The organism is Herbiconiux sp. 11R-BC, from assembly GCF_049472555.1.
In the GTDB taxonomy this organism is placed as follows: Bacteria; Actinomycetota; Actinomycetes; order Actinomycetales; family Microbacteriaceae; genus Herbiconiux.
On the sequence record NZ_JBCEBO010000002.1, the window covers coordinates 224368 to 685740 of the forward strand.

General features: G+C 70.7%; 397 protein-coding genes, 6 tRNA genes and 3 pseudogenes (2 of these 406 cut by a window edge). 203 read left to right on the forward strand and 203 right to left on the reverse strand.

Features of this window, described 5'->3' with window-relative positions; all coding sequences use genetic code 11:
- On the forward strand, nt 1-2055 hold the 3' portion of the coding sequence (locus VD659_RS06180; RefSeq protein ID WP_423260258.1) for a glycoside hydrolase family 3 N-terminal domain-containing protein. Its footprint begins 231 nt before the window's first position; 2055 of the gene's 2286 nt are visible here — the last part of the coding sequence; its start codon lies off the left edge, out of view; the stop codon is at nt 2053-2055.
- Nucleotides 2056-2096: 41 nt separating this feature from the next.
- Complete coding sequence (locus VD659_RS06185) at nt 2097-2438, forward strand: hypothetical protein (RefSeq protein WP_423260688.1); 342 nt, start codon at nt 2097-2099, stop codon at nt 2436-2438.
- Between the two features lie 406 nt (nt 2439-2844).
- On the opposite strand, the gene VD659_RS06190 is transcribed toward VD659_RS06185, so the two are convergent.
- Nucleotides 2845-2935 (reverse strand) — tRNA-Ser (locus VD659_RS06190).
- Between the two features lie 69 nt (nt 2936-3004).
- Nucleotides 3005-4276 carry an LCP family protein gene (locus tag VD659_RS06195; protein ID WP_423260259.1) on the reverse strand — a complete coding sequence of 424 codons (1272 nt, stop codon included), beginning with the start codon at nt 4274-4276 and terminating at the stop codon, nt 3005-3007.
- Between the two features lie 167 nt (nt 4277-4443).
- Between VD659_RS06195 and VD659_RS06200 the strand changes: the two genes are divergently transcribed.
- Nucleotides 4444-4839 (forward strand): ArsR/SmtB family transcription factor, encoded by a 396-nt coding sequence (locus VD659_RS06200; protein ID WP_423260260.1) that lies wholly within the window; start codon nt 4444-4446, stop codon nt 4837-4839.
- Nucleotides 4836-5309, forward strand: coding sequence for an SRPBCC family protein (locus VD659_RS06205; RefSeq protein WP_423260261.1), 474 nt, complete (start codon nt 4836-4838; stop codon nt 5307-5309). Before VD659_RS06200 ends, VD659_RS06205 begins: the two co-directional genes overlap by 4 nt.
- A gap of 87 nt (nt 5310-5396) precedes the next feature.
- Here VD659_RS06205 and VD659_RS06210 read toward each other — a convergent pair whose 3' ends face one another.
- The 4 genes from VD659_RS06210 to serS form a co-directional block, all read right to left on the reverse strand.
- The gene (locus VD659_RS06210) at nt 5397-7010 is read right to left on the reverse strand and encodes a sensor histidine kinase (RefSeq protein ID WP_423260262.1); all 1614 of its coding nucleotides are present in this window, start codon (nt 7008-7010) and stop codon (nt 5397-5399) included.
- Between the two features lie 87 nt (nt 7011-7097).
- Nucleotides 7098-7182: transfer RNA gene (locus VD659_RS06215), tRNA-Ser, on the reverse strand.
- 41 nt (nt 7183-7223) lie between these two features.
- Nucleotides 7224-8051 carry an HAD family hydrolase gene (locus VD659_RS06220; RefSeq protein ID WP_423260263.1) on the reverse strand — a complete coding sequence of 276 codons (828 nt, stop codon included), beginning with the start codon at nt 8049-8051 and terminating at the stop codon, nt 7224-7226.
- Nucleotides 8048-9325: a serine--tRNA ligase gene (serS, locus tag VD659_RS06225; RefSeq protein ID WP_137836524.1), complete on the reverse strand. Its 1278-nt coding sequence runs from the start codon at nt 9323-9325 to the stop codon at nt 8048-8050. Before serS ends, VD659_RS06220 begins: the two co-directional genes overlap by 4 nt.
- Nucleotides 9326-9358: 33 nt before the next feature.
- Here serS and VD659_RS06230 point away from each other — a divergent pair, with 33 nt between their 5' ends.
- Nucleotides 9359-10408, forward strand: a complete 1050-nt coding sequence (locus tag VD659_RS06230) for a diacylglycerol/lipid kinase family protein (protein ID WP_423260264.1) — start codon at nt 9359-9361, stop codon at nt 10406-10408.
- Nucleotides 10409-10520: 112 nt separating this feature from the next.
- Here the strand turns inward: VD659_RS06230 and VD659_RS06235 are convergent, their stop codons facing one another.
- Nucleotides 10521-11255 (reverse strand): LysR substrate-binding domain-containing protein, encoded by a 735-nt coding sequence (locus tag VD659_RS06235; protein WP_423260265.1) that lies wholly within the window; start codon nt 11253-11255, stop codon nt 10521-10523.
- Between the two features lie 22 nt (nt 11256-11277).
- Here VD659_RS06235 and VD659_RS06240 point away from each other — a divergent pair, with 22 nt between their 5' ends.
- Together VD659_RS06240 and VD659_RS06245 are read left to right on the forward strand one after the other, a co-directional pair.
- Nucleotides 11278-11691 (forward strand): DUF5997 family protein, encoded by a 414-nt coding sequence (locus tag VD659_RS06240; RefSeq protein WP_423260266.1) that lies wholly within the window; start codon nt 11278-11280, stop codon nt 11689-11691.
- A gap of 86 nt (nt 11692-11777) precedes the next feature.
- Nucleotides 11778-13208, forward strand: coding sequence for a maltokinase N-terminal cap-like domain-containing protein (locus tag VD659_RS06245; protein ID WP_423260267.1), 1431 nt, complete (start codon nt 11778-11780; stop codon nt 13206-13208).
- Nucleotides 13209-13366: 158 nt separating this feature from the next.
- On the opposite strand, the gene pheA is transcribed toward VD659_RS06245, so the two are convergent.
- Nucleotides 13367-14299 carry a prephenate dehydratase gene (gene pheA, locus VD659_RS06250; protein WP_423260269.1) on the reverse strand — a complete coding sequence of 311 codons (933 nt, stop codon included), beginning with the start codon at nt 14297-14299 and terminating at the stop codon, nt 13367-13369.
- A 69-nt stretch (nt 14300-14368) separates the two neighbouring features.
- Here pheA and pgm point away from each other — a divergent pair, with 69 nt between their 5' ends.
- A complete protein-coding gene (gene pgm, locus VD659_RS06255) occupies nt 14369-15997 on the forward strand; it encodes a phosphoglucomutase (alpha-D-glucose-1,6-bisphosphate-dependent) (protein WP_423260270.1) in 1629 nt (542 codons plus the stop codon).
- 89 nt (nt 15998-16086) lie between these two features.
- Here pgm and VD659_RS06260 read toward each other — a convergent pair whose 3' ends face one another.
- From VD659_RS06260 to VD659_RS06290, 7 genes are all read right to left on the reverse strand, one after another.
- Nucleotides 16087-16689 (reverse strand): TetR/AcrR family transcriptional regulator, encoded by a 603-nt coding sequence (locus VD659_RS06260; protein ID WP_423260271.1) that lies wholly within the window; start codon nt 16687-16689, stop codon nt 16087-16089.
- 62 nt (nt 16690-16751) lie between these two features.
- Nucleotides 16752-17669, reverse strand: a complete 918-nt coding sequence (locus VD659_RS06265; RefSeq protein ID WP_423260272.1) for an amidase domain-containing protein — start codon at nt 17667-17669, stop codon at nt 16752-16754.
- Between the two features lie 56 nt (nt 17670-17725).
- A complete protein-coding gene (locus VD659_RS06270) occupies nt 17726-18355 on the reverse strand; it encodes a YitT family protein (RefSeq protein WP_423260273.1) in 630 nt (209 codons plus the stop codon).
- Between the two features lie 79 nt (nt 18356-18434).
- Complete coding sequence (locus VD659_RS06275; protein ID WP_423260689.1) at nt 18435-20705, reverse strand: glycoside hydrolase family 3 N-terminal domain-containing protein; 2271 nt, start codon at nt 20703-20705, stop codon at nt 18435-18437.
- 78 nt (nt 20706-20783) lie between these two features.
- A complete protein-coding gene (locus VD659_RS06280) occupies nt 20784-21653 on the reverse strand; it encodes a carbohydrate ABC transporter permease (protein WP_137836537.1) in 870 nt (289 codons plus the stop codon).
- Entirely contained in the window at nt 21653-22684 is a 1032-nt protein-coding gene (locus tag VD659_RS06285; RefSeq protein WP_423260274.1) for a carbohydrate ABC transporter permease, read from the reverse strand. The genes VD659_RS06280 and VD659_RS06285 overlap by 1 nt, the downstream gene beginning before the upstream one ends.
- A gap of 9 nt (nt 22685-22693) precedes the next feature.
- A complete protein-coding gene (locus VD659_RS06290) occupies nt 22694-23980 on the reverse strand; it encodes an extracellular solute-binding protein (RefSeq protein WP_423260275.1) in 1287 nt (428 codons plus the stop codon).
- Nucleotides 23981-24190: 210 nt separating this feature from the next.
- Here VD659_RS06290 and VD659_RS06295 point away from each other — a divergent pair, with 210 nt between their 5' ends.
- From VD659_RS06295 to VD659_RS06310, 4 genes are read left to right on the forward strand one after another with little or no spacing between them, the layout of a single operon-like run.
- Nucleotides 24191-25201 (forward strand): LacI family DNA-binding transcriptional regulator, encoded by a 1011-nt coding sequence (locus tag VD659_RS06295; protein ID WP_423260276.1) that lies wholly within the window; start codon nt 24191-24193, stop codon nt 25199-25201.
- 32 nt (nt 25202-25233) lie between these two features.
- Entirely contained in the window at nt 25234-26874 is a 1641-nt protein-coding gene (locus VD659_RS06300; RefSeq protein ID WP_423260277.1) for a family 43 glycosylhydrolase, read from the forward strand.
- A 47-nt stretch (nt 26875-26921) separates the two neighbouring features.
- A complete protein-coding gene (locus VD659_RS06305; RefSeq protein ID WP_423260278.1) occupies nt 26922-27803 on the forward strand; it encodes a hypothetical protein in 882 nt (293 codons plus the stop codon).
- Between the two features lie 30 nt (nt 27804-27833).
- Nucleotides 27834-28442, forward strand: coding sequence for an RES family NAD+ phosphorylase (locus VD659_RS06310; RefSeq protein ID WP_423260279.1), 609 nt, complete (start codon nt 27834-27836; stop codon nt 28440-28442).
- A gap of 49 nt (nt 28443-28491) precedes the next feature.
- Here the strand turns inward: VD659_RS06310 and VD659_RS06315 are convergent, their stop codons facing one another.
- A complete protein-coding gene (locus VD659_RS06315; protein ID WP_423260280.1) occupies nt 28492-29418 on the reverse strand; it encodes a M15 family metallopeptidase in 927 nt (308 codons plus the stop codon).
- A gap of 260 nt (nt 29419-29678) precedes the next feature.
- Here VD659_RS06315 and VD659_RS06320 point away from each other — a divergent pair, with 260 nt between their 5' ends.
- From VD659_RS06320 to VD659_RS06385, 14 genes are all read left to right on the forward strand, one after another.
- On the forward strand, nt 29679-35708 hold the full coding sequence (locus VD659_RS06320; protein WP_423260281.1) for an Ig-like domain-containing protein: 6030 nt from the start codon (nt 29679-29681) through the stop codon (nt 35706-35708).
- Between the two features lie 16 nt (nt 35709-35724).
- Nucleotides 35725-36699 carry an AAA family ATPase gene (locus VD659_RS06325; RefSeq protein ID WP_423260282.1) on the forward strand — a complete coding sequence of 325 codons (975 nt, stop codon included), beginning with the start codon at nt 35725-35727 and terminating at the stop codon, nt 36697-36699.
- Complete coding sequence (locus VD659_RS06330) at nt 36696-37982, forward strand: DUF58 domain-containing protein (RefSeq protein ID WP_423260283.1); 1287 nt, start codon at nt 36696-36698, stop codon at nt 37980-37982. Before VD659_RS06325 ends, VD659_RS06330 begins: the two co-directional genes overlap by 4 nt.
- Nucleotides 37983-37996: 14 nt before the next feature.
- Nucleotides 37997-40627: a transglutaminaseTgpA domain-containing protein gene (locus tag VD659_RS06335; RefSeq protein WP_423260284.1), complete on the forward strand. Its 2631-nt coding sequence runs from the start codon at nt 37997-37999 to the stop codon at nt 40625-40627.
- Nucleotides 40620-42419 (forward strand): RDD family protein, encoded by a 1800-nt coding sequence (locus VD659_RS06340; protein WP_423260285.1) that lies wholly within the window; start codon nt 40620-40622, stop codon nt 42417-42419. The genes VD659_RS06335 and VD659_RS06340 overlap by 8 nt, the downstream gene beginning before the upstream one ends.
- Nucleotides 42416-43255, forward strand: coding sequence for a PP2C family protein-serine/threonine phosphatase (locus VD659_RS06345; RefSeq protein WP_423260286.1), 840 nt, complete (start codon nt 42416-42418; stop codon nt 43253-43255). The genes VD659_RS06340 and VD659_RS06345 overlap by 4 nt, the downstream gene beginning before the upstream one ends.
- Nucleotide 43256: 1 nt before the next feature.
- Nucleotides 43257-45233 carry an FHA domain-containing protein gene (locus tag VD659_RS06350; protein ID WP_423260287.1) on the forward strand — a complete coding sequence of 659 codons (1977 nt, stop codon included), beginning with the start codon at nt 43257-43259 and terminating at the stop codon, nt 45231-45233.
- Entirely contained in the window at nt 45230-46951 is a 1722-nt protein-coding gene (locus VD659_RS06355) for a serine/threonine-protein kinase (protein WP_423260288.1), read from the forward strand. Before VD659_RS06350 ends, VD659_RS06355 begins: the two co-directional genes overlap by 4 nt.
- A complete protein-coding gene (locus tag VD659_RS06360) occupies nt 46948-47742 on the forward strand; it encodes a hypothetical protein (protein ID WP_423260289.1) in 795 nt (264 codons plus the stop codon). Before VD659_RS06355 ends, VD659_RS06360 begins: the two co-directional genes overlap by 4 nt.
- Nucleotides 47743-47748: 6 nt before the next feature.
- The gene (locus VD659_RS06365; RefSeq protein ID WP_423260290.1) at nt 47749-52275 is read left to right on the forward strand and encodes an FtsK/SpoIIIE domain-containing protein; all 4527 of its coding nucleotides are present in this window, start codon (nt 47749-47751) and stop codon (nt 52273-52275) included.
- A gap of 127 nt (nt 52276-52402) precedes the next feature.
- The gene (locus tag VD659_RS06370) at nt 52403-52669 is read left to right on the forward strand and encodes a WXG100 family type VII secretion target (RefSeq protein ID WP_137838747.1); all 267 of its coding nucleotides are present in this window, start codon (nt 52403-52405) and stop codon (nt 52667-52669) included.
- A gap of 79 nt (nt 52670-52748) precedes the next feature.
- Nucleotides 52749-53840, forward strand: coding sequence for a hypothetical protein (locus tag VD659_RS06375; protein ID WP_423260291.1), 1092 nt, complete (start codon nt 52749-52751; stop codon nt 53838-53840).
- Between the two features lie 43 nt (nt 53841-53883).
- Nucleotides 53884-54357: an LpqN/LpqT family lipoprotein gene (locus VD659_RS06380; RefSeq protein ID WP_423260292.1), complete on the forward strand. Its 474-nt coding sequence runs from the start codon at nt 53884-53886 to the stop codon at nt 54355-54357.
- Nucleotides 54358-54367: 10 nt separating this feature from the next.
- The gene (locus VD659_RS06385; RefSeq protein WP_423260699.1) at nt 54368-54865 is read left to right on the forward strand and encodes a hypothetical protein; all 498 of its coding nucleotides are present in this window, start codon (nt 54368-54370) and stop codon (nt 54863-54865) included.
- 255 nt (nt 54866-55120) lie between these two features.
- On the opposite strand, the pseudogene VD659_RS06390 reads toward VD659_RS06385, so the two are convergent.
- A pseudogene (locus VD659_RS06390) lies at nt 55121-55831 on the reverse strand (type II toxin-antitoxin system HipA family toxin); the annotation flags it as partial.
- A 166-nt stretch (nt 55832-55997) separates the two neighbouring features.
- Between VD659_RS06390 and VD659_RS06395 the strand changes: the two are divergent.
- The gene (locus VD659_RS06395) at nt 55998-57860 is read left to right on the forward strand and encodes an MDR family MFS transporter (protein WP_423260293.1); all 1863 of its coding nucleotides are present in this window, start codon (nt 55998-56000) and stop codon (nt 57858-57860) included.
- A gap of 14 nt (nt 57861-57874) precedes the next feature.
- On the opposite strand, the gene VD659_RS06400 is transcribed toward VD659_RS06395, so the two are convergent.
- From VD659_RS06400 to VD659_RS06410, 3 genes are all read right to left on the reverse strand, one after another.
- The gene (locus VD659_RS06400; RefSeq protein WP_423260294.1) at nt 57875-58822 is read right to left on the reverse strand and encodes an NAD(P)-dependent oxidoreductase; all 948 of its coding nucleotides are present in this window, start codon (nt 58820-58822) and stop codon (nt 57875-57877) included.
- Between the two features lie 83 nt (nt 58823-58905).
- Nucleotides 58906-60285: an LLM class flavin-dependent oxidoreductase gene (locus VD659_RS06405; RefSeq protein WP_423260295.1), complete on the reverse strand. Its 1380-nt coding sequence runs from the start codon at nt 60283-60285 to the stop codon at nt 58906-58908.
- Entirely contained in the window at nt 60282-61760 is a 1479-nt protein-coding gene (locus VD659_RS06410; protein WP_423260296.1) for an O-acetylhomoserine aminocarboxypropyltransferase/cysteine synthase family protein, read from the reverse strand. Before VD659_RS06410 ends, VD659_RS06405 begins: the two co-directional genes overlap by 4 nt.
- Before the next feature lie 285 nt (nt 61761-62045).
- Here VD659_RS06410 and VD659_RS06415 point away from each other — a divergent pair, with 285 nt between their 5' ends.
- The 5 genes from VD659_RS06415 (at nt 62046) to VD659_RS06435 (ending at nt 68131) form a co-directional block, all read left to right on the forward strand.
- On the forward strand, nt 62046-63365 hold the full coding sequence (locus VD659_RS06415; RefSeq protein ID WP_423260297.1) for an ABC transporter substrate-binding protein: 1320 nt from the start codon (nt 62046-62048) through the stop codon (nt 63363-63365).
- Nucleotides 63366-63493: 128 nt separating this feature from the next.
- Complete coding sequence (locus tag VD659_RS06420; protein ID WP_423260298.1) at nt 63494-64624, forward strand: carbohydrate ABC transporter permease; 1131 nt, start codon at nt 63494-63496, stop codon at nt 64622-64624.
- On the forward strand, nt 64621-65532 hold the full coding sequence (locus VD659_RS06425) for a carbohydrate ABC transporter permease (RefSeq protein ID WP_423260299.1): 912 nt from the start codon (nt 64621-64623) through the stop codon (nt 65530-65532). The genes VD659_RS06420 and VD659_RS06425 overlap by 4 nt, the downstream gene beginning before the upstream one ends.
- 61 nt (nt 65533-65593) lie before the next feature.
- Nucleotides 65594-66997, forward strand: coding sequence for a glycoside hydrolase family 1 protein (locus VD659_RS06430; RefSeq protein WP_423260300.1), 1404 nt, complete (start codon nt 65594-65596; stop codon nt 66995-66997).
- 114 nt (nt 66998-67111) lie between these two features.
- Nucleotides 67112-68131 carry a LacI family DNA-binding transcriptional regulator gene (locus tag VD659_RS06435; protein ID WP_423260301.1) on the forward strand — a complete coding sequence of 340 codons (1020 nt, stop codon included), beginning with the start codon at nt 67112-67114 and terminating at the stop codon, nt 68129-68131.
- On the opposite strand, the gene VD659_RS06440 is transcribed toward VD659_RS06435, so the two are convergent.
- On the reverse strand, nt 68128-69099 hold the full coding sequence (locus VD659_RS06440; protein ID WP_423260302.1) for a DNA-methyltransferase: 972 nt from the start codon (nt 69097-69099) through the stop codon (nt 68128-68130). The genes VD659_RS06435 and VD659_RS06440 overlap by 4 nt on opposite strands.
- Before the next feature lie 48 nt (nt 69100-69147).
- Between VD659_RS06440 and VD659_RS06445 the strand changes: the two genes are divergently transcribed.
- The gene (locus VD659_RS06445; RefSeq protein WP_423260303.1) at nt 69148-69435 is read left to right on the forward strand and encodes a GNAT family N-acetyltransferase; all 288 of its coding nucleotides are present in this window, start codon (nt 69148-69150) and stop codon (nt 69433-69435) included.
- A gap of 66 nt (nt 69436-69501) precedes the next feature.
- On the opposite strand, the gene VD659_RS06450 is transcribed toward VD659_RS06445, so the two are convergent.
- A complete protein-coding gene (locus tag VD659_RS06450) occupies nt 69502-69993 on the reverse strand; it encodes a heme-binding protein (RefSeq protein ID WP_423260304.1) in 492 nt (163 codons plus the stop codon).
- Nucleotides 69990-71039: a lipoate--protein ligase family protein gene (locus VD659_RS06455; RefSeq protein WP_423260305.1), complete on the reverse strand. Its 1050-nt coding sequence runs from the start codon at nt 71037-71039 to the stop codon at nt 69990-69992. The genes VD659_RS06450 and VD659_RS06455 overlap by 4 nt, the downstream gene beginning before the upstream one ends.
- A gap of 106 nt (nt 71040-71145) precedes the next feature.
- Between VD659_RS06455 and VD659_RS06460 the strand changes: the two genes are divergently transcribed.
- Nucleotides 71146-71892: an HAD family hydrolase gene (locus VD659_RS06460; protein WP_423260306.1), complete on the forward strand. Its 747-nt coding sequence runs from the start codon at nt 71146-71148 to the stop codon at nt 71890-71892.
- A 79-nt stretch (nt 71893-71971) separates the two neighbouring features.
- The gene (locus tag VD659_RS06465) at nt 71972-74506 is read left to right on the forward strand and encodes a glycoside hydrolase family 65 protein (protein ID WP_423260307.1); all 2535 of its coding nucleotides are present in this window, start codon (nt 71972-71974) and stop codon (nt 74504-74506) included.
- A gap of 21 nt (nt 74507-74527) precedes the next feature.
- On the opposite strand, the gene VD659_RS06470 is transcribed toward VD659_RS06465, so the two are convergent.
- Together VD659_RS06470 and VD659_RS06475 are read right to left on the reverse strand one after the other, a co-directional pair.
- On the reverse strand, nt 74528-75841 hold the full coding sequence (locus VD659_RS06470; RefSeq protein WP_423260308.1) for an alpha/beta hydrolase-fold protein: 1314 nt from the start codon (nt 75839-75841) through the stop codon (nt 74528-74530).
- The gene (locus VD659_RS06475; protein ID WP_423260309.1) at nt 75842-76819 is read right to left on the reverse strand and encodes an alpha/beta fold hydrolase; all 978 of its coding nucleotides are present in this window, start codon (nt 76817-76819) and stop codon (nt 75842-75844) included.
- Nucleotides 76820-76929: 110 nt separating this feature from the next.
- Between VD659_RS06475 and VD659_RS06480 the strand changes: the two genes are divergently transcribed.
- Nucleotides 76930-78009 (forward strand): cell wall-binding repeat-containing protein, encoded by a 1080-nt coding sequence (locus VD659_RS06480; protein WP_423260310.1) that lies wholly within the window; start codon nt 76930-76932, stop codon nt 78007-78009.
- 87 nt (nt 78010-78096) lie between these two features.
- Here the strand turns inward: VD659_RS06480 and VD659_RS06485 are convergent, their stop codons facing one another.
- From VD659_RS06485 to VD659_RS06495, 3 genes are read right to left on the reverse strand one after another with little or no spacing between them, the layout of a single operon-like run.
- Complete coding sequence (locus tag VD659_RS06485) at nt 78097-78942, reverse strand: transglutaminase family protein (protein WP_423260311.1); 846 nt, start codon at nt 78940-78942, stop codon at nt 78097-78099.
- Complete coding sequence (locus VD659_RS06490; RefSeq protein ID WP_137838428.1) at nt 78939-79871, reverse strand: alpha-E domain-containing protein; 933 nt, start codon at nt 79869-79871, stop codon at nt 78939-78941. Before VD659_RS06490 ends, VD659_RS06485 begins: the two co-directional genes overlap by 4 nt.
- Before the next feature lie 5 nt (nt 79872-79876).
- Nucleotides 79877-81544, reverse strand: a complete 1668-nt coding sequence (locus VD659_RS06495) for a circularly permuted type 2 ATP-grasp protein (RefSeq protein WP_423260312.1) — start codon at nt 81542-81544, stop codon at nt 79877-79879.
- A gap of 68 nt (nt 81545-81612) precedes the next feature.
- On the opposite strand from VD659_RS06495, the gene VD659_RS06500 reads away from it, so the two are divergent.
- Together VD659_RS06500 and VD659_RS06505 are read left to right on the forward strand one after the other, a co-directional pair.
- Nucleotides 81613-82275: a pentapeptide repeat-containing protein gene (locus VD659_RS06500; protein ID WP_423260313.1), complete on the forward strand. Its 663-nt coding sequence runs from the start codon at nt 81613-81615 to the stop codon at nt 82273-82275.
- A 202-nt stretch (nt 82276-82477) separates the two neighbouring features.
- Nucleotides 82478-82990 (forward strand): CarD family transcriptional regulator, encoded by a 513-nt coding sequence (locus tag VD659_RS06505; RefSeq protein WP_423260314.1) that lies wholly within the window; start codon nt 82478-82480, stop codon nt 82988-82990.
- On the opposite strand, the gene VD659_RS06510 is transcribed toward VD659_RS06505, so the two are convergent.
- A complete protein-coding gene (locus VD659_RS06510) occupies nt 82978-84006 on the reverse strand; it encodes a LacI family DNA-binding transcriptional regulator (RefSeq protein ID WP_423260315.1) in 1029 nt (342 codons plus the stop codon). The two genes, VD659_RS06505 and VD659_RS06510, sit on opposite strands and share 13 nt — an antisense overlap.
- A 47-nt stretch (nt 84007-84053) precedes the next feature.
- Nucleotides 84054-85073, reverse strand: coding sequence for a LacI family DNA-binding transcriptional regulator (locus VD659_RS06515; protein WP_423260316.1), 1020 nt, complete (start codon nt 85071-85073; stop codon nt 84054-84056).
- Nucleotides 85074-85242: 169 nt separating this feature from the next.
- On the opposite strand from VD659_RS06515, the gene VD659_RS06520 reads away from it, so the two are divergent.
- Genes VD659_RS06520 through rhaI form a run of 6 tightly spaced genes read left to right on the forward strand, consistent with a single transcriptional unit; the run spans nt 85243 to nt 91676 of the window.
- Nucleotides 85243-86802 (forward strand): sugar ABC transporter ATP-binding protein, encoded by a 1560-nt coding sequence (locus VD659_RS06520; RefSeq protein ID WP_423260317.1) that lies wholly within the window; start codon nt 85243-85245, stop codon nt 86800-86802.
- Nucleotides 86799-87857 (forward strand): ABC transporter permease, encoded by a 1059-nt coding sequence (locus VD659_RS06525; protein WP_423260318.1) that lies wholly within the window; start codon nt 86799-86801, stop codon nt 87855-87857. Before VD659_RS06520 ends, VD659_RS06525 begins: the two co-directional genes overlap by 4 nt.
- Nucleotides 87854-88933, forward strand: coding sequence for an ABC transporter permease (locus VD659_RS06530; protein ID WP_423260319.1), 1080 nt, complete (start codon nt 87854-87856; stop codon nt 88931-88933). The genes VD659_RS06525 and VD659_RS06530 overlap by 4 nt, the downstream gene beginning before the upstream one ends.
- A gap of 55 nt (nt 88934-88988) precedes the next feature.
- Nucleotides 88989-90044, forward strand: a complete 1056-nt coding sequence (gene rhaS, locus VD659_RS06535; protein ID WP_423260320.1) for a rhamnose ABC transporter substrate-binding protein — start codon at nt 88989-88991, stop codon at nt 90042-90044.
- A 38-nt stretch (nt 90045-90082) separates the two neighbouring features.
- Nucleotides 90083-90463 carry an L-rhamnose mutarotase gene (locus VD659_RS06540; RefSeq protein ID WP_423260321.1) on the forward strand — a complete coding sequence of 127 codons (381 nt, stop codon included), beginning with the start codon at nt 90083-90085 and terminating at the stop codon, nt 90461-90463.
- Nucleotides 90464-90509: 46 nt separating this feature from the next.
- Complete coding sequence (gene rhaI, locus VD659_RS06545) at nt 90510-91676, forward strand: L-rhamnose isomerase (protein WP_423260322.1); 1167 nt, start codon at nt 90510-90512, stop codon at nt 91674-91676.
- Nucleotides 91677-91793: 117 nt separating this feature from the next.
- On the opposite strand, the gene VD659_RS06550 is transcribed toward rhaI, so the two are convergent.
- On the reverse strand, nt 91794-92798 hold the full coding sequence (locus VD659_RS06550; RefSeq protein ID WP_423260323.1) for a LacI family DNA-binding transcriptional regulator: 1005 nt from the start codon (nt 92796-92798) through the stop codon (nt 91794-91796).
- A gap of 188 nt (nt 92799-92986) precedes the next feature.
- On the opposite strand from VD659_RS06550, the gene VD659_RS06555 reads away from it, so the two are divergent.
- Entirely contained in the window at nt 92987-93898 is a 912-nt protein-coding gene (locus VD659_RS06555; RefSeq protein WP_423260324.1) for an SMP-30/gluconolactonase/LRE family protein, read from the forward strand.
- 59 nt (nt 93899-93957) lie between these two features.
- Here the strand turns inward: VD659_RS06555 and VD659_RS06560 are convergent, their stop codons facing one another.
- Both VD659_RS06560 and VD659_RS06565 read right to left on the reverse strand, forming a co-directional pair.
- Nucleotides 93958-94368, reverse strand: a complete 411-nt coding sequence (locus VD659_RS06560) for a carboxymuconolactone decarboxylase family protein (protein WP_423260325.1) — start codon at nt 94366-94368, stop codon at nt 93958-93960.
- A 57-nt stretch (nt 94369-94425) separates the two neighbouring features.
- Nucleotides 94426-95175 (reverse strand): SDR family oxidoreductase, encoded by a 750-nt coding sequence (locus VD659_RS06565; RefSeq protein ID WP_137838424.1) that lies wholly within the window; start codon nt 95173-95175, stop codon nt 94426-94428.
- A gap of 230 nt (nt 95176-95405) precedes the next feature.
- On the opposite strand from VD659_RS06565, the gene VD659_RS06570 reads away from it, so the two are divergent.
- The 5 genes from VD659_RS06570 (at nt 95406) to VD659_RS06590 (ending at nt 102701) form a co-directional block, all read left to right on the forward strand.
- Nucleotides 95406-96731, forward strand: coding sequence for an ABC transporter substrate-binding protein (locus VD659_RS06570; RefSeq protein ID WP_423260326.1), 1326 nt, complete (start codon nt 95406-95408; stop codon nt 96729-96731).
- Between the two features lie 115 nt (nt 96732-96846).
- Nucleotides 96847-97731: a carbohydrate ABC transporter permease gene (locus VD659_RS06575; RefSeq protein ID WP_423260327.1), complete on the forward strand. Its 885-nt coding sequence runs from the start codon at nt 96847-96849 to the stop codon at nt 97729-97731.
- A gap of 2 nt (nt 97732-97733) precedes the next feature.
- Nucleotides 97734-98630, forward strand: a complete 897-nt coding sequence (locus VD659_RS06580; RefSeq protein WP_423260328.1) for a carbohydrate ABC transporter permease — start codon at nt 97734-97736, stop codon at nt 98628-98630.
- A gap of 4 nt (nt 98631-98634) precedes the next feature.
- Complete coding sequence (locus tag VD659_RS06585; protein ID WP_423260329.1) at nt 98635-99594, forward strand: aldo/keto reductase; 960 nt, start codon at nt 98635-98637, stop codon at nt 99592-99594.
- Between the two features lie 83 nt (nt 99595-99677).
- The gene (locus VD659_RS06590; protein WP_423260330.1) at nt 99678-102701 is read left to right on the forward strand and encodes a glycoside hydrolase family 2 TIM barrel-domain containing protein; all 3024 of its coding nucleotides are present in this window, start codon (nt 99678-99680) and stop codon (nt 102699-102701) included.
- Here the strand turns inward: VD659_RS06590 and VD659_RS06595 are convergent.
- Genes VD659_RS06595 through VD659_RS06625 form a run of 7 tightly spaced genes read right to left on the reverse strand, consistent with a single transcriptional unit; the run spans nt 102685 to nt 107876 of the window.
- Nucleotides 102685-102858: a hypothetical protein gene (locus VD659_RS06595; protein ID WP_423260331.1), complete on the reverse strand. Its 174-nt coding sequence runs from the start codon at nt 102856-102858 to the stop codon at nt 102685-102687. The genes VD659_RS06590 and VD659_RS06595 overlap by 17 nt on opposite strands.
- Nucleotides 102859-102907: 49 nt before the next feature.
- Nucleotides 102908-103933 (reverse strand): PDDEXK nuclease domain-containing protein, encoded by a 1026-nt coding sequence (locus tag VD659_RS06600; protein WP_423260332.1) that lies wholly within the window; start codon nt 103931-103933, stop codon nt 102908-102910.
- A gap of 39 nt (nt 103934-103972) precedes the next feature.
- Complete coding sequence (locus tag VD659_RS06605) at nt 103973-104824, reverse strand: NAD-dependent epimerase/dehydratase family protein (RefSeq protein ID WP_423260333.1); 852 nt, start codon at nt 104822-104824, stop codon at nt 103973-103975.
- A 30-nt stretch (nt 104825-104854) separates the two neighbouring features.
- Complete coding sequence (locus VD659_RS06610; protein ID WP_423260334.1) at nt 104855-105247, reverse strand: AraC family ligand binding domain-containing protein; 393 nt, start codon at nt 105245-105247, stop codon at nt 104855-104857.
- 14 nt (nt 105248-105261) lie between these two features.
- A complete protein-coding gene (locus VD659_RS06615) occupies nt 105262-105693 on the reverse strand; it encodes a cupin domain-containing protein (RefSeq protein ID WP_423260335.1) in 432 nt (143 codons plus the stop codon).
- Between the two features lie 33 nt (nt 105694-105726).
- Nucleotides 105727-106551 carry a phosphoenolpyruvate hydrolase family protein gene (locus VD659_RS06620; RefSeq protein ID WP_423260336.1) on the reverse strand — a complete coding sequence of 275 codons (825 nt, stop codon included), beginning with the start codon at nt 106549-106551 and terminating at the stop codon, nt 105727-105729.
- A 2-nt stretch (nt 106552-106553) separates the two neighbouring features.
- Nucleotides 106554-107876, reverse strand: coding sequence for a Tm-1-like ATP-binding domain-containing protein (locus VD659_RS06625; protein WP_423260337.1), 1323 nt, complete (start codon nt 107874-107876; stop codon nt 106554-106556).
- A 225-nt stretch (nt 107877-108101) separates the two neighbouring features.
- Between VD659_RS06625 and VD659_RS06630 the strand changes: the two genes are divergently transcribed.
- The 5 genes from VD659_RS06630 (at nt 108102) to VD659_RS06650 (ending at nt 115229) form a co-directional block, all read left to right on the forward strand.
- Complete coding sequence (locus VD659_RS06630) at nt 108102-110810, forward strand: family 78 glycoside hydrolase catalytic domain (RefSeq protein WP_423260338.1); 2709 nt, start codon at nt 108102-108104, stop codon at nt 110808-110810.
- Nucleotides 110811-110965: 155 nt separating this feature from the next.
- Nucleotides 110966-112495, forward strand: a complete 1530-nt coding sequence (locus tag VD659_RS06635) for an anthranilate synthase component I family protein (RefSeq protein ID WP_423260339.1) — start codon at nt 110966-110968, stop codon at nt 112493-112495.
- Between the two features lie 56 nt (nt 112496-112551).
- A complete protein-coding gene (locus VD659_RS06640; protein WP_423260340.1) occupies nt 112552-113469 on the forward strand; it encodes a hypothetical protein in 918 nt (305 codons plus the stop codon).
- Nucleotides 113470-113487: 18 nt separating this feature from the next.
- A complete protein-coding gene (locus VD659_RS06645; protein WP_423260341.1) occupies nt 113488-114426 on the forward strand; it encodes an EamA family transporter in 939 nt (312 codons plus the stop codon).
- 44 nt (nt 114427-114470) lie between these two features.
- A complete protein-coding gene (locus VD659_RS06650; RefSeq protein WP_423260342.1) occupies nt 114471-115229 on the forward strand; it encodes a DeoR/GlpR family DNA-binding transcription regulator in 759 nt (252 codons plus the stop codon).
- Between the two features lie 36 nt (nt 115230-115265).
- Here VD659_RS06650 and VD659_RS06655 read toward each other — a convergent pair whose 3' ends face one another.
- Complete coding sequence (locus VD659_RS06655; protein ID WP_423260343.1) at nt 115266-116657, reverse strand: cell wall-binding repeat-containing protein; 1392 nt, start codon at nt 116655-116657, stop codon at nt 115266-115268.
- Between the two features lie 94 nt (nt 116658-116751).
- On the opposite strand from VD659_RS06655, the gene VD659_RS06660 reads away from it, so the two are divergent.
- The 3 genes from VD659_RS06660 to VD659_RS06670 all read left to right on the forward strand — a co-directional run bounded on the left by VD659_RS06660 (nt 116752) and on the right by VD659_RS06670 (nt 121064).
- Nucleotides 116752-118788: a bifunctional aldolase/short-chain dehydrogenase gene (locus VD659_RS06660; RefSeq protein WP_423260344.1), complete on the forward strand. Its 2037-nt coding sequence runs from the start codon at nt 116752-116754 to the stop codon at nt 118786-118788.
- A gap of 9 nt (nt 118789-118797) precedes the next feature.
- Complete coding sequence (locus VD659_RS06665; protein ID WP_423260345.1) at nt 118798-120237, forward strand: rhamnulokinase; 1440 nt, start codon at nt 118798-118800, stop codon at nt 120235-120237.
- 143 nt (nt 120238-120380) lie between these two features.
- Complete coding sequence (locus tag VD659_RS06670) at nt 120381-121064, forward strand: endonuclease/exonuclease/phosphatase family protein (RefSeq protein WP_423260346.1); 684 nt, start codon at nt 120381-120383, stop codon at nt 121062-121064.
- 49 nt (nt 121065-121113) lie between these two features.
- On the opposite strand, the gene VD659_RS06675 is transcribed toward VD659_RS06670, so the two are convergent.
- Nucleotides 121114-121668 (reverse strand): DUF1707 SHOCT-like domain-containing protein, encoded by a 555-nt coding sequence (locus VD659_RS06675; protein WP_423260347.1) that lies wholly within the window; start codon nt 121666-121668, stop codon nt 121114-121116.
- A gap of 198 nt (nt 121669-121866) precedes the next feature.
- On the opposite strand from VD659_RS06675, the gene VD659_RS06680 reads away from it, so the two are divergent.
- The 4 genes and pseudogenes from VD659_RS06680 (at nt 121867) to VD659_RS06695 (ending at nt 126009) form a co-directional block, all read left to right on the forward strand.
- Nucleotides 121867-122073, forward strand: coding sequence for a hypothetical protein (locus VD659_RS06680; RefSeq protein WP_423260348.1), 207 nt, complete (start codon nt 121867-121869; stop codon nt 122071-122073).
- Nucleotides 122074-122159: 86 nt separating this feature from the next.
- A complete protein-coding gene (locus tag VD659_RS06685; RefSeq protein WP_423260349.1) occupies nt 122160-123542 on the forward strand; it encodes an NAD-dependent succinate-semialdehyde dehydrogenase in 1383 nt (460 codons plus the stop codon).
- Nucleotides 123543-123679: 137 nt separating this feature from the next.
- Nucleotides 123680-124528 carry an MBL fold metallo-hydrolase gene (locus VD659_RS06690; protein ID WP_423260350.1) on the forward strand — a complete coding sequence of 283 codons (849 nt, stop codon included), beginning with the start codon at nt 123680-123682 and terminating at the stop codon, nt 124526-124528.
- Nucleotides 124525-126009 (forward strand): annotated as a pseudogene (locus VD659_RS06695) (shikimate dehydrogenase family protein). Before VD659_RS06690 ends, VD659_RS06695 begins: the two are co-directional and overlap by 4 nt.
- On the opposite strand, the gene VD659_RS06700 reads toward VD659_RS06695, so the two are convergent.
- Both VD659_RS06700 and VD659_RS06705 read right to left on the reverse strand, forming a co-directional pair.
- Nucleotides 125955-126959, reverse strand: a complete 1005-nt coding sequence (locus tag VD659_RS06700) for a transketolase family protein (protein WP_423260351.1) — start codon at nt 126957-126959, stop codon at nt 125955-125957. The pseudogene VD659_RS06695 and the gene VD659_RS06700 overlap by 55 nt on opposite strands.
- Nucleotides 126956-127825, reverse strand: coding sequence for a transketolase (locus VD659_RS06705; protein ID WP_423260352.1), 870 nt, complete (start codon nt 127823-127825; stop codon nt 126956-126958). Before VD659_RS06705 ends, VD659_RS06700 begins: the two co-directional genes overlap by 4 nt.
- Nucleotides 127826-127917: 92 nt before the next feature.
- Here VD659_RS06705 and VD659_RS06710 point away from each other — a divergent pair, with 92 nt between their 5' ends.
- Nucleotides 127918-128622 (forward strand): SDR family NAD(P)-dependent oxidoreductase, encoded by a 705-nt coding sequence (locus VD659_RS06710; protein ID WP_423260353.1) that lies wholly within the window; start codon nt 127918-127920, stop codon nt 128620-128622.
- A 54-nt stretch (nt 128623-128676) separates the two neighbouring features.
- Here VD659_RS06710 and VD659_RS06715 read toward each other — a convergent pair whose 3' ends face one another.
- Nucleotides 128677-129768 carry a zinc-binding dehydrogenase gene (locus tag VD659_RS06715; RefSeq protein ID WP_423260354.1) on the reverse strand — a complete coding sequence of 364 codons (1092 nt, stop codon included), beginning with the start codon at nt 129766-129768 and terminating at the stop codon, nt 128677-128679.
- Nucleotides 129769-129890: 122 nt separating this feature from the next.
- Between VD659_RS06715 and glpK the strand changes: the two genes are divergently transcribed.
- Nucleotides 129891-131390, forward strand: coding sequence for a glycerol kinase GlpK (glpK, locus tag VD659_RS06720; RefSeq protein WP_423260355.1), 1500 nt, complete (start codon nt 129891-129893; stop codon nt 131388-131390).
- A 229-nt stretch (nt 131391-131619) separates the two neighbouring features.
- Here the strand turns inward: glpK and VD659_RS06725 are convergent, their stop codons facing one another.
- From VD659_RS06725 to VD659_RS06800, 16 genes are all read right to left on the reverse strand, one after another.
- Nucleotides 131620-132513, reverse strand: a complete 894-nt coding sequence (locus VD659_RS06725) for a MurR/RpiR family transcriptional regulator (protein ID WP_423260356.1) — start codon at nt 132511-132513, stop codon at nt 131620-131622.
- Nucleotides 132506-133447 carry a phosphoglycerate dehydrogenase gene (locus tag VD659_RS06730; RefSeq protein ID WP_423260357.1) on the reverse strand — a complete coding sequence of 314 codons (942 nt, stop codon included), beginning with the start codon at nt 133445-133447 and terminating at the stop codon, nt 132506-132508. Before VD659_RS06730 ends, VD659_RS06725 begins: the two co-directional genes overlap by 8 nt.
- Before the next feature lie 8 nt (nt 133448-133455).
- A complete protein-coding gene (locus VD659_RS06735) occupies nt 133456-134052 on the reverse strand; it encodes a glucose-6-phosphate isomerase family protein (RefSeq protein WP_423260358.1) in 597 nt (198 codons plus the stop codon).
- A gap of 70 nt (nt 134053-134122) precedes the next feature.
- Nucleotides 134123-135067: a shikimate dehydrogenase family protein gene (locus VD659_RS06740; RefSeq protein WP_423260359.1), complete on the reverse strand. Its 945-nt coding sequence runs from the start codon at nt 135065-135067 to the stop codon at nt 134123-134125.
- Nucleotides 135064-136119, reverse strand: a complete 1056-nt coding sequence (locus tag VD659_RS06745) for a zinc-dependent dehydrogenase (RefSeq protein WP_423260360.1) — start codon at nt 136117-136119, stop codon at nt 135064-135066. The genes VD659_RS06740 and VD659_RS06745 overlap by 4 nt, the downstream gene beginning before the upstream one ends.
- The gene (locus VD659_RS06750) at nt 136116-137282 is read right to left on the reverse strand and encodes a galactitol-1-phosphate 5-dehydrogenase (protein WP_423260361.1); all 1167 of its coding nucleotides are present in this window, start codon (nt 137280-137282) and stop codon (nt 136116-136118) included. The genes VD659_RS06745 and VD659_RS06750 overlap by 4 nt, the downstream gene beginning before the upstream one ends.
- Before the next feature lie 6 nt (nt 137283-137288).
- A complete protein-coding gene (locus tag VD659_RS06755) occupies nt 137289-138125 on the reverse strand; it encodes an SDR family oxidoreductase (RefSeq protein WP_423260362.1) in 837 nt (278 codons plus the stop codon).
- Nucleotides 138115-138807: a bifunctional 4-hydroxy-2-oxoglutarate aldolase/2-dehydro-3-deoxy-phosphogluconate aldolase gene (eda, locus tag VD659_RS06760; RefSeq protein WP_423260363.1), complete on the reverse strand. Its 693-nt coding sequence runs from the start codon at nt 138805-138807 to the stop codon at nt 138115-138117. The genes VD659_RS06755 and eda overlap by 11 nt, the downstream gene beginning before the upstream one ends.
- On the reverse strand, nt 138804-139649 hold the full coding sequence (locus tag VD659_RS06765) for an ATP-binding cassette domain-containing protein (RefSeq protein ID WP_423260364.1): 846 nt from the start codon (nt 139647-139649) through the stop codon (nt 138804-138806). The genes eda and VD659_RS06765 overlap by 4 nt, the downstream gene beginning before the upstream one ends.
- 1 nt (nt 139650) lies before the next feature.
- Nucleotides 139651-140724, reverse strand: coding sequence for an ABC transporter permease (locus tag VD659_RS06770; protein ID WP_423260365.1), 1074 nt, complete (start codon nt 140722-140724; stop codon nt 139651-139653).
- 5 nt (nt 140725-140729) lie between these two features.
- On the reverse strand, nt 140730-141770 hold the full coding sequence (locus VD659_RS06775) for a substrate-binding domain-containing protein (protein WP_423260366.1): 1041 nt from the start codon (nt 141768-141770) through the stop codon (nt 140730-140732).
- 87 nt (nt 141771-141857) lie between these two features.
- Nucleotides 141858-142907 carry a Gfo/Idh/MocA family protein gene (locus VD659_RS06780; RefSeq protein WP_423260367.1) on the reverse strand — a complete coding sequence of 350 codons (1050 nt, stop codon included), beginning with the start codon at nt 142905-142907 and terminating at the stop codon, nt 141858-141860.
- Nucleotides 142894-143688 (reverse strand): SDR family NAD(P)-dependent oxidoreductase, encoded by a 795-nt coding sequence (locus VD659_RS06785; protein ID WP_423260368.1) that lies wholly within the window; start codon nt 143686-143688, stop codon nt 142894-142896. The genes VD659_RS06780 and VD659_RS06785 overlap by 14 nt, the downstream gene beginning before the upstream one ends.
- A complete protein-coding gene (locus tag VD659_RS06790; protein ID WP_423260369.1) occupies nt 143688-144722 on the reverse strand; it encodes an ABC transporter permease in 1035 nt (344 codons plus the stop codon). Before VD659_RS06790 ends, VD659_RS06785 begins: the two co-directional genes overlap by 1 nt.
- A complete protein-coding gene (locus VD659_RS06795; protein WP_423260370.1) occupies nt 144719-146302 on the reverse strand; it encodes a sugar ABC transporter ATP-binding protein in 1584 nt (527 codons plus the stop codon). Before VD659_RS06795 ends, VD659_RS06790 begins: the two co-directional genes overlap by 4 nt.
- Complete coding sequence (locus VD659_RS06800) at nt 146299-147486, reverse strand: sugar ABC transporter substrate-binding protein (protein ID WP_423260371.1); 1188 nt, start codon at nt 147484-147486, stop codon at nt 146299-146301. The genes VD659_RS06795 and VD659_RS06800 overlap by 4 nt, the downstream gene beginning before the upstream one ends.
- Before the next feature lie 264 nt (nt 147487-147750).
- Between VD659_RS06800 and VD659_RS06805 the strand changes: the two genes are divergently transcribed.
- Together VD659_RS06805 and VD659_RS06810 are read left to right on the forward strand one after the other, a co-directional pair.
- Nucleotides 147751-148509 carry a FadR/GntR family transcriptional regulator gene (locus VD659_RS06805; protein WP_423260372.1) on the forward strand — a complete coding sequence of 253 codons (759 nt, stop codon included), beginning with the start codon at nt 147751-147753 and terminating at the stop codon, nt 148507-148509.
- A 53-nt stretch (nt 148510-148562) separates the two neighbouring features.
- On the forward strand, nt 148563-149900 hold the full coding sequence (locus VD659_RS06810) for an alpha-hydroxy acid oxidase (protein WP_423260373.1): 1338 nt from the start codon (nt 148563-148565) through the stop codon (nt 149898-149900).
- A gap of 97 nt (nt 149901-149997) precedes the next feature.
- Here the strand turns inward: VD659_RS06810 and VD659_RS06815 are convergent, their stop codons facing one another.
- The gene (locus VD659_RS06815; protein ID WP_423260374.1) at nt 149998-150933 is read right to left on the reverse strand and encodes a carbohydrate kinase family protein; all 936 of its coding nucleotides are present in this window, start codon (nt 150931-150933) and stop codon (nt 149998-150000) included.
- A 189-nt stretch (nt 150934-151122) separates the two neighbouring features.
- Between VD659_RS06815 and VD659_RS06820 the strand changes: the two genes are divergently transcribed.
- Nucleotides 151123-151980: a DUF3097 domain-containing protein gene (locus tag VD659_RS06820; protein WP_423260375.1), complete on the forward strand. Its 858-nt coding sequence runs from the start codon at nt 151123-151125 to the stop codon at nt 151978-151980.
- 85 nt (nt 151981-152065) lie between these two features.
- Here VD659_RS06820 and VD659_RS06825 read toward each other — a convergent pair whose 3' ends face one another.
- Entirely contained in the window at nt 152066-152743 is a 678-nt protein-coding gene (locus VD659_RS06825; RefSeq protein ID WP_171010897.1) for a GntR family transcriptional regulator, read from the reverse strand.
- A gap of 141 nt (nt 152744-152884) precedes the next feature.
- Here VD659_RS06825 and VD659_RS06830 point away from each other — a divergent pair, with 141 nt between their 5' ends.
- Nucleotides 152885-154495, forward strand: a complete 1611-nt coding sequence (locus VD659_RS06830) for a LuxR C-terminal-related transcriptional regulator (RefSeq protein ID WP_423260376.1) — start codon at nt 152885-152887, stop codon at nt 154493-154495.
- Between the two features lie 65 nt (nt 154496-154560).
- Here VD659_RS06830 and VD659_RS06835 read toward each other — a convergent pair whose 3' ends face one another.
- The 4 genes from VD659_RS06835 to ddaH all read right to left on the reverse strand — a co-directional run bounded on the left by VD659_RS06835 (nt 154561) and on the right by ddaH (nt 159388).
- Nucleotides 154561-156774, reverse strand: coding sequence for a sigma-70 family RNA polymerase sigma factor (locus VD659_RS06835; protein ID WP_423260377.1), 2214 nt, complete (start codon nt 156772-156774; stop codon nt 154561-154563).
- 59 nt (nt 156775-156833) lie between these two features.
- Entirely contained in the window at nt 156834-156965 is a 132-nt protein-coding gene (locus VD659_RS06840; RefSeq protein ID WP_423260378.1) for a hypothetical protein, read from the reverse strand.
- A 267-nt stretch (nt 156966-157232) separates the two neighbouring features.
- A complete protein-coding gene (gene rocD / locus VD659_RS06845) occupies nt 157233-158498 on the reverse strand; it encodes an ornithine--oxo-acid transaminase (RefSeq protein WP_423260379.1) in 1266 nt (421 codons plus the stop codon).
- On the reverse strand, nt 158495-159388 hold the full coding sequence (ddaH, locus tag VD659_RS06850; protein WP_423260380.1) for a dimethylargininase: 894 nt from the start codon (nt 159386-159388) through the stop codon (nt 158495-158497). Before ddaH ends, rocD begins: the two co-directional genes overlap by 4 nt.
- A 184-nt stretch (nt 159389-159572) precedes the next feature.
- On the opposite strand from ddaH, the gene VD659_RS06855 reads away from it, so the two are divergent.
- Together VD659_RS06855 and VD659_RS06860 are read left to right on the forward strand one after the other, a co-directional pair.
- A complete protein-coding gene (locus VD659_RS06855) occupies nt 159573-160001 on the forward strand; it encodes an Lrp/AsnC family transcriptional regulator (RefSeq protein ID WP_137839057.1) in 429 nt (142 codons plus the stop codon).
- A 78-nt stretch (nt 160002-160079) separates the two neighbouring features.
- Nucleotides 160080-160487: a GntR family transcriptional regulator gene (locus VD659_RS06860; protein ID WP_423260381.1), complete on the forward strand. Its 408-nt coding sequence runs from the start codon at nt 160080-160082 to the stop codon at nt 160485-160487.
- 450 nt (nt 160488-160937) lie between these two features.
- On the opposite strand, the gene VD659_RS06865 is transcribed toward VD659_RS06860, so the two are convergent.
- Nucleotides 160938-164441 carry a proline dehydrogenase family protein gene (locus tag VD659_RS06865; protein ID WP_423260382.1) on the reverse strand — a complete coding sequence of 1168 codons (3504 nt, stop codon included), beginning with the start codon at nt 164439-164441 and terminating at the stop codon, nt 160938-160940.
- Between the two features lie 42 nt (nt 164442-164483).
- Between VD659_RS06865 and VD659_RS06870 the strand changes: the two genes are divergently transcribed.
- Together VD659_RS06870 and VD659_RS06875 are read left to right on the forward strand one after the other, a co-directional pair.
- The gene (locus VD659_RS06870) at nt 164484-166154 is read left to right on the forward strand and encodes a phytoene desaturase family protein (RefSeq protein ID WP_423260383.1); all 1671 of its coding nucleotides are present in this window, start codon (nt 164484-164486) and stop codon (nt 166152-166154) included.
- A 160-nt stretch (nt 166155-166314) separates the two neighbouring features.
- Nucleotides 166315-167805 (forward strand): FUSC family protein, encoded by a 1491-nt coding sequence (locus VD659_RS06875; protein WP_423260384.1) that lies wholly within the window; start codon nt 166315-166317, stop codon nt 167803-167805.
- 197 nt (nt 167806-168002) lie between these two features.
- Here the strand turns inward: VD659_RS06875 and VD659_RS06880 are convergent, their stop codons facing one another.
- From VD659_RS06880 to VD659_RS06900, 5 genes are all read right to left on the reverse strand, one after another.
- The gene (locus VD659_RS06880) at nt 168003-173204 is read right to left on the reverse strand and encodes a family 43 glycosylhydrolase (protein ID WP_423260385.1); all 5202 of its coding nucleotides are present in this window, start codon (nt 173202-173204) and stop codon (nt 168003-168005) included.
- A 55-nt stretch (nt 173205-173259) separates the two neighbouring features.
- On the reverse strand, nt 173260-174303 hold the full coding sequence (locus VD659_RS06885) for an ABC transporter permease subunit (RefSeq protein WP_137838628.1): 1044 nt from the start codon (nt 174301-174303) through the stop codon (nt 173260-173262).
- A complete protein-coding gene (locus tag VD659_RS06890) occupies nt 174300-175406 on the reverse strand; it encodes an ABC transporter permease (protein WP_423260386.1) in 1107 nt (368 codons plus the stop codon). Before VD659_RS06890 ends, VD659_RS06885 begins: the two co-directional genes overlap by 4 nt.
- Nucleotides 175403-176986, reverse strand: a complete 1584-nt coding sequence (locus VD659_RS06895; RefSeq protein WP_423260387.1) for a sugar ABC transporter ATP-binding protein — start codon at nt 176984-176986, stop codon at nt 175403-175405. The genes VD659_RS06890 and VD659_RS06895 overlap by 4 nt, the downstream gene beginning before the upstream one ends.
- A 119-nt stretch (nt 176987-177105) precedes the next feature.
- Nucleotides 177106-178110, reverse strand: a complete 1005-nt coding sequence (locus VD659_RS06900) for an ABC transporter substrate-binding protein (protein ID WP_423260389.1) — start codon at nt 178108-178110, stop codon at nt 177106-177108.
- A 319-nt stretch (nt 178111-178429) separates the two neighbouring features.
- Between VD659_RS06900 and VD659_RS06905 the strand changes: the two genes are divergently transcribed.
- Both VD659_RS06905 and VD659_RS06910 read left to right on the forward strand, forming a co-directional pair.
- Complete coding sequence (locus VD659_RS06905) at nt 178430-179980, forward strand: sugar ABC transporter ATP-binding protein (protein WP_423260390.1); 1551 nt, start codon at nt 178430-178432, stop codon at nt 179978-179980.
- 140 nt (nt 179981-180120) lie between these two features.
- Nucleotides 180121-181125 carry a LacI family DNA-binding transcriptional regulator gene (locus VD659_RS06910; RefSeq protein WP_423260391.1) on the forward strand — a complete coding sequence of 335 codons (1005 nt, stop codon included), beginning with the start codon at nt 180121-180123 and terminating at the stop codon, nt 181123-181125.
- Nucleotides 181126-181797: 672 nt separating this feature from the next.
- Here VD659_RS06910 and VD659_RS06915 read toward each other — a convergent pair.
- Nucleotides 181798-182367, reverse strand: coding sequence for an acyl-CoA thioesterase (locus VD659_RS06915; RefSeq protein WP_423260392.1), 570 nt, complete (start codon nt 182365-182367; stop codon nt 181798-181800).
- 88 nt (nt 182368-182455) lie between these two features.
- Between VD659_RS06915 and VD659_RS06920 the strand changes: the two genes are divergently transcribed.
- Together VD659_RS06920 and VD659_RS06925 are read left to right on the forward strand one after the other, a co-directional pair.
- The gene (locus tag VD659_RS06920; RefSeq protein ID WP_423260393.1) at nt 182456-183397 is read left to right on the forward strand and encodes a rhodanese-related sulfurtransferase; all 942 of its coding nucleotides are present in this window, start codon (nt 182456-182458) and stop codon (nt 183395-183397) included.
- A gap of 93 nt (nt 183398-183490) precedes the next feature.
- Nucleotides 183491-184309, forward strand: a complete 819-nt coding sequence (locus VD659_RS06925) for an isocitrate lyase/PEP mutase family protein (protein ID WP_423260690.1) — start codon at nt 183491-183493, stop codon at nt 184307-184309.
- A 46-nt stretch (nt 184310-184355) separates the two neighbouring features.
- On the opposite strand, the gene VD659_RS06930 is transcribed toward VD659_RS06925, so the two are convergent.
- Nucleotides 184356-185936 (reverse strand): LssY C-terminal domain-containing protein, encoded by a 1581-nt coding sequence (locus VD659_RS06930; protein ID WP_423260394.1) that lies wholly within the window; start codon nt 185934-185936, stop codon nt 184356-184358.
- A 133-nt stretch (nt 185937-186069) separates the two neighbouring features.
- On the opposite strand from VD659_RS06930, the gene VD659_RS06935 reads away from it, so the two are divergent.
- The 3 genes from VD659_RS06935 to VD659_RS06945 are packed head-to-tail and all read left to right on the forward strand — an operon-like array spanning nt 186070 to nt 188764.
- Nucleotides 186070-186972: an ATP-binding cassette domain-containing protein gene (locus tag VD659_RS06935; RefSeq protein WP_137838258.1), complete on the forward strand. Its 903-nt coding sequence runs from the start codon at nt 186070-186072 to the stop codon at nt 186970-186972.
- Nucleotides 186969-187772, forward strand: coding sequence for an ABC transporter permease (locus tag VD659_RS06940; RefSeq protein ID WP_423260395.1), 804 nt, complete (start codon nt 186969-186971; stop codon nt 187770-187772). Before VD659_RS06935 ends, VD659_RS06940 begins: the two co-directional genes overlap by 4 nt.
- Nucleotides 187769-188764, forward strand: a complete 996-nt coding sequence (locus VD659_RS06945; protein ID WP_423260396.1) for an MDR family oxidoreductase — start codon at nt 187769-187771, stop codon at nt 188762-188764. The genes VD659_RS06940 and VD659_RS06945 overlap by 4 nt, the downstream gene beginning before the upstream one ends.
- Here VD659_RS06945 and VD659_RS06950 read toward each other — a convergent pair.
- From VD659_RS06950 to VD659_RS06965, 4 genes are all read right to left on the reverse strand, one after another.
- Nucleotides 188761-189138 carry a hypothetical protein gene (locus tag VD659_RS06950; protein WP_137838261.1) on the reverse strand — a complete coding sequence of 126 codons (378 nt, stop codon included), beginning with the start codon at nt 189136-189138 and terminating at the stop codon, nt 188761-188763. The genes VD659_RS06945 and VD659_RS06950 overlap by 4 nt on opposite strands.
- A gap of 84 nt (nt 189139-189222) precedes the next feature.
- The gene (gene hemL / locus VD659_RS06955) at nt 189223-190653 is read right to left on the reverse strand and encodes a glutamate-1-semialdehyde 2,1-aminomutase (RefSeq protein WP_423260397.1); all 1431 of its coding nucleotides are present in this window, start codon (nt 190651-190653) and stop codon (nt 189223-189225) included.
- Nucleotides 190653-191648, reverse strand: a complete 996-nt coding sequence (gene hemB, locus VD659_RS06960) for a porphobilinogen synthase (RefSeq protein WP_423260398.1) — start codon at nt 191646-191648, stop codon at nt 190653-190655. Before hemB ends, hemL begins: the two co-directional genes overlap by 1 nt.
- Before the next feature lie 124 nt (nt 191649-191772).
- Nucleotides 191773-193059: an MFS transporter gene (locus VD659_RS06965; RefSeq protein ID WP_423260399.1), complete on the reverse strand. Its 1287-nt coding sequence runs from the start codon at nt 193057-193059 to the stop codon at nt 191773-191775.
- Nucleotides 193060-193150: 91 nt separating this feature from the next.
- Between VD659_RS06965 and VD659_RS06970 the strand changes: the two genes are divergently transcribed.
- Nucleotides 193151-193711: a TetR/AcrR family transcriptional regulator gene (locus tag VD659_RS06970; RefSeq protein ID WP_423260400.1), complete on the forward strand. Its 561-nt coding sequence runs from the start codon at nt 193151-193153 to the stop codon at nt 193709-193711.
- 13 nt (nt 193712-193724) lie between these two features.
- Here the strand turns inward: VD659_RS06970 and VD659_RS06975 are convergent, their stop codons facing one another.
- A complete protein-coding gene (locus VD659_RS06975; protein ID WP_423260401.1) occupies nt 193725-195449 on the reverse strand; it encodes an FAD-dependent oxidoreductase in 1725 nt (574 codons plus the stop codon).
- Nucleotides 195450-195537: 88 nt separating this feature from the next.
- Here VD659_RS06975 and VD659_RS06980 point away from each other — a divergent pair, with 88 nt between their 5' ends.
- On the forward strand, nt 195538-196170 hold the full coding sequence (locus tag VD659_RS06980) for an alpha-ketoglutarate-dependent dioxygenase AlkB (protein WP_423260402.1): 633 nt from the start codon (nt 195538-195540) through the stop codon (nt 196168-196170).
- 23 nt (nt 196171-196193) lie between these two features.
- Here the strand turns inward: VD659_RS06980 and VD659_RS06985 are convergent, their stop codons facing one another.
- From VD659_RS06985 to VD659_RS07040, 12 genes are all read right to left on the reverse strand, one after another.
- Nucleotides 196194-198116: a hypothetical protein gene (locus VD659_RS06985; RefSeq protein WP_423260403.1), complete on the reverse strand. Its 1923-nt coding sequence runs from the start codon at nt 198114-198116 to the stop codon at nt 196194-196196.
- Nucleotides 198113-198880, reverse strand: a complete 768-nt coding sequence (locus VD659_RS06990; protein ID WP_423260404.1) for an SDR family NAD(P)-dependent oxidoreductase — start codon at nt 198878-198880, stop codon at nt 198113-198115. Before VD659_RS06990 ends, VD659_RS06985 begins: the two co-directional genes overlap by 4 nt.
- Nucleotides 198877-200673, reverse strand: a complete 1797-nt coding sequence (locus tag VD659_RS06995) for a DUF5605 domain-containing protein (protein ID WP_423260405.1) — start codon at nt 200671-200673, stop codon at nt 198877-198879. The genes VD659_RS06990 and VD659_RS06995 overlap by 4 nt, the downstream gene beginning before the upstream one ends.
- Nucleotides 200666-203587 (reverse strand): family 78 glycoside hydrolase catalytic domain, encoded by a 2922-nt coding sequence (locus VD659_RS07000; RefSeq protein ID WP_423260406.1) that lies wholly within the window; start codon nt 203585-203587, stop codon nt 200666-200668. Before VD659_RS07000 ends, VD659_RS06995 begins: the two co-directional genes overlap by 8 nt.
- Nucleotides 203584-205074, reverse strand: coding sequence for a family 43 glycosylhydrolase (locus tag VD659_RS07005; protein ID WP_423260407.1), 1491 nt, complete (start codon nt 205072-205074; stop codon nt 203584-203586). The genes VD659_RS07000 and VD659_RS07005 overlap by 4 nt, the downstream gene beginning before the upstream one ends.
- Nucleotides 205071-207545 carry a glycoside hydrolase family 3 protein gene (locus VD659_RS07010; protein ID WP_423260408.1) on the reverse strand — a complete coding sequence of 825 codons (2475 nt, stop codon included), beginning with the start codon at nt 207543-207545 and terminating at the stop codon, nt 205071-205073. The genes VD659_RS07005 and VD659_RS07010 overlap by 4 nt, the downstream gene beginning before the upstream one ends.
- Nucleotides 207546-207610: 65 nt before the next feature.
- Nucleotides 207611-208471 (reverse strand): ATP-binding cassette domain-containing protein, encoded by an 861-nt coding sequence (locus VD659_RS07015; protein ID WP_423260409.1) that lies wholly within the window; start codon nt 208469-208471, stop codon nt 207611-207613.
- Nucleotides 208468-210297 (reverse strand): dipeptide/oligopeptide/nickel ABC transporter permease/ATP-binding protein, encoded by a 1830-nt coding sequence (locus VD659_RS07020; protein WP_423260410.1) that lies wholly within the window; start codon nt 210295-210297, stop codon nt 208468-208470. The genes VD659_RS07015 and VD659_RS07020 overlap by 4 nt, the downstream gene beginning before the upstream one ends.
- The gene (locus tag VD659_RS07025) at nt 210294-211235 is read right to left on the reverse strand and encodes an ABC transporter permease (protein WP_423260411.1); all 942 of its coding nucleotides are present in this window, start codon (nt 211233-211235) and stop codon (nt 210294-210296) included. The genes VD659_RS07020 and VD659_RS07025 overlap by 4 nt, the downstream gene beginning before the upstream one ends.
- Nucleotides 211236-211306: 71 nt before the next feature.
- Complete coding sequence (locus VD659_RS07030) at nt 211307-212839, reverse strand: ABC transporter substrate-binding protein (RefSeq protein WP_423260412.1); 1533 nt, start codon at nt 212837-212839, stop codon at nt 211307-211309.
- 83 nt (nt 212840-212922) lie between these two features.
- Complete coding sequence (locus tag VD659_RS07035; protein WP_423260413.1) at nt 212923-213822, reverse strand: TolB family protein; 900 nt, start codon at nt 213820-213822, stop codon at nt 212923-212925.
- Nucleotides 213822-214295 (reverse strand): heme-binding protein, encoded by a 474-nt coding sequence (locus tag VD659_RS07040; RefSeq protein ID WP_423260414.1) that lies wholly within the window; start codon nt 214293-214295, stop codon nt 213822-213824. Before VD659_RS07040 ends, VD659_RS07035 begins: the two co-directional genes overlap by 1 nt.
- A gap of 115 nt (nt 214296-214410) precedes the next feature.
- On the opposite strand from VD659_RS07040, the gene VD659_RS07045 reads away from it, so the two are divergent.
- Nucleotides 214411-215457: a Gfo/Idh/MocA family protein gene (locus VD659_RS07045; RefSeq protein WP_423260416.1), complete on the forward strand. Its 1047-nt coding sequence runs from the start codon at nt 214411-214413 to the stop codon at nt 215455-215457.
- 63 nt (nt 215458-215520) lie between these two features.
- Here VD659_RS07045 and VD659_RS07050 read toward each other — a convergent pair whose 3' ends face one another.
- Together VD659_RS07050 and VD659_RS07055 are read right to left on the reverse strand one after the other, a co-directional pair.
- Entirely contained in the window at nt 215521-216951 is a 1431-nt protein-coding gene (locus VD659_RS07050; protein ID WP_423260417.1) for a DUF222 domain-containing protein, read from the reverse strand.
- Nucleotides 216952-217006: 55 nt separating this feature from the next.
- Complete coding sequence (locus VD659_RS07055; RefSeq protein ID WP_423260418.1) at nt 217007-217594, reverse strand: TetR/AcrR family transcriptional regulator; 588 nt, start codon at nt 217592-217594, stop codon at nt 217007-217009.
- A 134-nt stretch (nt 217595-217728) separates the two neighbouring features.
- On the opposite strand from VD659_RS07055, the gene VD659_RS07060 reads away from it, so the two are divergent.
- From VD659_RS07060 to VD659_RS07070, 3 genes are all read left to right on the forward strand, one after another.
- Nucleotides 217729-218361: a TetR/AcrR family transcriptional regulator gene (locus VD659_RS07060; RefSeq protein WP_423260419.1), complete on the forward strand. Its 633-nt coding sequence runs from the start codon at nt 217729-217731 to the stop codon at nt 218359-218361.
- A 10-nt stretch (nt 218362-218371) separates the two neighbouring features.
- Nucleotides 218372-218989, forward strand: coding sequence for a TetR/AcrR family transcriptional regulator (locus tag VD659_RS07065; RefSeq protein ID WP_423260420.1), 618 nt, complete (start codon nt 218372-218374; stop codon nt 218987-218989).
- A gap of 64 nt (nt 218990-219053) precedes the next feature.
- Nucleotides 219054-221531 carry a glycoside hydrolase family 2 TIM barrel-domain containing protein gene (locus VD659_RS07070; RefSeq protein WP_423260421.1) on the forward strand — a complete coding sequence of 826 codons (2478 nt, stop codon included), beginning with the start codon at nt 219054-219056 and terminating at the stop codon, nt 221529-221531.
- A 56-nt stretch (nt 221532-221587) separates the two neighbouring features.
- Here the strand turns inward: VD659_RS07070 and VD659_RS07075 are convergent, their stop codons facing one another.
- From VD659_RS07075 to hemE, 9 genes are all read right to left on the reverse strand, one after another.
- Nucleotides 221588-222397, reverse strand: a complete 810-nt coding sequence (locus tag VD659_RS07075; protein WP_423260422.1) for a uroporphyrinogen-III synthase — start codon at nt 222395-222397, stop codon at nt 221588-221590.
- Nucleotides 222394-223356 carry a hydroxymethylbilane synthase gene (gene hemC, locus VD659_RS07080; RefSeq protein ID WP_423260691.1) on the reverse strand — a complete coding sequence of 321 codons (963 nt, stop codon included), beginning with the start codon at nt 223354-223356 and terminating at the stop codon, nt 222394-222396. The genes VD659_RS07075 and hemC overlap by 4 nt, the downstream gene beginning before the upstream one ends.
- Nucleotides 223357-223367: 11 nt before the next feature.
- Nucleotides 223368-224573: a ferrochelatase gene (locus VD659_RS07085; protein WP_423260423.1), complete on the reverse strand. Its 1206-nt coding sequence runs from the start codon at nt 224571-224573 to the stop codon at nt 223368-223370.
- Nucleotides 224570-225316 (reverse strand): hydrogen peroxide-dependent heme synthase, encoded by a 747-nt coding sequence (hemQ, locus tag VD659_RS07090; RefSeq protein WP_137838269.1) that lies wholly within the window; start codon nt 225314-225316, stop codon nt 224570-224572. The genes VD659_RS07085 and hemQ overlap by 4 nt, the downstream gene beginning before the upstream one ends.
- A gap of 120 nt (nt 225317-225436) precedes the next feature.
- Nucleotides 225437-225721 (reverse strand): DUF3618 domain-containing protein, encoded by a 285-nt coding sequence (locus VD659_RS07095; protein ID WP_423260424.1) that lies wholly within the window; start codon nt 225719-225721, stop codon nt 225437-225439.
- A complete protein-coding gene (locus tag VD659_RS07100; protein WP_423260425.1) occupies nt 225718-226125 on the reverse strand; it encodes a phage holin family protein in 408 nt (135 codons plus the stop codon). Before VD659_RS07100 ends, VD659_RS07095 begins: the two co-directional genes overlap by 4 nt.
- 9 nt (nt 226126-226134) lie before the next feature.
- Nucleotides 226135-226578, reverse strand: coding sequence for a YtxH domain-containing protein (locus VD659_RS07105; protein ID WP_423260426.1), 444 nt, complete (start codon nt 226576-226578; stop codon nt 226135-226137).
- Between the two features lie 134 nt (nt 226579-226712).
- A complete protein-coding gene (locus tag VD659_RS07110) occupies nt 226713-228266 on the reverse strand; it encodes a protoporphyrinogen/coproporphyrinogen oxidase (RefSeq protein ID WP_423260427.1) in 1554 nt (517 codons plus the stop codon).
- 4 nt (nt 228267-228270) lie between these two features.
- Nucleotides 228271-229446, reverse strand: coding sequence for a uroporphyrinogen decarboxylase (gene hemE, locus VD659_RS07115; protein ID WP_423260428.1), 1176 nt, complete (start codon nt 229444-229446; stop codon nt 228271-228273).
- Between the two features lie 142 nt (nt 229447-229588).
- On the opposite strand from hemE, the gene VD659_RS07120 reads away from it, so the two are divergent.
- The 3 genes from VD659_RS07120 to VD659_RS07130 are packed head-to-tail and all read left to right on the forward strand — an operon-like array spanning nt 229589 to nt 232870.
- Nucleotides 229589-230971: a hypothetical protein gene (locus VD659_RS07120; protein ID WP_423260429.1), complete on the forward strand. Its 1383-nt coding sequence runs from the start codon at nt 229589-229591 to the stop codon at nt 230969-230971.
- A gap of 46 nt (nt 230972-231017) precedes the next feature.
- The gene (locus VD659_RS07125; RefSeq protein ID WP_423260430.1) at nt 231018-232403 is read left to right on the forward strand and encodes a glutamyl-tRNA reductase; all 1386 of its coding nucleotides are present in this window, start codon (nt 231018-231020) and stop codon (nt 232401-232403) included.
- A 35-nt stretch (nt 232404-232438) separates the two neighbouring features.
- Complete coding sequence (locus VD659_RS07130) at nt 232439-232870, forward strand: NUDIX hydrolase (RefSeq protein ID WP_423260431.1); 432 nt, start codon at nt 232439-232441, stop codon at nt 232868-232870.
- Between the two features lie 28 nt (nt 232871-232898).
- On the opposite strand, the gene VD659_RS07135 is transcribed toward VD659_RS07130, so the two are convergent.
- Nucleotides 232899-233981, reverse strand: a complete 1083-nt coding sequence (locus VD659_RS07135; protein WP_423260432.1) for an aminotransferase class V-fold PLP-dependent enzyme — start codon at nt 233979-233981, stop codon at nt 232899-232901.
- A gap of 95 nt (nt 233982-234076) precedes the next feature.
- Here VD659_RS07135 and VD659_RS07140 point away from each other — a divergent pair, with 95 nt between their 5' ends.
- Nucleotides 234077-235036: a LysR substrate-binding domain-containing protein gene (locus VD659_RS07140; protein ID WP_423260433.1), complete on the forward strand. Its 960-nt coding sequence runs from the start codon at nt 234077-234079 to the stop codon at nt 235034-235036.
- Here VD659_RS07140 and VD659_RS07145 read toward each other — a convergent pair.
- From VD659_RS07145 to VD659_RS07160, 4 genes are all read right to left on the reverse strand, one after another.
- Complete coding sequence (locus tag VD659_RS07145) at nt 235033-236055, reverse strand: serine hydrolase (RefSeq protein WP_423260434.1); 1023 nt, start codon at nt 236053-236055, stop codon at nt 235033-235035. The two genes, VD659_RS07140 and VD659_RS07145, sit on opposite strands and share 4 nt — an antisense overlap.
- A gap of 61 nt (nt 236056-236116) precedes the next feature.
- Nucleotides 236117-238129, reverse strand: coding sequence for a M13 family metallopeptidase (locus tag VD659_RS07150; protein WP_423260435.1), 2013 nt, complete (start codon nt 238127-238129; stop codon nt 236117-236119).
- Nucleotides 238130-238183: 54 nt separating this feature from the next.
- Entirely contained in the window at nt 238184-238534 is a 351-nt protein-coding gene (locus VD659_RS07155; RefSeq protein WP_423260436.1) for an SHOCT domain-containing protein, read from the reverse strand.
- 81 nt (nt 238535-238615) lie between these two features.
- Entirely contained in the window at nt 238616-239047 is a 432-nt protein-coding gene (locus tag VD659_RS07160; protein WP_423260437.1) for a DUF6325 family protein, read from the reverse strand.
- A 109-nt stretch (nt 239048-239156) separates the two neighbouring features.
- Between VD659_RS07160 and VD659_RS07165 the strand changes: the two genes are divergently transcribed.
- Nucleotides 239157-240500 (forward strand): MATE family efflux transporter, encoded by a 1344-nt coding sequence (locus VD659_RS07165; RefSeq protein ID WP_423260438.1) that lies wholly within the window; start codon nt 239157-239159, stop codon nt 240498-240500.
- A gap of 11 nt (nt 240501-240511) precedes the next feature.
- Here VD659_RS07165 and VD659_RS07170 read toward each other — a convergent pair whose 3' ends face one another.
- From VD659_RS07170 to VD659_RS07180, 3 genes are all read right to left on the reverse strand, one after another.
- Nucleotides 240512-241339 carry an MBL fold metallo-hydrolase gene (locus VD659_RS07170; RefSeq protein ID WP_423260439.1) on the reverse strand — a complete coding sequence of 276 codons (828 nt, stop codon included), beginning with the start codon at nt 241337-241339 and terminating at the stop codon, nt 240512-240514.
- 85 nt (nt 241340-241424) lie between these two features.
- Entirely contained in the window at nt 241425-243086 is a 1662-nt protein-coding gene (locus VD659_RS07175; protein ID WP_423260440.1) for an MFS transporter, read from the reverse strand.
- 55 nt (nt 243087-243141) lie between these two features.
- Complete coding sequence (locus VD659_RS07180; RefSeq protein ID WP_423260441.1) at nt 243142-244197, reverse strand: LacI family DNA-binding transcriptional regulator; 1056 nt, start codon at nt 244195-244197, stop codon at nt 243142-243144.
- Nucleotides 244198-244251: 54 nt separating this feature from the next.
- Here VD659_RS07180 and VD659_RS07185 point away from each other — a divergent pair, with 54 nt between their 5' ends.
- The 3 genes from VD659_RS07185 (at nt 244252) to VD659_RS07195 (ending at nt 246805) form a co-directional block, all read left to right on the forward strand.
- Nucleotides 244252-245577, forward strand: a complete 1326-nt coding sequence (locus tag VD659_RS07185) for an MFS transporter (protein ID WP_423260442.1) — start codon at nt 244252-244254, stop codon at nt 245575-245577.
- A gap of 16 nt (nt 245578-245593) precedes the next feature.
- Nucleotides 245594-246289, forward strand: coding sequence for an endonuclease NucS (gene nucS, locus VD659_RS07190; RefSeq protein ID WP_423260443.1), 696 nt, complete (start codon nt 245594-245596; stop codon nt 246287-246289).
- 114 nt (nt 246290-246403) lie between these two features.
- Nucleotides 246404-246805, forward strand: coding sequence for an SseB family protein (locus VD659_RS07195; protein WP_423260444.1), 402 nt, complete (start codon nt 246404-246406; stop codon nt 246803-246805).
- 62 nt (nt 246806-246867) lie between these two features.
- Here the strand turns inward: VD659_RS07195 and VD659_RS07200 are convergent, their stop codons facing one another.
- A complete protein-coding gene (locus VD659_RS07200) occupies nt 246868-248073 on the reverse strand; it encodes an SLC13 family permease (protein WP_423260445.1) in 1206 nt (401 codons plus the stop codon).
- A gap of 151 nt (nt 248074-248224) precedes the next feature.
- Here VD659_RS07200 and VD659_RS07205 point away from each other — a divergent pair, with 151 nt between their 5' ends.
- Nucleotides 248225-248896, forward strand: coding sequence for an HAD hydrolase-like protein (locus tag VD659_RS07205; protein WP_423260446.1), 672 nt, complete (start codon nt 248225-248227; stop codon nt 248894-248896).
- 99 nt (nt 248897-248995) lie between these two features.
- Here the strand turns inward: VD659_RS07205 and VD659_RS07210 are convergent, their stop codons facing one another.
- The gene (locus tag VD659_RS07210; RefSeq protein ID WP_423260447.1) at nt 248996-250144 is read right to left on the reverse strand and encodes a choice-of-anchor D domain-containing protein; all 1149 of its coding nucleotides are present in this window, start codon (nt 250142-250144) and stop codon (nt 248996-248998) included.
- A gap of 189 nt (nt 250145-250333) precedes the next feature.
- Between VD659_RS07210 and VD659_RS07215 the strand changes: the two genes are divergently transcribed.
- The 3 genes from VD659_RS07215 to VD659_RS07225 are packed head-to-tail and all read left to right on the forward strand — an operon-like array spanning nt 250334 to nt 253304.
- Nucleotides 250334-251692 (forward strand): hypothetical protein, encoded by a 1359-nt coding sequence (locus tag VD659_RS07215; protein ID WP_423260448.1) that lies wholly within the window; start codon nt 250334-250336, stop codon nt 251690-251692.
- Between the two features lie 44 nt (nt 251693-251736).
- Nucleotides 251737-252474 (forward strand): hypothetical protein, encoded by a 738-nt coding sequence (locus VD659_RS07220; RefSeq protein ID WP_423260449.1) that lies wholly within the window; start codon nt 251737-251739, stop codon nt 252472-252474.
- Complete coding sequence (locus VD659_RS07225; RefSeq protein WP_423260450.1) at nt 252471-253304, forward strand: alpha/beta hydrolase; 834 nt, start codon at nt 252471-252473, stop codon at nt 253302-253304. Before VD659_RS07220 ends, VD659_RS07225 begins: the two co-directional genes overlap by 4 nt.
- Nucleotides 253305-253360: 56 nt before the next feature.
- Here the strand turns inward: VD659_RS07225 and VD659_RS07230 are convergent.
- A tRNA-Leu gene (locus tag VD659_RS07230) sits at nt 253361-253444 on the reverse strand.
- 181 nt (nt 253445-253625) lie between these two features.
- Between VD659_RS07230 and VD659_RS07235 the strand changes: the two genes are divergently transcribed.
- The 7 genes from VD659_RS07235 to pknB are packed head-to-tail and all read left to right on the forward strand — an operon-like array spanning nt 253626 to nt 262598.
- Nucleotides 253626-254396 carry an FhaA domain-containing protein gene (locus tag VD659_RS07235; protein WP_423260451.1) on the forward strand — a complete coding sequence of 257 codons (771 nt, stop codon included), beginning with the start codon at nt 253626-253628 and terminating at the stop codon, nt 254394-254396.
- Between the two features lie 8 nt (nt 254397-254404).
- Nucleotides 254405-254971 carry an FHA domain-containing protein FhaB/FipA gene (locus tag VD659_RS07240; protein WP_423260453.1) on the forward strand — a complete coding sequence of 189 codons (567 nt, stop codon included), beginning with the start codon at nt 254405-254407 and terminating at the stop codon, nt 254969-254971.
- Nucleotides 254972-254974: 3 nt separating this feature from the next.
- The gene (locus tag VD659_RS07245; protein ID WP_423260454.1) at nt 254975-256315 is read left to right on the forward strand and encodes a PP2C family protein-serine/threonine phosphatase; all 1341 of its coding nucleotides are present in this window, start codon (nt 254975-254977) and stop codon (nt 256313-256315) included.
- Nucleotides 256312-257712 (forward strand): FtsW/RodA/SpoVE family cell cycle protein, encoded by a 1401-nt coding sequence (locus tag VD659_RS07250; protein WP_423260455.1) that lies wholly within the window; start codon nt 256312-256314, stop codon nt 257710-257712. The genes VD659_RS07245 and VD659_RS07250 overlap by 4 nt, the downstream gene beginning before the upstream one ends.
- 4 nt (nt 257713-257716) lie before the next feature.
- Complete coding sequence (locus VD659_RS07255; RefSeq protein ID WP_423260456.1) at nt 257717-259168, forward strand: peptidoglycan D,D-transpeptidase FtsI family protein; 1452 nt, start codon at nt 257717-257719, stop codon at nt 259166-259168.
- A complete protein-coding gene (locus VD659_RS07260; protein WP_423260457.1) occupies nt 259165-260904 on the forward strand; it encodes a serine/threonine protein kinase in 1740 nt (579 codons plus the stop codon). Before VD659_RS07255 ends, VD659_RS07260 begins: the two co-directional genes overlap by 4 nt.
- Nucleotides 260901-262598 (forward strand): Stk1 family PASTA domain-containing Ser/Thr kinase, encoded by a 1698-nt coding sequence (pknB, locus tag VD659_RS07265; protein WP_423260458.1) that lies wholly within the window; start codon nt 260901-260903, stop codon nt 262596-262598. The genes VD659_RS07260 and pknB overlap by 4 nt, the downstream gene beginning before the upstream one ends.
- 81 nt (nt 262599-262679) lie before the next feature.
- Here pknB and VD659_RS07270 read toward each other — a convergent pair whose 3' ends face one another.
- The 3 genes from VD659_RS07270 to VD659_RS07280 are packed head-to-tail and all read right to left on the reverse strand — an operon-like array spanning nt 262680 to nt 264310.
- A complete protein-coding gene (locus tag VD659_RS07270) occupies nt 262680-263321 on the reverse strand; it encodes an anthranilate synthase component II (RefSeq protein WP_423260459.1) in 642 nt (213 codons plus the stop codon).
- Entirely contained in the window at nt 263318-263479 is a 162-nt protein-coding gene (locus VD659_RS07275) for a hypothetical protein (protein ID WP_423260460.1), read from the reverse strand. The genes VD659_RS07270 and VD659_RS07275 overlap by 4 nt, the downstream gene beginning before the upstream one ends.
- Nucleotides 263480-263482: 3 nt before the next feature.
- A complete protein-coding gene (locus VD659_RS07280; protein WP_423260461.1) occupies nt 263483-264310 on the reverse strand; it encodes a class E sortase in 828 nt (275 codons plus the stop codon).
- 103 nt (nt 264311-264413) lie between these two features.
- Here VD659_RS07280 and VD659_RS07285 point away from each other — a divergent pair, with 103 nt between their 5' ends.
- Complete coding sequence (locus VD659_RS07285) at nt 264414-264680, forward strand: cell division protein CrgA (RefSeq protein WP_423260462.1); 267 nt, start codon at nt 264414-264416, stop codon at nt 264678-264680.
- A gap of 130 nt (nt 264681-264810) precedes the next feature.
- Here VD659_RS07285 and VD659_RS07290 read toward each other — a convergent pair whose 3' ends face one another.
- A complete protein-coding gene (locus VD659_RS07290; RefSeq protein WP_423260463.1) occupies nt 264811-265662 on the reverse strand; it encodes a rhomboid family intramembrane serine protease in 852 nt (283 codons plus the stop codon).
- A 41-nt stretch (nt 265663-265703) separates the two neighbouring features.
- Entirely contained in the window at nt 265704-266243 is a 540-nt protein-coding gene (locus VD659_RS07295) for a peptidylprolyl isomerase (protein WP_137838174.1), read from the reverse strand.
- Between the two features lie 141 nt (nt 266244-266384).
- Here VD659_RS07295 and VD659_RS07300 point away from each other — a divergent pair, with 141 nt between their 5' ends.
- A complete protein-coding gene (locus VD659_RS07300; RefSeq protein ID WP_423260464.1) occupies nt 266385-266936 on the forward strand; it encodes a hypothetical protein in 552 nt (183 codons plus the stop codon).
- A 65-nt stretch (nt 266937-267001) separates the two neighbouring features.
- On the opposite strand, the gene VD659_RS07305 is transcribed toward VD659_RS07300, so the two are convergent.
- The 10 genes from VD659_RS07305 to dnaA form a co-directional block, all read right to left on the reverse strand.
- Nucleotides 267002-267074, reverse strand: a tRNA-Ala gene (locus VD659_RS07305).
- Nucleotides 267075-267117: 43 nt separating this feature from the next.
- A tRNA-Ile gene (locus tag VD659_RS07310) sits at nt 267118-267191 on the reverse strand.
- Nucleotides 267192-267257: 66 nt separating this feature from the next.
- Nucleotides 267258-267665 carry a DUF3566 domain-containing protein gene (locus VD659_RS07315; protein ID WP_137838176.1) on the reverse strand — a complete coding sequence of 136 codons (408 nt, stop codon included), beginning with the start codon at nt 267663-267665 and terminating at the stop codon, nt 267258-267260.
- Nucleotides 267658-270189 carry a DNA gyrase subunit A gene (gyrA, locus tag VD659_RS07320; RefSeq protein ID WP_423260465.1) on the reverse strand — a complete coding sequence of 844 codons (2532 nt, stop codon included), beginning with the start codon at nt 270187-270189 and terminating at the stop codon, nt 267658-267660. The genes VD659_RS07315 and gyrA overlap by 8 nt, the downstream gene beginning before the upstream one ends.
- Before the next feature lie 24 nt (nt 270190-270213).
- On the reverse strand, nt 270214-272187 hold the full coding sequence (gene gyrB, locus VD659_RS07325; protein WP_423260466.1) for a DNA topoisomerase (ATP-hydrolyzing) subunit B: 1974 nt from the start codon (nt 272185-272187) through the stop codon (nt 270214-270216).
- Between the two features lie 135 nt (nt 272188-272322).
- The gene (locus tag VD659_RS07330; protein WP_423260467.1) at nt 272323-272805 is read right to left on the reverse strand and encodes a DUF721 domain-containing protein; all 483 of its coding nucleotides are present in this window, start codon (nt 272803-272805) and stop codon (nt 272323-272325) included.
- The gene (recF, locus tag VD659_RS07335; RefSeq protein ID WP_423260468.1) at nt 272802-274007 is read right to left on the reverse strand and encodes a DNA replication/repair protein RecF; all 1206 of its coding nucleotides are present in this window, start codon (nt 274005-274007) and stop codon (nt 272802-272804) included. Before recF ends, VD659_RS07330 begins: the two co-directional genes overlap by 4 nt.
- 12 nt (nt 274008-274019) lie before the next feature.
- Nucleotides 274020-274907 (reverse strand): phosphogluconate dehydrogenase (NAD(+)-dependent, decarboxylating), encoded by an 888-nt coding sequence (gnd, locus tag VD659_RS07340; protein ID WP_423260469.1) that lies wholly within the window; start codon nt 274905-274907, stop codon nt 274020-274022.
- 62 nt (nt 274908-274969) lie between these two features.
- On the reverse strand, nt 274970-276115 hold the full coding sequence (gene dnaN, locus VD659_RS07345) for a DNA polymerase III subunit beta (RefSeq protein ID WP_423260470.1): 1146 nt from the start codon (nt 276113-276115) through the stop codon (nt 274970-274972).
- Nucleotides 276116-276468: 353 nt separating this feature from the next.
- Complete coding sequence (gene dnaA, locus VD659_RS07350; protein WP_137838183.1) at nt 276469-277887, reverse strand: chromosomal replication initiator protein DnaA; 1419 nt, start codon at nt 277885-277887, stop codon at nt 276469-276471.
- 334 nt (nt 277888-278221) lie between these two features.
- On the opposite strand from dnaA, the gene rpmH reads away from it, so the two are divergent.
- The 8 genes from rpmH (at nt 278222) to VD659_RS07390 (ending at nt 283341) form a co-directional block, all read left to right on the forward strand.
- Nucleotides 278222-278359 (forward strand): 50S ribosomal protein L34, encoded by a 138-nt coding sequence (gene rpmH / locus VD659_RS07355; protein WP_055810406.1) that lies wholly within the window; start codon nt 278222-278224, stop codon nt 278357-278359.
- 16 nt (nt 278360-278375) lie between these two features.
- Nucleotides 278376-278714: a ribonuclease P protein component gene (gene rnpA, locus VD659_RS07360; protein ID WP_423260471.1), complete on the forward strand. Its 339-nt coding sequence runs from the start codon at nt 278376-278378 to the stop codon at nt 278712-278714.
- Entirely contained in the window at nt 278711-279022 is a 312-nt protein-coding gene (gene yidD, locus VD659_RS07365) for a membrane protein insertion efficiency factor YidD (RefSeq protein WP_423260472.1), read from the forward strand. Before rnpA ends, yidD begins: the two co-directional genes overlap by 4 nt.
- A gap of 8 nt (nt 279023-279030) precedes the next feature.
- Nucleotides 279031-279999 carry a membrane protein insertase YidC gene (gene yidC, locus VD659_RS07370; protein WP_423260473.1) on the forward strand — a complete coding sequence of 323 codons (969 nt, stop codon included), beginning with the start codon at nt 279031-279033 and terminating at the stop codon, nt 279997-279999.
- Nucleotides 280000-280094: 95 nt separating this feature from the next.
- Nucleotides 280095-280598 carry a protein jag gene (locus VD659_RS07375; protein WP_423260692.1) on the forward strand — a complete coding sequence of 168 codons (504 nt, stop codon included), beginning with the start codon at nt 280095-280097 and terminating at the stop codon, nt 280596-280598.
- Between the two features lie 59 nt (nt 280599-280657).
- Complete coding sequence (gene rsmG / locus VD659_RS07380) at nt 280658-281293, forward strand: 16S rRNA (guanine(527)-N(7))-methyltransferase RsmG (RefSeq protein WP_423260474.1); 636 nt, start codon at nt 280658-280660, stop codon at nt 281291-281293.
- A gap of 163 nt (nt 281294-281456) precedes the next feature.
- Nucleotides 281457-282371 (forward strand): ParA family protein, encoded by a 915-nt coding sequence (locus VD659_RS07385; protein ID WP_423260475.1) that lies wholly within the window; start codon nt 281457-281459, stop codon nt 282369-282371.
- Nucleotides 282361-283341, forward strand: a complete 981-nt coding sequence (locus VD659_RS07390) for a ParB/RepB/Spo0J family partition protein (RefSeq protein WP_423260476.1) — start codon at nt 282361-282363, stop codon at nt 283339-283341. The genes VD659_RS07385 and VD659_RS07390 overlap by 11 nt, the downstream gene beginning before the upstream one ends.
- Before the next feature lie 42 nt (nt 283342-283383).
- Here VD659_RS07390 and VD659_RS07395 read toward each other — a convergent pair whose 3' ends face one another.
- The 6 genes from VD659_RS07395 to VD659_RS07420 form a co-directional block, all read right to left on the reverse strand.
- Complete coding sequence (locus VD659_RS07395) at nt 283384-284358, reverse strand: D-alanine--D-alanine ligase family protein (RefSeq protein WP_423260477.1); 975 nt, start codon at nt 284356-284358, stop codon at nt 283384-283386.
- Between the two features lie 4 nt (nt 284359-284362).
- Complete coding sequence (locus VD659_RS07400) at nt 284363-285685, reverse strand: PLP-dependent aminotransferase family protein (RefSeq protein WP_423260478.1); 1323 nt, start codon at nt 285683-285685, stop codon at nt 284363-284365.
- Between the two features lie 130 nt (nt 285686-285815).
- A complete protein-coding gene (gene trxA, locus VD659_RS07405) occupies nt 285816-286139 on the reverse strand; it encodes a thioredoxin (RefSeq protein ID WP_137838192.1) in 324 nt (107 codons plus the stop codon).
- A gap of 56 nt (nt 286140-286195) precedes the next feature.
- Complete coding sequence (trxB, locus tag VD659_RS07410) at nt 286196-287191, reverse strand: thioredoxin-disulfide reductase (RefSeq protein WP_423260479.1); 996 nt, start codon at nt 287189-287191, stop codon at nt 286196-286198.
- Between the two features lie 124 nt (nt 287192-287315).
- Nucleotides 287316-288926 (reverse strand): murein biosynthesis integral membrane protein MurJ, encoded by a 1611-nt coding sequence (gene murJ / locus VD659_RS07415; protein WP_423260481.1) that lies wholly within the window; start codon nt 288924-288926, stop codon nt 287316-287318.
- Complete coding sequence (locus VD659_RS07420) at nt 288919-291192, reverse strand: DUF6049 family protein (protein WP_423260482.1); 2274 nt, start codon at nt 291190-291192, stop codon at nt 288919-288921. The genes murJ and VD659_RS07420 overlap by 8 nt, the downstream gene beginning before the upstream one ends.
- A gap of 147 nt (nt 291193-291339) precedes the next feature.
- Between VD659_RS07420 and VD659_RS07425 the strand changes: the two genes are divergently transcribed.
- Entirely contained in the window at nt 291340-292785 is a 1446-nt protein-coding gene (locus VD659_RS07425) for a CCA tRNA nucleotidyltransferase (RefSeq protein ID WP_423260483.1), read from the forward strand.
- 154 nt (nt 292786-292939) lie between these two features.
- Here VD659_RS07425 and VD659_RS07430 read toward each other — a convergent pair whose 3' ends face one another.
- The gene (locus VD659_RS07430) at nt 292940-294016 is read right to left on the reverse strand and encodes an inositol-3-phosphate synthase (protein WP_423260484.1); all 1077 of its coding nucleotides are present in this window, start codon (nt 294014-294016) and stop codon (nt 292940-292942) included.
- A 61-nt stretch (nt 294017-294077) separates the two neighbouring features.
- Nucleotides 294078-296342: a glycosyltransferase gene (locus VD659_RS07435; protein ID WP_423260485.1), complete on the reverse strand. Its 2265-nt coding sequence runs from the start codon at nt 296340-296342 to the stop codon at nt 294078-294080.
- 142 nt (nt 296343-296484) lie between these two features.
- On the opposite strand from VD659_RS07435, the pseudogene rpsF reads away from it, so the two are divergent.
- The 5 genes and pseudogenes from rpsF to dnaB all read left to right on the forward strand — a co-directional run.
- A pseudogene (gene rpsF / locus VD659_RS07440) lies at nt 296485-296814 on the forward strand (30S ribosomal protein S6); the annotation flags it as partial.
- A gap of 120 nt (nt 296815-296934) precedes the next feature.
- Complete coding sequence (locus tag VD659_RS07445) at nt 296935-297447, forward strand: single-stranded DNA-binding protein (protein WP_137836327.1); 513 nt, start codon at nt 296935-296937, stop codon at nt 297445-297447.
- Nucleotides 297448-297479: 32 nt separating this feature from the next.
- Nucleotides 297480-297743, forward strand: a complete 264-nt coding sequence (gene rpsR / locus VD659_RS07450) for a 30S ribosomal protein S18 (RefSeq protein WP_022895757.1) — start codon at nt 297480-297482, stop codon at nt 297741-297743.
- A 12-nt stretch (nt 297744-297755) separates the two neighbouring features.
- Nucleotides 297756-298208, forward strand: coding sequence for a 50S ribosomal protein L9 (gene rplI / locus VD659_RS07455; RefSeq protein WP_137836326.1), 453 nt, complete (start codon nt 297756-297758; stop codon nt 298206-298208).
- A 360-nt stretch (nt 298209-298568) separates the two neighbouring features.
- A complete protein-coding gene (dnaB, locus tag VD659_RS07460; protein WP_137836325.1) occupies nt 298569-299945 on the forward strand; it encodes a replicative DNA helicase in 1377 nt (458 codons plus the stop codon).
- 27 nt (nt 299946-299972) lie between these two features.
- On the opposite strand, the gene VD659_RS07465 is transcribed toward dnaB, so the two are convergent.
- On the reverse strand, nt 299973-300494 hold the full coding sequence (locus tag VD659_RS07465; RefSeq protein WP_423260486.1) for a MarR family winged helix-turn-helix transcriptional regulator: 522 nt from the start codon (nt 300492-300494) through the stop codon (nt 299973-299975).
- 67 nt (nt 300495-300561) lie between these two features.
- Between VD659_RS07465 and VD659_RS07470 the strand changes: the two genes are divergently transcribed.
- From VD659_RS07470 to VD659_RS07480, 3 genes are read left to right on the forward strand one after another with little or no spacing between them, the layout of a single operon-like run.
- Complete coding sequence (locus tag VD659_RS07470; RefSeq protein ID WP_423260487.1) at nt 300562-302640, forward strand: MMPL family transporter; 2079 nt, start codon at nt 300562-300564, stop codon at nt 302638-302640.
- Nucleotides 302641-302671: 31 nt separating this feature from the next.
- On the forward strand, nt 302672-303265 hold the full coding sequence (locus tag VD659_RS07475; RefSeq protein WP_423260488.1) for an HdeD family acid-resistance protein: 594 nt from the start codon (nt 302672-302674) through the stop codon (nt 303263-303265).
- Nucleotides 303262-303510, forward strand: a complete 249-nt coding sequence (locus tag VD659_RS07480; protein ID WP_423260489.1) for a hypothetical protein — start codon at nt 303262-303264, stop codon at nt 303508-303510. The genes VD659_RS07475 and VD659_RS07480 overlap by 4 nt, the downstream gene beginning before the upstream one ends.
- Before the next feature lie 9 nt (nt 303511-303519).
- Here the strand turns inward: VD659_RS07480 and purB are convergent, their stop codons facing one another.
- Genes purB through VD659_RS07495 form a run of 3 tightly spaced genes read right to left on the reverse strand, consistent with a single transcriptional unit; the run spans nt 303520 to nt 305917 of the window.
- Entirely contained in the window at nt 303520-304914 is a 1395-nt protein-coding gene (gene purB, locus VD659_RS07485) for an adenylosuccinate lyase (RefSeq protein WP_423260490.1), read from the reverse strand.
- Nucleotides 304915-304937: 23 nt separating this feature from the next.
- The gene (locus tag VD659_RS07490; RefSeq protein WP_423260491.1) at nt 304938-305468 is read right to left on the reverse strand and encodes a low molecular weight protein-tyrosine-phosphatase; all 531 of its coding nucleotides are present in this window, start codon (nt 305466-305468) and stop codon (nt 304938-304940) included.
- A 47-nt stretch (nt 305469-305515) separates the two neighbouring features.
- Nucleotides 305516-305917: a phage holin family protein gene (locus VD659_RS07495; protein ID WP_423260492.1), complete on the reverse strand. Its 402-nt coding sequence runs from the start codon at nt 305915-305917 to the stop codon at nt 305516-305518.
- A 60-nt stretch (nt 305918-305977) separates the two neighbouring features.
- Between VD659_RS07495 and VD659_RS07500 the strand changes: the two genes are divergently transcribed.
- The 15 genes from VD659_RS07500 (at nt 305978) to VD659_RS07570 (ending at nt 318790) form a co-directional block, all read left to right on the forward strand.
- Entirely contained in the window at nt 305978-306586 is a 609-nt protein-coding gene (locus VD659_RS07500; protein WP_423260493.1) for a GNAT family N-acetyltransferase, read from the forward strand.
- A gap of 22 nt (nt 306587-306608) precedes the next feature.
- A complete protein-coding gene (locus tag VD659_RS07505; RefSeq protein ID WP_423260494.1) occupies nt 306609-307718 on the forward strand; it encodes a histidinol-phosphate transaminase in 1110 nt (369 codons plus the stop codon).
- Complete coding sequence (locus VD659_RS07510) at nt 307718-308842, forward strand: thiamine pyrophosphate-dependent dehydrogenase E1 component subunit alpha (RefSeq protein ID WP_423260495.1); 1125 nt, start codon at nt 307718-307720, stop codon at nt 308840-308842. The genes VD659_RS07505 and VD659_RS07510 overlap by 1 nt, the downstream gene beginning before the upstream one ends.
- Nucleotides 308843-308931: 89 nt before the next feature.
- Complete coding sequence (locus VD659_RS07515) at nt 308932-309891, forward strand: alpha-ketoacid dehydrogenase subunit beta (protein ID WP_423260693.1); 960 nt, start codon at nt 308932-308934, stop codon at nt 309889-309891.
- Between the two features lie 33 nt (nt 309892-309924).
- Nucleotides 309925-311310 (forward strand): dihydrolipoamide acetyltransferase family protein, encoded by a 1386-nt coding sequence (locus VD659_RS07520; protein ID WP_423260496.1) that lies wholly within the window; start codon nt 309925-309927, stop codon nt 311308-311310.
- Between the two features lie 61 nt (nt 311311-311371).
- Nucleotides 311372-312286 (forward strand): metal ABC transporter solute-binding protein, Zn/Mn family, encoded by a 915-nt coding sequence (locus VD659_RS07525; protein ID WP_423260497.1) that lies wholly within the window; start codon nt 311372-311374, stop codon nt 312284-312286.
- 30 nt (nt 312287-312316) lie between these two features.
- Nucleotides 312317-313138: a metal ABC transporter ATP-binding protein gene (locus VD659_RS07530; RefSeq protein WP_423260499.1), complete on the forward strand. Its 822-nt coding sequence runs from the start codon at nt 312317-312319 to the stop codon at nt 313136-313138.
- The gene (locus VD659_RS07535) at nt 313138-314028 is read left to right on the forward strand and encodes a metal ABC transporter permease (protein WP_423260500.1); all 891 of its coding nucleotides are present in this window, start codon (nt 313138-313140) and stop codon (nt 314026-314028) included. Before VD659_RS07530 ends, VD659_RS07535 begins: the two co-directional genes overlap by 1 nt.
- Nucleotides 314025-314426, forward strand: coding sequence for a Fur family transcriptional regulator (locus VD659_RS07540; RefSeq protein WP_137836311.1), 402 nt, complete (start codon nt 314025-314027; stop codon nt 314424-314426). The genes VD659_RS07535 and VD659_RS07540 overlap by 4 nt, the downstream gene beginning before the upstream one ends.
- Before the next feature lie 131 nt (nt 314427-314557).
- Nucleotides 314558-314794, forward strand: coding sequence for a 50S ribosomal protein L28 (gene rpmB, locus VD659_RS07545; protein WP_137836310.1), 237 nt, complete (start codon nt 314558-314560; stop codon nt 314792-314794).
- Nucleotides 314794-314961: a 50S ribosomal protein L33 gene (gene rpmG, locus VD659_RS07550; protein WP_022897487.1), complete on the forward strand. Its 168-nt coding sequence runs from the start codon at nt 314794-314796 to the stop codon at nt 314959-314961. Before rpmB ends, rpmG begins: the two co-directional genes overlap by 1 nt.
- 4 nt (nt 314962-314965) lie before the next feature.
- Entirely contained in the window at nt 314966-315271 is a 306-nt protein-coding gene (gene rpsN / locus VD659_RS07555; protein WP_137836309.1) for a 30S ribosomal protein S14, read from the forward strand.
- A gap of 103 nt (nt 315272-315374) precedes the next feature.
- Complete coding sequence (locus VD659_RS07560) at nt 315375-315662, forward strand: HU family DNA-binding protein (protein WP_022897485.1); 288 nt, start codon at nt 315375-315377, stop codon at nt 315660-315662.
- Between the two features lie 126 nt (nt 315663-315788).
- A complete protein-coding gene (locus VD659_RS07565) occupies nt 315789-317753 on the forward strand; it encodes a cytochrome c oxidase assembly protein (protein ID WP_423260501.1) in 1965 nt (654 codons plus the stop codon).
- Entirely contained in the window at nt 317753-318790 is a 1038-nt protein-coding gene (locus VD659_RS07570; protein ID WP_423260502.1) for a zinc-binding metallopeptidase family protein, read from the forward strand. Before VD659_RS07565 ends, VD659_RS07570 begins: the two co-directional genes overlap by 1 nt.
- A gap of 25 nt (nt 318791-318815) precedes the next feature.
- On the opposite strand, the gene VD659_RS07575 is transcribed toward VD659_RS07570, so the two are convergent.
- The gene (locus tag VD659_RS07575) at nt 318816-319853 is read right to left on the reverse strand and encodes a hypothetical protein (RefSeq protein ID WP_423260503.1); all 1038 of its coding nucleotides are present in this window, start codon (nt 319851-319853) and stop codon (nt 318816-318818) included.
- Between the two features lie 57 nt (nt 319854-319910).
- Here VD659_RS07575 and VD659_RS07580 point away from each other — a divergent pair, with 57 nt between their 5' ends.
- The 3 genes from VD659_RS07580 to VD659_RS07590 are packed head-to-tail and all read left to right on the forward strand — an operon-like array spanning nt 319911 to nt 326298.
- Nucleotides 319911-321188, forward strand: coding sequence for an ATP-dependent DNA helicase (locus VD659_RS07580; RefSeq protein ID WP_423260504.1), 1278 nt, complete (start codon nt 319911-319913; stop codon nt 321186-321188).
- A 56-nt stretch (nt 321189-321244) separates the two neighbouring features.
- Nucleotides 321245-324247, forward strand: a complete 3003-nt coding sequence (locus VD659_RS07585) for an MMPL family transporter (RefSeq protein ID WP_423260505.1) — start codon at nt 321245-321247, stop codon at nt 324245-324247.
- Nucleotides 324244-326298: a YhgE/Pip family protein gene (locus VD659_RS07590; protein ID WP_423260506.1), complete on the forward strand. Its 2055-nt coding sequence runs from the start codon at nt 324244-324246 to the stop codon at nt 326296-326298. Before VD659_RS07585 ends, VD659_RS07590 begins: the two co-directional genes overlap by 4 nt.
- A 47-nt stretch (nt 326299-326345) precedes the next feature.
- Here VD659_RS07590 and VD659_RS07595 read toward each other — a convergent pair whose 3' ends face one another.
- The 8 genes from VD659_RS07595 to VD659_RS07630 all read right to left on the reverse strand — a co-directional run bounded on the left by VD659_RS07595 (nt 326346) and on the right by VD659_RS07630 (nt 331838).
- Nucleotides 326346-326999: a heme oxygenase (biliverdin-producing) gene (locus VD659_RS07595; protein WP_423260507.1), complete on the reverse strand. Its 654-nt coding sequence runs from the start codon at nt 326997-326999 to the stop codon at nt 326346-326348.
- A gap of 79 nt (nt 327000-327078) precedes the next feature.
- On the reverse strand, nt 327079-327381 hold the full coding sequence (locus VD659_RS07600; protein WP_423260509.1) for a DUF2470 domain-containing protein: 303 nt from the start codon (nt 327379-327381) through the stop codon (nt 327079-327081).
- A 64-nt stretch (nt 327382-327445) separates the two neighbouring features.
- Nucleotides 327446-328096, reverse strand: coding sequence for a dienelactone hydrolase family protein (locus VD659_RS07605; RefSeq protein WP_423260510.1), 651 nt, complete (start codon nt 328094-328096; stop codon nt 327446-327448).
- A gap of 44 nt (nt 328097-328140) precedes the next feature.
- On the reverse strand, nt 328141-329139 hold the full coding sequence (locus VD659_RS07610; protein ID WP_423260511.1) for an MBL fold metallo-hydrolase: 999 nt from the start codon (nt 329137-329139) through the stop codon (nt 328141-328143).
- A 15-nt stretch (nt 329140-329154) separates the two neighbouring features.
- Nucleotides 329155-330117 (reverse strand): nucleoside hydrolase, encoded by a 963-nt coding sequence (locus VD659_RS07615; protein ID WP_423260512.1) that lies wholly within the window; start codon nt 330115-330117, stop codon nt 329155-329157.
- Nucleotides 330114-331238: an alpha/beta hydrolase gene (locus tag VD659_RS07620; RefSeq protein ID WP_423260513.1), complete on the reverse strand. Its 1125-nt coding sequence runs from the start codon at nt 331236-331238 to the stop codon at nt 330114-330116. The genes VD659_RS07615 and VD659_RS07620 overlap by 4 nt, the downstream gene beginning before the upstream one ends.
- Nucleotides 331239-331312: 74 nt before the next feature.
- Nucleotides 331313-331708, reverse strand: a complete 396-nt coding sequence (locus VD659_RS07625) for a DoxX family protein (RefSeq protein WP_423260514.1) — start codon at nt 331706-331708, stop codon at nt 331313-331315.
- 59 nt (nt 331709-331767) lie between these two features.
- A tRNA-Gly gene (locus VD659_RS07630) sits at nt 331768-331838 on the reverse strand.
- A gap of 47 nt (nt 331839-331885) precedes the next feature.
- Between VD659_RS07630 and dcd the strand changes: the two genes are divergently transcribed.
- Nucleotides 331886-332491 carry a dCTP deaminase gene (gene dcd / locus VD659_RS07635; protein ID WP_423260515.1) on the forward strand — a complete coding sequence of 202 codons (606 nt, stop codon included), beginning with the start codon at nt 331886-331888 and terminating at the stop codon, nt 332489-332491.
- A gap of 120 nt (nt 332492-332611) precedes the next feature.
- On the opposite strand, the gene VD659_RS07640 is transcribed toward dcd, so the two are convergent.
- Both VD659_RS07640 and idi read right to left on the reverse strand, forming a co-directional pair.
- A complete protein-coding gene (locus tag VD659_RS07640; RefSeq protein ID WP_423260516.1) occupies nt 332612-334042 on the reverse strand; it encodes an alanine--tRNA ligase-related protein in 1431 nt (476 codons plus the stop codon).
- Nucleotides 334043-334095: 53 nt separating this feature from the next.
- A complete protein-coding gene (idi, locus tag VD659_RS07645; RefSeq protein WP_423260517.1) occupies nt 334096-334623 on the reverse strand; it encodes an isopentenyl-diphosphate Delta-isomerase in 528 nt (175 codons plus the stop codon).
- 45 nt (nt 334624-334668) lie between these two features.
- On the opposite strand from idi, the gene VD659_RS07650 reads away from it, so the two are divergent.
- Genes VD659_RS07650 through VD659_RS07675 form a run of 6 tightly spaced genes read left to right on the forward strand, consistent with a single transcriptional unit; the run spans nt 334669 to nt 340108 of the window.
- The gene (locus VD659_RS07650; protein WP_423260518.1) at nt 334669-335739 is read left to right on the forward strand and encodes a polyprenyl synthetase family protein; all 1071 of its coding nucleotides are present in this window, start codon (nt 334669-334671) and stop codon (nt 335737-335739) included.
- Nucleotides 335736-336701: a phytoene/squalene synthase family protein gene (locus tag VD659_RS07655; protein ID WP_423260519.1), complete on the forward strand. Its 966-nt coding sequence runs from the start codon at nt 335736-335738 to the stop codon at nt 336699-336701. The genes VD659_RS07650 and VD659_RS07655 overlap by 4 nt, the downstream gene beginning before the upstream one ends.
- The gene (gene crtI / locus VD659_RS07660) at nt 336698-338503 is read left to right on the forward strand and encodes a phytoene desaturase family protein (RefSeq protein WP_423260520.1); all 1806 of its coding nucleotides are present in this window, start codon (nt 336698-336700) and stop codon (nt 338501-338503) included. The genes VD659_RS07655 and crtI overlap by 4 nt, the downstream gene beginning before the upstream one ends.
- 14 nt (nt 338504-338517) lie before the next feature.
- The gene (locus VD659_RS07665) at nt 338518-338895 is read left to right on the forward strand and encodes a lycopene cyclase domain-containing protein (RefSeq protein ID WP_423260521.1); all 378 of its coding nucleotides are present in this window, start codon (nt 338518-338520) and stop codon (nt 338893-338895) included.
- Complete coding sequence (locus tag VD659_RS07670) at nt 338892-339224, forward strand: lycopene cyclase domain-containing protein (RefSeq protein WP_423260522.1); 333 nt, start codon at nt 338892-338894, stop codon at nt 339222-339224. Before VD659_RS07665 ends, VD659_RS07670 begins: the two co-directional genes overlap by 4 nt.
- On the forward strand, nt 339221-340108 hold the full coding sequence (locus VD659_RS07675) for a prenyltransferase (RefSeq protein WP_423260523.1): 888 nt from the start codon (nt 339221-339223) through the stop codon (nt 340106-340108). Before VD659_RS07670 ends, VD659_RS07675 begins: the two co-directional genes overlap by 4 nt.
- On the opposite strand, the gene VD659_RS07680 is transcribed toward VD659_RS07675, so the two are convergent.
- From VD659_RS07680 to VD659_RS07700, 5 genes are all read right to left on the reverse strand, one after another.
- Nucleotides 340087-341463 (reverse strand): DUF2252 domain-containing protein, encoded by a 1377-nt coding sequence (locus VD659_RS07680; RefSeq protein ID WP_423260524.1) that lies wholly within the window; start codon nt 341461-341463, stop codon nt 340087-340089. The genes VD659_RS07675 and VD659_RS07680 overlap by 22 nt on opposite strands.
- A 69-nt stretch (nt 341464-341532) precedes the next feature.
- A complete protein-coding gene (locus VD659_RS07685; protein WP_423260525.1) occupies nt 341533-343302 on the reverse strand; it encodes a DUF222 domain-containing protein in 1770 nt (589 codons plus the stop codon).
- A 356-nt stretch (nt 343303-343658) separates the two neighbouring features.
- A complete protein-coding gene (locus VD659_RS07690; protein ID WP_423260526.1) occupies nt 343659-345431 on the reverse strand; it encodes a hypothetical protein in 1773 nt (590 codons plus the stop codon).
- Nucleotides 345432-345517: 86 nt separating this feature from the next.
- The gene (locus tag VD659_RS07695; RefSeq protein WP_423260527.1) at nt 345518-346498 is read right to left on the reverse strand and encodes a hypothetical protein; all 981 of its coding nucleotides are present in this window, start codon (nt 346496-346498) and stop codon (nt 345518-345520) included.
- Between the two features lie 347 nt (nt 346499-346845).
- On the reverse strand, nt 346846-347835 hold the full coding sequence (locus VD659_RS07700; protein ID WP_423260528.1) for a sigma-70 family RNA polymerase sigma factor: 990 nt from the start codon (nt 347833-347835) through the stop codon (nt 346846-346848).
- A gap of 204 nt (nt 347836-348039) precedes the next feature.
- Between VD659_RS07700 and VD659_RS07705 the strand changes: the two genes are divergently transcribed.
- From VD659_RS07705 to crcB, 5 genes are all read left to right on the forward strand, one after another.
- Nucleotides 348040-348687, forward strand: coding sequence for a hypothetical protein (locus VD659_RS07705; RefSeq protein WP_423260529.1), 648 nt, complete (start codon nt 348040-348042; stop codon nt 348685-348687).
- A gap of 102 nt (nt 348688-348789) precedes the next feature.
- Nucleotides 348790-349602, forward strand: coding sequence for a YcnI family protein (locus tag VD659_RS07710; RefSeq protein WP_423260530.1), 813 nt, complete (start codon nt 348790-348792; stop codon nt 349600-349602).
- Nucleotides 349599-350429: a copper resistance CopC family protein gene (locus VD659_RS07715; protein WP_423260531.1), complete on the forward strand. Its 831-nt coding sequence runs from the start codon at nt 349599-349601 to the stop codon at nt 350427-350429. Before VD659_RS07710 ends, VD659_RS07715 begins: the two co-directional genes overlap by 4 nt.
- A gap of 186 nt (nt 350430-350615) precedes the next feature.
- Entirely contained in the window at nt 350616-351110 is a 495-nt protein-coding gene (locus VD659_RS07720) for a fluoride efflux transporter FluC (RefSeq protein WP_423260532.1), read from the forward strand.
- Complete coding sequence (gene crcB, locus VD659_RS07725) at nt 351107-351484, forward strand: fluoride efflux transporter CrcB (protein ID WP_423260534.1); 378 nt, start codon at nt 351107-351109, stop codon at nt 351482-351484. Before VD659_RS07720 ends, crcB begins: the two co-directional genes overlap by 4 nt.
- Nucleotides 351485-351501: 17 nt before the next feature.
- Here the strand turns inward: crcB and VD659_RS07730 are convergent, their stop codons facing one another.
- Nucleotides 351502-352905, reverse strand: a complete 1404-nt coding sequence (locus VD659_RS07730) for an MFS transporter (protein ID WP_423260535.1) — start codon at nt 352903-352905, stop codon at nt 351502-351504.
- Nucleotides 352906-353121: 216 nt separating this feature from the next.
- Between VD659_RS07730 and VD659_RS07735 the strand changes: the two genes are divergently transcribed.
- The 6 genes from VD659_RS07735 to VD659_RS07760 all read left to right on the forward strand — a co-directional run bounded on the left by VD659_RS07735 (nt 353122) and on the right by VD659_RS07760 (nt 360165).
- Entirely contained in the window at nt 353122-354801 is a 1680-nt protein-coding gene (locus VD659_RS07735) for a trypsin-like peptidase domain-containing protein (RefSeq protein WP_423260536.1), read from the forward strand.
- Nucleotides 354802-355005: 204 nt separating this feature from the next.
- A complete protein-coding gene (dnaK, locus tag VD659_RS07740) occupies nt 355006-356874 on the forward strand; it encodes a molecular chaperone DnaK (protein ID WP_423260537.1) in 1869 nt (622 codons plus the stop codon).
- Nucleotides 356875-356877: 3 nt separating this feature from the next.
- Nucleotides 356878-357474 carry a nucleotide exchange factor GrpE gene (locus VD659_RS07745; protein WP_137836280.1) on the forward strand — a complete coding sequence of 199 codons (597 nt, stop codon included), beginning with the start codon at nt 356878-356880 and terminating at the stop codon, nt 357472-357474.
- Nucleotides 357467-358468, forward strand: coding sequence for a DnaJ C-terminal domain-containing protein (locus VD659_RS07750; protein ID WP_423260538.1), 1002 nt, complete (start codon nt 357467-357469; stop codon nt 358466-358468). The genes VD659_RS07745 and VD659_RS07750 overlap by 8 nt, the downstream gene beginning before the upstream one ends.
- A gap of 39 nt (nt 358469-358507) precedes the next feature.
- On the forward strand, nt 358508-358933 hold the full coding sequence (locus tag VD659_RS07755; RefSeq protein WP_423260539.1) for a heat shock protein transcriptional repressor HspR: 426 nt from the start codon (nt 358508-358510) through the stop codon (nt 358931-358933).
- Between the two features lie 92 nt (nt 358934-359025).
- The gene (locus VD659_RS07760) at nt 359026-360165 is read left to right on the forward strand and encodes a class I SAM-dependent methyltransferase (RefSeq protein WP_423260540.1); all 1140 of its coding nucleotides are present in this window, start codon (nt 359026-359028) and stop codon (nt 360163-360165) included.
- On the opposite strand, the gene mptB (VD659_RS07765) is transcribed toward VD659_RS07760, so the two are convergent.
- Together mptB (VD659_RS07765) and mptB (VD659_RS07770) are read right to left on the reverse strand one after the other, a co-directional pair.
- Nucleotides 360137-361711, reverse strand: coding sequence for a polyprenol phosphomannose-dependent alpha 1,6 mannosyltransferase MptB (gene mptB, locus VD659_RS07765; RefSeq protein ID WP_423260541.1), 1575 nt, complete (start codon nt 361709-361711; stop codon nt 360137-360139). The genes VD659_RS07760 and mptB (VD659_RS07765) overlap by 29 nt on opposite strands.
- A 26-nt stretch (nt 361712-361737) precedes the next feature.
- Entirely contained in the window at nt 361738-363258 is a 1521-nt protein-coding gene (gene mptB / locus VD659_RS07770; protein WP_423260542.1) for a polyprenol phosphomannose-dependent alpha 1,6 mannosyltransferase MptB, read from the reverse strand.
- A 185-nt stretch (nt 363259-363443) separates the two neighbouring features.
- Here mptB (VD659_RS07770) and VD659_RS07775 point away from each other — a divergent pair, with 185 nt between their 5' ends.
- Nucleotides 363444-365597 carry an ATP-dependent Clp protease ATP-binding subunit gene (locus VD659_RS07775; RefSeq protein ID WP_423260543.1) on the forward strand — a complete coding sequence of 718 codons (2154 nt, stop codon included), beginning with the start codon at nt 363444-363446 and terminating at the stop codon, nt 365595-365597.
- Nucleotides 365598-365707: 110 nt separating this feature from the next.
- Here VD659_RS07775 and VD659_RS07780 read toward each other — a convergent pair whose 3' ends face one another.
- The 4 genes from VD659_RS07780 to VD659_RS07795 all read right to left on the reverse strand — a co-directional run bounded on the left by VD659_RS07780 (nt 365708) and on the right by VD659_RS07795 (nt 369703).
- On the reverse strand, nt 365708-366298 hold the full coding sequence (locus VD659_RS07780; RefSeq protein WP_423260694.1) for a nitroreductase family protein: 591 nt from the start codon (nt 366296-366298) through the stop codon (nt 365708-365710).
- A gap of 104 nt (nt 366299-366402) precedes the next feature.
- Nucleotides 366403-367104: a DedA family protein gene (locus VD659_RS07785; RefSeq protein WP_423260544.1), complete on the reverse strand. Its 702-nt coding sequence runs from the start codon at nt 367102-367104 to the stop codon at nt 366403-366405.
- A 50-nt stretch (nt 367105-367154) separates the two neighbouring features.
- Nucleotides 367155-367511, reverse strand: coding sequence for a metal-sensitive transcriptional regulator (locus VD659_RS07790; RefSeq protein WP_423260545.1), 357 nt, complete (start codon nt 367509-367511; stop codon nt 367155-367157).
- A 2-nt stretch (nt 367512-367513) separates the two neighbouring features.
- On the reverse strand, nt 367514-369703 hold the full coding sequence (locus tag VD659_RS07795) for a heavy metal translocating P-type ATPase (RefSeq protein ID WP_423260546.1): 2190 nt from the start codon (nt 369701-369703) through the stop codon (nt 367514-367516).
- A 66-nt stretch (nt 369704-369769) separates the two neighbouring features.
- Here VD659_RS07795 and VD659_RS07800 point away from each other — a divergent pair, with 66 nt between their 5' ends.
- Complete coding sequence (locus tag VD659_RS07800) at nt 369770-370384, forward strand: hypothetical protein (protein ID WP_423260547.1); 615 nt, start codon at nt 369770-369772, stop codon at nt 370382-370384.
- Between the two features lie 53 nt (nt 370385-370437).
- Here the strand turns inward: VD659_RS07800 and VD659_RS07805 are convergent, their stop codons facing one another.
- Together VD659_RS07805 and VD659_RS07810 are read right to left on the reverse strand one after the other, a co-directional pair.
- A complete protein-coding gene (locus VD659_RS07805; protein ID WP_423260548.1) occupies nt 370438-371067 on the reverse strand; it encodes a hypothetical protein in 630 nt (209 codons plus the stop codon).
- 14 nt (nt 371068-371081) lie between these two features.
- Complete coding sequence (locus tag VD659_RS07810; RefSeq protein WP_423260549.1) at nt 371082-372191, reverse strand: threonine aldolase family protein; 1110 nt, start codon at nt 372189-372191, stop codon at nt 371082-371084.
- Between the two features lie 122 nt (nt 372192-372313).
- Between VD659_RS07810 and VD659_RS07815 the strand changes: the two genes are divergently transcribed.
- A complete protein-coding gene (locus VD659_RS07815) occupies nt 372314-372451 on the forward strand; it encodes a hypothetical protein (RefSeq protein ID WP_423260550.1) in 138 nt (45 codons plus the stop codon).
- On the opposite strand, the gene VD659_RS07820 is transcribed toward VD659_RS07815, so the two are convergent.
- The 3 genes from VD659_RS07820 to VD659_RS07830 all read right to left on the reverse strand — a co-directional run bounded on the left by VD659_RS07820 (nt 372438) and on the right by VD659_RS07830 (nt 375525).
- Nucleotides 372438-373043, reverse strand: coding sequence for a TetR/AcrR family transcriptional regulator (locus VD659_RS07820; RefSeq protein WP_423260551.1), 606 nt, complete (start codon nt 373041-373043; stop codon nt 372438-372440). The genes VD659_RS07815 and VD659_RS07820 overlap by 14 nt on opposite strands.
- Before the next feature lie 117 nt (nt 373044-373160).
- A complete protein-coding gene (locus VD659_RS07825) occupies nt 373161-373895 on the reverse strand; it encodes an SDR family NAD(P)-dependent oxidoreductase (RefSeq protein ID WP_423260552.1) in 735 nt (244 codons plus the stop codon).
- Between the two features lie 142 nt (nt 373896-374037).
- On the reverse strand, nt 374038-375525 hold the full coding sequence (locus tag VD659_RS07830) for a DUF6421 family protein (RefSeq protein ID WP_423260554.1): 1488 nt from the start codon (nt 375523-375525) through the stop codon (nt 374038-374040).
- Nucleotides 375526-375709: 184 nt separating this feature from the next.
- Here VD659_RS07830 and VD659_RS07835 point away from each other — a divergent pair, with 184 nt between their 5' ends.
- Together VD659_RS07835 and VD659_RS07840 are read left to right on the forward strand one after the other, a co-directional pair.
- Nucleotides 375710-377839, forward strand: coding sequence for an acyltransferase family protein (locus VD659_RS07835; RefSeq protein ID WP_423260555.1), 2130 nt, complete (start codon nt 375710-375712; stop codon nt 377837-377839).
- 7 nt (nt 377840-377846) lie between these two features.
- On the forward strand, nt 377847-378770 hold the full coding sequence (locus VD659_RS07840; protein ID WP_423260556.1) for an AEC family transporter: 924 nt from the start codon (nt 377847-377849) through the stop codon (nt 378768-378770).
- A gap of 134 nt (nt 378771-378904) precedes the next feature.
- On the opposite strand, the gene VD659_RS07845 is transcribed toward VD659_RS07840, so the two are convergent.
- Both VD659_RS07845 and VD659_RS07850 read right to left on the reverse strand, forming a co-directional pair.
- Nucleotides 378905-380113 carry a hypothetical protein gene (locus VD659_RS07845; RefSeq protein WP_423260557.1) on the reverse strand — a complete coding sequence of 403 codons (1209 nt, stop codon included), beginning with the start codon at nt 380111-380113 and terminating at the stop codon, nt 378905-378907.
- Entirely contained in the window at nt 380110-380730 is a 621-nt protein-coding gene (locus VD659_RS07850; RefSeq protein WP_423260558.1) for a TetR/AcrR family transcriptional regulator, read from the reverse strand. The genes VD659_RS07845 and VD659_RS07850 overlap by 4 nt, the downstream gene beginning before the upstream one ends.
- A gap of 61 nt (nt 380731-380791) precedes the next feature.
- Here VD659_RS07850 and VD659_RS07855 point away from each other — a divergent pair, with 61 nt between their 5' ends.
- Nucleotides 380792-381592, forward strand: coding sequence for an SDR family NAD(P)-dependent oxidoreductase (locus tag VD659_RS07855; RefSeq protein WP_423260559.1), 801 nt, complete (start codon nt 380792-380794; stop codon nt 381590-381592).
- 37 nt (nt 381593-381629) lie between these two features.
- Here VD659_RS07855 and VD659_RS07860 read toward each other — a convergent pair whose 3' ends face one another.
- Complete coding sequence (locus VD659_RS07860; RefSeq protein ID WP_423260560.1) at nt 381630-382226, reverse strand: TetR/AcrR family transcriptional regulator; 597 nt, start codon at nt 382224-382226, stop codon at nt 381630-381632.
- Nucleotides 382227-382326: 100 nt separating this feature from the next.
- Here VD659_RS07860 and VD659_RS07865 point away from each other — a divergent pair, with 100 nt between their 5' ends.
- Nucleotides 382327-382905: an NAD(P)H-dependent oxidoreductase gene (locus VD659_RS07865; protein ID WP_423260561.1), complete on the forward strand. Its 579-nt coding sequence runs from the start codon at nt 382327-382329 to the stop codon at nt 382903-382905.
- Nucleotides 382906-383056: 151 nt separating this feature from the next.
- On the opposite strand, the gene VD659_RS07870 is transcribed toward VD659_RS07865, so the two are convergent.
- Nucleotides 383057-383455, reverse strand: coding sequence for a thioredoxin family protein (locus VD659_RS07870; protein WP_423260562.1), 399 nt, complete (start codon nt 383453-383455; stop codon nt 383057-383059).
- Nucleotides 383456-383507: 52 nt separating this feature from the next.
- Nucleotides 383508-385502 carry an amino acid transporter gene (locus VD659_RS07875; RefSeq protein ID WP_423260563.1) on the reverse strand — a complete coding sequence of 665 codons (1995 nt, stop codon included), beginning with the start codon at nt 385500-385502 and terminating at the stop codon, nt 383508-383510.
- Nucleotides 385503-385613: 111 nt separating this feature from the next.
- On the opposite strand from VD659_RS07875, the gene VD659_RS07880 reads away from it, so the two are divergent.
- Nucleotides 385614-387899, forward strand: a complete 2286-nt coding sequence (locus VD659_RS07880; RefSeq protein ID WP_423260564.1) for a cell wall-binding repeat-containing protein — start codon at nt 385614-385616, stop codon at nt 387897-387899.
- A gap of 15 nt (nt 387900-387914) precedes the next feature.
- Here the strand turns inward: VD659_RS07880 and VD659_RS07885 are convergent, their stop codons facing one another.
- Nucleotides 387915-388757, reverse strand: a complete 843-nt coding sequence (locus VD659_RS07885) for an exodeoxyribonuclease III (RefSeq protein ID WP_423260565.1) — start codon at nt 388755-388757, stop codon at nt 387915-387917.
- A 58-nt stretch (nt 388758-388815) separates the two neighbouring features.
- Here VD659_RS07885 and VD659_RS07890 point away from each other — a divergent pair, with 58 nt between their 5' ends.
- From VD659_RS07890 to VD659_RS07900, 3 genes are all read left to right on the forward strand, one after another.
- A complete protein-coding gene (locus VD659_RS07890) occupies nt 388816-389958 on the forward strand; it encodes a YihY/virulence factor BrkB family protein (RefSeq protein ID WP_423260566.1) in 1143 nt (380 codons plus the stop codon).
- A 116-nt stretch (nt 389959-390074) separates the two neighbouring features.
- The gene (locus VD659_RS07895; RefSeq protein WP_423260567.1) at nt 390075-391325 is read left to right on the forward strand and encodes a cell wall-binding repeat-containing protein; all 1251 of its coding nucleotides are present in this window, start codon (nt 390075-390077) and stop codon (nt 391323-391325) included.
- 48 nt (nt 391326-391373) lie between these two features.
- On the forward strand, nt 391374-392306 hold the full coding sequence (locus tag VD659_RS07900; RefSeq protein WP_423260568.1) for an NmrA family NAD(P)-binding protein: 933 nt from the start codon (nt 391374-391376) through the stop codon (nt 392304-392306).
- 25 nt (nt 392307-392331) lie between these two features.
- On the opposite strand, the gene VD659_RS07905 is transcribed toward VD659_RS07900, so the two are convergent.
- A complete protein-coding gene (locus tag VD659_RS07905) occupies nt 392332-393381 on the reverse strand; it encodes a hypothetical protein (RefSeq protein ID WP_423260569.1) in 1050 nt (349 codons plus the stop codon).
- Between the two features lie 72 nt (nt 393382-393453).
- On the opposite strand from VD659_RS07905, the gene pyrE reads away from it, so the two are divergent.
- The 3 genes from pyrE to VD659_RS07920 are packed head-to-tail and all read left to right on the forward strand — an operon-like array spanning nt 393454 to nt 396739.
- The gene (gene pyrE / locus VD659_RS07910; protein WP_423260570.1) at nt 393454-394002 is read left to right on the forward strand and encodes an orotate phosphoribosyltransferase; all 549 of its coding nucleotides are present in this window, start codon (nt 393454-393456) and stop codon (nt 394000-394002) included.
- Between the two features lie 2 nt (nt 394003-394004).
- Nucleotides 394005-394769: a hypothetical protein gene (locus tag VD659_RS07915; RefSeq protein WP_423260571.1), complete on the forward strand. Its 765-nt coding sequence runs from the start codon at nt 394005-394007 to the stop codon at nt 394767-394769.
- A 44-nt stretch (nt 394770-394813) separates the two neighbouring features.
- Nucleotides 394814-396739 carry a DUF2207 family protein gene (locus VD659_RS07920; protein ID WP_423260572.1) on the forward strand — a complete coding sequence of 642 codons (1926 nt, stop codon included), beginning with the start codon at nt 394814-394816 and terminating at the stop codon, nt 396737-396739.
- A gap of 155 nt (nt 396740-396894) precedes the next feature.
- Here VD659_RS07920 and VD659_RS07925 read toward each other — a convergent pair whose 3' ends face one another.
- A complete protein-coding gene (locus tag VD659_RS07925; protein WP_423260573.1) occupies nt 396895-398616 on the reverse strand; it encodes a hypothetical protein in 1722 nt (573 codons plus the stop codon).
- A gap of 86 nt (nt 398617-398702) precedes the next feature.
- On the opposite strand from VD659_RS07925, the gene VD659_RS07930 reads away from it, so the two are divergent.
- Nucleotides 398703-400985 (forward strand): cell wall-binding repeat-containing protein, encoded by a 2283-nt coding sequence (locus VD659_RS07930; RefSeq protein ID WP_423260574.1) that lies wholly within the window; start codon nt 398703-398705, stop codon nt 400983-400985.
- 42 nt (nt 400986-401027) lie between these two features.
- Here the strand turns inward: VD659_RS07930 and VD659_RS07935 are convergent, their stop codons facing one another.
- Nucleotides 401028-401444 carry a DUF4190 domain-containing protein gene (locus VD659_RS07935; RefSeq protein WP_423260575.1) on the reverse strand — a complete coding sequence of 139 codons (417 nt, stop codon included), beginning with the start codon at nt 401442-401444 and terminating at the stop codon, nt 401028-401030.
- Between the two features lie 139 nt (nt 401445-401583).
- Nucleotides 401584-402870 carry an LCP family protein gene (locus tag VD659_RS07940; protein WP_423260576.1) on the reverse strand — a complete coding sequence of 429 codons (1287 nt, stop codon included), beginning with the start codon at nt 402868-402870 and terminating at the stop codon, nt 401584-401586.
- Between the two features lie 262 nt (nt 402871-403132).
- Here VD659_RS07940 and VD659_RS07945 point away from each other — a divergent pair, with 262 nt between their 5' ends.
- Nucleotides 403133-403291: a hypothetical protein gene (locus VD659_RS07945; RefSeq protein WP_423260577.1), complete on the forward strand. Its 159-nt coding sequence runs from the start codon at nt 403133-403135 to the stop codon at nt 403289-403291.
- Here the strand turns inward: VD659_RS07945 and VD659_RS07950 are convergent.
- Complete coding sequence (locus VD659_RS07950; RefSeq protein WP_423260578.1) at nt 403288-404085, reverse strand: HAD-IIA family hydrolase; 798 nt, start codon at nt 404083-404085, stop codon at nt 403288-403290. The two genes, VD659_RS07945 and VD659_RS07950, sit on opposite strands and share 4 nt — an antisense overlap.
- A gap of 159 nt (nt 404086-404244) precedes the next feature.
- On the opposite strand from VD659_RS07950, the gene VD659_RS07955 reads away from it, so the two are divergent.
- The 4 genes from VD659_RS07955 (at nt 404245) to VD659_RS07970 (ending at nt 407597) form a co-directional block, all read left to right on the forward strand.
- A complete protein-coding gene (locus VD659_RS07955; RefSeq protein WP_423260579.1) occupies nt 404245-405063 on the forward strand; it encodes a hypothetical protein in 819 nt (272 codons plus the stop codon).
- Nucleotides 405064-405143: 80 nt separating this feature from the next.
- A complete protein-coding gene (locus tag VD659_RS07960) occupies nt 405144-405443 on the forward strand; it encodes a helix-turn-helix domain-containing protein (protein ID WP_423260580.1) in 300 nt (99 codons plus the stop codon).
- Nucleotides 405440-406690: a type II toxin-antitoxin system HipA family toxin gene (locus VD659_RS07965; RefSeq protein WP_423260581.1), complete on the forward strand. Its 1251-nt coding sequence runs from the start codon at nt 405440-405442 to the stop codon at nt 406688-406690. The genes VD659_RS07960 and VD659_RS07965 overlap by 4 nt, the downstream gene beginning before the upstream one ends.
- Before the next feature lie 85 nt (nt 406691-406775).
- The gene (locus tag VD659_RS07970) at nt 406776-407597 is read left to right on the forward strand and encodes a hypothetical protein (protein WP_423260582.1); all 822 of its coding nucleotides are present in this window, start codon (nt 406776-406778) and stop codon (nt 407595-407597) included.
- A gap of 11 nt (nt 407598-407608) precedes the next feature.
- On the opposite strand, the gene VD659_RS07975 is transcribed toward VD659_RS07970, so the two are convergent.
- On the reverse strand, nt 407609-407956 hold the full coding sequence (locus VD659_RS07975; RefSeq protein ID WP_423260695.1) for a Fic family protein: 348 nt from the start codon (nt 407954-407956) through the stop codon (nt 407609-407611).
- On the reverse strand, nt 407875-408372 hold the full coding sequence (locus VD659_RS07980; RefSeq protein WP_423260700.1) for a hypothetical protein: 498 nt from the start codon (nt 408370-408372) through the stop codon (nt 407875-407877). The genes VD659_RS07975 and VD659_RS07980 overlap by 82 nt, the downstream gene beginning before the upstream one ends.
- 49 nt (nt 408373-408421) lie before the next feature.
- Here VD659_RS07980 and VD659_RS07985 point away from each other — a divergent pair, with 49 nt between their 5' ends.
- Genes VD659_RS07985 through VD659_RS08010 form a run of 6 tightly spaced genes read left to right on the forward strand, consistent with a single transcriptional unit; the run spans nt 408422 to nt 415451 of the window.
- Nucleotides 408422-409180, forward strand: a complete 759-nt coding sequence (locus tag VD659_RS07985; RefSeq protein WP_137836247.1) for an NUDIX hydrolase — start codon at nt 408422-408424, stop codon at nt 409178-409180.
- Nucleotides 409177-410469: a quinolinate synthase NadA gene (gene nadA, locus VD659_RS07990; protein WP_423260583.1), complete on the forward strand. Its 1293-nt coding sequence runs from the start codon at nt 409177-409179 to the stop codon at nt 410467-410469. The genes VD659_RS07985 and nadA overlap by 4 nt, the downstream gene beginning before the upstream one ends.
- On the forward strand, nt 410466-412142 hold the full coding sequence (nadB, locus tag VD659_RS07995) for an L-aspartate oxidase (RefSeq protein ID WP_423260584.1): 1677 nt from the start codon (nt 410466-410468) through the stop codon (nt 412140-412142). The genes nadA and nadB overlap by 4 nt, the downstream gene beginning before the upstream one ends.
- Entirely contained in the window at nt 412142-413053 is a 912-nt protein-coding gene (gene nadC, locus VD659_RS08000; protein ID WP_423260585.1) for a carboxylating nicotinate-nucleotide diphosphorylase, read from the forward strand. Before nadB ends, nadC begins: the two co-directional genes overlap by 1 nt.
- Nucleotides 413050-414192, forward strand: coding sequence for a cysteine desulfurase family protein (locus VD659_RS08005; protein WP_423260586.1), 1143 nt, complete (start codon nt 413050-413052; stop codon nt 414190-414192). The genes nadC and VD659_RS08005 overlap by 4 nt, the downstream gene beginning before the upstream one ends.
- A gap of 53 nt (nt 414193-414245) precedes the next feature.
- Nucleotides 414246-415451, forward strand: a complete 1206-nt coding sequence (locus VD659_RS08010) for a hypothetical protein (RefSeq protein WP_423260587.1) — start codon at nt 414246-414248, stop codon at nt 415449-415451.
- Nucleotides 415452-415533: 82 nt separating this feature from the next.
- Here VD659_RS08010 and VD659_RS08015 read toward each other — a convergent pair whose 3' ends face one another.
- A complete protein-coding gene (locus tag VD659_RS08015; RefSeq protein WP_423260588.1) occupies nt 415534-416214 on the reverse strand; it encodes a metal-dependent transcriptional regulator in 681 nt (226 codons plus the stop codon).
- 12 nt (nt 416215-416226) lie between these two features.
- Entirely contained in the window at nt 416227-416640 is a 414-nt protein-coding gene (locus VD659_RS08020; protein WP_423260589.1) for a pyridoxamine 5'-phosphate oxidase family protein, read from the reverse strand.
- A gap of 164 nt (nt 416641-416804) precedes the next feature.
- On the opposite strand from VD659_RS08020, the gene VD659_RS08025 reads away from it, so the two are divergent.
- Nucleotides 416805-418301: an Nramp family divalent metal transporter gene (locus VD659_RS08025; protein WP_423260590.1), complete on the forward strand. Its 1497-nt coding sequence runs from the start codon at nt 416805-416807 to the stop codon at nt 418299-418301.
- Here the strand turns inward: VD659_RS08025 and VD659_RS08030 are convergent.
- From VD659_RS08030 to VD659_RS08040, 3 genes are all read right to left on the reverse strand, one after another.
- A complete protein-coding gene (locus VD659_RS08030) occupies nt 418282-420720 on the reverse strand; it encodes a sensor histidine kinase (protein WP_423260591.1) in 2439 nt (812 codons plus the stop codon). The two genes, VD659_RS08025 and VD659_RS08030, sit on opposite strands and share 20 nt — an antisense overlap.
- Nucleotides 420713-421246, reverse strand: coding sequence for a LuxR C-terminal-related transcriptional regulator (locus VD659_RS08035; protein ID WP_423260592.1), 534 nt, complete (start codon nt 421244-421246; stop codon nt 420713-420715). The genes VD659_RS08030 and VD659_RS08035 overlap by 8 nt, the downstream gene beginning before the upstream one ends.
- A 218-nt stretch (nt 421247-421464) precedes the next feature.
- On the reverse strand, nt 421465-422259 hold the full coding sequence (locus tag VD659_RS08040) for an alpha/beta fold hydrolase (RefSeq protein WP_423260593.1): 795 nt from the start codon (nt 422257-422259) through the stop codon (nt 421465-421467).
- A gap of 112 nt (nt 422260-422371) precedes the next feature.
- Here VD659_RS08040 and VD659_RS08045 point away from each other — a divergent pair, with 112 nt between their 5' ends.
- On the forward strand, nt 422372-423430 hold the full coding sequence (locus VD659_RS08045) for a magnesium and cobalt transport protein CorA (RefSeq protein ID WP_423260594.1): 1059 nt from the start codon (nt 422372-422374) through the stop codon (nt 423428-423430).
- On the opposite strand, the gene VD659_RS08050 is transcribed toward VD659_RS08045, so the two are convergent.
- On the reverse strand, nt 423408-424502 hold the full coding sequence (locus VD659_RS08050; RefSeq protein WP_423260595.1) for a hypothetical protein: 1095 nt from the start codon (nt 424500-424502) through the stop codon (nt 423408-423410). The two genes, VD659_RS08045 and VD659_RS08050, sit on opposite strands and share 23 nt — an antisense overlap.
- Before the next feature lie 93 nt (nt 424503-424595).
- Here VD659_RS08050 and VD659_RS08055 point away from each other — a divergent pair, with 93 nt between their 5' ends.
- The 5 genes from VD659_RS08055 (at nt 424596) to VD659_RS08075 (ending at nt 428531) form a co-directional block, all read left to right on the forward strand.
- Nucleotides 424596-425222 (forward strand): TetR/AcrR family transcriptional regulator, encoded by a 627-nt coding sequence (locus tag VD659_RS08055; RefSeq protein ID WP_423260596.1) that lies wholly within the window; start codon nt 424596-424598, stop codon nt 425220-425222.
- A gap of 78 nt (nt 425223-425300) precedes the next feature.
- Nucleotides 425301-425903, forward strand: coding sequence for a TrmH family RNA methyltransferase (locus tag VD659_RS08060; protein ID WP_423260696.1), 603 nt, complete (start codon nt 425301-425303; stop codon nt 425901-425903).
- 29 nt (nt 425904-425932) lie between these two features.
- Nucleotides 425933-427093, forward strand: a complete 1161-nt coding sequence (locus VD659_RS08065; protein WP_423260598.1) for a YncE family protein — start codon at nt 425933-425935, stop codon at nt 427091-427093.
- A gap of 36 nt (nt 427094-427129) precedes the next feature.
- Entirely contained in the window at nt 427130-427939 is an 810-nt protein-coding gene (locus tag VD659_RS08070) for a cell wall-binding repeat-containing protein (protein WP_423260600.1), read from the forward strand.
- Nucleotides 427940-428315: 376 nt separating this feature from the next.
- A complete protein-coding gene (locus VD659_RS08075) occupies nt 428316-428531 on the forward strand; it encodes a hypothetical protein (protein ID WP_423260601.1) in 216 nt (71 codons plus the stop codon).
- Here VD659_RS08075 and VD659_RS08080 read toward each other — a convergent pair.
- Complete coding sequence (locus VD659_RS08080; protein WP_423260602.1) at nt 428528-429448, reverse strand: EamA family transporter; 921 nt, start codon at nt 429446-429448, stop codon at nt 428528-428530. The genes VD659_RS08075 and VD659_RS08080 overlap by 4 nt on opposite strands.
- 138 nt (nt 429449-429586) lie before the next feature.
- Entirely contained in the window at nt 429587-429850 is a 264-nt protein-coding gene (locus VD659_RS08085) for a hypothetical protein (protein ID WP_423260603.1), read from the reverse strand.
- A 90-nt stretch (nt 429851-429940) separates the two neighbouring features.
- Between VD659_RS08085 and VD659_RS08090 the strand changes: the two genes are divergently transcribed.
- The 4 genes from VD659_RS08090 (at nt 429941) to VD659_RS08105 (ending at nt 435518) form a co-directional block, all read left to right on the forward strand.
- The gene (locus tag VD659_RS08090) at nt 429941-430339 is read left to right on the forward strand and encodes a DUF3054 domain-containing protein (protein WP_423260604.1); all 399 of its coding nucleotides are present in this window, start codon (nt 429941-429943) and stop codon (nt 430337-430339) included.
- Between the two features lie 82 nt (nt 430340-430421).
- Nucleotides 430422-432083, forward strand: a complete 1662-nt coding sequence (locus VD659_RS08095; protein ID WP_423260605.1) for a molybdopterin-dependent oxidoreductase — start codon at nt 430422-430424, stop codon at nt 432081-432083.
- 76 nt (nt 432084-432159) lie between these two features.
- Entirely contained in the window at nt 432160-434820 is a 2661-nt protein-coding gene (locus tag VD659_RS08100) for a LuxR C-terminal-related transcriptional regulator (RefSeq protein ID WP_423260606.1), read from the forward strand.
- Between the two features lie 44 nt (nt 434821-434864).
- Nucleotides 434865-435518 carry a hypothetical protein gene (locus VD659_RS08105; RefSeq protein WP_423260607.1) on the forward strand — a complete coding sequence of 218 codons (654 nt, stop codon included), beginning with the start codon at nt 434865-434867 and terminating at the stop codon, nt 435516-435518.
- Nucleotides 435519-435543: 25 nt separating this feature from the next.
- Here the strand turns inward: VD659_RS08105 and VD659_RS08110 are convergent, their stop codons facing one another.
- Genes VD659_RS08110 through VD659_RS08120 form a run of 3 tightly spaced genes read right to left on the reverse strand, consistent with a single transcriptional unit; the run spans nt 435544 to nt 438856 of the window.
- A complete protein-coding gene (locus VD659_RS08110) occupies nt 435544-437523 on the reverse strand; it encodes a YhgE/Pip family protein (RefSeq protein WP_423260608.1) in 1980 nt (659 codons plus the stop codon).
- A complete protein-coding gene (locus VD659_RS08115; RefSeq protein ID WP_423260609.1) occupies nt 437520-438179 on the reverse strand; it encodes a hypothetical protein in 660 nt (219 codons plus the stop codon). The genes VD659_RS08110 and VD659_RS08115 overlap by 4 nt, the downstream gene beginning before the upstream one ends.
- Nucleotides 438176-438856: a TetR family transcriptional regulator gene (locus tag VD659_RS08120; protein ID WP_423260610.1), complete on the reverse strand. Its 681-nt coding sequence runs from the start codon at nt 438854-438856 to the stop codon at nt 438176-438178. Before VD659_RS08120 ends, VD659_RS08115 begins: the two co-directional genes overlap by 4 nt.
- Before the next feature lie 141 nt (nt 438857-438997).
- Between VD659_RS08120 and VD659_RS08125 the strand changes: the two genes are divergently transcribed.
- The gene (locus VD659_RS08125; RefSeq protein WP_423260611.1) at nt 438998-439546 is read left to right on the forward strand and encodes an isochorismatase family protein; all 549 of its coding nucleotides are present in this window, start codon (nt 438998-439000) and stop codon (nt 439544-439546) included.
- Between the two features lie 31 nt (nt 439547-439577).
- On the opposite strand, the gene VD659_RS08130 is transcribed toward VD659_RS08125, so the two are convergent.
- The 3 genes from VD659_RS08130 to VD659_RS08140 form a co-directional block, all read right to left on the reverse strand.
- Nucleotides 439578-440144 (reverse strand): maleylpyruvate isomerase N-terminal domain-containing protein, encoded by a 567-nt coding sequence (locus VD659_RS08130; RefSeq protein WP_423260612.1) that lies wholly within the window; start codon nt 440142-440144, stop codon nt 439578-439580.
- Nucleotides 440144-441259 carry a cupin domain-containing protein gene (locus VD659_RS08135; RefSeq protein WP_423260613.1) on the reverse strand — a complete coding sequence of 372 codons (1116 nt, stop codon included), beginning with the start codon at nt 441257-441259 and terminating at the stop codon, nt 440144-440146. The genes VD659_RS08130 and VD659_RS08135 overlap by 1 nt, the downstream gene beginning before the upstream one ends.
- 103 nt (nt 441260-441362) lie before the next feature.
- Nucleotides 441363-442145, reverse strand: coding sequence for an IclR family transcriptional regulator (locus VD659_RS08140; RefSeq protein WP_423260614.1), 783 nt, complete (start codon nt 442143-442145; stop codon nt 441363-441365).
- Nucleotides 442146-442192: 47 nt separating this feature from the next.
- Here VD659_RS08140 and VD659_RS08145 point away from each other — a divergent pair, with 47 nt between their 5' ends.
- From VD659_RS08145 to VD659_RS08155, 3 genes are all read left to right on the forward strand, one after another.
- A complete protein-coding gene (locus VD659_RS08145; RefSeq protein WP_423260615.1) occupies nt 442193-443386 on the forward strand; it encodes an FAD-dependent monooxygenase in 1194 nt (397 codons plus the stop codon).
- Nucleotides 443387-443451: 65 nt separating this feature from the next.
- Entirely contained in the window at nt 443452-444339 is an 888-nt protein-coding gene (locus VD659_RS08150) for a fumarylacetoacetate hydrolase family protein (RefSeq protein WP_423260616.1), read from the forward strand.
- 46 nt (nt 444340-444385) lie between these two features.
- On the forward strand, nt 444386-444586 hold the full coding sequence (locus VD659_RS08155) for a hypothetical protein (protein WP_423260617.1): 201 nt from the start codon (nt 444386-444388) through the stop codon (nt 444584-444586).
- On the opposite strand, the gene VD659_RS08160 is transcribed toward VD659_RS08155, so the two are convergent.
- The 5 genes from VD659_RS08160 to VD659_RS08180 all read right to left on the reverse strand — a co-directional run bounded on the left by VD659_RS08160 (nt 444572) and on the right by VD659_RS08180 (nt 452667).
- Nucleotides 444572-446848, reverse strand: coding sequence for a glycoside hydrolase family 3 N-terminal domain-containing protein (locus VD659_RS08160; RefSeq protein WP_423260618.1), 2277 nt, complete (start codon nt 446846-446848; stop codon nt 444572-444574). The two genes, VD659_RS08155 and VD659_RS08160, sit on opposite strands and share 15 nt — an antisense overlap.
- Complete coding sequence (locus VD659_RS08165) at nt 446845-449457, reverse strand: family 78 glycoside hydrolase catalytic domain (protein ID WP_423260619.1); 2613 nt, start codon at nt 449455-449457, stop codon at nt 446845-446847. The genes VD659_RS08160 and VD659_RS08165 overlap by 4 nt, the downstream gene beginning before the upstream one ends.
- A 50-nt stretch (nt 449458-449507) precedes the next feature.
- Nucleotides 449508-450404: a carbohydrate ABC transporter permease gene (locus VD659_RS08170; protein WP_423260620.1), complete on the reverse strand. Its 897-nt coding sequence runs from the start codon at nt 450402-450404 to the stop codon at nt 449508-449510.
- A 2-nt stretch (nt 450405-450406) separates the two neighbouring features.
- Nucleotides 450407-451291, reverse strand: a complete 885-nt coding sequence (locus VD659_RS08175) for a carbohydrate ABC transporter permease (protein ID WP_423260621.1) — start codon at nt 451289-451291, stop codon at nt 450407-450409.
- A gap of 71 nt (nt 451292-451362) precedes the next feature.
- A complete protein-coding gene (locus tag VD659_RS08180; protein WP_423260622.1) occupies nt 451363-452667 on the reverse strand; it encodes an ABC transporter substrate-binding protein in 1305 nt (434 codons plus the stop codon).
- A 202-nt stretch (nt 452668-452869) separates the two neighbouring features.
- On the opposite strand from VD659_RS08180, the gene VD659_RS08185 reads away from it, so the two are divergent.
- Together VD659_RS08185 and VD659_RS08190 are read left to right on the forward strand one after the other, a co-directional pair.
- The gene (locus VD659_RS08185; protein WP_423260623.1) at nt 452870-453904 is read left to right on the forward strand and encodes a LacI family DNA-binding transcriptional regulator; all 1035 of its coding nucleotides are present in this window, start codon (nt 452870-452872) and stop codon (nt 453902-453904) included.
- Nucleotides 453905-453933: 29 nt separating this feature from the next.
- A complete protein-coding gene (locus VD659_RS08190) occupies nt 453934-454842 on the forward strand; it encodes a LysR family transcriptional regulator (protein WP_423260624.1) in 909 nt (302 codons plus the stop codon).
- 108 nt (nt 454843-454950) lie between these two features.
- Here the strand turns inward: VD659_RS08190 and VD659_RS08195 are convergent, their stop codons facing one another.
- Entirely contained in the window at nt 454951-455967 is a 1017-nt protein-coding gene (locus VD659_RS08195) for an aldo/keto reductase (RefSeq protein WP_423260697.1), read from the reverse strand.
- A gap of 266 nt (nt 455968-456233) precedes the next feature.
- Between VD659_RS08195 and VD659_RS08200 the strand changes: the two genes are divergently transcribed.
- Entirely contained in the window at nt 456234-460373 is a 4140-nt protein-coding gene (locus VD659_RS08200) for an RICIN domain-containing protein (RefSeq protein ID WP_423260625.1), read from the forward strand.
- A 111-nt stretch (nt 460374-460484) separates the two neighbouring features.
- Here VD659_RS08200 and VD659_RS08205 read toward each other — a convergent pair whose 3' ends face one another.
- On the reverse strand, nt 460485-461373 hold the 3' portion of the coding sequence (locus VD659_RS08205) for a LacI family DNA-binding transcriptional regulator (RefSeq protein ID WP_423260626.1). 98 nt of this gene lie beyond the right edge of the window; only the last 889 of its 987 coding nucleotides appear in the window; its start codon lies off the right edge, out of view; the stop codon is at nt 460485-460487.

The window sequence follows — 461373 nt, forward strand, 5'->3', positions numbered from 1 at the left end:
GGCTCGGTCCTCTTCGTCAAGGATGCAGAGCTGGCCAATCGGCTACAGCGATTGGCGCTCGAGGACAGCCACCACGGCATACCTCTGCTCTTCGGGTTCGATGTCATCCACGGGCTGCGCACCGTTTTTCCCGTACCGATCGCACAAGCCGCTTCCTGGGACCCGTCTGTCGCGGAATCGGCGCAGGCAGCCGCGGCGCGAGAAGCCCGTGCCTCCGGTATCCACTGGACGTTCGCGCCGATGATCGACATCGCTCGCGATCCGCGGTGGGGACGCATCGTGGAGAGTCCTGGCGAGGATCCTTATCTCGCGGCCGCGTTCGCGGCCGCCCAGGTGCGCGGCTTCCAGGGAGATTTCGGACCGGAGCGGATCCTCGCGGGCGCCAAGCACCTCGCCGGGTACGGAGCAGCGCGCGGAGGCCGCGATTACGACGAAGTGGACCTTTCTGATTCCGAGCTGCGCAACGTCTACCTCCCTCCGTTCATGGCTGCGATCGACGCTGGATCAGCGACAGTGATGAGCGCCTACATGGAGCTCAACGGAACGCCCGCGAGCGGTAACAGGTGGCTTCTCACAGACATCCTCCGCGACGAATTGCACTTCGAAGGCTTCGTCGTCTCGGACGCGAACGCCGTCAAGTCTCTCGAAGCGCAGCACTTCGCCGCCTCCTCGACGGATGCCGCGGCGAGAGCGGTCAGCGCCGGTCTGGATATGGAGATGGCGATGATTGACCCAGCTTTCGGCGCTCTGCCTCAGGCCGTAGCTGAGGGGCTCGTCGACGAAGTCACAATCGACCGTGCGGTCGCGCGGGTCCTCACCGCGAAGTTCACGCTCGGGCTTTTCGAGAACCCTTACGCGGATGAGGCGTCCTCCCAACGCGTGTTGAACGATCCCCGCCATCGAGAGTTGGCGCGCGGGGTCGCCGAGAAGTCCGTCGTGCTTCTTAAGAACGACGCAATCCTCCCTCTCGCCACAGCGTCCTTGTCATCGCTCGCGGTGATCGGTCAACTCGCCGACAGCAAGCGGGACCTGCTCGGATCCTGGGTCTTCGCCCACGACACGGATGAGACCGTCACCATCCTCGACGGAATCCGGAACCGGGCAGGCAACGACGTCTCCGTCAACTTCGCCGCAGGCGCGGCGATACCGCCACGAGTCTTCCCCAACCCCTTCGATGCGCAAGACCTCAGCGTCGTCGAAACCCCGCCCGGCTACGACGACGACGCCGAGATCGCCATCGCCGTCGAAACGGCAGCGCGAGCCGACATCGCTGTCGTCGTCGTCGGTGAGCGGCAGAATCAGTCCGGGGAGAGTTCGTCCAAATCAACACTCGAGCTGCCCGGGCGTCAGCTCGAACAGCTCACGAGGATCGTCGCCACGGGTACTCCGGTCGTCCTCCTCGTCGAATCCGGCCGCCCGCTCGATCTCCGCTGGGCAGATGAGCACGTCGCGGCGATCATGCAGGTCTGGTATCCCGGCACCCGCGGAGGAGAAGCGATCGCCGGCCACCTCTTCGGCGACACCTCGCCGGCCGGGCGTCTCCCGTTCAGCTGGCCGCGTCACGTGGGTCACGTCCCTCTCGTGTACTCTCACCTGCGCACCTTCGCGCCCCAGGACCAGGACAAGCGGTATTGGGACGAGGAGTCGACACCGCTCTACCCGTTTGGTCATGGGCTGAGCTACGCGGCATTCGACTACACCGATCTTCGCGTGCTCGAGGATCGTCTCGGCGTTGGAGAGTCGACCCAGGTGTCGGTCACGATTACCAACACCACCCCTACACCGGCCGACGAAGTCGTCCAGCTCTACATCCACCAGCGGCACGGCCTCTCGAGTCGCCCGGTACGCGAACTCAAAGGCTTCGAGCGCATTGCAATGGACGCTCACGAGACGCGTACCGTCGTCTTCGAGCTCGGCCCCCAGCAGCTGCGTTACTGGAGTGCCGTCACCCGCAGTTGGGTCCAAGAGTCCTCGACCATTGACATCTGGGTGGGCGGCTCGTCCTTGGCGCACCTGACGACGACGCTCACAGTGGTCCCCGCGCCCCCGATGTGATCAGCTGGGCGGTCGCGAACCACGAGACACCCGAGACCGTGATGAAAGCACTCGCGGACGCGATCCGGGTCAGGCGGCCACCGGTGGGCTGCATCATTCACTCCGATCGGGGCTACCAATTCACCTCAGCCGGATGGCTGACATTCGCCCGGATCAACGGTCATCGCCCATCGATCGGCGAGCGCAAGAAGCCTCAAGACAACGCGCCAGACCAGGGCAACTCCAAACTGCGCAGTTGGCCGGGGTCCTTGGAACGCCCAAAGATGAGTGCCGCGCCGCTGGTGAGTGCGCGGCGGCGGGTCTCGTCATTAGAAATTCCCGCGGGATTCTGCACGACGAGTATCAGGCCCATGCCGGCGCTGCGGGCAGTTTCGAATCCGTAGGTCGAGCATGAGGAGGACGCCCCAGTCGCGCCCGAGAATCGTCTACTGGCGAGAGTGCGACCACTGTGAGGAATGCCTTGGGCTCGGAGTATGACCATCCATCGTTGCTGATCCACCGTTCGAGGGGGCGCAGCGCGACCATGAGCGACTGCAAGGCGCGAGCGCCGGCCGTCTCGCCGGACCGGGCGACGGACTGGGTGACCATGTAAGAGACCAGCTGAACTGGTGTTCCCGGCCGCAGGCGGCGATTACATGAGGCGCGACCGGTTCGACGAAGTTGCCATACGCCTTGACCACGTGCTTTCAGAAACGAATGTGGTCAGAATGTGGTCAGACTAGAGCCAGAAACGAGATCAGACCCCCTCCGGCCCCTTTATTAATATGGATCTCCGAGGGTCTGAGGGTGCGGAGACGGTGGGATTTGAACCCACGGAACCCAATAAAGGGTTCTCCACCTTAGCAGGGTGGTGCACTAGGCCGAACTATGCGACGTCTCCTTGGCTTGCGCCTCAGCCATCATAACCGACGGAGCGAATCCGTCACGCCACTGCCCAGGATGCCCCGGTTCAGCCGTCGTTGCCTTTCGAGCAGGAGTACTCGGCCGCGCTCTGGCCCGTGATCGAGGGCGGCAGGGCGGTCGCCGCACCGGCAGGGGCGGACGTGGAGGCCGGCGTGCCGGCATCCGGAGCGGACGTCGAAGCTTCCGGAGCAGAAGCATCCGGAGCAGCGGCAGTCGCATCTGCGGCAGCCGACGACGCCGGCGCGCTCGGGTCGGCCACCGCTCCGAGCCCGAGGTTCGCACCCCCGGCGGTCGCCACGGGCTGGTCGGCCGCGATCGCCGTGAACAGCACCGCCGCATCGTCGGCGAGCGGCTGCACCTTGCCGGCGTAGACCCCCGAGCCGCCGGTGGTGCCGGGATACGCCACGAAGGTCACCTTCTCGAGCGGGATGTCCTTCAGCGCCAGCGCGATCGACACGAGCGTGTCGGCCGAGGCGAGGCTCTTCGAGAGCTGCATGTTGCCCGACGCGGCGCGCGCGATGCCGTAGAGCTTCGAGAAGTCCGACAGTGTGGAGTCGGACTTGATGGTGCGCACGAGCGACGACAGGAACACCTGCTGCGACGAGATGCGCCCGAGGTCGCTGCCGTCGCCCACGCCATGGCGCGTGCGCAGGAACTGCAGCGCATCCATGCCCGCGAGCGTGTGCGTTCCGGCGGCGAGGTGCACGCCGGTGTAGTCGTCGTCGATCGGCTCCGCCACGCAGACGGGCACGCCGCCCACCGCGTTCGACATCTCGATCACGCCGTTGAACTGGATCTCGGCGGCGAACGGGATGCTCAGCCCCGTCAGGGCCTCGATGGTGAGCACGGTGCAGGGCAGGCCGCCGTAGGAGAGCGTGACGTTGAGGGGCTGCGCCTCCATCGCGTCGAAACTCCCCCCGGTGGGGTCAGGACACGAGGGGATGGGCACCACCATGTCGCGCGGAAAGCTCACGACGGTGGCGTTCGAGTGGTCCTGCGCGATGTGCAGCAGCATCGTGACGTCGTTGAGGTTGCCCTCGGTCTCACCGTAGGCATCCCCCTGGCCCTGCCGGCTGTCGCTGCCGACGAGCAGGAGGTTCACGCCGCCGTCGATGGCCGAGAGCTGCGGGGGCGGCCCGCCGGTGTCGCCGGCGAGCGAGACGGTCTGCACCTCGCTCGAGACGCTCCAGGTGGCGTAGCCGGCGAAGGCCGCACCGCTGACCGCGACCACGAGCGCCGCGACACCCACGAACTTCGCCACGAGCGCGAAGGGATGCGGGGTCTTCAAACGGCCGTGACGGGCGATCGGATGAGTCATGACGGGGCGGGATCCCGGGGTTGTCGGAAAGGGGTCGGGGCGTGGAAGCGCGGGTAAGCGGACCTTCCATGATTGCGGATGAAACTGAGAGTCCCATAGGCAGGGTTGACTTGTCGACCCCTCGTGCCTATATTCAATGTATTAGTTGATAAAGAGATTGGTTGATCATGAGCGACGCGAACGCGCTGACCGGCGACACCGACGAGCAGCTCGACCGCGCGTTCCTCGCCCTCGCCGACCCGGTGCGGCGCGGCATCATCGCGCGCCTGAGCCGCGGCCCGGCCACCGTGAACGAGCTCGCCGAGCCGGTGAGCATCACGGTGCAAGCGGTCTCGAAGCACATCCAGGTGCTCGAGGCCGCCGGGCTGGTCACGCGCAGCCGCGACGCCCAGCGCCGGCCGGTGCATCTCGCCCCGGCCGCGCTCGAGCGGCTCACGGCCTGGATCGACCGCTATCGCCTGGCGCACGAGCAGCAGTTCCGCCGCCTCGACGCCCTCCTCGCCCAGCCGGACAGCACCACCGGACAACCCGCAACACCGATTGAACAGGAAAAGAAGAAATGAGCAATCCCGTCACCATCACCGCCCCCGAGGGCACGCCCTTCATCGACATCGTGCGGGAGTTCGACGCCCCCGTCGACGCCGTCTTCGCCGCCTACGCCGACCCCGAGCTGGTGAAGCAGTGGCTCGGCCCGAACGGCTACGAGATGACCGTCGACGAGTACTCCCTCACCACGGGCGGCCGCTACCGCTACGTGCACAGCTCTCCGGCCGGCGACAGCTTCGCCTTCAACGGCGTCTTCCACGTCGTGCGACCGAACGAGCTCATCGTGCAGACCTTCGAGTTCGAAGGGATTCCGGATGTCGCCAGCCTCGAGTCGCTGCGCTTCCACGACCTCGGCGACGGCCGCACGCGCCTCACCGGGCACAGCGTGTTCCCGAGCATCGAGGCGCGCGACGGCATGATCGCCAACGGCATGGAGCGCGGCGTGGTCGAGGGCTACGAGCGGCTGGATGCGCTGCTCGCGGCCTGAGGGAGGTGAGCGGATGCGCGTGGCCGGGSCCCSCMYCCSCYCMCCACGACCGGGGGGTCGGGCCGGAGAACTGCCGGGCGACCCCGCTCAGGCCGATCGCACGCGCAGCATCGCGCGGGTGCCGATCGCCGCGGGCTCAAGCCTGAGCTCTCCGCCGTTCGAGGCGGCGAGCCGCGTGGCGAGCGTCAGCCCCAGGCCGAGGCCCGGGATGGCCTGCTCCTCGGCGTAGGGCGAGCGATAGAACGGATCGGCGGCCTGGCGCAGCTCGTCGGGGGTCATGCCCACGCCGGTGTCGCGCACCTCCACCTCGACGTCGTCGCCCACGTCGCGCACCAGCACCGTCACGCTGCCGCCGGGAGGGGTGAAGGCCACCGCGTTCGACACGAGCACCTCGACGATCTGGGCCAGATCGCGGGCATCCGCCATCGCCCAGCGCGCCTCGTCGTCGACCACGGCGAGGCCGACGCCCTTCGCGGCCGCCTCGCCGGCGAAGCGCGCGCGGGCACCCTCGACGATCGGCGCCAGCGGCACCGGCTCGAGCACCGCCTCGGCGAAGTCGCTCCGACTCGCCGCGAGCAACTGGTTCACCACGCCCAGAAGCCGCTCCCCCGCCCGCTCGATGGCCGCGCCGGAGCGGGCGACGGCTCCCGTCTCGGCACTGAGCAGCGCAGCGTGCCCGAGGATCGTCGTCAGCGGCGTCTTCAGCTCGTGGCCGACCGTGTCGAGGAAGTGGTCGCGCACCTCGACCGCTTCCACGAGGGCCGTGACGTCGTGCCCCACGACGATGGCGCCGAGCACCTCCCCCTCGGAGTCGCGCACCGGGCGGGCCAGGAACGAGATCGCCCGCTGCCGGCCCGCGGGGCCCACCCAGACCTGGCGGGGGCCGTCGAACTCGTCGGCGAGCGCGAGCTGCACGATTTCGGGCCCGATGTCGATCCGGGTCGTCCGGTCGACGTCGAAGACGTCGGCCGCCTCCGCCATCGGACGCAGCTCCGTGGTGACGCCCCCGTGCTCCGCGAGTTCGCGCGCGAGCGAGTTCACGAGCAGTGGCCGTCCTTCACGGTCGAACATCGCGATGGCGTCCGCGGTGGTGTCGGTGATGGCACGCATCGTGGCGGCGTTCGCCGCGGTCGAGCGCACGGCTTCGCGCATCCGGCCCGAGGCGCTCGTGAGCGCGGTCTGGGTGCGGCTCAGCTGCCGGGCCACCGCGAACGAGAGCGCGCCGAGCAGTGTCACCATGATCGGCAGCGTCAGCACCACGGCCCACTGGGCGAAGCTCTGCGGCGGCTGCCCGGCGGCGATGAACGGATACGCCGTCACGAAGAACACCCCGCACACCCCGGCCACCGCCAGCGGCCACGGGAACGAGAAGGCCAGCCACACCATCGGGAACGCGACGATGATGCCGACCGCCGGGAGCACCCCCACCAGCCCGGCCCGGATGGGCGCGCAGCAGAGCAGGTCGAGGAGCGGGATGACGGCGAGCCAGAGCCCGTCGCCGAGTCGCGGCATCCGCCACACCACGAGTTGAGCGACGGTCAGCCCGACGATCGCGGCGGCCGCCGAGCTCGCGACCGGGGTGAGGGCCGACGGATCGATCGTGCGCCCGAACCCGAGCACGATGGCCACGGCCAGGGCGAAGAGAAGCTGGGCATAGGGCAGGCGCCGCGTGCGCTCGAGGGGCTCGGCCGAGCTCGCCATTCGCCTCCCCCGTTCAGCCGGAGCGCTCGCCGGACTGTTCTGAGACGACAGTAGTCGAACACGCCCCCACCACCGTGGATCGCGGAGCGGAGGGCGCGAGATTCGAACTCGCGAGACATTTCTGCCCACCAGTTTTCAAGACTGGCTCCATCGGCCGCTCGGACAGCCCTCCTGATCGCCGAGGCGATCGGGGTCGAGTTTAGCGCGATGCGCTCAGAGCGTGGCGAGCACCGCGGCGACGCCGTCGTCGTCGATCGAGGCGGTGACCTCGGTCGCGACCGCGATCACGTCTTCGGGCGCCTGCGCCATGGCCACCGCGCGGCCCTCCGTGCCGGCCCAGCGGAACATCTCGATGTCGTTGCGGCCGTCGCCCACGGCCATCACGCGCGAACGCGGGATGCCGAGCCGCGACCGCACGCGCTCGAGCCCGGTGGCCTTGTTCACGCCGTCGGGGGCGATGTCGAGCCACGCCGTCCAGCCGATGGAGTACGACACGCGGTGCAGGCCCATCCGCTCCACCACCTTCAGGAAGTCCTCCATGTCGTGGTCGGGCGAGATCACCACCACGCGGGTGGCCTCGATTCCCAGCAGCTCCTCGAACGCGACCCGGCGGTTGCCCTCGCCCTGCACCCCCGCGGGGAAGTCGCCCGTGTACATGAACTGGCCGTGGTCGTCCTCGACCGCGAACACCGCCTCGGCGAGGTGCGAGCGGATGGTGGTGAGCACCGGCCCCGGATCGAACACCTCCACGTGCTCCTGCCGGTAGCCCAGCGGCGCCGACGGGTCGCGCATCATGGTGACGGCGCCGTTCGCGCACACCACGTACTGCGGCGCGATGTCGAGCTGCGCGAGCACCGGCAGCGTGTGCGCGGCCGAGCGGCCGGTGGCGAGCATCACCACGTTGCCCTCGGCCACCACCCGGCGCACCTCGGCGCCCACGATGTCGCTCAGCGAGCCGTCTTCGTGCAGCACCGTGCCGTCGATGTCGAGGGCGATCAGCCAGCCGTCGGTCCCCGTCGGGGCATCGGATGCGTCGCTCACTTCGCGACGATCAGCTCGAGCCCGCCGAGGTACGGCCGCAGCACCTCCGGCACCACCACCGAGCCGTCGGCCTGCTGGTGCGTCTCGAGCAGCGCCACGATCCACCGCGTGGTGGCGAGCGTGCCGTTGAGCGTGGCGACCGGCGCGGTCTTGCCCGACTCGGTGCGGTAGCGGGTGTCGAGGCGGCGGGCCTGGTAGGTCGTGCAGTTCGAGGTGGAGGTGAGCTCGCGGTAGGTCTCCTGCGACGGCACCCACGCCTCGGTGTCGAACTTGCGGGCGGCACTCGAGCCGAGGTCGCCGGCCGCCACGTCGATCACGCGGTAGGCGAGGCCGAGGTCGGTGAGCATCCGCTCCTGGTAGCCGAGCAGCGCCTCGTGCTCCTTCTCGGCGTTCTCGGGCAGCACGTAGCTGAACATCTCGAGCTTGTTGAACTGGTGCACGCGCAGGATGCCGCGGGTGTCTTTTCCGTGCGAACCGGCCTCGCGCCGGTAGCAGGTCGACCAGCCGGCGTAGCGCAGCCCCGGCTCCTCGGGCTTCTTCGGGTCGAGATCGAGGATCTCGCCCATGTGGAATCCGGCGAGCGCCACCTCGCTCGTTCCGGTGAGGAAGAGGTCGTCGGCGGGCAGGTAGTAGACCTCGTCGGCGTGCTCGCCGAGGAAGCCGGTGCCGTCCATGGTCTCGGGCCGCACGAGCGTGGGCGTGATGAGCGGCACGAAACCCGCCTCGAGCGCGCGGTCGAGCGCGAGGTTCATCAGCGCGAGCTCGAGCCGCGCCCCGATGCCGGTGAGGAAGTAGAAGCGGGCGCCCGAGACCTTCGCCCCGCGGGCGAGGTCGAAGACACCGAGGGTCTCGCCGAGCTCCACGTGGTCGCGCGGCTCGAAGTCGAACACGGGCTTCGTGCCCACCTCGCGCAGCGTCACGAAGTTCTCTTCGCCACCCTCGGGCACGCCGTCGACGACGATGTTCTGGATCTGCCGGGCGGTCTCGGTGAACGCGTTCTCGGCATCCGTCGCCCTCTGGCTGGCGGCCTTGACGGCCGCGGCGAGTTCCTGCGCCTGGGCGACCAGAACCTTCTTCTCCTCCTTGGGAGCGGCGGCCACCTGCTTGCCGAAGGCGTTCTGCTCGGCGCGCAGGTTCTCGAACTCGAGGATGGCCGCTCGGCGCTCGGTGTCGGCGGCCAGGGCCACGTCGACGAGCTCGACCGATGAACCGCGCGCACGCTGCGAGTTCCTGACGACATCGGGGGATTCACGCAGGAGTACTGGATCGATCACAGCATCATCCTACTTTGCGGGTACGGTGAGTCCGTGGGGACGGATGCGGACGCGGCGGCAGGCCCCCGCGCGGCGATCGTGGTGAATCCGGTCAAGGTCGACGCGGCGAAGCTGCTGCCGATCATCGAGGCGGCCGAGAAGGCCAACGGCTGGGGCGAGACGCTCTGGTTCGAGACCACGGTCGACGACCCCGGGCAGGGTGTGACGCGCGAGGCGATCGCGGCCGGCGCCTCCGTGGTGATGGCGGCGGGCGGCGACGGAACCGTGCGCTGCGTCGCCGAGGGACTGCGCGGCTCGAGCGTCGCACTCGGGCTGCTCCCTGTCGGCACCGGCAACCTGCTCGCCCGCAACATCGAGATGAACCTCACCAACGTCGAACTCGCGGTCTCGTCGGTGTTCACCGGGGCCGACCGCATGATCGACCTCGGCATCACCCGCATCACCCGCGGCGACGGCACCGCCAGCGAGCACGTCTTCCTCGTGGTGGCGGGGCTCGGAATCGACGCGAAGATGATCGCGAAGACGAACGTGAAGCTCAAGAAGGCCGTGGGCTGGCTGGCCTACGTCGACGGCATCGGCCGGGCCATCCCCACCCTCAAGCCCGTGAAGCTGCGCTACAGCCTCGACGGCTCGCCCTGGCGCAGCACCACCGCGCACTCGGTGATGGTGGGGAACTGCGGGCTGCTGCCGGGCGGGCTGCTGCTGATTCCGGATGCGCGCCCCGACGACGGGCACCTCGACATCGTCACCCTGCGGCCGGAGGGCCCTTTCGGCTGGCTGAAGGTGTGGAACAAGCTCGCCTTCGAGAACGGGGTGCTGCGGAAGTCGGCCGCCGGGCGCAAGATCATCGACCTCGTGCACGACGTGCGCTCGGTGCGCTACGCGACCGGAAAGGACTTCGAGCTGACGCTCGACCTGGAGCAGGAGATCCAGCTCGACGGCGACGCCTTCGGCACCGCGATCGCCGTGCACACCTGGGTGCACCCCGCCGGCCTCGCGGTGCGCGTGCCGGCCGACGACACCGCCCTCCTCGCCCCGGACCTCCCCGCCCCGGACCACTCCGCCCCGGACCACTCCGCCTGAGACCTCCCCCTCGGCCCTCGCGCTTCTCTCCGCCCGCGTCCCTCCTCGCGACTCGCCAAAAAGCGCCCAATAGCGCGCGGTTTAGGGCGCTTTTTGGCGAGTCGCGAGGAGGTCAGCCGCGGCGGCCGCGGCCCGAGGTGCGGGGGGAACGGCCGGAGGCGGGGCGCGGCTTGCCCTTGCCCGCGCCGCCGCCCTTGCCCTTGGGCTGGGCCTTCGCGGCCGCCGCGCGCGCCTCGGCCGCCTTGGCCTTCGCCTTCGCGGTGGGCTTCTGGCGGCGCAGCTCCTCCACCTCGGCGGCGGTCATGCGCGAGCTGTTGGCCGTGCGGCCGCGCACCACCCCGATGAACTCCTCCACGAGCTCGGTGTGCTTCTCTGCCTCCCACACCAGCGCGACCTCGGTCTCCGGCACCCCGGTCACGGGCCGCGACTCCACGTCTCGCCGGCCGTGCAGGCGGGCCACCGACTTCGGCACGATCAGGAGGCCCACGCCCGCGGCCACGAGCTCGACGGCATCCGCCCCGCCGGTCGGACCGGCCGCGATCTCGAGCATCCGCTCGTCGGCGAGCTCGGCGACGTCGATCGCCTCGTCGTCACCCAGGGCCGCGATCGCGTGGTCCTTCGGCACGACGACCACCGGCACCTCGGAATAGAGCCGGATGGCGCGCAGCTCGCCGTCGACGGGCCCGCGCGCGAACACGACGTCGGCCAGGTCGTCGCGCAGCACGCTCAGCTGGGCGCTCTCCTCGACGGGGACCGCCTCGATCGGCACCTCGGGCCGGCGTTCCGCCCAGATGCGGAACCACTTCGTGGGTGTGACCCCCGGCACGAAGGCGACGCGAAAGGCCATGACCCCAGGATACGCTGGGCCCATGAGCCCCGAGAAGACACCGCAGACCATGAAGCCGGCGACGGCCGCGAAGAAGCTCGGAATCTACCTGCCCGCGGCTCCGGCCGAGTTCCAGGAGGCGCCGGTCACCCGCGCGACCCTCAACACGCTGCTGGAGACCCCGCCGGAGTGGCTCGTGCAGCTGCGTCTCGAGGGACCGCACCCGCGCGACATCGTGGCCCGCAAGCTCGGCGTCTCGATCTCGGGTCTCGCCCGCGCGGGCGTGACGGATGCGCTCACCACCGCCGAGATCGCCGCCCTGCTGCAGTCTCCCCCGGCCTGGCTCGTCACCGAGCGCGCCACCCAGGCCGAGGTTCGCGCCGAGAACAAGCGCATCAAGGACGAGAAGCTGGGCAAAGCGATCCTCGCCGCCGAGAAGAACGAGGACTCGGAGTAGCTCCTCCGGCCCCGAGCGTCATTCGGAGCAGACCTTCAGGGGTCTAGGCCTTTCAGTTCGCCTCCCCCGGGCGTAGTGTCCGACACATGAGCGTCTCCACGGTGAGCATTCCCCCTACCCGGGAAGTACGACCGGCGCTTGCGGACTGGATTCAGCGCCAACGCTGGTTCGCATCCTCGGCCGCGCATCCCGTCCTGTCCCGCGTCGGCATGTGGTCGCTGGTCGACCACCGGCATCAGGTCGGCCTCGAAACGCACCTCATCCTCGACGAATCGGCCGCGCATCCGGTGCTGTACCAGGTGCCCCTGTCGTTCCGCGGGTCGACCCTGCTCGGGGGCGACCGTGCCCTGATCGAGCGCGCCACCATCGACGGCAAACCCGTCTTCGTCTACGACGCACCGCACGACCCGGCCTACACCCGGGCCCTCCTCGCCCTCATGCTCGACGACGAGGTGGAGGTGAGCGAGCACTACGACGACGCCGACGCCATGGGCCATCACGCGCTGACGAGCGCCGACATCCGCGTCTCCGACTCGCACGTGCTGCGCGGCGAGCAGTCGAACACCTCGATCATCTACGACCTCGTGCACCCGAACGGAAAGCCGGCCGGGCCGGTGATCTGCAAGGTGTTCCGCGCGCTCTCCGACGGCGCGAACCCGGATGTGGTGGTGCAGTCCGCCCTCTCCGACGCGGGTTCGCGGCTGGTTCCGCGGGCCGTGGGCAACGTCACGGGCAGCTGGCACGACCCGCGGGTGGGTTCCGGTTCGGCCACGGGGCATCTCGCCTTCGCGCAGGAGTTCATCCCCGAAGTCGAGGACGCGTGGCGCGTGGCCCTGCGCTCAGCCGAGGCGGGGGAGTCGTTCGCCGCACCGGCGCGCGCGCTCGGCGAGGCGACCGCGCAGGTGCACACCGAGCTCGCGCGACTCTTCCCGGTGCGCCGGGCCTCCACCGACGACATCGCCGGCATCCTCGCGAGCATGCGGCAGCGGGCCGAGCAGGCCATGGCCGACGTGCCGGCGCTCACGGCCGAGCGTGAGGCGGTGGAGGCGGTCTTCCGCCTCGCCGGCGCGGCCGAGTGGCCGGCGTTCCAGCGCATCCACGGCGACTACCATCTCGGGCAGGTGCTCGCGGTGCCGGGGCGCGGCTGGGTGCTGCTCGACTTCGAGGGTGAGCCGCTGCGGCCGCTCGTGGAGCGCAACGAACCGGATGTGACGCTCCGCGACGTGGCCGGCATGCTGCGCTCCTTCGACTACGTGGCCGGATCGCTGGCCGGCGGCCCGCACGCCGCGGCGGCGAGCGCCTGGTCGCACGAGGCGCGCGATGCCTTCCTCGACGGCTACATCGCCCGCTCCGGCTGCGAGCTGCGCGCCCAGCGCGCGTTGCTCGACGCCTTCGAGCTCGACAAGGCGCTCTACGAGGTGAGCTACGAGGCCCGCAACCGCCCCGGCTGGGTCTCCATCCCGGCGAACGCCATCCGCTACCTGGCCCACCGCGACCGCTCGAGCGTCTCGGCCTGACCCCCGCCGGCTCCATCCCCGACTCGGCCTCTCCCCAAAAACAAGGAGTTCGAGCACGACACGCCGGCCCCAGCCGTCTCCACTCGGCGTGTCTGCCGGAATCTCCTTGCTTTTCGTCGGGCGGAGGGGAGTGAGGGGAGGGGAGAGACGGGGCGGGGTCAGGCCTCGGGTTCGCCGGCGATGAGGGCTCGGAGCCAGTCGCGGGCCTCGACGAAGACCTCGTTGTCGTAGCGGGGCACGTATTCCACGGGGGCGCCGTCGGCGCGGGGGTAGGAGCCGAGGAAGATGATGTGCGGGCTGAAGCGGCGCACGCCGAGCAGCGCATCCGCCACCCGCTCGTCGGTGATGTGGCCGTCGGCGTCGATCACGAAGCGGTACCGGCCGAGGGCGTCGCCGATGGGCCGCGACTGCAGCAGCGAGAGGTTCACGCCCCGGGTCGAGAACTGCTCGAGAAGCTCGAGCAGGGCGCCGGCGCGGTCGTCGGGCAGCTCGGCGATGATGCTCGTCTTGTCGGCGCCGGTCGCCGGCGGCAGCGCCGTGCTGCGCGACACCAGCACGAAGCGTGTGACGGCGTTCTCGTTCGAGGCGATGTTCTCGGCGAGCACCTCGAGCGCGTGGTGCTGCACGATCTGCGGGGGCGCGACGGCCGCATCCGCGAGGTCGTTCTCGAACAGGGCCAGGGCGGCGGCCACGTTCGAGGTCGACGGGATGTGCCCGTGGGTCGGCAGGTGCGCATCCAGCCACTCGCGCGTCTGGGCGTAGGCCACCGGATGCGCGTTCACCACCCGCACCTCGTCGAGCGTCGTTCCCGGGCGGGCCACGAGCACGAACTGCACCCGCACGAGGTACTCGCCCACGATGCGCAGGCCCGGGATGTTCGCGAGCGCGTCGAGCGTGGCGGTCACCCCGCCCTCGATCGAGTTCTCGATGGCGATCATGGCGGCCACGCTGCGGCCGGACACCACGTCGTCGAAGGCCTCGCCGACGTTGTTGACCGAGCGCCACTCCTTGCCGGCGGCCTCGGGGACCTGCGCCAGGGCGGCCTCGGTGAAAGTGCCGCTCGGGCCCAGGTAGCTGTACGTCTCCGCCATGCCCCGAGCCTATCCGCCCCTCCCGCGGAGACTTGTGCGCGGGCCCGCGCGGGGTGCCAGACTTGGGGCATGCATGAGCGCGCCGGCACAGTGGCCCTTCCCGAAGACCTGATCGACGTCGAGGCCCTGGTGGCCGCGTACTACGAGCTGCACCCCGACGTGGAAGACCCCGAGCAGAAGGTGATCTTCGGCACGAGCGGTCACCGCGGCTCGAGCTTCAACACGGCCTTCAACGAAGACCACATCGCCGCCATCACGCAGGCGATCGTGGAGTACCGCGCCGCCCAGGGCATCACCGGCCCGCTGTTCATGGGGCGCGACACCCACGGGCTCTCCAAGCCCGCCGAGGACACCGCCCTCGAGGTGCTGAACGCCAACGGCGTGACAGTGTGGACCGACTCGCGCGGAAGCTGGACGCCCACGCCCGCCGTCTCGCACGCCATCCTCGCCTACAACAAGGCCGGCCACGACGACCAGGCCGACGGCATCGTCGTGACGCCGAGCCACAACCCGCCCGGCGACGGCGGCTTCAAGTACAACCCGCCGCACGGCGGGCCGGCCGACTCGGATGCGACGGGCTGGATCGCGAACCGCGCCAACGAGCTCATCGCGGCCGGCCTGGTCGAGGTCGCGCGCGTCGAGCGCGGGGCCGGAACGCCGAACGGCACCTACGACTTCCGCGAGCACTACGTGGCCGACCTGGTGAACGTCATCGACCTCGACGCCATCGCCAAGTCGGGCATCCACATCGGCGCCGACCCGCTGGGCGGCGCGAGCGTGGAGTACTGGGAGCTCATCCGCGACCGCTACGGACTCAACATGGAGGTCGTGAACGAGACGGTCGACCCGCAGTGGGCGTTCATGACGCTCGACTGGGACGGCAAGATCCGCATGGACTGCTCGAGCCCCTACGCCATGGCCTCGCTCGTGTCCCGGCGCGACCACTACGACATCGCCACGGGCAACGACGCCGACGCCGACCGGCACGGCGTGGTGACTCCGGATGCGGGCATCATGAACCCGAACCACTACCTGGCCGTCGCCATCCAGTACCTCTACTCGCGCCGCGAGGGCTGGCAGCCGGATGCGGCCATCGGCAAGACGCTCGTCTCGAGCTCGATGATCGATCGCGTGGCCTCTTCACTCGGCCGCACCCTCTGGGAGGTGCCGGTGGGCTTCAAGTGGTTCGTGCCCGGGCTCATCGACGGCTCCGTGGGCTTCGGCGGCGAGGAGTCGGCCGGCGCCTCCTTCCTCCGCTTCGACGGCTCGGTCTGGACCACCGACAAGGACGGCATCCTGCTCGCGCTGCTGGCCTCCGAGATCCTCGCCGTGACCGGCAAGACGCCGTCGCAGCTCTACGCCGAGCTCACCGCGGAGTTCGGCTCGCCCGTCTACGAGCGGGTGGATGCGCCGGCCTCGAAGGCGCAGAAGGCCGTGCTCGCGAAGCTCGACGGCGACGCCATCACCGCCACCGAGCTCGCGGGCGACCCCATCATCGCGAAGCTCTCGCACGCGCCGGGCAACGGTGCGGCCGTGGGCGGCGTGAAGGTCGTCACCGACCGCGCCTGGTTCGCCGCGCGCCCCTCGGGCACCGAGGACGTGTACAAGATCTACGCCGAGAGCTTCGTGGGCCCCGAGCACCTCGCGGCCGTGCAGGCGGAGGCCAAGCTCATCGTCGACGCCGCGCTGAACGCCTAGTCCTCCGGGCCTGGTCCTCCTCGCGAGTCGCCAAAAAACGCCCTACCCGACTGGCTATAGGGCCGTTTTTGGCGACTCGCGAAGAGGGTTCAGGGGCGGAGGAGGGGGTCGAGCAGCTCGAGCAAGGCCCGCTCGGTCTCGGCGGGGGTGAGACCGCCGTCGTGGCGGAGGATGCGCCAGGTCGTGGCGTCGCAGACCGCCACCACCTGGGCGAGCCGTCGCGCCCGGACGTCGTCGTCGGTGGCAACGATGTGCCCGGAGAACGCGCGCCGGCACCACTCCACGTGGTCGGCGCGCCCCTGGGCCGCGAGCTCGGCGAGGCCGTCGACGAGCGCCGCCTCCGAGAGGGTCTTCAGGATGAGGTCGCCGTAGCGCTCGTAGTGCCCCACCAGGGCGGCGACGGTGTCGGCGGGCGTCACCGCGATCACCTGCTCCCGCGCGAGGGCGACCCGGCCGAGCTCCCGCTCGACCACCGTGATCATCAGCCCGCCCTTGCCGCCGAAGCGCCGGATGACGGTCTGCACGGCGACTCCCGCGTCGGCCGCCACGTCGTCGAGCCGGATGCGCTCGTAGGGCGTCGTGGCGAAACGCTCGAGCATCGCGTCGACGATGCGCTCGCGCGTGTGCTCGGCGGAGTCGGCCCGCGCCGACATGCGGTAGCCGCGGGGTTCCCGCACCCCTGGTTCTTTCATGTCACCCAGGGTACCACCAAATGCGAGCCGGCCGGCGCCGCGGAGGCCTGCGGCATCCGGTTCTAGGCGATGCTCCAGAAGTGCGCGGTGCCGCCCGGGTTCTCGACGGTGATGGCGGTGTCGAGGTCGCGGTACTGGGCGTCGACCGTGTGGCCGACCAGGCCGATCGAGATCGTGCCGTCGGCGTTCTTCGTGACCTTCGACACGATCATCGTGTGGTCGACGCCGTTCTCGTTCGCGGGATCCCAGTCGAACATCACGACGTCGCCGATCTTCACCTGGTCGCGCTGCTCGAGCGTGAGGCGCGTGGTGTCGGGGCGCGAGGCGTAGTAGTCGTCCATCTCGTTGCCGCGGATCCAGCTGAGGCTGTAGTCGCCGGTCGTGGCGTAGTCGCTGTACCAGTCGGCGCTCTGCTCCCAGCCGCGCGCGACCATCGCCTGGTTCACGAAGTTGCCGCAGTCGTTGTCGCTGAACACGCTCCAGGCGTCGAGGTTGTAGTCCTTCCAATAGGTGAAGGCGTAGCTCATCTCGCTGTCGACGGGCGTGACGATCTCGTAGGCGTACTGCGCCGAGGCCGGCGAGGTGACCTGCGAGCCATCGGCCAGGGTGACGGTGACGGGCACCGAGCCCACCGCGAAGTCGAGGGCGGCCGGCGTCACGGCGCTGAGCATGCCGTCGTCGACCACGGCGAAGGATGCCGCGGGCTCGGTCCCGAACGAGACGGAGACGACCGCCGACCCCGCCGTGTAGCCGTGCCCGGCGACGGTGACCGTGGTGCCTCCACTGAGCGACCCCGAGGCCGGCGAGAGCGAGGCGACCGCCACGATGTCACCCGCCGCGGCCGCGTCCTCCCCGGAGCCCGCCGCCGCGGCGACGGGGGCGTCCGACGAGGCGCCCGCCGCGCATCCGGTCAGGGCCAGAGCCGTCACCGCGGCCATCCCGGCGAGCAGCAGCAGAGGATTCTTGGCGCGTAGGGGCATGTGCTCCACGACACCACAGCAACATTTGTGCCCCCTATGAGGGGCACATGAGCAGGTCAAGCGCGGTATCGGCCCGGCCGATGATTGAGCGCCAGCACGAGGTTCAGCACCACCGCTCCGGCCGCCGACAGCAGAACCACGAGCGGGGGCACCACCGCGAAGGAGGCGAGCACCACCGCCACGTCGAGTGCCATCTGCACGTAGCCGGCGCGCCAGCCCAGTCGTTCCTGCAGGATCAGAGCCAGGATGTTGAACCCGCCGAGACTGGATCCGTGGCGGAACAGGATGAGCATCCCCACCCCGGCGAGAAGGTTCCCGACGAGGGCCCCGTACACGGGGTCGAGGTGTTCGAGACCGATGACCGTCGGCATGAGGGCCGAGAACACCGAGATCATGGTGACCGCGACGACGGTGCGCAGCGTGAACGCGATTCCCTTCTTCCACAGCGCGAGCGCGAAGAACGGGAGGTTCACCGCGAAGAAGAGCAGCCCGAACGGCACCCCGGTCGCGTAGCCGACGAGCAACGACAAGCCGGCCGTGCCTCCCGTCACGGCGCCTGCGGTCTTCAGCAGGAAGAGCCCGAGCGAGGTCGTGACGGTTCCGGCGAGCACGGCCAGCACGTCTTCGGGAATCGTGTGGCGGGGCGCGAGGCGGTCGGCGATGCCGGTCTTCGCGATGTCGCTCACCCGGCGATACTGAGTCATTCGGCGGGAATGCGCAAGAGATGCCCCGGGAAGAGCGCGGGAGTGCGTGCGCACCGGTGTGTCAGTCGGGTGAGCCCCCCGTGCGGCGCACGATCGCCGCGCGCGTGACCGCGGGGGCTTCCCCGCCGACCGGATGCACCGGCCCCACGAACTCGAACGACCCCGTCGTCTCCTCGTGCTCGCACGATCCGCCCACCCACAGCTCGATGCGGCCGGGTTCCACCACGCGCTCGAACCGGCGGTCGGTGAAGGCCAGGCGGGCCGCCGGGGCCTCGAAGCGCACGAGCGCCTCCTCGCCGGGCTGCAGCTCCACCCGGCAGTAGCCGAGAAGCTGCGCGACCGGACGGGTCACGCTGGCGACGACATCCCGCGCATAGAGCTGCACGAGGTCGGCGCCTGCGCGCGATCCCGCGTTGCGCACGCGCACGGTCACCTCGATGGTGCCGTCCGTCGGCACGATCGGGTCGACGCGCAGCCCGCTCCGCACGAACTCGGTGTAGCTCAGCCCGTGCCCGAAGGGTCGCACCGGCGTGCTGTCGGCGCTCGTGACCTCGTTGGGGCCGCCGAGGATCGGATGCCGATAGCTGTACGGCTGGGCCCCGGCCGAGCGCGGAAGCGACACCGGCAGGTGCCCGGAGGGGTCGCGGTCTCCGGCGAGGATCGCCGCGAGCGCGTTCGCCCCCTCCTCTCCCGGGAAGAACGACTGCACCACGGCAGCGGGCACTGCGCCCGGCTCGCCGTCGAGGGCCCAGCCGATGGCGTACGGACGACCGGAGAGCACGATCATCACGACGGGGGTGCCGGTGGCGACGACCGCTTCCACGAGCTCGCGCTGCACGCCCGGGAGCTCGAGCGACTCGACGTCGTTCCCTTCGCCGACGGTGCCGCGGCCGAAGAGCCCGGCTCGGTCGCCCACCACGACGAGGGCGACGTCCGCCTCGCGTGCGGCCTCGACGGCGGCCGGGATGCCCGCCCGGTCGGTGCCGTCGACCGCGCAGCCTTGCACGCCGGCGATGGCGGCATCCGGATACCGCGCCGCGATCGCTTCGCGCACGGTGGGGATGGCGAAACCGATCGGCAGTCCGGGGTGGTGCGCGAGCACGTGGTTGGCGAAGGAGTAGCAGCCCATCAGCGCCTCGGCACTGTCGGCGTTGGGGCCGATGAGCGCGATACGCGCGGGGGCGGAACCCCGACCGTCGCCGCCGAGCGGCAGCGTGCCGTCGTTCGAGACGAGCACGATGGACCGTTCGGCGAGCTCGCGGGCGATCGCGCGATGGGCGGCGTCGTCGAGATCGACGGCCTCCGGCGCCTCGTCGAAGCGGGCGTCGAGCAGCCCGAGATCCTCCTTCTGGGTCAGCACGCGCAGCACCGCGCGGTCGACCAGCGACTCCGGCGTGCGCCCGTCGCGCACGCGCTCCGCGAGGGGCTCGAGGTACGCGTCGCCGCTCGGGAGCTCCACGTCGATGCCGGCCTCGAGCGCGAGCTGCGCCGCCTCACCGCGGTCGCGCGCGATGGCGTGCATGGTCTGCAGGAAGGCCACCGAGAAGTAGTCCGACACCACGACGCCGTCGAAACCCCAGCGGTCGCGGAGGATGCCGGTGAGGTACTCCGTCGACGCGGCGACGGGCACGCCGTCGACCTCGGTGTAGGAGTTCATCACCGACCGCACCGCCCCGGAGCGCACCGCCATCTCGAACGGCGGCAGGAACTCGTCTTCGAGCTCGCGCCGCCCGAGGCTCACCGGCGCATGGTTGCGCCCGGCCTGCGAGGCGGAGTACCCCACGAAGTGCTTGAGGGTGGCGTGCACGCCTTCGCCCTGCAGCCCCCGCACGTAGGCGGTGCCGATGGTGCCGACCACATAGGGGTCTTCGGAGATGCACTCGTCCACGCGGCCCCACCGGGGGTCGCGGATCACGTCGAGCACGGGCGCGAGGCCCTGGTGGATGCCGAGCTCGCGCATCGACCGGCCGATCGCCCGGCCCAGCCGTTCGACGAGCTCCGGGTCGAAGGCCGCCCCCCAGGCGAGCGGGGTCGGGAACGTCGCCGCCTTCCACGCCGCGAGCCCCGTGAGGCACTCCTCGTGCACGAGGGCGGGGATGCCCAGCCGGGTCTGCGACTGCAACCGCCTCTGCTCCGCCCAGAGCCAGCGTGCGCGCTCGAGCGGCTCGACGGGTCGCGTTCCGTACACCCGTGTGAGGTGCCCGATGCCGTGCGCGGTCGCATCCTCGTAGCGCGTGGAGGTGGCCATCTCGCCCGCCATGGGCGCCACCACCTCGTCGCCCTGGTCGACCCAGAAGCCCACGAGCTGCGCGAGCTTCTCCTCGAGGGTCATCTCGGCGAGGATGCCGGCGACCCGTGTGGATACGGGGGTGAGAGCCGGCTCGGCCGGTGTCTGATCGATCGTCACGCGTTATCCCTTGACGGCGCCGGTCAGGCCGCCGACGATGCGGCGCTCGAACAGGCTGAAGAAGATGAGGGCCGGAATCATGGAGAGCGAGGTGAACGCCAGCACCTTGGCCGTGTCGACGGCGTACTGCGAGGCGAAGGCCTGCGTGCCGAGCGGCAAGGTGTAGGCGGCCTCGTTGTTCAGGATGAACAGCGGCAGCATGTAGGAGTTCCAGCTGCCGATGAAGGCCAGGATGCTCACCGTGATCACCCCGGGGACCGAGAGGCGCAGCACCATCCGCCAGAAGAACCCGAGGCGGCTGCACCCGTCGATGGCCGCGGCCTCCTGGATCTCCTGCGGGATGGCCGACAGGAAGGGCACCAGGATGATGATGGTCATCGGCAGCGCGAACGCGATCTGCGGCACGATCACGCCGGCGAGCGAGTTCATCAGGCCGAGGTTGCGCACGAGGATGTAGAGCGGCGTGATGGCCACCGTCATCGGGAACATGAGGCCGGCCGTGAAGAGGGCGTAGACGGCGCCCCGGCCCCGGAAGGTGTAGCGGGACAGGGCGAACGCGGCCATCAGGCCGAGACCGACGACGAGCACGGTGGTGGTGACGGCGGCGATGGCCGAGTTGCCCACCTGCCCCCAGAACACCCCGCTCGTGAGCACGTCGGTGTAGTTCGACCACTGCCAGGTGACGGGCAGGCCCGCGGGGTCGACGGTGATCTCCGAGTTCGAGCGGAACCCGCCGAGGATGATGTACGCGACCGGCGCGAGCATCAGGCCCACGAGCACGAGGGCGACGAAGTAGATCGCGAACGTCGTCCTCTTCCGCGGTGCGAGCGCGGTCGAGCGGCGCGGCGCCGGCGCGAGGGTGGCTACGGCCATCAGTTCTTACCTCCGGTGAGGGCGCCGGCGGTGTCCCGGCGCAGCACGAAGCGCTGGTAGAGCAGCGCGACCGTGAGAGAGATGAGGAAGATCACGAGCGCGACGGCACTGCCGTAGCCGTAGCTGCCGGCGTTGCGCCCGTTGGCCACCATGTACGTGGCCATGGTCGAGGTCCCGGCCGTCGAGGCCACGTACTGGCCCCAGATGATCCAGACCAGGTCGAAGAGCTGGAGCGAGCCGATGATCGAGAGGAAGGCCCAGATGCGCAGCGTCGGCCCCATCAGCGGCAGCACGATGTGCCGCTGGATCTGCCAGTAGCTCGCCCCGTCGATCGCCGCCGCCTCGGAGAGCTCTTCGGGAATCCCCTGCAGGCCGGCCAGGAACAGGATGACGGCGAAGCCGACGTACTTCCAGGTGATGATCACCAGGAGCGTCCAGATGGCGATGCCCGGGTCGGAGAGCCAGTCGGTGGAGAGCCCGCCCAGCCCGATCTTCTCGAGCAGGCCGTTGAGCGCGCCGTCGGACTGCAGCATCAGGCTCCAGCCGAGCCCGACCACGACCTCGGAGATGACGTAGGGCACGAAGATCAGCACCCGGATGAGGGACTGGAACCGCAGCTTGCGGTTGAGCAGGAGCGCGAGGCCCAGAGCGAGCGGCCCCTGCAGCACGAGCGACATCACGACGATGAACGCGTTGTGCCCGAGCGCCTCGTGGAAGGCCGGGTCGGTGAGGATGGTGATGTAGTTGCGGAAGCCGACGAAGTCGGTCGCGGGGCCGTAGCCCGACCAGCTGAAGAAGCCGTAGTAGGCCGCCATCGCCACCGGGAAGATCACGAAGGCGACGAACACGATGAGCGCCGGCCCGATCAGCAGCGACAGCTCCCCGCGCTTCACCCAGCGGGCGCGGCGACCGCCGGCGCCGGGCCGGGCGGACACCCCCGCAGGGGGAAGCGCCGAAGCGCTCCCCCCTGCGGGCACGGTGTGGCGAGAGGCGGTCGCGGTGACCCGCTTCTCCTCGTGGAGCGAGACCATCGTCGTCTCCTAGGACTTCGCCGCCGCCGCGTTGACCGCGTCGACGATCCCCTGCGCGTCACCCTTGCCGGCGAACATGTCGACCACCGCCACGTTCAGCGCGTTGCCCACGTTCTGGCCGTAGAGCGTGTCGAGCCAGACCACGACGTACGGGGCCTTGTTGTAGGCGGCCAGCACGTCCTTCAACGCCGGGTCGGTGACCACACTCTGGGCCTCCTGCGAGGCCGGCAGCGTCTGGAATGCCGTGGCGTAGGCCTCCTGGTTGCTCTTCTCGACCATGAAGTTGAGGAAGTCCACGCACTCCTTCGGGGCGTTGACCCAGCAGCTGAAGCCGTCGACCCCGCCCATCATCGCGCCGGCATCGCCCTGGCCGCCCGAGACGGCGGGGAACGGGAACCACTTGAGGTCGGCGAGGGCCTTCGTGTCGGGGGTGAGCGAGGCGATCACACCCGGGTCCCACGCTCCCATGAGCTCCATGCCGGCCTGGTGGTTCGCCAGCAGACCGGCCGACGATCCGGCCCCCTGCTGCGCGGCCGTGGTGAGGAAGCCGTTGTTGAAGGGCTGCGTGTTGATGAAGTCCTGCAGGTTCTTGCCGGCCTCGAGCCAGCACGGGTCGTCGAAGCTGCGGCTCGACGCCGCGGCGTCGAGCACGTCTTTCGAGCAGGCGCGCAGGGCGAAGTTGTAGTACCAGTGCGCGGCGGGCCAGGCATCCTTCGCGCCCACCGCGATGGGGTCGATGCCGGCGCTGCGGAGCTTCTGGTCGGCGCTCTCGAGCTCGGCGATCGTGCTGGGCGGCGTGGTGACGCCGGCCTTCGCGAAGAGGTCGGAGGAGTAGAAGATGCCCGAGGGCAGCACGGCGACCGGAACGCCGTAGTTCTTGCCGTCGACCTCGAACGCCGACAGCGAGCTGCCGACCGCGGTCTTCGAGGCGTCGGTGAGGCCCGAGGTGAGGTCCATGGCCTGGCCGGCCTTCACGACGTCGGCGAGCTTTCCTCCGCCGCGGGCCATGAAGATGTCGGGGGCGTCGCCGGAGTTCAGCGCGGTCTGGAGCTTGCCGTCCATCTCCTCGTTCTGCACGGACTGGATCTCGATCTTCACGTTCGGGTGCTGGGCCTCGAACGCCGCGGCGGTGTCGACCCAGTACTGCTTGCCAGGGCCGGTGGTGGAGTTGTGCCAGAACGTCAGGGTGACCGTGTCTCCCGTCGAACTGCTGCTGCCGCCGGCGGCACAGCCGCTGAGGGCGAGGGCGCTGAGGAGGATCGCGGTCGATCCCGCCAGTATCTTGGTGCGTCGCATGTGAGGTGAACCTGCTCTCTTCATTGAGGCGCATCCGTCGTTCCGCGGATGCGGTGCTGGTGCATGGTGAAGGGTTGTTGCGCCCGGAGCGGCTCCAGAGGAATGCCGTCTCCGGTCTTTCCCGCCGCTCAGGCGTCATCAGTGTCGCAATCGGCCGGAGGCTCGTCAAACGTTTTCGAAATCATTTTCCAAGGGCATAGAATTCGGCGCATGATGGCGCGGGCGACGATCCACGACGTCGCCTCGGCGGCGGGCGTCTCCGTGGCGACGGTGTCGAAGGCGGTCAACGGCCGCTACGGCGTGGCGCCCGACACCGCCGTGCGGGTGCTCGAGGTGGTGGCGGAACTCGGCTACGAGTCCAGCCTCGTGGCGAGCAGCATGCGATCGCGTCGCACGAGCGTGATCGGGGTGCTGGTGGCCGACTTCGAGCCCTTCAGCGCCGAGATCCTCAAGGGTGTGAGCACCGGCCTCCGCGACTCCCGCTACGACCTCCTCGCCTACAGCGGCTCCCGTCAGGGCGACGGCGAGGGCTGGGAGCGGCGCTCACTCAGCAGACTGAGCGGAACCCTCATCGACGGCGCCATCATCGTGACCCCGACCGTCGTCAACGTGGCCGCAGACGTTCCGATCGTGGCCGTCGACCCCCACACCGGCCGCGCCGACCTGCCCACCGTCGAATCGGACAGCCGGGGTGGCGCCCGTGAGGCCACCGACTACCTGATCGGGCTCGGGCACCGCCGCATCGCGTTCGTGGCGGGCCGGCCCGACCTGAAGTCGTCGCGGCTCCGCGATGCGGGCTACCGTGACGCCCTCTCGGCCGCGGGCATCGCCTTCGACCCGGGCCTCGTGCGGGTGGGCTTCTACGACGCCGACACCGCCCGCGCCGCCGCGCAGAGCCTCCTCACCCAGCAGGACCGGCCCACCGCGGTGTTCGCCGCCAACGACCTCTCCGCCATCGCCATCATCGACGTCGCCCGCGGCCTCGAACTGGAGGTGCCGGGCGACCTCTCGGTGGTGGGCTTCGACGACGTGCCCGAGGCATCCCGCCTCACCCTCCCGCTCACCACCGTGCGCCAGCCGATGCAGAGCATCGGGCAGACCGCCGCGAAGATGCTCACCGCACTGATCGCCGGAGAAGAGCTGCCCACCACCCACGTGCTCATGCCCACCCGGCTCGTCACCCGAGCCACGACCTCGCCGCCGAGGAACCCGCCGCGCTGAGCGGCGCGCCGCACCACTAGAAGGGAGCCCTCGTGGGCCGTTACCTCAACCCGATCCTGCCCGGCTGCCACCCCGACCCGAGCGTGTGCCGCGTGGGCGACGAGTTCTACCTCGTGACCTCCACCTTCGAGTACCTGCCGGGCCTGCCGGTGCACATCTCGCGCAACCTCGTCGACTGGACTCCCGCCGGCCACGCCATCCACCGGCCCGGTCAGCTCGAGCTCGCGGGCATCCCCTCGTCCTCGGGGCTCTTCGCCCCGACCATCCGGCATCACGACGGGCGGTTCTTCGTGGTGTGCACCGTCGTGGGTCCCGACGACGGCAGCTGGGCCGGGCGCACCGGCCACTTCGTGGTGACGGCGACGGATGCGGCGGGTCCGTGGTCCGACCCGGTCTGGATCGACGGCGTCGGCGGCATCGACCCCTCACTCACCTTCGACGGCGACCGCGTCTGGCTCACCGGAACGAGGCTCACCGCCCGGCCGGAGTGGCCGGGACAGACGGAGGTCTGGCTGGCCGGCCTCGACGCAGCGAGCCTCCAGCCGATCACCCCTCCGGTGGCGATCTGGAGCGGGGCGCTGCACGGGGCCGTCTGGGCCGAGGGCCCTCACCTCTTCCCCCGGCCGGGCGGCGGCTGGATGCTCGTGGCCGCCGAGGGGGGAACCTCCCTCGAGCACGCGGTGTGCGTCGCCTACGCCGACGAGATCGGCGGACCCTACCGGGGCGACCCCGGCAATCCACGGCTCAGCCATCGCGACCTCGGGCGCAGCGCGCCGATCGCCGCCGTCGGGCACGCCGACCTCGTCGACGACGCCGGCGGCCGCACCTGGGCGACGGTGCTGGCGACCCGGAGCACCGACGGCGTCGACGGACTGCTCGGGCGGCAGACCTGTCTCGTGCCCGTCGGCTGGGAGAACCGGCGCCCCGTGTTCGCGCCGGGCCATGGCCGCGTGCTCGCCGTCGTCGAGGCCGACGGGGTGCCCGACCAGGCTCCGCAGCCCATGCGGTTCCATGACGACTTCGACGGGCCCCGACTCGACCTCGCCTGGAACGGCGTCGGCCGCCAGCCCGCCACCTTCGCCGACCTGACCGCGCGGGCGGGCCACGTGCGGCTGCGCGCGGGCGCCGAGCCGACCACGCAGGGCGCCCAGTCGTTCCTCGGCCGACGACTTCCCGCGGAGCACGCCGACATCAGCGCTGTCGTCGAGCTGAGCGGCGCCGCCACCCCTCTGCGCGGCGGCCTGCTGCTGCGCACGAGCGCGCAGGCGCAGCTCGAACTGAGCATCGGTCACGACGGCACGGCGCGCTGCGTACTGACCGAGGGCGGCCGGAGCAGCACGATCGGCGAGCAGCCCGGGCGCGGGCTTCGCGCCGAGCTCCGGATCGAGCTCCGCGGCCTCGACGCGCGCGCGACCATCGACGGCCTGGAGCTCGCCACCGCCCAACTCGAGAGCCTCGTTCCCGATCCGGCCCACGGCTTCGTCGGTGCCTGGGTGGGGCCTTTCGCCGTCGCGGACGCCGCCGGCGGTGACGGTGGCCATCTCGACGTCGTCGAGGTGACGATCGAGTTTATCGAGCCGGGGCCACGGGAGGAAGGTAAGGATAGTGAATCCAGTGAGATGAGTGAGGTCCATGCTAGTCTCTGGGCACTCACGTCGAGAGGAATTCCTTGAACCGCTTTCACCCCACGCACGGAACAAGCGGGAGCAGTAGATCGCGAGTGACAGCCAAGGGCCGTCGACGGAAGACGATTTCGCTGGTCGGATACCAAACCACAGCACACCCGAACAAGACGGAGGTCGCTCGAGCTGTTGCGCGCGTGTTCGACGGTGGGCCCGTGGACCTTGCTCGCACGATCGCAGCGCCCGTCGAGCGCACGATTCGCAACCTGATCCAGCATCGCGGCGCTGCTCCAGAGGGCGATCTCGCCATGGCGGGAATGCTGGTGGGCGACGTCGAGCTGGCTGCGCGGGTCGTGTCGAGCAAGCTCTGGCGCCAGTCGAATGAGCTCACGCTCCAGAGCCTGAGCCTTCCCTCCGGTTCGCGTCGACTCGTCATCGGAACCCGGAAAGTTCCTGCGCCTCGCGGACGCCCCCGCGCATCCGCTCATCCGGTCGACGGTCACGATGAGGCCCTGTCGACTCCGCAGGGCTATCTCGATGAAGCAACACTGGAGGGCGGGACACGACCGGTTCCGGGCGGCGCGATCCGAGCGCAACTCCAACGGGCCGCACGAGCGCGTCGCGAATTCGCCGAGGAGTTCGGGCTGCTCACGTCACGGGAGGTCGCCGAGTACGCAGGCTCCGAAGCACGCAACCCCTCTTCCACGGCTTCGCGCTGGGTGAGTGGAGGCCGGATCTTCTCGGTGAAGACGGCGCGCGGAGAACTCTATCCAGCGCTCCAGTTCCAGGATGGCGTACCTCGTCCGGTGATCAGCGACGTGCTTCAGGCATTCAGCGGAAAGGCCACCGGGTGGTCTGTCGCGCTCTGGTTCAGCGCGCCCAACAGCTGGCTCGGTGGGGCGCGCCCGGCCGATCTGCTCGAGCAGGAGTCCGACACCATCGTGACCGCAGCCGTGCGCGCTGCCAACGAGATCCTCTGAGTGTCAGCTCCGCCCTCTCGCCCTTTGACTGTGCGCGCCGTCGAACGCGTCTCTGCCGGGGCGGCGTTCTGGCGCGTACACGACGCTCGGAGATCAGCGACGGCGTTCTTCGACGGCATCGGAGCAGGGATCAACCCGACTCGCTTCGCACCGATCGTCAATGACGTCGACTCTCAGGCCGTGCCCGTGCTGTATGCGGGTGGCAATCGGCAGGGTGCCCTGTTTGAAAGCGTCTTCCACGATGCACCCCGTACGACTCCTCGTTACGTGCATGCGGCTCGACTCAAAGGGCGGGTCCTCACGAGGATCACTCTCGCTCGCGACGTGGTTCTTGCCGACCTGACGATGGAGGGGCTGCCCAGCCTCGGCACCGACCGGGTGCGACTGATCGACTCCGAATCGACGGAGTACGACACGACACGCCAGTGGGCCGAGGCGATCCACAATGACAATCCGTCGCTCGACGGCCTGTACTGGATCTCGCGTCAGAACGATCGATGCCCAGCGATTCTCCTCTTCGGCACCCGGGTCGGCACTCGTGATGTCGCGGCCGATCCCGCGTCGCTCGCCCTGGACGCGGGTATGGGCTTCGACCTCGTCGCGAGCTGGGCGGACAAGGCCGACATCACGCTCATCTGACCCATGGCGCGCCCCGGTCTGCGGCTGCGGCGTCGGGCGGCACGGGCTCTCAGCCCGCGTAGCCGGGCGCGGCGGGCAGCCCGAAGAACTCCTCGAGCGTGCTCACCCCGGTGTCGTGCATCTCCGTCGCGAGCGGAACGCCCACCCAGCGGTAGTGCCAGGGCTCGAACTCGTAGCCGGTGACCGGGGTGCCGCCGTCGGGGTAGCGCAGGATCCAGCCGAAGCGGTAGGCGTTGGACGCGAGCCACTCCCCCGCGGCCGTGCCGGCGAAGCAGCGGCCGTCGGTGGAGCATCCGGAGACCGTGTCGAGGATGTCCATGGCCATGCCGGTCTGGTGCTCGCTGTACCCCGGCCGGGCCGAGGTGAGGTCGGCGCCGGCGACGCCGAGGGAGTTCACGTAGTAGTCGTAGGCGCGCACCTGCACGCTGTAGGAGCGGTAGCCGCTCTGCGCGACGAGCTGCACGCCGATCTCGCTGAGCGCCGCGTGGAACATCTCCTCGAGCGAGGCCGCCGCGTCCGCCCGCATCTGGTAGCCGTTGGGGTTCGGCATGTCGGCCGGCAGGTCGACGAGATCCGGCGGGACGTAGTCGGCCCCGTCGGCCAGCGGGCGGAGCTTGTTCACGACCACCCACGGGCTCGTCGGGTCGTCGATCGAGTTCGCCGTCTTGTCGAAGGCAGGCGGGCTCGGGGCCGGGGGCGGCGCCGCGGGCGTCGTGGGCGCTGGGGTGAAGTCGGGGGCGGGGATGCCCGGCACGCTAGCAGATGCGCCCGGGGTGGTGCCGGGCGACGCCGAGGCCGAGGTGGCGGTGGTGGACGGCGCTCCTGCGGGAAGGCTCCACACCCCGGTGGCGAAGAGGGTTCCGGTGGCGACGAGCCCCGCCACCACGAGTGTGGCGACGGCGAGCAGGATGGCCCGCGTGCGCCGGGCCCGCCGGCGCCGGAGCCGCTCATGCGAACGGGCAGGGGTTGTCGACACCGCCTCAGCTTAACCGCGGCTGCCGGGAATGCCCTGCGCGGTCAATGGGGAGTTCTCCCCCAGCTGTGGAATTGGTGCGTGTCGGCAATCGTGCTTGAATTGCCCCCAGTGCGGGGCACATCCACCCGAATGGTGCGCCTGCGGCCGACGGACACGACCATCCGCCGACCCCGCACAGCCTTACCCGGACCCGATGCTCCCTGCGACGATCTGGAGACCCTGTGCGGCTGTTCGAGGCGATACGACGACGCAGGGCCACCGTGGCCTCCGTCGCCGGGATCTCCGCGCTCGCCGTGGCGATCACCACCATGGCCTTCGTCTACGAGGGCGTCACCACCGCCGACGTGCAGCTGAACGACGGCGGCGTCTGGGTGACGAAGCCCTCGAGCCTGCTCGTCGGCCACCTCAACTACCCCGCTCAGGTTCTCGACGGCGGCCTCACCACCTCGTCGAGCGACTTCGACATCCTGCAGAACGGCGAGACCGTGCTCACGGTCGACACCGCCACCTCGACGCTCACCACCATCGACCCCGTCACGGTGACCCTCGGCAACCCGGTGACGCTGCCGGCGCAGTCGTCGGTGGCGCTCGGCGGCGGCACCGTCTCGATCCTCGACCGGGAGACCGGCACGCTGTGGAGCTCACCGGCCGCCACGGTCGCGAACTTCCAGCCCGATCCCGAGAGCCCGCTCTTCGAGCTCGGCGCCGGGGCCGCCGCGACCGTCGACGTCGACGGCACGGTGCACGCCCTCTCGCTCAGCAAGTCGGAGCTCGTCACCATCCCGGCCGGAGCCACCGCCGAGGAGGGCATCAGCACGAGCGGCCTGCCCGAGCTCGAGGCGAACGCCCAGCTGAACCTCACCACCGTGGGCGACCAGGCCGTGCTGTTCGACGCCACCGACGGCTCCGTGGTGCTGCCGGGCGGCAAGAAGGTCACCGTCGAGGGGGCAGCCGGCGGAGTCGTGCAGACCCCCGGCCCCGCCGCGTCGAGCGTGCTCATCGCCACCGGCACCGAGCTCATCGCCCAGCCGCTCGACGGCGGCGGGGCCACCCGCACGCCGGCGGGCAAGCCCGGCACCCCGGCTGCTCCGGTGTACCTGAACGGATGCGCCTACGCGGCCTGGTCGGGATCGAGCGCTTACCTGCGCGACTGCGCCGGCACCGCCGACGACGTGTCCACCACCATCGACGGCCTCGCGGAGTCGGCGAAGCTCGTGTTCCGGGTGAACCGCGACGTCGTCGTGCTCAACGACCTCACCACGGGTGCCGTCTGGCTCGTGAACCAGGACATGAAGAAGGTCGACAACTGGGACGACGTGGTGCCGCCGCCCGACGAGACCCAGACCGAGAACGAGGACGACACCACCGAGCAGCAGCTCGAGGTGACCCTGCCCGACCGTTCGGAGCAGAACACCCCGCCGACCGCCGTGGACGACCAGTTCGGCGTGCGCGCCGGCCGCACCGTGATCCTGCCCGTGCTCGACAACGACACCGACCCCGACGGCGACCTGCTCACCGCCACCCCCGACGAGCCGACGACCTCCATCGGAGCCGTGCAGCGCATCCTGAACGGGGCGGCGCTGCAGATCGTGGTGGATGCGGATGCCAGCGGCACCTCGACCTTCAGCTACACGGTCGACGACGGCCGCGGCGGCACCGACCAGGCCACCGTCACCCTCACCGTGAAGGCCCCCGGCACCGACGAGGCGCCGAAGCAGCGCACGGTGCCGACGATCCAGGTCGAGCTCGGCGCCACGGTGAGCTACAACCTGCTGCCCGACTGGACCGACCCCGACGGCGACGACCTCTTCGTGCGCTCGGCGACGGCATCCGGAGCCAACCAGGTGCAGTTCACCGCCGACGGCAAGCTCACCTTCACCGCGCTCGACCCCGACACGGGCCGCAAGGACGTGACCGTGGTGGTCTCCGACGGCACCGCCGACACCGAGGGCACGGTGCACTTCGAGGTGCGCGACGTGGGCAGCACCGCCCCGGTCACCAACGGCGACCTCGTGGTGACGCGCGCCGGCAAGCAGGTGACGGTGTCGCCGCTGCTCAACGACTACGCGCCGAGCGGCGCCCCGCTGCGCCTGGCGAAGGTCAACGAGATCGCGGGCGCCACCGTCACCCCCGACTACACCACGGGCACCTTCACCTTCAGCGCGGCAGCCCCCGGCGACTACCAGGCCGAGTACCTGGTCACCGACGGGCCCAAGTCGGCGGCCGGCATCGTGCGCATCATCGTCTACCCCGACACGCAGACCGACGTGGCGCCGGTGGCCGTGCGCGACGTCGCCCTGCTGCCGAAGGGGCGGGACACCCTCGTGAACGTGCTCGCGAACGACTCCGACGTGAACGGCGACATCCTCGCCGTGCAGTCGGTGAGCGTTCCCGACGGGCTCGGCGTCTCGGTGGAGGTGCTCGAGCACGAGACCCTGCGCGTGAGCGACCGGCCCGGCATCACCGCACCCGTGACCATCACCTACACGGTCACGAACGGGGCGCGCACGGCGATCGGCGAGGTGTTCGTCATCCCGATCCCGGCGCCCGACCGGCTGCGGCCGCCGGTGGCGGTCGACGACTCCGTCACCGTGCGGGCGGGCGACGTGGCCACGATCGACGTGCTCGCCAACGACTACCACCCCGACGGCGACACCATCACGCTCTCGCCCACCCTCGTCGACCCGCTGATCGATCCGGCCGACGGCGACATCTTCGTGGCGCAGGACAAGCTCCGCTTCAAGGCCGCCCCCATCGCCGACGGAGCAACGAAGACGGTCTACGCCACCTACGAGGTCGTCGACAGCCAGGGGCAGAAGGACGCGGGCTACGTCACCATCCACATCGAGCCCGCCGCCCAGACGAACTCGCCGCCCCGGCCGAAAGACGTCACCATCCGTGCGCTGCAGGGCACCACCGTGCGCATCCCGATCCCGCTCGACGGCATCGATCCCGACGGCGACTCCGTGCAGCTCGTCGGCCAGGCGAAGGCGCCCTCGAAGGGCCGCATCACCGAGGTCGGCGAGAGCTGGCTGGTCTACGAGGCCTACCCGGATGCGACGGGCACCGACACCTTCACCTACACGGTGCGCGACCGGCTGGGCGCCGAGGCGAGCGCCACCGTTCTGGTGGGCATCGTGCCCTCGGGCAGCGCGAACCAGCGCCCCTACGCCGTGAAGGACACCGTGAGTGTGCGGCCCGGGCGCACCGTGGCGGTCGACGTCCTGGCGAACGACTCCGACCCCGACGGCGACCCGATCGCCATCCGCGAGAACGGCCTCGAGCTGCCCGACGGCCTCGACGCGACCGTGGCCGGGGGCCGCGTGGTGGTGAAGGCGCCCGCCGAGGCCGGCGAGTACACGATCCAGTACACGATCGTCGACCAGTACGGCGCCACCAGCGTGGGCGCCCTGCTCGTGACGGTGAGCCCCACGGCGCCACTGATGGCACCGATCGCACGCGACGACGTCGTGCCCATCGCCGACGTGGTCGACCGCACCTTCAGCGACGTCGACGTGCGGGCGAACGACGACGACCCCGACGGCACGATCGACGAGCTGAAGGTCTCGTCGGCCGACACCACGGCCAGCGTGCTGCCGAGCCAGCTGCTGCGGGTGGAGCTGCTGCCCGAATCGCAGATCGTGACCTACACGGTGACCGATCAGGACGGCCAGAAGGCCTCGGCCTTCGTGTTCGTGCCCGGGCTCGACTCGCTGCACCCCACCCTCAAGCCGGGCGTGCAGCCCATCCGGGTGAACAGCGGTGAGACCATCGCGGTGCCGCTCAGCGACTACGTGCTGGTGGCCGACGGTAAGACCCCGCGCATCACCGAGGCCGCGAAGGTCAGCGCGGCGCACTCGAACGGCGCCTCGCTGGTGACCGACGAGTCGACCATGAGCTACACCTCGGCCGACGGCTACTACGGCCCGGATGCGCTGAGCTTCGAGGTCACCGACGGCACCGGCCCCGACGACCCGCTGGGCGAGAAGGCGACCCTCGTCATCCCGATCACGGTGGTGTCGACGACCAACATCTCGCCCACCTTCCTCGGCGCCAGCGTCGATGTGGCCCCCGGGGACGGCTCGAAGCAGCTCAACCTGCGCACGGTGTCGCGCGACCCCGACGAGGGCGATCTCGAGAAGCTGCAGTACTCGGTGAAGGGCTCGCTGCCGCAGGGCATCTCGGCCGACATCGACGGCCAGAACATCACGATCTCGGCGGCCGGCAACGCCCAGAAGGGCGCCAACCCGGTGCAGATCGAGGTGACCGACGGCCAGAGCGAGCCCGGTTCGGGCACCATCACCGTGAACGTGCTCGACTCCACGCGCCCGCTGCCCTCGGCCACCGACGACACGGTGGGCCAGGCGAACCAGGGCGCCACCGTGAACGTGAGCGTGCTCGCGAACGACTACAACCCCTACCCCGAGACACCGCTCACCATCCTGAGCGCCGATGTGGAGACCGGCACCGGCTCGGCTGACGTGCGCGGCGACCAGGTGGCCGTCACCCCCGCGTCCGACTTCGTGGGAACGATGGTGGTGCGCTACCGCATCGCCGACGCCACCGGAGACCCGGCCCGCCAGGCCGACGGGCGCATCCGGCTCACCGTCCAAGGGCGGCCCGACACGGTGGGCACGCCGTACGTCACGAGCATCCAGGACCAGACCGTGGTGCTGTCGTGGTCGCCGCCCATCAACAACGGCGCCGAGATCACCTCGTACACCGTGTCGAGCCCGCAGGGCTTCTCACAGCAGTGCCAGTCGACCACCTGCACGCTCTCGGGGCTCACGAACAACGTGGAGTACACCTTCACCGTGACGGCGACGAACTCGGTCGGCACCTCCGACCCCTCGCCGGCCTCGGGCCCCGCCCGCCCGGATGCGCGGCCCGACCAGCCGCAGCCGCCCACCCTCGTGTTCGGCGACAAGAGCCTCACCGTGAACTGGGTGACCCCGCCCACGCACGGCTCCCCGGTCGAGAGCTACAACCTCGAGATCTCACCCGCTCCCGACCGCGGCGCGGCGCAGCGCTACAACGTCACGGGCAACAGCCTCGTCTGGGAGGGCCTCGCCAACGGCACCGCCTACCAGGTGCGGGTGCAGGCCGTGAACCGTGCGCCCGACCCCTCCGACTTCAGCGGCTGGTCGGCCACGATGATCCCGGCGGGCAAACCGGATGCGCCGGGCGCCCCGTCCACGAGCCGCGTCGACTCGGTGGGCGCGCAGACCCAGATGAACGTGAGCTGGGCGGCACCGGCCGCGAACGGCGACCCGATCTCGTCGTACACGCTGACGACACTCCGCGGGGGCGCGGTGGTGAACACGCTCAGCGTGGCGGGCGGGGCGACCTCGCAGACGGTTTCGGTGCCCACATCGGAGACCGACTACACCTTCACCGTCTCCGCCTCGAACAAGGCCGGCACCGGCGAGACCTCCGCCGCGTCCGCGCCCCGACGAGCCTTCAACAAGCCCGGTGCGCCGACCCTCACGGGTGCGACCGAGGGCGACAACGCCATCACGGTGAGCTACAGCCCGGGTGCTCTCAACGGCGCCTCGGCCTCCGAGGTGAGCTACCAGTACTCGCTGAACGGCGGAGGCTGGTCGGCGCTGCCCGGCAGCAACGTCATCCCGGCGCAGAACAACAGCACCTACTCGGTCACGCTCCGGGCTGTGACCTCGGCGGACGGATCGACGTACGCGAGCGATCCGAGCAACTCGATCGGCAACCTCAACCCCTACGGTCCGCCGAGCGCTCCGGGAGTGGACGCCTCGGGAGGCGACCAGAAGGTGACGTTCAGCTGGAGCGCCCCGGGCCGCAACGGCCGCGACTTCCAGGTGCAGATCAACACCGGTGGCGGCTGGCAGACCGTGGCGTCGAGCGGATCGACCTCGGTGGGCGCGGGGTACAGCGAGCAGAAGTGCTTCACCGCCCGCACCGTCGACAGCACGGGCGCCACCGCGAACTCGGGTCAGGCCTGCGCGACATCGAAGCCCGAGCCGATCAACACCTCGGTGAAGGTCGGACACGGCAGCAGTGCCGTGGGCCAGCCGAACTGCGGAGACGCCTCCTGCGCCTACATCAAGGTGACGGTGTCGAACGGCAAGCCGAACTCCAGCTACACGGCGAAGGTCTACGCGAGCGGCACGCTTCGCGACACCATCACCATCAGCACCGACGGAGCCGGGAACGGCTCGAACCAGACCGGGTACTACTGGGGCTACCCGAACACGACGGTGCGCGCCGACGTGTCAGGACCCGACGGCAACTTCAGCGATTCCACCAATTGGTAGTGAGAGGCACACACTGATGACGATGACCCCCGAGCAGGCGACCTGGTTCGCCGGCACCTTCGACCGCCTCGTGCAGAACGTGGGCATCGCGGTGCTCGGCAAGACCGAGGTGATCCGGCTCACGTTGATGGCGCTCATCGCCGAGGGGCACATCCTGCTCGAAGACGCCCCGGGCACCGGCAAGACCAGCCTCGCGAAGGCCATCGCCGCCACGGTGCAGGGCACGCACCAGCGCATCCAGTTCACGCCCGACCTGCTGCCCTCGGATGTCACGGGCGTGACGATCTACGACCAGAACACGCACAAGTTCGACTTCCACCGCGGGCCGATCTTCGCGTCGATCGTGCTGGCCGACGAGATCAACCGCGCCTCGCCGAAGACGCAGTCGGCACTGCTCGAGGTGATGGAGGAGTCGCGGGTGACCGTCGACGGCGTGGTGCACGAGGTGGGCCGGCCGTTCCTCGTGATCGCCACCCAGAACCCGATCGAGCAGGCCGGAACCTACCGCCTGCCCGAGGCGCAGCTCGACCGCTTTCTGATCAAGACCTCGATCGGCTACCCCGACCTGGCCTCGGTGGAGCAGATCCTGGCCGGCTCGGCGAACCGCAACCCCTCGGCCTCGCTCAGCCCCGTCATCACCACGGCGGCGGTGGCCGACATGGCCGACCTCGCCTCCACGGTGCACATCGACGGCGCCGTTCTGCGCTACACCGCGCAGCTCGCCGAGGAGACCCGGCTCGCACCGGAGACCCGCGTGGGCGTCTCGGTGCGCGGCACGATGGCGCTCGTGCGCGCCGCGAAGGTGTGGGCCGCCGCCCAGGGCCGGCACTTCGTGCTGCCCGACGACATCAAGGACCTCGTGGCCCCGGTCTGGACCCACCGCTTCGTGATGGACCCCGAGGCCGAGTTCTCGGGCATCACCGCCTCGACCGTTCTGGCCAGGGTCGTGGCCGACGTGGCCGCTCCGCAATCGAGGCAGCCCGCCGCATGAGCGCCGTCGCGAGCGGAGTCACCGACGCGCTGACCCGGATGCGGCAGAGCCGGGCCTCGGCCTGGTGGACCGGCACCGGGCGGCCGTGGGTCTCCGCGCGCGCGAAAACGGCCGGTGCCGTGGCGGCGCCCGTGCTCGGCACGGTCTCCGGCTTCGGCTGGGGCGTACTGCTGGCCGGGGTGGCCGCCGGCATCGCAGGACTCTCCTTCGGCTGGCTCGAGCTCGTGGTCGTGGCGGCCGTGTGCCTCGCCGCCCTGCTCGTGGCCGTGGGTTTCGCGCTCGGCCGCTCCTCCTTCCGCATCGGCCTCGACCTCGCGGCCAACCGCGTGGTGGTGGGCGAGCAGGCCGTGGGCCGCATCACGGTCGGCAACGCCGGCACGCGGTCGACGCTGCCGGCCCGCATCGAGCTTCCGGTGGGCAGCTCCTTCGCCTCGTTCCACCTGCCCCGGCTCGCGCCGGGCGCCGAGCACGACGACCTCTTCGGCGTGCCCACGAGCCGCCGCTCGGTGATCGTCGTGGGGCCGGTGCGCTCGGTGCGCGGCGACCCGCTGGGCCTGCTGCGGCGCGAGGTGCGGTGGACCGACCCCGTGGAGCTCTACGTGCATCCGCGAACCGTCTCGCTCGAGGGCTCGTCGTCGGGCTTCCTCAAAGACCTCGAGGGGCTGCCGAGCACCGACCTCTCGAACAACGACGTGTCGTTCCACGCCCTGCGCGAGTACGTGCCCGGTGACGACCGCCGCTACATCCACTGGAAGACCTCGGCCCGCACCGGCACCCTGATGGTGCGCCAGTTCGAGGAGACCCGGCGCTCCCACCTCGCCATCGCCCTCTCCACGAGCCTCAGCGACTACCTCGACGAGGAGGAGTTCGAGCTCGCCGTCTCGTCGTGCGGCTCGCTCGGGCTGCAGGCCCTGCGCGAGGAGCGCGACGTGACCGTGCTCGTACAGGGGGCGACCCTGCACTCCGAGACCGGGCGCCGGCTGCTCGACGACCTCTCGGGCGTCGAGGCCGACGCGAAGCGCGACACCATCGTGCAGCTGGCGAAGGCCACCGGGCAGGCCGTGCCGGGAGCATCCGTCGCCGTGCTCGTGTTCGGGGGCCACGTGTCGCCCGCGGAGTTGCAGGCCGCGTCGGTGCAGCTGCCCCTCGGGGTGCGCGTGATCGCGGTCAGCTGCGTTCCGGGCGCCGAGGTGCGACGGCGGCAGATCGGCGACCTCGCCGTGCTCACGATCGGGCAGCTGGCCGAGTTGCCGGCGGCGCTGCGGCGGGTGAGCCGGGCGTGAGCGGGGAGAACGGGATGAGCGAGCCGGCCGGCGCGGGGCGCACCGGTCGAGCCCGCAGCGCTGACGGCGGAGCCGCGGCACGCGGCGCCGGCACTGCCGAGCGCGCGGCCGGCGCGGATCGCGACCGCGCCCGCGCCCGTCGCGAACGGATGCGCGGTGCGGGCCGGGCGGCAGACCGCGGCCCGGCGCCCGCCCGGCCGGTCTGGGCCGTGGCCCTCGACAGCGCGGCCGTCGCACTGCTGCTCGTCGTGGCGGCCCTCGGCTTCGGGCCCGCGTTCGGCGGCAGCGGCTACCTCGTGGCCGCGGGCGGTGCCATCGTGCTCGCGCTCGCCATCACGCTGCTCGCGGTGCGCTTCGCGTGGAACATCCTGATCGTCACGGCCGCGACGATGCTGGCCTACCTCCTCTTCGGCGGAGCGCTCGCGGCGCCGTCGACCACCCTGTTCGGCGTGCTTCCCACGCTCGAGACGGTGCGCACCCTCGTGCTCGGCATCGTGTTCTCGTGGAAGGACGTGCTCACGCTCGAGACGCCGCTGGGCGGCTTCCCCTCGACGCTCGTCGTGCCCTTCCTCTCCACGCTCGTGGCGGGAGTGCTCGCCTTCGGCTTCGCGCTGCGGCTGCGCCGCGCCGCGGCCTGGGCGCTGCTGCCCGCATCCGCGCTGCTCGTGACGGGCATCGTGTTCGGCACCCGCGAGGCCGCTGCGCCCGTGCTGCAGGGCCTGCTCTTCTCGGCGGTCGCACTCGGGTGGTGGGCCTGGCGGCGGCAGGAGAACCGGGCCGAGGCCACGCGCGCGACCGCGGTGGGCGCATCCGGGCCCGACCCCGCATCCGCCCGGCGCCTGCGCACCACCCGGCTCGCCACCGGCGCAGGTCTCGTGGTGGTGGCGATGGCCGTCGGCCTCGGCGCGGCCGCCGCCGCTCCCGCCGCCTCGCGCGAGGTGCTGCGCGACCAGATCGAACCGCCGCTCGACCTGCACGACTACGCGAGCCCGCTCGTGGGCTTCCGCTCCTTCGTTCGCGACGAGAAGGACCAGACGCTCTTCACCGTGCACGGCCTGCCGACCGGGGCGCGCATCCGGCTGGCCACCCTCGACAGCTACGACGGGCTCGTCTACAACGTCGCCGGCGACGGCTCGAGCGGCTCGGGCACCTTCACGCGGGTGAGCGCCGACATCCCCTCCGACACCGCGGGCGACAAGGCCACGCTCGACGTGACGATCGATCAGCTCACCGGGGTGTGGATCCCGGATGCCGGCTACCTCGACACCGTCCGCTTCACCGGCGACCGGGCCTCGGAGCTCGCCGGCTCGCTGCACTACAACAGCGTCACCGGCGTCGCGCTCACCACCGACGGGCTCACCGCCGGCGACAGCTACACGATGGACGTCACCATCCCGCCGAGCTACAACGACGAGCAGCTCTCGACCCGCGGCATCGAGAACCTGTCGATGCCGCGCTCGACCGGGGTTCCGGATGCGCTGACCAGCCTCGCCACCACCTACGCGGGCGACACCAGCGTGCCGCTCGACCAGGTGCGCAACATCGCCTCCTCGCTCAGCCAGGGCGGCTTCTTCAGCCACGGGCTCGAGGGCGAGGCCACCTCGCGAGCCGGGCACGGCGCCGAGCGCATCGCCTCGCTCGTGTCGGCCGACCAGATGGTGGGCGACGACGAGCAGTACTCGGTGGCGATGGCGCTGATGGTGCGCTCGCTCGGCATCCCCGCCCGCGTCGTGATGGGCTTCTACCCCGCCGAGAGCGCGGGGCCGGATGCGACGCAGCAGATCACGGGCGACGACGTGCACGCCTGGGTGGAGGTGCCCTTCGAGGGCGTGGGCTGGATGCCGTTCGACCCGACGCCCCCGAAGGACCAGGTTCCCGAGGAGCAGGCGCCGAAGCCGAAGGCCGACCCGAAGGCGCAGGTGCTGCAGCCGCCGCCCCCGCCGCAGGAGCCCGCGGAGCTGCCGCCGGACATCCGCACCGACGACACCGACCAGGAGGCCGTGGTCGACGACAACTCGATGCTCGGACTGATTCTGCTGGTGGGCGGCGGAGTCCTGGCGCTGCTCGTGGTGTTGCTGGTTCCTGTTCTCGTGATCTCGCTGGCGAAGGCGAGGCGACGCCGCCGGCGGCGATCGGCGCCCGTGCCTGCGGACAGGCTGAGCGGTGGCTGGGACGAGATCGTCGACCGCGCTCGCGACCTCGGCACCCCCACGACACCGGGCGTGACGCGGCGGGAGACGGCCGTGGTGCTCGCGACCGCTTTTCCGCAGACGCCCGTGATCGCTGCGGCGAGCGCCGCCGACACGGGGGTGTTCGGGCCCGGCGAGCCGAGCCCGGCCGAGGTCGAGGCGTTCTGGACCGAGGTCGACGGCATCGTCGCGGGCATGGGCGAGGCCCGCACCCCCTGGCAGCGCCTGCGGGCGCGGTTGTCGCTGCGGTCGCTGCTGCGGCGGGGCCGGGGGCCGGTGCGATCGCAGAATCACGGCACTGCGCGACCGGATGCCGCCCGCGGACCGGGCTCCGACGCGCCGACTCCGAGCGGCTCGACGCCCCCGGCTGCCGACCCCCGTCCGACCGGTTCCGAGCCGTCGCACGCGGTCGAGCCGCCCCGTTCCGAATCCGCTGGGAGCGCATCCGATGACTGATTCCGCCACGATCCCCTGCGTGCGCTGCGGCTCCGCCGTGCCGCGCTCGGCGCAGTTCTGCCTGGCCTGCGGCACCCCGGTGTCGTCGCGCACGCAGGCGGCGGCGTTCGGCGCGGGCGCGAGCGGTGCGGATGCCGACGGCGGCTCCGGCGCGGCCGCGGGCTTCGCCGGGGCGTCATCCCCTGGAGGACCGGCAGCCGGCCTCCGCAGCGCGGCAGGCGAGTGGCGGCCGACGCCCGTCGTGGAGCCCCTGCTCGCGTCGGCGGTGCGGCCCGCGTACTACGGGTGGAGGGTCGTGGCCTTCCTGGTGGACGGCATCCTGTCGGCGCTGGTGACGCTCGTCGTGGTGCTCGCGCTCATGGCGGCGGGGGCCGTCGACGTCTCGGGCGGCGGGGCGGGCGGTACGTCGGGATTCCAGGCCACCGGGGGCGCGGCGGTGCTCGTGCTCCTGTCGCTCGTGGTCTACCCGGTGGCGATGTGGTTCCTCCAGGCGTTCCTCGGGCTGACGCCGGGGCTCGCCGTGTCGGGGCTGCGGCTCGTGCGCCGGGCGACCCTGGGGCGCGCGGGGCTGGGACGCGTGCTCCTGCGCTCGCTCGTGGTGTTCGCGGGGAGTCTGGTGTTCGGCATCGGGCAGATCGTGGTGTACCTGTCGCCGCTCTGGGACTCGGGGCGCATCGGGCAGGGCTGGCACGACAAGGCCTCCGGCACCTGGATGATCGGCGTTCGGCGCGGCCCGAACCCGCTGCGGGCGCAGCCGGGTCAGCTGGTGCTCGACGTGGCGCCCGGGTCGCTCGTGACGGGCGGCGCGGCGACGGCCGGCGCGAGCCCCGCCGGATGGGCCGCCCCGTCGGGCTCGCCCTCACCGGCGGCGTCGGTGCAGCCGGGTTCACCGGCTCTGGCGGGCACCGTCGCGCCGGGTGCGGTGGGCTCCGCCCCCGCGCCGGCTTCGGCCTCGGGTCCGGTGTCGCCAGAGCCCGCACCTGCACCCGCACCTGCGCCTGCGCCTGCGCCGCCGACCGTGGCGTCGGCGTTCCCCGGCTTCACGAACCCGCCGCCCCTCGTCTCGCAGTTCTCGGCGGCGGCAGCGAGCGGACCGGTCATCGACAGCATCCCCGGGTTCCAGCCCCCACCCGCCGTGCCCCCTGCCGACGCGGCGCCCGCGAACCCGTCGTCGACCGCACCCGCCACGTCAGAACCGACCCCCGCACCCGCCCAGCCCTCTGCGGCACCCGCGAGCCCGGCACACGCAACCCAACCGCCACCGGCACCGGTCGCTCCCGGAGCACCCGTCCAACCCACCGCAGTGCCGGCGAGCGTAGCGCCAGCAGCATCCACCCGGCCCATCGTGGCCGGCGCCGACGCCGACATCGACATCGACAGCACGCGTCTCAGCGACTCCGCACCGGGCGCGGGCGGATTCGCGGCCGCGCCCGAGACCGCGGCACCCGGCATCCGGATCGTGCTGCGGTTCGACACGGGGGAGACCGTTCCGGTCGGCGGGCACGGGGTGCTGGGGCGGGCTCCGGTGCCGCAATCGAGCGCGGCGGCGGTGGTGCGGGTTCCCGGTGACACCTCCTCGATCTCGAAGACGCACCTCGAGTTCGGCGTGCAGAACGGGGCGCTCTGGGTGAGCGATCGCGGTTCCACCAACGGATCCACGCTCGTGCGCCCGGGCGCCGGGCCACGGCAGCTGCTCGCCGGCGAGCGGGTCTCGGTGGCGGCGGGCGACCGGGTCACCATGGGCACGCGCGGCTTCACCGTCGAAGCCGTCGAGGACGGGGAGGGCGCATGAGCGCGCATCCGGACTCCATCCGTTCCGCCGACCTCGTGATCGTCGCCGGAGCCGTGACGCATCAAGGGCTGCGCCGCTCCACCAACGAGGACGCGTTCCTGGCGACGGCCCCGGTGTTCGTCGTGGCCGACGGCATGGGCGGACACGACGCCGGCGAGGTGGCGAGCGCGCTGACGGTCGACACCTTCCGGCGGATGGCCGATTCGGCCGACGGCTCTCCGCTCACCCCGGCCGAGGTTCGCACCGCCTTCGAAGACGCCCAGCGCGCCGTCGACGCGCTCGGCCGCACCGGCCGGCGCCGGGCCGGCACCACCGTGTCGGGCGTCGCCGTGGCCGAGACCGACGGCGTGGCCTACTGGCTCGTCTTCAACCTCGGCGACTCCCGCACCTATCGTCTCGGCGCCACTGCGCTCGAGCAGATCAGCGTCGACCACTCCGTGGTGCAGGAGCTCGTCGACGGCGGCGAGCTCGACCGGGCGTCGGCGGCGTCGCATCCCGACCGCAATGTCATCACGAGGGCGCTCGGTGCGGGCGGCGTGTTCCGGCCCGACTACTGGCTGCTGCCGATGGAGGCGGGCGACCGCATCCTGGTGTGCTCCGACGGCGTCTCGGGCGAGCTCGACGACCCCGCCATCGCGCGCGTGCTGCGCGAGGAGGCCGATCCGCAGGCCGCCGCGGCCCGGCTCGTGCACGAGGGCATCCTGCGCGGAGGCCGCGACAACCTCACGGCCGTGGTGGTCGACGCCTTCGACCGCACGCGCCTCAGTGCCGACCGCGATCACGACGGCGAAGACACGATCCCCCGCGGGCCCGTCGCGGCCGGGGGAAGGAGCTGAGATGACCGACATCCGCTACCGCGCGGGGGCGTGGCGCGCCGCCGTGACCCCGAACGGCTTCGCCCTGCTGCCCGACACCCTCGAGGCCGACATGATCGGCCGCGTCTGGGATGCGCTCCGCGCCGGCCGCGGGCTCGCTGCCGTTCTCGAGACCCTCACCGGTGCCTTCGGCACGAGTCTCGCGGCATTGCCGCCGTTCGCCGTGGCCGCCTTCGCCCCGGGCGAGGCCCGGCTCGCCGTGCGCGGTCCGCTGGAGATCGACGTCACCGAGGCGGGGGCGGGTGCATCGGATGCCCCGGGATACACGGTCAGCGGGGCCGACGTCACGACGTGGAGCGAGCGGGTGGTACGCAATCCCGCCACGCTCGACGTGCGCATCCACCCGACCTCCGCGGGCACCGCAGCCGCACCGATCGGGGCCGGCGAATGGTTCGGCCTCGCCGACGCGGTCGTGCTGTGCGACGCCCTCGCCGTGGCGTTCTCGCCAGGTGGGTCCACCGCCCACGAACCCGAGACGGCGGCGGATGCACCCGCACTCCCCCCGACGGCCACGACCGGCTCGCCCGAGCCCGACACGGGTACCGACGCCTCCCCCGCGCCCGCCGAGTTCGCTGCCTCACTCGACGCAACGATCGCGGCGAGCGGCACTGCGACGGATGACTTCGGGTCGCGCCCGTCCACCGTGACGGAAGCACCCGGGCCGCGCACAGCAACCACTCCGTCGTCGCCGAACATCGAGCAGGCCCTCGCAGCGCCTGCGCGCGATGCACCGGGCGACGGCCTGCCGGAGCAGACGATCGTCGAGGAGACCCTGTCCGAGGGCGCCGCACCCGGAAAGACCGCCGTCGAGCCCGGCGCCACCGAATCCATCGCCACGGAGGGCGGCTCCGAATCCGCGCACGCCGGAGAGACAGCCGATTCGAGCCCGGAGCACGGTGCTGCCCGGACGGCCGGGCGCACGCAGCACTCCGAGGCCCTGTCGAGCGCAGACGAGCACGAACCGATCGACGAGGTCGACGGACACACCCGCGCCGAGCTGCCCGACGACGCCTACGACCACCTCTGGGGCGCCACCGTGGTGAAGTCGGTCGAGGACGCCGCCGTTCGCGAGACCGACGACGAGGAGGAGACCGACGGGGTCCACCCGGCCTCCGCATCCGCTCCCCCTGCGCTTCCCCCGGGTGCTGCGACAGGCCAGGGCATCCGCACCGGTTCACCCGCTGTGTCGGCGAACAACGGGAGCGGTTCCGGCCCTGCGCACGACGACGCCCACGCTGCCGCACCGGCGCCGGGCACCGCCGCGGCCGCGGACGGCGGATTCGCCCCGCCCTCCGCGCCCGTCTCCGACCCCCGCCAGTGGACGGCACCGCCCGCGACCGGCCTCATCGACAGCGTGCCCGGCTTCGGCAGCCTCGGCGCCTCCTCCTCGACCCAGAACTGGGGCTCGCCCCGGCCCGCCCCCGAACCCGCCGGCGAAGCATCCGCTCCGCCTCCGCCTCCTCCGTCGGCAGCCCCGCCGGCGCCGCGCACCGACGACGACCACGACGGCCTCACGGTCACCGTCGGCGAGCTCGAGGCCATGCGCCGCCTCGCCGAGGCGCAGGCCGCCGCCCCCGCGGGCAGCGGCGCGGCAGCGCCCACCGGCCGCATGATCCTCTCCACCGGCGACGTCTACCCCCTCACCGGCCCCCTCATCATCGGCCGGCGTCCCCGCGCCACCCGCGTGGCGGGCGACCAGGTGCCCGTGCTCGTCACCGTCGAGAGCCCGCAACAGGACATCTCCCGCAGCCACCTCGAGGTGCGCATCGAGGGCCGGCACGTGCTCGCCGTCGACCTCGACACCACCAACGGCTCCGTTCTGCACCGCGCCGGCACTCCGCCTCTGCGCTTGAGCCCGCACGACCCGGTGCTGCTGCTCTCCGGCGACATCGTCGATCTCGGCGACGGAGTCAACGTCGTGTTCGAGGAGCTCTCGTGAACGCCCGCCGGCCACCCTCCGCGCCGCCGGAGATCCCCGGCTTCGCCTATGTGGAGCTGCTCGGGTCGGGCGGCTTCGCCGACGTCTTCCTCTACGAGCAGCGGATGCCCAGACGGCGCGTGGCCATCAAGGTGCTGCTCCAGGAGGCGCTCACCGAGGGCGCCCGAGAGAGCTTCGACGCCGAGGCCAACCTGATGGCGCAGCTCTCGACGCATCCCTCGATCGTGACGATCTACGAGGCGGGCATCAGCGCCGACGGGCGCCCCTACCTCGCGATGGAGTACTGCCCGCGGCCCAACCTCGGCGCCCGCTATCGCCGCGAGAAGATCGGCGTCGCCGAAGCCCTGCGCATCGGGGTGCAGGTGGCGGGCGCGGTGGAGACCTCGCACCGCGCCGGCATCCTGCACCGCGACATCAAACCGGCCAATATTCTCGTGACGGAATACAACCGGCCCGCCCTGACCGACTTCGGCATCTCGGTGGCCCTGGTCGGTGGAGCCGAGCACGAGTCGGTGGGCATGTCGATCCCCTGGTCGCCGCCCGAGGTGTTCGGCCCCTCGCCGTCGAGCGGGGTCGCCGCCGACATCTACGCCCTCGGCGCCACGGTCTACACGCTGCTGGCCGGCCGCTCGCCCTTCGAGGTGGCCGGCGGCTCGAACTCCGGCCTCGACCTCATCGGCCGCATCCAGTCGTCGCCGCTGGCCCGCACCGGCCGGGCCGACGTGCCCGACTCGCTCGAGCAGGTGCTCGCCACGGCCATGGCCAAACGCGAGGATGCGCGCTTCGCCTCCGCCCTCGAGTTCGCGCGAGCCCTGCAGAAGGTGCAGCTCGAGCTCAGCCTCTCGGTGACGCCGGCCGATGTTCTCGACGACGCCCTCCCCGCCGATGACTTCGAAGAGGAGGACGACGGCAACACCCGCATCCGCGGCATCGTCTCCATCGACCCGACGGCCCCCACCACGGGTGCGGCCACCGCGACCCACGGCCGGCCCGTCCGGTTCGACGACCCGATCACGAACCGGGACTGGGCCCCCGGCCGCAACGCCGCCCGCGACAACGGCGCCGGGGCCGACCCCGACACGGCCCGCCGCGGCGACCTGCCCCGAGGGGCCGTCTCGGGCGCCAACGACTCCGCATCCGGCGCCACCCGCACCGGTGCAGGCACCGGCACCGGCACCGGCACCGGGCAACACTTCTCCTTCGGCGGCGGAGGCGGCCCGGCCCTCGGCGACCCCGTCGTCGAGACCACCCAGCGCCGCCCCGCGGCCGCCACCGCCCCCGCCGCGCCCGCCGCCCCGAAGCGCTCCCGCGTGCCGCTCCTCGTCGGCGCCGCCGCCGTGGTCGTGGTGCTCGCGGTCGTCGGCACCGTCTTCGCCCTCAACGCCGGCGGCGGCAGCCCCGCCGCGGTCGCCACCGACGACGCCGTCAGCCCCGTCGACGTGGTGCCCGGCGCCGCCACCACCATCGCCGCCCCCACCGCCCTCACGGGCACGCCCGGCGACGCCGGTATCGTCTTCACCTGGACCAACCCCGACCCCCACGACGGCGACTTCTACCAGTGGGGCGTCGTGGCTCCCGGCCAGGAGACCACCTTCCACCGCGCCGACGACACCACGGCGACGGTGCCGGCCCCGGCATCCGGGCAGGTCTGCATCCAGGTCTCGGTCGTGCACCCGAACGGCCGCGGCTCCGCTCCGACGACGGGATGCGCGCCATGACCGACAGCCCCTTGTCCGACAGCCCCCTCGCCCGCAGCACCGCCCCGCAGCCCCGCTCCACGGTCCGCCCCGCCACGAGCGCGAGCGTCGAGTTCATCGGCGAGTGGTATCCGCTCGACCCGGAGACCCCGTTCGACATCGGCCGCGACGCCGACCTCGACATCGACGACAACCAGTACCTGCACCGCCGCTTCCTGCAGATCTCCTTCGTCGACGGGCTGTGGTGGCTGGCGAACGTCGGCTCCCGCCTCTCGGCCACGGTCTCCGACCCCTCCGGCACCATGCAGGCCTGGCTCGCACCCGGCGCCCGCCTGCCCATCGTGTTCGGCCTCACCACGGTCGTGTTCACCGCCGGGCCCACGAGCTACGAGTTCACCGTGCACACCTCTACCCCAGCCTTCATCGACTCCTCGCCGGTGCCCTCGGCGGGCGGCGCGACCACCGTCGGGGCCGTCACCTTCACCGCCTCGCAGAAGCTGCTCATCCTGGCCCTCGCCGAGCCCATGCTGAAGCGCGAGGGCACGGGTACGAGCGAGATCCCCTCGTCGGCGGCGGCGGCCGAGCGGCTCGGCTGGGCGCTCAGCCGTTTCAACCGCAAGCTCGACAACGTGTGCGACAAGCTCAGCCGCGCCGGCGTCGACGGCCTCCGCGGAGGTGTCGGCGCCCTCGCCACCAACCGCCGTGCGCGCCTGGTCGAGCACGCCGTGCTCTCGCGCCTCGTCACGAAGGCCGATCTGCCCATGCTCGACGAACCCCACGACGACACCCCCGACGAGAAGGCTCTCAGGTAGCAGCGGATGCGCATCAAAGTCGAACTCAGACGCCCCGGCGGCAGCACGGCCGGGCTCGAGGTGACGGCCGACGCCACGGCGAGCGTCGCCGACCTCGCCGGCGCGCTCTTCGCGGCCGACCCGGAGCGCGCGAACGCGAACCAGGGCGGCGCCGCCGGCTCCCCCACGACCGCCGCCCCGGCGAACCTCACCCTCCAGGTCGCCGGCCCCGGCGGCGAGGCCCGCGTGCTCGACCCTCGCGCGAACCTGCTCGACGCGGGGGTGCGCTCCGGCTCCACCATCGAGCTCGCCCGCGCCAGCGAGAGCTTCGACGCCCCGGGCCAGCGAGGCCCCGCCGCCGCGACCCTGCGGGTGCTCAGCGGGCCGGATGCGGGCGCCGAGTTCCCCCTGCCCTTCGGCTCGAGCTACCTCGGCCGCGAGCGCGGCATCGACGTGCGGCTGAGCGACGGCCTCGTGTCGAAGCGGCACGCCCGCATCAACATCGGCGAGCACGTCGAGATCATCGACATGAACTCCGCCAACGGCCTCCTGATGGGCGGCGAGCAGGTGGCACGCACCACGCTCAGCTCCGCCGACGTGGTGGTCATCGGCGACACCGCGATCTGCATCGTGCCGCTGCAGCGGCTCGGCGGCGCGGCCCCCTCGACGCCCGTCATCGAGTTCAACCGCTCGCCCCGCGTGGTGGCCCGCTACCCCGGCGAGGAGTTCCCCGCCCCGGTTCCGCCCAAGAAGCCGCAGACCCAGCGCTTTCCGATCGTCGCGCTCGTGGCCCCGCTCATCATGGGCGCCGTGCTGTTCGCCGTCACCCGCTCGCCGCTCAGCATCGTCTTCGTGGCCCTCAGCCCCATCCTGATGCTCGGCACCTGGCTCGACCACCAGCTCACCACCCGCCGCCAGCTGAAGGATGCGATCGCGCAGTTCAGCGGCTCGCTCGACGCCTTCGTCACAACGCTGCACGAACGGCAGCGCATCCAGCGGGCGGTGCGCCTCACCGAGGCCCCGGCCGTGGCCGACACCGTCGACGCCGTCGAACGTCTCGGGCAGCTGATGTGGACGCACCGGCCCGAGCACGAGGCCTTCCTGCAGGTGCGGCTGGGCCTCGGCACCGCCCACAACCGCGACGTCATCGCCCTGCCCACGTCCAACGACGCCCTCCCGGAGTACTGGGCGCAGCTCGAGGAGGTGGCCGACCGCTTCCGCCTCATCGACGGCGTGCCGATCGTGGCCTCGCTGCGCAGCATCGGCGCGCTCGGCATCGCCGGGTCGCCGGCCCTGCGCCAGGGCGTCTCGCGCGGCATCGTCACCCAGCTCGCCGGCCTGCACTCGCCGGCCGAGGTGGTGGTGTGCGCGCTCGTCTCGCCCACCTCGCGAGCCACCTGGGAGTGGCTGCAGTGGCTGCCGCACTCCGGGTCGGCGCACAGCCCCCTGGCCGGCGACCACCTGGCCGACAACCCCGGCTCAGGTCTCGCCCTCCTCGCGCGCCTGGAGGAGCTGATCGCCGGCCGCACCGGAAACGCCGTGACACCGCGGGGGGCTCTCGCCTCGCCCGCTCGCGGCTCGCGCCGCTCGGGCAGCACGGCCCCGAACCGCGAAGACCTGCCCGAACCCCTCACCCCCGCGGTGATCGTCGTGGTCGAGGACGACGCCCCGGTCGACCGCGGACGCCTCACCCGCCTGGCCGAACGCGGCGCCGACGCCGACGTGCACATCGTCTGGTCGGCCCCCTCGATCGCCCATCTGCCCGCCGCCTGCCGCAGCTTCGTGAGCCTCGAACAGGATGCGCAGGGCGCCACCGCGGGCCAGGTGCGCCTCGGCGAGCACACCTACCCGCTGGCCTGCGAGACCGTCGACGGCGAGACCGCGCTCCGGCTGGCCCGTCGTCTCGCGCCCGTGGTCGACGTCGGGGCGCCGGTCGACGACGAGTCCGACCTGCCGCGCGCCGTCTCCTACCTCGCCCTGGCCGGCACCGAGCTCGCCGAGGTGCCCGAGGCCGTGGTCGACCGCTGGCGCGAGAGCAACTCCATCGCCGACCGCTCCGGCGGCCCGCTCGTGCGCCGCAAGAAGGAGGGCTCGCTGCGCGCGCTCGTAGGCCACAGCGGCACAGAGCCGTTCTACCTCGACATCCGGGGCCAGGGTCCGCACGCCCTCGTGGGCGGAACGACGGGAGCCGGCAAGTCGGAGTTCCTGCAGTCCTGGGTGCTCGGCATGGCCGCGGCGCACAGCCCCGACCGCGCCACCTTCCTCTTCGTCGACTACAAGGGCGGCGCCGCCTTCGCCGACTGCGTGGCGCTGCCGCACACCGTCGGGCTCGTCACCGACCTCTCGCCCCGGCTCGTGCGGCGCGCACTCACGAGTCTGCGCGCCGAACTGCGCTACCGGGAGCACCTGCTCAACCGCAAGAAGGCCAAAGACCTCGCGTCGCTCGAGAAGACCGGCGACCCCGACACCCCGCCGAGCCTGCTCATCGTCGTCGACGAGTTCGCCGCCCTCGTGCAGGAGGTGCCCGAGTTCGTCGACGGCGTCGTCGACGTGGCCCAGCGCGGCCGCTCCCTGGGCCTGCACCTCATCCTCGCGACCCAGCGCCCGGCCGGGGTCATCAAGGACAACCTGCGCGCCAACACGAACCTGCGCATCGCGCTAAGGATGGCCGACGCCGACGACTCGAGCGACATCCTCGGCGACCCGATGGCCGCCTTCTTCGACCAGTCCGTCCCGGGCCGCGGCGCGGCGAAGACCGGGCCGGGCCGACTGGCCACCTTCCAGACCGGCTACGCCGGCGGCCACACCTCCAACGAGGCCCCGCGCCCCCGCATCGACATCGCCGAGCTCGACTTCGGGGCGGGCGCGGCCTGGGAGGCCCCCGAGTCGGAGTCGACGGGCACCGAGGAGGCCGGGCCCACCGACATCGCGCGCCTCGTGGGCTCCATCCGCACGGCTGCGTCACTGGCGGGCATCCCCGAGCCCCGCAAGCCCTGGCTCGACGAGCTCGCGGCCGTCTACGACTTCTCGCTGCTCCCCAACCCCCGCACCGATGAGCGGTTGCTGCTCGGGGTGATCGACGACCCGGCGAGCCAGAGCCAGCCGACCGTGTTCTACGAGCCCGATCGCGACGGCAACATGGCCGTCTACGGCACCGGCGGCTCGGGCAAGAGCGCCACGCTGCGCATGATCGCCGTCTCGGCGGCGGTCACCCCGCGCGGCGGCCCCGTGCACGTCTACGGACTCGACTTCGGCTCCAACGGACTCAGCATGCTCGCCGAGCTCCCGCACGTCGGCGCGATCATCGACGGCGACGACGAGGAGCGCGTCATCCGCCTGCTCCGGATGCTGCGCGACCTCGTCGACGACCGCTCGGCCCGGTACGCGGCCGTGCGCGCCGGCTCGATCGGCGAGTACCGGCGGCTGGCCGGGCGCCCCGAGGAGGCGCGCATCCTGCTGCTGGTCGACGGCATCGGGGCCTTCCGCGACGCGTACGAGTTCGGGGGGCACTCGGCCTGGTTCAGCGCCTTCTCGCAGATCGCCACCGACGGCCGCCCCCTCGGCGTGCACGTCGTCGTCGCCGGCGACCGGCCGAACTCGGTGCCGGCCTCGCTCGGCTCCACCATCCAGCGCCGGCTGGTGCTGCGCATGGCCAACGACGACGACTACGCCCTGGTCGACGCGCCGAAGGACACCCTCTCGGCGGTCTCCCCTCCCGGCCGGGGCATCATGCACGGCGACGAGGTGCAGATCGCGATGCTCGGCGCCGACCCGAACGTGGCACTGCAGGCGCGGGAGATCGCGAAGCTCGCCGAGGCGATGACCCGGCAGGGCGTGACGCGCGCGGAGCCGGTGCACACGCTCGGCGAGTCGATCCCGCTCGGGGAACTGCCGACGACGGTCCCGGCCGGCCGGGGCGGGGCATCCGGCGACCTCCCCGTCATCGGCGTGCGCGACGACTCGCTGGCACCCTTCGGCGTCGACCCGCGCGGCGCCCTGCTCGTGGCCGGCTCGCCGGGCAGCGGGCGCTCGACCGCGCTCGCCACGCTCGCGACGGCCCTGCACCGCGCCCGCCCGGGCATCCGCCTGGTGCACCTCTCGCCGCGGCCCACCGCCCTCACGACGCTGCCGCTCTGGGCCCTCTCGCTCTCGGAGCCGGCCCAGATCGCGGCCTTCGCCGACGACGTGGTGGCGCAGCTCGACGCGGGCAGCCTGAAGCCGGGCGACTTCGCCCTGGTGGTCGAGAACGTGGGCGAGCTCAACGGCTCTCCCGCCGAGGCCGACGTCGACCGGCTGGTGAAGCGGGCGCTGCGCGACGAGGTGTTCGTGGTGGGCGAGAGCGAGTCGTCGACCTGGTCGTCGGCCTGGACGCTCGGCGGATCCTTCAAGAACGGCAAGCGGGGACTGCTGCTCGTGCCGGGCGAGCTCGACGGCGACTCGCTTCTCGGCACCTCGCTCGGCCGCTTCAAGCGCTCGGATCTGCCGCCTGGCCGGGGATTCTTCGTTCAGGGCGGCCGCGTGGTGAAGCTGCAGGTGGCGAGCCGTGACGACTGAGCGAGGGCCATGGGGACTTCTCCCCATCGACGCCTGTCGACCGGCTGCCTAGTGTCTTACCTGTGAGAAGCACTCACGGGAAGTAGCGGATCCGAGCACCGGACCGCGGAACGAAAAGGAGAGAACAATGGCCGTATGGGGTCTCGACGTCGAGCAGGTTCGCACACTCAGCAAGCAGCTCAACACCCAGTCGCAGCAGGTTCAGCAGATCCTCACCAGCCTCACCAGCACGCTCCAGAGCGTGCAGTGGACGGGCCCTGACGCGGAGGGCTTCCGCAACGAGTGGAACACCACGCACACCGCGGCGCTCAAGCAGGTCATCGCCGCGCTCGAGGACGCCTCGCAGAAGGCCGCGAAGAACGCGTCCGACCAGGAAGCCACCTCGAACGCGTAGCAGGACCGGGCGGGGGCCGAGCGGCTCCCGCCCCTCTGCTGTTCTTCATCCGATTCGATCCACGCGCTGAGAGGGTGTCATGGCTGGGGGATTCTACGGGGCTGACGTCGACAGGCTCCGCGCACTGGCGAAGCAGTTCGAGACGGCCGCGCGCGAGCTGAACACGGTCACGGCCACGCTCACGACGAGCGTCAACCACACGCCCGCCTGGCAGGGGCCGGATGCGACGGGGTTCCGCGCCGACTGGAACGGCACCTACACGGCGCAGCTGAAGGCCGCGGTGTCGGCCTTGCAGGCCGGGAGCGCTGACCTCGTCAAGAACGCCGACGAGCAGAACGCGGCGTCGACGGATGCGGTGGGCGGGCCGGGCGCAGGCGGTTCGGGCTCCGGGGGCCACGGGTCCGGGTCGGGGTCCGGAGGTGGAGGCGGCTCGACCGGCAACGGCAGCTCCGGCGGCGGGGGTGGAGGCGGAGGCGGCTCCGTCCGCACCGGCGACGACCAGAACGGCGCTTCCGCCCACGGCTTCCAGGACAAGGGCTACGCCGACTCCGGCGTCACCACGGGCGATGACGGCTCGGTCGACGCCCGGGCGAAGGCCGGCTGGCAGTGGGGGGCCGGCGCCGAGGCGCACGGCGCCTTCGACAACGGTGTGGTCTCGGGCGACGGATCGGCCGACGCCTTCGTGGGGGTCGACTCGAACGCCCAGGCCGGCGCCGGGGCGAACTGGGAGAAGGGGCTCTACGCCGACGCCTCGGCCGACGCCCTCGTGGGCGCCGAGGTGAACGCCTCCGGGTCGGTCTCGGCGCTGAACGGCGCGGTGGGCGCCGAGGGCAGCGGATCGGCCATGGCCGGCGCCGAGGCCCAGGCCAACGCCGGAGCAACCATCGGCCCCGACGGCATCGGTGCGAACGCCGGCTTCGACGCCTTCGCGGGCGCCAAGGCCGGCGTCGACGCCAGCGTCACGGCCGGCGGCGTCACCGCCGGAGCGGGAGCGGAGGCCTACGCCGGCATCGGCGCGCACGCCAACGTCGATGCGAACGTCACCTACGACGAGGTCGGGGTCTCGGTCGACGTCGGGGCGGCCCTCGGCGTCGGCGCCGGCGTGAAGTTCGACGTCTCGTTCAGCCCGAAGGACGCCATCGAATCCGTCGGCGACCTGTTCGGGTTCTGATCCGCCCCTTGCCCAGCACACCACTTCCAGAAAGGCTCGAATCATGACGCACACCCTGACCTTCCCCGGTGAGTCCGCCCCGGCCCTGCCCGCCGTGAGCATCACCGTTCCCGACGACTGGGCGCCGCTGTCGGTCTCCGGGGCCGTCCTGGCCGCCGGCAAGGCCGTCGAGCAGGGCGCCTTCCGGCCCAACATCGTCGTCGCCGTCTCGCGTTTCGCGGCCGGCTACACGCTCGAGACGGCGATCTCCGCGGTCGTGGAGCGCGTGGAATCGATCGCCGGCGTGGAGGAGCTCGGCCGCGACACCCTGGAGGTGCTCGGCACCGAGGGCTTCCGCATCGAGTTCAGCTATCCGGATGCGCGGGTGGGCGCCCTGATGCAGGCCGTGCGCATCGCGGTGGTCGAGAACGGGCCCGCCGTCGACCTCGTGCAGATCACGGGCACCACCACCGGACAGCAGGCCACGGAGCTCTGGGGCGAGATCCGGGACATCCAGTCGAGCGCGACGCGGGCGTAGGTTCGAGAGCATGGCACTCCCCCTCGCAGAAGCCCAAGCCCGCGTTCTCGCTCTCAACAGCGACGAGCTCCCCTTCGTCTACGCCCCCACGCCCGACGGCATCGTCGGAACGTGGAAGTACGCCGACGTCAAGTGGGCGGCCCTCACGGCCGCAGGCACGATCGACGCCTCGTACGAGTTGCGCGTCACCCTCGATCCCGCCGAGTCGACGTGGTCGTTCGACGAGACCGACACCCGATCGGAGACCCGCGTGCACGCCGAGCGCGACGGCGGCTTCGGCATCAGCGGCGGCACCTCCACGTTCAAGGGCCGCGAGAAGAAGGTGAGCTTCCAGTTCGGCGTGGGCACCGCGGCGAAGAGCACCGACCGCCAGGGCTCGCACGAGGGCAACACCTACGGCTATTCCTTCACCACCGACGAGATCAAGCAGCCGCTCATCGCCGCGCTCGAATCCGCGGGCTGGGCTCCCCGCAAGAAGGGCTTCTTCGGCAAGCTCTTCGGCGGCTGACCGCGCCGGCTGCGGCTGCTTCAGCCTCCCGGAACGGCCCGCCGGAACCGCAGTTCTCCCTGCGCGCCACGCACGGGGGAGCCCTCCAGCCCGAAGGCCTCGAGATCGACAGCCCCCGAGGCCCGGAGGGCCAGCGCGTTGGCCGACTCGGCGGCACGCTCCGGGAGCCCGATGGCCGCCGCGAATTCCGCCCAGTGCGCCGGTCAACCAGGCGAAGACGAACTGAAGATAGAGATTGCGTACCGCGACCATCGGCGCTCCGCACACGGCAGCGAGCGCGATGACGACGTCCTCGGCCGGCAGGCGGTACTTGTCGGCCGGGGGCACTCCGATGACCTGCGTCGCGTCTTCGAGAGGGCGGCGCATCCAGCCGCCATGGGGGCCCAGTACTCGATCGAACCGGTCGACGAGCAGCCCCGGCTCTCCACGCCCGTCGGCCACCAAGCGCGCCGTGGCCACCGGGATGCGCAACGCCCGCGCCGCCCCCAGGTGCACTGCTTCGTTCTCGACCAGCTGCGGGTAGTCGGAGGGGTCGAGTTTGAGGATGAACCGCCCGTCGCCGGTCGCGAACGGGGTGCTGATCATCTCGGCGCTCAGCTTGTCCTGCACCCCGGGGATTCCTTGCCGATCGATGTCGTCGACCAGGCGGCGGAGATCCACCCGGGAGAGATCACCCGCCACGAGCGAAGGAGGGTCGTGAGGCGCCTCGCCGACCGGGAGAACCTGCACGTCGCCGGGAACGTCGGAGCCGACGGCGAGCAACAGGGTCAGTTCGTCATCGAGGCTGGTCTTGACGGCGTTCCGCAGAACGGTGAGCCGCCGACCCTCGGGCAGGAGCCCGGCGAAGAAGGCCGGAAGCGCGCCGCCGGTGCTCACGACCGGGTCTCGCCCGATCGGAAGCGTGTGGGCGACGGCCGCACCACGATAGGCGGGGGCGTAGGCGAACCGCACGGCGCCGCCCGTCACCCGTTCGAGCGTTCCCGCCCTGACGGCAGGATATTGCCGATCACCATCGAGACCCGACGAACGCGCCAGGTCGTTGCAGCTTGTCAACTACCGTTCAATGGGTGTAACTTTGCAGCCTGCGCAACTATTGGCGCGACTCCCCCGCACTGCCGTTCTGAGGATCTCCATGTCTCGCACCAGCCCCTCCTCGACCCGCCGGGCCAAGGCCTCCGAAGCCCGCGCCCAAGAGCTCAAGGAGGCCGGGGGCAAGATGACCCACCGGCAGATCCTGTTCATCATCTTCGGCCTGATGGCGGGCATGTTCCTCGCCTCGCTCGACCAGACCATCGTCGGCACCTCGATGCGCACGATCGGCGACGACCTCGACGGGATCAGCCTGCAGGCCTGGGTCACCACCGGCTACCTGATCATGTCGACCATCTCCACGCCGCTCTACGGCAAGCTCTCCGACATCTTCGGCCGCCGCCCGCTCTACATCATCGCGATCGCGATCTTCCTCGTGGGCTCGCTCCTCGCCGGTCTCGCCACCGACATGTACCAGCTGGCCATCTTCCGCGCCATCCAGGGCCTCGGCGCCGGTGGCCTGATGTCGCTCGCCCTCACGGTGATGGGCGACATCCTCGCTCCCCGTGAGCGCGCCAAGTACCAGGGGTACTTCCTCGCCACCTTCGGCATCTCGAGCGTCATCGGCCCGCTGCTCGGCGGCCTGCTCTCGGGCGCCGACCAGATCCTCGGCATCACCGGCTGGCGCTGGATCTTCCTGCTCAACCTGCCCATCGGCGCCATCGCGATGGTGATCGTGCTGCTCTTCCTGCACATCCCGCACACCAAGCGCGTGGTGCGCATCGACTGGTGGGGCGTGGTGGCGGTCATCCTCACGGTCGTGCCGATCCTGCTCGTCGCCGAGCAGGGCCGCGAGTGGGGCTGGGGCTCCTGGGGCGCCATCCTCTGCTACGTCATCGCGCCACTCGGTCTCATCCTGTTCATCGTGGTCGAGCGCGCCATGGGCGACGACGCCATCATCCCGCTCAAGCTGTTCAAGAGCCCCACCTTCTCGATGGCCACCATCCTCGGCGTGCTCGTGGGCTTCGGCATGTTCGGCGCCATGATGACCATCCCGAACTACCTGCAGATCGCCACGGGCGCGACGCCGACCGAGGCCGGCCTGCTGATGATCCCGATGGTGCTGGGTCTGATGATCTCCTCGATCGTCTCGGGCCAGATCATCTCGCGCACCGGCCGCTACAAGATGTTCCCGCGCATCGGCACCGGCCTCCTGGTGGCGGCGTTCTTCTACATGACCTTCGTGTCGGCCGACAAGCCGGTGTGGTACGTGCTGATCGGGATGCTCGTCATCGGCCTGGGCCTCGGCCAGCTGATGCAGACGCTCACCATCGCCTCGCAGAACTCCGTGGGTCCGCGCGACATCGGTGTGGCCACCTCGAGCTCCACCTTCTTCCGTTCGATCGGTGGAACGCTCGGCACGGCCGTGGTGTTCTCGGTGCTCTTCTCCCGTCTCGGCCAGACCCTCGTCTCGGCGTTCACGAACCCCGAGATCATCGCCGGAACGCAGTCGGCCGCCGCCGACCCCGCCGTGCAGGGAAACCCGGCCAACGCGGGCATCCTGCAGGTGCTGGCGAACGCGCAGGCCGACCCGTCCTCGCTCGGCACCGCGCTGAGCGGCGACACCTCGTTCCTCGTCGGAGCCGACTCCCGCCTCACGCTCCCCTTCGTCGACGCCTGGGCGAACGCCACCTCGACCGTGTTCTGGGTGTGCCTGGCCGTGGTGGCCGTGGCGTTCATCCTGAGCTTCTTCCTCAAGGTCACCCCGCTGCGCGCGAAGTCGGCTCTCGAGGAGTCGGCCGATCAGGATGCGGCTGCCGCGGCAGCCGGTTCCGATGCCGAGGCGTCGCGCGAAGACGAGACGGGCATCCAGGCCCAGCTCGCCGCCGAGGCGGCGGGGGCCCTGGTGCTCCCCGACGTGAACACCCGCTCCACCCCGGTGGTCACCCCCACCGACCAGAAGTAGTCCCGAGGGCCCGTTCAGACGTCGTGGACGGGCCGACGGATGCGGGCGCCGGCGCGCTCCTCGAGCAGCTTGGCCACGAGGAGTTCGCCGTCGACCGCACCGAAGCGTTCGAGCGCCTCGTGGTGGAGCTCGGCGACGAGGCCGGTCAGGGCGACCGTCAGGCCCGCTTCGGCCGCCAGCGCGGTGACCGTGTCGAGCTCCTCGACCACGCGGTCGAGGCCGAAGGTCTCGAGGTAGTCGCCCTCGAGCAGGCGGTCGAGGTGCCGGTCGAGAAAGGCGCTGCCGCCGGCGCTCCGCCGGAGGACGGCGGCCAGGCGCTCGGAATCGATCCCCTGCGCGTGCCCGATCAGCAACGCCTCGGTCACGGCGGCGACCTGCCCGAACCAGAGCGTGTTGGCGAGCAGCTTCGCCACGTGCCCGGCGCCGACGTCGTCGCCGGCCCTCTCGATCCGCTCCGGGTCACCGAGGACGTGCAGCACGGGCAGCGCACGTTCCACCGCGTCGGGCGGCCCGCCCACGAAGAACCCGAGGGTGCCGGCTTCGGCGTCGCTCGGCCCACCCGCCATCGGCGCGCCGACGGCGCCCACCCCGCGGGCCTCGGCCTCCCGCGCGAGCCCGCGCGCCACGCGCGGATCCCCGCTGGTCAGATCCACCCAGACCGCTCCCGCCCGCAGTGCGCCGAGCACGCCTGCACGCAGGAGCGCGTCGAGCTCGAGCGGCCCCGGCAGAACCGTCACCAGCAGGTCCGCCCACCGCGCCAGGGCGACGGCATCGCTCGCGTGCTCCGGCGTGCTCGGCGAGAAGTCGGCGCGCCGAAGCGGATCCGTGTCGAACCCGGCCACGACGACGCGTTCGGTCGCCCGCAGCCGCCTCGCGATCGGCAAGCCCATCCGGCCCAGTCCGATGACGCCCACCCGCGCCGGCTCGCCTCGGGCGGGATCCGATGTGTCACTGCGCTGCATCGGTCGATTCTCCTTCACCGCACGGGAGGGGCCGCCCCGGCGCTCGGCTCGCCGGCGAAGACGACGGCGGCGCCGCCGCCGGCCTAGAAGTCGCGGAGGTTGCCGCGGAGGCCGCCGGAGCCGTAGGAGCTGCGGAGGATGCCGCGGCGGCGCAGCACGGGAACGAGCTCGTCGAGCATCCGGTGCACGGTCACGGGATGCAGGTCGCCCGAGAAGATGAAGCCGTCGTTCTCGGCCTCCTCCCCGAGCTCCTCGATGAAGTCGGCGATCTCCTCGGCGGTGCCGACGTAGCCGTCGCGCGACGCGATGCGCCCGAGCCGCGCCTTGGCGGTGAGCAGCTCGCGCAGGGTCGCGTCGGCGAAGCTGTCGAATCTGCCGAGCAGCCCCTTGATGCTGCCGCGGGACACGTGGTCGCCGAAGATCGCGGGGTCGACCGGCTTGTCGAGGTCGAGCGCCGTGAGGTCGGTCTCGAGGTCGCTCGACTGGCCGAGGGCGATCTGCGCCAGCACCGCGTCGTCCGGATGCGCCGACGCGTCGACGATGCGCTGCGCCTCCTCGGGGCTCGCCGCGAGGATCGGCTTGAAGACGAACAGGATGTCGATGTCGGCCGCCGTGCGACCGTGCGCGAGGGCCGCTTCGAGCACCTTCGCCCGGTAGGCCCGGATGGTCTCCACGTCGAGCGAGGCGAGGGCGAGCTGCACCTCCGACTGCTCCCCGGCGAAGTTCAGGCCGCGACCCGACCCGCCGGGCGACACCACGACGGGGTCTCCGGATGCGGCGGTGCGCCCGGTGCCGGACACCCCCGGGTCCCCACCCCCGGCACCGGGCAGCTCGGCGAACGGCAGCGCGTTGAGCGGGCCGTCGAACTCGAAGTACCCGCCGCGGTGGCGGGTGGCCGACAAGCGCGAGCCGTCGGCGAAGTGGCCGCTGCGCGGATCGGCGACGAGCGCATCCGGGCCCCAGCTGTGCCAGAGCGAGCGGATGGCGCCGAGCCACTCCTCGGCCCGGTCGTAGGCCGCGTCGTGCCCGACCGGCTCGACCCCGAAGTGCCGGCTGGAGCCGACGTCGGTCACGACGTTGATGCCGAAGCGGTAGTCGCTGAGGTGCTGCAGCGTGGCGAACTGCCGGGCCGCCTGGTAGGGCGAGTAGGCGAGCGGATTCACGGTGGGCGCGATGCCGAGATGCTGGGTGACGTCGAAGAGGTAGGGCGCGAGCAGCAGGGGATCGTGCTTGGGCCCGCCGTAGGCGCTGCGGATGCGCAGGTCGAGCGTGTCGGGATTGCCGAGCGAGAGGGCGTCCTCGATGATCACCAGGTCGAATCCGGCCTGCTCGAGCGTGCGGGCCGACTGCTGGTAGAGCTCGGGGCTCGTCCAGCGGTGGTTCCACTCGTAGTAGGGATGCCCCCAGCCGTGCGGCCCGAAGCCGCGGGAGAGGAACCAGCCGAAGTGCTGGAGCCGGCTCACGAGGCCACCGGTGCGCTCAAAGGCGCGGCCCGGCCGGCGGTCGTGCCGGCGGCGACGTCGGCGTCGCCGGCCGCCGCTGCCGGGACGGACGCGGCGCCGGGTGCGCCCGAGCCGATCTCCGCGACCGTGGATTCGCGCGCGGCCGCGGCACGCGCGGCGGCCAGCCCGCGCTCGAGGTCGGCGATGAGGTCGACGGCGTCCTCCACCCCGATCGACACCCGCAGCAGCCCCGCGCCGATGCCTGCGTCGCGCAGCTGCTGCTCCGAGCGCCAGGCGTGCGTGGTCGACGCCGGGTGGATGATGAGCGAGCGCACGTCGCCGAGGTGGGTCATGCGCGTGAACAGCCCCAGCGCGTCGAAGAAGGCGCGCGCGGCAGGCTCCCCGCCCCGCACCGTGAAGGCGAACACCGAGCCCTGGCCCTGCGGGAGGTAGCGCTGCGCGAGCGCATGGGCGGCGTTCGAGGGCAGCCCCGAGTAGTCGACCGACTCGATCTCGGGCTGCTCCTCGAGCCAGCGGGCGAGCGTCAGGGCGCTGGCCGACTGCCGGTCCACCCGCAGCGAGAGCGTCTCGATGCCCTGCTGGATGAGGAACGCGTTGAGCGGAGACGGCGTGGGCCCGAAACGCGAGACCACGACGTCGCGGGCGTAGGTGATGAACGCATCCGCCCCGAAGCGCTCGACATAGCTCCGGCCGCCGAGCGACCGCACCGGATCGGTGAGGTGCGGGAAGCGGGCCTCGCCACCGGCGCCGGAACCGGCGCTCCAGTCGAAGCCGTCGCCCGACACGATCACGCCGCCGAGCACCGAGCCGTGCCCGGCGAGGAACTTGCTCGCCGAATGCACCACGATGTCGGCCCCGTGCTCGAGCGGCCGCAGCAGGTAGGGGGTGGCGAAGGTGTTGTCGACGATCACGGGGATGCCGTGGCGGTGCGCGACCTCGGCGACGAGCGCGATGTCGACCAGGTCGTTCTTCGGGTTCGGGATCGACTCCACGAAGAAGGCTCGGGTGCCGGGCCGGATGGCGAGCTCCCAGGCGAGCGGGTCGTTGGCGTCGGCCACGAACGAGGTCTCGATGCCGAGCCGCGAGAAGTTGTCGAGGAACAGGCCGCGGGAGCCCTCGTAGATGCTCTCGGCCGACACGAGGTGATCGCCGGCCTGGAGCAGCCCGAGCACGGCCGCCGAGACCGCGGCCTGCCCGCTGCCGACCAGGATGGCGTCGCGCCCGCCCTCGAGCGCGGCGATGCGCCGCTCCACCGAGGCCGTCGTCGGGTTGCCCACGCGGGTGTAGGTGAACCCGTCCTCAGCTCCACCGAAGCGGTCGCGGGCCTGGTCGAAGTCGTCGAACACGAAACCGGCGCTGAGATAGATGGGGGTGGCCCGGGCGTTGACGCCGTCGCTCGCGGTGCCGGCCTCGCCCGCGTGCACCTGGCGGGTGGCGAAGCCGAGGCGACTCGCCCCGGAGATCTCCTGTGTCACGCGCCGCTCCTCTCGCTCGCCGGATCGTGATCATCCAGGGTCGCACGAGCATCCGCCCCCACCCCCGATTACGAAGTTCTGTTACGCCGACGCCCGCAGAACCGGCCCTGCCGAGCTCGTGGAGTCGACTCCGGCACGAATATGCCGAAATCGGCATGCGGCGCGCGCTTGACATACGCCCGAACCGTGACCTACGGTTTCACTCGTTCGTGAGAGCGCTCTCACGTCTCGAAATGAGAGCGCTCTCACAGCCTTCCATTCACCCACGCACACAAGGGAGTGACCGTGAAATCCTCACGACGCACCACAGCCGCCGTCGTCGCCCTCGGCGCGACGGTCGCGCTGCTCGCCACCGGATGCTCGTCGTCCGGCGGCGGAACCGGCAGCACCTCGGACCCCATCACGCTGACCGTCACCACGTTCGGCACGATGGGACTCGACGACCTCTACACGCAGTACGAGTCCGAGAACCCGGGCATCAAGATCCAGGCCACCAACATCGACACCGGCGGCAACGCCAAGACCGACTGGCAGACCAAGCAGGCCGCCGGCGCCGGGCTCCCCGACGTGCAGGCCGTCGAAGAGGGCTGGCTGAGCGCGGTGATGCAGGTCTCCGACCAGTTCACCGACCTCTCGCAGTACGGCGCGAAGGACATCTCCGACCAGTGGGTCGACTGGAAGGTGAAGCAGGCCACCGACTCCAACGGCCGCATCATCGGGTACGGCACCGACATCGGCCCCGAGGGCCTGTGCTACAACAAGACCCTCTTCGCCGCCGCCGGCCTCCCCACCGACCGCGACCAGGTCGCGACCCTCTTCGGCGGCGCGAACGCCACCTGGGCCGACTACTTCGCGCTCGGCGAGAAGTACAAGGCCGCCACGGGCAAGCCGTGGTACGACCAGTCGGGCTTCATCTGGAACGCCATGGTGAACCAGCAGCCCGAGGGCTACTACACCAGCGACGGCAAGCTCAACATCGAGAACAACTCCGACCTCAAGTCGCTCTGGAGCGAGCTCGCCGGCGGCGCCGCAGCCGGCCTCTCCTCGGGCCAGACGCAGTGGGACTGGGGCAAGGGCAAGGCGTTCACCGACGGTTCCTTCGCCACCTTCGTCTGCCCGGGCTGGATGCTCGGCGTCGTGAAGGGCCAGGTCACCGCCGCAGGCGGCGACGCCAGCACCGGCTGGGACTTCGCCAACGTCTTCCCCGGTGGCCCGGCCAACTGGGGCGGTTCGTTCCTGACGGTTCCCACGCAGTCGAAGCACCCGAAGGAGGCCGCGGCGCTCGCGCAGTGGCTCACCGCGGCGAAGCAGCAGGCGGCCGCCTTCACCGTGGCCGGGGCCTTCCCGAGCAACATCGAGGCGCAGAGCGACCCCGCCGTCACCGGCACGAACGAGCTGTCGACCTTCTTCAACGGCGCTCCCCTCGGCACGATCCTCGCCGAGCGCGCGAAGGGCGTCGTGGCGCAGTACAAGGGCCCTGACGACTCCGTCATCCAGGAGCAGGTCTTCGGCCCCTCCGCCCTGTCGCTCGACTCGGGCACCGACGGCCAGACGGCCTGGAACAACGCGATCACGCTGCTGAACCAGCTGGTCGTCAACAAGTAGCACCACGCATCCGGGGCTCTGGGCACCACCGCCCAGGGCCCCGGATGCCCGCCCCACGCGGGCGCGCACCCCGCGCATCCGCTGCTCCGCCCCTCATCTCCACCTCAGCTTCCCCGGGAGACCTCCGCATGACCGCCACCATCACCCCGCCGGTGACCGCGCCGACTCCGGATGCGCCCCCGCGGGCGCCCAAGACGCCCTGGCGCCACCGCCTCGGCCGCTGGGACGTCAAGTACTCCCCCTACGCCTACGTGGCGCCCTTCTTCATCCTCTTCGGCCTCGTCGGCCTGTTCCCGCTCGGCTACACCTTCGTGGTGTCGCTCAACAACTGGAACCTGCTCACCGGCCCCGGCGAGTGGGTGGGCCTCGGCAACTTCGCCGCCGAGCTCACCGACCCCTTCTTCTGGAACTCGCTGTTCAACACGGTGAGCATCTTCTTCCTCTCCGCCGTGCCGCAGCTCGTGGCCGCCGTGGCGATCGCCGCCATCCTCGACCAGAACCTGCGGGCCAAGACGTTCTGGCGCATGAGCGTGCTCATCCCCTACGTCGTGACCCCGGTGGCCGTGACGCTCATCTTCTCGAGCGCGTTCTCCGAGAAGTACGGCCTCATCAACAACCTGCTCGAGGCCGTCAACCTCGCCCCCGTGGGCTGGAAGACCGACGTCTTCCCCTCCCACATCGCCATCGCCACCATGGTGAACTGGCGCTGGACGGGCTACAACGCCCTCATCCTGCTCGCCGCGATGCAGGCCGTGCCGCGGGACATCCACGAGTCGGCGGCGCTCGACGGAGCCGGCTCGTTCCGCCGGTTCTTCTCCATCACGCTGCCGAGCATCCGGCCCACCATGATCTTCGTGATCATCACCGCCACCATCGGCGGCCTGCAGATCTTCACCGAGCCCAAGCTCTTCGACCCCACCGTGTCGACGCCGGGCGGGCAGCAGCGGCAGTACCAGACCACCGTGCTCTACCTGTGGGATCTCGCGTTCAACCGGCAGAGCTTCGGCAAGGCCTCGGCCGTGGCCTGGCTGCTCTTCCTTCTCATCGTCGCCTTCGGCGTGCTCAACTTCCTGATCTCGCGCCGCATCGCCACCACCGAGGCGCGCGTGGTGAAGAAGAGAAGCGCCCGGGCGCTCGCCCGCTCGCGCGCCGAGCAGGAGCTCGCCTCCGGCTTCGTGCCCGGTGTCGCCCCCGGGGTGCAGGATGCGCGCGACGAGGTCCCGGATGCCCGCGCCACCACGAAGGAGACCGAGCGATGACCGCCACCGCCACCCGACCAGCGGGCGCGCCCCGCGCATCCGCCCCCACCCCGGCCCCGGCCCCGCGCCGCCGCCGCAGCCGCGCGCTCGGCATCGACCGCCGGCCCGGCTTCCTCACCTACGGGCTGCTGCTCGCCGTCTTCCTCGCCGGAGCCTTCCCGCTCTGGTGGTCGTTCGTGGTGGGCTCGAGCGACAGCCAGGCCCTCACCGAGACCTGGCCGTCGCTGCTGCCCGGCGGGCGGTTCTGGGACAACGTGGCCGAGGTCATCGACACCGTGCCGTTCTGGAGGGCGCTCGGCAACAGCATCCTGGTGTCCAGCATCATCACGGCCTCGGTGGTCTTCTTCTCCACGCTCGCCGGCTACGCCTTCGCCAAGCTGCGGTTCCGCGGCAAGGAGGGGCTGCTGGTGTTCGTGGTGGCGACCCTCGCCGTGCCCACCCAGCTCGGCATCATCCCGCTGTTCATGCTGATGCGGCAGTTCGGCTGGACCGGCTCGCTCGGCGCCGTCATCGTGCCGACGCTCGTCACCGCCTTCGGCGTGTTCTTCATGCGCCAGTACCTCGTCGACGTCATCCCCGACGAGCTGATCGAGGCCGCGCGTGTCGACGGGGCGAGCATGATCTCGACCTTCTGGCACGTCGGGGTGCCGGCCGCCCGGCCGGCGATGGCCATCCTCGGCCTCTTCACCTTCATGACCGCCTGGACCGATTACCTCTGGCCCCTGCTCGTGGTGCCGCAGAACCCGACCCTGCAGGTGGCGCTCAGCCAGCTGCAGTCGGCCAAGTACGTCGACTACTCGATCGTTCTCGCGGGCGCCGTCCTCGCCACCCTGCCGCTGCTGCTGCTGTTCGTGCTGGCCGGCAAGCAGCTGGTGTCGGGGATCATGGCGGGCGCCGTCAAGGGGTGACCCAGCGGGGGTCGACCCCATACCATTGCACGACCACCACTCAAGGAGCAGTAACACAGCCATGACCAGCTCATTCCCCCCCGGCTTCCTCTGGGGCTCAGCCACCGCCGCCGCCCAGATCGAAGGCGCTGCGTTCGAAGACGGCAAGGAGGCCTCGATCTGGGATGCCTTCGCCCGCGTGCCGCACGCCGTGCTGAACGGAGACACCCTCGACGTGGCGGTCGACCACTACCACCGCATGCCCCAGGACGTGGCACTGATGAAGGAGCTCGGCCTGCAGGCCTACCGCTTCTCCACCAGCTGGGCGCGCATCCGGCCGGGCGACCGCGACGTGAACCCCGCCGGACTCGACTTCTACTCACGGCTCGTCGACGAGCTGCTGGGGGCGGGCATCCTGCCGTGGCTCACGCTCTACCACTGGGACCTTCCGCAGGCCCTCGAGGAGAAGGGCGGCTGGGCGAACCGCGACACCGCCTACCGCTTCCGCGACTACGCCGAGATCGTGTACGACGCGCTCGGCGACCGGGTGGAGCACTGGACCACCTTCAACGAGCCCTTCTGCTCGTCGCTGCTCGGCTACGCCGCCGGCGTGCACGCCCCCGGCCGGCAGGAACCCGCCGCCGCGATCGCCGCCGTGCACCACCAGCACCTCGCGCACGGCCTGGCCGTGCAGCGACTGCGCGAGCTCGGGGCGCAGAACCTCGGCATCACCCTGAACCTCTCGAACTCCCTCCCGCGCGACCCCTCCGACCCGGTCGACGTCGAGGCCGCCCGGCGCTTCGACGGGCTGCAGAACACGATCTTCCTCGACCCGATCCTCCGCGGCGAGTACCCCGAAGACGTGCGCGAAGACCTCGCCGCCTTCGGCATCGACGAGGTGGTGCTGCCGGGCGACCTCGAGATCATCGCGCAGCCGCTCGAGTTCCTCGGCGTGAACCACTACCACGACGACCTCGTGAGCGGGCATCCCCTCGACGGCGCCGAGGACCCGCACCTGGTCGACACCGGACGGCCGCTCAGCTCGCCCTTCGTGGGCTCGGAGTACATCACCTTCCCGCTGCGCGGGCTCCCGCGCACCGCGATGGGCTGGGAGGTCAACCCGGCGGGGCTGCACACGCTGCTGGTCCGCCTCGGCCACGAGTACCCCGCGCTGCCGCCGCTCTACGTCACCGAGAACGGCGCCGCCTACGACGACACGGTCTCGCCCGACGGCGCGATCCACGACGAGCTGCGCACGAAGTACATCCTCGACCACATCGACGCCGTCTCCTCGGCCATCGAGGCGGGAGCGGATGTGCGGGGCTACTTCGTCTGGTCGCTGCTCGACAACTTCGAGTGGGCCTGGGGCTACGGCAAGCGCTTCGGAATCGTGCGGGTCGACTACGACACGCTCGAGCGCACGCCGAAGGACAGCGCGCTCGCCTACGCCGGGGTCATCGCCGGGGCCGTGGTGCCGGTATCCTGAGGCCCACGGTCGCCGCGTGAGCGACGGCCCGGCGAGGTGGCCGGATGCTTCACCCGGCCACCTCGCCGGCGGCACGCGCCGCCCGACCCGCACGAGCATCCGGAGGTGAGAGCGATGTCGACCGACACGAACGCGACGCGCTCGCCCACGCTCGAGATGGTGGCCGCGGAGGCCGGGGTCTCGCGCGCCACCGTCTCACGGGTGGTGAACGGCTCGCCCAAGGTGACCGCCGAGGTCACGGCCATCGTGAACGACGCCATCGCGCGCCTGAACTACGTGCCCAACCGGGTGGCGCGCTCGCTCGCGAGCCGGCGCACCGACGTCATCGCGTTGATCGTTCCCGAGTCGACCTCCACGGTGTTCGCCGATCCCTTCTTCGCGCCGGTGGTGCGCGGGGTGGCCCGGGCGCTCTCCGACACCGACTACACGCTCAACCTGCTCATCGCCTCCGAGACCCGGCCGCAGAAGACCCGGCGCTACCTGCTCGGCGGCAACGTCGACGGGGCGCTCGTGGTGTCGCACCACGCCGAGGACCACTCCTACGTGGGGCTCGGCTCGAAGCTGCCGATCGTGTTCGGCGGCCGCCCGATCAACCCCGAGACCTTCGACAGCTACTTCGTCGACGTCGACAACGTGCACAGCGCCCGCACCGCCACCGAGCACCTGCTGTCGCTCGGGCGGCGGAACCTGGCCACCATCGCGGGGCGGCAGGACATGCCGGCCGGCATCGACCGGCTCGCGGGCTGGCGCGAATCGGTGCGAGCGGCCGGCCTCGACGCCTCGCTCACGGAGATCGGCGACTTCTCGCAGAGCTCGGGGGCGGAGGCGATGGAGCGGCTGCTCGCGCGCGGCGAGCCGATCGACGCCGTGTTCGTGGCGAACGACCAGATGGCGGCCGGCGCCATCCAGCTGCTCCAGGCCCGCGGATTCTCGGTGCCGGGCGACGTGGCCGTGGTCGGCTACGACGACGACACCTTCGCCTCGACCCTCACGCCGCCGCTCACCACCATCCACCAGCCCTCGGTCGACTTCGGCGCCACCATGGCGGAACTCCTGGTGCGACTCATCGCCGGCGAAGAGGTGCCCCGGCGCACCCTCATCCCCACCCGCCTCATCCTGCGCGCCTCGGCCTAGGGGAGGAAGGTGGCCGCCGGGAGGCGGCGGCGCATCACGGCGAGGGCGTCGGCGCTCTGGTCGACGAGCACGAAGTTGCGGCCGAGTGCGGCGGCCACGGCGCCCGTGGTGCCGCTGCCGGCGAAGAAGTCGAGCACCCAGTCGCCCTCGCGCGAGGATGCCTGCACGATGCGCCGCAGGATGCCCTCCGGCTTCTGGGTGGGGTAGCCGGTCTTCTCGCGGCCGGTGGGCGAGACGATCGTGTGCCACCAGACGTCCGTCGGCAGCTTGCCGCTGGCCGCCTTCTCGGGCGTCACCAGCCCCGGCGCCATGTAGGGCTCCCGATCGACGGTCGTGGAGTCGAAGTAGTAGCCTGCCGGGTTCTTCACGTAGACGAGGATCGTGTCGTGCTTCGTGGGCCAGCGGTTCTTCGACTTGGCGCCGTAGTCGTAGGCCCAGATGATCTCGTTGAGAAAGCTCTCCCGCCCGAAGAGCGCGTCGAGCAGCACCTTCGCGTAGTGCGCCTCGCGGTAGTCGAGATGGAGGTAGAGGGTGCCGTCGTCGGCGAGCAGGCGCCAGGCCTCGACGATGCGCGGCTCGAGGAAGCCCCAGTAGTCGTCGAAGCGGTCGTCGTAGCTCAGCAGGTCGCCCTTGATGCGGTCGTACTGGCGGCCCTGGAAGCCGGTGACGCGACCGGGCACGGGAGCGGGCGAATCCGCGCCGCCGGCGGCCCGTGCAGCGCCCGCCTCACCGGCGTCGACGGTCTCGCCGCGCGCATCCGGCACCACCCGCGTCGCCGTCGAGGAGCGGCGCGCCTGAGCCCGACCGGTGTTGAACGGCGGGTCGAGGTAGATGACGGTGAAGGAGGCGTCGGCGAACGCGGGCAGCACCGCCAGGTTGTCGCCGTGCAGAACGAGCCCCTCGCCGCGGGCCTCGGCGCCGACTCCGTCGCGGGGGTCGGCGGGGGCGGCGGAACCGGGGGCGGGCATCCTGCCATTGTGGCAGTTCGGAGATCGGGGGCGTATCCTCGGGGCACCATGAGCACCGAGATCCGCAACGAACTCCAGCAGAGCCGCTACACCATCACCCTCGACGGAGAGGTCGCCGGGTTCGCCGACTACCTGGTCGACGGGAGCACCATCACCTTCGTGCGCACCGAGGTCGACCCCACGAAGCGCAAGGGCGGCGTGGCCGGGCAGCTCGTGCAGTACGCGCTCGACGACGTGCGAACGAGCGGCGGGCTCGCGGTGGTGCCGAAGTGCTCGTTCGTGGCCCACTTCATCGACACCCACCCCGACTACCAGGAGCTCGTCGACCGCGGCTGACCTCCGGCGCCGCCGACTCCCGGCCCCGCTGCTCCGACGCTACTGCACCTGAGCGCCGCCGAGCGCTCAGGCCTGGCGCCGCTCCCGGTAGGCCTGCACCGCATCCGCCGCCAGCTCGTGGTCGATCACGTCGGCCTCGCCCGAAGCGGTGATGGTACCCACCGGCACCCCGTTCACGAGGATCGGGATCGACCCGCCGTGGGCGAGCATCCGCTCGTGGTCGACGGAGGAGTCGCTCACGTCTTCGAAGCGGGTTCCGGCCTCGGCATGGCGCTGCTTCACGAGCAGTGAGGGCACCCCGAAGTGCTGAGCGACCGCGGCCTTGCCGGCCAGCCACACGTCGTTGCCGGCGCCCGTTCCGGCGAGCTTCGCCCGGAACACGAGGTCGTCCTCGACGATGATGTCGACCGCGAGGTTGAGCCCGCGCTCCCGGATGAGCATCGCGGCGATCACGCCGAGCTCGAAGGCGTCCTCCTTCGAGAACGAGGGCAGGTCGAGCGCGGGGGCCGCCTCGAGCTCGGCGACGGTGAAGACGGGCAGGGTTTTCTCAGTGGTCACGGGACGCGTCCGATCCATTCGGGGGTGGAGAATTTCGAGGCGACGAGCTCTTCGGCCTTCGCCCGTTCATCCGGGGTGATCTCGCCGGGCTCGGCGCCGTAGAGGGCGGTGAAGGTGCCGACGAGGCGGTCGATGATCTCGGCCCGGGCCAGGCCGGTCTGGCTGCGCAGCGGGTCGACGCGCTTCGCGGCCGACTTGGTGCCCTTGTCGCTCATCTTCTCGCGGCCGATGCGGAGCACCTGCACCATCTTCTCGCCGTCCATGTCGTAGCTCAGGGTGGCGTGGTGCAGCACGGCGCCGTTGCCGAGGCGCTTCTGCGCTGCGCCGCCGATCTTGCCCTTGGCGGAGGAGATGTCGTTGAGCGGCTGGTAGACAGCCTCGATGCCGAGCGACTTGAGGGCGGTGATGACCCACTCGTCGAGGAAGGCGTAGGAGTCGGCGAAGCTCATGCCCTGCACGAGGGCGGCCGGCGCGTAGATGGAGTAGGTGACCACCGAGTTGGCGTCCATGAACATCGCGCCACCGCCGGAGATGCGGCGCACCACCTCGAAGCCGTACTTGGCGGCGTTCTCGAGGTCGACCTCGTTCTTCAGCGACTGGAAGCTGCCGATCACCACGGCGGGCTCGTTCCACTCCCAGATGCGCAGGGTCGGCTGGCGCCGGCCCTCGCCCACCTCGGTGGTGAGAACCTCGTCGAGGGCGAGCTGCATCTGCGGGCTCTCGGGGCCGCCATGCACGACCTGCCAGTCGTAGTCCTTCCAGCTCGTGGCCTTGGCGAGCGAGCGGCGCACGGCCACGGCGACGGCCTCGGGCGAGAAGCCGAGCAGCGTGGCGCCCTCCGGGAGCGCGGCCCTCACGGCCGCGGCGATCGTGGCGGCGTCGCTGTCGCTCGGCAGCCCCTCGACGGCGGCGTCGATCAGCGGCAGCGCGTCATCCGGCTCGAGGAAGAAGTCGCCGGCGAGACGGAAATCACGGATGCGCCCCTCGACGTCGTCGAGATCGACCACGACGAGCTTGCCGCCGGGCACCTTGTACTCACCATGCATACCTCCAGCCTAGAGCCGCGGCGGGTCACGCCGGCGCTCGCGATTCGCGGCAGATCGAAACGCCGCGATAACACGACGTTCATGACGAGCCCTTAACGTTGAAGGCATGACCGACACCGTCATCCGCGATCTGAGCCGCCTTGCGACGGCCCGCGCCTTCCTGTTCGACCTCGACGGCGTGCTCACGCCCACCGTCGTGGTGCACATGCGCGCCTGGTCGCGGCTCTTCTCCTCCTACCTCGCGAGCCGGGGCGTCGACGACTACACCGATGACGACTACTACCTGCACATCGACGGCAAGCCCCGCTTCGACGGCGTGCTCTCGCTGCTCGCCTCGCGCGGCCTGAGCCTTCCCGACGGCGCGCCGGCCGACGAGCCCGGCGACGCCACGGCGTGGGCGCTCGGCAACCGAAAGAACGCGGAGTTCGCCACCGAGCTCGCCGAGAACGGCGTGGCCCCCTACCCGGGCTCGCTCGACTTCCTCACCGCCGCCATCGACGCGGGCTACCAGGTGGCCGTCGTGTCGAGCTCCCGCAATGCGGTCGCCGTGCTCGAGGCCGCGGGCATCCGCGACCGCTTCGAGATCATCGTCGACGGCCTCGTAGCGGCCACCGAGGGCCTGCCCGGCAAGCCGGCGCCCGACACCTACACCCGTGCCGCCGAGCTGCTCGGACTCACCCCCGCCGAGTGCGTCGTGGTGGAGGATGCGCACTCCGGCGTGCAGGCCGGCCGCGACGGCGATTTCGGCCTCGTCGTGGGCGTCGACCGCGGGGTGGGCGCACAGGAGCTGCTCGACTCCGGAGCCGACATCGTGGTCGAAGACCTCGACGAGCTGATCCCCGCCCTCCGCTAGTCGCGCATCCGGCGGTCCGGCCCCCGCTAGCATTCTCCCGACGGCCCCTCGAACAGCGCTCCGTGCGAGAAAGCGACCGATGAACCCCATCTCCACCGACCCCCTCGACCGCTCCCAGTTCCCGCTCGACGAGTGGGCGCTCACCGAGGCGGAGTTCCACACCGCCACCCAGGGCCGCACCGAGACGCTCTTCGCGGTCGGCAACGGCTACCTGGGGCTGCGCGGCAACTTCGAGGAGGGCCACAAGGCCCACGCCGAGGGCACCTTCATCAACGGCTTCCACGACACCTGGCAGATCCGTCACGCCGAGGAGGCCTACGGCTTCGCCCGCGTCGGCCAGACCATCGTGAACGCTCCGGATGCCCGGGTCATCCGCCTCTACATCGACGACGAGCCCTTCGTGATCGCCGACGCCGACACCATCGAGTACTCCCGCACCCTCGACTTCCGCACCGGCGTGCTCGAGCGCGTGGTGGAGTGGCGCACCCCCTCTGGCAAGCGCGTTCTCATCCGCTCCCGCCGCCTGGTCTCGTTCACCGACCGTCATCTCGCCGTCATCGACTACGAGGTGACGATGCTCGACGCCGACGCCTCGGTGCTGCTGTCGAGCCAGATCCTCAACCGGCAGGACCGGGTCGACGAGTTCGTGCCGGCGGCCGGCAGCAACGTGGGCGGCAGCGGCGGCATCGCCGACCCCCGCAAGGCGTCGGGCTTCGCCGACCACGTGCTGCTGCCCCGGTTCAAGTGGGTGCACGAGGGCCGCTACGTGCTCGGCTACCGCACCGCGAACTCCGGCATGGCCATCGCGGTCGGCGCCGAGCACCACCTCGAGACCGAGAACGAGTGGGACGAGTCGGCGCAGATCGACGACGACATCGCCAAGCAGGTCTACCGCATCCGCGCGAAGGCCGGCCAGCGCATCCGCCTGGTGAAGACCATGGCCTACCACACCTCCTCGACGGCGCCCACGACCGAGCTGGCCGATCGCTGCAACCGCACGCTCGACCGCATCCGCGAGGCCCCCATCGAGGATGTCTTCGAGGCGCAGAAGGCCTGGCTGGCCGAGTTCTGGGAACGCGCCGACGTGGTGGTGGCGGGGCAGCCCGCCGTGCAGCAGGCGGTGCGCTGGAACATCTTCCAGCTCGCGCAGTCCACCGCGCGCACCGACGGCGGCGGCATCGCCGCGAAGGGCGTGTCGGGCTCCGGCTACGGCGGGCACTACTTCTGGGACACCGAGATCTACGTGCTGCCCTTCCTCACCTACACCTCCCCGCAGGTGGCGAGGAACGCGCTGCGCTTCCGGCACGGGATGCTCGACGCGGCTCGCGAGCGCGCCGTCGAGCTGAACCAGCGCGGCGCCCTGTTCCCGTGGCGCACCATCAACGGCCTCGAGTCCTCGGCCTACTATGCGGCGGGCACGGCGCAGTACCACATCGACGCCGACATCTCGCATGCGCTCTCGCAGTACGTCTCGGCCACGGGCGACGAGGACTTCCTCTACAACGGCGGCGCCATCGACATCCTGGTCGAGACCGCGCGGATGTGGGCCGACCTGGGCTTCTGGCGCGGCCACGGGGGCAAGAGCGAGTCGTTCCACATCCACGGCGTGACCGGGCCCGACGAGTACACCACCGTCGTGAACGACAACCTCTTCACCAACGTGATGGCGCGGGCGAACCTGCGTGCGGCCGTGCGGCAGACCACGAAGCTGCGCTCCACAGACCCGGAGGGCTTCGCGAAGCTCGTGAAGCGGCTCGCGCTCGACGAGGACGAGATCGTGGAGTGGTCGGCCGCCGCCGAGGCCATGCACGTGCTCTTCGACGAAGACCTCGGCATCCACCCCCAGGACTCGCAGTTCCTCGAGAAGGAGCTGTGGGACCTCGAGAACACGCCCGCCTCGAAGCGCCCGCTGCTGCTGCACTTCCACCCCCTGGTGATCTACCGCTTCCAGGTGATCAAGCAGGCCGACGTGGTGCTCGCGCTGCTGCTGCAGGGCGACGAGTTCACCGCCGCGGAGAAGCGCGCGAACTTCGAGTACTACGACGCGCTCACCACCGGAGACTCCACGCTCTCGGCGTCGACCCAGTCGATCATCGCGGCAGAGGTCGGCTACCGGGAGCTCGCGCTGGGCTACTTCCTCGCGGCGCTGTTCGTCGATCTCGGCGACCTGCACAACAACACTGCCGACGGCATCCACGTGGCGTCGACCGGCGGCGTCTGGAGCGCCCTGGCGTTCGGCTTCGGCGGGATGCGCGACTACCTCGGGAAGTTCACCTTCGACCCGCGCCTGCCCGAGGAGTGGGACTCGCTGGTGTTCCGCGTCACCATCCGCGGCGCGCTGATCGAGGTCGACCTTCGACAGGACCGCATGACGTTCACCATCGAGCGCGGCCAGGCCGCCGAGGTCTACGTGCGCGGCGAGCGGGTGGAGATCGTGGCCGGGGCGCCCGTGACCGTCGCTCTCGCCGACGACCGGCCGTCGATCGAGGGCGCGCCGACGACCTCCGACATCGAGGGGACCGTGCGGGCCGACGGCTCGGTCATCACGGCGTCGATGCCCACCATCACCGACCTCGACTTCGACGAGCCCGACGGACTCGTCGGCATGGACTGACGCCGCTCTCCTGCGACGCCGCTACCCGGGCGGAGCCGAGAGGCCGAGCCTCGGGTAGAGCACCTCGAAGCCCTTCTCGAAGCCGCCCTGGATGGCGTCGATCACGTGACCGGCGCCGGGCACCACGAAGTAGGTCGTGTTCCAGCCCGCCGCCTTCGCCGCCTCGGATGCGCCCTGCGCCTCGGGAATGAAGGCCGGGTCGTTGCCGCCCACGGTGAAGATCGCCGTGGTGTCGGGGTAGGTGATGCCCGACTTCAGGATCGACTCGGGCTTCTGCGCCTCGAACGCGGCCGCGTCGCCGTTGAAGAGCTGCTTGATCACGGTGTCGGGCTGCTCGGAACCCGGGTACTCCTCGCCCGAGATGTCGAGCACGTTGCCGAAGACCTGCGGGTATTTCGCGCCGTACTTGAACGCGCATCCGCCGCCGTTGGAGTAGCCGGCCACCGTCCAGTGCGCCGGGTCCTGCAGGATGCGGAGGTTGGTGCGCGCCCAGGCCACCACGTCTTTCATGATGTAGCTCTCGGCGTTGCCGTACGTGGCGGTGTCGGCGCAGACCGGGTCGATGCTCTCGTCGGGGCCGAGCTGGTCGGCCACGAGCACGATCGGCGCCAGGCCCTTGTTCTTGGCCTGGTACTCGTCGAGCACCTTGGCCACGTATTGCGGGTCGGGGCTGCCCGGCTGGCCCATCATGAGCAGCATGAACGGCAGGTCGGGGGCGTTCGGCACCAGCCCGGCCGGGGGCACGTAGATGCCGGCCGGGCGCGCGGTGAAGCCCGAGGCGGTGGCGGGGATGACCTTCGTGCCCTGATTGCCCACGGCCGGCATGTCGGCGGGCGGCTGCCACGACTGGTAGAGCGGCACCACCGGCTTCGAGGGGTCCGCGCTGCCCGTGGGGGTGGGTTTCGGGATGTCGATCGGCTTGTCGATCACGATGCCGAAGAAGGAGGCGATGGTGGGCTTCAAGCCGAAGTAGGCGTTGATGCCGAGCGTTCCGGAGAGCGCGAAGAGCACGATGCCGAGCACGGCGACGACCTTGCGCCACCAGCGGGAGCGCCAGAGGTTCACCACGGCGAGGCCGATGGCCGCGAAGGTGGCGACGACCCAGGCATCCGTCTGCAGGGCGAGAGGCACGCCGAGCAGGTTGAAGCCCTGCACCACGGCGATGGCGCCGAAGGCGACCAGGGCACCGGCCAGCAGGCCGATGATCGCCGTCAGCACCCAGAGCAGGCGCGGCGGCCGCACGAGAAGGTAGACGAACGCGATCGCGCTGAGCCCGAACACGATCCAGATCAGCGGACCCGTGATGATGTTCACGCTCAGGATGTCGTCGGTCACTTACTCTCCCTGCTGACGGTCGCCGGCGCGGCTGCCGAAGTGGCCGTCGAGCCAGCGCACGAGGCGCTCGACCACCTCGTCGCGGTTGATCTCGTTGAGGACCTCGTGCCGGGCATCCGGGTAGACCACGAGCTCGACGTCGCTCAGCCTCGAGCGGGTGAGATAGGCGTCGCGCAGCTTCTGGGCGCTCCGTTCGCCGCCGAGGGTGTCGTCGGAGCCCACCATGATGAGCACCGGGACGTCGGCGCTGAGCTTCTTGGCCGGGCGGCCGAAGAGACGCAGGGCGTCGGCGAGACCGAACAGCTTGAGCACCTCGGCCGGGAACATGAGCTCGTCCTCGGCCGCCTTCTGCTGCTGGGCGGGATCGCGGCTGAGCCACTCGAAGCCGGAGGTGGCGGCGCCACCGTCGGCGCCGTTCTTCTTCGCTCCGGCCGGCCGGTGCTTGCGGGTGAGGTCGCCGCCGTCCATCGAGCCGGGCATCCGGTAGGCGGTGCCGGTGAGCACGATGCCGGCGTAGTGACTGAGTGCGGGGCCGTTGACCAGCTTCTGCACCATCAGCGAACCCCAGCTGTGGCCGAGCAGCACGAGGGGCACGTCCGGATGCTCACGGGCGATGCGGATGCCGAGCTGACGGATGTCGTCGACGGTCGCCCGCAGGCCTCCGGGGCCGAGCTGCCCGAGCCGTGAGCGGTCGCCGCCGTGCTGCGCGAGCCCCGTGGCGCCGTGGCCCCGCTGGTCGGCGGCGTAGACGCTGTAGCCGGCGCGGTTGAGGTCCTCCGCCACCGCGGCGTAGCGCCGGCCGTGCTCGCCGACGCCGTGCGCGATCTGCACCACGGCCTTCGGATGCTCGATCGTCCAGCCGTAGTAGACGATCTCGACGCCGAGATCGTCGGTGAATCGGGCCGTGAAGTGGGCGCCGCGCGGGGCGTCTGCGGGCCCGCTCGCGGCCGCGTTCGGGTCGTCGGGGAGCTCGGACATACGCCATTGTTGCACGCGGTCAGTTGTGCACAGGCCGAGGATCTGGCGGGTTCTCCACAGATGCGCAACCGCCCCGGATGCCGGCGCGAGAGCCGACATATCCTCACCGAATGAATACATCACCCAGTGCCCAGCGTCGACTCGGTTCGACGATCATCGCCCTCGCCGTCACTGCCGGCTGCCTCTTCGGAGGGGCCACTGCGGCGTCCGCCGCGGGGTTGCGCGCCGACGAGGCGGCGCCGCCCGGTTCCACCACACCCGGGTCACCGGGGCTGCTGGCCCCGCCGTCGGTCGACCGGCTCGGCGGGGTCGACCGCTACGCGGTGTCGGCAGCCGTGTCGGCCGACACCTTCGCGCCGATGGTGTCGGTGGTCTATATCGCCTCGGGGGCCGTCTACAGCGACGCCCTCTCGGCCTCGGCGGCCGCGGGCGCCCACGGTGGCGGCGTGCTCCTGGTGGAGAAGAACGCGATCCCCGCGGCGATCGGGCGGGAACTCGCGCGGCTGCGCCCGCAGCGCATCATCGTGCTCGGCGGCACCGACACCATCAGCGACGGCGTCGAGAGAGATCTCCAGCCGTACTCGCCGATGGTCACCCGTATCGCCGGCGCCGATCGCTTCGCGGTGTCGGCGGCGGTGTCCGAGCAGGCCTTCGGGCCCGCGCGGCCGGTGGCCTACATCGCGTCGGGAACCACGTTCCCCGACGCGCTCTCGGGCTCGGCGGCCGCGGGGCGACTGGGCGGCCCGGTGCTCCTGGTGCAGAAGACCGGCGTGCCCGGCGCCGTGGCGGCCGAGCTCGCCCGGCTCTCGCCGGCGAAGGTGGTGGTGCTGGGCGGCGTCAACACCATCGCGGAGTCGGTGGTGAACGAGCTCAAGGGTACGGCGCCGACGGTGCGGATCGCCGGCGCCGACCGCTTCGCCGTCTCCGCGTCGGTCTCGGCGAGCGCCTTCCCCCTCGGGGCCGAGACGGTGTACGTGGCCTCGGGGGCCGACTACCCCGACGCGCTCTCCGGCGGAGCGGCCGCGATCGCCAACGCGGCACCGGTGCTGCTCGTGACGGCCGACGCGGTTCCGGCCGCGGTCGACGCGGAGCTCGAGCGGCTGAACCCGCACCGCATCGTGGTGCTGGGCGGCAAGTACTCCGTCTCCGACACCGTGCTGACCTCGCTGCGGCGCTACCTCACGCCGTAGCCGACGCCCCAGCGGGCAGCGGGTGCCGCGCCCCGGCGAGGGGGCGTGGCTTCCCGCCGGACGGCACGATGCCGCCCGCTGGTTCGGCTACGACTCGCGGGTGATCTCGACCTTCACGAAGAGCTGGGAGCCGAACGGGCCGGCGTAGACCCCGCGGAGGGGTGCCACGTCGTTGTAGTCGCGGCCTCGGCCGACGATCACGTGACGCTCGCCGATGTCGATCAGGTTGGTGGGGTCGAAGCCGCGCCAGTCGCCGCAGAACCACTCCACCCAGGCGTGGGACTCGCCGGCGATGGTCTCGCCGATCTCCGCGTCAGGCTTCGGGTGCAGGTAGCCCGAGACGTAGCGGGCCGGGATGCCCACCGAGCGGAGGGCGCCGATGGCGATGTGGGCGATGTCCTGACAGACACCGCGCTTTCCGATCCAGGATTCACGCGCGGTCGACTGAACGCCCGTGACGCCTTGCACGTATTCCACGCGCCGGCCGATCTCGGTGCAGATCTCCAGGGCGGCGTCGCAGGGGCTCACGTGGCGGGCCGAGATCTCCTCGGCGAGCTCGGCCACATCCGAGGCGGGCTCGGTGAGCCGGGTCTGCTTGGTCTGCTCCACGTAGGTGGTGGAGGTCGCGGCTTCGTTCGCGAGCAGCTCCCAGTCGACGGCGTGCGGCGTGTGGGCGCGGTTGCGCACCTCCACGAGGCTCGTGGCCGTGAGCGACAGCTCTTTGTGCGGGGTGAGCACCTCGAACGAGGAGACGCGCGTGCCCCAGTAGTCGACGTAATTGTGACTCGACGACACCGGCGAGATGTCGAGCGAGGAGTGCAGCACGAACTGACCCTCCGACGAGACGGGCAGCATGCGGGCCTCGTTGTAGGAGGCCTGCACCTCGCCCTCGTAGCGGTAGCCGGTGATGTGCCGGATGCGCAGCCGGTTCATACGCTCTCTCCGATCCAGCTGGGGGCCGTGTTGGTGGGGAAGTACCTCTGCCGCACGGCCTCCGAGGCGGCGCTCGTGGCCTCCTGCACGCCGTCCATGTACCGCGGGAGCTCCTGCAGGATGTCGGCGATCGGGCGGTACTCGAGCTGCGAGCGGATCTGCCCGAGCAGGCGCTGGGAGTTGTCCGAGACCCCGACGCGCTCGCTGCGCGGCCCGAGGTCGCGGAGGCACTGTTCCGCTCGCGAGACGGAGTAGAGGATGGAGCGGGGGAAGAGCCGGTCGAGCAGCAGGAACTCCGCCGCGTTGCGGGCGGAGGGCACGCCCCGGTAGGTGCGCAAGTAGGCCTCGTAGGCGCCGCAGGAACGGAGGATGGTGGTCCACGACGGGCCGCTGGCCTCGGTGAGGGAGCGGGTGGCCAGCAGGCGTGCCGTCATGTCGGCACGCTCGATCGAGCGGCCGAGCGTGAAGAAGTGCCAGGCCTCGTCCCGGCTCGTCGACGACTCCACGATGCCCACGGCGAGCGCCGCGCGATCGCGCACCCAGCCGAAGAACTCGTGGGTCTTCTCGCTGGCGATCTTGCGGGGCATCCGGGCCCGGGTGGTGTTGAGGCACTCCCAGAGCTCGGTCGACACGATCTCGCGAGCGCGGCGGGCGTTCTCGCGGGCGGCGCCGAGCGAATAGGCGATGGAGGCCGGATGCGTGCGGTCGACCGCGAGCATGGCGAGCACGTCGGCGCGGGTGAGCGAGCGGTTGTCGTCGGGAACGTCGGAGCCCATCACCGAGAGCAGCGAGCGGCAGGCGAGGTTCTCTTCGATCCACGGGTCTTCGAGCAGCAGCTGCAGGTGCACGTCGAGGATGCGCGCCGTGCCGTCGCTGCGCTCGATGTAGCGGCCGATCCAGAACAGCGATTCCGCGATGCGGGAGAGCATGGCCATCAGGCGACCTCCCCTTCGGTGGGGGCAGCACTCTGTTGTTGCTGCTGCTGCGCCTGATCCTGGTTGCGCGGCCGGTCCTCCGGCGAGTGGTCGGGCTGGTGCCCGGCGATGATGCTGATCGATTGGGTGTTCGCCGCCTGCTCGGCCACGAGCCCCTGGATGTTGTGGCCGTCGGTCGAGGACGAGAGCGGATCCTGCCCCACCACCCAGGTGTCCTTCGAACCGCCGCCCTGCGAGCTGTTCACGACGAGCTGGCCTTCCGGGAGAGCGACACGGGTGAGGCCGCCGGGCAGCACCCACACGTCGTTGCCGTCGTTCACCGCGAAGGGCCGCAGGTCGGCGTGCCGGGGGCGCATCCCGTCCTCCACCAGGGTCGGGATGGTCGACAGCTGCACCACGGGCTGCGCGATCCAGCCGCGCGGGTCGGCGATGAGCCGGTTGCGGAGGGTCTCGAGCTCCTTCGCCGAGGCGTCCGGGCCCACGACCAGGCCCTTGCCGCCGGAGCCGTCGACGGGCTTCACCACGAGCTCGTCGAGGCGGTCGAGCACCTCTTCGAGCGCTCCCGGGTCTTCGAGCCGCCAGGTGTCGACGTTCGGGATGATGGCCGTCTCGCCCAGGTAGTACTGGATGAGGTCGGGCATGTAGGTGTACACGAGCTTGTCGTCGGCCACGCCGTTGCCCACCGCATTGGCGATGGTGACGTTGCCGAGGCGCGCCGCGAGCAGCAGGCCCGGCGAGCCGAGCATCGAGTCGGCACGGAACTGCAGGGGGTCGATGAACTCGTCGTCGACCCGGCGGTAGATCACGTCGACGCGGGTGGGGCCGGCCGTGGTGCGCATCCACACCCGCCCGCCCGAGCAGAACAGGTCGCGCCCCTCGACGAGCTCGACGCCCATCAGGCGGGCGAGCAGCGTGTGCTCGAAGTAGGCCGAGTTGTACACACCGGGAGTGAGCACGACAACGGTGGGGTCGTCGACCCCGTTGGGGGCAGAGGCCCGCAGCGCTTGCAGGAGCTTGTTGGGGTAGTCGCCCACAGGCCGCACCCGCATCGACACGAAGAGTTCCGGCAGCGTCTGCGCCATCACCCGCCGGTTCGAGATGACGTAGGAGACGCCCGAAGGCACCCGCACGTTGTCCTCGAGCACGCGCCAGGCACCGTTCTCGTCGCGGATGAGGTCGATGCCCGACACCTGGATGCGCACGTTGTTGGGCGAGACGATGCCCGCGGCCTCGCGGTGGAAGTGGTTCGAGGAGCTGATGAGCCCGGCCGGGATGACGCCGTCGCGCACCGCGGACTGCGAGCCGTAGATGTCGGCGAGGAACGCCTCGAGCGCACGCACGCGCTGCTTGACCCCGGCCTCCACGTCGACCCACTCGCTCTGCGCGATCACCCGCGGCACCGCGTCGAGCGGGAACGGGCGCTCCTCGCCGGCGAAGTCGAAGGTGACGCCCTGCGCGAGGTAGGAGCTCGCAAGCGCGTCGGTGCGGCCGCGCAACTCCTCCTGGGTCATTTTCGCCAGGGCGTTGTAGATGTCCTTGTAGGCGGCCCGGGCCTCGACCGGATCGTTCGACTTCGGTTCGGGGAACATCTCATCCCACGGGGAAGTGCTCCCGCGTCGGGACCGCGGCAGGAGCGTGGCGCCGTAGCCATCGAACAGGTCAACCATGGCCCGAGCCTACTGTGCGGGTGTTGCGGCGGTGTTTCCTGCCCGAGTCGGCGGCTAGTGTGCAGGATGTGGCACGTCAGACGAAGAACCTCCGGCCCCGGGTCGATCCGGTGCAGCTCAGCGGACTCGAAGACGGCGACGCCGACACCCTTGAGGCGCACGACGCCTACGACGGCCTCCGCTTCACCGAGGCCGACCTCACCGGCCGCGACCTGGCCGGCGCCTCGTTCAGCGAGTGCGAGTTCGTCGACCTGCTGGCCCACGAGACCGAGCTGCGCGCATCCCGCTTCACCGACGTGCGGTTCGAGCGCCTGAGCGCACCCATCCTGCTCGCCGCGCGCTCCACCCTGCGCGACGTCGAGGTGCGCAACTCCCGCCTCGGCTCTGTGGAGCTCTACGAGAGCGGCTGGCAGTCGGTGCACTTCGTCAACTGCAAGCTCGGCTACGTCAACCTGCGCGGGGCGCACCTGCACGACGTGCTGTTCACCGGCTGCACGATCGACGAGCTCGACCTCGGCAGTGCCGACGCGCAGCGCCTCGCCTTCACCAGCACCCGGGTCGACACCCTCGACCTGACGCGCGCGACACTCGCCGACGTCGATCTGCGCGACGCCGAGCTGCACCAGATCACCGGGCTCGAAGGTCTGCGCGGCTCCACCATGAACCCGTTCCAGGTCTCGGCGCTGGCCGAGATGTTCGCCGCCCAGCTGGGCGTCTCCGTTCAGGACTGATCCGCCACCCGGCGCGCTCACAACCCCCTGTGCGACACTGCAGAGGTTCCTCGCACCCTCACCGGGTGCGGAGGCGCGCGGCTCGCACGGCGGATTCCGGGCTTGATCCGCGCCCTGTCAGTCGCCACCCGGGCCCTGCGAACATCCACCATCACGTGGTCGTTTCGCCGTGCGGACCGACCGCCCAGGAGCGGAGTGCAGCATGGCCACCCAGACCGGCTTGACCCTCGAGGTCGGGCAGACCGTCATCTACCCGCGGCACGGAGCCGTCACGGTCACCGCTGTCACCACGCGCACGGTGCACGACGCCGCCGTTCAGTACGTGACGCTCGAAGTGCTGAACAGCCGGCTCACCATCCAGGTTCCCGTCGCCGGTCTCTCCGGCCTCGGTGTGCGCCCCATCATCGACGAGAACCAGATCGGCGGCCTGCTGGCGGTTCTGCGCGCCGTGGCCGGCTCCGGCGCCACGGAGGCCTCCTGGACCCGCCGCTTCAAGGCGAACACCGCGAAGATCGGATCCCGCGAACTGAGCTCCGTGGCCGAGGTCTTCCGCGACCTGGTGCGCCGCGACAGCGAGCGCGGCATCTCGCTCGGCGAGAAGGAGATGCTCTCGCAGGCCACCAAACTGCTCGCGAGCGAGTTCGCCCTGGCCCGCGGCGGCACCGACGACGAGGCCGTCGAGCTGCTGCGCGCCGAGGCGCTTCAGCCGGCCTGACTCGCGCCGCCGCCCACCGTCGACTCCCGCACCACGAGCTCCGGCTGGAAGACCACGTGCCGGTAGTCGCGCGCACCCGGGTCGTCGATCTCGGCCATCAGCAGCTCGGTGGCCGCGCGCCCCATCTCCCAGGCCGGCTGCCGGATGGAGGAGATCGGGATGGCCGCATCCGCCACGAACGAGATGTCGTCGTAGCCGATGATCGCGATGTCGTCGGGCACCCGCACGCCGGCGTGGGTGAGTCCCTGCAGCACGCCGAGGGCGATGAGGTCGTTGGCGGCGAACACGGCGTCGGGCCGCTCTTCGGTCGGCAGCGCGAGCAGCTGCTCCGCGCCCTGCCGCCCGGCCTCGGCGCGCATCGCGTCGAATTCGAGCACGCGGAGCGGGGCCGCCCCACGCGACGCGAGCGCATCCCGTGCTCCGCCGGCGCGATCGGCCACCTGCAGGATGCTCGCGGGGCCCCCGAGGAACGCCAGGCTCGTGCGCCCGGTGTCGAGCAGGTGCTCTGCGGCGAGTCGCCCGCCGAGCCGGTCGTCGACAGACACCGAGCTGAACGAGTCGGCGTTCTCGTGCCGGTCGACGAGCACCACCGGTGAGCCGCGCGAGCGCAGCCGCTCGAGACGCGGCAGCACGTCGCCCACCGGAGTGATCAGCAGCCCCGACACCCGCTGCTCCTCGAACAGGTCGAGGTAGCCGAGCTCGCGGCCCGCGTCCTCACCGCTGTTGCCGAGCAGCAGCGAGCGGTTGAACTGCGTGAGCGTGTCTTCGACGCCCCGCGCGATGTCGGTGAAGAAGGGGTTGCTCACGTCGAGCACCATGAAGCCCACGGTGCGGCTCTGCCCCACCCTCAGCTGCCGGGCGGCATCGTTGCGGATGAACCCGAGCTCGTCGATCGCCGCGAGCACGCGCTGCGAGGTGGCGGGCGAGACGTGCTTCGACTGGTTGAGCACGTTCGAGACCGTGCCCACCGAGACGCCCGCGAGCGCCGCGACATCACGCACGTTGGCCGCTGCCATGCCTCACCTCGCCCTGGATCACGCCGTTCGGAGAACGTTTCACGAGGTTATCGCCTCTGCGCCGCGCGAGTGCTCTCCCGCACCACGAGCTCGGGCAGGAACACGGTCTGCCGGGGGATGAGCCCGGGGTCGTCGGTCTCCTCGAGCAGGATCCGCAGGGCCGTGCGCCCGATCATCCGGCTCGGCTGCCGCATCGACGAGAGCGGCACGGCCGCCGCCGCCGCGAAGGCGATGTCGTCGAAGCCGATCACCGCGATCTCGTCGGGGACGAGGATGCGCCCGTCGACGATGAGCGACTGCAGAACCCCGAGCGCGAGCAGGTCGTTCGCCGCGAACACGGCGTCGGGCCAGTCTGCACGCGGCCGCGCGATCAGCCGGGCCCCGGCCGCCGCCCCCTCGGCCACGGTCAGGGCGCTGGTCGCCACCACCTCGATCTCGACGGGCTCCGGGCTGTCGTCGACCGCGACTCTGGCGCCCGCCAGGCGATCGGTCACCTGCCGGATCTCGAACGGTCCGCCCACGAAGGCGATGCGCCGGCGACCGGTCTCGATGAGGTGCTCGACCGCCATCCTGCCCCCGATCACACTGTCGACGGAGACCGAGCTCACCCGCCCGTCGCCGCTGAACCGGTCGACGAGCACCGCCGGGATGCCCCGGGCCCGCAGCCGCGCGAGCCTCGGGTTGATGTCGCTGTAGGGCGAGATCAGCACGCCGCGAACCTGCTGCTCCTCGAACAGGTCGAGGTACATCCGCTCCCGCTCGACGTCCTCGTCGGTGTTGCCGTGCAGGATGGCGATGCTGTTGCGGCTCGCCTCGTCTTCGGCCCCCCGCACCACCTCGCCGAAGAACGGGTTCTGCCCGTCGAGCACGACGAAGCCGACCGTGCTGCTGACGCCGGCCCGCAGCTTGCGGGCAGCGTCGTTGCGCACGTAGCCGAGCTCGGCGATCGCCTCGTGCACGCGCCGGATCGAGTCCTGCGACACGTCGTCGGGCCGGTTGAGCACATTGGAGACCGTGCCGACCGACACGCCGGCCCGCAGCGCGACATCACGGATGCTCGCAGCCATGCGTCCTTCCTCACCGTTGAAAAAGCCGCGGAGAAACCCGATCGGATATCCGTCTTGACCCGCGGCGCAATTGTACATACGGTATACCTGAATCGCACTTGAATCGATTCAGGTTTCTTCATATGGTCGAGTCGGCCTGGATGATCGCAACCCTCAAGGAGGAGGACAGATGGTGGACGCCCCCGCTCCCGGCACCGCGCCGGCCCTGGAGCTGTCGAGAGTCGTCAAGTCGTTCGGCGCCGTCGTCGCCCTGCGCTCCGGCACGATCGCGCTGGAGTCCGGATCGATCCACGCCCTGGTGGGCGAGAACGGCGCCGGCAAGTCGACGCTCGTGAAGATCATCGCCGGGCTCTACCAGCGCGACTCGGGCGAGTTCCTGCTGCGCGGCGAGTCGGTCGACTTCCGCTCCACCGCCGAGTCGAAGGCCGCCGGGATCGCGGTCATCTACCAGGAGCCCACGCTCTTCCCCGACCTCTCGGTCACCGAGAACATCTTCATGGGCCGCCAGCCCACGAACCGCTTCGGCCGCATCGACCGCAAGGCGATGAAGACCGAGGCGCAGGGCCTGTTCCGCCGGCTCGGCGTGAACATCGACCCCGACCGCCCAGCCGAAGGCCTGTCGATCGCCGACCAGCAGATCATCGAGATCGCGAAGGCCATCTCGCTCGACGCCTCCGTGCTCGTCATGGACGAGCCGACGGCGGCCTTGAGCGGCGTCGAGGTGGACCGCCTGTTCGCCGTGGCCCGGAGCCTGCGCGACGAGGGTCGCGCGCTGCTGTTCATCTCGCACCGCTTCGACGAGGTCTTCGACCTCTGCGACACCATCACCGTCATGCGCGACGGCCAGTACATCTCCACCGACCCGGTGGCCGAGTCCACCGTCGACGAGATCGTGCGCCGCATGGTCGGCCGCGACGTCACCGAGCTGTTCCCCAAGCAGGAGGCCGTCATCGGCGGCACGGTGCTCGAAGTGCGCGGCCTCAATTCGGCCGGCGTCTTCCACGACATCTCCTTCGACCTGCACGCGGGCGAGATCCTCGGTCTCGCCGGCCTCGTCGGAGCCGGCCGCAGCGAGGTCGCCCGCGCAGTCTTCGGTGTCGACCCCTACCAGTCGGGAACCGTGCGCATCAACGGCCGCAAGGTTCCGCCGAACAGCCCCACGGCGGCGATGAACCTCGGGATGGCCCTGGTTCCCGAAGACCGCCGCAAGCAGGGGCTCGTGCTCGAGTCGTCGGTGGCCCGCAACACCACCATGGCCATCCGCCGCACGCTCGCGAAGGCCGGCATCCTGACCAGCGGCGAGGAGAACGCCTCCGCCCGCGTCTGGGCGAGCCGCCTCGAGGTGAAGACGAACGCGCTCGACACCGAGGCCGGCACGCTCTCGGGCGGCAACCAGCAGAAGGTCGTGCTGGCCAAGTGGCTCGCCACGAACCCCACCGTGCTCATCATCGACGAACCCACCCGCGGCATCGACGTGGGCACCAAGAGCGAGGTGCACCGCCTGCTCTCCGAGCTCGCCGGGCAGGGCATGGCCATCCTGATGATCTCGTCCGAGCTCCCCGAGGTGCTCGGCATGGCCGACCGCGTGCTCGTGATGCGCGAGGGGCGGATCACCGCCGACATCCCGCGCGAGGACGCGACGGCCGAGTCGGTGATGTTCGCGGCGACCCAGGCGGCGAACCCGGGCGACATCGCCGCCACCCACGCACCCGAGGAGCACGTCGCATGACCACCCTGACCCCTGCGGCCCCCAACGCCGCCCCCGGCGCACCGCGCGAGAAGCCCGCCCTGGTGCGCGGCCTCAGCGCGTTCGTGCGGGCACGCGAGACGGGCATCCTGCTCGCCGTGCTGCTCGTGATCGTGGTGACCACGGTGAAGAACCCGAGCTTCGTGTTCTCCTCCGACGGCTGGCGCGACCTGCTGCTGACCCCGTCGATCCTCGTGATCGTGGCGGTCGGGCAGGCGATGGTCATCATCACCCGCAGCGTCGACCTCTCGGTCGGCTCGGTGCTCGGCCTCACCGCCTACCTCACCGGCCGGCTGTTCATCGACATCCCGGGCATCCCGATGATCGTCGTCTTCCTCGCCGGCATCGTGCTCGGTGGCCTGCTCGGCCTCATCAACGGCGCCCTGGTGGCGTTCGCGAAGGTGCCGGCGCTCGTCATTACGCTCGGCACGCTCTACGCCTATCGGGGCATCAACGTGGTCTGGGCCGGCAGTGACCGCATCAACGCCTCCGACATGCCGAAGGACTTCCTGGCGCTCGGCACCGGGCAGTTCCTCAGCATCCCGCTGCTCACGATCATCGCGCTCGTGGTGCTGATCGTCGCCGGCTGGTACATGAAGAACACCCGCGGCGGCCGCGAGTTCTACGCGATCGGCTCCGACCCCGCAGCGGCGGGCCTGTACGGCCTGCGCGTGGTGCGGCGCCTGCTCATCGCCTTCGTCGCCTCCGGAGCCCTCGCGGGCCTCGCCGGAGTGCTGTACGCCGCTCGCTACGGCACCGTCAACTCGCAGGCCGGCAGCGGCTGGGAACTGGATGCGGTGGGTGCAGCCGTGATCGGCGGCGTGGCCATCTTCGGCGGCTCGGGCACCGTGTGGGGCGCCGCGATCGGCGCCGTGCTGCTGCTCACCATCAACCGGGCCCTGCCCATCATCGGCGTGCCCGACTTCTGGCAGCGCGCCGTCGTGGGCGCACTCATCATCGGCGCCATCGTGCTCGACCGGGTTCTGGCGCTCCGACAATCCCGACGGCTGCTCGAGGCGAGGGAGGAAACGAAATGACCACCGCCACCATGAACCCGCCCACTCCCGCGCAGTCGTCCACCCCGGCGCGCGTCTACAAGGACTACGGCCAGCCGCTCTGGCGGCGGGTGCTGCTCACCCGCGAGATGGCCATCATCGGCCTGCTCGTCGTGGTGGCCGTCGTGTCGTTCTTCACCGTCAAGGGCTTCAGCCAGCCGGTGACCCTCGGCTATCTGTTGCTCGACGTGATGCCCATCCTCCTGATCGCCCTGCCGATGACGCTCGTCATCATCACCGGCGAGATCGACCTCTCCGTCGCGAGCGTCGTGGGCCTCTCGAGCGTGACCCTCGGCATCCTGAACCAGGCGGGCGTCGACGTGGGCATCGGCATCGTGGTCTGCATCCTGGTGGGCGCGGTGGCCGGAGCGATCAACGGCTTCCTCATCACCGTCGTCGGGCTGCCGTCACTCGCCGTCACCATCGGAACGCTCGCGCTCTACCGCGGCCTCGCCGTGGGCCTGCTCGGCACCACTGCGGTGACCGACTGGCCGAAGTTCTGGACCGACCTCGCCAAGGCGAAGATCGGCGGCACCACCATCCCGGTGGTCGTCATCCTGTTCGTCGTGCTCGCGATCGTGTTCGCGGTGCTTCTGCACTTCACGCCCTTCGGCCGCGGCATCTACTCCATCGGGCTGAGCGCCGAGGCGGCGAGCTTCTCGGGCGTGCACGTGAACCGCACCAAGTTCATCCTGTTCATGCTCACCGGTACCGTGTCGGCCATCGCCGGCATCTACTACACCTTGCGTTTCGGCAGCGCCCGCGGCGACAACGCCACCGGGCTCGAGCTGCAGGTGATCGCGGCGGTGCTGCTCGGCGGGGTCTCCATCTTCGGCGGCCGCGGTGCGCTGCACGGCGTGATCGCCGGCGTACTGCTCATCGGCGTGCTCTCGAGCGCGCTGCGACTGGTGAACGTCACCTCCGACGTCATCAACATCATCACCGGTGTCCTCCTCGTCCTCTCGGTCGTGGCGGCAAGCTTCCTGGCCTGGCTGCGCTCGAAGCGCGTCGGGCCCGGGGGAAGGAAACACGGGGGAGCCAGCGCAGCCAAGGCGTAGTCCCCCGCCGTCGATGCAATCACATCGGCTCAACCATTCGAAAGGAAGAACAACGATGTTGTTTCACACTCTCCGCACGGCCAAGGCCCGTGCCGGGGCGGTTGCGGCCATCGCAGTGACCGTCGCCCTCGTCGCCACCGGATGCGCATCCAGCGGCGGCGACACGAGCGCCAGCTCCTCCGCCGGCGGCAACTCCGGCAATCTCGCCATCACGTTCCTGCCGAAGAACCTCGGCAACCCCTATTTCGACACCTCCGACAAGGGCGGCCAGAAGGCCGTCGAGTCGTTCGGCGGCACCTTCCAGGAGGTCGGCCCCGCAACGGCGAGCCCCGACGCGCAGGTGTCCTACATCAACACGGCCACCACTCAGGGCGTCGGCGCCCTCGTCGTGTCGGCGAACGACCCCACCGCCATCTGCGACGCGCTCAACGAGGCGCGCTCGGCCGGCGTGAAGGTCGTCACCTTCGACTCCGACACGGATGCCGCCTGCCGCGACATCTTCATCAACCAGGCCAGCGCCGAGGGCATCGCCAAGGTGCAGGTCGACCTGATCGCCAAGCAGATCGGCGGCTCGGGCGAGGTCGCAATCCTCTCCGCCTCCGCCAACGCCACGAACCAGAACGCCTGGATCGAGCAGATGAAGACCTACGCGGCGAGCCAGTACCCGGGCCTCACCATCGTCGACACCGTCTACGGCAACGACGACGACCAGACCTCGTTCGACAAGACCGCGGCCCTGCTGCAGTCCCACCCGAACCTTAAGGGCATCATCTCGCCCACCACGGTCGGCATCGCGGCGGCGGCTCGCTACCTGCAGACCTCGGAGTACAAGGGCAAGGTCGCTCTGACCGGTCTCGGCACCCCGAACCAGATGCGCGACTACGTCAACGACGGCACCGTGACCGCGTTCGCGCTGTGGAACCCGGCCGACCTCGGCTACCTGGCCGCGTTCGCCGCCAAGGCGCTGATCGAGGGCACCATCACGGGCGCCGAGGGCGACAAGTTCGACGCCGGCGACCTGGGCTCGTACACGGTCGGCGCGGACAACACCGTGCTGCTCGGCGACCCCTACGTGTTCGACAAGTCCAACATCGCGAACTTCGACTTCTAAGCCGGAACGCACCACCCGGCCGGCGGCACGTTCCTCGCGTGCCGCCGGCCGCATCCGTCTCCCCCTTCCCCATCGAAAGGACCATCGTGCAGCGCGTCTGCTTCCAACTCCAGATCAAGCCCGAGCGCATCCCGGAGTACACCGAGCGCCACGCGGCCATCTGGCCCGACATGGCCACCGCCCTCAAGGCGAGCGGCTGGAACAACTACTCCCTCTTCCTGCGCGAAGACGGGCTGCTGATCGGCTACTTCGAGACCCCCTCGCTCGCCGAGGCCCAGGCCCGGATGGGGGCGACCGAGGTCAACGCCCGCTGGCAGGCCGAGATGAGCGAGTTCTTCGTGGCGCTCGAGGGCTCGCCCGACACCGGATTCCTGCAATTGAAAGAGGTCTTCCATCTGGAAGACCAGCTTCCTCTCTGATACATTGAATCGATTCACCAATTCTGAGAACTAAGGAACGACTCCAATGGTGCAGTTCAGCGACATCGCCTCCGAGCTCGAGCGGCAGGCCATCGAGCTCCCCTCCTGGGCGTTCGGCAACTCCGGCACCCGCTTCAAGGTCTTCGGCACGCCGGGCACACCCCGGACGCCCGAGGAGAAGATCGCGGATGCGGCGCAGGTCAACAAGTACACCGGGCTCGCCCCGAAGGTGGCCATCCACATCCCGTGGGACAAGGTCGACGACTACGCCGCCCTGCGCTCCTACGCCAACGACCTCGGCGTCGACCTCGGCACGGTGAACTCGAACACCTTCCAGGACGACGCCTACAAGTTCGGCTCGCTGACCTCCTCCGACGCCGCGACGCGCCAGAAGGCGATCGACCACCACCTCGAGTGCATCGAGATCATGCACCAGACCGGTTCGCAGGACCTCAAGATCTGGCTCGCCGACGGCACCAACTACCCCGGCCAGGGCGACATCCGGTCTCGTCAGGACTGGCTCGCCGAGTCGCTCCAGGTCATCTACGACGCGCTCGGCGACGAGCAGCGCCTGGTGCTCGAGTACAAGTTCTTCGAGCCGGCGTTCTACCACACCGACGTTCCCGACTGGGGAACCTCCTACGCCCACGTGAGCGCCCTCGGCCCGAAGGCCTTCACCTGCCTCGACACCGGCCACCACGCGCCGGGCACGAACATCGAGTTCATCGTGGCGCAGCTGCTCCGCCTCGGAAAACTCGGCTCCTTCGACTTCAACTCGCGGTTCTACGCGGATGACGACCTCATCGTGGGCGCGGCCGACCCGTTCCAGCTCTTCCGCATCCTCTTCGAGGTCGTGCGCGGCGGCGGCTACGACGTCGACTCCCCGGTGGCCTTCATGCTCGACCAGTGCCACAACGTCGAGGAGAAGATCGTGGGGCAGCTGCGCTCGGTGCTCAACGTGCAGGAGATGACGGCGCGTGCGCTGCTCGTCGACCGCGCGGCCCTGCTCGAGGCGCAGAACGCCAACGACGTGCTCGGCGCCAACGGCATCCTGATGGACGCCTTCTACACCGACGTGCGCCCCGCCCTCGCCGAGTGGCGCGAGTCCCGCGGGCTCGCCGGCGACCCGATCGCGGCGTTCAAGGCCTCCGGCTACCAGGAGAAGATCGTGGCCGAGCGCGTGGGCGGTGCGCAGGCCAGCTGGGGCGCGTAGGCTCCCCGGCGTCGCCGGCCTCGCGCCGGCCCCCAGGTTTGTGGCCCGGGACCCCTGGTGGTGGGGGTTCCCGGGCCACAATTCATTCTGCCGCGGGTCATCGTGCCGCGGGCCGGGTCAGCGGGCCGTGGAAGCACGGGCGACGAGCTCGGGCGCGAACACGAGGTGGGCGGGATCGGGCGCCTCGCCGTCGATGACGGCGAGCAGCAGATCGACCGCGGCGACGCCGAACTCCTCGTGCGGCGGCCGCACGGAGGTGAGCGGCACGATGGCGCTGCCGGCGTATTCGATGTCGTCGTAACCGGTGAGCGCGAGCTCCTCGGGCACGCGCACACCGTGGGCGATGAGGGTCTGCACCATGCCGATGGCCACGAGGTCATTGACGGCGAAGACGCCGTCGGGCCGCATGGCGGGGTCGCGCGCGGCGATCGCGTCGCCCACCGCATGGCCGGCCGAGATGACGCGCGTCTCGACGTCGATGACCTCGAGTGTGGCGGCGCCGCTCTCGCGCACCGCACGGTTCGCACCCTCGAGCCGATCGCGCACCTGCCGCACGCTCAGCGGGCCGCCCACGAAGGCGATGCGGCGGCAGCCGATGTCGAGCAGGTGCTGGGTGGCGATGTAGCCGCCCAGCACGTCGTCGATCGAGATCGAGGGCTGGCTGGGCGAGCTCGCCAGCTGCCCCATCAGCACGGTGGGAGTACCCCGCGCGCTGAGCGAGGCCAGGCGGTTCTCGATCTGCCCGGGCGAGGCCACGATCATGCCTCGCACGCCGTGCTCCTCGAACAGGTCGAGATAGGCGTCTTCGCGCGGCTGGTCGCCCTTGGAGTTCGCGAGGAACACCGAGAGGCCGCGGCCGGCGGCCCGCTGCTCGATGCCCTCGGCGATGGTGGCGAAGAAGGGGTTGCTGACGTCGGGCACCACGTAGGCGATCGTGGAGCTGTGCCCGAGACGCAGCTGACGGCCCGCGTTGTTGCGCACGAAGCCGAGCTGGTCGATGGCGGCCTGGATGCGCCGCGACTTGTCGTCGGAGACCGGCGAGGTGCCGTTCAAATAGTGCGACACCGTGCCCACCGAGACGTCGGCGACGCGCGCGACCTCGCGGATTCCGACCTTCGCCATCGATGCCGCCCTCCCTCGTGAATTCGCTGACGACTACCGTACAGCCCGCCCGGCTCCGGCCGGTCCGTGGACGCGGAGCACGCGGTGCCCGAGCCAGCTGAAACGTTTCGATCGAAACGTTTCAAGAATACGCCGAAGCGCCGCAGCGCTGCGACTCCCGAGCCCTCCCATCTGCGATGCTGAATCGCGTGACGCAGAATCCCGACGACGTGCTGGCACCCGACGCCACCCTCGAAGAGCTCTACTCCGGCGCGAGCTGGGGTGAGGGCCCGGTCTGGCTGGCGGCGACGCAGAGCCTGCGCTGGAGCGACATCCCGGCCGACCGCATCCTCGAGTTCGACTCCCGCACCGGCGAGACCCGGGTGCACCGGGAGGGCGTCGAATTCACGAACGGCCGCACCCTCGACCTCGAGGGCCGCGTGGTGCAGTGCTCCCACGGGCGGCGCGCGGTCGAGCGGGAGATCGACGGCGTGCCCACGACCATCGTCGACTCTTGGAACGGCAAGCGCCTGAACTCACCCAACGACGTGATCGTGGCCTCTGACGGGGCCATCTGGTTCACCGACCCGCCCTACGGCATCGTCTCCACCCGCGAGGGCCATCTCGGCGAGGCCGAGTACGGCGGATGCTGGGTGTTCCGCCACGACGAGGCCACCGGCGAGACCACCGCCGTCGTCACCGACATGCTGCACCCCAACGGACTCGCCCTCTCGCCCGACGAGAGCGTGCTCTACGTCTCCGACACCTCGTCGCTGCAGCTGGCAGAGGGGCGCGCCCACATCCGCGCCTACGACCTCGTCGACGGCGGCGCCGTGAACCCGCGGGTCTTCGCCGAGGTGCGGCCCGGCGTCTCCGACGGCTTCCGCATCGACGAGCTCGGCCGTCTCTGGAGCTCGAGCGAGGACTCGGTGCAGGTGTTCCGGCCCGACGGCGAACGCGTCGCCGTCATCCCGGTTCCACAGAAGGTGGGCAACCTCTGCTTCGGCGGCCCCGACGGCCGCGATCTCTACATCGCGGCGTCGAGGAGCCTGTACCGCATCCGCACCGCCACCCGGCAGGCCCCGCGCCCGCCGCGGGCGGCCCGGATGCCCCGCCCGTGACGGCGCGAGCCTCCGCAGGCCGCACCCGGAACCGCGGCCGCGGCTCGCCGCGGAGAGCCTCAGTCCTTGTCGGGGCCGAGCGCGGGCGGGATCTCGACGCCGTACGCGATCAGGGCATCCGTCACCACGCGGATGGCGTTGAGCGCGCGCGGGAAGCCCGCGTACTGCACGGTGTGGATGACCGTCTCGAGGATCTCGGTGGCCGTGAGCCCCGCGTTGATCGCACCGCGGGTGTGCCCCTGCAGCTGCGGCTCGAGGCCGCCGAGCGCCACGAGCGCCGCGATCGTCGCCATCTCGCGCTGCGCCAGGGTGAGCCCAGGGCGCGAGTAGATGTCACCGAAGTTGAACTCGATGCCGTACCGCGCGAGGTCCTGCGCGAGCCCGGTCTGCATCTCGACCAGGCCGTCGGCCTTCCCCTCCCCGTAGAGCTCGTTGAACTTCGCCTTGCCCTTTTCGAGCCTGTCGACCATGGGTGGTCCTTTCCGTTCGGAACGGATGCGCGCACCAGCGCCCGCGCATCCGCGAAGTCAGATGGAGTGGCCGCCGTCGAGCGGCAGGATCACGCCGGTGACGTTGACCGTCTCGGGCGCCGCGAAGAACACCACGGTCTGCGCGAGGTGCTCGGGCTCGCCGAGCAGGCGCGTGGGGATCTGCGAGAGCAGGGCTTCCCGGCGCTCGGGGGTGTCGTTGTCGCGGGCGTTGGTGCCCTGCGCGCCGGGGGCGAGGCAGTTCACGGTCACACCGGAGTCGGCCACCTCGATCGCGAGCGCCTTCGTGAGGCCCACCACCCCGGCCTTCGCCGTGGCGTAGGCCGTGGCCCCGCGCACGAGCCGGCCGCCGGCGATGGCGGCGACCGACGCGATGTTGATGATGCGACCGTGCTTCTGCTCGAGCATCGACGGCAGCACCGCGCGGGTGACGTTGAAGACCGAGTTGAGGTTGCGGTCGATCTGGGTGTTCCAGGTCTCCGGGGTCATCTCGTGGAAGTAGCTGACCGCGCCGCCGCCGGCGCCGTTCAGCAGGATGTCGATGGCGCCCCACTCCTCGACGAAGCCGGCCACGGCATCCTGCACCGCGTCGAAGTCGGTGAGGTCGACGGCGGCCGACAGGGCGCGGGTTCCGTGCGACCGCACGGCGGCGGCGGTGGATTCGAGCCCCTCGGCGTTGAGGTCCAGGCCCGCCACGTCGGCGCCCTCCGCTGCCAGCGTCTCCGCGATGACGCGGCCCAGTGCTCCGGCCGCGCCCGTGACGACGGCTCTCTTTCCCTGCAATCTCATGCTCTGACCTTACGAATAGTGGGAGGCCCGCAGGGGAATCGCGCTCGGTGCGGCTCGACACCCGGCGGCGGGCGTGTGCGGCCATTCTGGCCCCACAGGTTGAAACGTGTCAATTTCAGAGAATCGCCACCATGAGAAGTCTCTCCGTTCACTTGACACCAGGTGTTTCATGTAGCTAGCCTCTCGAATCGAAACGTTTCAAACGCAGCCCGCACTTTCAAGGAGGAAATGTGTTCCTGACACCCCCCACTCGACGCACCAGACGTCTGACCACTCTCGTCGTCGCCGCCGGCGCCACGGCCGCACTCCTCGCCGGGTGCGCCGACAGCGGTGGTTCCACCAGCGGCGGAGACTCCGCCACCGCCTTCTCGCTCCTCACCCCGGCCGAGAACAAGGTCATCGCGAGCGAGCTCACCACGCTCTCGACCGGCCAGTGCTCCGCCGAGAACACCGCACTCCCGCTCGACAGCCAGACCGTGGCGCAGGCCGATGTGGTGCAGAAGATCACCCTGCTCGCCAGCCAGGACGCCCTGCCCGTGCAGTTCGTCGCCGGCACCGCTCAGGTCAAGCCCGACGGCGACCTGGGCAAGAACGGCCTGCTGCTCGACTACGAGAAGACCCTCACCGACCTCGGCGTGTGGGACGACATCCTCCCCGCCGCCGTCTCCACCATCAAGTCGGTGTACGGCGGGATGGTCTCGCTGCCCTACCAGTACAACATCGAGGGCATCTTCTACAACAAGCAGCTCTTCGCCGCCAACGGCATCCAGGAGCCCAAGACCTGGGACGAGCTCGTCGCCGCGCTCACGACCCTCAAGGCCGCCGGCGTCGTGCCGCTGACCGAGGCGGGCAACCAGGGCTGGCCCATCACCCGCCTGATCGGCAACTACATCTTCCGCGACCTCGGCCCGGATGCGATGAAGGCCATCAAGGACGGATCGGCCAAGCTCACCGACCCCGAGTACGTGAAGGCCGCCCAGGCCATCGCCGACCTCGGCGCCGCCGGGCTCTTCGGCGAGGGCATCACCTCGCGCGACACCGACACCGCGAACGCCCAGTTCCTGAGCGGCCAGGCCGCCGCGACCTACAACGGATCGTGGTTCCTCGCCAACCTCAACGACCCGGCGCAGAACAAGATCGGCGCCGAGAACGTGGGCTTCATGCCGTTCCCGAACGACGCCGGAGGCAAGGGCGACAGCAGCCAGTGGCCGGCCAACGCCGGTGCCGCGATGGCGACCTCGCAGAAGCTCTACGGTCCCAAGGTGGGCGACTGGCTCTCCTGCATCGCCACCAACTACGGCAGCGCGGTCATGAAGGACCAGGGCGTCATCTCGGGCTTCAAGCTCAACACACCGGTCGAGGACGTGCCCCCGCTCACGGGTGAACTGCAGGGCATCGTGAACGACGCCACGCAGACCGTGCTGTGGTTCGAAGCCCTGATGGATGCGAAGACCACCAAGGACGCCCAGACCAACGTCGCTCTGCTCATCTCGGGCAGCATGTCGGCGCAGGACTACATGGCGCTCCTCCAGTCGGACCTCGACCAGGCAAAGTAGACCGAACCCGGCCGATCCCCGGTGGCGGATCCCGCGCGAGCGGAGGTCCGCCACCGGTGCTTCGGGAAGGCCGAGCCGGAGCGCGTCGATGCGCCCGGCGAAAGGACACAACACCGTGCAAAGAGTTCTCGGAGACAAGAAGGCGATCCTGATCCTGCTGGGTCCGGCGCTCCTGGTCTACACGCTGATCAAGCTCGTCCCCGTGGCCTGGTCGTTCGGCCTGTCGTTCTTCGACGGCAACCCGCTCGGCGGCTTCACCTTCATCGGCTTCGACAACTTCGTGCGGTTCTTCAACGACCCGCAGGCCATCCATGCGCTGGGCTTCACGGTGCTCTACGCGGTGGTCATCACCATCGGGCAGATCCTGCTCGGCTACGCCCTCGCCCTCCTCTACGTGTTCGTTCTGAAGAACGCGTCGAACTTCGTGCGCACGGTCGTGTTCTTCCCGGCCGTCATCCCCACGGTCGCGGTCGGCCTGCTGTTCCGGAGCATGTTCGCCGTCGGCCAGAACGAGGGGCCGGTCAACGCGGCGCTGAACGCCATCGGGCTCGGCTCGGTGGACTGGTTCGCCTCGGGCGCCGGCACCTTCATCGTCGCCATCCTGATGGAGCTGTGGCGCTCGATGGGCTTCTTCGCCGTGCTGCTCTACGCCGGGCTCCTCGACATCCCGGAGGAGACCCTCGAGTCGGCCCGGCTCGACGGCGCAACCGGCCTCAAGCTCGTTCGGCACATCGTCATCCCGCTCTCGCTCCCCGTGCTGCTCTCGTCGGTGATCTTCAGCATCAACAACTCGCTCAAGGTCTTCGACACGATCCTCGCCCTGAACGGCGGCGGCCCGGGCACCGAGACCACGCCACTCACCCTCTACATGTTCAACACGGTCTTCAGCTATTCCGACTACGGCTACGGCAGCACGATCGCCCTGGTGCTCACCATCCTGTGCCTGCTGGTCACCGTCTTCATCTTCCGCTCCGCCCGCCGAGACATCACGAGGAACTAGTCATGGCCATTCAGACCGCTCCCGTCGCGATGGCGACCGCGTCCACCCGCGCACCCCGCCGGCCCTCCCCCCGCCGCGGCATCGTGGGCACGATCAAGTGGGTGCTGATCGGCCTGCTCGTGCTCGTCGAGGTGTACCCGCTGTTCTGGCTGCTCATGGGCTCCTTCAAGACCCAGGACGAGTTCTTCTCGAAGCCCACCTGGGCACTGCCCGAGAGCTTCGACCTCACCAACTACGTGCAGGCCCTCACCACCGGCGATCTCGCCACCAACCTGCGCAACAGCCTGCTGGTGACGGTGCCGTCGCTGTTCCTGATGATCCTGCTCGGCGTCGCCGCCGCCTACGCCCTCGAGGTCATGGTGTGGAAGGGGCGCAACGGCATCCTGCTGGCCTTCGTGGCCGGCATCATGATCCCCGGCCAGATGATCCTCGTGCCCCTGTTCACCGTGTACTTCAAGACCGGCCTCACGAACACCCTCTGGCCGCTCATCATCACCTACACCGTGATGGGGCTGCCGCTCACCGTGTTCATGATGACCGCCTTCTTCCGGGCGATCCCGCGCGAGGTCTTCGAGGCCGCCACGCTCGACGGCTCCAGCATGCTCGGCTCGTTCTTCCGCATCGGTGTGCCGCTGATGCGCAACGCCATCATCACCATCGCCCTGGTGGAGTTCTTCAGCGTCTGGAACGACCTCCTCATCGCCCTGACCTTCACCACCAAGAGCTCGCTGGCCACCGTGCAGGTGGGCCTGCTGAACTTCAGTGGGGAGTACGGCTCCACGGAGTACGGCCCGCTGTTCGCGGCCATCTCGATCAACATCCTCGGCATGCTCGTGCTCTACCTGTTCCTCAACAAGCAGATCATGACGGGTCTCGCCGCGGGCTCGCTCAAGGGCTGAGCGGATGCGCGGCACCGCCCGGCCGGGCCCGGCACCACACGCCGCCGTTGCGAAGAGCTCCATCGTGCTCGGCACCTCCCGGCTCGGCCGGAGTGGGACCGCCGGCCCCGCGGGCCGTGGCGACGACGGCGAGCCGGATGCCGCATCCGTCGACCTGGCCGTGGCCATGCTCACCGCCGGCTACCCGCTGATCGACACCGCCAACGGTTACGCCGGCGGGCGCAGCGAGCGAGCGCTCGGCCTCGCCGTGCGCGAGCTGGGCGGATTGCCCGAGGGCGTCTCGGTCGTGAGCAAGGTCGGCGCCGACCCCGACACCGGCCGGCTCGACGGCGAGCGGGTGCGCCGCGCCTTCGGCGAGTCGCTGGAGCGCCTCGGCGTCGAGCGACTGCCGCTCTACCACCTGCACGATCCGCACCACCTCGGCCCCGTCGTGGCCGCGGCCCCAGGCGGGGCCGTCGACGCCCTCGTCGGCCTCCGCGACGAGGGGCTCGTCGACGCGATCGGCGTGGCCACGGGGCCGCTCGACGAGCTCGGCGACTTCTTCGGTCTCGGGGTGTTCGACGCGATGCTCACCCACAACCGCTTCACGCTCGCCGACCGCTCGGCCGAGCCGCTCATCCGGTCGGCCGGCGAGCAGGGTGCCACGGTGTTCAACGCCGCGCCGTTCGGCGGCGGGCTGCTGGCCGATGCCTCTCCGGCGCGGCGGAGCTACGCCTACCGCCCGGCCAGGCCCGAGGTGCTCGGCCGGGCAGAGGAGCTGCGCCGGCTCTGCGCCGAGGCGGGGGTGCCGCTCGGGGCGCTGGCGCTGCACGCCGCCACCGCGCATCCGTCGATCGACCACGTGGTCGTGGGCGTGTCCAGCCTGCAGCGGCTCGAGGAGCTCGACGCGCTCGTCGCCGTCGAGCTGTCGCCGACGCTGCTCGCTGCCGTCGAAGCCCTGGGGCCGCCGCCGCTCGCGGCCTGACACGGTCGCACCCCTGCCGTCCCCTTCCCCTCTCCTCCTCCCGCCCCACCCGACACGCTCCACCGCAGAACGGAACACAGCCCATGCACTCCTACGTCTCCGACCCGGTTCCCGGACGCGGCCGCCGGGAGCCGCGCGCCGACTTCGTCTCCGACGCCGGGCGCCTGAGCCTGAACGGCGAGTGGGACTTCCGGCTGTCGCCGACCGCAGCCGGCACCGGGCCGGAGTTCGGCGCCGACACTCCGACACCGGCCGGAGACGGCTGGGGCGGCATCCGGGTGCCTGCGCACTGGGTGCTCGAGGGGCACGGCGAGCCGCTCTACACGAACACGGCGTTCCCCTTCCCGCTCGATTCCCCGCGCGTGCCCGACGAGAACCCCACGGGCGACTACCGGCGCACCTTCGACCTGCCGGCCGGCTGGCGTTCCGCCGGCAGCGTGCTGCGCTTCCAGGGCGTCGACTCGTGCGGGGCGGTGTGGCTGAACGGCGTGGAGCTCGGGCACTCGAAGGGCAGCCGGCTGCCGTTCGAGTTCGCCGTGGGATCCCTGCTGCGCGAGCGCGGCAACGTCCTCGCGGTACGGGTGAACCGGTGGTCGTCGGGGTCGTATCTCGAAGACCAGGACATGTGGTGGCTGCCCGGCATCTTCCGCGACGTCGAACTGCTCGAGCGGCCGGCGGGCGCGATCGACGACTTCTTCGTGCACGCGGGCTACGACCACCGCGACGGCTCGGGGATGCTCCGGGTCGATTCGGATGCGCCGGGCCTGGTCGAGCTGCCCGAGCTGGGCATCGCGGTGCCCACCGGAACGACGGTGCGGCTCGCGGCGGTCGAGCCGTGGAGCGCCGAGTCGCCGCGCCTGTATCGCGGCACCCTCAGCACGCCCGGGGTCGACGGGGCGCCCGGCGAGCGCATCCCGCTCGCCGTGGGGTTCCGCACGGTGTCGATCGAGGACGGGAGGTTGCTCGTGAACGGGTCGCCGGTGCTCTTCCGCGGGGTGAACCGCCACGAGCACGACCCCGACCGGGGCCGTTCGCTCGACCTCGAGACCATGCGGCGCGACATCGTGATGATGAAGCAGCACAACATCAACGCGGTGCGCACGAGCCACTACCCGCCGCATCCGGATTTCCTGCGGCTCTGCGACGAGTACGGGCTGTGGGTGGTGGAGGAAAGCGACATCGAGACGCACGGCTTCATCTATGCGGGGTGGGAGGGCAACCCGCCCGCCGAGCCGGTGTGGCGCGACGCGCTGCTGGACCGCATCCGGCGCATGGTGGAGCGCGACAAGAACCACCCGAGCATCGTGGTGTGGTCGATGGCGAACGAGAGCATGACGGGGGAGGCGTTCGGCGAGATGGAGGCGTGGATCCGGGCGCGCGACGCGAGCCGGCCCCTCCACTACGAGCGCGATCCGTCGTACCGGAACTCGGACTTCTACAGCCTGATGTACCCGTCGCAGGACGACCTCGCCGCCATCGGACGGCGCGAGGAGCCGACACCGGAGGGCGTGACGCCGGGGTCGGCCGACGACGAGCGGAGGCGCGGGCTGCCGTTCCTGCTCTGCGAGTACGGGCACGCCATGGGCAACGGGCCGGGGTCGCTGGTGGACTACCAGGCGATCCTCGAGAGTTCGGAACGGTTCTGCGGGGCCTTCGTGTGGGAGTGGATCGACCACGGGTTCCGGCGCACGCTGCCCGACGGCGTCTCCGCCTTCGTGCACGGCGGCGACATCGACTTCCTGCCGAACGGCGGGAGCTACTGCATCGACGGACTGGTGTTCCCCGACCGCACCCCGTCTCCGGGGCTCGTGGAGTACAAGAAGGCGATCGAGCCGGTGTCGCTGGCGATCGACGTGGCAGCGGGCACCCTGCTCGTGCGCAACAAGCAGGACTTCGTGGGGCTCTCGGCGTTCGGTTTCGCGTGGCTGCTCGAGCGCGACGGGGTGCCGGTGTCGTCGGGGGTCGTGACGGTTCCCGGATGCGCAGCGCGGGCGAGCGTGTCGGTCGCGTTCCCGGCAGGGCTGGCTTCGGCGATCGCCTCCTCGGTGGCCGCGGATGGGGCTTCGGCGGCAGACGGGGGCGACCGCGAGCTGTGGATCACGGTCAGCGCAAGCCTCGTCGCCGAGGCCGCCTGGGCACCCGCGGGGCACGAGGTCGCGTGGGCGCAGGCTCGCGTCGGCGGTGAGGTGGCGCGGGAGTGGGCGCTCTCGGGAGCCGAGGTGCCGGCATCCGGAACCGACGCCCCGGCGCAGGTGCTCGAGCGCTCGGTCGCGCTCGGCGCGGCCCGGTTCGACGGCGCCAGCGGGGAGCTCGTCGGACTCGGGGAGCTCGAGCTCGCCGGCCCGCGGCTCGACCTCTGGCGCGCCCCCACCGAGAACGACAAGGGGCAAGGCGAGCTCAACAATCTCGCCACGGTGTGGCGCAAGCTCGGTCTCGACCGCATCCTGCACCGCACCGACGAGGTGACGCTCGATGAGACGGCCGCGGGTCGGCGGCTCGTGGTGCGCGGGCGTTCCGGGCCGGCGGGGCTCACGCTCGGCTACCGCACGACGTTCGTGTGGGAGGCGGCCGGGACCGACGGTGTGGCACTCACGGCGTTCCTCGAGCCGGTGGGTCACTGGACGAAGACCCCCGTCGGCGACTTCAACGCCACCCCGCCGCGGCTGGGGCTGCGGCTGGGCCTGCCGGGCGGTTTCCACGACGCCGAGTGGTTCGGCCCCGGCCCGGGAGAGGCCTACGCCGACAGCCGGGCGGCGGCGCGCGTGGGGCGGCACCGCGCCTCCGTCGACGCCCTGCAGACCCCCTACGTGGTTCCGCAGGAGAACGGCAACCGGCCGGATGCGCGCTGGCTCGAGCTCTCGGGCGCCGGCCTCCCGACCCTGCGGGTCGAGGGCGCGCCGCTCTTCGAGTTCACCGCGCGTCGCTGGACCAGCGAGTCCCTCGACGCCGCCGCGCACCCCCACCACCTCGTCGACAGCGGCCGCGTCTGGCTCAACCTCGACCACGCCCAGCAGGGCCTCGGCAGCGCCTCCTGCGGCCCCGCCCTCCCCGAGCGCTACCGCATCCCCCTCACCGCCACCACCTTCGCCCTCACCCTCCGCGCCTGACGCCGGGGCGTACCGTAACGTCGACCTCGCGCTCGTCGACGCGAAGCCAGGTTGCGATCACGTCGCGGGCCTCGATGCGCACCCCACTGAGGGTGCGCGCCTGCCCGCTGGTGTCGAGCTCGGGTACGCGGAAGTACCACCACCCCCCGTCTCGCATGGCGTGCACCTCATAACTCGCCACCCGACCGTGAACGCCGTCCACATCGCTACTTCGTCTGCCACTCGAGCGCGGCCGTCAGCTGGTCGGCGGTGGGAAGGCCGGCCTTCTCCTCGGCAGGGAGCGACTCGTAGGTGTAGGTCGAGACGGCGAGCGGCGAACGCGTTCCACCGAGTGAGTAGCGAACGGTGTGCTCGTTGCCGCTGCCGCAGATCAGGATGCCGACCGTGGGGGCGTGGTATTCCCGGCGCAGGCGGTCATCGACCAGGGCGACGTAGAACCCGAGTTGGCCGGCGTGACCGGGCTCGAACTTGCCGGTCTTGAGTTCGATGACGACGTAGCGGAGCTGCTCGACGTGGAAGAAGAGGAGGTCGAGGTAGAAGTCGTCTCCGTCGACGTCGAAATGCACTTGACGGCCGACGAAGGCGAACCCGGCGCCGAGCTCGCGCAGCGTCTCCGCCATACGGTCGATGAGGGCTTGCTCGAGCTCCTTCTCCGCCACCTCTGTCGTCAGGTCGAGGAAGTCGAATACGTAAGGATCCTTCGCCAGCTGGCGAGCGAGGTCCGAATCGGCAGGCGCGAGCTCACCGTCGAAGTTACTCACGGCGCTCCCGGTGCGCTCAAGCGTGCGGTTCATGATCTGATTCGCGAGAACAGACCGCGACCAGCCATTCTCGACGGAGCGCTGCGCATACCAATCACGCGCCACGCGATCGTCGAGCCGGTCCAACAGCACCATGATGTGCCCCCACGGCAATTGGCCAGCAGCTTGCTGGCCAATTGGCTCAGATTCGGGCCAGGCCTGCGCAAAGGCGCGCATGTACTTCAAGTTCGAGCGCGAGAAACCCCTCATGTCGGGAAACTCAGACCGGAGGTCGTCTGCAACCCGGTTGAGCACACCCGTGCCCCAACTGCCGACCGTCTGCCGTACGTCAAGGGTGTGCCCGATCGCCCAATAGAGCTCGATGAGCTCGGTGTTGACACGACGCTGTGCTTGCATCTGCGCTGCACGTACTCGGCTTTTCAGGGCCTCAAGAACGAGCTTGTAGTCGTCTGGCATACTCAGCAGGATCATGAAGCCGAGGATAGCTCACACTGACGACGCCGGTGACGGTCAGGGGGCGGAGTACTCCGCCCGCCAGAGGTGCTCGGGCTCGAAACCGAGGCGGGTGCGGGCCTTGTCGATCGACAGGAGGGTCTCGAACTCCCCGAGCTCGGGCTTCACGATCGGCACGCCCGGGAAGGCGCCGGCGGCCAGCGAGCGCGAGGGCACGGTGAGCCCGGTGTCGGAGGCCGCCACGTTGTAGATCTCGAACCCCGGCGAGGCCGCCGCGAGCGCGAGCGACACGGCGAGCGCCCCGTCGCGGGCGTCGATGTAGCTCCAGAGCAGGTCACGACGGTAGGAGGGGTCGCCGGCGCGGGCGAAGGTGCCGTACTCGTCGGGGCCCACCACGTTGGTGAAGCGCAGTGCCGTGATGCTGAAGCCCTCGGCCCAGCCGACGAGCTGCGCCGCGATGGCCTCCTCGGCCACCTTGCCGAGGCCGTAGGTGTTGTTCGCGGCCACGACCGTCTCGTCGACCGGGAGGAACGGCGGCGGCGTCTCGAAAGGGAAACCCATCGCCGTGATGCTCGAGGCGTAGACGACGGTGGGGATGCCGGCCCGCAGGGCCGCGTGCAGCACGTTGAAGGTGACCGTGACGTTCGTGTGGAACGTCGTCGCATCCGGCACCAGCCCGTTCACCGGGATGGCGGCCAGGTGCACCACGGCGTCGAACCCGGTGGCCCGGGCGGTCACGCCGAGCAGCGCGTCGAGCGTCTGCCCGTAGTCGGCGAAGTCGACCCGGGTGAACCCCGGGCCCGGCGCGCCCACCAGGTCGAGCCCGAGCACCTCGTGCCCCTCGGCGCGCAGGCGCTCCACCGTGGCCCGGCCGAGCTTTCCCGAGCTTCCTGTCACCGCGATGCGCATGGCCTCATCCTCTCAGTTCACGGTCCCGGCTCAGCGGGCCGGGAAGTCTGCCGGCAGCGGCCGCGCGGGCACCGCGTGCCCCGCCGCATCCTGCTCCGAGGCGTGCAGGTGGCCGGTGCGCCCGCCGGCCGGATGCCCGGTCTCGGTAAAGAAGCCGGTGATGCTCTCGTAGACCTCGACGACGTCGTGCGTGTCTCCGGCCTGCGTCACCACGATGTCCCCCGCCTGCACGTAGCGCTCGGCTCCGTCGGTGAGGATCTTCGCCTTGCCGGCGGAGATGAACCAGATCTCGTGGTCGTCGTGGTGGTGGCGGTCGAAACGGCCGCCCTCGACGGGCACCGCGAAGCGCCCCACGGTGCCGATCTCGCACCACTCGGGGCGATTGTCGGGGTTGAGCCAGGTTCCGGGTTCGTAGACGGGCATCCGCGCGCCCGCGCCTACGCCTGCGCCCAGAGCGGGGCGGTGCCCGGCTCGAGGATGCGCGCATCCGGCAGTCCGTCGAGCCCGGTCTCGCCGCCGCCCGGCGTGTAGACCACCACGAGCCGCAGCGGCCGCCAGGTGGTGTTGTAGGTCGAGTGCACGGTGTCCTTCGGGATGTGCAGCGCGTCGCCCTCGCGGATGGGGAAGGCGGGGCCGTCGCCGACGGTCTGCTCGCCCTCGCCGGAGACCACGTAGATGACCTCCTCCTCGCCGGGGTGCGTGTGCGGGTCGTGCCCCTTGCCCGGGTAGATGATGACCTCGCCGGTGGTGAGCCCGACGCCCTCGTCGAGGTGCGGCGTGACGAGCCACTTGATGGTGCCCCAGTCGAAGGTGCGGGTGGGCACCTCGTCGGGGCGTCGGCCGTTCTGCGCGGTCTTGATGTCGGTCATGGGATGCTCCTTCGCGATCGGGGGGGGGGGTGGTTACGAGAACGAAATCGACTTGAAGTCGACCAGCTGCTGGGTGATGGCGCGTTCGGTGGGCAGGCGCTCCACCGAGGAGGCCCCGAAGAAGCCGACCACACCGGTGGTGTGCGACAGGATGTAGGCGGCGTCGGCCGGCTCGGCGATGGGGCCGCCGTGGCAGAGCACGATGACGTCGGGGTTCACCGCGACCGCGGCATCCCGCATCTCCTGCACACGGTGGGCCGACTCCTCGAGCGTCAGCGCGGTCTGGGCGCCGATCGTGCCCGCGGTGGTGAGACCCATGTGCGGCACCAGGATGTCGGCGCCCGCCTCGGTCATGGCCACGGCCTGCTCGACGTCGAAGACGTAGGGCGAGGTGAGCAGCTCGCGCTCACGGGCGAGCCGGATCAGGTCGATCTCGAGCTCGTAGCTCATGCCCGTCTCTTCGAGGTTCTGCCGGAAGACGCCGTCGATGAGCCCGACGGTCGGAAAGTTCTGCACCCCCGCGAAGCCCATGGCCTTCAGCTCGTCGAGGAACCTCTCCATCACCCGGAACGGGTCGGTGCCGTTCACGCCCGCGAGCACCGGGGTGTCGCGCACGATGGGCAGCACCTCGCGGCTCATCTCGACCACCACCTGGTTGGCGTCGCCGTAGGCGAGGAGCCCGCTGAGCGAGCCGCGCCCGGCCATGCGGTAGCGGCCCGAGTTGTAGATGATGATGAGGTCGACCCCGCCGGCCTCGGCCGCCTTGGCCGAGATGCCGGTTCCGGCGCCCGCGCCGATGACGGGGCGGCCGGAGGCGACGGTCGAGCGGAGACGTTCGAGGGCGGTGGTGCGGTCCATGATCAGAGTCCCTTCGTGGCGGCGGTCGCGGTCTCGACGAGGCCGGCACCGGATGCGCGCCCGGCGATCAGCGCGTGCAGTTCGTCGGCGGCGCGACGGGCGAACTCCTCGTCGTTGATGTGCAGCTCGGAGTCGATCACCGCCACGGCACTCCCGTCGACCGCGCCGAGCACGGCGTCGAACAGCGCCTGGTCTGCGACCGGGTCGGCGAACAGCTGCCCCTCGGCGTCGAGAGCCGAGACACCCGCCCGAGGCACCATCAGCACGGTCGGCGCCGCGGCGGCGGCGAGCTTCGCGCCCACCCGCGCACCGAGCTCGGCGTTCTCGGCTGCGGTCGTGCGCATCAGCGTGACCGTCGGGTTGTGCACGAAGAACAGCCGCCCGGCGTGCTCGGCCGGCACGGTCGCCTCGGGCCCGAAGTTCACCATGTCGAGCGCGCCGAGGCTCACCACCTGCGGAACACCGGATGCGCCGGCCGCGGTGAGGCGGTCGGGCCCGGCCGACAGCACCCCGCCCACGAGGTCGTCGGCGAGCTCGGTGGTGGTGAGGTCCAGCACGCCCGCGAGCATGCCGGAGCGGGCGAGGGCCTCGAGCGCCTGGCCGCCGGAACCCGTGGCGTGGAAGACGAGCACCTCGTAGCCGAGCTCGTCGAGCCGGGAGCGGGCCGCATCCACCGCCGGGGTGGTGACGCCGAACATCGAGGCGCCGATGAGCGGGCGGTCGCCGGCGGCGGCGCCGGATGACGCGCCGGCGGCATCCGCCGCCGCGTCGGCGCGCGCACGGTAGGCGTCGGCCATCGCGGCGAGGCCGGCGGCGGCGTTGCCGAGCACAGCACGGGAGATCTGGTTGATGCCCGAGATGTCGACCACGCTGTACATGAGCGTCACGTCGCTCGCGCCCACGTAGGGCGAGACGTCACCCGAGGCCATCGTCGACACGAGGAGCTTCGGCAACCCGACGGGCAGCTCGCGAACGGCCCGGGCGGCGATCGAGGATCCGCCGCTTCCGCCGAGGGCGAGCACGCCGTCGAGGCGGCCGGCGGCGTGCAGAGCGGCGGTGAGCACCGCCGCTCCCTCTCCCATGGCAGTCACGGCGGCTCCGCGGTCGCCGGCGGCCAGCAGCGCCTCGACCGTGGTGCCGGCGGCCGCCGCGGTGGCGCGCTGATCGAATTCGACCGGGCCCGAGAAGCCGGCCGGCGGGCGGATGCCGGCGTCGATGACCACGACCTCCGCCCCGCGTTCGGTGAGACGGTCGGCGATCCACTGGTATTCCGCGCCCTTGGTGTCGAGGGTTCCCACCAGGGCCACCCGCGTGGTGCGAGGCATTCGTTCTCCTTCTCGTCGCGGCACTGCGATGCCCGGAAACGGCCGCGGCGACGCGGTCGCGCCGCGTGCTCCACGACGGCGTGTCAGCGAGCTGCGGCAGGAACATCCTTGTTGACATTTTGAAACGTGTCAACCGCGGCAATACTGGGTACGCTAGCATCCGATTGAAACGTGTCATAGCGTTTTCGAGAGCCACGCCAGACCGCGAAAGGATCGAACAGACCAATGACGGTCACACCACACGCGCCCACCATCGAGCACCACAGGCAGCCCCTCGGCATCGGCGAGTCACGCCCGCGCCTCTCCTGGAAGACCACAGCGCCCGCTGGCTGGCGCCAGCGCTCGTACGAGGTCGAGGTGGTGCGCACGACGGGCCGGGCGACGGCGTTCGTCGATTCGGGCGAGTCGGTGCTCGTGGAGTGGCCCTTTCTCGCGCTGGTCTCCCGCGAGGCCGCGACCGTGCGCATCCGCGTGGCCGGCGACGACGGTGCCGTCTCGGCGTGGAGCGATCCCACGACCCTCGAGGCGGGCTTGCTCGAGCCCACCGACTGGGTGGCGCAGCCCGTGGGGGGCGCCTGGCCGGAAGAGGCCGAGTCGGACACCCGGCGGCCGCCGCTCGTGCGCACCGGCTTCGAGACCCCGGATGTCCCGCTCAGCGCCCGCCTCTACGTGACGGCCCACGGGGTGTACGAGGTGGAGATCAACGGCACCCGGGTGGGCGCCGAGGCGATGGCCCCGGGCTGGACCGTCTACGGCTCGCGCTTGAAGTACCACAGCTACGACGTCACCCACCTCGTGGGCGCCGGAGCGAACGCCATCGGCTCCTGGCTCGGCGACGGCTGGTACCGCGGGCGTCTGGGCTGGTACGGCGGCTTCCACAACCTCTTCGGCAGCGACATCGGCCTCATCGCCCAGCTCGAGCTGCGCTACGCCGACGGCTCGGTGCAGACGGTGGCGACGGATGCGAGCTGGCGCGCCGCGTTCGGCCCGATCGTGTCGAGCGGCAACTACGACGGCGAGGTCTACGACGCCCGCGACGAGCAGGCCGGCTGGTCGTCGCCCGGCTTCGACGACAGCCGCTGGACGCCGGTGAAGGTCGGCGTTCGCGACCCGGCCACCCTCGTCGCCCCCGTGGGGCCGCCCGTGCGCTGCACCGAGGAGATCGCACCGGTTCGCGTACTCACCACGCCGAGCGGCAAGGCGGTGCTCGATTTCGGGCAGAACCTCGTGGGGCGCATCCGGTTCCGGGTCGCCGGCTTCTCGGGCGACACGGTCACGATCTCCACCGCCGAGGTGATGCAGGACGGCGAGCTCTACACCCGCCCGCTGCGCACGGCGAAGTCGACGGATGTCTACACGCTGGCCGGCCGCGAGGTCGAGGAATGGGAGCCGCGCTTCACCATCCACGGCTTCCAGTACGCCCAGGTCGACGGCTGGCCCGGCGACCTCGAAGCGGCCGTCGCGCGCGGCGACGTCGTGGCACGGGTGTACCACACAGACATGGAGCGCACCGGATGGTTCTCCTCCTCCGATCCCCTCGTCGACCAGCTGCACGCCAACGTGGTGTGGGGCATGCGGGGCAACTTCCTCGACATCCCCACCGACTGCCCGCAGCGCGACGAGCGCGTGGGCTGGACGGGCGACATCCAGGTGTTCGCGCCGACCGCATCCTTCCTCTACGACTGCTCGGGCATGCTCGACTCGTGGCTGCGCGACGTGGCCATCGAGCAGCTGCCCGACGGCACGGTGCCCTGGTACGTGCCCGTCATCCCGGCGCACCGGATGTGGACGCCCATCCAGCCCGGCGCCGTGTGGGGCGACGCGGCGGTGCTCACGCCCTGGGTGCTCTACGAGCGCTTCGGCGACGCCGGCATCCTCGAGCGGCAGTACGAGAGCGCGCGGCGCTGGGTCGACCTCGTCGACCGCCTGGCCGGCGACGACCACCTCTGGAACGAGGGCTTCCAGCTCGGCGACTGGCTCGACCCGGCCGCTCCGCCGCAGGACCCGGCCGACGCGAAGACCGACCGCTACCTCGTGGCCACGGCGTACTTCGCCTGGTCTGCAGAACATCTGGCGCGCACCGCCGCCGTGCTCGGCCGCGAGGGCGACGCGGTGCACTACGGCGAGCTCGCGCGCGCGGTGAAGGCCGCCTTCGTGCGGGAGTACCTCGTGCCCGACGGGAGCGGGCGGCTCACGAGCGACGCCCAGACCGCCTACGCCCTCGCCATCCGCTTCGAGCTGCTGCCGGAGGCGGAGCGTTCCCTCGCCGGGGCCCGCCTCGCCGAGCTCGTGACCGAGGCGCAGAACCGCATCGCCACGGGCTTCGCCGGCACGCCCGTGGTGTCGGATGCGCTCACGCTCACCGGCCACGACGACAAGGCCTACGAGCTGCTGCTCGAGGAGGAGTGCCCCTCGTGGCTCTACCAGGTGAAGCAGGGGGCGACCACGGTGTGGGAGCGCTGGGACAGCATGCTCCCCGACGGCACCGTGAACCCGGGGACGATGACCTCCTTCAACCACTACGCGCTGGGCGCGGTCGCCGACTGGCTGCACCGCGTGGTGGCCGGGCTCGCCCCCGCCGCCCCCGGTTACCGGCGCGTTGAGTTCGCGCCCCGCCCGGGGGGCGGGCTCACGAGCGCCGCCGCCCGGCACGAGTCGCCCTACGGCCCGGTGTCGATCTCGTGGACGCTGGCCGACGGCGCGTTCGAGGCCGTGGTGTCGCTGCCCACGGGCACCACGGGCACGGTGCTGCTGCCGGGCTGGGACGCGCCCGTGGAGGTCGGGGCGGGAACCCACTCGTTCCGCTCGGAGGCGCCGGCCGAGTCGGTCGGCGCCGCGGGTGCCGGCGGCGCCGCGGGTGCCGGCGGCGCCGCCGGTTCGGAGGAGACCCGGCCTCGCGCCGTGCGCGCGGAGGGCGAGGCAGCACGAGCCTGACCACGATCTCGGTGGCGGCGATGAGCGCGAGCCCCGGATGGTCGGGTGCGCCCTCCCGCGCCTGCTCCCTCTCGCGGGGACCACGTCCTCCGCATCCGCCCGCCGGCTGACGCCGGTGGCAGACTGCAGGGAGCACACCGAGAGAGGACGGCACCGTGGCCACCACCGCGCTCACCCGGCTCCCCGACGATCTCGAGCGCCTCGCCGCGGCCCCGCTCGAGACGCGCATGCTCGAGATCTGGGTCGACCCCGAGCTCGCCTTCCTCCACTTCGCCGCGAGCGCCGAGTACGCCTACTGGCTCGACGCCGGCCCCGACGCCACCGCGGGCTGGTCGTTCCTCGCGGTGCTCGACGGCTGCGCGGATGCCTACACGCTGTTCGGCGATCCCGACCTCGGTTCGGCGACGCTGCAGCATCCGTCCTCCGGCCGCGCCGCCTTCGTGGGCGAGTCGGTGCTGCCGACGCTCGGCCGCACGAGTCTGCGCGGCCGGCGCGAACCCCTCCCCGACGGCGTCGCACTCGGCTGGGCCGGCTGGCTCGGCTACGAGAGCGGCGCCCGCGCGCTCGGCGTGCCGCACGCGAGCGTGGGCGTGCCCGACACGGTGCTGCTGTTCGCTCCGCGGCAGATCGCCTTCGATCATGCGGCCCGGCGCATCCGGATCTCCTGGCTGCGCAGCGCGGGCGAGAAGGAAGCGGGCGGGCGCGACGCCGCCGGCCCCGGCCCCGGCCCCGAGGCCGCGGAGAACGCGGAGGCGCGCTGGCTGCGAGAGACCGTCGACGCCCTCCACGCGCTCGCCGGCCGCGAAGCCGCGGACCCGCCGCCCGCCCCCGAGCTCGGGCCGGTGAGCGCCCGGCATCCGGCCGCGGACTACCATCGCCTGATCGAGCGCTGTCAGGAGCGCATCACCGCGGGCGACGCCTACCAGCTGTGCCTCACCAACCGCTTCGAGACCACGACGGAGGAATCGCCCGTCACGGTCTACCGCCGGCTGCGGCGAGCGAACCCGTCGGGCCACGGCGGCCTCGTGGTGGCCGGGGAGCGCGCGCTGCTGAGCTCGAGCCCCGAGGTGTTCCTCGACGTGACCGCGCAGGGCGAGGTGACCACCCGGCCCATCAAGGGCACGCGGCCCCGCGGGCGCGACCGCGCCGACGACGACCGCCTGCGCGCGGAGTTGCGCGGCGACGAGAAGGAGCTCGCCGAGAACCTGATGATCGTCGACCTCATGCGCAACGACCTCGGGGCGGTGTGCAAGCTGGGCTCGGTGGCGGTGACCTCGCTGTTCGCGGTGGAGGCGCATCCGAACGTCTTCCAGCTCGTGAGCACGGTGGTCGGCCGGTTGCGGCGCGAGTGCGGCACCGGCGAGCTGCTGCGGAGCGCCTTCCCGGCGGGCTCGATGACCGGGGCGCCGAAGGAGTCGGCCATGCGCATCCTGCACGGGCTCGAAGCGGGGCCGCGGGGCGCTTACGCCGGGGCCTTCGGCGTTCTCGCGATCGACGGATCGCTGCAGCTGGCGATGACCATCCGCACCATCGTGCTCGACGGCCCGCGGGTGAGCATCGGCTCGGGCGGAGGCATCACGGCGCTCTCCCGACCCGAACTCGAGATCGACGAGACCCACACGAAGATCGCCCCGCTGCTGCGGGCGCTGGGGGCGCGGCTGGAGGGCACTACCCGGGCATGGTGACGGACGGGGAACACGGGTAAGCTGACAAATCGTCGGGTTCGGACTAGGGTCGGGCCATGAGGTCCCGCCGCTCACTTCCGACCGCGTTCGCGCTGGTGGCGCTGCTCGCCGCGAGCGCCGCCGGGCTGAGCGGATGCGCGGAGCCGGGAGCGGGCGACGCGCGGCAGGTCGCCGACTGGATCGGCGCGCAGCCGCACGTCGAGAGCGCCGAGTCGTCGGTGTCCACCGATCCCTGGAACCATGGCGTCTCCTTCCTGGTGCGGGTCGATCCGGCGATCTCCGACGAGGAGCTCACGGCCCTCACCGGCGCGGCCGAGCGGCGGGCCCGGGATGCCGGCTGGGAGCATCCGTCGCTCAACTGGCATCTGGGAGAGAACCAGGCGTTCTCCGAGCTCGGCGGCGCAGCGACGCTCGCGGTGTTCCTGGGCCTGCGGCACGATCCGCGCTACCTCGCCGTGGGCGCGCGCGGCAACGCGCCCTGCGGCACCTTCTACTGCGTGACGCTCGCGAGCTCGGAACCCGCCGTGCTGCTGGGCGCCGTCGAGCACCTGCTCGCACTGGCCGCCGACGCGGGCGGGGTGCAGTCGAACCTCGAGTTCCGGGCCGTCAGCGACGACGGGCTGTTCGCCGTGACGGCCGAGCCCGACGCGCCGGCCGATGCGGCGGTTGCGCTCTGGCGGACGATCGCCGCCGAGGTGCCCCTCGCCGCCGCCGACGTCTGGGTGGTGGAGCCCGTCGGGGACATCGCGCCCGCGCAGACGCTCCAGATCACGGTGGCCGACGCGGCGGCGGCGAGCGCAGCCCAGGCGATCGCGGCGGAGGTGGCCGCGGGGGTCGCCTCGGGGGCGACGGATGCCGGCACGGCGGCTTCGGTCACGCTCCGCGTCACGACCCTCGACGGTTCGACCGCGGCACCGGCGCCACCGGCACCGCCCGTGCCGCCTGCGCCGCGGGATTCTTCCGCCGCACGCTGAGACGCATAGGGTCGAGGGGTGACCGAGACCAGCGCAACCGCGGGCGACGCGCAGGCAGCGCAGGCAGCGCACGCCGAGGCCCGGCGGCGCAGCGCCGTGGGAGCGGCGACCCAGCTCGGCACCGAGGTGAGCATCAACCTGGGCTCGGCACTCGCCGGGCTGGTCATCCCGGTGGTGGGCGCGTTCGTGGTGGTGGCCGTGCGGCAGCTCGTCATGGCCGTCGCGGTGCTGCCCTTCTACCGGCCGAAGCGCGCCGAGTTCACCTGGCGGCGGCTCTGGCCGGCGGTGGCGCTCGGGGTCGTCCTCGCCGTGATGAACCTCTCGTTCTACGAGGCCGTTCACCTGCTGGGGCTCGGCGTCGCCGCCACCATCGAGTTCCTCGGACCGCTCACACTCGCGCTCGTGAGCTCGCGCCGGCTCCTGGATGCGCTCTGCGCGGTGGCCGCCGGTGCCGGCGTCTTTCTGCTCACCGGTTTCGACGGCACCATCGAAGCCTGGGGCATCGCGCTCGCCCTCACGGCGGCGGCCGCCTGGGCCTTCTACATCGTGCTCACGCGCCGGGTGGCGACGCGGCTGCCCGGGCTCGAGGGACTCACGGTCGCGAGCGTGGTGAGTCTGGTCATCCTGCTGCCGCTCGCCGTCGTCACGCTCGACGTGGCGGCCATCGACGGGCGGGTGCTCGCACTGCTCGTGGGCGTGGGGGTGCTCTCGTCGGCGTTGCCCTACAGTCTCGACACCGTCATCCTGCGCCGCATCACGCCGCGGCTGTACGCCATCATCACCGCCTTCGGCCCGGTGGTGGCCGCGGTCTTCGGCTGGCTCATCCTGAGCGAGCAGTTCACGACCCTCGAGGTCGTGGCCATCGCGATCGTCTGCCTCGCCGCCGGCACCGCCATCGCCACCCAGCGCCCGGCCGCACCGCCGACTGCTCCGCCGGCTCCCTTTCCGAGGGAATGAGATTCGTTGGCTGGCGCCTTCGCGCAGCGCTGTAGGGTTTCGCCATGCCCTCCGTGATCGGCGCCGAACGGCGCGAGCGCCTGCTCGCGCGGCTCGACGCGCACGGCGTGATCCGGCTCGACGACGCCGCGGCCGAACTCGGCGTCTCCACGATGACCGTTCGGCGGGACCTCGAGTCGCTCGAGCTCGAGGGCGTCGTGGTGCGGGTGCGCGGCGGCGCCGTCGCCACGGTGAAGGCGCGGTCGTTCACCGAGCGCCAGGGCGTCGACGACGCCGCGAAGACCGAGATCGCCCGCAAGGCGCTCGATCTGGTGCCCTCGAGCGGCTCGATCGCGGTCGACGCCTCGTCGACCTCGGGCCACCTGATCGCCCAGCTGCGCGCCGCCACGACCACCGATCTCGTGATCGCCACGAACTCGGCCCACAACCACGCCCGCGCCCGCGCCCTGCGCAACACGCGGGCGATCCTGCTCGGCGGCGAGCTCGAGCCGCGCACCGAGAGCTTCGTGGGGCCGATCGCCTGCGCCGCCGCGGCGATGCTCAACTACGACCGCTTCTTCACCTCGGCCTCCGCGGCCGACGGCGAGCGCGGCACGAGCGAGGCGATCATCGAGGAGGCCCAGGTGAAGCGCGAGCTCGTACGGGCCGCCCGCGAGACCGTGCTGCTCATCAACTCCTCGAAGCTCGATCGCCGCGCGATGTCGGCGGGCATCCCCTGGAGCGACATCTCCATCGTCATCACCGAGCTCGACCCCCGCGACCCGCGCCTCGACGCCCTGCGCCCCCTCGTCGAGCTCCGCTGACCCCCCCTCCTCCGCAGATGTCCGAGGGGCGGGAGACTACTGGGCCAAGTGGGAGCGCAATGCGGCGATGGTGGCGTCGGAGACTGTCAGAGGCCCGCCGAGCACGACGATGCGACTGGGCTTCACACGGTCGAGCTCCGCGGCGACGAGCGCCGGAACGTCGTCTCTGGTCACGAGCAGCACCGGTGCGCCCACCCTGATGGCTGCCGCTGACCCGGAGAGGGCATCGGGGAACACCGCACCGGATGCGACGAACACGACGTGCGCCTTCGACGGGTCGAAGGCTCCCGCCGAAACGGCAGCGGACACGGCGAAGCGATCGGCCCCGGAGAAGCGGGTGGTGATCGCCCTGGCCTGCAGCTCGGCCTCGACCGCCGGCGAGATCGAGTCCGTGCCACCGAGGATCACGATCTTCGTCGGCGCGAGACGAGCGAGTTCAGCGGAGACGACCGGCGGGAGGACACCTTTGGCGGTCAACAGCACCGGTGCACCCAGCAGCCCGGCCGCCGCCGAACCGGAAAGGGCGTCGGCGAACACCTCGCCCGACGCAACATAGGCGACCGAGGGGCCCGGAGGAGCCGCAGGGAAAGCCTGCTCCGAGATGCCCGCGGACACGGCATAGCGGTCTGCTCCGGATATGCGTTTCACCATTCCCGGGTCGACATGATTCTGCAGAGCCCTCTCGACGGTAACGGCGATCGTGTCGGTCCCGCCGAGCAACACGATGTTCCGGGGATGCAAGCGGGAGAGCTCGGCCTCGACCACATCCGGAATCGCGTTCTTCGACACGAGCAGCACCGGCGCGCCGATCGCACCGGCGGCCCCCGACGCGGACAGGGCGTCGGGGAACACCTCGCCCGACGCCACGAACACCGTGGCGACGCCGGAGGGGAACTTCGCCGCAGAGACCGCGGCCGAGACCGCGTAGCGATCGGCACCTCCGATGCGCTCCACTGTTGCGGTCACATGGAGAGTGACCGTGGCAGACGCGCTTGCACAGCTCGTGCTCGACGTCGACGTCACGCAGTAAGTGAAGGTGTCGATTCCCACGAAGCCGGGGTCGGGCGCGTAGGTGATTCCCCCATCCGACAAGCTCCGGATGACCAACTCGCCATGCGCCGGCCGACTCGCCGACACACCGAACCGCCCACCCGGATCGAAGCCGGTGTCGTTGGCGAAGATCCCCCCGCCGGGCGGAGACGTGAACGTCTCATCGGCAAATAACGAATAGTCATCGTTGGCGACGAGCACGGACGCGTGCGCTGCAGTGGGCGCGAGCAGCACCCCGAATGAGACAGCCGCCACGACCATGGCCAGCCGGGCCCCCAACGACGTACCTCGTGGCCGCTTGTCGGACATCATGACCTCACTTCGAATATGACGATTGCTCATCAGTGTTCCATACTCTCGAAGTGGGCGCTCGGGCATTGACGCTCGCAGATCCCGCTGTTATATTTTGTGAAGTTCACACGCGTTCACACCCGGGCGCGACCGCGTCCTCATGACTTCCGATGGAGCATCCATGACCTCCCCCGCCGCTGCAGAGCTCATCGCCCGGTCGAACCGCCTCGGCGCCGACCCCAAGAACACCAACTACGCCGGCGGCAACACCTCCGCCAAGGGCTTCGAGACCGACCCCGTCACCGGTGAGGACGTCGAACTGATGTGGGTGAAGGGCTCCGGCGGAGACCTCGGCACCCTGAAGGAGTCCGGCCTCGCCGTGCTGCGGGTCGACCGCCTGCGCTCGCTGGTGAACGTCTACCCGGGCGTCGACCGCGAAGACGAGATGGTCGCCGCCTTCGACTACACACTCTTCGGCAAGGGCGGAGCGGCCCCCAGCATCGACACCGCCATGCACGGCCTCGTCGACGCGAACCACGTCGACCACCTGCACCCCGACTCGGGCATCGCCATCGCCACCGCGGCCGACGGCGAAGAGCTCACGAAGAAGGTCTTCGGCGACAAGGTCGTCTGGGTGCCGTGGCGCCGCCCCGGCTTCCAGCTCGGACTCGACATCGCCGAGATCAAGCGCCAGAACCCGGATGCGATCGGCACCATCCTGGGCGGCCACGGCATCACCGCGTGGGGCGACACCAGCGAGGAGGCCGAGGCCAACTCGCTCTGGATCATCGACACCGCCGCCGCCTACATCGCCGCCAACGGCAAGGCCGAGCCCTTCGGCCCCGCGCTCGACGGCTTCGGCCCCCTCGACGCCGCGGAGCGCCGCGCCAAGGCCGCCGCCCTCGCCCCCACCATCCGCGGGCTCGCCTCCACCGACAAGGCCCAGGTCGGCTCCTTCACCGACGCCGAGGTCGTGCTCGACTTCCTCGCGAGCTCCGAGCATCCCCGCCTCGCCGCCCTCGGCACCAGCTGCCCCGACCACTTCCTGCGCACCAAGGTGAAGCCGCTCGTGCTCGACCTGCCGGCCGACGCCTCCGTCGAGGACTCCATCGCCCGCCTCAAGGAGCTGCACGAGGAGTACCGCGCCGACTACCAGGCCTACTACGACCGCAACGCCGTCGCCGACTCCCCCGCGATCCGCGGAGCAGACCCGGCGATCGTACTCATCCCGGGCGTCGGCATGTTCAGCTACGGCGCCAACAAGCAGACCGCCCGCGTGGCCGGCGAGTTCTACATCAACGCCATCAACGTGATGCGCGGCGCCGAGGCCCTGAGCAGCTACGCCCCGATCGACGAGTCGGAGAAGTTCCGCATCGAGTACTGGGCCCTCGAGGAGGCGAAGCTCCAGCGCCTGCCGAAGCCCAAGTCGCACGCGACGCGCGTCGCACTGGTGACGGGCGCCGCATCCGGAATCGGCAAGGCCATCGCCACCCGCCTCGCCGCGGAGGGCGCCTGCGTCGTGATCGCCGACCTCGACCTCGAGAAGGCACAGGCCGCCGCGGCCGAGCTCGGCGGCACGGATGTCGCCATCGGCGTGCAGGCGAACGTCACGAGCGAGGCCGACATCCGTGCCGGCATCGAGGCGGCGCTGCTGCAGTTCGGCGGGCTCGACCTCGTGGTGAACAACGCGGGCCTGTCGATCTCGAAGCCGCTGCTCGAGACCACCGAAGCCGACTGGGACCTGCAGCACGACGTGATGGCCAAGGGCTCGTTCCTCGTGTCGAAGGCCGCGGCGAAGGTCCTCATCGAGCAGGAGATGGGCGGCGACATCATCTACATCTCGTCGAAGAACTCGGTGTTCGCCGGCCCCAACAACATCGCCTACTCCGCCACGAAGGCCGACCAGGCGCACCAGGTGCGGCTGCTCGCCGCCGAGCTCGGCGAGTACGGCGTGAAGGTCAACGGCATCAACCCCGACGGCGTCGTGCGCGGATCGGGCATCTTCTCCAGCGGCTGGGGAGCGAAGCGCGCCGCGGTCTACGGCGTGCCCGAGGAGGAGCTGGGCGCCTACTACGCCCAGCGCACCCTGCTGAAGCGCGAGGTGCTCCCCGACCACGTCGCCAACGCGGTCGCTGTGCTCACGGGCAGCGACCTCACCCATACGACGGGGCTGCACATCCCGGTCGACGCCGGCGTCGCCGCCGCGTTCCTCCGTTAGGCTGCCCGCATGACTGCAGCGGTCGCCGCCGTCGACCTCGGCGCCACCAGCGGGCGCGTGATGCTCGGCTACGTGGGGCACGACGAGCTCCGGCTCGTGCCGGTGGCGCGTTTTCCGAACAACCCCGTGCGCATCCTCGACGGCCTGCACTGGAACATCCTCGAGCTCTACCGCAACGTGGTCGTGGGGCTGGCCTCGGCGGTGCGCGAGGAGCCCGACATCCGCAGCATCGCGGTGGACTCCTGGGCGGTCGACTACGCCCTGATGCGCGACGGCCGGATGCTCGGAAACCCCTACCACTACCGCGATGAGCGCACCGCGGCGGGCGCCGACGCCACCCACACCCTCGTGGGTCCGGCCGAGCTCTACGCGGCGAACGGGCTGCAGTTCCTGCCGTTCAACACGCTCTACCAGTTCGCCGCCGACCAGCTCGCCGGTTCGCTGCAGCAGGCGCAGACCGCGCTGCTCGTTCCCGACCTGATCGACTACTGGCTGACCGGTGCGGCGCGCGCCGAGAAGACGAACGCCTCCACCACGGGGCTCCTCAACGTGAGCACCGGGCAGTGGGACTCGGCGCTGATCGAGCGGCTGGGGCTGCCCCGCGGCATCCTGCCCAAGCTCGTCGAGCCGGGGTCGACGGTGGGCACGCTGTTGCCGTCGGTCGCCGCCGAGATCGGCGCGAGCTCGGCGCTGCCGGTGAGCGCGGTGGGCTCGCACGACACGGCCTCCGCTGTGGTGGCCGTGCCGGCCGCGGGCGAGGACTTCGCCTACATCTCGAGCGGAACCTGGTCGCTCGTGGGCGTCGAGCTCGAGCATCCGGTGGTCTCCGAGGCCGGCCGCGCCGCCAACTTCACGAATGAAGGCGGAGTCGACGGGCGCATCCGGTATCTGAAGAACGTGTCGGGGCTGTGGCTCCTGAGCGAGTCGGTGCGCACCTGGGAGCGCACGGGCGAGCAGATCGACCTGCCCACGCTCATCTCGGCCGCCGCCGCGGTCACGACGCCGGTGCCCGTGTTCGATGCGGGCGACCCCGTTTTCACGGCGCCCGGCGACATGCCGGCGCGCATCGCCGAGTGGTGCACCGCCCACGGCCAGGCGGCGCCGCAGAGCCGGGCCGAGTTCGTGCGCTCGATTCTCGAGAGCCTCGCGGATGCCTATGCGCTCGCTCTCGAGCAGGCCTCCGAGCTCTCGGGCAAGCAGATCGGCGTGGTGCACGTGGTGGGCGGCGGTTCGCAGAACGCGCTGCTCTGCCAGCTCACCGCCGACCGCACCGGGCGCCCCGTGCTCGCCGGGCCCGTGGAGGCCACCGCGGTGGGCAACGTGCTCGTGCAGGCGCGGGCGCAGGGACTCGTGGGCGTGGGCGGCTCGGCGTCGCTCGAGGCGCTGCGGGCGATCGTGGCGAAGACCTTCGCGCCCGTGCGCTACGAGCCGGCGACGCGGGGGCGCTGAGCCGCCGAGGCGCTGAGGCCGCGCTCCGGCCGGCCCTCCTGCGCTCCGGGCGGGCATCCAGCTTCAATTCGGGCGCATCGTGTCAGAATGGCGAGGCGAGGCGCGTTTGACGGATGCGGCAGAAGGTGCGAGCCAGGAGAACAATGGGACGCGAACTGAACATCATCAGTTACAACCTCCGCAAGCACCACGCCAGCGGGGAGCTGCGCGACCTCGCGCGGCTCTACGACGTGGACGTGTTCTGCCTGCAGGAGTGCGACACCGAGGACATGCCCGAGCGCATCGACCACCTCGTGCTCGCCGACTCGACCAAGACGAACCGGCTGGGGCTCGCGCTCTACTACCGCGACGACCGTTTCGACCTCGTCAACACCCGCGTGTTCGCTCTGCGCAAGTCGATGCACGACCGCGTGATGGCGCCGGCGCACGAGCGCCTGCTGGCGGCGAAGCTCCTCGACAAGGAGCTCGACAAGGAGATCCTGGTGGGCTCGTTCCACGCGGCGCCGCTCACCGCCACGAACTCCCTGCGGCGCAAGCAGATCGCGGCGGCCCACAGCGCCCTGCGCATCATGGGCCCCGGACTGCCCACCGTGATGGTCGGCGACTACAACTACCCCTGGTTCCGGGCGAACCTCTCGGAGCGCATGGAGGAGTCCGGCTACCTGCTCTCGTTCAGCGACAAGCCCACCTACGCCCGCTACAAGTACTTCAAGGGGCACTTCGACTTCGTGACCTCGGCGCACACGCGCATCGCCTCGATCGACACGCTCCCCCAGGGTGAGAGCGACCACCTGCCGATCCTCGTGCGGGCGGGCGTGGAGGACTAGCCGTACCTCTCAGGGGCCTAGCGGAGCCGTCGCGCGGAGCGGGCGCGGGTCAGCGCCGGTCGTAGTCGTGGCGGCCGCCGGGGCCGTAGATGATGATGCCGACGATCGGCACGGCGAGCCAGAAGATCCACGACCAGGCGAAACCGCCCGGGAACACGAAGCCGAAGAACAGGAACAACAGCAGCGCGATGATGGGCGTGACGCTCACGATGACGACGCCGGTCGCTCCGCCGAGGGGACGCGGACGCGAATAGCTGTCACGACCGGGCGCTCCGACCCCAGGGCCGTAGGCGGAGGACGCCGACGGGGGCACGGCGAACGCGGCCGGGGGTGCGGCATCCGGAATCGGCGCCCCCGCGGCACCGGGTGGCGTCGCGCCTCCGGCGGTCGCCCCGCTCGAGTGCACGGTGTCGGGCAGATCGGTGAACAGGGGCGCGAGGTCGCCGCGATGCACGGCCGCCTTGGCCGCGGCGGAGCGCTCGGTGAACTCGTCGGCCGTGATGCGCCCCTCGGCGAGCGCGCGAGCGAGGGAGGAGACGGCGGTGGCCCGCTCGGTGTCGCTGAGGCGCAGGCTCGCCGTGGCGGGATCGCTGTAGTCGGTCATGCCTCCACTGTGCCGTAAACGGCACCGGCGGGGAAGAAGGGGATGCTCTGAATCCGGCGCGGTCGGCCGCGTTCCCGACCGGCGGCAGCCTGGGGATGCCGTGTGTGTTCCGCACGCCTGATCGACACCGGTCGATGATGGAGGGACCGAAGATCGAGCCGGAGCGCCTTCAGCGGCGCTCCTCGGAAGGAACACCTCATGGATGCGATCGTGATCAGCCTGCTCGTCGTCGCCGCGATCGTCGTGGCACTCGGCATCGCCATCGGCGTGCGCCGCCACCGCAGCAACGACTACGCCTCCCAGCTGAGCACGCGCGATCAACCGCACCACTCCGAGGAGGTGCGGCTGGCCGAGGCCGCGCGCCACGTCGACCGCTCGGGTTCGGGGGCCGGCGGCGGGTTCTGAGGCCGGTCGCGTCCGGAGAGACGCGGCGGCGATCGGGGAATAGGCTTCCATCACGCATCGGCCGACCCCGACCAAGGAGACCTCGCATGACCAGCCACTACGCCGTCGTCAACCCCGCCACGGGCGAGACCCTGGCCGAGTACCCCACCATCACCGACGAGGCGCTGCAGGGCGCCATCACCGCCGCCTCGGAGGCGTTCGAGTCGTGGTCGCGTCGCGTGGGGGTCGCCGAGCGCGGCGCCCTCATCGCCCGGGTGGCGGCCCTGCACACCGAACGCCGCGAGCAGCTCGCCGAGATCGTGGTGCGCGAGATGGGCAAGCCGCTCGAGCAGGCGCTCGGCGAGGTCGACTTCGCCGCCGCGATCTACCAGTACTACGCCGACAACGGCGCCGCCTTCCTCGCCGACGAGCCGATCACGCTCGAGGAGGGCACGGGTTCGGCGTTCATCCGCCGCGCCGGTCTCGGCGTGCTGCTGGGCATCATGCCCTGGAACTTCCCGTACTACCAGGTGGCCCGCTTCGCCGGCCCGAACATCGTGGCCGGCAACAGCATCCTGCTCAAGCACGCCCCGCAGTGCCCCGAGTCGGCGGCCGCCGTCGCGCAGATCTTCGACGACGCCGAAGCCGAGCTCGGGGCCCACGACCACGCCTACGTGAACATCTACGCCTCGAACGAGCAGATCGCCACCGTCATCGCCGACCCCCGGGTGCAGGGCGTGTCGGTGACCGGCTCCGAGCGCGCCGGCGCCGCCGTGGCCGAGCTCGCCGGAAAGCACCTCAAGAAGGTCGTGCTCGAGCTCGGCGGCTCCGACCCGTTCATCCTGCTCTCCACCGACGACCTGGATGCGGCGGTGCAGGATGCGGTCAACGCCCGCCTCGACAACAACGGCCAGTCCTGCAACGCCGCCAAGCGCTTCATCGTGATCGACGGTCTCTACGACGAGTTCGCCGCGAAGTTCACCGAGGTCTTCACCGAGGCCCAGCCGGCAGACCCGATGGCCGAGGGCACCCTGCTCGGACCGCTGTCGTCGGAGGCGGCGACCGCGCGTCTCGAGGAGCAGCTGGGACGCGCCGTCAGCCAGGGTGCCACCGTGCTGGCATCCGGAACCCCGTCGGGCAACTTCTTCCCGCCCGCCGTGCTCGCCGACGTGACGCCCGCGATGGACGCCTACCGCGAGGAGTTCTTCGGGCCCGTGGCCGCCCTCTACCGGGTGTCGTCGGAAGACGAGGCCGTGCGGCTCGCGAACGACACCCCGTTCGGGCTCGGCTCCTACGTCTACACCACCGACCAGGAGCAGGCCCTGCGGGTGGCCGACGCGATCGACGCCGGGATGGTGTGGGTGAACCTGGTGCTCGGGGATGCCGCGGAGCTGCCGTTCGGCGGCGTCAAGCGCTCGGGCTCGGGCCGCGAGATGGGCCGCTTCGCCGTGGAGGAGTTTGTGAACAAGAAGCTCATCCGCATCGCCTGAGTCGGCCGCGGACACGGACACGGACACGGGGTCCTGGCGGGTTCGGAGTCCGGGTCGCGGTCGCGCTCGCTCGTGGAATCTTGCAAGAAATTTCTGTCATGGGTAGCATGAAAGAAATTCTTGCGAAGGAGCCTGTGATGACGCACGCCGACCTGCCCCTCGATCCCGCCTTCCCGGCCCCGCCGGGATGGGAGGACGACGTCGTGGCCTGGTGGCTGGGGCAGGCCGGCTTCGCCATCCGCTACCGTGACGAGCTGCTCTTCGTCGACCCCTACCTGAGCGACGTGCTCGCCGACAAGTACCGCGGAAAGATCTTCCCGCACACCCGGCTGCACCCCTCGCCCGTGCACCCCTCCGATGTCGTGGGGCTCGACCTCGTGCTCTGCACCCACGGCCACACCGACCACATGGACCTCGGGGCCATCCCCTACCTGCAGAGCTCGAGCGACCCGCTGTTCGTCGTGCCGCGCTCCGAGGCCGTGAAGGGCGTCGCGCGCGGCATCCCGGCGTCGCGGCTGCTCGGCCTGGATGCGGGCGAGCTCTTCGGCGCCGGCGGGATCACCGTGAGCGCCGTGCCGGCGGCCCACGAGCAGATCAGCCTCGACGGCCACGGCCAGAACCTCTTCCTGGGCTACGTCATCGACATCGGCGGGGTGCGGATCTACCACTCGGGCGACTGCGCACCCTACGAGGGGCAGGAGGAGATCATCCGCTCGCTCGACGTCGACGTGGCGCTGCTCCCGGTGAACGGGCGCGACGAACACCGGGTCGGGCACGGCGTGCCCGGCAACTTCGAGCTCGAGGAGGCCGTCGCGCTCTGCCGCGCCGCCGGCATCCCCTCCCTGGTGTGCCATCACTGGGGTTTGTTCGAGTTCAACAGCGCCGACCCCGACGAGCTGCGGAGCCGGCTCGGCGCCGTCGACGACCTCGCCTGGCTCGTGCCCGCCCTCGGCGTGCCGTTCCGCCTGAAGGAGGTGGCCGCGTGACCTCGACCTTCTGGTTCTTCGGCGTCACCACCGGGCAGTCGGCGATGCAGCAGATCTACCCCTTGTGGATGGAGGAGCTCGGCATCGACTCCGCCTTGCAGGGCATCGACTTCCCGCTCGGGGCACCCCCCGCCGACTATCGCGCCGCGGTCGCGCGCATCAAGCACGACCCCCACTCGGTCGGCGCCCTCATCACGACCCACAAGCTCAACGTGCTCGCCGCCGCCTCGGAGCTCTTCGACGGGCTCGACGAGTCGGCAACCCTGCTGCGCGAGGTCAGCTGCATCCACAAGAGCGACGGCCGCCTGCTCGGCGCCGCCCTCGACGACCGCACGAGCCGACTCGCCCTCGAGGCGCTGACCCCGGCGGGGTTCTGGCAGCAGGGTGGCGAACTGCTGCTGCTGGGCGCCGGTGGAGCCTCGATCGCCACCACCCTCGGCCTCCATCGCGCCGCGGCGGCCGGGCTCGACGTGCCCGGCCGCATCCGGGTGACCGCCCGTTCGCCCCACCGCCTCGAGGAGCTCGCCGAGGTGCACCGCCGTCTCGGCTTCGACATCCCCGTCGTCCCCGTCGTCACGGGGAGCGCCGGCGAAGCGGATGCCGTGGTCGCCGATCTCCCGCCGCACTCGATGGTGGTCAACGCCACCGGCATGGGCAAGGACCGGCCCGGGTCGCCGCTCACCGACGCCGTCGTCTACCCCCGGGACTCGATCGCGTGGGACATGAACTACCGCGGCGAGCGCCCCTTTCTCGAGCAGGCCGCGCAGCAGGCATCCGCTCGGGGGCTCACGGTCGTCGACGGCTGGGACTACTTCGTGTACTCCTGGACGCACGTCGTCAGCGTCGTGCACGGGGTCGAGATCGACGCCCCGGCGTTCGAGCGGCYCTCCGYRWTCSYCYSMRMCGYSSYSGTCKKAGCSSGRYGAGCTGTCGTAATACCCGCTCGGGAAGTACACGCTCGGGATGTCAAACTCGGCGTACATCTCGACGATCTTGCGGTTGTCGTCGATGGCGAGCACCGGGTCGATCCCCCACTCTCGCAGGCGCGCGACCTCTTCGCGCTTGTAGTCGATCGCGTGCCGCGACGAGTCGTCCTCGTGCGGCGGGCGGCAGACCAGCAGATCCCAGCGCATGCCGTTCTCGACGAGCCACTCGCGCGTGGCCGCGGCCACCTCGTCGATACGGCCGGTGAGGATGACGATGCGCACGTCGTCGCGCATGGCCGCCGCCAGCGCGCGGCCGGCCTCGATCACGCCGTCGGCGTCGACGTCGCGGTAGAAGCCCGGCCAGTCGGGCTCCTCCTGGTGCAGGAAGTGCTGGCGGTGCAGAGCGTCGGCCAGCACGCCGTCGAGATCGAAGATCACCGCCTCGCCGGGTTCGACGGGCCCGGCGGCCGCGTGCCAGTGACCCGGCAGAGCCGGGGCGCTCACGCGAAGGTCTCCCGTACGACGGCCGCGATGCCCGGGGCGTCGAGGCGGTAGTGCGCGTAGAGGTGCGTGGGCGGGGCGATGAGGCTGTATTCGTCGTGGATGCCGTGGCGCACCAGCCGGGCGCGTGACGGTGACTCCGCCATCACCTCGGCGACGGCGGCGCCGAGCCCGCCGAGCACGTTGTGCTCCTCGACGGTGAGCACGACCGAGCTGCGATCGGCCGCCGCCCGCACGAGCTCGACGTCGAGCGGCTTGATGGTCGCCATGTCGATGACGCCCACCGAGTACCCCTCCCTGCGCAGCACCTCGGCCGCGCGGAGGGCCGGGTGCACCTGAGTGCCGCACGCGATGATCGTCAGATCGGTTCCGGTCGAGTGCTCGATGCCCTTGCCGAACTCGAACACCACGTCGTCGGCGTAGACCTGCGGGTCCCGTCCGCGGCTGGTTCGGAAGTAGATCGGCTCGGGCCACGCCGCCGACGCGCGGATGGCGGCGCGCAGCTGGGGACCGTCGGCGGGCGACACCACGGTCAGTCCCGCGATCGCCCGCATCACCGAGATGTCCTCGGTGGCGTGGTGGCTGGTGCCGTAGAAGCCGAGCGCGATGCCGGTGTGGTGGCCGATGAGCCGCACGGGCAGTTTGGTGTAGGCGACATCCATGCGGATCTGCTCGCAGCACAGCAGCGCCAGGAACGAGGCGAAGGTCGCCACGAACGGCGAGGCCCCGGTGGTGGCGAGTCCGGCCGCCGCCGACACCATGTTCTGCTCCGAGATGCCGAACTGCACGAAGCGGTCCGGATGCCGCTGGGCGAACTTCACCAGCCCGTTCGAGTACTGCAGATCGGCGGTTCCGGCCACCACCGGCACCCCGGCTTCGACGAGGTCGAGGAGTCCGTCGGAGAGGTGGTCGAGTCCCGGGTTCTGGGCGTTCAGCCCGCGGTACTGCCAGGAGCCCTCGGCCAGCGTGACGGTCGCAGCGCTTGCGGCGGTCGCGGCGCTCATGCGCGGGACCCCGCGCGGATCTCGGCGATCGCGGCCTCGGCATCGGCCGGCACCAGGTAGCCGAGATGCCACCCCGGCTCCTCCTCCATGTAGGCGACGCCCTTGCCCTTGAGGGTGTGGGCGATCACGCAGCTCGGCGCGGCGTCGACCGGCCGCTCGGCGAGCTGCCGGAGCAGGTCGCGCACGGCGCCGGCGTCGTGGCCGTCGACCTCGTGCACGTCCCAGCCGAAGGCCCGCCACTTGTCGGCGAGCGGTTCGATGCCGATGACGTCGTCGACACTGCCGTCGAGCTGGAAGCCGTTGCGGTCGACGATCGCCACGAGCTTGCCGAGCCGGTGGTGGGCTCCGGCCAGAGCCGCCTCCCACACCTGGCCCTCCTGCATCTCGCCGTCGCCGAGCATCACGAACACGCTGAACTCGCGCGCCGACATCCGGCCACCGAGGGCCATGCCGAGTCCGTTCGAGAGAGCGTGCCCGATCGAGCCGGAGCTGAAGTCGATGCCGGGCACCTTCGTCATGTCGGGGTGGTCGCCGAGCGGGCTGCCGAGCCGGGTGTAGCCGTTCAGCACCTCGGCCGGGAAGTAGCCGAGGTCGGAGAGCACCGGGAACAGACCGACCGCGGCGTGGCCCTTGCCCATCAGGAAGCGGTCGCGCTCGGGCCAGTCGGGGCGGCTCGCATCCGTGCGCATCACGCCGTAGTAGAGCGCGGAGAAGATCTCGGCGGCCGAGAAGACCGAGCTGTAGTGGCCCACCTTGGCCAGCTCGATGAGGCGGATCGCCTCGGTGCGCACGAATTCGGCGCGGTCGGCCAGGAAGGCCTCGTCGGCGAGGGGCCGATCGGGCAGGAGCGTCGTTGCAGAAGGCATTTCTCCATCGTTATTGAAATTTCGCCCGTCGTCAAGCTACCGTCGGAAGATATTTCGATCCCAACGACGGGATCGCAGAACGGAGTCGCCCCATGCCCACTTTCACCACTCCTCCCCTCGCCGTCATCACCGGCGGGGGCACCGGGATCGGCCGCGCGGTCGCCGAGCTGCTCGCCGGCCGCGGCTGGAGCATCCGCGCCATCGGGCTCGACGCGGATGCCGACCTGCCCGCGTCGATCTCGTTCCGCCGCTGCGACGTCAGCGACGACACCGCCCTCACCGAGGCGCTGGCCGACCTCGGGCCGGTGAGCGCGCTCGTGACCTGCGCGGCGGTGCTGCGCGACGACGAATGGATCCCCGCGAGCTTCGACCGGGTGCTCGGCATCAACGTCACCGGCGTGCTCGCCGTCGCCGAACTGCTCCGACCGCGGCTCGCCGAGGCCGGGGGCTCGGTGGTCAACTTCGCGTCGATGTGGAGCTATTTCGGCTCGCTCAACTCGCCGGCCTACGCCGCCTCGAAGGGGGCGATCGTGGCGCTGACCCGTTCCCAGGCGGTCGCCTACGCCGAGGAGGGCATCCGGGTGAACGCGGTCGCGCCGGGCTGGATCGCCACGCCGATGTCACGCCGTGCCCGCGACGACGAGGAGCGCTACGCCCGCATCACCGCGCGCATCCCGCTCGGCCGCTGGGGGGCCGCCGACGACGTGGCCCGCGCCATCGGCTTCCTCGTCTCCGACGACGCCTCCTACGTCACGGGCACCATCCTCAACGTCGACGGCGGCTACTCCATCGGCTGACGACCAGGCATCGGCTGACGACCGATCTCCGCGCCGCCTCGTCACGGTGGCGCGTCAGAAGACGACGAGCGTGCGGGCACCCACGCCGGCCACCAGGTCGGCGATGCCGTCGTTGATCTCGTCGAGACGGATGCGCCGGCCGGCCAGGGCCTCGAGCTCGAGCCGGCCGGCGAGGTAGTCCTCCACCAGAGCGGGCAGGTCGCGCTGCGGCTCGAGCGACCCGGCGCGCACGCCGTGCACTCCCTTGCCCGAGTGCAGCTGCCCCGCCGGGAATGCGATCTCGGCGGTGTCGCCGAACACCCCGACCGCCCAGACCGATCCTCCGCGCGCGGTCGCGTCGAGCGCGAGCCCGATCAGGGCCGGGATGCCGACGGCCTCGAACACGTGGTCGGCACCGCCGTCGGTCAGCTCGCGGATCAGCGCGGCGGGGTCGGCGACGGCTGCCGTGTTGACCACGTGGGTGGCGCCGAAGCGCTCGGCGGCGAGCGCGAGCCGCTCGTCGCTGCGGTCGAGCGCGATGACGGTCGCCGCGCCCGCCGCCGCCGCGCCCTGGCAGACGTTGAGGCCGACGCCGCCGGCGCCGATCACCACGACGTGGTCGCCGGGCGCGACCGCGGCGACCTTGCGCGCCGAACCCACTCCGGTGGCCACGGCGCAGCCGAGCATGGCCGCGAGGTCGAGCGGCATGCGGTCGTCGATCACGGTGACGGCGTTGCGATGCAGCACCATCTCCTCGGCGAAGCCGGCGATGTTGGTCCACTGGTGCACCTCGCGGCCACCCTGCGACAGGCGGGGTTCCACATCCGAAGCGCGCATCGTGGCCTCGCGGTTCTGGCACATGGCCGGGCGGCCCGAGAGGCACATCCGGCACTCCCCGCAGAACACCACGAAGCAGGCCACCACATGGTCGCCGGGCACGACGTCGTCGACGGCGGAGCCCACCTCCGTCACGATTCCGGATGCCTCGTGCCCGAGTACGATCGGCATCGGCCGTGCGACGCGGCCGTCGACGACATGGAGGTCGGAGTGGCAGATGCCCACGGCCGCCGTCGCCACCCGCACCTCGTGCGGCTCGAGCACCGCCGGGGTGTCGATCTGTTCGATCGTGAGGGGTTCGTTCGGCGAGTGGAGGACGGCGGCGCGCATGCGGAGACTCCCGTTTCAGTAATTTTTTCTCTTTACGAGTTGCGTTCGGAATAAACTTCGGTCACTCTAGTGAGGGGCGGGAAGCCCGTCAACAAACACGATGAAGTGGATGCGGTTCGACGATGACCAAGACTCATGTGATGGCGCTCGACGCGGGGACCGGAAGCGTCCGCGCCATCCTCTTCCGGCACGACGGCTCAGTGGAGCACATCGCGCAGGAGGAGTTCGAGCAGCACTACCCCGCGCCGGGGTGGGTGGAGCACGACGCCCTCGACATCTGGGAGTCGCAGCGGCGCGTGGCGCTGCGGGTGCTCGAGGAGTCCGGCGTCGAGGCCGGCGCGGTCGCCGCCATCGGCATCACCAACCAGCGCGAGACCTGCGTGCTCTGGGACAAGGCCACCGGCGAGCCGCTGCACAACGCGCTGGTGTGGCAGGACGGCCGCACGGCCGGCTTCTGCGACGAGCTGCGCTCGCTCGGCCACACCGAACTCGTGCGCCACGCCACCGGGCTGCCGATCGACACCTACTTCTCGGGCACCAAGATCAAGTGGCTGCTCGACAACGTGCCCGGCGCCCGCGCGCGGGCCGAGGCGGGCGAGCTGCTCGCCGGCACCATCGACTCCTGGCTGATCTGGAAGCTGACGGATGGCGCGGCGCACGTCACCGACTACTCGAACGCCTCGCGCACGATGTGCTTCAACATCCGCACCCTGCAGTGGGACGAGACCATCCTCGAACTGCTCGACATCCCCGTCGGCATCCTCCCCGAGGTGCGCCCGTCGAGCGAGGTCTACGGGCTCACGGGGGCGGCGGCCGGCTTCGGTGCGGCGATCCCGGTGGCGTCGGCCACGGGCGACCAGCAGGGAGCCCTGTTCGGCCAGGCGTGCTTCACGCCGGGGTCGGTCAAGGCGACCTACGGCACCGGCGGCTCGGTGATGATGAACACCGGCACCACGCTCGTCGAGTCGAAGGCGGGCCTGATCACCACGATCGCGTGGGGGCTCGACGGGCGGGTGGAGTATGCGCTGGAGGGCGTGTTCTTCGGCGTCGGCGTGACCATCAAGTGGCTGCGCGACGAGCTGCGGGTGATCGACAGCGTCGACGAGACCGCCGCCATCGCCGCCTCGGTGCCCGACACGGGCGGCGTCTACCTGGTGCCGGCCTTCACCGGTCTGGCCTCCCCCTACTGGGACCAGTACGCCCGCGCCAGCCTGTTCGGCATCACCCCCGGCACGGGCCGTGCCCAGCTCGTGCGCGCGGCCATCGAGTCGATGAGCTACTCCTATCGCGACGTGATCGACGCGATGACCGCCGAGTCAGGAACACCGCTGCCCGAGCTGCGGGTCGACGGCGGAGCGGTCGCGAACGACTTCCACCTGCAGTTCCAGGCCGACCAGCTCGGCGTGCCGGTGCGCCGCCCTCGGGTGACCGAGTCGACCGCCCGCGGTGCGGCCTTCCTGGCCGGGCTCGCGGTGGACTTCTGGTCGTCACAGGACGAGCTGCGCGAGTCGATCGACATCGAGCGCAGCTTCGAGCCTCAGATGGACGAGGAGACCCGCGAGCGCCTCTACGCCGGCTGGACGAAGGCCGTCTCCCGCACCCTGGACTGGCTCGACCACTGACTCCCTGCCCACCCGGTGGAGTCAGGCAGATGCCGCCCCGGTCCGTACGACGGACAGCTCGACGGAACCTGGGCCGAGGTCTGCGCCGATCCGACGAGGCCCGCAGCGATCATCCTGCGCGACCGCGGCTTGGCGCCGTCCGGTGCGCAGGACCACGTCTACGGCCACTGCTGACGCCCGGCCGACGGGTGCCGGAGCGGTGTCCGCCAGGGCGCCGGGGCGCTAGGCGCTAGGCGCGCGAGCCGCTCACCCGGGTGGGCTTGATGGCCGAGAGGTAGCTCTCCTGGAGGTAGTCGGCCGTCTCCTCGTAGTACTTCGTGGCGTAGGTCGCGTAGAGCACGTCGATGGCCAGCAGCTGCCCCCACTTGGCCGTCACCGACTCGCCGTAGACGTCGGAGCTCGCCACCGTGCCGGCGGTCAGCAGCACGCGGTCGACGACCGAGGCGAGAGCCGAGTCGACGTTCGAGGTGATGCCCACCGTGTGGGCGCCGTGGAACTTCGCGATCTGCGCCGACGAGACCACCGAGGTCGAGTCGCCCGAGTCGCTGATGGCGATCAGCACGTCATTGGCCCCGAGGGTCGCGCTGCCCATCGACTGCACGCTCTGGTCGCGGAAGAAGTGGCACCGCACCCCGGCGCGCACGAAGCGCATCGTGGCGCTCTCGGCGGCCGTCGACGACGACCCCATCGAGGCGAAGTAGACCGAGTTGGCCGAGTGGATGCGCTCCACCGTCTCGGCCATCACCTCGGGGTCGAGCCGCTCGGCCGTGCGCGTGAGCGACTCGAAGCTGCCGTGCAGCACCTTCTCGAGGATGTTCGCCTGGCTGTCGCCCTTGAGCACGCCCTCGTAGACCCAGTTGGCCTTGGGCTCGGCCGCGGCGGCCGGCCGCGAGTAGATCGCCTGGGCGATGCCGAGGCGGAGCTGGTTGTAGCCGTCGAGGTCGAGTTCGCGCAGGAAGCGCGAGACCGTGGAGTCGGCGACCCCGGCCCGCCCGGCCAATTCGGTGATGGAGAGCGCCTGGGCTTCTTCGGGGTTGGTGAGGATCACATCCGCGACACCGCGCAGCGCAGGGCTCAGCGAGCCCGCCCGCCGCGAGATCTGGTGCAGGATGTTGTCAGTCATCGCCTGATCGCTCACGGTCAGAGTCTAAAGCGTCGATCAGATTGTCGACCGCGGCGGAGAGCGCGCGTTCGATGCTCTCTCGCGTGTACCCCCCGATGTGCGCCGTGCCGATGACGGCCGGATGCGCGGTGAGCGCGGTGACGCCCGGAGGCTCCACGGCGTAGACATCGGTCGCGTAGGCCCGGAGGCGGCCTGCGTCGAGTGCGGCGAGCACCGCGGCCTCGTCGACGAGTGAGGCGCGCGCCGTGTTCACCAGGATCGCCCCGGCCGGCAGCGCGGCGAGCGCCGGCCCGTCGATCACCGGCTTGTCGGCCGGGGGCGCGTGCAGGCTCAGCACGTCGGCGCCCGAGAGCACCTCGTCGAGCGGCGCGAAGGCGAAGTCGCCCTCGGGCCGGAAGGAGGCATCCGGATACGCGTCGAACGCGCGCACCGACATGCCGAGGGCGAGCGCCACCCGGGCCACCCGCCGCCCGATCTGGCCGGCACCGACCAGCCCGAGACGCCGGCCGGAGAGCTCGACGCCCTCCCGCCGGCCCCATTCGCCCGCACGGATGCTCGCGGCCGCGAACGGCAGGCTGCGAGCGGCGGCGAGCATCAGTCCGATGGTGAGTTCGGCCACCCCCTGGGCGTTGGCCGCCGGCGCCCGGAGCACCCGCACCCCGAGCTGCTCGGCGGTCACGAGATCGATCGCGTCGGCCCCGGTGCCGTTGCGGGAGATGGCTCGGAGCCGCGGAGCGGCGCGCAGGAGTGCGGCGGGCACGGGTTCGACACCCGCGAGGTAGCCCACGCTGCCGGCCAGCGCATCCTGCAACTGCTCGGGGGTCGGCACCGCGCCGGGCGCCGGGAAGACGACCTCGTAGCCGGCCGCCCGCAGCCGGTCGACGGCGGGATGACCGTGCGCCGACCGGGGTGTGACGACGATGCGCTCGGGCATCGGGAGCCTCAGTTTCCCCAGCGCGGGTTGTCGAGCAGCTCGGGGCTGCCGTCGCGGTCGACGACGATCTTGCGGAAGCCCTTCGTCTCGATGGTTCCGTAGTCGTGTCCGGCGTCGCCGGGGAAGGCGAAGAAGGTGATCAAGGGCTCGTCGGGCGAGGTGTTGACGCTGCGGTGGGCGTAGCGGCCCGGAACGTAGACCGAGCGGCCCGGCCGGAACTCCTCCACCTGGATGTCGCCCTCGGGGCTCTCCATCAGCATCAGCCCCTGACCGGAGAGGCAGAGGTAGATCTCCGCGCTCTCGAGACGGGTGTGGAAGTGCCCCTTGGTCATGAAGTACTCGTCGCCCACCTTGCCGGGGTAGGTGATGCTCGTGCCGTAGGCGACCTCGGTCTCGAGCGAGGGCACCCCGAAGTCGTAGAACTCGTAGCTGAGCACGTCGTCGGCCGCGACGGCGGCGTCGAAGGCGGCGGTGTCGGCATACATGCCGGCCATGGCCGAGAGCGGCCGCTTGAGGGAGGGGCGCTCGTCGGTGAGGCCGGTGGCGAGGTCGAAGGCGGTGGCGACGGCCTTCGTGGTGGGGGTGAGGGGAACTGCAGCGGTCATCGGTCTGTCTTTCGTGTCGGAGGGGATTGCGGGAGGGCGGGAGTCGGAGGGGGGCGGGCGGATGCGTCGCTCAGGAGCGCGCGATGCGCGAGAGGGCGTCGAACTCGGGCCCGGAGGTGGGGATGCCGATGTCGAACACCTGCGCCATCACCCGGGTCCAGCCGTGCAGGAAGTAGAACCAGCCGTCGACGGGCGTCACCCCGCGCTCGGCCTGCCGCCGCGCCTGGTCGAGGAAGACGAGGTCGCCGCGGTAGTTGAAGTCCCACGCCGTCGCGCGGTCGGGAAAGCGACCGGCGTCGGTGAGCGGCGAGCCCGGCCGGTCCTTGCCGAGGCCGGTGGCGTTCACCACCACGGCACCGGGCGAGAGCTCGGCGAGCACCGAGTCGTTGTCATGGGGATCGGGCGCGACCGCGTAGCGGGTCGGGATGCGGAACTCGATCCGGTCGTGGAAGGCCCGCATCTCGTCGAGGCGGCCCGGCCGCCGGTTGGTCACGACGAGTTGCTCCGGCACGCGCCTTCCGGCCAGTCGGCGGCGGTGCAGGTGCAGCGTGAGCGCGAGCGACGAGCCGCCGGCGCCGAGCAGCAGCAGTTCGTCGGGCCCGTCGCCCACGATCTCGTCGTAGGCCAGACCGCTCGTCACGTCGTCCATCGCGTGGCCGAGAAGCCGTCCGCCCCGCTTGGAGATGCTGCTGATCTCGTCGAGCTGAGCCGCCGATTCGCCGATCTCGTCGAACAGGTCACGGCTGGCTTTGAAGAGGTTCAGCTTGTGGGTCGTCACCAGCGCGCCGAGTGCGAAGGGGTCGTCGCGCAGGTGCTCGACCACCCGGCGGTAGACCTCGGGCGCGGAGTCGAGCGGCACGTCGATGCCGACGATCCGCCGGGGGATGCCGAGGTGGTCCGCCCACTTCGGGAAGACCTCCATGATCGACGACGAGCCGGTCGTCACCCCCACGAAGAAGAAGGTCGGCTCGGTCGCCGGCTCCAGGGTGTCGGGCGTGTACACCACGGCGCTCATCGGGTGGCCTCCTCGAAGACGATGACGGACTTCATCCCCTGGCCCGAGCGCGAGTTCTCCATCGCCGCGGCGATGTCCTCGAGCGCGAACCGGGAGGTGATGATGGGCGACAGGTCGATGTCGCTGGTGGCGACGATGTCGATCACGTCGCCGTAATCGGTGACGCTCGATCCGGTGGTGCCGGTGAGGATCTGCTCGCGGTAGTGCAGCGAGTTCACGTCGATCTGGGGTCTCGCCTGGTCGCCGAGTCCGGAGAAGACATTGATCCGGCCGAGCCGGCCCGCGAGGCCGGTGGCCGAGGCGATGACCTCGGGCTTGGAGACGCAGGTGATCACCACGTCGACGCCCTGCCCGTCGGTGAGACGCATGACCTCCTCGTGCAGATCCTGCTCCGAGACGTTGATCAGCTCGTCGGCCCCGAGTCGGCCGGCGATGTCGAGCCGCGGCTGCCGCGTGTTCGCCACGATCACCTGGCGGGCGCCGGCCCGCTTCGCGAGCACCGTGTGGAAGCATCCGATCGGCCCGGCGCCGATGATCAGCACCGAGTCGGCCGCCGACACCCCGATCGCCCGCTGGCCGTGCAGGCAGCACGACATCGGCTCCAGGATCGCCGCGACCTCGTCGCTCAGGAAGTCGGGCACGGGGAAGACGTTCCCGCGCTCGAGCGCGATCGCCGGCACGAGGAGGTATTCGGCGAAGCCGCCGTTCATCGTGATGCCGAAGGCCTCGTAGTCGGGGCACAGCTGGTTGAGGCCTTTGGCGCACATCGCGCACCGGCCGCAGCCGACGTTCGGTGCCACGCTGATGCGGTCGCCCACGGCGAAGCCCTGCACCTCGGCTCCGGCCTCGACGACCTCGCCGGTGAGCTCGTGACCGAGCACGCGGGAGGTGCCCTCGGGGATGCGGAAGTGCCCGTGCTTGCTGATGCGCAGGTCGGTGCCGCAGACGCTCGCCGCGCGCACCTTGACGAGCAGGTCGCCCGGGCCGGGAACCGGGACGGGGAGGTCGCCCAGCTCGATGACGCCCGGCCTGCGGAAGATCGCAGCTCTCATCGTGCACCTCCGGAGAGGGAGGACACGGGGGCGCCGGCATCCGCCGCGGCTTCGGCGGACGCTTCCGCCGCCAGTGCGGCCGACAGGGATCCCGCCAGTGCGGCATCCCGCTCGGCCCAGGCCTCGTCCGACACCGCGAAGATCGTCTTGTTCGACCAGCCCGCCCGATCGGCGAGCCGCTCGAACACCAGCGGCGCATCGTCGAGCGACTCGACGTGGCTCACCAGGTCGTCGACGTCGAGGATGCGGCCGAGACAGGCCACCACCATCTCCCAGTCGTTCACCACCCGCGGGGTGATGACCGCGTTCCACGTTCCGCGCAGCACCAGCTCGCGGCGCAGGATGCGCGACACCGTCTCCTTGGGGAGCGCGACGTCGGTGCTCAGGTCACCGAGCAGGATGACCTGCCCCCGATGCGCCGCCGCGTGCACGGCCTGCAGGAAGGTGACGCCGAGCCCGCTGGCCTCCACCGCGATGTCGACGCCTCGGCCGCCGGTCGCCTCGCGGGCGAGGCCGTCCGACGAGCCGGCGGTGGCGTCGAGGGTCTCGAAGCCGAGCTTCTCGGCCACCTGGCGCTTGCGCGCATCGACGTCGGAGACGAGCACGCGCACCACCCCGAGGATCCGCAGCCACTGAGCGGCGAACAGCCCGATCGGCCCGGCGCCGATCACGAGGGCCGAGGCGTTCGGCGGGATCTCCGCCTTGCGCACGGCGTGCAGCGCCACCCCGGCCGGCTCCACCATCGCTCCCGCGATGAGCGAGGCGCCCTCGGGCAGCCGCACGAGGTTGCGCTCCGGCACCCGCAGGTACTCCTCGAGGCCCCCGTCGCGCCGCGACCCGAAGTAGTCGTAGCGCTCGGCGAGCGTGAACTCGCCGATCTCGGTCATCGGATCCGCGGGGTCGGGGATGCACGGGAAGATCGCCACCCGGTCGCCGGCCGAGAAGTCTCCGCTCGGCGAGTCGGCGACCACCGTGCCGGACATCTCGTGACCGAGCACCAGCGGGAACCCGTAGCCCTTGCCCACGCCGAAGCGGAGCACGTCCGAACCGCACACCCCGACGGCGCCGATCCGCACGAGGACGGGGTCGACCCCGACGGGCTCGGGCATCGGCACCTCGGTGACGACCAGGTCGCGCACCCCGCGCAGCACTGCCGCCTTCATCGGCGCTCAGACCTCCATGCCGTACCGGAGCACCTTGTGCGTGGGGTACAGCGAGAAGGTGGGAATGGTCACGTCGGGGGTGCGGGTGGCGATGTAGAGCGCCGCCTCGGCCACGTTCGACACGTCGATGCAGCTGGCCGAGAGGCCCTCCGCGATCTCCTTCTCGTCGAGCCAGCCGTCGGTGTAGGCGGGCAGGTCGCCGTCGTAGAGGCCCTTGTCGATGATCTCGGTCATCGGGGTGCGCACGTGCGAGGGGTTCAGCACGGTCACGCCGATGTTCTTGTCCATGCCCTCGATCAGGATGTTCTTCGACAGGCCGAGCATGCCGTGCTTGGAGGCGCGGTAGGGGCTATGGCCCGGGCCCGAGGCGACCTTGGTCGACGACGAGCCCATGTTGATGATGCGGCCGCCGCTCGGCTGGGTCTCCATGATGAGGAAGGCCTCCCGGCAGCACAGGAACACCCCGGTGAGGTTGGGGCCGATGGTCTTGTTCCACTCTTCGAGCGTCACCTCGGTGATCGGCGGCGCCAGCGAGTCCCGGCCGGCGCTGTTCACCACGAGGTCGAGACGGCCCCACTTCGCCACCGTCTCGGCGAAGAACGAGCGCACCTGGTCTTCGTCGACGACGTTGCCCGTGATCGCGATCACGTCGCCGCCGCGCTCCACGATGTCGGCGGCCACCTGATCCAGTCGCGCGGTGTCGATGTCGACCATCGCGACCTTCGCGCCGTTCGCGGCGTAGCTCCGGGCGACGGCCTCGCCGATGCCGGAGGCCGCGCCGGTGATCAGGGCGACCTTCCCGGTGAGGGCGTCGCCGGGGGTCGGCAGGTAGTCAGGCACCATGGTGGTGCTCCTTTCCAGATGGTTCTCTGATGGTTCGGACCGCGTCGACGGCGGATGCCGCCCGGCGGGTGATCTCGGCGTAGTCGCCGGCGTCGAGCAGATCGCGGGGTGCGATCCAGGTGCCGCCGCAGGCGAGCACGGAGGAGCGCTGCAGGTAGCGGGGCAGGTCGTCGACCCGGATGCCGCCGGTGGGCATGAAGCGGGCGTGCGGATATGGGCCCGCGAGGGCGTCGATGAAGGCGACTCCCCCCAGCACCTCGGCCGGGAAGAGCTTCACCACGTCGGCGCCCAGGTTCAGCGCACGCTCGAGTTCCGAGGCCGTGGCGGCGCCGGGGATGAACTCGAGGCCGTGCTCCGCCGCGCGGGCGACCACCTCCGGCGTGGTGCCGGGGGCGACCCCGAAGTGGGCGCCGGCCTCGACGGCCGCGTCGACCGACCTCGGAGTGAGGAGCGTCCCGGCTCCCACCACGAAGCCGGGACGCTCGTCGGCGACGGCCCGGATGGCGGAAGCCGCGGCATCCGAGCGGAACGTCACCTCCATGCCCGGCAGACCGCCTTCGGAGAGCGCGTCTGCCAGAAGCACGGCTTGTGCGGCCGAGGAGACCACGACCACGGGGATCACTCCCGCGCTCCGGAGGAAGTCGGCGGTGGTCAGCCGGCTCCCCTCGCTCGTCGTGGTCACGACGCCGTCTCCAGGCCGAGCTGCTCGGGGGTCTTCGCGCCCACCATGAGCGCCACCGCATCCCCCATGTCGATCTGCGAGGTCTCGACCAGGGCGATCCTGCGGCCGAGGCGCTGGATGTGCACGCGGTCGGCCACCTCGAAGATCTGCGGCATGTTGTGGCTGATCAGGATGACCGGGATGCCCCGGGCATTGATGTCCTTGATGAGCTTCACCACCCGGCCAGACTCCTTGACGCCGAGCGCGGCGGTGGGCTCGTCGAGGATGACGACCTTCGAACCGAACGCGGCCGCGCGGGCCACGGCGACGCCCTGACGCTGGCCGCCGGAGAGGGTCTCGACCGACTGACCGACGTTCTGCAGGGTCTGGAGGCCGAGCTCGGACATGGCCCCGAGCGCCTCCTGGCGCATCTTCTTCTTGTCGAGCATCCGGAACACGCTGCCGGCGATGCCGGCCCGCCGGAGCTCGCGGCCGAGGAAGATGTTGCTCGCCACGTCGAGCGCCGGCGACACGGCCAGGCTCTGGAAGACGGTCTCGATGCCGAGCCGGCGCGCCTCCACGGGCGACTTCAGCGTCGTGAGCTCGCCGCCGACGAGGAGCTCGCCCTCGTCGGGCTGCACCGCGCCGGAGAGGCACTGGATGAGCGAGGACTTGCCGGCCCCGTTGTCGCCGATCACGGCGAGCACCTCGCCCTGCCGGATCTCGAAGTCGGTCTCGTCGAGCGCGACCACGTGGCCGTAGCGCTTGACGAGCTTGCGCCCTTCGATCACGAGTTCGTGCGAGCGGGCGGACGCCGCTGCGGCACCGCCCGCGGCCGCTGCTGCTGTCGTTTCCGTAGTCATGTCATCGTCCGATCTTGCGCAGGCGCTGGTCGACGGCGACCGCGCCGATGATGAGGATGCCGATGGTGAACTCCTGCCAGAGGTTGTCGAACCCGGCGAGCGAGAGCCCGCTCGAGAAGACGCCCACGATCACGGCGCCCAGCAGGGTGCCCATGATGCGGCCGCGGCCGCCGAACAGACTCGTTCCGCCGATGACGACGGCCGTGATCGAGGCCAGGTTGTACGACGCGCCGGCCGTGGGCGAGATCGAGCCGATGCGGCCGATCAGGAGCCACGCGGTGACGCCGATGATGAGCCCGGCCACGATGTACACCGACATCAGCACGCGGTTGACCCGGATGCCGCTGAGGCGCGCGGCCTCGAGGTTGTCGCCGACCGCGTAGATGTGGGTTCCCCAGGCCGTGCTGCGCAGGATGTACGCGAACACGAGGAACATCAGGATGGTGAGCACCTGCCCGAAGGTGAACGTCGTGCCGAGCACCTGGAAGCCGGTGCCGAGCCAGTTGAACAGCCCCGGCACGTCGGCGTAGGGAACGCTCTCGCCGCCCGAGAGGAAGATGTTGAGCGCGTAGAAGATGCTCAGCGTTCCCAGGGTGGCGATGAACGGCGGGATGTTCAGCTTCGTGACGATGAGTCCGTTGATCGCGCCGCAGGCCACGCCGACGAGGATGCCGAGCACGAGCGCGAGCTCGGGCGGCAGCCCCATGGCGACCGCCAGCTTGCCCATCACGACCTGCGCGAGGAGCATCACGGCGGCGACCGAGAGATCGATGCCCGCGGTCAGGATGATCAGGGTCTGCGCGATGCCGAGCATCGCGATCACCTGCACCTGCTGCAGGATCAGCGAGAAGTTCTGCAGGGTGCCGAAGTTGGGCGAGACGATCGAGAACACGATCAGGGCGAAGACGAGCACCGCGATCGGGCCGATCAGCGGTCGGGAGAGCATCCGCCGCTCGATCCACTGGATCGGCGTCAGCCGCGCTCCGCCGTCGATCTCGACGAGTCCTCGCGGAGACTTCGGAGCCGGGATGCTCGCCCGCTCGTCCTCGCGCGCGTCCGTGGCGCTTCTGGCCATGTCGCTCAGCCCCAGCACTTGTCGAGACCGAAGGTGGTGTCCTCGGAGTCGACGCCTTGTTGCGGCTTGTCGGTGATCAGGGTGACTCCGGTGTTCGTGAAGTCGAGGCCCTCGCTGTTCTGCGGCTTGGTGCCGTCGGCGAGGTACGCCTTCACGGCCTGCAGGGCCTGCTTCGACATCTCGAGCGGGAACTGCATCGAGGTGGCCGCGATGATGCCCTGCTTCACGTTGGTGACGCCGGGGCATCCGCCGTCCACGGAGACGATCGTGATGGCGCCCTGGAGGCCGGCCGCGACGACCGCCTGATAGGCGCCGGCCGCGGTGGGCTCGTTGATCGTGTAGACGAGGTTGATCGTCGGGTCCTTCTGCAGCAGCTTCTCCATGCCCGTGCGGCCGCCGGCCTCGTTGGCGTCGGTGACCTCGTGGCCGATCAGGCGGGGGTCGCTCTCGTCCCACATCTTCGTGGGGTCGGCCAGGTCGATGCCGAAGCCCTCGAGGAAGCCCTGGTTGCGGGCGACGTCGACCGGGATCTGGTCGGTGCTGAGGTCGAGGGTGGCGATGCGCGCCGGGGTGCTGCCGAGTGCGGCCTTGGCCCACTCGCCGACCAGTTCACCGGCCAGTTTGTTGTCGGTGGCGAAGGTGCCGTCGACGCCGGAGCCGTCTCCGAGCGGCGAGTCCATGGCGAACACCACGATGCCGGCCTGCTGGGCCTTCTTGATGGCGGGCACGATGCCGTCGCCGGCCGGGGTGATGAGGATCGCCTTGGCGCCCTGGGCCGTGAAGTTCTCGATCGCCTTGATCTGGGAGTCGACGTCGCTCTGGCCGTCGCCGCTCGCGACCTGGAGGTTGAACCCCAGCGAGGCGGCCTCGGTCTTGGCGCCGTCGGTCATCTTCACGTAGAAGGGGTTGTCCTGGGTCTTGATGATGAGGCCGACGAGGGGCTCACCGGAGTTCGCAGAGGATGCGCCGGCGCATCCGCTCAGGCCGAGGAGCAGCATCGCTCCTGCGGCGGTCGCAGCGACGATGCTGCGAGTTCGTACGTTCATGATTTCCTCTCGGGGGGTGGGAAATGTTTACCGATGGATTTAGGATAGGGGAAATTTCTTCGATTGCAAGAGAGCGTTGAAAATTTCTTAAGAGAGCTCGACGGGCTCCCCGCCGCGTCGGGCGGACTCCGCCGCCGCGAGCACGAGGGCGATCGAGCCGAGGTTGTCACGCCCGCTCGGCACGGGCTCCCGGCCCTCGCCCAGGGCGTCGAGGAACTCGTCCAGCACGGCGGCCCGCTCCTCCTGGGGCATGTCGACGAGCGACATCGCCATCACGTCATCGCTCTTCTCGAGTCCCCCGGGCAGATAGATGGTGTCGGCGAACTCGGAGGGCCGCAGGGTCACCTCGTTCGCCGCCCAGTGCAGCGAGCCGCGGGTGCCGTGGACGTCCCAGGAGCCGTCCCAGGTGGTGAGCGGCCCTCGGGAGACGTAGCTCCCGGTCCAGGACACGACCGCGCCGTCGGCCGTCTCGAACTCCACGAGCGCGCTCGCGTTGCCGGCGAACCACGACCAACTCGGATTGAAACTGCGCGCCCGCACCCGGACCGGTTCGAGCCCGAAGACGCCACGCACGAAGTCGAAATGGTGGATCGCCATGTCGACGATCAGCGGCTCCGCCATCTCGGTGCGGAACCCCGTGAACGGCGACGCCTTCTGGAAGGTGCCGAAGACCTGCTCGACCCGCCCGATCCGGCCGGTCGCGATGAGCTGCTGCACGGTGCGCGGCCCGCGGCGGAAGCGGAAGGTCTGCGAGATCATCAGCGCCCGGCCGAGCGAGTCGGCGAGTTCGACCACCGGGCGCGCCTCCTCGAGGGTGGGGGCGAACGGCTTCTCGAGCAGCACGTCGAGCCCGGCGTTCAGACACAGGATGCTCACGGGGGCGTGCAGAGCGGGCGGCACGACGACGAGCGCCGCGTCTGCCGCGATCGCAGCCAGGGCATCCTCGGGCCGGGTGAACCGGGCCGCCTCCGGGAGCCCGAGCGCGTCGCCGACCGACCGGAGCGCGGCGGCATCCGAGTCGACGATGGCGACGAGCTCGGAGCGCGGGGAGGCGGCGAGCTCGCGTGCCCAGCCCTCCCCCCACCAGCCGAGGCCGATCTGGATGAAGCGGCGCACCGACTGCTCAGAAGATCGCACGACGGATGCCCCCGTCGACGGAGACGGCAGAGCCGGTCGTGGCGGCCGCCTGCTCGGAGCTGAGGTACACCACGAGGTTGGCCACCTCCTCGGTGCCGACCGCGCGCTGGATGATCGAGGTGGGCCGGTGCTCCTTCACGAAGGCGTCGGTCTGCTCGCGGGGCGAGAGGTGCGCGTTGGCGCCCATCTTCACGACGAAGTCGGAGACGCCCTCGGAGAACGTCGTGCCGGGCAGCACCGAGTTGACCGTGACGCCCGTGCCCGCCATCCGCTCGGCCAGCCCGCGGGCCACGCCCAGCTGCATCGTCTTCGTGGCGCCGTAGTGCATCATCTCGGGCGGGATCTGCAGGGCCGACTCGCTCGAGACGAAGACCACGCGGCCCCAGCCGTTCTCGACCATGCCGGGCAGGTAGTGACGCGCGGTGCGGATGCCGCTGAGCACGTTGACCTCGAAGAAGCGCAGCCACTCCTCGTCGTCGATGTCGAAGAAGTCGCGGGGCTCGAAGATGCCGAGGTTGTTGACGAGCACGTCGACGGCCGGCACGGCCTCGAAGAGCGCGTGGGCCCCCGCGGCACCGCTGAGATCGGCGGCCACCGGGGTCACCGTGCCCGCGAAGCCGGCGGCGTCGAGGGAATCGGCGGCGGCCCGGAGTTTGGCGGCGTCACGGCCGGTGATGACGACGTCGGCCCCGGCCTCGGCGAGCCCGGCGGCGACGGCCAGCCCGATGCCCTGACTGGAGCCGGTGACGAGGGCCTTCTTGCCGGTGAGTTCGATGCGCATCAGAGTGCTTCCTTTCGTAGGTACCGGGTCGCTGCGACGGCGCCGATCAGCGCCACCCCGGTGAAGATGGGTTCGAGCCAGAACGGGGCGCCGAGCAGCGCCAGGCCGGTGGTGCCGACCTGCAGGGTGACGACCGCGATCACCGTGCCCCACACGTTGAACGTGCCGGGCGAGATGGCGGTCGCACCGAGGTAGGCGGCGGCGAAGGCCGGCAGCAGGAACGGCGGACCGACGGTCGGGTTGCCGCTGCCGAGGATGCCGGCCTGCACCACGCCCGCGATCCCGGCGAGCGCGCCGGCGCCCGCGAACGCTCCGATCGTCAGGCGCGCGACGGGCACGCCCGACAGGCGCGCCGCATCCTTCGAGCCGCCGATGGCGTAGAGGAAGCGGCCGATCGGCGTCATCGTGAGCACGTAGGCAACGACGATCGCCACGATCGCAGCGTAGACGACGGGCAGGGGGATGCCGAAGAGATCGCCCTTTCCGAGCGAGGTGAGCTCGACCGGGATGTTCTCGTAGAAGACGTTGCCGAGCGTGTAGGCGCCGATCACGCCGGTCAGCACCGTGCTCATGCCGATCGTGACGATGAACGAGTTGATTCCCACCTTCGTGACGAGCAGTCCGTTCACCACGCCCACGAGTGTGCACGCGGCGACGGCGATCACGATCGCGAGGTACACCGGAACACCCTGTTGCGAGGTGAGGCCGGTGACGAGGATGAGGCCGAGGCCGAGGTTCGCCGCCACCGAGAGGTCGAGCTCGCCGACGATGAGCGGCAGCAGCAGTCCGATCGCCAGGATCGTGAGCACGGCCTGGAGGTTGAGAACCGTCTTGAGGTTGTCGATCGTGGCGAAGGTGCTCGGCGCGAGGATGGAGAACACGACGACGAGCAGCACGAGCAGGAGCGGCAGGGCGATCCGGGCGAACAGCAGCGAGCGCGGCTCTCGGGGGTGCGGGTCCGCCGGCGGCACGGCCGCCCGGGCGGCGGTCTCGGTGGGCGGTTCGTGGAGTGGGGTGGATCGGGGCGCGTTCATGCCGGGGGCTCCTGTCGTGAGGGGGAAGGTTCGGCGGCAGCGTCGTCGTCGAAGTACATCGCCTGGGTCACCCGCTGCGGCGTGAGCCCGGCCGTCGGCCAGTCGGCGACGAGCCGGCCGTTGCGCAGCACCAGCACGCGGTGGCTGAGCGCGATCGTCTGCTCGATCTCGGAGGAGATGAGCACCACGGCCGCGCCGTTCTCCGCCGCGGCGGCGATCATCCCGAAGATCTCGGCGCGGGCTCCGACGTCGACCCCCTGCACCGGCTCGTCGAACACGAGCAGGGCCGGGTCGGTCTCGAGCCACTTCGCGATGACGACCTTCTGCTGGTTGCCGCCGGAGAGCACGCGGAATTTGCGGCCGGCCGCGGCCGGGCGCACGTCGTACTCGCGGATCAGCTCGCGCACGCGACTGCGCTCACGACCGCGGGAGAGCCGGGTGCCGCGCCAGAACCGCCGGATGGTGGTGAGGGTGAGGTTCTCGGCCACGCTCATGTCGAGCACCCCGCCCTCCCGCCGGCGGTCCTCCGGGATGAGGGCGATGCCCGCGGCGACCGCCCGGCGGGGGGAGTGGCGGCCCAGCACGCGACCCCGCAGCTCGATCCGGCCGGCGGTCGCGGCCTGCTCGCCGAAGAGGATGCGGGCGAGTTCGCTGCGGCCCGAGCCGAGCATCCCCGCCACTCCCACGATCTCGCCCGGGCGCAGGCGGAAGCCCACGTTCTCGAGACGGTTGCCCGAGAGGCCGTCGACGGTGAGGACGGAGTCGCCCGCGGGCGCGGTGTCGCGGCTCCGCACGATCGTCTCCACGTCGCGGCCGACGATGTGACGAACGAGCGAACCGGTGTCGGTGTCGCTGATGCGCACGGTGTCGACGTTCTCGCCGTCGCGGAGGATCGTGGCCCGGTCGACGAAGGCGCCCAGCTCGTCGAGCTTGTGCGTCACGTAGAGCACGGCGACCCCGCGCTCCACGACCTTGCGCACGGCGGCGAACAGCCGGGCCGCCTCGGCGTCGGGGAGCGCCGCGGTGGGCTCGTCGAGCACGAGCACGCGCGCGCCCGCGCCGGCTGCACTGAGCGCCCGGGCGATGGCGACGATGGTCTGGGAGGCCACCGGGAGGTCGGCGACCCTCGCCCGAGGGTCGAGGTCGGCGTGGCCGAGGGCCGCCAGCTCCGCCGAGGCGCGGGCCCGGAGCGCCCGCCAACGGATCGGCGCCAGCCCACGCGTGTCGTAGTGCTGCGAGAGGGCGAAGTTCTCGGTGATCGAGAGGGTGGGCACGAGCCCGAGATCCTGGTGCACGAAGACCAGGCCGAGCTGGGCCGCCTTCGCCGGCGGATACGGCAGATCGACGAGCTCGCCGTCGATCCGCAGCTCGGCACCCTCATCCGGTTCGTAGAACCCGGCGAGGCACTTGATGAGCGTCGACTTGCCGCAGCCGTTCTGGCCGAGCAGAGCATGCACCTCGCCCGCGACGAGCTCGAGGTCCACTCCTTTCAGCGCCCGTTGCCCGGCGAAGGACTTCGCCAGCCCGCGCACGGAGAGAACCGTGCGCGGGCCGGCGGAGACCGGGATGACGTCGGTCACTTCACGCCCCAGGACTTCTCGTACAGGACGTTCGCGTCGAAGTCACCGTCCCAGCCACCGGTGGCCGGGGCGTTGTCGGCCGTGATGAGCTTGCCGGTGACCCCTTGGTCGACGCCGTCCTTGCCGTTGAAGATGCGGTTGAGGTTGTCGACCTGGCCGTAGCCGGCGCGGTTGAACGCGAATCCGATGGACGCGGCCTGGAAGCCGTTCGTGCGGATCATCTCGGTGTTGGCGACGTCCGCGTCGACGGAGATGCCGAAAGCCTTCTGCGGGTCGGCGAGCCCCGCCTGCTGGAGGCCCTGCGAGATGAACAGCATCGCGGCGTCGAAGCCGGCGAAGAGCACGTTGTAGTCGGGGTTCGCACGGGCGAGCTGAGCCACCCGGCTCGGCGCGGTGGTGGAGATCTCCGCGGCCAGGAACGACCCCTCCGCGACCTGCTCGCAGCCGGCTCCGGCGGCCTGGCAGTCGGCGATGAACTGCTTCAGCCCCGCCACACGGGCCTTGACGGTGTCGAACTCGTCGTCGGTGAGGATGATGAACTTCGGCGGGGCGCCGAACCGGGCCTGCGCCTCGAGGTAGGCGTATTCGCCGAGCAGGTATCCGGCCTTGTTGTTCTGGTCGAGCGGCGGGATCACCGCCTGGTAGAGGTCGTCGGTGTTGCCGCACATGTTGCAGACCACGGCGATGCCCGCGGTGCGGGCCGCCTTGATGTCGGCCTGGAAGGGCGCCGCATCCGTCGAGGTCAGGAGGATGGCGTCGGCCTTGCTGGAGATGGCGCGCTGGATGGCGGCGGAGATCTTCGATCCGTCGCTCGCCGGGTCGTCGATGGTCGCCTTCCAGCCGAGCAGCTGCGCGGCCTCCTGCGTGGAGCGCGCGGGCCGGGCGCAGCCCTCGACCGCCATGGAGCACGGGATGATGACGAGCGACTTGCCGCTCACGACGGGCGGGCCGTCGGTCGGCACCGGGTTCGACTCGGGGGTCTGCGCGGCCGAGCCCTTCTCCACGTCGGCCTTCACCTTCGCCTGGAAGGCGGCGGTGTCGGCGCTCGAGGCGGTCGAGGTGGGGGCGGTCGTGCCGCCGGCGCCTCCACCGGCACAGCCGGCCAGGGCCAGGGTCGCCGTCGCTGCGAGGGCTGAGCCGAGCAGGACGAGCCGGTGCCGGCGGGAGTTTCTACGCTGAAACATGAGTGATGGCCTCTCTCAGGGTGCGCGCCGCCCGCTCGGGGAGGAGTGGCGCGTGTTCACCGTCCTTGGTGATGGGGCCGAGGTTAGCAAGAAGTTTCTGTTTCTGCCTAGTTAAAAGTAGTAATTACTGTTTTCTTCGACGAGACACTCAGGTGAGCGGCGGCTCGCCGAACACTGTCGAGCAGCCCAAGGCGCGTGCTACTGTGGTCTGACCGTGTGGTCTGACCACATTCGGCTATCCGAGACGCGAGGAGGCAGAGCAGCGTGACCGACGCATCCGTCGCCCCTCTCGACACCGCCCGCGCCTGGGAGGTCGTGCTGCAGCACATCGAGGGCGAGCTGATCTCGGGCGCGCTCAGGCCCGGCGATCACCTGCCCGCCGAACGGGCCCTCGCCGCCGAGCTTCGGGTCGGGCGCTCGAGCGTGCGCGAGGCCATCCGGGTGCTCGAGGTGCTGGGGCTCATCCGCACCCAGTCGGGATCCGGGCCGCAATCGGGCGCCATCATCATCGCCCGGCCCTCCGGCGGCCTGGCCGCTCTCGTTCGGCTGCAGGTGGCGGCCCACGGCTTCGCGGTGCGCGACGTGGTGAAGACGCGCCTCGTGCTCGAGTCGGCCGTGGTGACCGAGCTCGCAGAGAATCCCGCCGCCGAGCTGAGTGCGGCCCGCGAGCTGCTCGACGCCATGGAGGCCGTGCCGGCCGCGGATGCGCCCGCCACGTCGCGAGACGAGTTCCTCACCCTCGACCAGGCCTTCCATCTCGCGCTGGCCGCGGCCTCGGGCAACGAGGTGATGGCCGCCATGATGGGCGGCCTGCGCGACTCCGTCGAGGCCTACGTGCGCGTGGGGGCATCGTTCCTCCCGTCGTGGGAGACCACCTCCGCCCGCCTCAAGACCGAGCACCGCGGCATCGTGGCGGCGATCGACGACGGCGATGCGGAGCTGGCGCGCACGCGCATCCGCGAGCACATCGAGAGGTACCACGCCGAGACCGACGTCTCGGGCATCCACGCCCACACCCCCTAGACACCACCGGCGGCCGCGAGCCGCACCGACCACCCACCGACCGGAGGAACACCATGGTTCAGCGCCGCATCCCCAAGATCAAAGACCTCGCCCCGCTCATGCAGTTCAAGGCGCCCGAGCTCAACGCCAAGAAGCGCCGGCTCGCCGCCGCGCTCACCGTCGAAGACCTGCGCACCATCGCCAAGCGCCGCACCCCGAAGGCCGCGTTCGACTACACCGAGGGCGCGGCCGAGGCCGAGATCAGCCTCTCGCGCGCGCGTCAGGCCTTTCAGGACATCCAGTTCAACCCCGCCATCCTGCGCGACGTCTCGACCGTGAACACCGGATGGGACGTGCTCGGCGCCCCCGTCGCCCTGCCCTTCGGCATCGCGCCCACGGGCTTCACGCGCATGATGCAGACCGAGGGCGAGGTGGCCGGGGCGGGCGCTGCCGGCGCGGCGGGCATCCCGTTCTCGCTCTCCACCATGGGCACCACCGCCATCGAAGACGTGAAGGCCGCGAACCCCACGGGGCGCAACTGGTTCCAGCTCTACATGTGGAAGGACCGCCCGCGCTCGATGGCGCTCGTCGAGCGCGCCGCAGCCGCCGGCTTCGACACGCTGCTCGTGACCGTCGACGTGCCCGTGGCCGGCGCGCGGCTGCGCGACAAGCGCAACGGTTTCTCCATCCCGCCGCAGCTCACGGCCGGAACCGTAGTGAACGCCATCCCGCGGCCGGAGTGGTGGATCAACTTCCTCACCACCGAACCGCTCGCCTTCGCCTCGCTCGACCGCTGGTCGGGCACCGTCGGCGAGCTGCTGGACTCGATGTTCGACCCCACGGTGACCTTCGAGGACCTCGAGTGGATCAAGGCGCAGTGGCCCGGCAAGATCGTGGTGAAGGGCGTGCAGAACATCGCGGATGCCCGCCGGCTCGCCGACCTCGGCGTCGACGGCATCACGCTCTCGAACCACGGCGGGCGCCAGCTCGACCGGGCGCCGATCCCCTTCCACCTGCTGCCGGATGTCGCGCGCGAGCTCGGCAAGGACATGGAGATCCACCTCGACACGGGCATCATGTCGGGGGCCGACATCGTCGCCTCCGTCGCGCTCGGCGCCCGCTTCACGCTCGTGGGGCGCGCCTACCTCTACGGGCTCATGGCCGGGGGACGCGAGGGCGTCGACCGCATGATCGGCATCCTCGGCGAGCAGATCTCGCGCACCATGCGCCTGCTCGGGGTGAACTCGCTCGAGGAGCTGAACCCCTCGCACGTGACGCAGCTCGAGCGACTCGCACCGCGCGTGGTGGCGCCGGCGGCCGTGCAGGCGGCCGAGGCGGCGCCGGCGAAGCGCGCACCGGCGCGCAAGCCTGCCGCGGCGGCCGCTGCTGCCGCCTCAGCCGCCGCGAACTAGGGGGCCCGACCGCCCCCGCCCGTCGACCGGTCGCATTGTGCCCCCATCGCGGCCTCGGAGCGGCACAATGCGACCGGTCGATGCGAGAGGTGGCGGCTCAGCCCTCGAGGTCGGCGAGGGTGGGCGGGTTCGCGCCCGCGCGGGAGACCGTGACGGCCGCGCAGCGGGCGGCGAAGGCGCCGAGGTCCTGGAGCCGGGCGGCGTCGAACGCGCTGCCGTCGCGCAGCGCCTCGGGGGCGATGCCCTCGTCGAGCATCGCGGCCAGCCGGCAGATCAGGGCGCTCATGAACGAGTCGCCCGCGCCGATGGTGTCGGCCACCACGACCGGGGCGCCGGCCACGGACATCCGCTCGGCCGCGGTCGCGAGGATCGCGCCGTCGCCACCCCGGGTCACGACGACCAGCGCCGGGCCGAGGGCCAGGATGCGGTCGATCGCGTCGTCGGCCGAGGCGCCCGGATAGAGCCAGGCCGCGTCTTCGTCGCTGAGCTTCAGCAGGGTGCTGAGCGCCGCGATCTCGGCGAACCGCTCGAAGGCCGCGGCGTGCGTGCCCACCAGAGCGGGGCGGATGTTGGGGTCGAAGGTCACGACGGCGCCGGCGGCCCGGGCCTCGCGCAGCCCCGCGACGACCGTCGAGGCGCCCGGCTCGACGAAGGCGCCGAGCGAGCCGGCGTGCACGATGTCGGCCGTGGGCATCCGGATGCCGTCGGGCAGTGACCAGCGCACGTCGAAGTCGTACTCGGCCGATCCGTCGGTCTGGATGTGCGCGGTGGCCGAGGACGTCTGCTCGTCACGGAAGGACTCGGGCGCGATGGTGACGCCCGCCGACTCGAGGTGCTGCACGATCGCCTCGCCGCGCTCGTCGGCGCCGAGGGCGGTGAGCAGCGTGACGGGCACGCCGAGGCGCGCGACGCCGAGCGCGATGTTCATGGGCGAGCCGCCCGGATGCTCGACGAGGATGGGCGAGCCGTCCACCTCGGGGGCGTCGACGACGTCGATGAGCGATTCGCCGACGGCGAGCACGGATGCGGTCACGGCCTGCCTCTCTGCTGCTGCGGTCGCCGCGTGCGGCGGTGCTGCTTCAGCCTAGACGCCGGGGCGGTCTGGCGATGGGGTCGGCGGGGCGGTCATTGCCCGGCCCGATCGGGGGGCGCCCGGCCCGGCGCCGGCGGCGCACCGGGCCGGCTGCGGCGCGGGCGCCGGGTGGCCGCGTAGCCTGCTGAGGTGCCTCTCGACCCCGACCCCTTCGACCGCTACGGCTCCGACGTGCTCGCCGACTACAAGCGCCGGGCCGCGCCCGTGGCCCTGCCGACGGTCGAGGCCGTGTTCGACCTCGTGGTGGAGGAGGTCGCGAGCGACTTCTGCGGCAGTGTCGTGAGCGTCGAGGGCCGCATGGTGGAGCTCGAGGACCGGCACGGCAAGCGGCGGGTGTTCCCGCTCGGCGGCGGATTCCTGCTGGAGGGCCGCCCGGTGCAGCTCGTGCATCCGAAGGCCGCGGCTCCGGCGGGCCGGCAGCGCACCGCCTCTGGTTCGTTCGCAGCGCCGCTCGAACGCGCGCGCGTCGCCCGCCCGAGCCGCATCTACGTGGAGGGGCGGCACGACGCCGAGCTCGTCGAGAAGGTGTGGGGCGACGACCTGCGCGGCGAGGGCGTGGTGGTCGAGTACCTCGAGGGCGTCGACGACCTCGACGCGATCGTGCGCGACTTCGCGCCGACGCGCGCGCGCCGCGTCGGCGTGCTCGTCGACCACCTCGTGGCCGGATCGAAGGAGAGCCGCATCGCCGAAGCCGTGGCGCGCGGGCCGTTCGGGGCGCACGTGCTCGTGGTGGGGCATCCCTTCGTCGACATCTGGCAGGGCGTCACGCCGAAGGCCCTCGGCATCCGGGCCTGGCCCACGGTGCCGCGAACGCTGGAGTGGAAGCACGGCATCTGCGAGGCCTTCGGCTGGCCACACGCCTCGCAGGCCGACATCGCGCACGCCTGGAAGCGCATCCTCTCGCGCGTGAACTCCTACACCGACCTCGAGCCCGTGCTGCTCGGCCGGGTCGAGCAGCTCATCGACTTCGTGACCGAGCCCGAGTAGCCGGCGCCGGCATCGACCAGTCGCACTGTGCCCCTCAAAGGCCACAATGGGGGCCACCTGCGACTGTTCGATGGGCCGGATGCGGTCAGTCGTCGCCGAGGAGGATGGCGGCGGCCGCGATCATCTCGAGCATCCGCTCGCGCATGTGGCCGATGTGCTTCTTGACGGCCGGCTCGATGCCCGCGTAGTCGTGGGCCACCATGGCCCGGTAGAGCTCGTCGTACTCCTCGGCGCAGGACAGCAGCCGGCTCTGCATCGATGCGGCGCGCAGCCAGAAGCGCTGGATGCGGCGGCGCGTCTCGCGCACGGTCTCGGCCACGAGCACGTTGCCCGAGAGAGTGTTCGCGTACCGGTGGAAGAGCTGGTCGGCGAGCGCCCAGCCGGCGCGGTCGTCGTTGCCGGCGGCCCGGTACATGTCGTCGACGTAGCCCTTGAGCTGGGCGGCCTCCTCGTCGGTGAGGGTGCTCGAGGCCTTGCGGCAGATGTAGGTGTCGAGCACCTCGAGCAGGTCGCAGGCGTCGTTGACCTCGGTGGCGGTGAGCTGCGAGACCGTGAAGCGCGCGTTGTCGGTGCGCTTGACCAGCCCCTCCTTCTCGAGACGCTGCAGCGCTTCGCGCACGGGCGTGCGGCTGATGCCCAACTGGGTGGCGAGCCGGTTCTCCGAGAGCGGCGAGCCCGATCGCAGGCGGAAGCCCGTGATCTCGTTCAGCAACCACTCGTACGCTTCGTCGACACGCGAACCCGCCTCTGCGGAAACGGCCATCATCACCTGCCTTCAGCATCCGATTCTAGCGGCGCATCCGCGTCATGAATCCGGCCCGATGCCGTCTCCTCAGTGACCGCACCGACGAGCGGCTCACACCGGCCGGGCACCCACCCGGCGGCGAGAAGGGGACAAGCCACCATGCATCCGCACCCGGACGACCACCTCGAGCTGGACAGCAGCACCGGCGAAGACGGCCGCGCCCGCGACGAACGCACCGTCATCGCGCCCGAGCTCCTGGCCCGAGCGGTCGCCCGTGCCGGTGCCGACGAGGGCTGGGAGGCCGCCGCCGCGCTCATCAACCGGCACTGGGACCGGTACGCGAACTCCGAACCCGCCCTGCTGCTCGCCGCGTTCAAGGCCCTGCCGGGCGAGGCTCTCGTGGAGCACCCCGCCCTCCTCGCGGGCGCGAACTACCTGCAGCACCTGGTCGTCGCGGCCGATCCGCGCCGTTTCCATGACAACGCGGCGGATGCCGTGGGCCGGGCCCCGGATGGCGGCGCCGCCTTCGACCGGCTCGTCGCGGCCACCTCCCGGTCGTCGGGGCACCGCACCGCCGGCCGTCTGCGGGAAGCGCGCCGATTCGCGGCTGAAGGCCGGCGCCTCCTCGACGGGCTCACCGACGTGGAGCGCGCCCCGCTGCGCGACACGCTGCCGCACCTGCTCGTGCAGTGGGGCCTCGCCCACCAGTTCGCCGACCTCGGCGGCGTGCGGACGTTCGAGGAGGCCTACGAGCTCGCCTCGCTCACCGGCCAGCCGGCCATCGCCCGGCGGGCGGCCGCCCTGCTCGCCTGGCTGCACGCCGACCGGGGTCAGCTCCACGAGGCCGAGGGGTGGGTCGCACGGGCAGCCGCCTCCGGCGTTCCGACCCCACGCTACGACGCCCCGTTGCACCTGGCCGCGGCGCTCATCGGGAACGACCGGCTCGACACCGCCGCCACCGCCGCCGCCCTCGGTGCGCTCGACGAGGTGGACATCGGAGAGCACTGGGCGGCTGCACTCTGGGTTCGCGCCTGGGCGGCACGCTCCGCCGAGCAGGCCGTTCTGCTGCAGCAGCGCCTCGAGGCTGAACTGGCGCGCACGACCCCGGCGGTGACCACCGGCGGCGCGAACCGGCGTTACCTCCTGGCCGCCTCCGCCCAGCTCGCCACCCTCCGAGGCCTCCCGCTCGACGCCGGCGACGCGGTGCGCTTCGCCCTCGACGACACCGATCCTTTCGATGCCGTCATGACGGCGGCCTCCGCCTACCGTGCCGGCAACGCCCGCGAGGTGCTCCGTCACGCCGCCACGGCCACCGGCGGCCGCAGCCCGCGCATGCGGGCGGGCGCACAGCTGCTCGTCGCCGCCGCGCGGCAGCTCATGAAGGCTCCGGATGCCGCGGCCGACGCCTTCCGGCTGGCCCACGCGGTCATCGAGGCCGAAGGGCTGCACGCGAGCTACGGCATCCTGACCCCGACGCATCGCGAGGCGCTGTTCGAGCTCACGGGTCTGCGGTCGCCCGCCATCCGGTTGCTCGGAGCCGTCGGCGAGCAGGCGCCGCCCACCGCCACCGACGCCCTCGCATCGCTGACGCCCCGCCAGCGCGACGTGCTGATCCTGCTGGCGCAGGGCAGGACCGGCACCGAGATCAGCCGGGAGCTCTTCGTGAGCCCGAACACCGTGAAGACCGTCACGGCACACCTCTACCGCAAGCTCGGCGTGCACACGCGGGCCGAGGCGGCGGGCATCGCGTTCCGGGCCGGGCTGGCCTGAGCCCCCGGCGTCGCCGGGTCGGAGGGCCGGGCCGGCGCGGACCCGGATCAGAGGACGGGTGCGGGTCAGGGAGTCGGGTAGCCCGGCGCGCCCCGCAGGGTGCCGTCGGAGTAGCGCACCACGAAGTCGCCCGTGGGGAAGTCCCAGAGATACCCCGAGGTCCAGGTGCCCGCGGCGTCGAGCGGGAAGACGTCGCTCGTCCAGTCGACGACCCCCGTGGGGCTCCGGTGCGCGAGCTGGAAGGTTCCGCCCGGGGTGCCGATGACCGTGACACGGTAGATCCAGCCCGGGATGACCTCGTCGACCTGCAACGACGGCGGCGCGTCGAGCACGACGGCCACGGGAATGCCGGCCGGGGAGACGAGGGTTCCGCCGGAGTCGGTCACCGACTGGGTGACGGTGATTCCGGATGCGCCGGGCCGCAGGCCGTCGAGGGGCAACGTCCAGGCGCCGGTCGCGTCGGCGGTGGTGGTCCAGGTCTCCACCTCGTCGTGGCCCGGGGCCGCCTCGCCGGGCACCGGGATGCGCGTGGCCGTGATCGTGGCGCCGGGCTCGGCGGAGACTCCGGCCAGCACCGGGGAGAGGGCGGTCGGGCCGGCGACGAGGGTGGTGGCCGGGGCCTCGGGAGGCTGAGGGGTGGGGGTTGGAGTTGGAGTCGGCGTGGGGGTGGGGGTCGGGGTCGGCGTGGGGGTCGACGTTGGAGTGGGAGACGGCGTCGGGGTCGGCATGGGCGACGGTGTGACGGTCGGCTTCGGGGCGGGGGTGGCGGCAGCCGTGGACGCCGGCGGGGCCTCGACCTCGGGCGCGACGCCGGGGGGCGGAGCGCTGACGACCGGGCGCGACGTCGGCCGGGTCGTGGGCGCATCCGGAGCCGGGGCCGGAGTGGGGGCGGCTGTGGGCGTCGCCGTGCTCGCCGGGGCGACGGGGTCGATCAGGCTCGGCGAGGAGTCGGAGGGCGAGCCGTTCGCGGAGTCCCCGGCGGGTGCACCGGCATCGGCGACGGTGGTGCCGGCGTCGGCGGCCTGCGACCAGACGGGCCCGAGGGTGACGGCGAGCGCGATTCCCGCGCCGGCGAGCACGGCGACGGCTGCGGCGGCGATCCCGACGATGGCTCCGGCAGCGAGGCCGCCACCACCGCCCGCAGCTCCCGCGCCGCCGCCCGCGCTGCCCGCGCCGCCGCCCGCACCGCTGGCAGCCGCTCCGGCTGAAGCACCGCCGGCCGAAGCGCTCCCCGCCGACGCCGATCCGGCCACGCCCGCGCCACCGAGCGAACTGGCGCTGGCGCCGCCCCCGGCGACCCCCGCGGAAGCACCGCCGGCTGCAACCGCACCGCCGGTCGCACCGCTCCCGGCCGACGCCGAGCCTGCCGCGCCCGCACCCGGAAATCCGGTGAGCGACGCAAGATGCGCCGAGGCGCCGGCAGAGACCGAGCCGCCGCCGAGACCGCCGCCGACCCCCGCGCCGCCGGCCGCACCCGCCGCCGCTGCCGCCGCACCCGCGCCGTGCTGCAGCGCCGCGAGGTACACGCCGGCACCGGTGAGCCCGGCCGCGAGCGGAAGCATCACCAGGGCGATGCGCGAGCCGATGTGCGCGGCCTCTTCGGCCACGATCTGGCACTGCGCGCATCCGTCGAGGTGCTCGGCGACCTGCGCGGTGGCGCGGGCGCCGAGCGAGCCGCGAGCGTAGGCCGCGAGCCGTTCGACCGTCGAGCGGCACTCCGGGTCGGTCGATTTCGACGAGAGGTGCACGCTGATCCAGGCCTGGCGGAGTCCCTCGCGGGCGCGCACGGCGAGCGCCGCCACGGCATTCGGCTTCATGCCGAGCAGCGGGGCGACGTGCCGGGGGCTCATCGCCTCGACCTCGGTATACCAGAGCACCTCCTGCCACCGGGTGGGCAGCGAGCGGAACGCCCGCGCCGTGGTGGAGCGGTCGAGCGAGGCGAGCACCTCGTCCTCGCTCGTGGTCGGGTCTTCGAAGGCGTCGGCATCCTCCACCTGCACGGGCTGCTGCACGCGCCCCCACGAGGAGGCCACGTTGCGCACGGTGGTGAAGAGGTAGGGCCGGAATGCGCCGGTGGGCCCGCCGCCGCCCCGGATGGCGCTGAACACCTTCGCGAAGGCCTCGGCCACCACGTCGTCGGCGTCGAGGCTCGTGAACGACCGCGCCACGGTGAGAGCCGCGCGCGAATGCCGCTGCCAGAGCTCGCCGAAGGCGGTGCGGTCGCCGGCGCGGCTCAGCTCGATCAAGGCGCTGTCGGATGCGCTCGAGATGTCGGCCATCCCGATTTCCTTCCCCCCAACCCCTGATGAACCAGTGTAGAGGTCGTCGGGGCCCTCGCTCACGTCAGTCCGCCGGCGAGCGCCACGACGGCGAGCGCGATGGCCAGCCATGCCACGGCGGCTGCGGCGAGCCCGTAGAGCAAGCCCCGCGATGCGTCGAGCGACTCCGTGTACTCGGCCTCGGGTGCCATACGACTCTCCTCTCGGGCCGCACTCCGCCACCCCTCACCCCAAGAGACGCCCGCCCTCCCCTTTCATGACGCCACTCCCCTCCCGTCCCCTCTCCACCCATCCCGTCCCCTCTCCACCCACCCCTGCCAAAAACAAGGAGTCTTGGCTCGACTCGCCGGTCGCCGAGGTGGGATCCTCGGCGTGGCGGGCCAAGACTCCTTGTTTTTGGCAGGCGGAGGGTGGCCGAGCTGGTCTGGCCCGGGGGGGGAGGCGGGGTGTGGGGTGGGTCAGCGGGAGACGGCGGCCGGGGCGGCGGTCGGCACCGCGGCGCCGAGCTCGCCGAGCACGGCGCTCAGCTGGTCGACCGCCCAGTCGAGGTCTTCGGGGTCGATCACGATCGGCGGGGCGAGTCGGATGGTGGACCCGTGCGTGTCCTTCGCCAGCACGCCCCGCTCCATCAGAAGTTCACACACCTGGCGGCCAGTGCCGAGAGCCGGGTCGATGTCGATGCCGGCCCAGAGTCCGGCGCCCCGCACCGCGACCACACCGTGCCCGAGCAGTTCGCCGAGGCGGCGCTGCAGCCGCTCGCCGAGCAGGGTGGCGCGGCTCTGCATCTCGCCCGTGGCGAGCATCCGCACCACGGCGGTGCCGACGGCCGCCGCCAGCGGGTTGCCGCCGAAGGTCGAACCGTGCTCGCCCGGACGCAGCACGCCGAGGATGTCGCGGTTCGCGACCACCGCCGACACCGGCACGATGCCGCCGCCGAGCGCTTTGCCGAGCAGGTAGACATCCGGAACCACGCCCACGAGGTCGCACGCGAAAGTGGCGCCGGTGCGGCCGAGACCCGACTGGATCTCGTCGGCGATGAACAGCACCTCGTTCTCAGTGCAGAGCTCGCGAACGCGCGCCAGGTAGCCGGCCGGCGGCACGATGATGCCGGCCTCGCCCTGGATCGGCTCGAGCAGCACGGCGACGGTGGTGTCGTCGATGGCGCGGCCCAGCGCATCCGCGTCTCCGTAGGGAACGCGCACGAACCCGGGGGTGAAGGGGCCGAAGTCGTCGCGGGCGGTGGGGTCGTCGGAGAAGCTGACGATCGTGGTGGTGCGACCGTGGAAGTTGCCGTCGGCCACGATGATGGTGGCGCGGCCGGGCGCGACGCCCTTCACGCGGTAGCCCCAGGCGCGGGCGACCTTGATGCCGGACTCCACGGCTTCGGCTCCCGTGTTCATCGGGAGCACCATGTCCTTGCCGGCGAGGGCGGCGAGTTCCTCCACGAAGGGGCCGAGGCGGTCGGAGTGGAAGGCACGGCTCGTGAGGGTGATGCGGCCGAGCTGCTCGCGGGCGGCCTCGAGGAGCACCGGATGCGAGTGGCCGAAGTTCACGGCCGAGTACGCGGCCAGGCAGTCGAGGTAGCGCCGGCCGTCGACGTCGGTCACCCAGGCGCCCTCGCCGCTCGCGATCACGACGGGAAGCGGGTGGTAGTTGTGGGCGGCGTGCTCCTCCTCCATGATCACGAGCTCCGCCGCCGACGCCGCCGAAGCCGGCCCCGTCATGAGCGCAGCTCCAGGGTGCAGCACTTCACGCCGCCGCCGCCGCGCAGGAGCTCGGAGAGGTCGACGCCGATGGGGTTGTAGCCGCGTTCGCGCAGCTGGCGTTCGAAGCCGGTGGCGCGCGAGGCGATCACGACGTTGAGGCCGTCGGAGATCGAGTTGAGGCCGAGCACGGAGCCGTCCTCCTCGCTCACGATGATGGCGTCGGGGTAGAGGCGCTCGAGGGTGGCGCGGCTCTCGGCGTCGAAGGCGCTCGGCAGATAGGCGATGTTCGCACCGGCGTCGTCGGTGACCGGGTCGAGCACCGAGACGGCGGTGTCGAGGTGGTAGAAGTTCGGGTTCACGAGGGTGAGGCTCACGACCTCGCGGCCGAACAGCGCGGCCACCTCCTCGTGGCTGCCGGTGGCGCTGCGGAAGCCGGTGCCGGCCAGGATGCGCGAGCCGACGAGCAGGAAGTCGCCCTCGCCCTCGTTGACGTTCTGCGGTTCGACCACGTCGAAGCCGTTCTCGCGGAACCAGTCCATGAACGCGGGTCCCTCGGGCTGGCGCTGCGCGTGGGTGAAGCTCGCGCCGTAGGCCGTGTTGTCGATGACGAAGCCGCCGTTGGCGGTGTAGACCATGTCGGGCAGGCCCTCGATCTGGTCGACGAGCTCGACGTCGTGGCCGAGCTCGCGGTAGGTGTCGTAGAGCGTCTGCCACTGCGCGACCGCGCGGTCGGTGTCGGTGGGGAGGGCCGGGTCCATCCACGGGTTGATGCGGTAGGCCACGGTGAAGTGCTCGGGGCGGCACATGAGGTAACGGCGACGGGTGGCCGTGCGGGGGGTGGCCCCGGCGGCTGCTGCCGCGGCTGCTTCGGGGGCTTCGGGGGCTTCGTTCAGAATGGGCGTCGACATACGATCTCCTGCTTGCAATCGAATTGCACGAGGTGCGGATGGCGGACCAGCGCGCTGTCCTGGGGCCCCGGCCGGGGCACGCCACCGCCAGTTTGGCACGCGCTTTCCGCATTTTGGCGCCTTGGGGCTCGATATTCCTGCGAATCTCCGCTCTGTACGCAAGATATTCGCGTAGACTTGCGGCATGGACGCTCTGGATCATCGCATCATCGACCTCCTGAAGGTCAATTCCCGCAGCGGCTACGGCGACATCGGCCAGGTCGTGGGCCTCTCCGCCTCCGCGGTGAAGCGCCGCATCGACCGGCTCGTGGCCGACAACATCATCACGGGCTTCACCATCCAGCTCAACCCGGCGCTCGACGGCACCGTCACCGAGGCCTATGTCGAGCTGTTCTGCCGCGGCACGGTCGCGCCCGCCGAGCTGAAGCGCATCCTCTCTGGCGTGCCCGAGGTGGTCGATGCCGGAACCGTCACCGGCAGCGCCGACGCGATCGTGCACATCCGCTCGCGCGACATCCCGAGCCTCGAGGATGCGCTCGAGCGCGTGCGCATCGCCCCCAACGTCGACCACACCCGCAGCGCCATCGTGCTGTCGAATCTGATCCGGCGGTAGACGTCGGATGCGCGTCGCCGCCACCGCCCGTGCCTCCACTGGTGCAGCACCACTCTCACGGTCGACGGCGGTGCGCCCGTGAGCGCCGCGGAGCCGAGCTCGAGCACCCGCCCAACGGGGCTCGGCCTGCAGATCGACCCGGAGTCCGCGGTTCCGCCGTTCGAGCAGCTACGGGCGGGCATCCGCGACGCCATCGGTTCGGGCGAACTCGCCGCCGGCACCCGCCTGCCGACGGTGCGGGCCCTCGCCACCGAACTCGGCCTAGCCGCGAACACCGTGGCCCGCAGCTACCGCGAACTCGAAGCGGATGCGCTCATCGAGACCCGCGGACGCCTCGGTTCCTTCGTCTCGGCCACCGGCTCCCCCGCCCAGCGCGAGCTGCAGCTCGCGGCTCGCGCCTACGCCGATCGCGCCGCCTCGCTCGGCATCTCCGCCGGCGAGGCCGCCGCCCTGGTCGAGGCGGCCCTTCGCCAGCCGGGCGCCTGACCCCCCGCCCCCCGCAAACCCGGCCCGCACCCTCGGCCCCACCACCGAGGCCCCGCTCCCGACGGAACACACCGGCCCGCACCCGAGCTCATTGCACAAACCAGTCGCACGCCGACGCCCGCTGTCTCGACACCGAAGCCTCGCCGATGTAGCCGGACACCCCAGCGTGCGCCCGCACCCCTCGCCGAGGCAGCCGGACACCCCGACACGCACCCACACCCCTCGCCGAGGCAGCCGGACTCCTCGGCGTGCGCCCGTACCCGTCAACCGCGCCGCCGCGGCCCCAGCCACGCCCCGGCGTGCGCCCGCACCCCTCGTCGATACGGCGCCCAGCCCAGGCGCGGCGTCGGAGCCACTGCCCGCGGCGCGGCGCCCATCCGGACTCCGGCCGGCCCGAAGTCGTCCCGCGCGATGCGGCCGCTGGCACTGTCGTGCTGGGCCGAGCCGCGCTCAGTCGAACAGGCCGTCCATCAGCACGCTCGGGTTGCCGAAGCGGTGGTTGGTGAGGCTGACGGCCTGCTCGACGAGGAACGGGAGCAGTTCGATGCGGCCGGCGCGCGTGACCTCGTCGGCGTAGATCGCCACGTCAGGCGAACCGCCCAGTGCGCGGGCGAGCGCCGCCGCGCCGCCGCCGATCAGACGGATGCGGTGCACCCCACCGAGCAGCTGCGGCGCCCGGGCGAGCCAGGCGGCGTCGTTCTCGACGGTGACGCGCACCCCGCGCTCCTTGAGCAGCGCCCGGAGCGGGCGGGGCAGCTTGGCCGCCGAACTCACGACCACGGTCGAGCGCGCGAGGGTGGCCGCGGCCAGCACCCGCACCAGTTCGTGGAGCGGTTGCCCCTCGGAGAGGCGGATCGTCACCGGAACCGGCAGGTAGCGCAGCACGTCGATCTCCACCCCGAGCGCCGACACGTCGCGCGCTGCGAAGATCTCGGTCCACGCCGCCTGATCGCTCTTCGCCCCGCGGCGGGCGATGTCGAAGTCGCTCCACTCGAGCCCGGCCGTGGCGGTCTCGAGCAGCTGGGCGACGCGCGGCTCGAGGCCGGCGAGACTGAGCCCCTCGCTCGGCGAGCCGGGCTCGTTGCGCCAGCCGCCCAGATGCACCAGGTAGTTCGGGCCACCCGCCTTCGCTCCCGCGCCCACCGACGACTTCTTCCAGCCGCCGAACGGCTGGCGGCGCACGATTGCGCCGGTGATGCCGCGGTTGATGTAGACGTTTCCGGCCTCGACGCCGGCGAGCCACTGCTCGATCTCGGCCGGGTCGAGCGAGTGCAGCCCGGCGGTCAGCCCGTAGGGCACCGCGTTCTGCAGCTCGAGGGCCGCCTCGAGGGTGGGCGCCTGCATGATGCCCAGCACGGGGCCGAAGTACTCGGTGAGGTGGAACGGCGTTCCCGGCAGAACGCCCTCGCGCACGCCGGGCGACCAGAGCCGGCCCGTGTCGTCGAGCGCACGCGGCTCCACCAGCCAGCGCTCCCCCGGCCCGAGGGTGGTGAGGGCTTCAGCGAGCTTGCCCGCCGCCGGCTCCACCAGCGGACCCATCTGCACGGTCGGGTCGCTCGGGTACCCCACGCGCAGCGAGGTCACCGCGTCGACGAGCTGCCGCGAGAACCGCTTGGACTGCCCCACTGAGCCCACCACGATCACGAGGCTCGCGGCTGAGCACTTCTGCCCGGCGTGGCCGAAGGAGCTGGACACGATGTCGGCCACCGCGAGGTCGAGGTCGGCGCTCGGCATCACGACGATGGCGTTCTTGCCGCTCGTCTCGGCGAGCAGCGGAAGCTCGGGGCGCCAGGAGCGGAACAGGGCCGCGGTGTCGTAGGCGCCGGTGAGAATGAGCCGGTCGACCCGCGCGTCCGACATCAGACGCCGGCCCAGCTCGCCCTCCTCGACGTCGACGAGCTGCAGCACCTCGCGCGGTACGCCCGACTCCCACAGGGCCTCGACCATGACCGCGGCGGAGCGCTTCGCCTGCGGCGCGGGCTTGATGATGACGGCACTGCCGGCGGCCAGCGCGGCGAGCACGCCGCCCGCCGGAATGGCGACCGGGAAGTTCCACGGCGGCGCCACCACCGTGAGCGCCGAGGGCTCGAAGACCGCGCCGTCGACGGCGTCGAGCTCGATCGCCGTGTGCGCGTAGAAGTGCGCGAAGTCGATGGCCTCGCTGACCTCGGGGTCGGCCTGCGCGATGGTCTTGCCGGTCTCGGAGGCCATCACCTCGATCAGGCGGTCGCGGTTGGCCTCGAGCGCATACCCGGCGCGTCGCACGTAACCCGCACGCTCGGAGGCGGCGCGCGCACCCCACGAAGATCCGGCGGCGGCCGCACCGGCGATGATCTGCTCGAGCAGCACCGCATCCGTCACCCGCGCCGCGTCGATGGCGGACACGCCGAGCGTCGACTCGGGCACCCGGCTCAGGATGCGCGCCCCCCACACCCGGTTGGCGAGCAGCGAGGGGTCGGTGTCGGGCGTGTTCGCGAACTCCACGGGCGCCGGCTCGATGTCGCCGTGCAGGCGGTCTTGCCGGCGGTTGGGCAGCGGCGGTTCGGAGACCACCGGCTCGAGCTCGGCCAGGGAGGCGAGGAAGCGGTCGCGCTCCTTCGCGAAGGCCGCCTGGCTCGACGCGAGGTCGAACACCGACGACATGAAGTTCGCGTCGGACGAGTTCTCCTCGAGCCGGCGCACCAGGTAGCCGATGGCCACGTCGAATTCCGCGGGCGCGACCACGGGCGTGTAGAGCAGCAGGTGGCCCACGGTCTTGCGCACCGCATCCGCCTGCGCCGTGGCCATGCCGAGCAGCATCTCGAAATCGACGGATGCCGTCACCCCGCGCTGCGAGGCGAGCAGCCACGACCACGCCACGTCGAACAGGTTGTGCCCGGCGACGCCGATGCGCACCGCGTCGACGTGCTCGGGGCGCAGAGCCCAGTCGAGCACCCGCTTGTAGTTCGTGTCGGTGTCCTGCTTCGAGGAGTAGGTGGCGAGCGGCCAGTCGTGCAGCGCCGAGTCGACGTGCTCCATGGCGAGGTTCGCGCCCTTGACCACGCGCACCTTGATGGGCGCGCCGCCGCGGGCGCGGCGCTCGGCTGCCCAGGCGTGCAGGCGCTGGAGGGCGCCGAGGGCGTCGGGCAGGTAGGCCTGGAGCACGATGCCCGCCTCGAAGTCGAGGAGCTCGGGCTCGTCGAGCACACGCTGGAACACCGCGACCGTGAGGTCGAGGTCGCGGTACTCCTCCATGTCGAGGTTCACGAACTTGCGCGCCGGAGCGACGCCGCCGGCCACGGTGCGCGGACCGACGAGACCCTGCCGCGCGGCGATGCGGTAGAGCGGCAGCAGGCTCTGCGCGACTCGCTCGACCGTCTCGTCGAAGGCCCACATCGAGAGCCCGCTCGCCACCGACGACACCTTCACCGACACGTAGTCGACGTCGGGCCGCTCGAGCAGCGCCATGGTGCCCGCGAGACGCTTGGCCGCCTCGCGGTCGCCGAGCACGGCCTCGCCCAGCAGGTTGATGTTGAGGCGCACTCCGTCGGAGCGCAGGGTCTCGACCGCCTGGGCGAACTTCGCCGGCCGGGCGTCGACGATGAGGTGGCCGACCATCGAGCGCAGCACCCGCCGGGCGACGGGCACCACGACACCGGGCACCACCTCGGCGAACGCCCCGCCCAGCGAGACCGCCGCCCGGAGGTACCACGGCAGGAATCGCGGAACCCGCTTGGCGAGCTTCGCGAGGTTCTTGCCCGCGACCCGCAGGTCTTCGGGCCGGGCGACGCCGTCGACGAAGCCGACCGTGAAGGCCAGGCCGTCGGGGTCTTTCAGGACGCCCGCGAGGCGCGCGGCCGAAGGATCGACCGGCGCGTCGGCGCTCTCGTCGAGCCAGCGGCGCGCGAGCGCGACCGCCTCCTGAGCGAGCTCGGTGGAGGCGGCAGGGGTAGCCGGGTCGGTCTGGTCAGCCATCCTCTGAGGATAGGTCGTCGGCCCGCGCATTAGGCTCAAGGCATGCTCGCTGTGGAGAACTTCGACATCGTGGTGGTCGGTGGAGGACACAACGGTCTCGTGGCCGCGTGCTACCTCGCCCTCGCCGGCCGCAGCGTGTGTGTTCTGGAGCGGCTCGACGAGGTCGGCGGAGCCGCCGTCTCCTCGTATGCCTTCGAGGGAATGGATGCGCGCCTCTCGCGCTACTCCTACCTGGTGAGCCTCCTGCCGGCCGCCGTCATCGACGAGCTGGGGCTGGATCTCCGGCTCCTCCGCCGCCGCTATTCCTCCTACACGCCGCTCCCGGGCAGCGAACGGGGTCTGCTCATCGACAACGACGACCCCGAGGCGACCCGCGCATCCTTCGCCTCCGTCGGTGCGAGTGCCGATGCCACCGCCTTCGACGAGTTCTCGGCCGACCTCGCTCGCCTCGCCACCGCCTTCTGGCCCACGCTCACCGAGCCGCTCCCCACTCGCAGCGAGGCCCGCGCCCTGCTCGATGACGACGCGCTCTGGACGGCGTTCATCGAGCGCCCCATCGGCGAGACCATCGAGCAGCGCTTCGCGAGCGACCTGGTTCGCGGCGTGATGGCGACGGATGCGCTCATCGGCACCTTCGCATCCGCTCACGACGCCGGGCTGCGCCAGAACGTCTGCTTCCTCTACCACGTGATCGGCGGCGGCACCGGCGACTGGGACGTACCCGTCGGCGGCATGGGCGCCGTGACCGGAGAGCTTCTGCGCGTGGCCCGCGAGGCCGGGGTGGTCATCCGCACCGGCACCGAGGTGACATCGGTCTCGCCCGATGGCGACGTGAGGTATACCCCGACCGGCATGGATGCCGCGGCCGCTCACTCCGTGCACGGCACCCACGTGCTCGCCAACGTCGCCCCGGCCGTCCTGGACCCCCTCCTGGCCTCCGCTGAACCTCTCGCCGCCGCGACAAGCAAGGAGATCTCAGGGGACTCGCCGGAACCATCGGCGACCGACCGGCGTGTCGAGCGGGATCTCCTTGTTTTTGGGTGGGGGAGCGGAGGGGGCGCGCCGGAGGGGGCCCAGGTGAAGGTGAACCTGCTGCTCGAGCGGCTGCCGAGGCTGCGCGACTCGACGGTGTCGCCCGAAGCCGCGTTCGGGGGCACGTTCCACGTCAACGAGCTCTACTCCCAGCTCGAGCACGGCGTGAGCGAAGCCGAGAGCGGCCGGCTGCCGAGCCCGCTTCCCGCGGAGATCTACTGCCACTCGCTCACCGACCCGAGCATCCTGTCGCCCGAGCTCCGCGAACGCGGGGTGCAGACGCTCACCGTGTTCGGCCTGCACACCCCCCACCGCCTCGGGCTCGACGCCCCCACGCTCGAGCGGGCCGTGCTCGACTCGCTGAACAGCGTGCTGGCCGAGCCGATCGAGCCGCTGCTGGCGAAGGATGCGCAGGGCCGGCCGTGCATCGAGACGAAGACCACCGCAGACCTCGAGCGCACTCTCGGCATGCCGGGCGGCAACATCTTCCACGGGCCGCTGACCTGGCCGTTCCTCGAGGACGACGCCCCACGAGGAACGCCGGCGGAGCGCTGGGGGGTCGCGACGGCCCACCCGCGCATCCTGCTGTGCGGCTCGGGGTCGCAGCGCGGTGGTGCGGTCTCAGGCCTCGGCGGCCGTAGCGCCGCGATGGCCGTTCTCGAGGGCGAGCTGGACAGCTGACGGTCGACGGCTTGCCGACGAAATGGCCAACGGCTCACGGCAGTCGGGCTGACGGCTGAGACGAGAGGCCCGCTCTCCGGCGACGCGGCCTGCTGAGGCATCGAGCTCGCCGGCCGGGAGTGAGAGGGTGGGAGGACGAACCGAGAGGAGGGGGCCGCCGATGCCCGGATCCGCACACATCGGCCTGATCGCGCACGCGCGCGGCGCCGTCGCCGCGATGATCGGCATCCTCCTCACCTTCTGGTCGATGCTGGAGCTCTCGGGGTTCGCGCCCGTCGACGTCGACGCCATCGTGCTGAGCGTGGTGGTGGCCGTGATGCTCACCCGCCGCGACCTCGGCTCGAAGCCCCGCGACCGCGCGGTCGACCTGGGAGTGCTCGCCGCCGCGACGGTGGCCGCCGCGCTGGTGGGCCTGGTCGAGCACGAGGTGGTCGCGCTCGGCGAGCTGCTGTTCGTCGGGGCCCTGGCCGCCTTCGTGTGGCTGCGGCGGTTCGGCCCGCGCGCGACGCGCCTGGGCACCATCGCGACCCTCCCGTTCATCGCGACGCTCGTGACGCCGCTGCCCATCCCGGTCGGCGGCGGCTTCGCCCTCTGGGCGATCGTGGGGGTGCTCATCGCCTTCGGCTGGGCGAGCGCGGTGCAGTGGGTCTCCTCTTCTCCGGCCGCAACGCTCGCACGGCCGACCCCGCATCCCGCCCCGCCGGCCCCGACGCCCGTGCCGCCGCCGCCGGCACCGGACGACCGCCGCGCGCGCCGCCGCCTGCTCCCCAGTACCCGCATGGCCCTCCAGCTGGCGGTCTCGCTCGCCGCCGCGTTCGCGGTGGGGCACCTGCTCTTTCCCGACCACCTCGTGTGGCCCGTCATCACGGCCTTCATCGTGTGCAGCGGCAACCGCGGCCGCGGCGACGTGGTCTACAAGGGAGTGCTGCGCGTCTCCGGCGGACTGCTCGGCACCGTCGTCGCCACGGTCGCCGTCGGCCTCGGGACGCCCGGTGGTGTGGGCGCCGTGATCGGGATCTTCGTTCTCCTGGCGGTCGCGCTCTGGCTGCGTCCGGTGAGCTACGCCTGGTGGGCGGCGTGCATCACCGCGGTTCTCGCGCTGCTCTACGGCTACTTCGGCCAGACCGGGGCCGGGGTGCTCGAGAGCAGGCTGCTCGGGGTGCTGTGGGGCGGCGCGATCGCCATCGTCGCATCCTGGTTCGTTCTGCCGGTGAGAACCACCGACGTTCTGCGGCGACGATCAGCGGATGCGCTCCGCGCGCTGACCGCGTTCGTCACGGTCGCGCGCGACCAGGGCCCCGCCTCCGCCGCCTCTCTCCGCACCGAGGCAGACCTGGCGCTCGACCGCGTCGAGCAGCTCGCCCCGCCCCTCCGCGCGGCTCGCCGCGCGGCCGCGCTCGCACCCGGGCCCCTGCGGCGATCGCTCCAGCGACGGCCCGCGGCGGCGGGCGCCGAGCTCCTCGACCTGGTGGTCGGGGCGCGCCCGGAGCTCCACGCCGTCGCGAGCCTCGGCGCCGGCTCGGACGCCGACTCCGGCCTCGCCTCTGCCACCGCTGCCGCATCACCGGCCTCGAGCCGGCCCGCCCTGACGCTGCTCGGAGCCCGCCTGCGGGCGATCCGCGAACGACTCGCGTCACTCCGCCGCCCCTGACCCGAGCACCGCACCGCCGCCCGAACCCTTCACCCGAGCACCCACCTCGGCGCCCGAGCCCTCCCCGAGCACCCCCGCCCGGCCCCGAGTGACGCCGGCCGCCCCGCCCTGCCCCGCTCGGCGCGGAGACGCCGAGAAGGCGCCCACCCCCGAAGGAGTGGACGCCTTCCCACCGGCCCGCTACCAGGCCGCTGCACCTACCGGCAGGCCGTGAGGCTCTCCACCCCCGCGCTCAACGAGTTCGGACCACCCAGCAGCGTGACCTTCGTCGCACCCAACGCCGTGATCTGCGCCAGCGTCTCCGCCGGAACACACGACCCCGGCACCGTGAACAACGGCGCCCCGACCTTCGGACCGAACGCCGAGCCGGCCAGCGCATCCGGGAACTTCTCCCCCGTCGCCAGCAGCACCCGGTCCGCGCTCTGCGCGAAGTGCTCGTTGATCGAGCGCGACGCCGCGTAGCGGTCGGCACCACCCAGCCGCACCGTCGAGGTGATCGCCGCGGCATCGGCCTGGATACCCGTCGAGACCGAGTTCGGGCCGCCCGCGATCGCGATCTCGGTGACACCGAGCGAACCCAGCAGCGACTTCGTCGCCTGATCCAGACCCGAAGCACCCCCGTTCACCAGGATGACCGGACCCCGGCCCGCGACCGCAGCACCCGCCGACAGCGCATCCGGGAAGTTCGCCCCGGCTGCCAGCACGGCCACCGGAGCGCCATCCGGGAACGCCGCCGCGGCGATGTTCCGCGAGGCCTCGAACCGGTCAGCACCACCGATCCGCGACACCGGAGCGATCTGCCCCAGAGCCGACTCCACCGCACTGCTCACCGTGTTCACACCACCCACGACCACGATGCGGTCGGGGTGCAGACGCACGATCTCGTCGCGCACCGACGCCGGCAGCGAACCGGATGCCGTCAACAGGATCGGCGCATCCGCCACCGCCGCCGCCGGAGCCGCGGACAGCGCATCCGGGAACACCGCACCCGACGCCACGAACACCGTCGACGCCCCATCCGGGAACCCCGCCTTCGAGGTGTTCACCGCCACCTCGAACCGGTCCGCACCCGCGATCCGATCCACCACCACCGGCTGCGGCTCCGGATCGACCGGGGGCAGCACGGCCGCCGTCTCGGCCGACGCGGACGCCGGGCTCCACAGCGGCTTGGTCGCCGTGACCGAGACTCCGATCACCGCGCCCTCGTCGCCGGCGGCCAGCACGTACGAGGCCGAGGTCGCCCCCGCGATCGTCGAGCCGTCACGCGTCCAGGTGAAGCCGGTGGCCTGCCACGGCGCATCCACCGCAGCGGTCAGCGTCTCACCGACGCGCGCCGTGCCGTCGATCCGCGCCGCGAGCGGCTGCGGGTCGACGATCGTCTGCGCCGGAACGCTGGTCAGCGTCGGGGTCACGGTCTGCATGAGACCGGTCGCCGGGTCGAAGTTGAGCTTGTCGATCGTGGTCTCGCGGTGCTGTCCGTCACCGCCCGGCATGCCGAAGCGGTGGTAGACGATGTACCAGTCGTCGGTGCCCGGAACGTTGAGCACCGAGTTGTGGCCCGTGGCCAGGATGCCCTTCGAGGCGTCCTTCTGCAGGATCACGCCGCGGTAGGTCCACGGCCCGTCGATGCTCGTGGCCGTCGCGTAGCCGACGCGGTAGTTCTGTGAACCCGTGTCATCGATCGAGTAGGTCAGGTGGTAGAGACCGTCGCGGTAGTTCACGAAGGAACCCTCGCGGAAGTCGGTCAGCCCCGTGACCCGCTTGAGCGTCGCCGCCTTGATCGACAGCATGTCGTCGGAGAGCTCCGCGTAGACGGGCGAGCCGTTGCCCCAGAAGAGGTAGTGCTTGCCGGTCGCCGGGTCGGTGAAGGCCGCCGGGTCGATGGCCTGACCCGAGGTGATCGCCTCGTTGTTGAGGATCATCGCCTGCGGCTGCGCCACGAACGGCCCGGTGGGGCTGTCCGCGACGGCGACGCCGATCGTCTTGCGGTTCAGAGCCGTGTTGTGGCCGCTGAAGTAGAAGTAGAACTTGCCGTCCTTCTCCGCGATCGTCGGAGCCCAGGCGTTGCCGGAGGCCCAGGGCACGTTCCCGTTCGCCCCGTCGAGGGTGAGGATGGGGGCATCCGACCTCGTCCAGTCCACCAGATTCTTCGACGACCAGACGTAGAAGTCCTTGCCGCCCCAGCCGGGGTAGCCGTCGGTCGTCGCGTAGATGTAATAGGTGTCACCGAACGCGACCACGTTCGGGTCGGCGTACAGGCCCGGGATGCTGGGGCTCGCCATGTCGACCGCGCGCAGCGTCCACGTGACGGGGTCTCCCCCGCCCACCGGGGTGAGGGTCACCGAGACGGGCTGGCTGAGGTCGACGGTGGTTCCGGATGCGGGGCTCGCCACGACCGCGGAGGAGGTCGCGAACACCGGGGTGAGCGCCGTCAGATCGGTGCCCGGCTTCACCGGGAACACCACCTCGTGGGCCGTGGAGTCCACGATCGGGCTGATCTTCAGCACGTCCTCCTGCAGGGTCACGCCCGCCAGCGCGGTCGTGTTCCCCGAGTCCTCGAGCACCTCGGCGGCCGAGAGAGCGCGGTTGTAGATCGCGAACTCGCGCAGCTTGCCCTTGAGCTTCTTGTCGGCGTCGTAGTTCGACCGGCCCAGGTAGTTGGCGGTGGTCGAGCCGCCGCCGATGTCGCCCGGGTCGGTGGTGACGGTTCCGGATGCCACGGCCACGCCGTCGAGGTAGATCGTCGCGGTGGTGTCCTTCAGCACGTACGTCAGGTGCGCCCAGCGGCCGCGCGGCAGGTCGCTGCCCTGGGAGACGGTCTGCTCCGTCGTCCAGTTGCCGGTCGCGAGACTGGTGCGGTAGGCGTTGCCGGTGGTGAACAGGTAGCCGTTGCCGACACCGGAGACGGTGTTGCCGAGGCCGTAGATGAAGTAGGCCCCCGACTGCGCCGAGTCGATCCAGACATCCGTCTCGATCGTGGTGTCCTTGACGCCGGCCAGCAGGTTGTCGGGCAGGTCGACGTAGTCGTCGTTGCCGTCGAGAACCAGTGCGCCGTCGGAGAACGTCGCTCCGCCCTTGATGCTCGCGTCCTGGCTGTTGCCGGAGACGTCGTGCAGCACGGTGCCCGATCCGTCACTGAAGTCGTAGCGCAGGATCTCGCCCTTGCTGTTGACGGGCGCCGCATCCGGGCCCTGACCGAGGCTCTCGAGCTCGGCGGCGGTCACCGGGATGACGGTGCCGTGGCGCGGGCTGGCCGGCAGGTCGTAGTTCGACGAGACAGTCCAGTTCGGGTGCGCGATGTCGGCCGTCTCGAGCGGGATGTAGCCGCGCCCGCCGTACTCGTCGACGAAGAGGTAGAACTTGTCCCCGTTGACGTCACCGGGGTTCGACTTGAACGCGGTGGGGCCTTCGACGGCGCTCGTTCCGGCCTTCTTGCCGATGCAGCTGTCGAGCACGGTCCACGAGCCCAGGGTCGCCCGGAGGTCGGTGGAGGACTCCTGGATGATGTCGCTGCACCCGGTTCCGCCGGCGCCCTCGTCCTTGGTGAAGCGGTAGTACACGTCGCTGGACTTGATGACGGTGGAGTCGATGCGGGAGACGCCCTGGTCCTGCCAGATCTGCGGGGTGCTGAAGTTGACGAAGTCGCGCGTCGTGGCGTACATCATGCGGTGGTAGCTCGCCCCGGTGTGGCCCGGGTCGTTGTCGGCGTACAGCGAGGATGCCCAGAACACCACGTAGGCGCCGATGGAGTCGTCGTAGTAGGCCTCCGGCGCCCAGGTGTTGCCGGCGTTGTCGGGAGCGATCTTGATGTGGCGCTGCGCCGACCAGTTCTTGAGGTCGTGCGATTCCCAGACCTCGATGTACTGGCTGCCGGTGCGCACCGAGTCGCCCCACGAGGTGCCGCTGCCGATCGAGAGGTCGGTGGCGATCAGGTAGAAGGTGTCACCCTCGGGGGAGCGGATGAGGAAGGGGTCACGCAGGCCCTTGGTGCCCTGGCTCGAGGTGAGCGCCGGCTGTCCGCCGTTCAGCTCGCGCCAGTCGAGGGCGTTGTTGCCCTCGCTCGCCGCGAAGTAGATGTTCTCGCCGGCGAGCGAGTTGCCGGTGAAGTAGGCGAACGCGTAGCCCTCGTAGGGGGCCGCGGCGATCGCCTTGCGCACGGTCGCGGTGAAGTCGCGCGTGGTCGTGGCGGAGCCCTTGCTCAGGTGCGCCGTGAGCACGACCGTCCGGTCGGACGAGGCCCGCGTGACCGCACCGTCGGCCGTCACGACCGCCGCGTCGGACGAGGTCCAGCTCAGAGTGATCCCGGCGGGCGCCCCGGGGAGCGTGATGTTGCCGCGCACGTCGTCGATGCCGGTGATCGTCAGTGCGGCCGCGGCCGCCTCGACGTCGTACTGGTCGTCGTGCAGAGCGGGCACGGTCGCCGTGAAGGTCTTGGTCTGCGACTCCGAGCCGCGCGTCACGGTGGCGGTCAGCACCACGGATGCGTCGCCCTGACCGGCGGCCGGGCGCGTCACCACGCCCGCGGCCGAGATCACAGCGGGCCGGTCCGAAGCCCAGGTGATGGTGGAGCCGTTGAGCCCGCCGGCGGGCAGGCTGAGGTTCGACTGCACGGCCGACAGGTCGCCGAGCGAGAGCTGGGCCGCGTCACGGCTCGCGCGGGTGGCGTCGGTGGGCTGAAGGGCAGCCACCTCGCCCGCCGTGAGCGCCGTGTCGTAGATGCGGAAGTCGCGCACGCTGCCGGCCAGGAACTTGTCGGAGGCGTAGTTCGAGCGCCCGATGAAGTTCGAGGTGGTGACGCCGTTTCCGAGTTCCTTGGGCTTCACGGTGACGCCGGTCTTCACGGCCACCTCGCTGCCGTCGAGGTAGAGCCGCGCGGTGTCGCTCGCGTCGTCGAGCGTGTAGGTGAGCGTCTTCCACACCCCGCGCTCGAGGTTGGCGCTCGTGCTGACGACCTGTTCGCCGCTCCAGTTCGTCTTCGTGATGCCCGCCCGGTAGGCGTTGCCCGTGGCGAAGAGGTAACCGGTGCCCGAGGCACTGGTGGCGGGGTTGCCCAGCCCGAACACGAAGTACGGCGTGCCCTGCGAGGCCCGCACGAGAACCTCGGTGCTCACGGTGATCGAGTCGAGGCCGGCGAGGATGTTCGCCGGAAGAGCGACATGGTCGTCGACGCCGTCGAGCGTCGCACCGGCGCCTCCGCCGAGGGCGACGCCTCCGACGTAGGAGGCGTCGCGGCCGTGGCCGGAGCCGTCGACCGCGGTCGTGCCGCTCGTCTCGTCGAGGGAGTACCGGGCGACGAGGTGGTCGTCGGCGGCGGCGAATGCGGGTGTCGCACTCAGTAGCGGGATGGTCAGCGACAGGGCGGTGGCCGCCACGATCGCTCTGACGGGGATGTTCTTCATTTCTCTCCAGGTTCGGCTTCGTTGTCGAGTGGACGGGATGGCTGGTCGGCCGGAATCAGGTCTTGCGTTTGCGCGACACCACGAGGCGTTGCAGCAGCACGAACACGAGCAGGATGCCCCCGGTGATGATGGTCGTCGCCTCGGGAGGGATGCTGCCGTCGCGCGTGATCAGCACGTTCATCAGCCCGAGCACGAGGGCGCCGACCACGGAGCCGAGCACGAAGCCCGCGCCGCCCGTGAGCAGCGTTCCGCCGATGATCACCGCGGCGATCGCGTCGAGCTCCCAGCCGACGCCCGTGATGTTCTGCGCGATGCCGAGCTTCGAGGTGTACACGACGGCCGCGAGGCCGGCGAGGGTGCCGCTGATGACGTAGATGGTGAGCTTGGTGCGCACCACCGGAAGTCCCATCAGCAGCGCCGACTGCTCCGAACCGCCGATGGCGTAGACCGTGCGGCCCAGGCGCGTGCGGTGCAGCACGAAGAAGGCGACCAGAACCACGACCACCGCGATGAGCACGTTGGGGGTGATCACGAGGTCGTTGATCTTGGGTCCGTCGATGAGCGTCCATTCCGTCGACAGCGCACGGATCGGCGAGTCGTCCTCCAGGCGCTCGGGCGTCGTGCTGAGCATGGAGGCGAGCCCCCGGGCCAGGAACATCATCGCGAGGGTCGCGATGAACGGTTGCACATTGAAGAACTGGATCAGGATGCCGGAGGCGAGGCCGAAGGCCGAGCCGATGACGATCATCAGAACGATCACCGCGATCGGGTTCCACCCCGCGTTGGCGAGCATCACTCCGACGAGGCTGCTGATGGCGATGACCGCTCCGACCGAGAGGTCGACTCCGCCCGTGAGGATGACGAAGGTCATGCCCACCGCGAGGATGATGAGGTAGGAGTTGTTGATCAGCAGGTTCGAGATCGTGTTGGCCTGCACGATGCGGCCGTAGGCGATCTCGCCGTAGACGATCATCCCGATGAAGATCAGCACGGCGGCCAGGGTCGGCAGGGTCTCCAGGTTGGGCTTCAGCCGGGTGAGCAGCGACGGCCGGGCGGAGCGCGCCGGGCCCGAGGTGGGGCGTTCGAGGAGCGTGCTCATGCCGACACCGTTTCCTTTCGAGTCGAGGCGGGATTCGGCGGCGCGCTCGGCGACGACGGCGTGGGACGCACCTGCGCCCGCCGCCTTGCGAAGAGCGCCCGCACCCGCTGCGACTGCAACAGGCAGATGATCACGATGACGAGCGCCTTGAAGGCGGGCGTCGCCGAGGAGGGGATCGACAGGAACACGATGGTCTTGTCGAGAGTGGCGATGAGCAGGGCGCCGATGACGCTGCCGGTGAGCGAGAACTTGCCGCCCGCGAGCGAGGTGCCGCCGATCACCACCGCGAGGATCGCATCCATCTCCGACGACAGCCCGGTCTTGGCCACCTCGACGGTCATCACGCTGGCCGTGCTGAAGATGCCGGCGACCCCCGCGAGCACCGCACTGACGATGTAGACGGAGATCAGGATGCCGATGGGCCGGATGCCCGCCATCCGCGCGGCCTTCGGGTTGATGCCGATCGACTCGATCATGAGGCCGAGGGCCGTGCGCCGCACGAGCACGGCGAGGATCGCGACGATCACCGCGGCGATGACGAACACCACCGGGAAGCCGAAGACGGTTCCGTTCGCGATCCAGCGGAACGGCTCGTTGCTGGCCGAGGTGTTCTGGCCGGCGGTGATCACCTTCGCGAGGCCGCGGCCCGCGAGCATCGTGATGAGCGTGGTGATGAACGGCTGCAGCCCCACCACGGAGACGAGCAGGCCGTTGACCACGCCGAGCACGGCGCTCACCGCGAGGGCGAGGCCCGCCGCGGCGAACGCGGTGCCGGCCGATCCGTCGGCGGTGGACATGAACTGCATCGACACGGCGCCCGACACGGCCATCACCGAACCGACCGAGAGGTCGATCCCCCGCGTGGCGATCACCAGCGTCATGCCGACGGCGATCATCATCACCGGGGCGCTGGCGCGGAGGATGTCGATGAGGTTGCCGGAGAGGTTGCCGGTTCCGGCGTTGAACGAGACGCCGAGGTAGCCCGGGTCCTTGAGGAGGTTGATGACGAGCAGCAGCACCAGCGCCACGATCGCCCAGATGTAGGGCTGGTGGATGACCGTGCTGAGGAACGGTGTCGCCTTCTTCGTGCGCGGGATGCTCATGCGACGCTCTCCTCGGTCTCGACGAGCTCGAGGCCGGCGGCTTCGGCGATGTCCTCGGGCCGGCCTTCGTTGGCGATGAGGTCGACGATGGACTCTGCGGTCACTTCGGGGCCGTTGATGATCTCTCCGATCTTGCGGTGGTCTTTGAGCACGACGATCCGCTCGCTGAGGCGCACCACCTCCTCGAGCTCCGAGGAGATGAACACGACCGACATGCCGTCTTCGGCGAGCGTCGCGATGGCTTCCTGGATCTCCGCCTTGGCGCCGATGTCGATGCCGCGGGTGGGTTCGTCGAGGATGATGAGTTCGGGTTTCGTGGCGAGCCAGCGCCCGAGCAGCACCTTCTGCTGGTTGCCGCCCGAGAGGTTCTTGATGGGGCGCTCGGGATCGGCGGGGCGCACGTTGAGCTCCACCAGGTACTTGTCGCAGAGTTCCTGCTGCTCCTTGCGGGAGAGCGGACGCGCCCAGCCGCGCCGGGCCTGCACGGCGAGGATGAGGTTCTCGCGCACGGTGAGGTCGCCGATGATGCCCTCGTCGCGGCGGTTCTCGGTGGAGAACGCGATCTTGTGCGCGAGCGCCGCCGTCGGCGTGTGTACCTCCGTCGCCACTCCGTCGATGAGCACCTCGCCCGTGTCGGGGCGGTCGGCGCCGTAGACGAGTCGGCCGAGCTCGGTGCGGCCCGAACCGAGCAGGCCCGCCAGCCCCACCACTTCTCCGGCGTGCACGTGGATGTCGACGGGCTCGATGGAGCCGCGGCGGCCGAGGTTCTTCGCGCTGTAGAAGGGGCGCGCATCCGGGTCGACGACGCCGCGGCCGCGGTTCGAGCCGAGCGCCGCCAGAGCCTGGGAGTCCTTGCCGATCATCTGGGAGATCAACTGCGTGCGGTCGAGTTCGTGGGTCAGGTACTCGCCGATGAACTGTCCGTTGCGGAGCACCGTGAGACGGTCGCTGATCGCGTAGACCTGGTCGAGGAAGTGGGAGACGAACAGGATGGCGACGCCCTGGTCGCGGAGGCGCCGCATCACGGCGAACAGCCCCTCCACCTCGTTCGCATCCAGGCTCGAGGTGGGCTCGTCGAGGATGAGCACCTTGGAGTTCGTGACCATGGCGCGGCTGATGGCCACCAGCTGCTGCAGGGCGAGCGAGATGCTCGACAGCGGCTGACGCGGATCGAGGTGGCCGAGGCCGAGTCCCTCGAGGGCGACACGAGCGGCTTCGTGGGTCTTCCGCCAGTTCACACCGAAGGGCCCGCGGATCTCGTGGCCGAGCATGACGTTCTCGCCCACCGTCAGGTTGTCGCAGAGGTTCACCTCTTGATAGACGGTGGAGATGCCGGCCGACTGGGCGTCGGCGGTCCCCGTGAAGGTGCGCGGCCCGCCGGCGACCGTGATGGAGCCTGAGTCGATCTTGTAGACGCCGGTGAGCGCCTTGATCAGGGTCGACTTCCCGGCGCCGTTCTCGCCCATCAGGGTGTGCACTTCGCCGGGGAAGAGACGGAAGTCGACGTTCTGGAGCGCCTTGACGCCGGGGAATTCGATCGAGATGTCCTCCATCTCGACGATCGGCTCTGTGATTGCCATGTCTGCCTGGTCGTTCTGCCGGTGAATCCGGCGTCGTCTGCTGGCCGTGCGGATCGCCCCGCACGAGGTTCGCCCGCCCGCTTCCCGGTGGGCGGGGAAGCGGGCGAGCGGTGGTGCGATCAGTACTTGCGGTCGGGCAGCGCCGTGGTGGCCGCCGCGGGCGAGTCGAACGTGACGCTCGGAACCACGATGTCCTTCTCGACGGTCTTCCCGGCGAGCGCGGCGTTCACCACGTCGACCGCGGTCTCGCCGAACAGCGGGTTGTACTCGGCGACGAAGCTCAGACGCCCGGCGGCGAGCGCCTCCAGCGCGGACTTGGTGCCGTCGATCGTGATGATCTTCACGTCGCTGCCGGGCTTGAGGCCCGCCTCTTCGACGGCGAGCGCCGCGCCGAGACCCATCTCGTCGTTCTGCGCGAACACGAGCTGCACGTTGTTGTTGTTCGCCTTGAGGATGGTCTCGAAGACGCTCTTGGCCTCTTCGGTCGACCAGTTCGCCGACTGGCTCTCCAGCTTGGTGAACTTCTTGTCGATGGTGGCGTCCCAGCCCTTGTTGCGGTCGTTCACGACCGAGAGGCCGGGAGGGCCCTCGAGCACGACGTAGTTGGTGCCGTTCGGGAACTGCCCGTTCGCCCAGGTGGCGGCGGAGGCGCTGATGCCCACGTTGTCGGGCGCGATGTGGCTCGTGTAGAGGCTGTCGTCATTGGGCTCGATGCCGCGGTCGAGCAGCACGACCGGGATCTCGGCCTCCTGAGCGCGCTTGAGCACGCTCTCCCAGCCGGTGGCCTCGGTGGCCGAGAGCAGGATGGCGTCGACGCCCTCGTCGATGAACGAGGTGAAGGCGGTGATCTGGGAGTTCTGGTCGCCGTTGGTCGCCGGCGCGTACTTGAGGTCGAAGCCGTTCGCCTTCGAGAACGAGTCCTGGATGTTCTGCTCGTTGGCCGTGCGCCATCCGCCCTCGGGGCCTACGGCGACGAAACCGACGGTGACGAGGTCGCCGCTGCCGGCCGCGGCCGTCGAAGCGGAGGAATCGCTCGATCCTCCGGAGCAGGCGGTGATGCCCAGGGCCATCGCGCCGACGAGCGCGACACCCGCGATCGCCCGGAACTTAGCTGTGATTGACATTGATCTCCTCCTTGAGATCCGCCGCGCCATCGTTGTGCGGGCGGGGTGAATGTGTCCGTCTGGACGGTGTTCGGTGCACTCGACGCGTGCCGCGATGGCTCGTGTTCGCTAGATTCGGGTTGTGCCTGCGGGGCGGCTCTGCTCCGCCCCGCCGGCCGTTCTGCGAGTTGTTAGCGTTCACAATTGCGTCGGTCTGCAGGCTAGCGTCGCCCGCAGATCGATGTCAAGCACTGCGCAAGAGATCGCTTGCGCGCCGTGGCGGCTTGTCGCACCGCGATTGTTAGCCCTAACATTCCCACAACACCTCAATGGAGAGTTGATGACGAACCCGACAGCACCCGTAGTGCAGCTCACCGATGTCTCGGTGGGCTTTCCGGGCGTACAGGCGCTCGATCGGGTGAGTTTCCGCCTGTTCCCGGGCGAGGTGCACTCGCTCATGGGCGAGAACGGGGCCGGCAAGAGCACCCTCATCAAGGCGCTCACGGGAGTGCATCGCATCGACGAGGGCACGATCGAGATCTCCGGCCATCCGGTGTCGTTCTCCGGCCCTGCCGACGCCCTCGCCGCGGGGGTCAGCACCGTCTACCAGGAGATCAACCTCCTGCCCAACCTCACCGTCACCGAGAACGTGCTGCTCGGCCGCGAGCCGCGCCGGCGCCTCGGCGGCATCGACTGGCGGCAGGCTCACCGGCAGGCCGGGGAGGCGCTGCTCGGCATCGGCGTCGACATCGATCCGCGCACGCTGCTGGCCGACCACCCGCCGGCCATCCAGCAGCTCATCGCCATCGCGCGGGCGATGTCGGTGAGCGCGAAGGTGCTGATCCTCGACGAGCCCACCTCCAGCCTCGACAACGACGAGGTGACGGAGCTGTTCCGGGTCATCGGCAACCTCAAGGCGGCGGGGGTGGCCATCCTCTTCGTCTCCCATTTCCTCGACCAGGTCTACGAGATCTCCGACCGCCTCACCGTGCTCCGCGACGGCAAGCTCGTGGGCGAGTACCTCACCGACGAGCTGCTGCGCATCGACCTCGTGCAGAAGATGATCGGCAAGGAGATGGCCGTGCTCGACGACATCCGTTCGCACGTCGCGGAGAGCGAGATCGAAGCGGAGCTCGACACCGAGACTCCCCTCGTCTCCGCGATCGGGCTGGGGAGGCACGGCGCGCTCGAGGCGATCGACCTCGACGTCTACGAGGGCGAGATCGTGGGCATCGCCGGCCTGCTGGGCTCCGGGCGCACCGAGTTGGCGCGGCTGCTGACCGGCATCGACCGCGCCGACACCGGCGAGCTGCGGGTCGACGGCGTCAAGACCGCGTTCCGCACCCCCCGCTCCGCCCTCAAGCGGCGCATCACCTACGCCTCGGAGGACCGCCGCACCGAGGGCATCATCGGGGAGCTCACCGTGCGCGACAACATCGCCTTGGCGCTGCAGGCCGATCTCGGCTGGTTCCGGCGGCTCCCGATGCAGCGCCAGAACGAACTCGCGCTGAGCTACATCCAGGCCATGGACATCCGGCCCGCCGACCCGGATGCGCTCATGAACACGCTTTCCGGCGGCAACCAGCAGAAGGTGCTGCTCGCGCGCTGGCTCGCGATCGCACCCCGGCTGCTCGTGCTCGACGAGCCCACGCGCGGCATCGACATCGGCGCGAAGGCGGAGATCCAGAAGCTCGTGTCGAACCTCGCCGAGAACGGATTGTCGGTGGTGTTCATCTCGGCCGAGCTCGAGGAGGTTCTGCGCATCAGCAACCGCGTCGCCATCCTGCGCGACCGTCGCAAGGTCGGCGACCTGCCCAACTACGACCTCACCGTCGGCGCCCTGCTCGCGGTGATCGCCCAGGCGTCGAACGACGACGAGGATCTCGCCTGAGAGTGATGGAGATCTTGCCCTCCCGGTGTCGACTATTCTTCGTGTCAAGACAATGCGCCGCCCGGAATCCGATGCCTGACACGGTCGAGCGATGCGCTCCAGCCCGCCGCGTCGGATGAGTCGCAGGGGAGGAGGATTCCGTGGCCGATGAGGCTCCCCGTCAGGCGACCATCTTCGATGTCGCGCGTCTGGCCGGCGTGTCGCACCAGACCGTCTCGCGCGTGCTCAACGATCTGCCCAACGTGCGCGCTTCCACGCGCACGCGGGTCGAAGAGGCGATCAAGAAGCTGCGTTACGTGCCGTCACCGGCGGCTCGGGCGCTGGTCACCAGGCGTTCTCGCACCATCGGGCTGATCGCCACCGGCGGCCCGGAGTTCGGCCCCTCGTCGACGACCCTCTACTTCAACGCGGCCGCGCGCGACGCCCGCTGGTCGGTGTTCACCGCCAACATGGTCGACAGCGACCCCGCGACCATCCGCTCCGCCGTGGAGGCGTTCCTCCGCCAGAGCGTCGAAGGCATCGCCGTGATCGCGGGGCACGAGGGCGTGGCCGAGGTGATCGCGGGGATGGACCTCACCATCCCGCTCGTGGTCATGCAGGCCACCCCGCGAACCGGACTGGCGACGGTCGGCGCCGACCAGTACCACGGCGCCCGCAACGCCGTCCGCCACCTGGTGGAGCTCGGCCACCGTCGTATCGGGCATCTCGCCGGCCCCGGCGACGTCGTCGACGCCCGGGAGCGGGAGCGGGGCTGGCGCGACGAGCTCGCGGCGAGCGGCCTCCCCGCCCGCGCCATCGGCGTCGGCGACTGGACGCCCTCCTCGGGCTACCGCATCGGCCGCGAATGCGAGCTCGACGACCTCACCGCCCTCTTCGTCGGCAACGACCAGATGGCGATGGGCGTCGTGCACGCGCTCTCCGATCGGCACCTGTCGGTGCCGGGCGACATGAGCGTCATCGGCTTCGACGACATCCCCGAGGCCGCCCACATGGCGCCGCCGCTCACGACGGTGCGCCAGGACTTCGAGCGCATCGGGCAGGACATGCTGACGACCCTGCTCTCGCGCATCGCCGGCGATCTCGACGAGATCCCGCAGGCACTGCCGGAGCTCATTGTGCGGGAGTCCACCGGCCCGGCCCGCTAGCTGGATTTGCTGTACTTCGGGCACGATGCTGGGTCTCGCCACGGTCTACGGGGGTTCTGATGGGCACAGCCGACACGAATAGACCTTCATTTCGGTCTTTCAATGGCGGAGCTCGTGTGGCCTTCTCCGCGAACTACGCAAGATAAGTACTCCCCCAACGAGAAATCCGAGGAGTGCGATTGTGAATTCGACCCATTGGAGCAACGTGGGTTCGTGTTGCTCCAGTGCGACTTGTCCTGTCAGCCAGACCGCCAGCGCGAGCCCCGGCAGGCTGCCTAGGGCGAGCGAAACAGCAATAGTCAGATCGACTCTTCTTGCCGAATAACGCCCATTTCTCATTATTTGCATCGTCATTCGAGCCGCCAGACCAGCCAACACCCCCGACACCGTGCCCAACAGCGCAGTGGATACCCCGAACAGCAGCGCGAAAACAAGGAAGTACCCGAATGTCTCGGGCGTAAACGCAACGGCTACTTGTAGGAATCCGAGTACGCCGCCGATCACCGTGCTAGCAGCGACTGCGTAACTGAAGAGAGGGGCTCGGAGTTCGCCATTGTCACTGCTCATCGATGTCGCTCCCCCGGCTCTTCCCGGAGAGTCGCAGACAGAACATAACCGGTCAGGCGGCCATATCTCGAATTGACCGGTGGCCGCTCAGGCGACCACAGCGCTTTACCAGTCGCTCGGCATCGGCGCCTTGTTCGGCGGCAGCTGCGAGTCGGCGCCCCAGGTCAGCAGCCACGCCGGCATCCGCCCGTCGTCGGGCACCGGTCCCACGATCGCGCGCAGCTCGTCGACCGTCACGACCCCGCCGCCGCGCTTCAGGAACCGCGCGCGGATGTAGGCCCGCGCGCACACCTCGCCGCCGCGCACGAAGCGCTGCTCCACGTAGATGGCCTTCTCGTCGAAGCCGAGCACGCGCGTCTCGACCGTGAAGCGCTGCCAGAGCTCGAGCGAGCGGCGGAAGCTGATCGACTCGGCCACCACCACCGGATACCACCCGCGCTCCTGCAGCTTCGGCCACATGCCGCTGCGCTGCATGAGGTCCAGGCGTGCGATGTCGAGCACCGAGAGGTAGACGCCGTTGTTCATGTGGCGCAGCACGTCGAGGTCGGTGGGCAGCACCCGGAACGGGGTCGACGACACGTCCCACACCCCGAGCGGCGAGCGGAACCGCCCGCGGATCGCCTGCAGCAGCGTTCGGAAGAAGAAATGCACGAGCCCGATCGTAGAGTTCGGCACACGCTCGCGCATCCCTGCTGTGGAATCCCACAAACCCGGATGCCCGGGGCTGGGGGGTGCACGCAGCCTCGCCGACTAAAATCGCCGGGTGGCCGTGCCGAAGATCATCCTCTACTACGTGTTCGCGCCCGTGGCCGACCCGGAGGCCGTGCGGCTGTGGCAGCGCGATCTGTGCGAGGCGCTCGGGCTGCGGGGGCGCATCCTGATCTCGGCCGACGGCATCAACGGCACGCTCGGCGGCGAGCTCGACGCCGTGAAGCGCTACGTGCGCAAGACGCGCGAGTTCGGGCCATTCCGCGAGCTCGACGTCAAGTGGAGCGAGGGCACGGGGCTGTCGCCCGAGCCCGCGTCGAAGCACACTCCCTACCGGGCGAGCACCGACTTCCCCCGGCTGAGCGTGAAGGTGCGCGACGAGATCGTGAGCTTCGGGGCGCCCGGCGAGCTCGAGGTGACCGCGTCGGGCGTGGTGGGCGGCGGCGTGAAACTGAGCCCGGATGCGCTGCACGAGCTGGTCGACGCCCGCGGCGACGAGGTGGTGTTCTTCGACGGGCGCAACGCCTTCGAGGCCGAGATCGGCCGGTTCCGCGGGGCGGTCGTGCCCGAGGTGTCGAACACGCGCGAGTTCGTGGCCGAGCTCGAGAGCGGCAAGTACGACCACCTGAAGTCGAAGCCGGTCGTCACCTACTGCACCGGCGGCATCCGCTGCGAGGTGCTCTCGTCGCTGATGAGCGCGCGCGGCTTCGCCGAGGTCTACCAGCTCGACGGCGGCATCGTTCGTTACGGCGAGACGTTCGGCGACGGCGGGCTCTGGGAGGGCGCCCTCTACGTGTTCGACGGCCGCGGCGCGCTCGAGTTCACCCCCGGCGCCGCCGTGATCGGGCGCTGCGTCTCGTGCGACGCCCCCAGCTCCCGCATGCAGAACTGCGCCGAGCCCTCGTGCCGTGCGCAGCTCGTGGTGTGCGACACGTGCGCGGCCTCGACGCCGACGGCGCCCGGCGCGGCCGGCCCCGTCACCTGCCCGGCCCACTGAGCACTTCTCACCCTGTGCGCGCCGGCGCTGATGCGAGCGACACCATAGGCTCGGGCCATGACGCACGACCACCACGACCATCCGCACGACCGGATGCACGACGCCGGCTTCGAACCCGAGCTTCTCCGCCCGAGCCATGAGCTCATCCACGACCGGGCCGACGCCCTGCTGGCGCTGCACAAGGCGCCGGAGATCCTGACGCTCGTCAACGTCTGGGACGTCGCGAGCGCCACCGCCGTCGCCGATCTGCCCGAGACGAAGGCGCTCGCCACGGCCAGCCACGCCATCGCCGCGATGTACGGCTACGAAGACGGCGAGCGCATCCCGCTCGATCTCATGCTCGAGGCGGTGGGGCGCATCGCGCTGAGCACGAGCCTGCCCGTGACGGCCGACCTCGAGGGCGGCTACGGCAGCCCGGGCGAGACGGTCCGCCGCGCCATCGGCGCGGGCGTGGTGGGCGCGAACATCGAGGACCAGCTGCGGCCGCACATCGAGTCGGTCGAGAACGTGGCCGAGGTGGTGAAGGCGGCCGAGGCCGAGGGCGTGCGCTTCGTGCTGAACGCGAGGACGGATGCGCTGCTCAGGCGCGGCGACCGCCCGCTCGACGAGGTGCTCGAGGATGCGATCGAGCGCGGCCGCGCCTACCTCGACGCCGGCGCGGCCTGCGTGTTCGTGCCCGGGCTCGTCGACGAGGAGATCGCCGCGCAGCTCGTGGAGGGCATCGGGCACCTCAAGGTGAGCGTGATCGGCGTGCCCGGCTCGCTGAGCCCCGCGCGCTACCAGGAGCTCGGGATCGCCCGCATCTCCTACGGCCCCTGGCCCCAGCGCGTGGCGCTCACGGCCCTGCAGGACTCCGCCCGCACCCTCTACGCCGGCGGCGCCCTCCCCCCGAAGACCCGCCCCCTCACCTGAGCCCCACTCCCACCCCCCAATCCGATCGGGGCGGGACGGGCGCGGGCTAGGCGGCCGCCGCGAGCTGCCGTGAGGTGCGGCGCGCGCGACGGGCCGCGCGACGCTCGAGAGCGCGGCGGTGCGAGAAGCGCCGCGCCTCGGTGCCCGAGAGTGCGAGCAGCACCAGCACGTCGAACGACAGCCCCACGAGGTTCGTCTGCAGCGTGATCTGCGGCCCGCCGTTCACGAAGTCGAGGAAGGTCACCAGCACCGCGGCCGCGCTGATGCCCATGCCGGCGAAGCGCGCCCAGTTGTGCCCGTGGTAGATGAGGAACGCGAGCACCGAGTACAGCGCCGCGATCAGCAGCGCGAGCGTCTCGAACAGCGCGAGCACGAGCGTGGAGAGGAACTGGGCGTCGGCGGGCGTCAGCGCCCCCGTGATGCCGCGCAGGTCGAGCGCCCCGTCGTTGAGCGAGAATCCCACGATCACCGCCGCACCGAGCGCCGACAACACCCGGAACACCATCAGCAGCACCCCGAGGTAGATCGAGGTCGGCCGCTTGCGCCCGAGGATGGGGCTCTCCGAGAACACGGCGGCCGGCGTGGGGTCGACCGTGCGCTCGACGCTCGTCGACGCGGCACGTGCCTCGCCCTCATCCGTTCCCCAGGTGGGGATCTTGCGCAGATCGATCACGGGCAGGTCGCCGTCGGTGACGATGGCGTCGCCGCCGCCGTTCACGTGGTGGTAGCCGGTGGAGAAGTTGTGGATGACCTTCACCTTGGCGCGCTCGTTGCCCTCCACCAAGGTGGTCACGATGTGGTCGCGCTCCTTGTCGGTCTCCTTGTCGATGCGGTGGGTCACCTGCAGGGTGAAGAAGGAGATGCCGATGCTGCGGTCGTAGGTGCCCGCCGCCATCCAGTCGGCCTTGTGCCCTCCGGGCAGGAGCCAGCCACGCGGGCAGCGCCAGAAGCGCACGTGGTGGCGCTTCGAGGGGTTGCCCGAGACCTCCTGCTGGTAGGTGAAGTCCATCACGTTGCCGAAGAGGTAGAGCCGCGAGACCGGCGCGCCCGGGTAGCTGCGCCGCAGCAGCGTGCCCCGCACCGTGCGCAGGGCCGAGGTGAGGCCCATGTCGTCGGCGCGGTGCCAGCCGGCCCGGGCCATCGCCTCGTGGATCTGCTCCTCGGTGCCCCGCAGCGCGATGTTGACCGGGTCGCCGAGCAGCCCCTCGCGGGTCTTCGCACGCCCGATGAAGTAGTCGGGCACGTAGAACAGGGTCAGGATGCTGTGCACCCGCGGCAGCAGCAGGTACGCCACCACCACCCAGAACACGAGCAGGAACCACAGCTGCTGCCAGCCGCGCGCGAACGACTCGGTCGCCACCAGGAACGCCAGCCAGGCCGCCGCCGCGGTGCCGAACAGGAAGAACAGGCTGTCGACCACGAGCCCCACCGAACCGCGGAAGGTGCGGCGGCGGATGTGCTCCACCAGGCTCGCGTCCTCGAGCTCGGCGAGGCTCAGCCGTCGCGTCTCCTGCTCGTCGAACTCCCGGGGGTCGGGAAGGATGTCGGCCGAGGGGCTCGTGAACTCCGACGGCGTCGGCAGGATGTCGCCGGTGCTCCCGGTGCCGCCGGTGGCGGGTTCGGCCATCGAGACGTCCTTTCCGTCAGTCGGATTCTCTCAGGATTCCCTGAAACCTGTGACAAGCAACGACCCTCGCCCTAGTCTGGAAGAGCGGAAGAGACCCCGCGTTTCCCTCCCGGACACCGACAGGACCATATCGATGCCCACCGGCGTACCCATCGAATTCGCATCTCTGACGAAGACGTTCGGGAGTGTCAGCGCCGTCTCGGGCCTGACCGTCACCATCGAGCCCGGGCAGGTCACGGGCTTCCTCGGCCCGAACGGCGCCGGCAAGACCACGACGCTCCGGATGCTGCTCGGCCTCGTGCGGCCCACCTCCGGCACGGCCACCTTCGGCGGCACCCCGTACGCGAAGCTGGCCTCGCCGCTGTCGACCGTGGGCGCCTCCCTCGAGGCCGCGAGCTTCCACCCGGGGCGCTCCGCCCGCAACCACCTCGCGGTGCACGCGCAGGCGGCCGGCCTGCCGAAGACGGCTCCGGATGCGGCCCTCGAGAAAGTGGGCCTCTCCGGCTATGCGAACCGCCGGGTGGGCGGCTACTCGCTCGGCATGCGCCAGCGCCTCGGCCTCGCGTTCGCCCTGCTCGGCGACCCCGGGGTGCTCGTGCTCGACGAGCCCATCAACGGCCTCGACCCCGAGGGCATCAAGTGGATCCGCCTGCTGCTGCGGGCCATGGCGGCCGAGGGCCGCACGGTGCTGATCAGCTCGCATCTCCTGAGCGAGGTGCAGCAGACCGTCGACGACGTCATCATCATCTCGCACGGCGCCCTCGTGCACCGCGGCGAGCTCTCGAGCCTCGACACCTCCGACTCGAAGCAGGTGCAGGTGAACGCCGACGAGCGCGACCGGCTGGCCGAGGTCATCCGGGCCGCCGGCTACGAGGTGTCGAACCTGCGCTCGGGGGTGCTCGTGGAGAACGCGGCCGCGGCCGACATCGGTCGCATCGCCTTCGAGGCCGGCATCCCGCTCACCGCGCTCTCGCAGAAGCGCACCGGGCTCGAGGAGTCGTTCCTCACGCTCGTGGGCGAGGAGGGGGCGCTGTGAACCTCGTGCGCGGCATCCGTTCCGAGATCACCAAGCTGCTCAGCACGCGGCTCTGGTGGGTGCTCGCCCTCATCATGGTGGTCTACGTCGCCATCTGCGCCGGCGGGCTCGCCGCCGTCTTCGGCAGCGTCGGCTCCGGCGCCCGCGGGCCGGCGATCTCCCATGCCCAGCTGCCGCAGCTGATCTACAGCTTCGCCAGCTCGATCGGCTACGTCTTCCCCGTGCTCCTCGGCGCCCTCGCCGTGACGAGCGAGTTCCGCTACCAGTCGCTGACCCCCGCCTTCCTCGCCCAGCCGCGGCGCGGAGTGGTGCTGGGCGCCAAAGTGGTCACCCTGTTCCTGACCGGAGCGGTGTTCGGGGTACTCGCGCTCCTCGGCTCGATCGGCGCCGGTGCCGCCGTGCTCTCCGCCTTCGGCATCGATCCGCTGCTCGGCGACCCCGAGATCTGGGCCTTCATCGGCCGTTCGGTGCTCGCGATGGCGCTCTGGTCGGCCATCGGCGTGGGGCTCGGCGCCCTCGTGCCGAGCCAGGTCGCCGCGATCGTGATCGTGCTGGCCTTCACCCAGTTCGTCGAGCCCCTGCTGCGCTTCGCCAGTTCGCTCACCGACTGGTCGGCGCAGCTCGGCCAGTTCCTCCCCGGCTCGGCGAGCGACGCCCTCGTGGGTTCGAGCTTCTTCACGATCGCCTCTGCGGCCGGGCCGGCGCTCGAGTGGTGGCAGGGCGGGCTGATGCTGGCGGCCATCGCCGCCGTGGCGACCCTGATCGGCTTCTTCACCTCGTGGCGGCGGGACGTGTCATGAGCCGCGCGCTGGTCGTGACGGCGAAGGGCGAACCCGGCCGGCTGCTCGAGATCGACGACGAGGAGTTCTTCGAGGGCTCGGGCGGCCCGGAGGCCGTCGACATCGAGGTGCTGCACTCGAGCGTGAACTACAAGGACGGCCTCGCGCTCACCGGGCGCCCCGGCGTGGTGCGGGAGTGGCCGCTCATCCCGGGCATCGACATCGTGGGCCGGGTCACCGCATCCCGTTCCGCCCGCTTCGAGCCGAACGACCTCGTGGTGCTGAACGGCGACGGCATCGGCGAGCACCGCCACGGCGGGCTGGCCACGCACGCGCGGGTGCGGCCGGATGCGCTCATCCAGCTCCCGAGCGGCCTCACCCCCGAGCACACGGCCGCGGTCGGCACGGCGGGCTTCACGGCGATGATCGCCGTTCTCGCGCTGCAGGATGCCCGGGTGCTGCCCGAAGACGGCGAGGTGCTCGTGACGGGCGCAGCCGGCGGCGTCGGCTCGGTGGCCGTCTCGCTGCTCGCGGGCCGCGGCTACACGGTGGTGGCCTCCTCGGGCCGGGCTTCGATCGAGGGCGACTACCTGCGCGCGCTCGGTGCCGCGCGCGTGATCGAGCGGGAGCCGCTGAGTTCGCCCGGCAAGCCGCTGCAGAGCCAGGCGTGGGCGGGCGCCATCGACTCGGCGGGCAGCCACACCCTCGCCAACGTGCTCGCGCAGACCAACTACGGCGGAACCGTGGTGGCCTGCGGGCTGGCGCAGGGAGGCGATCTCCCCGCCTCGGTGATGCCCTTCATCCTGCGCTCGGTGACGCTCACCGGCGCGAACTCGGTGGAGGCACCCCTGGCTCTGCGTGAGCGCGCCTGGACGGCACTGGCGTCGGAACTCGACCTCGACGCCCTCGAGAGCATGACCACCACCATCGGCCTCGACGAGGTGCTGCCCACGGCCGAGCGCATCCTCGCCGGTCAGGTGCGCGGCCGCACCGTGGTGACCCCCTCGCGCTAGGAGGAGATGACCTCGGTGCCCTCGAGGGGCGGCAGCCGCAGGGCGCGCAGCAGCTCGATGGAGTGCGCGGTGGTCACGATGATGCGCGAGAACTCCTGCTCCTCCAGGTCGATCACGACCGAGGTGCGGGTGCCCTTCACGAGCAGGAAGTCTTTGCCGTCGTGGAACTTCCACGTGCCCACCGCGAGGGTGAGCGGAATGGCCGCGCCGGGCGCCCGGATGCCGCGCACCCACACCCACGGGTCGTCGGTCAGCGCGGCCGAACGGATGCTCTCCAGCGGAACCACGATGTCCGTGCGGCGGAAGGACAGCAGCTTTTCAGCGCGCGTCAAGCGGATCTCGAGGCGATCGGTGTGGACGAAGAGAACGGCCATGGATCTAGTGTGCCGTGGCTTGCCTGGGGATCGGCACCATTTCGGGGGTGGGCGTATATAACGATTCGGGAATGGGTGAGCAGCTCAGCCGGCCGCGGCCGGTCGCGGCGCCTCCGCTGCGGCCCGCGCCGCCGCCGGCAGGGCCTCGAGGATGCGCGCGATCGCGGCCTCGTCGTGCGCGGCGGAGACGAACCACGCCTCGTACACCGAGGGCGGCAGCGAGACCCCGGCGTCGAGCATCGCGTGGAAGAAGGGCGCGTAGCGGTAGCCCTGCTGCGCCTGCGCGTCGGCGTAGTCGCGCGGGGCCCGGGCCGAGCCGAAGGTGAAGCTGAACAGGTTGCCCGCGCGCTGCACGCTGTGCGCCACGCCGGCCTCGGCGAGCGCCGCCGACACGGCAGTCGAGACGGTGGCCGCGGTCGCGTCGAGGGCCGCGTAGACCCCGGCGTCGGCGAGGCGAAGCGTGGTGAGCCCGGCGGCGACCGCGATCGGGTTGCCGGAGAGCGTTCCGGCCTGGTAGACGGGGCCGAGCGGCGCGAGGGTGTCCATCACCTCGGCGCGGCCGCCCAGCGCGGCGAGCGGCATCCCGCCGCCCACGACCTTGCCGAACGTCATCAGGTCGGGGACGTAGGCCGGCACGTGACGTGCATCCGGAGCATCCTGGTGCGGCTCGGCCACCGGCTGCCCGGAGTTCTCGAGCCCCCACCAGCCGGCCCGGCCCACCCGGAAGCCGGTGAGCACCTCGTCGACGATGAGCAGGGCGCCGTGGGCGTGCGCGATGTCGGCGAGCGCGGCGTTGAAGCCGGGCTCGGGCGGCACCACGCCCATGTTCGCCGGGGCGGCCTCGACGATGATCGCGGCGATGTCGTGGCCGCGGGCTGAGAAGAGCTCGCGCACGGCGTGCAGGTCGTTGTAGGGGAGCACGATCGTGAGCGCGGCGGTGGCCGCGGGCACTCCGGCCGATGCCGGGAGCGCGAGGGTCGCGAGCCCGGAGCCCGCCTCGGCGAGCAGCGAGTCGGAGTGCCCGTGGTAGTGGCCGGCGAACTTGACGAGCAGGTCGCGGCCGGTGAATCCGCGCGCCAGCCGGATGGCCGTCATCGTGGCCTCGGTGCCGGTGCTGACGAGCCGCAGCTTCTCGATCGGATGCACGCCGCCCGCCGTCACCCGCTCGCGCACGAGCTCGGCGAGGTCGGTCTCGGCCGGGGTGGTGGCGCCGAACGAGAGGCCGCGGGAGGCGGCATCCTGAACCGCGGCGACGACCTCCGGATGCGCGTGACCCAGGATCGCCGGACCCCACGAACCCACGAGGTCGACGTACTCGGTGCCCTCGGAGTCGGTGACGTAGGGGCCGCGGGCCGACACCAGGAAGCGCGGGGTTCCGCCCACCGAGCGGAAGGCGCGCACGGGCGAGTTCACCCCGCCCGGGATGGAGCGCTGGGCGCGCTCGAACTCGGCGGCGTTGGTGGTGCCGGTGCCGGGACTCGCAGTGATGCCGGTGCTGGGCGTGTTGCTGCTCATCACAGTCCCTTCAGGGTGCGGGCCACCTCGACGGCCCAGTAGGTGAGCACGGCCTCGGCGCCGGCGCGGCGGATGCTCGTGAGCGTCTCGAGGATGGCCCGGTCGCGGTCGATCCAGCCGTTCGCGGCGGCGGCCTCGATCATCGCGTACTCCCCCGACACCTGGTAGGCCCAGACCGGAACCGGAACGGCGGCGGCCACGTCGGACACGAGGTCGAGGTAGCTCATGGCGGGCTTCACCATCACGATGTCGGCACCCTCGGCCACGTCGAGCACGGCCTCGCGCACGCCTTCGCGGCGGTTCGCGGGGTCGAGCTGGTAGCTCATGCGGTCGCCGCGCAGCGTCGATCCGACCGCCTCACGGAAGGGGCCGTAGAACGCGGAGGCGTACTTCGCGGCATAGGCCAGCAGGGCCACGTTCTCGAAGCCCTCGGCGTCGAGGGCCGCGCGCACGGCGGCGGTCTGGCCGTCCATCATGCCCGAGAGGCCGAGCAGCTGGGAGCCGGCGCGGGCCTGCTCGATCGCCATGTCGCGGTAGCGGTCGAGGCTCGCGTCGTTGTCGACGCTGCCGTCGGGGGCGAGCACGCCGCAGTGGCCGTGGTCGGTGAACTCGTCGAGGCAGAGGTCGGTCTGCACCACGAGGGCGTCGCCGGCCTCCTCGACCGCGATGCGGGTGGCCGCGTTGAGCACGCCGTCGGGGTCGGTGGCGCCCGAGCCGAGGGCATCCTTCGCCGACTCGGCCGGAACGCCGAAGAGCATCACTCCGCCGATGCCGGCCTCGGCGGCGTCGGCGATCGCGCCGCGCAGGCTGTCGAAGGTGTGCTGCACCACGCCGGGCATCGACTGCAGCGGCGCGGGCTCCACGATGTCGTCGCGCACGAAGAGCGGCAGAACGAGCTGGGCGGGGTGGACGCGCGTCTCGGCCACGAGCCTGCGCAGGGCCGGGGTGCTGCGGAGACGGCGCGGGCGCACCTCGGGGAACGAACCAGAAGTCATGGCTTCCAGCCTAGTTCGGCCCGCTGGACGCCTGCCCCGGGCCCGCGCATCCCGGCCGCGGCGAGGTCGCGCCAAGTGCTCTGCAACGCATCCCCGCGAGCACCTGGCGCGACCTCGCGAGGCCTCAGCGTGCGGCCCGAGCGGCCCGGGCGAGGCGGGTCTGGGCGGCGAGGCCGACCAAGGCCACGAGCAGGATGGCGAGCCCGTACAGCAGCACGGTCGCGAGCAGCCCGAGGGGCCCGATCAGCTGGCCCGCGATGATCGACGGCACCCCGAAGCCGAGGTAGGCCACCAGGAACACCCCCGCGAAGAGCTCGGCCCGCTGCTCGGCCGCCGCGAACGGCCCCACCGCGCGCAGCATGCCCGAGAAGGAGGCGCCGAAGCCGACACCGCCCACGATGCCTCCCACCACGAACAGCGGCAGCCATCCCGCGGCCACCCCGGCCACGATCATCACGGCGCCCACCAGCACGCCCGCGCTCCCGATCAGCGACGCCCGGCGGGCCGCGACCGAGCCCAGCAGGATGGCCGCCACCGCCGCCGCGGCCGGCTCCACGAAGGCGGTCGCGCCGTCGATCGCGCCGCTGTCGATACCGAAGACGTCGCGCACGATCAGCGGGGCCAGCGCGATGAACAGGCCCGCGAGCATCCAGGCCGCGAGCACCACGGGAACCCCCGCCGCGAACTCCGGCCGCGCCGCCCGCGGAATCGCGATGCGCGGCACGAGCGAACGCAGGGCGCCGGGCCGCCCCGGGACGGTCTCGGGCGCGAACACCATCAGCACCGTCGAGGCCACCATCACCGCGGCGAGGATGCCGAACACCAGCAGCGTGGGCATCGGGGCGAACTGCACGGCGAAGCCCGTGAGCAGGGCGCCGAGCGCGAGGCCGCCGGCCGGCGCCGCCCCGCCGATGACGCCGCCGAGCCGCTTGAGGTGCGCGGGTGCGAGCTCCACCAGCGCTGCCGTGAACGCGCTCGTGGCCACACCCGTGGCGAGCCCCTGCACGGCCCGCGCCACGATCACCCAGCCGATGTCGGGGGCGAACACGAAGATCAGCATCGCGACGGTCTCCACGACGAGGGAGCCGATGATCACGGGCCGGCGGCCGATGTGGTCGGAGAGCGCGCCGCCCACGAGCAGAGCCGCGAGCAGGGCGATGGCGTAGATCGCGAAGGCCACCGTGAGCACCCAGGCCGGGAAGTCCCATTGGCGCTCGAGCACCAGGAACAGCGGCGAGGGTGCGCCGGCCGCGAGGTACAGCGCGGCGAACCCCGCTGCGGCGGCCGTGAAGGCGGCGGTCGGTGCCAGCACCCGCCGGCCTGGCCGAGGGGCGACGGATGCACGGGGCCGGGGGTGCGCATCCGCCCCGTTCTTCTCGGCGGCCGGCTGCGCCTTCTCCACGATCGACATCTCGTCTCCCTCATTAAAGCAATTCTGATTGCATTAGGAGAATAGATCGCGCGAGCGGTTAAAGCAACTCTATTTGCATTAGACTCGGGACATGGAAACGACAGCACCGGCGGCCAAGAGAACGGGAGGCCGCAGCGCCCTCGTTCTCGGCGCAGTGAAGCGCGCCACCGAGGAACTCATCGAGGAGAAGGGTCGCGAACGCCTGACGGTGCCGATGATCGCGGAGCGCGCGGGCGTGAACCCCACCAGCATCTACCGGCGCTGGGGCGACCTGCCCACTCTCATCAACGAGATCGCCACCTACCGTCTCGACCCCGCGCGTCCGCTGCCCGAGACCGGCGCCCTGCGCGACGACCTCACCGGCTGGGCCCGGGAGATCGTGGAGCACTACAGCACGCCGGTGAATGCGGCGCTGCTGCGCGGCGGGGCCTCCGTGGCCGGCGAGCGCGAGTCGGACTGCCTGCGCAACCGGCGCGCCGAGGCCACGATCTTCGTCGGCCGGCACCCCGAGGCGGGCATCACGGCCGACCAGGTGATCGACCACCTGGTGGCGCCGATCATCTACCGCGTGATCTTCCTCCCCTGGAGCCTCGACGACACCACGGCCGAGCGCCTCGTGAGCGATCTCTTCGACCTGCCCTCGCGCGCCTAGGCAGGCACCCCGGTCAGGGACGCGCGGCGGCCGCCGAGCCGAGAGCCGCGTGCACCGAGGCCACCGCGCTCGCGCCCTCTCCCACCGCGGCGGCCACGCGCTTCATCGAGCCGCGGCGCACGTCGCCCGCCGCGAAGACCGCGGGCACACTCGTCTCGAAAGGCAGCGGGCCGCGGCCGAGCGCCCGCCAGGCCTCGCCGAGATGCTCGTCGCCGAGCCGGGTGTCGGTGAGGATGAAGCCGTCGTCGTCGGTCGCCACCCCGCTCAGCCACGAGGTCGCCGGATGCGCGCCGATGAAGCAGAACAGGCCCGAGCAGGCCTGCACGACGCGCGCATCCGCATCCGCACCGCCCGCCGTCACCCGGCCCGCGGCATCCGCACCCCGGGTGGTCAACTCGATCGACTCGAGCGCCGCGCCGCCGTGCAACGCCGTGACCTCGGTGGAGGTGTGGATGGTCACGAGCGGATCGGCCCGCAGGCGCTCGACGAGATAGTTCGACATCCCTGCCGAGAGCTCGGGCCCGCGCACCACGAGCGACACCGCGTTGCCCCGGGAGGCGAGGAAGAGCGCCGCCTGTCCCGCCGAGTTCGCCCCACCCACGACGGCGACCGGACTGCCGGCGCACGACCGCGCCTCGAGCTCGGTGGCGGCGAAGAAGATGCCGGCGCCCACGAACTCGTCCCAGCGCTCCAGCGGCAGCGCACGGTACTCCGCGCCCGAGGCGATCACGACGGCCCGGGCGCAGAGCTCGGTGTCGTCGGAGAGCACCAGCTGCAGGCGGTCGCCGAGGGTGCCGAGCGACACGATCTCGCACGGGCTGAACAGGCGCGCCCCGAATTTCGCGGCCTGCACGGCGGCGAGGCCGGTGAGTTCGGCGCCGCTGAGTCCGTCGGGGAAGCCGAGGTAGTTCTCGATGCGCGAGCTCGCCGCGGCCTGACCGCCCGGCCCGACGGCGTCGAGCAGAACCGTGCTGAGGCCCTCCGAGGCGCCGTACACCGCGGCCGCAAGGCCGGCCGGGCCGCCCCCGATGACCGCGAGGTCGTAGTGCTCGCCTGAGGGCTCGTCGTAGCTCAGTCCGAGCTGCTCGGCGAGCTCGCCCGGCGTCGCGAGGCGCAGGATGCGGTCGGGCAGCAGGGCCACGGGCAGCTCGGCCGGTGTGACGCCCGCGGTCTGCATCAGGGCCTCCCCGCCCACCGATTCGGCGTCGAACCAGAGGTGCGGCACCTCGAGCCGCGCCAGGTAGGTGCGCAGCGCGAGTGAGGCGCTCGACAGCACGGTGCCGATGACCTCCAGACTGCGCGAGGCCTCATTCTGTTGCAGCAGGCGCCGGCGCGCGAGCAGCGTGCGCACCAGGATGCTCGAGAGTTCGCCGTCTTCGCCCATCAGCTGCCGGAAACGCTCGGGAGCGATGCGGTGGATGCGCCCGCTCTCGGCCACGCGCGCCGTCACGAACACCCGCTGGCCCGTCAGCAGGTTGAGCTCGCCGAGGAACCGGCCCGGACCGTGCCGCGTGATGACCTCCTCGGGCGCGTCGCGCGTGGCCTCGCGCACGATCTCGACGAGCCCCGACTCCACGAGCACCAGGTCGTAGGCGCGGTCGCCCGTGTGGAACACGATCTCCCCGGCGAGCACCTCGGCCGGGGTGCCGTAGGACTTCAGGCGGGCGAACTGCGCGGCGTCGAGGGTGGGCGCATCCGGCGTTGCGGGCGCCGGCCCGGCAGGGTCGAACATGCTCATGCTGACACTGTAGGCGGGTGGCCGAAGGTCGGGCCTGACCCTCCTCCACCTATCGAACATATCTTCGAATTTCTGTAGAGTGGAGCACATGAACCTCGACTTCCAGACCTCGCTCTTCGACGATGTCGACGCCGACCCCGGGCTCGAGGAGCTCGGCGACTCGGTGCAGCGCACGATGCTCGGCGCCGGCGCGTGGATCGACGTGCGCCCCGGCTGGGTCACCAACTCCGACGCCCTGTTCGAGCGGCTGGCGCTCGACGTCCCGTGGCACGCCGACCGGCGCGAGATGTACGACCGGGTGGTCGAGGTGCCGCGCCTCGTCTCGCGCTTCGGGGCCGGCTCGCGCTATCCGGATGCCGTGCTCACCCGCGCGCAGAGCGCCCTGAACGAGCACTACGGCCGCCCTCCCGGCCAGGTGTTCGAGACCGCGGGCTTGTGCTTCTACCGCACAGGCGACGACAGCGTGGCCTGGCACGGCGACCGCGTGGGCCGCACGATCGACCGCGACACCATGGTGGCGATCGTCTCGGTGGGCGCCGCCCGCACCCTCTCGATCCGGCCGAAGGGCGGCGGAGACACGCTGCGCTTCCCGGTGGGCCACGGCGACCTCGTGGTGATGGGCGGCAGCTGCCAGCGCACCCACGAGCACGCCATCCTCAAGACGAAGCAGGCCGTGGGGCCGCGCATCAGTGTGCAGTTCCGGCCGGTCTGGCCGACGTAGCCTCCAGGAGCGGGGCTCCGGGCTCACACACGGTGACGCACCGCGGCGAGCGGAGGAATGTCGAGCGAGAGCGTGGCCCCGTCGGGGAGGGCGACATCCACTCGGGCGGGTCCCGTGGCGAGGTTGGCGGCAAGAACGGTGAGACCGCCGTCGACCTCGGCGGCGAGCAGCCAGACACCGTCGGGGAGACCGTCGGCGGCGAGAAGCGGCCGGCCCGAGATCTCGTGCAGCCACTCCATCGCCGTGGCGACCGGCCAACGGGTGCCCTCCGAGCCGAGGCCGCGCGGGCCGTCGGTCTCGAAGTAGGTGACGGAGTGCACTCCGTCGACGGCGAGGGCGACGTAGCTCGCGACGGTCCAGGCGGCGAGCGCGGGCGACGATTGCCGCGGATCGGTGGCCGACGGCACGAGGGCGGCACCGTAGCCGTCGCGGAGGTCGGCGTGCGGGCTCGAGGGGGCGGCTGTCGTCGCCACCGCGTTGTAACGGGAACGGAGGGTGACCGGCCCGACGTGCACCGGGCGGGCGCCGGCGATGCGCACCGCGTCGGCGGCGACGAGTCGCTGCATGGCGATCGACTCCACCAGCTGTGCCGCTTCGACCGCGTGCATCTGCGGCGTGATGCTGAAGGTGACGGCGGTGGGTTCCGCCGGGCGAACGCGGTTGAGCTCGGTGAAGTGCGAGCGCGCACCGCCCACCGCCTCGGCAGGCGCGAGCGCGCTGCCGCCGCGAGTGTGCATGCCGTTCGCGGCCGGCCCCTCAGCGGGCGCCGTCACGGCGTCGCGCCGCGTGCCGATGCCCATCGCAGCGATCCCGGCGGTGAGCGCTCGCCACTGGGCAGGCCGCGTGACGCTGCCGACCGTGTCGTAGACACCCACGCGTTCGACCTCGAGGCCGCGCAGCGCCGCGAGCACCTCGTCGATGCCGTCACCGGACCTGCCGGCACCACCGGGCTCGCCCACGGCGGCCTCGGGCGCGACGATCCGCACGTCGAGCGGTCGGCCCCGGGCTTCGGCCACGGCCCGCCCGAGCGCGGCGCGCCAGGTCGGGGTGGCGCACTCCAGCTCGACCAGTAGGAAGTCCGCCACCGGCTGGGCGGAGTTCCCGGCCCCGCCGATCGCGACGGGCGCACCCACCGTGAGCACCGCATCCGGAGCGGTCGAGGCGCCCACGCCGAGTCGCGGCGCCCGGTGTCCCGCCGCCACGAGTCGCGGCCGCGCCCCCGGCGATCGCGCGGGCTCCGCGACCCGCACGCAGCGGAGCGACACCGACTGGGCGACACGATCACCCACCTCGAGCAACACCGGGAACGGCAGCTCGAGCGGGGTGCTGTAGCTCTTGAAGGAGGCGTCGGTCCAATTGCGCTGGTCTTCCATCTCGAACACGTCGCCCGCGAAGAACAGCTCGCTCCGCACGCCGTCGGAGGTCCACCGGAGGCCCGCGATGTTCCGCGCGGGCTGATGCGGCGCGAGAGCGCGGGGGAACCGGATGCGCGACTCGGCCCCGTCGGGCGCCGTCACCTCGAGGACCTCGCCGGCCACCGAGGGCGGGTGCAGCACCACGAGCCCCACCCGGTTCCGCAGGAACGCGGTCTGCGACTGGGCCGCATACGCCACGCGCAACCCGTCGGCGTGCGCCGACACCGTCAGCGAGCCGACGATCCGCGCGCCGAGCCCGACGGCCGCGAGTCCTACGATCAGCTCCCCCTCGCGAGCCTCCACCGACCTCACCGCCATCGGCACGGTCTGCCAGTCGCGGTCACGCACCACCGCGCGCACCGAGCGCAGCACGAGCGATCCCTCGAAGCGGATCTCGGCCAGCTCGTCGCCCCGCAACTCCAGCGCCCACGACTCCGCCGCCCACCGCAGCGGCTCGGGCTCGGGCGCACCCCAGGGCGACGCGCCCGGCGCAGCGCCGAGCGACTCCGTCGTCGAACCCGGTTCGGTCACAGCGTCGTCATGCCCCCGTCGACGGCGAAGACCGCGCCCGTGGCGAAGGCCGACTCGTCGCTCGCCAGGAACACCATGATGCCTTCGAGGTCGGCAGGCGACCCCGGCCGCCCCATCGGGATGCGGCTCACGATCGCCGCACGCGCCTCCGGGTCGTCGCGGATGGTCGTCACGAGCCCGGTCTCCGTGTAGGCCGGGCCGACGGTGTTCACCCGGATGCCTCGGCGGGCATATGCCGCGGCGACCGTGCGCCCGAGGCCGTGCATCCCGGCCTTCGAGCTGCTGTAGGCGGTGAAGTCGGAGCCCTCGCCGCGCACCGCCGTGGGTGATCCGGTGAGGATGATCGAGCCGCCGCCGAGCGAGAGCATTCCGCGCACGGCGTGCTTCAGCGTCAGGAAGGCGCCGGTGAGGTTCACCTCGATGGTGCGCTGCCAGACCGCCAGGTCGAGGTCGGCGACCTCGGCGTCGCGACCGAAGAGCTGCACACCCGCGTTGGCGACCACCACATCCGGCGTCCAGCCCGCTGCCGCGAGGTCGGCGAAGGCCGCCTCCACACTCGGCTCGGCGGAGACGTCCATGGCCACGGCGCGCGCCGAGCCTCCGGTTGCCGCCACTGCGGCGGCGGCGGCCTCCGCCCCCGCCGCATCGCGGTCGGCGAAGACGACCCGCGCACCCTCCGCCGCGAAGCGGTCTGCCACGGCCCGGCCGATGCCGGCCGCAGCGCCCGTGACGAGCGCGGTCTTTCCGCTCAGTCGGTCGCTCATGCGTTCTCCTCCTCGATCGAAGCCGCCGCGGGCACCGCTTCGGCTGCCACCAGCCGCACCGCCATGTACTGCCTCGCCGGCAACGGCACGCGCACCACCCCGCTGTGCACCCCGGACAGCCGGTCGACAGTCATGTTCCAGGTGTCGATCACGTCGACGTGGTACTCCCCCTCGGGCAGCACCACGGTGCGGAAGCTCGGCCGGTTGAACCCGAAGTAGCCGATCAGGTACTGGTTCGCCACCCCTCCCCACGGCACGTCCCACTCCGAGGGCAGCGGGTCGAGCACGCCCGTCGGCGACTCGGCGAGCACCGACTCCAGGAACCGGATGCGCTCGGGGCTCGACCCGATGAGCCGCCCGCCCTTCGCCCACCACAGCTCTTCTTCGTCGTTGAGGTAGGTCTCGCCGTGCCCGACGTAACCACCGCGCACCGCGCCCTCCCAGAAGCGCCGCGTGAGCTCTTCGCCCGTCACGTTGCCCCAGCCCTGGTCGATGTCACCCTCGTAGGCGCACTCGTCGATCACGATCGGCTTGCCCCACTGCTCGCGCCAGGCATCCGTGTTCTCCGCGGTGCGGTACACGTCGAGGCGCTGGGTGCTGCAGTGCGTGATCCACGGCTTCGAGTAGTCGTAGAAGGCGAGGCAGTTGTGGATGGAATTGAGGTGCCCGTGCGGGTCGTTCGCGCCCACGACCGCGGCGAGGCGCTCCCAGTCGTCGACGGTCTTGCCCCAGAGCAGGTCGTACTCGTTCGCCATCGACCACCAGATGTTGGCGTGGGCCGCGAGCCGCCGCACGATGTACTGCAGGTAGCGGTCGTCGACGGCCGGCCCCATGTCGGCGAAGCCCCAACGGTCGTAGGGATGGAACAGGATGAGGTCGGCCTGGATGCCGAGCCGCCCGAGCTCCGCGATGCGCTGCTCGAGGTGCTGGAAGAAGCGCACGTCGAAGCGTGTGAAGTCCCATCCCTCCGAAGGCGAGCCCTCGAAGGCGTAGATGTCGGGCTCGTTCGAGTTGTAGAGGTACGACTTCGGGAAGACGCACATGCGCATCTTCGTGAACGGCGCCTCGGCGAGCGTGGCGAGGGTCTCCTCCTCGAGCCGGGTGCCCTGGTTGGTCCAGGCGTAGGCGGTGGTGCCGAGGGGGCGGTGCCGGGTGCCGTCGGCGTGCGCGAAGTGGAAGCCGTCGACGTGAACCGGGCCGTGCGTTCCGGCCTCGGGGGCGGTGACCTCGATCGTGCCCGAGAGCCCGTCGAGTGAGCGCGCGGTGGAGCGCGTGGTGAACGACCACTCCCCCTCGTCTTCAGCGAGCATCCGCAGCAGGTAGCGGCCGTCGCCGTCGTAGAAGCCGCCGACCTCGAGCGAACGGCCGGTGCCGGCCTCGCCGGCGTGCCGGAACGTCGCCGTCAGCTCCACATCGACGAACGGGTTCCCGTGACTCGGCCCCTCGAGCGCCACTTCCACCACGCCCCAGCGCGGCGTCGGCGAGGGCAGGCGGACGGAGGCGGAACCGCGCGCGACCGACTCGCTCTCGTAGTCCGGGTCGGGCTCGATCGCCGCCCCGTACTCCTTCGGAGCGCCCCCGTCGCTGACCACGGCGAGCTCGGCCCAGAGCGTGGCGAGCATCTGCTCGTCGTCGCGCGTGGCCGGGTTGATCATCACCACCTGGCCGAGCCGTACGCCCAGGAGCTGCGCGAGCATCGGCGAGCTGACGAGCCCGGGCAGGTGCCTCTCGAGCACCGCCCGCGCCTCGGCGCTCGCGAGGGCGTCGCCCAGTTCGGAACCCTTGTCAAACATCGGTGCGTCCTTCTGCGGTGGTGGTCGGGGCGGGTGGGACGGATGCTGCGCTCGCGTCGAGCGGAGAGGCGAGCGGAGACGCCGGCGGAGACGCCAGCGCGGCGAGCGCCTCGTCGACCGCGGCGTAGACCTCGCCGGTGGCGAACAGGATCGACTGCCGGAGCGTGCGCCCCTCCACCCACGCGGTCTGGCTGCGGAAGCCCTCGACCCGCGGCGGATCGACCCGCGCGAGCGTCTCGAGCACCGCCCGGTAGGCCTCGGGGTCGTCAATGATCGCCGCGGTGGAGGAGTCGAGCGAGAGCGGGGTCGACGGCCGAGGTGCCTCCGACGACGGCTCCACGAACGAGAACTCGTGCCGGCCCGAGCCCACAGTGAACTCCTCCTGCCCCAGCAGCGAGACGAGCGCCGAGGTGTTCGCCGGCACCACGGCGGTCACCTGCACGACGGTTCCGGCGTCGCTGTGATCCCGCCGCCATCCCACCGACGCCTCCCCGTACGGCGTGCGGTGCGAGGCCGAGGCGAAGGTGAGCCCCGCGAGCGGTCGTGGCGCGATCCGCAGCGTGCGGTAGCCGGGCGAGGCCGGCCCGAGCCCCGCGACCGTGCGGTGCATCCAGTCGGCCACCGCTCCGAGGGCGTAGTGGTTGAACGATGTCATCTCGCCCGGATTCACCCGGCCGTCGTCGAGCAGCGAGTCCCAGCGCTCCCACACCGTGGTGGCCCCGAGCGTCACCGGGTGCAGCCACGACGGACTCTCGGTCTGCAGCAGCAGTCGCCCGGCGGCCGCGAGGTGGCCGCCTTCGGCGAGCGCGTCGGTCACGAGCGGCGTGCCGACGAAACCGGTGCCGATGCGGTAGCCGTCGCGGCGCACCAGCACGGCCAGGCGGGCGGCGAGCTTCTCGCGCACCGCCGCATCCGTCACCAGGCCGAACTGCAAGGCGAGGGCGTAAGCGGTCTGCGCATCCGAGAGCATGCGGCCGGCGGGCGTGACGTACTCGTCACGGAACGCCGCCCGCGAGCGCGAAGCGGCCGCGGCGTACCGCGAGGCGTCGGCGGATTCGCCGAGCACCGCCGCCGCATCCGCCACGATCTGCAGCGACCGGGCCAGGTAGGCGGTCGCCACGATGTCGGGGTCGACCCGAGCCTGGTCGGGCCGGTCGGGCGGCGCCGTGGGGTCGAGCCAGTCGCCGAGCTGGAAGGTGCCCGCCCACAGGCCGGACTCGCCCGCGCCCGCGAGCACCGCATCCACCCAGGCCGTCATGCTCGGGTACTGCGCGCGCAGCACGCCGAGGTCGCCGAAACGCTCGTACAGCGCCCACGGCACGACGGTGGCGGCGTCACCCCAGGCGGCGATGGCGCCTTCGAAGGGCCCCTGCAGCGTGGTGGGAACCACGACCGGCACCACCCCGCCCTGGCGCGCCTGCTCGTGGGCGAGGTCGCGCAACCACGAGACGAGGAAGGCCTCGGAGTCGAAGAGGAAGGATGCCGTGGGGGCGAACACCTGGATGTCGCCGGTCCAGCCGAGCCGCTCGTCACGCTGCGGGCAGTCGGTGGGGATGCTGAGGAAGTTGCCGCGCATCCCCCACACCACGTTCTCATGGAAGCGGTCGAGCAGCGGGTCGGAGGTGGCGAAGCGGCCCGTTCGGGTCAGGTCGCTGTGCAGCACCACCGCGGTCACGGCGGCGGGGTCGAACTCCTCCGGCCAGCCCTCGACCTGGGCGTAGCGGAAGCCGTGGAAGGTGAACGCGGGCTCCCAGTCCACCGGCCCCGAGCCGTCGAGCACGACGCTGTCAGTCGCCTCGGCGGCGCGAAGCGGGCGCAGCGCGAGCTCGCCGTCTTCGAGCACCTCGGCGTGCCGCAGCACGATCCGCGTGCCCGCCGGGCCGTCGACGCGCAGGCGCAGCCGGCCCACGAGGTTCTGCCCGAAGTCGAGCAGCAGGGCGCCCGAGGGCGAGGCGATGACCTCCCGCACGGGCAGTTCCTCGATGCGGCGCACGGGCGGCGCGATGCGCGCCTCGGGAACCGGCATCGGCATCGGCGTGCCGCCCACGCGCACGGGCGCCCATCCGCCCCCGTCTTCCTCGCCGCCCTCGTCGAACGAGGCCTCCGACCAGCCCGGCTGCGTGAGCCGCAGGTCGTGGTGCTCGCCCGCGTAGAGCCCGCTGGCGGTGATGGGCCCGGATCCCGAGGCCCGCCAGCCGGGGCCCGTCGCGGCCACGATCCGGCGCGACCCGTCGGCGAAGTCGAGCTCGAGGTGCCCCGAGAAGCTGGGCTGCTCACCGTAGAGGCGTTCGGTGAATCCGTGGAAGCCGTACTCCTCGGTGAACCAGCACCCGGCCAGCCGCACCCCGAGGGCGTTGGACCCCGGATGCACGAGCCCGGTCACGTCGATCGTCTCGTGCACGAGGCGGTCGCGATAGCTCGTCCAGCCCGGCGCGAAGAGGCCCGTGTCGACGGTCTGCCCGTTCAGCTCCGCGTCGGCCACGCCGAACGCGGTGAAGAGGAGTCGCGCGCGGGTGAGAGGCGCGTCGACCTCGAAGGTGGTGCGCAGGAGCACTGGCTGGGCCGGCCGTTCCGGGTCGGCGAGGCCGATCGGCTGGCCGGGCCAGGCATCCGTGAACGCCGCGTCGACCCGGAGCGGGGCGCTCCAGTCGGTGGTGCGCCCGTCGTCGGCCGTCACCCGCACCGCGAGCTCGCGCGACTCGCCGGCGGAGAGCGGCGCGAACGGCCACGGCACGAGAACACTGTCGGGCCCGTCGAGGCGCACCACCTGCCCGTCGCTGCGCAGCTCGGCGGAGGCCTGGCGCCAGCCCGGCTCCTCGCTCAGAACGGTCCAGCTCAGGCGCGGAGCGGGGGTGGCGACGGCGGTGCTGTCGTCCCTCAGCTCGGCCCGGAGCCGGTCGACGACAGCGGTCATTCGTCGGAGCCCCGGTAGTCGAACCAGTCGACGGCCACCGATCCCTCGAGCGCGAAGACGCCCGCGACCCGGCCGGTGAACGACTCGGCGATCTCCGAGGAGAGGTAGCGGCCGTCGAGCTCGAGCAGCACCGTGCGCTCCCCGTCGATGACAGCGGCGAGCTCGACGACGTCGGAGGTGCGATCGTCGAAGGGGTCACCGCCGGGCGGGCGGCTGGTGATCTCGAGCTCGACCACGGCGGAGTCGCTCGCGATCTCGGCCGTGCGCTCGAAGGAGGGGATGGCACCGCGCGCGACCACGCGGCCGGCGCCGGCGGCGATCGAGTAGTGGAAGCGCTCGTCGTAGCGCACGGCGAGGCCGCCCACGCCGGCCGAGACGTCGATCCGCACCCGCAGGGTGGCGGTCTGGTGCTGCTGGCGCCGGCCGAGGAAGACGGGGACCAGGTCGTCCAGCGTGCTGCCGTCGGCGCGCAGCTGGAGCGAGCCCTCACGCACGGTGGCGATGGTCTCGGGCGTGCGGCGCACCGCCATCCAGGCCGGGGCGAGCTCGGGCGCGACGAAGTCGTCGCGGTAGGTCACCACGCCGTCGCGGGGCGTGAGCTGCACGGGCTCGAACACGGGCCAGCCGTCGCGCCATTCCACCGTGGTCACGAAGGTCTCGCGGCCGAGGGCGGAGAAGGCGCGGGTCATGCTGCGCGGGCGCACGCCGAGCAGCACGAGCCGCCACTGCCCGTCGGCCAGTTGCACGAGGTCGCCGTGGCCGGTGTTCTGGATGGGCCGGCCTGTGCCGCGGGCGGTCAGCAGCGGGTTGCCGGCGGCGGTCTCGAACGGACCCTCGGGGCTGTGGGAGCGGGCCACGCTGACGCCGTGGCCGCGCTCGGTGCCCCCCTCGGCGATCACGAGGTACCACCAGTCGCCGATGTGGTAGAGGTGCGGGGCCTCGGGGAACTGCCCGCCGACACCCGACCAGATGCTCCTCGGCTCCTCGAGTGCGCGACCCGCCGCCAGGTCGACCTTGGCCTGCAGCAGGCCGCGATGGTGCATGAAAGTGGGCAGCGCCGGGTTCACGCCGAGACCGGAGAAGGTGAGGTAGGCCGTGCCGTCGTCGTCCCACACCAGGTCGGGGTCGATGCCGTCGATACCGTCGAACACCACGCCGTCGCTCCACGGGCCCTCGGCCTGCTCGGCCGTGAAGTGCAGGGTTCCTCGACCGAACGCATCCGTGATCACCAGGTGGAACACGCCGTCACGGTGACGGATGGTCGGCGCCCAGGCGCCGCCCGCGGTCGGGGTGGCCTCGACGTCGAGCTGGCCGGTGCGTGTCGCGACGTTGCCGATCTGCGTCCAGGTCACGAAGTCGCGCGAGTGGTAGATCGGGATGCCCGGGAGGTATTCGAAGGTGCTCGTGGCGAGGTAGTAGTCCTCTCCCACCCGCACGATGCTGGGATCGGGGTTGAAGCCGGGGAGCAGGGGGTTGGGGAGCGTCATGCCTGCGCCTCCGTCAGCTCGACCGCCGCCTCGAACGGCAGCTCCACCGCGGTGGTGCCCACCCGGAGCGTGTACGAGCCCGGCTCGTACCGCCAGCCCTCGTCCCAGGTGGCCAGCAGGCGCGTCGGAACGCTGATGTCGACGCTCGCTTTCTCGCCTGCGGCCGCCCGCACCGGCGCGAAGCCCACCAGCCAGCGCACGGCTCGCTCGACGGCCGAGTCCGGGCGCTCGGCGAACACGAGCACCACCTGCTTGCCGTCGCGGTCGCCGCGGTTCACCACGTCGACCGTCACGTCGATCGTCTCGCCGGCCACCGCCGTGGCGGGCGCCGAGACGCTCTCGAGCTCGATGGTCGTGTAGCCGAGCCCGTGGCCGAACCAGTAGGCCGGAGCCACGGGCGACCGCAGCCAGGCCCGGTAGCCGATGTGGATGCCCTCGTCGTAGACGAGCTCGCCGTCGACCGGGACGGTGTCGAGCACCGGCACGTCGGCGTCGGCCGCCGGCCAGGTGGTGGGCAGCCGCCCGCCCGGCTCTGCGAGACCGAGCAGCACGTCGGCGACGGCGTGGCCGAACTCCTGCCCGCCGAACCAGCCCACGAGCACGGCGGCCACGTCGTGCCGCCAGGGCAGCAGAACCGGCGAACCGGAGTTCACCAGCACGACCGTGCGGGGGTTCACCGCGGCGACGGCGCGCACGAGGTCGTCCTGCCGGCCCGGCAGCGCCAGGTCGTCGCGGTCGAAGCCCTCCGACTCCACCCGGGCGTTGGTGCCCACCACCACGAGCGCCACGTCGGCGTCGCGGGCGGCCTCGGCCGCCTCCGCGATGAGCTGGTCCTCGTCGACCACGGTCGGGCGGGTGCCCACGTTGAGTGCGAGCGCGCCGGCGAGGGCGTCGTCGCGCGCGGGCGAGTCGTAGACGAAGCGGATGGCCACGGGGGTGCCCGCCACGAAGTCCACCGAGGTGGTGCGGGTGGCGGGCGAGAGGAAGGCGGCACCGAGGTCTTCGCCGTCGGGAACCACGACCTCGTCGATGACGAGCTCGCCGTCGATCCAGAACCGTCCGTGGCCGGTGGCGGCGAATCCGATGTCGATGCGCTCGTCCTGCGTCGGCAGGTAGCTGAACGACACCTCGATCTCGCGCGCCTCGGCGATGGGGGCGGTGCCGCCGAACCAGACCAGCTCGGTGGCGAGGCGGTCCTCGTGGAAGATCTCGACGCCGTCGCCGTCGCGAAAGCTCACCCGGGCTCCGGCCGCACCCGTGACCGGGTTCGTCATGCGCTCGCGAGGGATGCCGGCGAGGCCCACCTGGTTGACCGCGCCCACCGAGTAGACCACCTCGACGCCGGGCAGGGCGTCACGCAGTCCTTCCAGCGGCGAGACGGTGTGCTCGGGCAGCACGGTCGCGCTGCCGCCGCCCTGAGTGCGCACGACGTCGGCGTTGTTGCCGAGCACGGCCACCCGGCGCAACGCCGAGGCGTTCCAGGGCAGCTCTCCGTTGTTCTCGAGCAGCACGGTTCCCTCGGCGGCGGCGGAGCGGGCGAAGGCGAGGCCGTCCTCCACGTGCACGAGCGGCGCCGGCGCGTGCTCGCCGAGGGCTCCCACCCGCTGGGCCAGGCGCAGCAGGCGGCGCACCTTGCGGTCGACGTGCGCCACGTCGATGTCGCCGCGTTCCACGGCATCCACCAGAGCGGCGCCCCAGGGCCCGTCGGGACCGGGCATCGCCAGATCCTGAGAGGCGGATGCCGAGGCCAGCGACCGCACGGCCGTCCAGTCGCTCACCACCACGCCGTCGAAACCCCACTCGCTGTTGAGAGGAGTCTCGAGCAGCGCGTTCTCGGTGGCGGTCACGCCGTTGATGGAGTTGTAGGCGCTCATCACGAGCCAGGCCCGCGACTCCACGACGGCCTTCTCGAAAGCGAGCAGGTAGAGCTCGCGCAGCGAGCGGTCACTCACCCGCACGTCGACGGTGAACCGGTCGGTCTCCGAGTCGTTGGCGACGTAGTGCTTGGGCGTGGCGCCCACACCGTTGTCCTGCAGGCCGTTCACGTAGGCCACGGCCAGCTCGCCGGTGAGCACCGGGTCTTCGCTGAAGGCCTCGAAGTGGCGGCCGCCGAGCGGCGAGCGGTGCAGGTTCACGGTCGGGCCGAGCACCACGTCGACTCCCTTGCGGCGGGCCTCGCAGGCCGCGACCGCGCCGTAGCGGTGGGCCATCGCCGGGTCGAAAGCGGCCGAGAGCGCCGAGGCCGAGGGCAGATTGAGGGAGGGGGAGCGCTCGTCCCACTCCGGCCCGCGCACGCCGGAGGGTCCGTCGGAGAGCACCATGCTGCGCAGCCCGACCCGCTCGATCGGCACCGTGCTCCAGAAGTCGCGCCCGCTGAGCAGGAGCACCTTCTCCTCGAGGGTGAGCTGGGCGAGCACCGAGTCGATTTCCTGCTCGAGCTCGAGGTCGCGGGGGGTGGTGAGGTCGGTCATCTGTCGTTCTTCCTGGCGGCTTCTGCGCCGCCGGTCGTGGATTGCGGTCGGTGGGGTGTGTCCGGTCAGAGGGCGCCGGCCTGCACCGCCATCTCGTTCTGCGAGTCGATCAGCCGTCGCCGGTCGGCGCGGCGCTGCTCCTGCAGCACCGGATCGGGAACCGGAGCGGCCAGCAGCAGCCGCTGGGTGTACGGATGCTCGGGGTCGGAGGTCACCTTGTCGCCCGGCCCGTACTCCACGATCTCGCCGTGGTACATCACGGCCACCCGGTGGCTGAGGTGTCGCACCACCGCGAGGTCGTGCGAGACGAAGAGGTAGGCCACGCCGGTGTCCTCCTGGATCTGCTTGAACAGATCGAGCACGCGCGCCTGCGTCGAGAGGTCGAGCGCCGACACCGGCTCGTCGCACACGATGAGCTGCGGCGAGAGCGCCAGGGCCCGGGCGATCGCGATGCGCTGTCGCTGGCCACCGCTGAACTCGCGCGGAAGCCGCCCGGCGGCGTTCGCGGGCAGCCCCACCTGGTCGAGCAGCGTGCGCACCCGCTTGGAGGCCTCGGCCGCCGAGGCCTTCTTCACCCGCAGCGGCTCGGTGAGCGACTGCTCGATCGTGAGCGAGGGGTTGAGCGAGGAGTACGGGTCCTGGAACACCACCTGGATCTCGTCGGAGAGGGTGCGGCGCTCCCTGCGCGAGAGGTGCCCGATCTCGGCGCCCTTGAAGCGGATGCTCCCGCCGGTCACCGGGGCGAGGCCGAGCACGGCCCGGCCGAGCGTCGTCTTGCCCGAGCCGGACTCGCCCACGAGGCCCACGCACTCGCCGGGCTTGATGTCGAGCGACACGCCCTTGAGGGCGTGGAACGGCGGTCGTCGCCATCCCTTCACGGGGTAGTCGACCACGAGCTGGTCGACCACGAGCAGCGGCTCGGTCATGACGTGGCACCTCCGGTTGTGACGTGGCGATCGGCGGCGAGCTCGAGCGCGCCGCGGGCGGCGCCGTCTTCGAGGATCGCGTCGAACAGGGACTTGGTGTACGGATGCTGCGGGTCGGCGAAGATCGAGCGTGCGGGCCCGGTCTCCACGATCAGCCCGTCGCGCATCACCGAGACGCGGTCGCAGAGGTCGGCGACCACGCCGAAGTTGTGCGTGACGATGAGGATGCTCACGCCGAGCTCCTTCTGCAGCCCGCGCAGCAGGTCGAGGATGTCGGCCTGCACGGTGACGTCGAGCGCGGTGGTCGGCTCGTCGGCGATCACGAGGTCCGGCTCGCAGGAGACCGCGCCGGCGATCAGCACGCGCTGCGCCATGCCGCCGGAGACCTCGTGCGGGTAGGCCGCGTAGGTGCGCTCGGGGTTCGGGATGCCCACCCGCGCGAGCAGGTCGAGCGCGCGCTTCTTCGCCTCGGCCTTGGAGATGCCGAGCGCGAGGCGCATCGGCTCCACCAGCTGGCTCCCGATGGTGAACGAGGGGTCGAGGTTCGACATCGGCTCCTGCGGGATGTACGAGATGCGCCGGCCGCGGATCTTGCGCATCTCCACCTCGCTGAGCGAGGCGAGATCGGTGCCCTCGAACACGACGCTGCCGCCCACGATCCGGCCGCCGTCGGGCAGCAGGCGCAGGATCGACCAGGCCGTCTGCGTCTTGCCCGATCCGCTCTCGCCGATCAGGCCGTGCACCTCGCCCTTGGCCACGGCGAGGGAGACGCCGTTCACGACCTGCTTGACACGGCCGTCGGCCTGGTCGTATCCCACCACGAGCGAGTCGACCACCAGAAGCTTGTCGCGCGCATCCGTCCCGGTCTCCGGGTGCACCACCACGGTGGCCGGCACGACCACCGGAGCGGCGGCCGCCCCGCGGCGCGGGGCACGGCGACGCTTGACCTTGCCGCTGCGCTCGAGTTCGTCGCGCAGGGCGTTCGCGAACAGGGCGAGCGCCACCGAGGTGAGCGCGATCGCGACGCTCGGCCAGACCAGCAGAACGGGGTTCTTGTACATGCGGGCGAAGGCGTCGTTCAGCATGTTGCCCCAGGTGGGCACCGAGCTGTCGCCGAGACCGAGGAAGTCGAGTCCGGCCTGGATGGCGATGGCGATCCCCATCACGAAGGCGAACTGGATGATGATGGGCGCCCGCACCACCGAGAGGATGTGCCGGCCGATGATGCTCGGGTCGCCGACGCCCGAGACGCGGGCCGCGTCGACGAACAGTTCGCCGCGCACGTTCACGACGGCGGTGTAGACGAGCCGATAGAAGGCGGGGGAGAGCAGCACGCCGAACACCGCCATGGCGAGCCAGAGCGAGGGGCCGAGCACGGCGCGGGCCGCGAGCAGAACCACGATGCCGGGCAGCGCCATGATGGCCGAGACGAGCCACGACGAGACCGACTCGAACCACTTGCCGTAGTAGCCGGCGATGAGGCCGCCGACCACGCCGATCAGCGCGGCGATCGCCGTGCCGAGCAGGGCGGCGGCGAGGCTGTAGCGCGTGCCGTAGAGCAGGCGGGCCAGGATGTCGCGGCCCGCGCCGTCGGTGCCGAGTGGGTGATCGGAGCTGGGGGCGGCGCCGAGGTTCTGGATGTTGGAGAAGTTCGGGTCCTGCTGCGTGAGCAACGGAGCCAGGATGGCGGCGAGCACGATCAGGCCGAGCACGACGATGGCGAACAGGCCGGCGCCGTTGCGGAGCATCCGGCGCGCCAGGTGGGAGCGGGCCGCCCGCTCGTCGGTGGCCGTGTCGGGCATGGGGTTCGTGGCGGATTCGCTCATGACACACGCACTTTCGGGTTCAGGAATCCTTGGATCAGGTCGATCAGGAGGTTGACGATCACGACCAGCGCGCCGACCACGACCACGAGTCCCATCACGAGGGGCACGTCGCCCTGAGCAGTGGCCGACACCGAGATCTGGCCGAGGCCGGGGATGGCGAAGATCTGCTCCACGATCACGGCGCCTCCGACGAGCCCGATGAACTGCACGGCGAGCACGGCGAGCGCCGGGCCTCCCGCGTTGCGCAGCACGTGCTTGAAGACGATGCGGTTCTCCGAGAGACCGCGGCTGCGGAGGGTGCGCACCCAGTCCTGACGCTGGGCGTCGATGACCGAGCCGCGCACCTGCTGCACGATGGCCGCGATGGCGCCGATCGAGAGGGCGGCGATGGGGAGCGTCACCGAGCTCATCCACCCGGTGAAGGAGGTGCTCATCTGCACGTAGCCGGTGGGCTTGAACCAGTGCAGGTTCAGCGCGAACACGTTCACCAGGAAGATGGCGACGAGGAAGCCCGGGATGGCGAAGCCGAGCACGGCGATCACCTGCACGAGCTTGTCGGCCCAGCCGCGGCGGCGGGCCGCCCAGACGCCGAGCACGGTGGCGATCACGCCGCTCGCGATGGTGGCGCCGACCACGATAGAGAGGGTCACGGCGAGGCGGGAGACGATGGCCTGGTCGACGGGCTGGCTGGTGAACCACGAGCTGCCGAAGTCGCCGCGCACGGCGCCGCCGAGCCAGTCGACATAGCGCGTGAAGACCGACTGGTCGAGCCCGAGCTGCTGGTTCTTCAGCGCCACGGTGTCGGCGGTGGCGCCGGGGCCGAGGATGCGCCGGCCCACGTCGCCCGCTCCGAGGTTCAGCAGCAGGAAGGCGACGCTCGAGATGACGAAGAGGAGGATGACGCCGCTCACGAGGCGGCGGATGGTGAAGCGGAGCAACGTCGTTCCTTACGTACACGATTCGGGATGGGGCGCCGGGCCTGAGGAGATCAGGCCCGGCGCCCATCGGTTCAGGACTTCGGCTTGATGTTCCACAGGTACGGGTAGGAGTTGCCCACCTGCACCGTGAGGTCGGTGTTCGCGTCGCTCACGAAGTTGAGCTCCGGACGGAACCACGGGGCGAACCAGCCCTGCTCGACGATGTACTCGTTGAGCGCCTTGCCGGCGGTCTCCGCGTCGGCCTGGCTGCCGGTCTGCAGCGTGGCGATGTAGCCCTGCACCGTCGGGTCGTCGGTGTGGAAGCCGTTGAAGGTCGCGTTCTTGTCGATCGAGAACTGCGCGAGCTGCCAGTCGGTCGGGTCGAGCTGCAGCGCCATCAGGGCCACCGGGTACTTGCCGCTCACGAGGGCGGTGATGTAGTCGTTGACCTGCAGGTCTTCGAAGGTCACCCGGATACCGATGTCTGCCAGCTGCTGCTGGACGAGCGCGAAGTTCGACGCGCCGAAGGCCGCGGAGCTCGGCATCGTGAGGTCGAAGCCGTTCGGGTAGCCCGCTTCGGCGAGCAGCTGCTTGGCCTTGGCCGGGTCGTAGCTGTACGTCTTGTTCAGCGCCTCGTCGTAGCTCGGCGAGGTGGTCGGGAAGATCTGCTCCGTCGTCGTGCCGTGACCGTCGGCGAAGGCCTTCAGCATCGCGTCGCGGTCGAAGGCGTAGTTGAGGGCCTGGCGCACCTTGACGTTGCCGATGGCCGGGTTCAGCGTGCCGGCACGGTCACCGATGATGAGGCCCCACCAGTTGTTCTCGATCGGGCTGAGCGTGTACCCGGCCGCCTCGATCTGCGAGAGCGTCGTGTTGTCGATGGTGGTCGAGGCGTTGACCTGGCCGCCCTGGATCGCGTTCAGCAGCGAGGTGCTGTCGGCGTAGTAGTTCATCACGACCTTGTCGTAGTGCTGGTCGGAGGGGTTCCAGTAGTTCGGGTTCTTGTCGAACACGTAGGTGTTGCCCACGACGGTCTCGCCGACGTTGAGCGTGTAGGGGCCGGAGCCGACGGGCACGGTCTCGACATCGGCGTTCGTGAAGGCTGCGGGGCTCTCCTGGAGGCCGGCGTTCTGGGTGAGGTAGGTCAGGAGTGCGGGGTCGGGTGCTTTGAGGGTGAGCTCGACGTGGGTGTCGTCGATGGCTTTCGCGTCTTTGAGGTTCACGAGGAAGGAGGCGTTCGGTGAGGTGCCGTCGCGGAAGCGGATGAGGTTCTGGGCGGCGGCGTCGGCGTTGAAGGGCGTTCCGTCGGAGAACTTCACGTCGCTGCGCAGCGTCAGGTCGAGCACGGTGTTGTCGGCGTTGTACGACCAGTCGGTGGCGAGGTTGGCCACGATGGTGCCGTCGGCCTCGGCCTTCAGCAGCGAGTCGTAGACGGCCTGCATGGGGGGCGACTGGTTCGCCCAGTTCGCACCCTGGGCGGAGAAGCTGCTGACGGGGGTGATGAGGCCGAGAGTGAGCGTTCCGCCTGAGGAAGAGCCGGCGGATCCGCCCGAGCCACCGGCCGAGCAGCCGGTGAGTGCGAGTACAGCGGCTGTCACGATGACGACCGCCTTTTTCCAGTGGAACATCTTTGTCCTTTCGAGCTGCGCAGCCCGTCTTTGGGCCATCTGGGGATGGACGCTATCATAAAATCCGAGTGGTTGTGTGGTTTTCAAATGTCACGAATCGGATACGCCACGAAGGCCAGCCGGCGGCTGTCCGGCGACCAGCTATTCACGTTGACCGTGCCCTGACCGCCGAACAGGTCAACCAATTCGCGGGTCTCCGACCAGTCGTCATCCCGCACGATCCGCAGTTTCACGGGCAGGTCGGGCGGGTGTCCGACCGTGCCGGCGGGGTAGCTCAGATACACGATCGAGCGGCCGTCGGGAGCGAGATGGGGGAACCAGTTCACCCGCTCGTCGAAGGTCAGCTGCTCGAGCGGGCCACCGCCCGCGGGCATCCGGGCGATCTGCGCGTGACCGGGCGTCGAGGAGAACGCCTCGGTGTTCAGGTAGAGCCATTCGCCGTCGGGCGAGTACTCGCTGCCGTCGGACGACCAGGCGTCGGAGGTGAGCATCCGAGCCTCGCCGCCCGCCGCATCCATGGCGCACACCACGCCGGGACCCATGTCGCTCAGGGTGCCACCCGGGCCCATCCGCACGCCGATGAAGGCGAGGGTGGAGCCGTCGGGGCTCACGCCGTGCAGGAAGTGCATCAGGCCGTCGTCGGGGGTGACGCGGCGGACGGTGCCGCCGGCGAGCGGGGCGGCGTAGATGTGCCAGTCGTTCGCCGAGACGAACACCTCCTCAGCCACAGGCGAGAGCACGTGATCGTTGTTGAGGTCGGGCACGCCCTCGAGCGGGATGAGCTCGGGCTCGGCCCCGGGTTCGAGCCGCAATCGCCAGAGCCGTCCGTCCCCGTTCAGCACCAGGTGACCGTCGCGCGTCCAGTTGGGGGCTTCGAAGAGCAGCTCCTCGCTCTCGTGGATCAGCTGCTGCTCGCCCGTGACGGTGTCGATCACGAAGACCTGGGAGCGCTGGCCCGGCGCGAGCTCGCGCACGTAACGCATCAGCCGGCCGTCCGCATCAGTTCGCGGAGGCCCGCGACCACGAGCGCGTGGTCGTCGTCGGAGGAGAGACCGGATGCGGTGACCGCGGCGACCACCCCGGTTCCGGCCACGCGCACGGGCACCGAGCCGCCGGCCAGCGCGTACTCGGGGAAGGGCAGCCAGCCCATGCCGGCCGCGTCGATGCCGCCCTCGGCGAAGCGCGCGGCGGCGAGGGCGGAGCTCGTCTCCAGGCGCAGCACGGTGCGCGCCTTGCCCGCGATCCAGGTCTCCTGGTCGGCGGTCGTGCCCTCGAGGGCGGAGCGGAAGAGCACGAGGCCGGCGGGGGTGCGGATGTCGGTGGCCACCCGGTGCCCGGCGTCGAGGGCGGTGGCCGTGATGATGTTCCCGAGGCGCCAGGCGTCGAGGCGGCTGAACGCGGGGAGCACGAGCTCCTCCAGCTCGGCCTCCAGTTCGGCGATGCGTGCGGTGGTCATGTGGTCCTTCCGGTAGCGCTGCTCGCATCCGGTGGAGCGACGCAGCTCGGAGATAACTTACCAGTGGTTAATTCTGCTGCTAGTGTTCTGCCCACACCCGCAAAGGAGCCCCGTGATGATCACCTCAGCCTTCCCCGAACCCGAGATCTTCTTCCCCGGCCGTGGCGAACCCGTTCTGCGCTGGGGCATCGTGGCCCCCGGCTGGATCGCGGGGTATTTCGCCGGCGCCGTCAACCGTCACACCCACCAGAAGCTGGCCGCCGTCGCCTCGCGCACGCTCGCCCGCGCCGAGGCCTTCGCGGCCGAGCACGGTGTCGACCGCGCCTACGGTTCGTACGAGGAGCTATTCGGCGACCCCGAGCTCGACGTGGTCTACATCGCGGCGCCGCAGAGCGAGCACCTCACCCTCGGCCTCCTCGCCATCGCCTCGGGCAAGCACGTGCTGATCGAGAAGCCGCTCGCCACCAACGCCGCCGACGCGCGCACCCTCGTGGCCGCCGCGCGGGAGGCGGGCGTGCTGCTGATGGAGGCGATGTGGAGCCGATACCAGCCGCAGGCATCCGTCATCCGCAGCCTCGTGACCGACGGCGTGATCGGCGAGGTGAGCTGGATCGCCGCCGATCACGGGCAGGCCATCCCGGCCGACCCGGAGGGGCGCCTCTACCGCCGCGACCTCGGCGGCGGAGCGCTGCTCGATCTCGGCATCTACCCGATCCAGCTCGACTCGATGGTGCTCGGGGCCCCCACCTCGATCCACGCGGTGGGAGGGATGACGTCGACCGGCGTCGACGCGTACTCCACCGTGACGCTCGGCCACGGCGACGGTGCGCAGTCGACGCTGATGACCTCGATCCTCACCCGCACGCCCACCACCGCCGTGATCGCCGGCAGCGAGGGGCGCATCGAGATGGCGGGGCCGTTCCACATCCCCACCACCCTCACCCTCGCCGGCCTCGACCTGTTCGGCCCGGTGCAGACCTGGACCGACCCCACCGGCGTCGCCCTCATGGACGGCCTAGCCTGGGAGGCGACCGCGCTCGCCCAGTACGTGGGCGAAGGTCGCACCGAGTCGCCGCTGCACACGCTCGACGAGACGGTCACCATCCTCGAGACCATCGACGAGGCGCTCCGGCAGGTGGAGGCCGGCGCGGCTTCGCGCTGATCGCGGCCGCCGCCTCGGCGCGCCGTCGGGAGCTGATGCGCTCCCCCGTCTGACCGTCGCAGGCTAGAAGGGCGGGTGTTCGGGGAGGGGCTTGGCCGGCAGGTTCAGGCGCGGTCTGCGCGGGGTGAAGTCGCCCCGGCTCTCGGGGTCGTCGTGGGCCGACGACGGGGAGCGGCCCCGCGCACGACTCCGGTGCGCGGCCGGATCGGCAGTGTGTTCGGGTGGTGGGGCGGCGTGCGCGGGCGGTTCAGGGGTGTGATCGGGTGGTCGGGTGACGTGCGTGGCGCCGGCGGGTGAGCGCCAGTGCAGGGCTCGGTCTTCGCCCGGGCGGACGTGCCAGTCGGTTTGGTGTTTGAGGGTGTGGTGCTTGCGGCAGAGGGCGGCGAGGTTCGCGAGACCAGTCTCGCCGCCGTCGGCCCAGGCGGTGGTGTGGTCGAGGTCGCAGCGGTCGGCGCGGCGGGCGCAGCCCGGGAACCGGCACGTCTCGTCATCCAGGAGCACCGCGGCCCGGAGATCCGCCGGGACCTTGTAGCGGTCGCGGCCGACCGACAGCCGCATCCCGGTGACCGGGTCGGTCAGGATGCGGGTCAACGACGGAGCACCCGCGGCCAGCTTCCGAGCGGTCGCGGGGTCGATCGGGCCGTACCCCACCAGCTCGGCCGGCTGCGCCGAGTGGCCCAGGAGCGTGAGCACCGGAACGGTCACGTTCACGGTCGCCGTGATGCCCCGAGCCCGGTCGGCGGTCTCACCGTCGCGGTGCAGGAGCAACTCCGTCAGCCCATCGGCACGGAGCTGCGCATGAGTGCGGGACTCGTCCGGGGCGCGGAGCGAGCGGGCGAGCTGGTCCAGGGTGTCGTCGATCGCGAACGCGGACACCGCCGGCAGATGACACACCAACGTCGCCATCCCGTCCCGCTCGGTCTCCACCCACACTGCGCGTTCCTCGCGGGCGGCGCGGTGCCGGACCTCGAGAGGCTCGGGGTGCATCCGTTCCCTCACCACGCGGGCAGACGCCGCCACCTGCCCCGGCGTCTGGGTCGCCGCCCGCACCAACACGACGGCCTCGAACTCGGCCCGCACACCCTCGGGGAGGGACTTCGCGTGCTTCACGACGGCTTGCGCGTGCCGGTAGCCGATCTCGCCCTGCCCCAACGCTTCCAGCGTCGCGGGGAGGAACCCGACGAGCATCTCCGCGTCATCGATCCGCTGCCCCGCGAGCGCCTCCGAGACCCGCAAGGTCGTCGCGACTTCCGCGACCAACGAGCGGCGGGCGAACTCCACCGACCCACCCGGCAGCGACGCCACCCGGTCCGCCCTCGCGGCCGCCGCGGCGAGCCGCACCACGATCGCCGCCTCCAACGAGGCCTGTTCGCGCTGGAACACGGCCACCGCATCCGCATCTGCCCCGATCTCCCACAACAGCGACTCGCGCACCCCGAGATCGGGCACGGCGAGGCCCTCGGGGGCGAAATGAGGAAGAAGAGATCGGTTCATGAGCGTGCCTCAATTCTAGCTCAAAGCATCCGCCCAGCCAAGCAATAATCCCCGATCAGGCGCGCATTCTGCGCAACGCCGCCACCGCCGCCTCGAGGTCGCCGGGGGCGTCGACCGCCGGGTCGACGAGCGCCTGCAGCTGGAGCCCGTCGGCGAGCGCGATGAGCTTGCGCGCCTCGAGCGCCGCATCCGCCGAGGGGTCGATGCGATCCACGGCCTGCTCGCGCTCGATGCCGTCCCGCAGCAGCGAGTGCACCCGGCGGAACCGCTCCACGAAGAACCGGTGCGCACTGTGGTCCGGATGCACGGCCTCCGCGGCGAGGGTCAGGTACAGGTGCACGATGCCCGGGATGCGCAGGTTCTGCCGGATGGCGGCCACGTAGAAATCGAGGGCTTCCGAGGGGGGCACGACGCCGCCGACCGCGGCGAGCGTGCCCTCGTCCCAGCGCTCCACCACCTTCTGCAGCAGCTCCTCGCGACTGGCGAAGTAGTACAGGATGTGGGCCGGCTCCACGTCGAGCTCGCGGCCGATCGCCCGGAGCGAGGCGTTGCGGTAGCCGTCGGCGCCGAGCTTCTCGAACGCGACCGCGAGGATCTGTTCGCGACGGGCCTCGCCCTTCGCAGTCACTCGCTGACGCGCCATGCGAGTCATTCTAGGCTCGCCGGCGCACCCACTGGCTCCGAAACCGAGTGAGTACTAGATTTTCATCGACAGAAGTGCAAGATCGCGCTCTCTTCGGATTATGCTGAACGGCACACCAGGCCAAGGGGCAGAGAATGACAACAACGTCGTCCGAAACGCGACGAGGCCGCGGCAAACCGCGTGGCTCGTACGCGAAGTCCGACGAGAAGCGCCGCACCATCCTGGATGCCGCCCTCGAGGTCTTCTCGCAGTCCGGGTACCGCTCGGGTTCGATCCGGGACGTCGCCGAACGCTGCGGTATGAGCGAGGCCGGGCTGCTGCACCACTTCCCGAACAAGAGCGCCCTGCTCGCCGCCGTGCTCCAGCGCCGCGACGACCGCACCGTGCAGTTCATCCCGCTCGAACCCGAGCTCGGCGGGCGCTCCACGGTCACCGGGCTTCTCGAGCTCGCGAGCTACAACGCCTCCATCCCCGGCGTGGTCGAGCTCTACTGCACCCTGTCCGCCGAGGGGACCTCGCCCGACCATCCCGCCCACGAGTACTTCATCAACCGCTACAACTGGTCGCGCGACGTCATCACGCGCGCCTTCGAGATCATCGAGTCGGAGGGCGATCTCCGCCCGGGCGTCACCCCCCGCAGCGCCGCCATCCGCACGCTCGCGATGATGGACGGCCTGCAGGTGCAGTGGCTGCTCGACCGCGAGGCGCTCGACATGACCGAGGAGCTGCGCAAGTTCTTCCGCGGCCTCGTGAGCTACGAACTCTGACCACGATCCGATGACCGCCGACATCCCGACCCGCCGCCGCGGCCCCTACCGCAAGAGCGACGGGCGCCGTCGCGCGATCCTCGCGGCCGCCCTGCAGGTGTTCTCGAGCTCCGGCTACCGGGCGGGCTCGCTCCGCGACATCGGCATGGTCGCGGGCATCGACCCCTCCTCGATCCTGCATCACTTCCCCACCAAGGAGGCCCTGCTGCAGGCCGTGCTCGAGGACAAGGAGGAGCACGACCTCGAGAACCTGCCCTCGCCCGAGCAGGTCGCGCCGCGCGACATCCCGACCGCCCTGCTACGCCTCGCCGAGCGCAACGACCGCGTTCCCGATGCCGTCGCGCTCTACGCGGTGCTGGCGGCCGAGTCCACCACGGCCGGGCATCCGAGCGCCGAGTACTTCCGGATGCGCACCGAGCGCACCCGCCGCGACTTCCGCGAGCTGTTCGAGCACATGGATGCCGCCGGCCTCCTCGCGGAGGGCATCGACCCCGAGTACGCGGCCCGCTCGACCTTCGCGATGTGGGACGGCATCCAGACCCACTGGCTGATCGACCGGACCGCGGTGAGCGTCACCGACACGCTCCGCCGCCACCTGCAGAGCATCACGAGGGTTTCCGAGATCTGATCGGAGCGTGTTATCGTTCCAAAATCCAATCGTTGTTGGATATTCGCTCTCGCAAAGGTGCAGCATGATCTCGGTCCCGTTGAACGACGGATGGACTGTCTCGCCCAAACGCGGACTCTTCGACGGTCTCTCGGGCGAGCTCGCCCCCGCCGAGCGCGTCACGCTGCCGCACGACGCGATGCTCGGGCTGCCCCGCTCGGCCGATGCCCCTTCCGGCTCGCACAGCGGCTACTTCCCCGGCGGCGCCGTGGAGTACACGCGCACCCTCGAACTCGGGGCCCGAGCCGGCGACGGCACCGCCACGCCCGACGCCGTGCACACCCTCGTCTTCGACGGCGTCTACCGCGACGCCATGGTGTTCGTGAACGACAGCTTCGCCGCGCAGAGCCCCTCCGGCTACTCCCGCTTCGCCGTGCGCCTCGACCCCTTCCTGCGCTTCGACGGCCCGAACGAGATCCGGGTCGAGGCCCGCGCCCACCGCGACTCGCGCTGGTACTCGGGCCTCGGCATCCACCGCAACGTGGCCCTCGTCACCGGTCCGCTCGTGCACATCGCCCTCGACGGCGTGCGCGTCTCGACCCCCGGGGTCGACGACGACGGCGCCCTCATCGTGGCCGAGACCACGGTGGTGAACGACAGCCTGCGCACGCGCACCGTCTTCGTGAGCACCGCGATCAACGACCCCGACGGCGCCGTGATCGCCGAGGGCCGCAGCCCCCTCACGCTGCTCGCGGGCGAGTCCGGCGTCGTGCGCGAACGCCTCTGGGTCGAGGCGCCCGAGCGCTGGAGCCCTGACTCTCCCGCCCTCCACACCGCCACCGCGACGCTCAGCGCGGCGGACGACGGCGCCCCTTCCGACGACACCACCACCGTCACCTTCGGTGTCCGCCGTGTTCAGCTCGACCCGCGCCACGGCCTGCGCATCAACGGCGAGACCGTGAAGCTGCGTGGCGCGTGCATCCACCACGACAACGGCGTCATCGGAGCCCGCTCGATCGCCCGCGCCGAGGAGCGCCGCATCGAGCTGCTCAAGCAGGCCGGCTTCAACGCCGTGCGCAGCGCGCACAACCCCCTGAGCCCCGAACTGCTCGACGCCTGCGACCGCCTCGGAATGCTCGTGATGGACGAGTCGTTCGACATGTGGCTCGAGTCGAAGTCCCGCTTCGACTACTCGCTCGCCTTCCCCGAGTGGTGGGAGCGCGACCTCGAGTCGATGGTGGCGAAGGACTTCAACCACCCGAGCGTGATCTTCTACTCCATCGGCAACGAGATCCCCGAGACCGGCCGCCCGCACGGCTCGCGAGTGGGCCGTCTGCTCGCCGAGAAGGTGCACGCGCTCGACCCCACGCGCTTCACCACGAACAGCATCAACGGCCTCGTCTCGGTCATCCGCGAACTGCCGCCGATGGCCACCGCGGACGGGGCGACGGATGCGGACCCCGGCCTGGCCGCGCCCGCCGACATCAACGACGCCATGACCGACATGGGCTCCACGATGACCGAGCTCATCGCCTCCGATCTCGTGACCACCCGCACCGAGGAGTCGTTCGCAGCCGTCGACGCGGCCGGCTTGAACTACGGCGACAGCCGCTACGTCTCCGACGCCACCGCCTTCCCCAACCGGGTGATCGTGGGCACCGAGACCTTCAACACCCGCATCGGCACCACCTGGCCGCTCGTGCTCGAGAACGACCACGTGATCGGCGACTTCACCTGGACCGGCTTCGACTACCTCGGCGAGGCGGGCATCGGCCGCGTGGACCACACCGAGACCGGCGGCGCCTTCGACGGCACCTCGGGGCCGTTCCCATGGCTGCTCGCGTGGTGCGGCGACATCGACCTGATCGGCGACCGCCGCCCGGTCTCGTTCTACCGCGAGCTCGTGTTCGGCCTGCGCACGGAGCCCTACCTCGCAGTGCGGCGCCCGCGCACCGACGGGCTCCTCCCGGCGACGGGGCCGTGGTCGTGGTCGGACTCGGTGTCGTCGTGGAGCTGGGCCGCCGCATCCGGCACCCCCGTCGTGGTCGAGGTCTACACCGAGCCCGGGGCCGACGAGGTCGAGCTGCTGCTCGACTCGCGCTCCCTCGGCGTGCAGCCGGTGTCGCGGCAGCGCGCGCTCTTCACCGTGGGCTTCGAGCCGGGCGAGCTCGTGGCGGTGGCTCGCACGGCGGGCCGCGAGACCGGGCGCACCGCGCTGCGCAGCTCGGAGGGCCCGCTCGTGCTGACGGCGGGTGCCGACCGTTCGAGCATCAGGGCCTCCGACGACGACCTCGCCTTCGTGACGATCTCCCTCGCCGGCACCGACGGCATCCTGCGCCCCGACGACGACCGCACGGTCACCGTCGCGGTCGACGGGCCCGGCGTGCTGCTCGGCCTCGGCAGCGCGCGGCCGGCCACCGAGGAGAGCTACCTCGGCGCGAGCCACCGCAGCTTCGACGGGCGCGCTCTCGCGGTCGTGCGCCCCACGGCGACCGGCACGATCACGGTGACCGTCACGGCCGAGGGATGCACGGCCTCGGCCACCACGATCACCGCCGGCTGAGGGAACTCAACGCGGGGCGGCGCGCTCGAACCGCAGCACCGCAGCAGGGCCGCGGTTCAGTCCTCGTCGCCCGAAGCGGCGGAGTCGGCGGCGCGACGGGCGTTCGCCACCTCGATCACGGCGTTGATGAGCGACTCGGCCGAGCGGCCCTTCGCGATCACGTCGACCCGCAGGCCGTAGGCGCGCGCGTCTTCGGCGGTGCGCGGACCGATGGCCGCCACGAGCGTGGACTCCGGGATGGGCCCGAGCTGGAGCTGCACCTGCTCCGCCACCGAGCCCGAGGTCACCATCACGGCGTCGATGGCGCCGGCGGCGACATCCGCGCGGATCTGCGGATCGACCTGCACGCCGATGGTGCGGTAGGCGACCACGGACTCGACCGTGTGGCCGCGGGCGATGAGCCCCTCGGTCAGCACGGGCTTCGCGATGTCGCTGCGGAGCGTCAGCACCCGCAGCTCGGGCCCGAACTGCTCGAAGCGCTTGAGTTCGCGCAGCAGACCCTTGGCCGAGTTGTCCTCCGGCGGAACGAGGTCGACCTTGTAGCCGGCAGCCATCAGCGCGGCGGCGGTGGTCTCGCCCACGGCGGCGATGTGCGTGGAGGAGGGCACCACGGCCTGATGCGCGGTGAGCACGTCGACCGTGGTGGCGCTCGTCATGGTGAGCCAGTCGAAGCCCCCGGCGGCGAGCGCCTTGAGGGCCCGGTCGAGCGTCTCGGCGTCTTCGGTGGGCGCGAAGTTGATCATGGGCGCCACGATCGGCTTGGCTCCGACCGCGCGCAGGTCGGCGGCCACACCGTGGCCCCAGGGGCCGCCGCGGGGAACCAGGATGCGCCAGCCGCCGAGCGGGCGCTGCGCCCACGCGGTCATCGGCCGGCCTCCGGGTCGAAAGAGCCGGTGTCGGAGGATGCGTCGAGACCGCCGAGCGGCCCCACCGCAGCCAGCTCCGCTGCTCCGTCTTCGAGCAGCTGCGTCGCCACCGCCTGGCCGAGCAGCTCCGCCACGAGGTGGTCGTCGCCGAACAGGGCGGCCGCGCGTTCGCAGCCGAGCTCGGCCGCGCCATCCGCCTGGTACACCGTGGCCGAGAGACGCAGCTCGTCACCCGAGACCGTCGCGGTCGCGCCCACCGGTGCCGCGCATCCGGCCTCCAGCGCCGACAGCACCGAGCGCTCGGCGAGAACGGCCGTGCGTGTCGGTTGATGTTCGATGCTCAGCAACTCGGGAATGCTGTCTCCCTCTCGGGTCTCGATCGCGAGCGCACCCTGACCGGGAGCCGTCGGCCACAGGTCGAGTGCGAAGAGTTCGGATGCTGCGTCCAGCCTACCCAGCCTAGTCAACCCCGCTGCCGCCAGGACCACGGCGTCGAGCTCACCCGAGGCGACCTTGCCGAGGCGGGTGTCGACGTTGCCGCGGATGTCGACGACCTCGAGGTCGGGGCGCAGGGCGAGCAGCTGCGCCACCCGGCGGGGCGAGCCCGTTCCGACGCGCGCGCCCTGCGGGAGCTCGTCGAGGGTGAGTCCGTCGCGCGAGCAGAGCGCGTCGCGCGCATCCTCCCGCTCGGGCACCGCCCCGATCACGAGGCCCGGATAGGGCTCGGTCGGCAGGTCTTTGAGCGAGTGCACGATGAGGTCGCACTCGCCCGCCACGAGGGCCTCGCGCAGCGCGCTGGCGAACACGCCGGTGCCCCCGAGGCTCGCGAGCGACTCGGTGGAGCGGTCGCCCTCGGAGGTGATGATGACGATCTCGATCTCGATGCCGGTCGCCTCGGTGATCGCCGCGGCGACGTGCCCGGTCTGGGCGCGCGCGAGAGCGCTGCCCCGGGTGGCCATCCGCAGCGTGGTCACGGCGCGAGTCCCGCGAGCGCCGGCTTGAAGCCGAGTCGCACGTTCTCGCAGCAACCGGGCCGGCACACGTCGTACCACGGCCCGAGCGCCGTGACCGAGCCCCGCTCGGCCACGGGCGTGCCGTTCACGCGCTCCAGCACGAGGTCGACCAGGCCCGAGACGTAGGCCGGGTCGACCCCGGGCGTCGGCGTGCGCACCGCGTACAGGCCGTGCTCGGCCGAGGTCTCGAGGGCCTCGTTGTCGAGGTCCCACATCACCTCCATGTGGTCGCTCACGAAGCCGAGCGGCACGATCACCACGGCCTTGACGCCGCGCGCGGGGAGCTCCGCGATGGCGTCGTTGATGTCGGGCTCGAGCCAGGGCTGTGTGGGCGGGCCCGAGCGCGACTGGAACACGAGCTGCCAGGGAACGCTCTCGCCGGCGGTGGCCGCCGCCATCACGACCTCCGCCACGGCCTGGTGCTGGGCCCGGTAGGCGCCGCCCTCTCCGAAGCCGCGCGACGCGGGGCCCGAGTGCGCCGCGTCGGCCGAGGGGATGGAGTGCGTGGTGAACAGCACCTCGACCTCGGTGGTGACGTCGATGCCGGGGAAGCGCATCCGGATGTCCTCGAGGGCACCGTGGACGCCGTCGATGAACGGCTGCACGAAGCCGGGGTGGTCGAAGAACTGCCGCACCTTGTCGATCGTGATCTCGCCCGCGAGACCGGTCTCGTCGAGGGCGATCGCGAAGTCCTCACGGTACTGGCGGCAACTCGAGTAGGAGCTGTAGGCGCTCGTGGCGACGGCGATGAGCGAGCGGTAGCCGCGGTCGTGCGCTTCGGTGAGCGCCTCGCGCAGGTACGGGTCCCAGTTGCGGTTGCCCCAGAGCACCGGCAACTCGATGCCGCGCGCAGCCAGCTCGGCCTCGAGCGCGCTCTTGAGCAGCCGGTTCTGCGCGTTGATCGGGCTCACGCCGCCGAAGGCCCGGTAGTGGTGGGCCACCTCCTCGAGGCGCTCGTCGGGGATGCCGCGGCCGCGCGTGACGTTGCGCAGGAACGGGATGACGTCGTCCTGCCCCTCGGGGCCGCCGAACGAGGCGAGCAGGATGGCGTCGTAGGCCACCGGCTCGATGACGTGCTCGGGGCCGGAGGCGGCGGCCGGGCTGGCACCGGGAACGACAGCCGCGCCGGGTACGACGGCGGAACCGGACTCGGGGCCGGTCACTGCAGCACCTCGACGATCTCGGCCGTGTCGATGCGCCTTCCCGTGAAGAACGGAACCTCCTCACGCACGTGCAGGCGGGCATCCGTCGCACGCAGGTGGCGCATCAGGTCGACCAGGTTGGTGAGTTCGTCGTCTTCGAGCGCGAGGATCCACTCGTAGTCGCCGAGAGCGAAGGAGGCGACCGTGTTGGCCAGCACCGAGCGGTACTCGGAGCCCTTGCGGCCGTGGTCGGCGAGCATCGCGCGCCGCTCGTCCTCCGGCAGGATGTACCACTCGTACGAGCGTACGAAGGGGTAGACGGTGAGCCAGCCCTTGGGCTCCGCGCCGCGCATGAACGCGGGCAGGTGGCTTGCCGAGAACTCGGCGTCGCGGTGCACGCCCATCGCGTTCCAGGTGGGCAACAGGTCTTTGAACAGGCGCGTGCGGCGCAGCTGGCGCAGCGCCCACTGCAGCGTCTCGGGAACGCTGCCGTGCAGCCACACCATCACGTCGGCGTCGGCGCGCAGGCCCGACACGTCGTAGAGGCCGCGCACCATGACGTCTTCTTCGTCGAGCTCGGCGATGACGTCGTCGAGCTGGCCGACGGCATCCGGAACCTCGGATCCGTCGAGGAACAAGGGGGCGTCGGGATTGCGGCGGAAGACCGCCCAGAGGGTGTAGCCGAGAACGGGGACCGCCTCGGAGTCTTCGACGTCGCGGGCGGGGTGGCTCGACGGCTCGACGTCGACGGTCGGGTCGGTCATGGTCCTTCTTCGTGTTCGGTGCGGGTGGTGCAGGGTAGAGCGGGGGGAGTTCGGTTCGCGCCGGAGCGGGAGACCGGATGCACGGGGCCGGGCAGACGGGCGGGGCCGGCCGGCTGCGCCTTACTTTCTCGACGCGGCGAAGCGGAAGCCCAGCACCGCGACGCCGGCGACGAGAGCCGCGGCGCCCGCGACCCCGGCCACGAGGGCGCCCGGGTTCTCGGCGCGCAACGTGTTGAGGCGGGTCTTCAGCCGGTGGGCGGCGTGCCGGGCCTGCTTGGGCAGGTTGAGCTTGAACTCGATGGCGTCGAGAGTGGCTTTGAGGTCGGCGCGGGTCTTCTCGATGTCGGCCTGCAACTCGGCCTGGGAGCGCCGGGGCGGTTCGGGCGCGGTGGCGGCTTCACTCATGACTGACCCAATCCTTTGACCGTGTTGACGTCTTTCTTGATGCTCGTGATCGCGTCTTCGGGAACGATCGGCAGTCCCTTCTTGACCGACGCCACTCCGGCGAGAACGAGGATGACGGCGATGAGCAGCAGTGCGCCGGCCACGATGAGGGCCGCGGCCCAGCCCGGCAGCACGGTCGCGAGGCCGAGAACGGCGGCGGCGATCAGCGTGGCGAGCGCGAAGAACGCCAGCAGAGCGGCCACCACGAAGAGGCCGACGCCGATGCCGAGCTTCGCCAGGCGGGCGGTGAGTTCGCGCTTGAGATTCTCGATCTCGTCCTTGAGCAGCTGCACGATGAGCGTCGGCAGCTCGGCGAACAGGGAGACGAGTGACCGGCGGGCTCGTTTGTCGCGTTCTTCTGTCACGGTGACCTCCTACTCGGCGGGCGCGGTGTCGGCGGCGTCTGCCCCGGCCGCGGAGGCGGCCTTCTTGGTGGCAGCGGCCTTCGGCGCGGTGTCGGGCTTCGTCGCCTGGGTCTTGCCCACGGGCTTCGGCTTCGCGGGAGCGGCGGCGGCGGCACCAGCAGAGGCCGGCTTGGCGGTGCTCGGGCGCGAGCTCGACTGCTCCGGCTTCGTCAGCGGGTCACGGCCGATCAGGGCCGCCAGCGCATTGCGCGCCTTCTGCGAGAGATCGGCCTTCACGGCGTCGACGCGCGAGCCGGCGAAGTCCTGTACGGAGTGCACTCCGGACTGCACCACCGGGGTGTTCCACACCTTCTCGGCGCCCGCCTTGATCTGCTCGTACCGCTCGCGTCCGGCCCGGGTTCCGAGGACGTACCCCGTTGCCAGCCCGACGACGAAGAGGAACTTTCCGCGCATGTGAACTCCGATCGATCGCGAGTACAGGGTTCTTCCCAGCGTAGTCCCCTCCCCTGGAGGTCGCATGGCCGGGGGTGGGGGCGGTCCTGGGCCGAAGCGGCGCGGGGGCCGGCGGTCCGGGCCACCGGCCGGTGCTACTCCGGGCGCAGCCGCGGGGCTCCGCGCAGCTCGGCCGCGAGGCCGGATGCGGTGAGCCGCGTCTGCTCCACCGTGGCGGCGAGCCCGGTGCCCGACACCCAGGCCCCCACCACGTCGAGGCCGTCGACGTCGTCCACCGCGGCAAGCACCTGACGTGCCCGCGCCTTGTGGCCGACGGTGGCGAAGGCGAGGGAATCCGCCCAGGCGGTCGTCGCGAACCCGGCCACGTCCGACTCGGAGAGCGGGATGCCGAGCAGCGCACTCGCATCGCGCACGACGGTGGCGAGATCGGGAACCAGGGCCTCGTCGGCACCGGATGCAGCCCCGGCGGACTGCCCGGCCGCCGGCGCCCGCCCGGCCGCGGCAGACGCATCCGGCCCGCGCCGCCCGTAGGAGAGCCGCACCACGTGCCGCCCCGCGGGGAGGGAGTCGCCGAGCCAGGCCCACTTGGCGCTCGAATGGGTGAGCGCCTTCGCCGTGACGCCCGGGGTCCCCGGGGCCACCAGCACACCGGTGCCCCGGGGATGCGCGTCGAGGCGGGCGTCGTCGATCACGAGGGTGGCGACGGTCACCGAGGCGGGCGCGGGCCACTCCCCGGCGAGCGCGCCGGGTTCGACGCCGGCCTGCGCCAGGAGTCCGAGGGCGGGGCGGAAGCCGGTGGCGACCACGACGGCGCGGGCGTCGAAGCTCTCTGCCGCATCCGGGCCCGTGACGCTGCCGGCGACGGGCTCGACCTCCACGATCCACTGGCCGCGTGCGGCCGAGATCTCCGCGTCGAGGCGCTCGGCGGAACCGGGGCGCAGTTTGTCGCGCCTCGACACCGCGGTCACGCGCGCACCCGTGCGGAACTCCACGCCGTAGTAGCGGCAATCGGCCTCGAGGGCCTCGATCAGGCGGTGCATGCCGCCGGCGATGCCCTGCACCTGCGAGCCCGCGGGCGCCATCTCGCGCAGCGCCATCACGGCGCCGGAGAGCGAGCCCTGGGTGGTCATGGCCTGGGTGAGCCCGGGCGCCACCGTGTGCACGTCGACGACCGAGGGGTCGGCGGAGTGCACGCCGGCCACGACCGGCGTCACGAGCCGCTCGAGCACGAGGCGGCCCATGCGGCGGCGCACGATGTCGCCGAGGTCGGTCTCGGCGCGCACGCGCACGAGCGGCATCAGGCGGTCGAGGTAGGCGCGCAGCGCTCCGCCCCAGCCGATGATGCGGCGTACGTCGTCGGCGAGCGGAACGCCCGGGATGCCCAGCACGCCGGCCGCCGGCAGCGGAGCGGCACCGCCGTCCCACTGCACCCACGCGCCCGCGGGGTTCGGCGCCACGATGTCGGCGCCGAGGCCGAGCTCGGTCACCAGGGAGGCCACCGTGCCCTTGCGGGTGGCGAAGCTTTCGGCGCCGGAGTCGAGGTCGACCCCGGCCACCGTGCTGCGGGCGACGAAGCCGCCGAGGGCGTCCTTCTCTTCCACGACGACGACCGCGTTGCCGAGGTGGGCGAGCTGGCGGGCGGCGAGCAGGCCCGCCACGCCGCCGCCGATCACGATGACGTCGGGCACGCCGCTACACCTCCCCGGTGAAGCCGAAGGGCGCGTCGGAGGGCAGCGCGGGCGGCAGCGCTTCGCCCGTCGAAGGGGCCGCGGCCCGCTCGGCCTGCGGCGCCGGCGCCGGTACCGGCGCAGGCGCCTGCGCGTGCACGAGCTCCACGATGCGGGTGAGCACGGCGGGATCGGTCTCCGGCGGAACGCCGTGGCCGAGGTTCAGCACGTGCGCCCGGGCGCTGCGGCCGCGCTCGAGCACGTCGAGCACGTGGGCCTCGAGCACCGGCCACGGGGCCGCGAGCAACGCCGGATCGACGTTGCCCTGCAGGGTCACGCCGCCGCCGAGCCGGCGCGAGGCCTCGTCGAGCGGGATGCGCCAGTCGACGCCCACCACGTCGACGCCGACGTCGTGCATCGGCTTGAGCACCTCGCCCGAGCCCACCCCGAAGTGCACCGTCGGAACATCCAGGTCTCGGATGTGCGCGAGCGCCGCCGCGGAGAACGGCGCCACCCGCTCCACGTAGTCGGAGGCGCTCAGCGAGCCCACCCAGGAGTCGAAGAGCTGCGCGGCGCTCGCACCGGCGATGATCTGCGCCCGCAGGAACCGGCCCGTCACCTCGGCCGCCCAGCCGAGCAGGCCCTGCCAGGCCTCCGGGTCGGCGTGCATGAGGGTGCGGGCGCGCAGGTGGTCCTTCGAGGGGCCGCCCTCGACGAGGTAGGCGGCGAGCGTGAAGGGAGCGCCGGCGAAGCCGATCAGCGGGGTGCGGCCGAGCGCCGCGACCGTCAGCATCACGCCCTGTTCGATCGCGGTGAAGTCGGCGCCGGCCGGGTCGGGCAGCGCCTGCACGTCGGCGAGGGTGCGCACGGGCTTCGCGAGCACCGGGCCGCGCCCGGGCTCGATCTCGACGTCGACGCCGGCCAGACGGAGGGGGATGACGATGTCGCTGAAGAAGATGCCGGCGTCCACCCCGTGCCGGCGCACGGGCTGCAGCGTGATCTCGCTCGCGAGGGCGGGGTCGAGGCAGGCGTCGAGCATCCGTGTTCCTACGCGCAGTTCGCGGTACTCGGGCAGGGAGCGGCCGGCCTGGCGCATGAACCACACCGGGGTCACCGCGCCGCGGGTGCCGCGGTAGCTGGTGACGAGGGCGGAGGCGGCGGTGCGGCCGTCGACGAGCGGATGCGTAGCGGGCAATGTCACCGACACATCCTACGGCGGGCCGCCTGGCCGATCGCGGGGAGAGGCGGCCGCGGATGCGCGCCCCACGGGCATCCGCGCGAGCGCGGCCGGGCATTGCGGCCGCGCCCGAACCTGGGTAGACAGGTGTCGACGGAGGTGCTCCATGAGCGACGACGAGACGCGACCCGAGAACCAGGCGCCGGTGCCGGCATCCGAGCCACCGGCTGCGGAGGGCGACCAGGCCGCCCCGGCGTTCCCGGCCTATCCGCCCGCCGGTGCCCCGCCGGCACCCACGCAGCAACCCGGTTCCGGCCCCACGCCCGGCGCCTCCCCGAGCGCACCGCATCCCGGCTACGGACCGACCCCGCCCGCCGCCGGCACCGGCCCGGCACCCCATCACCCCGGCTACGGACCGACCCCGCCCGCCGCCGGCTACCCGCCGCAGTACGCCCCGCAGCCCGGCCAGCCCTACCCGGGTCAGTCCTACGGCGGCCAGCCCTACCCCGGTCAGCCGGCCACGCCGCAGCCGCCCCGGCGCGGACTCGGCGTGGGCGCCATCATCGCCATCGCGGCCGGCGGCGCGGTGCTGCTCATCGTCGCGGTCGTCGTCATCGTGCTCCTCGTCGCCCATTCGGTCTCGAGCTCGCTCGGTCAAGGAGGGGGACAGGGCTCTCAGAGTTCGCCGTCCGCCGCCGTCACCGACTACCTCAACGCCATCGCCGACGGCGACTCCGCCACGGCGCTCGCCCTCCTCAGCTCCCCGCCCACCGACACCACACTGCTGACCGACGAGGTGCTCGCCGCCTCCGCCGCCCTCGCCCCGATCACCCAGATCGAGGTCTCGGGCGGGCAGCAGAGCAGCGGCTCGGCCGACGTCACCGCGAGCTACCTGCTCGGCGGCACCCCCGTGCAGACCCAGTTCAGCGTGCTCGACTACGACGACGACGGCTCCTGGCAGATCAGCGGCGGCACCGGCTACCTCGAACTCACCAAGTTCGACGGCCTCGGGCTCGAGGTGAACGGTCAGGCGGTGACCGCAAGCGAGGCCGAGGTGTTCCCCGGCGCCTACCAGCTGGCCACGACCCTTCCGAACTTCATGCTCACGGGCGACACCACCGTCGTCGTCACAGACCCCTTCACCTCGGCCGACACCACCGGCATCGAGCCGGGGCTCACGGATGCCGCCACCGCGCAGTTCCGCTCCCTCGTGAAGGCGGCCGTCGCCGCCTGCATGGCCTCCACCACGCTCGCGGCCGGCTGCGGCCTCGACCTGCCCCCCAGCCTCACCGACGGCACCCAGCTCACCGAGGGCACGATCGCGCGCACCCTTCCGGCCGACACGGCCGCCACCCTCGACTCGCTCAAGGTCACGCTCAGCTACGACAACCCCACTCTCGCGGAGGGCGAGTACGTCGGGGCGATCGACGTGTCGGCCCAGTGCACGCAGAGCGGAGCAACCGGCACCTGCTCGGTGCTCTTCGGCCCGTCGCTCGGCCAGCCGTCCATCGACATGGCCTCGCCGAACCCGACGGTGGTGTGGGGCTGATCCCCGCCCAGCAGGTTCTCCGGATTCGCGGGCGTAGAATGCATCAGTGCTGATCTGCCTGACCGCGAACCACCGGAACGCGAGCTTCGACCTTCTCGAGAAGCTGTCGGTCGGCACCAGCGAGGTCGCCAAGTCGCTCGTGATCGAGAGTGATTTCGTGCAGGGCGCCGTGGTGCTGGCCACCTGCAACCGCTTCGAGGCCTACCTCGACATCGACGAGCCGCTCACCGCCGGGCTCTCGCTCGCCGTCGAGCAGGCGGCCGAGTCGTTCGGCACCGCCTCCGGAACGGATGTCGGCGAGCTCCGCGACAGCCTCACCGTGCTCTGCGGAGACTCCGTCGCCGACCATCTCTTCGCGGTCTCCTCGGGCCTCGAGTCGGTCGTGGTGGGCGAAGACGAGATCGCCGGCCAGGTGAAGCGCGCCCTCAGCACCGCCCGCCGGGAGGGGACGACCTCCTCCGACCTCGAGCGCCTCTTCCAGCGCGCCTCCCACACCTCGCGCGACGTCAAGACCAAGACGGGCCTCGGCGAGGCCGGCCGCTCGCTCGCCCGTCTCGCGCTCGACCTGGCCGAGAGCCGGGTCACCGACTGGGCGCGCACCCGCGTGCTGCTCGTCGGCACCGGCCAGTACGCCCGCGTCACCCTCGCGAACCTGCGCGACCGAGGCGTCACCGACATCCGCGTGTTCTCGCCCTCAGGCCGGGCCGTGGTTTTCGCCGACAAGCAGGGCCTCGAGCCCGTCGCCGCCGGTGGCCTCCGCACCGCCGTGGCTTCTGCCGACGTGGTCATCACCTGCAGCACCGCCGACACGGTGGTGCTCGACGCCGTCGACGTCACCGCCGCGAATGCCCTGCCCGGCGCGTTCGAGCGCCGCCTCGTCATCGACCTGGGCCTGCCGCGCAACGTCGACCCCGCTGTCGCCTCGGTGCCGGGCACCGAACTCCTCGACCTCGAGACCATCAGCCTGCACGCCCCGCTCGACGAGCTGAACGCCGAATCGGATGCCCGTGCTCTCGTCGACGAGGCCGCCGCCGAGTACCGCGCGGGCAAGGCCGAGGCCGAGGTCACCCCGGCCGTCGTCGCGCTGCGCTCCCACCTCTTCGACCTTCTCGACGCAGAGCTCGAGCGCTCGAGTTCGCGCGGCGACGCCGAGGAGACGCAGCGGGCGCTGCGGCACCTGGTGGGCGTCATCCTGCACTCCCCCTCGGTGCGCGCCCGCGAGCTCGCGCGCGAGGGCCGCGCCGACGAGGTGTTCGCGGCCGTCGAGACGCTCTTCGGGCTGAGCGCGCCGGCAGCGGGGCGCGCGGTTCCGGATGCCGCGGCGGCACCCGACATCGCCCCGACAGCCGACGATGCCGACCTCGACGCCGGTACCGGCGCATCCTCCGCCGCGGTCTCGCTCGACGAGCGCCGCCGCGCCGCCGGAGCCTGATCCGTGCCTCGGCGTCCGACTCTCCGGCGCCTTCCGTGACCCCCGGGCCCGGCGCCGCCCCCTCCGCGCTCCCGGCCATCCGGGTGGCGGCGGTCGCGCTGATCCGCGAGCGACGGCTGCTCATGGTCACCGCGCGCGCCCGAGACGTGCACTACATGCCGGGCGGCAAGATCGACCCGGGCGAGACGCCCGTCGAGGCGGCCGTGCGCGAGGCCCGCGAAGAGGTCGGGGTGGAGTTCGAGCCGGCGGGCGAGCATCCGCTGTTCACGGTCAGCGTGCAGGCGCACGGGGAGCCCGAGGGGCGGCTCGTGCGGATGCAGGTCTTCGGCGGCACCGCCACGGGCGAGCCCCGCGCCTCGAACGAGGTCGACGCCCTGCACTGGGTCACCACCGCGGATGCGCATCGCTGCCCGCCCGCCGGCGCCGAGACCCTGCGCCGCCTGGCCGCCCTGGGCCTCATCGACTGACGCCCCCTCCCCACACCCGCGAGACGGGTCAGAGGGCGACGGCGGCGAGCACGCGGGCCACGTCGGAGGCGTCGTTCCAGAGGTGGAAGGCCACGCGCACGCGCCCGGCACGGGCCGACGCCGCCACCCTGGCGGCGGTGAGGGCCGCGAACTGCCGCCCGTCGGCATCCGGCCACGTCACGATCGCACTCGCCGTCGCGGGTTGCCCGAGGTGGTGGCGCAGTGCGTTCGCCAGGCCCACGCAGTGCTCCTGCACCGCGGCCAGATCGGCCTGCGCGAAGAGCTCGAGCGTGGGGGCGGCGCCGATCCAGACCGGCCACGCCGGTGAGACGTCGAAGCGGCGCGCGCTGCCGGCGAGCGCCATGCCCGGTCCGTAGCACGACCCCCACACGTCGCCGCCCGCGTACCAACCGGCCGCCGTCGGCACCAGACGCTCGGCGAACTCGGGCCGGAGTGCCAGGAACGAAGCCCCGCGAGGGGAGCAGAGCCACTTGTAGGCGTGACAGACTGCGGCATCGAAGCGGCTCGCGTCGACGGGCATCCAGCCCGCCGCCTGCGTGATGTCGCAGAAGGTCGCCGCACCGTGCCGGGCGGCCGCCGCCACGATCGCGTCGGCATCGGCGAGCTCGCCCGTCGCCGACTGCACGAGCGAGAAGGACACGAGGGTGGTGCTGGGCCGGATGCTCGCCGCCAGCTCCGCGAGCGGAACGCACCGCACGCTCAGCCGGCCCTGCTGCTGTTGCACGAGGAAGGGGTAGACCATCGAGCTGAAGTCGCCGTCGACCACCAGTACCTCGGCTCCCTCGGGAAGCGAGCACGCCACCATCCCGGCCGCCACCGAGACCTGCGAACCGACGGCCACCTCGTCGGGCGACACCGACACGAGCTGCGCGAAGGCGCTGCGGGCGCGCTCGACCGCGGCGCCGTAGCCCAGCGGGTCTCGATGCCCTTCGCTCCAGGCGGCGAGATCGGCGGCGAGCGCGGCCACGGCCTCGCGCGGCGGCGCTCCCACCAGGCAGGCCGAGAGGTAGCCGGGGCGCACGTCGAAGTGGCTGCGCAGCGCCTCGACGGAGAGGAGCTCGTGCGTGGTGGTGCTCGCCGTTCCGCTCATGTCCTCAGCTTCGCGGATGCGCGATTCATTCGACAATGCCCAGCCAGCGATGCAATCGATAACGTCTTGTTATGCCAGAGGCGTAGGATTCCGCCATGACCCTCGTTCCGCTCGCGAGCGCCTTCGACCTCGACTCGCACACCCTGCGCCTCATCGCCGCCGTGGCCGAGTACGGCTCCATCACCCGGGCCGCGGCCGTGCTCGGCTTCAGCCAGCCCGCCGTGAGCCAGCAGATCAAACGGGTCGAGGCCCGCATCGGCATGCCGCTCGTCACGCGTGCCGGCCGTGGCATCCGGCTCACCGATGCGGGCGAGGTGCTCGCCCGCCACGCCGGCGCGGTGCTCACGGCCCTCGATTCGGCGGCGGGCGAGCTCTCCGATCTCTCGGGCCTGCGCACCGGAAGGGTGCGTCTCTCCGCTTTTCCCTCGGCGTCGTCGACGATCGTGCCGCGGCTGATCCGGTCGATGGCCGCCGAGCACGCGGGCGTGCGGTTCACCTACACCGAGGCGGAGCCGCCAGAGGCGGTCGCCGCCGTGCGCGACGGCGTGAGCGATCTCGCCATCGCCTTCCACTACCCCGACGACCGCGCCGACGCCTTCACCGAGAGCACCGAGGGGCTCGTGGTGCACCACCTCGCACGCGACGAGCTCGCGCTGCTCGCGCCCGCCGCGCATCCGGTGCTCGCGGCGGACGGGCCGGTCGATCTCGCGGCGCTGCGCGGCGAGAACTGGATCGCCGGATGCCCGCGCTGCCGCAGCCACCTGCTCGACTCCTGCGCGCGGTCGGGCTTCGCACCCGCGATCGCGTTCGAGACCGACAACGTGGTGGCGGTGATGAGCATGGTGGCGGCCGGCCTCGGCGTGGCCCTGCTCCCCGAGCTCGCGCTCGAGGCCACCCCGCTTCCGGCAGGCGTGTCGTCGCGCCCCACGGCCGCCCGCGACCACCGGATGATCGTGGCCGTCACGCGCCCGGCCGGCGACCACATCCCCGCTGTCGGCGAGGCACTCCGCCTCCTGCGCGAAAGCACCTTCGCGAACTCGTCGTCGGGCAGCTAGTAGACGTACTCGAGGAAGTCGGTGCCGAGCGTGCGCATCGAGTCGAGCACCGCGAGCCGGCCTGAGAGCTCCGCGTCGTTGAAGCGCATGGTCACCGCATAGGCCACGCCCGCCCGCGGACCCACGACGACGCCGGCCTCGGAGCGCACGCCCGCATCCGTTCCGGTCTTGTTGACCAGTTCGATGCCGTGGTCGGGCTCGGCGTGCGCGAGTGGATCGAGGCCGAACGCTCCGGCCACCATCGAGAGGTCGGTGCCGAGACCGAGCCAGCCCGTCACGAGCCGTGAGGTGGTCTCGTCGACCACCTCGCTGCGGCGCAGACGCCGGAACAACGTGGCGAGCTCGCGCGCCGAGCCCACCGAGAGCTGGGGGGCGTCGTCCGGCCCGCGCACATCGCGCACCACGTCGAGCAGGAAGGTGCGCTTGAGTCCGAGCGACTCGCCGCGCGCCCGCACGGCGTCGAGCCCGATGCGGCGCAGCAGCACGTTGGTGGCGAGGTTGTCGCTCGTGGCGCCCACCAGCGCGGCGAGGTCGGCCACAGGCAGCGCGGGAACCTGGAGGTACTGCCAGAGTCCGGAGCCGCCCGCCGAGTCCTGCGCCGTGCGGTTCAGGATGCTCAGCGCTTCGGCCCCGGGCGCGGGTCGCGCCGAGCGGGGCCGCGAGCCGGCCGAGCCGCCCGTGCCGTCGCCGGGGCCGCCGGTCGAGGATGCGCCGCGCGAGGCATCCGCGCCCCGCCCGTCGCGTGCGGAGATGCGCGCCGCGACCTCGATGAGCAGCAGCACCTTGCCGATCGAGGCGGTGGGCACCGAAAGGTGGTCGTCGACCGAGAAGAGCACCGTGCCGTCGGAGAGGTCGAGTGCGCAGGCGGTGACCTGCACGCCGGAGAGCGCCAGCTCGGTGAGGGCGGCGAACCCCTTGCGGAAGATCACCCCGTCCTGATCGGCCGAGTCGGAGCGGCGCCCGCGCGGAGCCCCGTCCTCCCGTTCGCTCCGTGCCCGTCGACGGATCGATTCCGGCATGCTCGGATGTCCTCCTTCTGCCGACCGTGCGCCTCAGGTCGCGCGACGGGCCGGATCGCTGCTACCAGATGGTCACACGCTCAGCTGGGTCCAACCAGAGACGGTCGTGTGAATCGAGTTCGAACGCGTCGTAGAACTCGTCGATGTTGCGCACGATCTGGTTGCAGCGGAACTCGTTGGGCGAGTGCGGGTCGATCGAGAGCAGGCGGATGACCTCCTCGTCGCGCGACTTCTGCTGCCAGGCCTGCGCCCAGGAGAGGAAGAAGCGCTGGGCCCCGGTGAGCCCGTCGATCACCGGCGGCTCGGCGCCGTCGAGCGACAGCAGGTAGGCCTTCCAGGCGATGCCGAGGCCGCCGAGGTCGCCGATGTTCTCGCCGATCGTGAGGGCGCCGTTCACGTGGTGGTCGGGCACCTGGGCGGGCGCGAGGGCGTCGTACTGGGCGATGAGCGAGGAGGTGAGCTTCTCGAAGGCCTCGCGGTCCTCGGCCGTCCACCAGTCGGTCAGTCTGCCGTCGCCGTCGAAGCGCGAGCCCTGGTCGTCGAAGCCGTGGCCGATCTCGTGGCCGATCACCGCGCCGATCGCGCCGTAGTTGGCCGCCGCATCCCGTGTCTCGTCGAAGAAGGGGAACTGCAGGATGGCCGCGGGGAAGACGATCTCGTTGAAACCGGGGTTGTAGTAGGCGTTGATCGTCTGCGGGGTCATGAACCACTCGTCGCGGTCGAGCGGCTTGCCGATCTTGCCGAGTTCGCGCTGGAACTCGAACTCGCTCGTAGCCCGCACGTTGGCGATGAGGTCGGTGGGGTCGATGACCAGCGACGAGTAGTCGCGCCACTTCACGGGGAACCCGATCTTCGGCGTGAACTTGCCGAGCTTCGCGAGCGCGCGCTCACGGGTGGCGGGGCTCATCCACTCCAGGGTGGTGATCGACTGGCGGTAGGCCTCGATGAGGTTCGCGACCAGCACGTCCATCGCGGCCTTGGCGGTGCCGGGGAAGTGCTTCTCCACGTAGATGCGGCCCACGGCCTCGCCCATCGCGCCCTCCACGAGCGAGACTCCGCGCTTCCAGCGGTCGCGCATGCTCGGGGTGCCGGTGAGGGTGCGGGCGTAGAAGTCGAAGTTCTCCTCGACGAAGGCGCTCGAGAGGTAGGGCGCCCAGCCGTGCACGATCTTCCAGCTCAGCCAGTCCTTCCAGCTCTCCAGCGGCGCCTCGGAGAGCGCGTGGGCGAGCCCGGTGACGAAGCTCGGCTCGCGCACCACGAGCTCGTCGAACACGCCGGCGGGGGCGTCCAGCGCCTCGCGCCACAGCTCGAAGAGCGAGACGGATGCGACGACGCCGTCGGCCGCATCGGCTCCCTCGGCCACGGGCACGCTCGCCGCGCCGCCCGCGAGGTCGAGGAACTCGCCCCAGCTCAGCAGATTGTAGGTGGCCTGCGCATCGCGGGTGCGCACGTTGTCCCAGTGCGAGGAGGCGATGAGCGTCTCGAGGTCGAACACGCGCTGCGCGCGGCGCGGGGCGTCGTCGAGGCCCGCGAGCTCGAACATCCGCTGGATGTGGCCGAGGTAGGCCTTGCGCACCGACGCGAACTTCTCGTCGCGGTAGTAGCTCTCGTCGGGCAGCGAGATGCCGCCCTGCTCCACGAACACGAGGTAGCGCTCGGGGTTGCCGGGGTCGTTGTCGACGAACAGGCGCAGCAGGCCCGAGACGCCCTGGCGTTCGAGCCGGCCGAGGGTGCGCGCGAGGGAGGGCAGGTCGTCGATGGTGTCGACGAGCGCGAGCTGCGGCTCGAGCGGCGTGGCCCCGAGCTGCTCGATGCGCTCCTCGTCCATGAAACTGGCGAAGAGGTCGCCGAAGGTGCGGGCCTCGGTGCCGGCCGGCGCATCCTGGGACTCCTCGATGATCTCGCGCACGGCCTTCTCGGCCTCTTCGGCGAGCTGGTAGAAGGAGCCGTAGCGCGCCTTGTCGTCGGGGATCGCGGTGCGCGCCATCCATTTGCCGTTGACGTGCCGGAACAGGTCGTCTTGGGCCCGGATGTCGGGGTCGAGTTCGGTGAGGTCGATGCCGGATTCAGTCACGCGACAACTCTACGCACCCGCCCCGACAGCCGTCGGGAAACTCCGCGGTCGCGACTAGGCGAGCAGCTTGGCCTTGGCGGCGGCGAACTCGGCGTCGTCGAGGATGCCCTGCTCCTTGAGCGCGGCGAGCTTCTGCAGCTCGGCGATGAGGTCGAATGCGGGCGCGGCGGCCGGGGCGGCGACGGGAGCGGGCTGCTGGGCGGCCACGGCGGCCGCGGCGGCCGCGTTGATCTGATCCTGTTGCTGGGCGGCGGCGGCCTGCTGCTGCAGGGCCTCGTTCTGCGCGTTCTGCTGCGCGTGGCGCTGCATGCCTCCACTGACGGCGGTGGCGGTGCCCGCCACGACGGCGGTGCGGGCGGCGAGGCCGATGAGGCCGGGGCGGCCCATCCGACGGAATCCTGGCATGGTGTTCTCCTTCTGCTGCTGATGCTGCGGGGGCGGGGGCGGCCGCACGGCGGGCGCGGCCGCGGGTCGTGAGGGGCCGGCTCAGCCGGCGGCGAGCTCCGCGAAGACCTCGTTCACGACGGGGGCCGGGATGCGGTCGGTGCTCACCACGTAGCCGTTGCCGGCGGCGAGCTTCTCGGCCAGCTTCTTCGACCAGGTGAGTTCGATCACGAGCAGCGCGGCCGAGGTTCCCGGCTCGAGCTCCGAGGCCAGCTCCTCGATGTCCTCGGCCGAGGCGAGGCCGGTGGCTTCGAGCACGAGGTCGCCGAGCCCCACGGCCTCACCGGCGTCTTCGAGCTCGAGGATCTCGATCGTGCCGTCTGCGCCTCGCGACACGAACAGCAGGTCGAGCAGGCGAACAGTGCCGGCGTCGACCACGTCGAGGAACGCCTCGACCACCTCGGGCCCGGGGCGCTCGCCCTCGAAGCCCACGAGCATCAACTCGACGGGACCATAGCGGAATTCGGGCATCATGACCTCTTCTCGTCGCGGCGCCGCTGGGTTCGCGGAGGCAGTTCCCTCGCCGACGTTCCGCACGTTACCAGCCCGCGCGCACGCCTGACCAGCGGCCTAGGCTGAGCGAGTGCTGACCATCGACCGGGACATCCTGCGTCTGGCGGTTCCCGCCCTCGGAGCCCTGGTCGCCGAGCCGCTCTTCCTGCTCACCGACACGGCCCTCGTGGGGCATCTGGGGGCGGATGCCCTGGCCGGCCTGGGTGTGGCGAGCACCGTTCTGCAGACGGCCGTCGGCCTGCTCATCTTCCTGGCCTACGCCACCACACCCGCGGTGGCCCGGCGCCTCGGCGCGGGCGACCGTCCTGGTGCGATCCGCGCCGGCATCGACGGCATGTGGCTCGCGCTGGCCGTCGGCGTGGTGCTCGCCCTCGTGGGCTGGCCGCTGGCCGGCACGCTCGCAGGCGCCTTCGGCAGCACGCCTGCGGTCACGGCCGAGGCCACCACCTACCTCACGGTGTCGCTGATCGGCCTGCCCGGGATGCTCGTGGTCATCGCCGCCACCGGCCTCCTCCGCGGCCTGCAGGCCACCCGCACCCCACTCGTGGTGGCGGTCTCGGGCTTCGCGGTGAACGCGGCACTCAACGCCCTGCTCATCTACGGCGCGGGCTGGGGCATCGCCGGTTCGGCGGCCGGGACGGTGCTGGCGCAGTGGGGCATGGCGGCGGTCTACGTGACCATGGCGGTGCGGGCCGCGCGGGCATCCGGCGTTCCCCTGCGTCCTGGGCTCGACGGAGTGACCGGCGCGGCGGCGTCGGGCGGCTGGCTCTTCGTGCGCACGGCGAGCCTGCGCACGGCGCTCGTGGCCTCGACGGTGGTGGCCGCCTCGCTCGGGGTGACGCAGTTGGCCGCGTTCCAGATCGTGATGACGATCTTCTCCACCCTTGCCTTCGTTCTCGACAGCCTCGCGATCGCCGGGCAGGCGATGATCGGGCACGGACTCGGCGCGTCGCAGGTCGAGCGGGTGCACGCGGTGACGCGGCGGCTGGTGGGCTGGGGAGTGCTGTCGGGTGTGGTGCTCGGCGCCGTGGTGGCGGTGCTCGCGCCGTTCGCCGGCCGGCTGTTCAGCCCGGATGCGGGGGTGCAGTCGGCGGTGACCGTGACGCTGTGGGTGATGGCGGCCGGCATCCCGCTCGCCGGTTTCGTGTTCGTGCTCGACGGGGTGCTGATCGGGGCGGGGGATGCGCGCTACCTCGCGCTGACCGGCCTCGTGAACCTGGCGGTGTACGCGCCGCTGCTCGCGGCGGTCGCCGCTGCGGTGGCGCAGCCGGCCGGCGCGGACGGCCCGGACGGCACCGCCGGCCTCGTGTGGCTGTGGGCGGCCTTCGGTTTCGGCTACCTCGGTGCCCGGGCGCTCACCCTCGGCCTCCGCGCCCGCGGCTCCCGCTGGATGGTCACCGGCGCCCCGTCCTGACCACCCGCCGCTCAGACCTCGACGACGTCGCCGGTGACGGCGACCGACACCGTGCCGGCGAAGTGGGCGGTTGCCCGCCTGGCCGCCTCGGCGCCGGTCAGGCCGCCGTCGATGTGCGTCAGCACGAGCCGTTCGACCCTTGCGGCAGCGGCGGCGCGGCCCGCGTCTTCGGGGGTGAGGTGCACGGGGTCGTCACCGGACGCATCCGCGTAGCCGACCTCGGCAAGCAGCAGGTGGGCCCCCTCGGCGAGCTCCTCGAGTGAGATGCACGGCGCGGTGTCGCCCGAATAGGCGAGCCGCCGCCCGGCTGCGGTCTCGTCGACCGTGAGCCCGAACGCCGGCACCCCGTGCTGCACCGGACCCCACGAGAGCGTCAACGGACCGAACACCGCCTCGCCCCACCCGCTCATCGGGCGGAAGTCGAACACCCGTGGCAGCTCCGCCACCGAGTTCGGCCCGAGGAAGGCGGCGAGCCGGTCGAGCAGCCCCTCGGGGCCGATCAAGGGAATCGGATGCGCGGGCGTCAGCTCCGCGAACCGCAGGGCGTAGTAGGCCACGAGCAGGTCGGCGGTGTGGTCGGCGTGGCGGTGCGAGATCCAGATCGCGTCAAGCTCGGCGAGCGCGGTGTGGCGCTGCAGCTCGGCGAGCGTTCCGGTTCCGGCGTCCACCCACACCGTGGTGCGCCCGCCCGGGTCAGCCGCTCGCCCTTTCGCGCCGACGTCGGCGGCCGCACCCGGCTTCGCAGCGACGCCCACCTCCCCGCTCTGCACGAGGTACCCCGAGCACGCGTTCCCCGGCCGCGGATAAGGAGTGGCAGTGCCGAGCACGGTGAGTCGCATTCCCCCATTGTGGCCGCGCGCCGCCTCCCCCGCCTCACACCCGGTCGGCGCCCGCTCCCCGCCCGGTGCCGCAGCGCCCGGCCGCTCAGCGCTCGGCGTCGGCCTCCGCGTACTCGCGGAACAGCTCGTGCTCCTTCTCGCGCCGCGGATAGAACACGAGCACCACGATCGCCCCCACCACCATCGTGACGATGCCCGTGGCGTAGGCCCAGTCTGCCCCGTCGAGGAAAGACTGCCGGGCCGCGTTCACGATGCCGTCGGCGTACTGCGGGTACTGCTTGGCGATCGTGATGGCCCCGTCGAAGGACTTCTGCAGCTGCGCCTGCACGTCGCCCGTCACCTGGCTCTGCACCGCCGCCGGCGCGGCCGCCACCGAGCGCGCGATGGCCGAGGCGTACCCCGCCGTGAGGATCGACCCCAGCACCGACTGCATGATCGACCCGCCGAGGTCGCGCTGCAGGTCAGAGGTGCCCGAGGCCATGCCGGCTCGAGCCACCGGCACCGAATCGGTGAGCGAACGCGAAGCCGGTGGCCCGGCGAGCCCAACTCCGACGCCGATGAGCGCGTAGCCGAGCCCCACCGGCAGATAGCTCGCCCCCACGTCCCAGAACAGGAACATGGTGACGAACCCGAGCAGGCAGAACCCGAAGCCGAGCAGGAACACCACCCGCGCGCCGTACCGGATGACCAGCCGGCTCGACGCCGGCGACGCCAGCACCATGAGAACCGCCGCCGGCAGGATGGACGCTCCCGCCTCGAGCGCGGTGTATCCCAGCACGTTCTGCAGGAAGAGCTGTCCCACGTACATCGCACCCATGAGCGAGCCGAACACGATGATGCCGCCCACCGCCGCCACCCAGAACGTGCGCCGCCCCGCCACCCGCAGCTCGTAGAGCGGGTTCCGCGCCCGCCGCTGGCGCAGCACGAAGCCCACGCCGGCCAGAACCGCCACCCCGCCGAGCACGGCCGAGAACAGCCCGGCCCCGGGCACCGCGGCGAAGTTGATGGCGAGCACGAGCGCGGCCACCAGCACGATCGAGAGCACACCGCCGAGGTTGTCGACGGGCTCGGTGCCCTCGTTCACCTTCGCCGGCACCACCGTCACCACGAGCACGAGCGTGAGGGCGGCCAGGGGCAGCGTCATGAGGAAGTCCGAACCCCAGTCGAAGATGCCGATGAGCCAGCCAGAGGCGAGCGGGCCGAGCGCCGAGATGGCCCCGCCGAGCCCCGACCAGAGCGCGATCGCGGCGATGCGCTTGGGCCCGCTCCAGAGCGCGGCGATGAGCGACAGCGTCGTCGGGTAGGCCATTCCGGCGGCGACCCCGCCGAACACCCGCGCCACGAAGAGAACCTCCACCGAGGGTGCGAAGGCGGCCAGCAGGGCGGCCGGGATGCTCAGGGCGAGACCGAGCACGAGCATCCGCTTGCGCCCGTGACGGTCGCCGATGGCGCCCAGGTAGAGCACCGAACCGGCGAGGCCGAGGGAGAACCCCACGGCCACGAGGTTGAGCGCCGTCTGCGAGGCGTCGAAGTCCTGACCGATCGACGGCAGCGCGACATTGGCGACCGAGAGGTTGAGGTTGGCCACCCCCGCCGCGAGGATGAGCGCCGTCAGCACCAGCCCGCCCCGAGCCGGCGCCGCGCCCGCCGAAGCGCCCGCACCCGCACCGCCGCCGGAACCCGCGTCAGCAGAAGCGCCCGCGCCGGCACCCGCCGCACGATCCGCAGTACCCGCAGACCCACTCATCGCATCCTCTCCGCCGCCCCGCCCGGGGCGTCTGAGCACGACAGTAGCGGATGCCTCAGGCGGCCGGGCCCGTCGTGTCACCCCTGTGGAAAACGCAGGCGAATCGCACCGATTCCACAGGCTCGCCCGCGATGAGTGCAGCCACGGCGGCTCCCGCCGCGCGCCCTTTCTCGGCGGCGGGCTGCCGCATGGTGGTGAGGTCATGGGCGGTCAGACCGTCGATGCGCACGCCGTCGAATCCGGTCACACTGAGCTCGCGCGGAACCTCCAGGCCGAGCTCGTCGGCCGCCTTCAGCGCACCCACGGCGAGCAGGTCGCTCTGCGCGAGGATCGCCGTCGGCCGTTCGCCCGCGGGCCCGGCCAGCAGGGCTCGGGCGGCCCGCGCGCCCTCGTCGACGAGGTTGTAGCCCGCCGAGTGCACGGCGGGAGAGGGGAACACCCGCAGGGTTCCCGCGAGGCGATCGGCCGTCACCGCGGTGCTGATCGCGCCGAAGCGCGAAGCCGGCACGGGCGCGGTCGCGCGGTGCGCATCCGTCGCCAGCGTGATCACGCCGACACGGCGGTGCCCGAGATCGTGGAGGTGCCGGGCGAGGCGTTCGGAGGCGTCAGCGTTGTCGAGCCCCACGTCCACCACGCCCTCGGCCACGCCGCCCTCGATCGACACGACCGGAACGCCCCGCGCGCGCAGCGCGACGACGCTGCTGTCGAGCACCGGACTGCACCCCATGAGCACGGCGGCGTCGATGGCCGCCGACTGGATGCCCGACCCGGCCGGCCCGGTCTCCGTCATCAGCAGCAGGCCGTTGCTCTCGACGCCGAGCCCGGTGGCGATTCCGTCGAGGGTGGCGATGTTGACCGGGTCGCGGAAGGCGAAGAGCAGCCGCTCGTCGAAGACGATGCCCACGACCCCCGAACGGCCCTGGCGCAGCGAGCGGGCGCGCGGGTCGGGTCCGGAGTATCCGAGAACGGCAGCCGCGTCCATCACCTTGGCGCGGGTGACCGAGGAGACCGGGCCGGCGCCGCTGAAGGCGAGAGAGGCGGTCGAAGCCGAGACCCCCGCGAGGCGTGCGACATCGGAGAGCGTCGCGCGCGGTTGCTCGGGGCCGGACATGGTTGCTACTGTAGTCGAATCGATTCGATCGAATCGATTCGATGCCCGACCGCAATGGATGCCGCCGCCCGCGCCGCAGCACCCGCGCTCCGGGCGCATCCGCCCTCACCGAACGGACCGAAGCACCTCATGGCCGAGACCCTCACCCGCCGCCAGCTCCTGGCCTGGCGCAACGCGGTCTTCGTGATCTTCGCGCTGAGCGGCATCTCGATCGCGAGCTGGGTGGCCCGCCTGCCGGCCGTGCGCGACCAGCTCGGCATCGACACCGCCCAGGTGGGCCTTCTCATCTTCACCATGTCGGCCGGCTCGGTGATCGGCCTGATCGCCGCCCCGCCCATCATGCTGCGTATCGGCGCCCGCGCGGGGATGGTGCTCGCCCTCTGCACGGTGGCCCTCGGCACCGTCATCATCGGTCTCGGCACCGCCGTGATCGGCACGCCCGTCGCCGTCGCCATCGGCCTCGCGCTCTTCGGCTTCGGCAACGGCGCGGTCGACGTGATGATGAACGTCGAGGGCGCCGCCGCCGAGCGCGCGATCGGCAAGACGCTCATGCCGCTGATGCACGCCTTCTTCAGCTTCGGAACCGTGGCCGGCGCGGGCCTCGGCGCCCTCGCCTCCGCTCTCTCGATCAGCGTCGCCGTGCACCTGCCCGTCGTCGCGGCGATCATCGTGGCGAGCGTCCTCATCGCGGTGCGCTTCGTGCCGCGCGGGGTGGAGACCGATGACCCGGAGCTCAGCGCGCCCAAGGTGCCGCTGCGCGAGCGTCTCGTCGCGAGCCTGCAGGTGTGGAAAGACCTGCGTCTGCTCGCCATCGGCGTGATCATGCTCGGCATGGCCTTCGCCGAGGGCTCCGCCAACGACTGGCTCGCCATCGCGGTGGCCGACGGCTACCACCAGAGCAACACCACGGCAGCCGTGGTCTTCGGGATCTTCACGGTCTCGATGACGGCCGGCCGCATCCTGGGCGGTCCGGTGCTCGACCGCTTCGGCCGGGTTCCGGTGCTGCGGGTGAGCGCACTGCTCGGGGTGATCGGCATCGCCGCGTTCATCTTCGCTCCCGTGGGCGCGCCCGGAATCGCCTACGCCGGCGCCGTCTTCTGGGCCCTCGGATGCTCGCTCGGCTTCCCGGTGGGAATGTCGGCCGCCGCCGACACCGACGACCCCAAGCAGTCGGCCGCCCGGGTGAGCGCCGTCGCGATCATCGGCTACATCGCCTTCCTGGTGGGCCCGCCGGTGATCGGCCTGCTCGGTCACGAGTACGGCATCCTGAACGCGCTCCTGCTCGTGCTCGTTCTCGTCGTGCTCGCCGGCCTCTTCTCGCCCGCCGCGCGCGAGCGCCACCGCCGGCCCGCTACCGCGCCGCTCACTCCGGCCCGGTAGCGGCTACGCTCTTCAGGTGCGACTTGTCATTGCCACCTGTTCGGTCGATTACGCGGGCCGTCTGAGCGCCCACCTGCCCCTGGCCAAGCGTCTGCTCATGCTCAAGAGCGACGGCAGCATCCTGGTGCACTCCGACGGCGGCTCCTACAAGCCCCTCAACTGGATGAGCCCGCCCTGCACGGTCACCGAGCTCGAACCCGACGAAGCGCAGGCGGATGCGGGCATCACCCAGCTCTGGAAGGTCACCCAGAAGAAGACCGACGACGTGCTGATCGTCTCGCTCCACGAGGTGCTGCACGATTCCTCGCACGAGCTGGGCATCGATCCGGGTCTCGTGAAAGATGGCGTGGAGGCGCACCTGCAGAAGCTCCTGGCGGAGCAGATCACCCTGCTGGGCGACGGGCACACCCTGGTGCGGCGCGAGTACATGACGGCCATCGGGCCGGTCGACATCCTCGCCCGCGACTCCGAGGGGGCAGCGGTTGCCGTCGAGATCAAGCGCCGCGGCGACATCGACGGCGTCGAGCAGCTCACCCGCTACCTCGAGCTGATGAACCGCGACCCGCACCTCGCGCCGGTGCAGGGCGTCTTCGCCGCGCAGGAGATCAAACCGCAGGCGCGCACCCTCGCCCACGACCGCGGCATCCGCACCCTCCTCCTCGACTACGACGCCATGCGCGGCCTCGACGACGCCGACAGCCGCCTCTTCTAGCCCTTCAACCGACGGCGTTTCGTTGCCCGAACCAGAAACGACGGAGTCTCACCCCGCATCCGCCCGCCCGCTCCGTCGTTTCAGAGCGCCGAGGCGCCCCGCTACCCTGTTCTGATGGCCCGCCCCGCACCCGGCTTTCCCAAGTCCTACGCCAACCGCCCGCTCCGCAAGGCGCTCGAGACCTTCCGCGCGCTGCCCAATCGCGCAACGCTCGATGCGCTCCTCACGTCGATGCGGACAGGCGGCCTCATCGTCGACATCACCGGAACCACGGATGCCTCAGACCCGCAGGTGCGCACCCTGCTCTCCACCGACGGCGAGCTGGTGCTCCCCCTCTTCACCTCGCTCGCCGAGCTGCGTCTCGCGCTGCCGGCCGAGCAGCGCGCCTCGGCGAAGGCCATGATCCTCGCCGCCCCCGATGCCCTCGCCCTCGTGGCGACCGCCGATTTCGTGGCGGTGCAGTTCGACGCGGGCAGCATCGCGCAGGTCGTCAAGCGAGAGTTCGTCGAGGCCTGAGCAGGAGGCGGACCCCGGCGGTCAGTTCGCGAGCCCGAACCGCCACGGGAGCGCGTCGACGCTCAGCCGAACGCGGCCAGCGCCAGCGTCGCGAGAGGAACGATCACGGCGACCCCCAGCACCCCGAGCAGGGCGAACCGGGGCCAGGAGATCTGCACCCCGAGGGCGGTCACGCGCTGGTGCCAGAGCAGCGTGGCGAGCGAGGCCCAGGGCGTCACGAGCGGACCGAGGTTCACGCCGACGAGCAGTGCGGCGAGCCGGAGCGGGCTCCCTGCCACCGGCTCGAGCACGAGGTAGGCGGGCAGGTTGTTGATGCCGTTCGCGCCGAGCGCGCCGACGGCGGCGAGGTGCAGCAGGCTCAGGGGGTCGTCGCCCGTACCCGAGACGGCGGCGAGCGCCGACTCGAGTCCGTGGGCGTGGGCGGCCTCGACCAGCACGAAGAGGGCGATCGCGATGCCGAGCGCCTGCCACGGGATGAGGCCCATCCGCAGCGCCGACCGGTCGCGCACCAGGAATGCCACGAGGAGAACCGCCGCCGCCACCCCCGCCGGGACGGCGACCGGCAGCCCGGAGACGAGCAGCGGAAGGAGGAGCACCACCACGACGGCCGCGATCACGAGCAGCGTCCGATCGACCACGGGCGTGGGCGCCGCCGTCTGGTAGCGGCCACGCAGCGACCGCCGGAACACCAGCGACAGGATGACGACGCTCCCGAGCACCCCGACGACCGCGGGCGCCCACACGACCGCGACGTACCCGCCCACCCCGCCGAAGGCATCCGCCGCGAGCAGGTTGGTGAGGTTCGAGACGGGAAGGAAGAGGGATGCCGTGTTCGACAGCCAGATGGCCGCGATCGCGAAGGGGAGGGGCGAGATGCCGCTGTGGAGCGCGAGCACGACGACCACCGGGGTCACGAGCACCGCGGTGGTGTCGAGGGAGAGGAACGCGGTGCAGAGCGTGGCGACGAGCAGCACGAAGCACCAGAGCAGCCAGATGCGGCCGCGGCCCCAGCCGGCGAGGCGTTCGGCGAGCGCCGTGAACACGCCGGCGGCGCTGGCGAGCTCCGCCACGATCGTGATCGCCACCACGAACGCGAGCACCGGGCTCACCCGCTCCACGAGGGCTCCGAAGTCGGCCAACGGCAGCAGGCCGGTGAGCACGGCGACAGCCGCCAGCGCGAGCAGGCCGAGCGTGATGATCGGCCCGACGCGGCGGGCGGAGGCCGGCGGGTCTCCGGGGGTGTCAGGGTGTGCGGGGCGGGCGTGCATCGTCGGGTGAGTCTATTGCGGTGCGGGCCGCCCGGCACTCCCTTCCACCCGATTTCGCCCGCACGGTGGGTGGCACGAGCAGGGCGACCTCGCGCCACCACCATCCGCAGCCCCGCGCCGCCCCGACCGCGCCACCCATAGGATGTCTCGGGTGACCCGCGAAAACCCGTCCAAGCCGTGGTCGTGCATCCTCTTCGACCTCGACGGCACCATCACAGACTCCGCTCCGGGCATCATCGGGCGCCTGTCGCGCACGCTCCAGGCCATGGGACGTCCCGTGCCGCTGCCGGCCGAGCTCGTGGCGTTCGTGGGGCCGCCCATCCTGGAGGGCTTCCGCGATGTCGCGGCGATGAACGAAGACGAGGCCAAGGAAGCCCTGCAGGTCTACCGCGGACTCGCCGCGAAGGAGGGCCCGCAGGACGACGCGGCCGTCTTCCCGGGCATGCTGGGGCTGGTGCGGGCGATCCACGCCGCGGGCGTGCCGATGGCGATCGCCACCTCGAAATCGGAGGTGCAGGCCCTCCGCATCCTCGACCACCTGCGCATCGACGACTGCTTCGCCGTGATCTGCGGCTCGTCGGAAGACGAGACCCGCAGTGCGAAGGCCGATGTCGTCGAAGAGGCCCTGCGCCGCCTGCGCGAGCAGCAGGTCGATCTCTCGAACATCGTCATGGTGGGCGACCGCGAGCACGACGTCAAGGGAGCCGGCGCCCACGGCGTGCCCGCCATCATGGTGGAGTGGGGCTACGGCTCGCCCGCCGAGGCTCTCGGGGCCATCGCCGTCGTGCACTCCGTCGACCAGTTGCGCACCAAGCTCATCTGACGCGTTCTCCGCCGTCCCCGCCGGGCGGCGCCTTCGCGGAGACACCGGATGCCCGCACCACCGCTCTGGGGACGGGGCGCGGGCATCGCGGGTCGCGTCTCAGCGGCTCCGGCGCACCATCCGGAGCATGAGCACGGTCGAACCCGCGCCGAGCAGCAACGTCAGCCCGGCGAACCCGAGTGCCGCGAGTGGCTCGGAGCCGGTGTTGGCGAGCGCGCTTCCCGTCCCGGAGCCCGAGGCGACCGCGACCCCTCCGCCGGTTCCCGCACCGCCGCTCGGGGTCGACGTGCTCGGCGGCGTCGAGGTGGCCCGCGGAGTGGGCGTCGCCGTCGGGGTGGCCGTAGCCCGCGGGGTCGGGGTCGGGGTGGGCGTCGGCGTGGGCGTCGCGGCTGGGGTCACACTTGCGACGAACGGCATCACGTCATCCACCGGCGCCGTCTCAGGATCGCCGTTGCGCACGTCCGCGATCACCCGGAGGCTGCCGGAGAACGCTCCGGCCGTTCCCGGTGTGAACGTCACGTCGAAGGTCGGCGCTCCACCGGGGCGGTAGATGTCGCCGTTGCCAAACACCGCATTGACCACGGTGACGCGCGCCGCCGGGTCGCTCGTCGTCACGGTGATGTTCCGCTGGTCGAACTCCAGAGGATCGATGCCGAAGACTTGAATCGTGATCTTCTTGGTCACGGAGGTTCCCGCCTTCACCGACCCCAGGTCGAGCGTGGCCGAACCCGCAGGGTTGACCAGTTCGAAGTAGGCGCGGGGCGTGGCCAGCGAGTGACCGACGAAGGCGATGCTCTGCGAGTACGTGCCCGGCCGATCGCGGTCGGTCGCGGTCAGAGTGATGTTCTGCAGGGAGTCGGTGCCCGCCGACGGTGCGGTGTACTCGACGAGGAAGCTCCCGAGCGCACCCGGCGCTATCACCGTGGTCGAGCTCAACGTCGTGGACTTCAAGGTGAACGGGGCCGCAAGCGCCGTGAGCGGTGCGGAGTCGATGGTGATCGAGTCGATCCCGTTGTTGAGCACCGCGATCGACCGACGGATGACCGTCCCCTGTTTCTGATAGCCGAAATCGGGTTGCAGGGCGGTCAACGCGAATGACACCTGATCGGTCGGCGCCCGATGCACCGCGGCGGGTGCAGCCGGCGGCGCTGCGACGGCCGGACCCACCGACATCACGGCGGGAGCGACCGCCAGCGCGGCCAATCCGAGAAGGGCGGCGATGCGTCGCGTGCGTCGTGGGTCTGGCATGGGGTGTCTCCCTCGGGAACGGCCCGATACTCACCGGGCGAAAGCAAGAAGGAGACCGCGTCAGGTGCGCCCTCCTGGGTCCACCGTGCCCGCCGCCACGACCCCGGCGTTATGAGCAATGCCTACTCATCGGCGCCCGGCGCATCCCGTTCCAACCCGATGCTCACCCGCCCTCCGTACTATGTGCGCATGGGCGACTTCACCTCCGTCATTCCGAGCATCGTCGTGTTCGCGGTGGTCGTGGGCGGCTCGATCGTGGGCCTCTCGGCCCTCCGCCGCCGCGCCCGCCGCCGCCTCGCGGCGAGTGCCGGAACACCGGGCGCACTCGGGGCCGCCGGCCGGACGAGCGGCACGATCGCCGGCAACGGCACCCCCGGCGGCGCCCCGGTGCGCGTCGCCGTCGCCGACCTCGTGCGCGCCGCCAACATCCAGCTCGTGCAGATGGACGACGCCATCCGCGACAGCGAGGAAGAGCTCCAGTTCGCCCTCGCCGAGTTCGGCGAGCAGAGCACCCACGACTTCGCCGAGGCGATCAGCACCGCCAAGCAGCGCGCCTCCGAGGCCTTCGCCCTCAAGCACCGCCTCGACGACGAGATGCCCGACTCCGAGCAGCAGCAGCGCGACTGGAGCAAGCGCATCCTCGCCCTCAGCGACTCCGCCCTCGCCCTCGTGACCTCGCAGTCGCGCGCGTTCGCGCAGCGCCGCCGCGCCGAGACCACCGCTCCGGATGCCCTCACGCGGGTTCGCGACCGCGTCGCCGAAGCGCGCCTCCGGCTCCCCGCGGCCGCCATCACCCTCGCCGGCCTGCGCAGTTCCTTCGCCCCTGAGGCGATCGCCGACGTCGCGTCGAACGACGCCACCGCCGCCGGGGCCTTCGACGAGGCCGAACGCAAGGCTGCAGAGGCCGAAGCCGCCCTCACGGCCAACCCGCTGGCCGCCACGAGCCGTGCGGTGCAAGACGCCGAGGCCGAGTTCCGCCGCGGGGTCGCCCTCCTCGACGCGGTCGAGCGGATGCGCGACTCGCTCGCCGCCGCCACCTCCGGCCGCGCGGCCGCCCTCGAGCGGGCACGCACCGCCCACGCCGAGGCGGCGGCGCTCCGGGGCAGCATCGAAGACGCGGATGCCGCGACCCGCATCGTGGAGGCCGCCGCCCGCCTCGACGAGGTCGCCCGCGCCGCGGCCGCCCGCACCCCACCGCACCCGCTGGCCGATCTCGAGGCACTCGGCGCCGCCTCCGCCGGGCTCGACGAGGCCTTGGCCGTGGCGCGCACCGCGCAACAGCGCCTCGACTCGGCCCGCACCGCCCTCAGCGGCGCGCTCGCGATCGCGACGAGCCAGATCGACACCGCCGGGGACTTCATCGCCGGCCGCCGCGGGCTGGTGGGCGCGGATGCCCGCACCCGCCTCGCCGAGGCCCAGCGTCAGCTCTCGCTCGCCCGGCTCGAGGCCGATCCGGTGGCCGCCCTCGACGGCGCACGCCGCGCGGCCACCCTCGCGACCGACGCCGACTCCCTGGCCCGCTACGACGCGAGCGGCCTGCGCGGCTGAGCGCGCCCTCCCACCGCCGGTCGCCGACCGGGCATACTGCCTTCATGGGAGCAGAAGCGGTCACCGCCGTGACGGTCACCGACGCCTCGGGCGCCGTCACCGCACACGCCCCCGAGGTGAAGGCCGTGCTCGAGAGCCGTGAGCTCCTGCTCCGCACACCCCTCCGCCGCGTGCTGCCCGTCGCCGAACTCAGCGAGGTGGTCGTGACCGCCGACGGCGAGCGCCTCCGCTTCCGCCACGGCGCGGAGACCGTCGAGCTCGCGCTCGGCGCCCCCACCGCCGCCCGTTGGGCGAAGAAGCTGCTCACCCCACCGCCCACCCTCGCCGCCAAGCTCGGGCTCTCGGCCGGGCATCCTCCCCTCGTGATCGGGCCGGTGACGGATGCGCACCTCGCCGCCGCCCTCGCCGAGCTTTCTGCGGGCCCCGTCACCGCATCCGCTCCGAACCCGGTCATCACGGCCGCAGGTCCCACCGGGCCGACCGACAACAGCACCTCTGCTCGCACGACCACCGCACAGCCCACCCGCGGATCCACCCCTGCCGTCGCCCTCGCCGAGGTCGACGACGAGCTCGCTCTGCGTGCCGCTCTCGCCGCCCTCCCGCCCGCCGTGCCCGTCTGGATCGTGCACCGCAAGGGCCGCGCGCCCTTCGGCGACGCCGAGGTGCGCGCCGCGATGCGCTCCCGCGGCTTCATCGACACCAAGGTCTCCGCGGTCTCCGAGGTGCGCACCGCCACCCGCTACAGCCCGCGCCCCACCACCCCACCGGAAGACCGCACATGACCACCCCCGACGCCGGTAGCCCGGACACCGCCACCAGCGCTGACGCCGCGACCACCGCAGGCCGCCCGTCCCGCCCCACCCGCACGGGCCGCACGCGCCGCCGCCGCCCCGCCCTCCGCATCACGCTCGTCGCGATCGCCGCCGCCCTGATCGCGGCGGTCAGCGCCTTCCTGGTCGACGCCCACGTCACCTTCTCCGCCGAACGCGCACCCGTGCAAGCCGTCGCCGACGATCTAGCGGTGCACACGCGATGGAGCTACCCCTCCGTCGTCATGACCCCCGGCGATGACTCCACCGGCGCCGGACTCGTCTTCTTCGCCGGCGCCAAGGTCGATCCGCTCGCCTACGCCGACAAGCTGCGCGGCCTCGTCGACGGCGGCACCACCGTGGTCATCATCCGCCCGCCCCTCAACTACGCGATCTTCGAGTGGCGCCCCTTCAGCGACTTCTCCGCGCTCGCACCCGAGGTCACCGAGTGGTTCGTGGGCGGTCACTCGCTCGGTGGCGTCAAGGCCTGCCAGTACGCCCACGACCCGGCCGTCGCCGGACTCGTTCTGCTCGGCTCCTACTGCGCGGGCGACGAGTCCGGCCTCGGCAAGCCGGTGGTCTCCGTCTCGGGGAGCAACGACGGGCTGAGCACCCCCGCCAAGATCGAGGCCTCGCGCGCGAGCCTGCCCTCCGACACGGTCTTCGTCGAGATCGAGGGCGCCAACCACGCCCAGTTCGGCGACTACGGGGTGCAGCCGGGCGACGGCGTCTCCACCATCGACGACGAACGGATGCGCGCCCAGCTCACCGCGGCCCTCCAGCAGGTGATCCCCACCCGCTAGGTCCGGAGACGTCAAAGGCCTGGCCCGATTTCTCGAGGCCAGGCCTGATGCGTTCGTGCGCGAGGGGGGACTTGAACCCCCACGCCCTTGCGGGCACTGGCACCTGAAGCCAGCGCGTCTGCCAATTCCGCCACTCGCGCGAACTAGGAGAGATTAGCACGAGCGCGCGCCGCTCGCGAACCGGGACCGGCCCGGCGCCCGCGACCCCCCTGAGAGTGCATTAACACCCAAGACAAGTAACATCGTCGTAGCATTCACGCCTTTGACAGCGAGAACCCCCAACACAGCCGGAACGGTTCGAGCAAGGAGATCGGGAGAGACGTGGGAATACTGGACAACTTCGAGAAAGGTCTCGAGCGCGCCGTCAACGGCGCATTCGCGAAGACCTTCCGCTCGGGGCTCCAGCCGGTCGAGATCTCTTCCGCGCTGAAGCGGGAGCTCGACACGAAGGCCGCCGTGGTGTCGCGCGAGCGCATCCTGGTGCCGAACACCTTCCGGGTTCGCCTGGCCCCCTCCGACTACCAGCGCATGACCGGCATCGGCCAGGCCCTCCTCGACGACCTCGACCAGATCGTGAAGCAGCATGCGAGCCAGCAGGGCTTCCAGTTCGCCGGCCTCGTGACGATCGAGCTCGTGAACGACCCGAAGCTCACCACCGGCGTGGTGCAGATCGACTCGGCGAACCAGCAGGTCGAGGTGAACTGGATCCCGGTTCTCGACGTGGCCGGCCGCCGGCATCCGATCACCACCTCGCGCACGGTCATCGGCCGTGGCAGCGACGCCGACATCACGGTCGAAGACACCGGAACGAGCCGCAAGCACGTGGAGATCCTCTGGGACGGCACGCACGCCCAGGCCCGTGACCTCGGCTCCACGAACGGCTCGCAGCTGAACGGCCGCGCCTTCCAGAAGGCCAACCTCGAGCCCGACTCGGTCATCCGCATCGGCCGCACCGACATCGTCTTCCGTGTCGTCCCGCAGCCCACCGGCTCCCGCACCTCGGCGAGCACACGCGGCGACGCGCCCACCACCCGCATGCCGTCGAGCGACCCCTCCAGGCCGCCGCTCGACCCGGGCGGGTTCTGGCGGTAGGCGGCGGAATGAGTCAACTCACCCTTCTCATCCTGCAGCTCGCCTTCCTGGCGCTGCTGTGGGTGTTCATCTTCATCGTGGTCTACGCGATGCGCTCCGACCTGTTCGGTCAGCGCGTGCGCCGCCTGAAGGAGCCGGCCACCGCGGGCGCTGCGGCGAGCGCCGGCGCGGCCCCCGCCGCAGCGGCGGCGCCCGCGGCCCCGGCGCCTCCCGCCCCGAAGGTCCCCACCTTCGTCCCCGCCCCCGGCACCGAGTTGAGCGGCCCGCCGCGGGCCACCACGAGCAACGCGAGCCGCCTGGTCATCACCTCGGGCGCCAAGTCGGGCAGCGAGATCCCGCTCGGCACCGAGCCGCTCACCATCGGGCGATCCTCCGACTCGAGCGTGGTCATCCGCGACGACTACACCTCCACCCACCACGCCCGCCTGATGATCTGGGGCGACGAGTGGGTCATCCAGGACCTCGACTCGACGAACGGAACCTTCCTCGACGGCCAGCGGGTCACCGCCCCGGTGCACATCCCGCTGAACACGCCGATCCGCATCGGCGCCACGAGCTTCGAACTGCGGCGGTAGCGCGTGGCGATCGTGACCGTGAGCGCGGCCGTGTCCCACGTCGGCAAGATCCGCTCCAACAACCAGGACTCGGGTTTCGCCGGCGAGACGCTCTTCGCCGTCGCCGACGGGATGGGCGGGCACGCCGGTGGCGACGTCGCGAGCGCCCTCGCCCTGCAACGCCTGGCCGAGATCGACGGGCAGTACAACTCGGCGGTCGACGCGGAGTTCGCGCTGCAGGAGGCCATCGTCGCGGCCAACGCCGTGCTCACCGAGACGGTCTACGAGCATCCGGAGCTCACCGGCATGGGCACCACGCTCAGCGCCCTCGTGCGGGTGGGCCACAGCGTCGCCCTCGCGCACATCGGCGACTCGCGGGTCTACCGGCTGCGCGACGAGGTGCTCACGCAGATCACCATCGACCACACCTTCGTGCAGCGCCTCGTCGACTCCGGCCGCATCACCGCCGAGGAGGCCAAGACCCACCCGCGCCGCTCGGTGCTCATGCGCGTGCTCGGCGACGTCGACGCGGCTCCCGAGGTCGACCTCCAGGTCATGGACACGCGGCCCGGCGACCGCTGGATGCTCTGCTCCGACGGCCTCTCGGGCGTGGTGGAGCACGACGACATCGAGAAGATCCTCAAGAACCAGATCGCGCCGCGGGATGCCGCGAACGCGCTGGTCAAGGAGAGCCTCGACCACGGCGCCCCCGACAACGTCACGGTGGTGGTCGTCGACGTGCACCAGTCGTTCGAGACCCCCGAGATCACGCCGGTCATCGTGGGCTCGGCGGCCCAGCCCATCGCCTTCTCGCAGACCGTCGAGCGCCGCACCACGCGCATCCCGGGCATCCCGGGCCTCCGGCTGCACCCGCGTGGTCCGGCCTCGACCGAGCCCAGCCACTTCGAGCCCGGCTCCGAGGACTACCTCGACGAGCTGATCGAAGAGGACCGCCGCCGCAGCCGCCGGCGCAAGGTCACCTGGCTCGTCGCCGCCCTCGTGGTGCTCGCCCTCATCGGCGTGGGCCTGTTCGCCGGCTACCGCTGGACGCAGACGCGCTTCTACGTGGGCGAGTCGAACGGCTTCGTCACCATCTACCAGGGCGTGCAGCAGGGCGTCGGGCCGATCCAGCTCTCGCACGTCTTCCAGCAGACCGACCTCGAGACCGACGCGCTGCCCGACTACAACAAGCGGCAAGTGCAGAACACCATCAGCGCCGACTCGGTGACGGCCGCGCTCGAGATCGTGAAGCGCCTGAGCGACGCGGCGGCGAGCGGAACGCCGACGGATGCGACGGGCGGCACGGGCGCGCCCACCGGCACCCCGGCGCCCAGCGGCACCCCCTCGCCCGGAGCCACGCCATGACGAGCACCGGGCCCGTGACGGCTGCCCCGGATGCGCCGGCCCCGACCCCGGGGCGCGGCATCCGGCGCATCCGCGTGCCGCAGAAGCTGCGCAACCTCGAGCTGTTCCTGCTCGTGTTCGTGTGCCTGATCAACGCCTTCGCGGTGGTGCTCGTGCAGTTCGGCGCCCTGGGCTATGCCGACCTCACCGTGTTCACCCTCGGCGCCGGGCTCGCGGTGCTCGTCATCGGCATGCACGTGGCCCTGCGGTTCGTGGCCACGAACGCCGATCCGTTCATCCTGCCGATCGCCGCGCTGCTCAACGGCATCGGCATCGCGATGATCTACCGCATCGACATCGCCGAGAACCTCAGCGGCTGGGAGAGCACCGCAGTGCGGCAGGTGGTGTGGAGCGCCGTGGCGATCGCCCTCGCGCTCGTCGTGATCATCGTGATCCGCAACCACCGTGTGCTGCAGCGCTACACCTACGTCGCCATGCTCGTGGCCGCCATCCTCCTGCTGCTGCCGATGCTGCCGGTGATCGGGCAGGAGATCAACGGCGCCCGGGTGTGGATCCACGTCGGCCAGTTCTCGTTCCAGCCCGGTGAGGTCGCGAAGATCGCCCTCGCCGTGTTCTTCGCCGGCTACCTGGTCTCGCGGCGCGACAGCCTCTCGATGGTGGGTACCAAGTTCCTCGGCATGCGCTTCCCCCGGGCGCGCGACCTCGGGCCGATCCTCGTGCTCTGGGCGCTGTCGATGTCGATCATCATCTTCCAGCGCGACCTCGGCACGGCACTGCTGTACTTCGGTCTGTTCGTGGTGATGATCTACGTCTCCACCGGCCGCGCCAGCTGGGTGGTGCTCGGCGTCGGGCTGTTCCTCGCGGGCGCCGTGATCGCCGGCCAGGTGCTGGTGTACGTGAACGACCGCTTCACCAACTGGCTGGATGCGCTGAACTCCACCGTCTACGACGCCCAGGGCGGCAGTTACCAGCTCGTGCAAGGGCTGTTCGGTCTGGCCAACGGCGGCCTCATCGGCACGGGTCTCGGCGAGGGCCGGCCCGACATCACCCCGCTCGCGCAGAGCGACTACATCATCGCCTCGCTCGGCGAGGAGCTCGGCCTGGCGGGCATGTTCGCCATCCTGGCGCTCTATCTGCTGTTCATCTCGCGCGGGTTCCGCATCAGCTTCGCGGGGCAGGACGACTTCGGCCGCCTGCTCGGGGTCGGCCTCTCGTTCACGGTGGCGCTGCAGTGCTTCATCGTGATCGGCGGCGTCACCCGCGTCATCCCGCTCACCGGGCTCACGGCGCCGTTCATGGCGGCCGGAGGATCGTCGCTGGTGGCCAACTGGATCATCGTCGCGCTCCTGCTGCGCCTGTCGGACACAGTCCGCAATCAGCCAAGGCTGGTGATCTAGAGCCGTGACCCGTGAACTCAAGCGCGTTAGCATCGTCGTGTTCCTGATGTTCCTGACGCTGTTCGTGTCGTCGACCGTCATCCAGTTCTTCCAGGCCGACAACCTGGCGAGCGACCCGCGCAACGCCCGCACCCTCTACGCGAGCTACGACGTGATGCGCGGCCCGATCCTCGTGGCCGGCCAGCCGGTCGCGGAGTCGGTGCCCACGAACGACCAGTTCAAGTACCAGCGCACCTACCCGCAGGGTCCGCTCTACAGTGCCGTCACCGGCTACTACACGCTCGGTCAGGGCTCCAGCCAGATCGAGCAGTCCATGAACGACTACCTCTCGGGCACGAGCGACTCCCAGTTCCTCGACTACCTCAACCGCATCATCACGGGCCAGAACCCGCAGGGCGCCTCGGTGGAGCTCACGCTCGACCCGGTGGTGCAGCAGGCCGCCTACGACGCGCTCGGCAGCTACCGCGGGGCCGTCGTGGCGATCGAGCCGTCGACCGGCCGCATCCTCGCGATGGTCTCCAAGCCCGACTACGACCCGAACACCCTCGCCGTGCACGACACCCAGCAGGTCATCGACACCTACAACGCCCTGCTGGCCGACCCGGGCGATCCGCTCATCAACAAGTCGATCAACGACCTCAACCCGCCCGGCTCGACCTTCAAGATCGTCACCACCTCGGCGGCCATCCAGAACGCCGGCCTCACCATCGACCACGCGGTTCCGAACCTGGCCCGCCTGCCGCTGCCCGGATCCGAGAACACCGTGAGCAACGCCGGCGGCGGAACCTGCGGCGGCGGCAGCACGGTCACCATCCAGACCGCCTTCGTGCTCTCCTGCAACATCCCGATGGCCGAGGTGGGCATCGAGATCGGCCAGAACCCGATCGCCGACATGGCCAGGTCGTTCGGCTTCGGCAGCGAGCTGCAGATTCCGATGCAGGTCTCGACGAGCGTCTACCCGAGCGGTCTCGACGACGCTCAGCTCGCGCTCTCGGCCTTCGGCCAGGGCAGCGACGTCGCCACCCCGCTGCAGATCGCGATGCTGTCGTCCGCGGTGGCCAACGGAGGAAAACTGATGACGCCCAACCTGGTCGACGAGATCCGCGCCCCCGACCTCAGCGTGCTGCAGAGCTTCCAGGCGAAGGAGTTGTCGACGCCCCTGAATTCGGTAACAGCTTCGACACTTTCGCAGTTGATGGTCGAAGCCGTGGATAGCGGCGCGGCGACTAATGCAAGAATAGACGGAGTCAGTGTGGCCGGTAAGACCGGGACTGCGGAGAACGCAACGGGCGCTCCCTACACCCTGTGGTTCACTGGTTTTGCGCCCGCAGACAACCCTCGGGTTGCCGTCGCAGTGGTCGTGGAAGATGGCGGTGGGTTGGGTCAATCCGGTTCTGGGAACCAGGTGGCCGCTCCGATCGCAAAACGAGTACTAGAGGCGGTGCTGAGTAAATGAGACCCACAGCAGGGGTGACCTTCGGGGGCCGGTACGAGCTGTCCAATCGCATCGCGATCGGCGGCATGGGCGAGGTGTGGCAGGCCACAGACCTGGTCATCGGGCGTACCGTCGCCATCAAAATCCTGAAGGACGAGTACCTCGGCGACCCGGGCTTCCTCGAGCGCTTCCGTGCCGAGGCCCGCCACGCGGCGCTCGTCAACCATGAGGGCATCGCGAACGTCTTCGACTACGGCGAAGAGGAAGGCAGCGCCTACCTCGTGATGGAGCTCGTGCCCGGCGAGGCGCTCTCCACCATCCTCGAGCGCGAGCACGTGCTCTCCACCGACCGCGTGCTCGACATCGTCGCGCAGACGGCGCTCGCCCTGCAGGCGGCGCACGCCGCCGGTCTCGTGCACCGCGATATCAAGCCGGGCAACCTGCTCATCACCCCCGACGGCCGCGTGAAGATCACCGACTTCGGCATCGCCCGCATCGCCGACCAGGTGCCGCTCACGGCCACCGGCCAGGTCATGGGCACCGTGCAGTACCTCTCGCCCGAGCAGGCCTCGGGCCAGCCCGCGTCGCCGACCACCGACATCTACTCGCTCGGCATCGTGGCCTACGAGTGCCTCGCCGGCAAGCGCCCGTTCTCGGGCGAGTCGCAGGTGGCCATCGCCATGGCGCAGATCAACGAGACGCCACCCGACCTGCCGGTCACGGTGGCGGAGCCCGTGCGCAACCTCGTGCTCTCCTGCATCGCCAAGAAGCCCGAGGACCGCCCGTCGTCGACCGGAAACCTCGCACGGGCGGCGATGGCCCTGCGCCGCGGCGACATCGCCTCGGCCGCGGCCGCGGTTCCCGCTGTTCTCGGCAACGAGGGGCTGCCGCCCACCATGGCCACGCGGATGATGGCGGCGCCCGGCGCGCCGACGCAGGCCACCACCGTGCTCTCCACTCCTCCCGCGGGCCCCCCGGTCACCCCGGCCGCGGCCGTCGAGGAGGAGCCGAAGAAGCGCAGCCCCTGGACTTGGCCACTCATCGTGCTCATCATCATCCTGGCGCTCGTACTCATCGGCACGATCGTGACGGTCGTGCTGCAGGCCAACGGCAGCAACAACACGCCCGCCACGAGCAACCCGCCGTCGTCGTCCTCGCCGCCGCCCACCTCGAGCACCCCGACGGCGACGACGCCCACCGCTTCGTCGACACCCACCGTCGCCGTGGTCAGCGAGGCCGACCTCAAGGGCAAGACCTTCGACCAGGCCGCGACCCTGCTCTCGAGCATGGGCCTCAGCGCCGCGCGTGTCCCCGGCAACGCCGCTCCCACGAAGGACCAGGTCGACGTCGTCTACCAGGCCACCCCCGTGGGCAACGTCCCGAAGGGCACCACCATCCAGCTGACGGTCTACACCGACGTCATCACGCCCACGGCGCCGAGCAGCGCGGCCACCTTCACCGGCAAGACCAAGCCGACCGTGGCCGAGCCGGATGCCGTGCCCGCCGGAGGAACCTTCGACGTGCAGTGGTCGGCCTACAGCTGCCCCTCCGGCACCACGCTCGAGGGCTACACGCTCGAGGCCACCAACGCCACCGCACCGACGGGCATCACGGGGACCACCGCGACCCTCACCGTCACTGGTGCGGCGGGAGCCACGGTCGACGTGAAGTACAGCGTCACCTGCTCGGGAACGACCTCCGGGTTCTCGCCGGGCCTCCAGACGCCCCTGACCATCGTCCCCACAGCGACCCCGTGACCGACGAGAACCGACTTCTCGCCGGGCGCTACCGTCTGGGCGAACTGATCGGCCGCGGCGGCATGTCGAACGTGTACTCCGGCCGAGACGAACGCCTCGGACGCCAGGTCGCGATCAAGCTGCTGAAGTCGTCACTCGCCGGCGACCCCGTCTTCCGCACCCGCTTCCGCCAGGAGGCCCAGGCGGCGTCGCGGATGGCGCATCCCACCATCGTGCGCGTGTTCGACGCCGGCGAGGAACGGGTCATCGAGCCCGGCGGCTTCGAGGGCATCGTTCCCTTCATCGTGATGGAGTTCGTCGAGGGCACGCTGCTCAAAGACCTCATCAAGAAGGGCCCGGTCGACTCGGCCGAGGCCATCCGCATCACCGAGGGCATCCTCACGGCGCTGGAGTACTCGCACCGCGCCGGCGTGGTGCACCGCGACATCAAGCCCGGCAACGTCATGGTCACGCACGGCGGCCAGGTGAAGGTGATGGACTTCGGCATCGCCCGCGCCATCTCGGACTCCTCGGCCACGGTCGCGCAGACGACGGCCATCCTCGGCACCGCCCAGTACTTCTCGCCCGAGCAGGCCCGCGGCGAGTCCGTGGATGCGCGCACCGACCTCTACTCCACCGGTGTCGTGCTCTTCGAGATGCTCACCGGCCAGCCGCCCTTCAAGGGTGAGACCCCGGTGGCCGTGGCCTACCAGCACGTGAGCGAGATGCCGGTCGCGCCCTCGAGCATCAACCCCACGGTGTCGCCGGCGATCGACCAGGTCGTGCTGCACGCCCTCGCCAAGGACCGCTTCGCCCGTTTCCAGAACGCCGTCGAGTTCCGCACCGACCTCGAGATCGCCGGCGCCGGCAAGATCCCGTCGAAGCGTCTTCCGGCCGACGATTTCCAGTCCTCCCTGTTCGGCGCGCCGCCGAGCTTGGCGCAGGGCAGCGAATCGGCGCTCACCCAGCTCGCGGGCGACGACGAATACGCGGTGCGCACGCAATCCCGGCCACCGGTGGTCTGGATCTGGGCCGGCATCATCTCGGTCGCCGTCATCCTCGTTGCCATCGTGTTCTGGGTGCTCACCCTGCAGCCCACCAACACGCTGCCCTCCACCTCGAGAGAGGTGCCCAACGTCACCGGGCAGACCTTCGAAGCGGCGGATGCGACACTCCAGCAGCTCAATCTCGTCACCGCTCGCAGAGATGTCTACAGCGACACCATCCCTGCCGGTCAGGCGGTCGACACCGACCCCGTGGCCGGAACCATCGTCAGCCCCGACACGGTCATCACGGTGCACGTCTCCCAGGGGCGCCAGGCCATCGCCATCCCGAACCTGCAGGGCAAGTCGGCGGCCGATGCGGCCGCCGCTCTGTCGGCGGCGAAGTTCACGGTGGGCCAGACCAACAAGGAGAACTCTGCCGACGTGCCGGTCGACGTGGTCATCCGAACCGATCCGGCCGCCGCCACCAACGCCTATGCGGGAGACACCGTCAACATCGTGGTGTCCACCGGCCTCGTCACCGTGCCCGATGTCTCGGGGCAGCCGATCGACGTCGCGCGCACCACGCTGACTAACCTGTTGCTCGACGTGAAGGTCGACACCGATCCGGGCTGCAAGACGGCCGCGAGCAACCCGGTGTCGAGCCAGTCGATCGCGGCCGGGGATGCGGCACAGAAGTCCACGATCACCATCCGCTACTGCGTCGGCTGATCTGCGAGCGTCTCTGGGCCCCGGCGAGCCGGATGCCCGGAGCACCGGCCTCCGGAGTCGGCGCTCCCGGTCGGCGCCGGCTCAGACGGCGGTGCGCAGCAGCGGGTTGAGCCCCGCGGCGGTCGCCGGAGCCTCTGTGAGCCCGGCCGTGGCCAGCCAGTTGCCGAGCATCCGGTAGCCGCCTTCGGTGAGCACCGACTCGGGGTGGAACTGCACGCCGTAGATGGGCGCGGTCACGTGCCGAAGGCCCATGATCACGCCTCCCTCGGTGCGCGAGGTGACGGTGAGGCTGTCGGGGACCGTGCCGTCGACCACGGCGAGCGAGTGGTAGCGGGTCGCCGTGAAGCCGTCGGGCACTCCGTCGTAGAAGGCGCTGTCGTCGTGACGGATGATGGAGGTCTTGCCGTGCATCAGCTCTTCGGCATTGGTGACGGTGGCCCCCATCGCCTCGGCGATCGCCTGGTGTCCGAGGCACACCCCGAGCAGCGGCGTGTTCGACTCCAAGGCGGCGAAGACCACGGGGATCGACACCCCGGCGTCGGACGGCTTGCCGGGGCCGGGGGAGAGGAGCACGGCATCGTAGTCGGCGATGGTCGAGGCGGCGTCGGCCGCGTCGAACGCGTCGTTCCGCACCACCGTCGTCTCGGCGCCCAGCTGCTGCAGGTAGCCGTTGAGGGTGTAGACGAAGCTGTCGTAGTTGTCGATGACGAGAACGCGGGTCATCGGTCCACCGTGACATCCTGAACCGGAGCGGTCAAGTAGTCGATCCAGGGGAACACCCAGAACGCCAGCACGAAGAGCACCGCCGCGAGCAGAACGAGAAGAATGAGGATGCGCACCCAGACCGGACCGGGAAGGATGCGCCACAAAGCTGCGTACATGAGTCAGGCCCCCACGATTCCGGCGATCTCGGCGGGCGCGCCGGCCGAGCGCGGCTGCCAGCCCGTGAGCACACCGTAGGCGATGATGCGCTCCGAGGCGATGTACAGAGGATTGCAGCTCGTGAGCGTGATGAGCCGGTCGGTCGGCGTCGCGCCCGGAACCTGCGGAACCGGGTCGATCACTCCGACGCCGTAGGGCGTCACGTACTCGAGACCGCGGAAGGTGTAGGTGTACCAGCCGTCCTGCGTCTCGACGTAGATGGGGTCGCCCACCTGCAGCTCGTTGATCTTGAGGAACGGGCTGCCCCAGCCGTCGCGGTGCGCCGCGATGGCGAAGTTGCCCACCTGCCCCGGCATCTGCGTGCTCGGGTAGTGGCCCGCTCCGCCGTTGTTGAGCACCGAACGCGGGTCGACGCCTTCGGCGATGGTCTTCTTGAAGTCGGAGCCGAAGCGCGGCACGTAGACCACGGCGAACTCCTGGGCTGCAGCCGGCGTCCCGAGCACGGGCGGTTCGCCGAACGGGAACGACGCAGACGTCGTCGGAGGGGCGGAAGCCGCGGGCGTCGACGGCGGCGTAGTGCTGGCCGAGCCCGTGGCCCAGCTCTGCGAGAGCGAGCTCGCGTCAGAGGACTGGTGGTTGCTCAGCATGATGCCGTTGAGCGAGAACTGCCAGCCGAGGAAGAGCAGAACCAGCACGCCGGCCGTGATCAGCAGCTCGCCGAACACCCCGACGATGCGCGAAGCGACGCCGCGACGCGGGGTCTTCTGACGCCGGGGCCGCTTCGGCGGCTCGTCCTCGGCGGAATTCACCAGGTCGAGAAGGTCGCTCATGACCACAATCCTAAGAGGCGCAAGCTGAGGAGAGGCCCCGAGTGCGCTGGCCTGTGGAAAACCGGTGGAGAACCCCGCATCAAAGCCCGTTAGAATCGTCGGCATGGCCCGAGACAAAGCATCCACCAAGGACGTCGCCCGCCGTTCCCGCGAGATCGAGCGCACGTCGAGCGAAGACGCTGCGAACACCCCGAACCCCGTGTGGTTCAAGCCGGTCATGTTCGGGTTCATGCTGGTCGGCCTGGTGTGGATCATCGTCTTCTATGTCAGCCAGGGCGTGTTCCCGATTCCCGACCTCGGGAGCTGGAACATCCTCATCGGCTTCGGCATCGCCTTCATCGGCTTCATCATGACCACACGCTGGCGCTGACCAGCTCCTGCACCGAGAAACCCGTCTGCGGGGCTAATTACACCGCTGTAATTATCCCCAGTGTGGAAACTCTTGTGGATAAGTCCACAGGTGTGGATAACCCTGTGGAATAAGCCGCAAGTCCCGCTGTCTAGGCGAGGACGGCGGCCCCCACGGTGACCGCCACCAGCGCGACGCCCACCAACGACACCAGCGCGACCTGTGCACTGCGCATCCGGATGGCACGGGTGCGCACGAAGATGAGGGCGACGAGCAGCCCGACCACGAGCCCTCCCACGTGCGCCTGCCAGGAGATGCCCGGCACGAAGAAGCCGTAGGCGAGGTTGATCACCACGAGCACGATGAGCTGCACACTGCTGCCGCCGAGGTGCCGGTTGATCACGAAGAAGGCGCCCATCAGCCCGAAGATCGCTCCGGATGCACCCACCACCGCGGTGAACGGGCCGGTGAAGAGCACGACGGCCACCGAGCCACCGAGGCCCGAGAGCAGGAAGAGCGCCAGGTAGCGCCACTTGCCCAGCATCCGCTCGAGCGCGCTGCCGAAGATGAACAGCGTGTACATGTTGAGCAGCACGTGCAGGATCGAGGCGTGGGCGAACACCGCCGTGATCATGCGCCACGGCTCGAGCGGTGCTCCCGAGCTCGGGAGCACGTATGCCGGAGCGAACTGGATGGCTCGCGTCACGTTGAGCCCCGGGATCGACTGCAGCAGGAACACCACGAGACAGATCGCGATGATGAGGTAGGTCATCACCGGCGCATCCGCCCCCGTGAGGTTGCGCAGGAACGCCGGGCGGCCGCGATTCACCCGCGGGGCCTCACGGCGATCCTGCCGGGCGCACTCCACGCAGTGCACGCCCACGGCGGCCTGCACCTGGCATTCCGGGCAGATGGTGCGCCCGCAGCGCTGACAAAGCACGAAGCTCTGCCGGCCGGGGTGGCGATAGCAGTAGTTGTCCGGCGAGGCCGGGGCGCTGGTCATCGACGGACTCCTGGGCTGCTACCGGTGCGGTGGTTCGGCGCTCAGACGGCCTCGACCGTGACGCTCTCGAGAACGACCTCGTCGAGCGGGCGGTCGTAGGCGTCGGTCGCCACACCGGCGAGCTTGTCGACGATGCGACGCGAGGCGTCATCGGCGACCTCACCGAAGATGGTGTGCTTGCCCTGGAGCCAGGTGGTGGGGCCGACGGTGATGAAGAACTGCGATCCGTTCGTGCCCTTGCCACCCTGGATGCCGGCGTTGGCCATCGCGAGGATGTAGGGCTCGGTGAAGTCGAGCTCCGGGTTGATCTCGTCGTCGAAGCGGAAGCCGGGGCCGCCGGTGCCGTTGCCGAGCGGGTCGCCGCCCTGGATCATGAAGCCCGGGATGATGCGGTGGAACACGATGCCGTTGTACAGCGGCGCGTTCGTCGGCTGGCCGGTCTTCGGGTCGGTCCACTCGGTCTCGCCGGTGGCGAGGCCGATGAAGTTCTTGACGGTCTTGGGCGCGTGGTGACCGTAGAGGTTCACCACGATCGGGCCGTGGTTGGTGGTGAGAGTGGCGACGTGGGTGTGTGCGGGCATGGTGCCAATTCTCTCATAGTGCCATCGCCGTTCAGTGAAGCTCCAGCCATTGTGAAGTGGATGATCAGTGCCGTCGCTACTGCGGGGCTTGATTGCGTGGCAAGATGACAATGACCGTGCTCTCGCCGATGGAGGTTTCTTATGAGTCTTTCCCGCAAGCGCCGCAAAGCGCTCGAGCGCCTGAAGGGAACGGCAGAAGACCTGTGGGTCGACCAGCAGGCCGTGCTCGACCGAGCCAACGCCATTCTGCGTGAGGCCGGCAAGCAGGCCAGCTACCTCGCCGACGAAGAGGTGAAGCCGCGTGTCAAGAGCGCAGTCGACACCGGGGCCGTCGCGCTGAGCAAGCGCGCCGCCGACGTGAAGGTCGCCGGCGAGACGGTGAAGCACCGCTTCACCACCGAGGTGCTGCCCGCCCTCGCCGGAACGATCGGCTCGGCCGCCGCGGTGCTGCAGGCCTCGAACAATCCGGAGTTCGTCAAGCAGGCCGGGGCGAAGGTCTCCAAGGCCTCGAAGGCGCTGCAGCCGGCCCCCAAGCCCTCCGCCGGTTCGAAGGTCGGACTGGTGTTCGTGATCAGCCTCGGCGTCGTCACCGCCGTCGGCCTCGGCTACGCCCTGTGGCAGACCTTCCGCGCCGACGACGAGCTCTGGATCGCCGACGAAGACCCGGAACCCGAGACCAGCCCAGAGAGCTGACTCCGCTCCCACCAACGACGAAAGCCCCCGGCAGCTGCCGGGGGCTTTCTGGTGTGTTCAGCGGGTGGAGCCTGGGAGAATCGAACTCCCGACATCCTGCTTGCAAAGCAGGCGCTCTACCAACTGAGCTAAGGCCCCCCATCGGACATCAGTCCGCGGGAGATTTCTTGTGGATCTCTCGTGGGGCTACAAGGACTTGAACCTTGGACCTCTTCGTTATCAGCGAAGCGCTCTAACCGCCTGAGCTATAGCCCCGTTTTTTGACCAGAGAAGAGACTACCTTACCCCGGTCGCATCTCCCAATCGAGTCGGGAGTGACCGTTATTTGTTGGTGAATCCGAGCATCACGCCGCCCGTGATCCGCACGGCGAGGTTGTACAGCGCCGCCCAGATCGCGCCCAGGGCCGTGATCACGATCACGTTCAGGATGCCGACGACCACCGAGAAGCCCATCACCTGCGGCAGCGATGCGAAGTCGAACAGGTTGAAGTTCCCCGCACCCGCGATGTCCTGCAGCAGCGTGTTGACCGAGTCGAACACGCCGGTCTGGTTCAGGACCGACCACACGAGGAAGGCGGCGACGACCGTGATGATCCCGAGGATGATCGCGAGCAGGAAGGAGATCTTGAGCACCGACCAGAAATCGATGTACACGAGCTTCAGCCGCACCTGCTTCGTGGTGGCGACTCGTGCCGTCTTCTTCGCGAACTTGTCGCCGAGATTACTCATCCGTCGTAACGTCCTCTCCAGGCGCAGACACGTCCCCTGAGCTCTCGTCGAGCTCGGATTCGAGGTTGCGTTCCGTGTTCTTGGCCACCGCGATGATCCGGTCGTCGTCCGCGAATCGAGCGAAGACAACGCCCATCGTGTCGCGTCCCTTGGCCGGTACCTCGGCCACGGCAGAGCGTACCACCTTGCCGCTGGCAAGAACCACAAGGACCTCGTCGTCCTCGCCGACGATCAGCGACCCGATCAGGTCGCCCCGCGCCTCGGCGAGTTTGGCCACCTTGATGCCCAGTCCACCACGACCCTGCACCCGGTACTCGTCGACCGAGGTGCGCTTCGCGTAGCCGCCCTCCGTGACGATGAACACGTAGCCCTCGTCGGACACGACGGAGGCGCCCTGCAGCTCGTCCTCCCCGCGGAACTTCATGCCGATCACTCCGGAGGTGGCGCGGCCCATCGGGCGCAGCGCCTCGTCGGAGGCGGTGAAGCGGATCGACATGCCCTTCTTGGAGACCAGCAGCAGGTCGGAGTCCTCTTCCACCAGCAGCGCCGACACGAGCTCGTCGTCGTCGCGCAGGTTGATGGCGATGATGCCGCCCGAGCGGTTCGTGTCGTACTCGGTGAGGGCGGTCTTCTTGAGCAGGCCGCCCTTGGTGGCGAGCACGAGGAACTTGGCCGCCTGGTAGTCGCGGATGTCGAGGATCTGGGTGATCTGCTCTTCGGGCGCGAGGGCGAGCAGGTTCGCCACGTGCTGGCCCTTCGCATCCCGGCCGGCCTCCTGCAGCTCGTAGGCCTTCGCGCGGTACACCCGGCCGGTGTTCGTGAAGAACAGCAGCCAGTGGTGCGTGGTGGTGACGAAGAAGTGCTCCACCACGTCGTCGGCGCGCAGCTGGGCGCCCTTCACGCCCTTGCCGCCGCGGTGCTGGCTGCGGTAGTTGTCGCTGCGGGTGCGCTTGACGTAACCGCCCCGGGTGACGGTGACCACCATCTCCTCTTCAGGGATGAGGTCTTCCACGTTCATGTCGCCGTCGAAGCCGAACATGATCTCGGTGCGCCGGTCGTCGCCGAACTTGTCGACGATCTCGGTGAGCTCCTCCATGATGATCTGGCGCTGACGTGCCGGCGAGCCGAGGATGACGTTGTACTCGTCGATCTTCAGCTGCAGCTCGGTGGCCTCGTCCTGGATCTTCTGGCGCTCGAGCGCGGCCAGGCGGCGCAGCTGCAGCTCCAGGATGGCGCGGGCCTGCAGCTCGTCGATCGAGAGCAGGCCGATCAGGCCGTCCCGGGCCTCCTCGACGGTGGGCGAGCGCCGGATGAGCGCGATCACCTCGTCGAGGGCGTCCAGCGCCGCGAGGTAGCCGCGCAGGATGTGCATCCGCGCTTCGGCCTCGCGCAGACGGAACTGGGTGCGCCGCACGATCACGTCGATCTGGTGGGCCACCCACTCGGTGATGAAGCCGTCGAGCGGGAGGGTGCGCGGGATGCCGTCGACGATGGCCAGCATGTTCGCGCCGAAGTTCTCCTGCAGCGAGGTGTGCTTGTAGAGGTTGTTGAGCACGACCTTCGCGACGGCGTCGCGCTTCAGCACGATCACGAGACGCTGGCCGGTGCGGCCGGAGGTCTCGTCGCGGATGTCGGCGATGCCGGCCAGCTTGCCGTCCTTCACCAGGTCGGCGATCTTGATGGCCAGGTTGTCGGGGTTCACCTGGTAGGGGAGCTCGGTGACGACGAGACAGGTGCGGCCCTGGAGCTCCTCCACGCTCACGACGGCGCGCATGGTGATGGAGCCGCGGCCGGTGCGGTAGGCGTCGTGGATGCCCTTCACGCCGAGGATCTGGGCGCCGGTCGGGAAGTCGGGGCCCTTGATGCGCTGCATCAGCGCCTCGAGCAGTTCCTCGCGATTCGCCTCGGGGTTCTCGAGATACCAGATGGCGCCGGCGGCGACCTCGCGCAGGTTGTGCGGCGGGATGTTCGTGGCCATGCCCACCGCGATGCCGACCGAGCCGTTCACCAGCAGGTTCGGGAACCGTGCGGGCAACACGACGGGCTCGAGCGTGCGTCCGTCGTAGTTGTCCTGGAAGTCGACGGTCTCTTCCTGGATGTCGCGCACCATCTCGAGCGCGAGCGGAGCCATCTTCGTCTCGGTGTATCGCGGAGCCGCAGCCCCGTCGTTGCCGGGAGACCCGAAGTTGCCCTGGCCGAGGGCCAGCGGGTAGCGCAGCGACCAGGGCTGGATGAGGCGCACGAGGGTGTCGTAGATCGACGAGTCGCCGTGCGGGTGGAACTGACCCATCACCTCGCCCACCACACGGGCGGACTTGGAGAAGGCCCGGTCGGGCCGGTAGCCGCCGTCGTACATCGCGTAGATCACGCGGCGGTGCACGGGCTTCAGCCCGTCGCGCACGTCGGGCAGCGCGCGTCCCACGATCACGCTCATGGCGTAGTCGAGGTAGGAGCGCTGCATCTCCAGCTGGAGATCGACCTGCTCGATGCGGTCGCCGGTGGGCGGAGTGATTTCGTCAGTCATGAGGTATCGGTCTCGCTAGAAGGGTCAGATGTCCAGGAAACGCACGTCTTTGGCGTTCTTCTGGATGAAGTTGCGGCGGGACTCGACGTCTTCGCCCATCAGGGTGGCGAAGATCTCGTCGGCGGCGACCGCGTCGTCGAGCGTGATCTGGCGCAGGGTGCGGGTGTCGGGGTCCATCGTGGTGTCCCACAGCTCCCGGTAGTCCATCTCGCCGAGACCCTTGTAGCGCTGGATGCCGTTCTCCTTCGGGATGCGCTTGCCCGCGGCCTGGCCGTCGATCAGGAGCGCGTCGCGCTCCGCATCCGAGTACACGTACTCGTGCGGGGAGTTCGACCACTTGAGGCGGTAGAGCGGCGGCATGGCGAGGTAGACGTAGCCGAGCTCGATCAGCGGCCGCATGTAACGGAACACCAGCGTGAGCAGCAGGGTCGTGATGTGCTGGCCGTCGACATCCGCATCGGCCATCAGCACGATCTTGTGGTATCGCGCCTTCTCGGCGTTGAAGTCCTCGCCGATGCCGGCGCCGAAGGCGGTGATCATGGCCTGCACCTCGGCGTTGCCGAGTGCGCGGTCGAGGCGTGCCTTCTCGACGTTCAGGATCTTGCCGCGCAGGGGCAGGATGGCCTGGGTCTCGGGGTTGCGGCCCTGGATGGCGGAACCGCCGGCCGAGTCGCCCTCCACGATGAAGATCTCGCTCTTGGAAGGGTCACGGCTCGAGCAGTCCTTGAGCTTGCCCGGCATCCCGCCGCCCTCGAGCAGCCCCTTGCGGCGGGTCTGCTCACGGGCCTTGCGGGCCGCCATCCGCGCCTGCGACGCCTGGATGGCCTTGCGGATGATGTCCCGCGCCTGCACGGGGTTGCGGTCGAACCAGTCGGTGAGCTCGGTGCCGACCACGCGCTGCACGAAGGCCTTGGCTTCGGTGTTGCCGAGCTTGGTCTTGGTCTGGCCCTCGAACTGCGGCTCGGCGAGCTTGATCGAGATGACGGCGGTGAGACCCTCGCGCACGTCGTCGCCCGAGAGGTTGTCGTCCTTCTCTTTGATGATGTTCTTCTCGCGCGCGTACTTGTTGACCAGCGTGGTGAGCGCCGCACGGAAGCCCTCTTCGTGGGTGCCGCCCTCGTGCGTGTTGATCGTGTTCGCGTAGGTGTGCACGCTCTCGGTGTAGCCCGTGGTCCACTGCATCGCGACCTCGAGGGCGATCTTGCGCTCGGTGTCCTCCTGCTCGAAGGAGATGATCTCCTCGTTGACGAGGTCGGCCTTCTTCGAGCGGTTGAGGTACTCGACGTAGTCCTTGAGGCCGTTCTCATAGAGGTAGGTGATCACCACGTCCTCGCCGGTGCCGTCTTCGCCGCCGCGCTCGTCGGTGAGCTTGATGGCCAGACCCTTGTTGAGGAACGCCATCTGCTGGAACCGCGCCCGGAGGGTCTCGTAGTCGAACTCGACCGACTCGAAGATCTCGGGGTTGGGCCAGAAGACGGTCTTCGTCCCCGTCTCGGTGGTCGACTCGCCCTTCTCGAGCGGAGCCTGCGGCACGCCGATCTTGTAGCTCTGCCGATAGACGTGGCCCTGGCGCCGCACCTCCACGTCGAGTTCGCGTGAGAGGGCATTCACCACCGAGCTGCCCACACCGTGCAGTCCGCCGGAGACCGCGTAGCCGCCGCCGCCGAACTTGCCGCCCGCGTGCAGGACCGTCAGCACGACCTCGACGGTCGACTTCTTCTCGGTGGGATGCATGTCGACCGGGATGCCGCGGCCGTTGTCCGTGACCTCGATACCGCCGTCTTTACGCATGACCACTTCGATGTGGGTGGCGTAGCCGGCGAGGGCCTCGTCGACCGAGTTGTCGACGATCTCGTACACCAGGTGGTGCAGACCCCGGGGACCCGTCGAGCCGATGTACATGCCCGGGCGCTTGCGCACCGCTTCGAGACCTTCCAGAACCTGGATCTGGTCCGCGCCGTACTCGTTGTCAGGGTGGACCTTATCCGATTCAGACATAAAGAAATGGGCTCCTCAGCGTCGTGCCCTCCGGCCGGGCAGGCGACCCTTAATTCTATCAAAGGAAGGGTGGGAATCGGCCCTTGAACGGCCCGCTGAGCGATTTATTTCGAGGGGATGACCACATTTGCCCTGTCAGCCGTAGGTATCGCGAGGACCGCGCCCTGGAATCGATCTGGAGCCCCGTTTCCAGGACGGGGCGTGGGGCGCTTCGAAGCGGATCGACTCGATGCCGGCCTCGGGAAACTTCTGAGCGATCGTCGTCATGATCATCACGCGCATGTGCCGCAGCTGCGTCGCCCAGGCCGTCGAGTCGCACTGCACGGTGAGAACGGCGTCGGTGATACCCGTCGGCGTGCTGTGCTCGGAGGTCTCCGGCCCGGCGATCTCGGCCCAGGCGAGCAGCAGGTCGGACTTCGCGAGAGAAGAGGTCCAGCCGAGCTCGCTCGAGAGCGACGACATGATGTCGCCCAGACCGTGCGGGTCGCGCCCGAGGCCGTAGGGCACGCTCTCCTCATCGGAGCTGCGGGACTTGCGGGCGCGCCATCGTGCCGCTCGGGCATCCGAATTGCCGAACGCGGCCTTGAGTCGCAGGTAGACGTTCTGTGATTCGCTCATGTCGCCGGCCCCGCGTCGGCCGTCACCGGGTCGGCCGCATTCGGATCCTCGACGATGGTTCCCGCCGAGATGCGCACGGTGTGCGCCGTGAGCTCGGCCGGGACGTCGTCGTAGACCGCGGCCGTGATGAGAACCTGCTCATAGCCCTTCACCGCATCCGCGAGCCGGCCGCGCCGGCGCTGGTCGAGTTCGGCGAACACGTCGTCGAGGATGACGATGGGGTCGCCCGACACCGAATCGGCCCGCAGCAGTTCGGCGCAGGAGAGTTTGAGGGCGAGCGCGAACGACCACGATTCGCCGTGGCTCGCGTAGCCCTTCGCCGGCAGTCCGTTCAAGCGGAACAGCACGTCGTCGCGATGCGGCCCACAGAGGGTGATTCCGCGGTCGCGTTCGGCCCGGCGCACCTTCTCGAGCGCGGCGCGGAACCATTCTGCGAGCTGCTCGCGCGAGGGCCGGGCGCCGAGGCCGACGAGTGGGCCGTCGTCATCGGCTTCTGGGTGGTCGGAGAGGATGCTCAGCATCACGTCGATCGTGGGCTCCTGATCGGAGCCCGCCACCGCCTGATAGGCCTCTCTCACGAAGGGACCGAGAGCATCCACGATGCCGATGCGCTCCCACATGATCTCGGAGCCCAGTTCTACGAGGCGCTCGTTCCACAACTCGAGGGTGGAGAGGTTCGCATCCTTCAATCCGGATGCGCGTGCCGACTTCAAGAGCGCGTTGCGCTGCTTGAGCACCCGGTCGTAGTCCGCGAAGACGCCGAGGAGCCGGGGGGTCTTGGCGGCCAGGAGCGCATCGACGAAGCGCCGGCGCGTGGACGGTTCGCCGCGGATGAGCGCGAGGTCCTCGGGGGCGAACAGCACGGTCGAGATGTAGCGCGGCAGCTCCCGGGGCTTGATGGCCGAGCGGTTCACCTGCGCACGATTGGCGCCGCTGCGATTGAGCTGCAGCTCCACCAGGATCTCCCGGCCGTCGTGCTCGAGTCGMSCMCCCACGACCGCGGAGTCCTCGGTGGAGCGGATGAGTGCCTGGTCGTTCGACACCCGGTGGGACCCGAGGCTCGAGAGGTACCCGAGGGACTCCACCAGGTTCGTCTTGCCCTGCCCGTTACTGCCGACGAACAGGTTCGGGCCGGGCTGCAGCGCGACTTCGGCCGAACGGTAGTTGCGGAAGTCGGTGAGGCTCAGGTGCCGAACGAACACGCGGTGATCGGGTTAGTCGAGCTCTTTGACCGCGTGGCCGCCGAACTGGTTGCGCAGTGCGGCGACGGCCTTCATCGAGGGGGAGTCCTCCTGGCGCGAGACGAAGCGGGCGAAGATCGAGGCGCTGATGACGGGCATCGGCACGGCGTTCTCGATGGCCTCTTCGAGGGTCCAGCGGCCCTCGCCCGAGTCTTCGACGTAGCCCTGGATGTCCTTGAACTCGGGGTCGGCCTCGAGGGCGCGCACCAGGAGGTCGAGCAGCCACGAGCGCACGACGGTTCCGCGCTGCCAGGCCTTGAACGTGCCCGTGACGTCTTTGATGATCTCCTTCTTGGCGTCGAGGAGCTCGTAGCCCTCGGCGTAGGCCTGCATCATCCCGTACTCGATGCCGTTGTGCACCATCTTCGCGTAGTGGCCGGCGCCGATCTCGCCCACGTGCACGAAGCCTTCGGCGCGAGGTCCCTCGGGGCGCAGTGCGTCGAAGATCGGCATCGCGCGCTCGACCATCTCCACGGTGCCACCCACCATGAGGCCGTAGCCGTTCTCGAGGCCCCAGACTCCGCCGGAGACGCCGGCGTCCATGAACTGGATGCCCTTCGGGGCGAGCTGCTCGGCGTGCTTGGCGTCTTCGGTCCATTTCGAGTTGCCGCCGTCGATGATGAGGTCGCCCTCGTCGAGCACCTCGGCGAGGTCGGTGATGACGGAGTCGGTGATCTTGCCGGCCGGAACCATGACCCACACGATGCGGGGGGCGGGCAGGGCTGCGGCGAGTGCCGTCAGGTCGGCGACATCGCTCACGGCGGGGTTGGTGTCATAGCCCACGACGTCGATGCCCGACTTCTTCAGGCGGGCGCGCATGTTGTTGCCCATTTTGCCCAGACCGATGAGTCCGATGTTCATGACCGTCTCCTTGTGTGTGAGAGAAGTGGAGCGGATGCCGAGGTTGGGCATCCGTGGCTCGCCTAGCGCAGCAGTAGGTTCGGCTGCAGGAGGTACTTGTAGTCGTCGGAGCCCGGCTGGTCCTTCGACGACTGGCTCGTGATGAGGACCGGGCCCGGCTTGTTCGGGTTGTCGGTCTTCGTGAACGAGATCCGCACGAACTCCGAGTGCACGGCCCCGAGACCATCGAGGAGGAATTGCGGCTTGAGGGACACCACGGTGTCCTGGCCCGTCAGCAGCGCGTCGATCGACTCGGAGGCCTGGGCGTTCTCGGATCCGATGGCCTCGAGGGTCACGCCGTCGATCGTGAAGGTGAAGCGCAAGGCCGCCTCGCGCTCGAGCACGAGGGACACGCGCTTGGTGGCTTCGATCAGGTCGGCCGTGTTGATGACCGCGTAGTTGTCGACGGTCTCGGGGAACAGTCGCTTGACCGGTGGGAAGTTGCCCTTGATGAGCAAGGTGGTGACGGTCTTCTTGTCGGCCTTGAAGGCGATGAGCTCGCGGTCGTCCGAGTTCGTGATGGCCACGGAGATGGTGCCCGCGTTGCCGAAGGTCTTGCCCACCTCCTGCAGGGTGCGGGCCGGCACCAGAGCGGTGGCGGCGACGGTGCCGGAATCGTTCGAGTCCCAGTCGATGTTGCGCACGGCCACGCGGTAGCGGTCGGTCGCGACGAGCGAGATGCTGTTCTCGGTGACCTCGAGCTGAACGCCGGTGATGACGGGGGTGACGTCGTCGCGCGAGGCGGCGACGGCGACCTGCGAGACGGCGGCGGCGAACTGGTCGGCCGGGAGCAGTCCCGACTCGGCGCCCACCTGGGGAAGCGTGGGATATTCCTCGACCGGCATGCTCAGCAGCGTGAAGCGCGCGGAGCCGCACCGCACCACGATGCGCGAGTCCTCGGTGCTGAACTGCACCGGGGCGTTGGGCAGGCGGTTCGCGATGTCGGAGAGCAGGCGTCCCGACACCAGGATCACACCCTCCTCCTCGACGTCGGCCGAGATCTGCGTCTGTGCAGAGACCTCGTAGTCGAACGACGAGAGTGTGAGGCCGTCTGCGGTCGCCTCGATCAGCACGCCGCTCAGGATGGGGAGCGTGGTGCGCTGAGGCAGGAGCTTCACGGCGAACGACACTGCTTCGCTGAAGACGTCTCGGTTTACTTGGAACTTCACGAAGTCACCTCTGTCGGCAATAGAGACCTTGAGTCGCTCAATGCTATCGGGTGGAGCCGAGGCTGCTGGGTGACCTCTGCGGAGTAGAGGTTGTCGGATGTGATTTCCCTTAAGGATGGTTTCTTAATCTTCTTAACCTCTGTGGATATGTGGATAACTCTGTTTAAACCGCTCGATCACCGGGAACTACACGCGTGTGAGTTGTTGGCCGAGTGTGAAGGGCGTGTGTGCTCGTCTGAACCGTCGCTGAACCGTTGGCGAACGATTCCACATGCGAGCCCGACTGATCAACAGTCGCGGGGATGTTATCCACAAACATTTCACAATCTGTGGACAACGGTGCCAGGAAGCGCTCAGGCGCTCTTGTAGCGCTGGTTGTGCTTGATGCGATTGGAGATCTCGGTGACCTGGTTGTAGATCGACCGCTTCTCGGTCATGAGCTTGCCGATCTTGTTGTTGGCGTACATCACCGTGGTGTGGTCGCGGCCGCCGAACAACTGTCCGATCTTGGGCAGTGAGAGGCTCGTCATCTCGCGACACAGGTACATGGCGATCTGTCGGGCGGTGGCGATGGCCTGGGAGCGGCTCGAGCCGTAGAGGTCGTCGACCGAGAGCTTGAAGTACTCCGCGGTGTGGTTGATGATGTCGACCGGGGCGATGACGTTGTCGTCGTCGAGCGTGATGAGGTCTTTGAGCACGGTCTGCACGAGGGCCATGTCGACCGGGGTGCGATTCAGGCTGGCGAACGCGGTGACACGGATGAGTGTGCCCTCGAGTTCGCGCACGTTGCTCGAGACCTTGGTGGCCATGAACTCGAGGATGTCGTCGGGCACCCGCAGCCGTTCGCTCTGCGCCTTCTTGCGGAGGATGGCGATGCGGGTCTCGAGGTCGGGCGTCTGCACATCGGTGATGAGGCCCCATTCGAAGCGGGTGCGCATCCGGTCTTCGAAGCCGGTGAGGTGCTTGGGCGGCAGGTCGGAGGTGATGACCACCTGCTTGTTGTGGTCGTGCAGGGTGTTGAAGGTGTGGAAGAACGCCTCTTGGGTCTCGGCCTTGCCCTGAAGGAACTGGATGTCGTCGATCAGCAGCAGATCGATGTCGCGGTACCGGGAGTGGAAGGCGGCACCGCGGTTGTTGGCGATCGAGTTGATGAAGTCGTTGGTGAACTCCTCGGAGCTCACGTACCTCACGCGCACCCCGGGGTAGAGGCTGATCGCGTAGTGGCCGATCGCGTGCAGGAGGTGCGTCTTGCCGAGGCCGGAGTCGCCGTAGATGAAGAGCGGGTTGTAGGCCTTGGCCGGCGCCTCGGCCACGGCCACCGCGGCGGCATGCGCGAAGCGGTTCGAGCCGCCGATCACGAAGTTGTCGAAGCTGTACTTCGGATTGAGCCTGGTGTCGTTGTTGCGGAGGGGGCCGACCGTCTCCTGCACGGGGACGACGGCCTCGACGTAGACCGGCTCCGGAGAGGGGTCTGTGACGGTCACGGTCTCGTAGCCGTCGATGTCGGGATTCACCACGACCGAGAAGCTGTTGACGGCGAGCTGGGCGTCCAAGGTGCCGAGGGCGCTGAGCAACGAGGGGCGAACGCGTTGTTCGAGCATGTCGCGGGTGAAGTCGTTGGGAACCTCGAGGTAGAACGATCCGCCGAGGATGCCCTTGGGAACGACGAGGCCGAGGAAGCCCTTCAGCTGCGGTGTGATGCGCTCGTCGGTCGAGAGAGCCTGGAGAACGGTACGCCAGTTGTCTTCCGTCGAACGGGCACCGTCAGCCAATGGAACTCCTGTCGAACATGATCTGCATCGTCGAACTCGCAAAAGTCCGATTGAACTGCCGTGTGCTGCGCCCCCGCCGGCTGTGAATAACTGTAGGCAACTAAGCTAGTGACTGCCATGCCGCAGGGCAAGTTCGTTGTATTGGCGGCCCGCGTGTCCTACACAGATGTTGTCCACAGACTGTGGATAATTGATTCTTTGTGCCCACCGGTTTGACCGCAGGCGTTTGAAGCCGTAGTTTTAATCAGTTGACTTGTGCGACCAGCCCTTTTCGGTCGTCACCCCTTACTTCACGATGGACATTGACTGTGCCTGTCGGACACCGGAGATCATTATGAGCAAGAGAACCTTCCAGCCGAACAACCGCCGCCGGGCCAAGGTGCACGGTTTCCGTCTGCGTATGCGCACGCGTGCCGGCCGCTCCATCCTTTCGGCTCGTCGCCGTAAGGGCCGCACCGAGCTCTCCGCCTAGACCTCTCCCGATCGCGGTGCTGGCCAGAGCCAATCGCATCACACACGGCCGCGACTACCGCGGCACTGTGCGCGGTGGTGCGAAGTTCGTCGGGCCCAACACCGTCACCTACATTCGCGCATCCGATTCGTCGGATGCGCGTTTCGGGTTCATCGTGGCGAAAACGGTCGGTGTCGCCGTCGTTCGCAACCGTGTGCGCCGCCGCTTGAAGGCAGCGAGTCACGAGCTGCTCCCCCGCGTCTCCCCCGGGGTCGACGTGGTGGTGCGTGCGCTTCCTCAAGCCGGGTCACAGCCTTACCGGGTACTCTTCGAAGAGCTTTCGCGCTCTCTCAGCAAAGGATCAGTACTCGCATGACGTCGGTGGTGACTGCGATCGTGCTGCTTCCCCGCAATCTCGCGGTGCTGCTGCTGCGCGGTTACCGCGCCGTCATCTCTCCGCTCTACGGCGATGTGTGCCGGTACTACCCTTCGTGCTCCTCGTACACGATGCAGGCCATCCAGCAGCGGGGCCTGATCGTGGGCTCGGCGATGGGTGTCTATCGCATCGCCCGTTGTCACCCGTGGGCGAAGGGCGGGGTCGATGACGTCCCCCCGGTTCGCCGACAGAAGTACCGGCTCACGCCGTTCGGTTTCGTAGTACCCGCTAGCCACGGAAAGGGCTGACCCCAACCATGGAAATTCCGTTCCTCGATACGATCCTCTGGCCCATCAAATGGGTGGTGGAGCTGATCCTGGTCGCCTGGCACTGGTTGTGGACCGCCGTCGGCCTCGACCCGGCGGCCGGCCTCACCTGGGTGCTCTCCATCGTGGGCCTCGTGCTCGTGGTGCGTGCGGCGCTCATCCCGATCTTCGTGCGACAGATCAAGAGCCAGCGCAAGATGTTGGAAGTGGCGCCGCAGCTCAAGAAGATCCAGGACAAGTACAAGGGCAAGAAAGACCAGTTCTCGCGCGAGGCGATGTCGCGCGAAACCATGGAGCTCTACCGCAAGACCGGCACCAATCCTCTGGCATCGTGTCTGCCGCTTCTGCTCCAGATGCCCATCTTCTTCAGCCTCTTCTCGGTGCTCAACAACGCCCAGAAGGGCCTGGCCGGCGTGGGCCCGCTGAACGCGGAGCTCGGCAAGCAGTTCGGTGATGCGACGCTGTTCGGCGTCGCTCCCCTGCACGACACCTTCATCGGTTCCTGGAACGCCGGCGGGCCGTGGCAGGTCATGGTGATCGCGGGTGCGATGGTCGTTCTGATGACCGCGTCGCAGTTCTACACGCAGCTGCAGATCATGGCGAAGAACCAGTCGCCGGAGGCCAAGGCGAGCCCGATGTTCCGTCAGCAGCGCATCCTGCTCTACATCCTCCCCCTCGTGTTCGTGTTCTCCGGTGTGGCCTTCCCGCTCGGTGTCATGTTCTACTGGCTCACCTCGAACCTGTGGACGATGGGCCAGCAGTTCCTCGTGATCCGCAACATGCCGACGCCCGGCAGTGAGGCGGCGAAGGCCCGCGAGGAGCGACTCGCTCGTCGCGGCAAGCTCGAGCCCACCAAGGGTGCTCCGGCCATCGAGTCGATTCCCGAGGCTCCGAAGACCACACAGCGTCAGCAGCCGGTGAACAAGAACCGTGCCAAGAAACAAGGTGACAAGAAATGAGCGATGTGAGCGAGACCACTGAGACCACCGGCGCGCTGGCCACCGACATCCACGACGGCGAGTTCGACACGGCGGGCATCGAAGCAGCCGGTTCGATGATTGCCGCTGACGACGAGAGCGCCGCTGCGGATGCGCCGACGGCGTCGCGCCTCGATGATGAGGGTGACGTGGCGGCCGACTACATCGAAGAGTTGCTGGACATCTGCGACCTCGATGGTGACATCGACATCGCCGTCAACGATGGCCGTGCGTACATCTCGGTGAACGCCTCCGGCGACAGCAACCTCCGCATCCTGTCTCGCCCCGACACGGTGGCCGCGTTGCAGGAGCTCACACGCCTCGCAGTGCAGACGAAGACCGGCGAGTTCTCCCGCCTGATCCTCGACGTGGGTGGAAGTCGTGAGCAGCGTCAGCGTGAGCTCGAGAACCTCGTCGACGTGGCGATCGCCAAGATCAGTGCGGGTGCCACCGCGGCGGAGCTGGAGCCGATGTCGTCTTATGAGCGCAAGCTCGTGCACGACATCGTGGCTGCTCGAGGTTTCGTGTCGGAGTCGGAGGGTGAGGGTCGCGACCGTCACACCGTCATCTCCCCCGCGTGATGTTTCACGTGAAACAGTGCTGCTGAGATGGTGACGTCGACACTGTGAGCACCGATGACGTGACCAGTCACGAGGAGATCGAGCGCGAGCCCGCTTCGGCGATCGCGGTCTTCGGCGATCGTATCGACGTGGCGCGGGCCTTCACTGCCGACCTCGCAGCGCGCGGCGAGGAGCTCGGTCTGATCGGACCGCTGGAGCTTCCGCGCATCTGGACGCGGCACGTCATCAACTGCGGGCTCGTGGCACCGCTCTTGCGTCCGGGACTCGTGGGTGACATCGGGAGCGGAGCCGGCCTGCCAGGACTCGTACTCGCGATCGCCAGACCTGATGTCGACTTCGTGCTGATCGAGCCGATGGAGCGTCGAGTGGCCTGGCTCAATGAACAGAAGCACCTGCTCGGCCTCGACAACGTGACTGTCGAGCGGAATCGTGCGGAAGACGTGCGACTTTCCACGAAGCTCGATCAAGTCACCGCCCGTGCCGTCAGCGCATTCAGCAAGCTCATCCCACTCTGCGCTCCCCTGCTCGCCCCCGGCGGTGAGATGGTCTTGATGAAGGGCGCCGGCGCCACGAACGAGATCGCGGCTGCGGAGAAGGCGATCCGTCGCTTCAAGCTCAGCGGCGTCGAGGTGGTGGAGCTCGGTGCGACACTGGATGTGGAGATCACGCGGGTGATCCGGGCCAGAGTTCCGTGATGGCCGCGCCGTTCGCTTCGTCGAGCCCATCGCATGGAGCGGAGTTCGATACCATCGAAGGCGTGCATTCGGCGGCTCGGTCGGCTTGACGTCCACTCCCCCGCGACGAGACCGGCGGGTTCCGACATTGTTTCACGTGAAACATATCGACAGGATTTTGTGAATGACCAGTGACTCAACCGCCTTCGATGCGTCGACGCCGCTGGCGAGAGAACTGGCGGACTTGTCCCAGCGCAAGCGCCGGCTGGCCACGAAGACATTCCCCCTCCCCGCGGAGACGCGCGTGTTGACGGTTGCGAACCAGAAGGGTGGGGTGGGAAAGACCACCACCACGGTGAACCTGGCCGCGGCGCTCGCCCGCGAGGGTGCACGGGTGTTGGTGATCGATCTGGATCCACAGGGGAACGCATCCACAGCTCTGGGAGTGGACCATCGCGGCGAGCTCCCCAGCGTCTATGACGTGCTCATCCATGATGAGCCGATGGGCGAGATCGTGCAGCAGAGTCCGGAGTCGGAGCGTCTGTTCTGCCTTCCGGCGACGATCCACCTCGCCGGAGCGGAGATCGAGCTGGTGCCCATGGTGGCTCGCGAGCAGCGTCTCCGCGGCAGTCTCGATCGTTTTCTCGAGCAGACGCGGGAGGCGGGAGCTCCCTTCCACTATGTGTTCATCGACTGCCCTCCATCGTTGGGTCTGTTGACGATCAACGCCTTCGTTGCCGCGCGTGAGGTTCTCATTCCGATCCAGTGCGAGTACTACGCTCTCGAAGGCTTGAGTCAGCTCCTCAACAACATCAGTCTGATCGAGCGGCACCTCAACCCCACCCTGGCTGTGTCGACCATTCTGTTGACCATGTATGACGGTCGCACGCGCCTGGCATTCCAGGTGGCCGAGGATGTGCGCGAGCACTTCCCCGCGCAGACGCTCGACGCCGTCATCCCGCGATCGGTGCGGATCTCGGAGGCCCCGAGCTATGGGCAGACCGTCATCAGCTTCGATCCCAGTTCACCCGGCTCGATCTCCTACTTGGAAGCGGCCGCCGAAATAGCAGACAGAGGAGCTTCTCATCGTGGTAACTAAGAAGAGAACCGGACTGGGCCGGGGCATCGGTGCCCTCATCCCGACCGATGAGCCGCGCGTCGAGGGCGCGCGTCCCGTGGATGTGTTCTTCGATGCTCCGGTCAGGCAGGTGGAGCTCGTGGCTGTTCCAGGCGCACGTCTCGCGCAGCTCGACCCGAACAGCATCATCCCCAATGCGAAGCAGCCGCGCAGCGTGTTCGTTGCCGAGGATCTCGCCGAGCTCGTGCACTCCATCCGCGAGGTAGGAGTGCTGCAGCCGATCGTGGTTCGAGAACTGCCTCTCGAAGACGGCGGCTCGCAGCAGTACGAGCTTGTCATGGGTGAGCGCCGTCTGCGCGCGACCAAGGAGGCCGGGCTCGACTCCATTCCGGCGGTGGTGAAGAACACCGCCGATGAGGACATGCTCCGGGATGCCCTGCTCGAGAACCTGCACCGTTCTCAACTGAACCCGCTCGAAGAAGCGTCGGCCTACCAGCAGCTGCTCGAGGACTTCGGCATCACTCAGGAGCAGCTCGCCGAGCGCATCGGCCGCTCACGGCCCCAGATCACCAACACCCTTCGCCTGCTCCGCCTTCCGCCGGCCGTGCAGAACCGCGTGGCCTCCGGCGTACTGAGCGCAGGTCATGCGCGTGCGGTTCTGGCCGTCGGCGATGTCGAGGCGATGACCAAGCTCGCCGACAAGATCGTGAACGAAGACCTCTCGGTACGCGCTGCAGAAGCCCTCGCGTCCTCGGCCCCGAAGCAGAGTCGGGCCAAGACCACCGCGGGCTCGAAGCGCGGGCATCTCGACGAGATCGGTGAGCGTCTCGGCGATCGGCTGAACACCCGTGTGCGCGTGAGCCTCGGGCGGGCGAAGGGCCAGATCGTGATCGATTTCGCGACGATCGAGGATCTGAACCGCATCCTGAGCGAACTCGGCGAAGAGGGCTTCGGCGGAGAGCGCCGCAGCAGCGGTCCCCGTTTCACGTGAAACATTCCGCGCCGCCCGAAACACGCGGCGGCGCGGTGAGGCTCAGTCGCGCTGTGCGGAGGCTTCGGTGATCGCGAGCTCGCTGAGCTGCTCGTAGACGGAGCCCAGCGAGAACCCGGCGGCGAGAATCCCCTGGGGAACCGTGGAGGTCTCGGTCAATCCGGGCAGCACGTTCGCCTCGAGGAACCAGGGTGTGCCGGAATCGTCGATGATGAGGTCGATGCGCGAGATGTGCCGAAGGCCGAGGGTCTCGTGTATCACCAGCGCCGCCTTGCTGGCGATGTCGGTGATCTCCTCGCTCAGTCGCGCTGGCGCGTAGAAGCGTGTCTCTCCGGCGTTGTACCGGGCCTCGAAGCTGTAGACACCGGAGCGCGGCTCGATCTCCACGGGCGGGAGCGCGAATGCTCCATCGCCCAGGTCGACGATGCCGATGGAGACCTCGACGCCGCGTGCACGTTGTTCGATGAGCGCGACCTCGCCATAGGTGTACGCGTCGACGACCGCGCGAGGCAGATCGTCGGCGGAGTCGATCACCCCGACGCCGAGGGCCGAGCCGCCCATCGCGGGCTTCACCACGAGATCGGCGCCAAGCGACCGCGACACCAGGCCGAGCACCTGCGTGGCGCCGAGCTCGCGGAACGTGTCCCGGGGGAGGGTGAGCCACTGCGGAGTCGAGATGCCCACCCGGGAGACCAGAGTCTTCGCCGTCGGCTTCTGCCAGGCCAACCGCGCCGCCTTGGCCTGTGAACCCACGTAGGGGATGTCGAGCACGTCGAGCAGTGCACGCAAGGCGCCGTCCTCGCCGCTCGCCCCGTGGAGCGCGGGCCACACCACGTCAGGGCGGGTCTCGTCGAGGAATGTCAGCAGCGTCGCATCCGGGTCGCGAAGGATGACGGTGTGCCCGCGCTCGGCGAGGGCATCGGCCACGCGACGGCCGGATCGGAGGGACACGTCGCGTTCGTGCGAGATGCCGCCGGCCAGAACGACGACGGTGCGGGGGGCGTGTGCTTCGGTCATGAACTCAATCCAGGTTGGGCGGAGGGGCTGAGAAGTTGCGGTCGCGCATCGTCTCGAGCGGGCCGGTCGCGGCGAAGGTCTCGAGCAGATCGAGCTCGCCGTTGATGACGTTCTGGAGCCTCCGGATGCCGATCTTGATCGACTCGGGAGTCGGGTAGCAGAACGAGAGCCGGATGTTGTTGCGCCCGCCGCCGTCGGCATAGAACGCGGTTCCCGGCGTGTAGGCCACGAGTTCCTTGACCGCGCGCGGCAGCATCTGCTTCGAGTCGAGATACGGCGGGAGGGTGAGCCAGACGTAGAAGCCACCATTCGGGTTCGTCCACGTCAGATTCGGCAAATATTCGGTTAAAGCGCCGATCATCGCGTCTTTTCGCTCCCGGTAGACACCGCGGAAGCGGTCGACCTGCGCGCGCCAGTCGATCGAGGAGAGGTACTCCGAGATCACCAGCTGACTGAACGAGCTCGGCGACAGCACGGCTGCCTCGTTGGCGAGGATGAGCTTCTCGCGGATGGCGTGCGGCGCGACCGCCCAGCCCACCCGGAAGCCCGGCGCCAGGGTCTTGGAGAAGGTGCCGAGGTAGATGACGCCGTCCTGCTCGATCGAACGGAGCGCGGGCGGGGCCGGCTCGTCGAAGTGGAGCAGGCCGTACGGGTTGTCCTCGAGCACGAGGATTTCGTTCTCGCGAGCGATCTGGAGGATCTCCTGCCTTCGCGCCCAGCTGAGCGTCACGCCGGCGGGGTTCTGGAACGAGGGGATCGTGTAGAGGAACTTGATCTTGCGTCCGGCCGCGCGGAGCCGCGCGATGTTCTCGCGCAGCGATTCCGGGATCATGCCTTGATCATCCATCGCCACGTGATGGGTCTCGGCCTGGAAGGAGCGGAAGATGACGATCGCCGTGACGTAGCTGGGCCCCTCGGCGAGCACGACGTCTCCGGGGTCGAGGAAGAGCTTCGACACGAGCTCGAGCGCGTGCTGCGACCCGGTGGTGACCACCACGTCGTCGGCGCTGGCACGGATGCCCTCCATGGCCATGACGTCGAGGATCTGTTCGCGCAGCGCCGGGACGCCCTGGCCCGATCCGTACTGCAATGCGACCGAACCCTGGTCGCGCATCACACGGTTCATCGACTCGATCACGAGTTCCTGGGGCAGCGCGGAGACGGCGGGCATGCCGCCGGCGAGCGACACGACCTCAGGTCGGGAGGCGACGGCGAAGAGGGCGCGGACTTCAGAGGCGGCGAGGCCGGCGGTGCGCTCGGCGTAGTTGAAATACCACGGATCGAGGTTGTTCCCCGACTGTGGGGGGTTCTGGCTGCTCACTGACATACTTCCCGACGTAGACCGAAATTCCATCGTATGACATGCAAAAGTGGCCCGCTGCACGGATGCGGCGGGCCACTCTCGAGGAACTGGCTGCGGGAGGCGACGCGAAACCCGCGCGCCCCGCAGAGCGTGCTCAGATGAAGGCGGCCAGATCGGCCTCGAGGGCTGCCTTCGGCTTGGCGCCGATGATGGTCTTGACGACCTCGCCGCCCTTGTAGACCTTCAGCGCCGGGATCGAGGTGATCTGGTACTTCATGGCGGTCTGGGGGTTGTCGTCGACGTTGAGCTTCACGATCTCGATCTTGTCGCCGTGCTCCGAGGCGATCTGGTCGAGGATGGGCGCGACGGCGCGACACGGGCCGCACCATTCTGCCCAGAAGTCGACCAGGATGGTCTTCTCGGAGTCGAGGACGTCGGCCTGGAAGCTGGCGTCGGAAACGGCCTTGGCGTTGGACATGGTTCCTTCTTTCGTGTGATCCGGGTACCCGGTGGTTGTTCCGGGTGGTCTGCTGGTCAGGTGCGGTTGCCGGCGGAGGTCGCGCTGACGAGGTCGGCGGCCAGGTCGGCGGCCGATTCTCCCGCCACCTGGTCGAGGGCTGCGAGGTACTCCTCGGCGTCGAGTGCGGCGACGGTACCCGACGCGGCGGCGGTGACCGCCTGGCGGTAGTGCGGGTCGATGACGTCGCCCGCGGCGAACACGCCAGGCAGATTCGTCTTCGAGGTACGGCCGTCGACCGCGATCGTGCCGTCGACGGTGAGGTCGAGCTGGCCGTGCACGAGGTGCACGCGCGGGTCGTTGCCGATGGCCACGAAGAGGCCCTGAACCGGCAGTTCCGACTCGGCGCCGGTGACGGTGTCACGCAGCTGCAAGCCCTCGACCGCGTTCTCGCCGGCGATGCCGACGACCTCGGAGTTCCACACGAACTCGATCTTCTCGTTGGCGAAGGCGCGCTCCTGCATGATCTTCGAGGCACGCAGCGTGTCCTTGCGGTGCACCAGGTAGACCTTGTCGGCGAACCGGGTGAGGAAGGTGGCCTCCTCCATGGCGGAGTCGCCGCCGCCGACCACCGCGATGGTCTTGGTCTTGAAGAAGAAGCCGTCGCAGGTGGCGCACCACGACACGCCCCGGCCCGACAGCCGCTCCTCGTCGGGAAGGCCCAGCTTGCGGTAGGCGGAACCGGTGGCGAAGATCACCGAACGCGCTTCGAAGGTGCCGCTGTAGCCGGTTTCGACCGTCTTCACGTCATCGTCGAGCTGCACGCGGGTGACGTCGTCGAGGATGACCTCGGTGCCGAACTTCTCGGCCTGCTCCTGCAGCTTCATCATGAGCTCGGGACCCTGGATGCCCTCCGGGAAGCCCGGGAAGTTCTCGACCTCGGTGGTGTTCATCAGTTCGCCGCCGGCTTCGACGCTCGAGGCGAGCAGCAAAGGGTTCAGACCGGCACGTGCGGCGTAGATCGCCGCCGTGAAGCCGGCAGGCCCTGAGCCGATGATGATGATCTCGCGCATGTCTTCCACTCCTGAGGATGTTCGTGGGCACACCGACAGTGCGCACACTGACGGGTACAACACATCCTAACCACGGACTATTCCGTGGCCGGTGGGCTCTCAGCAAGTGATGGGGGCCGCCGCGTCAGCGACGGAGGCGGGCTCGGATCGGGCCCAGAGCATCCCGCAATTCCGGCGAACGCAGAAGGAACAGGGCCGCCAGGTAGACCACCAGCATGACCACGCCGACGACGGCCATCGAGAGGATGGCGGGCGCGTACCGCGAGACCGCGAAGCCGTGCTCCGAGGTGCCTCCGAGCAGGAGCAGCACGCCGATGCCGGCCGCGGTCGCGGGGATGCCGGCCACCAAGTAGCGACCGAAGCTCAGCAGGGCGGTGCGGCCGCTGCCACCCCCGAGCCGCCGGCGGATGATGACGGCCGCCACGATGGTCTGCACGGCCGTGGCTGCCGAGAGCGCCAGCGCGAGCCCCACCGCGATCCACTCGTCGGGGAGCAGGGCGCAGAGCAGAGCGAGCGCGGTGAAGATGATCGCCTGCAGCACCTGCAGGAAGAACGGGGTCTTCGTGTCGCTCAGCGAGTAGAACACCCGCTGCAGCACGAACAGCACGGTGAAGGGGATGAGGCCCACCAGGAAGGCGATGAGCACGTTGCCCATGGCCGCGGTCTCGATGAAGCCCTTGCTGAACAGGCTGCTGAACGGATAGGCGACCACCATCAGCACGAACATGGCGAGCACCATGAACAGCCCCGTGCTGCGAAGGGCCGCGGAGACATCGCCTCGCAGCTGTGCGGTCTCGCGCCTCTCGGCGTGCCCGCTCATCTTGGTGAAGTAGGCCGTGACGATCGACACGGTCACGAGCGAGTGCGGCAGCATGAAGATGAGCCAGGCGTTCTGGATGATGGCCACCGAGCCGCCCGAGCCCGAGGCGATCGAGGCCACGTTGGTCTCGACGAGCCCCGCGGCCTGGGTGACCAGCAGCATCCCGAAGGTCCAGCCCGCGAGCTTGCCGGCCGTGCCGAGGCCCACGCCGCGCCACGCGAAGTCGGGGCGGTAGCGGATGCCCGCCCGCCTCCAGAACAGGAACAGCACGAGGGCCTGTGCCGCCACCGCGAGGGTGGTGAATCCGCCGAGCACGGCGATGGATGCGGGGGTCCAGTCGGAGACGAGCCGCCCGCCCCCGGGCTCCGAACCGAAGAGCAGCATGAACAACAGGAGCCCGGTGATGGAGACGATGTTGTTGACAGCCGGCGCCCAGGTGAACGGGCCGAACACGTTCTTCGCGTTCAGCACCTCGCCGAGCACCGTGTACAGGCCGTAGAAGAAGATCTGCGGCAGGCACCAGTAGGCGAAGGCGATGGAGAGGGCCAGCTGGTCTTCGGTGAAGCGCGAGGCGGAGATGGTGACGAGCACCGGCGCCAACAGGGTCGCCGCGATGGTGGCACCGCCGAGGATGACCATGGCGATGGTGAGGAGTTTGTTGATGTAGCCCCGGCCGCCGTCGGGGTGCAGCAGTGCGCGCACGATCTGCGGCACCAGCACGGCGCTCAGAGTGCCGCCCGCGATGATGGCGTAGATGTTGTTGGGGAGCTGATTGGCGACAGCGAAGGCGTCGCCGCTCATGCCGAGCCCGATGGCCTGGGCGAGCACGATGGTGCGCACGAAGCCGATCAGGCGCGAGACGATGGTGCCCGAGGCGAGGAAGGCGCTCGCCCGTCCGATGCTGGGGCTACTCATGGGGGCCCGCCGGCGCATCCGCTGAACTGCCGGCCGTCGCGCGCTTGCGCCGCCGCAGGATGTTGCGCACGATGCCGAAGCCGAAGAGCGCCACCACAAGCACCGCGACGATCACGGTGCCCCAGGTCTCCCAGTCGGCGCTCACGTTCACCATCACGGGGGCCGGAGTCGAGAGGAGCACGCCGCTGGGGCTCAGCAGCTGGAAGCTCAGCACGACCGGTCCGTTCGCGACTCCGGCCGCGAGCGGGATCTGCACGCCTTTGCGTGAGCTCGCCTCGATGGTGACGGGAACGTCGCTCTGTTCGACCACGAGCCGGCCGTTCGAGGGTGTCACGTGCACGACGACGTTCACCGGGAAGGCGAGGGCGTTGCTGACGGTCACCGGCAGGTTCGCCTGGTTGGCCACCATGTTGATGCTCGATCCCTCGACGATCTGCACCGAGTTGAGCGTCTTGGTGGTGGCCGTGACGTCGTCTTGCACCGCCGTGTTCCAGCGCGTGACGTCGGTGGTCCAGGCGTTGGAGAGCAGGGCGAGCAGATCGGCGCGGTTCTGGCCCGTGAGCAGCGACGGATCGGACAGCACGGAGGAGAAGGACGCGATGCTCTGCGACTGCCCGAGCAGCACGCCGACCTGGCCGAGACGATCGCCGGGCTCCGGCGCGTCGATCACGTTCACGGCCTGGCTGGGGGCGGTGGCGAGCAGCGACTGCAGCGAGTGGGGTGCCGACCAGGGCAGCGCCTCCACCGTGGCCAGCACCTGGTCGAGGCCGGAGAGGTCGGTGGAGGTGCGGTCGAGAACCGCGAGCACCTGCGGGCCGGCGCCGCTGCCCTCGGTGGCCGCGGTGCCCGAAGCGGATGCTGCCAGCGCCAGCGAGGAGGCGAGCCGGGCGATCGCCTGCCCGCGCTCCGCGTCGGAGGTGGCGGCCAGAGCATCCTGCATCGAGGTGGACACGTCGTGGTCGGCCACCAGGATGCTCTGATCGCCCGCCTTGGCCGCCGCCTCGACCGCCCCATCGTTGCCGTCGGCCGGGGAGACCTGGCGCGAGTCGAGGATGGTGGTGGTGAGGCCCCCCTGGGCGAAGAACGGCAGGTCGCCCGACACCACGGTGCCGCTCCGGGGCCAAGCCAGGGTGGTGGTGGTGTAGTCCCATGTGGTGAGTTGCTCGAGCGTGGGCGCGGTCGGGGCCGAGGGGGTGGGGGACGGGGTGGGGGAACCGCTGCTGGTGGGAGTCGCGGTGGGCTCGAGGAGGGGACCGACGTCGGCGAAGTTCGCCGCATCGAGCGCGTAGGCGAACGAGGTGGGCTTGAGCAGCTCCGGCGCTCCGGCCTGGTGCTCGGCGGCGATGTCGGAGTCGCCGTAGCTGAGCGGGATGATGGGGTTCGGCGCCGCGTCGAGCTGGGCGAGCCAGGAGACCGCCGAGGTGGGGGCCGTGGAGCCCAGGGCCCGGATGGAGACGATGATGCGGGGATCGACCGCGATGGTGACCGGGCGGCCGAGCACCGCATCCAATTGCCTGGTCAGAGTGCCATTGACCGCTGTGTACTTCTCGAGCTCGGCCTTCGGGATGAGCCCGGTGGAACCCCCACTCGTGGTGATCGGGGCGATGACGGTCACTCCGGCCGGCGCCGGCGTGGCGGTGACGCCGTCGCTCCACACGACAGTGGCGCGGGCCGTCGCCTCGGCGTTGCCGCCCACGGAGTAGGAGGCGGAGAGCGGGTAGACGCCCCAGGTGCCGAGCTGGAGCTGTGCGGCCGGAACGGTGAGCTGCACGGTGTGGGTCGCGCCGGAGGGGAGCGCGGTGGTGGGCGCGGTGGCGACGACGGACACGGGGATGTCGGAGGCGGCGTCGGCCGTGCCCGTCGCCGTCCCGCCGCCGCTCGACGCTGCCAACCAGGAGTCGTAGAGGGCCGTGCTCGTGATCGGGGCGCGGCCCAGCGAGAGGTCGAGGCTGCCGTCGGCGAGCGCATCCTCGCCCGGGTTCGTGATCTCGACGGTGACGACGAGGTCTGCGCCCGCGGTGACGGTGCCCGCGCCCGACGGGGAGAGCGTGAGAGCCACCCCTGAAGCGCCGGCGTTCGCCGCGGAGGAGGCGGTGGGCGTCGGGGTGGAGGTGGGGGTTGGGGTGGCGGATTCCGCCGGGACTGACACCGACGCCGGGACCGACACCGATTTCGCCGCCGACACCGGCACCGAGGCCGAAGCCGCCGCCGGGGTCGCGAACACGGCGCCGGCGATGAGCGCACAGGCTGCGATCGCGGGCGCCACTCGAGACAATCGACGCACAGGTGGGTTCATAGACGGTGGCGAACGCGCTCGTGTGGCACGCGCATCCACTGACCGATTCTAGGAGACGGGGGCTGGGAGATCCGGGAGCCTCGGTGGCCAGCCGCGGCGCCCGGCTAAAATGGGCCGGTGCAGCCGGTTCAGCAGTCCCTCGAATTCCTGGGGAACCTCGCCGCGAGCGGTCCCGTCGCGACCCTCGCAGCGGCGTTCGCCGACGCCGGGCACGAGCTCTCGCTCGTCGGCGGCCCCGTTCGCGACGCCTTCCTCGGCCGGCCCATCACCGACCTCGACTTCACCACGGATGCGCAGCCCGACGAGATCCTGCGCATCGTCACGCCGATCTCCCAGGCGCAGTGGGACGTCGGGCGTGCCTTCGGCACCATCGCCGCGCGCATCGACGGCGAGACCGTGGAGATCACCACCTACCGCTCCGACAGCTACGACCACAAGAGCCGCAAGCCCCAGGTGCAATTCGGCGACACGCTCGAGGGCGACCTGCTGCGCCGTGACTTCACGGTGAACGCGATGGCACTGCGAGTGCCCGAGCTCGTGCTCGTCGACCCCTCGGGTGGCATGGACGACCTCGTGGCGGGCGTGCTGCGCACCCCGGGCACCCCCGAGGTTTCGTTCGGCGACGACCCGCTCCGGATGCTGCGGGCCGTGCGCTTCACCGCCCAGCTCGGCTTCACCCTCGACCTCGATGCGGCGATCGCCATCTCGGAGATGCGCGAGTCGATCGGCATCGTGTCGATCGAGCGGGTGAGCGACGAGCTCACGAAGCTCTTGAAGACGGATGCGCCCCGCCGCGGCATCGAACTGCTCGTCGAGAGCGGGCTGGCCGAGCTCGTGATCCCCGAGATCCCGGCCCTCCAGCTCGAGGCCGACGAGCACCACCACCACAAAGACGTCTACCAGCACAGCCTGACCGTGCTCGACCAGGCGATCGACCTCGAGAAGTCGCGTGCGGCATCCGGAACCGGCATCGCCTCGCCCGACCTCGTGCTGCGCTGGGCGGCCTTGCTGCACGACATCGGCAAGCCCGCCACGAAGCGCAACGAGCCTGGTGGCCAGGTGAGCTTCCATCACCACGACGTGGTCGGGTCGAAGCTCGCCAAGAAGCGCTTGCGTCACCTGCGCTTCGACAACGACACCATCGCCGCCGTGGGCCGGCTGATCGAGCTGCACCTGCGCTTCTTCGGCTACACCGACGGCGCCTGGACCGACTCCGCGGTGCGTCGCTACGTGCGCGACGCGGGCGAGCAGCTCGAGCGTCTGCACATCCTGACCCGGGCGGACGTCACCACCCGCAACCGCAGAAAGGCCGATCAGCTCTCCTTCGCCTACGACGACCTCGAGGAGCGCATCGCCACCCTGGCCGCCCAGGAGGAGATCGACTCGGTGCGGCCCGACCTCGACGGCGAGCAGATCATGGCGATCCTCGGCATCAAGCCCAGTCGCGAGGTGGGGCAGGCCTACGCCTACCTGCTCGAGGTGCGCCTCGACGAGGGGCCGCTCTCGGAGGCGGAGGCCACTGAGCGCCTGCTCGCGTGGTGGCACTCCCGCCAGGCATCCTGACTCCGCCGCCCTCCCCCCAAAAAAACAAGGAGTTCTCCCAAAAACAAGGAGTTCCTGGCCGACACGCCGTCGGTTCGGTGGTCTGGATCGGCGTGTTGCCCACGAACTCCTTGTTTTTGGGAGAACTCCTTGTTTTAGAAAGTGGGGGGAGGGGTCAGGCGGGGGTGTTCGCCGCGATGAACTCCTCGAGGCGGGTGCGGGCCACGTCGTCGGGGAGCTGCACGGCGGGGGACTTCATGAAGTAGGCGCTGGCCGACTCGATCGGGCCGCCGATGCCGGCGTCGAGCGCGACCTTGGCGGCGCGCACCGCATCGATGATGACGCCGGCCGAGTTCGGCGAGTCCCAGACCTCGAGCTTGTACTCGAGGCTCATCGGGGCGCCCCCGAAGCCGTGCCCCTCCAGGCGCACGAAGGCGAACTTGCGGTCGTCGAGCCACGGCACGTGGTCGCTCGGACCGATGTGCACGTCGCGCGACTCCATCTCGAGGTCGATGTTGCTCGTCACGGCCCGGGTCTTCGAGATCTTCTTCGACTGCAGGCGGCGGCGTTCGAGCATGTTCTTGAAGTCCATGTTGCCGCCGACGTTCAGCTGGTACGTGTGGTCGATGTGGATGCCACGGCTCTCGAGCAGTCGGGCGAGAACGCGGTGCGTGATGGTGGCGCCGACCTGGCTCTTGATGTCGTCGCCGACGATCGGGAGCCCCGCGGCCTCGAACTTCGCGGCCCACTCGGGGTCGGAGGCGATGAAGACCGGGATGGCGTTCACGAACGCGACGCCGGCATCCAGCGCCGCCTGGGCGTAGAACTTGGCGGCCTGCTCCGAGCCCACGGGCAGGTAGCACACGAGCACCTCGGCCCCGGATGCGCGGAGCGCGGCCGCGACGTCGACCGGCTCGGCCGCCGACTCCTCGATCATCTCGACGTAGTACTCGCCGAGGCCGTCGAGGGTCGGGCCCCGCTGCACGAGCACGCCGGTCTCGGCCACGTCGGCGAACTTCAGCGTGTTGTTCTCGCTGGCCCAGATGGCCTGCGCGAGGTCGACGCCGACCTTGGCCGCGTCGACGTCGAAGGCCGCCACGAACTCGAGGTCGCCCACGTGGTACTGACCGAACCGGGTATGCATGAGCCCCGGGATCGACTCCGCCTCATCGGCGCCGGCGTAGTACGTCACGCCCTGGATGAGTGAGTTCGCGCAGTTGCCCACGCCCGCGATCGCGACCTTGATGCCCATTCGGTTCAGCCCTCTTGTGTTGTCAGTTCTCAAATGCTGTCGTCGTCAAAACCCCACGATTCTACCCGGCACCGGCTGGGCGCCCGCCGTCCAGGCGGCGGAAGCGTTCGATCGCCCCGATCGGATGCCGCTGACCCCCGCTCAGCACGAAGTCGCCGCCGTCGACGGTGAGCTGGGTGGCATGGGCCGCCATGGCGGCGATCTTGGCCGGCAAGGCGGTGTCGAGCTCCACGACGAGTTCGGTCGAAGCCGGTGCAGCACCGGCTTCGGTGCCCGCTGCGGACGATTCGGCGCGAGGCTCCACTCTGCGCTCCACTCGGGGCTCGACGATCGCGAAGAAGGGCACGCCGAGAACGCGCGCGGCTGCCCGGCCGGCCTCGTGCATCCGCACGTGATCGGGATGCCCGTAGCCGCCCAGCGCGTCGTAGCTCACGACGGCGCTCGGGCCGGGCACGCCCAGGCGGCCGACATGAGCCCGGATGGCCGCGAGCACGTCGGCGAGCACCTCCGGCATCGGCGCGAGGCTGAGCGCCGAGCGGCTCGCGTCACCGGCCGCCTCCGCGAACCCGTCGGCGCCCCAGCGCATGCCCGAGTCGGCGTACTCCCGCTCCTCTTCTCCTGCGGCCCGCGCGGGGCCCGAGCCGAGGAAGGCGTGCGCCGGCCTGCCGAGTGCCGTGACGGCCGCCGCGAGCTCGTCCACCCGATGCGGGCCGAGCCCGGCGGTTCCTTCGAGCGCCGCGAGAGGCCCGGGAACCACTTCGCCGCGCTCTCCGCGCGTGCCCGTGACGACCAGCGGGTGCGCGCCCGCGGCCACGAGGGCGGCGATCGTTCCGCCCGTCGAGATCGACTCGTCATCCGGATGCGCGTGCAGGAAGACCGGAGTGTCCCCGAAGGCGCGAAGAGCGCCGGACTCCGCGGAGCGATCCCACCGCGTCGGAAGCTGGGACTGCGCCGAAGCGCCCGCCTCCGGCGAGAGCCCGGAGGCCGGCGGGGCGGTGGGGACTGCCGGAACCCCGGAGCTCCTCGCGCTCCCGGATGCCGGACCGGACACTTCGCCTCGCCGCATAGGCGCGCGCAGGAGCTCGTAGCGGTCGGCGAGCTCGGCGGCCGTGCGCTCCCATGACCGTTCGGCCCCGTGCGCCGCCGCTGTCTCCGAGAGGCGGGCGAGCCTCTCGGGGGAGCCCAGGAGCTCGTCGATGGCGTGCGCCCAGTCGTCGGCACGCCGGCTGTCGAGCAGCACGCCGCTCACGCCGTCGGACACGGAGTCCACCAGGCCGCTCGTGCGCTCGGCGATCACCGGCGTGCCGCTCGCCGCGGCCTCGAGCGCCACGAGCCCGAAGGTCTCCGAGTGCGAGGGCACGAGCAGCAGCGCGCACTCGCGCAGCAGGCGGGCCGTGGCGGCCCGGCTCTGCGCCGGAAGGAACAGCACGTCGTCCTCGGCACCGAGCCGGGCGGCCAGTTCGCGGAGACCGCGGGCGTAGGCGTCGTGGCCCGGACTGGTTCCGCCCACCACCACCAGCAGCGGGCGCCGCGCCGCCGGGATGGCCGCCACCGCGGCGATCGCCAGGTCGGGGGCCTTGAGTGGCTGGATGCGCGCCAGCATGAGCACGACCGGTCGCGACCCTGCGAGCGCGTCCGCGAGGGCAGCGAGATCCCGCGCAGAACCGAGGAGCTCCGCTCCGTCGCGCGCCTCGCCGGGTGCCTCGTCCGGGAGAGCCGAGGGCGGACGGAAGAGAGACGTGTCCACCCCGGGCGGGATCACCGCCACCCGAGCCGGCTCGGCCCCGTAGCCGTCCACGATCGCCGCCCGCTCGGCGGCGGTGGCCGCGACCACCAGCGCGGAACCGGCCACGAGCATCCGCTCGCCCTCGAGCCGCGCCGCCGGTTCGGGGGCATCGCCCGGGGCGAGCCGTGCGTTCTTCAGCTCCGCGACGGTGTGCAGGCTCAGAACGTGCGGCACGCCCCACTCCCGGGCCGCCGTCAGCCCGGCGAGGCCGGAGAGCCAGTAGTGGGAGTGCACGAGGTCGAAGGGCTCGAGCTCGAGCATCGCGTGGGCGAACTCCGCGGCCACCGCGGGCAGCTCGCTCTTTGCGACGGATGCGCGGGGGCCGGCCGTGAGCATCCGCACCGCCACGCCGCCCGGCGTGCGCAGGAGCGCCGGCGCTTCGCCCGTCGTGGCGCGCGTCAGCAGCTCGACCTCGTAGCCCCGTGCGGCGAGAGACTCGGCCAGGCCCAGGAGGTAGACGTTCATGCCGCCGGCATCCCCGGTGCCGGGGGCCTCGAGCGGTGAGGTGTGCAGCGAGACGAGGGCGACACGGAAGACCACGTCTGCTAGGCTACCCAGGTTGTCTTGTGCCCAGTGAAACTCTTCACGCGGGTGCAGACAGATGCAGAACCCTCCTGTCACAGACCGTCTGTGACCGTTCTAGTCCGAAGGAGGTGGGTTTGTGACGCATCAGTACGAACTCATGGTGATCCTCGATCCTGAAATCGACGAGCGCACCGTGGCCCCGAGTCTCGACAAGTTCCTCAACGTCATCCGCAACGATGGCGGCACGGTGGACAAGGTCGACATCTGGGGTCGCCGTCGCCTGGCCTACGAGATCAACAAGAAGACCGAAGGCATCTACGCCGTGGTGAACCTCACCGCGAACGCCGACGCCACCAAGGAGCTCGACCGCCAGCTGAAGCTGTCGGAGGCCGTCATGCGCACCAAGGTGCTGCGTGCCGAGGAAGCGATCGCCCAGGTCGCCGCCGCCTCGAAGCTCGCCGAGGAGAAGGCAGCCCGCAAGGCCGCCAACCCCAAGGCGTCCGCTCCCGCTGCTTCGGCGCCCAGCGCTGCTGCTCCGGCCGCTGCCGTCAAGGCCGCGTCGGCGAAGCCCGCTGCTGCCAAGGCCGAGGCCGGCGAGTAGTCCGTCATGGCCGGCGAAACCGTCATCACCGTGGTGGGCAACCTCACCGCCGATCCTGAGCTGCGTTACACGCAGAACGGGCTGGCGGTCGCGAACTTCACGATCGCTTCGACTCCCCGCACTTTCGACCGCGCGTCGAACGACTGGAAGGACGGCGAAGCGCTGTTCCTCCGGGCCTCGGTGTGGCGTGAGTTCGCGGAGCACGTCGCCGGTTCGCTCACCAAGGGCAGCCGCGTCGTCGCGACCGGTCGCCTCCGTCAGCGTTCCTACGAGACGAAAGAGGGCGAGAAGCGCACCTCGATCGAGCTCGAGGTCGACGAGATCGGCCCCTCGCTGCGTTACGCCACCGCTCAGGTGACCCGTGCCACCTCCGGTGGCGGCGGAGCCGTCGGCGGCGGATCGCGCGGCGGTCAGGCTCCGGCCGACGAGCCGTGGGCTGCCAGCGCACCGGCTTCGTCCGGCGCCGGCGGCGACGTCTGGAACACTCCCGGCAGCTACGCCGACGACACCCCCTTCTAAACTTCTCTTCTTTCAGAACAGGAATCCCAACAATGGCTGGAAAGTCAAGCGGCGACCGCCGCAAGCCGCTCCGCGGCGCCAAGGGCGCGAAGAACGCCGCCCCGGCGAAGTCGATCCGCGTCGGAGTCATCGACTACAAAGACGTCGCGACCCTTCGCAAGTTCATCTCGGAGCGTGGAAAGATCCGCGCCCGCCGTATCACGGGAGTCTCCGTCCAGGAGCAGCGCCTCATCGCCCGTGCCGTCAAGAACGCCCGCGAGATGGCTCTTCTGCCGTACGCCGGCTCGGGCCGCTAAGGAGCAGAACCCATGTCTAAACTCATTCTCACCCACGAGGTGACCGGGCTCGGATCCGCCGGCGACGTCGTCGAGGTCAAGAACGGCTTCGCCCGCAACTACCTCATCCCCAAGGGCTTCGCCGTGGCGTGGAGCCGCGGTGGCGAGAAGCAGGTCGAGTCGATCAAGGCCGCCCGCAGCGCTCGCGAGCTCGCGACCATCGAAGAGGCCCAGCACCTCAAGCAGACGCTCGAGAACGCCACCGTGAAGCTCACGGTCAAGGCGGGCGAAGGCGGACGCCTGTTCGGTTCGGTCAAGACCGGCGACATCGCGGATGCGGTCTCGGCGGCCGGCATCGGATCGCTCGACAAGCGCAAGATCGAGATCCCGACGGCCATCAAGGTCACCGGGAACCACGAGGCCACCGTGCGCCTGCGCGACGACCTCTCCGCCACGATCACCCTCCAGGTGGTCGCAGCAAAGTAGTCACTCCGAGAAGGGGTGTCAAGGGCCTGCGGGCTCTCGGCACCCCTTTTTGGTGCCCGGATTTCCCCATGTCTGTACACAGGCGCGGGTGCGAAATCCAACATTCAATCACTGGTCGAAGGATCTCTTCACTCACAGTGTGTGGAAAGACATCCGTCCTGGTCAAAGCGGGTTTTGCTCGGCCATCAAGAGATTTGTCCACAGATGAGTCCACACATTTAACACAGACCTTCCGGCGTTTCGCGCACACAGTCCACATAGTTATCCACAAGGCTGTTTGTGTGATGTCGGTGGTGGATGGTCGGATGAGACCCGAATAGGAAAAGGCCGCCTTTCCGGGGCGGTGGACGAGGAGTTCACGTGTCGATTGCCCACCTGGGACTTGCGGGCGAGCAGGGTGCGAGCGAGCGTCCGCGGGCCGGCGACCGCACCCCGCCGCACGACCTCCTCGCCGAGCAGAGCGCACTCGGCGGCATGCTCCTCAGCAAAGACGCCGTGGCCGATGTCGTCGAGGTGATGCGCTCCGTCGACTTCTACATCCCCAAGCACGAGGTCATCTTCGAGGCCGTTCTCAACCTCTACTCGCACGGCGAGCCCACCGACGTCATCGCCGTCACCGATGAGCTCACGAAGTCTGGCGAACTCAGCCGCGCGGGCGGTGCCGACTACCTGCACACGCTGACGAGCCTCGTGCCGACGGCGGCCAACGCCGGGTACTACGCGCAGATCGTGGCCGAGAAGGCCGTGCTGCGGCGCCTCGTCGAGGCCGGCACCCGCATCGTGCAGATGGGCTACGCGAGCGAGGGCGAGGTCACCGACCTCGTGAACAACGCCCAGGCCGAGATCTACGCCGTCAACGGCGGCGTCGAGGTCGAGGACTACGTGCCCCTCACCGTGGCGGTCACCGCGGCCATCGACGAGATCGAGGCCGCCGCCGGCAAAGACGGCCAGATGACCGGCGTCCCCACCGGCTTCGCCGAGCTCGACAACCTCACCAACGGCTTCCATCCCGGCCAGATGATCATCGTGGCCGCGCGCCCCGCGCTCGGAAAGTCGACGCTCGCGCTCGACTTCTGCCGTGCCGCCTCGATCAAGAACGACATGCCCTCGATCTTCTTCTCGCTCGAGATGGGGCGCTCGGAGATCGCGATGCGCCTGCTCTCGGCCGAAGCATCCGTGCCCCTGCAGAGCATGCGCAAGGGCCGCATCGAGGGCCGCGACTGGACCACGCTCGCCTCCACCCGTGGCCGCATCAACGACGCCCCGTTCTACATCGACGACAGCCCGAACATGACGCTCGTCGAGATCCGCGCGAAGTGCCGCCGGCTCAAGCAGAAGGTGGGGCTGAAGCTCGTGGTCATCGACTACCTGCAGCTCATGACGAGCGGCAAGAAGGTGGAGAGCCGCCAGCAGGAGGTCTCGGAGTTCTCGCGAGCCCTCAAGCTCATGGCCAAGGAGCTGCAGGTTCCCGTCATCGCCCTCTCACAGCTCAACCGAGGCCCGGAGCAGCGCTCCGACAAGAAGCCCGCCATCAGCGACCTCCGCGAGTCCGGCTCGCTCGAGCAGGACGCCGACATGGTGATCCTGCTGCACCGCGAGGGCGCCTACGAGAAGGACAACCCCCGAGCGGGCGAGGCCGACTTCATCGTGGCAAAGCACCGCAACGGCCCGACGGCCACCATCACCGTCGGCTTCCACGGCCACTTCTCGCGCTTCGCGGACATGCCGCCGGCCTGATCGGCGGGCGAGCGTCTCTGCCGGCGCTCAGTCGTCGTCGAGCGGTGCATCCACGGCGGCACGGTAGACCGCGATCACCCGGTCGAGGAAGGCCTCGACCGTGCCCCGGTCGGATTCCGGGAGCTCTTCGACGAGCGCCGAGATGCCGAACATCACCGGCATCAGCTCATCGACCGCGCGGTTCACGGATGCCCGCGCCGGCACCACCACGATCTTGCGCCGGTCGTGCTCGTGCCGGTGCCGCTCCACGTGTCCGAGCGCCACCAGGCGGTCGACCACGAGGGTGCTCGCGGCGGTGGTCACGTTGAGCCGCGCGGCGAGTTCGCTCGGGGTGAGCGGGCCCTCCTGGATGAGGTGCTCCATCGCCGCGAGATCGGTCTGGTTCACCGTCAACACCGTGCCCAGTCGGCGCTCGAAGGCGCGCGAGAGCGCGTTGATCTCGCGCAGCGCGAGGTTGATGGCATTCGCCTCGGGTACGCGCTCGGGCCGCAGTTCCTCTCGGGACCACGGCGTCGTCGCATCCGTCGGCGACTTGCGGGCTTCGGCCATGACTGACATGCTAATCCCATAGGTAGCTAAGTTGCTTAGATACAAGGTAGACGACCTCGGAGGACCCATGCGATCGATCGCCCGCTTCGTGAGCGCCCGGAGAACCGCGTGGGTGGCCCTCGGCCTCGCGGCGGTGGCGATCGCGCTGCTCTTCGCGCTTCTGCCGAAGGGCTCGAGCACCGCCTACCCGTCATCGGGGCTGCCCGACTCGAGCGAGGCCGCACAGGTGACCGCCCTCCTGGCCGAGTTCCCCTCGGCCGACAGCACGGCCGCGCTCGTGGTCTACAGCCGAGACGGTGAAGCCCTGACCGACGCCGACCGCGCGGCGATCACCGCCAACTCCGCCACACTCGCGGCGGGCTCTCTGGCGCCCCAGGCCGTGCAGCCGCAGTTCAGCGACGACGGCAAGGCCGCCCTCGTGGTGGTGCCGCTCAGCGCTTCGGCCGCCGCCGCCGACATCACCGCCACGGCCACCAGCATCCGCTCGGACGCCTCGGCGAACCTGCCCGAGGGCCTGAGCGCGCTGCTGACCGGCCCGGTCGGCTTCCAGGCCGACATCACCAACGCCTTCGCCGGCGCCGACTTCCGCCTGCTGCTCGTGACCGTCATCGTGGTGGCGGTGCTGCTCATCGTGACCTACCGCAGTCCCGTTCTCTGGATCGTTCCGCTCGCCGTGGTCGGAGCCGCGGACGGCCTCGCCCGGGTCGTGGTCAACGCGCTCGCCGACCCCCTCGGCATCACCGTCGACGCCTCGATCGGCGGCATCCTCTCGGTGCTCGTCTTCGGCGCCGGCACCAACTACGCCCTGCTGCTCGTGGCCCGCTACCGGGAGGAGCTGACGCACGAGAACGATCGGCATCGCGCGATGTTCACCGCCGTCACGAGCGCCGGCCCAGCCATCGCCGCGAGCGGCGGAACCGTCGCCCTCAGCCTGCTCACGCTGCTCTTCGCCCAGCTGGCCGGAAACCGCGCGCTCGGGGTGGCCTGTGCGATCGGCGTGGTGATCGCCATCCTGTTCGCGCTGCTGGTGCTGCCGGCGGCACTCGTGGTGTGCGGGCGCGGGCTCTTCTGGCCGTTCGTTCCGCGGGTGCACACGGCGGCCGACGGCTCTGCGGCACCCGCGAAGCCGGGGGTGTGGATGCGCCTCGGCCGCGGTGTGGCCCGCCGTCCCGCCGTGGTGGCGATCGTCGCGACGCTCGGCATCGGCATCCTCGCCCTGGGGCTGTCGGGCTTCCGGGTGGGCCTGTCGCAGACCGACCAGTTGCTCGGCCACCCCGAGTCGGTGGCGGCGCAGCAGGTGGTCGACGCCTCGTTCTCGGCGGGGCTCACCGGCCAGACGATCGTGCTGACACCGGATGCGTCGGTGGCCGACGCGACGCAGCTCGCCCAGGGTGTCGCGGGAGTCGCATCCGTGCGGCCCGGGGAGAGCTCGGGCGGCCTCACGCGCCTGGACCTCTCGCTGACGAGCGAGCCCGAGAGCGACGCGACCTTCCGCACCATCGAGGACCTGAGGTCGGCCTATCACGCCGCCCCGTCGCCGGTGTCCGACAGCCTCGTCGGCGGCAGCGACGCCACGGCGCTCGACACGAACACCACGGCGGCGGCCGATCAGGCGCTCATCATTCCGCTCATCCTGGCGATCGTGTTCACGATCCTGGCTCTGCTGCTGCGCTCCCTGGTGGCGCCGGTCCTGCTCATCGCGAGCGTGCTGGCCACCTTCTTCGCCAGTCTCGGAGCCTCGAACTGGCTGTTCCAGAACGTGCTCGGCTTCCCGGCCTTCGACTCCAACGTCATCCTCTTCGCCTTCCTGTTCCTGGTGGCGCTCGGAGTCGACTACAACATCTTCCTGGTGACCCGGGCGCGGGAGGAGACCGTGCGGCACGGCACCCGGGAGGGGATGGTGCGCGCCCTCTCGTCGACCGGCGGGGTCATCACGAGCGCCGGCATCCTGCTCGCCGCCGTGTTCGCGGTGCTCGGCGTGCTGCCGGTGGTGGCGCTCACCCAGATCGGCGTGATCGTGTGCATCGGCGTTCTGCTCGACACCCTGGTGGTGCGCACCGTGCTCGTTCCGGCTCTGGTGTTCCTCACCGGCGACGCCTTCTGGTGGCCGTCGCATCCGGCACCCAGGCGCGGCTCGGTAAACTGAGCGGAGCGCAATCTGAATCGAGGCCCCCGGAGTGACCGACGCACCCCGCACTCTTCCGCGGTCACCCTACTGGGGTGTCCCGGTGGCGCGCGCCATCCCGTTCATCGTGACGGCCTTCGTGATCACCTTCAGCTCGAACCACTCCTCGCAGGTGGGGCTGCTCGCCTACGGAGTGTTCGCCATCGTCTCGGGCGTCATCGTGGGGGCGCTGTCGTGGCGCACGATCCGCGAGAGGTCGGTGCGGGTGAACTTCCTCATCCAGGGCATCTCGAGCGTGGTCTTCGGCGCCCTCGCCCTCGCATTCAACTCGGGCGGTCTCGGGTTCTTCCTGTTCTGCGCCACCATGAACTCGGCCATCTGCGGCTTCCTCGAGCTCTACGCGGGCCTGCGCAACACGAAGAACCCCGCTGCCCGTGACTGGGCCGTCGTGGGCGGCCTCACCGTGGTGTTCGCGCTGGTTCTGATCTTCTTCCCCACCGACCCGGTCTTCGCGGTGGGGATGTTCGGCGCGTACGCCGCCGTCATCGGGCTGTTCCTCGTGATCGCCGGGCTGTCGCTCCGCTGGGGGACCCACACCGCGCCCGTCACCCGAACCGGGAATCCCCGAAGTGGAAAGGCATCGTGAACCAACCCTCGAGGCGCGATCGGCTGAAGCCGGTCGAACTGCTCGTTCTCTCCGCCGTCATGTCGCTCTTCGTCGGGCTGGTGGTGCTCCTGGCCACCCGGGAGATCCTGCTGGCGGCGGTGTTCTTCGGCATCGCCTTCATCGTCACGCTCGTGGTGATGGCGATGTTCTCGCTCTCCATCAAGCCCAACGAACTCGAACAGCACGAGATCGACGACGACCCGGAGCGCCCGAGCGGTCACTGACCGCCTTCGCTACTCGGCGGCCGGCAGGATGTGGTCGACGAGCTGCGAGGCCAGCCCGGTGTACGCCGCCGGGGTGAGTGCTACGAGCCGGGCCTTCGCTTCGTCGCCGATGTCGAGCCCCGACACGAACTCCACCAGCTCGGCCCGGCCGATGCGGTGGCCACGGGTGAGCTCCTTGAGCAGGGCGTAAGGATCGGCGATCGACGAGCGCCCGGCGGTGACCTCGGCGCGCACGACTGTCTGGATGGCCTCGCCGAGCACCTCCCAGTTGCTGTCGAGGTCTTCGGCGAGCTTCTCGGTGTTCAGTGAGATCTGGCCGAGGCCGCCGCGGATGTTGTCGAGCGCGAGCAGCGAGTGCCCGAGCGCCACGCCGATGTTGCGCTGGGTGGTGGAGTCGGTGAGGTCGCGCTGCAGCCGCGAGGTCACCAGGGTGGCCGCGAGCGAGTCGAGCAGGGCGCTCGAGAGCTCGAGGTTGGCCTCGGCGTTCTCGAAGCGGATGGGGTTGATCTTGTGCGGCATCGTCGAGGAGCCCGTGGCGCCCTTCACCGGGATCTGGGTGAAGTAGCCCATCGAGATGTAGGTCCAGACATCCGTCGCCAGGTTGTGCAGGATGCGGTTGGCGTGGCTGATGCGGTTGTAGAGCTCGGCCTGCCAGTCGTGCGACTCGATCTGCGTGGTGAGGGGGTTCCAGGTGAGCCCGAGCGAGGTCACGAAGCCGCGGGAGATCGCCTGCCAGTCGGCGCCGGGGTCGGCCACGAGGTCGGCGGCGAAGGTTCCGGTCGCACCGGAGAACTTGCCGAGGTACTCGGTGGCCTCGATCTGCGCCTTCACCCGCTCGAGGCGGTGCACCGTGACGGCGAACTCCTTGCCCATCGTCGTGGGCGTGGCCGGCTGCCCGTGGGTGTGCGCGAGCATGGCGTCGTCGCGGTGGGCGACCGCGAGGCCGCGCAGCACCTCGATGACCGCGCTGAACGCGGGCAACCACACCTCGGTGACGGCCTCCCGGATGGTCAGGGCGTAGGAGAGGTTGTTGATGTCCTCGCTCGTGCAGCCGAAGTGGGTGAGTTCGGCGATGTCGTTGAGTCCGAGATCGGCGAGCTTGCGCCGCACGTAGTACTCGACCGCCTTCACGTCGTGGCGGGTGGTCGCCTCGAGCTCGGCGATCTGGTCGATGTCGTGCTGCCCGAAGTCCTGGATGACCGAGCGCAGCCGGCGCGAGAGCTCCGGGTCGAGCGGGGACGAGCCGAACATCGAGTGATCGGTGAGGTAGAGCAGCCAGTCGATCTCCACGTGCACGCGCGCCCGGTTGAGCCCGGCCTCGGAGAGGAACTCGCCGAGCTCGGAGACGGCGGGGCGGTAGCGGCCGTCGAGCGGGCTGATGGGCTGGGGAGGCAGAGGGCTCATGGTGGCTTTCGGTCGAGGGGTGGTCAGAGTGCGAGTCGGGGGTGGCGGAACGCCGGTTCGAGCTGCCGGAACAACGACTGGCACGAGTGCTCGATCATGGCGAGCACCGACTCGAACATCGCCGCGTCGGAGTAGTACGGGTCTGGAACGTCGGATCGCCCCGCGTACTCGGGGTCGAAGCCGAGCAGCAGGCGCACCTTCGCGCGGTCGTCGTCGGTGCGGGCCCAGGAGCGCAGCACCCGTTCGTGGCTGCGGTCGAGGGCGATCACCAGGTCGAGCTCGTCGAACCAGCTCGGGTCGAACTGCCGGGCCCGGTGGCGGCTGCCGTCGTACCCGCGCGCGGCCAGGGCGGCGACGGTACGCGGATCGGCGTGCTCCCCCACGTGCCACTCCCCCGTGCCCGCCGAGGTGACGGAGACCTGCTCGGCGAGGCCGGCCTTCTCCACGAGGTCGTGCAGCACGATCTCGGCCATCGGCGAGCGGCAGATGTTGCCGGTGCAGACCACGCTGATGCGGAACGCCTGGGCGTTCGGCTCGTCGAGGTCGCGGGGCATGGTGTCTATTCTCGCATCGCGCAGTGTCCGCTCGCCGAGCGGCCTCGTCAGCGGTTGCGGCCGGCGAGCGGGCGCAGGATGGCGCCGATGATGGCGCTCAGGATGGCCAGGACCAGCGCTCCGAGCACCGCCCACCAGAAGCTCTCGACCGTGAGGCCGAAGCCGAACAGCTGCGACACCCAGCCCGCGAGCATCAGCAGCAGCGCGTTGACGACGAGCGAGATGAGCCCCAGCGTGAGGATGTAGAGGGGGAACGCCACCACGCGCACCAGGGTGCCCACGATGCCGTTCACGATGCCGAAGATGAGCGCCACGAAGAGGTAGGTGAACACCGTCGAGAGCACCCCGTCGTCGGTGCCGAAGGCGTCGACCTTCACGCCCGTCACGATCAGCGTGGTGAGCCACAGGGCGATCGCGTTGGCGACGAGGGAGACCAGGAATCTGCGCATGCACTCACTATCCCAGACCCGCACCTTCCGTGGAATGGCCGCATGCGGCAGAGTCGGTGGATGGTCCGCATCCCCTGGGCGCCTGCATACCCGGTCAGCACCGCCCGTCTCGATCTCCGTCCCCACCGCCTCGACGATCTCGACGACCTCGTCGTCTACCATTCCGACCCCGAGGTGGTGCGCTACATCCCCTGGCCCGCTCGCACCCGGGAGCAGACGGCGGCCGCGCTCGACGCGCGCACCCGTCAGGGCTCGGTCTTCGAGCCGGGGCAGTGGCTCGTGCTGGCCATCGTGCTGCGCGGCGGTGGCAGCAGTGCGGAGCGCCCCGACCGAGTGATCGGCGAGGTGCTGCTCAAGTACGACAGCGAGACGGATGCGCGGGGCGAGCTGGGCTACGCGCTCGCCGCCGACGTGGCCGGGCAGGGCTTCGGCACCGAAGCGGCCGAGGCGGTGCTCGCCCTGGCGTTCGAGCAGTTCGGGCTACACCGCGTGGTGGCGAACCTCGACGCCCGCAACGACGCATCCGCTCGCCTGCTGCGCCGGCTCGGCATGCGCCAGGAGGCCCATCACCTGCGCGCGAGCTGGTTCAAAGGCGAGTGGACCGACGACCTCGTCTTCGCCATCACACGCGACGAATGGCGGGCGGAACATATTCCCGAGGCGCTTTGACAGGCCGAACTAGGATGAACCAATGAGCTCCGGCCCCGAACATCCCCTGGAGAGCGCAGTCAGTCCGACCAGCACGGTCAAGCTGCGCCCCGAGATCCTCGCCCTCCCCGCCTACAAACAGGGTCAGGCCGCCCCCACGGGCTTCAAACTCTCGTCGAACGAGAACCCCTTCGATCCGCTGCCCGGCGTGCTCGACGCCGTCGACCTGGCCACCCGGCAGCTGCACCGCTACCCGAACGCCGCGGCGCCCGAGATCACGGCGCGGCTGGCCGAGGACTGGGGCGTCGAGCCGGAGGAGGTCATCGTGGCCGCCGGTTCGGTGGCTCTGCTGATGCAGTTCACGCTCGCGGCCGCGGGGCACGGCGACGAGGTGGTCTACTCCTGGCGCTCCTTCGAGGTGTACCCCTGGATGACGGTGCTGCCGGGGGCGACGAAGGTTCCCGTTCCGAACACCCCCGACCACCGCCACGACCTCGACGCCATGGCCGCCGCCGTCACCGAGCGCACGCGCCTAGTGATGGTGTGCAGCCCGAACAACCCCACGTCGACGGTCGTCACCGCCGAGGAGTTCGCCGCCTTCATGCAGAAGGTGCCGAGCGACGTGCTCGTCATCCTCGACGAGGCCTACGCCGAGTTCGTCACCGACCCCGAGGCCGTGAACGGCCGCGAGCTCGTGCGGCGCTACCCGAACCTCGTGATCCTCCGCACCTTCTCCAAGGCCTACGGGCTCGCCGGTCTCCGCATCGGCTACGGCATCGGTCCGGCCGCCGTGCTCGCCGCCGCCCGAACCACGATCCTCCCGCTGAGCCTCACCGACCACGCCCAGGTCGCGGCTATCGCCTCGCTCGACCGCAGCGAGGAGCTGCACGAGCGCGTGCGCAACATCGCAACCCGGCGCGACGCGGTCTGGCAGGCCTTGCTCGAGCAGGGCTGGGACATCCCGAAGCCGCACGGCAACTTCGTGTGGTTCCCCACCGGCGACCGCACAGAGGCCGCTCTCGAGGTGTTCCGCGAGAACGGCATCATCGCGCGCGCCTACCTTCCCGACGGCGTCCGCCTCACCATCGGCGAAGAGGAGTCGGTCGAGAAACTCCTCTACGCTTCGGAGCAGATAATCACGGAGGTGCGCTGATGTCAGAATCGACGCCGACAGTCCAGTTCCTGACCAGCGAGGGCGAGTTCGCCCCGAGCGGGCCGGCCGAGGAGTACGCCTCCTACCTCGACGCCCTCACCTCCGAAGACCTGCGCGCCTTCTACCGCCACATGGTCGTCATCCGCCGCTTCGACCACGAGGGCACGAACCTGCAGCGCCAGGGGCAGATGGCCTTGTGGGTGCCGAGCCACGGCCAGGAGGCCGCGCAGGTGGGCTCCGCCTCGGCCGCCAAGCCGCAGGACCACGTGTTCCCCTCCTACCGCGAGCACGCGGTCGGCCTCGTGCGCGGCATCGACGTGCTCTCGATCGTCGAGCTCCTGCGCGGCAACACGCATGGCGGCTGGGACCCGACCGACCCCACCAACGGCAACTTCCACGGCTACACGCTCGTGATCGGCTCGCACACCCTGCACGCCACGGGCTACGCCATGGGCCTGCAGCGGGACGGCCTGGTCGGCACGGGCGACCCGGAGGTCGACACCGCCGTCATCTCGTACTTCGGCGACGGCGCCACCTCGCAGGGCGACGTGAGCGAAGCCTTCGTGTTCTCGGCCTCGAGCCAGACGCCGAACGTCTTCTTCCTGCAGAACAACCAGTGGGCCATCTCGGTGCCGGTGCGGGTGCAGTCGCGCACCCCGCTCTACCTGCGCTCGCGCGGATTCGGCATCCCGAGCGTGCAGATCGACGGCAACGACGTGCTCGCGAGCTTCGCCGTCACGGCCAAGCACCTGGATGCCGCCCGCGGCGGCGAGGGTCCGCAGTTCATCGAGGCGCTCACCTACCGCATCGGCGCGCACACCTCCTCCGACGACCCCACGAAGTACGCCGACCCCGAGGAGCACGCCCACTGGGTGGCGCGCGACCCGATCCTGCGCTTCGAGAAGTACCTGCGCTCGCTCGGCGAGGGCGACGACTTCTTCGCCGAGGTCGCGACGGAGGCGGAGGACTTCGCCGCCGACATCCGTCACCGAACGCTGGCTCTCACGCCGCCGTCGCCCGCCATCATGTTCGACAACGTGTACTCCGAGCCGCATCCGGTGATGCAGGAGCAGAAGCTGTGGCTCGAACGCTACGAGGCCTCGTTCGAGGAGGAGAAGGCATGAGCCCCATCGAGACCCCCACGACCCTCACGAGCCCGGATGCGCCGGATGCGGCGACCGGCGTGCCCGCATCCCGCGTCGAAGAGCTCCCGATGGCGAAGGCACTCAACGCGGGCTTGCGCCAAGCACTCGCCGACGACCCCAAGGTGCTGCTGATGGGCGAGGACATCGGTCCGCTCGGCGGCGTCTTCCGCGTCACCGAAGGGCTCCAGGCCGAGTTCGGCAAAGACCGCGTGGTCGACACCCCGCTCGCCGAGTCTGGCATCATCGGCACCGCCATCGGCCTCGCCCTGCGCGGCTACCGGCCGGTGTGCGAGATCCAGTTCGACGGCTTCATCTATCCCGGGTTCGACCAGATCACCTCGCAGCTGGCGAAGCTCACGAACCGCGGTGGCGGCGCCTTCTCGATGCCCGTGGTCATCCGCGTGCCCTACGGCGGCCACATCGGGGCCGTCGAGCACCACCAGGAGAGCCCCGAGGCCTACTTCGCGCACACCGCGGGGCTGCGCGTGGTGAGTCCCTCCACGCCGAACGACGCCTACTGGATGATCCAGGAGGCCATCGCCTCGAACGACCCGGTGATGTTCTTCGAGCCCAAGAGCCGCTACTGGCCCAAGGGCCCGGTCGACTTCGCCGGCACGGCCGCGCCGCTGCACGCGAGCCGGGTGGTGCGCACGGGAACGGATGTCACCCTCCTGGCCCACGGCGCCATGGTGAGCGTTCTGCTGCAGGCCGCCGAGATCGCGGCCGAGGAGGGCATCAGCGCCGAGGTCGTCGACCTGCGCTCGCTCTCGCCCGTGGACTACCGGCCCATCCTCGACTCCGTGGCCAAGACCGGCCGCCTCGTGGTGGCCCAGGAGGCCCCGGGCTTCGTGAGCCTCGGCTCGGAGATCGCCGCCACCGTGGCCGAGCGGGCCTTCTACTCGCTGCAGGCCCCCGTGCTGCGGGTCTCCGGCTTCGACACCCCGTTCCCGCCCGCGAAGCTCGAGACGCTCTACCTCCCCGACGCCGACCGCGTCATGGAGGCAGTCGACCGGGCCATGGCGTACTAGGCCTCCGGGCTCTCGAGGATTCAGGACAAGCGCATGACGAGTTCACAGTTCCACCTCCCGGATGTCGGCGAGGGGCTCACCGAGGCCGAGATCGTCTCGTGGAAGGTTGCCCCCGGCGACACCATCGAGATCAACCAGGTGATCGTCGAGATCGAGACCGCGAAGTCGCTCGTCGAGCTGCCCTCGCCCTTCGCCGGCACCGTCGAGGGACTGCTCGTGGAGGAGGGCGCGACGGTCGACGTCGGAACGCCCATCATCACGGTCAGCTCCACCGACGGCCAGGAGGCCCCGCCGCCGCCCGAGCCCGTCGACCGGCACGTGCTGCCGGCATCCGCCGACCTCGCCGCGACCGAAACGCTCGCGAGCACCGCGCAGGCCACGGCCGCGGCCGAGGAGAAGCCGGGCGCCGTGCTCGTGGGCTACGGCATCAAGGGCCACGTCGCCAGCCGCCGTACCGGCCGGGGCGGTGCCCGGGTCGCGATCCCCGCCATCGGCGAGGCGGTCGACGCCAAGCCGCCGGCGCAGCGGGTGGCGCGCGTGCACCAGCCCATCCCGGGGCTCCCCGTCATCGCCAAGCCGCCCATCCGCAAGCTCGCGAAAGACCTCGGTGTCGACCTCAACGAGGTGACGCCCACGGGGCTGATCGGCGACATCACCCGCGAGGACGTCATCCGGCACGCCGACCAGGCGAAGGTCTTCCACAACATCGAGACGCCGCAGTGGGCGCCGGTGCGCGAGGAGCGCATCCCGGTCAAGGGCATGCGCAAGCAGATCGCCAAGGCGATGGTGGCGTCGAAGTTCACGGCACCGCACGTCTCGCTCTTCGTCGACGTGGACGCCACGCGCACGATGGAGTACGTCAAGCGGCTGAAGACCTCGCCCGACTTCGTGGGTGTGAAGATATCGCCGTTGCTGGTCATGGCGAAGGCGATCATCTGGGCCGTGCGCCGCAACCCGATGGTCAACTCCGCCTGGACCGACTCGGAGATCATCGTGCGCAACTACGTGAACCTCGGCATCGCCGCGGCCACGCCCCGGGGCCTGATCGTGCCGAACATCAAGGATGCGCACGACATGTCGCTGCGCCAGCTCGCGGGTGCCCTCGAGCAGCTCACCATCACCGCGCGCGAGGGCCGCACCTCCCCCGCCGAGATGGCCGACGGCACCATCACCATCACGAACATCGGCGTGTTCGGCATGGACACCGGCACGCCGATCCTCAACCCCGGCGAAGTCGCGATCGTCGCGCTCGGCACCATCAAGCAGAAGCCCTGGGTGGTCGACGGCGAGGTGCGACCGCGCTTCGTCACCACCATCGGCGCGAGCTTCGACCACCGCGTGGTCGACGGCGACGTGGCCAGCCGCTTCGTGGCCGACGTGGCGTCGATCATCGAGGAACCGGCGCTGCTCCTGGATTGATTTTGAAAATCATTATCAATTAGCTAACGTGGAGCCTGTCCCCGACTTAGACAGGCCCCACGTGAACCGACACGTCCTCTCCACCGCTCTGGCCGCATCCGCGACCCTCCTCCTGCTCGCCGGATGCTCCTCGAGCGCCACCGCCGGCAGCACAGCCCCCACGGGCATCGCCGTCGTCGCCTCCACCAACGTCTACGGCGATCTCGCCGCGGCGATCGGGGGCGACCTGGTCTCGGTGACCTCGATCATCGACGACCCGAACAAAGACCCGCACGACTTCCAGGCCGACGCCCAGAACCAGCTCGCGCTCTCGAAGGCGCAGCTCGTGATCGAGAACGGTGGCGGCTACGACGACTTCGTCGACACCATGCTCTCGGCGGCCGACAACGGCTCGGCCACGGTGCTGAACGTCGCCGACCTCTCCGGTTACGACCAGAACCCCGCCACCGGCTCGTTCAACGAGCACCTCTGGTACGACTTCCCCACCGTCTCGAAGCTCGTCGACGCGCTGGTCAGCACCTTCTCGGCGGCCGACCCCGGCGGTGCGAGCACCTTCCAGGCCAACGGCGACGCCGCGAAGCAGAAGCTCGGCGAGCTCTCCGCCCGCGAAGCCGATCTCGCCTCCCGCCACAGCGGCGCCGGTGCGGCCATCACCGAGCCCGTGCCGCTCTACCTGCTCACCGCATCCGGTCTCGTCGACGAGACACCCGAGGCCTTCAGTGCGGCCGTCGAAGGCGGAACGGATGCGCCCGCGCTCGTCCTCCAGCAGACCCTCGGCCTCTTCGCCTCCCACTCCGTCGTGCTGCTCGGCTACAACTCGCAGACCGGCGGCCCGCAGTCGGATGCGGTGGTCGCCGCCGCCCAGAGCGCCGGAGTACCCGCGGTGCCCTTCACCGAGACGCTCCCGGCCGGCCTCGACTACTTCTCCTGGATGACGCAGAACGTCGACGCGGTCGCCGCTGCGCTCGGCGAGTAGCGTGCGCCGCTCGGCGGGTAAGGTGTGCTGGTGACCGCCTCCGACCCCGCCAGCTCCGTGCTCTCGGTGCGTGACGGTGGGCTCTCGTTCGGCGGCCGCACGCTCTGGTCGCACCTCGACCTCGAGGTGGCGCCGGGAGAGATCGTGGCGGTGCTCGGCGCGAACGGCTCGGGCAAGTCGAGCCTGCTGAAGGCCATCCTCGGGCAGTTGCGGCTCACTTCGGGGAGCATCGACTTCCTCGGGCGGCCCGGCCGCCGGGGTGATCGCCGCATCGGCTACGTGCCGCAGCAGAAGCTCGCCGACGACGGCACCCCCCTGCGGGCCCGCGACCTCGTGGCACTCGGACTCACCGGGCATCGCTGGGGGATCCCGCTGCCGTCCGCGGCCCGCCGCCGGCAGGTGGATGCGCTCCTCGCCTCGGTCGGCGCGACCGCCTACGGCAACGTGGGCGTCTCGACGCTCTCCGGTGGCGAGCAGCAGCGCGTGCGCATCGGCCAGGCGCTGGCGGGCGACCCGCGTCTGCTGCTCTGCGACGAGCCGCTGCTCTCGCTCGACCCGGCGCACCAACGCTCGGTGAGCGAGCTCATCGGGCGACTCGCCCACGAGCGGGGGTTCGGCGTGCTCTTCGTCACCCACGACATCAACCCGATCCTCGACATGGTCGATCGGGTGCTCTACCTCGCCGGCGGCAGCTTCCGCATCGGCACGCCCGACGAGGTGCTGACCTCCGCGGTGCTGAGCGATCTCTACGGGTCGCCGGTCGACGTCATCCGCTCGCACGGCCGTGTCATCGTGGTGGGCACGCCCGACGGCCACCACGACGGTGCGCACGAGTTCGGGGGCGCCGCCTGATGGACTGGTCCTCGATCTTCAACTTCGACAACTACGGCGAACTGCTCGCCCTGCTGCAGAACTCGATCATCGCCGGCGCCGTGCTGGGCCTGGTCGGCGGGCTCGTGGGCGTGTTCGTGATGTCGCGCGACATGGCGTTCGCGGTGCACGGCATCAGCGAACTGTCGTTCGCGGGAGCCGCCGCCGGGCTGCTTTTCGGCGTGGGCGTGGTGGAGGGCTCGATCGCCGGCGCCATCCTGGCCGCTCTCATCATCGGCGTGCTCGGAGCGCGGGCGCGGGACCGCAACTCGATCATCGCGGTGCTGATGCCCTTCGGTCTCGGTCTCGGCATCCTGTGTCTCTCGCTCTACCCGGGGCGCACCGCGAACAAGTTCGGCCTGCTCACCGGGCAGATCGTGGCGGTCGACGACCCCCGACTCAACTCGCTGATCGCCATTTCGGCCGTGGTGGTGCTGGGCCTGCTCGTGGCCTGGCGCCCGCTCACCTTCGCGAGTGTGGATGCGGATGTCGCCTCCGCGCGCGGGGTGCCGGTGCGCGGTCTCTCGATCTACTTCATGCTGCTGCTGGGCCTCGCCGTAGCCGTCTCCGTGCAGGTGGTGGGCTCGCTGCTCGTGCTCTCCATCCTCGTGACGCCGGCCGCCGCGGCGCTGCGGGTGTCGTCGTCGCCGGTGCTCGTGCCGGTGCTCAGCACGATCTTCGCGGTGACCTCGCTCGTCGGCGGTATCCTGCTGGCCCTCGGCGCCTCGATCCCGATCAGCCCCTACGTCACCACCATCTCGTTCCTGATCTACGTGGTGTGCCGGGTGATCGCCTGGCGGCGCGGTGCGGGCACTGGAAGGATTCAGGATGCCCGGCTACCGTTGCCGGTGAGAGAGGCGGAGCAGTCGTGAAGCGGAACACCTGGCAGCGCGAGGCCGTCCGCAGCGCCCTCGGCACCCAGATGGGATTCGTGAGCGCGCAGGCCCTGCACTCCTCGCTCAAGGGCACGGGCTCGCAGATCGGGCTCGCCACGGTGTACCGCGCCCTCGCCGACCTCGCCCAGGAGGGCGAGGCCGACTCGCTGCAGTCGCCCGAGGGCGAGGCGCTCTACCGCGCCTGCTCGCTCGCGCACCACCACCACCTGATCTGCCGCAGCTGCGGCCTCACGGTGGAGATCGAGGCCGACGAGGTCGAGGCCTGGGCCCAGCGCACCGCGAGCCTGCACGGCTTCAGCCGTCCCGAGCACGTCGTCGACATCTTCGGCTTCTGCTCGGCCTGCGTGCCGCCGGTCGCCGCCGAGTTGCCGTAGCGGGCCGCGTGGCCTAAGGTAGTCAGGTTGGGTGGAATCCTCCGCCCATTGCGGGGCCCGCACGAGCAGGCCCTGTCGACAAGTCATCTTGGGTGAGGCAGTCGTCTCACGGTAACCAAATGGAGGAAGCAATGGCAGCAGTCTGCCAGGTGACAGGAGCCGTTCCCGGCTTCGGTCACAACATCTCGCACTCGCACCGGCGTACCAACCGCCGCTTCGACCCGAACGTGCAGAAGAAGAAGTACTACGTGCCTTCGCTTCGCCGCACCGTCACGCTGACCCTGTCGGCAAAGGGCATCAAGGTTATCGATGCTCGTGGAATCGAGTCGGTCGTCAAGGACCTCCTCGCTCGTGGGGAGAAGATCTAATGGCAAAGCAGCAGGACGTCCGTCCCATCATCAAGCTCCGCTCGACGGCGGGCACCGGTTACACCTACGTGACCAAGAAGAACCGTCGCAACGACCCCGACCGCCTCGTGCTGAAGAAGTACGACCCGGTCATCCGCAAGCACGTCGACTTCCGAGAGGAGCGGTAACCACATGGCTAAGAAGAGCAAGATCGCACGTAACGAGCAGCGCAAGGTGATCGTGGACCGCTACGCGGCGAAGCGCCTCGAGCTGAAGAAGGCCCTCGTCAACCCGGCTTCGACCGACGACGAGCGCGAAGCCGCCCGTCTGGGTCTCCAGAAGCTCCCCCGCAACGCCTCGCCGATCCGCGTTCGCAGCCGCGACGCCGTCGACGGCCGCCCCCGCGGTGTGCTCACGAAGTTCGGTATCTCGCGTGTCCGCTTCCGTGACATGGCTCACCGGGGCGAATTGCCGGGCATTACGAAGTCCAGCTGGTAAATTACCCACGGTCATACCGACCAACCGAACTGGCCCTGGTGGCCGGGACCGTTCCACGAAAACAGCTACTCCGGTAGCAAAAGGTCCGAGGAGGACACCTTAAATGGCTGACAAGTCACTCAACAAGACCGAGCTCGTCGCAGCCGTCGCCGCCGCTTCCGGCCAGACGCAGGCTTCCGTCAACGAGGTGCTCGACGCTCTCTTCTCCACCCTGGCCGACTCCGTCGCCTCGGGAACCAAGGTCACCATCCCGGGCTGGCTCGCCGTCGAGCGCACCTCGCGCGCCGCTCGTACCGGCCGCAACCCCCAGACCGGTGCCACCATCGAGATCCCCGCGGGTCACTCCGTGAAGATCTCGGCCGGTTCGAAGCTCAAGGCTGCTGCCAAGTAGTCCCCGCTTCACTGCCTCGAAAGGGCGACGACTTCGGTCGTCGCCCTTTCGCCGTCTCGGGGTGCGCTCGACGTCAGGGCCCTCGCCCTGACCGGACGCCCAGCATCCACCGCGTAAAGTGATCAGGTGCTGAGAGTCGTGCGGATCGCCGGGCCCGCCACCCTGGTGGTGGCCGCCTTCGCCGCCCTCCTCGTGGCTCTCGCCATCGGCGGCGGCGCCGCCCCCCAGCTGCTGCAGGACCCGGGCGCGGTCGTGCGCTTCGGCCTGCCGACCGCCACGATGCTCGTGAACATCGCCGCGGCCGGGATGATCGGCGCCATCGGACTCACCCTCTTCGTCTTCGCCCCCGACGACCCCGCGTACGGCCGTTCGCTCGACGTGGCCGCCGGATCGGCCGCCCTCTTCACCGTCGCCGCCGCGTTCACCGGCTTCTTCAGCTACCTCAGCGTCACCGCGCGCGGCCTGGCCTTCGACGACACCTTCAGCCAGGGCCTCGGGCAGTTCCTCACCCAGATCGCCCTCGGCCAGGCCTGGCTGCAGACGACCCTCATCGGCGCCGTCGTCACCGTGCTCTGCTTCGCGGTGCGCAACCAGACCGCCCTCTTCTTCGTGGGCCTGGTGGCCATCGGCTCCCTCATCCCGATGGCGCAGCAGGGCCACGCCGCCGGCGTCACCGGCCATGACGCGGCCATCACGGCCCTCGGTCTGCACCTCATCTTCGCGGCCGCCTGGCTCGGCGGTCTCGTCGTGATCGCGCTCCTGAGCCGCCAGATCGACACGCCGAGGCTCGTGGACGTCGTGAGCCGCTATTCGAGCGTGGCCATCGTCTGCTTCGTCGTGGTGGCCGCATCCGGGTATGTCAGCGCCGAGCTGCGGGTGGGCTCGCTCGACCGGCTGCTCACCCCCTATGGCCTCCTCGTTCTCGTGAAGGTGGGTGCCCTGCTGGCCCTCGGCGTGTTCGGCGCCGTGCACCGCCGCTTCGTGATCGCGAAGCTCGGCGGCACGGGACGCCGCCGCCACTTCTGGTGGCTCGTCGTGGCCGAGCTCGGCTTCATGGGCATCGCCACGGGGTTCGCCGCGGCGCTCGCGCGCACGGCCACCCCGGTGCCGGAGACGGTGCCCGGCACGCAGACGGCCGCCGAGATCCTCACCGGCTCTCCCCTGCCGCCCGAGCTCACGGTGCAGAACTTCCTCACGCAGTGGAACTTCGACCTGATCTGGGTGCTCGCCTGCGCCTTCGCGATCTTCTTCTACCTGGCCGGCGTCATCCGCCTGCGCCGGCGGGGCGACCGGTGGCCCTGGTACCGCACGGTGTTCTGGATCGCGGGCATCCTGCTGCTCTTCTACGTCACCAACGGCGGACTCAACGTCTACGAGAAGTTCCTCTTCTCGGCGCACATGTTCGGGCACATGACCCTCAGCATGATGGTGCCTCTGCTGCTCGTTCCGGCCGGCCCGGTGACGCTGGCGCTCCGCGCCATCCGCAAGCGCGACGACGGCAGCCGCGGCATGCGCGAGTGGATCCTGCTGGCCGTGCACTCACGGGTGGCGACGGTGATCGCGAACCCGATCGTGGCGGGCGTGCTCTTCGCCACCAGCCTCGTGGCGTTCTACTACACGCCGCTGTTCCGCTGGGCGACCGAAGACCACATCGGGCACGAGTGGATGATCGTCCACTTCCTGATCGTGGGCTACCTCTTCGTGCAGGCGCTGATCGGCATCGACCCGGTGCCCTACAAGCTGCCCTACCCCTTCCGGCTGCTGCTCCTGCTGGGCACCATGGCGTTCCACGCCTTCTTCGGGCTCGCCCTGATGAGCGGGACCGGCCTCCTGCTGGCAGACTGGTTCGGCGCCACCGGGCGCGACTGGGGGGTGAGCGCCATCGAGGACCAGCAGGCCGGCGGCGGCATAGCCTGGAGCATCGGCGAGATCCCGACCTTCATCCTCGCCCTCGTCGTGGCCGTGCAGTGGAGCCGCAGCGACAAGAAGGAGACGAAGCGTCGCGACCGCAACGCCGACCGCACCGGCGAGGCCGAGCTCGGTGACTACAACGCCATGCTCGAGAAGCTCGCCGCACGGGACCGCAGCTGATGCGCTCTCCACGCTGCCCGCGGTGCTCCTCGGCGGTGTTCTTCGAGTCGCTCGACTGCCCGCACTGCGGCGCCGCCATCGCCTACCACGTGCCCACCGGGTCGTTCGTGCTCGCTCCCGAGAACGGCATCCTGATCGACGGCGAACGCTGGTGGCGCTGCTCGAACCGCGGCTGGCAGTGCAACTGGCTCGCGGCCGACGGTCAGCCGAGCGGGCAGTGCCTCTCGTGCCGCCTCACCCGCCGCCGCCCCGAGAGCACCGACACCGTGGCACTCGAGAAGCTCGCCGACGCGGCCGTCGACAAGCGCCGGCTGCTGGTGCAGCTGCTCGACCTGGGCCTGCCGATCACGCCCTACTACGAGCAGGAGGGCGGGCTCGCCTTCGACCTGATCTCGAGCCGCAGCGGCGAACCGGTGACCATCGGGCACGCGAACGGCGTGATCACCATCGACCTCGTGGAATCGCTCGACGACTACCGCGAGAACCTGCGGGTGCGCCTCGGAGAGGTGTACCGCACCATGCTCGGCCACTTCCGGCACGAAGTGGGGCACTACTACCAGAACATCCTGCTCGCCGACGCGACCGGCGAGCTGTGGGCCGAGTGCCGCGAGCTCTTCGGCGACGAGCGCACGAGCTATCAGGATGCGATCGCGCGGCACTACAAGACCGGCGCCCCGGAGGGCTGGGCCGAGTCGTACATCTCCGACTACGCCACGATGCATCCCTGGGAGGACTTCGCGGAGTGCTTCGCGCACTACCTGCACATCACCGGCACCCTCGCCACCGCCGCGAACTCCGGCGTGGTGCTGCAGGCCGACCGCATCGACGGGCTGATCAGCACGGATGTGCTGCCGCGGGACGACTACCGCGGAGCCTCGATCGACGAGATCCTCAGCGACTGGCACTGGCTCTCGCTGATGTTCAACCGCATCAACCGCTCGATGGGGCTCGGCGACCTCTACCCCTTCGACATCGTGCCGCCGGTGGCCGCCAAGCTCGCCTTCGTGCACCGGATCGTGACCCGGGAACGCGCGTGACGCATGCGTCTCGGCGACGTCCGCCTCAGCTGCGCGGCCCGAAGCGGATCGAGCCGTCGGGCTCGATCGTGAGCGAGAAGCTGACGTTGTAGAGCACCGACTTGTCGATGGTCGACACCGTGCCGTCGAAGAGCGAGCGCACGTCGACCGTGACGTGGGCGAGGCCGCTCGAGTTCGGCACGATCCAGGAGTCCTGGCCGGCGATGATGGTGAACGGCGTCGGGTAGGTCTCGATCGACCAGCTCGGCTCGGTGGTGATGCGATCGTCGATGTCGAGGCCGAACGGGCATCCGGGCGGGTAGAGCAGCCGCTCGGTGGCGCACTGGTCGAGGAAGTCGTCGACCTCGCTCTTCACGGCGTCGACGAAGGCATAGGTGGGCTGCACGTCGACCACGGCGCTCAGCCGAGCCCCCGAGGCGCTCGCGGTGACGGCGACCGAGCGCGAACCGAGGTAGGCCGAGGAGTGCGAGAGCACGTAGAGGCCGGGCACCAGCACGTCGAACTCGGCGCTGGAGTGGAAGGAGGCCGGATCGGGCAGGCTCACCTGAGCGGTGCCCGAGCGGAACGACGCGGCGTGCGAGACGGTGACGGTGACCGTGGCGGTCGGCGGCGACACGAAGGTCCACTGCGGAAAGAGGAACCAGCCCGTGCCCGTCTGCCGCACGTCGAACTCGGTCTGCGTGCGCACCGCATGGTCGTCGAGACCGGTGAGCGTGTAGGCGTAGACCACGCGGTGGCGTCCGGGCGAGAGTTCGGTGTCGCTGACGAGGGTGGCGTCGGAGAGCCCGCCCAGCGCATCCGGAGTCACCAGCTCGGTGCTCGGCGCGCCGCCCGGTGAGTCGCTCGCGGCCACCGTCACGCCGGGGGTGGCGAGCGCTGCGGCGACGTCGTGGTTCGCCAGGGCGTCGAGGTAGATGCGCACGAACGCGGGGGCGCTGTAGAGCTCGCGGTTCAGGATGCCCACCGCCGAGAACAGGGCGGCGACCGTGAGCAGCAGGATGCCGCTCCAGATCACGATCGAGCGGCGCAGCGCGAGGCGCTTGTCCACAGCCGTCGAGCCCATGTGCACAGTGTAGAACGCGGCGGAATGCCATCCTCGGCGGGCGGGTAGATTGGGGTGATGGCCCGCCCCACGCTCTCTGCCGAACAGCAGCGCGTGTACGACCTCATCGAGGGCACCCGCAAGCACGTCTTCGTCACGGGCCGGGCCGGTACCGGCAAGTCGACGCTGCTCAACCACCTCTCGTGGAACACCGAGAAGCAGCTCGTGATCTCGGCCCCCACCGGTGTCGCGGCGCTGAACGTCGGCGGGCAGACCATCCATTCGCTCTTCCGCCTGCCGATCGGCGTGATCGCCGACCACGACATCGAGCAGAACGCCGAGGTGCGCAAGCTCCTCAACACCATCGACACGCTCGTGATCGACGAGGTCTCGATGGTGAACGCCGACCTGATGGATGCGATCGACCGCGCGCTGCGGCAGGCCCGGCAGCGAAAGCTCGAGGCCTTCGGCGGCGTGCAGGTGGTGCTCTTCGGCGACCCCTACCAGCTCGCCCCGGTGCCCGGCGACAGTGACGAGCGGGCCTACTTCGCCGACCACTACCGCTCGATGTGGTTCTTCGACGCGAAGGTCTGGGACGAGACCGAGCTCGAGATCGTCGAGCTCACCGAGATCCACCGGCAGAGCGACGAGCGCTTCAAGTACATGCTGAACGCCGTGCGCTTCGGCATGGTCACCAAGGAGATCGCCGACGTGCTGAACGCCGCCGGCGCGCGCACGCCGCCCGGCGACGGCCCGATCACGCTCGCGACCCGCAACGACTCGGTGAACCGCATCAACCAGGCGGCGCTCGGCCGGCTGCCCGGGCGCGTGCTCAGCGCCAAGGCCGAGATCAGCGGCGACTTCGGCGGGCGCGCCTACCCGGCCGACGTGAACCTCGAGCTCAAGGTGGGTGCGCAGGTGATGTTCCTGCGCAACGACGCCGACGGCCGCTGGGTGAACGGCACCGTCGGCACCGTCACGAAGATCGACTCCACGGTGTTCGTCGAGGTCGACGGCGAGGTGCACGAGGTCGACCCGGTGGCCTGGGAGAAGCACCGTTACTCCTACGCCCCCGAGTCGAAGCAGCTCACCAAGGAGGTGATCGGCGAGTTCACGCAGTTCCCTCTGCGCCTGGCGTGGGCGGTCACCATCCACAAGTCGCAGGGGCAGACCTACGACGCGGCCGTGGTCGACCTCGGCACCCGCGTGTTCAGCCCCGGCCAGACCTACGTGGCGCTCAGCCGGCTCACCTCGCTCGAGGGCCTCTACCTCACCCGCCCGCTGCGCCCGAGCGACATCATCGTCGACAAGGCCGTTGTCGCGTTCATGCGCGGGCAGGCCGATACCCCCAAATAGAGCAGAACCCTCGGCTCCGCAGCCGTGCCGCTACTCTTCTCCATGGAGGGGAACACATGGCAACGCTGCTCTATCGGATCGGGCGGTTCGCCGCGCATCGCGGCATCGCGGTGATCGTGGGCTGGATCGTCATCCTCGGTCTCGCCATCACCGGCGCCCAGCTGCTGGGGGGCACCCTCGCCTCCTCCTTCGCCATCCCCGGCACCGAGTCCCAGCAGGCCATCGACATGCTCGACCAGCGGTTTCCGCAGGCCAGCGGAGGCTCCGCGAAGATCATCTACGTGGCACCCACGGGCGGCCAGATCAGCAGCTTCCAGCCGCAGATCGAGGAAGCGGATGCTGCGCTCGCGAAACTCGGGCACGTCACGAGCGTCACGGGCCCGTTCGACGAGAACGTGACCGGGCAGGTCTCCTCCGACGGCTCCATGGCCTTCGCGACCATCCAGTACAACGTGCCCACAACGTCCCTCACCGCCGCCGACGATGCCGCCGTGGTGGCCATCGGCGATCAGGCGGCGACGGGTGGGATGACGGTCGCCTACTCGGGCGTGACCGATCCTCCCGCGGAGGGCGTGAACTACACCGAGGCGGCCGGCGTGGTCATCGCCTTCATCGTGCTGCTCATCACCTTCGGCTCGCTGCTCGCAGCCGGGATGCCGCTCATCACGGCGCTCATCGGGGTGGCCATCACCACCACCACCATCACGATCGCCTCCGGGTTCGTCAGCATCTCGTCGACCGCTCCCCTGCTGGCTACGATGCTCGGTCTCGCCGTGGGCATCGACTATGCCCTGTTCATCGTGTCCCGGCACCGTGCGCAGCTCATCCGCGGCATGGACCCGAAGGAGTCGGCGGCCATCGCGGTCGCGACGGCAGGGAGCGCCGTCGTCTTCGCCGCGCTCACGGTGATCATCGCGCTGCTCGGGCTCGCGGTGGTGCAGATCCCGTTCCTCACGGTGATGGGCGTCGGCGCCGCCATCTCGGTCGTCGTGGCCGTGGTCGTGGCGCTGACCCTGCTGCCGGCGATCATGGGCCTCCTCGGCAAGCGGATGACGCCCAAGGCCGGCTCCCGGGCCGCTCGGCGCGAACTCGCCGCCGAGGGCACCCACCGCACGCTCGGCGCCCGCTGGGTGGCGCTGATCACCGCCAAGCCCGTCATCACCGTGGCCGTCGTGGTGACCGGGCTCGTGATCGTGGCGCTGCCCGCCGCATCCATGCGCCTGACGCTGCCCGATGCCGGCTACGACCCGCCGGGCTCGCAGTCCCGTGAGGGCTACGACCTGCTCGCGCAGGGCTTCGGTCCCGGGTTCAACGGGCCGCTGCTCGTGACCGCCGACATCAGCAAGACACTCGACATCAGCGGCGCGCTCACCGCACTGCACGACCAGTTCACGGGGCTCTCGGACATCGTGTCGGTGAGCCAGGCCATCCCGAACACGACGGCCGACATGGCGATCGTGTCGATCATCCCCGCCAGCGCGCCCGACAGCGCGCAGACCGAGGACCTCGTGCACACGATCCGCGACCTGGCACCGGCCTTCGCCGACAAGAACGGCTTCAGCTACCAGGTGACCGGCACCACGGCGGTCGGCATCGACGTGTCGGCCCGGCTGGCGGACGCGCTGCTGCCGTTCGCGATCGTGGTGGTGGGGCTCTGCCTCATCCTGCTCACCATCGTGTTCCGCTCGCTCGCGGTGCCCGTCTCGGCCACGATCGGCTACCTGCTCTCGGTCGGGGCGTCATTCGGCATCGTGACGGCGATCTTCGAGTGGGGCTGGCTCGCGGATGCGCTGGGTGTGGCCAAGGTGGGCCCGGTGATCAGCTTCTTCCCGATCCTCCTGATGGCGGTGCTGTTCGGCCTGGCGATGGACTACCAGGTGTTCCTGGTGTCGCGGATGCGCGAGGAGTTCGTGAAGAGCGGCGACCCGCACATCGCGGTGCGCCACGGCTTCATCGGCGCCGCGCGTGTGGTGACCGCGGCGGCGTGCATCATGTTCGCGGTGTTCGCCTCCTTCGTGCCGGGCGGCAACGCCGTTCTGCAGCCGATCGCGCTGGGCCTGGCCGCCGGCGTGTTCATCGACGCCTTCCTGGTGCGGATGACGCTCATCCCGGCGCTCATGATGCTGCTCGGCCGGGTGGGCTGGGCACTGCCGGCGCCGCTGCGGCGTGCGCTGCCGAACGTCGACCTCGAGGGCGAGGGCGTGCGGGAGATGCTCGACGCCTCGGCGTGGCGCCCGCTCGACGAGGACGGGCGTCCGTTCGCCCTGGCGGCGGAGCGCGCGATCCTCGAGGCGGCCGAGTCGGCCTCGTTCGGGGTGCGGGCCGCGCCGGGCGATCTCGTGATCGTCACCGGAGCCGCGTCGACGCATCCGGAAGCCGTGGTCGCCGCGTTGGCCGGCCGCCAGCGGGTGCTCTCGGGGCACCTGCGTGTGCTCGACGAACCGCTGCCGTTCCGGGCTGCGGCCCTGCGCCGGCACTCGGTGCTCGTGGTGCGGCCCGTGGGGGCGGATGCCGACGCCGGCTCGGTGGCCGTGCGCCTGCCGCTTCCGCCCGGGGCGCTCAGCGTGCTCGAGCGCCTGCGCTGCGACCTCGGCGCCGAACTCGACGAGCTGTGGGGTGCGGCGGTGGCCCAGGAGTGGAGCTACCAGCTCGCGGTGGCCGCCGTGTCGACGGTGCGGCTGATCGCGCTCGATGCCACCGGCATCCCGACGGCCCACCTGCAGCACGCGCTCGACATCGTGCAATCGGCCCTGCCGTCCGGCACCACCGTGGCCGTTGCGCATCACGGCGCCCGGCTCGAGATGGGCCCACGGACGGTGGTGGTCGTGGAGCTGCGGCCGGCCCCGCTCGTGCCGGAGGAGCCGCTCGAACCGGCGGAGCTGCTGCCGGCGCGGGCCGAGGTGCCGGCCGCGGCGGCCGAATCGGAACCCGACCCGAACGCGGATCCCGAACCCAAGGCGGACCCCGACCCGAACGCCGATCCTGACCCGAACGCGGATCCCGACGCGAAGGCGCATCCGCAATCCAACCCCAACTCCGGAGAAGAGGTGACCGCATGACGAGGCTCTCCTCGCTCGTGAGACGCGGCGACACCGCAGCGCTGTCGCCCGTGGCCCGGCGCGTGGCCATCGCGCTGGCGGTGCTCACGCCGCTGCTGATCGCCGGTGTGGCCGTGACCGCGCTCGTGTCGCCCACGCAGTCGGCGGCCGCGCCATCCGGACCCGCGCTGCCTGCCGCCGTCGTGAACCTCGACCAGATGGTGCAGATCGACCAGAACGGCACCCAGACGCCCGTGCTCGCCGGCAAGCTGCTGGTGAGCGAGCTGACCTCCGGCACCTCGGGTCAGGGTTTCACGTGGAACGTGACGGATGCCGACACCGCGTCGAGCGGACTGAAGTCGGGGCACTTCGCCGCGGTCGTCACCATTCCGGAGAACTTCTCGGCGTCGTATGTCTCGATCTCGGGATCGAACCCGGTGCAGGCGCAACTGCAGGTTCAGACGAATGGGGCCAACAGCTACGTGACCGAGATGCTCGCGAGCGCGCTCTCGACGAACCTCCAGGCCGCGATGTCGACGCAGGTGACGAAGCAGTTCGTGACGTCGAGCCTCGGCGCGTTCTCCACGCTGCACGACCAGATCGGCCAGGCCGCCTCGGGCGCCCAGCAGCTCGCGACCGGGGCGGGGCAGCTCTCGACCGGGGCGGCGCAGCTCGCCAGCGGCGCCGGGCAGCTCTCCACCGGGATCGCGAGCGCGGCGAGCGGCAGCGTGCAGCTCGACGCCGGGGCGCAGGCGCTCGCCGGGGGGCTGGATGCGATCAGCACGGCCACGACCGACCTGCCGACGTATGCGAATCTGCTCTCCGAGGGATCCAGCGGCGTCACCGCCGGGATCGGCGTGCTGAAGCAGCGCCTCGGCGATGAAGCGGTGAAGAGCCTCGGCGTCGACGACAGGCTGCGCCTCATCGGGGACGGCCTGACGACGCTGCGCGCCGACGCCCCCACCCTCACTCCTGACGAGGTGCAGGCGCGACTCGACGTCATCATCGCTCAGCTGGACACCGCTCGCGCAGAGTCCCTGGGCACCACGGCCGGGCTCGGTCTGGACGCACTCGGAGTCACCGTGCTGGAGGCGTTCTCCACCGAGGTCAGCGACGGTCAGGCCAAGTTCGCGGCCGACCTCCCCCAGCTCACCGACGGCATCGCCCAGGCCTCGAGCGGCGCCACCCAGCTGGCGGCCGGCACGAGTGCGCTCTCCAGCGGCCTCGGGCAGCTCGCCACGGGCGGCGCCCAGCTCGCCGACGGCGCAGCGCAACTCGCCCCGGGGGCCGCGCAACTCGCATCCGGAACCACGCAGCTCGCCTCGGGGCTCGGCCAGGCCGCGACGGCCATCCCGAGCTACACGACGGCGCAACAGGACACCATCTCCACCGTCGTCGCGAACCCCGTGGTGACCCAGAAGTCCGACATCGCGGCGCTGCCCTCGCCCGCGGCGGCGATCGCCGCGGTGGCGGTGCCGCTCGCGCTCTGGATCGGCGCCTTCGCCGTGTATCTGCTCCTCGTGCCGTTCACCCGCCGGGCGCTCGCGTCGACCGCCTCGACCTTCCGGGTGGTGACCGGAGCGCTTGCGCCGGCGCTGCTGCTTGGGCTCGTGCAGGCGGTGGTCGTTGCCGTCGTGATGTTCTTCGTGGGGGCCGATCCGGCCCACCTCGCGGGCAGCGTGCTGTTCTCGCTCTTCCTCTCGGCGGTGTTCGTGATGCTGCACCAAGGCCTCGTGGCGCTGTTCGGGCAGGCGGGGCGCCTGCTCTCGCTCGGCCTCATCGTGGTGCAGGTGGCCGCGGCCGCCGTGATCATCCCGAACGGACTGAGTTCGCCGCTCTACACCGGGCTCTCGACCGTGTTGCCGCTGGCGCATGCCATCACGGGCATGCAGGCGTTGATCGGCGGCGGATCGCTCGCCGTGGTGGCGCGGGAAGCGGTCGTGCTGCTCGTGTTCGCGGCCGTCGGGCTCGTGTTCAGCATCATCGCGGTGGTGCGGGCTCGCTCCCGCAGCCTCGTGACGGTCACGGTGCCGGCGGCCCCCACCCCACCCGTGGCAGCCCTCACGCCATAGCCCGCCGGGCCGTCAGGGCTCGTCGGGTGGGGGCACGTGGGCTGGCGTCAGGCCGCAGCGGAAGCCTTCGCCTCGGCGAGGTCGAGGAACAGCTCGGTGTTGAAGCGGTAGGCCACGAGCACCTCGTCGATGACCCGCTCGCGCTCGGCGTCGTCCCAGTCGACCGCGTCGAGCTGCGTGCGGTAGGTCTCCTTGAACTCCTTCGGCTTGGCGATGTCACCGAAGAGGTAGAAGCCCACGCCGTTGGTCTCGAAGCCGAACTGGCGCTGCATCAGGGTGCGGATGATCTGGCCACCCGAGAGATCGCCGAGGTAGCGCGTGTAGTGGTGGGCGATGAACCCGCCGTTCCAGGTGGCCGCGACCTCGTTGATGCGCTTCACGTACCGGGCCGTCGTCGGCAGCGGCGTGATCTGCTTGCGCCAGTCCTCGCCGATCAGAAAGCGCAGGTCTTCTTCGATCGCGGGCAGGCGGGTGAGCTTGGGGCTGATGAACTCGGCGGCCACCGGGTCGTTCTTCATCCGATCCGCCGCGGCCTCGAGGGCCTCGTAGATGAAGAAGTGCTGAGCCACGAGGGCGACGTAGTCGTCGCGCGTGCCCTTGCCGCTCATCAGTTCGGTCATGAAACCGGCGCCTTCGCTGTCGCTGTGGCCGGTCCAGGTACGCTCGCGGAGCGCTTGCGAGAAGGGGATTACAGCAGGCATTCGGTGATTCCCATGCGGTCGAGTCAAGTAAGTGTTACCTAACCTAGCGGAAGACGGCCCGCCGCAACCTTGGTATTCGTCAGGAATGTGGGCGGGGTTCGACGCCGAGCACCGCGCACGCGGCGTCGTAGAGCGCGACGATCTCGCGACGCACCTCGGCGCGTTCCGTGATACTGCCCGCGGGCCACGCCACGAAGGCGTTCGAGGTGGAGCCGTCGACGGTGACCTGCCAGCGGCCGCCTTCGCCGTCGAGGTCGATCATGGTGCTGGCCGAGGCATCCGGATTCACGAAGGCGCGGGCGATGAGCAGGTTGTCGTCGGTGTGGTCGCCGTTCATGTGGCGCAGGATGGCGCCGACGACGTCGGGAGAGAATGTGGTCACGAAGGGCAACCTTACCCAGAGCGGGAGACCCTGGTCGAGAGGGCGGGTTCGGTCGGAGGACCGGTCAGTCGAGCAGCTGCGCCTGCAAGAAGTACGTCGAGCGGGCGAAGGCGAGCGCGGCGGCGTTCTTGTCGAGCAGCTCGAGCATGGTCGCGTTCGCGAAGCCCTCGTGGGCGGCCGCGTAGCGGTGCTGCGTGACCGGAGTGCCGTGCTCCTTGAGCCGGCTCACGAACTCGTCCACCGCGAGGGACTCGGCACGATCGTCGTCGGCTCCAGCCCGGTGCACGAGCACGGGGCACGGGATGATGCCGGCCTCGTCGTCGCCGAGCGTCGCGTAATAGGCGACCACCGCATCCGCCGCCCCGCTCTGCGCGAGCCGCAGCGCGAGCCGGCCGCCGAGGCCGAGACCGATGAGCCCCACCCGGGTGGCGCCGTGGCCACGCACGAGCGCCACCGCGTCGTCGAGGGCGGCGAGAGCGAACCCCGGGTCGAGGCGCGCGGCGAGCTCGGCGGCCCCGGCGGCCTGGATGGTGGCCCGGCCGTCGAAGAGATCGGGGACCGCCACGAAGAACCCCTGATTGGCGAGGGATTTCGCGTATGCCTCGAGATAGGGCAGGCGACCGTAGTCGTCGTGCACGATCACGATACCGGGGCGGCCGGGCTCACCGAACTCGAGCGGCCACCCCGGTGACGGGATGTCGACGAATTCGGCCACGGATCCTCCGCTCGGTTGCGTCAATTGTGGCACGCAGGCCCGGATCAGCGCGGGCGGCGGAGCCGGTCGACGTGCATCGCGGTCTGCGCGAGCGCGGAGAACAGCAGGAAGTCGTGCAGCTTCGCCCATCCGGCCGACCAGGTGATCGAGCTCGCGACCGCCCAGATGCCGGCATCCGGATGCGCGTCGAGCGCCGTTTCGACCTGCGAGGCGCGCCGCAGATGGTGGGCCCGCATGTCGCGGCAGCGCTCGGCGAGTCCGCGGAAGCGGTAGCCGTGGCCGGGGAGGGTGTCGTCGTAGTCGTCGTAGTCCAGCACGGCGTCGAGGGAGTTCAGGTAGTCGTCGATCGGGTTGGTCGCGGTCGGTCCGCCGAGCCCGATGCCGGGGAAGACCGTCGGCAGAACGTGGTCGCCGGTGAAGAGGTGGCGCTGGCTCCGGTCGTCGAGGCAGAGGTGCCCGGGGGTGTGGCCGGGTGTGTGTCGCGCACGGATCCGGCGGCCCGGGATGTCGAGCTCTTCGTCGTGCTCCACCAGCAGGTCGGCGGTGAACGGCTTGAGGGTGTCGCTGCGCCGGGCCACCCGCTCCAGTTCGGGGCGCCGATCGGCGGGCACGCCCCACTCCTCCGACAGCTGCAGCTGTGTCTGCACGCGGTCGCTCACGCTCGCGACCAGGGCATCCGCCGCGGCCTGTTCGGCGCGGTGCATGACCACCGGCGCGCCCGTGCTCTGCTCGCGGAGCCGCTCGGCCAGACCGAGGTGGTCGGGGTGCAGGTGCGTGATGATGATGGAGGCGACGTCGCCGGGCTGCGCGCCCAGCCGCGCGAGCGCCTCTTCGAGCCGCGCCCAGTTCTCGTCGGAGCCCCAACCCGGGTCGATCACGTGTATGCCGCTTCGGGAATCCTTCATGAGATAGCCGAGCGTGTAGGGCACGGTTCCGGCGGGTACGGGCTGCGGGAGGGTCCAGGTGTACTCGCCGACCTGCTCGGTCACCGGCAGCCGCCGGTCGTTGGAGGCCGCGAACTCAGCCGGACTGGTGGGGATCATCGCCGCTCGACCGGCTCAGGGGAGCAGGGCGACGGTGTCGAGGAAGAGCCGCGCGTAGCGCCCGGCGTCGACATCGAGGGCCACGTCGATCGAAACCGCCGCCGTGGCGCCGCCGTGGTTCGCGTCCTCACCGGCGCGCTGCCGGCGATCGACGATGGTCTGGCCGCGGCCGTCGCCCGACAGCTGCACCCGCACGGGCCGGTGCTCGACGCGCAAGGCCCCGGGGTCGACGAGCGCGCAGACGGCGCCGGCATCGCCGATGTGCCCGGCGTAGCCGTCGGGGTCGGCCTCGCCGTCGACGTCGTCGGCCATCTGGAAGTAGAGCAGCGCGCCGGCGAGGCGGGAGGATGCGCCGGGCGCGGCCCGCAGGGCATCGGCGTCGGCCTGATCGATGGTGACCTGGTTGAAGACGTCGAGGCCGTACATGAAGCAGGGCGCGCCGGAGTCGATCACGATGGCCGCGGCCTCCGGGTCGTGCCACACGTTGAACTCGGCCACCGGAGTCGCGTTGCCCCCGGACGCGGAACCGCCCATGAAGAGGATGCGCTCGATGTGGGGAACGACCTCGGGGTACTGGCGCAGCAGCAGGGCGAGATTCGTCTGCGGAGCGAGCGCGATGATGGTGACCGGCTCGGCGGCGGCGAGTAGGGTGTCGCGCAGCAGGTCGACGGCGTGGCGCGCATCCGGAACCCGGGTGGTAGCCGGAAGGGCCACGCCGCCGAGGCCGTCGCTGCCGTGCACGTGCGAGGAACGGGGCGGCTCGATGAGCGGTCGCACGGCGCCCGCGGCCACGGGAATGGCCGGGGCCCCCGCCGTGTCGAGAACCCGCAGGGTGTTGTTCACGACGTTCTCGAGCGAAGTATTCCCCGCGACGCATGTGATGGCGAGCAGGTCGATGTCGGGGTGGGCGACGGCGAACAGGATGGCCATCGCGTCGTCGATCCCGGTGTCGACGTCGAGCAGAACAGGTACGGTCACAGGGCCAATCTACCCGGCTGGAGGGCTTGCGCCGTGACCTCCCGCACGAAGCCCTGCAGCCGCTGGTAGACCTCCTGTGACTCCGGGTAGCGGGAGTCCTGCTGCCAGGTGTGCAGGGTGTTCGTGTTCGCGTGATCGTAGATGAGGGCATCCACTCGCACCCCGTGCTCGCGCAGTCGCGCGATGAAGTTGAGGTTGGCGCCGTAGAAGTAGTCGCGCTCGGAGGTGCTCACGAACACGGGAGGAAAGGCCGAATCGAGCCACTCGATGGGCGAGAGGTAGGCGGCCGCGCGGCGCAGGTCGCCGCGCGTGCGCCTGCCCGTCGCGGTAGTCCCGGGATGCGGCAGCAGCATCCGCACGAAGGCCAGGCTGAGGATGAACCCGCGCTCGAACATCACTGAGAAGTCGACCACGCTGCAGTGCTGCACGAGCCCGCGCAAGACCTCACGCGGCGCCGCGGGCTCGAGCCCGTAGTGCTCGGCGAGCTCGGGTCGGAAGTGCGCCGCCGCGAGCAGCGCCGAGATCTGGCCGCCGGCCGAGTCGCCGCCGAGCACGATGCGAGACGGGTCTCCGCCGAACTCCGCGATGTTCGCGGTGACCCAGGCGAGGGCGGCGTTCGCGTCGTGCAGCATGTGGGTCATCGTGAACTGCGTGGCGCGCCGATAGTTGACGTTCACCACCACCATGCCTCCGAGCGCCTGGCTCGCGCAGTACTTCGTGAGCGAGCGTTTGTCGCCGGAGGTCCAGCCGCCGCCGTGGAAGTAGACGTAGACGGGGAGGCCGGCGGTGGGCGGACCTCCATCGTCGGACTCGGACGCGGACGCGGACGCGGACTCGGACGCGCTCGCGTCCGTGGTCGCGGATGCGGGCGCCTCCCGGGGCGAGATGACGTCGAGCCGGTGGGCGCGGATCCCGTCGCCCACGAAGTCGATGTCGAAGCGGTAGTCGACCGCCGTGATCGGGTCGGCGTTGAAACGGGTGTGCTCGCCGCGGCTGACGGCGTGCATGAGCAGGCGCCACACCCAGACGGGAACGCGCCGGATGAAGGCGGTTCCGCTCTTCACGGAGGTCCAGTTCCAGCGTCGCGGGAGGGGCATCCGATGGGCTGCCACGGTGTTCATGCGGGCGACGCTACGCGCGCTGCCGGTGAGGGGGCTGTGCCTCCGGTGTCAGTCCGATCCGTGTTCCGTGCCGGTCAGTGCTTCGCGCGCGTCGACCAGAGCGCCCAGGCCACGAGCACGGGCTGGAAGAGCAGGCGGAGGGCGCGCTTGCGATCGGTGTCGAGCCCGAAGGCGTCGCGCTCGTTGAGCCACTGCGAGATGTTGCCGGGGAAGATCGCGGTGAAGAACAGGGCGGCGACCGTGCCGACCGCCCTCTGCTTCTTCGGGAGGGCGATGAGGGCGCTGCCGAGGGCGATCTCGACGACGCCCGACGCGAGAACCACGGTGTCGGTGTCGAGCGGCACCCATTCCGGCACCTGGGCCTGGAAGTCCTTGCGGGCGAAGCTCAGGTGGCTGGTGCCGGCGAACACGAGAGCGGCGCCGAGCGCGATGCGGCCGATGGTGCGGGCGACGGAGGGGGATGCGGGCATACGCACATCCTGCACCCGCCGGGGGCGCTGCCGCGAGGCGAACCCGTGAAATCTGCGAGAGCGGATGACGGGAATCGAACCCGCGCTATCAGCTTGGGAAGCTGAAGTTCTGCCATTGAACTACATCCGCGTATGGTGCAGAACCGAGGATAGCAGGAGCGCCGTTACACTGACTCCGTGCTCCTCTCCGACCGCGACATCCGCACCCAGCTCCGCGAGAACCGGGTCAGCCTCGAGCCCTACGATCCGGCGATGCTGCAGCCCTCGTCCATCGACGTGCGCCTCGACCGGTACTTCCGGTTGTTCGACAACCACAAGTACCCCTTCATCGACCCGGCCGAGGACCAGCCGGAGCTCACGCGGCTGATCGAGACCAAGCCCGACGAGCCGTTCATCCTGCACCCGGGTGAGTTCGTTCTCGGCAGCACCTACGAGCGCGTGGGCCTGCCCGACGACATCGCGGCCCGCCTCGAGGGCAAGAGCTCGCTCGGCCGGCTCGGGCTGCTCACCCACTCCACCGCGGGCTTCATCGACCCCGGCTTCAGCGGCCACGTCACGCTCGAGCTCAGCAACGTCGCGACGCTGCCGATCAAGCTGTGGCCGGGCATGAAGATCGGCCAGCTGTGCTTCTTCCAGCTCTCGAGCCCCACCGAGAAGCCCTACGGCTCGAGCCAGTACAACTCGCGGTACCAGGGTCAGCGAGGCCCGACCGCGTCACGCTCGCACCTGAACTTCCACCGCAGCGACGTCTCAGCCAACACCGACGGCGCCCTCGGCGGCTGAAACGACGGAGGTGCAGGCCGGATGCGGGCCCAGGCTCCGTCGTCTCAGTGAAGGCCCCCGAAACTCCGTCGATGCGGGCGGGCGCGTGGCGCATCCGGAGCGGGGGCGGCGTCACGCCACCTAGGCGGTCGCGCCGCCCGGCAGGCCCGCGGCGCCGAGGCGCGTCGCCCCGCGGGAGCGCTCGCGCTGCTCCTCGAGGGCGGCCGCGAACTCCGCCTCCCAGTCGTCGGCCACCTCGATGCCGAGCCGCCGCGCCTCTTCGACGCTCAGCTCCTTCGGGAACCCGTAGGTGTCCGAGAGCCGGAACACGTCGCGCCCGGTGATCGAGGCCACCTCCCACTCGGCGAGCGTCTGCAGCCCGCCGTCGAGCGTGCGCCGGAAGGCGTTCTCCTCCTTCACCAGCACGGCGATGACCTCTTCGCGCGAGGCCGCCACCTCGGGGTAGTCGGCCGCGTAGAGGTCGGCGATCACCGGCACCACGACCTCGAAGAAGTTCTCGGTGAGGCCGAGCGAGAGCGCGAGCCGGATGGCGCGCCGCAGCAGCCGCCGCATCACGTAGCCCTGCTCCTTGTTCGAGGGCCGCACGCCGTCGACGGCGAGGAAGGTGGCTCCGCGCAGGTGGTCGGCGATGATCCGCATCGACGCCGTCTCGTCTTCGTAGCGGCGTCCGGTCAGCTCCTGCAGCGACTCGATGATCGGCCACAGCAGCGAGATGCGGAACACGTCGTCCGACTCGATCGAGGCCGCCGCGATGCGCTCGAGCCCGCCGCCGAAGTCGACGTTGCGCCGCGCGAGCTCCTCGAACGAGCCGTCGTCGAGGCGCCGGTACTGCATGAACACCTGGTTGCCGATTTCCATGAACTGCCCGCCGTCGCTGGCCGGATGCGCGAGGCCGAACGACGCATCCTGCTTCTCGGGTCCGAAGTCGTAGAACACCTCGCTGTCGGGCCCGCACGGGTCGCCGATGGGCGTGGCCGCCAGCGATCCGCCGCGCGACCACCAGTTCTCGCCGCCGTCGTAGAAGAAGATGCGCTCGCCCGGATGCACGCCTCGCGCATCCCCGTCGGCCTGCGAGCCGATCACGGCGATGCCGTTCGAGACGCCGCGCTCGCCGAAGACCTTCTGCCAGATCGAGGCGGCCTCTTCGTCGCGCGGGATGCCGTTCGCCTCGTCGCCGATGAAGCAGGTGACGTAGAGCTTCTCCGGGTCGAGCCCCACCGTGTCGACCAGGAACTCGAAGAACCAGCGGATCTGGTCCTCCTTGAAGTAGTCGCCCAGGCTCCAGTTGCCGAGCATCTCGAAGAAGGTGGTGTGGCGATTGTCGCCGACCTCGTCGATGTCCTGCGCCCGCACGCAGGGCTGCGAGTCGGTCAGCCGCGTGCCGGCCGGATGCGTCTCGCCGAGCAGGTAGGGAAGGAGCGCCTGCATCCCGCTCCCGGTGAAGAGCGTGCTGGTGTCGCCGCGCGGCACCAGATTCGCTCGGTCGATGACGGTGTGGCCGTGGCCCTCGAGGGAGGCCAGGTAGGAGTTGCGGATCTCGTGGGCGTCCATGAGATCAGCATGCCAGAGGGCCGCTTCGCTCGGGAGCCATGCGCCGCGGGCAGCTACGGCAGTTCGGGCAGTTGCGGCAGCTGCAGCGCGAGCCACGGGCTGAACGCCCACGGCGTGAGGGCCACCGCGAGCTGCACCTCGGTGGTCTCGGCCCAGTGCCATTCGGCGACCTCGGCCGGATTCGGCTCGAGCGGCCCGGCCGCACGCGCGGTGTAGACGGGGCAGATCTCGTTCTCCACGATCCCGGAGGCGTCGATCGCGAGATACCGGAAGTCCGGCAGGGCCAAGGTCAGCTCCGCCAACTCGAGACCGAGCTCGTCGCGCGCCCGCCGGCGCACCGCATCCGCCATGTCCTCCCCCGGCGCGGGATGCCCGCAGAACGAGTTCGTCCACACCCCGGGCCAGGTGAGCTTGCCGAGCGCCCGCCGCGTCACGAGGATGCGACCGGCCTCGTCGAACACGTGGCAGCTGAACGCGAGGTGCAACGGGGTGTCGTCGGAATGCACGGTCCGCTTGTCGGCCACACCGATCGGCGACCCGTCATCGGCAAGCAGGACGACCTGTTCGGAGTACGTGCTCATTTCACTATTGTCCTTTATTACCAGGTTGCCATGTAACGTGGGTTTGTGGACACGCACGATCTGCTCGCGGTGTCGGAGCGCCGACAACAGCGTGTCGAGCGCGTCCTGGCAGCGTTCTTCAGCGATTCCCACTATCGGGCCAAAGCCCTCGGAGCGCCATACGCCGCCCTCTGGGAGACCCTCGAGCGCAACACCACCGGCGGCAAGCGCTTCCGCCCGCGCATGGTGATGGCCGCCTACGAGGCCCTCGGCGGGGTCGATCTCGACGCGGCCGCCCACGTGGGCGCGGCGTTCGAACTGCTGCACACGGCGCTCATCGTGCACGACGACGTGATCGACCGCGACTTCGTGCGGCGCGGCGGCCCGAACGTCTCGGGCAGCTACCGCGACATCGCGCAGACCGCGGGCATCCCGATGCCGATCGCCGAGCACCGCGGGATGTCGGTGGCCGTGATCGCGGGCGACCTCGCCCTCTTCAATGCCTACCGCCTCATCGACCGATCCGGTGCCGAGGGAATCCTGCGCACCCGGCTGCACGACCTCCTCGACGAGGCCATGTTCACGGCGGCCGCAGGGGAGCTGTACGACGTCGACTTCTCCATCCGCAGCGAACCGCCGACCGTCGACGAGATCCTCGACATGGAGCGCCTCAAGACCGCCGTGTACTCCTTCGAGGGGCCGCTGCAGGCCGGTGCGGTGCTCGCGGGCGCCCCGCGCGATGCGGTGGAGGCGCTCGGAGCCTTCGGACGCAACATCGGCATCGCCTACCAGCTCGTCGACGACCTGCTCGGCGTCTTCGGAGACGAGGATGCCACGGGCAAGACCACCCTCGGCGACCTGCGCGAGGGCAAGCGCACGGTCGTCATCGCCCACGCGGCGACGCATCCGGAGTGGGAGTCGGTGGCCGGGCTCTTCGGGTCGCCCGGCTTGACCCCGGGCGACGCCGACCGCATCCGCGCCGTTCTCGAGTCGACCGGCTCGCGCCGATTCACCGAGGCGCTCTCCCGCGACTTCGCGAACCGCGCCTGGGAGGCGCTCGTCGACCCGGCGCTGCCCGACGCGGTGCGGGAGGAGTTCCGGCCGATCGTCGCCGCGGTGCTCGGGCGGGTGCGATGAGCGGCACCGACCCGCGCCGCGACGAGCGGATGCGCGGAGCGAGCGCGGGCGATGCGCCGAGCCTCTACGACCAGGTCGCGATGGAGACCTCCTCGGTGGTGATCCGCCGGTACTCGACCTCCTTCGGCCTCGCGTCCCGCCTGCTCGCGCAGCCGGTGCGGCAGGACGTCGAGAACATCTACGCGCTCGTGCGCATCGCCGATGAAGTGGTCGACGGCGTCGCGGCCTCGGCGTCGCTGGCGCCGGCCGAGATCTGCGCCCGCCTCGACGCTCTCGAACGCGAGACCGTCACGGCCATGCACTGCGGCTACAGCACCAACCTCGTGGTGCACGCCTTCGCCTGGACCGCCCGCCGCGCCGGCTTCGGTGAGGAGCTGACGGCGCCGTTCTTCCGCTCGATGCGCTCCGACGTCTCCGAGACCCGCCACACGCCCGAGAGTTTCGACGACTACGTCTACGGCTCGGCCGAGGTGGTGGGGCTGATGTGCCTGGCCGCGTTCCTGCGCGGAGTCCCTGTGGGTGAGGCGGAGCGCACGCGCCTCGCCGACGGCGCCCGGCACCTCGGTGCGGCGTTCCAGAAGATCAACTTCCTGCGCGACCTGGCGGCCGACTTCGGCGCGCTCGGGCGCAGCTACTTCCCCGGCATCGACGTCGAGACGTTCAGCGAGGCCGAGAAGGAGCGCATCCTGGACGACATCGACGACGATCTGCGGATCGCGCGCTCCTGCCTCCCCGGACTCCCCGCCTCGAGCCGGCGGGCCGTCGCGCTCGCGCAAGGGCTGTTCGAGGAGCTCACGGATCGACTGCGCGCCACGCCGGCATCCGTACTCGCGGCCACGCGCATCCGGGTTCCGAACCCCGTGAAGGCGAGAATAGCTGCAGGGGCCGCGCTCGGGCGGCTGCCCAAGGCGAGCAGCGCACGCGCTGCCCGTGGCGAACACGAGGGAGACACGATCCAGTGACCGCGAGCAACGACAGCGCCCGGCGGGCGATCGTGATCGGCGGGGGCATCAGCGGGCTGGCGACCGCCGCGCTCCTCGCGCGCGAGGGCCACCACGTCACCCTCCTCGAGAAGAACGATGCTGTCGGCGGGCGCGCCGGGGTCTGGGAGCGCGACGGGTTCCGTTTCGACACCGGGCCCTCGTGGTATCTCATGCCCGAGGTGTTCGACCACTTCTTCAAGCTGCTCGGCACCAGTGCGGAGGCCGAGCTCGAGCTCGTGAAGCTCGAACCGGGCTACCGCGTCTACTTCGAGGGGGAGTTCGCCCCCGTCGACATCGCCGCCGGCCGCGACGAGAACCTGGAGCTCTTCGAATCGATCGAGCCGGGCTCCGGCGTGCGGATGGCGGGCTACCTCGACTCGGCCGAGGAGACCTACGCGCTCGCCAAGGAGTACTTTCTCTACTCCACCTTCGAGAAGATCTCGCCCTTGCTCGCCGGCCCCGTGCTGCGGCGGCTCCCCCGACTCACCCGCCTGCTCACCGAACCCCTCGCCGGTTTCGCGGCGCGCACGGTGCGAGACCCGCGGCTGCAGCAGGTGCTCGGCTATCCGGCCGTCTTCCTCGGCAGCTCGCCGTATTCCGCTCCGAGCATGTATCACCTGATGAGCCATCTCGACCTCGATGAGGGCGTGCTCTACCCGATGGGCGGACTCGCCACGGTCATCGAGGCCGTCGAGCGACTCGCCGTGGCCGAGGGCGTGGAGATCGTGACCGGCGCCGCGGTGTCGCGGATCGTGATGGCGGTCGACGACGCGGAGGCGGCATCCGCTGCCCCGTCGGGCCCGGTCGATGTCTACGACTACGAGACCACGGAGTTCGACACGAACGTCATCGACCGTGACGAGCTCCGGCGGGTGCTGGCGGGCGAGGCCTCGATCGCGCCCGTTCCGGCGCCGGAGCCCGACGAGGTGCCGGACGGACGCAGCGGCCGTCCGCGCGTGGGCGGCGTGCACTACACCGACGCGGCCGGCCGCGCCCACTCGCTCGACGGCGAACTCGTGGTCTCCACCGCGGATCTGTGGCACACCGAGACGGCCCTGCTGCTGCCGGAGCTGCAGACCTACCCCGAGAGCTACTGGGAGAAGAAGACGGCGGGCCCCAGCGCTCTGCTCGTGCTGCTCGGAGTCGAGGGCGAACTGCCGGAGCTCGAGCACCACACCCTCTTCTTCACGAAGGACTGGAAGGGCTCTTTCGAGAAGATCTTCGGCACGGGCCCCGGCCACCAGACCTCGGTGCCCGAGCCCGCCTCGCTCTACGTCTGCCGGCCCAGCGCCACCGACGACTCCGTCGCGCCCGCCGGTCACGAGAACCTCTTCGTGCTGGTTCCCCTCCCCGCAGACCCCTCCATCGGCGCCGGCGGCATCGACGGCGCCGGGGATCCCCGGGTGGAGCAGCTCGCCGACGCCGCCATCGCGCAGGTGGCGGAATGGGCGGGCATCCCCGACCTGGCCGAGCGCGTGGTGCTGCGCCGCACGGTCGGGCCCGCCGACTTCGCCGCCGACCTCAACTCCTGGCAGGGCACTGCCCTCGGCCCCGCACACACCCTGCGGCAGAGCGCCATGTTCCGCGCCCGCAACGCGAGCACCAAGGTCGACGGCCTCTACTACGCCGGCGGCTCCACCACGCCCGGCATCGGCCTGCCGATGTGCCTCATCAGCGCCGAACTCGTCATCAAGCGGTTGCACGGCGACACCACTACCACCGCGCTGCCCGAGCCGCTGCGGCCGCTCGGCGCGGGCCCGGTGCAGCCGAGCGGCGCCTGAGGGCGGAGCCGGCCATGGGCATCCTGTATCTGGCGGCGCTGCTGATCTCGCTCACGGGAATGGTGGTGATCGACCGCCGCTGGCGGCTGTTCCTGTTCGCGCGGCCGGTGCGGGCGGTCGTGGTGCTCGCCATCGGGGTGGCGTTCTTCGTGGTGTGGGATCTCGCGGGCATCGGGCTCGGCATCTTCTTCCGCGGGGAGACGGCGTTCATGACGGGCCTCCTGCTCGCGCCCGAGCTGCCGCTCGAGGAGCTGTTCTTCCTCACCCTGCTCTGCTACCTCACCATGGTCGTGTTCTGCGGGGCGCAGCGGATGCTCGCCCGCCCGCGCTCCGGCCGCGCCGGCCGCGGCGCCCGGCTGAACGTGCACCCGCCTCACGGGGGTGGCTCATGAGCTACTGGGCCCTCAACCTCGTGTTCCTCGCGGTCGTCGCCGCCACAGGAATCGCCGCCGCGATCGTGGCCGTGGTGGGCCGGGCCCCGGATGCGCTCCGCCGGCTGGCGGCACCGCTCGGCATCACCGCGGCCGTGCTGCTCGCCCTCACCGCGCTGTTCGACAACGTCATGATCTCGGTGGGCCTCGTCGGCTACGACCCCGAGCTCATCTCCGGCGCGTTCGTGGGCATCGCCCCCCTGGAGGACTTCGCCTACGCCATCGCGGCCGTGGTGCTGCTGCCCTCGGTCTGGACGCTGCTCGGCGCCGACCGCAAGGAGCCCTCGTGATCCGCCAGCTGCTGCTCTCGTCGCGCCCGCTCTCGTGGGTGAACACGGCCTTCCCGTTCGCGGCCGGCTACCTCATGACCACGCGCGAGGTCGACCTGGTGTTCGTGCTCGGCACGCTTTATTTCCTGATTCCCTACAACCTCGCGATGTACGGCATCAACGACGTCTTCGACTACGAGTCCGACCTGCGCAACCCGCGCAAGGGCGGGGTGGAGGGTGCGGTGCTCGACCGTTCGCTGCACCGGCCGACCCTGGTGGCGGTGGCCGTGACGAACATCCCGTTCCTGGCGTTCCTCGTGGTGGTGGGCTCGCCGCTCTCGTGGCTCGTGCTCGCCGTGAGCATCTTCGCGGTCATCGCCTACAGCGCGCCCCGTCTACGGTTCAAGGAGCGGCCGTTCCTCGATTCGCTCACCTCCAGCACGCACTTCGTGAGCCCGGCCGTCTACGGCCTCGTGCTCGCCGGTGCCGTGTTCACCCCCGGCCTGTGGGCCGTGCTCGCCGCCTTCTTCCTCTGGGGCGTCGCGAGCCACGCCTTCGGGGCCGTGCAGGACATCGTGGCCGACCGCGAGGCCGGCATCGGCTCGATCGCCACCGTCATCGGGGCGAGGGCGACGGTGCGCTTCGCCTTCGCGGCCTACCTCCTCGGCGGGGTGCTCCTGCTGCTCACCCCGTGGCCCGGGCCGCTCGCCGCCGTGCTCGCGCTGCCCTATGCCGTGAGCGTGCTGCCGTTCTGGTCGCTCGGCGACGCGGATGCGGAGCGCGCGAACGCGGGCTGGCACCGCTTTCTCTGGCTCAATTTCGTCACCGGATTCCTGGTGACGCTGCTGCTCATCTGGAGCTGGGTGCTGCATCCGGTGGCGGGCTACTGGGTGCTGGTGCCGTAACCCTCGGCCACTGCCCGCTTCAGCGCTTCGTAGTCGGCGAGGGAGAGCTCGGCGTACGCGAGCGACCAGTCCACGACGGCGCGGTCGAACTCCCGCGAGTTGCCGAGGTAGCCGGCCACGATCGGCGCGTCGAGGCTCTGCGCGTGGGCGCGGGCCAGCGCGATGCCGCAGGCGGTGACGTAACGGGTGTACTCCGCGGGTCGGAGCCCGGTGGTCTCGATCGAACCCTTCATGTCGCGGAACTGGCGCACATAGAAGTCGTGGTCCTCGTAGCGCAGGTAGCCGAGGAACGAGTCGGAGGAGGACTGCAGGATGCGCTGGCTGGCCACCACGCGGTGCCCCTCGTGGTCGTAGGTGCCGTCGGCCGGCACCCCGCCGAACTGCTCGATCACGGAGCGCTGCGCCTCCTTCACCTGCAGCAGGAGGGGCTCCCCCGACGGGCCGGTGAGGATGAGGATGAAGCAGCGCGTGCCCACACTCCCCACCCCGACCACCCGGCGCACGACGTCGGTGAGGGTGAAGTGGGAGAGCAGCAGTGCGATGTCGGCAGGGACGGTGCTGCGGTACTGCTCGAAGAGCTCCTCCACCTCGGACTCCACCGAGGTGGCCACGTGCGTGAGCACCGGTGGGTCCTCGAGGATGAGGAGGTTTCCGTCGGCGTCGCGCGTGGAGATCTTCTCGAGGTAGGAGCGAGAGGTGCGCTTGCGGGCCTGGCGGGAGGCGCGGTCGAGCACCTTGCGGGAGGCCGCGTCGAGCGCGACCCTCGGCGACTCGGAGTCGGCGTGGTGGTAGTAGCGCTCGAGGGCGTCGAGCTGCATGAAGTCCCGCAGGGCGGTGCGGTACATGGCGGCAGCGGTGAGTGCCGACTCCTTCACGGTGCGCTCGCCGAAGCCGGCGTCGCGGGCACCGATGATCACGCTCGTGACGAGCCGCTTCACGTCCCACTCCCAGGGCCCGGCGGCCGACTCGTCGAAGTCGTTGAGGTCGAACATGAGGGTGCGCTGCGGCGAGGCGAAGAGGCCGAAGTTGCTGATGTGGGCGTCGCCGCAGGTCACGAGGTGCACGCCGGTGGCAGGGCCGGAGGCGAGGTCGGCGGCCATGATGCCCGCGGTGCCCCGGTAGAACGCGAACGGGCTCGCGAGCATCCGTTCGAGCCGCAGAGGCACGAGCTCCGGCAACCGGGTGGCGTTCTGCGCGGCGAGGATGCCGAGCGGGTCACGGCCGCCCCCGTCGACCGGCTCGCGATGCGCCGAACGGGGAACGGATGCGCGGAGCGCCCGGCCCGCCGCCATGGCCTCGTCGAGCGTGAGGTGCGGGGCGCGGGAGTGCTGCAGCCGGCTGAGGTGCGTGGTCATGCAGCAACGCTAGTCGTTCGCCTGGCGGCGCGGTGCGAGGGTGCATCGACCCGGTGGCTGGGCGATCCATCAGCCGGAGGACGGGGTCGCGGGCGCTCCGGTGGCGCGTGTGGGCGGCGTAGCGTCCGCCGCTGCCGCTGCCGGTGCCGGTGCGAGTGGCGGTGCCGGTGCGAGTGGCGGGGGTGGTGGTGGCTGAGGGCGTCGAGCGATGGGTGGAGGTCGTCGAGCGGTAGGTGCAGTGTGCGAGGCGGCGGGGTGTGGTGGCGGAGGGCGCAGGGCGACTTGGCGGCGGGTGCACGGGCGCGGGGCCTGGGCGGTGTCGATCCAGCGTGGAGGGACGAGGTGGGGTGCGCCGTGGATCATCACGAGCGTCCAGTCGGAGCGGTGCACGTTTGCGTGGTGGAAATGGCACAGCAGCACGCCGTTGTCGACGTCGGTGCGGCCGGGGAGGTAGCCCGCGGACGTCCAGCCGTCGACGTGGTGCGTCTCGCAGTAGGAGGGCGGCCGGTCGCAGCCGGGCCAGACGCATCCGCCGTCGCGCACCGCGAGAGCACGATTCTGCGCCGGAGAGAACAAGCGACGGGTCTTCGCGTGCTGCAGGATGCGGCCGTTGGCGCCGAGCACGGTGGGCACGACGTCGGCGTGGCACAGCAGTTGATCGACCGCGGCGACCGGCAGCGGATCGTCGACCCCGTCGGCCCAGGCGGCGCCGCGCTCCGTGCTGAGGTCGGCGAGGGAGACGTGCACGTTGACCGTGGGCGCACTGCCGTTGACCTTCGGCATCTCGGGTGCTGCCGCGGCGCGGCCGATCAGCTCGGTGGCGGCGTCGACGAGTTTCTGCGGGCCCGTTCGGGTGTCGCGCAGTGCGTACTCGCTGCCGTCGGGGTGGGCCTGGCCGGCGGAGCCGTCTCCGGCTCTGTCGCCGTTCCCTTGGGTGTCGACCGGGCGCACCGGGCAGGTGTTGTCGGGGTCGGCCGACTCGCCGTCGCCGTGGCCGTCGACCTCGCCGGCGGGCGCGGCCGCGAACCGCGGGGAGACCCGTGGGCTGACCAATGCCTGGAGCGCCGAGTTCCACACCGCTCCCTGCTCCGGTGTGAGCGCGAAGCGGCCGCGGATCATGCCGTCTCGGGAGCGCGACATCGTCATTCCGCGCAGTTCGCGCATCCGCTCGGCTCGTGGTGCGACACCGTCGGGGTCGAGCGCGTCTCGCACCCGCACGGCGAGTCGCGCGACCTCGTCGGCGCTGTAGCCGAGGCCGCCCTCGCTCTGGCAGGCGAGGTGCACGAGCGTGCTCTCCGCTTCGGCCAGCGCACTCGGGTCGACGCCCTGACAGGCGAGCTCGCCGAGTTCACGCGTGACGGCCGACGCGGCTTCGACGCCGAGCAGTCCGGCTTCGAGGGCCGCGCCGACCTCGGAGAACGGGCGGGTCACCGCGCCACTCAACGAGGCGCTCTCACGCAGGCGGAGCCCGAGCGCGATGCGGGCCTGCGCCTCGCGCACCGAGGTGCCGGCGACGGCGGCGAGCAGCTTGGCGGAGGTGACGAAGTTCTGAGAGCGGGCCAGACCGTCGTCGCCGAGCTCGCTGCGCGAGCGGTGGGCCAGCTCCCCCGCGAGCCGCGCGCGGCGCGCATCGACGAGCCGGCCGAGTCTTTCGACGGCGGCGACCTCAGCGAGCAGAGCCTCCGAGCACGGTTCACCGGGGCGTGGCTCGCCCCCTCCCCACCCGGGACCGCTCAACCCGGCCGCGTCGCTCCCGGCCTCGCTCCACCCGGCCGGCGGCGCGAAGAGCGCCGCGAGCATCGCGTGCGCTTCGTCGTGGGTGGGCGGCTTCTCCGTCATACGACAAGTCAAGCAGCAGCCACTGACATTCACTCAGTTTTCGGATGCGAGCGCGAGAGGGAAGAGCCGATGGGGTGAGTCAGCCGGCGTGAGCGCGCGAGCGAATTCGGGGCGGGCGGATGCCGGGTGTGCCGACTCCGGTGGCGTGGGCCATCGGCTGTGGGGCGGGCGAGGCTTGTGGTGCGGCCCTGAGGCGTGGCGCAGGAGACGAACACGGCGAGGACGGCGGGCCGCGAGTTCCCGGCCGGTCGGCCAGTACATCCGTTTCCGGGCAGGCCTCAGCGGGGCGCCCCGTGGTGGCGACGCCCCGCCTCGGTCCTCACGCGTGGCCGGCCCGGGAGGGCCTCACGCGCGACTCACTTGTCGAGTGCCTTGCGACGAGCCGCCACGATCAGGCCGAGGCCCACCAGGAGCATCGCGAGCAGACCGGCCAGGAGCGGGAACGGGTTCCCGCCCGTCAGCGCGAGGCTGCCGGAGCCGGTGCCCTGGGTTGCCGCCAGCGGCACCGAGGAGCCCGCGGCCACGGTCACCGTCGTGGTGGTCGTGGTGGTTCCGGGCTCAGCCGGGGTCGCCGGGGTTCCGGGGTCGGTCGGTCCCGTGGGGTCCGTGGGCCCAGTGGGGTCGGTCGGCCCGGTCGGGTCGGTCGGCCCGGTGGGGTCGGTCGGATCCGTGGGGTCCGTCGGTCCCGTGGGGTCGGTGGGCCCGGTCGGCTCGGTGGTGGTGGTCGATCCCGTGCTGCCCGAGTCGCCGATCACACTGATCGCGTTGCCGCCGATGGTGACGGGGATCGAGATCACCGGCACGATCTGGGTGCCGCCGAGGATGCCCCCGTCGCCGCTCGTGATCGGGGTGCCGGCGCCGCCGCCTGTGGTGGTGGTGACGTCCGATCCGGTCGAGGTGGAGTCGCCGATGACGGAGATGCCGTTGCCGCCGACGGTGACGGGGATGCCGGCCGTGACCGGCAGCTGGGTGCCGCCGAGGATGCCGTCCGAGCCGGTGGTGGTGGCCCCGGTGCCGGTGCCGCCGCCTGTGGTGGTGGTGACGTCCGATCCGGTCGAGGTGGAGTCGCCGATGACGGAGATGCCGTTGCCGCCGACGGTGACGGGGATGCCGGCCGTGACGGGCACCTGGGTGCCGCCGCCGATGCTGTCCGCGCCGGTGGTGCTGGCGCCGCTACCGGCGCTGCCGGTACCTGCCGCAGGGGCGGTGGTGGTGCTCGATCCGCTCGACGTCGAGTCGCCGATCACCGAGACGGCATTGCCGCCGACGGTCACCGGAACGCCCGCGTTCACGGGCGCCTGGGTGCCGCCGAGAACGCTGTCGCCGCCGCTCGTGCTGGGGCCGCTGCCCGAACCCGCCGCCGGCGCGGCCGGAGCCGCTCCGCCCGTGGTGTTCGAGGCATCCGTCGACGTGGAGTCGCCGGCGACCGAGATGGCGTTGCCGCCCACCGTCACCGGGATACCCAGATCGATCGGCAGCTGGGTGCCGCCGAGGATGCCGTCGGAGCCGCTCGTCGTGGCGCCGGAGCCGGCCGCTGCGGGCGCGGGGCCCGCGGTGCCGTTCGAGGCATCCGTCGTCGACGAGTCGCCCAGCACGGAGATGGCGTTGCCGCCCACTGTCACCGGAACAGCCACCGAGACCGGCGCCTGCGTGCCGCCGGCGACGCTGTCGTCGCCGCTCGTGACCGGGGCGGGATCCGTCGCCGGCTCAGCCGCAGCCGGTGCGGCGTCGGCCGGAGCCTCCGCAGCACCCCCTGCGGTCGAGTCGCTGCTGCTCGAATCGCCGAGCACCGAGATGGCGTTGCCGCCCACGGTGATCGGCACGTTCACGTCGAGCAGCGCCTGCGTGCCGCCCGCGACCGAATCCGACCCGCTGGTCGAGACGGTCACGGGCGCCGGCGCCGGCGCGGCGGGTGCCGCCTCCGACCCCGAGCTCGAGGAGTCCCCGAGAAGCGAGACCGCTGTCCCGCTCAGGTCGATCGGCACGTCGACGGTGATGAGCGCCTGGCTCCCGGATGCTACGCCGTCGTTGCCGCTGGACTCAGCGGCGTTGGCGACACCCGCACCGAGGACGCACAGGCCCCCGGTGATGAGGACTGTCCACAGTCCTCGGGACACGTACTTGTTCATGATGATTCTCCGAATCGATTGAATGAGGTGTGCTCCCGGAGGGGAGACTTCGGTCCGTGCTCCGCGCAGGGCGGAGCCGGGCTCATTCAGTCGGGGGAGGTGTCGGTCTCGAAGACCGGTGACGACGGGAGTTCGTCGTTCACCGTGCTGCCGGAAAGGGCCGAGAACGCGGGAGCGAACACCGCACCCAGCCCGAGATCGGATGCCGCGGCCGCGCCGCCGGAACCCGCCGCGGAGCCGCCGGAACCGCTCGACGACGACGGTGCGGGCATTCCCCCGCCGTTCGGGCCGAACGGCGTTCCACCCGGCCAGCCGGGCGAGCCGGAGCCGCCGCCGGACCACGGGTCGGCGGGCGAGGATTGACCCCCGGGAGAGCCGGCAGAAGCGCCGGCGCCGCCGGAAGCGGAGAGTGCGAAGCCGCCGAGTGCGGGCCCGAAGACGTCTCCGCCGGATGCCGTGGTGACGCCGACCGCAACGGCGGGCCCGCGGGGAACCGCGGGCGTCGCGGAACCGGTGCCGACGACGCCGGTCGAGGTGCCGACGCTCGTGCCCGAACCGGGAAGGTCGATGCCCGGGAAGCCCGGGATCCCGGGGATCCCACCGCTTCCGGAACCCGAGCCGGCCGGGGAGCCGGCGAGCGGCGCCGTCACGGTTCCGGCGATCGGGGCGACTGCTCCGGCCGCGCCGCCGAGGGCGGTGTCGACCGTGGCGGCAACCTGGTCGGTGAGGGATCCGACGGGCGCCGGGCCGACGATCTGAGGCACCAGGGGCAGCTGCGCGACGACGCCGTCGACCGCGTCGGCCACGGGCGTCACGATGCCGGCGACGGGATCGGAGGCGATGGCGTCGGTCGCGCCGCTCACGACATCCGGCACGGCGGCCACGACGTCCCCGACCGGTGCGGGGAGCGCATCCGCGACGGGAGCCACCACGGGCTCGACCACCGCGTCGGTGACCGGCTGCACGAGGGTCGTGTCCACACCGGAGACGGCGCCGCCGACGGCGCCGGTGAGGGCTCCGACCGTGTCGTCGAGCGACCCGACGGTCGACGACACGGCCGAGGTCACAGATCCGAGAAGCGACCCCGACGGCGGCTGCGACTCCTCGGCGGAGGCCGAGGAGGAGCCGAGGGCGATCCCGAGAATCAGCCAGCCGGTAGCGACTCCAGCGGCCGCGAGTCCGATTCGGAGAAGCCGTGGAGAGTGCTTTTCGGTTTTCCAGTCCACGACAGTCACCCCCTGCGCTGGGACTTCAGTACCTCCGACAATCGTCCTGTGTCTGCCGTGTGTCAACCCCCTGTGCCCCCGACCGGGGGACTAGGTAGAAAATAGGTAGTCGACGGATGCGGGCACGAGGAAGGCCCCGGATGTCGCCATCCGGGGCCTTCGAGAGCGAAGCGACTACGCGAGTTCGATCAGGCGATGAGGTAGTCGTGCAGCGACTCGTCGCGCAGCATCCCCAGCGCCCGGCGCTGGATCTGCCGGGCACGCTCACGGCTCACGCCGAGCGCGTCGCCGATCTGGTCGAACGACATCGGGTCTGCTCCGTCGAGACCGAAGCGCATGCACACCACGCGCGCCTCGCGCGGGGGCAGGGTGGCCAGGGCGACTGCCAGCTCCTCGTGCTGGAAGGTGGCGGCTGCGGCGTCGAAAGGCTGCGGCTGCGTCGAATCCTCGATGAGGTCGCCGAGCTCGGCGTCGTCGTCTCCCACCGGCGTGTGGATGGAGACCGTGTCGCGGCCGTGGCGCAGCAGCTCCTGCACCTTCGCCGGCGGCAGGTCGACGGCGCTCGCGATCTCGTCGATCGCGGGCTCGCGGCCCAGCTCGATCACCAGGCGCCGCTGCATGCGGGTGATCATGCTGATCTTCTCCGAGGTGTGCACCGGGATGCGGATGATGCGGCCGCTGTCGGCCAGCGCACGGTTGATGGCCTGCTTGATCCACCACGAGCCGTAGGTCGAGAACTTGAAGCCGGCCTGGTAGTCGAACTTCTCGACCGCCCGCACGAGGCCGATGTTGCCCTCCTGGATCAGGTCGAGGAAGGGCAGGCCGCGCTCGAGGTAGCGCTTGGCGATGGAGACGACCAGGCGCAGGTTGGCCTGGATGAGCATCCGCTTGGCCGACTGGCCGTCGCGGGCCAGCCATTGCAGCTCGCGCTGCAGCGTGGAGTCCATCACGGGCACCTCGGCGAGCTTCGCGGCGGCGATGACGCCCACCTCGATGCGGCGCCCGAGATCGACCTCGTCTTCGGCGCTGAGGAGGGCCGTGCGTCCGATCTGCCGCAGGTAGTCCTTCACCGGGTCTTCGGATGCGCCGCGGATCTCGCTGAGGCGGGCCCGGGGCTCACCCTCGTCGTCGTCGAGATCGGACGCTGCGGGGAGGGAAACAACTGCTGAGCGTGACATCTTCATCTCCTGCCTGATGTTCTTCCGGGGTCATTCGGCAGGCTATGCCAGGCACCTGCTGACCCCCTAATGGGGGGACGGGGGCTTGACACGGGTCGTGCCGGAGTGCAATGCTCCGGCCCCTCGTGCTCCGGGAGTGACCGGATGCGCCCGCTGCCGTCTCGTAGGCTGGGGTCACGAGAACGCGGTCGGAAGGCGGACAGGATGAGTGCACGGGGCCAGCAGGCCGTTCGTGGCGCCGTCGCCGCCGGGGTCGCGCTGCTCGTCGCCGCCCTCTCGCACGTCGCTGCCGGCGGAGGCGCTCCCGGCGGAGCGGGGCTCGCCGTGGCGGCCGCTTTCTCGCTCGTCGTGTGCGTGGCGCTCGCCGGAAGGCGGATGCGCCTGCCGACGCTGGCGATATCCGTTCTGATCAGCCAATTCGCGTTCCACATCCTCTTCGGTGTCGGCGCTCCCGGCGTGTTCGGGCCGGCGTCGGGAGCCGGGGGGCACCACGGCATGGCGACGACCGCTCCGGACGCGGTGGCGAGCCTGTCCGCGCTCGCCGCAACGGGCCAGCACGGCGCCCACGGGGCATCCGGAATGGACGCCGGGATGTGGGCGGGCCACGCCGTCGCCGCCCTCGTCACGATCGCCCTGCTGCACCGGGGAGGCGTGGCGCTCCGCAGTCTCGCCGCGCTCGCGCTGCTGCGGCTCGGCGCCCTCGTGCGCCTGCCGTTCATCGTTCCGCTGCCGGAGCGCAGCCCGATCCGGGCCGACGGCCTCGCCGTCGTCGAGCGCCTGCGCGATCTCGGGCTGCTGCTCGGCGGCCTCCGCCACCGCGGGCCGCCGCCGGCTTTCGCCGCGCATCCCTGAGCCCGACCGGATCGAACCGGCGGGCCGGATACGCGTGCTCGCAACGCCTTCCAACCCGCTTTCCGCAGGGCCGTCGCATCCTGCCTTCCTCAAGGACTCTTCATGAACACCCGTTCCTCCGCGCCCACGCGCACACCCTCCCGCCGTGCTGCGATCGGCTCCGCCGCCGCCGTGCTCACCGCTGTCGCCGTTCTCGCGGCCGCTCCGCTCGCCGCGAGCGCCCACGTGCACGTCGAGCCCGGGCAGGCCGCCGCCGGCAGCTATTCGACCCTGACCTTCAAGGTGCCGAACGAGTCGGCCACGGCCGTCACCACCTCGGTGACCATCGACCTGCCGGCCGACACGCCCTTCACGAGCGTCTCCTACCAGCCCGTTCCGGGGTGGAGCGCGAAGGTCGTCACCGGCGCGCTGCCCGCCCCGGTCGTCTCGGGCGACGTCACCCTGACCAAGGCTCCGCTCTCGGTCGTCTGGACCGCCGACGCCGGAGGCGGCATCGCCGACGGCCAGTTCCAGGAGTTCCCGATCTCGGCGGGGGCGGTGCCCGACGTGGGCAGCCTGCTGCTGCCGGTGCACCAGGGCTACTCCGACGGATCGGTCGTGGACTGGACCGAACCGACCCCGGCCTCGGGAGCCGAGCCGGAGCATCCGGCGCCCGTGCTCTACGTGAACGACACTCCGCCGGCCGATGACGAGTCGGCTTCGACGCCCGTGGTCACAGCGGCGGCGGATGCCGGCGCCGGCGCGGCGGCGGACGGCGGGTCGTCGGGATCCTCGGCGTCCACCTCGGCTGCCCTCGGCTTCGGCATCGGTGGCTTCGCGCTCGGGGCGATCGCGCTGGTGGTGGCCGTCATCGGGCTGCTGCGGCGGCCGGCGGCGGCCGGCGCCTCGACCGCGAGCCGGACGGACCTCTCATGAGCCGTCTCGGCTCGGTCCACACGATCGCGCCTGCGGCCGCGCGTGCCGGGTCGGGCGAGGCGAACGCACGCGCGGTGAGGCGGGCGCGCCTGCTCGCACTCGCCGCCCTGGTCGCGGTCGGTGCGGCGACGCTCCTGCCGGCGGTCGGCCTGGGCGCTGCGCCGGGCGCATCCGCCCACGACTTCCTCGAGTCGACGAGCCCGGCGGCCGACTCCACGGTCACCGAGGCGCTTACCGAGGTGTCACTCACCTTCAACGAGCCGCCCCTCGCCGACGCGACCGCGGCGATCGCCATCGAGGTGCACGACCCGAGCGGGGCGAACATCGCGACCGGCGGCGTCACGATCGTCGACAGCACGCTGAGCATCAAGGCCGCGCCGACGGCGCTCGGCACGCACACCGTGCTGTGGCAGACCGTCTCGGCCGACGGGCACGCGGTGTCGGGCACCTTCGCGTTCGACTACGAGGGCCCGCTGGCCGGTGCCGGTGGAGGGGCGAAGCCGACGAGCAGCGCGGCGCCCGGTGGCGCGGCGACCTCCATCGCCTCACCGGCTCCGACCGCCTCCGCGCCAGCGACCCCGGTCGGCGGGGCCTCGCTCGGCACGCCGGCGCCGATCACGACCCCGGCGGTGTCCGCGGCATCCGACACCACGGCGTTCCTCTGGATCGGCCTCGGCGCGACCCTCGCCGTGCTGGTGGTCGTGGGGGTCGTGGCCGTCGTCGTGGTGCGTCGACGCCGCTCGCCCGGCGGCGAGGGCGATCCGGTGGCGCCGGGCGATGCGCAGGAACCCGACGCCCCGCGCGACTCGGGCGCACCCCGCGCGTGATGGAGCGGGTGGCCCCGGCGCTGCGGCGACCGGGGTCACCCCCTCCACTCACCCCGCGCCGATTCGCGTCCCGGTCGTCGGAAACCGGGCGAGCGGATGCGGAACCGCCCAGCCCGCGGAGATTACGCTGGACGACGACCCGCGACGCCCGGAGCGCGGCCTCCGGCGGAAGGGGAAGGACAACCGGTGAGCACCTCCGACTCGAATCCCGAGCTGCCGGCCGACAGCGACGTCGAAGAGGCCACGGCGTCGCGACCGCTGCCCGCCCATGTGCAGCCTGGCTACCTCGCCCTCGTGGCTCTCGGCGGAATGATCGGCACCGGGCTCCGTGAACTGATCGTGCTCGCCGTCCCGGCCGTCGGCCCCTACCCGGTGGCGATCTTCGGCATCAACATCGTCGGTGCCTTCGTGCTCGGCGCGCTGCTCGAGACGCTCGCCCTCGGCGGCAGCGACGAGGGCCGGCGTCGCCGCCTGCGCCTCTTCGTGGGCACCGGGGTTCTCGGCGGCTTCACCACCTACAGCGCGCTCGCCACCGACTCGGGCCTGCTGCTCACCGGCGGCCAGCCGGGACCGGCTGTCGTCTACGCGGTGGCCACGGTTCTCCTCGGCGCCGTCGCGAGCTGGCTCGGCATCGCCGTCGGCGGCCTGCTCGGCCGGCGCCGGAAGGGAGCGCGCTCGTGACCCCGCTCCTGTTCCTCGTGTTCTCGGCGGCCGGCGGTGTCGGCGCCGCCACCCGCTTCTTCGTCGACGGCGCCATCCGGGCGCGCCTGCGCCTGAACTATCCGCTCGGCACCACGGTCATCAACGTCTCGGGCTCCCTGCTGCTCGGTCTCGTCACCGGCATCGCGCTCACCCATCTCGTGGGCGACGAGTGGCGGCTCGTGCTCGGCGGCGGCTTCCTCGGCGGCTACACCACCTTCAGCACCGCGAGCTTCGAGACCGTGCGGCTGCTGCAGAGCGGGCGCGTGCTGCCGGCGCTCGCCAACGGGCTCGGGATGCTCGTCGCGTCCGTCGCGGCGGCCGTGCTCGGCCTGTGGCTGGGCTCGCTCGCCTGAGCGGCAGCCGCTGAGCGCTACTTCGCGGCGGGTTCCGCCGGATCGCCGACCACGACGTCGTTGCTCCGCACCGGGATGAGCAGCAGCAGACCCACGAACAGCACCAGGACGATGCCGAGCACACCCCAGTACTGCACGTTCGCATCCGGTCCGTTGATGGCGGCGCCGATGCCGATGAAGAGCGTGAACATGGCCGGGGCGAGGAAGGTCGCCGCCTTGCCGGTGGTGGCGTAGAGGCCGAAGATCTCACCGTTGCGGCCCGCGGGGATGCGCCGGGCGAGGAAGGAGCGGCTGGCCGACTGCGCAGGCCCGACGAAGGCGCAGAGGATGAGGCCGAAGATCCAGAACACGGTCTGCCCGCCGTCGTGCAGGAAGAAGACCGCCGTGCCGCTGATCACGAGGCCGATGAGCGAGGTCATGATGACGGGCTTGGCGCCGAACCTGTCGTCGAGCAGCCCGACCAGCATGGTGGAGGCGCCGGCCACGATGTTCGCGGCGATCGCGAAGATGATGACCTCGCCCGAGGAGAAGCCGAACGAGCCCGCGGCCAGCACGCCGCCGAAGGTGAAGACGCCGGTCAGGCCGTCGCGGAACACGGCGCTCGCGATGAGGAAGTACACCGTCTGGCGGCTCTCGCGGTAGAGGGTGCGGATGTCGCGGAACAGCACCCCGTACGAGGCGAAGAATCCGACGCGCGGCGCGGCCGCCGCATCCGCTCCGCCCGGCTTGGCCGGCGCGTGGTACTCGGGCACCCGCAGCAGCACGGGCAGCGCGAACAGGCCGAACCAGACGGCCGCGACGAGCATCGTGACGCGCACCGGCAGCCCGTCGGTCGGCGGAACCCCGAACAGCGCGGTCCCGCCGATGGGCTCGATGAAGCCGAAGTACACGATCAGCAGCAGCACGATGCCGCCCACATAACCCATGCCCCAGCCGAAACCCGAGACCTTGCCGATGGTCTTGGGGGTCGAGACCTGCGTGATCATGGCGTTGTAGTTGACCGTGGCGAACTCGTAGAAGATGGTGCCGGCCGCGAGCAGGAAGAGGCCGAGCCAGAGGTAGCCGGGATCGGGCGCCACGAAGAACATCGCCGCCGAGAGCACCACCACGATGTAGGTGTTCACTGCGAGCCAGAGCTTGCGGCGGCCGCGGCGATCGGATCGCTGGCCCGTGATGGGGGCGAGCAGCGCGACGAGCACGCCGGCGATGGTCATCGCCACGCCGAGCTGGGCCGACACGGCGGTCTCGCCGCCGAAGGCGTTGCTCGTGAGGTAGACGGTGAAGACGAAGGTCGTGATGACCGCGTTGAACGAGGCCGAGCCCCAGTCCCAGAGGCCCCACGCGAGCACACGGCCGCGCGTCGGACCCGAGTCGGCGGGTGAGGGAGAGCTGAGTTCGCTGGCGGTCGCACCCACGGTCATGGGGAAACAGTAGTGGCAGGCGGTGAACAACGGGGGCTCTGGGGCCTGCCGATTGTGAGTGCCGTCTATTGGCGCACAGGAAACATCCGGGTTCGTCATAGGGAGGTCATAACCCGCCCCCAGGCCGCGCTTTGCTCGGGAGGGTGAGATGGCTCCATCGCATCGAACGGATGCCCCCAGCAGACTCCACCATCGCCTCACACCAAGGACGCAATCATGAACGAGAACGAGAACCAGAACCCCGAGGGCCAGGCACCCGAGGGCCAGGCGCCCCAGGCCCAGGCGCCCCAGCCCCAGGCCGTACCGGGCGCGCAGCCGGCGGATGCGTCGGCGCCGACGCCTGAGCAGGCCGCGCCCGTGGGCGCCCCGGTCGAGCCGGTCACCCCGGTCATCGCGCACACCGAGCAGGGGCCCGTCTACTTCCCCCGCCCCGACGCGCAGAACGTCGCAGGCCTCCCGGCCTTCCCCGTGATGGGCTACCCGGGCGCGCCGCAGTACGCCGCCGCACCGTACGGCGCCCCTCAGCTCGGCGCCCCCCAATACGGCGCCCCGCAGCCGATGACCGTCGAGCAGATGGCCTACTACCAGCAGACCGGACAGCAGTCGGGCCAGGGCGGCCAGCCGCCTCGCCGCGACCGTCGTGCCGCCCTCCGCGGCAGGCGCGGGCGCGTCGCCCTCGTCGGCGGGCTCACCGCCCTCGCGCTCGCCGTGGGCTTCGGCGCCGGCGGCGCCACCTTCGCCGCGAACCAGTCCGCCAACTCCTCGAACAGCGCCTCGACCGCCCTCCTCGACGACCCGGCCTCCGGCTCGACGGGCACCGGGTCGGGCTCGACCGGCTCCGGCTCCGGCACGACGACCTCGCCCTACGGCTCGGGCAACGGCTACGGCTACTCCTACGGGAACGGCTACGGCAACGGGGGCTCGAGCTCGGGCTCGTCGGGCACCTCGGGCTCCTCGGCCGTCGCGGCCACCGCCGCCCAGACCGCGGGCGTGGTGACCATCGTCTCCGACCTCACCTATCAGAACGCGCAGTCGGCCGGCACGGGCATCATCCTCACCTCCGACGGCCTCATCCTCACCAACAACCACGTCATCGAGGGCTCGACGAGCATCCAGGTGACGGATGAGACCACGGGCGCCACCTACACGGCCACCGTCGTGGGCACCGACAAGACCAACGACATCGCCGTGCTGCAGCTGGAGGGCGCATCCGGTCTCAGCACCGCCTCGCTCTCGTCGACCGCCGCCTCCACCGGCGACACCGTCACCGCCGTGGGCAACGCGGAGGGCACCGGCAACCTCGTGGCCGCCGCCGGCAGCGTCACCGCCACCGACCAGACCATCACCACCCAGAGCGAGACCGGCGTCTCGGGCGAGACCCTCGACGGCCTCATCCAGGTCGACGCCGACATCGTCTCGGGTGACTCCGGTGGGCCCCTGCTGAACGAGCAGGGTGAGGTCGTGGGTATCGACACGGCGGCGTCGTCGGGCTCGGCGAACATCACCGGCTTCGCCATCCCGATCTCGACCGCGCTCGACATCGTGACCCAGATCGAGGCCGGCCAGGACACCGCGACCATCGAGATCGGCTACCCCGGCTTCCTCGGCGTGCAGGTGGCGCAGAGCTCCACCGGCTCGCGCACCGGCCAGTCCAACACCTCGGGCACCGGCGCGGTCATCGCGGGTGTCGTGGCGGGCACCCCGGGTGCGGATGCCGGGCTCGCCGCGGGCGATGTCGTCACCGCCGTGAACGGCACGGCCATCACCTCGGGCACCCAGTTCTCCTCGGTGCTCGGCGCCATGGAACCCGGCGAGCAGGTCTCCCTGACCTGGACCACCACGGCCGGCACCTCGCAGACCGCCACCGTCACCCTGGTGCAGGGCCCGGCCGTCTGACCCCCCCCCGCACCCCGCGGCACCCCGAACCCCCTGACTCTCTCCGGCGTCAGGGGGTTCTCTTCTTGAAGTTGAGCCGAGTTAACTCAAGTTTTGCTGGGAGAACTTGACTTGGGGTCGAGGGTCTGGAAAACTTGAGGTCACAAGGCTCAGGTCTTGAAAGACTTCGATACATCCAGCAACACGACAGAAGGAGCAGCCAGCATGGCTCGTGCAGTAGGCATCGACCTCGGAACCACCAACTCGGTGGTCGCCGTTCTCGAGGGTGGAGAACCCACCGTCATCGCGAACGCGGAGGGCTTCCGCACCACCCCCTCGGTGGTCGCATTCACCAAGGACGGCGAGGTGCTCGTCGGCGAGACCGCGAAGCGCCAGGCCGTCACCAACGTCGACCGCACGATCTCCAGCGTCAAGCGCCACATCGGTACCGACTGGAAGGCCGACATCGACGGCAAGAAGTACACGCCGCAGGAGATCTCGGCGCGCATCCTGGCCAAGCTGAAGCGCGACGCCGAGTCCTACCTGGGCGACACCGTGACGGATGCCGTCATCACCGTTCCCGCCTACTTCAACGACTCCGAGCGCCAGGCCACGAAGGAGGCCGGCGAGATCGCGGGCCTCAACGTGCTCCGCATCATCAACGAGCCGACCGCGGCCGCGCTCGCCTACGGCCTCGACAAGGGCAAGGAAGACGAGCTCATCCTGGTCTTCGACCTCGGTGGCGGAACCTTCGACGTCTCCCTCCTCGAGGTGGGCAAAGACGACGACTTCTCCACCATCCAGGTGCGTTCCACCGCCGGTGACAACCGCCTCGGCGGCGACGACTGGGACCAGCGGGTCGTCGACTACCTGATCAAGAACTTCAAGGACACCACCGGCGTCGACGTCTCCAACGACAAGATCGCCAAGCAGCGTCTGAAGGAGGCCGCCGAGCAGGCCAAGAAGGAACTCTCCTCCGGCATGTCGGCCAGCATCACGCTGCCCTACCTCTCGCTCACCGAGAACGGCCCGGCCAACCTCGACGTCACGCTCACGCGCGCCAAGTTCGAGGAGCTCACCGCCGACCTGCTGGCCCGCACCGAGAAGCCCTTCAAAGACGTGATCGCCGAGGCCGGCGTCTCGGTCAACGACATCGCCCACGTGGTGCTCGTCGGTGGCTCGACCCGTATGCCCGCCGTGGTGGAGCTCGTCAAGAAGCTCACCGGCGGCAAGGAGCCCAACAAGGGCGTCAACCCGGATGAGGTCGTCGCCGTCGGCGCCGCCCTGCAGGCCGGCGTGCTGAAGGGCGAGCGCAAAGACGTCCTCCTCATCGACGTCACCCCCCTGTCTCTGGGTATCGAGACCAAGGGCGGCATCATGACCAAGCTCATCGAGCGCAACACGGCCATCCCCACGAAGCGCAGCGAGACCTTCACCACCGCCGACGACAACCAGCCGTCGGTCGCCATCCAGGTCTTCCAGGGCGAGCGCGAGTTCACCCGCGACAACAAGAACCTGGGCACCTTCGAGCTCACCGGCATCGCGCCGGCGCCCCGCGGCATCCCGCAGGTCGAGGTCACCTTCGACATCGACGCCAACGGCATCGTGCACGTGTCCGCGAAGGACAAGGGCACCGGCAAGGAGCAGTCGATGACCATCACCGGCGGTTCGTCGCTGGCGAAGGAGGACATCGAGCGCATGGTGCGCGAGGCCGAGGAGCACGCCGCCGACGACAAGAAGCGCCGTGAGGCCGCCGAGGTGCGCAACCAGGCCGAGACGCTCGCGTACTCGACCGACAAGCTCATCAAGGAGAACGCCGACAAGCTGCCCGACGACGTCAAGTCCGAGGTGCAGGCCGATGTCGACGCCCTCAAGTCCGCGCTCGCGGGCGAAGACGACGACGCCGTGAAGACCGCGTTCGACAAGCTCAACGAGAGCCAGCAGAAGCTCGGCCAGGCCATCTATGCTTCTGCTCAGGCAGAGGCCTCGGCCCCCGCCGGCGAGCAGGAGCCCACCGAGTCGACCACCGCGTCGGATGACGACGTCGTCGACGCCGAGGTCGTCGAAGACGAAGACGAGCCGAAGGACAAGTAATCCATGACTGACGACAAGTACAACGGTCGTCAGCCTGACGACGAGTCGGGGGCCTCTGAGGAAGAGACCCCCGACTCGGGGTTCGTGGCTGACGAACCGATCGAGGCCGAGGGCCCGGATGTCGAGACGTCGCTCAGCGACGCCGACCTGTCGTTCCTCTCGGGTCAGAGTTCCTCCGAGGAGCTGGCGGCCGAGCGGCTCGCCGACCTGCAGCGGGTGACCGCGGAGTATGCGAACTACCGCAAGCGCACCGAGGCCAACCGCGAGGTGGAGAAGGAGCGCGCCGTCGGCGACGTCGTGAAGATCCTGCTGCCCGTGCTCGACGACCTCGACCGCGCGGCCAAGCACGGCGACCTCGAGGAGGGCGGTCCGTTCACCGCGATCGCGGCGAAGCTGCGTTCGGGCGTCGAGCGTGTGGGCCTCAAGCCCTTCGCCGCGGCCGGCGAGGAGTTCGACCCTCAGCTCCACGAGGCGATCTTCCAGCAGCCGAGCGACGACGTGACGACCCCCACGATCGCCGACGTCGTCGAATCCGGGTACTACCTCGGGTCCACGCTGCTACGCGCCGCCAAGGTCGTAGTGGCGGTGCCCAATGGCTAGCCAGGACTGGTTCGACAAAGACTTCTACAAGGTGCTCGGAGTGTCGAAGGACATCTCCGAGGCCGAGCTGAAGAAGGCGTACCGTAAGCTCGCCCGCCAGTACCACCCCGACTCCAACCAGGGCGACGTCAAGGCCGAGTCCCGGTTCAAGGAGATCTCCGAGGCCTATTCGGTGCTCTCCGACCCCGAGCAGCGCAAGGAGTACGACCAGATCCGCGCCATGGGCTCCGGCGCTCGCTTCACAGCGGGCGGCGGGGGCCAGGGGGGCGGCTTCGAAGACGTCTTCGGCGGCATGTTCGGGCAGGGCGGCGGGGGAGCCCGCGGCCAGAGTTACAGCTACCAGCAGGCGCCCGGCGGCTTCGACGACATCCTCGGCGGCATGTTCGGCGGGGGCGGCTTCGGTTCGCAGCGCGCCGGCTTCGGCAACGGGGCCTACGGCCCCACCCGGGGCCGGGATGTCACGGCCCGCACCACGATCGACTTCATCACTGCGGTCAAGGGCGACACCATCAAGCTCCAGACGGCGGACGGCAAGCCGATCACGGTGAAGATCCCGGCCGGCGTGGCCGACCAGCAGAAGATCAAGCTGCGCGGCAAGGGCGAACCCTCGCCCGACGGCGGCGAGGCCGGTGACATCGTGCTCACGGTGTCGGTGCGCAAGCATCCGGTGTTCGAGCGCGACGGCCTGAGCCTGCGCGTCAACGTTCCGGTCACCTTCGTGGAGGCCACCCTGGGTGCCACCATCGAGGTGCCCACCCTGGGCGGTCCGCCGGTGAAGCTCAAGGTGGCGGCCGGCACGCCCTCCGGGCGCGTGCTGCGCGTCAAGGGGCGTGGCGTCGAGTCGCCCAAGGGCAAGGGCGACCTGCTCGCCGTGGTGCAGGTGGCGGTTCCGTCGCACCTCACCGCCGAGCAGCGCGAGGCGCTCGAGCAGTTCCACCAGGTGGAGCCGCAGGAGAACCCGCGCGCCGAACTGCTGGCCAAGGCCCGCGAATAGGCCCGTGCCGGGCCGGACCAGTCGAGAGGATGTCTGCGCATGAGTGACGTGAACGAGAACTCGCCGCTGTTCGCCATCGCGGTGGCGGCCGAGCTCGCCGGCATGCACGCGCAGACCCTCCGGCAGTACGACCGGCTCGGTCTCGTGGTGCCCACCCGCACCGCCGGCAAGTCGCGCCGCTACTCGATGCGCGACGTCGTGCAGCTGCGCGAGATCGCCCGCCTCTCCTCGGAGGGCGTCTCGCTCGAGGGCATCGCGCGCATCCTGCAGCTCGAGAACCAGGTGTCGGCCCTCTCGGCCCGGGTGCGCGAGCTCGAAGGCGCTCTCGCCGACGAGCTGCTCAACCGCCCCGGCCGCCGCGTGTTCGCCGCCGGAGTCGAGGGCGAGGTCATCTCGCTCAAGCACGGCACCCGCACGCAGCGCCGTACCGAGCTCGTGGTGTGGCAGCCCCGCTTCGACGACTGAGCGGCCTGCGGCGCTCCCGCGCGGTCGGCCGGATGGCGGCCCCGGGGGCACTCGCTCCACGGGCGGCCCCGCACACCGCGTACGGTTGAGGCGTGAGTGAGTTCTCCTTCGACGCCCTGCGCCGCTTTCCCGACGTCGAGGCCGAGAACCTCTTCGCGGTCGACGCGAGCGACCGGCTGATCCTCGACGAGGCGGATGCGGCGCTCGAGCAGACGGCCGGCGACCCCGGCCGGGTCGTGGTGATCGGCGACAACTACGGCGCCCTCACCCTCGCCTCGGCCGCGGTGCTGGGGCTGCACGGCATCCGTGTGCATCAGGATGCGCTCTCGAGCGAGCTCGCTCTCGCCGCCAACGCCAAGCGCGTCTCCGACATCGACCTGACGGGCCGTTACCGCATCCTGCCGCTCGGCCGCGAACTGCTCGAGGGAGCTACCGTCGTGCTCCTGCAGCTTCCCCGCAGCCTCGCCGCGCTCGACGACATCGCGCGCACCGTCGCCGCCTACGCCGACCCCGCCGTGGTGGTCTATGCCGGCGGCCGGGTGAAGCACATGACCCCCGCCATGAACGAGGTGCTCTCGGCCTCGTTCACCGAGGTCACCGCCACGCTCGCCCGCCAGAAGTCGCGCGTGCTCGTGGCCCGCGGAGCCCGGCCCGAGGTGGGGGCGCCGCTGCACCACCGCGAGTTCCACGTCGACCTCCGCCTGTGGGTGTGCGCCTCCGGAGGGGCCTTCGCCGGTACCAAGATCGACATCGGCACCCGGCTGCTGCTCGACCACCTGCCCGAGATGCGACCGGATGCGCGCAACGCCGTCGACCTCGGCTGCGGAACCGGCGTGCTCGCCGCCGCTCTCGCAGAAGCGCGCCCCGCCCTCTCCGTGATCGCCACCGACCAGTCGGCCGCCGCTGTCGCCTCAGCGCAGGAGACGATGGCGGCGAACGGTCTCGCCGACCGCGTCGAGGTGGTGCGGGCGGATGCGCTGAGCGGCTTCGACGACGCCAGCACCGAGCTCATCGTGCTGAATCCGCCGTTCCACATCGGCTCCACGGTGCACGCGGGCATCGCCCTCAAGCTCTTCGAGGCCGCGGGCCGCGTGCTCGCGCCCGGAGGCGAGCTCTGGACGGTGTTCAACTCGCACCTGTCCTACCGGGCAGCGCTGCATCGCGCGGTGGGGGAGACCCGTCAGATCGACCGCAACGCGAAGTTCACGGTGATGGTGTCGACGAAGCGCTGACACCACCCCAGGCGACGCCGCTGCGGCGCGGGCGCCTCGGGGGTAGGGGAGGCCCGGCGAGCATCGGCATCGGCAGGCCGCGCGCGGTGAAGCGCCGCCAGAGCGTGAACTCGAACACCGCGACGAGCACCACCGCACCCACGATGGCCGTGCCGCGCGAGGGGATCAGGATGAGCGGGTCGAGCACGAGGCGCGGCACCAGGTCGAGCCCCTCTCCCGTGCCGATCACCATCAGGAACACCGTGCCGTAGATCAGCACGCGCAGCTGCCACGCCCGACGCAGGCCGGCCACCGCGAACAGGCAGAGCAGCCACAGTCCGTACCAGGGGTGCAGCAGCGGCGAGAACAGCGCGACGGCTGCGAAGCCGCCGGCGAGCAGCCAGAGCGGGTCGGAGCGGCGCTTCACCGTGTAGAGGACGACCGCCAACAGGCATCCGGCCACCAGGAAGACCAGGACCACGCCGGAGCGCCAGGCCTCGCCGTCACCGCCGAGGGCGTTCACCAGGTCGCGTAGCCAGAGCGAGGTGAAGCGCGGAACCGAGTACCAGGAACCGATGCCGAGCGGTGTGCCGAGGCCGGCCACCCAGCCGAGGCCCACACCGAGACCCGCGCCGAGGGCGAGCATCCCGCCCGCCGCGATGCCCGCCACGGCCGCCCAGCGGGCGATCACGCGCCCCCATCCGGCGTCGGCCCCGGCCCAGATCAGGCCGATCACGGGAAGCGCGACCAGAGCGATCGGCTTCACCCCGATGGCGGCCGTCACGAGCACCGTGGCGAGCACCGGACGGCCCTTCAGGCCCTGGTAGGCGCCGGCCACCACGAGGCCGAGCATGAGCGAGTCGTTGTGACCTGCCACCACGAAGTTCATCAGCACGAGCGGGCTCACGCCCACGGCCCAGAGCACCGCGGCCTGGTCGAAGCCGCGCAGCTGGGCGATGCGCCACGCGGAGTAGATCAGGAGGGCGAGGCCGGCGACCGAGAGCAGCCGCGTGAGCACGAGCGTGAACTCGAGCGGGGCGGATGCCGTCAACCCCACGATCGCGCGCTGGAGCATCACGAAGAGCGGTCCGTAGGGGGTCACGGTGGTCGACCACTTCACATCGACGCCCGCCTCCGCCCAGCCGGGGACATCCGCCATCACGTTCGCGTAAGGATCGAGGCCCGCGTCCATCAGGCGGCCTTGGCCGATGTAGGCGTAGATGTCCCGGCTGAAGAGAGGGACGGCGACGAGGAGCGGCAGCGACCAGGCCACGAGAGAGGCGACGACCTGGCGCAGATCACCTGTGCCGGGGGAGGCGGAGCCTTGGTCGGCGGCCCGCCGCGAGAGCCGACGGGGTAGACCGAGCGAGAGCCCGAGCGACAGCCAGCAGAACAGCAGCACCAGCACGCCGCCCACCACGAGCAGGGCGCAGGCCGCCACGGCGCCGCGCGTGTCGCGCAGCGCGATGATCTCGGGGCGCGCGGCCAGGCGCATCGCCGAGGGCAGCCAGCCCGCCCCGAGCGAACCGGCTGTGATCGCCAGCGAACCGAGGAACCCGAGCGCCAACCGGAGGCGCGGCGGAAGCGAGAGCACTACCGCAGAGCGCGGGTGCGGAGCGCCGGCGCTGCCAGCACGCGGGCCGGGAAGCGGTTCTTAAGGGTGAGCTCGGTGCCGATCAGGATGGCCGCGAAGCCGATGAGGGCGGTGCCGATGACGGCCACCGGGATCATCGTGTCGTGGTCGAACCGCGGGATGAGGTCGAACGGCTCGGCGAGGCCGATGAGCATGAAGAACGCCGTCGAGTAGACCACGACGCGGATGCGCCAGAGCCGGTCGACGCCCGCGAGCGCGAAGAAGGTGAGCAGCCAGATGCCGTACCAGGGGTGCAGCACGGGCGAGGAGAGCATGATCACGGCGAAGCATCCGGCGAGCAGCCACAGCGGGTCGACGCGGCGCTTGGCGATCACGAGGTAGGCGGCGGCGGTGCAGCCGAGGCCGAGCATCCCGAGCTTGAACACCTCTTGCGTGATGTCACCGGACAGTCCCACGCCGTTCGCGAGGCCGCCGACGCTGATGCCGAGGATGTTCGCGGGGGCGTACCAGGAGGAGATGGTGACGGGGGTCGCCAGCGCGGAGACCCAGCCGATGCCGATGCCGAGGCCCCAGCCGAGCACGGCGATGCCGCCGAGCGCGATGCTCGCCACGGCCAGCCAGCGCTTGATGATGGCGCCCCAGCCGGCGTTCTGCCCAGCCCAGATGAGGCCGATGATGGGCAGGGCGATGAGGGCGATCGGTTTCACGCCGATGGCGACGGCCACGAAGATCGTGCCCAGGATGGGCCGGTCTTTCAGGGCGTAGTAGACGCCGCCCACGATGAAGCCGAGCATCAGGCCGTCGTTGTGGCCGGCCACCACGAAGTTCATCAGCACGAGCGGGCTGGCGGCCACGATCCACAGCACGCCGGCCTCGTTGAGGCCGCGCAGGCGGGCGATGCGCCAGGCGTAGTAGGCCAGCATCGCGAGGCCGCCCGCCGCGAGCAGCCGGAAGATGAAGATCGGCACCTCGGTGGGCAGCGCATCCGTCGCCATCACTGTCAGCTTGCTGAGCCACACGAACACGGGGCCGTAGGGGGTCTGCGTGTCGGCCCAGAGGGGGTCGACGCCGAGGGCGAACCAGCCCGGCAGGTCGGCCATGCCGGTGGTGTAGGGGTTCATGCCGGCGGCCATCAGGCGGCCCTGGCCGACGTAGGCGAACATGTCGCGGCTGAACATCGGCACGGTGACGAGCAGCGGGATGCCCCAGGCGATCGCCGAGGTCACCACCTGGCGGAGCGGGGAGGCCTGCTTGGAGGCGGTCGCGGCATCCGTCGCCGACTCCGTCTTGGGGGTGGTTGCGTCTGCTGCGCCCTGCCGGGTGCGCAACAGCGAGACGCCGAGCGCGAGCCAGGCCGCGAGCAGGAGCAGCGCGCCGCCGACCACGAGGATGCCGCAGATGGCGACCGCGCCGCGGGTGTTGCGGAGCAGATCGATCAGGAGCCAGCTCTGGATGCTGGAGGCGGGACTCAGCCAGCCGACGCCGAGCGAGCCGACAGCGATGCTGACGGAACCGACCACCCCGAGGATCAGTCGTACGCGCGGCGAGAGGACATACACGCCTATTTCTTACCACGTTCAGCTGAATATCAGCCAGCGATGGGTCACGGACGGGCGCGGAGCGTCTTTGCCGCTAGCGCGAGAACATCCATTCTGCTAAACTTGAGTCAGGTCCACTCAAGTTTATAGGGAGAATGCGAGCCAGCATGGCAACCAACCAGGGAACCCCGAGCGGCGACGAGCAGAAGAGCGCTCTCGAGCAGTACGGCGTCAACCTGACCGAGATCGCGGCGAGCGGCAAGCTCGACCCGGTGATCGGGCGTGATGCCGAGATCCGCCGCGTCAGCCAGGTGCTCACGCGCCGCACCAAGAACAACCCCGTGCTCATCGGCGAGCCCGGTGTCGGAAAGACGGCCGTGGTCGAGGGCCTCGCCCAGCGCATCGTCGCGGGCGACGTGGCCGATTCGCTGAAGGGCAAGCAACTCGTGTCGCTCGACCTGGCGGCGCTCGTGGCCGGCGCCAAGTACCGGGGCGAGTTCGAGGAGCGGCTGAAGGCCGTGCTCAAAGAGATCAACGACGCCGACGGCCAGATCATCACCTTCATCGACGAGCTGCACACCCTGATGGGCGCCGGCGGCGGCGAGGGCTCGGTGGCGGCGTCGAACATGCTCAAGCCGATGCTGGCCCGCGGCGAGCTGCGCCTGATCGGCGCCACCACGCTCGACGAGTACCGCGAGTTCATCGAGAAGGACGCCGCCATGGAGCGGCGCTTCCAGCAGGTGTTCGTGGGGGAGCCCTCGGTCGAAGACACCGTGGCCATCCTGCGCGGCCTGAAGGAGCGTTACGAGGCGCACCATAAGGTGTCCATCGCCGATGCGGCGCTCGTGGCCGCCGCCTCGCTGTCGAACCGCTACATCCCCGGCCGTCAGCTGCCCGACAAGGCCATCGACCTGATCGATGAGGCCGCGTCGCGCCTGCGCATGGAGATCGACTCCGCTCCGGTGGAGATCGACGAGCTGCGCCGCAGTGTCGACCGGCTGCGGCTCGAGGAGCTCGCGCTCAAGAAGGAGAAGGACGACGCCTCGAAGGAGCGCCTGGCGGCCCTGCGCGAGACCCTGCGCATCCGTTCCCAGGAGCTCGCCGGCCTGCAGGAGCGGTGGGACCGCGAACGCGCGGCGCTGAACCGCGTGGGCGAGCTGAAGGAGAAGCTCGACAACGCCCGCATGCGGGCCGAGCGCGCCCAGCGCGAGGGCAAGCTCGAGCAGGCCTCGCGGCTGCTCTACGGCGAGATCCCGGTGCTGGAGCGCCAGCTCTCCGAGGCCGAGGCGGCGGAGATCGACTCCGAGGGTGCCGAGCGCATGGTGAACGACCAGGTCGACGCCAACGACATCGCGGCGGTCATCGCGCAGTGGACCGGCATCCCGGTCGACCGTCTCACCCAGGGTGAGACCGAGAAGCTGCTGCACCTCGAGGCGGAGCTCGGCAAGCGCCTGATCGGCCAGAAGGCCGCCGTTCGGGCCGTCTCCGACGCGGTGCGCCGCTCGCGGGCGGGCATCTCGGAGGCCGACCGCCCGACGGGTTCGTTCCTGTTCCTGGGGCCCACCGGCGTGGGCAAGACCGAGCTCGCGAAGGCGCTCGCCGAGTTCCTGTTCGACGACGAGCGCGCCCTCGTGCGCATCGACATGTCGGAGTACGGCGAGAAGCACTCGGTGGCCCGGCTGCTCGGAGCCCCTCCCGGCTACATCGGCTACGAGCAGGGCGGGCAGCTCACCGAGGCGGTGCGCCGGCGGCCTTACTCCGTCGTGCTGCTCGACGAGGTGGAGAAGGCGCATCCCGAGGTCTTCGACGTGCTGCTGCAGGTGCTCGACGACGGCCGGCTCACCGACGGGCAGGGCCGCACGGTCGACTTCCGCAACACCCTGCTCGTGCTCACCTCGAACCTCGGTTCGCAGTTCCTGGTCGACCCGACGCTGTCGCCCGACGACCGCACCGCGCTCGTGCAGGAGGCCGTGCGCCAGGCGTTCAAGCCCGAGTTCGTGAACCGGCTCGACGACATCGTGGTGTTCGACGCCCTCTCGGAGGGCGACCTGGCGCAGATCGTGTCGCTCTACGTCGACCGTCTCGAGCGCCGGCTCGCCGGGCGGCGGCTGTCGCTCGCGGTGACTCCGGATGCGCGCAGCTGGCTCGCTGCGCACGGCTACGACCCCCTCTACGGGGCCCGGCCGTTGCGCCGCCTCATGCAGCACGAGATCGACGACAAGCTCGCGATGGCGTTGCTCGCCGGGGTCGTGCGCGACGGCGACACGGTGCGGGTCGACGTGGATGCCGACGGCGACGGGCTGACCGTCGGGGCGGTGTAGCTCCGGCCTACGGTCCGACGGCAACTGCTTCGGAAACGCCGAAGGCCCGGTCCCGCTTGTGCGGGGCCGGGCCTTTCTGCGTGGTGCGGGTGCGCGTTACTCGGTGCGCGTTACTCGTTGACGAGGAGCAGCTCGCTCAGCGGGAGTCGGGCGCGGGGCGCGGTCTCGCGGGCGCGGAGGGTCTCGTCGGGGAGCGCATCCGCGGTGTCGAGGGTGCCGAGAGCGGTGACCGTGACGGGCACGAGGTTCTCGGCGAGGCCGAAGGCGGCGGAGACGGCAGCGGCGTCGAAGCCGCCCATCTGGTGCACGTGCAGCCCGTCGTGGTGGGCCTGGACGGAGAGGTGGGCGAGGGCCTGACCGAGGTCGTACTCGGCCCAGCGACGGGGCTTGCCCTCGGCGTCGGCCACTTCGGCCACGCCGACGATCAACGCGGCGGCCGAGCCGGCCCAGACGGAGTTGAAGCCCATCAGCGAGGAGGCGATGGTGTCGAAGGCCGCGGAGCCGCGGCGCGCCACGATGAAGCGGGCGGGCTGCGAGTTCGCGGCGGAGGGTGCCCAGCGGGCGGCCTCGAGAGCCGCGGTCAGCGCGGTCTCGTCGATGGCCTCGGTCGCCACGAAGGAGCGGGGGCTCCAGCGCTCGGCGAGGGTGGGGAGGATGGGGGCGCTCGTCTCGGCGCCGCGCGTGAAGGTCTCGGCCGTCATGCTCATGGTTGTCTCCTTGGAGTGTCTGTGTGCTGCACCCCATCGGACAGCCGGATGAACCGGACCGCGGTCCGGTAATGGCCATAACTGTTCAGCACAGAGAACTATTCCGCGTCGCGCGCCCTCCGTGCGCGCAGGCGTGACACGACGAACCAGGCAGCCGCGGCGGCGACCCCCAGCAGCACGATCCACTGGAGGAATCCCGCGTATTCCTCCACCACGTGCCACTGCTCACCCAGCCAGAAACCGGCCAGGATGAACGCCGTGTTCCAGATCAGGCTGCCCGCCGTGGTCAGAAGCGCGAAGGCGGGCAGGGGCATCCGCTCGATGCCGGCGGGGATCGAGATGAGGCTGCGGAAGATCGGCAGCATCCGCCCGAAGAAGACCGCCTTCCTGCCGTGCCGCCGGAACCAGGCCTCGGTCTTGTCGACGTCGCCGACGTCGATGAGCGGCAGGCGGCGGGCGATGGCGCGCATCCGCTCGCGACCGAGCCAGGCGCCCAGGCCGTAGAGAACGAGGGCGCCGAGAAGCGACCCCAGGGTGGTGAACACGATCGCCGGCACGAGGTCGAGCTCGCCGCGGCTTGCCGCGAAGCCCGCGAGCGGCAGGATGACCTCGCTCGGGATGGGAGGGAAGAGGTTCTCGGCGAACACGGCGATTCCCGCCCCCACCGCGCCGAGCGTCTCCATGAGGGAGACGAGCCCGTCGGCGAGGGGGCCGAGGCTGCCGCCGGAGTCGGCGGCCGGCGCCGGCGCCGGCGCGGCGAAGGGGGCGGGGACGGATGGGTCGGCTGGGGCCAGGCTCATGCCGACGACTGTAGGCGGGCCGCCTGAAGCGAGCCTGAACTCAGCTCCGGTCAGGAACGCACGAGCCGCGCGATCGCGTCGGAGGCCTCCTTGAGCTTGGCCTCGGCCACCGCGCCGCCCTCGGCCACCGCCTCGACGACGCAGTGGTTGAGGTGGTCGTTGAGCAGCCCGAGCGCCACCGACTCGAGCGCGCTCGTCATCGCCGAGACCTGGGTGAGGATGTCGATGCAGTACTTCTCCTCGGCCACCATGTTCTGCAGACCTCGCGCCTGACCCTCGATGCGGCGCAGGCGCTTGAGGTAGTCGTCCTTGCTCGAGATGTAGCCGTGGTGCTGGTGTCCGGCATCCGGAGTCGCCTCGATCGGAGCGGAGGCGGGGCCGGATGCGCTGGGCGCGGTTTCGCTCATGATCAGATTCTCCCCGGTCGCAGGTCGAGACGCCGCAGCAGCTGGGCGTTGAGGGCCACGATGATCGTCGACAGCGACATCAGGATCGCCCCGACGGCCATCGGCAGCACGAACCCGATGGGTGCCAGCACTCCGGCGGCCAGCGGCACCGAGAGCAGGTTGTAGCCCGCGGCCCACCAGAGGTTCTGGGTCATCTTGCGGTAGCTCGCCGTCGACAATTCGATGACCGAGAGCACCGAGCGCGGGTCGTCGCTGGCCAGGATGACGCCGGCCGAGGCGATGGCCACGTCTGTTCCCGCGCCGATCGCGATGCCGACATCCGCCCGGGCGAGCGCCGGGGCGTCGTTCACGCCGTCGCCCACCATCGCCACCGTGCGGCCCTCCGCCTGCAGCTGGGCGACCTTCGCCGACTTGTCGCCGGGCTTCACGCCCGCGAACACGCGCTCGATGCCGAGCTCGGCGGCGACGGTGGCGGCGACCGGTTCGGCGTCGCCCGTGATCATCACGACCTGCACCCCGCGCTTCTTCAGCGCGGCGACGGCCTCCCGCGACTCGGGGCGCACCTCGTCGGCCAGCGCGATCAGGCCGATCACCTCGTCGTCGGCGAGAACGTGCAGCACCGTCTGGCCCGCCTGCTCGTGCGCGGGGAGCGGATGTGCGCCTCGCGCCTCGAGCAGCGCGGGGCCGCCGACGCGGATCGTGAGGCCGGAGACCTGGGCCACGACGCCCACGGCGGTGGACGCCTCGAACCCGGTGGCCACGGGCACGTCGAGTGCGCGCATCCGGGCCGCTTCGACGATCGCGCGGGCCAGCGGATGCTCGCTGTCGGCCTCCGCCGACGCGGCGAGGGCCAGCACCTCGTCTTCGGTGCGGCCGGGCGTCGCGACCACCGCGGTGACCGCCGGCTCGCCCTTGGTGAGGGTGCCGGTCTTGTCGAAGAGAACCGTGTCGACCGTTCGCATGGTCTCGAGCGCGAGGCGGTCCTTCACGAGGATACCGGCCTTCGCCGCCCGCTCGGTGGAGATCGACACGACGAGCGGGATGGCGAGCCCCAGGGCGTGCGGGCAGGCGATGACGAGCACCGTGATGGTGCGGATGACCGCGTCGCCCGGACTGCCGACGATCGACCAGACGACGGCCGTGATGACCGCCGCCCCGAGCGCGAACCAGAACAGCCAGCCGGCCGCGGTGTCGGCGATGCGCTGCGCGCGCGAGCTCGAGTTCTGCGCCTCGGAGACGAGTCGCTGGATGCCCGCGAGGGCGGTGTCGTCGCCCACGGCGGAGACGCGGATGCGCAGGGCCGTGTCGGTGGCGACGGTCCCCGCCACGACGTGGGCGCCGGGGCCGCGGGAGACCGGGCGCGATTCGCCCGTGATCATCGACTCGTCGACATCCGCTGTTCCGTCGATCACCTCGCCGTCGGCGGGCACCCGGGCGCCGGGGCGCACGATCACGAGGTCGCCGACCCGCAGTTCGGAGGGGGAGACCTTCTCGACGGTTCCGTCACCGGCGAGGCGCTCGGCCTCGTCGGGCAGGAGGGCCGCGAGGCTGTCGAGCGCCGAGCTCGTCTGGGCGAGGGAGCGCATCTCGATCCAGTGGCCGAGCAGCATGATGACGATCAGCAGCGCGAGCTCCCACCAGAAGTCGAGCTGGTGGTCGAGGAGGCCGAGGGTCGCGCCCCACGAGGCCACGAAGGCCACCGTGATGGCGAGGGCGATGAGCAGCATCATGCCGGGCTGGCGGGCGCGCAGCTCGGCGACGCCGCCGGTGAGGAAGGGGCGCCCGCCGAGCACGAACATGACGGTGCCGAGCACGGGGGAGATCCAGGTGGTGATGCCGGAGTCGGGAAGCGGGTAGCCGAGGATCATGGCGAACATCGAGCTGAAGCCGACGACCGGCAGCCCGATGACGAGCATCACCCAGAAGAGGCGGCGGAACTGGCCGGCGTGGTCGCCGTGCCCGGCGTGGCCCATGTGGTCGTGCCCGGAGTGGCCCGCGTGGTCGTGCCCGGAGTGGCCCGCGTGGTCGTGCCCGGAGTGGCCCGCGTGGTCGTGCCCGGAGTGGCCCGCGTGGTCGTGCCCCGAGTGGCCCACATGGCCCATGTGCTCGTGCCCGTCCTGCGAGGCGTGCTCGTGGTCCGTGTGCACGCCTCGCGTCGTGGGCTCCGCGGGATGCTCGTGATGAGTGCTCATGACGACAGACTATACCCCCAGGGGGTACCTGGAGCGCTGGGCCGGAGCGCTGCTACTTTGAACCCCATGACGGATCACGGAGAGTCGGAGGGCGCGGCAGCGCCACAGCCCGCCCCCGCCCTCCCTTCTGCGCCTCCCACCCGGGGCCGCCGCGCCGGCGACCCCTCCTCGCGCATCACGGGCGTGATCGTGGTGGGCATGAGCGTGGCCGTGTGGTGGCCGGCCTTCACTCTCGGCGCCTGGGGCGACTTCTTCTTCGATCAGCTGCTCACAGTGTGGGCCGCTGCCACGGGCGCGTTCATCGTCGTGCTCATCCAGCCCCGCGGAACGCCTCGGGTGGGGCGGGCCCTGGCGCTGCTGATCCCGAGCTTCTGGCTGGCTCTGTCGTTCGTGATCGGGTCGAACACCAACGACCTGGTCGTCATCCTGGTCGCTGTGCTCGGTGCACTCGTGGCCTTCCTCGCCGTGCCCACCACCATCTGGGTGCTCGCCCGCATCATCTGGCCCGAGTTCGGCGACGCCATCTCACTCGGCCGCCGTTTCGCGGTGGTCGGCGCCGTCGCGGTCATCGCGGTGGCCTCGTTCCTGCTCGGCGTGAACCAGTCGAAGTTCCTCACCTGCCACGACTTCACCGTGAGCGGCAACTCGGAGCCACCCGGCTGCACGCCCGACCCCACGTGATCGCCCATGCCATCCGTCGAGCCGATGCGTCGGGCGCCCACTGCGCCACGGCGTCAGCGTCCGCTCGGGATGCGGCCGGATTGCAGTGATCTCAGGTCTGCCACGAGCCGTTCAAGAGTGTCGGGAGTTGCGGAAGATGAGCGAAACGGGAACTGCCCGAGCAACGGAAAGGCAAACCTCAACCGCTGACCGTTCATGTCTGCGCTCACTTCAAGGGAAGGAAAGCGATTGCCGCCTGTCACCGTCGTGGTCGCGCAGAGGCTTCGAATGTCTGACCACGGTATCCACAGTTGAAGGACCGGAGTTCCGCGCCCTGACCAGACCGAGACGCCTGCGAGATTGCTGGCCAGGGTGAGGCCGTAGGGAAGCTGGTGAAGAGGGTCGCGGACATGTCGAATCATCCATTCGAGGTCATTGGTCTTGAATGTCTCGTGGATCACGTGCCAGGGACCATCGGATTTTAGTGATCTTGCCCTCACATGCCAACCACCGACAACGGCAACGCCGCCAGCAAGAACGAACATCATCGGCACGATGGACGCGAACATCACCACGGCCAAGGTGATGCTGCCTGGAAGGTCGCCATCGAGATTGACGTTGCGCACGAACGCCGCGAACACGAATACGACGCCCGCGACATGGGTCCAGCCGACGGCTGACCAGAATCCGTGGTTGCGCTTCACGTGATGGTTCAGTTCTAGGCGGGTGTCGCCGTGAGCTCCCGGTGGAGTGCGGCCACGAAGGCGTCGATGTCGGCCTCGGTGGTGTCGAAGGCGCACATCCAGCGCACCTCGCGCGTGGCCGGGTTCCAGTCGTAGAACCGGAACGACTCGCGCAGGCGGTCGGCGACGCCGGCCGGCAGGATCGCGAACACCGCGTTCGACTGCGTCTCCTGCGTCAGCGTCACGCCCGGGAGCCCTTCGACGGCGGCGCGCAGACGCTGCGCCATCGCGTTCGCGTGCGAGGCCGAGCGCAGCCACAAGTCAGACTCCGAGCCGTAGAGCGCGATGAGCTGCGCCGAGACGAAGCGCATCTTCGAGGCCAGCTGCATGTCGAGCTTGCGGAGGAAGGGGATGCCGCTCACCGCATCCGGATTCAGCACCACCACGGCCTCGCCGTAGAGCAGCCCGTTCTTGGTGCCGCCGAGCGAGAGCACGTCGACGCCCGCATCCGTGGTGAAGGCGCGCAGAGGCACGCCGAGGGAGGCCGCGGCGTTCGAGATGCGCGAGCCGTCGAGGTGCAGCGTCATGCCGAGCGAGTGCACGTGCTCGGCGATGGCCGCGATCTCGTCGACGGTGTAGACCGTGCCGAGCTCGGTGGTCTGGGTGATCGACACCGTCAGCGGCTGCGCGCGGTGCTCGTCGCCCCAGCCCCACGCCTCCACATCGATGAGCTCGGGCGTGAGCTTGCCGTCGGGGGTGGGCACGGTGAGCAGCTTGAGGCCGGCCACGCGCTCGGGCGCGGCGTTCTCATCGGTGTGGATGTGCGCGGTGGTGGAGCACACCACAGCGCCCCAGCGCGGGAGCATCGCCTGCAGCCCCACCACGTTGGCCCCCGTGCCGTTGAACACCGGGAAGGCCTCGGCCTGCCCGCCGAAGTGCCCGCGGATGACCTTCTGGAGCTCGGCCGTGTAGACATCCTTGCCGTAAGCGATCTGATGGCCGCCGTTGGCCGCCGCGATGGCCTCGAGCACCTCCGGATGCGCGCCGGCGTAGTTGTCGGAGGCGAAGCTCCGAAGCCCCCGATCATGCAGAGAGGCGGATGCGGGGGTCACGGATGCGGGGGTGTCGCTGTGCAGATCGGTCACCGGACCAGTCTCCCTCAAATCTGTGGATCGGCAGCGGAATGCGCCGATGTCCCCACCGGCCGCCGCCCAGGGCATACCCTTCGAGAACCGAGCCACCGTGGCTCCGCTGAAGGAGACCTGTCATGGCCGAGAAATCCGCACGCAAAGCCGTCGCCAAGCCCGCTGCCCGCTCGCTCAAGGAGAAGCGCGCCGACAAGCGCTCGAAGAGCGACAAGCAGGACCACTCGGCCGACGTCGTCTCCAACGTCAAGAAGAAGTAGAGCCTTCCGGCGCGGCGGGTGCGTCGGGCACCCGCGCCGGGAACCAGGGGGGCAGCAGCCGCACGTAGCTGCGCAGGAAGGCCTCGGTGTCGCGCGGCGCCGGTGTCTGCAGCCAGGAGCCGATCGCGCCGATCGCGCCGTTGGCGATGAACGGCCCGGCGATCACGGCGAAGAGCTCGTCGTCGGAGGCGGGCTCCTCGGCGAGGAACGCCTGCAGCGAGCCCTCGAACTGGGCGCTCAGCATCGGCTGCAGGCTGGCGGCCCCGCTGTCGGCGGAGAGCCCGCGCTCGTAGATGCGGGCGTGCTTCTCGATGTGCTGCAGCACCGCCCGCGTGGCCGAGGTGGTCGCGTCGCGTCGCGCCGAGGGGGCGACCCCGCTGAGGTGGTCGCGGCGGATGGCTTCGAGCTCCTCGCTCAGCACGCTCTCGAGCAGGGCGATCGGCGAACTCGCGTGCGCGTAGAAGGTGGAGCGGTTCACCTCGGCGAGCGTGGCGATCTCGGAGGCGCTGATGCTGTCGATCGGCCGCTCGGCCGCGAGTTGGAGCACGGCGGCGGCGAGCTTGGCGCGGCTGCGGCGGTGGCGGGCGTCCACTCGGCCTCCTCTCGTGTGCTCCTATGATGCCCGAAACCGTTCGTCCACCGGGAGTTTCCTTCGACGCGGCCCGGATGCGCCTTCCGTGCGTGCCGGGGCTGCCCGGGCCGCCCGGGGTCAGAGCCGGATGCGCCGGCCGTTGAGTGCGGAAGCCGGCTCGTCCCAGAGGCCGGCGACGGAGGCCGCGAGAGCGGAGACCTCGGTGTGTCCCGCGAACGTCTTCTCGGGGGCGGCGGCGCGCATCCGGTCGTCGACGAGGGCCAGCACCACGAAGATCGCCACCGCCGAGCGCAGTGCCGGCTGGTCGGCGGCGAAGCCGGCCGCCACCGAGCGCAGCCACGACTCCGAGGCGGCCTTGCCGGCGGCGTAGTCGGCGCCGGAAGCGGTGGGCCGGTCCACCGCCGTCGACGAGACGAACGCCACCCGGCCGGCTTCCGACGCCACGAGCGCCGGGTAGAAGGAGCGGGTCGTGTTGCGCAGGGTGCGGAAGGCGCGCTCCATCGCCGCCCAGCCGTCATCCGTCTGCCCGGTGATGCCGCGGCCGCCCACCCAGCCGCCCACGAGGTGCACGAGCCCGTCGACCGGGCCGGTGCTCGTCAGCCGCTGGGCGAGCGCATCGACGGCGGCGCTGTCGCTGAGATCGCACACTTCTGTGAGCGCGCCGGGCACGCGCTCGGCGAGGGCGTCGAGGCGCCCGCCGTTCGACCCGACCCCCACCACGGTCGCGCCCGCCGCCACGAGGGCGGCGCACACGGCCACGCCCGACTCGCTCGCGGCTCCCGCCACGACCACCCGCCGCCCGCGCACTCCGCGCGCGTCCGCGTCCTCCCCGCGCATTCCTGCTTCGCTCATCCCCTCATCCTGCCTTCCCGCCTCCCACCCCGCCTCCACAGCCCCATCGAGCCGTCGAAAAGACGCCCGAGACCCGCCGAGTGGACGTGATGTCGACGGCTCGGCGAGGTGGGCGGGGGATCAGGGTGGGCGCGGGCGGGCCTCAGGAGCGGCCCGTGATGCCGGCGGTGGAGCCGACCACCTCGCGCATCTTCTTGTCGAGCGCCTCGTAGAACATCGACAGCGGGAACTCGTCGTCGAGCACGGCGTCGGTGAGGCCGCGCGGCGGACCGTCGAGCGGCAGCGCTGCCGCCCCCTGCGCCCACACGGAGGCAGGGTTGGGCGTGAGCGTGCCGGAGACGAGCGCATAGGCGGCCAGCCAGTGCGCCGTCTTGGGGCGGTCGATCGAGCGCCAGTACAGCTCATCGATGGCGTCGCCCAGGGCGAGCACCGCATCCGCCACCTCGGGCCAGTCGATGGTGAGCTTGCTGTCCGTCCAGTGCAGCACGCGGCGCTGGTGCAGCCACGCGAACAGCAGCTGGCCACCCAGACCGTCGTAGTTGCGCACCCGGCTGCCCGTGATGGCGAACCGGAAGATGCGATCGAACAGCACCGCGTACTGCACGAGGCCGGCCTGCTCGAGCAGCTCGGTGTCGGCCGGGCTCAGCCGGCCCACCTCCAGCGCGTCGCGGGCCGCCACCAGTCGTCGCTCGATGCGCACCGCCTCGCGGAACGCCGTGAGGTCGCAACGCAGCTCCTCGAGCGAGTAGAGGAAGTACGGCATCCGCTGCTTGATCATGAACGGGTCGAAGGGCAGGTCGCCGCGCATGTGGGTGCGGTCGTGGATGAGGTCCCACATCACGAAGGTGCGCTCGGTGAGGGCTTGGTCCTCGAGCAGCCGAGCCGCCTCGGGTGGCAGCTCGAGCCGGGTGACGGAGGCCGCCTCCCGCACCACCCGGCGGAACCGGGCCGCCTCGCGGTCGGCGAAGATCGCTCCCCAGGTGTAGGCCGGGATCGTCGACGTCGCCACCGACTCGGGGAACAGCACGGCCGAGTTGGTGTCGTAGCCCGCGGTGAAGTCGAGGAAGCGGATGGGCACGAACAGGCTGTTCGAATAGTCGCCGGCTTCGAGGGCGGCCACGAAGTCGGGCCAGAGCACCTCCACCAGCACGGCCTCGACGTGCCGCTCGGTGCTGCCGTTCTGCGTGTACATCGGGAACACCACGAGGTGACGGATGCCGTCGGTGCGGTGGCGCTCCGGATGGAACGCCACGAGCGAGGCCACGAAGTCGGGCACCCCGAAGCCGTCGGCCGCCCACGCCGCGAAGTCGTCGCGAACGGCCACCAGGTAGTCGTGGTCGTGCGGGAAGCGCGGCGCGAGCTCGGCGACGGCGTCGCGGATGCGCTCCGCCAGATCGCGGGCGAGCGGATGATCGACGGGGTCGGGCACCGAGCCGTCCTTCGCCTGCAGGGGCTGCAGTTCTGCGACGGCATGCTTGAGGGAGATCCAGGCCGCCGACTCCTCGACGGGATCGCCGGCGGCTCCTGCTCCCGGCCACGGCCGGGCGTCTTCGACGACCTCGGGTTCTCCGATGATGGCCTTCTGGTCGGCGGAGCGGGAAGGGGCGATGGTGCGATCGCGTGCGGGCATGGTGGAACCTCCAATCGGTCGTCCTTTCGAGCCTAGGTGCAACGCATCCGCTCTTCTTTGAGCTCCCCGGAGGTTTCTTGCGCCAGGGCGCCAAGCTCGCGCGGGAAATCTCTGTCGTGGTGCTCGGCGGCGGCCGAGCGGGTCGCGGGAGGCCCGCGCAGGAGCCGCAGGTACCATGGGGGCGATGGATGAGCAGACGGCACCGCCGACCACCCGGAGGCAGGCCCGTCAAGCCGCCGCAGGCCCGGCGAAGCCCGACCACTTCCTCCCGCACATCCAGGGCCTGCGTGCCATCGCCGTGCTGCTCGTGGTGGTCTACCACTTCTGGCCCGGGCGCCTCAGCGGCGGCTACATCGGTGTCGACGTCTTCTTCGTGATCTCGGGCTTCCTCATCACCCAGCAGCTCACGCGCCAGCTCGAGCGCACCGACCGCATCGCTCTGCCGAGCTTCTATGCCAAACGTGCACGCAGACTCCTCCCGGCCGCCATCGTGGTGCTCGTCTTCGCGAGCCTCGCGACGCTGTTCATCATGCCGCTCTCGAGTCTGACCGAGAACGTGCGCGAGATCCTCGCCTCCACCTTCTATGTGGAGAACTGGACCCTCGCCCTCAACTCTGTGGACTACCTGGCGGCAGCCAACGAGCCGAGCCTCGTGCAGCACTACTGGTCGCTGTCGCTCGAGGAGCAGTTCTACCTGTTCTGGCCGGTGCTGCTGCTCGGCGCATCCGTCTTCGCGGTGAAGGTCATGAAGCGCCGCAAGTGGGTGGGGCTCATCGCCGTGCTCGCCGTCGTGGGCGTCGCCTCGTTCGCCCTGTCGATCTTCTTCACGGCCACCGACCCGGCCTCCGCCTACTTCGTCACGTACACGCGGGTGTGGGAGTTCGCGGTCGGCGGTGCGCTCGCGCTGCTGCCGCGATTGCGCCCCACCCGCGCGTGGCAGTCGAACATCCTCGGCTACGGCGGCATCGCGGTGGTGCTCGCGTGCGGCTACTTCTTCACCGCGTCGACGCCGTTCCCGGGTTACATGGCGGCCATCCCGGTGCTCGGCACGGCCGCCATCATCGTCTCCCACCACCGCGAGAAGCCGTGGGATGCGGGGCGGGTGCTCAGCATCCGTCCGGTCAGCTTCATCGGCGACATCTCGTACTCGCTCTACCTGTGGCACTGGCCGCTCATCATCATCGCGCCCTACGTGCCCGGCTGGGGGCTCAGCACGCTCAACCGCGTGGCACTGTTCCTCTTCTGCTTCGTCATCGCCTGGCTCACCAAGCGCTTCATCGAGGACCCGGCCCGGCGCTGGCGGTTCTTCGTGGGCCGCCGCCCCCGGGTCACCATGATCGGCGTGGTCGCGGCCATGGCGGTCTCGAGCCTCTTCGTGGGGGCCGCCTGGGCCGTGCAGCAGCCGAAGTACGACGCCGAGGCGAGCCAGCTGGCGAGCACCCTGGCGAACCCGCCCGACTGCTTCGGTGCCGCCTCCGGCCCCACGAACGGGCTCACGGCCGTGCCCGCGCCCTGCGTGAACCCGGCGCTCGACGGGCAGATCATCCCGAGTCCGGGCTTCGGCAACGCCGACCGCCCCGAGCATCCGGAGTGCCTGAGCACCCTCAACGACGCCACCGTGCGCGACTGCCAGTTCGGCAGCACCGCCGCGGATGCGCCCCAGGTCGCCCTCATCGGCGACAGCCATGCCTACGCCCTGATGGATCCGTTCATCGCCATGGCGGAGAAGAACGGCTGGCATCTCACCACCTACCTCAAGGGCGGATGCCCGTGGACGGCGACGCCCATGACGGGCAGCGACGCCTTCTCCCAGTCCTGCGACACCTGGCGAGCGAGCCTCACCGAGCAGCTGTCCGCCCACACGCCGTTCGGCGCCGTCTTCACGGCGGCGCTCGTCGACCGGGCCACGGCGTCGACCTCGGCGGAGGCCGACACGGTCGCCGCCGGCTACACCGGCGCCTGGCAGCAGGTGCTCGGCGCCGGCACCCCGATCGTGACGATCGTCGACAACCCCTCCTGGTCGGACGACCCGAACAAGTGCCTGCGCACCTCCGCGGAGTCCAGCTGCACCGAGCCGCGCAGCGACGCGCTCCCGGCGTTCGACCCCCTCGCGATCGCCGCATCCGGAGCCGCCGCGCAGGGCCAGCCCGTGACGCTGCTCGACTTCAGCAGCACCTACTGCAGCGACACCACCTGCCCCGCCGTCATCGGGGGCGCCAACGTCTACCGCGACCCCGACCACCTCACCCGCACCTTCGCGTTCACGCTCGAGCCGTTCCTCTCGACCGCCATCGCCTCGGCCTTGGCCCGCTGATCCGGCCGTGCTGGGGGTTCTGACCGGCTTCGGCATCATCGGTTTCGTCATCCTGGTCGGCTACGGGGTGCAGCGCACCGGCATTCTGCCGCCGGATGCGCGCGTCGCGATGAACCGAGTCGCCTTCTTCGTGGCCACCCCGGCCCTGCTGTTCTCGGTGCTCGCGCACTCGCATCCGGCCACCGTCTTCTCGTCGTCGATCCTCGTCACCCTGATCGCCGTGTTCGTGTCGGTGCTGGCGTACGTGGTGGCGTCGAGGCTCTTCTTTCCGCGGCCGGTGGCGGAGACCACCGTGGGCGCCGCCGCCTCGGCGTACGTGAACGCCAACAACATCGGGCTGCCGGTGGCCCTCTACGTGCTCGGCGACTCGCAGCTCGTCGCGCCGGTGCTGCTGCTGCAGCTCATCGTGCTGGCGCCGATCACGCTGACCCTGCTCGACGTGTCGACGAGCGGCTCGGCCTCCGTGCGCTCGATCGTGACCCAGCCGCTGCGGAACCCGATCATCCTCGCCTCGCTGCTCGGGCTCGTGATCGCGCTCACGGGGCTGCAGCTGCCGGATGCCGTGTACGCGCCGTTCCAGCTCATCGGCGGGGCCGCCATCCCGCTCGTGCTGCTCTCGTTCGGCATGTCGCTCGTGGGGCAGAAGCCGCTGCAGCCCGGTTCGGGGCGCGCGGAGGTCCTCGTGGCCACGGGCATCAAGATCGTGCTCATGCCGCTCGTGGCCTACGTCGTGGGGCGCTTCGTCTTCGGGCTCGACGGCGCACGGCTCTTCGGCGTTGTGGCGCTCGCGGCGCTGCCGACGGCGCAGAACATCTACAACTTCGCCTCGCGCTACCAGCGCGGAACGATCGTGGCGCGCGACACCGTGCTGCTCACGACCCTCGGCTCCGTGGTGGTGCTCGTCGTGGTCGCGGCCGCCCTCGCGCCGTAGGCGTCGTCGAGGCGCAGGGCACGGAGCTGCCGGCCGTTCGCCGGTGATTCTTGCGGCTTGAGGGTCGCGGCACCGGGGAACAGGAGAAACGCCCGCCAACGCCTGCCGCGCCCTGACGGCGCTGACCGAACGGGCTAGGGGAGACGGTCGAACCGGTCGAGCCGGGCGCGGGCGCGGGCGGCGGTGCGCGCGGCGGCGTCGGATGCGCGGGTCGCGGCCGCGAGCTCCTTGCGCAGCGCAGCGCGCGCGGAGGTGGCGGAGGAGAGCTCGTCCTGCGCTGCGTCGAGCTCGTCGCGGAGGGCGCGCACCTCGTCGGCCAGACGATCGCGGAGGGCGGTGTTGTCGCGCATCCGGAGCTCGATCCCGGCGACCTCGGCGGCCGCATCCTCCGCGTCCTGCCGGGTGTCCTCGGCGTCGCGGCGGGCGTCGTCGCGGGCCTGCTGCTCGCGCGCGGCGCGCTCGACGGCCGCCAGGTCGGCACTCTTCTGCTTTGCCGCCTTCTGCTCTGCCGCCTCGTTGCCGCCCGCCTTCCGAGCGCGAACGCCCCCGTCAGGCGTGCCGGACGTCCGGGGCCCGCCACCGGCGCCGACAGCCTTCGACGTTGTCGTCGTTGTCCTTGGGCTGTTCCGGTCGCCCGTGCTGCTGCGACCCCCGCGGCTCGGCGTCGCGCGGGAGGAGGTCTCTGCGTCGGAGAGCGCGAACGTCGACTCGGTGACGACATCGAGCGGCACGGCGGTGGCGCCGTCGAGATCCACGGGCTCGAGGCCGCTGCTCTCCAGGGTGCGCAGGAGCGCTCCGGAGCGCACGGCGGTCGCCGCCGCACGGTCGCCGAAAGCGGCTTGGAGGGTCTGCTGCACCTCCACCGCCGCCGAGGCCGACACCGCCACTCCGAGCTCGTCGCCCAGCTCCCGGGCCGTGGCCGCGGCGCCGGAGAGGAGCCGGTGGCGCTCGCGGCCGAGGTCACGCACCAGGGCGCCGTCGTGCGAATCCTGGGCCGTGCGCATCCGTTCGCCGAGGTCGAGCAGGGCGTCGAGCTGCTCGGCCCGGTGCCGCGCCAGCATGTTCACCGCCCACGCGGCGACCGACGGTCTGGTGAGCGTGCGGATGCGCCGGGCCAGGTCGCGGTCACCGCCCTCGGCCGCGGCCGCGGCTCGCGCGTTGCGCGCCGCGACGAACGCGCCGGGTGCCAAGGCGTACAGGCTGTCGACGATCTGCGCCATCGCTTCGGGCCCGGGCCCGGATCCAGACTCGGATCCGTCCGAGGGTCCCTGCTCGCCCTCCCGCTCCGCGCGACCCGTCTCGTCGGCGGTCGCCTCGGCAGCGGTCACGTCGTCGCGGGTCATGTCGTGGCCGGGGGTGCCGTCATCCCGGCCCAGAGCACGGCGACGGTGGCGCTGGTCGCCGCCTCGACGGGCACGCCGTCGAGCAGCGCGTTGCTCGCGAGCGTGGCCACCCCGTGCACGGCGGCGAAGGCCACCAGGGCGAGCCGCTCGGGATCGCCCGCCGACAGCACTCCCTCCGCCTGCCCCTGGCGCAGCAGCCCGGTGGTGGTGTCCATGCTCGCGTGGCTGATGAGGCGCAGCCGCTCACTCGCATCCGGAGCGTGCTTGGTGGTGTACATCACCGAGAGCAGGGTGCGGTGCTCGACGGCGAACGCCACGTAGGCGCGCGCCACGGCGTCGAGCCGCTCGCGCAAGGTGCCCACGGCATGAGCCGCCACCTCGAGGCGGGCGTTCATGGCCACGAAGCCGTCGTAGGCGAGCTCGTCGAGCAGCGCCTGCTTGTCGCGGAAGTGGCGGCCGGGCGCCCCGTGACTCACGCCCAGGTCACGCGCGAGCTGCCGGAGCGAGAGCCCCTCGACGCCGTCGAGCTCGAGCGTCTGCTCGGCGCGTTCGAGCAGTGCGGAGCGCAGGTTGCCGTGGTGGTAGCTCCCGGCCGCTGCGGTGCTCGTCGTGCCCATGCCGCGAGTCTAGCGCCATGTAGGCGTTGACAACAATGCTGTCACTGTCTACATTGGCAACATGACCTTGGACTTCACCGGAACCACCGCCCTCATCACCGGAGCCAGCTCCGGCCTCGGCGTCGAATTCGCCACCCGGCTCGCCGCACGCGGGGCGGCCGTCGTGCTCGTCGCCCGCCGAACCGACCGCCTCGAGACCCTCGCGGCCGAGTTGCAGGCCGCGCACGGCATCCGCGCCACCCCGATCGGGCTCGATCTCGCGCAGCCCCGGGCGGGGGCCCGGATGCGTGCCGAGCTCGAGCAGCGCGGCATCGCCGTGCAGACCCTCGTCAACAATGCAGGCTTCGGCACCCACGGCCCCTTCGCCGACGCGGATGCCGCGGTGCTGGCGTCGGAGATCCAGCTCAACGTGGCCTCCCTCGTCGATCTCTCACGGGAGTTCCTGCCCGACCTGCTCGCCGCGGCCGCGGGAGGCGCATCCGCTGCCCTCGTGAACGTCGCGAGCACGGCGGCCTACCAGCCGACGCCGTTCATGGCCGTCTACGGCGCCACGAAGGCCTTCGTGCTGAACTTCACCGAGGCGATCGCCTTCGAGACGCGAGACTCGGGGGTGCGGGTGCTCGCGCTCAGCCCGGGCGCCACCCGCACCGAGTTCTTCGACGTCGTGGGCAGCGAGGCGGCGGCGGTCGGGAGCTTCCAGAGCTCGGAGCAGGTGGTGGCCACCGCGCTCAAGGCGCTCGACCGGCGCCACACGCCGGCCAGCGTGGTGTCGGGGCGGGCCAACGCTCTGACGGCTGCGGGGGCGGGCGTGCTGCCGCGCGGCGTCATCCTCTCGATGAGCGGGCGTCTGCTCTCCGAGTGAGCCGCGTCCGGCGGCAGGACGCCCGGTCGCCCTCGCGTCAGGCGAGCAGCCGCCGAACGAGGTGCTCCCAGCCGTCGGCGAGGCGCTCGCGGGGGAGCGTCTCGGCCGTCGGGCCGGGTGGGAGCAGCAGGATCGCCTCGAGCACGGCGAGCAGCTCGAACGCGAGGATCGGCACATCGCCCTCGGCGCCGGCCTGCCGCAGCAACGTCAGGATGTGCACCTCGGTGACCCTGCGCGCGGGAATCGAGTGGCGCGACTCCGCCGGTTCCTCGGCGGCTCGCAGGAGGTCGACCTGGGTGGCGAGGATCTCGATGCGCGCCCGGCCGAACGCGACCAGCCGCTCGACCGGCGGCGCTCCCGGGCCGAGCGGGGGAGGGCCGCTCAGGAACCGGCCCTGGAAGTCGCGCTCGACGTGGTCGAGCAGCGCCTGGAAGAGCCCGGCCCGTGAGCCGAATCGGCGGAACACCGTGCCCTTGCCGACGCCGGCCTCGGTTGAGAGGCGGTCCATCGTGAGGCCCGCGACGCCGTCTTCGGCGATGATGCGCCGCGCGCAGTCGATCAGCAGGGAGCGATTCCGGGCGGCGTCTGAACGCTCGGCCGCCGGCGGCCTGACTCGGGGATCGAGCGGATCCATGCACGGACTGTAGCACGGGAATAAACGGACCGCGGTCCGGTTAATTTCCACAACCATCCCGTTTCCGCCGGCCACGCCGGCGACCCTCCTGAGGAGAACAATGACCGAGAAATCCGTGCTCGTGCTCGTCGGCAGCCTTCGCGCCGGCTCGACCAACCGCCAGCTCGCCGAGGCCGCCGTCGCGGTCGCGCCCGAAGGCCTGGCCCTGTCGATCTTCGAGGGTCACGGCGCCCTGCCGCTCTACAACGAAGACGTCGACATCGAAGGCGAGCTCCCGGATGCCGTGGTCGAGTACCGCGCCGCCGTCGCGGCCGCCGACGCCGTGCTGGTGGTCACCCCGGAGCACAACGGCACCATCCCGGCCAACCTCAAGAACGCCATCGACTGGTCTTCGCGCCCCTTCGGCTCGAGCTCCATCTCGGCCAAGCCGCTGGCCGTCATCGGCACCTCCTTCGCCCAGTTCGGCGGAATCTGGGCCCAGGACGAGGCCCGCAAGGCCTACGGCATCGCCGGCGCCCGCGTGATCGAGGCGACCACCCTCGCCGTGCCGAACTCGGTGGTGCGGTTCGCCGAGACGCACCCGAAGGACGACGCCGAGATCGCCGAGCAGCTCGCCGCGTTCCTCGTGGAGTTCGCGTCTGCGCTCGACGAGCTCGACGCGGAGCAGGCCGCGGCCTGAGCTGAGACGTCACCGCACGCCCCAGGCGTGACGGCGCCGGCGCGACAACGCCGCGCCGACCGGCCCGTGAGGGCGCGATCGGCGCGGCGTTCGTCGTCGCGGCTGTCGAGGCGGGAGTGCCGCCCCGGCCGGCCTCAACCGGCCTTGCTTGTTAGGCCTGGGCCTGGGCCTGGGCCTCGGCGGCCTGCTGCTTGGCCACGGCCTCGGCGTAGTCCTTCTTCACGGTCTCCATGTCGAGTGCGCGCACCTGGGTGATCACGTCGTCCAGCACCGGGCCGGGCAGGGCTCCCGGCTGCGAGAAGATCGGGATGCCGTCGCGGTAGACCACCAGGGTCGGAATCGAGGTGATTCCGTACGATCCGGCGAGCTGGCGCTGGTCTTCGGTGTCGACCTTCGCGAAGGTGATGTCGCTGTTCGCGTCACTGGCCTTCTCATAGACCGGGGCGAACTGCTTGCACGGGCCGCACCAGTCGGCCCAGAAGTCGATCAGGACGATGCCGTCGGCGACCGTCTCGTCGTGGTTGTCGATTGTCAGAGTCTTCGTGCTCATGCCTACATTAACCACGGTCGCGCGACGAAATTCCGCGGCATCCAGCCGACCTTCAGCTGACGTGCACCTCGGGCCGGTGCTTGCGGTCGCGCTCTGCACGCCGCAGCACTTCACGGGTCACCGGAGCCACCTCTCCGGTGCCGGTCACGAGGTACTTGAGCATGTTCGAGATCGGGCTGCCCTCGGTCCACTCGAAGTAGATGTTCGGCACCACCCCGGTGAGGTCGCGGATCTCGAGCAGCACCGTGGCGATGGTGTTCGGGATGTTGCCGCTCGTGACCTTCAGCACGCGGAAGCCGTGCACGGCCTCGCCTCGCACCACCAGGTCCTCTTCGAAGTCGGAGGAGTCGGAGGGGTAGACCTCGAGGAAGATGACGGGCGAGCGCTGCGGGATGCCGCTGTCGCGGCGCTCCTCGGCGATCTTCTGCACGTATTCGCGGGCGGAACCGTCGTCCGGCTCATTCGCGATGATGCGGATCGAGTCGAACTCGTCGGCGTCGGTGAGCACGAAGTCGAGCGCCATCGGGTCGAGCGACACCGAGGTCGCGCGCAGCTGGAACGAGCGCTGCACCCGCGACACGATCGACACCACGATGATCCCGAGGATGAACAGCGCCGCGATGCGGACGCCGTCGGGCCGCTCGATGATGTTCGCGACCGTGGTGTACAGGAAGACCACCGACACCACGGCGAAGCCGATCATCGCGGCCCGCTGCTTCTTGCGCCGCGCCGAGAGCGTGACGGCGACGGAGGCCGAGGTGATGAGCACGAGCACGCCGGTGGCGTAGGCGCCGGCCTGCGCGTCGACGTTCGCCCCGAACCACAGCGTGATGAGCACGGCGATCGCCGTGAACACGAGCACGAGCGGCCGCACCAGGCCGGCCCAGTGTGGGGCCATGCCGTAGCGGGGAAGGTAGCGCGGCACCAGGTTGAGGAGCCCGGCCATCGCCGAAGCCCCCGCGAACCAGAGGATGGCGATGGTGCTGACGTCGTAGACCGTGCCGAAGCCTTCGCCGAGGAACTGGTGGGCGAGGTAGGCGAGCGCGCGCCCGTTGGCCGGGCCGCCGGCCTGGAAGTCCTTCTGCGGGATGAGCAGCGTGGTGACCACGCTCGAGGTGATGAGGAACGCGCTCATGATGACCGCGGCCGTGGTGAGCAGCCGCTTCCCGCCCCGGATGCGGGCGAGCGGCTTGTCGGGCTTGTCGTCGGGCGAGCCGGTGATCTGCGGCATCACGGCCACCCCGGTCTCGAAGCCCGAGAGCCCCAGCGCGAGCTTGGGGAAGGCGATCAGCGCGATGCCCACCATGACGATCGGGTTGCCGTGCTCCGCCGTGAGCGCACCCCACCAGTCGCCGACGACGATCGGATTGTCGAACACGTGCCCGAGGGACACCACGATCACGACGGCGTTGAGCACGAGGAAGACCGCCACGAGCACCACGGCGATGTTGATGGCCTCTTTGAACCCGCGCAGGAACACCACGGCGAGGGCGGCGATGAGCACGAGCGTGATGATCACCTCGTTGCCGTGGAACCACGAGGGCGCGAACGGGTTCTCGATGGCGTGCGCCGTCGCATCCGCCGCCGACAGCGTGATGGTGATCATGAAGTCGGTGGCCGCGAAGCCGAGCAGCACGAGCACCACGAGCTTGCCGCCCCACCAGGGCAGCAACCGCTCGAGCATCGCGATCGAGCCTTCACCGCGGAAGCTCTCGCGGGCCACCCGGCGGTAGACCGGCAGGGCGCCCAGCAGCGTGAGCAGGATGAGCACGATCGTGGCGAACGGAGAGAGGAGCCCGGCTGCGAGCGCGGCGATCGCCGGCTGGTAGCCGAGCGTGGAGAAGTAGTCCACCCCGGTGAGGCACATCACGCGCCACCACGAGTGTGTCTTCACCGGCTTCGCCGCGCCGGGGCCAGGGTGCCGGCCCGTGCGGTCGGTCAGCCCGTCGGTGAGCCAGCGCCGCAGCGCGGAGCGCGTGTCGGGGCGCTCCTGGTGCGGCTCACCCGGGGTGATGGGCGACCCGGCGCCGATGCTCGTTGAGGACATGGTTCATCTATACACGCATCGGATGACGGCGGCGCACTCCGGCCCGGGCTGCCGGCTGCGCGGCGCCCCGGATTGAGATAAGATGAGCAAAACTCATCCCAAGGAGTGCTCATGTCCGCCACCGTCTCGAGCCGCCGTCTGGCGGCTGTTGTCATCGCCGTGGCCCTCGCGGCCGCCGGAGGCAGCGCCGCTGGCGTCGCGCACGCCGTCGTGCCGCCGCTCGGCACAACGGCGGCCGTCAGCATCGATGCGGTCGGGGCCGTCGTTCCGGGCTGGCAGACGTCGATGTCGGCCGACGGGCGCTTCGTCGCCTTCGTCTCCGCGGAGCAACTCACGAGCACTCCGACGGGCGGCCATCGCCAGGTGTACGTGAAGGAACTGCAGAGCGGAGCCACCCGAATGGTCACCGACGATGCCGTCGACCCGAACCAACCGGGAGACGACGGCTCGGCGAACCCGGTGCTCTCCGCAGACGGGCGGTTCGTCGCCTTCGAGTCCGAGTCGACGAACCTCGCGAGCGGTGTGCCATCCGCGATCCGAGACCGGCAGATCTACTTGCACGACGTGGCTTCGGGAACCACCCGCCTCCTCAGCATGAATGCGTCGCACACTGGAGGCGGTGACACCTCGAGCTACAACCCGTCGATTTCGGCCGACGGGAGTCGCGTGCTGTTCGACTCGCCTGCCGGCGACCTCGTTCCGGGCGTGTCGGGGCACGGCTACCAGGTGTACGTGGCTCTCACCGGAACGTCGACGGTCGCTCTGGTCAGTCAGGTGGGAAGTACTGGGGCGCCGGCGAACGCCGAAGCCTATGCGGGATCGCTCTCTGCCGACGGATCGGTGGCCGCGTACTCGACCAAGGCCACGAACCTCACGGGGGACAACACCCACGGATGGCAGCAGGTCTTCGTTCGTGATCTCCGCTCCGGGGCCACCCGTGTCGTGAGCCTCAGTGCCGACGGGGGAGGGTCAGGCGGCAATTCGGACCAGCCTACGTTGTCCGCAGACGGTCAGAAAGTCGCCTATACCTCCGGCGCGAAAGACCTCACGGTTGGTCCGCGGCTCGACGCCGTGCTGCCGCTGCAGGTCTACGTCCGAGACCTCGGGGCATCCTCGCTATCGACGCTCGTAAGTGTGGACATCCACTCGAAGCCCGGCGACAGTAGCGCGTTTCCCGGGAGTGGGTTGTCCAGGGAGCCCGCCATCTCCGCTGACGGCAGTTCGGTGTCGTTCACCTCGCAGGCCGATGAACTCATCAGCCCCGCGGCTCTCACGGACAACCAGGTCTACCATCGCGATCTTCGCAAGCAGGTCACGGTTCTGGTGAGCTCCCGCGTGTCCGAGCCGACCCGCCGCGGTGACGATACGTCCTACCGATCGTCGATCTCCAGCGACGGGCGCCTCGTCGCCTTCACCAGCCAAGCGTCCGGGCTCGTGGACGACGTAGTTCCTCCCGGGCGAGACGTGGCGTACGTGCGTGCGATCGACGGGCCGAAGGTGGTGAGAATCGGCGGCGCCGACCGCTACGAGGTGTCGGCCAACGTCTCGATGGACGCTCATCGACCGGATGTTCCTCTCGTCTACGTCGCCTCCGGACAGGTCTTCCCCGACGCGCTCGCGGCATCCGCGGCGGCAGGCATCCAGAGCGCACCGGTTCTGCTCGCGACCCACGACACCGTGCAGGCATCGGTACTGGCCGAACTCCGTCGACTGCGGCCGGGAAAGATCGTCGTGCTCGGAGGCACCAACACGATCTCTGCCGCCGTCGAATCACAGCTCAGAGCCTTCGCGCTCGACGTGAGCCGGATCGACGGGGCCGACCGCTTCGAGGTCGCGGTGGGGGTCTCCCGGGCGCTCGTACCGACGCGCGCGCCCGTGGCCTATGTCGCCTCGGGCGAGGTTTTCCCCGACGCGCTCGCGGGCGCCGCGGCAGCGGGCCACCTGGGCGGACCCGTCCTCCTCGTGTCGCGGGGCAGTGTGCCTGATTCTGTGCGTGACGAGCTGAGGCGCATCCAGCCTGCGCGCATCGTGGTGCTCGGTGGCGTCAACACCGTGTCGGAGGCAGTCGTCGCGAATCTCGGTGCGATTGCCCCGACGACACGTCTCGGCGGGCCGGACCGCTTCGCGGTCGCGGCGGCGGTGTCCGCCGATGCCTTTCCCGGAGGGGCATCGACGGTCTACGTCGCGTCTGGGGCGGTGTTCCCCGATGCCCTGTCCGGCGGTGCCGCCGCGGTGAACCAGGCGGCTCCGGTGCTGCTGGTGACCGCGGATGCGATCCCCGCCCCAGTGGCCGCCGAACTCGACCGGCTGAACCCCACGAAGATCGTCGTTCTCGGGGGAACGGCGACGGTCTCGAGCGCGGTCCAGACGGCGCTGGACGGCTATCTGACCCGGTAGGCGGAACGGTGGGTCTCAGCCGAAGATCATCGGGCGGTCGTCGTCGTCGCCCGAGGCGTCGAGATCGAGATCGACCACCACGGGCACGTGGTCGGAGGGCGCGTCGCCTTTGCGCTCGTTGCGGTCGATGCGCGCATCCGCCACCAGCTCGGCGAAGGGCTGGGAGCCCATGATGAAGTCGATGCGCATGCCCTCGTTGCGGGGGAAGCGCAGCTGCTTGTAGTCCCAATAGGTGTAGCCGGTGGGCACCAGCGGACGCACCACGTCGCTCAGGCCGATCTGCTCGAACGCCGCGAAGGCCGCGCGCTCGGGCGCCGAGACGTGGGTGGCGCCCTCGAAGACGCTGAGGTCCCAGACGTCGCTGTCGAGCGGCGCGATGTTCCAGTCACCCATCAGGGCGAGCGGCTGATCGGGATGCGCGGCGAGCCACGCCTTGGTCTGCTCGGCGAGCTCCTGCAGCCAGGCCAGCTTGTAGCTGTAGTGCGGGTCGTCGAGCGCCCGCCCGTTCGGAACGTACAGCGTCCACAGCCGCACGCCGTCGACCGTCACGCCGAGGGCGCGGGCCTCGAGCGGCAGGGAGCCGTCGTCGAGCGGTTTGCCGAAGCCGGGCATCCCGGTGAAGGTGTTCGCCACGTCCTCCATCGGCAGGCGGCTCGCGAAGGCCACGCCGTTCCACTGGTTGAGCCCGTGCAGCACGACGTCGTAACCCGCCTCCTGGAAGGCCTCGAACGGGAACTGCGACTCCTTGCACTTGATCTCCTGCATGCCGAGCACGTCGACGTCTTCCCGCACCAGCCAGTCGACGACCCGGCCGACTCGGGCACGGATGGAGTTCACGTTCCAGGTGGCAACACGCATGGTTCCACGCTACCGGCAGCATCCGTCAGCCGGATGCGCGCGCGGCTAGGCTGGCCGCATGAAGACGGGCGACGACGGCGACCGGCCTCTCGACCAGCGGTTCCGCGACCACTTCGAGGAGCCCATCGCCCGCGTCACGGCCCTCACGCAGGACACCCTCGCCCTCTTCCCCACCCGCGTCTGGCGCCGCTTCCTCTCGCGCAACGGCTTCCTGCTCTCCTCGGGCATGAGCTACCAGGCACTGTTCGCGGTGTTCGCGGCGGTCTACATCGTGTTCGCGGTGGCCGGCATCTGGCTCATCGGCTCGCCCGAGACCATGCAGGCCCTGATCGACCTCATCAACACCTACATCCCGGGCCTCATCGGTGACGACGGGGTGATCGCACTCGACGACCTGCGCGGCATCGCCGAGTCGAGCACCTCGGTGCTCACGGTCACGGGCATCGCGGCGCTCGCCGTGCTGGTCTGGACCGCCATCGGCTGGATCACCTACTCCCGCATGGCCGTGCGGGCCATCTTCCGCATGCCGAAGGACCCGCGCTCCTACCTGCTGCTGAAGGCGCGCGACTTCCTGGTGGCGCTCGCGATGGGCCTGGCGCTCTTCGTCGCGGCCGCTCTCAGCGTGGGGAGCACGGCGGCCCTGGATGCGCTGCTGTCCCTTTTCGGCCCCGTGGTGAGCCAGTCCACGGCGGTGCTCGCGGCCATCGCGGGACTGGTGGTGGTGTTCCTCATCGACACCCTCGCGCTCATGGTGCTGTTCCGCTTCCTGGCCGGCGCGAAGCTGACGATCAGACGGATGCGCGGGGGCGCGATGCTCGGCGGGCTCGGCCTGGTCGCGCTGCAGGCCCTCGGCGGCACGCTGCTCGGCGGGGTCACCCGCAACCCGCTGCTGTCGACCTTCGTGGTGTTCATCGCGATGCTGCTCTGGTTCCGGCTGGCGAGCGTCGTGACGCTCGTGGGCGCATCCTGGATCGCCGTGGCGGCCGACGACCGAGGGGAGCTGCTCTACGAGCCGAGCGAGGAGGAGCTCGCCGCCCAGGAGCACGACGCCCTCGTGCTCGCGGCGCGCGTGCGGGTGCGCGAGGCGCGGGCGGCGCTGGAGACGGCGCCGTGGTGGCGGCGGCCGGGTTTGCGGTGGCGGCGGGATGCGGCGCAGGCGGAGCTCGAGGCCCTCACGGAGCCGGGTGGTGGCGCTGAGTAGCGATTGCTCATAACGCGCATCGGGTGGTCGCGGTCAGTCTGATCTGTACTCATCAGTCGCGACGAAAGGCCTGCCCGATGTCTCTGCGAACCCCTCGCGCGGCTCTTGCGAGCATCTTGGCTTCGGTTACCATCGCCGGTCTCGCACTCGTCGCCTCGCCTGCCGCCCATGCGCTCGACGGCCCGACCTCCGATCAGTACGACGTGCGGGCCGGCGCGCTCTTCCATGTCGGCGCCGAGGCCGGGGTGAAGTCCAACGACGGCGCTGCCTCGGCGACGTTCCAAGCGGCGACGACGGTGATACCGGCGCACGGAACACTCACTCTCGCGGCCGACGGTTCGTTCGACTACGCCCCAGCGGCGGGCTTCGTGGGCGACGACATCTTCCGCTACTGCCTTATCGCCGTCGCCGGTACCCCCTGCGCTACGGGCAACATCTCCGTGGTGCTCTCGGTGAAGTCCACGGTGGAAAGGATCGGCGGTGCCGACCGCTTCGCTGTCTCAGCGGCCGCCTCGGCGGGAGCTTTCCCCGCGCACGTGCCAGTGGCCTACGTGGCATCCGGTGCTGTCTTCCCTGACGCGCTCTCCGCCGGCGCCGCGGCCGGAGCCCAAGGAGCACCCGTCCTGCTCATCGAGAAAGACTCGGTTCCTGCCGTCGTCGGCACCGAGCTCAGTCGCCTCCAGCCGGGAAAAATCGTCATGCTGGGCGGACTGAACACGCTCAGCGCCCAAGTGCAGACGGCACTGAGCGACTACTCCGGAGACGTGACGCGCGTCGGCGGTGCGGATCGCTACGTGGTCTCGGCTGCGGTGTCGCGAGGGGTCTTCGCACCGATGCGGCCCGTGGTGTTCATCGCCTCGGGTGAGGTGTTCCCCGACGCGCTCTCAGGTTCAGCAGCCGTCGGCATCGTGGGCGGCCCCCTCCTCCTGGTGCAGAAGAACTCCATCCCCAGCGACGTCGCGGCTGAGATCGCGCGGTTGACTCCGCTCCAGATCGTGGTTCTCGGGGGAAAGAACACCATCGCCGACGAGGTGGTGACCACGCTCCAGCGCTCGGCGAACACGATCCGCATCGATGGGTCCGACCGCTTCGAGGTCTCGGCCTCGGTCTCGGCGAACACCTTCGCCCCTGCCGACACCCACACGGTCTACGTCGCCTCCGGCGCCGGGTTCCCCGATGCGCTCTCGGGTTCGGCCGCGGCGATCAGCAAGCATGCACCGGTGCTGCTGGTCACCAAAGACGGCATTCCCGCTCCGGTGGCGACCGAACTGGATCGGTTGAAGCCGACCCGAATCGTGGTGCTCGGCGGGGAGAACACGGTGTCTGCGGCCACGGAGGCGCTGCTCGCGACGCACCTGGCGCACTGACCCACGTGGGGTGCTGACCGCCGACGGTCCCGGGTGGAGGATGGAGGCATGACCTCAGAGACCTCGTCGCCTGACGCAGCGGGCGGGCAAGCAGCGCCCGCCCCCATCGCCGTGACGGGCGCGACCGGCGGTGTCGGTGGGCGCGTGGCGCGCTTGTTCGGTGCGGCCGGCGTGCGGCAGCGGTTGATCGTGCGGGATGCCAGCAGGGTGCCTGTGATTCCGCACGCGGAGGCGCAAGACGAATCGCGAGGTGAAGCCGGTGCATCGGCCGCCGTCGAGGTCGCCGTGGCGACGTACTCCGACGGCGAGGCGGCCCGCCGCGCGCTCGACGGCGTGAAGGTGCTGTTCATGGTGTCGGCGGCCGAGAACGCCGACCGCCTCGCCGAGCATCGGGCATTCATCGACGCGGCCCGCGCATCCGGTGTCGAGCACGTCGTCTACACCTCGTTCTTCGGGGCGGCGCCCGATGCGGTGTTCACCCTCGCCCGCGATCACTTCGTGACCGAGAACCTGATCCGGGATGCCGGGCTCGGCTTCACGTTCCTGCGCGACAACCTCTACACCGACTTCCTGCCGATGCTCGCGGGCGAGGACGGCGTCATCCGCGGGCCCGCCGGGGACGGCCGTGCCGCAACCGTCACGCGCGACGACGTGGCCGAAGCTGCGGTCGCCGCGCTCCTGAACCCGGATGCGCACGCCGGCGCGACCTACGAACTCACCGGCCCCGAGGCGCTCACCCTAGACGAGGTGGCAGCAATCCTGACGGCCGACGGCGGCCGCGGCCCGATCACCTTCCACGACGAGACACTCGACGAGGCGTACGCCTCCCGCGCCGTCTACGACGCACCGCAGTGGCAGCTCGACGCCTGGGTGAGCACCTACACCGCCATCGCGGCCGGTGAACTCGCGCGCGTCACCGCCGACGTCGAGCACCTCACGGGCCACCCGCCACGCTCTCTACGCGAGTTCCTGCGCAGCTGACGCGGCCGACGATGCCGCGCACCGCTCAGACCCCCGCGGCCGCCGGGCGCTGCAGCCGCGCCAGCTCGTTGCCGTCGATGTCGAACAGCCGCAGGTAGCCGTTGTCGAGGGCGATGGTGCGCGTCGCGCTCTCCACGGGGTCCCAGACCGGCGCGCAGTCGGCGCCGGACGACGCATACGCCGAGGCCAGGAAGTCGGTGCCGTCTCCGGCCCACGGCAGGCCGTCGGGCTGCACGAGGTTCTCCGAAGCGGGAGTCGGCGTCGGCTCTGGGCTGCGCAGGCAGTCGCTCAGCGCATAGACCCCACTGGTGTCGAAGGTGATGGATGCCGTCGCGCCCGGCATCCCGGCGGGCACCCAGGTGCCCGAGAGGTCTTTGCGCGTTGCGGCCACGAGGTCGGTGGGCAGCGGCGTGGCCACCCGGAGGGTCTGGCGCACCGTCGCGTCGAGGGCCGGCTCGGGCAGGAGCGCCACCGCGGGATCGTTGGCCGTGGCGGCGGGGGGCCCGGCGGCTTTGTCGAGGCGGGCGACCTGGTTGTCGAAGGAGTCGAGGAGGTCCCAGCCGCCGTTCGCGCCGCGGAACTTGCGCACGGAGGCCAGCCACGACACCTCGGGCGCCGTCGAGGCGCCGTCGCCGTGCAGGAAGCAGCTCTGGTCGCCGCCGATGGCGCCGGCGACGAAGTGCACGTCGGATGCGGCCCAGCTGGTGCTCAGAACGCCGCAGCCGCGGAACAGCATGAGAGTCTGCGTGCCGCCGTCGGCCGACAGGCGGAGCAGGGTGCCGTCCTTGTCGCCCAGCGCCTCCGTTACCTTCCAGTAGCCGATCAGGCCGATCGAGTCGGACACCTTGCCGCTCGGTGCGCCGACGAGCAGGGGCTGGTCAAGACTGAACGGCACGACTTCCGTCGCCGACGGGCTCGGCGTGGCCACCGACCCGCTCGAGGCGCCGTTCGCGTCGGCGGTGCATCCGGCCACGAGAGCCAGAACGACCAGCCCTGCGACCCCTGCCGCCACGCTGCGGGCGGCGCGCATCCGTCCCGTTCCCGCTCCGTTGCGCGTGCGCGTACTGCCTGCCATGCCTCCACGCTATTGGACGCGCACCCTCCCGGCCCACAAAACCCCTGTGAGCCCCCGGCTAAACTGGGCCACGTGACCGACGCGCGCAGCAAACTCATCGACTTCATCAAGACCGATGCCGTGTTCCACGGCGATTTCACGCTCACGAGCGGCAAGAAGGCGAGCTACTACGTCGACCTGCGCAAGGTCTCGCTCGACCACCGCGTGGCCCCCCTCATCGGCCAGGTCATGCTCGACCTCATCGCCGGGGTCAAAGACGTGGATGCCGTGGGCGGGCTCACCATGGGCGCCGACCCGATCGCCTCCGCCGTGCTGCACCAGGGCGCGGCGCGCGGCCTCGAGTACGACGCCTTCGTGGTGCGCAAGGAGCCGAAAGACCACGGTCGTGGCCGCCAGGTCGAGGGTCCGGATGTCGCCGGCAAGCGCGTGATCGTGCTCGAGGACACCTCCACCACGGGCGGCTCGCCGCTCGCCGCGATCGCCGCCCTCGAGAAGGCCGGAGCGATCGTCGTGGGCGTCGCCGTTGTGGTCGACCGCAACACCGGCGCCGGGGAGCGCATCGAAGAGGCCGGCTACCCCTACCACTACGCGATCGGGCTGGCCGACCTCGGTCTCGAGTGACGATGCCGCCCGACGCCACCCCCGACCTTCCTCCGTCGAACCCGGGCACACCGAGTCCGACCGCCGGCGCGGGTGCCGGCGGCGGTGCCGGTGAGGTCGCGACCCCGGCGGGCGCGGCGGCCGCGGCCGCGGCCGGGGGCCGGGGCGGGCGGACGGATGCACTGAACCGGCGCATCCTGGTGGGTGCGGCGGTGGTCGTGGCGATCGCGGTCGTCGTGGTGATGTTCTTCGTCGGGATGCGCGTGGGCGGCCCGGCCGGTGCGAGCCCGGAGGCCGGTGCGGCCACGGCTGCGCCGACGGTCACGACCAGGCCCGAGTCGACGAGCCCGACCCCGGCCCCAACGGCGTCGTCCCTCCCCGCGGCGCAGCCCACGGGCGCGGCCGCTCCCGGGGTGCACGCCTGGAACCAGCTCGGCGGCGGAGAATGCCTCACCGGATACAACTCGCCCTGGGCCGAGGAGTTCACGGTGGTCGACTGCGGCGCCGAACACACCGCCCAGCTCGTCACGCGCGGCCTCTTCGACGAGCCCGCGACCGCCGCCTACCCCGGCGAGGCCGAACTCGTCTCCCGCCTGAACCTGCTGTGCACCGCCCCCGCCGTGCTCGACCTCGCCGCCGCCGGACAGCTCGACGACGTGCAGTGGCAGGCTTCCTACCCCGCGAACGACGCCGCCTGGGCGGCCGGCGATCGCGCCTACTACTGCTTCTTCAGCCGCAGCTCCGGGCAGCCGCTCGGAGCGAACCTCGCGGTGCCGTTCGCGGGCTGAGAATTCCTCCGGATCCGCCACCTCGACAACTAGAGTGGGATGCCATGCGCCAGATCATCCGCCCCTCACGCCGCACACCGAAAGGCATCGCGGTCGCGGTTCTGATCGTCGCCGCGACGCTCCTCCCCGTGCTCGGCGCGAGCCCGGCCCTCGCCGAGGCGCCTGCGCACCCGGGCGCCGCGCATCCGGCCGCCGCGCATCCGGCCGCCCCTGCGCAACCGCCGCTCGCCGCCGCCCCCGGCGACGTGAACGACTTCACCTTCGCGTCGTTCGACGGCCGCTACGACCTCGGGATCGACGACGCCGGCCACTCCACGCTCACCACCGTCGAGACCTTCGTGGCCGAGTTCCCCCAGGGCGACCAGAACCACGGCATCCAGCGCGCCATCCCCACCCGTTTCAACAGTCACCCCACCAACCCGGTGATCCTGTCGGTGACGGATGCGGCGGGCACCCCGCGCCCCTACGAGACGTCCGACGACGGTGAGAACCTCGTGCTCACCATCGCCGCCCCCGACTTCGTGCACGGCGAGCAGACGTACGTCATCACCTACCGCCAGACCGACGTCACCCGCTACTTCTCGAACACGAACGACGACGAGTTCTACTGGGACACCAACGGAACCCTCTGGCAGCAGCCCTTCGCCGCGCACACCACCACGACCACGGTCGAGCCCGCGCTCGTCGGCGCCCTCACCGGCAGCACCGGATGCTTCGTGGGCGTCCAGGGCTCGAGCACCTCGTGCGAGATCGTGCGCAGCGACGTGAACGGCGCCGCCGTCTTCACCACGCGGGTCGCGGACCTCTCGCAGGGCGAGAACGTGACCGTCGGCATCGCCTTCGTGCCGGGCACCTTCGTGCAGATCGACACCTCCTACCTCTCGGCGCCGTCGAGCTGGGTGCAGCTGATCGCCACCGTGCTCGGCGGGGTACTGGCCTTGCTCGCGCTGCTCTACCGCTTCATCTGGCTGAGGGATGCGCGGGGCCGGCCGGTCGTCATCGCCGAGTACACCCCGCCCCCGGGCGCGGACCTCCTCATCGCCTCGGTCGTCATGAAGAAGACTCCGCGCGCGGCGGCGGCGTCGTTCGTGGACTACGCGGTGCGCCACAACATCCAGATCGTCGAGCAGGAGGAGCCGGGCGTCTTCTCGTCGAGGACCGCCTACTGGCTGCACCTGCTCACCGCGCAGGGGCTCGGCGAGCACGAGCTCGGCTTGGCGCGGGCGCTCTTCGGCAGCGAGCTGACGCCCGGCGCCTGGCGCGAGCTGAAGAAGAACGACAGCGAGCTCGCGAAGGCCGTCTACGCCGTGATGCAGAGCACCAAGAAGCGCGCCCTGGCCGAGGGCTTCCAGCGCTCGGGGGTGCGCTGGCAGGGCACGGTGCTCGTGCTCGTCGCCATCCTCGTGTCGGTGATCGGCTTCGTCGCCGGCTCCGTCTCGTCGAACGCCGAGGTGGGCGACGGGCTCCCGATCGGGCTGTTCTTCCCGGCCGGATTCGCCTTGCTGATCGTGTTCTACGGCGCGTTCCGCGTCACGCTCACGCAGAAGGGCGCCGAACTCCGGGACTACATCGAGGGCATCCGCCTGTACATCGAGTGGGCCGAGGAAGACCGATTCAAGGCCCTGCAGAGCCCCGAGGGGGCACTCAAGACCGGCGTGAACGCGCCAGACCGGGGCCAGGTGGTGAAGCTCTACGAGAAGCTGCTGCCCTACGCGGTGCTGCTCGACCTCGAGTCGGAGTGGGCGAAGGTGCTCGGCACCTACTACGAGAGTCTCGGAAGCCGGCCCGACTGGTACGGCGGCGGGTCGGGGGCGTTCAACGCCTATCTGTTCGCCTCGGCCATCGGTTCGCTCTCGTCGACCGCGTCGAGCGCCTACTCGGGCAGCTCGACGAGCAGCTCGAGCGGCTTCTCGGGCGGAGGCGGATTCTCCGGCGGCGGTGGCGGCGGTGGCGGAGGCGGCGGGGTCTGACGTTCGCGTCACGCGGAAGAGTCGCGGCCTCGGGATGCGCGGCCCGGCTCGCGTGGGCGCAGGGGCAGGGGGCCCCGGCCGCCGGGTGGTTGTGGTCGGCCACTCGATCGGACGGGGCTCGACGGAGTGATCGCCCGGTAGGGCCGATGCGCCGGCTATTCGCGGCGGAAGGCCGACAGGGGCGCGCTCGTGCCGGTGCCCTGCACCTCCCAGTGGTCGACGGTGGTGCCGTCGGCGTCGAACTGCCAGCCCACCACGCGCCAGCCCGCTGCGGTGACGCGGGCCTGGACGCCATCGGCGCTGACCGTGCCCGAGACGTCGTTCGCGCCCTCGAAGTACCAGTACTCGGCGCCGGCGAGCTGCTCGGGGGTATCGATGACGGCCCGGCCGGTGGTGAGGTACTCGAACGTACCGGCGGGATGCTCCTCGAAGATGCGGAGCTTGTCGCCCGCGAGGGCCGCGCGGTAGGGGGCGAGGGCATCCTCCTCCGCCGTGGCGGTGGCCTCGAGGCGCGATCGTGCTGCGGCGAAGAGGCTCTCCACGCGAGAGCGCAGTTCGCCGATCGTGACGGGCACGCCGGCGATGGTGGTGCTCGCGGAGTCGGGCACGGAGGCGACCGCCGCGGCGAGCGGGAGGTAGTCGTCGTTCTCGCGTAGCACCGCGTCGGCCGCGAGGGTCTGGGCGAAACCGAACGGGGGAGCGGTCGTCGTCATGTCGTGCTCCCAGGTCTGGAGCAGCCGTTCGGCGCGATCGACGAATGCGCGAACGGCCGGGTCGTCGGTGGCATCGGCCGCGGCAGCGGCGCCGGACGCCTCGGCCGCGACGGGCGCCCGATCGGCGTACACCTCGTCGATCCCCGCCCGCGCGGCCGCCGTGACGGGGTCGCCGTAGTACGCAGCGGAATCCGGTGCCTCCCCGTCCGGGACACGCCTGTCGGTTGTGCGGATGGCCGGTGCACGACCGTCGGTGCCGGCTAGCGCTTCGGTGCCGGCGGACCCACCCGAGCCCGCCGGGCCACGGGCAGGTGCCGCCCCGCTCGAGCCGGCGGGGCCGGCCGCATCGTGCGCCTCGACGACCAGCACCGGGCCGCCGGACGTGCCGGGCTCGATCGGACCGGTCGCCACGATCCGTCCGTCCGTCACCTCGAAGGGCACCCGGCGCACCACCGTGCTGTCGCGCAGGAACACGACCTCGTAGGGCCCGTCGTTCTCATCGAGCAGGTGCCAGCCGCTGCCCCAGCCGGAGGCGCGGTCGTTGTTCCAGCCCCGCACCGCGTCGAACTCGGCCAGCACCTCGCGCAGGGTGGGTTCACCGTCGTTCCCTGGCCCCGCCCATCCGGTGGCCACCGAGGCCGGTTCGGGCAACCGCACCCCGCGGAAGAAGCAGTGCGCCTCGAGCTGGTAGGCCTGAGCGTCGCCGGGCAGGAAGGCGGTGGCGCGCAGGCGGGGGGCATCCGCCAGCCCTGCCGTGTCGAGGCTCACGAGCCCGAGCCCGCCCAGCCAGGAGTTGTCGACGGCGTAGAGGTGTTCGCCGCCTCGGGCCGTCACCGTGAAGGAGCCGTCGTGCAGCAGCTCGTCGACCCCGTCGAGCGCCGAGACGAGCCGGATGCGCAGCCCGAACGTGCCGGCTTCGTCGCATCCGTCTTCGCCGTGCCGGAGTTCGGCCGCGATCCGCTCATCGGCCGCCGCCTCGCGCAGCCGGGCCGTGCCGGAGAACCACACGGCGCCGTCGGGGCGGGTCACTGTCCATTCGAGTACCGCGCCGGCGGGGACGGGCCCGAGCAGGGTGAAGCCGACCCGCGGGCACCAGCCCTCCGGCCGGTAGCCTCCGAACGAGTCGAGCTGGATGCGCAAGGAATGCTTGATGATGAGCGGCATGGCGAGGGCTCTTGTCTGCGAGACGGCGTGAGGGGCCGAAGAAGATGAATATGAGGACGCCTCAATTTATGAGATAGACTCCGGGAATGTCCAGCTCTACTCTCGCCCGGGTCGGTCTCGCTGTCGTCGCGGCGCTGTTGTGTTCTTCGCCGGCGACCGGAGCAGCCGGTGCCACGGTCGCGGCTGCGGCCGCTGCGACGGCGCCGCTCGCAACTCAGCTCGTCAGCGTCTCCAACACGCCTCCCTTCGTCGAGGGCAGCCGCGCTTCCCGCGCTCCGAGCGTCTCGGCCGATGGCCGTTACGTGGCGTTCGAGTCGGCGGCGGGCAATCTGACGGCGATCGCCACCGACGGATGGCAGGTCTACGTGCGCGACACCCAGACGGGGTCGACGCAGCTCGTGAGTGCGACGCCGGGCGGCGTCGCCGGTGACGGGGATTCGATGCATCCCTCGATCTCCGCCGACGGGAACAGGATCGTCTACGTGTCGAGCGCGCACAACCTGAGTTCGAGCGCCATACCCCAGGCCATGCTGTGGGACCGCGCGACCGGCCTGACGCGCACGGTGAGCCTCAGCAACGACGACCCGCCCGTCCGGGCGAACAGCACCGTCAACTCTCCGGTGATCTCCGGCGACGGCTCGACGGTCGCTTTCTCCACCGCTGCCACGAATCTGACCGGTGACGACAACCATAGTTCCGCCCAGGTCTACGCCCGCGACATCGCACTGAACGCCACCCGTCTGGTCAGCGTGGACGAGACGGCCGCCGCGGGCAACGGCTCCTCCAGCGATGCGACGTCGCCGTCGATCTCGGGCGGCGGGCAGGCGATCGCGTTCGTCTCGAAGGCGTGGCTGAGCCCAACGGCGCCCGGAGTGCCGGGCGCCGCCCAGGTCTGGGTGTCGAAGGGCCAGGACCTCGGCATCGCGCTCGCAAGCGTGAATTCGTCCAGCACCGCGAGTGCTGACGCCGGCGCAGCGGAGCCGGCGATCTCGAATGACGGGGGATCCGTCGCCTTCGTGAGCGCTGCGACCAACCTCGTCGGCGATCCCACCGGGGGGCATCGTCAGGTCTTCCTGCGCAGCCTCACTTCGGCAGCCTCCACCCGGCTGGTCAGTTACAACGATGCCGGCACGGCGGGAGCCGACCACGACTGCGACTCGCCCGTGATCTCCTTGCACGGAGAAGACATCGCGTTCGTGAGCGCCGCAACGGATCTCGTGCCCGGTGGCGGAAACGGGCATCGCCAGAGCTATGTCCGCCGAGTCGGATCCGGGCGCCTCGTGGTCGCGAGCCGCACGGACTCCGGCGCGCCCGGCAATGGCGACTCGACGGCGCCGGCGATGTCGAGGGACGGCTCGGCCATCGCCCTGACATCGATCGCGACCGACCTCGTTCCGGGCGCGACGGGAGCCTCGGAGCAGGTATACCTGCACGAGCTCGCCGAGGCGCCACGAGTGGACCGCATCGACGGGGCCGATCGCTTCGCGGTGGCCGCGGCGGTGTCGAAGGCCACATTCGCGCCCCACGTGGAGACCGCCTACATCGCGTCGGGCAAGGTCTTTCCCGACGCACTGTCGGGATCCGCGGCGGCCGGCCTCTACGCCGCTCCGGTTCTTCTCGTCACAGACACGGCCGTCCCCGCGGCCACCGCGACCGAGTTGACCAGGCTCAAACCCGGGCGCATCGTGGTGCTCGGCGGGACCGTGACCATCAGTGCGGACGTCGAGGCGGCACTGCGCGCGTACGCGCCGGCAGTCCAGAGGGTCTCCGCGCCCGACCGCTTCCAGCTGTCCGCAGCGATCTCCGCCTCGCTCTTCACTTTTCCGAGGGCGGGGAGCACTGCCTTCATCGCGTCGGGCGCGGTGTTCCCGGATGCGCTGGCCGGCTCGGCGGCGGCGGGCTTGGGCGGTGCGCCGGTGCTGCTCGTGACCAAGGATGCCGTACCCGACGCGATCACTGCAGAGTTGAAGCGGCTGAAGTCGCGGCATCTCTACGTGCTCGGAGGCACGGCCACGGTCTCGGAATCCGTGGTGACGGACTTGAAGAAGCTGGTTCCGGACGTGACGAGAATCGCCGGGGCGGACCGTTTCGAGGTCTCGGCGAACATCTCTGCACAGCTGAACCCCGATGTGCGCAGCACGGTGTACGTGGCTTCCGGGGCGACCTTTCCAGACGCCCTCGCGGGCTCGGCCGCGGCTGTGCAGACCGCGTCCTCGATGCTCCTCGTCAACACCGACAGCCTGCCGCCCGCCGTGGCGGCCGAGCTCGACCGCATCAGGCCTACGCGGATCGTCCTCCTGGGCGGGCGTAACAGCGTCTCCGACGGGGTTCAGCGCGAGCTCGAGAAGCACGTCTACCCGGCGCGGTGACGCCCGCCGTGAACGGCGCGGCGCGAACGGTGCGGCCGCGGGTCAGCGGGCGCCGGTCACCGAAGCGATGACGGCGAGACCGGCGGCCGCGATCCAGAAGAAGGCGACGGCGAGCCAGCCGGCCAGGGTGACGTAACCGAGGATGAGGCCGGCCAGCGTGAGCCCGCGGCCGTCCTCGGCGCGGTTCTTGATCTGGCTGAGGGCGATGTGCCCGGTGACCACCGGCACGATGCCGAAGCCGAGCACGCCGAGAACGAGCGTGATGATGCCGAGCGTGTTGGTCTTGGGCTGGGGCGGAAAAGGCGCGTAGCTCTGCTGAGGGGCGGCCGGGTAGGCGGGCATCGAGGCGGAGGCGTGCGCATCCGTGGGCCGGCCGAACACGGCGGTGTCGTTGGTGGCCGCGGTGGGGGTGCCGGCGTCGGCCGGGCTGTCGGTGAGGGGAGCGGTGGTGTCTGTCATGCCCTCAACGCTACGAATCACGAGCGCGCCGCGAATCGCACCCCGGCATCATCCGCGTGGTACCGCGGGACGATCTCGGGATGCGGGATGCGGGATGCGGGGAGCGGGGTGGCGAGGCCCGGCGCCACCCCGGCGTCGTCTAGCCGGAGAACGCGTTGGCGCAGGTCTGCTGCTCCGCCGTCTGGCCCTTGAGCCCGGAGATGACCTCGGGGGCCGTCGCCTCGCTCGTCGGCGCCGTGGTGGCCGGAGTCGTGGCGTTCGGATCGGTGGTGGGAGCCGTCGTCTCGGTCGGAGTGGCCGCCGGGTCGGTCGGCGCGGGGGTGACGAGCGTCGACCCGTTTCCGGTGGAGTCCTCGGGCAGCGAGAACGGCTGGTCGGCGAGGATGCTGGCGAACAGGGCGTCGGCGGTGCTCTGCACGGGCGCGACCTTGTTCGGGTCGACGCTCCACGCGGCCGAGGGGTACTGCACGAACACGATGTTGTTGAGGTTCACGTCTTTGAGCGTGAGGGCGAGCGACACCATCGCATCCGGGCTCGCGAGCGATTTCGAGGGGACGATGTTCTGCGACGCCGCCTGCGCGAGGCCGTAGAGCTTGGAGATGTCGGTGAGGGTGTTCGCGCTCTTCATGGTGCGGATGAGTGAGGAGAGGTACTGCTGCTGCGAGGCGATGCGCGAGAGGTCGCTGCCGTCGCCCACACCGTGCCGGTTGCGGAGGAAGGCGAGCGCCATCTGGCCCTCGATCACGCTCGTTCCGGCGGGGAGGTCGAGGCCCGAGTCCGGGTCGGAGATCGGTTCGACGAGACACACCGGAACGCCGCCCACGGCGTTGGTCATCTCGATCACGCCGTTGAACGAGGTGGCGGCGGCGTACTGGATGTTGAGGCCGGTGAGGTTGGAGATGGTCGCCGTGACACAGGCGAGACCACCGCGCCCCCAGGCGGTGTTGAGCGGTTGGGCACTCATGGCGTCGTACGTGGTGCCCGTGTTCGGGTCGGTGCACTCGGGATGCGCGATCACGAGGTCGCGCGGGAAGCTCACAACGACCGCGTTCTGGTGGTCGGCCGAGACGTGCAGAAGGATGTTCACGTCGTTGAGCGTGGCATCGCGCTCGCCGAAGCTCGTTCCCTGGTTCGGGTCGTTGTCGGTGCCGACCACCATGAGGTTGAAGCCGCCCTCGAAGGGGCCGAGCAGCGGGGGAGCGGCCGGTGCGCCGGTGCCGCCGCTGATGTCGACGGCGTTGGCGCTGAAGTTCGAGGTGACGCTCGTGACCGCGTAGGCCGCCACGGTGCCGACGCTCACGAGGGCGACGGCCACCACGATGGCGAGGCCCTTGAAGACCGCTCCGACCGGCGACGGCGTGTGGAGCCGACCGTGGCGGATGGGCCCGCTGCTCTGCTGCCGCGGGCGTCCGGCGATCTCGTCCAAATGCAGTCCTTCGTGTGGGGAAAGGGCGTCACAGCGGTATGATTCCCGCTCGACGGTCGATCCTAGCCGACGGAATTATCAACGCACCGGGCGATTTCCCAGGGTGGCGCGCCGGAGTGTCCGGAGGAATTCGATGCCGTCCGCGGCCACGACACCTCGGGGGCTTCGTTGATCGGCGCGACGAGGCGAATGGCAGGAAGTCGTCGAACAGCGTCATTCCGGCTACTCGTGGCAGCTTCGCTTGTTCCCTAGCGTTACTGCCATGGTCACCACGTTCGCCCTCATCGCCTTCTTCGGGCTGCTCACCGCCCTCGCGCTCGTCGCCGTCGTCGCGACCCTCATCCAGACGGTGCGCGATGGCTACGGCCGCCGTCGCACCCTCGGTGACGACGCCCGGCGGGAGTGGCGCGCGGGGCGCTAGAGCTCGCTCTCGATCGGCTCGGTCACGAGGAGGTCGGCCACCGAGTTCAAGATCTCCGACGGGCGGAACGGGTACTTGTCGATCTCGGCCTGATCGCTGATGCCCGTCATCACGAGGATGGTGTGCAGGCCTGCCTCGATGCCGGCCACGACATCCGTGTCCATGCGGTCGCCGATCATGCCGGTGTTCTCCGAGTGAGCGCCGATGCGGTTCATCGCCGAGCGGAACATCATCGGGTTGGGCTTGCCCACGATGTAGGGGTCTTTGCCGGTGGCCTTCGTGATGAGGGCGGCGATGGCGCCCGTGGCGGGCATCGGACCCTCGGCGCTCGGCCCCGTCGCATCCGGATTGGTGACGATGAACCGCGAGCCGTCGTTGATGAGCCGGATGGCCTTCGTGATGGCCTCGAAGGAGTAGTTGCGGGTCTCGCCCACCACCACGTAGTCGGGGGCGGTCTCGGTCATGATGAAGCCGGCCTCGTGAAGTGCCGTCGTGATGCCGGCCTCGCCGATGACGAAGGCGCTGCCGCCGGGCATCTGGTCTTTGAGGAAGGTGGCGGTGGCGAGCGCGCTCGTCCAGATGAACTCCTCGGGCACCTCGAGGCCGGATGCGCGCAGCCGGGCGCTGAGATCGCGCGGCGTGAAGATGGAGTTGTTCGTGAGCACGAGGTAGGGCTTGCCCTGGTCGCGCCACTGCTGCAGCAGCTCGGCGGCGCCGGGGATGGGGTGGTTCTCGTGAACGAGCACACCGTCCATGTCGGTGAGCCAGCATTCGATCTCGTCGCGACCGGGCATGGGGACTACTCCTTCTTCCACGTTCCTCCAGCGTACAGGCGCGACCTGGGCGCGGCTGGGGGCGGGCGATGAGGCTCCGATGAACGGTCTGTGGGAGTGCGCTGCGCCCAGTAGAGTGCAGGGATCGCGCGGCGGGGGCTGTGCGGAAGAGGGGGAACGATGCCGAAGTCCGCTGCTGTGCGCCTGTCTGCCGCGGGGGCGCTGCTGTGCGCCGTGGCCCTGCTGGTGAGCGGATGCGCGGGGCCGGGCGGCAGCGCCGCGACCGTCGCCGCCGACCCGGGCGGGGCATCCGGAGCATCCGACTCGCCCACCTCGTCGCCCGTGCCGATCGAGGAGTTCGTGCAGATCGACCCGCTGGCCGAGCCTCTCGTGCAGGCGGGGCATCTGCTCGTGGCCGGCTCGGAGGGATTCGCGGGCGTCGACCAGCGCACAGCGCTGGACATGGCGACGCAGAAGCTCGAGGCCGACGTGCAGACCGCGCAGCTCTCGGCCGCCGGTGGGCCGGCGGCGAGCCAGGCGTCGCCGCCGGTGACCTCGGCGTCGATCTCGGCCGACATCGCGTCGTTGCTCACGGCCGTGCACGCGGTGCGGCTCGGCGTGGTGGAGACGGCGGTGCGGGTGGTGAACTCCGAGACCCCGGATGCCGATCAGGCCGTGCGCGACGAGCTCTTCACCGCGATCGTCGCGCAGCAGGCGCAGGCCTCCGCTACCGACGACACCCCGCGCCAGACGCTCGAGCTCGTGGCGAAGGTGCGCGCGACGCGGGACGCGCAGGCCGCGGCCCTCGCTGCCGCAGCGGCAGCGGCTGCGGCCGCCGAGGCGGCCCGCCAGGCCGCCGCGTCGTCAGGCTCCAGCAGCTCGGGCTCGGGCCCAATCTATTTCCCGCTGTGCTTCCACCCGAGCCCGAAGCCTTACACCGATCCGTTCACGGGCGAAATCAAGTACATCGGGGGGCCTGACCCGGCCCCGGACTGCTGACTCCACGGTTCATCCTTAATGATTGCAATAAGGCGCATAAAATGCTTTTATGGTCGGTATAGCGATCGTTAGGAGAGAGCGTGGCGCGCCCGACACCTGCCCGCGTAGCCCTGCGCGCGAAGACCATCGGCGAGAACCTCACCGCATGGCGCAAATTGCAGGGGCTCACGGCCGAGCAGCTCGCGGAGCGCGCCGGAATGTCGCGTGGCACCTTGCGCAAGATCGAGCAGGGTGACCCGGGAGTGTCCTTGGAGGGCTTTCTCTCCGTCGCGTCGTCATTGGGTCTGCTCGACCAGATCGCCAAAGCCACCGATCCCTACGAGACCGATCTAGGGCGGGCGCGTGCCGACGAGGTGCTGCCGCAGCGGGTCCGCCGATGACCGCGATCTTCACGTTCCTCTCAGAGGGTGACGGCACCGCGCGGGTCGGCACTGCTTATACGACGGCTCGGCGCTCGGTGCTGACTGCTTCATTCGCCTACGAGCGCGACTATCTCGCGCGGCCATCCGCGTACGCGCTCGATCCGGCTCTGCCACTTTCCGGCGGCACCGCGACGCAGGGTCTTCCGAGACAGGGGCTCCCCGGCGCGTTCAGCGACGCGGCGCCCGATCGGTGGGGGCGGAATCTCATCTCCAAGCGTCTCCGAGCGGAAGCCGCCGCCGACGGGCGCACCGCGCCGGCTGTCACCGAGGTCGACTACCTGCTCGGAGTCAGCGATGAAACCCGCCAGGGTGCATTGCGCTTCGCGCGTGAGCAGAACGGCGAATTCCTGCGCGCCGAACACGACGTACCCAAGCTCATCGCCCTCCCGCAGCTGATGCGGGCGGCGGAGAAGGTGGTGGCCGACGACCCGGAGGAAATGTCGGCCGTCAAGCTTCTGCTCGACGCAGGGACGGGGTCGCTCGGCGGCGCGCGACCCAAGGCATCGGTGAAAGACGGTCACCGTCTGCTCATCGCCAAGTTCGCGCATCCGGATGACGAATGGTCGGTCATCGCCTGGGAGAAGACGGCGCTCGACCTCGCAGCCGATGCCGGAATCGACGTGCCTCGAACCGAACTGGTGCATGTGGATGGGAAGCCCGTGCTGCTACTGGACCGCTTCGATCGCGAAGGCGCCGAGCGGGTCGGATACATCAGCGCGATGACGCTCGTTCAGAGCAGCGACGGAGAGGCGCGCGACTACGTGGAGATCGCGGAGGCGCTCGCCGCCGATGGAGCGTCGGTGGCTGCAGACCTCGAGCAGCTCTGGCGTCGGATCGCGTTCTCGATCGCCATCCACAACACCGACGACCACCTGAGGAATCACGGCTTCCTGCGCCGGTCTTCCGGGTGGGTGCTCTCCCCGGCCTTCGACGTGAACCCGAACCCGACGCTTTCGGCCTCCCGGGTCACGAGCATCGGAGGTTCCAGCGATCTCAAGACCGATGTCACGGGCCTGTTCTCGTACGCGCCCACCTTCGGACTCACAGCTCGACGAGCACGGGCGATCGCGCAGGAGGTTGCGGACGCGGCCCGCGCCTATCGCGGCGCAGCAGTTCGGAACTCGGTGCCCGAGGGGGAGCTCGCGCGATTTGCGCCGACGCTGGAGGCGGCGACGGGCGCTCTGGTCGCGTCAGCCCCGGGGTAATGCGCGCTCGGCGGTCTCCCGCTCGCGCATGCCGGTAGAGTGCGGGAACGGCGCCGCGGGGGCGGGGCTGCAGGATGGGGGATCGATGACGAGGACCACGGTGGCGCGGCTCACCGAGCTGAGCGCGGCGATGTGTGTGCTCGGGCTGCTGGTGAGCGGATGCGCGGGGCCGGGTGGCGGGGCCGCGACGGTCGCTGCGAGGCCGGCCAGCGCATCCGCTGCTCCCGTGTCGTCGTCGCCCGTGCCGATCGAGGAGGTCGTGGCGATCCACCCGCTGGCCGAGCCTCTCGTGCAGGCCGGGCACCTGCTCGTGGCCGGCTCGGAGGGCTTCGCCGGCGTCGACGCGCGCACGGCCCTCGACATGGCCACGCAGAAGCTCGAGGCCGACGTGCAGACCGCGCAGCTCTCCGCGGCCGGTGGCCCGGCGGCGAGCCAGGCGACACCGCCGGTGACCTCGGCCTCGATCTCGGCCGACATCGCGTCGCTGATCACGGCGGTGCACGCGGTGCGGCTCGGCGTGGTCGAGACCGCGGTGCGGGTGGTGAACTCCGAGACGCCGGATGCCGACCAGGCCATGCGCGATGAGCTCTACACCGCGATCGTGGCCCAGCAGGCGCAGGCCTCCGCCACCGACGACACCCCGCGCCAGACGCTGGAACTCGTGGCGAAGGTGCGCGCGACGCAGGACGCGCAGGCCGCGGCCCTCGCTGCCGCAGCGGCAGCGGCAGCGGCTGCGGCCGCCGAGGCGGCCCGCCAGGCCGCCGGGTCGTCAGGCTCCAGCAGCTCGGGCTCGTCAGGAGCCCCATCGGCACATGTCTTCCCGCCGATGTGCCTTCCGCTGCCGAGGTGTTTCACGAGTGGCCTGACGGGCGAAGAAGTCTGCACACCCGATCCCCCGCCCTGTTGATCGTGCCGAAGTCACCGCTCAGCTGCCAATGGCCGGTCTATCCCTCGAGTGACGCGAGTTGCCGCACGAGTCGCTCGATGTTCTCCAGCTCGCCCATGACCTCGGTGGCTACGAAGGCGCGGTCGCGCTTGCGCTCGTCGAGCGGGGTGAGGACGCCGGCATCCACCAGCGTCGCGACGCCGCAGAACGGCGTGGATGAGCGCTCGCCCGATGCGGCCGTTTCCATCGGTGAAGGGATGGATCGATTCGAACTGCGCATGCACGATCGCCGCCTGCGTCAGCGGCGGCAGGTCGTCGCGGTTGGCGAAGGCGAGCAGGTCGTCGAGATAGTCGTCGACGGTCTCCGGCGGGGGCGGGATGTAGAGCGCGTCGCGGGGGAGTAGTCGCTGCCGCCGATCCAGTTCTGCATGGTGCGCACGCGCCCGGCGAACGCGGCCTCGTGGGGGTCGTCGCCGAGAAGCGCTGTGTGTGCGGTGAGGAGCATCTCGCGCGTGAGGCGCGTGTCCCGCTCGACCCGGTCGATCATGTCGTGAATGGCCACGGATGCGGCCACCATCGCGGTGGCCGACTGTTTCGCCCGGCTGCCGGCGATCGCGCGGGCATAGTCGGCCACGCTCGCGTCGAGGTGCTCGATCTTCGAGGAGGCGACTGACTCCAGCCTGATGAGCGTGTGCCCGACATGCATAAGGTGTGACAACGGACCCGTTATCACACGATGATGACCGCAAGCGGGCTGAAGGTTCGCCGCGAAAACGGCACGATCGGTTTTGGTCAAGACGACTTTAAGGGTTAGAGTCGAGTCAACCTTTAGGGGATGACCGCCCATGACCACCCAGCCCACCGACGAAGCGACCGTGTCGCTCGCCGTGTCGACGGTGATCTTCGCGGTGCGACCCGACCGGCCCACGGCGCTGCCGAGCCTGTGGCTGCCGCTCGTGCGGCGCATCCGGCCTCCCTTCGAAGGGCAGTGGGCGCTGCCCGGCGGCCCGCTCGGCGCCCGCGAAGACCTCGAGACCGCCGCCGCCCGCACCCTCGCGGCCACCACCGCGCTCACCCCGAGCTACCTCGAGCAGCTCTACGCCTTCGGCACCCTCGACCGCTCACCGCTCGAAGAAGGAGTCGCCCAGGCGCTCGGCGAACCGGTGGAGCGGGTGGTCTCCATCGTCTATTGGGCGCTGGTGAACTCCGAAGAGGTCATCCACTCGAGCGAGAACGCCTCGAGCGAGAACGTGGCCTGGTTCTCGGTCGACGACCTGCCCGACCTCGCCTTCGACCACGACGTCATCGTCGAATACGCGCTGTGGCGCCTGCGCAACAAGGTGGAGTACAGCCGCATCGCGCACGCCTTCCTCGGCGACACCTTCACCCTCGCCGAACTGCGCGAGGTGCACGAGGCCGTGCTGGGGCGCTCGCTCGACCCCGCCAACTTCCGCCGTCAGATCGAGTCGTCGAACGTCGTGGTGCCTACCGGCAAGCGCGTCACCGGCACGAGCTACCGGCCGCCCAAGCTCTACCGCTACAACCAGTCCGTCGATCCCCTCGACCGCGGGCCGCTCCCCCCTGTGAGAAAGCCGCTGCCATGAACAACGCCACCCTGTCGGTCGACACCGAGATCCAGCTCATCACGAGGAGCGCTCCCGGCGTCTCCGGTTCGACCTGCACCCCGGAGCTCGCCGACGGCCCCTGGGTGTTCGACCTGCAGCCCGCCCCCTCCTACGGCCCGGGCGCCTCGATGGCCGACCCCATCCCCGCCGACACCCCCCGCCAGGGCCAGCTGCCGGATGCCTACAAGACGGCCTCGAAAGACGAACTGGATGCGCGCATCCGGGCCGCCAAGGCCACACTCGGCGACCGCGTCGTGATTCTCGGCCACTTCTACCAGCGCGACGAGGTGGTGCAGTACGCCGACTTCGTGGGCGACTCGTTCCAGCTCGCGAACGCGGCGCTCACCGTGCCGGAGGCCGAGGCGATCGTGTTCTGCGGCGTGCACTTCATGGCCGAGACCGCCGACATCCTCGCCCGCCCCGAGCAGTCGGTCATCCTGCCCAACCTGGCGGCCGGCTGTTCGATGGCCGACATGGCCGACATCGACTCGGTCGAGGCGGCCTGGGCCGAGCTCGCCGAGATCTACGGAACCGAGCCGGATGCCGACGGCCGGGTGCCCGTCATCCCCGTCACCTACATGAACTCCTCGGCCGCGCTCAAGGGCTTCTGCGGCCGCAACGGCGGCATCGTCTGCACCTCCTCGAACGCCGCGACCGTACTCGAGTGGGCGTTCGAGCGCGGGCAGCGCGTGCTGTTCTTCCCCGACCAGCACCTCGGGCGCAACACCGCGAAGGCGATGGGTGTGCCGCTCGAGCGCATGCCGATGTGGAACCCGCGCAAAGCCCTCGGCGGCTCGACGGTCGAAGAGCTCGAAGACGCGCAGGTCATCCTGTGGCACGGCTTCTGCTCGGTGCACAAGCGCTTCAGCGTGGCGCAGATCGACCGCGCCCGGGAGACGCACCCCGGCGTGCAGGTGATCGTGCACCCCGAGTGCCCGATGCCCGTCGTCGACGAAGCGGATGCCGCGGGCTCGACCGATTTCATCGTGAAGGCCATCGCCGCCGCTCCCGCCGGCTCCACCTTCGCGATCGGCACCGAGATCAACCTGGTGAACCGGCTCGCCAACGAGTACCCGCAGCACACCATCTTCTGCCTCGACGACGTGATCTGCCCCTGCTCGACGATGTACCGCATCCACCCCGGCTACCTCGCCTGGGTGCTCGAGGAGCTCGTGGCCGGCCGGGTCGTGAACCAGATCTCCGTGGCCGACGACGTGGCGGTCCCGGCCCGGGTGGCCCTCGAGCGCATGCTGGCGGCCCGCCCATGACCGGGCTCGACGCGGTCGCGCGACCGCGGGTGGTGATCGTGGGGAGCGGGGTGGCCGGGCTCGTCACGGCGCTCGCGCTCGGCGAGCGGTTCGAGGTGACGATCGTGACCAAGAGCACGATCGACGAGAGCAACACGCGCTATGCCCAGGGCGGCATCGCCGCGGCCGTGATGCCGGGCGACAGCGTGGCCTCCCACATCGCCGACACCCTGGTCGCGGGCGCCGGGCTGAGCGACCCGGCGGCGGTGGAGGTGCTCTGCGCCGAGGGGCCGGAGCGCATCCGCGACCTCATCCGCTGGGGCGTCGACTTCGACCGCGAGAACGGCGACCCCTCGGCAGCGTTCGACGCCGGGCTCGAGGGGGCGCACTCGCACCACCGCATCCTGCACGCCGGCGGCGACGCCACGGGCTACGAGGTGGAGTGGGCGCTCGTGCGCGCGGTCCGTGCCGCCGCGGCCCGCGTGCTCGAGCAGAGCTTCGTGGTCGACCTCGTGATCGACGAGACGAGTGGACGCGCGACCGGCGTCACCGTGCTGCGCGACGGCGTGCTCGAGACGCTCGCCGCCGACGTCGTGGTGCTCGCGAGCGGCGGCCTCGGTCAGCTCTACCCGCACACGACGAACCCCTCGGTCACCACCGGCGACGGCGCCGCGGCCGCCCTGCGGGCCGGGGCGGTGCTCGCCGACGTGGAGCTGGTGCAGTTCCACCCCACGGCGCTCGCCGTGCCCGGGAGCTTCCTCGTATCGGAGGCGGTGCGAGGCGACGGGGCCGTGCTGCGGAATGCCGCGGGGGAGCGCTTCATGCTGGGTGCGCATCCGCTGGCCGAGCTCGCCCCGCGCGACATCGTGGCCCGGGCCATCGCGGCCGAGATGCTCGCCACCGGCGCGCCCGTGCTGCTCGACGCCACGGCGATCGGCGCCGAGGAGCTCGAGCGCCGGTTCCCCACCATCTCGGCGGCGAGCCGGGAGCACGGCTTCGACTGGAGCCGGGAGGGCGTGCCGGTGGCGCCCGCGGCCCACTACTGGATGGGCGGCGTCGCCACCGACCTCGACGGCCGCACCTCGGTGCCGGGGCTCTTCGCCGTGGGCGAGGTGTCGTGCACGGGGGTTCACGGCGCGAACCGGCTGGCCTCGAACTCGCTGCTCGAGTCGCTCGTGTTCGCGCACCGCGCGGCGGCGGCGATCACGGCGGATGCGGAGGCGGGCGTGCGCGGTGTCGCGTGGGCCGGCTTGCCGAACTCGGTGCTGCTCGGCGCGGGCGGCGCGGGCGACGCGGGCGCGGAACCACGCGCGGCCGCGCGGGCCGAGTCGCACGAGCCCACGCGGGCCGAGCTGCACGAGCTGATGTGGCGCTACGCCGGGGTGTACCGCGATGCGGAGGGGTTACGAACGGCTCTTCGCACCCTCACCGGCTGGGGGGTGCCCACCGTCGATGCCGCCGGCACCTCGGTCGAGCGCCTCGAGACCGCCAACCTGCTGCAGCTCGCGCGCGTGCTCGTGGCCTCGGCGCTCGCCCGGGAGGAGTCGCGCGGCGCGCACTTCCGCTCCGACCACCCGGATGCGGAACCCGCGTTCGCCCACCACCTCGCCGTCGTGCAGGCGCCCGCGGCGGCCGACCCGGCGCATCCGTTCGCCGAACCGCGAGAGTTCGCGCTGCAGGGGCTGGCCGTCTGATGCTCACCCCGCAGATCGTCGACGACGTAGTCTCGCGCGCCCTCGCCGAGGACGCGCCCTGGGGCGACATCACCTCCGAGCTCCTCATTCCGGCCGAGGCACAGGTCGAGGCCACCCTCGACGCGCGCGAGCCCGGCGTGTTCAGCGGCACCGCCGTGCTGCTGGCGACCATGCGCCTCGTCGACCCGGCCATCCGCACCACGATGCACGTGGCCGACGGCGAATCGTTCGCGGCGGGCGCCGTGCTCGCCACGGTGAGCGGTCCGGCGCGAAGCGTGCTGCGGGCCGAGCGCGTGGCGCTCAACCTGCTGCAGCGCATGAGCGGCATCGCCACCCTCACCGCGCGCTATGTCGCCCTCGTGGCCCACACGGATGCGCGCATCGTCGACACCCGCAAGACGACGCCGGGGCTCCGCGCCCTCGAGCGGCAGGCGGTGCGCGACGGTGGAGGGCACAACCACCGGTTCTCGCTCTCCGACGCCGTGATGGCCAAGGACAACCACCTCGCGGTGCTCGCGGCGCAGCACGACGGCGACGTCACCGCGGCGCTCAAGGCCGTGCGCGCGCAACTCTCGCACACCACCCACCTGGAGGTGGAGGTCGACCGGCTCGACCAGATCGAGGCGGTGCTCGCGGGCGGGGTCGACACGATCATGCTCGACAACTTCAGCCTCGACGATCTCCGCACCGGCGTGGCCCAGGTGGCCGGGCGGGCGCTCGTGGAGGCCAGCGGCGGCGTGAACCTCGACACCGTGCGGGCGATCGCCGAGACCGGGGTCGACGTGATCTCGGTGGGGGCTCTCACTCACAGCGTGCGCGCGCTCGACCTCGGGCTCGACGTGGCGTTCGCCGCTGCGAGCGGCTCGCCCGCGACGGCCGGGGTCGCATCCGCCCCCGCCGCGACCCCGTGATCTACCTCGACGCGGCCGCCACCACCCCCGTGAAGCGGGAGGTGCTCGAGACGATGTGGCCGTACCTCACCGGCGACTTCGGCAACCCCTCGAGCCACCACGGCGTGGGCGAGTCCGCCGCGCGGGCGCTCGCCGAGGCCCGCCGCACGGTGGCCGAGTGGCTCGGCTGCCGGCCGGCCGAGCTCGTGTTCACCTCGGGCGGCACCGAGGCCGACAACCTCGCGCTCAAGGGCATCGCGCTCGGCAACCCCCGGGGGCGCCACCTCGTGCTCAGCGCGATCGAGCATCCGGCCGTCGTCGAGTCGGCGGACTACCTGCGGCGGCAGCACGGCTTCGACGTGACCGAGGTGCCGGTCGACGAGACGGGCCTCGTGCATCCCGACGCCTTCGCCGCGGCGCTGCGCCCCGACACCACGCTCGCCTCGGTGATGTTCGCCAACAACGAGATCGGCACGGTGCAGCCCGTGGCCGAGCTCGCCGCCGCGGCGCACGCGGCCGGCGGCATCCCCTTCCACACCGATGCGGTGCAGGCGGCGGGCTGGCTCGACACGCGCGTCGACGCGCTCGGCGTCGACGCCCTCAGCTTCTCGGGCCACAAGCTCGGCGCCCCGAAGGGCATCGGTGCGCTGTTCGTGCGGAGCCGGCTGCGCCTCGAGCCGCTCGTGCACGGCGGCGGGCAGGAGCGCGGCAACCGCTCGGGCACCGAGAACGTGGCCTTCGCCGTGGGGCTCGCGGCCGCCGTGACCGCCTCCGAGCGCGTGCGCGTCGAGGCCGCCGAGCGCGCGAGCGGGCTGCGTGACGAGTTCATCCGGGCGGTGCTCGCCGGGGTTCCGGATGCGCGGCTCACCGGGAACGCGCAGCGCCGGCTGCCCTCGGTGGCGTCGTTCTGCTTTCCGGGAACGAGCGGCGAGGCCGTGCTGCTGCAGCTCGAGGAGCGCGGAGTGGTGGTGTCGAGCGGCTCGGCCTGCGCGGCCGGCAGCGACGAGCCCTCGCCGGTGCTGATCGCCTGCGGCATCGCTCCCGAGGTGGCCCAGACCGCGGTGCGCTTCACCTTCACCGCCGAGACGACCGCCGAGGAGCTGCGCACGGCGGCGACCGCCCTCGTGGCGGCGGTGGCGGAGGTCTCGGCGCTGCGCTGATCTTGCGCGACGGTGCTCTGGTCGGCGGTGCCCGCGCGGATTAGGGTCGAGACATGGGCGCTGCGCGCATCGACGACGAGGGGCGGATGCGTCGCGCCCTCGCCGCCGTGGCGCAGGAGCCGGAGGCGCGGGCGGTCTTCGACGAGGGCTTCCGGGCCGGCGGGGGAGCGGGGAGTCCGCTCGCCGCGCTGCAGGCCGCCGTGAGCCGCGCCGACGATCCGGCACTCGCCCGCGCGGAGCAGCGGCGGTGGGCCGCGCTCGAGGCTGCGGCCTTCGCCCGGCCGGGCGCGGGGGCCGACGAGAGCGCCGCCGATCGCGCGATCGCGGAGTACCGCCTCGAGGCCGACAACCGGGCGCGTGCCACGCGGGCTCTCGCGGCTGGACTTGCCGCGCTCGACCGTCGGCTCGCGGAGGTGGAGAGCGCAGGATCAGCGGCTGCCTCGCGATCTGCGGGTCCTGCTGGGCCGGTGCTGGCGGCCGGGCCCGGGGTTTCCGCAGGATCAGGTGCCGCTGTCGGGTGGGGTGCCGCATCTGTCCGCACCGTCGGCAGTGCCCCCGCCGGCTTCGAGCAGATGCACGTGGTGCCCGAGGGTGCCGTCGAAGACTCGGCCGGCACCGGCACCCCCACCGCCGGCACCGCCGAGCCCGCGGTGCCCACGCGCCGCCGCCGGGTCGCGATCGCCGGCGCCTCCCTCGCCGGTGCGGCAGCCGTCGTGCTGATCGCGGGGTTCGCCTCGGGGTGGCTGGGTGGAGGCGCCGGAACCGCGGCGCTCGGTGGCGACGGCACCGACGCATCCGGCGCACCCGCGGTGGTCTCGACTCCGGTCGCTGCCGGCGCCGGAGCGACGCCCGACCCCGGCGCGCACCTGCCGCAGTGGCGCATGGAGCTGACGAGCCCGCTCGGCGAGCGCACGGAGCCCGACACCTGGTTCATCGGGGAGCAGGGCGAGGCCGACGTGCTCAGTGCGCACGGGCTCGAACTCTTCACGCGCGGCGGCAACGCGGTCGTCCCCGAGACCAGCCGGCACGTGGCGCGGCCCGAGACCGGGCTCGACTTCTGGGTGGCGCGCACCACCGGCGGCGACGTGTGCCTGCTCATGACCAACCAGACCGTGTCGGCCGCGGCCTACGCCTGCATGCCCACCCAGACCTTCCGCGATGCGGGCTCGATCACCCTGCGAGGGGTGACGACGTCGCTCGGCGTCGGCAACGCCACCTGGAACGGCGGCAGCCTCGTGCTCCAGCAGGCGACCCGCTGACGAACGCCGAGGACGCAGGGCCCCGAAGTCGCGGCGTCGCTGCGGTAGCGGTGGCGGCAGCTCAGTGACTCAGTGACTCGCGTCAGCGCGTCAGCCAGATCGCGTCGGGCGCCGAGATGCCGACAGGCTCCCCGGCATCCGGCACCACCGTGAGCGCCGAGGCGGTGCGCTCGACCCGCAGCAAGGTGCCCGGCCCGATGCCCTGCTCGCCCAGCGTGCGGAGCAGCGAGGGCTCGCGGTCGCTGATGCGCACCACCCGACCCTCGTGGCCGGCCGGAGCTTCGGCGAGCAGCACCGCGGCGAACGCGGGCACCTCGCCGGCGGCCGAGGGGATGGGGTCGCCGTGGGGGTCTTGCGCGGGCCGCCCGAGCCGGGCGTCGATCGCGTCGAGCAGGCGGTCGCTGATCGAGTGCTCGAGCACCTCGGCCTCGTCGTGCACCTCGTCCCACTCGTAGCCCATCTCGCGCACGAGCCAGGTCTCGATCAGCCGGTGGCGGCGCACCACGCCGATCGCGCGCATCCGGCCCTCGGTGGTGAGGGTGAGCGGGCCGTAGGGCACGTGGCTGAGGAGCCCGGCGGCCGCGAGCTTCTTCACCATCTCGGTGACCGACGACGGGGCCACGCCGAGCCGGCCGGCGAGCACCGAGGGCGAGATCGGGTCGGGCTGCCACTCGGTGTGCGCGTAGATGGCCTTGAGGTAGTTCTCGGTGGCCGTCTCCTGCCCGGCGGCCCGGTTCTCGGCGGCGGTTGCGGTGGGAGACATGGTGGGTCAAGCCTACGCGAGCAGCCCCGCCGAGCCCATGGCGTGCTCGACCTCGAACACGATCGCCACGCGCAGCGGGTTCTCGCGCGGCGGCCGGTAGCGCTGGGAGTAGCGGGCCACGGCGTCGGCCACGAGAGGCGCCTCCTCCTCGATGTGCGCCGTTCCGCTCAGCGTGAGCCAGCGTGCGCCCTCGAACTGGCACACGCTCACCCGGCCGTCGCGGCGCACGTTGAGCACCTTCTGGCTGGGGCCGTTCGTGATGATGCGCACGACCAGCGGGCCCGCGCCCACCTCCACCGTGAACCCCACGGGCACGACGTGTGGCGCTCCCTCGGCGGTGAGCGTCGACAGGGTGGCGAGGTGCCGGTCGGTCACGAACTCGACGCCGGCCGGCGAGAGGATGCCCGGTGCGAGCGGATGCGTCATGCCGCCAACACTACGACTCGCGGCTCGCGATCGTCGGCCGTCGCCTGCGCAACGGCGGAGAATCGAGGGGTTCGAGTGCAATACGTCGACGAGCCCCCCGATTTTCCTCCGTTATGGGCGGCCGGGGGTCTGTCGCGGCATCGATGGCGTGCTAATTTTTAGGCGTGCCTAAAAATGTGCTCGGCGAACGGGCGGCATCCGCCCCGCTGGCGGCGGCGCGCCCGCGCTGGTGGCAGTCGCTGGCCCTGTTCGGGCCGGCCTTCGTGGCCTCGATCGCCTACGTCGACCCCGGCAACGTGGCCGCCAACCTCACCTCGGGCGCCCAGTACGGCTACCTGCTCGTCTGGGTGCTCGTGCTCGCCAATGGCATGGCGGTGCTCATCCAGTACCAGTCGGCGAAGCTCGGCATCGTCACCGGCCGCACGCTGCCCGAGCACGTCGGCTCCCGCGCCCGGCCGTGGACGCGCCGCGCCTACTGGCTGCAGGCCGAGCTCGTGGCCGCTGCCACCGACATCGCCGAGGTCATCGGCGGTGCGCTCGCGCTCAACCTGCTCTTCGGGCTCCCCCTCGTGCTGGGCGGCCTCGTCGTCGGCCTCGTCTCGATGGGGCTCCTGCTCGTGCAGTCCGCCCGCCGGCAGCGCAGCTTCGAGTTCGTGATCATGGCCTTCCTGGCCGTGATCGCCGTGGGCTTCCTCGCCGGGGTGTTCGTCTCGCAGGTGGACTGGCTCGCCGCCGCCGACGGCCTCGTGCCCCGTTTCGAGGGAACGCCCACGGTGCTCCTCGCCGCGAGCATGCTCGGTGCCACCGTCATGCCGCACGCCATCTACCTGCATTCGGCGCTCGCGCGCGACCGGCACCACGCCGCCTTCGCCGCCCACGCCGAGAAGACCGACTTCACGCGGCCGGCGACGGATGCCGCGGCGCCGCAGGTGAAGGCGGTGCACGCCGGCCCGGCTGTCGCAGCGGGCCCGGGTGCCGCGGGACAGGACGCCGGGAACCCGGATTCACCGGACCCGGATGCCGTGGACCCGGATGCCACGGGCCCGGCCCGCATCCCCGGCCCCGAGCATCCGCGAGCCCGCACCCACGGCGCCTCGCCCGACCGACTGCGCGCCCTGCTCCGCGCCACCCGCGCCGACGTGGTGGTGGCGCTCGTGCTCGCCGGAGCCGTCAACATCGCCATGCTGCTGCTCGCCGCCTCGAGCCTGCGCGGAGTCGACGGCACCGACACCATCCCGGGCGCCTACGCCGCCATCCAGTCGGCCCTCGGCCCTGTGATCGCCACGATCTTCGCCGTCGGCCTGCTCGCCTCGGGCCTCGCCTCCACCTCGGTCGGCGCCTACGCCGGCTCGGTCATCATGAAGGGGCTGCTCCGCATCCGGGTGCCGCTGCTGGCCCGCCGCATCGTCACGCTCATCCCGGCGCTCGCCGTGCTCGCCGCGGGGATCGACCCGACCTGGGCCCTCGTGCTCAGCCAGGTGCTTCTGAGTGTGGGCATCCCGTTCGCGCTCATCCCGCTCATCCGGCTCACCGGCGATCGCGCGCTGATGGGCGAGTACGCCGACCGGATGCCGGTGCGCATCCTGGCTTGGACCGTCGTCGCCCTGATCGTGGCCCTGAACGGCGTGCTGATCGTTCTGGCTATCGGGGGAGCGGGGTAGCGAACGACCGGGAGGTGTCGCCGAGCACGACGCTCGCCCGGGTCTCGCGGCCTTCGGGCAGGATGCGGCCGGTGAACCGGCCCGAGGCCGCCTGTTCGAGCTCGCCGCGCATCCACTCGACCACGGCGGCGAGTTCCGGCTCGTCGAGCGCGGGGCCGTCGTCGAGCAGCATCACGTCGACGCCGCGGCGGCGGGCGGCCATCACGGCCCGGGTGAGCGGCTCCCGGGCCAGGCGCCCGCCGCGGTAGTGGTCGCGCAGGAGCCCTTCGAGCACCGCGCACTCGCGGGCCTCGGTGGGCGTCAGCGGCTCGCCGCTCGCGAGGCGGTCGAGCATCGGGCCCACGATGCCCTCGAGGTGCCGGGCGCGTTCGGTGAGCTCCGCGCGGGAGGCGGCCTGGTAGGCCTCGTCATGGCGGGCGGCGAGCTCGGCGCTGCGCTGAGCACGGGTGCGCCGGCGCAGGCGGGTGAGGGCGGCATCCGCCGCGAGCCCCACCCCCATGATGACCGCCGGCCGCACGATCGCCGCCGCCACCTCGGTCGCGCCGTACCCGAACACCCGCACCGCGGCGAGGGTGACGGCCGACATCAGCACGAACCCCACGATCGCCGCAGTGCGGCGGCCGCGCAGCACGAGCGCCGCGAGCACGAAGGCGCAGCCGTAGAGATACCAGGCGTCCCAGTAGTCGAGGCTCGACCGGCTCGACGGCAGGAAGATCGTGGCCGGGGTCGCCACGACGAGCGCCACCACCACGGCGGTGCGCCAGCGGCTCGGGCGGCGCAGATCGCGCCAGCCCACGAGTGCGGTGGCCGCCGCGAGTCCGAGCAAGGCGACCAGCGAGGTCCACGAACCGGAGGAGCGCTCGAAGGCCGTGAACGCCATCACGGCCTGCGCGACCAGGAACGCCAGCACCGCCCAGCGCATGGCGAGCAGCAGAGGACGGCCGGCCTGGCCGTCGGGGGTGTTCTCGAGAACCGGTCCGAGCGCCAGCTCGGTGTGCGGCGGTCGCGGAGCCTCGAAGGGGTTTCCCGACGGCTGCTCGGCCCACTCCAGCGTCACCACTGTTCCGCGCCCCGGCGCCGATCGCACGCCCGCCGAGCCGCCGGGCACCCCGTTCACCCGGGCCAGGATGCTCGTGGCGACCCCCATGCGATCGGGCGCCACGGCCACGGGGTCGAATCCGCGGCCGGTGTCGCGCACCTCGATGCGGAGGGCGCCGTCGGCGCCGGTCACCGTGACCGAGCGGAGGGCTTCCGGGCCGGCGTGCCGCCGTGCGTTCACGAGCGCCTGGCGCACGGCGCCGGCGAGGGCGTGGCCGGCTTCGACGTCGATGCCGGCGGGGGGCCAGGAGACGCGGCCGGCGCCACGGGCGGGGCGCGAGGCGATGACGAGCCGCGCGCCCGCATCCGTCTCGGCCACGATCTGACGCAGCTGGTGCAGATAGGCGTCGACCGGGATCCGTTCGCCGGCTGCCCGGTTCACGGCGACGGCGCGGGGCATCACTCCGTCTGCGGCGGCCGGGCTGCCCGGGCGTGCCGCGACGCCGTTGGGATGCGGGGCGAGAGCGGCCGCGCCGCCGTTCCGCTCCGCCGTTCCGGCCAGATCGTGGATCTCCTGCCGTGCTCCGGCGGCCTGGACGGCCACCGCCCCGCGCAGGGCGTCGTCGTCGTGCGAGGCGAAGAGCAGGGTGGCGAGGATCTCGTCGTGCACGAGCGCCTCGGTCTTCACCCGGGCCTCCCGCCGGGCGCGCTCCGCGGCCAGCGTCGACGCGGCCGCTCCGGCGGCGGCCACGGCCCGGTCGAGCTCGGCGCCGGCCGCCACCAGAGCCGTGCTCAGCAAGCAGGCGACCATCGCCGCCACCATCGTCTGCACGTCGTTGACGATCGCGTTCGGCAGATCGTCGTGCACGAGGATGCGCAGCAGCTGCACCGAGACCCCGATGACGCCGAGCACGATCCAGCCGCCGCGTGCCCCCCACGCCACCACGGCCGCGACCACGACGACGCCCGAGGTGGTGAGCATCCACGGCAGTTGTGCGACGGGTGGAACCGCGATGCCGCCGAGGCCGGGCGGCACCACGACGAGCAGCAGGAGCACGGCCAGCGCGCCCAGTTGCGCCAGGACCGCTGCGAGGCTCAGCCGGCGCAGGGCGCGCAGGCCGCAGCCGGGGCAGAGGATCGCCACGACGACCGGGAAGACGAACACCGCCAGGAGCAGGATGCGGTACCAACCCGGCAGCGGAAGAGCGTTCGGCTGCACCACCACCGTGAAGGCGCTGAGTACGACGAGCGCGGAGACGCCGCCCGAGACGGCGGTGAGCAGGCGCACCACCCCGAGCTCGGATTGCACGCCCGCGGGGCGCGGCGTCGGCGAGTGCGCCGGGTCAGCGGATGCCGGGGTGGAACCGGCCGGGTCAGGCATCCGTCGGCAAGGGGAGGTAGCCGTCTTCGACCCCGCGCCGGTAGAGCTCGACCTTGCTGTTCGCGGGCCGGCCGAGCAGGCGGTACACCGTGCGGATGCGGCGGATGTGGTCGTCGACGGTGTTCTCGCTGATGCGGAGCTCGGTCGCCACGGTCTTCGCGCCGACTCCGGAGGCGTAGAGCGCGAGCACTTCGCGCTCCCGAGCGGTGAGCGGGGCGGTGCGCAGATCGGGGTCGGAGTCGAGCGCGGCCGCCCACTCCGTGGTCACCACCACCTCGCCGCGCGCGGCGCTCGCGATGGCGTCGAGCACCTCGCTGGCGGGAGCCGACTTGCGCACGATGCCCAGGGTCTCCGAGCGCGACACCTCGCGGATGAGGAACGGGTTCTCGCCCGAGGTGAGGGTGAGCACGTTCATCCCGCGCGCCCGTAATGCGGCGACGTTCTCGGAGGGCTGCGAGCCGTCGCGCAGGTTGAGGTCGAGCACCACGAGCTCGGGCCGGGTGCGTCCGTCGAGCAGCGCGGGCACCGAAGCGGCGTAGCCGGCGAACTCGAGTTCGGCGTGCGTCTGGATCAGGGCTCCGATCGCGAGGGAGACGACCTCGTGGTCATCGACGATCGCGACTCGCGTGCCCAGTTCGATCCCCCCGAATCACTCGCCTGCGGATGCGGACGCTGTCGACACTACCGTCTCGCCGTGCCGCGACTGCTCCGCGCCCCACGCCCCCTTCGGGGGGTGCGGAGCCCTCATTCCGCGAGGAAAGCGGCGATCTGCGCGGGCCAGCCAGAGATCTCGTCGCGGCTGTGCGCGACCTGGAACCGCGCATCCGGGATCAGCTCCGCCAGGCGCTCGCCGGTCGAGACCGGATGCCCGGGGTCGCCGGCCCAGCTCAGCACCAGCACCGGCAGGCGGAGCCGGGCGATGGCCTCGGGGTCGGGTAGGTCGGACGGCGCCACGCCCCGCAGCACCGAAGGCAGCAGCGACTCCGGGATGCTCGGCTCGATCGGCGGCTCGCCGCGCAGCAGCGGGGGAGTCGCCGCCTCGCGCAGCGTCGCGGCCATCGGCGCGAGCCCGTTCTGCTCGATCGCGTCGGCGAGGGCTCGGTAGCCGGCCGCCTGGCCGGCCCGGGTCTCCCAGGCCGTGGGCGGAGCCGTGAGCACGAGGTGGGAGAACCGGCCCGGCTCGTGGACGGCGGCGTGCAGCAGCGTGGCCGTTCCCATCGAGGTGCCGATGCCGGCGGCCGGCGCGCCGGGCGACCAGACGTCGAGAAGGGCCAGGAGGTCGGCGGCGAGTTCGGTGAAGGCGTATTCCTCCGGCACCGGATGCCCGCTCGACCGGCCGTGCCCGCGCGCGTCGTAGCGCACCAGTCGGCGGGTGGCCGCCACGGGTTGCAGGTCGAGCAGCCCGCCCGGGCCGGCGAGCGAGTCGTGGTCGTGGCTGAGGGCGTGGGCGTAGACCGCGAGCGGGCCCGCGCCCTCGTCGGTGAACGCGAAGCCGGCGCCGCGCGCGCCGACGACGGCGAGTTGGTCTGGTGTGGTCACAAGGGTCTCTCTTTCCTCCGCAGCTCGACGCTACGACGAGCCCCAGACATCCGGTGCGCGCCGAGCGCCGCGTCGCTACTCGTTGTTCACGAACGGCCTCTACTGTTCCCTCATGCCCCTCATCGATAACGCGGTCTACGTGGCCGGCCGCCGCTCCCACGACCCGAAGAGTCTCGACGAGACCTATGAGCTCATGCGCGAGAACGACGGCATGGCCTGGATCGGCCTCTACCGGCCCGACGCCGAGGAGATCCGCTCGGTCGAGACCGAGTTCGGCCTGCATCACCTCGCCATCGAGGATGCGCTGATCGGCCATCAGCGGGCCAAGCTCGAGCGCTACGGCGAGACCCTCTTCGTGGTGCTGCGGCCGGCCCGCTACCTCGACCGCGAGGAGCAGGTGGAGTTCGGCGAGGTGCACGTCTTCATCGGGCCGGGATTCGTGGTGACCATCCGCCACGCGGAATCGCCGAACCTCGCCGCCGTGCGCCATCGGCTCGAGGCGAACCCCGATCTGCTCGCCCTCGGCCCGGAAGCGGTGCTCTACGCGATCGTCGACGAGGTGGTCGACGAGTACGGCCCGGTGCTCGCGGGCCTCGAGAACGACATCGACGAGATCGAGAAGCAGCTGTTCGGCGGCGACCCCGATGTGTCACGCCGCATCTACGACCTGCTCGGCGAGGTGATGGAGTTCCAGCGGGCGGTGCATCCGCTCACCGCCATGCTCGAGGCGCTGCTGCGCGGCTCCGAGAAGTACAAGGTCGACCTCGAGGTGCAGCGGGGGCTCCGGGACGTGCTCGACCACGTTCTGCAGATCGTGAGCCGCTCGGATGCGTTCCGGGCCACCCTGCAGAACGCGCTCACCGTGCACTCCACGCTGGCCACGCAGCAGCAGAACGAGGAGATGCGGCGCATCTCCGAAGCGAGCCTGAAGCTCGCCGAGGACACCCGCAAGCTCTCGGAGACGAGCCTGCAGCAGGGCGACGAGGTGAAGAAGATCTCCTCCTGGGCGGCCATCTTCTTCGCCCCGTCGATCATCGCCGCGATCTACGGCATGAACTTCACGAACATGCCCGAGCTGCACTGGGAGTTCGGCTACCCGCTGGCCCTCCTCGCCATGATCGTCGTGGCGTTCGTGCTCTACCGGGTGTTCAAGCGGAACCACTGGCTGTAGCGGCGGGCGCGCCCGTCCCGGGCGCCGGAGCCACGCCCGTCTCCGGCTCCGGCTCGAGGCTGCCGGGCGAGGGCGTCATCGTGGCGCGGTTGCGGAAGTGCCCCACCGACATCAGCACCACGCCGAGCGCGATCCAGCCCGCGAGCACGAGCCAGGGCTCCAGCGTCGACGCGTCGGGGAAGTAGGAGAGGTCGCGCAGCAGGGTGGCGCCGGCTCCCGGGGGGAAGAACTGCCCGATGGCGCCCCAGGGTGCGGGCAGGAACTGCCAGGGCTGGCTCGCGCCCGAGATCGGGTTGCCGACGAGCAGCGAGAGCACGGCGCCCACGGCGATGCCGCGCGGGCCGAGCACCGAGGTCAAGCCCACGATGAAGGCGCTGATGCCGAGCACCGCGGCGGCCACCGCGACCACGTTGAGCAGGGCCGGGCCCTGCAGGATGCCGAACCAGGCCTGGCTGATCGCCACCACCACGACGCCCGCGGCCAGCCCGTAGAGCACCACCGCGGTGAGCCGGCGCCACACGCCCACCACGAGCAGGCTCACGGCGACGCCGCCGATCATGCCGCCGATGACGAGCGGGAACGAGAGCGTCGTGAATCCCGCGCCACGGGGGTCGGTGGCGGCCAGCGGCACCACATCGGTCACCGCGATCACGGGCACGGCGTCGGCCGCGACCCCCTGCGCCTGCAGTTGCTGCGAGAACGAGCTCTGCAGCTGCGCGGCGAGGCCGGTGAAGAGCTGGCTCACCACGACCCCGTTGGCCGAGGCGGTGAGCACTTCGGGAACCGGGCTGTCGGCCACGACCGCGCCGAAGGCATCCCGCCGCTGGACGGCGGCCACCGCGTCGTCGCGCGTGGCGACCCGCGTGATGTCGAACTGGGCGCTCGCGTTCTGCTCGAGCTGGGCGGCGATCGTGTCGGCCGTGGTGCTCGTGCCGCTCACGACGAGGGGCACGGCGTGCACGGTGGAGGTCACCGCGGGCCAGGAGAAGGCGAGCACGAACACGCCCACGATGAGCGAGGCGCCGATGCCGATCAGGGCGACACGGCTCCATCTGGTGTGCGGTCTGTTCACGCGTGATCCTCCATCAAAAACGAATACTCGTTCTTTATGATGGGATGCGCTACAGTCCTTGTCAAGAACGAATATTCGTTTTGAAGGTGGAAGATGCCGAAAGTCACTGAGGACCACAAGGCCGAGCGCCGGCGCCAGATCGCGAACGCGGCCCTGCGCTGCTTCGCGCGCAAGGGCTTCGAGGGCACGTCGATGGCCGACATCATCGCCGAGTCCGGCCTCTCGGCAGGGGCCATCTACCTGCACTACAAGAACAAGCAGGATCTCGTGGGGCACGTCGTCACCGACGTCCTGCGAGGCCGCAGCCGTGACCTGATCGGGCTGTCGGCGCTCGACCCGCTGCCGCGCCCGGCCGAGGTGGTGCAGAGCTTCGTGCTCGGCATGACGCGCGAGCTCGGGGGCGCGGGCATCCTCGTGCAGGTGTGGTCGATCGCGGCGCGCGAACCGCAGCTGGCGCACCTCATCACGGAGGTCATCGTCGAGCTGCGTTCGCTCTTCTCCGCCTACTTCTCGGCCTGGTTCCGGCAGGCCGGGCTCCCGGATGCGGCGGCCGAGCGGCGCGGCGAGGCGATCGTGCCCGTCGTGCTGGGCATCTGCCAGGGCTACGTGCTGCAGTCGGCGATCGTGCCGGCGTTCGATGCCGAGCAGTACCTGGCGTCCGTGGCGCTCCTCGACTTCGCCGCCGTGCCGGCGTTCGCGCCACCGGCAGGCCCCGCGTAGGGTTGCTGCGTGCCAGACGAGACCGCGATCCCCGAGTCGGGCGCGAGCCCGGGCGCGGATGCGAACCCCAGCGTCGAACTGAGCACGGGCGGGGTGGGCCCGTGGCCGGGCGAGCATCCCGACGACCCGCGCTACGACCCCGAGCTGCTCGAGCGCGGCGACACCCGCAACGTGATCGACCGCTACCGCTACTGGCGGATGGACGCGATCGTGGCCGACCTCGACGAGCACCGGCATCCGTTCCACGTGGCCATCGAGAACTGGCAGCACGACATGAACATCGGCTCGATCGTGCGCAGCGCCAACGCCTTCGCGGCCGACACCGTGCACATCATCGGCCGCAAGCGCTGGAACAAGCGCGGCGCGATGGTGACCGACCGCTACCAGCACGTGCAGAACCATCCGGATGTCGCCGCCTTCGTCGCGTTCGCGCGCGAGGCGGGGCTGCCGGTCATCGCGATCGACAACGTGCCGGGCAGCGTCATCATCGAGACTTTTGCGTTCCCCGCGCGGTGCGTGCTGCTGTTCGGGCAGGAGGGCCCGGGCCTCTCGCCCGAGGCGCTCGCGGCGGCGGATGCGGTGGTCGAGATCTCGCAGTTCGGCTCCACCCGCTCGATCAACGCGAGCGCGGCGGCGGCCGTGGCGATGCACGCCTGGGTGCTACAGCACGTGCGCTTCTGAGGGCTCCTCGTTTCTGATAAAGTGAGGAGATGTCAGTATCTTCTCGTCGTCTTGCCTGCGCGTCCATCGTCGCGGCACTTGTGGCGGGTGGCGCCCTGCTCCCCCTCGTGGTGGCGTCCGCATCGGCCTCGACGTTCGTCGCAGCGAGCATCCCGATCACCTCGACATCCAGGCCCGATCCGGCCCCGGTGGCCGTGGCCGTCGACCCTGCGACTTCTCAGGCATATGTGACCAATACCTTCGACGGCACGGTGTCCATCATCGATACCCGCACGAATCGAGTCACCGGCACGGTCCCGAACGGCCCGACGAGTATTCAGAATGGTCCCAGTGGAGCTGCTGTCGATCCCTCGCATCACCAGGTCTTCGTCACCAACTACAACTCGCACACGGTGTCGGTCATCGACACCGGCACCAACCGCGTGACGACGGTGATCCCACACGACTCGAACCGGGGGATCGGGTCCGGCCCCGACGGAGTCGCGGTCGACCCTGAGCTCGACCGTGCCTTCGTCTCCAACGTGATCGATGGCACGGTCTCCGTGATCGACACGACGTCCAACCAGGTCATAGCGGTCATCCCGCACGGTACGCCTGGCGGCATCGGTAAATTCCCCATCGGCGTTGCCATCGACACCGTGCTGCACCACGCGTATGTCGCGAACCTCGATGACGACACGGTCTCGGTCATCGACACGCGGAGCAACACCGTCACGGCGGTGATTCCCGCCGGAGCGACGAACGGGATCGGTGATGCTCCCCGTCACATCGCGGTTGACGAGATCAGCCACCGGGCTTTCGTGACGAACGAGCGTTCAGGAACGCTTTCGGTGATCGACACTCGAACCAGTTCGGTGACCACCGTCATTCCGCATGACCTGGCTGCAGGAATCGGAGACGGCCCTGATGGCGTGGTCGTGGATCCTGTCGGCCGCCAGGTCTATGTTCCGACCGAGACGCGATTCACCGTGATCGACGTGGATTCCCTCCGAGTAACGAGAGTGATTCCGAAGAGTGGGGCCACCGACTACGGGTCCGGGCTGCAAGGAATCGCGGTCGACTCGGTGCGCCGGCATGCCTACCTCGCCGGCAGCAACTCGAACACCGTGGCCATGCTGAACCTCGACTCCACCGCCGCGCTCAGCCGGCGCGGAGGCGTCGATCGATTCGAGGTGTCGGCGACAAACTAGGCCGCCGAGTTCGAGCCCGGGGTCGGCGTTGCGTACGTGGCCTCGGGGGCGGCGTTCGCCGACGCTCTCTCCGGATCGGCGGCGGCGGGGGCTCATGGCGGGCCCGTGTTGCTCGTGGGCACAGACTCAATTCCGACGGTAGTCGGCGCCGAGCTCGCCCGCCTGAAGCCGAAGCGCATCGTGGTGCTCGGCGGGGCGGCGTCTGTCAGCACAGGCGTTGAACAGGCCCTGGGTGGCTACTCGGCCATCGTCGACCGTCTGGGGGGCGCCGACCGCTTCGATGTCTCGGCAGCGATCTCCAAGGATGGCTTCGCCCCGGGCGCTCCCGTCGCGTATGTCGCCTCCGGAGCGGTCTTTCCGGACGCACTTTCCGCCTCCGCGATTGCGGCGAAGGACCACGCGCCGGTCCTTCTCGTCACGAAGGACGGCGTGCCGAAGGGGGTCGCCGACGAACTGACGCGTCTGAACCCGGGCCGCATAGTGATCCTCGGCGGCACGAACACCATCTCCACCGAGGTCGAGATCGCACTCCGCGCCAATCGGCCGACGACACGCCTCGCGGCCGCCGACCGCTTCGGCGTGTCCGCGGCGGCGTCGGCCGCTGGCTTCCCGGCGGGAGCCAAGACCGTGTTCATCGCATCAGGCCTCGTCTTTCCCGACGCATTGTCGGGGTCCCCCGCGGCCGCGGCCAACGCCGCACCGGTGTTGCTCATCACCCCGAACGAGATCCCGACATCGGTCGCCACCGAACTCGACCGACTCGACCCGTCGCAGATCGTCGTGCTCGGCGGCACCGCCACGCTCTCCGACGCCGTCTATCAGCAACTACGAGCCCATCTGGGATGAAGCGCCCACGTTCACGTACCTGTGCGGATCAAGCGCGAGAGAAAACTGGTGGTTGTCGACATCCTTACCAAGGGATATCCGCATAAGCTTTGCTACCCCGCGCATCGCCGAGGCGGTGGTGAGCCTGCCCAGTGAGGTGCTCGGGGTCGCCGACGACGCGACCAGTCTCGGCGGGGCTGCTGCACGACCTGTCGGGGTACTTCGCCGCTCTCACTGCGTATCGGGCGGGTGATCTGCGGCCGATCGTCGAAGGATTCGCCGCGGCGTCGTTCGCAGCCGTCGCCAACGGCCGGATGCTGGTCCGCGCGTTGCAGGATGCGCGTGGGCGCTGGGATGCCGTGGTGACGGCTCGTTCCGACTCGTCCGTCACCGGCTGATGACGCTTCTGCTGCGCCAGCCGGTCATCACCAATCGGGTCGCGGCGGCCGAGCTCGGTGTCAGTTCCGTGGCCGCACAGGCGGGCATCGACCGCCTCGTCGCTGCGGGCGTGCTGACGCAAGCGGGTGGTGGAGCGCGAAACCGCCGCTGGGCGGCGCAGGAGGTGCTCGATGCGCTCGACGCCTTCGGCGCACGGGCGCTGCGGCAGGGCTAGCGGGCGGGCGCCTGCTCCTCGGCCACGAGGTCGGCGGGCAGGCGGCGGCGCGGACGCCACGCGACCGTCGCCACGAACACCCCGGCGATCACGACGGCGCCGCCGAGCAGCTCGCCCGGCGACGGCACCTCGCCGAGCACGAGCCAGGCGCTCGTGAAGCCGGCCACCGGCACGAGCATCGAGAACGGGGCCACCCGGCTCGAGGGGTTGCGCTTCATCAGGGTCACCCAGATTCCCGAGCCGGCCACCGTGCCCAGCAGCACGGTGTAGGCGAGGCCGAGCAGTGCCGGCAGCGCCTCGGGGGTGAAGGAGGTGACGAGCGAGGTCCAGATGCGCTCCGGCCCCTCGAACACGAGCGAGAGCGCGAGCATCGGGATCGGCGGCACCACCGACATCCACAGCGTCAGCCCGAGCGGACTGGTGGGGTTGGCCTGGCGGCTGCAGATGTTGCCGAAGGCCCAGCCGAGCGCGCCGAACAGCGTGAGGATCACGGGCAGCAGCGCCGACACCCCCGCCCGCTCCGCCGCGATGATGCCGAGCCCGGCCACCGCCACCGCGATGCCCACCCCCTGCACCACGGTGAGCCGCTCGCGCAGCCAGAGCGCGGCGATCACCACGGTGAAGGGCGCGGATGCTTGCAGCACGAGCGAGGCGAGCCCCGGCGGCATCCCGGCGGCCATGCCCGCGTAGAGGAAGGCGAACTGCAGGATGCCGAAACCGAGCCCGTAGCCGAGCAGCCAGCGCAGCTTCACCCCGGGCCACGGGACGAACAGCACCGTGGGGATGGCGAGAACGAGAAAACGCAGCGCCACCAGGAAGAACGGCGGATAGTGCTCGAGCGAGAAGTGGATCGCGACGAAGTTGACCCCCCAGAGCAGGGCGACGAGCACGGCGAGGAGGCGGTCGCGAGGGGGCATGGTCTCAGCCTCGGGGCGCGCTGCCGAGAGCACAAGCGACGGTGTCTTCAACCTCCCTGTGGCGGAGGTTCACAATGGGCGACTGGCGACCGGCGACTGGCGACTGGCGACTGGCGACCGGCGCCGGGCTGGCTCGAGTCAGCGGCCGTGCTTCGCGAGGATCGTGTCGAGGTCGATGCGCTTGAGCGTGCCCGCCCAGTCGAACTGGCGCGCCGCGTGGATGGCGGCGTCCTCGGCCAGCACCTTGCCGTTGCGCTCGATGGTCACTCCGGCCGGTGCGACGTCGTTCAGGATGCGCAGGATCTCGTCGTTCACCGCCTCGGCATCGAAGTCGGCGCCGTAGCGCGCGTAGACATCGGCGTTGACGGTGTAGTTCAGCACGGTGATTTCGGTGTGGGTCACCCGTCCATCCTGGTCCTGGCCGCCCTCGAGGGGAAGCCCGCGCGCCGGAACGCCGCCGGCCGCCCATCCGCCGGCGCGTACCATCGAAGGGTGCAGAAGAACCGAACCTCCGCCGGCGCAATCCTCCTCGCGGCGGTTCTCGACACCGCCTTCGTGCTCGCCTTCGTGGCCATCGGCCGCCAGAGCCACGACGAGGGTTCCGCGTTCCTCGGCTTCCTCGTCACGGCGTGGCCGTTCCTCGCCGGCGCGGCCGCCGGCTGGCTGATCGCCCGCGCCTGGCGGGCTCCGCTCCGGCTCGCCCCGACCGGGGTCGTCGTGTGGGCATCCGCCGTGGTGCTCGGCATGCTGCTGCGCATCGTCTCGGCGCAGGGCGTGCAGCTGAGCTTCGTCATCGTCACCGCCGTCGTGCTCGCCGTGTTCCTCGTGGGCTGGCGGGCTGTCGCCCTTCTGGTGCGGCGGCTCCGGATGCGCCGGGCCGCTTCGGCCTGATCCCTCGCTCCGGGCGCATCCGCCCCGGTGCGCCCCCGGAACACCCCGGCTGGCTCACGGTTTCGCTTCGTAGGATCAGCCCATGCGAACCAGAGCGTGGGCAGCGGCGTCGGGGGTGGTCGCGGCCGGCTCCGTGCTCGCCACCGCCGAGCTCGTGGCCCTGGTGGCCGGTGCGAACACGAGCCCGCTCTTCGCCGTGGGCTCGCTCGTCATCGATCTCGCCCCGCCCGGGGTGAAAGACCTCGTCATCCAGCTCTTCGGCACCGGCGACAAGGCCGTGCTGCTCATCCTGCTCGGCGTGGTGGTGGTGGCGCTCGCGGGTCTCGCGGGCGTGCTCGAGCTGCGCCGGCCGCCCTTCGGGGCCGTCGTCGTCATCCTCGGCTCGGGCGTCGCCATCCTCGCCGTCACCACGCGCGCCGGCGCGAGCGGCCTCTGGGCCATCCCCACGGTGCTCGGCATGATCGTGGGCGTGCTGGTGCTCCGGATGCTCGTCGCCCGGCTCCGGGTCTGGTCGGCGTCGGCCGCGCCCCTGCCCGCCCTCGCGGCCGCACCGGCCCCGCCGGCCGCGCCGGAGCCGACCGCCGGGTCGCGCCAGGTGTCGTCGACGGCGCCGGAGGCAGCAGTAAGCGCTACCCCGCCGGCGCGCGAACCCGCGCTCCGCGCGCAGGCCGCCCTCGACCGCCGCCGCTTCTTCCAGGCCGTGGGCATCAGCGCGGGAGCAGCCCTCGTGGTGGGTGTGGTCGCGCGCTCGATGAACGCGACGGCCAACGCCGTCAGCGCCGTGCGCGCCGCCATCACCCTGCCGCCGGCCGCCACCCCGGCCCCCGCCGTTCCGCCCGGCGCCGATCTCGCCCTCGACGGCCTCTCGCCTTACATCACCCCCAACGAGAGCTACTACCGCATCGATACCGCGCTGCAGGTGCCGCAGGTCGACGCCGACAGCTGGAAGCTCCGCATCACGGGAATGGTGGAGCAGGAGGTCGAGATCACCTTCGACCAGCTGCTCGCCCTGCCCCTCGAAGAGCACCTCGTCACCCTGGCCTGCGTCTCCAACGAGGTGGGCGGCGACCTCATCGGCAACGCGAAGTGGCTCGGGTATCCCATCCGCCAGCTGCTCGCCCAGGCGAAGCCGCTCGCGGGCGCCGACATGGTGCTCTCGACGAGCGTCGACGGCTTCACGGCCGGCACCCCGCTCGAGGCCCTGCAGGACCCCGACCGCGTCGGCATCCTCGCCGTCGGCATGAACGGCGAGCCCCTGCCGGTGGAGCACGGCTTTCCGGTGCGGATGGTCGTGGCCGGGCTCTACGGCTACGTCTCGGCCACGAAGTGGGTCACCACGCTCGAGGTCACGAAGTTCTCCGATGCGCAGGGCTACTGGACCCCCCGTGGCTGGTCGGCCCTCGGCCCCATCAAGACCGAGTCGCGCATCGACGTGCCCCGCGCCGGCGCCTCCGTCGCGGCCGGGACGGTGCCGGTCGCGGGCGTCGCCTGGGCCCAGCACACCGGCATCGACAAGGTCGAGGTGCAGGTCGACGGAGGGTCCTGGGCGCCCGCCCGGCTCGCCGACACGGCGGGCGTGGACACCTGGGTGCAGTGGGTCTACGACTGGGAGGCGACACCCGGATCACACACCGTGGCCGTGCGCGCCACCGACCGCTCCGGCTACACGCAGACCTCCACGCCGGCGATGCCGGCCCCCGACGGCGCCACCGGATGGCACGCCGTCTCGGTCTCCGTGAACTGAGCCCGCCCGCGCCCGCGGACACGCCGCTCCGCCCGCGAATCCATTGCGGTGCATAGAGTAGATGCGTGGTGGGGATGTGAGATCGGTCGAGTGGCACGAGACGGGCGCCCGCCGCGCCCGATCGTTCACCGGCGCTCCGAGACTCCCGAAACTCCTCGTCGAGCGGCCCCGCCTGGTCGAACTGCTGGAGACGGATGCGCCGCTCACGGTCGTGCGCGGCGTCGGCGGCTCCGGCAAGACGGTGCTGATGGCCGAGTGGGCGCGGCGCCGGCCCGAGTCTGAGCGGCCCGGTGTCTGGGTGTCCCTCCGCCGCCAGCCCGCGACCAGGCTCGCCTTCTGGAGCGACGTGGTCGACGCGCTGATCGACGCCGGGATCGCCGAGGAGGGCTCCCCTCTCGCGAACGTCGTGGCCTCGTTCGGCCGCTCCGACGACCCGCGCGGCGCGCTCGTGCGCGCCTTCTCGCGGCTGCCGCACGGCATCCACCTGGTGCTCGACAACTATGAACTGGTCGTCGACGACGCCGTGCACCACGACCTCATCGACCTGCTGGGGTACTGCGACGAGCTGCGGGTGACCCTCGCCACTCGCACGATGAGCGGCCTCGACACGGCCCTGTTCTCGCTGCGGGTCGACTCCGAGATCGTGGGACCGGCCGCGTTGCGGTTCAGCGACGGCGAGGTGGAGCGGCTGTTCCGGCTCGCCGGGGTCGACGCGCGTCCCGGCACCGTGCGCGCCGTGCAGCGCACCACCGACGGGCTCGCGCTGCCGGTGCGGGCGGCGGCCGCCGTTCTCGCGACCGAGGGCACGCTCATCGAGCCCGACGACATCCGCGTGCCGGAGTCGGTGGTGGCCTACATCGCCGAGACCGTGCGGCACGTCGTGGCCGACCAGCGCACCCGGGCCTTCCTCGTGCGCATCTCGCTGCCCGAGGGCGTGAGCGTCGAGCTCGCGCGCGAGCTCACCGGAGAGAAGCGTGCCGAGGCACTGCTCGACGAGGCCGAATCGAACGGCCTCGGGCTGTGGTCGAGCGGGCCGAACGGCGTGCTGTTCCGCTTCTCCACGGTCGTGCGCACCGCACTCGTTGCCGAGCTCGCCGCCGAGTTCCCGGCCGAGCTCCCGGCGCTGCGACACCGCTACGCGCTCTGGGCGCAGCGGCACGGGCTCTCGTTCACCGCGCTCTCGAACGCCGTCGACTCGGGCGACCTCGACTTCGCCTCGCGGGTGGCCCGCGACGAGTGGGCGGCCCTGCTGGAGCTCAGCCTGCCGGAGACCGTGGCGGTGTTGCAGGCGATCCCGCTGCGGCGCATCCGCAACCATCCGCTTCTGGCGATGCTGCTCGGCCTCGGCCACACGGCCACCGGCGAGCGGCTGCGGGCCATCGAGATGTTCACCCTCGCCATCTCCGCCTCGCGGGTGCGCGCCTCCACAACCCTGCCGGTGGAGCGTTTCGTGCTCGTCGCCGGTGAGAGCGCGGCCTACCGCCTCAGCGGGCGCTTCGAGCGCGCGGGAAAGGCGGGGGAGGCCGCCCTGCGCATCTTCGAGTCGCTCTCGCCGACCGATCGCGACGACGTGCGCCCGAACGCGCATCAGCTGCTGCTGCAGTCCGGGGTGTCGCTGCTCTACTCCGGATGGCCGGAGCCGGCGCTCGAGGCCTTCCGCGCGGCCGCCACGAGCGCGAGCGGGCTCGCCCCCGCCGCGGCCCGGCGTGCACGGCTGCAACCGCTCGCCTCGATCGCCGGAACCCTCGCCATCGAGGGGGAGATGGTGGAGGCGCGCGTGCCGATCGCCGAGCTCGACGCCCTCGACCGGCTGGACTGGCCCGAGGGCTGGCGCGACGGCTATCCGGGCGCGCTCTACCGCCTCGCACGCGGCTTCGAGGCGGTCGGCCGTTTCGACTTCGTGGCGGCGCAGGCGGAGGTCGACGCCGTCGTGCGGCGGCTGCCCGCCCACGAGCATCGCGGCGCCTTCCTCGTGCTGCAGGCGCTCATCGACCTCGGCTCGCTCCGCCACCGGGCCGGCAGCGTCGAGCTGCAGGTGGCGCTCGAGCGCGGCCGGGGCGGCACCATCCCGCCGCAGCTGGAGGACTGGCTGGTCTGCTTGCTCGCCGTGCAGCACCTGGGTTCGGGCCGGCTGTCGAAGACGGATGCGCTGATCAGCCGGCGCCCGGAGGACACCGCTCCCGTGCTGCTGGTCCGTGCCCTCGCGGCACTGCTCGGCGACGATGCGGCCGAGGCGCTGCGGCAGTTGAGCAGTGCGCGGATGCCGGAGACGGCCATCCGGCGGGTGGAGGTGGCGCAGGCGCTCGTGCGGGCGGCGGCTCTGCTGCGCCTCGGCAATCACTCCCTCGCGGCCGGCTGCACCGACGAGGTCGTCGCGCTGATGCGCGATCGGGGGCTGCGCTTCGAGATCGTGTTCATCCCGGATGCGGATCGCACCGCCCTGATCGCGAACGCCCGCGCGCACGGGCTCGAGACGAGCGTGGCCTACCTCGAGTCGCTGTCGGGGCATCCCTCGTTCCTGCCCTCGGCCCTCGCGCGCATCCGCCTCACCGAGCGCGAGACCACGGTTCTGCGGGAGCTCGCCGGGACGGGCAGCGCCGCCGAGATCGCCGCCTCGCTGTTCGTGTCGGCCAACACCGTCAAGTCGCAGCTGCGCAGCCTCTACCGCAAGCTCGGCGTGACCTCGCGCGAAGAGGCCCTGGTGGTCGCGGCCGAGCGCGGCCTGCTCGAGGCCTGAGCCCTGAGCATCCTGCCTCGGTGGATCTGGTTGGATTCAGGATCATGAAGAGCTCCGCAGCACTGTACGCACGCATCGCCCAGACCGTCGGTGCCATCGTGGTCGTGGGAGGCTTCCTGACGATCGCGTTCTTCCGAGAACTCGATCATGCTAACGGTGACTCAGCAGCCGCATGGCGCGCCATCGGAACCATCGCCCTCGTCTGCGTGCCGCTGATGGCCATTGTTCTCGTGTTCGGAGTGCTCCTGACCGGCGGCCTCGTGCGTCCTCACAACCTCAGGAAGGACCCCGCGATTCAGCTGGTGAAAGAGAGCTACACCACCAATTCATCGCGGCTGATCCTCGCCCAGTTTCTCGACCCTGCGGCCGGTGCTCCGGAGAAACGGCAACCCCCGCGATGGATGTCGATCACGATCAGCGAGGAAGGCGTCGGTTTCTGGTCCGGATCCAGCGAGCCCACGGAGGTGCTGACAATTCCGTGGGATCGGGTTTCCCGGCCCGATTCCATCGACGTGATCGAGCGCGGTCGCTGGTGCCGAGGGATTTCATTGGACGTCCTGACCCTCGATGGAAGGTTGTACAAGCTCGAACTGCCGGTACTAGGTCGTGGGCCGTTTGGGCTCTTGAGCGCGCGCGAGTCGGACATCGAGAACATGGCAACCGCGGTCCGCTCACACCTGCACGACGCACGAGCGTGATGCGAACCGACTCTGTCCGCGGGGGCTAGCCGATGAGGCTCGGGCGCAGGTCGCGCAGGGTGCGGTGGCGCGTGAGGCGGCGGGCGCCGAGGTAGGAGATGGCGAGCGCCCCGAGCAGCCAGTAGAACAGCGCCGCCGCGTCGCCGGCCGCGAGGTCGAGGTTGCCGCCGTACATCAGTTGCCGGATGCCGTCGACCGCGTGACTCATCGGCAGCACGGTGTGCAGCACCTGCAGCGGCCCCGGGAGCGTCTGCCAGGGGAAGGTTCCGCCGGCGGTGACGAGTTGCAGCACCATCAGCACCAGACCGAGGAACTGCCCCACGCTACCGAGCAGGATGTTCAGGGCCAGGATGATGGCCGCGAACGTCGCCGAGGTGAGCACCATGAAGCCGATCATCCCCCAGCCGTGCTGCACCTGATAGCCGAGCGCGAGGGTCACGACGGCGAAGACGGCGGCCATCTGGATGCCGCCGAGCACGGCGGGCGTCGCCCAGCCGGCGGTGGTGACCAGGGCCGGCTTCTTGAAGGCGGTGACGGCCCGCCGGGAGAGCGGCTTCACGATCAGGAACAGGGCGTAGATGCCGATCCAGGCCGCGAGGCTGATGAAGAACGGCGCCATGCCGGCCCCGTAGTTGCTGGCCTTCGTGACCGCGCTCGAGTCGACGGCGACCGGGTCGGAGATGGTGCTGGCGGCGGCCTCGCGCTGGTCGGCGGTCTGGTTCGGGATCTCGTCGAGACCGGAGGACAGGCCGTCTTTCAGGGTGCCGATGCCGGTGTCGAGCGTGCCGAGGCCGGTGGCGAGCTGACCGGAGCCGTCGGTCAGCTGCTGGGCGCCCGAGACCAGCTGGGCCGAGCCCTCGGCGAGCTGGGCGGTGCCGTCGGCGAGCTGCGAGGCTCCGGAGGCGGCGCTCGCGATGCCGTTCGAGAGGGCCGGCGCGCTGTCGGCGAGCTTCTGCGTTCCCGCGGCGAGTTCGGCGCTGCCGGCGGCCAGGGTGCCGATCTGCACGGTGGCGTTCTGCACCTTCGTGTTGCCGTCGACGACGGCGGTGTCGACCTGGTCGGCCAGGCTCAGCAGCTGGGCCTTCTGCGCGTCGGTCAGGGCGCTGCTGTTGATCTGGGCGACGATCTGCGCGTGCAGCGCGGAGGCCTGGTTCGTCGCATCCTGGACCGTCGTGGCGATCTGCGAGGCCTGCGTCGAGAGGGACGCATTGCCCGCCGCCACCTTCTGTGCGCCGTCGTTGAGGGCTGCGGCCTGCGCCGGCAGGTCTGCGGAGCCGGCGGCGAGCTGCTGCAGACCGGAGTTCAGCTGCTGCGCGCCGTCGTTCGCCGAGCTCGCGCCCGTGGCGAGAGTGTGTGCCCCCGTCGTGAGGGCCTGCGCGCCCGTCTGCAGACTCTGCGCGCCGGTCAGCGCCGAGCCCGCGCCGTCGGCCAGCTGGCCCGCGCCGTCGACGGCATCCGTGAGGTTGGTGCGCACCTCGGCGAAGCCGTTCAGCAGTTGCAGGGCGGCCTCCTTGCCCACCTGCTCGGTGATGCTCACGCGCACCTTCTCGGCCACCTGGCCGGCGATGGTGGTGGCGAGGAAGCTGTTGGTGTCGTTGGTGGTGAGCTGCACCACGGCCTGCTTCGGCGCGTTGCCGCTGGCCGAGGTGAGGGCGTTCGAGAAGTCGGGGCCGAGCGTGAGGATGAAGTCGAACTCGCCGTCGCGCACGCCGGTCGCGGCATCCTCGGCGCTGGTGACCTGCCAGCCGACGGCGCCGTCTTTCAGCAGCTGCTCCTGCACCTGCTGGCCGTAGTTGACCGGCTTGCCGTCGAGGGTCGAGCCGGTGTCCTGCACCACGAGCGCCACGGGGATGTCCTTGAGGTTCCCGTAGGGATCGTTGTTGGCCCAGAGGTAGAGGCCCGCGTAGAGGATCGGCACGGCCATCAGCGCCACGAGGGCGAGCTTGGCCATGCTCGTGGCGGTGAGGCGCTTGAGCTCGGAGGCGACCAGGTGGTAGATCTTCACGCTTCGATGTCCAGTTCTGCAAGGGCGGGTGCGGGCTCGGCGTCGGCGGCGATGGGCGCGGGAGGGAGGAGGGGGAGGGCGATCTCGGTGGCGGCCTCGCCGCAGACGACGGCCACGGCGAAGTCGCGGCCGGCCAGCTCGGTGGCGACGGCGAGCCAGTCGCGGGGGTTGCCGCCGTGCCGGTCGGGGCTCGTGATCACGAGGCCCTGCACGCCGGGACGGGATGCCGCGAGCTCGGCGAGCAGGCGAACGCGCACGGCGGCGGGGATGTCGCCCATCCGCTCGCCGGCGAGGCCCGCGGCGCCGCATTCGGCCAGCGTCGCGTCGATGTAGGCGCGCGAGGTGGAGCGGCCGGCGTACATCAGCTCCTCCTTCACCACGGCGCGGAGGCTGAGGTCGGCGGCCGGCTCGCTGACGCCGGGGGCGTCGACGAGGGCCACGCGCTCCTGCAGGAGGCCCGGGTCTGCGGCGCCGTCGAGGGTGACGGTGCCGGAGTCGGCGTGCATCCGCCCGCTCAGGATGAGGGCGAGCACCGTGGGCTGGTCGCCCACCTCGGCCTCGGCCAGGGTGACGCTCCCGGTCTCGAAGGCGACCGTGCGCTCGGGCAGCGGGATGCCGTTCGAGCCCTTGCTGACCGAGGTGGCGACGATTCTCATGCCGGGCTGCTTTCTGCGGTGGGGGAGGTGGGGATGACCGGCACGGGTTCGCCGGAGAGCTGCGGATGCGCGGCGAGCACCGCGTCGGCGTCGCGCCACGAGAGCCCGGCGACCGACAGTCCGACCGACATCACGAGCCGGCGGCCTTCGCCCTCGCTGAGGTCGGCGCGCACGGCTTCGTCGAGAACCGCGATGGCGGCGTCTTCGATGAGCCGCGCGAGCGTCTCGAGCGGCACGTCGGCGCGGAACCAGCCGCCCTCGACGCCGCCTCGGGTGGCGAGGCGCACGGAGGCGCGCACCGGTGCGAGCGCCTCCGCCACCGTCTTCTCGAGCGGGCCGTGCACCGCGAACTGCGCGAGTACGCGCACCTGCTGCACCTCGGTCCACAGGGCGGCGCCGATCAGGGCGAGGTGGATGCGAGGGTCGTCGTGCTGCACGCCGCCCAGGGCCGCGGAGATGCGGGCCCCGCCCCGGGTGAGCAGCTCGGCGAGCAACTCGTCGCGCGAGGCGAAGTGCCCGTAGATCGAGCGCCGCGAGAGCCCGGCCTCGGCGGCGACCGCGTCGAGCGACGCCTCCGCGTCGCGCCGGAACACCACGGCGGCCGCCTCGAGAATCGCTTCGCGGTTCTCGAGCGCGTCTTTCCGCGGGGTTCGCGCAGCACTCAGGGTCGTGGACATGACCCTCACTCTACTAACTTGCACACCGCTGTGCAAGTTAGATCGAACGGTGCTGGCCGGTGTCGGAAGGGCGGCGTACGCTCGGGGCGATCGATGGCAGAGACGCGCCGCCGGGCGCGCCACCAGACGGAGGAGAGGGCGATGACGACACTCGAGGGGCGGCCGAACACGGCGCTCGTGGTGATCGACGTGCAGAACGAGGTGGTGGGCGGGGCCTACCGGGCCGACGAGGTGGTGGAGCGTATCGGCGGGCTCGTCGACCGTGCCCGCGCCGAGGGGGTCCCCGTGGTGTGGGTGCAGCATTCCGATGAGGGCCTGGTCGCCGGCACGCCCGAGTGGGAGTACGTGGCCGCGCTCGCGCATCCGGATTCCGAGCCCACGGTGCACAAGCACTACGGCGACGCCTTCGAGGGCACCGAGCTCGAAGAGGTGCTCGCCGACGCCGGCGTCGGACGGCTGGTGGTGGCGGGAGCGGAGACGGATGCCTGCATCCGCTCCACCATCCATGGCGCCTTCGCGCGCGGCTACGACGTGACGCTCGTGGGCGACGCCCACACCGCCGGCGACAAGAGCGCGTGGGGCGCGCCGCCGACGCCGGCGGTCATCGCGCACACCAATCTCTACTGGCAGTACCAGTCCGCCCCCGGCCGCACCGCCGCGGTCACCGATGCGGCCGAGGTCGTCTTCTAGCCGCGGACGGTGCCGTCGACGGCGTCCGGCGTCATCGGGCCCGGATGAGGGTGGGCATCCTGAGCGGCGCGGCTGCCCAGGATGGATCCGGGAGGTCGGAGAGAACGCCGCCGGCCCGCAGGCACAAGGACGCCACCCAGATCTGCCGCTCGCGACGCCTCAGGTACTCCTGCGCCGAGGCTCGCGAGCCCCAGACCTCGAGCGGGGTCGACCAGGCATCCCGCGCCAGGTCGCGGGCTGCGACGTTCAAGTGCACGACGGTGTGGTCGTGCAGGTTGCGCAGCGCCCCGGCAGGAAGGGTCGCGGTGTAGGTCACGAGTTCTGCCCAGGGCAGTTCCCACTCCGGGGCGGTCTCGGCCGGTTCGTCGCGCGTGAGGGCGTCCATGGCGACGGCGAGACCCCGCGCGTCCAAGGCGACGGAGGCCACGACCTGAGCCCGGTCGAACCCGTCGACGGCCGAGGGCTCGCGCAGGGCGTCGTCGGAAAGGCCGCGGAGCAGCCGGGAGTAGTACGCGGTTCCGCGCCGTGCTGAGAGCGATACGGCGGAAGCCGGTGCGGAGGAAGGCGACTCGACGATGACCGCCGACTCGGCGGCCATCAGCTGCGCGAGGGGATGTAGGTGCGGTCGAAGTGGAGTCGCTCCACCACAGGGGCGTCGCTGAAGCGGAAGAGATCGAACTCCGTCTCGCCCTCGAGGCTCCAGGCGGTCCACGACGGCACGACGAAGAGGTCGCCCGTTTCCAACGGTGTTCGCTCGCCGTTGAGCACGACGGTGCCGCTGCCCTGGAAGACCTGCCATACGCTCGACCCGACCTCCTGCCGGCCCGGGGTCGAGGCCCCCTTCCGGAGGCGATGGAACTCGCAGCGGATGGTGGGGAGCACGTCTCCGCCGCTGCTCGGGTTCGTGTACTTGATCGCGGCGTGCCCCTGTTCGACGGTTGCCGGGTAGCCGTGGTCCTCGAGCTCCAGCTGCGCGCGGAGCGCGGCGTCGGTGTGCTCCCAACGGTAGGCGGCGAGCGGCGTGCTCACCGAGGAACCCTGCGAGGAGAGCGGTGTCAGACCGGGATGAGCCCACAGCTGCTCCGAGCGCGAGACCGCTGGAGAGGACTCGTCGGTGACGCGTTCGGATCCCAGCTCGAAGAAGCCGAAGTCGAGGTCATGGGCGAGGGGCACGTCGAGTCCGTCGATCCAGGCCATCGGCTGATCGGTGTCGTTGTGGTGTCCATGGAAGTTCCAGCCCGGGGTGAGCAGCAGGTCGCCTCGGCGCATCGCGACCGGGTCGCCGTTCACCACGGTCCAGACGCCCTCGCCTTCGACGACGAAACGGAAGGCGTTCTGCGCATGCCGATGCTCCGGGGCGGTCTCGAAGGCGCCCAAGTACTGGATGGCGCACCACAGCGTCGGCGTCGCGTAGGCGGTCGGCGCGAGGCCGGGGTTGGCGAGTCCGATCGCGCGGCGCTCGCCGCCGCGGCCGACCGGCACGAGGTCGCCGGATCGCCGCGCGATGTCCAGCAGAGCCCGCCACCGCCAGACGAACGGGATCGCCGACGGCGTCGGCGCGAAGGGCATCAGATCGTTGGTCTGCGTCCACAGCGGTGCGGTGCTGTTGCGCGCGAAGTCGCGGTAGAGGGCGTCGAGCTCCGGAGAGGGGGCCGGCTGGCCGCCGTGCTCGGGCAGGGCTGACGGCGAGCTCGTCGTGTCGTCCAGGGTCATGGTCGGGCCTCCTCGTGTCCGGACACCCGGCTTCGGCGCCCGCGAAGGCCAGACTAAGAACGCCGGCGCGTGCCGCCGGAGAGATTCCGTATGCCGGAATGTTCTAGAGGTCGGCGTGCGCGAGGTCGCGTTCGATTTCACGGCGGGTGTCGAGAAGGAGCGGCGCCAGCCGGTCGCGGAGGGTGACGTCGAAACGCGCGGTCGGCACCGACACGCTGACGGCGCCCAGGGGTTCGCCCGCCGGCGTGCTGATCGCAGTGCCGACGGCCGCGACGTCCCGTTCCGTCTGGCCGAAGTTCATCGCCACGCCGGAGGAGCGGATGGCGGCGAGTTCCGACAACAGCTCGCCGACGGCCCTTTCGCCCCGTGCCGGATCGGCGCCGGTTTCGGGAGCGAGGATCTGCGCGACCGCGGCCGGGTCGAGTGCCGCGAGGATCGCCTTCCCGCCGGACGAGACGGTCACCGGCATGATCACGCCCTGCCGGTCGCGGGTGCGTCCGGCGGCGATCGCCTCGACCGTCTCGAGGAACCGCACCTTGGTGCCCACCCTCACCATGAGGTTGGCGGACTCGCCGCTGCGCCGGGACAGCAGCACGAGATGCGGATGGCAGATCCGCCGCAGCTCCCGGTTGCGCGACAAATGGGCGGGGCCGGCTTCCATGGATGGGCCGGGGAGATAGAGGTGGTCGTCGTCGACGACGGCGAAGCCGCGGTAGACCAGGGTCGAGAGCAGGCGATGGGCCGTCGACCGGGAGGTGCCCAGGTGGTCGGCGGCGTCGGAGACCCGCAGGCTGCCGTCGTCACGCAGGATCTGGAGCAGGCGGAGTCCTCGATCGAGGGCGCCCACGCCGTACGCCGGCGGTGCGGGGAGCGGTGCGTTCTGCATGACGGAATCATACGCACGCTCGCTCGGATGCTCCGCAGGATGATGCCGTGCAGCAATACGACGAAGTATTCCCTCCGACGACCGTCTTCATCATCGGTGGCGGGATCGGCGGTCTCGCCGCGGCCCTCGCCCTGAATCGCGGCGGTCACAGCGTGACGCTGGCTGAGCAGGCCGCCGAATTCGGCGAGGTGGGCGCCGGCCTGCAGCTGGGGCCCAACGCCACCCGCATCCTCCGCGACTGGGGGCTGCTCGACGCCGTCGAGTCGGAGGGCGTCGTGGTCGACACCCTGGTGGCTCGCGATGCCCTCGATGGCCGAGTGCTCACCTCGATGCCGGTGGCCGGATCCTTCGTTGAGCACTACCGGGCGCCCTACGTCGTCATCCACCGCACCGACCTGCACCGCATCCTGCTCGCGGCCTGCCGGGCGGCGGGGATCGTGCTGCTCACCGGTACGCGGATCTCGGCCGTCGAGCCGGCGACGGACGGCGCGACGGTGATCGCCGAGGACGGACGCCGCCAGAGCTACCCGGTCGTCATCGGAGCGGAGGGCCTGCGGTCGGCGAGCCGCGACGCCATCGTGGGCGACGCGCCGGTGCCCTCGGGCTATGTCGCCTATCGCGGCACGATCCCGCTCGAGACCGCGTCGACCTCGAACGATGTGACCGTGTGGATGGGGCCAGGATGTCACCTCGTGCAGTACCCGCTCCGCAACGGCACGCTGCTCAACAACGTGCTGGTGTTCCGCTCGCCCGGCTTCGAGCGGGGTGAGGAGGACTACGGCGGCGCCGGCGAGCTCGAAGCAGCCTTCGGCGGATGCGCAGAGCCGGTGCGCCGGGCCCTGGCGCACGTCGGCCGGCAACGCCGCTGGCCGCTCTACGATCGCGCGCCCGCCTCCACCTGGAGTTCCGGACGGCTGGTGCTCACCGGCGACGCCGCGCATCCGATGCTCCAGTACCTCGCGCAGGGGGCTTGCCAGGCCCTGGAAGACGCCGATGCGCTCGGCCGGCTCGCCGGCGCGCACGCCCGCACCGACTGGGACCGCGTCGTGGAGGGCTTCGTGGCCGAGCGCGAACCCCGCGCGACGCGCGTGCAGACCACGGCGCACGCCTTCGGTGCCCTGTGCCATGCCGCCGGCGAGCAGCGCGCCGTGCGGAACGAGCTGCTCGCGGCCCGTGAGATCGACGACTTCTCCGTGGCCGACTGGCTGTATGCGGCCCGCGCCGCAGCAGTCACGCCCTGACGCTCCGTCCGGATCACGCCACCGACACCCACCACCCCGACCCCGACCAGGAAGCACACCCTCCGATGCGCCTCGCACTCTTCAACGACAACCTGCCCGGCATCGTCGACGCCGACGACATCGTCGACGTCTCCTCGATGCTCGAACCCTGGCCGGCCCACCGGGGCGGCCCCTGGTCGCGCTGGCTCGAGGACGGGGCCGACCAGGCACCGCTCGCCGACGCCCTCGCATCGGGGGTGCTGCCCCGCGTCCCGCTCGCCGCCGTCCGGCTCCGGGCACCACTGCCGCGCCCGGGCAAGATCATCGCCGCTCCGGTCAACTACCTCGACCACAAGCTCGAGATGTCCGAGCAGAAGACCATCGCCGAGTACGGCGTCTTCCTCAAGGCGAACTCCTCGGTGATCGGTCCCGGCGACACGATCCGGCTCCCCTATTCCGACAGGCGCACCGATCAGGAGGGCGAGCTCGGCATCGTGATCGGCGAGGGAGGTCGCGGCATCGCCGTAAAGGACGCCTTGCGCCACGTGGCCGGGTACACCGCGGTGCTCGACATCAGCGTGCGTTCGACGGAGGACCGCTCGACCCGCAAGTCGTTCGACACCTTCACGCCGCTGGGGCCGTGGATCGTCACCGCCGACGAGGCCGGCGACGCCGACGACCTCCAGCTGGACTGCTGGGTGGCGGGCGACCATCGTCAGAGCGTGTCGACGGCCGAGATGATCTTCGGGGTCGCCGAGCTCGTGGCCTATGCCAGCTCCGTGATGTCGCTGTACCCCGGTGACGTCATCGCGAGCGGCACCCCGAAAGGCGTCGGCCCCCTCTCCGACGGCGACGAGGTGCGTCTCATCGTCGAGCGGGTCGGCACCCTGACTGTGTCGGTGAGCGACTCCGGGGCCATCCGCTACGGCGATCGACCTATCCCGCAGACCACCAGCGCGACATCGACGTCGTGAGGAGGAGCCCCGGAACGACATCGAGGAACGCCTCGATCGGTCTCCGATGAGAGCGGCTCAGATCGGCATCGTCGCCGTCTGCGTGGGGGGCGCCGAGCTGGGGGTCCTGCTCGGCAGGGCGACCGGCTCGACCGCCCTGGCATCGGTGGCCGGCGTGGTGGGCCGGCGCCCACTCGCCATCAGCTTCTCCACGATGGGGCGGCCGATCGGCGGCACGCTCGGCGCTCGCCGATCACCGCAGGCCTGACGGCCGCTCCGGGGCGCGCCGTCGCGAGTTGACGTCGTCGGCGGCCGCCTCCAGCAGCGGATGCGTGAGCACGTTCCCGCGGTCGGCCGCGAGCCGTCCGATCGGCAGGTCTCCGATCATCAGCAGCACGTGCTCGTTCGTGAGCAGGCCCAGGGTGCCTTCGGGAGAGAGCTCCTCACGCACCCGGGCGAGCAGGGCGGTACCGGCCGCCGGGTCCGTCATCCATTCGCGCAGTGTCGAGGCCGTCGTGAGCGGCGGAACCGGGCCGGTCGCGTCGAGGTCGAGCCACGCGGTGAGCCGGAGATCGCGGGAGGAGGCGCCGGCGTCGATGCGGTGTCGCCCGGCATCGCGCACCCAGCCGCCCGCCCGCTCGCTCCACCGCTCGAACGCCCGCCGGGGCAGCGTGAGCGCGACACGCTCCGACTGTCCGGGGTCGAGCTCGAGGCGCACGAAATCCGCCAGCTGGCGGCGTGCGCGGGCGACGCCCGCCTCGGGCTGGCCGACATAGACCTGGGCGACCTCGGCACCGGGCCGCGCGCCAGAGTTCGTCACCGTGAAGACGGCGGTGACGCGATCGGCGTCGCGGTCGAGCCGGAGCTCGATGTCGTCGTAGCGGAACGAGGTGTAGCCGAGTCCGTGCCCGAAAGGATAGGCGACCGGGGTGTCGCTCGCGTCGTAGCCTCGGTAGCCCACGAAGATCCCTTCGCCGTGGTGCACCGTGCCGTCCTCGCCGGGGAACGACAGGAAGGTCGGCGTGCTCGCGAGAGACAGCGGGATCGTCTCGGTCAGCTTGCCCGAGGGGTTCGCGGCGCCCGTGAGGATCGCGGCCAGGGCCGTGCTCCCGCGCCGGCCCGGGAGGCCGGCCCAGAGCACCGCATCCGCGTCGCCCGCGAAGTCGTCGACGGTCAGGACGCCGCCGCCGAAGCACACCACCACGAGCCTCGCGCCGGAGCCGGCGGCGACGGCGAGCGCCTCGCGTTGTGCGGCCGGGAGGGCCAGGTCCACGCGGTCCCGGCCTTCCGAGTCCGACTGCTCTTCGAGTCCCACCACGGCCACGACCAGCTCGGCGCCCGCGGTCGCCGACCGCACCTCGTCGAGCAGGCGAGCGGTGTCGGCCTCGCCGTGCAGAGAGTAGCCGGGAGCGAAGGCCGTCACCGTGATCCCCGCGCGGGGCAGCGCCGTGAGCAGATTCTCGGCGACCTCGTCGTTCACCTGCGAACTCCCGCCTCCCTGGAACCGGGGCCGCTCCGCCAGCGCGCCGACCACCACGACTGAATCCGAGCCGCCCGCCAGGGGGAGGACGCCGTCGTTCCTCAGCAGCACGATCGACTGGAGCGCGGCCTCGAGGGCGAGGGCGTCCTCGTCTGCCTCGCGGTGTGCTGCGGGCTCGCGGGTCAAGGAGCGGGCGAGCGCGGCGATACGGCCGGCGGCGGCGCCGATGACCGCCTCGTCGAGCGTGCCGGCCTCGACCGCGTCGAGCACCAGTTCGGCCGACGCGCCGTTCGTGCCGGGCATCTCGAGGTCGAGCCCGGCGCGCAGAGCCGCGAGCCGGTCGCCCACCGCACCCCAGTCGGAGACCACCGCGCCTTCGAAGCCCCACTCCTCTCGCAGCACCGTGGTCAGCAGCCAGGGGTTCTCGCTCGCGGGCACCCCGTTGATGCGGTTGTACGACGCCATGATCGATCGCGGTCGCGCCTCGGTCACGACCTGCTCGAAGCCGCTGAGATAGATCTCGCGGAGCGCGCGCTCCGAGACCTCGGCGCTCACGCGCATCCGGTCGGTCTCCTGGCTGTTCACGGCGAAGTGCTTGGGGCAGGCGGACACTCCGGTCTTCTGTACGCCGCGCACGAAGGCGGCGCCCATCCGGCCGCTGACGAGGGGATCCTCTGAGTAGTACTCGAAGTTGCGGCCGCCCAGAGGCGAGCGCTTGATGTTCAGTCCCGGCCCGAGGAGCACGTTCGCGCCGGCCTCCCGCGCCGCGACGGCGATGGCCTCGCCCACCGCCTCGACGAGCCGCGGGTTCCAGGTGGCCGCGAGGTTCGCCGCGGTCGGGAAGGCCGTGGCCCGCACCTTGCCTGCGAAGTCGGGCAGGTTCATCGCCAGGCCGTGCGGGCCGTCGGTCATCACGACCGCGGGCAGGCCGATCCGTTCGATCGGCGCGGTGGTGGCCATGTCCGCGCCGGAGAGCAACGACGCCTGTTCCTCGAGGCTCAGCGCGATCCCGGACCCGGCCGCGCCGGGAGATGCCGGTCCGCCGGTCACCCTCCGACTCCCTCGCGCTCGAGCTCCATCTGCCGGCGTTCGTCGGGGTTGTGGATGTTCCACACCCTCTCCGGCCGCGGGTCGTCCTCGGGCGCGCGGAAGGGCACCCGGATGACGTGCGTGCCGGGCCCGATACGCTCGATCCGCTCCGGGTCGGTCGGGTTCACGAACACGGCTTCTCCCGCGGCGGGCACCGTCATCTCGACGGCGAGGGACTCGCTGTCGCGCACCCAGGTGATCTCGTACCGTCCGAACGAGCTCTCGTGAGCGGCCGAGGCGCGGGAGAGCCCGCCGCCGGGCTCTGGCGCGAACCGCACGGAGGAGTATCCGGGTGCGGCGGGCGCGAGACCGGCCACGCGCCGGTGCAGGAAGTCAACGACCGCTCCGAGCGCGTAGTGGTTGAACGAGGTCATCTCGCCCGGGTTCACCGAACCGTCGGGGAGAAGACTGTCCCATCGCTCCCAGACCGTCGTCGCCCCCATCGAGACCGGCCACAGCCAGGAGGGCGTCTCGCGCTGCAGCACGAGGTGATAGGCGTCATCCATGTGCCCGGTCGAAGCGAGCGCGTCGCACACGAGCGGTGTGCCGACGAAGCCCGTCTGGATGCGGTAGCCGCCCGCGGCGACCAGTGCCGCCAGGCGCTCTCCCGCGGTTGCGGACTCCGCTCCCTCCAGCAGCTCGAACGCGATGGCGAGGGAGAGCGCCGTGACGGTGTCGCTCACCACGCGGCCGGCCGGGCTCACCCACTGCCGGCGGAACGCGCTCCGGGCCTTGTCGGCGATCCCGGAGTACCTCTCCTCGCCCGCGGGGTCGCCGAGCGCCGAGGCGGCCCGTGCGACCAGTCGCGCGGAGTGGGCGAGGTAGGCGGTCGCGACGAGGTAGCGATCGGTCGCCGAGTGGTCGGGCCGGTCGGGCGGGGCGGCGGGATCGAGCCAGTCCCCGAGCTGGAAGCCCTCGTTCCAGAGCCCGGTCTCGTGGGTCAGCGTGTAGACCTGCTCGATCCAGGCGCTCATGCTGCCGAACTGCTCCTGGATGATGCCGGTGTCGCCGGTGCGCTGGTAGAGCACCCAGGGCACGATGACGGCGGCGTCGCCCCAGGCCGCGGCGGGTGCGCTGGGAAATCCGCAGGCCACCCACGGGTGGAAGTTCATCACCGAGCCGTACTCGATCTGTTCGGCCGCAAGATCCCGCAGCCAGTTCTGCAGCACACCCGTGCTGTCGTGCAGGAAGGCGGCCGCGGCAGCGAAGACCTGGATGTCGCCGCTCCAGCCGAGCCTCTCGTCGCGTTGAGGGCAGTCGGTGGGAAGGTCGACGAAGTTGTCGCGCATGCTCCACACGACGTTCTCGTGGAAGCGGTCGAGAAGCTCGTCCGACGACGAGAATCGGCCCGTGCGGGACATGTCGGAGTGCATGACGAGCGCTTCGATGGTGCGGGGGTCCTGATCGACGGGCCAGCCCTCGACCTCGGCGTACCGGAAGCCGTGAATGGTGAACCGCGGGGTCCACGTCTCGAAGTCATCGGAACCGAACACGTACACATCCCGTGCCTGCGCCGTGCGGAGCGGCCGGAGGCTCAGCTCGCCATGCTCCAGCACCTCCGCGTGCCGGAGCACGATCTGGTGGCCTGGCGTGGCGCGCGCGGTGAATTCCAGCTTGCCGCTGATGTTCTGCCCGAAATCCAGCAGTACGCGGCCGTCGGGCCGCCGCTCGGCGGCGACGGGGTTGAGGCGCTCGACGACCCGCACCGCGGGCCCGGTCGGTGCTTCGAGCACCGCAGGCGTGCCGCTCAGGGCGATGGTGGATGTGGGCTGCCAGGCGGAGTCATCGAATCCCGGAGCCGACCAGCCGGCATGTGCCAGGCCCTGGTCGTGGGTCTCGCCCTCGTAGAGGCCGGTGGACACGATGGGCGCCGGTGCCCAGGTCCAGGTCAGCGGCACGACCCGGGCGCCGAGGTCGTCTTCGAGCTCGAGCTGGCACAGGAGGGCCACGTCGCTGCCGTAGATGTTCCAGAGGCCGCCGTTGAAGCCCAGCCGGCCGCGGTACCAGCCGTCGGCGAGCCACGCGCCGATCACGTTCTCGCCGTCGGCCAGCTGGCCGGTGATGTCTAGGGTGCGGTAGCGCAGCCGGTGGGCGTAGCTGCTCCAGCCGGGAGACAGCAGGTCGTCGTCGCCGGCCCCGCCGCCGTTGACCTCCAAGTCGTAGACGCCATGGGCGGAGGCGTACACCCGTGCCCTGCGCACTGTGCCCCTGACGGCGAAGGCGGCGCGCAGGAGGTATGCCGGCCGCGCGGCGTCCGCCGGAGCCGAGAGCGACGGCGAGACGAAGTCGCTGGCCCAGTCGCTGCGCTCGAGCAAGCCGGCTTCGACGGGCAGCGGATCCGACCAGTCGGCCCATCCGGATTCCAGGCGCGAGCGCACGCGCACCACCGCCCGTTCCCGCGAACGCAGCGGAGCGGCCGGCCACGGGAGGAACGAGGTGGACCGGGCGTCGCTGAGGTGCCGGGTGATCCCGCCATCGCGGAGGATCTCCACCTCGCTGCCGGTCTGCACGTCGCTGCCGCTGTGCTCCACCACCCAGCTCAGGCGCGGTGCGGCGACGTCGATCCCCACCGCATCGCGACGGTGCTCGACTCGGAGTCGTCGTGAGCGGGCGGGGCCCGTCACTTGACCGCTCCGGCGGTCATGCCCTTCATGACCCGCTGGTTCAGAATCAGGTAGAGCACCAGGGTGCCGAAGACGTTGATGCAGATCGCGGCGAAAGTGGGCCCGTACTGCACCTGACCGAACTGCCCCGTGAAGTTGAGCAGCCCGACCTGGATGGTGCGCAGATCGCTGCGGGTGGTGAACGTCAGGGCGATCAGCAGGTCGTTCCAGATGAAGAAGAACTGCACCAGCGCCACGGTGAAGATGGCGTTCTTCACCAGCGGGAAAGCGATCGAGCGGAAGGTCCGGAAGATGCTGGCGCCGTCTAGGGTGGCGGCTTCGAAGATCTCCCGCGGCACGCTGCGGAAGTAGGTCGCCATCATGAAGACGGTCAGCGGAAGGCCGATGGCCGTGTAGGTGATGATGAGTGGCAGGAGCGAGCCCGTGAGGCCGGTCTTGAAATAGATCGTGAACAGCGGAAGCAGGATCATCTGACCGGGCACCATGATGCCGGCCAGGAACGCCAGCAGCACGGCTCCGCGGCCCTTCCACACCATGACCTCGAGGGCGAAGCCCGCTGCGACGCCGAAGACGATCGTGAAGAACAGCGCCGGCGCGGTGGCCAGGATGCTGTTGCGCACGTAGGTGCCCAGGTTGCCGGTCGTCCAGGCTTCGACGTAGTTGTCGAACGACCAGGTCTGGGGCAGGGCCCACGTGGGGGAGTTCAGGAACTCGTCCTGGGTCTTGAACGATCCCATCAGCAGCCAGAACAACGGGTAGACCACCGTGATCAGCAGGATGGTGACGACGATGATCTTCGGCAGGTTCTTCAGGATGCGCGAGCCGCGACGCCGCTGCGGCGGGCGCCGTGCCGAGGTGCTGGCGGCGGGGTTGGTGAGTGCAGTGGTGCTCATGATCAGCCCTTGGTGAGGTCGCGTCGCGACGAACGGAAGATGAAGACGGTCACGATGAGGCAGAGGATCGTCAGAAGGAGTGCGATCGAACTGCCGTAGCCGTATTCGCCGTAGGTGAAGGACGTCTGGTACATGTACAGCGTCAAGGGTGTCGTCGTGCTCCCGGGGCCGCCGGCGGTCAGGGCGAGGATCGAGTCGAACACCTTCAGTGTCCCGTTGATGCTGAAGATGATCGAGGAGAGCAGCACGGGGAGCGAGAGCGGGATCACGATGTGCCGCACGAGCCGCCAGCCGGATGCGCCGTCCAGTCGCGCGGATTCCAGGATCTCTTCGGGGATGTCGACGAGCCCGGCGTACAGCAGCACCGCGTAGAAGCCCATCGATCGCCAGACGTCCATCATGATGATGACCCAGAAGGCGGAGTCGGCGCTGCTGAACCAGTCGACCGAGGGGATGCCGACGGTGTTCAGGAGCGAGTTCACGAGCCCGTTCTGCGGCACGATCTCGAACAGCTTCTGGAAGAGGAGGGCTACCGCCACGGTGGGAAGCACCACGGGGAAGAAGACCAGGGTGCGCACGAGGCCGGAGGCGCGGCGGAGCCAGAAGACGTACATCAGCGACAGGAGATAGCCGAAGACCACCTGCAGCACGGTGAGCACGAAGGCGTACTTGAGGGTGAACACCAGGGCGTCGAGCACGCGCGGATCGGTGAAGAGCTTCGCGAGGTTGTCGAGTCCGACGAAAGTGAACCCGGTGATGGGATTGCCCTCGAAGACCGTGTAGCCGAGCGACCACAGGATCGGCACGAGCATGACGAGTGTGTAGACCAGCAGGGCGGGTCCCAGAAGGATGGTGATGGCGCGCCAGTCGCCGAGTACGCGATTCATGAGTGCTTTCTTGGTCGTTCGAGGAAAGGGAAGGGTCGGGCGCCTCCCCGGAGCGCCCGACCCCCGTCGTGCTATTTGCCGAGGTCGGCCTGCACCTTGGCCATGAAGTCGGCCGGCGAGAGAGCTCCGGTCGCGAGCTGCGAGCCGTTCGTCTGGCTGGTGGAGGTCGCCTTCGCGTTGAACAGCGCCTCGAACCACAACACGCTCTTCGGGCTGGCCGCGGCCGCATCCTGGATCGTCTTGGTGAGCGGCGGGAGGTCGGCGACCGGGGTCTTGACCGTGAAGCCGGTGATGACGCCCTGGTTCTTCAGGGAGTCGGTGCCGTAGTTGTCGCCGATGCAGGTGAGCCAGTCGCCCACCTTCTGGTTGTATGCGGACTTCGACATGGCCAGGGGGACGCCGATGTTCGCGGCGAGCTGGTCACTGCTCCCGGAGCCGCCCTTGACGGACGGGAACGGCACGAAGCCGATGTTGTCGGCGCCGATCTTGTTCTGCGCCGGGTCGTTGAACACCGACAGGATCCAGCTGCCCATGTAGAACATGCCGGCCTGGCCGTTCACGAACTGGTTGACGGCCGTCGTGTAGTCCACGGAGCCGACGGAGGGGCCGAAGTCGCCCGCCGAGCCGAGGTCGGCGATGGCCTGAGCCGCTGCGACGTATTCGGGATCGGTGAGCTTGGCTTCGCCGTCGGCGACCTTCTGCAGGGCGTCGGGGCCGAGCGTGCGGTAGATGTAGTTGCCGATCAGGCGCGTGATCGGCCAGCCGTCCTTGCCAGCCGCCGACAGCGGGGTGATGCCGGCCGCCTTGAGCGTGGCCGAGGCGGCGACGAGGTCGTCCCAGGTCTTGGGGGCCTGGATGCCGTTGTCGGCGAAGATCTTCTTGTTGTACCAGATGCCTTCGACGTTGAACTCGGTGGGCAGCACGATCTGGCTGCCGTAGAGCGCGTCGATGGTGGACTTGGCGGCGGGGATGATGTCGTCGGAGATGCCGAGGGTGTCGAAGGTGGAGCCGATGTCGAGCACCTGGCCACTCGTGTCCAGGTCCTTGATGACCTGGGGTGAGTTGCCCGCCGCGAACACGGCCGGCAGCGCGCCCTGGCCGCCCAGCAACTGGAGCTGCTGGTCGATGCTGGCCTGCGGCTGCGTGGTGATGTTCAGGGGGAGCGCCTTCTGGTCCGCGGCGCACTCGCCCGTGCTCAGTGCGGTCAGGGTGTCCTGGACCGCGGTGTTCTCCGCGAGGGAGAGGTAGGAGAACTCCGTCGCCCCCGTGCTCGCCGCGTCGCCGCTCGAACATGCGGTGAGCATGAGGGTCCCGGCGCCGAGGAGCGCGGCGATGGGCAGCGCCCTCCGTGCGAGTTTCTTGTGTGCTGTAGTCACTATTCCTCCTTGAATGTGTGCGCAGATGTGCGCCGCTCGCGCGCTCTTGGAGCGCTTCAATTCGGGATGCTACGGGGCCGTTCAACGCTTGGACAAGCGGAATCGAGCGTGGGACGATCACTCGCGTCGATACCCCTCATCGCGAGAATGAATCCACCTGCGGTGTCCGCGGCGACAGGCGCCGGACGGTTATGGTGTGTGCGTGTCAACATTCAACGGGGTGCCGGGCGGCCCCGGCATCTCCGACGTGGCGCGCCTGGCCGGCGTGTCGCAAGGCACCGTGTCGAACGTCCTGAACCACCCGGAGCGGGTCGCCGAAGCGACGCTGCAGCGCGTCCGGCAGGCGATCGCCACCCTTGCCTACGTGCCGAACGGAGCCGCCCGTTCGCTCGCGGAAGGCAGCAGCAGATCGATCGGCCTGATCATGAGCGACATGGGCAACTCCTTGTTCGTGGACATCGCGCGCGGCGCGGAGCGGGCTTCCGCTGAGGCCGGCATGGGCCTCCTCCTCGCGAACAGCGACGGACGCCTGGAGAGCGAGGACCGCTACCTCGACCTCTTCGCCGAGTCCCGCGTGCTCAGCACCCTGCTGACCCTCAATGACGAACACCATTTCCAGGAGATCGTGCGGCGCGTCGCCGGCACGCGCGCGCTCGTACTCCTGAACTTCCAGGCCGACCCCGCGTCATACTGCAGCGTCGACGGGCACAACGAACGCGGCGGGTACCTCGCCACCCAGCACCTCATCGATCTCGGCCGGCGGCGGCTCGCCTTCGTCGGCGGACCCGACTCCCTCCGGCCCGTGTTCGAGCGGCGCCGGGGCTTCGCTTCGGCACTCGCCGAGGCCGGCCTCTCGGCGGCCGCCGAGATCGTGCCCACGGGCATCAACAGGTCCGACGGATGGCGGGTGGGCACCGAGCTGGTCGACGACATCGCTCGCGGCCGGATCGACGGGATCATCGCCGCGTCCGACCTCCTTGCCGCGGGGATCCTTCAGGCCTTCGAATCGCACGGTCGCATCCGCGTGCCCGACGACGTGGCCGTCGTCGGCTACGACAACAACCAGGCGGCCTGGGACTCGCCGATCCCCATCACGACGATCGGCCAGCCCGGGGAGGAGATGGGGTTCGTGGGCGCCGAGCTCGCGATGGCCGAGCTCGTCGAGGGCGACGCGCACGTGCACCGCTCGGTGGTGCTCGAGCCCGCCCTCATCGTGAGAGAGAGCAGTTCGGCCTGATCGGCCGCACACTCGGCTAGCGTGGACCCGTGGAGTTGTCGACGATTGACCTCAACCTTCTCGTGCCGCTGAAAGCGCTGCTCGAGGAGAAGAGCGTCAGCCGTGCCGCTGAACGGCTCCACCTGAGCCAGCCTGCGGTCTCGGCGTCGCTGAGCAGACTGCGGCGGTATTTCGACGACGAACTGCTCATCCGTGCGTCGAACGCCTACTTCCTCAGCCCGCTCGCCGAAGACCTCCTGGCCGAGCTGCCCGCGGTCGACGAGCTCATCTCGCGCCTGTTCCGGCTCGAGCAGGCCTTCGACCCGGCCACCACCGGCCGGCGGTTCCGGGTGATGTGCTCCGATTACGTCACGGCGGTGTTCGGTGCCGAGCTGTCTCGGGTGATCTCGAGCGCCGCTCCCGGAGCGCAGATCAGTTTCGAGACGGTCTCGGACAGCCACGTCGACGGCGCCCCGGACTCGCTGCGCGACATCGACGGCATCGTGCTCCCGCACGGCTACCTCCAGACGACCGACTCGCTCGACCTGTTCGAAGACGAATGGCTCTGCCTGGTCGACCGCGAGAATCCGGCGGCCGCCGACCTGACCCTGGAGGCCGTCGGCGCCCTGCCCTGGGCGATGACCTACAGCGGGCGCACGTCCGTCACGCTCGCGGCGCGGCACCTTCACTCGATCGGGATCTATCCGTCGACCCAGGTCGTCACGCGGAGCTTCCTGAATCTCCCCGACGTGGTCGAGGGGACCCCCCGCGTCGCGTTCATCCCTCGGAGCCTGGCCGAGCGCATGCAGCTCAACCCGCGGATGCGCGTGGTCGAGTGCCCGGTCGCCATCCCGAGAGTGCGGCACGCCTTCTGGTGGAGCCAGGCGCGGGAGAAGGACCTGGGGCACCAGTGGCTGCGTCATCGTCTGAGCGACGTGGCCGAGTCTCTCAGACGATGACGGGATGACGGGGACGAGACCGCGCCGACCAGCCCGATCGTCAGGGGCAGCGAGGTGGTGGGTGCTCCGCCCACGGTGCACGGCGATGAGGCCGAACCCGAACCCGGCTCAGCCGCGGGCGGTGCCGTCGACGGCGTAGGGCTCGATGGCCGCGATCTCCTCGGGGGTGAGCGGCGCCGCATCCAGAGCCGCCACGTTCTGCTCCAGCTGCGCCACGCTCGACGCGCCGATGAGCGCCGAGGTCACCTGCGGGTGCCGCAGCACCCAGGTGAGCGCGAGCTGGGCGAGCGTCTGCCCGCGCGTGGCGGCGATGTCGTTGAGCGCCCGGGCCCGCGCGAGGTAGGTGTCCTCGATGCGGTCGGCCGAGAGGAAGTGCGAGGTCGCCGCGCGCGAGCCCTCGGGCACCGTGCCGTCGAGGTAGCGGTCGGTGAGCAGCCCCTGCTGCAGGGGGGAGAACACGATCGAGCCGGCGCCCACCTCGTCGAGCACGGGCAGCAGCCCGCCCTCGATGTGCCGGTTGAACATCGAGTACGAGGGCTGGTGGATGGTGAGCGGGATGCCGTGGGTCGCCAGGATGCGCGCGGCCTCGCGGGTGGCCTCGGGCGAGTAGTTCGACACGCCCACGTAGAGCGCCTTGCCGGAGGTGACCGCGGTGGCGAGCGCGCCCATGGTCTCCTCGAGCGGCGTCTCGGGGTCGAAGCGGTGGGAGTAGAAGATGTCGAAGTAGTCGAGCCCGGTGCGCGCGAGGGACTGGTCGAGCGAGGCGAGCAGGTTCTTGCGCGAACCCCACTCGCCGTAGGGGCCGGGCCACATGTAATAGCCCGCCTTGGATGACACGATCAGCTCGTCGCGGTAGGGGCGCAGGTCTTCGGCGAACACGCGACCGAAGTTCGTCTCGGCCGAGCCGGCAGGCGGGCCGTAGTTGTTCGCGAGGTCGAAGTGCGTGATGCCGAGGTCGAAGGCGCGGCGCAGGATGCCGCGCTGGGTGTCGAGGGCGCGCTCGTGCCCGAAGTTGTGCCAGAGGCCGAGGGAGAGGGCGGGGAGCTTCAGGCCGCTGCGACCCGAGCGGTTGTAGGGCATCCGGTCGTAGCGGGTGGAATCGGCGAGGTAGCTCTCGGCGGTCATCGAGGGGAGTCCTTCCAGAACGGATGCGCGGGGCGCGCGCGGGTGCGAGCGGCGCGGGAAGTGCGCCCAGACGATCATGACACGTCGCGAAGTCGACATCCGAAGAAAAATGTTTGCGTCACCATTCGTGCCTCTGCCAACATGTTGACGTAAACACTCGCGGTCGGAGGATTCCGGCTGCTTTCCAATGGAGGAAAGGCACCACCCCCATGACACTGTCGTCACGAGCCCGAACGGGCGCGCTGGCGGGGTTCACAGCGATCGCGATGAGTGCAGCAGCGCTCACCGGCGGCCTCGGCGGATTCACCTCCGCACCGGCCTCCGCCGCGACCGGGACCCCTGTCACCATCACCCCCAATCCCGCCTACCAGAACGACGCCTTCGAGGGCTGGGGCACGAGCCTGGTCTGGTTCGCCAACGCCACCGGCGACTACCCGCCGGCTGTGCGCCAGGAGCTCTTCGACAAGGTCTTCGGCGAAGACGGGCTGAACCTCAACATCGCCCGCTACAACATCGGCGGCGGCAACGCCTCCGACGTGCCGCCGTACCTGCGCCAGGGCGCGGCGGTCGACGGCTGGTGGAACCCCGACCTCGCCGCCACCGACAGCCAGGGGCCCATCACCTCGAACTACGCCGACCGCGACCGCTACGCGGCGGCCTGGCGTGCCGACGACCCGGCCTCGTACGACTTCACCGCCGACCAGACCCAGCGTTGGTGGGTGAGCCAGCTGAAGGACAAGATCACCAAGTGGGAGGCCTTCAGCAACTCGCCGCCCTACTTCATGACCCAGAGCGGCTTCGTCTCGGGCGGCACCAACTCGAGCGCCGACCAGCTGAAGACCTCGAGCATCGCCGACTACGTCACCTACCTCAAGACCGTGGTGCAGTCGGTCGAGGCGCAGGAGGGCATCAGCTTCGACTCGATCGACCCCTTCAACGAGCCGAACACCAACTACTGGGGCACCAACATCGACTCCGCCACCGGCTGGCCCAAGCAGGGCGGCCAGGAGGGCGCCCACATGGGCCCCGCGCTGCAGGACCAGGTGATCAAGGCCCTCTCCGCCGAGCTCGCGAAGGACTCGACCACGACCGACGCCATCATCTCGGCGATGGACGAGACCAATCCCAGCATCTTCGCCACCGACTGGAACGGCTGGTCGGCCGAGGCCAAGTCCGAGGTGTCGCAGCTCAACGTGCACACCTACGGCACGAGCGGCCGCACCGTCGCCCGCGACATCGCGAAGACCGCGGGCAAAGACCTGTGGATGAGCGAGATCGAGGGCGACTGGGACGGCTCGGGCGTCAACAACCAGACCAACATCAACAACGGCCTGGGCGTCGCCGCGCGCATCACCGACGACCTGCGTGAACTGGAGCCGAGCGCCTGGGTGCTCTGGCAGCCGGTCGAGGACGCCTACAACATGCAGAAGGTCGAGAAGCTCAACTGGGGCTCGGTGCAGATCGACTTCGACTGCAACGCCGACGGCAACTCGGTGCGCCGGCTCGCCGACCACGACGCCGACCCGTCGTGCAAGGTGCAGACCAACGCGAAGTACAACACCATCCGCAACTTCACGCACTACATCCACCCGGGCGACCACATCATCCCGTCCACCAACACGCAGACCACGACGGCCGTCACGGCCGACGGCACCGGCGTGACCCTGGTGCACGCCAACCCCGACTCCACCGCCCGCACCATCACGGTCGACCTGTCGAAGTTCGGCACGATCGCGCCGGGCGCCACCCTGACCCCGATCGTGACCACCGAGTCGCCCGCCGACGACGTGACGAAGAACGCCCTCGTGCAGGGCGCATCCGTTCGGGTCGACGCGGCCTCGAAGAGCGCGGTCGTCACGGTGCCGGCCAAGTCGGTGTCGACCTTCGTGATCTCGGGCGTGAGCGGCGTCGCCGACACCGCGGCGCCCCTCGTCGACGGCCACAAGTACCAGATCGTCGGATCGCAGAGCGGCAAGACGCTCACCCCGAACACGGCCGTCGCCACCGGCGCGACCCCGGGCGCGACCATCAACGCCACCACCCTCGGCAACGCGGCGAGCCAGCTCTGGACCGTGAAGCAGCTGACCGGCGGCGGAACCAACCACGAGCGCTACGTGCTCACGAGCGCGAACGGCAAGGTCCTCGCCGCCACCTCGGCAGGAGTCGTGCTGCGCGACCAGACCGCGGAGCAGGCGGCGGCGGATGCGTCGAGCCAGTGGATCCTCACCACCACGAACGGCTCCAGCTGGTCGCTCGTGAACGGAGCGCTGCCCAAGGCGCTCGAAGTGCCCGGACAGGCCACCGCCGAGGGCTCCCCGGTCAACGTCTACGACTCCAACAACGGCGCCAACCAGGCGTGGAGCTTCCGCGACACCGCCCTCACCGGTTTCGCGCCGGTCTCGGTGAACACCATCGCGGGCATCGCCCCGACCCTGCCCGGCACCGTCGTGCCGCAGTACCGCAGCGGTGCCGGCGCCGCCACGGCCGTCACCTGGAACACCGAGGGCATCGACTGGAACCAGGCGGGCACCGTCACGGTGCAGGGCTCGGGAACCGACCTGTTCGGCACCGCGTTCACGAACGCCACGGCCACCGTCGAGGTGGGCGGCTTCACCACCACCGATCCGGTCTCGGTGACGAGCTACGCCGGGGTGCCCCTGTCGGCGCTCGCGGCGAGTGCGCCCACCACGGTTCCGGCGCGCATCGGGGCCAGCTCGACGAGCTACCCCGCGGCCGTCACCTGGGACTGGTCTGGCGTGACGGATGCCTCGTTCGCCTCGACCGGTGTCGTCACCGTGACGGGCTCGGCCGTGTCGAACGATCCGGCCGCGGCGCCGCTCGCGGCGAAGCTGTCGGTCATCCTCACCACCCCGGTGTCGACGAACATCGCGCCGGATGCCACCACCACGGCTACGGCCACCTCCACCGAGAGCGGCTACCCGGTCGATCGCACCCGCAACCGGGTGATCGACGACAAGGGCTGGTCGAACTGGCGCAGCACGAACAAGCCGCTCTCCGACACCCTGAGCTACAACCTCGGCTCGACCAAGGTGGTCGACCACGTGATGCTGTACTTCTACAAGGACGGCTCGACGCTCAGCTGGCCCGACGCCCTCTCGGTGGAGTACCAGACGCCGGCGGGTGCGTGGGTGCCGGCCACGGCGACGCCGATCGTGGTGGCGACGCCGTCCGACGGCAAGGCGCCCGTCGTCGACGTCGACCTCGGCGGGGTGCAGGCCACGCAGGTGCGCGCCGTGCTGACGGCGAAGGCGAACACCCACATGGTGGTCTCCGAGGTCGAGGTCTACGCGAAGGCGGCCGGGGTCTCCACGGAGGCGTCGCTGGCGGCCCTCTCGGCCGACGGAGCATCCATCGCCGGCTTCGACGCGGCGCAGGGCTCCTACTCGGTGGCCGTGGCGGGATCGCGTCTGCCGGTGGTGGCGGCCGTCGCCGTCGACACCGCAGCGCGCGTGTCGGTGGTGCAGGCGACCGATGCGGCGCCCACCGCGACCGTGACCGTGACGGCGGCAGACGGCACGACGGTGAAGGAGTACTCGGTGACGTTCTCGCGCACCGTGGTGCTCCAGACGCCGACCGTGTCCGGTGTGGCCAAGGCGGGGCAGACGCTCACCGCGGCGGCTGTGACCGACCCGGCGGATGCGCAGCTCGCCTTCGTCTGGACGCGTGACGGCGCCGCGATCGACGGCGCGACGACGGGCAGCTACCTGCTCGGCGCCGCCGACGTGGCGCACTCGGTCGCGGTGACCGTGACGGCGTCGGCGCCCTCGGGTGCCGTGGGCTACACGGCCTCGCAGCCGGCCTCCTCGGAGGGTGTCGTCGTGCAGGCCGCGGACGTCGACCCGGGCAACCCGGGAGGCAACCCCGGCGAGCCGGGCGGCAACCCGGGCAACGGCGGCGACCCGGGAGGCAACCCCGGAACGCCGGGCAGCTCGACCTTCGCCTTCACCGACGCCTCGGGCGCCGCGGTGATCGACGGAGCCGTCGTGAAGCCGGGCCAGACGGTCACGGCGAACATCCGCGAAGCCACCGCGGGCGCACAGATCGCGTTCGAGTTCCACTCCGACGTGGTGCAGCTCGCGAGCGGCACCGTGGCCGCCGACGGAAGCCTCGCCCTCTCGGGCGTCGTTCCCGCCGACGCCACCGCGGGCACCCACCACCTGGTGCTCACGATGGGCGGCACCGAGCTCGCCTCGGTCGCGGTGGTCGTCGAGGCCGGCGGCGTGACGGCGGTGCCGGTGGCGGATGCCGCGGGCTCCGGTTCGGGCAACGGCGGGTCGCTGCCGCAGACGGGTGCCGACGGCATCCTGCTGCTGCTCGTGGCCCTCGGGGCGCTCGCCGCGATCGCGGGAGGTGCCCTGGTCATCCGCCGCCGCCGCGTAGGCTGACGCCGACCGGCACCCGGAGACGACAAGACCGGGCGGTCCCTCTCGAGGGGCCGCCCGGTCTTCGTGCGTTCGGTGCCGGCCGATCAGTCGCGTGGCGCGACACGGGCCGGGTCAGCGGGGCGCGGGCCCCGTGCTGTCACGCACCACGAGCTCGGTCGGCACCGTCGTGGTGCCGGCCACTCCCCGCTCGCCCGCGATCTGGGCCAGCAGGTTCGCCATGGCCACGTGGCCCACGTCGGCGAAGTTCTGCCGCACGGTGGTCAGCGGCGGCCAGAAGGAGTGCGCCTCCTCCATGTCGTCGAAGCCCACCACGCTCACCTCGCCCGGCACGTCGCGGCCGAGCTCGTGCAGGGCGCGCAGCACGCCGAGCGCCATCTGGTCGTTCGCGGCGAAGATCGCCGTCACGTCGTCGCGGCGCCCCAGCTCCAGCCCGAGCCGGTAGCCCGACTCGGTGGTCCAGTCTCCGTGGAGCACCTCGGGTGGCGTGATGCCGGCCGCGAGGAGGGTGGCCTGCCACGACTCGATGCGGTGCACGGCCGAGAACGAGGTGGGCGGACCGGCCACGTGGAACACCTGGCTGTGGCCGAGCGAGAGCAGGTACTGGGTGGCCTTGCGGGCGCCCTCGGCCTGGTCGGTGTCGACGACCGGGTAGCCCGAGCCCGAGTTGGAGTCGATGACCACTACGGGCAGACCGGGCGGCAGCGTGATGTCGCCCTTGTCGAGCAGCGCGGCCTCGAACACGATGACCACACCGTCGACCGCTTGGTCGCTGAGCCGGCGATAGGCGCCGCTCACCGCGCCGAGCGTCGGGTCGGGGAGGGGGATGAGCGTCAGCGAGTAGTCGGCCTTGGCCGCCTCGGTGGCGATCGCATCCAGGGTGCGCATGTTGCCGAGGGTCCCGAGCGTGAACATGATGACGCCGATGGTGTTGAAACGACCGCTCTTGAGGGCCCGGGCCGCCCCGTTCGGCCGGTAGCCGAGCGCCTGCATCGAATCGAGC

Excerpts from the sequence above, each read along its gene's own strand:
- VD659_RS06185 (WP_423260688.1), top strand. The coding sequence starts at position 2,097 with ATGAAAGCACTCGCGGACGCGATCCGGGTCAGGCGGCCACCGGTGGGC.
- VD659_RS06195 (WP_423260259.1), bottom strand. The coding sequence starts at position 4,276 with ATGACTCATCCGATCGCCCGTCACGGCCGTTTGAAGACCCCGCATCCC.
- VD659_RS06200 (WP_423260260.1), top strand. The coding sequence starts at position 4,444 with ATGAGCGACGCGAACGCGCTGACCGGCGACACCGACGAGCAGCTCGAC.
- VD659_RS06205 (WP_423260261.1), top strand. The coding sequence starts at position 4,836 with ATGAGCAATCCCGTCACCATCACCGCCCCCGAGGGCACGCCCTTCATC.
- VD659_RS06210 (WP_423260262.1), bottom strand. The coding sequence starts at position 7,010 with ATGGCGAGCTCGGCCGAGCCCCTCGAGCGCACGCGGCGCCTGCCCTAT.
- VD659_RS06235 (WP_423260265.1), bottom strand. The coding sequence starts at position 11,255 with ATGGCCTTTCGCGTCGCCTTCGTGCCGGGGGTCACACCCACGAAGTGG.
- VD659_RS06240 (WP_423260266.1), top strand. The coding sequence starts at position 11,278 with ATGAGCCCCGAGAAGACACCGCAGACCATGAAGCCGGCGACGGCCGCG.
- VD659_RS06245 (WP_423260267.1), top strand. The coding sequence starts at position 11,778 with ATGAGCGTCTCCACGGTGAGCATTCCCCCTACCCGGGAAGTACGACCG.
- pheA (WP_423260269.1), bottom strand. The coding sequence starts at position 14,299 with ATGGCGGAGACGTACAGCTACCTGGGCCCGAGCGGCACTTTCACCGAG.
- pgm (WP_423260270.1), top strand. The coding sequence starts at position 14,369 with ATGCATGAGCGCGCCGGCACAGTGGCCCTTCCCGAAGACCTGATCGAC.
- VD659_RS06260 (WP_423260271.1), bottom strand. The coding sequence starts at position 16,689 with ATGAAAGAACCAGGGGTGCGGGAACCCCGCGGCTACCGCATGTCGGCG.
- VD659_RS06265 (WP_423260272.1), bottom strand. The coding sequence starts at position 17,669 with ATGCCCCTACGCGCCAAGAATCCTCTGCTGCTGCTCGCCGGGATGGCC.
- VD659_RS06275 (WP_423260689.1), bottom strand. The coding sequence starts at position 20,705 with ATGACCCTCGAGGAGAAGCTCGCGCAGCTCGTGGGCTTCTGGGTCGAC.
- VD659_RS06280 (WP_137836537.1), bottom strand. The coding sequence starts at position 21,653 with ATGGCCGTAGCCACCCTCGCGCCGGCGCCGCGCCGCTCGACCGCGCTC.
- VD659_RS06285 (WP_423260274.1), bottom strand. The coding sequence starts at position 22,684 with ATGGTCTCGCTCCACGAGGAGAAGCGGGTCACCGCGACCGCCTCTCGC.
- VD659_RS06290 (WP_423260275.1), bottom strand. The coding sequence starts at position 23,980 with ATGCGACGCACCAAGATACTGGCGGGATCGACCGCGATCCTCCTCAGC.
- VD659_RS06295 (WP_423260276.1), top strand. The coding sequence starts at position 24,191 with ATGATGGCGCGGGCGACGATCCACGACGTCGCCTCGGCGGCGGGCGTC.
- VD659_RS06325 (WP_423260282.1), top strand. The coding sequence starts at position 35,725 with ATGACGATGACCCCCGAGCAGGCGACCTGGTTCGCCGGCACCTTCGAC.
- VD659_RS06330 (WP_423260283.1), top strand. The coding sequence starts at position 36,696 with ATGAGCGCCGTCGCGAGCGGAGTCACCGACGCGCTGACCCGGATGCGG.
- VD659_RS06335 (WP_423260284.1), top strand. The coding sequence starts at position 37,997 with ATGAGCGAGCCGGCCGGCGCGGGGCGCACCGGTCGAGCCCGCAGCGCT.
- VD659_RS06340 (WP_423260285.1), top strand. The coding sequence starts at position 40,620 with ATGACTGATTCCGCCACGATCCCCTGCGTGCGCTGCGGCTCCGCCGTG.
- VD659_RS06345 (WP_423260286.1), top strand. The coding sequence starts at position 42,416 with ATGAGCGCGCATCCGGACTCCATCCGTTCCGCCGACCTCGTGATCGTC.
- VD659_RS06350 (WP_423260287.1), top strand. The coding sequence starts at position 43,257 with ATGACCGACATCCGCTACCGCGCGGGGGCGTGGCGCGCCGCCGTGACC.
- VD659_RS06360 (WP_423260289.1), top strand. The coding sequence starts at position 46,948 with ATGACCGACAGCCCCTTGTCCGACAGCCCCCTCGCCCGCAGCACCGCC.
- VD659_RS06365 (WP_423260290.1), top strand. The coding sequence starts at position 47,749 with ATGCGCATCAAAGTCGAACTCAGACGCCCCGGCGGCAGCACGGCCGGG.
- VD659_RS06370 (WP_137838747.1), top strand. The coding sequence starts at position 52,403 with ATGGCCGTATGGGGTCTCGACGTCGAGCAGGTTCGCACACTCAGCAAG.
- VD659_RS06375 (WP_423260291.1), top strand. The coding sequence starts at position 52,749 with ATGGCTGGGGGATTCTACGGGGCTGACGTCGACAGGCTCCGCGCACTG.
- VD659_RS06380 (WP_423260292.1), top strand. The coding sequence starts at position 53,884 with ATGACGCACACCCTGACCTTCCCCGGTGAGTCCGCCCCGGCCCTGCCC.
- VD659_RS06385 (WP_423260699.1), top strand. The coding sequence starts at position 54,368 with ATGGCACTCCCCCTCGCAGAAGCCCAAGCCCGCGTTCTCGCTCTCAAC.
- VD659_RS06395 (WP_423260293.1), top strand. The coding sequence starts at position 55,998 with ATGTCTCGCACCAGCCCCTCCTCGACCCGCCGGGCCAAGGCCTCCGAA.
- VD659_RS06400 (WP_423260294.1), bottom strand. The coding sequence starts at position 58,822 with ATGCAGCGCAGTGACACATCGGATCCCGCCCGAGGCGAGCCGGCGCGG.
- VD659_RS06420 (WP_423260298.1), top strand. The coding sequence starts at position 63,494 with ATGACCGCCACCATCACCCCGCCGGTGACCGCGCCGACTCCGGATGCG.
- VD659_RS06425 (WP_423260299.1), top strand. The coding sequence starts at position 64,621 with ATGACCGCCACCGCCACCCGACCAGCGGGCGCGCCCCGCGCATCCGCC.
- VD659_RS06430 (WP_423260300.1), top strand. The coding sequence starts at position 65,594 with ATGACCAGCTCATTCCCCCCCGGCTTCCTCTGGGGCTCAGCCACCGCC.
- VD659_RS06435 (WP_423260301.1), top strand. The coding sequence starts at position 67,112 with ATGTCGACCGACACGAACGCGACGCGCTCGCCCACGCTCGAGATGGTG.
- VD659_RS06440 (WP_423260302.1), bottom strand. The coding sequence starts at position 69,099 with ATGCCCGCCCCCGGTTCCGCCGCCCCCGCCGACCCCCGCGACGGAGTC.
- VD659_RS06445 (WP_423260303.1), top strand. The coding sequence starts at position 69,148 with ATGAGCACCGAGATCCGCAACGAACTCCAGCAGAGCCGCTACACCATC.
- VD659_RS06455 (WP_423260305.1), bottom strand. The coding sequence starts at position 71,039 with ATGCATGGTGAGTACAAGGTGCCCGGCGGCAAGCTCGTCGTGGTCGAT.
- VD659_RS06460 (WP_423260306.1), top strand. The coding sequence starts at position 71,146 with ATGACCGACACCGTCATCCGCGATCTGAGCCGCCTTGCGACGGCCCGC.
- VD659_RS06465 (WP_423260307.1), top strand. The coding sequence starts at position 71,972 with ATGAACCCCATCTCCACCGACCCCCTCGACCGCTCCCAGTTCCCGCTC.
- VD659_RS06475 (WP_423260309.1), bottom strand. The coding sequence starts at position 76,819 with ATGTCCGAGCTCCCCGACGACCCGAACGCGGCCGCGAGCGGGCCCGCA.
- VD659_RS06480 (WP_423260310.1), top strand. The coding sequence starts at position 76,930 with ATGAATACATCACCCAGTGCCCAGCGTCGACTCGGTTCGACGATCATC.
- VD659_RS06485 (WP_423260311.1), bottom strand. The coding sequence starts at position 78,942 with ATGAACCGGCTGCGCATCCGGCACATCACCGGCTACCGCTACGAGGGC.
- VD659_RS06490 (WP_137838428.1), bottom strand. The coding sequence starts at position 79,871 with ATGCTCTCCCGCATCGCGGAATCGCTGTTCTGGATCGGCCGCTACATC.
- VD659_RS06495 (WP_423260312.1), bottom strand. The coding sequence starts at position 81,544 with ATGGTTGACCTGTTCGATGGCTACGGCGCCACGCTCCTGCCGCGGTCC.
- VD659_RS06505 (WP_423260314.1), top strand. The coding sequence starts at position 82,478 with ATGGCCACCCAGACCGGCTTGACCCTCGAGGTCGGGCAGACCGTCATC.
- VD659_RS06510 (WP_423260315.1), bottom strand. The coding sequence starts at position 84,006 with ATGGCAGCGGCCAACGTGCGTGATGTCGCGGCGCTCGCGGGCGTCTCG.
- VD659_RS06515 (WP_423260316.1), bottom strand. The coding sequence starts at position 85,073 with ATGGCTGCGAGCATCCGTGATGTCGCGCTGCGGGCCGGCGTGTCGGTC.
- VD659_RS06520 (WP_423260317.1), top strand. The coding sequence starts at position 85,243 with ATGGTGGACGCCCCCGCTCCCGGCACCGCGCCGGCCCTGGAGCTGTCG.
- VD659_RS06525 (WP_423260318.1), top strand. The coding sequence starts at position 86,799 with ATGACCACCCTGACCCCTGCGGCCCCCAACGCCGCCCCCGGCGCACCG.
- VD659_RS06530 (WP_423260319.1), top strand. The coding sequence starts at position 87,854 with ATGACCACCGCCACCATGAACCCGCCCACTCCCGCGCAGTCGTCCACC.
- rhaS (WP_423260320.1), top strand. The coding sequence starts at position 88,989 with ATGTTGTTTCACACTCTCCGCACGGCCAAGGCCCGTGCCGGGGCGGTT.
- rhaI (WP_423260322.1), top strand. The coding sequence starts at position 90,510 with ATGGTGCAGTTCAGCGACATCGCCTCCGAGCTCGAGCGGCAGGCCATC.
- VD659_RS06550 (WP_423260323.1), bottom strand. The coding sequence starts at position 92,798 with ATGGCGAAGGTCGGAATCCGCGAGGTCGCGCGCGTCGCCGACGTCTCG.
- VD659_RS06560 (WP_423260325.1), bottom strand. The coding sequence starts at position 94,368 with ATGGTCGACAGGCTCGAAAAGGGCAAGGCGAAGTTCAACGAGCTCTAC.
- VD659_RS06565 (WP_137838424.1), bottom strand. The coding sequence starts at position 95,175 with ATGAGATTGCAGGGAAAGAGAGCCGTCGTCACGGGCGCGGCCGGAGCA.
- VD659_RS06580 (WP_423260328.1), top strand. The coding sequence starts at position 97,734 with ATGGCCATTCAGACCGCTCCCGTCGCGATGGCGACCGCGTCCACCCGC.
- VD659_RS06585 (WP_423260329.1), top strand. The coding sequence starts at position 98,635 with ATGCGCGGCACCGCCCGGCCGGGCCCGGCACCACACGCCGCCGTTGCG.
- VD659_RS06590 (WP_423260330.1), top strand. The coding sequence starts at position 99,678 with ATGCACTCCTACGTCTCCGACCCGGTTCCCGGACGCGGCCGCCGGGAG.
- VD659_RS06595 (WP_423260331.1), bottom strand. The coding sequence starts at position 102,858 with ATGCGAGACGGGGGGTGGTGGTACTTCCGCGTACCCGAGCTCGACACC.
- VD659_RS06600 (WP_423260332.1), bottom strand. The coding sequence starts at position 103,933 with ATGATCCTGCTGAGTATGCCAGACGACTACAAGCTCGTTCTTGAGGCC.
- VD659_RS06605 (WP_423260333.1), bottom strand. The coding sequence starts at position 104,824 with ATGCGCATCGCGGTGACAGGAAGCTCGGGAAAGCTCGGCCGGGCCACG.
- VD659_RS06610 (WP_423260334.1), bottom strand. The coding sequence starts at position 105,247 with ATGCCCGTCTACGAACCCGGAACCTGGCTCAACCCCGACAATCGCCCC.
- VD659_RS06615 (WP_423260335.1), bottom strand. The coding sequence starts at position 105,693 with ATGACCGACATCAAGACCGCGCAGAACGGCCGACGCCCCGACGAGGTG.
- VD659_RS06620 (WP_423260336.1), bottom strand. The coding sequence starts at position 106,551 with ATGGACCGCACCACCGCCCTCGAACGTCTCCGCTCGACCGTCGCCTCC.
- VD659_RS06625 (WP_423260337.1), bottom strand. The coding sequence starts at position 107,876 with ATGCCTCGCACCACGCGGGTGGCCCTGGTGGGAACCCTCGACACCAAG.
- VD659_RS06630 (WP_423260338.1), top strand. The coding sequence starts at position 108,102 with ATGACGGTCACACCACACGCGCCCACCATCGAGCACCACAGGCAGCCC.
- VD659_RS06640 (WP_423260340.1), top strand. The coding sequence starts at position 112,552 with ATGAGGTCCCGCCGCTCACTTCCGACCGCGTTCGCGCTGGTGGCGCTG.
- VD659_RS06650 (WP_423260342.1), top strand. The coding sequence starts at position 114,471 with ATGCCCTCCGTGATCGGCGCCGAACGGCGCGAGCGCCTGCTCGCGCGG.
- VD659_RS06655 (WP_423260343.1), bottom strand. The coding sequence starts at position 116,657 with ATGCCCGAGCGCCCACTTCGAGAGTATGGAACACTGATGAGCAATCGT.
- VD659_RS06660 (WP_423260344.1), top strand. The coding sequence starts at position 116,752 with ATGACCTCCCCCGCCGCTGCAGAGCTCATCGCCCGGTCGAACCGCCTC.
- VD659_RS06665 (WP_423260345.1), top strand. The coding sequence starts at position 118,798 with ATGACTGCAGCGGTCGCCGCCGTCGACCTCGGCGCCACCAGCGGGCGC.
- VD659_RS06670 (WP_423260346.1), top strand. The coding sequence starts at position 120,381 with ATGGGACGCGAACTGAACATCATCAGTTACAACCTCCGCAAGCACCAC.
- VD659_RS06675 (WP_423260347.1), bottom strand. The coding sequence starts at position 121,668 with ATGACCGACTACAGCGATCCCGCCACGGCGAGCCTGCGCCTCAGCGAC.
- VD659_RS06680 (WP_423260348.1), top strand. The coding sequence starts at position 121,867 with ATGGATGCGATCGTGATCAGCCTGCTCGTCGTCGCCGCGATCGTCGTG.
- VD659_RS06685 (WP_423260349.1), top strand. The coding sequence starts at position 122,160 with ATGACCAGCCACTACGCCGTCGTCAACCCCGCCACGGGCGAGACCCTG.
- VD659_RS06690 (WP_423260350.1), top strand. The coding sequence starts at position 123,680 with ATGACGCACGCCGACCTGCCCCTCGATCCCGCCTTCCCGGCCCCGCCG.
- VD659_RS06700 (WP_423260351.1), bottom strand. The coding sequence starts at position 126,959 with ATGAGCGCCGCGACCGCCGCAAGCGCTGCGACCGTCACGCTGGCCGAG.
- VD659_RS06705 (WP_423260352.1), bottom strand. The coding sequence starts at position 127,825 with ATGCCTTCTGCAACGACGCTCCTGCCCGATCGGCCCCTCGCCGACGAG.
- VD659_RS06710 (WP_423260353.1), top strand. The coding sequence starts at position 127,918 with ATGCCCACTTTCACCACTCCTCCCCTCGCCGTCATCACCGGCGGGGGC.
- VD659_RS06715 (WP_423260354.1), bottom strand. The coding sequence starts at position 129,768 with ATGCGCGCCGCCGTCCTCCACTCGCCGAACGAACCCCTCACGATCGAA.
- glpK (WP_423260355.1), top strand. The coding sequence starts at position 129,891 with ATGACCAAGACTCATGTGATGGCGCTCGACGCGGGGACCGGAAGCGTC.
- VD659_RS06725 (WP_423260356.1), bottom strand. The coding sequence starts at position 132,513 with ATGACTGACAACATCCTGCACCAGATCTCGCGGCGGGCGGGCTCGCTG.
- VD659_RS06730 (WP_423260357.1), bottom strand. The coding sequence starts at position 133,447 with ATGCCCGAGCGCATCGTCGTCACACCCCGGTCGGCGCACGGTCATCCC.
- VD659_RS06735 (WP_423260358.1), bottom strand. The coding sequence starts at position 134,052 with ATGACCGCTGCAGTTCCCCTCACCCCCACCACGAAGGCCGTCGCCACC.
- VD659_RS06740 (WP_423260359.1), bottom strand. The coding sequence starts at position 135,067 with ATGAGCGCCGTGGTGTACACGCCCGACACCCTGGAGCCGGCGACCGAG.
- VD659_RS06745 (WP_423260360.1), bottom strand. The coding sequence starts at position 136,119 with ATGAGAGCTGCGATCTTCCGCAGGCCGGGCGTCATCGAGCTGGGCGAC.
- VD659_RS06750 (WP_423260361.1), bottom strand. The coding sequence starts at position 137,282 with ATGAAGGCGGCAGTGCTGCGCGGGGTGCGCGACCTGGTCGTCACCGAG.
- VD659_RS06755 (WP_423260362.1), bottom strand. The coding sequence starts at position 138,125 with ATGGTGCCTGACTACCTGCCGACCCCCGGCGACGCCCTCACCGGGAAG.
- VD659_RS06765 (WP_423260364.1), bottom strand. The coding sequence starts at position 139,649 with ATGACTACGGAAACGACAGCAGCAGCGGCCGCGGGCGGTGCCGCAGCG.
- VD659_RS06770 (WP_423260365.1), bottom strand. The coding sequence starts at position 140,724 with ATGGCCAGAAGCGCCACGGACGCGCGCGAGGACGAGCGGGCGAGCATC.
- VD659_RS06775 (WP_423260366.1), bottom strand. The coding sequence starts at position 141,770 with ATGAACGTACGAACTCGCAGCATCGTCGCTGCGACCGCCGCAGGAGCG.
- VD659_RS06785 (WP_423260368.1), bottom strand. The coding sequence starts at position 143,688 with ATGCGCATCGAACTCACCGGCAAGAAGGCCCTCGTCACCGGCTCCAGT.
- VD659_RS06790 (WP_423260369.1), bottom strand. The coding sequence starts at position 144,722 with ATGAACGCGCCCCGATCCACCCCACTCCACGAACCGCCCACCGAGACC.
- VD659_RS06800 (WP_423260371.1), bottom strand. The coding sequence starts at position 147,486 with ATGTTTCAGCGTAGAAACTCCCGCCGGCACCGGCTCGTCCTGCTCGGC.
- VD659_RS06810 (WP_423260373.1), top strand. The coding sequence starts at position 148,563 with ATGGTTCAGCGCCGCATCCCCAAGATCAAAGACCTCGCCCCGCTCATG.
- VD659_RS06825 (WP_171010897.1), bottom strand. The coding sequence starts at position 152,743 with ATGGCCGTTTCCGCAGAGGCGGGTTCGCGTGTCGACGAAGCGTACGAG.
- VD659_RS06830 (WP_423260376.1), top strand. The coding sequence starts at position 152,885 with ATGCATCCGCACCCGGACGACCACCTCGAGCTGGACAGCAGCACCGGC.
- VD659_RS06835 (WP_423260377.1), bottom strand. The coding sequence starts at position 156,774 with ATGGCCGACATCTCGAGCGCATCCGACAGCGCCTTGATCGAGCTGAGC.
- VD659_RS06840 (WP_423260378.1), bottom strand. The coding sequence starts at position 156,965 with ATGGCACCCGAGGCCGAGTACACGGAGTCGCTCGACGCATCGCGGGGC.
- rocD (WP_423260379.1), bottom strand. The coding sequence starts at position 158,498 with ATGACGGGGCCGGCTTCGGCGGCGTCGGCGGCGGAGCTCGTGATCATG.
- ddaH (WP_423260380.1), bottom strand. The coding sequence starts at position 159,388 with ATGTCGACGCCCATTCTGAACGAAGCCCCCGAAGCCCCCGAAGCAGCC.
- VD659_RS06855 (WP_137839057.1), top strand. The coding sequence starts at position 159,573 with ATGGACGCTCTGGATCATCGCATCATCGACCTCCTGAAGGTCAATTCC.
- VD659_RS06865 (WP_423260382.1), bottom strand. The coding sequence starts at position 164,441 with ATGGCTGACCAGACCGACCCGGCTACCCCTGCCGCCTCCACCGAGCTC.
- VD659_RS06870 (WP_423260383.1), top strand. The coding sequence starts at position 164,484 with ATGCTCGCTGTGGAGAACTTCGACATCGTGGTGGTCGGTGGAGGACAC.
- VD659_RS06875 (WP_423260384.1), top strand. The coding sequence starts at position 166,315 with ATGCCCGGATCCGCACACATCGGCCTGATCGCGCACGCGCGCGGCGCC.
- VD659_RS06880 (WP_423260385.1), bottom strand. The coding sequence starts at position 173,204 with ATGAAGAACATCCCCGTCAGAGCGATCGTGGCGGCCACCGCCCTGTCG.
- VD659_RS06885 (WP_137838628.1), bottom strand. The coding sequence starts at position 174,303 with ATGAGCACGCTCCTCGAACGCCCCACCTCGGGCCCGGCGCGCTCCGCC.
- VD659_RS06890 (WP_423260386.1), bottom strand. The coding sequence starts at position 175,406 with ATGAGCATCCCGCGCACGAAGAAGGCGACACCGTTCCTCAGCACGGTC.
- VD659_RS06895 (WP_423260387.1), bottom strand. The coding sequence starts at position 176,986 with ATGGCAATCACAGAGCCGATCGTCGAGATGGAGGACATCTCGATCGAA.
- VD659_RS06900 (WP_423260389.1), bottom strand. The coding sequence starts at position 178,110 with ATGTCAATCACAGCTAAGTTCCGGGCGATCGCGGGTGTCGCGCTCGTC.
- VD659_RS06905 (WP_423260390.1), top strand. The coding sequence starts at position 178,430 with ATGACGAACCCGACAGCACCCGTAGTGCAGCTCACCGATGTCTCGGTG.
- VD659_RS06925 (WP_423260690.1), top strand. The coding sequence starts at position 183,491 with ATGCACGACGCCGGCTTCGAACCCGAGCTTCTCCGCCCGAGCCATGAG.
- VD659_RS06930 (WP_423260394.1), bottom strand. The coding sequence starts at position 185,936 with ATGGCCGAACCCGCCACCGGCGGCACCGGGAGCACCGGCGACATCCTG.
- VD659_RS06935 (WP_137838258.1), top strand. The coding sequence starts at position 186,070 with ATGCCCACCGGCGTACCCATCGAATTCGCATCTCTGACGAAGACGTTC.
- VD659_RS06945 (WP_423260396.1), top strand. The coding sequence starts at position 187,769 with ATGAGCCGCGCGCTGGTCGTGACGGCGAAGGGCGAACCCGGCCGGCTG.
- VD659_RS06950 (WP_137838261.1), bottom strand. The coding sequence starts at position 189,138 with ATGGCCGTTCTCTTCGTCCACACCGATCGCCTCGAGATCCGCTTGACG.
- hemL (WP_423260397.1), bottom strand. The coding sequence starts at position 190,653 with ATGAGCAGCAACACGCCCAGCACCGGCATCACTGCGAGTCCCGGCACC.
- hemB (WP_423260398.1), bottom strand. The coding sequence starts at position 191,648 with ATGACTTCTGGTTCGTTCCCCGAGGTGCGCCCGCGCCGTCTCCGCAGC.
- VD659_RS06965 (WP_423260399.1), bottom strand. The coding sequence starts at position 193,059 with ATGTCGATCGTGGAGAAGGCGCAGCCGGCCGCCGAGAAGAACGGGGCG.
- VD659_RS06970 (WP_423260400.1), top strand. The coding sequence starts at position 193,151 with ATGGAAACGACAGCACCGGCGGCCAAGAGAACGGGAGGCCGCAGCGCC.
- VD659_RS06975 (WP_423260401.1), bottom strand. The coding sequence starts at position 195,449 with ATGAGCATGTTCGACCCTGCCGGGCCGGCGCCCGCAACGCCGGATGCG.
- VD659_RS06980 (WP_423260402.1), top strand. The coding sequence starts at position 195,538 with ATGAACCTCGACTTCCAGACCTCGCTCTTCGACGATGTCGACGCCGAC.
- VD659_RS06990 (WP_423260404.1), bottom strand. The coding sequence starts at position 198,880 with ATGAGCGACCGACTGAGCGGAAAGACCGCGCTCGTCACGGGCGCTGCG.
- VD659_RS06995 (WP_423260405.1), bottom strand. The coding sequence starts at position 200,673 with ATGTTTGACAAGGGTTCCGAACTGGGCGACGCCCTCGCGAGCGCCGAG.
- VD659_RS07000 (WP_423260406.1), bottom strand. The coding sequence starts at position 203,587 with ATGACCGCTGTCGTCGACCGGCTCCGGGCCGAGCTGAGGGACGACAGC.
- VD659_RS07005 (WP_423260407.1), bottom strand. The coding sequence starts at position 205,074 with ATGACGCTCCCCAACCCCCTGCTCCCCGGCTTCAACCCCGATCCCAGC.
- VD659_RS07010 (WP_423260408.1), bottom strand. The coding sequence starts at position 207,545 with ATGACCGACCTCACCACCCCCCGCGACCTCGAGCTCGAGCAGGAAATC.
- VD659_RS07015 (WP_423260409.1), bottom strand. The coding sequence starts at position 208,471 with ATGACCGAGCCGCTGCTCGTGGTCGACCAGCTCGTGGTCGACTACCCC.
- VD659_RS07020 (WP_423260410.1), bottom strand. The coding sequence starts at position 210,297 with ATGAGCGAATCCGCCACGAACCCCATGCCCGACACGGCCACCGACGAG.
- VD659_RS07030 (WP_423260412.1), bottom strand. The coding sequence starts at position 212,839 with ATGTTCCACTGGAAAAAGGCGGTCGTCATCGTGACAGCCGCTGTACTC.
- VD659_RS07035 (WP_423260413.1), bottom strand. The coding sequence starts at position 213,822 with ATGCGTTACGTGCGCGAGCTCGCGCCGGGCCAGCGCTCCCAGGTCTTC.
- VD659_RS07040 (WP_423260414.1), bottom strand. The coding sequence starts at position 214,295 with ATGACCACCGCACGCATCGCCGAACTGGAGGCCGAGCTGGAGGAGCTC.
- VD659_RS07045 (WP_423260416.1), top strand. The coding sequence starts at position 214,411 with ATGATCACCTCAGCCTTCCCCGAACCCGAGATCTTCTTCCCCGGCCGT.
- VD659_RS07050 (WP_423260417.1), bottom strand. The coding sequence starts at position 216,951 with ATGAACCGATCTCTTCTTCCTCATTTCGCCCCCGAGGGCCTCGCCGTG.
- VD659_RS07055 (WP_423260418.1), bottom strand. The coding sequence starts at position 217,594 with ATGGCGCGTCAGCGAGTGACTGCGAAGGGCGAGGCCCGTCGCGAACAG.
- VD659_RS07060 (WP_423260419.1), top strand. The coding sequence starts at position 217,729 with ATGACAACAACGTCGTCCGAAACGCGACGAGGCCGCGGCAAACCGCGT.
- VD659_RS07065 (WP_423260420.1), top strand. The coding sequence starts at position 218,372 with ATGACCGCCGACATCCCGACCCGCCGCCGCGGCCCCTACCGCAAGAGC.
- VD659_RS07070 (WP_423260421.1), top strand. The coding sequence starts at position 219,054 with ATGATCTCGGTCCCGTTGAACGACGGATGGACTGTCTCGCCCAAACGC.
- VD659_RS07075 (WP_423260422.1), bottom strand. The coding sequence starts at position 222,397 with ATGACCGCGTGGGCGCAGCGCCCGCTCGGCGGCTGGCGCATCCTGGTT.
- hemC (WP_423260691.1), bottom strand. The coding sequence starts at position 223,356 with ATGGCCACCCGGGGCAGCGCTCTCGCGCGCGCCCAGACCGGGCACGTC.
- hemQ (WP_137838269.1), bottom strand. The coding sequence starts at position 225,316 with ATGACCGACCCGACCGTCGACGTCGAGCCGTCGAGCCACCCCGCCCGC.
- VD659_RS07095 (WP_423260424.1), bottom strand. The coding sequence starts at position 225,721 with ATGAGTGAAGCCGCCACCGCGCCCGAACCGCCCCGGCGCTCCCAGGCC.
- VD659_RS07105 (WP_423260426.1), bottom strand. The coding sequence starts at position 226,578 with ATGCGCGGAAAGTTCCTCTTCGTCGTCGGGCTGGCAACGGGGTACGTC.
- VD659_RS07120 (WP_423260429.1), top strand. The coding sequence starts at position 229,589 with ATGAGCGACGACGAGACGCGACCCGAGAACCAGGCGCCGGTGCCGGCA.
- VD659_RS07135 (WP_423260432.1), bottom strand. The coding sequence starts at position 233,981 with ATGAGCGGAACGGCGAGCACCACCACGCACGAGCTCCTCTCCGTCGAG.
- VD659_RS07140 (WP_423260433.1), top strand. The coding sequence starts at position 234,077 with ATGACCCTCGTTCCGCTCGCGAGCGCCTTCGACCTCGACTCGCACACC.
- VD659_RS07145 (WP_423260434.1), bottom strand. The coding sequence starts at position 236,055 with ATGCCGGAATCGATCCGTCGACGGGCACGGAGCGAACGGGAGGACGGG.
- VD659_RS07155 (WP_423260436.1), bottom strand. The coding sequence starts at position 238,534 with ATGCCAGGATTCCGTCGGATGGGCCGCCCCGGCCTCATCGGCCTCGCC.
- VD659_RS07160 (WP_423260437.1), bottom strand. The coding sequence starts at position 239,047 with ATGATGCCCGAATTCCGCTATGGTCCCGTCGAGTTGATGCTCGTGGGC.
- VD659_RS07170 (WP_423260439.1), bottom strand. The coding sequence starts at position 241,339 with ATGCGACTCACCGTGCTCGGCACTGCCACTCCTTATCCGCGGCCGGGG.
- VD659_RS07175 (WP_423260440.1), bottom strand. The coding sequence starts at position 243,086 with ATGAGTGGGTCTGCGGGTACTGCGGATCGTGCGGCGGGTGCCGGCGCG.
- VD659_RS07180 (WP_423260441.1), bottom strand. The coding sequence starts at position 244,197 with ATGTCCGGCCCCGAGCAACCGCGCGCGACGCTCTCCGATGTCGCACGC.
- VD659_RS07185 (WP_423260442.1), top strand. The coding sequence starts at position 244,252 with ATGGATGCCGCCGCCCGCGCCGCAGCACCCGCGCTCCGGGCGCATCCG.
- VD659_RS07195 (WP_423260444.1), top strand. The coding sequence starts at position 246,404 with ATGGCCCGCCCCGCACCCGGCTTTCCCAAGTCCTACGCCAACCGCCCG.
- VD659_RS07200 (WP_423260445.1), bottom strand. The coding sequence starts at position 248,073 with ATGCACGCCCGCCCCGCACACCCTGACACCCCCGGAGACCCGCCGGCC.
- VD659_RS07210 (WP_423260447.1), bottom strand. The coding sequence starts at position 250,144 with ATGCCAGACCCACGACGCACGCGACGCATCGCCGCCCTTCTCGGATTG.
- VD659_RS07215 (WP_423260448.1), top strand. The coding sequence starts at position 250,334 with ATGGGCGACTTCACCTCCGTCATTCCGAGCATCGTCGTGTTCGCGGTG.
- VD659_RS07220 (WP_423260449.1), top strand. The coding sequence starts at position 251,737 with ATGGGAGCAGAAGCGGTCACCGCCGTGACGGTCACCGACGCCTCGGGC.
- VD659_RS07225 (WP_423260450.1), top strand. The coding sequence starts at position 252,471 with ATGACCACCCCCGACGCCGGTAGCCCGGACACCGCCACCAGCGCTGAC.
- VD659_RS07240 (WP_423260453.1), top strand. The coding sequence starts at position 254,405 with ATGAGTCAACTCACCCTTCTCATCCTGCAGCTCGCCTTCCTGGCGCTG.
- VD659_RS07250 (WP_423260455.1), top strand. The coding sequence starts at position 256,312 with ATGACGAGCACCGGGCCCGTGACGGCTGCCCCGGATGCGCCGGCCCCG.
- VD659_RS07260 (WP_423260457.1), top strand. The coding sequence starts at position 259,165 with ATGAGACCCACAGCAGGGGTGACCTTCGGGGGCCGGTACGAGCTGTCC.
- VD659_RS07270 (WP_423260459.1), bottom strand. The coding sequence starts at position 263,321 with ATGACCCGCGTTCTCGTCATCGACAACTACGACAGCTTCGTCTACACC.
- VD659_RS07275 (WP_423260460.1), bottom strand. The coding sequence starts at position 263,479 with ATGTACGCAGCTTTGTGGCGCATCCTTCCCGGTCCGGTCTGGGTGCGC.
- VD659_RS07280 (WP_423260461.1), bottom strand. The coding sequence starts at position 264,310 with ATGAGCGACCTTCTCGACCTGGTGAATTCCGCCGAGGACGAGCCGCCG.
- VD659_RS07285 (WP_423260462.1), top strand. The coding sequence starts at position 264,414 with ATGGCCCGAGACAAAGCATCCACCAAGGACGTCGCCCGCCGTTCCCGC.
- VD659_RS07290 (WP_423260463.1), bottom strand. The coding sequence starts at position 265,662 with ATGACCAGCGCCCCGGCCTCGCCGGACAACTACTGCTATCGCCACCCC.
- VD659_RS07295 (WP_137838174.1), bottom strand. The coding sequence starts at position 266,243 with ATGCCCGCACACACCCACGTCGCCACTCTCACCACCAACCACGGCCCG.
- VD659_RS07300 (WP_423260464.1), top strand. The coding sequence starts at position 266,385 with ATGAGTCTTTCCCGCAAGCGCCGCAAAGCGCTCGAGCGCCTGAAGGGA.
- VD659_RS07315 (WP_137838176.1), bottom strand. The coding sequence starts at position 267,665 with ATGAGTAATCTCGGCGACAAGTTCGCGAAGAAGACGGCACGAGTCGCC.
- gyrA (WP_423260465.1), bottom strand. The coding sequence starts at position 270,189 with ATGACTGACGAAATCACTCCGCCCACCGGCGACCGCATCGAGCAGGTC.
- gyrB (WP_423260466.1), bottom strand. The coding sequence starts at position 272,187 with ATGTCTGAATCGGATAAGGTCCACCCTGACAACGAGTACGGCGCGGAC.
- VD659_RS07330 (WP_423260467.1), bottom strand. The coding sequence starts at position 272,805 with ATGAGCGAATCACAGAACGTCTACCTGCGACTCAAGGCCGCGTTCGGC.
- gnd (WP_423260469.1), bottom strand. The coding sequence starts at position 274,907 with ATGAACATCGGACTCATCGGTCTGGGCAAAATGGGCAACAACATGCGC.
- rpmH (WP_055810406.1), top strand. The coding sequence starts at position 278,222 with ATGAGCAAGAGAACCTTCCAGCCGAACAACCGCCGCCGGGCCAAGGTG.
- yidD (WP_423260472.1), top strand. The coding sequence starts at position 278,711 with ATGACGTCGGTGGTGACTGCGATCGTGCTGCTTCCCCGCAATCTCGCG.
- yidC (WP_423260473.1), top strand. The coding sequence starts at position 279,031 with ATGGAAATTCCGTTCCTCGATACGATCCTCTGGCCCATCAAATGGGTG.
- VD659_RS07375 (WP_423260692.1), top strand. The coding sequence starts at position 280,095 with ATGATTGCCGCTGACGACGAGAGCGCCGCTGCGGATGCGCCGACGGCG.
- VD659_RS07385 (WP_423260475.1), top strand. The coding sequence starts at position 281,457 with ATGACCAGTGACTCAACCGCCTTCGATGCGTCGACGCCGCTGGCGAGA.
- VD659_RS07395 (WP_423260477.1), bottom strand. The coding sequence starts at position 284,358 with ATGACCGAAGCACACGCCCCCCGCACCGTCGTCGTTCTGGCCGGCGGC.
- VD659_RS07400 (WP_423260478.1), bottom strand. The coding sequence starts at position 285,685 with ATGTCAGTGAGCAGCCAGAACCCCCCACAGTCGGGGAACAACCTCGAT.
- trxA (WP_137838192.1), bottom strand. The coding sequence starts at position 286,139 with ATGTCCAACGCCAAGGCCGTTTCCGACGCCAGCTTCCAGGCCGACGTC.
- trxB (WP_423260479.1), bottom strand. The coding sequence starts at position 287,191 with ATGCGCGAGATCATCATCATCGGCTCAGGGCCTGCCGGCTTCACGGCG.
- murJ (WP_423260481.1), bottom strand. The coding sequence starts at position 288,926 with ATGAGTAGCCCCAGCATCGGACGGGCGAGCGCCTTCCTCGCCTCGGGC.
- VD659_RS07430 (WP_423260484.1), bottom strand. The coding sequence starts at position 294,016 with ATGGGCATCAAGGTCGCGATCGCGGGCGTGGGCAACTGCGCGAACTCA.
- VD659_RS07445 (WP_137836327.1), top strand. The coding sequence starts at position 296,935 with ATGGCCGGCGAAACCGTCATCACCGTGGTGGGCAACCTCACCGCCGAT.
- rpsR (WP_022895757.1), top strand. The coding sequence starts at position 297,480 with ATGGCTGGAAAGTCAAGCGGCGACCGCCGCAAGCCGCTCCGCGGCGCC.
- rplI (WP_137836326.1), top strand. The coding sequence starts at position 297,756 with ATGTCTAAACTCATTCTCACCCACGAGGTGACCGGGCTCGGATCCGCC.
- VD659_RS07465 (WP_423260486.1), bottom strand. The coding sequence starts at position 300,494 with ATGGCCGAAGCCCGCAAGTCGCCGACGGATGCGACGACGCCGTGGTCC.
- VD659_RS07470 (WP_423260487.1), top strand. The coding sequence starts at position 300,562 with ATGCGATCGATCGCCCGCTTCGTGAGCGCCCGGAGAACCGCGTGGGTG.
- purB (WP_423260490.1), bottom strand. The coding sequence starts at position 304,914 with ATGAGCCCTCTGCCTCCCCAGCCCATCAGCCCGCTCGACGGCCGCTAC.
- VD659_RS07490 (WP_423260491.1), bottom strand. The coding sequence starts at position 305,468 with ATGCCCCGCGACCTCGACGAGCCGAACGCCCAGGCGTTCCGCATCAGC.
- VD659_RS07495 (WP_423260492.1), bottom strand. The coding sequence starts at position 305,917 with ATGCGCAGATTCCTGGTCTCCCTCGTCGCCAACGCGATCGCCCTGTGG.
- VD659_RS07500 (WP_423260493.1), top strand. The coding sequence starts at position 305,978 with ATGGTCCGCATCCCCTGGGCGCCTGCATACCCGGTCAGCACCGCCCGT.
- VD659_RS07505 (WP_423260494.1), top strand. The coding sequence starts at position 306,609 with ATGAGCTCCGGCCCCGAACATCCCCTGGAGAGCGCAGTCAGTCCGACC.
- VD659_RS07510 (WP_423260495.1), top strand. The coding sequence starts at position 307,718 with ATGTCAGAATCGACGCCGACAGTCCAGTTCCTGACCAGCGAGGGCGAG.
- VD659_RS07515 (WP_423260693.1), top strand. The coding sequence starts at position 308,932 with ATGGCGAAGGCACTCAACGCGGGCTTGCGCCAAGCACTCGCCGACGAC.
- VD659_RS07520 (WP_423260496.1), top strand. The coding sequence starts at position 309,925 with ATGACGAGTTCACAGTTCCACCTCCCGGATGTCGGCGAGGGGCTCACC.
- VD659_RS07535 (WP_423260500.1), top strand. The coding sequence starts at position 313,138 with ATGGACTGGTCCTCGATCTTCAACTTCGACAACTACGGCGAACTGCTC.
- rpmB (WP_137836310.1), top strand. The coding sequence starts at position 314,558 with ATGGCAGCAGTCTGCCAGGTGACAGGAGCCGTTCCCGGCTTCGGTCAC.
- rpmG (WP_022897487.1), top strand. The coding sequence starts at position 314,794 with ATGGCAAAGCAGCAGGACGTCCGTCCCATCATCAAGCTCCGCTCGACG.
- rpsN (WP_137836309.1), top strand. The coding sequence starts at position 314,966 with ATGGCTAAGAAGAGCAAGATCGCACGTAACGAGCAGCGCAAGGTGATC.
- VD659_RS07560 (WP_022897485.1), top strand. The coding sequence starts at position 315,375 with ATGGCTGACAAGTCACTCAACAAGACCGAGCTCGTCGCAGCCGTCGCC.
- VD659_RS07570 (WP_423260502.1), top strand. The coding sequence starts at position 317,753 with ATGCGCTCTCCACGCTGCCCGCGGTGCTCCTCGGCGGTGTTCTTCGAG.
- VD659_RS07575 (WP_423260503.1), bottom strand. The coding sequence starts at position 319,853 with ATGGGCTCGACGGCTGTGGACAAGCGCCTCGCGCTGCGCCGCTCGATC.
- VD659_RS07580 (WP_423260504.1), top strand. The coding sequence starts at position 319,911 with ATGGCCCGCCCCACGCTCTCTGCCGAACAGCAGCGCGTGTACGACCTC.
- VD659_RS07585 (WP_423260505.1), top strand. The coding sequence starts at position 321,245 with ATGGCAACGCTGCTCTATCGGATCGGGCGGTTCGCCGCGCATCGCGGC.
- VD659_RS07590 (WP_423260506.1), top strand. The coding sequence starts at position 324,244 with ATGACGAGGCTCTCCTCGCTCGTGAGACGCGGCGACACCGCAGCGCTG.
- VD659_RS07595 (WP_423260507.1), bottom strand. The coding sequence starts at position 326,999 with ATGCCTGCTGTAATCCCCTTCTCGCAAGCGCTCCGCGAGCGTACCTGG.
- VD659_RS07610 (WP_423260511.1), bottom strand. The coding sequence starts at position 329,139 with ATGATCCCCACCAGTCCGGCTGAGTTCGCGGCCTCCAACGACCGGCGG.
- VD659_RS07620 (WP_423260513.1), bottom strand. The coding sequence starts at position 331,238 with ATGAACACCGTGGCAGCCCATCGGATGCCCCTCCCGCGACGCTGGAAC.
- VD659_RS07625 (WP_423260514.1), bottom strand. The coding sequence starts at position 331,708 with ATGCCCGCATCCCCCTCCGTCGCCCGCACCATCGGCCGCATCGCGCTC.
- VD659_RS07640 (WP_423260516.1), bottom strand. The coding sequence starts at position 334,042 with ATGGACGCCCACGAGATCCGCAACTCCTACCTGGCCTCCCTCGAGGGC.
- idi (WP_423260517.1), bottom strand. The coding sequence starts at position 334,623 with ATGAGCACGTACTCCGAACAGGTCGTCCTGCTTGCCGATGACGGGTCG.
- VD659_RS07655 (WP_423260519.1), top strand. The coding sequence starts at position 335,736 with ATGAGCGGCACCGACCCGCGCCGCGACGAGCGGATGCGCGGAGCGAGC.
- VD659_RS07665 (WP_423260521.1), top strand. The coding sequence starts at position 338,518 with ATGGGCATCCTGTATCTGGCGGCGCTGCTGATCTCGCTCACGGGAATG.
- VD659_RS07670 (WP_423260522.1), top strand. The coding sequence starts at position 338,892 with ATGAGCTACTGGGCCCTCAACCTCGTGTTCCTCGCGGTCGTCGCCGCC.
- VD659_RS07680 (WP_423260524.1), bottom strand. The coding sequence starts at position 341,463 with ATGACCACGCACCTCAGCCGGCTGCAGCACTCCCGCGCCCCGCACCTC.
- VD659_RS07685 (WP_423260525.1), bottom strand. The coding sequence starts at position 343,302 with ATGACGGAGAAGCCGCCCACCCACGACGAAGCGCACGCGATGCTCGCG.
- VD659_RS07690 (WP_423260526.1), bottom strand. The coding sequence starts at position 345,431 with ATGAACAAGTACGTGTCCCGAGGACTGTGGACAGTCCTCATCACCGGG.
- VD659_RS07700 (WP_423260528.1), bottom strand. The coding sequence starts at position 347,835 with ATGTCACGCTCAGCAGTTGTTTCCCTCCCCGCAGCGTCCGATCTCGAC.
- VD659_RS07705 (WP_423260529.1), top strand. The coding sequence starts at position 348,040 with ATGAGTGCACGGGGCCAGCAGGCCGTTCGTGGCGCCGTCGCCGCCGGG.
- VD659_RS07710 (WP_423260530.1), top strand. The coding sequence starts at position 348,790 with ATGAACACCCGTTCCTCCGCGCCCACGCGCACACCCTCCCGCCGTGCT.
- VD659_RS07715 (WP_423260531.1), top strand. The coding sequence starts at position 349,599 with ATGAGCCGTCTCGGCTCGGTCCACACGATCGCGCCTGCGGCCGCGCGT.
- VD659_RS07730 (WP_423260535.1), bottom strand. The coding sequence starts at position 352,905 with ATGACCGTGGGTGCGACCGCCAGCGAACTCAGCTCTCCCTCACCCGCC.
- VD659_RS07735 (WP_423260536.1), top strand. The coding sequence starts at position 353,122 with ATGAACGAGAACGAGAACCAGAACCCCGAGGGCCAGGCACCCGAGGGC.
- dnaK (WP_423260537.1), top strand. The coding sequence starts at position 355,006 with ATGGCTCGTGCAGTAGGCATCGACCTCGGAACCACCAACTCGGTGGTC.
- VD659_RS07745 (WP_137836280.1), top strand. The coding sequence starts at position 356,878 with ATGACTGACGACAAGTACAACGGTCGTCAGCCTGACGACGAGTCGGGG.
- VD659_RS07750 (WP_423260538.1), top strand. The coding sequence starts at position 357,467 with ATGGCTAGCCAGGACTGGTTCGACAAAGACTTCTACAAGGTGCTCGGA.
- VD659_RS07755 (WP_423260539.1), top strand. The coding sequence starts at position 358,508 with ATGAGTGACGTGAACGAGAACTCGCCGCTGTTCGCCATCGCGGTGGCG.
- VD659_RS07775 (WP_423260543.1), top strand. The coding sequence starts at position 363,444 with ATGGCAACCAACCAGGGAACCCCGAGCGGCGACGAGCAGAAGAGCGCT.
- VD659_RS07780 (WP_423260694.1), bottom strand. The coding sequence starts at position 366,298 with ATGACGGCCGAGACCTTCACGCGCGGCGCCGAGACGAGCGCCCCCATC.
- VD659_RS07785 (WP_423260544.1), bottom strand. The coding sequence starts at position 367,104 with ATGAGCCTGGCCCCAGCCGACCCATCCGTCCCCGCCCCCTTCGCCGCG.
- VD659_RS07790 (WP_423260545.1), bottom strand. The coding sequence starts at position 367,511 with ATGAGCGAAACCGCGCCCAGCGCATCCGGCCCCGCCTCCGCTCCGATC.
- VD659_RS07795 (WP_423260546.1), bottom strand. The coding sequence starts at position 369,703 with ATGAGCACTCATCACGAGCATCCCGCGGAGCCCACGACGCGAGGCGTG.
- VD659_RS07800 (WP_423260547.1), top strand. The coding sequence starts at position 369,770 with ATGACGGATCACGGAGAGTCGGAGGGCGCGGCAGCGCCACAGCCCGCC.
- VD659_RS07815 (WP_423260550.1), top strand. The coding sequence starts at position 372,314 with ATGGCCGAGAAATCCGCACGCAAAGCCGTCGCCAAGCCCGCTGCCCGC.
- VD659_RS07825 (WP_423260552.1), bottom strand. The coding sequence starts at position 373,895 with ATGAGCGAAGCAGGAATGCGCGGGGAGGACGCGGACGCGCGCGGAGTG.
- VD659_RS07830 (WP_423260554.1), bottom strand. The coding sequence starts at position 375,525 with ATGCCCGCACGCGATCGCACCATCGCCCCTTCCCGCTCCGCCGACCAG.
- VD659_RS07835 (WP_423260555.1), top strand. The coding sequence starts at position 375,710 with ATGGATGAGCAGACGGCACCGCCGACCACCCGGAGGCAGGCCCGTCAA.
- VD659_RS07845 (WP_423260557.1), bottom strand. The coding sequence starts at position 380,113 with ATGACCCGCGACGACGTGACCGCTGCCGAGGCGACCGCCGACGAGACG.
- VD659_RS07850 (WP_423260558.1), bottom strand. The coding sequence starts at position 380,730 with ATGGGCACGACGAGCACCGCAGCGGCCGGGAGCTACCACCACGGCAAC.
- VD659_RS07855 (WP_423260559.1), top strand. The coding sequence starts at position 380,792 with ATGACCTTGGACTTCACCGGAACCACCGCCCTCATCACCGGAGCCAGC.
- VD659_RS07860 (WP_423260560.1), bottom strand. The coding sequence starts at position 382,226 with ATGGATCCGCTCGATCCCCGAGTCAGGCCGCCGGCGGCCGAGCGTTCA.
- VD659_RS07865 (WP_423260561.1), top strand. The coding sequence starts at position 382,327 with ATGACCGAGAAATCCGTGCTCGTGCTCGTCGGCAGCCTTCGCGCCGGC.
- VD659_RS07870 (WP_423260562.1), bottom strand. The coding sequence starts at position 383,455 with ATGAGCACGAAGACTCTGACAATCGACAACCACGACGAGACGGTCGCC.
- VD659_RS07875 (WP_423260563.1), bottom strand. The coding sequence starts at position 385,502 with ATGTCCTCAACGAGCATCGGCGCCGGGTCGCCCATCACCCCGGGTGAG.
- VD659_RS07880 (WP_423260564.1), top strand. The coding sequence starts at position 385,614 with ATGTCCGCCACCGTCTCGAGCCGCCGTCTGGCGGCTGTTGTCATCGCC.
- VD659_RS07885 (WP_423260565.1), bottom strand. The coding sequence starts at position 388,757 with ATGCGTGTTGCCACCTGGAACGTGAACTCCATCCGTGCCCGAGTCGGC.
- VD659_RS07890 (WP_423260566.1), top strand. The coding sequence starts at position 388,816 with ATGAAGACGGGCGACGACGGCGACCGGCCTCTCGACCAGCGGTTCCGC.
- VD659_RS07900 (WP_423260568.1), top strand. The coding sequence starts at position 391,374 with ATGACCTCAGAGACCTCGTCGCCTGACGCAGCGGGCGGGCAAGCAGCG.
- VD659_RS07905 (WP_423260569.1), bottom strand. The coding sequence starts at position 393,381 with ATGGCAGGCAGTACGCGCACGCGCAACGGAGCGGGAACGGGACGGATG.
- VD659_RS07915 (WP_423260571.1), top strand. The coding sequence starts at position 394,005 with ATGCCGCCCGACGCCACCCCCGACCTTCCTCCGTCGAACCCGGGCACA.
- VD659_RS07920 (WP_423260572.1), top strand. The coding sequence starts at position 394,814 with ATGCGCCAGATCATCCGCCCCTCACGCCGCACACCGAAAGGCATCGCG.
- VD659_RS07925 (WP_423260573.1), bottom strand. The coding sequence starts at position 398,616 with ATGCCGCTCATCATCAAGCATTCCTTGCGCATCCAGCTCGACTCGTTC.
- VD659_RS07930 (WP_423260574.1), top strand. The coding sequence starts at position 398,703 with ATGTCCAGCTCTACTCTCGCCCGGGTCGGTCTCGCTGTCGTCGCGGCG.
- VD659_RS07935 (WP_423260575.1), bottom strand. The coding sequence starts at position 401,444 with ATGACAGACACCACCGCTCCCCTCACCGACAGCCCGGCCGACGCCGGC.
- VD659_RS07945 (WP_423260577.1), top strand. The coding sequence starts at position 403,133 with ATGGTCACCACGTTCGCCCTCATCGCCTTCTTCGGGCTGCTCACCGCC.
- VD659_RS07950 (WP_423260578.1), bottom strand. The coding sequence starts at position 404,085 with ATGCCCGGTCGCGACGAGATCGAATGCTGGCTCACCGACATGGACGGT.
- VD659_RS07955 (WP_423260579.1), top strand. The coding sequence starts at position 404,245 with ATGCCGAAGTCCGCTGCTGTGCGCCTGTCTGCCGCGGGGGCGCTGCTG.
- VD659_RS07965 (WP_423260581.1), top strand. The coding sequence starts at position 405,440 with ATGACCGCGATCTTCACGTTCCTCTCAGAGGGTGACGGCACCGCGCGG.
- VD659_RS07970 (WP_423260582.1), top strand. The coding sequence starts at position 406,776 with ATGACGAGGACCACGGTGGCGCGGCTCACCGAGCTGAGCGCGGCGATG.
- VD659_RS07985 (WP_137836247.1), top strand. The coding sequence starts at position 408,422 with ATGACCACCCAGCCCACCGACGAAGCGACCGTGTCGCTCGCCGTGTCG.
- nadA (WP_423260583.1), top strand. The coding sequence starts at position 409,177 with ATGAACAACGCCACCCTGTCGGTCGACACCGAGATCCAGCTCATCACG.
- nadB (WP_423260584.1), top strand. The coding sequence starts at position 410,466 with ATGACCGGGCTCGACGCGGTCGCGCGACCGCGGGTGGTGATCGTGGGG.
- nadC (WP_423260585.1), top strand. The coding sequence starts at position 412,142 with ATGCTCACCCCGCAGATCGTCGACGACGTAGTCTCGCGCGCCCTCGCC.
- VD659_RS08010 (WP_423260587.1), top strand. The coding sequence starts at position 414,246 with ATGGGCGCTGCGCGCATCGACGACGAGGGGCGGATGCGTCGCGCCCTC.
- VD659_RS08015 (WP_423260588.1), bottom strand. The coding sequence starts at position 416,214 with ATGTCTCCCACCGCAACCGCCGCCGAGAACCGGGCCGCCGGGCAGGAG.
- VD659_RS08020 (WP_423260589.1), bottom strand. The coding sequence starts at position 416,640 with ATGACGCATCCGCTCGCACCGGGCATCCTCTCGCCGGCCGGCGTCGAG.
- VD659_RS08030 (WP_423260591.1), bottom strand. The coding sequence starts at position 420,720 with ATGCCTGACCCGGCCGGTTCCACCCCGGCATCCGCTGACCCGGCGCAC.
- VD659_RS08045 (WP_423260594.1), top strand. The coding sequence starts at position 422,372 with ATGCCCCTCATCGATAACGCGGTCTACGTGGCCGGCCGCCGCTCCCAC.
- VD659_RS08055 (WP_423260596.1), top strand. The coding sequence starts at position 424,596 with ATGCCGAAAGTCACTGAGGACCACAAGGCCGAGCGCCGGCGCCAGATC.
- VD659_RS08065 (WP_423260598.1), top strand. The coding sequence starts at position 425,933 with ATGTCAGTATCTTCTCGTCGTCTTGCCTGCGCGTCCATCGTCGCGGCA.
- VD659_RS08075 (WP_423260601.1), top strand. The coding sequence starts at position 428,316 with ATGACGCTTCTGCTGCGCCAGCCGGTCATCACCAATCGGGTCGCGGCG.
- VD659_RS08080 (WP_423260602.1), bottom strand. The coding sequence starts at position 429,448 with ATGCCCCCTCGCGACCGCCTCCTCGCCGTGCTCGTCGCCCTGCTCTGG.
- VD659_RS08095 (WP_423260605.1), top strand. The coding sequence starts at position 430,422 with ATGCGAACCAGAGCGTGGGCAGCGGCGTCGGGGGTGGTCGCGGCCGGC.
- VD659_RS08105 (WP_423260607.1), top strand. The coding sequence starts at position 434,865 with ATGAAGAGCTCCGCAGCACTGTACGCACGCATCGCCCAGACCGTCGGT.
- VD659_RS08115 (WP_423260609.1), bottom strand. The coding sequence starts at position 438,179 with ATGAGAATCGTCGCCACCTCGGTCAGCAAGGGCTCGAACGGCATCCCG.
- VD659_RS08120 (WP_423260610.1), bottom strand. The coding sequence starts at position 438,856 with ATGTCCACGACCCTGAGTGCTGCGCGAACCCCGCGGAAAGACGCGCTC.
- VD659_RS08125 (WP_423260611.1), top strand. The coding sequence starts at position 438,998 with ATGACGACACTCGAGGGGCGGCCGAACACGGCGCTCGTGGTGATCGAC.
- VD659_RS08130 (WP_423260612.1), bottom strand. The coding sequence starts at position 440,144 with ATGGCCGCCGAGTCGGCGGTCATCGTCGAGTCGCCTTCCTCCGCACCG.
- VD659_RS08135 (WP_423260613.1), bottom strand. The coding sequence starts at position 441,259 with ATGACCCTGGACGACACGACGAGCTCGCCGTCAGCCCTGCCCGAGCAC.
- VD659_RS08140 (WP_423260614.1), bottom strand. The coding sequence starts at position 442,145 with ATGCAGAACGCACCGCTCCCCGCACCGCCGGCGTACGGCGTGGGCGCC.
- VD659_RS08150 (WP_423260616.1), top strand. The coding sequence starts at position 443,452 with ATGCGCCTCGCACTCTTCAACGACAACCTGCCCGGCATCGTCGACGCC.
- VD659_RS08155 (WP_423260617.1), top strand. The coding sequence starts at position 444,386 with ATGAGAGCGGCTCAGATCGGCATCGTCGCCGTCTGCGTGGGGGGCGCC.
- VD659_RS08170 (WP_423260620.1), bottom strand. The coding sequence starts at position 450,404 with ATGAGCACCACTGCACTCACCAACCCCGCCGCCAGCACCTCGGCACGG.
- VD659_RS08175 (WP_423260621.1), bottom strand. The coding sequence starts at position 451,291 with ATGAATCGCGTACTCGGCGACTGGCGCGCCATCACCATCCTTCTGGGA.
- VD659_RS08195 (WP_423260697.1), bottom strand. The coding sequence starts at position 455,967 with ATGACCGCCGAGAGCTACCTCGCCGATTCCACCCGCTACGACCGGATG.
- VD659_RS08200 (WP_423260625.1), top strand. The coding sequence starts at position 456,234 with ATGAGTGCAGCAGCGCTCACCGGCGGCCTCGGCGGATTCACCTCCGCA.